Origin of the sequence: Sphingobacterium sp. CZ-2, from assembly GCF_004526235.1 — a bacterium.
Classification (GTDB): domain Bacteria; phylum Bacteroidota; class Bacteroidia; order Sphingobacteriales; family Sphingobacteriaceae; genus Sphingobacterium; species Sphingobacterium tenebrionis.
The window spans coordinates 2,998,919-3,460,291 of record NZ_CP038159.1; the positions used below are offsets into that span (position 1 = coordinate 2,998,919).

Below are 461,373 nucleotides of genomic sequence, written 5' to 3' on the forward strand. Positions count from 1 at the left end.
TCCGTCATGGACAAACCGACCTTAACCTAAAAGGCATTGTGCAGGGAAGAGGGGTGAATAGTCCACTGAATGATAATGGAATAAAACAAGCACAGGCTTTCTACGAAGCTTATAAACATGTGCCCTTTGATAAGATTTACGTTTCTACCTTACTGCGGACCCATCAGACCGTAGAGTCATTTTTAGCACATGGCATTCCATCGGAAGAACTTGTTGGATTGGATGAGATCAGCTGGGGAATTTACGAAGGGCAGGAGCAGACTCCAGAGATCATGACCGGTTTTGAAAAGGTGGTGAACTCTTGGCGGAATAATGATCTTGATTTAGCGATTGACCAAGGAGAATCCCCAAACACTTTGGTGGAAAGACAAAGGGAAGCTGTAGAATACATGTTGGCTCAAGAAGATGAAGAAAACGTCTTGGTTTGTATGCATGGAAGAGCCCTGCGGATTATGCTATGCCATTTGACGGAAGTTCCTGTTTGCCAGATGGATGATTTTCCTCATACCAATACCGCACTTTACATTTTAGAATATCAGAATAATCAATTCAACATTATTGATTATTATAATACATCCCATTTATCAGCATTATAAGATGGAGAAAATTAAAGTTTCTGCAGTTTCTTATACCAATACACTGCCTTTTCTGCAGGGAATTATGGACTCAGAAGTGATCGAAGAAATTGATCTGATGTTGGATTATCCTAGCGAATGTGCTAGAAAAGTGTTAGAAGATGAAGCAGATATGGGAATCATTCCCATAGCGGCTATTAGCAAAATGGACACCTATTACCTGGTTGGAGATTATTGCATCGGCAGCAAGGATTATGTGGATTCTGTTTTTATATTTTCAAATAAGCCCATAGAAGAGGTTGATACCTTACTATTGGATAAGCAATCTCGTACATCCAATGGTTTGGCTCAGATTCTTTTGAAGCGTTATTGGAAGAGGGACGTGGAAATCGTTTCGGAAGGCGAGGCTGATGCGTATGTATTGATTGGCGACCGAACTTTTGGAAAAAAAGCCACTGTTCCTTATGTGTATGATCTGGGTCATTATTGGAAGGAACTAACTGGTCTTCCTTTTGCTTTTGCAGCATGGGTTGCAAATAAAAAGCTTCCGGATGAGTTCTTGAGGAAATTCAATGAAGCTTTAAAAGATGGGGTTTCGAGACCTTCAGATGTGATTCCAGGATTGCCTGAAATACCTGGTTTTGATTACGAATATTACCTGAACGAGAGCCTAGATTATCATTTGACAGAGGAAAAAAGAAAGGCAATTGATTTGTACTTGAAATGGTATAAGGAGTTATAGTAGTATCGTCGGAGGATCTGTTTGTTTACCGCTTTTAGATTTATTCTTTTCAAATTTATACTTTCATACGGACTTACAGATCCTTCGACTATGCTCAGGATGACAATCCCTGTGCTCAAAATGTTAAAGCCTATGCTAAGGATGACAGTCTCTACAAAAAGGATATTAAAATCACTACCCAGCCTACGATCATCAATAATCCACCAAGAGGTGTCACCGGACCTAAAACCCTCAAATTAGCTTTCCATTTATCCTTAAAACTCAATAAATAAATACTTCCTGAGAATAAGATGCATCCGAACAACAAACCATACACCGCCCAATTTTCATAACTTTCTTCAAATTTGAAATTATAGCCTACTATAAGTAAGGTTAAAGCAGCATACATCTGATACCTTACCCCAACCTCAAACGAACTTAACCTTTCCTCCGAAAGTACTTTTTTCAAGGCATGAGCACCAAATGCTCCCAAAACAATAGAGAGAATGCCTAAAAGGGCTCCCGATATTAATGCTAATTCTTTCACGTATTAAGATTTTTTATTGGCTGCTTTATTGATTTGTTTCATTAGTTCCGCTTCAGAAATAATTCCAGTATGGCTCCAAACTTCCTTTCCATTCTTATAAAGGCTTAATTTCGGAATCTCGGAAATCTTTTTCTGTTTTATTAGATTTTTGTTTTCATCAGCATCCAAACGAACAACTTTTACCTTTTTTGCCTCCCGATTTTGGATTTTAAGGATGGTAGGCTTCAATTCCTGGCATGGGCCGCACCAAACTGCTGAATAATTAACCAAAACTACATCTTGGGAATTAACCAAATGGTTAAACTGCTCTTCCGTCAACCCTTTCCCCGATTTAGAATCCTTAGTACTTCCATCTTTATTCTCTTTGATCTCCGCCTTATTGGAACTTCTCCAATCCATCATGCCACCACTGTAATCATAAACCTGGAAGCCCATATCTGCTAGATAAGCAGATGCTTGCTTGCTTCTTCCTCCACCTAGGCAATACACATAAACCGGTTTGGATTTGTCCAATTTTGAAACTGCTTTCTTGAATTCTTCTTTGTTGTTCCAATCCAGGTTTTTGGCGTTTTGGATATGACCATCCTGAAACTCTTTGCTGGTTCTAACATCCAATAATTGGATGTTTTTCTTATTCTTTACCTTCTCAATTTCTGCTGAGCCTATTTTGGTCTGCGCTTGCAACTGAAAAGTCGCAAAAATTAACCCCAGCATCACACATAACTTTCTCATTTCGCTGATTTTTAAGCGGAAATTATCCTTTCCGCAAATACTTTGTTAATATAACGATGGTTTGCCCTTCAACCTTGCCTTCAATCTGCTCGGTATTGTCATGAACAAGTCGAATATTTTTTACCACAGTTCCTAATTTGGCAGAAATACTGGAGCCCTTAACATCCAATGTTTTGATCAATACCACGGTATCACCTTCAAATAGCCTAGTTCCGTTTGAATCTTGATGAAATTCAACGGTAGCATCCGCTTCATGATCGCCTGTCTTTTTAGCCCAAGCTAATGCTTCATCATCTAGATAAAGGATATCTAAATAATCAGATGCCCAAGCCTCATTGCGTAATCTGCTCAACATTCGCCAAGCCACGATTTGTACGGGAAGATTTGGAGACCACATACTGTCGCCCAATACTTTCCAATGATCGGGTTGAATTTGTTCTGTTTTTTCGATTTGAGCCTTGCAAACAGAACAGCATAAAATGCTGTTATCTAAATTAGGAGTAGAAGTAGGCGGAACTTCATAGATTTCTAGGTTTTCCGATGAACCACATAGTTCACATGTATTTTCACTTCTGCTTTTTAATTCGTCTATTAACATATAAAAATAGGATATTTAATTATCCCAAAGATAAGCAAATTAAACGAGCCTTTTGGAATCATTAAAATTGAAGGATTCTAAACTTGTGGCAAAGAATTTGTGTATGAGGAATCATTATAACTTAAAAAAAGAAATATACTTATGAAATGGCAAGGCGGCCGCCGCAGCGGTAATGTTGAAGATCGTAGAGGAATGTCCGGAGGACAAAAACTTACTTTAGGGGGAATTGGTGGAGTTATTGTTCTGATTATCGGTTTCCTGATGGGAGGGGATCCTTCAGAGATCTTAAATCAGGTTCAAAATCAAGCTGGACCGGCAACTCAACAAGGTCCGGTAGAATCTACTCCGGAAGAAGATCGTTTAATCGAATTTTCAGATGTTGTTTTGACCAGTACAGAAGATGTATGGGGAAGATTATTCCAAGAGAATGGAAAAACATATCCAATAGCAAAAATGGCCATCTACCGTGAAGGCATAGAAACAGGAGGTTGTGGCTATGGACAAAAGGCTTTCGGACCTTTTTACTGTCCTGGAGACCAAACGATCTATCTCGATTTGAGTTTCAACAGGGAATTATCCAATCGTTTTGGCGCTAAAGGCGAATTTGCCCTTGCTTATGTGATTGCGCATGAGATCGGTCACCATATCCAAAATGTTTTTGGAGTTTTGAATAAAACCAATGCGATGCGTGCGCAGATGAGCGAACGTGAGTACAATAAAATATCGGTGATGACAGAGCTTCAAGCAGATTTTTATGCAGGTGTATGGGCGCATTATGCAACTCAATTGAGTGATGTGAAATTAACTGCTGATGATATCATGGAAGGGATGCGTGCAGCCGCTGCAGTTGGGGATGACCATATCCAAGAGCAAAGTACTGGACGTTCAAATCCGGAATCTTTTACTCACGGAACATCAGAGCAACGTGCATATTGGTTCAAAAAGGGATATGAATCTGGTGACTTAAATGCGGGTAATACCTTTAATGATCCAAGTTTACAGTAATCCAATTAGGCAGATTAGACCCATCAGCTAATAAGAATAAAGCTGGTTGGTCACACAGCAAAAATATTATTGGACTAAAAGATTACATCCACGGATGTCGGAATTGTCAAAACGACCTAAAATTTCGAAGGAACCATCGGGATGATATTTACCCAGATCCTGGGTAGCAATAAAAGAACAGGAGTGATAATTGGCAAGATCAATGACATTTATCGCTCCTGTTTTTTTATCTTCTATTAAAGTCAATGGATCGTTCGTGTCCCTAATTAATATCTTCATCCAGGCGGGCGTTTTAAATAAACCGTCCCCATTGGAATAACCCTGCGATAATAATTCGGTCATTCCATACTCCGAATGTATTTTTGAAACCCCAAATCCTGTGGATAAGATGGCATGGAGTTCTTCTCGAATCATTTCTTTTCGTTTCCCTTTCATTCCGCCGGTTTCCATGACGATCAATTCTGGAAAATCAACCTTAAATTCCTCCACAAAATCCAATAAGGCATAGGTCACACCAAAAAGAATAGTCTTCGATTCTTTTCTTTTTAATGCTTCTAAGGTGTTCTTTAAATCCTGGTGATTGTATAAAAAATAGCCACTCTCTTCTTTATCCGAATGTTTAATCAAATCATCGACCATATAGATCAAGGATGATCCCGATCTTTCCAGATAATTTGGCAGTAAGGCAAGAACGGCTATTTCGCCAACATCTCCATAAAACTCTTCAAATGCCAACCTAAAACTTCTTTCGTACCAATTTAAATCTGCTACCAGATGCTGACTAGTAACCATCCCTGTAGTTCTAGAGCTAGAAAAAACAATTTCTGCCTCCTTCTGCTCCTCCATGACTTCACGGGTCTTGAAAAACTGTATGGGCATAAAAGGAATCTGTCGATAATTTTCGATGGATCCTACTTCTTTACCTAGAATTTGGAGAAATTCTCTGTAGATAGGGTTATGGTTCGCTTGATGCTTAAATACAGAGAGTGCAGCACTATTGAACTCTTCCTCGGTTTTAATATTAAATATTTGATCAGCGATTTCCATATCGGCAAATATACGGAATGTTGGAGGTTAAAAACAGGTCAGAACAATATAAGCCGATTGATTTTTCTTGCGGATAAAAGCTAATGCTTGGGTGATGTAATTCTCTACTGTCCTTTTAGAGATATTCAATTCCTCCGCAATTTCATCGTTGGATTTATATTCAAATCTACTCATAACAAACACCTTTCGGCATTGCTTTGGAAGCTGTTGGGTGAGTGATTCAATTTCATGGAATAATTCTTTCGCCTCTAGGTATTTATGAGGTGTTACCTTATTGATCTCATCCAGAAAAACACTTAGATGCAAGAGATACTTATCCCTTACTTTTTCCGAGCGATAATAATTAAAAATCTGATATTTCAAGGATTGGAATAAGAATCCAAAGATGTTTGATTTGATCTCGAACCTTTTTTCCCAGAATTCTACATATGTATTTTGAACAATATCCTCTGCGATTTCTTTATCACCTATTTTTTTAAGGGCATATTTCAGCAATCCATGGGCATATTGATTATATGCCAATTCAAAGGCTTCAAGACTATCCTTTTGGATCAATCCCAACAATCTCTCTTCAAAATTTAAGTCGATTTCTGCCACCTCTAAAAAAAAATAAAAAAAACCTGTGTGTTAATTTAAGATTAGGTTACTAATAAATTAAAGCCTGGAATATGATACGCCGAAGTTTCAACAAAATTATAGAAAAAATTATTAATAGGAAAGCTAATTCACAAGAGGTACAAATCTTTGATGACTGGTTGAATTCAATTAACCATAAATCTAATTCGGATTGGCAAAAAAAAGAATTGGAACTCCTAAAAGCTAAGGCCCTTGAAAAGGTAGCAACCAAATCGAAATTTAGGTGGACTTATGTGGCGGCAGCAGCAATAGTCTTAATGGTTGGCGGTTGGTTTTTTTTGACAAAACTATCCCTAGATGAAGTTCAGCCCATCAATGAGCACATCGCATCACAACCGATTACACCAGGCGGTTTTAATGGCGTATTGAGTACGGAAGGCGAAGAAGATATCAGTCTTTCCAACCTCAAAATAGATTCCCTTTACGTCTTTGAAGATATTCAGGTCGAACGGATAGATTCCGGATTGATCCGAATAATTCCTTTGCCTTCATCCAAAACTTGTTGGCAAGAAATAAAAGCACCAAAAGGAGCCAATCTTGCCGTAATTCTAGAGGATGGATCTAAAATTACGTTGAATGCGAATTCCAAAATTTCCTTTCCATCCCGGTTTGATCCCCAAGGAAGAATGGTTGTCATGGAGGGAGAAGCCTATTTCGAAGTCCAAAAAGAACGAATCCGAAGACCATTTGAAGTGCGCGCTGGAAAGAATCTGATCAAAGTATTGGGTACAAAATTCAATGTCAATGCGAAATCTGCTACTGAAATGCAGGCTTCCCTATATGAAGGAAAAATTCAAGTTACGAACGGTCATTTCAAGGTAGTCTTAAATCCAGGAAGGGAGATTTTGATAGCCAAAAACGGCACTTATCAGGTGCAAATTTTTGATAAAAATAAATCAACAGCCTGGAAGGCGGGGATATTCGATTTAGAAGGTAAAAATATCAAACAAATCATGGCGGAAGTTTCGGATTGGTATAATGTGGAAGTGGATGATGGAAATGCAGATACCAATATTAAATACATGGGCGAACTATCCAAATTTTCTGATATCGAAACGCTCTTGGAAACCCTTAGCCTTGTCAAAGGAAATCAGTTCGAAATTAAAGGAAGGAGGATTATCGTGAAATAAAATAATGCATGGGGATGTATGAATATCAATTAAATAACCAAAATCAAATAATTATGAAACACCTATTAGGGATTTTACTGGCATTGATAATCCAACTTAGTTATGCCAGTTCAACCCAAAAAGTTACCATTACTCAAAAGGGAAAAACCCTAAGTGAATGCTTAGATGAAATCAAAAGACAAACCGGATATAATATTATTTATATCAACAATACCTTAGATCTGAAACAAGTAATTGATGTAGATCTAAAAAATAAATCCTTAGACGAAGCCTTGACGTTAGTCCTAGGGAACAAAGGGGTTGATTTTACAATTAAGAACAATACTATTGCTATCTATAAAGCGGAAAATAAAGATGTTAAATCTGCACAGGTAACTTTAAACGTATTGGTAAAATCAATCGACGGAACGCCCATTTCCAATGCATCTATATTTATAGAAGGGAATGAAAAAGCATTAGGCCAAACCAATGCTGAGGGCGTTTTCATTGCCAATGTAACAGAAGCTACAAACTTCATTCTTGTCAAACATGTGAATTACGAGGACCAAAGGGTCAGAATATTAAATAGACGTTCGGTCGAAGTGGTATTGGAAGAAAAAGTCACAAAGATTGAAGAGTCTGTAATTACAGGGATCTATACTCGTGATAAGGAAAGCTTTTCAGGTTCCTCTCGTACATATACTGCTAAAGAGCTAAAAATGATCAGTAACGTCAATGTTTTGGTGGCCTTAAAATCTTTAGATCCAGCTTTTGCCATTGAAGAAGACAATTTAATGGGTTCTGATCCCAACGTTTTGCCTGATGTAAATGTCCGAGGTAAAACCAGTGTAATCGGAATACGACAACAATTTGGAACAGATCCTAACCAACCATTATTTATCCTCGATGGTTTCGAGTCCAATCTTCGGGTAATTTTCGATTTACCAATCGATCGAGTTGCTTCTATTACGATTTTAAAGGATGCTGCAGCAACAGCCATTTATGGTTCCAAGGCAGCAAATGGGGTAATCGTCCTTGAAACTGTGAAACCAAAACCTGGTCAATTGACCCTGACCTATAGCAATAACACGAATTTTAGTTTTGCCGATCTAACAGATTATAACCTGATGAACGCGGAAGAAAAACTAACGTTTGAGCGCTTATCGGGTTTGTATGGGCAATTAGATGAGAACCAGGTCATAATTGATGAATACCAAGCTTCTTTATACAATGCCAGGTTAGCAGAGGTAAAAAGAGGTGTTGATTCTTATTGGATGAGCGAACCAATTCGTAAAGTGGCTTCCAATAGGCATAATGTCAATGTGGAAGGTGGAGATCAACGGGTGAGATATGGCCTTGGTTTTAACTACGGTAATAATCTTGGGGTAATGAAAGGATCTGATAGAAATGTGATCGGTGGAAATGTGCGATTGATCTACAGATTGAATAGATTCTCTTTCTCTAACAACTTTACTATTGATTATAGTAAGAATTCCAATAACATCGTAGACTTTTCTTCTTTTTCAAAAATGAACCAATACTATCGTAAATATGATGAAAATGGTAATATTTTAAGGGTAGTAGAAAGCTTTACGAATGCCTTTGGACCCAATACGGAATTGTACAACCCGATGTACGACTTTTACCTGAAGAGTTTCAACAAAGGGAACAATACTGAGTTCCGAAATAATTTTGAAGCAGACTGGCGTTTGATCGATGCATTAAGGATCCGTGGAAGATTCTCCTTTGCGAAGGGAAATTCCAGAGGGCAGATTTTTAGTTCTCCATATGCCAATGCATTTATCAATGCTACTACTGAAAACAAAGGAAGATATACCGAATCCAATGGACATACCAAAAGTTTCGATTTTGACTTTACCACTTCTTATGGAAAGGCTTTAGGTAGAGATAGTTACCATACTGTAAATGCCTTGATCGGTATGAGGGCCAATTTATCCCAAAATGAATTAGGCTCTTATGCGGTAGCAGGATATAAAGATGAAGAATACTGGGCTCCAAAATTCTCTATGGGTTATGTTGAAGGTTCTCGACCTGCTTACAGTTTCAATGACCGTAGATCATTGAGTTACTATTCCAATCTAGGATATTCCTACAGAAACCGGTATCTATTTGATTTCAATTACCGTATTGATGGTTCATCCCTGTTTGGATTAAGCAATAAATTCACACAAACATGGGCGGTTGGTGCCGCATGGAATTTACACCAGGAATCCTTTATGGCCGATCTAAGCGAATATGTATCCATGTTCAAAATCAGATCATCGTTAGGAAATCCGGGAAATCAGAATTTTGATGCCTACATGACCATGAATAATTACATCTACAACTTGAACTATCCAAATCCTTTTGGACTAAGTGCAATTATTAGTGAGTGGGGAAACCCACATCTGCAATGGCAAAAAACATTGGATAGAAACTTCGGATTGGATCTTGAAATTTTGAACAGAAAGTTCTATATGAACATCGATTATTTCCTGAAAACAACCGATCCATTATTGATTTATGTTCAGGTACCTACCTCAACTGGAACCAACCAGATCGCCCAGAATGTTGGAGCGCAGAAGACAACAGGGCTAACCGCGAATTTAACCTATAGGGCAATCGTAAAAGAGAACCTCTTGTGGAACATCAATTTCAATGCAAGGAACCTGAAATCAACCTATTATGATATTGGCAATTCCTTAAACAATTTGAATAAGGAAAATACCAGTAGGAATCTTCAGCGCTATTATGATGGTGCCAGTACAACCGATCTATGGGCCGTAAAATCTTTGGGTATCGATCCGGCAACAGGAAGGGAGATGTTCCTGAAAAAAGATGGAACTCAAACCTTCGTCCATGATTATACGGATGAACAGGTATTAGGCAACTCCACCCCAACTTGGGAAGGGGTAGCAGGCACGATGCTTGCCTACAAAGGATTCAGTTTTTCTGCCAATTTCAGATACCGTTATGGAGGTCAGATATTCTTGAACACCTTGTTCAACAAAGTGGAAAACATCACTCTTGAAGGCCTTAGAAGTAATCAAGACCGTCGGGCATTGTACGAGAGATGGCAAAAACCTGGCGATGAAACCCAATTCAAAGGGATTTCATTAACAAACCCAACCCCGATTTCATCCCGTTTTATCGCGGATGAAAATACCTTCAGTTGCGAATCTGTATCATTAGGGTATGAAACAAATGGGGGTTGGACCAAAAGATTTGGCTTTCAGGCTTTACAATCGAGACTTTACTTAAATGAAATTTTCAGGGTATCAACCGTGACGAATGAACGAGGTATCAATTATCCTTTCGCCAGAACGGTTTCCTTCTCCATATCTGGTAGATTTTAATGCTGTTAATTATGAAAAGAATAATAAAAAATCTCATCTATATTTTTCCCGTTCTGCTTTTGATGGAAGGTTGCAATAGCTTTCTGGATGTAAAACCTCAGGACAATATTCTGGAAGAGCAGGTTTTCTCTTCCGTGGATGGCTTCAATATAGCCATCAATGGTGTCTATGCCGATTTGAACCAAAATGGATTATATGGGGCCAACCTTTCTGGTGGCATGTTGGATGTTATGGCCCAATACTTTGATCTGAGTAACCGTGAGCACATTTTTGCACAATATCCAAATTATGACTTTGCCAACGATGAATATAAATCACGTGCGGAGTCAGTTTGGTCAAGAGCTTATGAGTTGATTGCTAACACCAATGCGATCTTGTACCATGCCGATGACAAAAAAGAGATGTTGGGCGATATTTATTATGGTATTTACAAAGGGGAAGGACTGGCTCTACGTGCATTTCTTCATTTTGATCTTATGCGGATGTTCGGGTCCAATTATCAGGAAGATCAAGATCTTGAGGTCATGCCATACATGACCCAACATGAAAGGAAAGTACAACCATTAACCAGTAATAAAGACTTGGTCAACTTGATCATTAAAGATTTGCAGGATGCAAAAGAGCTTCTAAAAGTTGTGGATCCGATCTTGACCAAGGGGGTGTTGAATTTTGATGATCCAAATACAAATAAGCTCAATTACAGACAATACAGGTTGAATTACTTTGCTGTTTGTGCCATGTTGGCTAGGGTATATCTGTGGGCAGGTGATCAGCCTAAAGCAAAAGAAATGGCCTTGGAAGTCATTCAGAAAGGTCAAGTTGCAGGATCTGAAATATTCCCGTGGGTAACGACGGAGGCTGTCAACAACCGAGGTGAATACCCTGATCGTATCTTCTCCACAGAAGTGTTATTTGCGCTGTATAATACCAACCGCATATCCATTCAGAATTTCCAATACAGCTATACGCTCAACCAATTCCAGATTTTGACTTTTATTGGCAATGTAGCGGATGGAAGGGTTCCGGTCCTTTACCCGAACGAAAATGATTTCAGACGTAAGTTACATTGGGCGCAACGGGTTAATAATTCCAGTACGGAGATTCTATACTTTACCAAATACTTGGATGTAACAGATACAGAAGGGGTTTCCAACGCATATCGGTATATGTTTCCATTGATCCGTATTTCAGAAATGTACTTGATAGCAGCAGAAACAGCGGCAACTTTAGAAGAATCAGCGCAATACCTCAATAAGTTAAATGTGAATAGGGGATTACCTGAAATCACGTTAACCAGTCAGGATGAGTTGAAATTGATGATTGAAAATGAATATTTAAAAGAATTCTTGGGAGAGGGCCAGACTTTCTTCTATTTCAAAAGGTTGCAAATGGGTAGTATTCCAAGCCCAAGCCGACCAGGAGTCGATCGTATTCCGATGCAGAAGGGATTCTACATTTTTCCACTCCCAGAAAGTGAAACCAGTCAAAGAAATTAATTATGAGAATATTTAAAATATTTCCCGGTCTAATACTTTTCCTGCTGTTGTTAACAGCCTGTGAAAAGGAACTCATGAAGTATGAAGGTTCTGAAGGAATTTATTTTGGTGTCCAGTGGGGTCCAGCACATTTGGACAGTACCCAATGGCCGTTTCAGAGCTTCACTACAGTGAATTTTATTAATATCCAAGGCGATGAAACCCAAGTCAATTTAAGGGTTATGGCTACTGGAAAACCAAAGGACTATGATCGTTCTTTTGGATTAAAGATCAACCAGGACAGTACCACAGGTATCCTAGGCGAGAATTTCGAGGCGCCTGCAGAAAACTTTGTTATCAAGGCAGGAGAGGTATATACAGATATACCAATTAAATTATTGAGATCTGACAATATTTTGGAAGAAATCAAAACGCTGGGTGTAAATATCCTGCCAAGTAAGGATTTCACGATTGCCATTCCCACATGGTATTACTTGTCGCCATATTATCGATCTGAACGTCAAGCTATTTTTGATGCCAGCTTTCACAAGATTGAGATGAATGGGGCGATTACTAAACCAGCTGTTTGGTGGGGAGGTAGTAATTCAGGAAAAGAAGCAGGACTGTGGGGTGAGTTTACCGTGAAAAAATACCTTTTAATGTGTGAATTGCTGAATTTGATCTACGACGATTTTCAAAGTGCTGCAACCATGCCAAATGCGAGAAGGGATGTCGTAAACCAGGTGATGCGAGCCTATCTCCAAGAAAATTATGATAATAAAACGCCCATTTTGGAAAATGATGGCCGATTGATGTGGGTAAATGGTGTTTCTTGGTCTTCAACTGTTGGTGTACCTTATAATCCTTAGAAAAATGAAAAAAATAATATATAGCTTTAGTGTAATCATCTTCTTTATCCTTTCCTGTAGTAAAGATTTGGGGAATTATAATTACCACGATATTACCGAAATTACGATAAAAGATCTTGGTGGAAACCGCACATTATTGTACAAAACAGACACCTTGGTGATCAATCCGGAACTTGAATTTTCCATGGTTGGTGAAAATCAGAATCGATTTACCTATGAGTGGAAATTAGTTTCCAGTGCAAATGTGAATATAAATACCAAAAAGGGAACAATAATCGGTACGGAAAGAAATCTCGTATATCCGGTAATGGCAGCACCAGGGGCTTACACCTTATATTTAAAGGTGAAGGATAATGAAACTGGCGTAGTTTGGGCTGGTTATACGTTATTAAGCATAAAAATTCCATCAGCTACAGGTTTTCTTTTGATAGGTGAAGATGGGGAAGGGTTCGTGGAAGTGGAAATGATCGCTATGTCAGTTGATGATACGACCATTATCAAAGGTTTGTCGCATGATAATGGCGCACCAAGGTTTAAGGGAGCTGTTGATATCCTTCATACCGGAACCTATCCGCCAAGACCGAATATCAACAAGCAGTGGATCATTGGAAAGGAACATGCTTTTTTTGTAGATCCAGCTAGCTTCGAAACCAACCCGGATAATATTTTTAGGTCCCAATTATTTACCAGTTATGACCTTCCACAAAATATTTTTCCAGTGGATATTGCACCACGAATTAATAACCGTGGCGGAACCATTGTTAATAGTTTGAGACGTATAGTCGTTACAAATACCGGCCATGCATTCACTTCCGATCTGACAAGTGGGGGTAATGATTTCTACGGAAATCCGGTCAATCGTTTGGCGGGCGTAAATACGCCAACCTTTAAAGTATTCCCAAAAATCATGCATGGTCCAGGTTCATTAAGCAACTATACCTTATTTGATTTGGATAATAAACGTTTTGTCTTTGCGAGTTCCTCTGGTGCCAATGTAAGGTTATTAGGTGATCGACCTACTGATCCCTTCCCTTGGAATCAAACGGACAGAACAATTGTGTATGCGGAAAATACCAGGAATACCGATGGAGGATCTTTTCAAGGGAATGTTTTTGCCTTAATGAAAAATGAAACCTCTGGTCAATATTTCATTTATAAATTTGCTTCTACCAGCACGCCTGTAAAACGAAATGGCTATACCGTAAATATCAGCAGTTCTGCGGATTTAGCCAAATCGAAGTTTTATTCCTTCTCCAGCTTGCGAACCGCTTTATTCTTTGTGGATGGATCGAAGTTATATGCCTATGATTATAGCATAGGAAATGATAAGACGATTCTGATCAAAGATTTTGGTGATGAGATCACAATGATAAAAAGTGATATTCAGACGGGTGTCTATACGGATCTGTATGTAGCTACCTATAATCAAACGACAAAGGGAACCATGCATAAAATGGTATTAACCAACAATACCAATACTATTGAACTGATCGAGGATGAATCTGCAAAATGGACCGGTTTATCCAAAATTGTGAATATGAGTTGGAAGAACTCCTCTAATTAATCTGGAATGAAAAAATTAATCATCGTATTGTTTTTAGGTTTGCTTATTCAGCATTCCACTTGGGGTCAAAATATATCCGTTGATTTTCAAGTGTTTCAATCACTGGACTTAGCCGTTAAAACAGGTAAAACCCAAAACAAAAAAATCATTATCGATTTTTTTGCAGATTGGTGTATCCCCTGCAAGAAAATGGATGCTGAGGTATTGAGCCATGCAAAAACCAAAACTACCTTAGGAAAAGATTTTATACTGTTGAAGTTGGATGCGGAAAAGGAAGGAAAGGAGTTGGCAAAGCAATTTTCCATTGGGGCTTATCCAAGTTATATTGTAACCGATGCAAATTTGAAAGAATATGGAAGGGTAGTGGGGGCATTGCCCTTGGATAATTTTATCGATGCGGTGCTTAGGACAGTGGATAAGTCCAGAACGGTAGGTTCTGTTGAGAAAAGGTTTATTAGTGGTGAACGGACTCCCCAATTGGTAAATGACTATGTGTATCAGTTGATGAAGGATGGAAAGGAGGCGGAAGGCTTTAAAATCATCGAAGAATATTTTGGGAGCTTATCGGAGAAAGATAGGGTAAATCTTGAAAATTGGTTTGTTTTCAATAGGTATACTATCGAAAGAAACCATCCTCGAGTGGATTATCTCTTAGAAAATCAAGAAGCATATCGGAAAGCAATAGGCGATTCGCTGGTTAATTTCTTTTTTCAAAAGATGATCCGAAGGGATCTGGTCGCTTATGCAACAGAAAGTGCTTATTTTCATCAATTTGCCAATAAAGATTCCTTGTATAATTCCATTGGAGCTTTTATCCAGAAGGCAAAAATCCAAGAGGATAAGGAGGTTAAACCTTTATATGAAATAGCAACACTTAGGCATTCAAAATTATCAGAATTAGCTTTTTTAACGGCTTTGGAAAAGGTGTTGCCGGATCTGAAGCCGATCCAGCAGTTTTTTCAATTTGAAAAATTCAAGCCGAATCTTGGTCCTGATTCTTTAGCGATCAATAAGAAGCAGGTGGAGTTGATGGAGAAATTCCTGCCATTCCAGAATGAGTTTTATCAAAGAAGGTTGACTACTTCCATAAACATTATTAAGAATGTGGGAAGGAAGGGAGGTGTCAGATTTGAGGATCTTTTATTGCAGAATGCCTTTGTGAAAGCTAAAAAAGAGAATAAGAAGGTTTTTGTTGATTTTTATGCGGTGTGGTGCGGGCCATGTAAGCGCATGGATATCGAGGTGTTTCCGTTGGAAATGGTGGGAAATGTGTTTAAGGAGAGGTATGTGGCCATAAAAATCGATGGGGAATCTGAGGTCGGAAAGGTATTAATGGAGATATATAAAGTGGAAGCATATCCAACTTATTTGGTTCTTGATCCTGGGGATGCGGTTGAACAAGGGGGGATTGTTGAACAAGGGGATGTTGTTAAACAGGCGGATGGAAAGATGCAGGGCGCTAAGGAACTAAAGAGATTAGTTGGGTATGTGGATGCTGAAAGATTTATTAAGGAGCTTTCTTTTTAAAGAATTTGAAATTTTGACGTCTTTGCGAAGGTGATTTTACGTCCTTGAGTGGGTGATTTTTCGTCATTACAAGGAAATTTTTACGTCATTGCGAGGAGGTACGACGAAGCAATCTTTCGACTTTGTCATCCTGAGCGGAGTCGAAGGATCTGTTCGTATATCACCTACCGTACAGATCCTTCGACTACGCTCAGGATGACATGAATGAAGATTGCTTCGTTCCTCGCAATGACGTTATAAGTTTGCTTCGTTCCTCGCAATGACGTATATCTCCTACAACATACCGCCACAAACAGGCAATACCTGCCCATTCACATACGACGATAAATCAGATGCCAAGAATAAACAAACATTAGCCACCTCTTCCGCTTCGCCAGCGCGTTTCAAAGGAATTCCAGCTTCCCATCCAGCGACCACTTTCGGATCCAATACATCCGTCATTTCTGTACGGATAAACCCAGGAGCTACCACATTCGTACGGATATTCCTTGATCCCAATTCCTTCGCCAATGATTTAGAAAATCCAATGATACCTGCCTTAGATGCCGAATAATTTGCCTGTCCGGCATTTCCTTGCACCCCCACCACAGAACTCATATTGATAATACTACCTTTACGGCTTTTCATCATTACTTTTGATGCTGCTTTCGAAACATTGAAGATAGATTTTAAGTTGATATTAATTACATCATCCCAGTTCTCCTCCGTCATACGCATCAAAAGACCATCTTTGGTAATTCCTGCATTATTCACAACAATATCCAAAGCGCCAAAATCTGCCACGATATCATTGATTAATTTATCTGCTTCATCAAATTTTGAAGCATCAGAGCGGTATCCCTTAATTTGTGTGCCAAACTGTTGAAGCTCCTGCTCCAATGCCTGCCCTTTTTCTACAGATGATAGGTAGGTAAAAGCCACATTTGCACCGTGTTGTGCAAATACTTCAGCAATCTTTCTACCAATCCCTTTAGATGCACCTGTTACTAAGGCTGTTTTTCCGGCTAATAATTTCATACGATTATTTTTTTGTACTTGATTTTTAGAGACCACAAAAGTGGAAAATAAACTGCATAATACAAAAAATGTAAGGTATTAGGAAATCGGAAAATCAATTTTTGCTGACCTGATTGAATAAGAAGGCAATAAAAGCAGGTTAATATTGATAAATTTTCAAATATTTGAAACGATTCTGACAAATTTATTCGCTAGAATCTATTTTGAATAGTAATTTTGTGCAACATTTAAAAACCATGGGTAAGAAAACGAAAAAAACGGAAGTAGATGTTGTTTTGATTGGTGGTGGTATCATGAGCGCAACATTAGGTACGTTGATTAATGAGTTAAGTCCAGACATTCATATTGAAATCATTGAGCGCTTAGATGTAGTTGCAGCAGAAAGTTCAGATGCATGGAACAATGCAGGAACGGGCCACTCAGCGTTATGCGAATTGAACTATACACCAGAACAACCTGACGGAAGTGTAAAGATCGACAAAGCCATCAGTATTGCCGAACAATACGAGATTTCCAAACAGTTTTGGTCTTACCTGGTGGAGAAAAACATCATCAAAAATCCAGGACATTTTATCCGTAAAGTCCCTCACATGTCTGCTGTTTTCGGCGAGAGAGATGTGAATTTCCTAAAAACACGTTTCGAGACTTTAACCAAGAACAACCTGTTCAAAGGTATGGAGTATACGGAGGATAAAGGCTTGTTGAGCGATTGGATTCCATTGATGATGGAAGGTCGTGATCCTGCAGAGCCTATGGCTGCCACCAAAATGGATATTGGTACCGATGTGAATTTCGGCGCCTTAACAAGAGATTTGATCAACTACTTGGACGCCAAGGAAAACATTAAGCTTTCCTTGAACCAAGAGGTTAAAGATATTGACCGTGAAGATGATGGACGTTGGGAAGTCGAAGTGAAAGACCTGAAAACCGGTCAAAAACGCGAAATCCTTGCGAAATTTGTGTTCATTGGCGCAGGAGGACACTCCTTATTATTATTGGAGAAATCCGGAATCCCGGAAGCAAAAGGATACGGTGGTTTCCCAGTCGGTGGACAATGGTTAAGATGTAACAACGAAGAGATCATCAAGAGCCACCATGCAAAAGTGTATGGTAAAGCTTCAGTAGGTGCGCCTCCAATGTCTGTTCCTCACTTGGATACCCGTTATATTGATGGTAAACAGGCCTTATTATTTGGTCCATACGCTGGATTCTCAACTAAATTCCTTAAAAAAGGGTCTTATTTTGATCTTCCGGCTTCCATTAAATTATCCAACATCCGCCCGATGCTTTCGGCAGGTTTGGACAATTTACCATTGACCAAATATCTGATTACTGAGGTGATGAAAAAACCTCAGGATAAATTGGATGCTTTGAAACAATTTATGCCAACCGCTAAAATGGAAGACTGGCAGATTGAAAAAGCTGGTCAGCGTGTACAGGTGATCAAGAAAGATCCAAAACATGGTGGTATCCTGGAATTTGGTACAGAAGTCGTTTCTAGTGCCGATGGATCCATCGCGGCTTTACTGGGAGCTTCTCCAGGTGCTTCAACTTCCGTAGCGATCATGATCGCTCTGTTGAAACGTTGTTTTCCAGAAAGAGCAAAATCGGATGCATATCGTAAGAAATTAAGAGAAATGATCCCTTCCTTGGGTAAAAAATTGAATGATGATCAGGCTTTGTGTGAAGCAACCCGCGCACGCACATCCAACATCCTTCAATTGGATAAATAAAAACCTTAATCCCATCTGGGAAAAAATAAAATTTTGGGGTGCTTGATGTCCCACTGTAAAGTGGGACATACAACGCTGAGAAAATACCCAATTCTGTAACAAAGCAGAAGGAACCTGATCCAGGTAATGCTGGCGTAGGAATTAATTATGAATGATATTCTTCAAAACATCGTAACAACTTTTCTCCAAACCTCTTGGTTGGAGCGATTTTCCGTGGTCTGTAGTGTAATCCAAGTATTACTATCTAAGAACAACAAGGTGTCCAATTATTTCTTTGGCATTTTAGGGATTCTTACCGGAATGTATGTGCTCTACGGCGCCAAGCTCTATGCTGAAATTGCTTTGCAGATCTATTACCTAATCATGAGTATTTATGGATGGTGGTTCTGGATGAGCAATAAGACTGCCAGGGAACAACCGATCAGTCATGCCAACAAAAAGGAATGGGGGATAGTGATAGGTATTGTATTCCTAGGTTTTGGATTTTTCTACCTCTTACTTGAACATATTACAGATTCGGATGTCCCATATTGGGATGCCTGGGTCACTTCTACGGCATGGGCAGGAATGTGGCTGATGGCCAAAAGAAAAATAGAAAACTGGATACTCTTGAACATCAGTAATCTCTTTGCCATCCCTTTACTGATCCATAAAGATCTCTATTTATTTGCTGCATTGACGTTATTTCTGTTCATTGTGGCTATTTTTGGTTATTTGAATTGGATGAAAATCCTATTCCAACAAAAAAAGGAAACAAGCTATGCTGAATGATGAACATAAAATTCTGATTAAAGAATTCCAATCGGAAAGTATCGAACGAAAACAATTGGTGAAACAACAATTGGAATTGATCTATCGCAACAATTGGTTCAATTTGTGGGTTCCGAAATCATTGGGCGGCTTGGAAGTAGACTTTCCTCAAGGATTACAATTCCTCAAGGATCTGGCCTATGAAGATGGAGGATTCGCCTGGACAGTAACCTTATGTGCCGGGGCAAATATGTTCGCTGGATTTATAGATCCAAGGAAAGCCAAGGATATTTGGCAGAACCGTGCAATATGTTTTGGGGGGAGTGGGAAGATTGCCGGAAGGGCAGAGGTCAAAGAAGACCATTACCTACTGACGGGCATGTGGAATTATGCAACTGGAGCACCTCATCTTACTTATTTTACCTTGAATGCGCCGTTGATGAAAGATGGAAATCCATTGCTGGATGCCAATGGACAAAGTATCTATAAATCTTTTTTTGTGGACAAGGATCAAGTATTGATCCATTATGATTGGGATACCTTCGGATTGGAATGTACGGCTTCGCATTCATTTTCTTTAGAAAAAATAAAAGTGCCTTTTGATCAGGCATTCGATCTAGTTCCATCCGCAAAAACATTGGAAAACCCTTTGTTTGAAATTCCTTTCATGTGTTTCGCCGAATTGACGCTATTGATGAATTATATGGGTATGTTCGACCGCTTTTTGGATTTATTGGAAAGACAATATTTTGAAAAATCCAAAGATGAATCTTGGCGTTCGAAACATTCCCGAACAAGATTTAAGGAAATCGATGGCATTCGGACGAATTTTGAAAGTTCCTATGCAGAAATAATGGAATTTTCAAAATTGGTTTGGGACCAAGTGGAGAACTACCAAGAACTTGATGAACAGGTATTGGAAAATATCGAGTTAAAATCACGTGAATTGGCCAAATGGATCCGGTTGAATACGGCTGCTTTGATTCCGTATGCAGGTATCAAGGGTGCTCAGCGGAAGGAAGAAATCAATATCGTTTTCCGGAACTTATTTACAGCTAGCCAACATGGTCTTTTGAATGTGTAATAATGAATTTAAAAAATGCTAACAATCAAAAACCATATTCCCTTCAAATACATCATGTTGACCTGATAAGATCAACAGGTACCTTTCTTCTTCATAGTGTCGAGGACTTGAGATCAAAAAATCAGGTTCCTTGTCGCCATCAAAGTCTGCCATCAATTTTATTGCTGTAAAGGTGTCGTTATATTCTGATTGCTTGATCAGATTTCTGACGTATTTTCCATCTTTATATAAATTCAAACTGTAATGCTCCGAACTGGTATCATCCACATCCCGGAAATATTTTCCATTCGCTTTCAATTCATACACATGTCCATTATAACTGAATTTAAAAGGGCTGTCTGGTTGAATAATCCTTTCATTAAAAGCTATGCTGTCCAACAATCCTGTTTTAAGTGATTTAAGGTCGACATAGGCTAAAACATTTTTATCAGGCTCAATGGTTTCTGTGGGTAATCCTGAACAAGGTTCCTCAGCTTCTTCGGTAATCTTGTAGGCTACTTTGCCAATATGATAAGCACCTTTTTCCTTGTAAATGGCGAGCCAAGTAGCATTTAATATTTTGCTTATCCGATCATCATCATTTAAGAAACGGTAAGTCAATGGAAGTATCAGTTTCCCTTCCAAGATAGCTGCCTCGACAGAAGTGCCCACTTGCATATCATCATCGGTTATCTCATCCGATGTATCGCTTAGCATTTCTATACTATCCTTTAATAAAGCGGAACTATCAACAACAACTGTTTCCTCCACATTCCTTTTAAATGGATTGCATGCGGTCAAACCTATAAAACATACCAAATAAATAATTAGACAGCCATTCCTCATATCAAAACAAAATTTCAATGGAAATTAACCAAAGGATTACATTAAACCTAAAAATAAAAAAAATAAAAAAGGGAATTAAAAGGGTAGGGTATGAAAGGTAATTCTTTTGAAATGATCTTTGGGTAGATCATTTTTTTGATGGTGGATTTTAATCCTCTTCTAAATTAAAATCATCACCATCAAATAAAAACTCGCCAAATAGTGGCTCTTGTTCTGTTGTTAATACTTCATCTTTTATCATATCATTTAATTTTTATCAAATGTAAAAGATGAACTTTATTGGAATATTATTCTAATGTTAATTTTATGTGAAATCCGAAAGGCTTAACTTGTTCATTAAAATAATACTTTCTTCTGCCCAGGTTTGTCCGAAATCATAGCGATTACGGTTTAAATCACTGTTGTATAAAACGGGACCTTCGGTTGCAGGTCCGTACAAGTATAAGGGATAATCAGAATGTTTCCCTTTAACTTTTCCGTTTGTTTCCAAATTGATTTTACCATCATCATATTCCCCATTTTTGAACACTGTAAAAATTCTCTTTTTGTAAAGGTTTGTAAAAAGCCTATTGTTTTCACATTTCAGGTTTTCTTTTGGCTTGGTGCTATCGATCAGATAGGAAAAGAAATGTTGGTCTTTTTTTGATTTCAATAAGAAGCCCTGTTCTTGGATCTCGATTTCTGGAGTCTCGGAAAACAGAAAGGAAATATATCCTTGCTTTAGTAGACAGAAGAATTTTTCGGATATTTCACGTGCAGGTCCTAAACTGATCTGGAAGATATAGTTCAACCAATAGTCATCTACATGTTTTTGTGCATAAGGGGTAAATCCCCCAAATTCATATAGTTTACAGATTTGCAAGAATCCCTCACGCATTGCTCCGGTTGCTGCACCCATGGTGCTGTTCAATTCTCCAGGTTGCATGGCGATTAGACAGAAGGTAGTCAGGTCCGCTATAAACTCATTATAATTTACATCCTTAGCGACATTTGAATAGGTAACAGGATCTAATAAGGCATTGATCGAAAATCGAGTCCTTTCATCCTGTATTGCTATGAAATGCAATACCTCTTCGTGGCTAACCGTCTTCAGATGGTCCAGCATGGAATAAAATGCATGCTGAATCTCTTTTTTATAAAGAGGTAGAATATCCGTTGTAAAATCGATATTTCCTTTTTTTGCCTTCAATTCCTCTACCCAGGCGTCGGTCATATAGAGCAGTTCATATTTATGGTCCGACCAATAGGTATTTCTTGGTAAGGTAGGGAGATTTGTTCTGGAAAATGGATATATTTTTGGTTCCAATCCCGTGGGAATGTATTGGAATTCCTGATCGTTCTTATAGAACACGCCTCCTCTGCCTTCAGTCAAATGTAGGATGGTATCCATAAAGTTGATGCCAGACCCTTTAATGACGACTTCGGAATTTGCTGGGATCCTATCCAAATGCTCCAAAGAATGCACTGATTCGATAAAGCGATCCAGGGATTGATCACTATCCTTGATGAATTTTAAGAGGTTATTTTTATTGCTGTGGCCGATGCTAATTAACGTACTTTGGTATGGAAAGATTAATTTCTTATCCTCATTATATAGATAAGCTGTCTTTCCTTGGATTTCCAGATCGCAAATTTCTTCCTGGATTAAACTCAGTTCGATTTGATCACCTATTCCTGCAATAGTTTTTAAGACACAATCCATCAGGTAAAGACCAAATAGTTCCCTACTGCAGTGATCAGATTTTAGGGGTTCCTGTTCAATTGTTCTATTTTCCCTTATCCATTCCAATAGGGTTAACGATTCAGATGAAATAGTATCCCGATCTGTTTTCCATGCTGAAAGGTCTGCGATACATTCGTGTACCAAAAGATAGTTTGGGGTAGTAGGATTGTATTGTTGCCCCGCCCCAAAATTCTTGTTTTTATTATACCAATGTATATGGAATTTCCGATTGCCTATGGCTTCTTTGCTTAGGGAAAGTAAGCTTTCTAACGCATAAAAACCAAATGGTCCTCCGCCAATTATAGCGATATAGTCAGTATGCTCCTCAAATTTTATCTGATTATTTGTTTTTATTAAAGGGTTAATCCGGTCGTCAATTGTCCTAGCCTCCTGCAGTAAATGCATCGAATTCCATATCATATTTCCTTGTTTTTACCTGCCTAGCGATAATACCTATTTTTTCATTTTTTATGTATTTGATGGCAAATTACAATGGATTATTATCACAGATGAAACTTAATAGCATTAACATAGAATTATATTCTTTAAAAAATTAAAATAACTCAATTCGTTAATATTATTTCGTTCATCAGGATTTAGCCCAATATTTTTTATAATTTGGAAGTCTTGTAAATCAGCTATTTGAAAAATATTTTAGAAGAATATGCTAATTTTCGATAAATACGCAATGAAAGTAATTGAGGGAAATAAGTTTAATTATCAAAATATTAATTAAAAACTGTTAAAATTGGTTCGATTGATTGGAGGATTCCAACCTTCCAAAAGACTTCCTAATAATATCAAAAGCCCTTAACCTTTTTTCATCATCATAAATATAGTTTGTGGTCATAATCTCATCTGCATTTACCCTTTCGATCAACCCTTTCAACTGCTCCGCAATCTCTTCTTCATTTCCAATAATCGTACTGGAAACCATGGAATTAACTGCATTTTCGATCTCCGGAATTCCTTCGTAGATTAAGCGTTCGGTAGGAGGGGACAAGGGTCTGCGGTGATTGGTGACAATTCCTGCAAATAGATTGAACAGACTGCTTGCTAATAACCTAGCTTCTTCATTCGTCTCTCCGGCAATAATATTCACACAGACCATAAAATACGGTTCTTTTAACTGGGCAGAAGGTTTGAAATGTTCTCGATAGATCATGGCTGCCCTTTCCAACATCGCAGGGGCAAAATGCGCAGCAAAAGCATAGGGAAGGCCAAGTTCAGCAGCGAGGTAAGCACTGTCTGTACTGGAGCCCAGTATCCAGATTGGAATATCCAATCCTTCCCCCGGAAAAGCACGCACCTTGGCATGTACATTCTCGGCACTGAAATATTGTTGCAGGGCCATCACATCATCCTTGAAATAAAAGGCGGTGTTCATGTTATTGCGCCTTAAAGCCATGGCGGTCAATTGATCTGTTCCTGGCGCGCGGCCAAGACCCAAATCGATACGTCCTGGATAAATAGATTCCAAGGTTCCGAATTGTTCGGCAATGACCAAGGGTGCATGATTAGGTAGCATGACTCCTCCGGATCCTACTCGTATATTTTTGGTACTACCCGCGATATGGCCAATCAACACCGAAGTCGCCGAGCTCGCAATGTGCTCCATATTATGGTGCTCCGCCAACCACATGCGCGTATAACCTCTTTCATCTATATATTCAGCTCCTTTCTTTGCTCTTTCAATCGCATCGGAAGCAGTTTTGTTCTTACATAAACTCGCTAATTCTAAAACAGAATATTTGATATTTTTCATAGGCATAAAGATAATCATTAGCAAGGCCTAGATTTGTAATCCCAATGTATGGAATTATAGGAATAAAGTCAATTTAAGCCAGTTTTTTGCAGGCAATGATGATCAATTGATTGTTGATATCCGTAGTAAAGAATAGGTAGGTAGAGCCGCCATCCTTGATCTTAAATTTCTTCTTGATCACCTCCACCTTATCCGGAAAATTTCGAATGGCAATATTGGCCTGTGGCCAAGGGTTTTCCTTCTTCAAGCTGGAATACGGCCGAACATCCAAAATCTCAAAAATCCTTCCTGGGAAATTAACCTGTAGTTGATCAGAGGTGTAGATATGGGCATGCTGATGGATCTTGCCCAAGCCAAAGTATTTACCGATGGATTTGAAAGCGCCAGCTTTACTGATAGAAACATCCGGATCATATAGGTATTTCTGGGGCAACAGAAAGCGACTAATGATCGCCCGCTCTTCCTCGTAAGTGAATTCAAAGGTCTGTAGTTGATCCTGAAATAAACGAATGGATCGAATGGTACATTCCCCTTCATAGCCACGCTCCTGAATGAACAGTAATTCCTTACAATCATTGTCCAGCGAGATCACATAAACAAATCGAACATGCTTTAAACTTGATAAGGCTGTAGAAATGTCCAGGAGGGGGGATAACTTACTGATCACATACCGGCTTTTGCGAAGAAAAAGCGTTTGGTTGGCAACTATATTTGGTTCACAGTCTTCCAACAGGAAAACCTTCCCCTGATTTACCCTCCGCGAAGGATCTACATAGATATAGTCAAAGGCATCATCTTCCGCATCTTCCAAAAAGGCAATTCCATCGGTCGCTATGCATTTAAGGTTGTTCACCCTCAGGATCCGGGCATTGTAGGCAACTATTTCAGACAGTTTTTCATTGAGTTCACAATGGATAACTTCCTCCGCTTCCTGGGCGAGATAACAACTATCCACACTGAATCCACCTGTCAGATCGATCACTCGAGATCCTTTGGCAATTAAGGTCTGTTTGATTAATGCAGTATGTTCGGAAGAACATTGTTCCAGGTTTATTTTATCCGGATAATAGATGCCCTCACTATAAGCCCAAGTAGGCAATTTCTTGACGCTTCGTTGCCAACCGTCAATCTGTGAGGCCAATTCTGCCGAACTAACATTTTGAAAGGGACTTTTTTTCAAAGCAATTTCCGAGGGACTTTTTTCCCGGTTTGCCTTAATGAATTGTTGTACTTCCTTATCTAAAATGTTTCTATTCATCTTTCTTCTTCACCAGTATCTGGCAGGTATAACTATCCTTAAGTTCGCGAATAATTTCCTTATTTACCAATACCCGGTCAATAGTTTCTTGATTATAATAACGAATGGTGATCAATTCCAGTCCTTGTTCTTTGGAAACCTTATAGCGTTTTTCCAATTGTTGAAGTAGATTCATCACATTTTCACCTGTATCATCCACACTCACCGAAAAACTGATCGCAGAGTTGTGCATCATGTTGATCTTGATCCGGTGTTTATGGAACAGATCGAAGATATGGCTCAGGTTGTCCTCTACAATAAAAGAGAAATCCCGAGGTTGGATATTGATGAAAACCTGATTGACCTTGAAAATAAAGGAAGGAACAGGTAAGGTCTGATTCGTTGTTTTTATTTGAGTACCAGGGGCTTCAGGGTTTAAGAATGACCTTACATTCAAGGTGATCTTCTTATTCTGTAGCGGTTTGATGGTCTTCGGATGGATGACCGTCGCACCGTAATAGGTCAGTTCGATGGCATCGGTATAGGATAATTCAGGGATCAGTTCTGTGCGTTCAAACCATTTTGGATCCGCGTTCAATACACCCGGTACATCTTTCCAGATGGTAATATTTTCTGCATTCAAACTAGCTGCAAAAATTGCCGCAGAATAATCCGAACCTTCACGACCTAAAGTCGTCGTGAAATTTTCAGAAGTTGATCCTATAAACCCTTGTGTAACAATGACCTGCTCATCTAATATAAACGGAAGATCCCGACGGATTTTTTCCTCCGTCTTTTCCCAATCCACTTTGCCTTCCTGATAGGTATTGTCTGTTAGGATATAATCGCGGGCATCGATCCATTGGATCGGCACACCTACATGTTTTCCATAGGCAGCTACTATTTTGGTAGATAGTAATTCGCCAATGGAAACGATCTGGTCAAACAGATAGTCGAATTCATCTTGAGGCTCTTCCTCCAAAATCCATTCCACCTCTACAAAGGTATTGGCGATGTCATCATAGACCGGATGGGTTCTGGATTCAAACAGTTCATCCAATATCTGGAAGTGTTCCTGCTTCAGTTGTTCCAATAAACCAAAATAGTCTCCTTCCTGCTTAACGTAATTCGTCGTGATTTTTGCCAGCTTATCTGTCGTTTTCCCAATAGCGGATACCACTACCAATAATTCGGAATTTCTATATTTCTCAACGATTGAAACGACATTTTTGATGTTCTCTGCACTCTTTACTGATGCACCACCAAATTTAAATACCTGCATTTATGCTATTAAATTGAATGAAAATATGCTTTTAAATTATCAATGTACAATTTCCCTTTCTGCGTGAGCAGATCATCGACTTGTGCATAAGGGATAACTATACTGGTTGTACCTTCGGCATAAGGTTTTATCTCATAAGGATTGTAATGGAATAGAAAACCATCTTTTGTGATCCCATAGTTGGCAGCTAACGAAAAATTGCCATTTTCGAAGAAATAGCCATTCGCTAAACTGCTCGTATCGGAGAGCCCTTCTTTAGTCCGAAAAATATTTTCTGCAATTTTAGTAAATTCTTTCATCTTATTATCAGAAATGAATGCATTTAGCTCCAATTTTCTGTTGTTTTCGATATCAAAAACAGATAAATTCTCAAAAAAGTTGCCATGTGCACCTCCTGAGTATTCATATGTTCCGTTTTTTATGCAGATAAGCCTTGGTGTATTGAGGATCAGTCCAACCTTAGTGCTCTTGGTCCAGGCAATCGGATAATTCAGGTTATTCTCCTCTACAAAATTTCCATAACCTTCGATAAAATTATTGACATAGGTTTTGATATCCGGTTCTCCTTCGAGTAAAATGGTCTGATCGACCAATTGGTTCAGACTGCTATCCTCGAATTTTGGATAGATGACCTCGGCATAGCTCGTGTCCATCTGGTCCTCATGGGAGGCAATATAGGGACTGAGGATCCGTAAGCTATCCATGCTATATGAAAGGGTATCCTTTGCCACAGCCGTATTTCCATTGGAAGTCAATGGATTTTCCTTCTGGTTGTTCTGACAGGCAAATACGCCCACTATTCCTAAAACCAAAAATCCTGATTGATATACCCGTTTAAAAATTGATATTAACATTGACCCACCCCTCATCAAAATTGCTGTTATATTTTTTATAAAAGTTTATTGCCGGCTCATTCCAATCCAAAACCTGCCACATCATGCCGCTAAATCCAGCTTCTTTGGCGTATTTGATCGTATGGTCCATCAATAATTTTCCTAATCCTTTCCCACGCATCTCTTCGGTAACAATAATGTCCTCCAGATACAATCTCCTGCCTTTCCAAGTCGAATAGCGGATATAATAGAGTGAAATCCCTACAATTATTCCTTCGTGCTCCGCTACAAAAGCCCACCATACTGGGTGCTCGCCAAAACCGGCCTCTTCAAACTCCGCCATACTAACCGTTACCTCCTCCGGAGCCTTCTCGTATAAGGCCAATTCCCTAACCAGTTCCATCAATCGCGGACAATCCGCTTTGACAGCTCTTCGAATATTGAACTCCATTAGTTGGCTTTATAATGTTTGATAACTCGTTTTCCGAAAATCGTGCTGCCCAATCTCACCATATTAGCGCCCTGTTCAATCGCAATCTTATAGTCGGAGGACATGCCCATCGATAAAATATCGAAACTTACTTCCTTTCGGAAATAGGTGGTCTTGATACCATCAAAGAAAATTTTCAATTCGTAGAACTCTTCTTTGATGATCTTTTCATTTTCCGTATTTGTTGCAATCCCCATCAATCCGCGAATACGGATATTCTTGAACTCCTGAAACTCCTCGCTGCGTAACAGTTCGATCAATTCAGCATGGTCCAATCCGAACTTCGTATCCTCATCTGCAATGAAAACCTGCAATAAGCAATCAATAACCCGATTGTTTTTTAAGGCTTGCTTATTTATTTCCGCAAGTACCTTCAGGGAATCCACGGAGTGGATCAAAGAGACAAAAGGGGCAATGTATTTGACCTTATTGGTCTGTAGATGCCCAACCAGATGCCATTCAATATCCTTTGGCAGTTCTTCATACTTAGCGAGCATTTCCTGTACCTGGTTTTCACCAAATAATCGTTGCCCGGCTTCATAGGCCTCTAAGATGTCCTCATTTGGCTTGGTCTTGGAAATAGCCACCAATTGAACGCCAATAGGTTGTAGTTCTTGTTGTAATTCCGAAATATTGCTTGCTATGCTCATAAGTAAATTCGATCCTTCCTAACTAATTAAGAAAGCTATTTCGTAGCTTTTCTGTATTTTTGTTCAAATTTACAAAATGCAGCGATTAATACTGGTTTTATCCCTTTTGTTTTTTCTAGGAACTTCCTGTAAGAAGTCCAGGCCATCAGGTGTGTTGAAGGAGGAAGATTTTGTTAATCTGATGACTGAGGTGCATATTTTAGATGGTTATATTGTGTCTTTGCCTGTAGATAGTGCTCGAAAAGTGATCGATCCGCTCTACCTGGAAATATTAGCAAAGTATGACCTGGATACCGCTACCTTCAGTAAGAACCTGGATTACTACATGGCAGATTCTAAGCTGACAGGTAAGGCTTATGAAGGGATTGTGAACAAATTGCAGGCAGAAGAGATGGATTTTGCGCGTCAGGATTCCTTAAAAAATGTTAAATATCAGGACTCTTTGGCCAGTGCATTCCGGGACCAGCGTTGGGTAGAACTGTTGAACAATATGATCATGAATGCGAAAGCAGATTCCATGGAAATGTCGCCAGCAGAATATACCCGCAGGATGTATGAACTTTCGGGTATCCAATATATGTGGAACAGGAATCTATATACTGGTTTTAACGAAAAGCCTATAAGTCCTGGGCCAGCACCATTACCGATGCCGGGGGGCGCTGTACCTACAGAAGTAATTGTTGAAGATACCGTGAAAAAGGAACCTCAGGTGGATACGCCAGTACGACCAAGGGATCCAAGATTTAAACCGGTGACCCGGCCTAAGAAAAGCATGGTTACCCCATTGAAATTAGAATAAGCATGATTTATCCGAAGAATGCGGGAGAAAAGTTAGGATTTACGGAGATTAAAGAGCTTATTAAAGCGAAATGTATCAGTGATGCCGGAAAAGAGTTGGTGGATAAGATCCAACCTCAGGCAAAATTGGATCTGATCGATAGGTTCTTAAGGCAGACCAGCGAATTCAAGGATTTGCTGCAGCATGATGCGCCATTGCCTGTAGATCATTTTTACCCCATAAAAAACCTGGCCGAGAAGGCCAAAGTAGAAGGAGCTTTCCTCTTTGAGGATGAGTTCCATCGTATATTGCTGTCTTTAAGGACAGTATACGCCATTATTCGTTATTTCAACGAAAGGGCACAACAATACCCTAATCTGGAACTGTTGTTCGAGCATCTACCGATCGAGAAATCCATCATTAAAAGTATCGAAATGGTGATCGATGAACGGGGCAAGATTAAGGACAATGCTTCCCGACTGCTGTTGGATATCAGCCAACAGATTACAAAGTCGGAACAGGAAGCTAGGAAACGTATCGATAGTGTTTTTAAACAGGCACAGGCCAATGGATGGACTGCAGATGGAAATCTGACCATTCGGGATGGCCGTCTCTGTATTCCAATACTTGCTGAAAACAAACGCAAAATCAAGGGCTTGATCCATGATGAGTCGGCAACTGGTCAAACAGCTTATATTGAGCCGGAAGAAGTCTTCCATTTGAACAATAAGGTAAGGGATCTGGAGTTTGAGCGAAGACGGGAGATTATCCGAATCTTGACTTCCTTAACCAGCGAATTGAGACCACACGTACCTTTGCTGTTTGCTTACCATGGCTTGTTGACCAAGCTGGATTTCGTTCGTGCCAAGGCATTATTTGCCATGGATATCGAAGCGAATATGCCCGAGCTATCTAAGGTGGCCGAGGTCTCCTTGGTCAATGCGAAACATCCGTTGTTACTGATGGCTTCAAGACAAGAAGGGCATCCCTCGGTTGTTCCGTTGAACCTGAAGATTGATGATACAGACCGTGTACTTTTGGTCTCTGGACCCAACGCAGGTGGAAAATCCGTCTGTATGAAAACCGTAGGTCTCCTACAGTTGATGTTTCAGTCAGGATTGTTAATACCCTGTGATCCAATATCTAAGTTGGGAGTTTTTAAACAGGTCTTTGCGGATATCGGAGATGATCAATCCATTGATTCGGATTTGAGTACCTATAGTGCCCACTTATCCAAGATGAAGCATTTTGCGCAGTTTTCAGATGCGAGGACCATGGTCCTAATCGATGAGTTTGGAACCGGTACGGACCCTCAATTCGGTGGACCGATTGCTGAGGCAGTCCTGGAGGTATTGAACAAGAAAAAGATCAGAGGTGTAATTACCACGCACTATAGTAACCTGAAACTCTTTGCCAGCCATACCGAAGGGATCGAAAATGCATCGATGCTTTTTGATAATGAGGCGATGAAACCTATGTACATCCTACAAACAGGAAAACCCGGAAGTTCTTATGCTTTTGAAATTGCACAGAATATTGGTCTTCCAAAGGAAATCCTGCATTTGGCAAAACAAAAGATCGGTGTGCAACAAAAGAAGGTAGATACCTTATTGGTGGATCTGGAAAGGGAGAAAAAAGAGATTTTTGATACGAAAAGGGCGATCAGTCTGAGGGAGAAGGAGATATTATCGGAACAGACTGAGTTGAATTCCTTGAAATCCTATTTGGAGGAGAATAAGCGTCAATTGTTGAAAGACGCAAAAGAAGAAGCAAGGCAGATCATCAAGGATGCAAACAAACTGGTAGAGAATACTATTTCCAATATTAAGAGTGTGCAGGCGGATAAGGAAAAGACAAAGGAATTGCGTTCCGGTCTTCAAAAGGCAGCAGATTCGCTGAAGGAAAAAACAGTTAAGGAAGTGAATAAACCAGGCCTTACCGCTGTGCCAGATGCAGATCTAGAAGTAGGGGATTGGGTTCGGATCTTGGATTCTGGAAACGAGGGGCAGGTTATTGAAATCGCCAAGAACAATTTAATCCTTGCTTTAGGTGAGCTTCGTACCGTGGTTAAAAAGAACAAGGTAGAAAAGCTTCGAGGAAAAGAAAAGGCGAAAGTCGCTAAGCGTTTTAAATCGGTTGCGAGTGAGTCTGTGGCAGATTTCAGCCCGGAGATTGATGTTCGTGGTATGCGGACGGAGGATGCTTTAGGGAAGATCGAATTGGTTTTGGATAGGGCGGTGATGATCGGTTATCCATCCTTGAAAATTATCCACGGAAAAGGGGATGGGATATTACGTAAGTTTATTAGAGATTACCTTAGAAAATACAATCAAGTGAGCAGGTTTGAGGATGAACATGCCGATAGAGGCGGAGATGGGATTACTTATGCTTATCTGGATTGATAAATAGATACCGCGTCATTGCGAGGAGGTACGACGAAGCAATCTTTGTACTTTGTCATCCTGAGAAGCATCGAAGGATCTGTATGGGTACCAGATGTAGATGCTTCGACTTCGCTCAGCATGACATGGGTAAAGATTGCTTCGTTCCTCGCAATGACGTGGTTTCACGATGAAGCGGCTATACCATGACGCGGTTTCTTTCAAATAATTATCACAAAATTATTATCACAAAACTAATCTCCCAATAGTCTTCTTAATCCAACCATTGTTCATACATATTGCAAGTAATGTGCAAGTAAGGTTCAAGTGAGTAAAGTCACTTACAACTCACTTACAAGTCACTTACACCTCACTTGCACCTCGTACACAATAACTTTTTTTTTAGCTAACAGATTAATACCTTTACCTAAGATTATTCCTGTTACGATGAATGATTTATCCCGGTAGAAATGTCATTCTGCGAGAAAACTTTTCCACATTTTGAAAAATGTTAAAATTTGTTAATTTTCTAATTTTTAGTGTTTTTCGTTGCTAATATTTTAAACAATGATAATAGTTGCTGTGAAAACTATTTAAAATTCTAATTTTTGTTTACTCGAATCTGCCATAAAGATGCAAAAAGGTGGGTGTGAGTATATTAAGTTTATGTTAAGGGTTATTTAAAGTCAATCTGACTTTTTACTTTTGCGCAGTAAAAACAACTTAACATATGGAAAAAATTTCTACTAAACTGATTGCCATTTTTGCATTGGTACTTCTATGTAACGTTACATGGGCGCAAAACCTGTTACAAGGAAGAGTTACTAATGGAACTGATCCTTTATCAGGAGCAACTATCTTGGTAAAAGGTACTTCTGTAGGTAGTTCTACAGATGCAAATGGTAACTTCTCAATTAATGCTCCTCTCCAAACCGGAACATTAGTTGTGAAAATGTTGGGCTACCTTACTTCAGAGGTAGAGTTCTCAGCAAACAAATTAAATTTAGGAACTATTGTATTAGTTGAATCAGGTTCTCAAGAATTAGGTGAAGTAGTTGTAATTGGTAAAGGGATTATTGATATCGCTGATCGTAAAACTCCAATTGCGGTTTCAACAATAACTCCTTTAGAGATTCAGGAAAAAAGTGGTGCAAACGTTGAATTCCCTGAGTTAATGAAAAACACACCTTCTGTTTACATTGCTGACCAAGCAAGCGGATTTGGTGATTCAAAAATGTTTGTTCGTGGTTTTGATCAATCAAACACAGCATTCTTATTGAACGGTCAGCCAATCAACGGTATGGAAGATGGTAACATGTACTGGTCTAACTGGTCTGCCATGTCTGATGTGGCTAATTTGATTCAGATCCAAAGAGGTTTGGGTTCTTCAAAATTAGCGATCTCTTCGGTAGGGGGTACAGTAAACATCGTAACTAAAGCTACTGAATTGAATAGAGGTGGTTCTGTACGTATGGAAACTGGTAACGATGGATTAGCTAAAGCAACTTTGGTTTACAATACCGGTATGGTAGGTAAATGGGGTTTCTCCATGATGGTAAATGGATGGAGAGCGGATAAAAAATATGCTTTAGGTACCGCAGGTGCTGGTCAAAACTATTTCTTTTCTGTTGGTTATCAACCAAACGAAAACCATAATTTGAACTTTATGATCTTTGGTGCACCTCAATGGCATGACCAAAACTATTCTAAACCATTAGTTTCTGGTTACAGATCAAATAATACTATTCTTCAAACTCCAGGTTATGATATCACTGGTGAGAAAGGTAACAATAACTATGGTTGGTACAAAGGAGAAGGTTTGTCACAAAGAACAAACTTCTACCACAAACCAGTAAGTAATATTAACTGGGACTGGACAATTTCAGATAGAACATCATTATCTACTGTATTATATGCATCAATTGGTAAAGGTGGTGGTACAGGTATCTTAGGAAATGGTCCTGGATTTACGTTAAATGGTTATGATGCAAATAATGGAACAACCAACTGGGATGTTCTTGCAGATTTGAATACTAAATTAACGAATGGAATTTCTCAAGGAAATAACGGTACGACTTTAAGAGCTTCTGTAAATAACCACTTTTGGTATGGATTAGTTTCAAACTTTAACATTGAAGCTAGTGAGTATTTATCTTACAATGTGGGTATGGATTTAAGATTCTACAAAGGAGATCACTTCCAACAATTGGTTGATTTATTAGGTGCACAAGGTAGAGTTGCAGAATCAAGCACTAGACCAGAGATTAATCCACATAAAAGAAACGTTGTTACAGAGACTTATTCTACTAATCCTTGGGAACATTTGTTCAGAAAAAGCCCAAGCTTAGATCAACGAGTAGCTTATGATAACAGTGAGAATATCAATTATCAAGGTGTTTTCGGACAAGTTGAATATGCTGATGATCAATTTTCGGTATTTGTTCAAGGAGCAATGTCTAACCAAGGATACCAAAAAATTGATCGTTGGAACTATGCAGAAGGCGAGAAGAAATCTAAATTTGACAATAAATTTGGTTACAACCTTAAAGGAGGTATGGCATATTCTTTCGTAGAAGGTCAAACTGTGTTTGCGAACATCGGTCATTACTCTCGTCAACCATTCTTGGATAATGTATTTATTTCAAACACTGTTGATTTTGCAGATCCTGAAGTTAAAAATGAGAAAATCTTTGGTTTAGAAGCTGGTTATAAATTTACAACAGAAATGTTTGATGTGAATTTGAATGGTTACTATACAACTTGGAAAAACCGCTTTACAGATTACGGTGCTAGAGATTATGTTGTAGGTTCTGATACTTACCAAAGTGTTACTTATTTATTCACTGGTGTAGGTCAAGCTCATAAAGGTTTGGAATTAGATTTTAATGCTCGTGTATTGTCTAATCTTACTTTAAGAGGTTATGGTTCAATTGGTGACTGGAAATATGATGGAAAATCTCCTTACCGTGTAAGAGATAATGATTCTTTCAACATTATTTTTGAAGATAAAAATGGTCAAGATTTAACAGGAGTTAAAGTTGGTAATGCGGCACAAACAACCTTTGGTTTAGGTGCTAAATATTTTATTCTTCCTCACTTCTCGATCGATGCAGATTTTAACCACTTTGCAAGATTATATGGTAATGTGAATGTGGATGATATCATTGCTTCATCTTTAAAAGGTGAAGTTTACCAATCTGAAAAATTAGATAGTTACAACATTATTGATGCGGGTTTAAGTTATACGTTCAACTTGAAAAACAGCCAGAAATTGAAATTCAGAGGTAATGTTAAAAACCTTTTGAACGAAGATTACTTCTCTCGTAAAGATGCGTATGGATATTTCTACGGTGTAGGAACAACTTGGAATGCTGGTTTAACTTACAGCTTCTAATCAAGATAAGATGAAATAGAAACGGGCAAATCGAAAGATTTGCCCGTTTTTTTTTAAATAAATTTTAAAAATTCGGTTTCAATAAATACTTATCGTAGAACCTAAATATGTGTTCAACAGCTTCCTCCGCTGTATCCACCATCCTATAAAGATTCAAATCTTCTTCACTGATATATTTGTTCGTCAGCATGGTTCCTTTGATCCAATCAAACAATCCGGACCAATAGCTTGATCCTACCAAGACAATAGGGAAACGGGCAATCTTACCTGTTTGGATCAGGGTGACGGCCTCAAACAATTCATCCATCGTTCCGAATCCACCAGGCATCACAATATATCCCTGCGAATACTTCATGAACATGACCTTGCGCACGAAGAAATAATTAAACTCCAATAGTTTGTCCCTATCGATGTATTTATTGTGGAACTGCTCATGTGGCAGTTCAATATTCAATCCTACGGATTTACCACCAGCGGTATAAGCCCCTTTATTTGCAGCTTCCATAATACCTGGTCCACCACCTGAAATCACACCATATCCACGTTCTGCCAATAAACTGGCAATCTGTACCGTCATCTGGTAATATTTGTGTTCATCCGGAGTTCTTGCCGATCCAAATATGGAAACACAGGGACCAATCTTTGCCAATTTCTCAAATCCATCCACGAACTCCGCCATGATTTTGAAGATCTGCCAAGAGTCCTTTACTTTTATTTCCTGCCAAGTCTTGTTGGCGAAGGAACTTAATATTCTGTCATTTTGCGTCATAAATATAAATTATAAACAGCAGGCTTTCTAAAAATAGCCTTTCCTGTTTGTTGTAATATAGCATAATAATTAAAATTCAAGAAATGTTTGCAGTAGTTTTTTTGATTATTAAATCGGAATAATTATATTTAATTAATTAACCAAAAAACGTTTTAGTTCTTTTAAAAACAAATAAAACCTAAATGAACAGAAGAAAATTTATCAGCAGTGCTGCACTTGGTGCGGCGGCTTTTACTATCCTTCCTCGTCATGTAATGGGAGGTAATGGATTTCTGGCACCCAGTGATCGGATCAATTTGGGATATATTGGGGTAGGTAAGCAGGTGGGGACTTTATTGAATGGATTGATGAGCCTTCCGGAAACGATGGTGCTGGCTGCTGCGGATGTAGACAGTACGAAACTGAACAGTTTCCTAAATGCTGCCAATAAACGGAATGCAGAAAAATCAGGCCAGCAAGTAGAAGGGTATAAGAATTACCGCGATCTACTTGCCAGAAAGGATATCGATGCGGTGGTGATCGCCTCTCCAGACCATTGGCATGCCATGCATGTAGTGGATGCGGCCAAAGCGGGAAAAGATATCTATTGTGAGAAGCCTTTGGCGCTGACCATTGATGAAGGCCGAGCTATGGTGGATGCCACCCGGAAATATAAAAGGGTGCTGCAGACGGGTTCCATGCAACGCTCTCAACATAATTTTAGGCATGCTGCTGATTTGATCCGTAATGGATATATCGGTGATATCAAGGAAGTCAATGTCTCTATCGGAGAACCTGTAGTGGAATGTGATCTGCCTTCAATGGAAGCTCCTGCACACCTCGATTGGGACTCTTGGGTTGGCCCTTCTCTATACCGAGGCTATAATCCCATCCTAAGTCCACCCATCAATGCACCAGAATGGGCATTATGGCGTTTGTACCATGGTTTTGGGGGTGGTTATATCACCGATTGGGGCGCACATATGTTCGATATCGTTCAGTGGGCGCTTGGAATGGATAACTCCGGGCCTGTGTCTTTTACACCTCCGGATATACCAAAAGCTAAGGAAGGACTCTACTTTACCTATAAGAATGGGGTGAAAGTGCATCATAAGTCCTGGGGGAAATTCAATGCTATTCAATTTATAGGTACCGAAGGTAAGATCGAAGTAGCCCGAGAATTTTTGACTTCGGATAAGACCAATCTTCCAAAATCAGCGATCGCTGAAAAGGATCGTAAGGTGTACTACTCGGAAAACCATTACAGGGATTTTGTGGATGCGATCAAAAAACGTTCTAAACCGATCTGTGATGTGGAAATAGGGCATCGAACAGCTACGGTTTGTAATGCGGTGAACATCGCTTACCAATTACAGAAAACTATACAATGGGATCCGAAAAAAGAGGTTTTTGACAATCCTTTTGCCAATAACCTGAAATCAAGACCTTACCGAGGAAAGTGGGATTATTTGGATTTCTAACTTAATTATTTTGTAATTTTGTGGAATGAACTTTTCCTCCAAACTTCTTGAACAAGCGGTAGAAGAATTTGCTAAGTTACCAGGCGTAGGTAAAAAAACTGCCCTTCGTCTGGTATTGCATCTCTTGAAACAAGCGGATGCTGATGTTTCAAAATTCACTTCTTCCTTGGATCGATTGAAAAGTGAGATCAAATATTGTCGTTCCTGCCACAATATTTCCGATCTGGAGGTATGTGAAATCTGTTCTTCCCCGAAAAGAGATCATTCTTTGGTCTGTGTTGTGGAAGATACCCGGGATGTGATGGCGATAGAAAACACCAATCAGTTCAATGGCGTTTACCATGTGTTAGGAGGATTGATATCCCCGATGGAAGGTGTTGGGCCCGCAGATCTTAAAATTGAGAGTCTGATCGAACGCTTGAGGAATTCACAGGTCCAGGAAGTCATTTTGGCGCTCAGTGCCACCATGGAAGGAGATACCACTATCTTTTACTTATACCGCAAGCTCCGCGAATTTGAACTGCAGATCAGTACCATTGCCAGAGGAATCTCCTTCGGAGGTGAACTGGAATATGTGGATGAGATCACCTTGGGTAGATCCATTGCCACACGTGTACCTTATGAACGAAATGTAGGGTAAATTAAAGCCTATTACCCTTAGGCTAAGCCTTTTTCCTTATCCATTTTATTAATGATCCAATAATACGCAAGGGCGCAGATCAATAAGGTGGTTCCTGCTCCTGTCCATAGGATGTTATAGCCAAAATGTTCGGCTATATAGGTGCCCAGATACGCACAGAATACATTGGCAACTGCAAATGAAAGGGAATTAAAACCCATATAGGCACCTTGGTTGCTTTTGCTTGCCCGAGATATGGAAACTGTTGCCAAAAAAGGTAAGGTGAGCATTTCTCCGGTGGATAAAAGGAACATGGCAAGAAACAACCATGGAATACCATAATCTACGTTCAGCATCATGTAGGAAATCCCCGCAATAACCGTCCCCCAGAGCATGATCTGTTTGACCGAAAAGCGATGCTCCACCATATGGACCAAAATCATTTCAAAAAGTACGATCACAAAACCACTGAATCCTAATAACAGGCCAATCTGGTCAGGTTCTAATAAATGGATTTCTTTATAGTACAAGGGCAGGGTTCCCAACAATTGGAAGAATGCCATATTAAAGAATACACAGATGATGTTAAATATGATGAACAATCCATCTGAATAGGCATTTCGAGTAGGTTTCTGTTCTGCTATTTCCACCTCGGTTTCTTTTGCCTGATTACTTTCTTTCTCAGCTGCAACGTTTGGTTTTCTATTCCGGAAGAAGTAGATAAATACCACAGCGGCTACGGCTGCAGCCAGGGCATTACCATAGAATATCCAATCGTAGGAAATCTTCGCAAGGAAACCTCCCAAAGCTGGACCAATGGAAAATCCCAGGTTGACCGCCATCCGGTTAAGGGAATAGGCGCGGGTAATATTCTCTGGTTTTGCATATCGAGCAACCGAAACGGAGTTGGCCGGACGGAAGGTATCGGCTACTAATGTTAACAGGAAAATCATGGCCGCAAGTCCATGGAAACTACGGAACTGTGGCAAAATTAGGAACAAAGGGATGACCAGGATCAAGCTCCACATCTGAATCTTGAAATTGCCGAATTTATCGGTCAGCCAGCCCCCAAGCCAAGATCCAAATACCGAACCCAAGCCAAAACAGCCCAATACAATACCGATCTGGGGCTTTGAAAAACCCAATTCGGAGGACATGTATATTCCCAAAAAGGGAATAACCATGGAACCTGTTCGGTTGATCAGCATCACTAAGGCTAGCAGCCAGGCTGCCGGGGAAAGCCCCCTGTAAGAATCAATATAGAGTTTTAAGAATGTTTTCATTTGGGTAATAGATTAGCTGTGCCCTTTGCAGGGCATATTAAAAAAATAGCTATGTCTGCAAGATTATGCGTTGGATGAATCCAACGAAGAATTGATCTGATAGGCTACAGATTCCAAACGCTTCTTACCGGTCTGTTTGTTCAGGATGATGTCAATTCTTCCTAAGTTCACACCAGAGCGACCCGTTTGGTTGACCAGGGTAATCTGGCCGGCCAAGTTCTTGACTTCTGTTGGTTTATCCAAAAAGGTATGGGTATGTCCGCCAATAATCAAATCGATATCACGAGTTTGCTGTGCCATCTTCAGATCAGAAGGCTGATCTGTTTCATAGCTATAACCAATATGCGACAGGCAAATGACGATATCACATTTCAGGTCATGTTTCAGCTTTTTGGACATCCTATTGGCTACTTCGATCGGGTCTAGGATCTTCATACCCTTATAACTATTAGGATCTACCAGGCCGTCTAAATTGACACCAACAGCAAATACCCCGATCTTTACGCCATCTCTTGTAAAAACCACGTGTTCTTTGGTTTTGCCCTCCATGATGGTTCCGGTAAAGTCGTAATTGGAAGTTATAAATGGGAAATTCGCCTTGTCAAAATGCTTTAACAGACCAGGGAGTCCATTGTCGAATTCATGGTTGCCGAATGTTCCTGCATCGTATCCTAATTTAGACATCAGTTCCAGTTCCAATTTCCCATCAAAGACATTGAAATAAGGGGTTCCCTGGAAAATATCGCCAGCATCGAATAAAAGGACGTTCTTTTCTTCGCCACGGATCTTTTTGATCAAGGTGCTTCTACGCGCTACTCCACCAAGACCTTGGAAACGGCTCCCATCCATCGGGAATGGGTCGATACGGCTATGCACATCGTTCGTGTGTAGTATCGTAATCTTTACCTCTTTTCCACGGGCAAAACTAGTGCTAGGAAGTCCTGAAAGGGTAGCTGTTGCTCCTAGAGCAAGCATTCCTTTTAAGAAATCTCTTCTATTGAATGATTTTAACTCTTCCATCTAATTTCGATTCTATTTTTTTACCTGATTTGCTGATTCCCTGTATATAATCGATCAAGCCTTCGCGGACCAATTGCGTGGAGGTGGTTTTCTTGACCGGGTTTTCCAATCCCCTCACATGGTCTCCACCATTGGCAATAAAGTCATACGTGATGAGCTTATAGGTTTTGTTGGGATCAATATTTTTGCCGGCGATCTTGAAATCCTGCAGCTTTTTATCCTTGATCAGAATTTGTGCATTGCCAATGGGCTGCCCATTGCTTTCGGCAATGAAATCCGCCAGTCGTAATACATCGGAACCTTTCAATTCCAGTACCACAAAAAGGTTTTCAAAAGGCATGAATTCGAAGATGGTGCCAACGGTGATATCTCCAGCTTTGATGTTGGAACGGATTCCATCTTTTGTAGCCATGGAAAAATCAACCTCAGGGTCGATCTTTCTACCTATCCCCATCATTGCATCCACAAAGAAATTACTCAATAGGCTTTCTGGGAGATTACGATTATGGATCATATTCTCGGTGGAAATGCCAATGACTTCATTCATCTTTGCCTCCAATTGCGTACGATATGGGTTGATATAATTGCTGATCGCCGTGTCCTCTACGATACTATTGTTTATAGCAATCATCTGTTTATTGCTAACAGTAGATTGGTAGTAGGTGGTTTTACAGGAACTTAATGCGAGTAGACCAACGGAAAGGAAGAGCAAATTATAGGTAGAAAACCATGTCTTCATATTAATAATTTTATGCAAAGTTATTAAGATTGCCAACAATACGAAAAAATGGCTGTTATTTTTTGGTTAATTTAATCCTAAGCGCTCTTCGAAATATTTGTTCATGAATAATCGGGTAAGACCCAGGGAAATGGAACGATCGCCCAATTCGGATATGATCAATTCACAATTGTCTGCCAATTTGGTCATGGAATATGTTTGAACCTGTTGGAGTATGGATGCTGACAGGATGGAGGAGGCCCTGGTAAACTCGCCGGTCAACAGGATAGTCTCCGGATTAAATACCTGGATAAATAATGCAATAGCTCGCCCTAGTTTGTTTCCTAGAGAAGAAATCAGCTGAATCGCATATTGATCGCCTTCCAATGCGGCTTGAATAATATGGATGGGTAACAGTTCTTGTTCTTCGCCTTCCAATTTGATCAACGTTGGAGTGCCATTGAGAATATCTTCTTTGGCCTGTTTAACAAGCGCTGAACCAGAAACAATCGTTTCTAAGCAACCCCTCTTCCCACAATAGCATAATTCGCCTTCTTCTTTGAAGGATATGTGCCCCATTTCACCTGAGAAGCCATTCTTTCCCGAATAGATTTTTCCATCGGCAATGATGCCTAAGCCAATACCCCAGTCCAATTGAATGATCAAGGCATTGTTCTTTCTTTTTAAAGGGCCAAAGAATTGTTCAGCCATGCAGTTTACCTTGGCCTGATTCATGATCCTCACCGTCTTGTTGAATTCTATTTCAAGATCTGATGCTAACTGAAAGTCAGGTTCATAAAAAAAGGTGTAGTTGTTTCCCGCTTTTTCATCCACCAGACCCGGCATGGAGATAGCGATTCCAGAGCATTGTTTCCATATTTCGGGATATCCCTGCATGTAATCTTCGATAATGGCTTTGAAGCTGGATAGTTTATTCAGGTTTTTTGAAATCTTAAAACCATAGGTTTTTATGGGTGTAACTAGATTGGAATTGTTATCGAGAACTCCCAGCATAACCGTAAACCTGGTGATTTCAATTGTTAAGATTTTAAATAGATTATGGTTTAATTGAAAAAGATTCGGTTTTCTGCCGCCAATAGATTCACCCCGTTCTTCCTGAAGGATTAATTTCTGATCCAATAACTCGTTCAACATGACACTCAGTGTCGGAAAGCTGAGACTCAATTCGCGCATCAGATCGTTTATGGATGTTTTGCCGGCAGCATAGATGGCCTGTAATAAAGCCATTTTATTCTTGGTAATCTTTGCTGACTTTCTGCTCTTAATGGTATTCGGGGTTAATAATTGATCGACTGCATTCATAAAAGAGAAGTGTTGTATTTCGATAATTAATTTGTGTATGGTTAATAATTTCTCTAAAATAAATAATAATTTTAAAATCGTCGCATATTTTTCTTAAAAAAATGTTAAAATAACAAACTTATTAATTTTTTTAAGTTATTGAGAGTTAATATTTTTCAAAAAAAAGCCGGACTAAATTTAGTCCGGCTAATATTTTAATAATGATGTATTATTTTTTGTCGATTTTATAGACTTTACCGCCATCTGTAAAAGCGTACAAGGCTCCATCTTTTCCTTGGATAACATCCCGGAATCTTTCTCCTTCAGAAGCCAATAATCGCTCTTCTCCAACCACTTTATTATTTTCGATCACCAATCTTGCAATATGCATACTGCTTAGACCACCAATAAATAAGTTGTTCTTCCATTCTGGGATATTGGATCCTGTATAGAATACCATTCCTCCCGGAGATAATACCGGATCCCAATAATATACAGGTTGTTCCAGACCATCCTTTTGTTGGATAGGCGGGTTACCAATGGCTGGTCCACCATACTCAATACCATAGGTGATCGTCGGCCAACCATAATTAAGGCTTGGCTTCACAATGTTGATCTCATCACCTCCACGTGGGCCGAATTCGGAGTTCCAAAGATCTCCCGTAACTGGGTTGAACGCCAATCCTTGCGTATTTCTATGCCCATAGGAATAGATCTCAGGTTTTGCATCTTTGTTATTGGCAAATGGGTTTCCTGATGCCGCTTTACCATCTTTGGTAATACGTACAATCTTACCTAGAGCAGAATTTAAATGCTGCGCTTGAGGTCTGGTTTCTTTATCCGAACGTTCGCCAGTGGATACAAACAGGTTGCCCTCTTTGTCAAAGATAATCCTTCCTCCATAATGCAGTTTTCCTTTGTAGGTAGGTAAGGCTTGATAGATAACCGTAGCGCCTTCAATTGTTTTTTCATCGGCAGAAAGCTTTCCTTTACCTACCGCAGTATGGTTACCACCAGTTACTGGTTCAGAAAACACCCAGTACACCATACGGTTGCTCGCGAAATCTGGATCCAAAGTAAGGCCTAATAAACCGCCTTGTCCATCAGAATCTACTTTTGGCAATCCGGTGATCGGTGCACTAACACTTCCGGTTGTAGGATCCAATATGATCATGTTCCCTTCGCGTTGTTGGGTTACCAATATTCTTCCATCAGGTAGAACGGCTGCTCCCCAAGGGTTCTTCAATCCTTGTGCAATGACCTTTCCTTCGTATGGAGTTTTTGTTTTGACACCTGCAATTCGGGTTTGACCTTCAAAAGCAGGTTTATAATCTGTATTTGCTTTGCCAGTTTCAACTGGAGGATATTTGGTCGTATCCTGAACAATAGTTGAACTGTCTTTGATTTCTGTTCCGTTATTATTTGTTCCGGAACATGAAATAAAAGCGGTTGCTGTTGCATAAACCAAAGCACTTGTAAGCTGTTTCTTCATGGTGAGGTGAGGTTTTTTTGTTATATTTTGTGTAAATCTTTTTAATTAAACTCCGGACGCTTCGGAAAGTTTGCGACGTGGGCATATTTCGGTCCCATACTGATGATGGTTTCCTTCCAAAGATCTTCCCCATCATTGATGAAGGTAAGATCGATATTAAAGGAATTATGCACCGCCCAGGAGTTCTGTTTAATTTCCTGATCCAATTGCCCGATACTCCATCCGGAATATCCTAAGAACAATTTAACTTCATCTTGGTTCAGTAAATTGTTGTTTATTAATTCCTTTAAGCGATCAAAATCTCCGCCCCAGTACAGGTCATCGACAATATGGTTGCCACTTTGGAGTTTGTCAAAAGCTTTGTGGATAAAAAAGAGGGCATTTCCTTCTACTGGGCCACCAAAATAAAGGGGGATCTCCGTGTTGTTCATACCATCCAGTACATCAGATAGATAGAGCATGGATCGGTGATTGAGGACTAGGCCTACCGTTCCTTCTGTATCATTGTGTTCGCACAATAATACGACCGAACGTTCGAAGTTCTGATCCAGCATGAAAGGCTCTGAAATCAATAAACTTCCTGTCTTAGGTATAAATTCGTTGAACATAATGTATAGATGTATGTTAACCAAAAATATAGTTTTTTGATTTTAATTCCATTGTAAAATAGTAATAATTTTAATATCATTTTTATTAAAAAATGGATATTTCGTTAAGTTTGTAGCAAATACATTAGCGTCATGTCCATCGAACATAAAGAAATTGCGGCTATACGTGAAGACTATGCCAAAAGCAGTCTGAGCGAAAATGAAGTATTGGGAAATCCGATTGATCAATTCAAGAAATGGTTTTCTGAAGCTATGGTGAGTGAAGTCACCGAGCCTACAGCCATGGTGGTATCATCGGCTTCTGTAGACGGGAAACCCTCATCGCGCGTTGTATTGATGAAGGATATCAAAACGGACGGTATCAGCTTTTTCACCAATTATAATAGTCGGAAAGGACAAGAGATTGTCGCCAATCCCTTTGTATCGGTGTTGTTTTTCTGGCCGGAATTACAGCGGCAGGTGCGTATGGAGGCTGAAGTAGAAAAATTGGCTCCAGAAGAATCCGATGAATACTTTTCTTCGAGACCAAGAGGGAGTCAGATTGGTGCCATTGCCAGTCCGCAGAGTGCCATCATCAATAATAGGGAAGAATTGGAACATCGGGTGGCTGAAGTAGCTGCAGAAGTGGGTGAAGGGGAAATCCAAAGACCTAATTTTTGGGGTGGATTTTTATTGAAGCCTTATCGGATGGAGTTTTGGCAAGGTAGGAGCAGCAGGCTTCATGATCGAATCGTTTATAAGCAGGAAGAGGGATCTTGGTCCATCAATCGTATAGCACCATAGCATGTTTGAAAAAGTAAAAGAATTAATCCTGGGGAATCTAGGGGAGCAGGCAATTGTTACCCTTCAGGACCATGGTCTTCAGCCGGCCATCTATATGGATCCCAATTATCTGCTGCAGGCTGCCAAGTTGCTGCGTGATACGGAAGGTTTCTATTTTGATTTTTTGGCCAACATAACGGGGGTGGATTTTCATCCGGCCGCTGAATTTGACGTGGTCTACCACCTAAGTTCCATTCCTTACCAAACGCAATGCGTTTTGAAAGTGAAGCTGGCAAATGATCGTAGCCTGAACAATCTTCCGGAAATTCCTTCTGTTACATCGGTATGGAGAACAGCCGATTGGCATGAACGGGAAATATTTGATCTGATGGGTATATTTTTTACCGATCATCCTGATCTGAGGAGGATTTTAATGCCTGATGATTGGGAGGGGTATCCTTTGCGTAAGGATTATCAAGATCCAGAGTCTTATCATCAAATCCCTATTAAGTAATAATTATTGAATCCAATTAGATTTTCCTATTTAAGATGAGCATCGACGAAAAATATACACGGGGTCTTCGGGATTACGAGGAGAGGATCAATTCGGTTTCCTCTCAGGAAATGGTGATCAATATGGGGCCGCAACATCCTTCTACGCATGGAGTGTTACGGTTGGAATTGATTACTGATGGGGAGATCGTTAAGGATATCATTCCTCATCTGGGTTACTTGCACCGGTGTTTTGATAAGCATGCAGAGTCCATCAATTATACGAAGACCATTCCCTTTACGGATCGGTTGGATTATCTGGCCTCCATGAACAATAGTCATGCTTTTGTGATGGGAGTGGAGCGGATGTTGGGTATACAGGATAAGATTCCGAAAAGGATAGAATATATCCGGGTTTTGGTTTGTGAGCTGAACCGTATTGCTTCGCATTTAATTGCTATTGGAACCTATGGGATCGATATTGGGGCTTTTACACCTTTTATGTGGTGTTTTAGGGATAGGGAGCATATCATGAATATGTTGGAATGGGCTTCGGGATCGAGGATGTTGTACAATTACATCTGGATCGGTGGGCTTTTCTATGATCTTCCGGTGAATTTTGAGGAGCGTTGTTTGGAGTTTGTGGACTATTTCAAGCCTAAATTGCAGGAGTTGGATGGACTACTTTCCAATAACGAGATTTTTATACAGCGGACGGCGAATATCGGGGTTTTGCCTGCTGATGTGGCCATTAATTATGGTTGTTCGGGACCTATGCTGCGTGCATCGGGTATCAAATGGGATTTGAGGAGGGTGGATGGCTATTCGGTCTATCCGGAAATTGAGTTTGATGTTCCTGTGGGAAAAGGGGAGATGGGTTCTTTGGGCGATTGTTGGGATAGGTATAAGGTGCGGGTGGATGAAGTGAAGGAGTCTGTGCGTATTATTGAACAGTGTTTGGAAAGATTGATGGGGGATTTTAAACGGACAGTAGATTTTGATCCGAGGGCTTTGGTTCCTAAAAAGGTAAACCTGAAAGCTCAGGATTATTATGTTCGGGCAGAAAATCCGAAAGGGGAATTGGGATTTTATTTTGTGACTGCGGAAAAGACGGATATTCCTCGTAGGGTGAAGGCAAGAGGACCAAGTTTTAATAATTTATCGGTTTTGCCGGAATTGGGAAGAGGGGTATTGATCGCGGATCTGATCGCGATATTGGGTTCTATTGATATTGTGCTTGGTGAGGTGGATAGGTAGGAATTATTGGTAAGGGTTGGCGAGTTGGATAGGTAGGGTGTGGTTGCAATGGTTGGACGGTTAAAAAATGAAACGTGCAAAAAAGCGCAAAAAATATATTTGAGATATGTAAATAATATTTATATTTGCTGTCTCATAATTTAAGTTTATAATTGGTTAATAGTTAGGGGAGCAATTGCCAGATTGCTTCCCTTTCTTTTTTTAGTTATATGCGTATTTGTACGTTTATGCGTATTTGTGCGTATTCGTTATTGAGAGAAACTTTTCCCGTCATTGCGAGGAGGCACGACGAAGCAATCTTTACGCATGACTGGTAGAAAGATTGCTTCGTTCCTCGCAATGACGAAGGAAGCCGCAATGACGTTAGATTGCTTCGTTCCTCGCAATGACGAAGGACTTCACAATGACATAGGACGTTTATCCTTCAAAATGATCCCAAATTATCTTTGCGATCCTTCTCGTTAAATTTTCAGCCTCATTATCCTTTGTCCAACTTTGATCCTTATTGTTCTTCGTCAAAATCGAAAATACAATATCCCCATGAGGCGCATTCACTAATACAACCTCACCCCGTGCATCATTAACCGACCCTGTCTTACTGATTGTCGCATAAATAGCAGGAATCTGAGATAAGGACCTTTCATTATAAAACTGATTCTTTAAAAACCTATACATTTTATCCGAGTGTTTTTCGGAAATAACCTTTCCATCCCTAATCAATTCAAATAAATGAGCAATTTCATATGGCGTAGTTTGTCCCCAACCATATTTTTTCCAGATATCCTCTCTACCTGCCGTCCTGGAATTCACTTTTGTATTTTTCAATCCAAGATTATCCATCAATGGGTTTATGGTTTGACCACCACCAGCCAATTCCTGAATCCAGATCGATGTCACATTATCCGAATAGGTCAACATTAAGGAAATCATGGTTGATAGATCCGTCTGTGCACTATCCTTATAAAACTGCATCAATCCTGATCCACCATAAGTTCTCTTATCGCTATAAATAAACTTTTGATCCAATTGAACTTCATTGGCGTCTATTTTCTGGAAAATACCAACCAAAAGTGGAACTTTCACAATACTGGCTGTCGGAAAAATACTGTCTGAAGAAATTCGAACTTCTTTTTTGGATTTAAGGTTCTTGACATAGATACCGATATCACCGCGGAAACCATTGATCTCCTGCTGTATTTTTGCCGTTAGTTTTTTATCGATTTTTTGGGCTTGGGAATTTCCGATTATAACAAATATTAAGCAGCAAAAAGCGATCAGTTTTTTCATGGATTAGAATTTTTGGTTATTTTGATTTCGAAGTTAAGGAATCGTAAATAAAAAATATACTACTATGGATTTATATATGTTGGTTATAGGAGGGAAACCCCTTGGAAGACATATTGAGCAACACGATGTGTTTTTCGGAATTGCAGAGGAGCTAAAGGATCTTGTCCCTGCTATGAAAGCATTTTGGCCGGAAATGGATGGGAAGATGCATATTGATTCTTGGCGGAAGGTAAGTAGGGTTGGGGGCTTTAAAGTTTTTGTTAAGGAAAGAATGGATGAAAATGAGGAGGATAGTGATTTGGATAAAAGAGGGCATGTAGCGTTGAGGGATAATTTGTTTTTTGTGAATTTGGGTGGTTATAAGCCGAATGATATGGAAGAATATCATTATAAACAATTGGTGGTTGCAAAAGATTTGGCAGAGGCAAGTAGGATCGCTAAACAAACTGTCTTTTGGAAACATCATGAATCATCGCATATTGATGATAAATATGGGATTGATGTGGATGATATTTACAATGTAGAGGATTTGTTGACGGAGGAGATGAAAGGAAAGTATAAGTTGGTTTTTGAAGAGGTTGTAGGGGGTGATGGTGAAGGAGATGGTGAAATGGGTGATGTAGCAGATAATAGTAGTGAGGATAAGTTAGAAGTCGGTTATCTAAAATTAAGTAAATTGGGAGGGTAGGTTTTTGGGAGTTTCCTTAATCGCATTTCAGTCATCCGCTAACGTCATTGCGAGGAACGAAGCAATCTTTGGACTTTGTCATCCTGAGCATCGCCGAAGGATCTGTACGGGTAAAAACGAACAGATGCTTCGACTGTGCTCAGCATGACATGCGGGAAGATTGCTTCGTCGTGCCTCCTCGCAATGACGAAGGGTTTGGCTCCTCGCATTGACGAAGGATTTACCTCCTCGCATTGACGGAGAGGAGGGTAACAAAAAATAAAATTTCCTATTTCGTTCCTTTTTTGAATTCTGCGTAAGAAACCAGTATATACGCTGTTAGATCCTCTTTAACCGCATTCCTCACAAATTCATAAGTTGGCCTATACCTAGTCTTAAAAAGAGGAAGTTCTGTTGCACTCAAAGGTACCAAACTCAAAATAAGTTCATTAGTAAACTTCCTATCCACCGCACGCTGTTCCTGCTCCAGCTCCAATATCTTAATCGCATTTCTTGCCTGTTTTGCCTCTTTTCCAAATAACCTCGATGGTGAAACCCTCAACCCACCTCTAGTTTGACTCGTCTCCACCGCCTTACTATTGTTTTTTGCTCTTTCGATTTCCCTTGCAATCCGACTATCTGTAATCTTCGTTACGACCACCTCATCGATCACAATGGTCGAATTATCCGGAACCATGTATATCCTTGAGATATCTCCCAATTCCTGATAAATAAAAGCCGTATCGCGATCATATCCACGAAGGGTTAAGCTTAAATAATCGTATTTCTGGCCAGGAATGGTAAAATTTCCCTGCGCATCGGATTTGGTTTCCTTATTTGTCCGAAGGTTCTTGATCTGCACATCAGAAATCCTTTTATCACTTTTTAAATCAATGACAATTCCTTTGATATCCTGGGCAAAACTTAAGGTCATCCCAGCAAAAAGCAGGATGACCATCAATAGTATTTCTTTTATATTTCTCATTCTTATTTTGTGTTCCACACATTATTTTCCGGTCTAATATCCGGGTAAACATTGTCTGGGTCTATTTTAACGCTGGAAAGCTTCTCTGTAGTATTCATCCTAAATCTCCAAGTGCTGTTGTTTTCCCAAACTTGTACCGGAAGTTTATGGCGAACTTTCTTTCCAGATTCCGTAGTGGCTTCAATAACAACCGGCATTGGCATTTTCTCCAGATTACTGATGGAAATCAAGGCTCCTTTAGCTGGATCTGAATCCACATATTCAACTTTATCGATCGCTTGATCCAATTGCCAATTGTTCAATATCCAGCTTCTCCAGAACCAGTTCAGGTTTTCTCCGGTTTCATTTTCGATCACGCGGAAGAAATCCTCTGGTGTAGGGTGTTTATATGCCCAATAGTCAACATATTTACGAAAAGCTGCATCAAAACGTTCTGCTCCGATCACCTCATCCCTCAAAATACGCATCGCATATCCAGGCTTATAGTAGGCCAACATACCAATATTACGTTCTTTCATACCCTGAGGGGTTGTCATCACGGGCTCCAGACCTGGGTTCATAATCATCCGGGTCATCGCATTTCTATTGCCTCTTGGTCTATGGTACTCTCCTTTATTAAACACTTCAGTAGATAGATCGTTGATAAAGGTATTGAACCCTTCGTCCATCCACGCATAAAGACGCTCGTTCGATCCTACGATCATAGGAAACCAGATGTGTCCAAATTCATGATCTGTCACGCCCCAAAGGCTACTGCCTCTAGCGCGGCTGCCACAGAAAACAATCGCAGGATATTCCATACCTCCCACATTGGAAGCCACGTTGATGGCTACTGGATAAGGGTATTCCATCCATTTCTTGGAATAATATTCGATAGATGCTTTGGTGTATTCCGTAGATCTTTCCCAGGCATTTCCACCATTACTTTCCTTCGGATAGGCAGACATCGCCAAGGATTTCTTTCCACTAGGTAAGTTGATCTGGGCTGCGTCTATAATAAAAGCCTTGGAAGATGCCCAAGCAACATCACGGGTGTTGTTCAATCTATATTTCCAGGTCAATGTTGATTTTTGTGGCCTAGAATTCGGATTTGTAACTTCGCTTTCAGAACGGATCAAAACGGTTTTATCGCTGTTTTTCGCTTTATTTAATCGCTCCAACTGCTCTTTGGTCCATACTTCCTGTGGATTCAATAATTCTCCACCCATCACCACGATATGGTTGGCAGGTGCGGTGATCTCCACGTTGAAATCTCCATATTCCAAGTAGAACTCTCCTGGTCCGGTATACGGAAGGTTGTTCCATCCATTCACATCATCGTATACCGTTACTTTTGGATACCATTGGGCAATGGCGTAAATATCACCATTGGATGTTTTCAGGATCCCAGTACGATCAGCACCTTCTGCCGGAACGATATAAGAGAAGTCCATACTAAACTCTACTTTTCCACCATTCGCTGCCAAAGTCTTTGGAAGTTCGATGCGCATGCGGGTATCGATGATACTGTATTTAACTTCTTTTCCGGAATGCTCTTTTACATTACTGATCTTATACCCACCTTGAAACTCATTTCCAGAGCTTCCGTATCGGCTATTGCTCAACGGAACTACCGCTTGACCAATAGATTCTGGATTGAATAGGTTCTGCTCCAATTGCAACCAGATAAAATCCATTTGGTCAGGACTGTTATTGGTATAAGAAATTTTAACATTTCCTTTTACTTCATGTGTTTGGTCATTCAGGCTGACCTTGATATCATAATTTGCTGCATTTTGCCAATATTGATGTCCTGGCTTGCCAGAAGCTGAACGATAAACCGAACCGGTATTGTTATAAAAAACAGGGTTGAAAGCTGCTTTATAATCATATTTAGATTCAACCTTTGTCGCCTGCGGTGCCTGCGTTTGGGCATTTGCTGTTGTTGCTAATAATAAGGCTGCAGCAAATGGAATTAGCATGTTCTTTCTCATAAATTATTTAAGTTTATTGTGGTACTCTTCTTCATTGAATCCAAGAAGAAGGCCTTTATTGGTTTCTATCAATGGTCTTTTGATCATGGAATTGTTGGCCAACAGTACTTGGTTTGCACTTTTGGCATCGGTTACTTGGGCTTGCTGTTCAGGACTTAGCTTACGCCAAGTCGTTCCTTTTTTGTTCACTAAACTTTCCCAGCCCAATTCTTTCTCCCACTTTAGCAATTGGGCCTCTGTAGCAGGTTCTTTTTTATAATCATGGAATTCATAAGCGATTTGGTTTTCATTCAACCAGTCTAAAGCTTTTTTAACTGTATTGCAATTCTTGATTCCGTAAACTTGTAGCATATTTAAATTGTTTCCATGTGAATATTGAAAGCTAAAGATATTAATTTATCTCAAAAGAAGTTTCGTGTATAGGGAATTTTACGGCATATTTTAATAGTGTATTTTATACACTATATTTCTTTGAATCTAAAAAAAACTTTATCTTTATTTTATTAAAAGAAACTAAGATAGAAAAACTATGAGCCTAAAAGATTTCAAAGGTGTTTTAACTGGAGATCAAGTACAAGAATTATTTGAAATTGCGAAGCAACATAACTTTGCATTGCCAGCTGTAAATGTCATCGGAACGGATTCGATCAATGCTGTTATGGAGACTGCTAAGAAAGTGAACTCTCCTGTAATTATTCAATTATCAAATGGTGGTGCACAATTCTATGCTGGAAAATCATTGAACAATGATGGTTTACAAGCATGTATTTTAGGTGCAGTATCTGCTGCTCAACACGTTCATCTATTAGCAGAGCATTATGGTGTAGGTGTGATCTTGCATACAGACCATGCTGCTAAAAAATTACTTCCTTGGATCGACGGATTATTGGATGCTGGCGAGAAATTCTATGCTCAACATGGTAAACCTTTGTTCTCTTCACACATGTTGGACCTATCTGAAGAGCCAATCGAGGAGAATATCGAAATCTCTAAAAAATATTTAGAGCGCATGAAGCCTCTTGGTATGACAGTAGAGATTGAATTGGGTGTAACAGGTGGTGAAGAAGATGGTGTGGACAACTCTGATGTGGACAGCTCTAAACTTTATACCCAACCTGAAGAAGTAGTTTATGCTTATAAAGAGCTATCTGAAGTTTCGGATAAATTTACAGTTGCTGCTGCTTTTGGAAATGTACATGGCGTATATAAACCAGGTAATGTGAAATTGCAACCTATTATTCTGCACAATTCCCAAGAATATATCCGTGAGAAATTTAATTTAACGGCGGAAAAACCGGTTAACTTTGTATTCCATGGTGGTTCTGGTTCTAGTCCGGAAGAAATTAAGGAAGCGATCTCTTATGGTGCTATCAAAATGAACATTGATACCGATATGCAATGGGCTTTTTGGGATGGTGTTCGTGCTTATGAAGAAAAGAACCGTCCATACCTTCAAGGTCAGATCGGAAATCCTGAAGGTTCTGACTCGCCTAACAAAAAATATTATGATCCACGCGTTTGGTTGCGTAAGGGTGAGGAAGCATTCGTTACTCGTTTAACGCAGGCATTTGAAGAATTGAATGCTATTGATGTAAACAGTAAATTATAATTCGACATCTACCGGTTTTATTCAAAACCATTTTTTAAAATATAATAAGGCAGGTTTAATCGGAAGGTTAAACCTGCTTTTTTGTTGTCATATCACCATCAAAAATGTTTGTGGTCATTATTTTTTCCAATAATTATCGTTAATATTACCATATAAGGATTAGGACATGTATAAGGATAGATTTATTAATTTCCTGAAGTTTGAAAAGCGGTATTCTGCCCATACCATCACAGCTTATGAGATGGAAGTGGAAAACCTGTTGAAATTTCTGGAATCCGAGAACATGCCTTTTGAGGAAGTTGATTACAAGTTTCTACGATACTATTTTTCAACCCTGCGGGAGCAGGGGAAAGAAGCAAGTTCTGTGAACAGAGCCATCTCCTCAATCAAATCCTATTATAAATTTTTGCTCCGCGAGGAACTGATCGCCAAGAACCCGATGGCATTGATCAAGGCCATGAAAACTGCAAAGCGATTGCCGGTAGTGGTGGAGAAGGAAAAGATGGTGAAATTATTGGAGCAATTAGATCAAGAAGCGGAGGATTTTGAAAGCCGTAGAGATTTCATTGTGCTGGAATTGCTTTTCGGAACAGGGATAAGGTTGGCGGAATTGTTAAAAATAAAGGAGACGGATATTGATCTTTATAATAAAAAAATACTTATATTCGGAAAGAGGAGCAAAGAGCGTTTTGTTCCGATACACAAAACCTTGGTTGGGGAGTTAGAAAAATACCTGCAACAAAAAAAAGCACAGCAATTCCAAAACATTTCGGAAGAATTGATCGTTAGCAAAGAAGGGAAGCCTGCATATGCAAAGATGATTTACCAGATCGTAAAAAAGTATCTGAGTATGATTACTTCGCAGAAAAAAAGGAGTCCTCACGTATTGAGACATACTTTTGCAACTGCCCTTTTAGATAACGGCGCTGATTTGAACGCAATTAAAGAATTATTGGGCCACGCTGGATTAACTGCAACACAAGTATATACGCATAATTCAGCCGAGCGATTGAAATCAATTTATAAACAAGCACATCCAAAAGCTTAAAAAAAGGAGGAAAAATGAACATTACAGTGCAATCAATTAAGTTTAATGCTGACAGTAAACTAATCGAGTTCATTAAGAAGAGGTCTGAGAAATTGAATCAATTTTTAGACAACATCATTGAAGGGGTTTGCTACCTCAGATTAGAAAATGTGGATGACGAAGCCAATAAGGTCGTCGAGCTAAAATTTAATGTACCTGGCAACCAACTTTTTGCCAAAGCACAGGCTAAGAGTTTTGAAGAAGCAACAGATATTGCCATTGAATCCATCAGGCGTCAAATAAATAAACATAAAACCAAAACAAGAACGGCAACCAGTAATCATAAAGAATTACTGAACGAAGAAGAAGAATTTTAAGGAAAAAGCCCTCGGTAGAGGGCTTTTTTTTAGTATTTAGTAGTTAGTATTTAGTAGTTAGACCTATGTCGGAAAAGTAAGATGGGGAAAAATAAGATGGGGAAAAAAGTAGCCGCCATACAAAGTCTTAATACTAACTACTAACTACTAAATACTGTTAACAAAATACTAACTACTTTATACTAAATACCCCAACACAATTTGGATTAATTCTTAATAATATTTAGATTTGTTCCAAATTAAAGGAAAAAGCAGATGATTTGTCCAGCAGCCAGTTTCGAGGAGATTTTTCAGACAGCGCAAGGTGCAGTATATCAGTGTAGTAGAAAGAATTGTTATTGGTTGGATTTCCAAGGGGAGGCTACGCCCTTTAAAGTGCGAGACTTTTTCCAGTTCAAAAAAACAATAGATAGTATTGATGTGGAAGCTATGTTAAACAATTCTTCCAGATCTTTTGATTTTGAAATTATTATGCCTTTTCGCTCGGAAAGGATTTTTATTCTGACTGTGGAAGATGTACTTAAACTTCAGGAGCTCTTGGCAGGAGCTAAGTTTATGATCGAATTGAATAGTGAGATCAAAGCTTGTCTTCAACAAAAAGCGGTATTAGCCTGGTAAGTTTGTCATCGAAATACTATTCTTTGTCATTCCATTCTCATTCTTTGTAATTATACTGATTCTAAATAGATTAGCCATTTAAACGTTTAATTTAGACTGAATTTGTATAGCAGATTTTTTCGATAAATTTTTTTAAATAGCCGTATCTTTGATATGTCAGTTAGAGGGAATGTATCCTTCAGAACTTAAAATATATAAAAATGAAAGATCTATTAAAATTAAAAACATCCATCTCCGAAGAGATCGAGAACATATTGAACGCACAGGTTAAAATTGAAGCACATGCATCTGCATTGTACTTATCCATGTCTGCTTGGTGTGATGATCAAGGATTAGATAATGCTGCAGCATTCTTCTCTAAACAATCCAATGAAGAACGTGAGCATATGTTGAAGATTTTCAATTATATATCTGCACGTGGTGGTCGTTCCATCTCTCCAGAAGTAACCAATGTTCCTGTTGATTTCGAATCTTTCAGAGGTGTATTTGAACAAACATTAGAGCAAGAAATGTTCGTAACAGAGCAGTTCAACAAAATTGCTGACAAATGTTTCAAAGCGAAAGATTTCGTAACATTCAACTTTATCCAATGGTTCTTAGAAGAGCAGGTAGAAGAAGAATACATTGCACGTCGTATCCTTGAATTGTTCGATGTAATCGGCGAAGAAGGTACCGGTCGTTGGGAAATTGATCGTCATTTAGTTAAAGTAACATTCGACGGCGAATAATCTCCGCGTAAAAAATAAAGAAAAACGGGCTAAAAGTAATTTTTAGCCCGTTTTTTTATACAATTATTTTAAGTTTAAACGTTTTAATGGTAAATTGAGTTTGAAGTATTATTTATTGAAATAAGGAAACATTATAGTTTAATATCTGTGCGAATAATCCTTTCTATAACGATGGCCATTCTGCTGTTCTCGACAGTCTTTCTGAAGGCGTATGCCCAAGAAAACCATCGCAGCATAGAAGGATTGGTCGTAGATACTTCCGGCTTAGGCTTAAAAGGGGTCAATATCCGCCTTGTGGGTGAACAGGATACGCTTAAGACCGTTACGGACAACAATGGATTCTATCAACTCAAAGGCATTAATGGAAAAGTTGTTAATATTTCCTATAGTATGTTTGGTTTGCAGATTGTAAACCGCAGTTATGTTTTCAAGAAGTTTGTAGATCAAATCTATGCCCCCAAAATCAGCATGTTTCCACAATTGAACCTGATTGATGAAGTCAGGATCCTAAAAGTCATTCCAGTTATAAATCGCGGAGATACCATCCAATTTAATATGCGAGCTTTTAGTGTGCCTGAAAAAGCGATGTTGGAAGATGCATTGAAAATAATGCCTGGCTTTCAGGTATTAAGGGATGGTACCACTTATTTCAATGGTCAAATGATCACATCGGTACAGGTCGATGGAAGGAAGTTCTTTGATGGTAACTTATTGATGGCCACGAAGAACCTCCCTGCCGATTTTGTGAAGCATCTGGAGGTTATCGATGACTATGGGGATGTTTCGCAAGAAAAAGGGATCAAGAATTCAGAATCTGAAAAGATCATCAATATCGTACTGGAAGATAATAAAAAGAAGATCACTTTCGGACAAGCAACCTTAGGCGGTGGAACCAGCGAAAGGTATATCGGTAGTGTAGGAGTCAATAAATTCAACGATGGCCAGGAAATTTCGGTGGTCACATCGGTCAATAACACCAATACCAGTCTGTTCACTTTCGGTAGCCCAGATGGGGCAGGAGGCCGATCTTCCGGATTGGGGGATGTGGGAGATTTTTCCGATCAATCCGATGGATTGAATAAGCTGTCCTCCATAGGTATCACCTTTTCCCAGAATCTTAATAAGTACATTTCCTTATCTGGGGGCTATACTTACCAGAACAGACAGAACATTACCGAGGGTAATTCTTTGCTGACCTCCTCCTATTATGGCTATAAGATCAATAAAAAGGAAGATTTTGAACGAAAAATGGATGATAATTTCCATAGGGTACAGCTGGAAATAAATTCTACCCTAAAAAACCAGGATATTTTAAAGATTGTCCCTAAACTATCCTTCAATCGTTCCTATAACTATAACCTTAAGTCCTCCAACCTGAGCAATTACCGGATCAGAGAGCGCGGAAGTTATAATGATACCTCCACCACAATAAATCCCAATGCGGAATTCTCCATGCTCTATTCGAAATATTTTAAGAAGAGCAAACGGAAATTAGTGGCAGATGGAAGGATATCCTATCAATCCTTAGATAAAGATGAAAACATTCGGGAAGATTATGTAATCTACGATTCTACAGGCATTGAACCTGTTATCAATTTCTTTGAACAGAAGCAATTGGTTGATTCCCGCAATAACACCAGCTCAATGAAAGGCTCTGTTTCCTATGTGGAGCCCTTTTTTGACCATAGTCTTTTAGAGGTATTATACGATATTGATGTGACCAATATCGAGGCAAGACGAGCCGTACGGAATCCCATCGGTAATGGCGGGGGATGGGTAGACTCGCTGGGTATCGATTATGCCTACCAATTCAAGAGTTATAAAACGGGTTTAAACTATCAGTATGAGCCGAATGAACGATTCCGCGTCAATATGGGCTTTTCTGTTCAACCGGTATCCTTATCCGGAAAGATTGAGGGGGATACAATTACCCATGAATATAGCAATGTCAACCTGGTTCCTACGACCAATCTTCGGTATCGATTTTCCAAGAATTTTGAAATGGAACTGAATTACTTGGGAAAAAATATCCAACCGAATTTCCTTCATATCTCGCCAGTACGGGATAACTCCAATTCCAGGAATATCATCGTCGGAAATCCATCCCTGAAAGCCGAATTCTACAATCGTTTTTCAACCTCTCTCAAGAAGTTTGTCACCAACAAAGGACAATATTTCGAAACTAATTTTGCTTATACCTTTATTAATAATAAGATCGTCAGTTCGAAGAAATCCCTGTCGAACGAAACTGTTCAGGAAACGACATACGAAAATACAGATGGTTATTATGATGTAAAATGGAATTACTATTTCAATACCCCGTTCCTGAACGATAATTTTCAAATGGATATCTCCGGAAATATTGATTACCTGAATAATCTATCCTTTGTAAACGAATTGAAAAGCACCACCAGGCAATTATTGTACAACCAGAATCTGATCTTAAGGTACAACTGGAACGAATATTTCGAATCAGTATTCAATAGTAATTATTTCTTGAACAGAGCCACCTATGAGCTCCCATACAAGAACAAGATTGCTGCCCATTCCTTCCTGTTGAGTCTTGGCGGAAGGGGCTATATCAATGATAAATTTATGGTTGGAACGGAGATGTCCCAAAAATTCTATAAGGGTTATGTTTCTGAAATATCCGATGTTAATCCGACGATCATTAATGCCTATGTAGAATATAACTTTTTAAAGAACAATATGGCAATGCTCCGGTTTCAATGTTTTGATATGTTAGATCAGAACAAGAACGTAGGCATTATCACCGAATATGTAGGAAACGATGTGTTCGAATCCAGAAACAATCGTTTGGGGAGATATTTTATGCTCACCTTGAACATGCGCCTACAGAGTTATCCAAATAAAAAATAATGCAAGCAGCGATCATCACCGAATACGGTGGACCCGAAGTATTAAGAATAGAAACCCAGGAAGATCCACAACCCGCAGCACATGAAGTGCTTTTAAGTGTAAAGGCTGCAGGGATCAACAGACCCGATGTTTTCCAAAGGAAAGGGAATTATCCAGCTCCTCCAGGGGTATCCAATGATATTCCAGGCTTAGAGGTTTCCGGGATCATAAAAACACTGGGCAAAGATGTGCAGGGCATGTCGGTAGGCGATGAGGTATTCGCTTTATTAGCTGGTGGAGGATATGCAACGGAGGTCTGCGTGGCTGCTGAACTTTGTATCCCAAAACCAAAAAACATCAGTTTTGAGGAGGCCGCTTGTTTTCCGGAGACCTTATTCACGGTTTGGCACAACCTCTTTCAACGCGGCAACCTAAAGGAAGGAGATCAAGTGTTGATCCATGGGGGATCAGGTGGCATTGGTTCCATGGCTATTCAATTGGCCAAACTGTTCGGTGCGACCGTCTATACTACCGTTGGTTCTGCTGAAAAAGCTGAATTTGTAAAGCAGCTAGGTGCAGACAATGTCATTAACTACCAAGAAGAAGATTTTGAAGAAGTATTAAAAGATAAAAAGATCAATTTGATCCTTGATAGCATCGGCGGATCCTATTTCAATAAGCATATCCAACTATTGGAACCCGATGGAAGACTGATCCACATCAATGCCGTACAAGGTGCAAAAGTAGAACTGAACCTGCTCAAGATGATGCAGAAGAGGATATGGATTTCGGGATCAACCCTGCGAAGCAGAGACCTGAATTTTAAAATAAACCTAACATTAGAAATAAAAAACAAAATCTTACCATTCATTGAATCGCGTAAATTAGTACCTGCCGTAACCCGAGTTTTCCCATTTGAAGAGGTTTCTGCCGCACATTTATTTTTTGATAGCCCTAAACAATACGGTAAAATAGCGCTTAAAATGTATAGCTAAATACTTTTAGCATTAGGTTTTGTAGTTTTTTTTGTTATTTTTATGAAAAGAAAATAACCTATTTTAAAACAGACTATGAACTTAAGATTTTTAACCACATTACTTTTGATCGGCGGAAGTATTTGCTCCAGCTTCGCACAGAAGGTAGGGAAGATAGATCGTCCGATCGATATGGTAAGTACGCTAGTCGGTACACAATCAACCTATTTCCTATCCAGCGGGAATACCTATCCAGCCGTTGCACTCCCTTGGGGGATGAATTTCTGGAGCCCTCAAACGGGAAAGATGGGCGATGGATGGATGTACACCTATACAGCGGAAAAGATTAGAGGTATCAAACAGACCCATCAACCATCACCTTGGATGAATGATTACGGGCAATTTTCCATTATGGCGATGGTAGGCAACAAAACCTTTGACCAGGATAAGCGAGCCAGCTATTTTTCCCATAAGGCAGAAACCGCTAAACCGCATTATTATTCGGTATACTTAGCCGATTATGATACCAAGGTAGAAGTTACACCTACCGAGAGAGCCTCCTATTTTCGTTTTACTTTTCCTAAAACCAACGAGGCCTATGTTTTAATAGACGCTTTCGACAAAGGATCTTACGTAGAGGTACTTCCTCAGGAACAGAAGATAATAGGCTATACCACCCGAAACAGCGGCGGAGTACCTAAGAATTTCAAAAATTACTATGTACTGGAGTTCGATCGTCCATTTGCCAACCTGGCTACCTTTGCAGATTCAGCGCTTGTTGATGGACGCTTGAAGATCCAAGCCAACCATGTGGGAGCCTTAGTAGGATTCCAAACGGCCAATGCGGGCGAGAAAGTTCATGTAAAAGTAGCTTCCTCTTTTATCAGTCCAGAACAAGCCCTCCTAAACCTGAAAGAATTAGACGGTGTAACGTTCGACGAACAGGTTAAAAAAGGGGAGGATATCTGGAACAAGGAATTGAGTAAGATCGAGGTTGAAGGTGGAAACATCGATCAGATGCGTACCTTCTATTCCAGCCTATACCGTTCCTTGTTGTTCCCAAGAATGTTCTACGAGATCAATGCACAAGGGCAGGTGATGCATTATTCACCATACAACGGTCAGGTCCTTCCGGGCTATATGTTTACCGATACAGGGTTTTGGGATACCTTCCGGTGTTTGTTCCCATTCCTGAACTTGATGTATCCAGAGATCAATGAAAAAATGCAGGAAGGATTGGCAAATGCCTACCGCGAGGGCGGATGGTTGCCGGAGTGGGCTAGCCCTGGCTATAGGAACATCATGGTGGGCAATAATTCGGCTTCTGTAGTGGCTGATGCCTGGATGAAGGGCGTGCGGTCAAAAGATATTGAAGTGCTATACGAAGCGGTAAAAAAAGGCGCCAATAACGCTGGACCTATTACGGCAGTAGGTAGGGCAGGTGCGGAGTATTATAATGAACTCGGCTATGTGCCTTATGATGTAAAGATAAATGAGAACGCCGCAAGAAGTTTGGAATATTCCTATGATGATTTTGCGATCTACCAATTGGCAAAATCATTGGATAAATCCAGTGAGGATCAATCATTCTATAAAAAACGTGCCTACAATTACGAGAAATTATATGATCCAGTTACTGGTTTGATGCGTGGCAAAAACAAGGATGGTTCCTGGTCAACCCCATTCAATCCATTCAAATGGGGGGATGCATTTACCGAAGGAAATAGCTGGCATTACAGCTGGTCGGTATTTCAGGATATCGAAGGATTGGCCAATTTGATGGGTGGACACCAAGCGATGGAAATAAAATTGGATTCCGTATTCTCCTTGCCGCCGGTATTCGACGATAGTTATTATGGTTTTCCGATCCATGAAATCCGCGAAATGCAGATCGCCAATATGGGACAATATGCGCATGGAAACCAGCCGATCCAACATATGATCTATCTATATAATCATGTTGGTGCTCCTTGGAAAGCACAGTATTGGCTGCGTGAAACAATGAACAGAATGTATTCACCTAACCCCGATGGTTACTGTGGCGATGAAGATAATGGGCAGACATCCGCTTGGTATGTATTCTCAGCTATTGGATTCTATCCAGTAACACCTGCGACCGATGAGTATGTCCTTGGATCTCCAATCTTTGACAAGGTAACCCTTAAGTTGAGTAATGGTAAAAAAGTGGTGCTCGAAACCAAGAACAATTCCGATGCGAACCGGTATATCCAACAATTAAAATGGAATGGCAAGAACTACACGAAAAATTACCTAAACCACAGCGAGTTGGTAAAAGGCGCTAACCTGGTTTTTGATATGGGTGCAGAACCCAATAAAAAACGTGGAGTTACGAAAGCAGACCTTCCATTCTCCTTGAGTAAAGACGATAAATAATTAATAATTGCAGCTAAACAATAACGTCTGAAGAGAAATCTTCAGGCGTTTTTTTTTGGCCATAAAAAAACGCTTGGGGTTAGACCAAGCGTTGCTAATTCTTTACATGTATACATCCGAATAACTCGGATCATCATTTTAATTAAAAATCATCATCGTCATCATCCATGTCATCAAACCCGCCAATAGAGTCGATATCATCCAATCCGAAATCATCGTCATCATCATAGATATCATCCGAATCATCATCAGGACCGTTGAAATTCATTACTCTTTCATCAACCGTTAATTCTGTTTCCATTTCTTGCATTGTAGCCATGTTCTTTATTATGATACTTACTTTATTAACGTAAAATTATAGAAGAAAATCCATTTGAAAAATATTTTTTTAAAATTATTTTAACATGAAAAAAAAGGCAAATATGCAAGAATTTATTCAACGATTTCTCCGATGCTATTTTCCTCAGCCACAATATCTTTCAGTTGCGGGAGGTCTTTTACGCTGTTGAGGCCAAAATGATTCATAAATTGTCCACTAGTGGCATATAAGATCGGCTTACCAATACTGTCGGCTTTCCCAGCAATTTGTATCAATCCTTTGTCCAATAAACGTTGGATGGAGTAATCGCAATTCACGCCTCGGATCTGTTCCACCTCTAGTTTTGTAATAGGCTGGCGATAAGCAATAATAGCCAAGGTTTCCAAAGCCGCCTGGCTCAATTTCCTTTTCTCCTTATGCAGCTGCAACTGGTTGATCGCATCGTGGTAGGCCGGTTTGGTCAAAAACTGCAATTGATCATTGATGTTGGCCAATAACAGCGCCTGATCCTCCGATGCATACTTCTCTTTCAGCCTACCGATCATTTCTGCCAATTCGGTCTTGGAAATTTCAATAGCCAAAGCTTCCTGCAAAACCTCCCTTAAATCCTTCTGACTGATGCCTTCTGCCGAAGCGAAAATAATCGCTTCTATATTTAATAGTATATCCTTCAAAACCTAATCAAACTGTGTAACAATTAATAATCGATGACCTGTTCTTCCATTTGGGATGGTATTTCCCTGAATTGATAGGTCTGCGTACGCAACTGCGGCTCGAATCCGGCCTCTATGATCGCATCCTGAATGGATTTGGAGGTGAAGCGGTGTGGTGCACCAGCTGCCGAAACCACGTTTTCCTCGATCATGATGGAACCAAAATCATTCGCACCGGCCTGCAGACAGATTTGGGCGGTCTGTTTTCCGACCGTCAACCAAGAAGCCTGAATGTTCTTCACATTCGGAAGCATGATCCGGCTCAAAGCAATCATGCGGATATATTCATCGGGCGTCACATCATTCGTAATCCCCCTCAGGCGTTTTAATAGGGTTCCATCATCTTGGAATGGCCAAGGAATAAAAGCTATAAAACCGTAATGATCCGCTGGTTTTTCGCTCTGAACCTCACGGATCCAAACCAGATGCTCAAAACGTTCCTCAATGGTTTCTATATGTCCAAACATCATGGTTGCTGATGTCGGTAGGTTGATTTTATGTGCAGCACGCATCACATCCAGCCATTCTTGACCACCACATTTGCCTTTCGAGATCAATCGACGGACACGGTCGTTCAAGATTTCAGCACCGGCTCCCGGTAGAGAATCCAATCCGGATTCTTTGAGGGCGGTGAGTACTTCAATATGGCTCATGCCTTCTAATTTAGCGATATGCGCTATCTCAGGTGGGCCAAGGGAGTGTAACTTTAATGTAGGGTATAGCTCCTTCAATTGCTTGAACAGATTAGCATAGAAGGAAAGACCCAAATCCGGATGATGTCCACCTTGTAACAGCAATTGATCACCACCAAAACGGAAGGTTTCCTCAATCTTTTGCTTATAGGTTTCGATATCCGTGATATAGCTTTCTTCATGGCCTGGACGGCGGAAGAAATTACAGAATTTACAGTTGGCAATACACACATTGGTGGTATTGACATTCCGGTCGATCTGCCAGGTCACCTTGCCATGAGGCACCTGAATTTTGCGAAGCTCATTGGCAACAAACATCAAGTCTGCTGTTGCTGCTTCATGATATAGAAAGATTCCTTCTTCCTTGGTTAAGAAGTCGAAATTCAGCGCACGTTCTAATAAATTATTTACATTCATCACGAACAAAGATACGGAGCTTTTCATGAAATTTAATATATACTTAACACCTTTGCGTTAATTTATTGTTTATATTTAAACAACACTACAAATAAGCTCAAAGGAGGCAAAATGCGCGCAGAAACCATTCACATTGAACGTACTTACCCTATTTCTGCAGAGAAGTTATGGAAAGCATTGACGGACAAACAGACCATGAAAGATTGGTTTTTCGAAATCCCAAACTTCAGCACGGAAGAAGGGGCAGAATTTGAGTTTTACAAAAGCAATACCGGTGGCCAACAGCTACACCAATGCCAGGTCATTGAGACCAAGGCTCCAGAGATTTTTAAGTTCACCTGGCGACATCCAAAACAGAGTGAAGGCACTTCCATTATTACCTGGCGTTTAATCCCTCGTCGCGGCGCAACCACCTTGCACCTGACCCATGAAGGTTTGGAGAATTTTAAAGATGCGGGAGAGAATTTTTCGCAGGATAAGTTCGAATCAGGTTGGGAAAAATTACTGGGCGAATCCCTAAATAAATTTTTAGAAAGAAGATAATTCAATTTATTTGATACATTTACGTTCTATACTGAGGGTCTACTTAACCTTTGGTCTTAAACCTATATCGTATCATCTATGAAGAAAATATTCTCCAGCCTCTATGTTCAGGTCATCCTTGGAATTGTAATCGGTATTCTCTGCGGTATTTTTTACCCTGATTTTGCGGTCAAACTGAAACCTCTTGGTGATGGCTTTATCAAGCTCATCAAAATGGTTATTGCGCCATTGATTTTCAGTTCCATTGTAATCGGGATTGCCGGCATGCAGGATATCAAGAAGGTTGGTAAGATAGGCCTTAGTTCCTTGATCTATTTTGAGGTGATGACCACCATCGCCCTGATCATAGGATTGGTATTTGTCAATTGGATCCAACCAGGAACGGGGATGAACATTGATCCCGCAAGTTTAGACCCTGCCGCAGTATCCTCCTATGTAAAGCAATCAGAGGAACATAAGACCATAATGGACTTTATCATCAGCATTATCCCCCATAATGTTATTGCCGCTGTGGCATCTGATAACCTCTTGCAGGTCCTGGTTTTTGCGGTCTTGTTTGGTATTGGCTTGACTAAGATCGGAGAGAAGAATGCAGAGCCTGTACTGAACGTGCTGCAGTCTTTTCTGAAAGGGATCTTTGCGGTCATCAAAATGATCATGTACCTGGCACCGATCGGAGCCATGGGCGCCATTGGTTTTACGATAGGTAAATATGGGGTAGAGGCCCTTTCTTCCTTAGGTATGTTGATGATCAGTTTTTACCTCACCTGTATTGTCTTTATTGTATTTGTCATCGGTGCGGTATTGTATTTCTATGTCAAGGTGAATGTTTTTCAACTATTGAAGTACATCAAAGAGGAATTATTGATCGTATTAGGTACATCTTCCTCCGAATCGGCACTTCCAGGACTTATGCAGAAATTAGAGGATGCGGGTTGTTCCAAGCCGATAGTAGGTCTGGTAATACCGACGGGTTATTCTTTCAATCTGGATGGTACATGTATCTATCTTACCATGGCGGCCGTATTTATATCCCAAGCGCTAAACATGCATTTAACTTTAGAACAGGAAATTACACTTTTATTGGTGCTTTTGCTCACTTCGAAAGGGGCGGCAGGCGTAACGGGAAGTGGATTTGTCACCTTGGCTGCCACCTTGCCAGTGGTTGGCCATGTTCCTGTGGAAGCGGTAGGATTGATCTTGGGGATTGATCGTTTTATGAGCGAGGCAAGAGCATTAACGAATATCATAGGCAATGCCGCAGCTACGTTGGTGGTTGCCAAATACGAGAAAGGATTGGATGAGGCCATGTTGCATGAAAAATTGGGAGGCGGACAGGTAGAAAATGCATAGTAGGTCAAACATTTTAACAAAAAAATGCTTATTCCATACAGAATAGGCATTTTTTTATGGATTTAAAATCGAATGAACCTTTTTGGTTAATAAAAAATGGATTGTTGCAATCCTATCCTTCCCTAAGGGAAGATATCAGCTGTGATGTATTGGTAGTTGGATCGGGAATTACCGGTAGTCTCATCGCCCATCAATGTATAGCCGATGGTTATGATACGGTGGTCATCGATAAACGGGAAATTGTTAATGGAAGCTCTTCAGCAACCACTTCCATGTTACAATACGAAATCGATGTTCCCCTTTTTGAATTGAAAGGGATGATTGGTGAAGAAGCTGCACAGGAATGTTATAAAGCCTGTGGAGAATCGATCCTAAACCTGCAGGAGATTGCTAAAAAGATAAATTCCAAAGCTGGATTTAAACGAAAGAAATCCTTGTATTATGCCAGCCGAATGGCCGATGTACCAGGATTGAAAAAGGAATTTGAAGCCCGTAAGGAAGCCGGTTTTAAGGTTAAATGGTTGGATGAAGAAGAGATTAACAAACAATATGAAATCTTCCAATGCCATGGAGGAATCCTTTCCGATCTAGGGGGAAGTGTGGATGCCTTTTATCTGGCGCATGAACTATTGCAGTATAATGTGAAGAAAGGCCTACGGGTTTATGATAATAATGAATTAATAAAAGTAACTTCCAAAAGAGGGTTTGAATTGGCGGAGATGGAAACAGGTTGCCATATCAAAGCCAAGAAGATCATCTATTGTGTGGGTTTTGAAAGTGCGACTATGATTCCTGAAAAGTTTGTGGATCTTTTAAGCACCTATGCGATCGTTTCCGAAGTAGACCATACCTTAAATAAAGCCTATAAAGACCTGTTGATTTGGAATACTTCCGATCCCTATCTGTACATGCGGACCACGGATGACGACCGTTTTTTAATTGGGGGAGAGGATGAGGAATTTCATGACCCGATCAAACGGGATGAGGTGATCGAAAAGAAATCGGATAAACTTTACAAGTCGTTTAAGAAGATTTTTGTGGGCAGGGAATTCTATCCGGATTTTCGTTGGGCCGGAACTTTTGGTTCGACCAAAGATGGCCTTCCTTACATTGGGGAGCATCCTAAATTTAAGAATTCCTATTTTGTGCTGGGATTTGGCGGAAACGGGATTACCTTTTCGGTTACCGGAATGGAAATGGTATCGGATTGGATGAAAGGAAAAGAACATCCTTTATCGACCTATTTTGCCTTTGGAAGGTAGTCAAAGAAAAAAAAATCTAAGAACAAGACAAAATCAAAAGAGGTTGACTAATTCTAGCCAACCTCTTTCTCTAAAAAGTTATCTTTTTTTCTTTCTTAAAGCTCATCACTAAAAGTAAAAATAGAAATAACCTTTTCTTTATATACATAACGATGTAAATATCCAGTTATTGTGCAATTGTATATTTTTTTTCAATTAATTTATTTCTGTTAGCTTGAATTGTTCTTTTAATTGCTTCGGAATAGGAAAAGCCATACTAGACCAATCCATTTTAAAACTCAGCGTATTTCCTTTTTTATCCTTTAGTTTCAGCTGGTCTCCAATGAATTCAGCTTCTTGAGCTTCTACACGTGCGAAAGTTTTGTAGCCATCATCTTCTTTGAATGCCAATTCAAAATGATCATCTACTTTGTTTGCTTTCCAATAGGGGGCTTTATTTCCCGAGGACATCATAGGTGAAGCAAAAAAATCGGCATGGGAAAGTCCGATATCATCATTTGGATATTTTGACTGTAGGTAATTGAACAGGATGTCTTCTACCGATCGATCTTTGATGGCGATCGTTTGGAGGACTTTTAGGTTACTATCTAGCACCCTTAAACTATCCTGATCCTTAACAGCAGCGACATCAAAAGATTCATCGTAATAGAAATGCCAAGGTACTAATCCTTCGGTCCTTTTTCTTTCTACAATATTGATTTCCATCTCTTTAACAGGTTCGTTTTTTGGCGTTTTATGAAGATTATAAAGGCTGAAAATACTGTTTGGTTCATTTCCCGAGAACCGGTAATTTTCATCCACCTTGATTTTTGAGACAAGTGGCATACTCCTTTCATTTTTGAAAATATAAAGGTAGGATAGTGTTATTGGACGTTCATATTTTGGTTCAGGGATAATGGTTGGAACTTTGCTTGCCGATGCTTTGCTTTTTCGCTTTTTCACTTCTGGAGTTTTTGGAAAGATGGTTTCCGATCCTATCGCATATAAATAATCCTTATTGAGCATAAAGACCCTTGGCAAATGCTGTTTTCGAATTGCTAAAGGCATTTCTAACTTTTCACCCGTTTTCTGGCTATAGAGATAGAACTTCCCTTTATCTTCAACATTAGCATAATATTGGTTTTCCAGAAATATGCTATTTGCGATAAATTCATCAAAGGTTTTCTGCTCACCGGACTCTAAGTTGACCAATACATTTTTCTTTTCTTTCGTGTCAAAAAGGATCTGGTTTTCCAAGTCTTCACTACTGCGAATGAAATTGCCGGTGATAACCTGTGTCCCTGTTTTATCTGACAGACCATACTGGTCATTGTAACGGTATAAAAAGAATTTTTGCTGTGCAAAAAGCAAACAAGGAAGGAGAAAAACCAAGGTTAATGATCTTTTAAGCATGTTTTGAAAATCTGTTGTTTGTATGATAGATACAATATAACAACAAAAGAGGTTGATTCACATCAACCTCTTTCTAAAAAAATTACTTTACTCTTTGCATTATGGCCCATTGCCATAATAAAACATTAAAATAATCCTTCTTTTAATACTATAACGTTGGCTGTATGAATTTATTATCTGAACGCTTCTTTTTTTTGCGAAGACATGAAAAGATAATTAGGTGAATGTCATATAATTTTTAATTGATTAAACCGTTTGAGAATATGTATGTCATAGAGGAAAATGGATAAAGAAAAAATGAAAAAAAACTATTTTGGTAAGGCGTTATTATTGTTCAATACTTTCAAGAACAGAAAGTTGACCAACGAGGAAATTGATCTTGCTGAAGATAAAGCGCAACATTTACAAGGACGAACCAATGAGTTCAAATTGTTGATAGCTATGGTCAAGGATACGTTCGCTGGCCGATATAAAATGAATAAATGGAACTTATCGGTCATCGTTGCCACCATTATTTACGTGGTATCGCCATTGGATGCTGTTCCAGATCTTATACCGATTTTAGGTTGGTTGGATGATGCATCGATCGTCGGATTTGCCATTTCAAAATTGGCTGATGAGATCGATCGTTACAGAAAATTTAAGAAATCCAATGCAATAGGTATAGAAATTGCTGAATAGAGATTATGTTTTACATGTGAAAGCCGGTTCAATAGAAATATTGGCCGGTTTTCTTGTTTTTATTTAAGTTTGTGCGGTTATTTGTAAGCATGAACCTAAATTCATGAACATGTTTAAACCTACATATTGTCTTGTTTTCACCATAGGATTTCTTGTTTTTTGTTTAAAAACCAGTTTTGCACAAGAAAAAAATTTGGCCGATCAAATAACACAGATCTTTACTTCAGCCTATCCAAGTGGAACTAATCCTGGAGCTGTTGTTTCCATAAATTTTAAGGGTTTTCAGTTTATTAAATCCTCCGGTGTCTCTCATCTAGAGACTCCCAACCGAATAGATGCTAAAACCAATTTTAGAATGGCATCTGTGAGCAAGCAATTTACAGCTAAAGCTATCCATGAATTAATAAAGGCTGATAAATTAACCTTGGATACCCAAATTTCCACTTTCTTTCCAAACTTAATGGGAAAAGTCGGCGAAATAAAAGTTCAGCATCTATTGAACCACAGTTCCGGGATCGCGGATTATGAAAGCCTCATGGGCGATCAGATTAAACAACCGTTAAGTGATGCAGATGTCCTTCGCATTATCGAGCCTTCAGAAACCTTATTTTTTGAACCGGGAAGCAGGTTTAGATATAGCAATACAGCTTATTGTTTGCTCGCGTTAATTGTTGAACAACTAACTGGAGAAAGTTACGCCAATACCATGAAAACCATGTTTTTTGATCCTTTCAGCATGAAAAATTCCCTCCTGTATGATGTGAATCGAAAAATCCCCAATAGGGCATATGGTTATCATCCACAAAAAGACAGGTTTATTTTTGCGGATCAAAGTTTAACGAGTTCTACTTTAGGAGATGGTGGGGTATACACTTCAGCAAGCGATTATCAGAAATGGTTGAAAAATCTTACAAAAGAAATGAAAGGTTTAAACGTGGAAGAGGACTATCTCAATAGGTTGAACAGTATGCCCGTTAAAGGACCAATAACGTATTCCTATGGCTGGTTCCGAGGCTTGGATTCAACTAATGAACCGATATGGTTTCATTCAGGAGAAAGTACCGGATTTCATAACATCGTGCTATTCTATCCAAAGACAGGCGAACATGTGCTATTATTCAGCAATAGGGATGATCTTTTGATCGCTGAGGTATTTGATAAGATCATGAAAACTTTAGGTATAGCTGTTCAAGGTATTGATAATCAACCGTTATTTACCTGGTTGAGTAATGTATATGCTAATCAAATTCCTTAACATCTTTGATCTTAAAACTATTTTCTTCCTTGGCCAATACAATTTCACGATGGTAATCGGTCTGGTAATCACAATCGGATATGACTGATTTTAAGGTAATGCTTTCCGCATCCTCATGTAATACATCACAAGTGGATAGGGTAATGCTGCCATAATCTTGACCCGATATTAAAAAACCTACACCAATTCCTGCCAATTTGGTATCATAGTCTTTCGAATATTTCGCATGGAATTCCGATTCGGTTAAACTACCATCCAGGTCCAAATCAACATTAGTCGCATCCATTTTATACTCATAATAAGCTGGTGTACATAAATTGGCCATGGCATTCATGTCGCCCTTTTTAAAAAATCCTTCTACATTTTCTTTCAACCATACACAGGCAGAAGCATTATCGATGGCCTTTGCCGTACTATCATTGACTGCTACAACGGAATCCTTCAAAGAATTTTCAGTGTTATTTTTGGCATTCTGACAGGCGGAAAGTCCAATGATCATCAGGGCGTAAAGGATCTTTTTCATGTTGGTAAGATTAATTTAACATTAAACGCAGATGCTGCCCGAATGTTTTACCATAATAAAACTCCTCCTAAACTATTATGGGTTAGGAGGAGTTTTGATTGGCGATGTTATTGTTTTTCTAAGATTTCTTTCAGGTTGGAAAGTCCAGCATCAAAATCCTTGTTCATATCAAAAAATAAAGACATGATATTGAAGGGGTAGGGCATTTTCCCATCAATTTCCCAAATGACTTTCGTGCTTGTGGAATCGATTGGCGTGGTAGACATAAATGATTTATTGGCATCTCCGGTACCATTAAAGAATAAATCCATATCGATGCGTTTTCCTTCATCTAATTTGGTCAGTACCTGTTTCCCATCACCTACTTTTTTACTTTTCCAGGTATAGGTAAAACCTACGGTTCCATCTTCACCCTCATAATGTCTTTCGATATTGGGGTCCTGTCTTGACCAATTATCATAATTACCCTGATTCCGCATCAATTTCACATAATCATAAACCTCTTGGTTAGGTTTTTTGATGACAATCTCACTTCCTGCATGGAAATCCTTCGGAAGAATGGCAGCCACAATAAGTACGATGACCACTAGGCCGAGTACAATAAATAATAGATACTTTAAAAATTTCATGTTGTTTTGGATTGGTTTTATGAATTGAATTAATTATTCGTTTGCTAATTGCAACATTTTATTTATGGTATTTAAGTTTCTACCCGTCGCATTCACTTTTAATTTTTTTTCGAAGAAATTATTATTTAGTTTACTGTTTGACATACCATTTGGTAAGTAAAAGTAAAGGAGATCTTCATTTAAATGGTATTCTTCAGGGCTAATGTCCAAAGCTTCCAATGCATCGATATTTTCTTTTTTGGGCGTATCATCCAAGAAGGTAAAAAACAATTTATTGCCTTCCATTTCTCTTTTAATAGGATTGTTGGCAAGTGCTTTTTTAACCTGATCTATGGTTAATACAAAACAAGATATTTCGAGTTGAAAATGCTTCTTTAAAAGTTGGTTGAAATTAGTTTTTAACTCTTTCGCCGAAAGATTACTCTTCAGAAAAACATTACCACTTTGGATATAGGTCTTTACATCCTGATATCCTTCCTTTACGAGCAAAGCCTTTAAATCTGCCATTTTGATCAGGTTTTTTCCGGAAACATTTACTGCTCTTAGAAATATGATAAATGAATTCATGGGCTAATAATAAGGAATTTTTAGGGACAGATTTATCAAACTTTAAATTAAAGATAATGATTTAAACCTAATGCCGTATATATTAAGCGTTTATCAAATTATCGATTTCAATTTTTTTCATACCCATCAATGCTCGGTTAGCTTGGGGATTTTTGGCTAAGATCTCGGAAATCTGTTTTGGAACGACCTGCCAGCTCAGACCAAATTGGTCTTTACACCAACCACATTGACTTTCCTGTCCCTTTTCCGTGATCTTATTCCAATAATAGTCTATCTCTTCTTGGTCTTTACAGGGGATAGTTAATGAAACCCCCTCGGTAAAACTAAAATCTTGAGGATGTCCAGAGTCCATTGCAGCCAGCGTATACCCATTTGCTTTAAACTGTGCGTGCATCACCTGACCTTTGAATTCCCCTTCAGGATATTCCAAAACACCCTGCGATTCAAAATCAGGGAACAATTCTCCATAAAATGCCAATGCTTCCTTGCATCTTCCCTGTTGTTTTTCACAGAACATGAGGGTAGGTATGATTTTCTGTTGGTTTACATCGGCTAGTTTGCCCAGATAAAGCTGCCAGCTTACGCCATATTGGTCTTCTACCCAAGCATATAGTTCGCTGAAGGGATAGCTGTCCAAAGGCATCATTATTTTTCCTTTTTGGCTCAATTTTTCCCATACTGCTATTAATTCCTCTTTAGTCTCAAAAACATGCATAAAGGAAATAGAGGAATTTGGTTTGAACATAGGACCGCCATTGATTCCTATAAACTTTAATCCACGAATAGATCCTTCAACCACAATGTCATCCGCTTTTTCGATTGCTGTTTCTGGGAAAGTTTGGCTGTAAAATTCGAATGCCTCTTTGGCGTTATGATCAAACCAAATGGCAGGGATAATGTTGTTTTTCATGATGTTTTCCTTTCTTTTTTGTTGGAGTTGGGCCAAGAGAATAATTTCGTAGAGCATCGCTTAGGGATTTTTGAGGTCATTTTCCATGACCATTAGTCGAAGACCTGCATAATCTGTTACATGCAATATTTTAGGGGCAGCAACATTTTTCTCCAGATGACTTTCGATTTTATTGGCTTGAAAATATCCCAAGGCTTGGTTTAGGTCATTGGTTTCAAGCAATAATTTTATAGATGATTCTTTGATATCAGGGGAGGAGCATATTTCCAAATGAAGGTTGCCGTTCAGAAATATGGTCTTTTTACTATTAATGTCCATGAAATCTCCATCAATTTCATCAAACAATAGGAGGTCCCTATAAAAATGCAATACATTTTCATATTGTTCCATAGGAACCTCCATCAAGATTTTATTAATCGTTTTAAATGTTAGATTCTTCATGTAAGTAATGAAGCAGGGGGATATTATCCCATTTTTTTGTTTCCTTCGAAATGAACCATCCAGGAGATGCCAAATTTATCTTGGAAAGAAGAATATAATTCCGCGAAAAATGTTTCTGCCAGATCCATTTCTATGTTTTGCGCATCTTTGGCCAATGCCGTATGTAACGCTTTAGCCTCTTCAGCACTTTCAGCATCCAGCATGATGTAAGTGGAATTGCCAAAGGTTGCTTTTGGACTAAAAGCTTCATAGGTATCCGACCCCATGATCATGGTGCTATCATTGATCTTGATGGCAGTATGCATGATCAGATCCTTGGCATCATCTGGTAATGCGGGCATATTTGGGTCTGCAGGCATATCGCCATAGCGGTAGGTTCCTACTGATTCTGTTTTGAATACTTGCTGATAGAAATCGAAAGCCTCTTTACAATTTCCATTAAAATTTAAATAAGCATGAATCTTTGCCATAATGTTTTTTTTATGTGGTTTCTAAATGTTTAATCAAAGATAGGAGGGGTTTTGACAACCCTTTGTCAACAGGGTTTTTAAAAGCCTTCTTTTAGTAAGGCATCGAGATTGGACTGCCCCATTTCATAGCCTTCTTTAAAACCCATTTCTAAAAGCTGATTCATTGCATCCTCATTTTCAAACGTGCATATATTGGTTACCAAGGTTCCATTATCCTTTTCTTCAAAGGAGGTATTCCAATTCGATTGGGGAAAGGAGGTATTGATGTGTCCTTGCTCATCCGTAAAGGCATCCGTTCCTGAGAAGGATTCTTGGGGGTTGATGGTATTGTATTTAAAGATGGACCAATGGGTTTCGTTTTCTGGACCTTTCATGGCATATAGCCAGGTTCCTCCAGGAACAAAGTCTTGGTACTTCGTTTCGCATTTCCATGGTTTCGGCGCCCACCATAAATCTAGTATTTCAGCATCTGTATATGCTCGCCAGACTTGTGCTAAGCTTCCGTTGTAACTGCGCTTGATGGTCAATTGATTTCCTTGAATATCAAATTGATAGAAATGTTGATCTTCCATGGTATATGATTTTTTGTTAGTACTAAGTTACGGGGCTTAAAACAAAAAGAACTTGCCATACGACAAGTTCTTTTTTTATTTTCTGGATTTCATTGCTGGTATTTTTTTGATTCTATCGTCCTCCATCAACCTTTTGTATTCATCCGTATTTGGATCTAATAATTTAATCTTACCTTCAGCATTGTGGTATATAGCCCAACCATAGGTTTTTGCCAATGGAGAGGTTCGAAGACAGGCTTGTCCTTTGGAATAAAAATTTGTTCGTTCGGTTTCCAATTCCTGCTCGATAAAATCTTTTCGGATGGCATGGACGTTAAATATAAGGTCATCGGAGGTCATATCCCCCGAGTTTTCCATCAGCATATCATATTGCAGATTAGCCACGGTTAATTTCCCTTCTTTTGCCGGAGGAGCAATTGCTTCTTTTGTCTTGCAATCTTCCGCTACGGTGATCAGGGTATTGTAGTAGTTCGTGCTGTGCTGTTTCATTTTTTGGAATTTAGGAATCTGGATATGTTTGTTTAGTAAATTTAACAGATTCCTCCATCAAATGTTTTAAGGCATCTATATGTAGATCACTTAATTTTTTCACATAGATACAGGCTTTTCCCATCTTATATTTTCCCAGTCCATCCAATAAATGCGCTTGTTCCTCACTTCCCGAATATACATAAAGGGAAATAGCCGCTTTTCGCGGAGAGAAGCCCAATAGTGGGGCATCACCTTCATGGCCTGAGGCATATTTATAATGGTAATTTCCAAAACCGATGATGGATGGGCCGAACATTCTTGCTTTTTCTCCTGTGGTTTCTTCCATCAATCGAATCAGTTCATAGCTGTCTTCCCTTTTCTGTTGGTTATCGACCTGCTCAATGAAAGCGATGACATCCTCATCGGTATAATGCGTTTTTAGTTTTGCCATTTGACTTCGCCTAATTACTGCATATTGCCGATTCCGAATACCGCGCCTGCCGGGTCTTCAATAATGACATAATTGTAGGTACCATCTGGTTTTTTGCTTTCATGGATCAATTTTGCACCCAAATCCAAAGCAGTTTTCAACCGTTCCTCCACATCCTCTGCATAAATGTACATGATCCATTGGGGTGGGAGGTTATTGTTCTTTCCGCGCTTATGACAGATTCCGCCGGCCGCATTTTCTGAATCAACCAACATGGCATAGTCGTTATACTCGCCGTCATCATCACGCATGGCCACCGGAAATTCCTGCCATCCGGCTACCTCCTTATAAAATTCCTTTAAGGAATCTGCTTTGTTTGTTGTAAGGTCTGCCCATACAATCTGTCCTAATTTAAATTTGGGTGCTTCCATATTCTCTATTTATTTTCGACATAATCCTTGAAGCTGTTCAGGATAGCCTGCCAGCCTTCTCGCTGCATGTCCACCGGATTTGTTCCCTCTGCATCGAATAAAACATCCACAAGAGTTTGGCCGTTTGATTCCGAAAACCTAACATCAGCCGTCCGCTCATCCCCCAAAACATAGGAAAGGGAATTATATGGTGTTACCTCTGTATAAGTGCCTTCAAAATCAAATTCAAAACTTCCGTCTTTCGCGGCCATTTTGTTCTTGAACTTTCCGCCAACTCGTAGATCGTTTTCCGAAGAAGGACAATGCCAATCTGGAGATGCTTGATTCCAATTTACGATATCTTCCGGATTATTATACGCTTCCCAAACTTTTTTTAATGGTGCATTGATTGCGGATTGTACTTTTACTTTTTGAGTTTCCATGTTGTTTCTAAATTGATTAACCGAAATTATTCATTATTATTTCAAGTTCACTTGCCTTAAGGCAAGAATTTTTATTGGTATATTCGTTTTTAGAATCAACACAAAACTTATGAAAGACAAACTAACAGCCCGAGCAGCCTTGCAAATTCAAAGACCGGTAGAAGATGTATTCGATGCCATCATCAAGGCCGATAAGATGAGCAAATATTTCATAGAGAGTTCCACCGGAAATCTGGATTCCGACGTGACGGTAGAATGGAAATTCCCTGAATTTGACGATGTTTTTCCAGTAACTGGGAAATTGATCAAATCCAATGAATACATTTCTTTCGATTGGAGTGGCGGAGCAGAAGGAATGCTTGTGGAGATATTTTTGGAAGAGTTGAGCGATGATTCCACTGTAGTCCGTGTAAAGGAAAGTTTTATGGAGAAGGATGATGATGGAATCAAACAGGCCATAGGACAGACAGAAGGTTGGGCAAATTTCTTGGCCTGCATGAAGGCAAGTTTAGAATATGGGATCAATTTGCGCAATGGTGCCTTTGATTTTATGAAAACTAATGAGCAGTAAAATGGCGACAGCAACATTCTCTACCATCGATGAATACATTGCTACCTTTGACGGTGAACAGCAATCCATCTTGAAACATATTCGGCAAATCATTAAAAACGTCGCACCAAAAGAAGCCAAGGAAACCATTAATTATGGAATGCCGACTTTTCGATACAATGGAAATCTGATCCATTTTGCGATGTTCAAACAACACTTGGGATTATATCCAGGTACAGCTGCCATTTCCCATTTTGCGGATGATTTGAAAGGCTTTAAAACTTCAAAGGGAGCCATTCAGATTCCTTTGGGAAAAGAGCTACCAAAGTCGTTAATTGAAAAGATGGTACAATACAATGTAGACCAATTGAAAGATAAGGAAGGACCTAAATGGGATACCCATCGAACGCGCTGGACGGAATGTGAAGAATTAATGACGCGATTGATCGAACAAACTAAGACTCCATTGGTTAAAACATTTAAATGGGGAACGGATGTGTATACTTTTCAGGGGAAAAATGTAATTGCCTGGGGTGGCTTTAAAGATTTTTTCTCTTTATGGTTCTATAATGGTGTTTTTTTGGCCGATAAGAAGAAGGTTTTGGTAACTGCCTCTGAAGGGAAGACCAAATCTTTGCGGCAATGGCGATTTACGGATGTCAAGGATATGGATGAAAAAATGATCCTGGATTATATCGAGGAATCTGTGCAGACTATTAGGGATGGTAAAGAGATTAAGCCAGAGAAAAGTCCTGTTCGGGAATTAACAGGTCTACTAAAAGAAGAAATGGAAAAAGATAGTGCATTTAATAATGCCTTCGAAAAGTTAACGCCTGGGAAGAAGAAAGAATATATGGAACATATTGATGAGGCGAAGCAGGAGAAAACAAAAATAAGTCGACTAGAAAAAATCAAACCTTTGGTTCTCGCAGGCAAAGGTTTACATGATAAATACAAAAGCTAATGGATAATGCAGTTAAGGTTGGATTTATAGGTTTGGGCAATATGGGTCATCCTATGGCCAAAAACCTGGAGAAAGCAGGAGTGGACCTCTATGTATACAACCGAACCTTAGAAAAGGCAAAAGATTTTGAGGAACATAGTACAGTTTGTGAAGATATTTCTGACCTGGTCAAACAAACTGATATCATATTTACGATGTTAACCAATGATGATGCGGTACATGCTGTTTATGAAAATATATTACGTGGTACCGTCGAAGGAAAATTATTTGTAGACATGAGTACGATATCCGAAGAAGCTTCTACGGCTATTGCATCTACACTTTTGGCGAAAGGAGGATCTTTTATCGATGCTCCAGTAGCAGGAAGTACACTGCCCGCCAAGGAAGGAACGTTGATATTCATGATAGGTGGAACGCAAGAGGACAAAGAAAGGATTAATCCTTACCTGAGTCTTATGGGAAAGGAAGTTAAGGATTTGGGTTTTAATGGGGCAGGAATTGCGGCTAAGCTTTGTATCAACTATTACCTGTCTATTTTATACCAAGGCATGGCAGAGACCGTTCTATTGGCAGAGAAGTTGGGGATTTCCCGTACGGATATGATGGATATCATCAACCAGAGTGCTAGTGGGAGCGGGGCAACTAAAGTGAAGACAAAATCGATCATTGATGATTCTTTTCCAGCGGCATTTTCCCTGGATCTGATGTTAAAGGATGTCAAATTAGCCATAGCAGCAGGTGCTGATCTTCCATTTACGAAGGTTTTGAAAGATACCTATCAATCAGCACATGATGAGGGCTATGGGGAGCAGGATGTGATGTCTGTTTTGACTTATATAAAAAAGAAAGTAAATGTTAATTAAAAAGATATACTTATGAAAGTTTTGGGTTCTATTATTCTATTCAGTTTGATCTTTGGATCGATGGCGAAAGGCCAAGGCCTTAAAGAGGTTATTTATCAGGAAAAAGATCAAAAATTATCGGGTCTGATTTCGAGCAATGCCGGAAAATCCTTACCTGCGGTCTTAATATTACCGGCGTGGAAAGGAATTGATCAAGAAGCGAAAGATGCAGCACTTGACCTGGAAAAGGAAGGCTACTTGGTATTGATCGCTGATATCTATGGGGTAGGCAATACGCCGAAGGACAATGCGGAGGCTGGTAAACAATCCACAATCTTTAAAAGGGATTTTGCGACCTATCAGAAGCGTATACAGGCGGGCATGGATGAACTGAAAAAGCAAGGCGCGACTAAAATAGCGGTAATAGGCTATTGTTTTGGCGGTTCAGGTGCTCTGGAAGCTGCTCGAGGAGGATTGAACGTGGAAGGTGCGGTGAGTATTCATGGAGGGCTAGCAAAAGATCCAAGTCGGGAGATGCAGCCAGTGAAGACCAAGGTTTTGGTTTTGCATCCAGCGGATGATGCATCCGTTTCGAAAGCCGATTATGATGGTTTTGTGAAAGAAATGGATGATGCTAAGGCAGATTGGCAAATCATAACCTATGCGAATTCCAAACATACCTTTACTAATCCAGAATCGCCAGATTACAATGAGATCATGGCGAAAAGAGCCTGGAAACATACGAAAATGTTCTTGGACGAAGTTTTAAAATAAGGTTTTAATTGAACGTATAAGAAGAAGGCTATTTAATAATAGCCTTTTTTTCTTTTATTCTTTTTTCGGGGAGATATGCAAATATATAATATAGCCATCTGTATAAAAATTAAGAATAGAATCCAATCGATGGTTAGTGGAAGAATATTCTTATTAATATAGTTGGTAAATAAGCATGAGACTGGAAAAAAACAGCTCCAAATAAATAGTGTTCTCATGATGTTTTTGTTAATAATTTATAGTTTCTATTATATCATCTAATATAAATAAAATATATTTCATATTAATATATAAATTATAATAATCATGTGATTTCCTTCATGTTGATAGTTGTTTTCATGAAAAAAATATTACCCTCATTTTTTTTGGTAAAAAAGGACTATCTTTCTTTCATGAGTTCTAGAAGAGATTTTCTGAAAAAAGCATCCCTGTTTGCGGGCGCTACAGCGTTAACCAATGTTATTCCTGAATCTATTCAAAAGGCATTGGCCATTGAGGCAGCCCCCGGCTCTACCTATCTTGATGCTGAGCATATTGTGTTTTTGATGCAGGAAAACCGATCGTTCGATCATTGCTTTGGTATGCTTAAAGGTGTTCGTGGATTCAATGACCCGAGGACTTATCGAGGGCCTGATCGTGTACCCGTATGGCATCAAACGATGGATGGCGAAAAAAGTTATGGTCCATTCCATCTGGATATTGAAAATACCCAAGTGACCTGGATGGGCGATCTTCCTCATAGTTGGCGGGATATGGTCATGGCTCGCAATAATGGTAAAATGGATAAATGGCTTCTCGCCAAAAGACCAGGAAATCAAAAATATAGGCATATCCCTTTAACAATGGGTTATTATGAGCGAAAGGATATTCCTTTTTATTATGCTTTTGCAGATGCCTTTACAGTATGTGACCAACATTTCTGTTCTTCTTTAACTGGAACGAGTGCCAATAGATCTTATTTCTGGACTGGTACAGTTCGCGAAAACCCACGGGATCCCAATTCGGTGGCTCATGTGGATAATGGACAGATCAATTACCGAGACCTTACTTGGAAGACTTATCCGGAACGACTTCAAGAGGCCGGTATTTCTTGGAAGGTCTATCAGAATGAACTCAGCCTTCCGGTGGGATTAACTGGGGAAGAAGAAGACTGGTTGGCTAATTTTACCGATAATAACCTCGAATTTCATAAACAGTACCAAGTAAAATTCCATCCCGCTTATCAAGCCTATGCCAAACGTCGGATCACGGAGATCGAGCATGAACTGACCGTTGCGAGATATGCTTCCCAAGAAGCTTATCAGAAAGTTGTTGACCGCTTGAATAATTTCAAAAAAGATGTGGAACAATTTTCCGCGTCGAATTTTGCGAAGCTTTCCAAGGTCGAGCAGGAAATACATGAACGGGCATTTACAACGAATACGAATGATCCGGATTACCATAAATTAGAAAAAATAAGCTATACAGCCAATGGAAAGACCGTTGATGTTCAAGTGCCCAAAGGGGATATCTTCCATCAGTTCAGAAAAGATGTTCAGGATAACAAATTGCCGGCTGTTTCCTGGCTAACGGCGCCATGCCGTTTCTCCGACCATCCGAGTTCGCCATGGTACGGAGCCTGGTATGTATCAGAAACCTTGGATATTCTGACCTCCAATCCGGAGGTATGGAAGAAAACCATTTTTGTATTGACCTACGATGAGAATGATGGGTATTTTGATCATGCCATGCCATTCGTTCCACCATTGAGTAATAAACCGGAAACAGGAAGGGTGGCTAAGGGTGTGGATACGCAGGATGAGTATGTTACAGTGGAGCAGGAACGGATCCGGACAAACAATCCGGAGGCAAGTTTGGAAAGTCCGATTGGACTGGGCTATAGGGTTCCTATGGTTATTGCATCGCCTTGGTCAAAAGGGGGATGGGTGAATTCGGAGGTTTTTGATCATACTTCCAGCCTGCAGTTCATGGAACATTTCTTTGCCAAGAAAACAGGTAAAAAGGTATTGGAAACTAATATCAGTGCCTGGCGAAGGCTGGTATGTGGGGATCTGACCTCTGCTTTCAGACCTATTCCGGAATTGAAAAAACCTGCCATAGACTTTGTGGATCGGAATGCCTATTTAGGACGGATACATGCAGCTAAGGATAAGCAGTTACCAGGGAATTTTGTAGAACAGGATTATAAGTCGATTATAAGGGAATTTCAGCTTGATGGGGTTAAGCATTATGGGTTGGGCACTCAGGAGAAAGGGACTAAATTGGCTAATGCCATCCCCTATGACCTGGATGTAAATCTTCAGGTAGACCTTAGTAAGCAACGCTTAACGATGTTTTTTGAGCTTGCCGGGAAATTAAAAGCCAACAAAAAGATCGGTGTTCCATTGATCGTGACCAATCATACGGTTTACAGGGAGCAGGGAAATTCTTTTCAAGCCTGGAATTTTGCGGTAAAAGCTGGAGAGCAGATGAGCTATAGCTGGGATATGCAGGATTTTCTGGATGGAAGGGTAAGTTTCACGGTGTATGGACCAAACGGATATTTCCGAGAGTTTAAATTGGAATTAAATAAGCTTATACCTAGGATTATAGGTTATCAAGGGAAGGGACAAGTCTGGCATTTGAAGGTTGATGGTGTAAAAGAGGATTTCTTGATCAAGGACTTGGCTTATGGCATGAAAGATACTTTGCATAAGGCAGGGAGAACTAAGGTTTATTCCTTTGATCTGCAGGATAGCCATGGCTGGTATGATTTCTTAGTCCGCCCGATTTCCAATGAACAAATTACTTATAGGTTTGCGGGGCATGTTGATCATGGGAAAAGCAGCCGTACCGATCCTTTAATGGGGAGTTAATCGGTTGAATTGTATTTTACTAGTTTGTTGAATGATTCAGAAAATTCTTTTAATTTAATTATAGTTTTCTCATCATTAATTTCCCCACTGGTATTTACTTTACCTTTTACGCCTGAAATTAGTAATGTAGTTTCCGGATTAAAATTTGTCATTAATGTTTTCATTATCAATTGCAATTCTTCGTGGCCTTTTTCTCCATTTGCTGAGGCCGTGATAATTCCAATTGGCTTTTCCGAAAATACGGTAGTAGAAACACACCACTCTAATACATTTTTTAATCCACTGGGAATGCTAAAAATATATTCGGGCGTACAAAATAAAATTCCATCCGCATTTTCAATATATTTTCTAAATTCTACAATTTCTTTTGGTGTATTTATAATTGACCGTTCAGGATCAAAATGAGGTAAATATTTTAGATCATTATAAATTATATATTTAAAGGATTCCTTATTTAATTGAATTAAATTATTAATAATTTTTTGATTTGATGAGTTTTCACTTGCACTTCCATTTATAACAAAAATATTCCTCATTGTTTTCTTTTAAATAGGTTGATATTTGAATACAATTAGACCTTATACAGACTAAAACATCCGTAATCAGTCCGAACACCTAGATATTCATTGACGAACTTTAACTGGCAGTTTTTGACAATATAGTCCAAGCGGAAGCTATTCAATAATTTCTTGGCTTTAAAATCAAAAACATGTACATTATTTCGTTGTGATAATACCAATTTGGATTGATCAGCATTAAGACAGAACCTGCTCACTTCCTTGCTGTATTCAGGGATTTCTAGGCCAGGGATTGTAATTTGTTGATTATTTATTAGGTCGAAATAAAGCATTCCCCAACTACCATATTGTTCTTGGGCGAGAAGAAGGTCTCCGGATTCAGTAAATTCCATTTTTTCGATCATTTGAAAATCTCCTTTCAAGTGTGCTATTAAATCGCCGTAATCTGCATGAAGGATCGATATTTCTCCAGGTTTATTATGGAATGCAATCTTTTTTCCATCGGGAGATACTACACCAGCAAATGGCGTGTTGCCCTTAATGGTTACTGTCGAATAAGCTTGATCAAAAACTGGGTTATTATCATTGTCCAATGATTTCAATTGTCCGAAACTTGCAAATACTGTTCGATTTGTTCCAACAGAAATAAAGCTGCTTGGGTCTGATTTATTAGCTCCTAAATTCTCAAACTCCTGAGATTCGAGATCGTATGCATATATGAAATGATCGAGGTCGAGGTACAAGGTTTGGTTGCCCTCTTGATAGGCTATTTCCCAAGCTAATTGCTTCGGTAATGGAATGCTTTGAAGTAGGTTTCCTTGCCCATCAATCAATAATAACTGATCTTTCCATATATTCGCTTCCACGACATTCTGATAAACAAATATCCCTTTATCTGTTCCCTGGAAGGATAAACTTCCCGTATACCCACCACCTACATAATAGTGTAAACGGGGTTCGCCAATGTTTGGGTTATCATTCCTTAATACATATCCCTTTTTCAAAGCCTCCCATTCTTTCTTTAGAAAGTTTTTCTGTACCTCCTGCTCGTTCGGGAATTCCTTCTCGGTTCGTTTTAATTTATCAGGTTTTCCGGATTCTGAAATCAAGGTGTTTCCGTAGGTTGAAAGACGGATTATCTTTCCATCTTCGTGGTTTATCAGCTCGTGTACTAGGTTCTCCATAGATATCAGGTATTTGAGGTATAACGTAAATAAATTAAGAATAATTGTAATGATTTGATTATATCATCTTTTTTCTAACAAAAGCCGATTAAATTTGGTTATTACCTTATAAACGCGCATCTATGGCTGAACATAAAACAGAAATCAAAGAATATTTCACGCAACCCATTGATGATCTATTGAAAAAATTCCATGTTGATCAACAGGTTGGCTTAAAATCAGAACAGGTAGAAAAGCTACGTTCAGAATATGGTACAAATGCTTTAAAGGAAAAAGAGAAAAGATCCATATTCGCCATGTTCATTTCCCAATTGAATGATGCGTTGATCTATGTGCTGTTTGCTGCGGTTATCATCACCTTTGTGATGGGTGAATATACCGATGCGATCATTATCTTGATCGTCATTATCATTAATGCTTCCCTTGGTGTCTTTCAGGAATTAAAGGCGAATAATGCGATTGCGGCCTTACAGAAATTGAGCAACCCAAAAGCCATTGTGAAAAGGAACGGGGAGCAATTGGAATTACCTGCGGAAGAATTGGTCCCTGGTGATATTGTCATTTTAGAGGCTGGCCGCTATGTGCCGGCGGATCTCCGGTTGTTGGAGAATGCGAATTTAAAAGTCGATGAATCATCCTTGACCGGAGAATCTGTTCCAGTGGAAAAGGATCTTGATGCCGAGATAAAGGCGGATTATACCGCTATTGGGGATCGTTTGAACATGTCGTTTATGTCGAGCTTGGTTACTTTCGGGCGTGGGACAGGGATAGTCGTTGCAACTGGAAACCAGACCGAAGTTGGAAAGATAGCGAATTACCTAGCGGAGGAGAACAATAGCAAAACCCCATTGGAAATCCGTTTGAACCATCTTGGAAAGACATTGGGAAAATTGGCTGTTGGTATCTGTGTGCTGATTTTTGTGATTTCCTATTTTCAAGGTCGAGATCTTACGGAAATGTTCCTGACTTCCGTTTCTTTAGCGGTTGCTTCCATTCCTGAAGGCTTGGCGGCTATTGTGGCTATTGTTCTTTCGATCGGCGTCACTAAAATGGCGAAACAAAAGGCCATTATCAAAAAACTTCCTGCTGTTGAAACCCTAGGGTCAGTTAATATTGTCTGTTCGGATAAGACGGGGACCTTGACCCAGAATAAGATGACCGTCAAGGAGCTTTTTACTTTTGGGGACAAATTGATTGATGTGGATAGTGAGGATCCGATCCTTCCTGAGGAGCAACTGTTGGTGGAAGGGATGTTCTTGGCCTCCGATGCGACGTTGGATGGGGAGAAGAAAACAGGAGATCCAACAGAGGTGGCCTTATTGGCCTTGGCTGATTCCTGGTCGATCGATCGGAAAGAGATCCATAAACAACAAGAACGGGTGGATGAATTGGCTTTCGATTCGGATCGGAAAATGATGTCGACCTTGCATACGAAGGAAGGTGAGTGGGTGTTATATGCGAAAGGGGCGGTTGATAATTTGATCTTGAAATGTGATCGGGTGATGGAACATGGCGAGATCATCCCTTTTACCGATGCGCATAAGGAATTGGTCGATAAAGCGGTCGATGATATGTCGCATAAAGCATTACGGACCTTGGGATTTGCTTTTAAACCTGTAAAATCTAAAATTTCTCCGGAAGAATTTGAGGAGGATCTGGTATTTGTTGGTGTGGTCGGTATGATCGATCCCCCACGGGAAGAGGTCAAGGATTCCATTCAATCGGCCAAAGAAGCAGGTATTGAAACGATCATGATCACTGGAGACCATAAGCAGACAGCATTTGCCATCGCAAAGGAATTGGGGATTGCGGAGGAGGAAAAACAGGTGGTTACAGGAAAGGAAATCAATTCCTTGTCTGTGGAGGATCTATCCTCGAAGATATCCGATTATAAAGTGTTTGCAAGGGTATCGCCGGAGCATAAGGTCAATATTGTGAAAGCCTTTCAGGCGAATGGAAATATTGTTTCCATGACTGGGGATGGAGTAAATGATGCGCCATCTTTGAATATGGCGGATATTGGTGTGGCGATGGGGATCACGGGGACTGATGTGGCTAAGAATTCTGCGGATATGATATTGGCGGATGATAATTTTTCGACGATTATTTCGGCGATTGAGCAGGGGAGGAATATCTATAATAATATCAAGAAGTCGGTTATATTTTTATTGTCGAGCAATGTGGGAGAGGTTTTGGCGATGTTGGTGGCGATTATTTCCGGAATGCCGATCCCTTTGTTGGCCACGCAGTTGTTATGGATCAATCTGATTACAGATACGCTGCCGGCTGTTGCCTTGGGCATGGATCCTGGGGATAAATCAGTGATGGAGGAGAAACCGAGATCCATTAAAGAGAATTTTTTCTCGCATGGTGCAGGATGGCGGGTGATCTTGGGAGGTGTGCTGATTGGGATTTTAACGATTGTTGCTTTTGTGATCGGCTATTGGGAGCATGATTATTCTGTTTTTGATAAGCAGATTCCGGAGGATATCCATGATTATGCCCGAACCATGGCTTTTTTGACGATCATTGCGTGTCAGTTGTTTTATTCGTTGAGTTTTAGGCATGAGTATAAGTCTATTTTCCAAGTGGGCTTGTTCAGTAATAAGTACTTGATTTTGGCTATTTTGATGGGCTTTGGGTTGCAATTGATTTTACTGTTTATTCCAGTGTTGCGGGATTCTTTTAGGTTGCAATTGGTTAGTCCGAGGGATTGGGGGGTGGTTATTTTGCTGGGATTGGTTCCTTTGATATTAAATGAGGTTATCAAGGTTTTTCAAAGGATGGGAAGGAGATAGGGGTTAATGAAGTTATGGCCGTTGTCATCCTGAGCATCGGCCATTGTCATCCTGAGGATCGGCCTTTGTCATCCTGAGCATCGTCGAAGGATCTCCTGAGCATTGGGCATTGTCATCCTGAGCTTCAGCCTTTGTCATCCTGAGCATCGTCGAAGGATCTATACATATAAAAAAATCCATAAAGAATTCTATACCTTTATTTTATGAACATTAAACTTGAAAAGTTCAATCCTTTAGATTTTGATCTTTATTATTTGTTGGTCAGTGATATCCAGATCATGGCTATGGTTACTGAGCGTGGTTTAACCATCGAAGAAGCAAAATCTGATTTTGATGAAACCATAATAAATAATGAACTAAGAGAAGAATACGGAACGTTCAAAATTTTTGAGCAAGATTCTGGGACTTTCTTGGGTCTAGCCAAATTGGAAATAAAGAAATTGGATGATAAAGAAGCGGAATTAGGCTATTTGCTCTTGCCTGCGTATTGGGGTAGGGGGATTGCTAGTATGGTAAGTAGTATGTTGATTGAGGTAGCATTAAATGATCCTCAAATAGAAGTGTTAACAGCCATTATTGATCCTAAGAATCTTGCCTCAAGAAAAGTTTTGATCAAAAACCAGTTTGAATCCAGGGAGTTTAAGGATTTTGAAGGATTGCCGGGAGAAATATTGGAGCGCAAGTTGAAATATTAATTCTCTGCCCACAATCCCAGTTTATTTTCCCGCGCATATTTCTGTGCTTTCACAAAAAGCTCTTCAAACTTTACATTTGGTGCTACGGTCATTAGGATGCCATTTCCGGATTTAACAATTAATTCATTGACCATTTCTCCGTTTTCCAAATAAACGTATGCTAGGGTTCTATTAAATGGATCAAGTGAATCAACATCAAACTCCAACCTTACTTTTTGATCTTTCAGTAAAGCAGTTAAGAATTCTTTGGATTCCTTGCCATAAAATTGCTTTTTCTTCTTGAAGGCATTACGGCTTTCTGGAGCATCGATTCCGATAAAGCGGATTTTCAATCCTCCGGGTTGTAAATTGTCTATCCAGAAGGTATCTCCATCCACTACTTTTGTCACCTGATAATAAGTGTGTTTTTGAATTCCTTCTTGCTCATTAGATACAAATGCTAAGCCTTCAGATTGTACTTCTCGATGTTTAGAATATTCTGCACTCATTGAAGTACAGGAAATCATTATCTTTAACCCTAAACAGGCAATACAGGTGTAGTTAATAAGTCTTTTGATCATAGATAGTGCAAAATACAAAGATAAATCTTGGTATTAAGATTATTATATGGGAAACCTTAAAATGAGGATATTAATAAATATGAATAATGGGAGTTTTTTAGAACTAATCAATGATTTAATGCTTAAGATTAATCTTAACGTTTATTGTCTATTTTCTTGGGCTTGTTTCTATGCTCATACTTCAAAATATGTTTGAATTAGGGGTGTAATCGTGGTTTAAGTAGGCATAAAGCAGGGTTAAAGTATGGGGCAGGTATATAAACCATACATTTTACATACTTTTAGTATACTTTCAGTATGCTTTTACACCGAAGGGTTAATTTTTATAAAACATAACCTTAATATATTTTCGAAAATGGATTGGACCATAGGTATTAGCCTTGGAGCTGGTAAATAAATTGGAAAATTCGTGTAAAAAAAGAACGAGGCCAAACATCTGCATTTTTTTTGCTTAATCTTTGTCTCTTTTTGAAACTTACAAATTTAAATGTTTTTCAATTTTTTGTTAATAAATGCTTCTAGTTTCGATTTATCAGGGAGTTGTAGCTGGTATTTGCTTAAAAAAATATTTAAATCACCATTAGCAATAGAATATTCTACCAATGCTTTGTTCTGGTTGGTTAAGATCAAAATACCGACAGGCGGATTGTCATTACTTTCCTGGATATTCTTCTTTTAGATAAATTAGTGTGAGATTCATCCCATTCTTTTTTATTTGCTATCCACATTATATTTTGACGTTCAGGTTCAATCCCTCTTATATTCCACAACAGTTTGTAATTTCCAAAAAGCTAAAGTTTAGAATTTCAAACTTCTACAATTAGTTAATAAGGATTTTACCAAATATGGAGAATTTATCACTATCCATCAAGTGAAAAATCGCACAGATCCTAATCAATTGTTGAATAAGCGCCCCTTATAAAAACTTTACTGGATGGAAAATTACTTTATCAAAATTTGGTCCTTCCCCAATTATTTTTTGGGAATATTTATTACCATTAATATCTTGAAAATCCAACTTTATTATTTGTGAAAAAAGTTTCATTACAGAGTTATATTCTCTAAGACTTTCAAATTCTTCGGATATTTTCGGTGCTTTAGGTTTAACTTTTGCTCTTATTATTATTTCTTCTCCTATTTCCAAGTTCTCAAAAAATAATTGGCTGTCTTTTGTATGCCTTAAATCATAAATATTATACGTTGGAGAAAGATCAAACTTAAAGTTAGATTATATACTTCATTCTTATTAAATTGAATTGATAATGGGGAAAGTTCTTTTTTTTTTGAGTTAATTCGGTCAAATATCCAACTTTTATATCTGTCTTTAAGATTGGCATAGTTGCGATTCTCAGAGCTTTTGATTGGAGCTTGATCATCTTGTTTGTACGAAACAAGTTTACAATGAGAAAATATATTCCTATTATAGCTGCTGTCGCTTGAGCAATATTAGTCCAATCAGATAGTTTTAATTCGTTCATAATAAGTTAAAAACAACTTTATCAAATATGTAGGTTTTAACGTAACATCGCAAATGAATTGAATTGACCAATTCGCTAAATATAAAAAAGACAACAATATGTTTGAAATATCTTGACCTTAACCCTGTATCGAATAATAATTTAGTGTATTTACTTTTTTAACTCTATACGAAGATGTGATTATTTTCCCCAAATAACACCGAATTAGAATGTGTATGTTATTCTATTTTAATCATAATAAAACGCAGGGTTGCATTTTGGGTGTCAAAAATGTAGCCATTGATTTCGCTCGTGTAACCGCAACTCTAAGCACAAGTTTATCTTGCTCAATCCTTTTAACGTCTGGATTCACTATAGGATTGTATAGCTCTTCCCATATGATCACTTCATCAAATTCCTTTCCCTTAGATTTATGAAGGTTCATAACGAATATTCCTTTCAACGTTCTATTAGTCATAGCAAAGTGCTCCTGCGTTAAAGCTGCATCCACAAGTTTTGATGCCTCTGGATATGCTTGATAGTTCCGCCATTGATCTGATAGCCCTTCCGAAAGTACAGCTCCCTTATTCAACAATCTTAAAAATCGGGAATCCTCAAATACATTCTTTAAAACCTCATGTTTTGAATCTCTAAAAAGGTTTCTCACAGAGATCCAATCTTTCTCCGGAACGCCCGACAGAGATACTTTGCTCCGTTGATCTATAATGTTCATTATTTCTGCGATAAGCAATTTTCTTTTACTGCCCACAACTTTTTTCTCCGGCTTATAACCTTCAAGAAACTGCGCCTGCTGTATATCCTGTATACTAACTTTCGTACCTTTTCTCCCTTTAATGTGTTGGCACAATAAATTGATTAACCCAGCATGATCTTTCCTAGGATTCGGTTCTAAAACCTTAGCGATAATACCTGCAGACAATGATGGCCCTTCTGGATCAATTATAACTTCATGCGATAATCGATGTGAAGTAAGATAGGAGGACACTTTAAGGGTATCACTTTTCCTTTTAACCAATATAGCTAATGACCAATCGCCACCTTTACCAATGGTCTTCTTTCTGTTAAATGCTTGTTTTAAAGCATTTAATAAGGGTAGCTTTGGGTCTGACCTATAAAAATTATATGTAATCACCTTTACATTTTTATATTTTTTGCCCCTATTCATGCCTGTTAAAATATCGTCGCCAAATTGCACAATATCTAATCCTGTACTGCGATTATTTTCTAGTCCCAAGTCTAACCTATGACCACCAAAGTGACTGACGAATTCTGGAACGCGGGTTACTGAAGCACCGCGGAACTCGAAAATTCTCTGATTCAGGTCTGCTAACGCGATTATCTTGGAATACTTCCCCAGTTGCTTTATGATCTCCCATTCATGTGTATCAGTATCTTGAAATTCATCCACTATAATATATGGATATTTGCTGGATAGTTGTCTGCAAATTTTATCAGAACGGGAAAGCAATTCTGATACTAGTTCGCCAAAAAGATCAAAACATATGATTCCATTGTTATTTAAAAGGTCATACTTATACTTTTGTACTTCGGCATCGTTATTTATACCTGCAATGCTTGCAGAAAAATTTGGAGGAGTAATTAATCGAAAGAATCGATGTGTCCGTAGTAAATATCCATAGGATTGAATTAATGACCAGGTAAAACCGTGATATGTGTTAATCTCCAAATGATGCTTGTCATCCTTTGTAATAATATCATGTGCCTGCTCCTCTATTCTCGATATTGTTGCCCGGGCAAAACTTAGAAAAAGCACCTTCTGATGCATTTTCAGCAATCCGCTACGCGAAATCACTTGGGCTTTAAGAAGAGCCAAAGTAGTTTTTCCAGCGCCGGGACCACCCTCGACAAGGATATGTCCCGGATAATCTAACATATCTTGCCTGCGTTCGCATATTTTCATAACATGTGCGTTATAGAATGTCTAACGATTCTTTTATGTTGGCTAACGTCTTTCGTAGCGATTTTGGCACTTGTCTTGTTTCGTAACAAAGAGCAATCAATTCTGACGATCCACGGCCAGACTTTGATTTTTTAAAGTAGTTTAAAAGAGCCTTTTTTATTGATTCAATATCTTCTTCATTTTCTGCCAATTTTATGTGATTAGGCCATTCACCGTCAATTTGAAGTTGCTTATAGAATTGGGTTATAATAGCTTCATCGGTCTCTCTCAATAACATAGATTCGATACCTTTGAAGGGAATTTCGTACGCACGATCAACACTTTCGACAATTTTTTGCAATGCATCTTCAGTTTGCTTATCGAATACTGCAAAGACGATCTTTCCCTGCTTCCTGAAATAATCGCCGTATAGAGGAATAGAATTTTCTGACCCTGCATTAAAAATTGACACTCCCATCGCTTCAAGGGAACTATATTTAGTAGGTTGCAGTTCGCTTAGGCGTCTTGCTGCCGCAGGATATAAAATCATTTCTGTATCTCCTTCCGCAACTAATATCCTCTTTGCTAGCAAAGCCTCAGAAAATCCTGATCGGAATTGTGCGTTATAATTTTTGGGGCGTATATGCTTTGGAAAGGTCATGAATTCACTTTTTTGAACGCCCTTTTTATTTCTTGTCAGCAAAATGATTTGACTAGGTGAAAATTCTTCCAAGACGAAAGGTGAATGCGATGTGAAAATTGCTTGTGTAGATTTTTGCCGTATATGATGAATGATACGCTTTTGTGTATAGGGAGGAATAGCAATCTCTGGTTCTTCCATTGCAAAAATGACTGTTTTTTTCGCCTCAGCTATCATCGAGAGAAGTGCTAATACCATTGTATTTACTGTCCCTGTACCCTGGTGATGAAATGGCGCGTGGTAACCATCTTTACCCGTAGCAAGGAAAACCGTCAAGGTCTTCCTCAAATGTTCGCGTGTAAGATCTGAGACTCTTAGAATAGGAGCTTCACCCCAATCAGCAGGAACAAATTCTTTTAAAGCGCTTTGCACGTCAGATAAAACTTCTGAAATCCCTAAAGTTGGATCTGCAGCAACCTGCACTTTTCGAAGATCATCCAAAACACTTTCCCACATTTTGGGGCGAAGTTCTTTTATTCTTAAAATAATATCCAGCAGAGAACCCCGTTCCATACTCAATGCTCTCGATCCGGTACGCAGTGCCCGCAAATAAAGAAAACCACACTCGCGCTTATCCATCTTTGAAAATTTTGCAAAAGTTTCGTCAGCTCGTTGGGGAGAACAGAAATATGTTTCACCTTTAAAATCGTCTTCGTCCTCATCATAAGAACCAATGAATTTAACCCTTAATGCTGCGATAACATTTTCGTCGTCAACATCATCGATTTCACCTTCACTCAATAACATACAGTCCTTTTGATTCCAATATTCGATATTGTTATTAAACCTTCGTTTCTGCTCATCCTCGAGGTCAATCAACAATACTTCAATATTTATCTGAGGGGCTTGCTCTTCCGCTGTACACATATAAACACCATTGTAAAAATCATGCTCATCGATCACCGGCGTTCTATTGAGGCGGTCCGGACCTAGGACAAGGTCAATAGCTTCAAATACTGTTGACTTTCCAGCATTGTTATCACCTATTATTACACTGTGACCATTGAAGAAAATTTTAGAGGAGCTGATGCCCCTAAAATTTTGTATTTCGACGTAAGCTATTTTCATTTTTTACAACTGAGGGGATAATTCATTATTCAATTCGATTATATTCAATTTAGTGTTTTTCGTTTATTATGAGTTTATTATAACCTAAAAATACGTATTATCTCCATAACAATTTGCGGGAACCCGTAATTAACTATAATGAGGCGGAATCTTATTGTATTCCCATAATAATTTTGTGATTCCTCAGGTATCTCCAATAAATATTCATTAAACTTTTTTAATATTATAGCGAGGTGACAACTTGTCAATCAATGACTTTTTTATACTTCATTATTTCAAGATGAAGCGAACAAACAGAAAAGGAAGATCGGTCAAAATACTTCTAATAATGAGCAAAAAAAACACAAAATGTTGAAAATCAAGATAATTTCCTTGGATTTATAACTGAAATTAAGGTTGAGATAATCATTATGAGACAGTACATGGAAGCGATAGGATACATAAGAAAAAGCACTAAAGACCAATCCCCAAACTCAACCCCGTACCTTCCAGAATAGAACCCCGGCCTGGGCAAGGTCCGAACCCTCACTACGCAAAAAAGCTCCAATCTTGCGATTGAAGCTTTTTATGCGGAGAGTGAGGGATTCGAACCCCCGAACCTGTGACAGTTAACGGTTTTCAAGACCGCCGCATTCGACCACTCTGCCAACTCTCCGCGACAAAAGTACAAATTCTGACTTATTCTCCAAACAAAAAATGAAATTATTAATCCTATAATGTTCGATTTTGGCTTAATAGAGCTGATTTTTAGCTTATTAAAGAATGAAATATCTTTTTAATTTTTCCACAATTAAAGAAACCATAGCTAAAAATCAAACCAAGGCAACGCAATTATCGAAAATATGGTTATTAAACAAAAAAATATGTAATTGTGATGCAATCAGTTAAACATCTACTACCAAAAAAAAGACAATTTATTTTGCATTTAAACTGTAAAGAGCTACTTTTGCATTACAAAATCAGCGCCAATAGCTCAGCTGGATAGAGCAACGGTTTTCTAAACCGTAGGTCTTAGGTTCGAACCCTAATTGGCGTACTGCTTTTAAAGCCGGAATCTTTGATCCCGGCTTTTTTTATGCCAAATTTTGGTATCTTTCTAAAAGATCTCACAAAACACATAAAACCTATGATGTATTTCCTATATTATATTTCGTCCATTCTCCTGATCCTTATCTTTTTGTTTATTTCAGGATTACATATTTATTGGGCATTTGGAGGGAGTTGGGGGAGTTCAGCCGTATTCCCAACAAAGGACGATACCATCGAGCCTAAAATGCCTGGCCCCGTACCAACCCTTATAGTCGCACTCGGTCTTTTTGGTTTTGCACTGATCATACTTTTGAATATAATTGATCATAACCTTCCTTTATGGGTTGATAATATATGTAAATATGGTATTCTGGCAATCATCGGTATTTTCCTGCTTCGGGCGATTGGGGATTTCCGATATGTAGGGCTGTTTAAAAAATATAGAAAAACAAAATTTGGAATAAATGATAGCAAATATTACACACCACTTTGCTTGTTCATTGCATTTTTGGGGATCATATTATTTTACTCAAGCACGGTCGTTAAACTATATGAATTTATCAAAGAAGCTTTCTAAACATAATCTCTTAATCTCCTTATTTCAAAACAAGGTTTATAAAAACAATTCCTTAATAAGGATATAACATCCCATTGCCAACACAAACCATCCGAAAGCAGATTTAAGCTTATTTCCCTCAATTTTCTTAGATAGATAGATTCCAATAAAAATTCCAAGAACGGATAATCCGGAAAAAGTTAACAACATCCACCAATCAATAACTTCATTTCCCTGCAAAACTCCCATAAATCCCAACAATGAATTTGCTGCTATGATAAACAAGGAAGTTCCTACAGCTGTTTTCATTGGCATTTTAGCAAATAATAGCAATGCCGGAATAATCAAAAATCCACCTCCAGCACCTACTAATCCGGTTAACATACCTACTAAAGTACCTTGCAATAAGATCATGGGATAATTATAAACTATTTTTTCAGCGTCAGCATCTTGACAATGTGGGCAGGGACGAATCATCGATATCGAAGCGAATACCATTACGATCGCAAAGAGCACCATCAATGCAATGGGTTTGCTGAATTGAAAATTTCCAATGGTAAATAACACTTCTGGAATTAAAGGCAAAAGATAGGCCCGTGTCAAATAAACTACGGCTATGGATGGGATTCCAAAAACCAACACGGTTTTGAAGTCTACTTTTTTCTGAAGAGCTCGCTGTATCCCACCTGCCAAGGAAGTGGATCCGACCACAAATAAGGAATAAGCAGTAGCCAGAACAGGATTGACTCCCATAATATAAACCATAATTGGAACGGTCAGGATGGAGCCCCCGCTGCCGATCAACCCTAATGAAATCCCCACAAAAATTGCCAATACATATCCAATTATAATAGTCACCATTCGTTTATCAATTATATAAAAGACAAAATTATGCGACCGCCGACTGGAAAGAGGTAACAAATGTTACCTATATTTGCAATTAGAGAATATTGAAATGAAAACATTAAAAAATGATCCTCCTGAATGTACCGGTAATCTTTTGGCCATGCGCGATACCTTGGAAATTCTTGGTGGAAAATGGAAACTTTTGATACTACATTATTTAATGACCCGCGATAAGCAGGTGAATACCTTTAAAAAAATGCAGCGGGAGATCATCGGCATATCTGCTAAAATGTTGACCAAGGAATTAAAGGACCTGGAAGTAAATCACCTGGTATTACGTGAACAATTGGATACGCGGCCGGTTACCGTTCAATACTCTATTACCGAATATGGCCGAAGTACAAAGGAACTTATCGAGAATCTGGTGAACTGGGGAACTTCCCACCGGATCAAATTATTGCATGGAACACCATAAGTTTTAAATTTCTCGCCACTTAGACTATCGTTTTTCCAATCGGTAAAAATTTCTTTGGAATTTTTACCGAAAACTTACCTGTTTTTACCGAGAACTCCTCTCGATTAGCCTATTCTGCCTGCCTGCGCTTTATTTCTTGACCTACCTTTGAGATATCAAATAAGAAATAAAATATTTAAAAACATTAAAAACATAAAGCCATGACAACTCTAGTAAAAACTTTCGCATTAGCAGGATTATTATTAACTTCTTCCGTTAGCCTATTCGCTTCAGAAGGAAAAGCGCCTAAATCTTCCGAAAAGGAATTGAACAAATCAAACGTTGAAAATGTAGTTGATGCTTATATCAACGGAACAGTAAAAGGGGAGACCACTTACTTGAACCAACTATTCGACAACAGTTTTACCCAACGCACGCAATCAAACCCTACACAAGAGCCAATCGGAAAATCTGCCTACATCAAACACCTGAAAAATCTTGACGGTATTACTTACCAATGTGAGGTAGATTATCAGATGTTGGAAAAATCAGATAACTACAGTTTAGCAAAAGTAACCTTGGATTTCGAAAACTTTACCCGGACAGATTATGTTACCATGATCCAAGGTAAAAACGGATGGTCGGTGAAAGAAGTAAATTCCGTATTCAAAAACAAATAGTTTTTCTTCAAAATATCAAATCAAAAAGGCTTCCCATTTTAACGGGAAGCCTTTCTTTTTATATTACAGGTTGTATTTTATGCTTGATTACCTTTCCCAGAAGTAAGGAGGTTCAATACCCAATGCTCTCAAATAAACATAGCCCTGCGCCCGGTGGTGGATTTCATTCTCTAAGAAATACAACAGGTTGTTATTGTTTTGATCTCTATACTGACCAAATAGATTGAAGGTTTCATAGAATTCTTCATCCTTTATCTTTCCGTAAAGTTCATTGATCTTTTCCGTTTGCTCATCCCATAACTTCAACACCTCGTCTTTCGTGGAAACGGAGATGTCATGGTTGAATGGCTTGTCATCACGGTCAACCATGCCTTCCAATCCCGGAAGGGAAACAGTCAACATTTCTTTTAGCATTTCGCCGTAGGTACGCATCCCACCCAAACTAAAACGGAATAACTCTTCTGCCGGAAATTTTTCGATCGTTCTGCGAGTCAGGTTACGATGGCCTTGCCAATGTTTCAAAAACTCGTCTCTGTTTAAAAAAGTTGCTGTGCTCATAATGTTTGTATCTTTAATTCTTAACCAAAATTATGGGCGATAATGACAACCCTTTGTCAACAGAAAAAACAAAAACCAATTATTTTAAAATTCTTCCAACAGGGTAGAGGTTATGGCTATCCTCATAATAAGGACTCCGTTTATAGATCCATTCCAATTGCATGCGCGCACTCTCTGCTAATTTTTGATCCGCTTTCTTGGCCTTCTCAAACTCTTTTTTCAATTGAGGGTCTTTTTTCAATAGTTCAACAGCTTCTTCTTCAAAAATATAGGCCGAAAAATATTCCTTTTGGGATAGGATGGCATCAAAGAAATTCCAATTAAAATAGGAATCAATGGCTTGGGGTTCTAAGGTTTCGATGATGTACCTGTTTTTTTCCTGGTTGGTTTCAATACACCAATCACCTGCGTAAAAAGTACGCTGCATTTTTTTAGCACTAACCTCCACACTATGGTGAGGGTAATGCCCTTCGTATGGATTATTCTGGGTTTTGTAGGAATCGATATAGTACATTTCCACATCCATTAGGGTATCTCTTTCTAATGGATGCATCTGTACCCCATTTATCTGCAATAGATTGACCAAATGATCGTAACCCTGGGGTAGGATATAGGCCTTAGGCTTTTTGATCGTTATTGTTGGCTCGTATGTGGTAAAATAGGGAATGTTTTTCTTGAACGGTTTCTTGCGGTCATAATATAAACGCTCTAATCCACTTACTTGACTTGCCTTTTTACCGGATTCAAAACCTAAAAAGGTAATCGAATCAACTATGGCTGTATTGAGTTTCCAATTGATGGGAAATTCCTTTTGCTGTTTGACGGCCTCTTTGACCGATGATCTGATCGCATGTAGTTCCTGTCCATGTTTTCGGGTTTGCTCATAAAGAATATCCATCAAGTCGTAGGTCGACTTCACCCGATCGGCATAGGGTTTCCACATATGTGTTTCCGGCATGTAGCCAATGGTATGGTGCAAAGCCGCATATCCGGTGGAATATCTCGGGCTTTCCAAAAAAGATACAATCCCCGTTTCTGGGATTTCCCCTTGCGAATTGACATAAGGAATCATCGGGAATCCTCGTTCCTTCATTTTCGCATACATCACTTCCGTGAATTTTTCACGCATAAATGGTGCTAATTGGGGATGTAATTTATCTTTTTGGGTTTCGATAAGGGTCATGGTATACTGATAATCTGCACCATTGCTGGTATGGGTATCAAAAAACACATCTGGATCCCAAGTGTTGAAAATCTCCTGAAACACCCTCGAGTTTCGGGTATCTCCCTTTAGGAAATCTCTATTCAAATCATAATGTTGGGCAGATCCCCTGAATCCATATGCTTCTGGACCATTTTGGTTTACCCTGGATTCCCCTCGGTTCAACATCCCTGCAATATTATAGACCGGAATGACACAAAGGACCAGGTCTTTATCCAACCTCTTCTGTTTAAGGATGTCCCTGATGAACATCATGGAAGCATCAATTCCTTCCGGCTCGCCAGGATGGATGCCATTGTTGATCAACATCACAGTCTTTCCTTTTGCACGGATGCTTTTCGGGTCAAAATCGCCATCCGCAGAAAGTACGATCAATTGAATGGGTTTTCCTACATCGGATTTTCCATAATCAAGAATCTTCATGTCTTTCCTGCCAGAAGCTAATTGTTGGTAGTAAGGTAACAATTCCTCATAGGTACTGGTTATATTTTTACCTCCATGTTTCTCGAAAGGAGTCTGTTGGGCATTTAATTGTTGGTTGTTCATCGCCATTATTAATCCTAAACTCAATAAATAATATTTTATAGGTATGCTCATGCGGTTTCTGGTATTAGGAAAACAAAGCTACTTAATAATAATGAAACGAAATAGGGGCTACCGATTGCTCGATAGCCCCATTTTTAAGGTAAAAACCAGGAGGTATTAAAAGAATAGTCTTTTATTCTTCATGGTATTATGCTTTCCACCTTTTTCTTGCTGATCTAATAATTGTTTCAGTAGGCTCAATCCAAAAGAAACATATTTGGTAATCTTCAGCACTTTCTCCGGAAGTTTTACTGGTGCAGTTAAAATAGCCTGAACCATATCCGTAAATAGATTAATTAGTTTTTTCATTTTTGATTAATTAAACTGTTTTCTAATACGGTTACTTGACTTTTTTCAAATGAATGAATTGACTGTTGGACACCTCTCTTCTGTCTTCATCGCTGACGAATACCCATAAATTGATGTCTATTAGTCCCAAATCATCCTCCAACAAAAACCTTACGCTTTTATCCATGCGTTTAAATGGGGGAGGTGTAACGAATTTGTTGGTAGCTGGATCATAGAATACCAGATGTACGAGATCATCACCTCGTTTCTTCGGTTCTCCTGCAGGGGTTTCCCAGGTTAGTTGAAGGTTTTTATTGTTCGTTGCATCCCTTTCTACTTTCAATTTATGAAGGACATTTAATGATCCCTTGCTCAATTTGATTTTAGAAAGATCGAAATGTTTGATCAGTCCATCTCCAATCATATCAACCTGCATCAAGTTGGATATCGCTTCATTAAATGCTGTACGATCTGTTAATAAATGATCTTGATAACCCATATTGATGATGTTGGTGATGGGTTTCAAAAAGGAGATCGCTTTGGAAAACTTGAAACGGATAGCCGCTTGTTTCTCGGATGGAACGCGATTTACTTTTTTAGGTAAACTTTTGATGACGTCAATGCCTCTCCAAGTGCTACCAACGATGTTTCCGACCTTGCCGGAAAATCCGCCTAAAATACCTTTAAAAATTCTTGCCATGATTTTAATTTTTTTAATTTAATTTTACCATTGCGAGCATGCTTCGCTGTTAATTTTGATATCGATGGCTAAATTATCGTTGGGGAATTGCTGTTGGAAATTTTGAAAGTAATTGATAGTGAATGACTTGTATTGATAGGGTTTGAGTGCTTCGTAAAAAGAATAAAAAAATCAAATCATCTATATTATGAATCCCATTCTCAGAAACATCCTCGCAATTATTGTAGGTTTTGTAATCGGAAGTGCTGTAAACATGTTTTTTATAAGTATTTCTGCTTCAGTTATTCCTATTCCAGAAGGAGTCGATAATACCACGACAGAAGGCCTAAAAGCAGGGTTGCATCTTTTTGAACCCAAACATTTTCTATTTCCTTTCTTGGCGCATGCTTTAGGAACGTTGGTCGGTGCTTTCTTTGCCGCCTGGATTGCAGCAAGCAGAAAACTGCTCTTTGCCATGATTATCGGTTTTCTTTTTATCCTAGGTGGCTTTGTAACTATTTTGGTGCTGCCTTCCCCGATCTGGTTCACGATCGTAGATTTGCTATTCGCTTATTTTCCAATGGCTTGGATTGGTTACTTTTTAGCTCAAAAGAAGAATCAAAAGGTTATCAATAAATTTTAATCTGTTAAATAAATGTTAAAACACATATTTATTGTAACGTATGCAACTATTCTACCGTTATACCTTTGAATTAAAGAAATCTATACGATTTTCATAATTTAGGTTAATAATTGGTTAGTAAAGCCCTGAAGCTCCCCGCTTCAGGGCTTTCGTAATTTATTAAGGTCCTTAAGCTGTTAAAAATTGTTAATCCCTCATCCCAGGTATAACATTGGCTATATACTTGCGTTTATAATAGTGAAAAGCAAAAGAGTAATAGAGTAAAGTAATTTCATAATTTAGGTTAATAATTGGTTTGGTAGAAATCCTGAGGTCCCCACCTCAGGATTTTTTTGTGTATTATTGGTATCTTTGTTGTTTCATCAAACGATTTTATATAGATGTCGATAAAAATTGGAGTTATAGGTAGCGGAAGTTGGGCAACAGCCATGATCAAGATGCTGACCGATAACCAACAAGAAAAACAGATAAATTGGTGGGTTCGCCGGCAAGAGGATTTGGAGTATATTGAAACCTACCATCATAATCCATCCTATTTAAGCGCTGTTGAAATTAAATTGGACAAGATCGATCTTTTCCAAGAAGTTAAGGAGGTGTTTGAAAACTCTGATATCATCATTTTGAACACCCCGGCTGCGTATTTAGAAGATGCGCTTAAGGAATTATCCCCAAACGATTTTCAAAATAAGTTGGTGGTATCTGCCATTAAAGGAATTGTGCCTTCCATTAAAATGATCGTAGGCGAATTCTTGAACAGTAAATTTCAAGTTGCACTAGAGGATATCGTAGTCGTAGGAGGGCCTTGCCATGCCGAAGAAGTGTCTCTGGAAAAATTATCTTATTTGACCTTTGCTTCGAAAAACACGGCAAACTCTGCTGTTGTTGCACAATACTTCCAAACACACTATATTAAAACGGTTGTTTCCAACGATTTATTAGGTGTTGAATATGGGGCAGTACTTAAAAATATATATGCGTTAGCCTGTGGAATATGCCATGGTTTAGGATTTGGTGATAACTTCCAGGCAGTTTTGATTTCGAATGCCATTCGTGAAATGGAGCATTTTGTGAATGTTATTGATCCGCAAAAAAGAGAAATCAATCAATCTGCTTATTTAGGAGACCTTTTAGTGACCTCATATTCTCAATTCAGCAGAAATAGGACCTTCGGAAATATGATTGGAAAGGGCTATTCTGTGAAGTCTGCGCAATTGGAAATGAATATGGTGGCGGAAGGTTATTTTGCATCCGGCTGTATACAGGATATCATCCATGAACACCATTTGGAAATGCCGATCTGCAATACCGTTTACAATATTTTGTATAAGAACCAACCGGCAATATTAGAAGTGAAAAAATTGACCGAACAACTTACGTAATGATCACAAAAGAACAGATTGCTGAAAAATATAAAGAGATCCAGGAGGAGATTACCCAAGCCTTAGAAAAATTGGACGGAAAAGCTGTTTTCCAAGAAGAACTATGGGAAAGAGAAGGTGGAGGTGGGGGTAGGACCCGAATTATTCAACATGGAGATATCCTAGAAAAAGGAGGGGTTAATTTCTCTGCGGTACATGGGGAATTGCCTGCACCGATAAAGAAAGCTTTTGGCGTAGAGGAGGACCAGTTTTTTGCTACTGGAGTATCCATCGTAATCCATCCGAATAATCCTTGGGTACCTATTATCCATATGAATATCCGCTATTTCGAACTCAATGAAAACATCCGATGGTTCGGTGGAGGAATTGATTTAACGCCACACTATGTGATCGAAGAAGATGCTAAGGATTTTCATCAGGCATTGAAAGCGGTTTGTGATCAATATTCCGCTCAATTTTATGAGGAGTTCAAAACCTGGGCGGATAATTATTTCTATATTAAACACAGAAATGAAACCAGAGGGATTGGCGGAATATTCTATGATAAGTTAACTCCCGAAAAAGCTGGGGTTTCCATGGAGGAAATTTTTGATTTTTCTTGTGCTTTAGGTCGGTTGTTCCCAAAAATCTATACCGAAATCGTTAATAGAAATCACGATAAATCCTTTACCAAAGAAGAGAAAGACTGGCAACTGTTACGTCGGGGAAGATACGTAGAATTCAATCTCGTATATGATTCCGGGACAAAATTTGGTTTGGAAACCAATGGAAGGATTGAGTCTATCCTCATGAGCTTACCGGAACAGGCAAACTGGTTCTATAATTTTCAGGCCCAACCAGGTTCTAAAGAAGAGAAAACCCTTGGTCTATTAAAAAAGGGCATTAACTGGGTTGGATAAAAAAACATAAATGATAAAATACGAAAAGTTCGTTCTACCGAATGGATTGCGGGTCTTGGTACACGAAGATCCCCATAGTTCCATGGCATGCATGAATATCCTATATGATGTGGGTGCTCGGGATGAACAAGAAGACAAAACAGGGTTTGCCCATCTGTTCGAACACCTGATGTTCAGTGGGTCGGTTCATATCCCAAGTTATGATCAGCCATTACAACGGGTAGGAGGTGAGAATAATGCCTTTACCTCAAACGATATCACCAATTATTACATTACGCTACCTGCAAATAACCTCGAAACGGCCTTTTGGTTGGAGTCTGATCGGATGATGGGACTCGCTTTCAATGAACAGGGTTTGGAGGTGCAACGAAATGTGGTTATTGAAGAGTTTAAGCAACGCTATCTGAACCAGCCTTACGGCGATGTTTGGTTGAGACTTCGGGAATTAGCCTATCAGGTTCACCCTTACAAATGGGCAACCATAGGTAAGGAAATCAAGCATATTGAAGAGGCAAAAATGGAAGATGTGAAAGCATTTTTCAAGAAATTTTATGCGCCAAACAATGCTATCATGGCCATTACCGGAAATGTAAAGTTAGCGGAGGTTAAACAATTAACCGAAAAATGGTTCGGCGATATTCCAGCTACAGAACCCAATCTGCGAAATATTCCACAGGAGCCACGCCAATTAGCGCCCCGAAAACTGGAAGTGAATGCTGCCGTTCCGGTGGATGCTGTTTATTTGGCTTTCCATACGGTCGATCGTTTACATGATGATTATTACATCGCTGATTTGTTGACCGATGTGTTATCGCGTGGAACTTCCGCAAGGCTATACCGTCGGTTGGTGAAGGAACGGCATCTGTTTTCCGAAGTGAATGCCTATGTGCTGGGAAGTATAGATAATAACCTGATCGTAGTAGAAGGTAAGCCCCATGAGGCGGTGAGTACCGAGGAAGCGGAAAAGGCGCTTTGGCAGGAATTGGAAGCTTTATCTAATGAATCCATCTCGGAAGAGGAATTGACCAAAGTGAAGAACAAAGTAGAATCGACCATGCGTTTTGCAGAATTGTCCATTCTGGATAAGGCCATGAACCTTTCTTTTTATGAGCTTTTGGGAAATGCAGACCTTTATAATCAGGAAATAGAAAAATATATGCAGGTAAGCTGTACCGATATCCAGCGTTTTGCGAAGGAAACTTTTCGAAAAGAGAACTCATCTACGTTAATATATCATGCCCAAAAGAAAGGAGCATATGCTGAATAGATTTGATCCGCCAGCTTTGAAATCGATCGATGAGATCCAAATCGAAAAACCGGAATCATTGGTTTTTAAGAACGGACTGCAGGTGTTTCTTTTTCATGCACCCGAACAGGAGTTGTTGAAAGCAGAATTCGTTTTCAAGAACCTATTTGAAAAACCGGAGAATCCGACCAGGAATTCAGCCTTGAGTTCCATGTTGAAGGAAGGGACTATCAAATTGAGTTCAGCTGAGATTGCTTCGCAGATTGATTTTTATGGTGCTTATCTAGTGCCTGAATTTAGTTATGATCATAATGCATTAACGCTTTATACCCTCAACAAGCATGTACATTCGGTTTTACCGGTGGTGCATGAGGTGCTGACAGCCGCACAGATTCCTCAAAAAGAGTTGGATACCTACATCCGTAACAATAAGCAAAGTCTACAGATCTCCTTGGAGAAATCTGATTTTGTTGCGCGTAGGGCTTTTTATAATCAGCTTTTTGGGAATACCAGGTATGGTCGATCGGTAACCGAGGGAATATTGGATGGATTGACGCGTTCGGATCTTACCCAATTGTACAAAAAACAGATTCAACCTCAGAATGGTGTGTTGTTCTTATCCGGTAATATATCGGAGGAAACATTGGATCTTTTCCGCAATTATTTTGAAAACCAATGGGATGGAACGGAATCGTTGGAATATACCCCATTTCAGAGCGAAGGAAGTCAATTTTTAGATCTACAGGTTATCCAAAAACCGGATGCCATGCAGTCCAGTATTCGATTGGGAAAAGTTTCCATCCAACGGACGCATCCGGATTACCCCGCTCTTCAGTTTGTGAACACAATGTTTGGCGGATATTTTGGTTCTCGGTTGATGGGAAATATCCGAGAGGATAAGGGCTATACGTATAGTATCGGTTCCATGCTTGCCAATTTGAACCATGCCGGATTTTTAAGTATTTCTACGGATGTAGGAACGGAATATACCAAAGCTACACTTGCGGAGATACAAAAGGAGATCGAAAAGCTCCAACAGGAAAAGGCTTCAGAGAAAGAAATGGAATTGGTGCGGAATTATATGTTGGGGAGTATGTTGGGAAGCTTGGAATCTATTTTCTCGCACGTGGATAAGTTCAAGTCGGTATTCTTTTCGGGCTTGGATTTAGGATATTATCATAATTATACGGAGATAATTAAAGAAATAACTCCTGAACAGGTACAGGATCTTGCCCAACAATATCTGGGATTTGATGATATGTTAAAGGTCGTGGTAGGAGAGGTGAAGTAGGTTTTTCTTGTCATCCTGAGTGTATTGCATGTCATCCTGACTACTTTTTCTTGTCATCCTGAGCGAAGTCGAAGGATCTGTTCGTATACCACCTTACAGATCCTTCGACTCCGCTCAGGATGACATAAATGAATATCATCATGCCGATGATAAAACCATCAAAAAATATTAAAATCAAGATTTCATCAAATCCTGAATAGCAACCGATGCCAAGGCTCCACCAAATGCAGCTGGCAAATAAGACATCGTTCCATAGGCCGATTTCTTAAAATTACTTCCATCCGTATACAACAACGATTCCTTATCTGGAAGTTCAGTTGAAAAAACTACTTTCACGCCCTTCTTAATCCCATGTTTTTTCAGCTTCTTTCTAATATGCTGGGCCAACTTACAATTATACGTCTTTCCAATATCCGATATCTTCAATTTTGTAGGATCCAATTTCCCGCCAGCACCCATGGAACTCACAAATGGAATCTTAGCATCCAACGCCAAGCGGATAAAAAATAACTTCGGCGTGATACTATCAATCGCCTCCACACAATAATCAGGTTTCAGTTCTAATAGTCCGGGGATACTTTGCGGAAGGATGAATTCTTGGATAACATTCAATTCCAACTCGGGGTTAATGGCCAATAACCGTTCTTTCATGATCTGTGCTTTGGGCTCGCCATGATTGGTCGCCAATGCCGGCAATTGCCTGTTCCTATTGCTGGGATCTACCGTATCTGCGTCGATAATGGTCATTTTTCCAACACCAGAACGACATAAAAATTCGGCTGCAAACGAACCAACACCGCCTAAACCCAATACCATAACATGGGAATTTGCCAATTTCTCTAATGCTTCCCGACCAACCAATGCTTCGGTCCGGGAAAGCCAAGATAAATCCATCATGAATTATAAACTATAGTTAAAAACCTCCGTGAAATTTTTTGTAATCTGCTCTTCCAATTCTTTCTTGTCCACTTTTCGAGCGTGGCAAAAATAAGCATAAATATCGGAGATTTTAACCTGTTTATCGTCTGTTTCTAAGAATAAACGGTCTAAAGGGATGTTTTGTACAAGTTCTTCATGCTGCCCTTTTAAGATCAGGGGGCCTAGGGAAAGGTAATAACCATGGTGCAACAGGCTTTTAGCGAGTTCCCAATTCTTTGCGAAACCATGGAATACAACGGGAACATCGGTTTTTAAGCGCATCAAGGAGGTCAGTACCTCGGAATAGGACCGTACGCAATGAATCACCAAGGGTTTTTGAACTTCTATTGCCAATTCAATTTGCCGTTCAAAAGCCATTGTTTGTCGTTCAAGTGATGGCCCGTTCATTTTATCCAAGCCACATTCGCCTACAGCAATAACGCCCTCTTTGGCCACATAGATTTTTAGCGCTTCAAATTGTTTCTCGAAGTTTTCATCGATATACCAAGGATGAATGCCTGCACAACATGGGGTCTGCGTCAGGTAATCCTTCGAAACGATCACATTTGGAATTTCCAGATGCTTACTGTCTGCATAGGGATGATGGGTATGGATGTTGATATACACGAGATGTAAAATTAGGAATTAATCCTGATTAAGCTTCAATTTCCTCACAACGCTCAAATTCAAGGACCACGATGCCTGAGGTGGTATCGATCTTGAACCGTTTCCGACTATGATCCACATCAAAAGTCTTATCGATTTCCGGTACTACCTCCGATACTTCTAAGATTACCGGGTAGCCTTCATAAGGGATTTCTGAACGGGAATAATGGGTAACATGGTCAAATCGGAACTTTTTCTCCTGCGCATGGTCACCTAATTCACTATCTACCAATAGGGTCACCACTAGACTTTGTGTCATGGAATCCTCTTCTGTGCGAACGATTTCAGCGTCCAATAATGCATTAATGTCAATTGCCATAGCTGTTACCTATAAAGTTAAAACTAACGTTGCTGTATATGCAAATAACAGTTGAAGCCCAGTTTCTGTTTTATATATTAATTAAAACTGAAAACAAAATTCCGGTTCTTAAGATCCTGAATCACTTTTTTAAGCAATTCTTGTTTGGGATCCAAGGTAGATTTAACCTGAAACCTTTTTATAAATGGATGCTTTCCAGGAGTATTGTCCTGTGAATTTGATGTAGGCTGGTTTTTACGATTGAACATAAGCCATCTCCTTTTTTTGATTGTTTATACTGGTTATTGTCAGTCTATTTAGCATAGGAAGCTATCACTGACCTATTAAAGATAATGAAATTTTAAAAAAGGAATGCATATCTTCGTTACAAAATTCAAGCTTTGTTAAAAATCGCCCATCATACTGCATATATCCATCCATTGCCTGAGGGACATCGATTTCCAATGCTAAAATATGAATTGATCCCCGCCCAATTACTCCATGAAGGTGTAGTAAATAAGGAAAGTTTTTTTGAACCAGGACTCGTCGATCGGGAAACCGTCTATCTTGCACATGATAAAGCTTATGTGGATGATCTCCTGGATCTTCGATTGGACCCCAAGATGGTGAGGAGGATAGGATTCCCCATGTCCAAAAGTTTGGTGGATCGGGAGCTTTATCTGATTGATGGTACGATCAAGGCTTGCAAAGAAGCGTTTAAGTATGGGGTGGCTTTCAATACCGCAGGTGGCACCCATCACGCCGGAAAGGATTTTGGTGAAGGCTTTTGTTTGTTGAACGATCAGGCGGTTGCAGCGGCCTATCTATATGAACATAAATTGGCAAAGAAAATCCTGATCATTGATTTGGATGTACACCAGGGAAATGGAACAGCCCATATTTTCGAGGATCATCCGAATATCATCACTTTTTCCATCCATGGGGAGAAAAACTTCCCTTTTAAAAAAGAAAAATCCCATTTTGACCTTGCTTTATCCGATGGAATAGATGATATGGCCTATTTAGATATCTTGTTAAAAGCCTTGGAGAAGGTAATGGATTTTGCAGAACCTGATTTTGTATTCTATCAAGCTGGGGTAGATGTGCTGGCCACCGATAAACTAGGTAAATTTAATTTAAGTCCTACAGGATGCAAACAGCGCGATATGATGGTCTTCCAATGCTGTAAGGAAAGGGGTATTCCAGTAGAAGTAAGTATGGGGGGAGGTTATTCGCCCCAGATTAAGGATATTGTCAATGCACATGTGAACACCTACCGTAGTGCAATTGATGTTTTTGATTTATAAATTAGTATTATGTTTTTTCACCAAGACGCAAATTTTGAACATTTAATCATACATCATGTGGGAAATAAAGCCCAGGATGAATTTTATACCCTATCTGATAACGAGATTGACTTGCAATCTGATGAAGTTTTGACTGATCTTTTGATGCAATATTTCATGCGTCCCTTTGCCAAGGCAAATGAAGTCTATCGCTTTTACCATCCCAATGATGAATTGGAATTGAACGAACTGTATTATTTTTCGAAACAATGGTTCGATAAAAAGATTTCCTTTTTGGATTTTTCGCATGCCATCGCCAAGTTCTTATTTGAAGTAACCGAGCATCCAAAGATCAAGTCGGGAGAATTATATGTCGTAGCCTTAGATAATGTGCAGATGGAAGGCGAGGAGCATCAGGCCATCGGTATCTTTAAGTCAGAAAATAAGGAGGCATATTTGAAAGTGTTTCCGCAGCAGGATGGCCTGAACGTAAGCTATGAGCAACAGGCTATCAATATCAATAAATTGGATAAAGGGGTAGTAATCATTAATACAGAACAGGAAGAAGGCTATAAGGTGTTATGTCTTGACCAAACCAATGGATCTGAAGCGGTTTATTGGAAGGATGATTTTCTGAAGATCAAAACCCGTAATGATAATTTCCAACAGACTGGCAATTTGATGAAGGTTTATAAAAACTTTGTCAATGAGAAAATTGATGAGGTTTTTGATATGGATAAAGCGGATAAGATTGATTTGTTGAATCGATCCATGAATTACTTCAAATCCAAGGAAACCTTTGATGAACAGGAATTTAATGAGGAGGTAATCTCCAATCCAGAGGCCATCAGTTTATTCAAGGATTATAAGCAATCTTTTGAGGATGAATTTGAAACTCCTTTTCAATCCAATTTTGATATTGCAGGAAATGCTGTAAAGAAAATGGCAAGTAGTTATAAGTCTGTTTTGAAATTGGATAAGAACTTTCATATTTATGTGCATGGCAAAAGGGAATTGTTGGAAAAGGGATATGATGAGGATAAAGGAATGAATTATTATAAATTATACTTCGAAAACGAAGATTAAAACATGTGGAATAGGGCCATTAAGAATAGATTGATTTGGTTAACTGTATTGGTGTTGTTGACCATTGGGTTGAATGTGCTAATGGCTTTTCCTGAATGGATTGAAGTTAATTATAGTCGAACATTCTATCCGATTTTCAGTTACCTGCCAAAGTTTCTATTCTCTTGGATTCCTTTTAGTGTAGGCGATCTGTTTTATGCCGGGATTGTCGTTTTTCTCTTAGTGTTATTGGGGAAAAGTATTGTCAGCTTATTTAAAAAGAAATTCTCGGAAAGTTTGAAGGCATTTTTGACGCTTCTTGTTAGTTTGTTGGGAATATATGCATTTTTTAATATTTCTTGGGGCTTGAATTATTACCGTATTCCAGTCAGTAAACAGATGGGAATTGCAGTGGATACGGTACGTTTGGAAGATCATCTGACTGTACTGGAGGCTCATATAGAAACGGCTAATTTATTAAGGAGTGGATTGGATTGGAGGAATCAAGATAGATCGGGAATAAATCAGGACATAGAAGGGTTGATGCAGGATGATGTGGTTTTTCCGATGCTTTCGAATAGTCAAGTGAAGATTAAGAACCCTTTGTTCAATAGTTTTGCTTCTTATATGGGCGTATCGGGATATTTTAATCCTTTTACGCATGAGGCACATATTAATGGGGCGATGCCAATGGCGGGATATCCATTTACGGTAAGTCATGAATTGGCACATCAGATGGGGATTGGATTTGAGGATGAATGTAATTTTATTGCTTTTGTGAAATTAAAGGATCATCAGAATTCTTTTTACAGGTATGCAGCGTATTATGAAAGTGTGAGGTATTTGCTGAATTCGCTTTATTTGGTGGATAAGGGTTTGTTTGAACAGTATAAGGATAGACTGTCGGAGAAGGTGTTGGCAGACTTAAAAGAGGAGCAGGAGTATTGGAAAAGATATACTGGATGGATTTCCGATGTTTCTGGATTGTTTTATGATCAGTATTTAAAGCATAATAATCAAGCAGAGGGAATGGCGAGGTATGGGATGGTAAGTAGGTTGATTATTAATTATTCGGTGCGGGACTTGATTAGATAATAATCAATGCGAGGAGATACTACCGCGTCATTGCGAGGAACGAAGCAATCTTTCGATTAGTGAAAAGATTGCTTCGTCGTACCTCCTCGCAATGACGCAGAGCTCGCAATGACGCCCAACCCCATTTTTTATACCGAGAAACTTTCTCCGCAAGCGCAGGTTCTGGAAGCATTTGGATTATGAAATTCAAAACCCTTTCCATTCAACCCATCCGAATAATCCAATTCCGTTCCGGCTAAATACAAATACGATTTAATATCCAAACAAATCTTAACCCCATTATCCTCAAAAAACTGATCGCCTTTTTTCTCCTCATTATCAAAATGAAGCTTATAGGATAACCCAGAGCATCCTCCACTTTCTACCGCTACTCTCACAAAATAACTTGAATCATAATTCTCATCACTCATGATCTTTGCTACACGTTCTTTTGCTTTATCTGTTATGGTAACCATCTTTTAATCCTTTTTATAAAATACAAAGTTAATCAATTTATTAGTTCCTCCGATTTGGCATTCATCTTAAAATTGTCATATTGACCGAATAACAATAACCGATGAACAGTATTCAACAAACAGTAAAGGACGAAACCTACAATAATCCTTCCTTATACATCTGCCAGATAGGAGAGGAATTCCGAATACCATCCACCGCTTTTTTCAATTGTAAAATCGCTTCATCAATCTCTTCCAATTCATTATACCTACTGAAACTAAACCTTAAACTGCAATAAGCCTCCTCATCCGATAATCCCATCGCTTTCAACACATGAGATGGATCACGATCGCCCGAAACACAGGCTGAACCAGAAGAAATACAGATTTCTGGAACTTTCGTCATCAATTCTGAACCTCTGACATAGGTAAAATGCACATTGGATGTATTCGGCAAACGATCCGCTTCCTTACCATGGATATTAACCTCCGGAATTTCCTGCGCGATCTTTTCTTCAAAATAATCCCTAAGATTTCCCAAAGAATGAGCCTCCTGTGCCAAAAAGAGAGCTTCCCCCAAACCTACGATCTGCGGAACGGCATATGTCCCCCCACGGAAACCATGTTCTTGATTTCCACCAACAATCAACGCTGGAATCTGTATCGGTTTGCTTTTTCTTCTGACAAATAAAGCTCCCGAACCTTTTGGTCCATGAAATTTATGGGCACTCAAACAGAGGATATCGATCGGAACCTCCGCCAAATTCAACGGCAATTTTCCTATCCATTGCGTAGCATCACAAAAAAACAACACATCTTTCTTAGCACAGATCTCCGCAATTTCTAAAATCGGATGAAGTACACCAGTTTCATTATTTCCAGCCATCAGACAGACCAGGATCGTATCTTCCCGGATACTATTTTCCAATTCTTTTAAATCAATTAACCCATTCCCATCAGATCCCAAAAACTGAATTTCGGCACCTGACTTTTCAACAGCTGAACACGCGCTTAATACCGCTTTATGTTCCGTTCTACAAGTTATGATATGCTTACCTTTCTTTTGGTAGGCCTGAAAAACCCCTTTGATTACGGTATTAATAGCTTCGGTAGATCCACTGCAAAAGAATATCTCCTTGGCTTGACAGGAAAGTACTTCCGCAACCTGGTTTCTTGCTCGTTCTACTGCATGATTTGCCTGCCGACCTAATTTATGCTGTATACTGGATGCATTTCCATAGGATTCGCGCAGATAGGGTAACATCGAATCCAAAACCCGATCATCCAACTTTGTGGTCGCATTATTGTCAAAATATAATAATCCCATCTGATAAAGTTATTTAAAATATCCCCATACATCGCAAAAACGCTTATAATTTTTAATTTTGCGATTCAGATTAAATCACACTATATGAAAGTTGTAAATATTGAAGCAAGTTTAGAACGTTTAATTGATAATACCATCCAAGCAATACCATCGGTTTTGATCGGATTAGGTATCTTATTTCTTGGAAAATACATCATTCGCTTTATCTTAAAATTAATCGATAGAAGGTTTGAAAGAAGGAATGTGGACATGTCCATCCGTACCTTCATCAAAAGCATCGTTAAGATTTGTTTATATGTTTTTCTTTACCTTACAGCAGCAGGCGTAATGGGTATTCAAACCACTTCATTTGTGGCTGCCCTGGGTGCTTTTGGTCTAGCAGTTGGTATGGCTCTGCAAGGAAGTCTTTCTAATTTCGCGGGTGGGGTTTTGATTCTTTTATTTAGACCATTTGATGTAGGTGATTATATTTCAAGTGCTAATGGATCCTCTGGAACAGTGGAACGTATCGATTTATTGTACACCACATTAATTGACGATGATGGTATCCGGGTATTCAGTCCTAATGGTACGTTGGCCAACTCTGTTATCAAGAACTTTACAAAAATTGCGGCACGGAGAATGCAGTTTTCCTTGGTGATATCTTATGATACCAATATCAAACAGGCACGTGAAATGATCCTGCAGACGATTGCCAAAGAATCTCGCGTATTGGACAAGCCGAAGGCTGAAGTGTTAGTAGGGGACTTGAAAGAGTCTGGAATTACCTTAAATATCCGTTTATGGACAAAACGTGAAGATTATTGGGCAACCAAGAACGAATTAGGGGAAGAAATCAAGAATGTCTTAGAAAACCAAGCTGTGACATTCCCGATCAATACAGTGAAGATGTTAAAGGATGAATCGGGTGATAATCCTGTAATAGAGGCTTAATCCTTTGAAAGAAGTCTAATCCATCGAGTTCACCAACACAAAATATCGGTAAGCTACAACGGCCTGTTGTAGCTTACTTAATTTTGAGGGATCCTTCTTGCTATAACTCGGCAAGATTTTTTGATTAATACTGTTCAATATTTTAAAGAATCCTTTCTTCATGATGTTGTTTTTTTGCGGTTAGTGGACCAAATAATTAAGTCCTACAGCTAATAAAGCCCCAATTATCGGACCAATTACAGGAACCCAAGCATATCCTCCATCAAATCCCGCCTTGTTCCTGATCGGTAAAATAGCATGCATGATCCTTGGGCCTAAATCCCTCGCCGGATTGATCGCATATCCTGTAGTTCCCCCTAAGGAAAGACCGATGGCCCAAACCAAGAAAGCTACTGGAATTGCACCAATGGAACCTAATCCAATTACTTGATCATCCGAAAACTTAGCATCCTGAAAATGTAGGATCGTAAAGATCAATACAAATGTGCCAACAATCTCTGAAATCAGGTTGATAGGTTGGTTGCGGATGGCTGGGGCGGTACAGAATACCGCTTGTTTTGCTCCCGCATCTTCTGTTTCATCAAAATGGTTCTTGTACATCAACCAGACCACTAAAGCCCCCAACATCGCACCAATGAATTGTGCGGCGATATAAGATAGGGAAGTAGCAAGGTCCAATTTCCCCATCGCTAGGTTGGCGATCGTTACGGCACTGTTCAAATGGGCACCACTGTATGGTCCTGCGATATTGACGCCTACGAATACCGCCAATGCCCAAGCCGTCGAGATAACGATCCAACCACTGTTATTCCCCTTGGTCTTATTCAGTACCACATTCGCCACGACACCTCCTCCAAGGAGGATCATGACACCTGTTCCTATTAATTCTGCTAAAAATGGACTCATATTAGGTTTATTTGTTTTTCATTTAAGGATTATCTGACCAATATTTCACGGCATTTACCGCTCTATTCCAGGAAGCGATATGTTCTTTTAATTTGCTGGATTTTCTAGGGCTGATCCGTTTATCTTCTTTCCATAATTCTTCGAGTTCTTTCACATCTTTCCAGAATCCCACTGCTAGACCTGCCAAAAATGCTGCTCCCATCGCCGTAGTTTCTGTAATTTCAGGCTTCACCACGGTGCTGTTCAGGATATCTGCTTGGAATTGGATCAGGAAATTGTTCTGAGTGGCTCCGCCATCTACCCGGAGTTCCTTGATCTTGGTTTTGGAATCTGCCTCCATGGCCTTCAGGATATCATAGGTTTGATAAGCGATACTTTCCAATGCTGCTCGCGCAATATGGGCGTCGGAAGTACCTCTGGAAATACCAAATAGTGTTCCTCGCGCATTTGCGTCCCAGTGAGGTGCGCCCAATCCGGCAAATGCAGGAACCAGATAAACCCCATCCGTATCATCCACGCTCGTAGCCAATGCCTCGATATCACTTGATTTTTTGATGATCTTTAATTCGTCGCGAAGCCATTGTACCACAGCTCCTCCAATAAATACACTGCCCTCCAGTGCATACACAACATCTTTTCCTATTTTCCATCCGATCGTGGTCACCAATTTATTCTCTGATTTCACGGGCTTATTGCCCACATTCATCAATAAGAAACAGCCTGTACCATAGGTGTTCTTCGCCATCCCTTTTTTCAGGCACATCTGTCCGAATAGGGCTGCTTGCTGATCACCCGCAATACCCGCAATCGGAATGGATTTACTTCCCAATTCGGTGGATGTTTCTCCATAGATCTCGGATGAGCTTTTTACTTCAGGGAGGATAGAAGCTGGGATATCAAAAAGGGCCAATAAGTCCTTATCCCATTCCAAAGTATTGATATTATAAAGCATCGTGCGGGATGCATTGGAGACATCCGTTACATGCACCTTTCCATCGGTTAGATTCCAGATTAACCAACTGTCTACCGTTCCGAAAGCCAGTTCATTACGTTCCGCTAGCTTACGCGCTCCTTTAACATGGTCCAAGATCCATTTGATCTTAGTTGCTGAGAAATAAGAGTCGATCAATAATCCTGTTTTCTCCTGAACCTTTTCTAATTGCCCCTTTGCGATCAACTCTGCACAATAGTCTGCTGTCCTACGATCCTGCCAAACAATGGCATTATAAATGGGAACTCCCGTTCGTTTATTCCATACAATAGTGGTTTCCCGTTGGTTCGTAATACCGATCCCTTTGATGGATTCCAGTTTAGTTTTCGATTTGGCCAATACCTCCGTTAATACAGCCAATTGACTCGACCATATTTCCTGGGGATCATGTTCTACCCAGCCTGATTTTGGATAAATCTGCTGAAATTCCTTCTGGGAAATATCAACGATCTCTCCCTTTTTGTTAAAGAGAATGGCACGAGAACTCGTTGTTCCTTGGTCTAAGGAAATGATGTATTCTTTCATTATCGTAATTTATAAAAGGTTATATTATAATAAGTAACGGGAAGCTAGTTCCTCGTATTCTTTAACTTCTTTTTCCACCCAGTCTTCTGGTTTATTCAATTCCACAGCCATGATTTTTGCCACTCTTCTTGCCGCTTTTATGGAAGCTTTTGCATCCAATAGTAATAGCCGACATCTACGGGCTAAAAAGTCCTCCACTTTATGGATAAATTCATGTCTACAGGACCATACCACTTCCACCAACTGATAATCATAACCTGGTACAATTTCTTCCTTCCAAGCTGGATTTTCCTGGGCCAATAATTGAATGGCCGCATAATCCTTTCCATACAAACTCCAATGTCCATGATAACGATCTTTCGTAGCTCCATGTATAGGCATCTGTTTCGTTTTACATGGCACCGGGATCAAACCGGCTACTGCTATAGCCATATCAACAGTCTCTTCAGCCATTTTTCGGTAAGTGGTCCATTTACCGCCAGTTATGGTCACCAAATTAGAATCACTTTTTATCAGTTTATGGTCTCTGGATATTTCTTTGGTGCTTTCACCATCCTTTCCAGTAGGCGCTGCCAAAGGTCGTAGGCCGGCATAAATACTTAAGATATCCGCACGGGTTGGGGCAGGGCTTAGGTAATTTTTAGCCGTTTCCAGAATAAACTCAATCTCTTGATCCATTGGCCTAGGCTCAATCTCATGTTCATCGATGGGAATATCTGTCGTGCCCAATAGTACTTTTCCATGCCAAGGCACACCAAATAACACCCGACCATCCGAGGTTTCGGGTATCATTAAGGCGTCCTTGCCGTCTAAGAATTTCTGATCGATCACAATATGTGATCCCTGGCTTGGTCTAACTAGGTTTTTATGCGTAGGGGTATCCAATTTCAGGATATCATCCACGAAGATTCCGGTAGCATTGATGATCACCTTTCCTTTTGCTACAAATTCCTCACCCGTTTCCTGGTCTTTACAGATGACAGCGGATAATTTACCCTGTTCATCTTTTCGGAAATTTTTTGCTTCCACATAGTTTAGAACAGTGGCTCCATGCTCCACAGCTGTTTGGGCTAGGTTCACCGCCAATCGGGCATCATCAAATTGCCCGTCGTAATATAAGATTCCACCATGCAGATCTTTCTGTGCAATATGCGGTAATTTTTCTATCACCTCTTTTTTGGAAAGGGAAATGGAGTTCCCAACCCTTAAACTCCCTGCCAACCAATCGTAAAGCTTGAGTCCGATCAAATATTTTAATTTGCTGAAGGTAGAATAAACAGGAATAACAAAGGATTGTACTGTCGAAACATGCGGCGCATTCTTGAAGATACGACCTCTTTCCTTTAAGGCACCGATAACCAGTTTTATGTCTCCATTCGCTAAATATCGTACCCCACCATGGACCAATTTAGTACTCTTACTGGATGTCCCTTTGGCAAAATCATATTTCTCCAGCAGTAGGACCTTATATCCTCGGGTGGCTGCATCTACGGCAGTTCCAAGACCTGTGGCCCCACCTCCGATGATAATAATATCCCATTTTTCTGTTGTCCGAAGTCGGTTTAGTTGATCTTCTCTTGTTAGCACGGATTGCATTGATAAGTGTTTTAGCTAAAAATAGGGAATTTATTAGCTATTTGACAACTTTATTAAACTTATTTATTTTTTTTCTTTTTGTTTCGAAAGATAATTTAACCTTTTATTAGCTTTTTAAAGCTAATTGCTACTTCAGTTCTAAAATTTACCTATATTTAATTTTCTACTTATTAACTGAACAGGAATATGTCATACTTATATGAGTAATATTTTATTTACGCAAACGGTTGTGTTCTCTTTTTGAGGTAATTTACATCAATTATGGCGTAAAATAATATAGATTTGACCTGATTAAATAAGTGATTACTGAAAAGATTTTATAGAATTGTAAACTAAATCTACAATAAACGTTTTTATGAGCTAATATACTTGAAAGGCGGACTAAATTATGGAATCAGATCCTACCTTGCGTCCTTTCAAACCGTATATTTTTTCAATGGAACCATCAATATTATGAACGAAACAAAAAATTCTTCTAGAAGAGATTTCCTTAAGAAATCTCTAATCGGAGCTGCGGCATTCACTATTGTACCGCGCTTTGTATTGGGTAAGGGCCATCTGGCTCCAAGTGATCATTTGACCAAAGGTGTCATTGGGGTAGGTTCTATGGGCCGCGGACATTTTGGCTATGCAGGAACAAAAACTGTTGCCATTTGTGATGTGGATACCAGGCACTTGGCATTAGCGCAAAAAGCGCTTGGTGGTGGTATTAAGGAACACCACGACTTCCGTGATCTGATCAATAATCCAGAAGTAGATATTGTGCATATCGCAACTCCTCCACACTGGCACGGATTAATGGCCATGGAAGCTGCGCGTTCAGGAAAAGATATCTGGTGTGAAAAACCAATGACCAGAACAATTGGTGAAGGTAAAAAAGTGAAAGAAGCTGTAAAACAGCATGGAAATATTTTCCGTTTGAATACTTGGTTCCGTTTTGATGCCAATTTCTATGGCATGAATGTACCCGTTAAAAAGATCAAAAAATTAGTGGATACTGGTATGTTGGGTTGGCCTTTGAAAGTAACGATCAGTAAACACACCGGTTTTGACTGGAAATTTTATTGGGTAGGAAAGGAGAACCTTCCGGTTCAACAAGTTCCTAAAGAATTGGATTACGATATGTGGTTAGGTCCAGCGCCATACAAACCATACAGCACACACCGCGTTCATACGACTTTCCGTGGGTATTGGGATTATGATGGTGGCGGTCTTGGTGATATGGGACAACATTATTTAGATCCTGTTCAATATTTCCTAGGAAAAGACAACGAAAGCCCGATCAAAGTAGAGGTGGATGCTCCACAACAACATTCTGATGCTGTGGGAACTTGGCGAAAAATCACCTATACCTATGCTGATGGCTGCCAGATCATCCTAGATGGTGCCGGCACAGAAGAAGGCAAAGCTTATATTGAAGGACCTCAAGGTAAACTATACCGCGGATTCCAATCCGATATCGTTGATATGGAGCGTAAATTAGCCCAATATCCAGATCCTGCTCCGCAGATAACGGATTTTGTGGAGGCCGTACGCACGCGTCAGAAGTTCGCACTGAACGAAGAAAACGGTTATTATTCATGTACGTTGGTGAATTTAGGCCTAGCGGCATTGCGCTTGAACAGAACCTTGCACTTTGATTCTGCAAAACAAGAGTTTGTAAACGATGAAGCTGCAAACCGCTTAATTAATCAACCTATGAGAGGACCTTGGTCATTCTAAAACCTAAAAGAAATCATGAAAAAAGTATTTAACACGATAACCGCTTTATTATTAATACAGGTTGCGGCTTATGCCCAACAACCTGCAAACCGTACCTCGGCAACCAAAATTGCAGATGTATTGGCGCAACAGCCCGCCGAAGAAATTGGTAAGTTTACCCAAGCCATGAAGGAGTTGGAAGGATTTACAGCTGATGATGTAACCAACTTATTGATGGGCTTGAAACCACAAGGTGGAAACAATGCACCTGTGGAATATGCAACCAATTCCTATGCTTTTTATGTGATGCAACCAGGCTTTGATAGCCAACGCGCAACTTATGTGCAAGGTCTGCTTGCTGCATTGGATAAATTGAAAGATGCTAATAATAAAGGTTATGTATTGGAATTGCTGAAAAACTGCGCGAAGAATGAGGCAATCGAAAAAGTAGTGCCCTATCTTTCAGATGAATACCTAGCAGAAAAAGCTGCTCGAGTATTGAATGGCATCCGTACCGCTGAATCTGCAGCAGCATTGAACAATGCTTTGGCCAATGCACCTTCCGAAAAGATTGCCACTGCTATTGTAACGGCTTTAGGCGACCTGGAATCCAAAGAAGCAGAAGCCAAGATCATTGAATTATTAGGGAAATATCCTTCTGATAATTTCCAATTCGCTGGATTGACTGCGTTGAGCCATATTGCTGGTACAAATTCCGCGGCCATTTTCCTTCAAAAAGCAAAAGAGAAGAATTATGCATTTGATCGTTCAAATGCTGCAGCACTAGCTATCCAATATGCAGACAAATTGGTAGCAAAAGATGAAAATGCTGCTGCAACGAAGTTCGCAAATACCCTTTACCAAGAGGCTGCAGCGGCTAAATCGGCGACGATTCAAGCTGGAGCTTTGGGTATTCTGACAGAAATTTCTCCTAATAAACAAAAGAAGAACCTCATTAAATTAGCAGCTTCTGATGATAAATTGCTGAGAAATGTGGCCTTGGGTCTTTTGGCGGATGAGGCATCAGCAGGTGACCTGAAAAAATTAGCCGCATCTCTTAGAGGATTAGATGCCGATAACCAGGAAGCCGTTCTGAACTTTTTAGCTACCAAAGATGCTGCTTCTACCATCTCGACCATTGAGAAAAATTATAACAGCCTTAAAGATGAGGAAGCTAAAATTGCCGCATTAAATGCATTGGCCGTACTTTCCAAAGGAACCAATACCGCATTTTTGATTTCCAAGTTAGCAGCTGCATCGGATGCAGAAACTAAAGCTATCAAAACATTGATTCTTTCAGCTAAAGATGCAGGCACCATCGATGTGGTAAACCAAGCTTTGCCTACAGCTGATACGAAAACCCAATTAGCGCTTTTGGATATCCTTGCGCAAAGAAGCAATGCCAATGCGGCGACTGCTGTACTTGGCTTGAAAAAATCCAATGATGCTAATGTGCGATTGGCGGCTTATAAAGCTCTTCCGAATGTGGTGAACCCAGATAATTTTGAAGCATTGATCAATCTATTGGATTCAGAAAATGCAGAGGAAGTAAAGGCGGCTCAACGTGCTGCTATTATCGCTTTAAACGCAAGTGCGGATAAGGATGCAAAAATCCAGAAATTAGCTGCTAATATTTCTCGTTCTGCCGCTCCTTCAGCAGGTAAATATTTCCCAATATTTGCTGGTGTTGGTGGTGCAGAAGCGCTTAAGGCAGTACAGAATTACAACAATAGCAATGGACCATTGAAAGCAGAATCCATTCAGGCCTTGGCCAACTGGTCAAATCCAGAATCTTTGGAAGCTTTGATCAAGTTGTCGAGAACCGAAAAAGATGCGAAATTGTTCAACAGCATTTTTACGGGCTTGATCAAACAGATCAATGCCAGTAAGATCACGCCAGAACAGAAAACCTTGTTCCTGAAAGATGCCTTTGAAATAGCACAAACTACTGCCCAGAAAAAATCGGCATTGAGCAACCTGCAATCCACTGGAACTTACCAAGCCATGATGTTTGCTGCTCCTTATATGGACGACAAGGATCTAGGAGAGACGGCATCCAACGTAGCTATGAACGTGGCTATGGATAATAAATCGTTCGTAGGTAAGGAAGTACGCGGTATTTTGGAGAAGGCTGCGGGTAAATTGACCGGAAGTGAAAGCTCCTACCTGAAAGAAGCCGTAGTACGCCATTTGGCGGAAATGCCTCAAGGAGAAGGATTTGTTTCTATGTTCAATGGTAAAGACCTAACAGGTTGGAAAGGACTTGTTGGAAACCCGATCTCCAGAGCTAAATTATCTAAGGCAGAATTAGCAACCAAACAAGCAGAAGCGGATAAGAAGATGCGCGAAAGCTGGTCGGCTATCGATGGAGACCTTGTTTTCTCTGGACATGGCGATAACATTGCTTCTGTTAAGCAATATGGCGATTTTGAAATGTTGGTGGATTGGAAATTGGATCCAAATGGAAAAGAACCAGATGCTGGAGTTTATTTAAGAGGAACGCCACAGGTTCAAATCTGGGATATTTCGCGTACCAATGTTGGAGCGCAAGTTGGTTCTGGTGGCCTATATAACAACAATAAAGGCGGTAAAGACCCTTTAATTGTGGCTGATAACGCATTGGGTGAATGGAATAATTTCAAAATCCGTATGGTTGGTGAAAATGTTTCCGTTTGGTTGAATGGTCAATTGGTAGTGGACAATGTTCCTTTGGAAAACTACTGGGACAGAAATCAATCGATTTTCCCAACCGAACAGATCGAACTTCAGGCACATGGTTCTCGCGTATGGTATCGTGATATCTACATCAAAGAATTAGCGCGTAAAGAAGTCTATACCTTGAACGATCAAGAAAAGAACGAAGGTTTCGAAATGTTGTTCGATGGAACAAATCTAGATAAATGGACCGCTACTCCGGCTTACGAAATTACACCGGAAGGTTATATCCGTTCAAACCCTACTGCAAAATTCGGTAAGAATCTATATACCAAAGAGCAATACGGTGACTTCGTTTATCGTTTCGAATTCAAATTGACGCCTGGAGCCAATAATGGTGTGGGTATTCGTACGCCTTTAGATGGTGATGCTGCCTATGCAGGAATGGAAATCCAGATCTTGGACGATGGGGCAGAGGTGTATAAAAACCTTCAGCCTTACCAATACCATGGATCGGTTTATGGTATCATCGCTGCAAAACGCGGATCCCTAAATCCAGTTGGTGAATGGAATACTGAAGAAATCCGTGTTCAAGGAAACAAGATCAAAGTGACGGTAAATGGAAAAGTAATCGTGGATGGTGATTTGTCTGCTGCCAGCAAAAATGGTACGGCTGATAAGAAAAATCATCCTGGATTGTCCAATAAAGCTGGTCATATCGGTTTCTTGGGCCATGGTACCGAAGTGTTCCTTCGTAATATCCGTGTGAAAAAATTGTAGTTACCCATTTGTAACTTTAATATAAAGGGTTGTTCAAATTGATTGAACAACCCTTTGTTTTTCTGAATTATCTCGTATAATTGCCTTACAACCCAAGATTCATCGTATGCGTAAGATTAACCTTTATTTATCCCTGTTTTTTATTGCTCCCATTTCCCAAGTTTATGCGCAATTGGCGCCTCTAACGGTCGAGAAGATCATGCGTGATCCGAAATGGATGGGTACTGCACCCAGTAATTATCGTTGGTCTGCGGATAGTAGATACCTTTATTTCGATTGGAACCCCAATAATAAAAACGAATCGGAAGTATTCCGTTGGGATGTGAAAAAACAGCAATATGAACCCAGTACAGACAGTATTGCAGAACGCGATATCGCTCCCAATTATGTTTTCAGCCAAGATGCCAGCTTAAAGGCCTATGAAAGGAATGGCGACCTATATCTTGTAAAACCCAAATCGAAAAGCGAGATTCAATTGACTGAAACCTTGGAAAGGGAATCTTTATTGGGGTTTCTTGCCAATAATGATCTCGTATTTGTAAGAAATGAGAACCTCTATGCCTTAAACCTGTCCACTATGCAGCTCAAGCAATTGAGCAATTTCGTAAAAGGCCAAGCGCCAGGAAAGGGAAGCGGATTAAGCGAGCAGGATAACTGGCTAAAGAAGGATCAAGAGGAGCTATTTGATGTATTCAAGGATAAGCCTAAAGAAAATAATAGAAAGCCTACAAAGACCTTAAAACCTCAATATATTGGCGATGGAATTTTAGCTGGTTGGAGTATCAATCCGAATGGGAAACAGATCAACTATCGTTTGGTCTATCCGGCAAAAGGAAATCGAAATACCATTGTTCCTGATTTCATCACCCGCTCGGGTTATGTAGAGGATCTGAATATGAGGACTAAAGTGGGAAATGTATTGACCCAATATCGATCTTTCCTCTACCAATTGGATCGGGATACCGTGTTGGAGATTAAATCAGCAGGTATTACCGGCATCAAGGATCTTCCAGCTTATCTTTCGGATTATCCAGAACGCTTGGCAAAACTACAGGAATCAAACAAAGATAGGGCTGTGAATTGGGGGGGCACTTCTTGGTCGCCTGATGGAAAATATGGAGTTATAACCGCCAAATCGCAGGATAATAAGGATTTCTGGATCTTACAGGTGGATCCATCTAATGGGAAGTTAACGGTATTAAATAGGCAACATGATGATGCGTGGATTTCTGGTCCAGGAATAGGGCGGGATGTCCGCTGGATAAATGGTCATACTTTTTATTTCCAGAGTGAAGCGAGTGGGTATTCCCATTTGTATACTTATGATCTATTGAACAATGAAAAGAAACAGTTGACTTCTGGGGATTGGGAAGTTCAATCGGTGCAATTATCAAAGGATAAGAAGTCTTTTTATCTTTCTGGTAATAAGGAACATCCTGGGATAACACATTTTTATAGGTTGAATGTGGTTGGAGGGGAATTGACGCAGATCACCCAAATGAAAGGAGGGAATGAAGTAACATTATCTCCAGATGAGAAATGGTTAGCGATCAATTATTCGAGCATGAACAAGCCTTGGGAATTGTATATGCAGCCCAACAACACGAAGGTTGCCGCCAAGCAAGTGACCAAGTCGACAAGTGCTGAATTTGATAGTTATGCCTGGAGGGAGCCGGATATGGTTAAATTCAAAAATAGACATGGAGATGATGTTTATGCGAGGGTATACCCAACTAAAAACCCTCATCCGAATAAGCCAGCTGTTGTTTTTGTGCATGGTGCGGGATATCTTCAGAATGTCCATTATTGGTGGAGCCAATATTTCCGCGAATATATGTTCAATAATATGTTAGCGGATCATGGTTATACGGTAATAGATATTGATTATACCGCAAGTTCTGGCTATGGCAGAAATCATCGTACGGGAATTTATCGACATATGGGAGGTAAGGATTTAACGGATCAAGTGGATGGAGTGAATTATTTGGTGGAAAATTATGGGGTAAATCCGGCTTATGTGGGTATTTATGGCGGTTCTTATGGTGGATTTATTACGCTGATGGCTTTGTTTACGGAGGCTGATAAGTTCAAAGCTGGCGCAGCTCTTCGTTCTGTGACAGATTGGGCACATTATAACCATGGGTATACGGCAAATATTTTGAATACGCCTGTGGAGGATCCTATTGCATTCAAACGGAGCTCTCCGATTTATTTTGCGGAGGGGTTAAAGGGAAATTTATTGATGTTGCACGGGATGGTGGATGTGAATGTGCAGTTCCAGGATATTGTAAGATTGAATCAGAGGTTGATTGAGTTGGGCAAGGATAATTGGGATTTGGCGGTTTATCCCGTGGAAGACCATGGTTTTGTGACGGCAAGTAGCTGGACGGATGAGTATAAGAGGATCTTTAAGTTGTTCGAAAGAACATTGAAGGATTGATGTTTTTTTAGTGGGGAGGGTAGTTTTTTTTCATGTTGAGCGAAGTCTTTATGTCATCCTGAGCGCAGTCTTTTTGTCATCCTGAGCGCAGTCGAAGGATCTGTACGGTTGTATCCGAACAGATGGTTCGACTACGCTCACCATGACATGCTTGAAGATTGCTTCGTCGTGCCTCCTCGCAATGACGAGAATTCCGCAATGACGGGGATTCCGCAATGACGGTAAATAACGAAGTTAAGCTACGTCCCTTAGATCCACAGCAACAACTCTTGAAACCCCTTGTTCCACCATCGTCACCCCATAAATAATATCCGTACTTGCAATAGTCCGTTTATTATGCGATACCACAATAAATTGCGATTGGTTCGAAAACTCCCTGATAATGTTATTGAACTTATCAATATTCGTATCATCCAATGGTGCATCCACCTCATCAAATATACAGAAAGGGGCAGGTTTCAATAGGTACAAGGAAAACAACAAGGCTGTCGAAGTCAAGGTTTTCTCCCCACCAGACAATTGGTTGATCGACAATGGTCGTTTACCCTTAGGCCTAGCGATAATATCAATATCCGATTCCAATGGATTATTCGGATCGCTCAATACAATATCACAGGAATCCTCCTCATTAAATAAAGACCGGAACACCTGAATAAAATTCTCACGAACCGTATTAAAAGCATACATGAACTTATCATTTGCCGTCTGATCGATTTCCATGATCGTGCTCATTAAGGAAGCTTTCGCCTCCAAAAGATCAGTTTTTTCCTTCTGAATAAAATCATGCCTTTGGCTCATTTCATCATAAGCCTCTTTGGCCATTGGATTGATCGCACCATAATCATCCAACTGCTTCTTCAATTTCTGACAGCTGTTTTCCAATTCCGGCCAGCTCGGTCTATTTTCAGGGATTTCTCCCTCTAAAAGATCCTGGAGATTAATATTGAATTCTACCGACAACCTTTCTTTCAATGAATTTAGATCAATCTGTAAACTCGTCTTCTTATCTTTCAATTCCGAAATCAGGGTATCACAGATTTCCTTTGATTTCCGTAAAGAACTGATTTCCTCTTCCACATCGTTAATTGTCTTCCGTGAGGCATAAAAATCTTCTTCCACTTCCTGCAATCCCTTTTCCAAGGATTCTTTCTGCTCATACATGGTCAAAAGATCGGAATCATCATGGTCTACAAATTTCAGTGCTTCTTTCATTTCCACCTTCACCTGCTCATATTCCAAACTGTTTTTCTCGATCCGCTTTTCAAAATCCTGCTGCTGCGCATCGCGGTATTCCAAATCCTTGTTCAAGGTGGAAACCTTGCTCTGTTGTTGATGGAATTTGATATTGATCTGATTGAATACCGTGGATTTATCGGTCAAGATCTCTGAAATATCCCTAAAAGATTCCTGAAGACGCATTAATTCCTCCTGATCATTCTCCGATTGGATTTTAAGGCGCATCAATTCCGGCTCCGCCTTTTCCAGATCGATCGAAAGCTGTTGGATTTTGGTTTCAATATCCAATTTCCGGTTCTGACTGTTGTTAATGAAGGTCAGGTATTGTTCCTGTTTGGTTTTAACCGTGATCAATTCATTGTTCAAGCGATTCAATTGCATGCGCTGTTCATCAATGAATTCCTTTTGCGAACTTCCTTTAAAGGATATCAGTTTATCGTTTAATTCCTTTTCCGTTTTTTGTAGTCCTTCTATCCGTTGGTTGAGGGTCTTGATCTCCTTGGCAAGATTTTCTAAATTCTTTGCCCGACCAATCCTTTTCCCTTCGAACAATCCTACCGAACCGCCACTTAGGCCTAACCTGGTTTTGCTGTATTTTCCTTCTCGTTGTAGGATAATACGTTGATCCTGTGGTAAACTGCTCTCCAGGTTGATCTCCGATTCAGATTTCAGCAAGAAAACATGTTGCAGCAACAAACTGCAAAGTGGTCTATATTTTTCCTCCACCGATATGATTTCCATGGCAGAAATCAACCGATCATCGGACGGATAAGCAGGTTGATCATTCGCCAATTCGTTTATAGCATCTAAAACGAAGAAATTGGCTCTTCCACGAGAGGCTTCCGACAATAAACGGATGGCTTGCACCGCATCTTCCTTAGATTCTACCACATAATGGTTCATGATAGGTTCCAAATAATTTTCAATGGCTACCCGATAATCCTCCTTACAGAATAGAATATCTGAAAATAGGGGATGTTTCTGTTTCCAACCCGCATGTTTTCTTAAGAAACGGATGGACTCTGGGAATCCTTCCAAGTTATCCACTAACGATTTGGTCAGGTTATACTCGTTCTGCTTTGCATCCGCAATTCTGATTTCCTTATGTAGGTCATCCGTACAGGACTTGATTTGCTCTTCTGTCTCTTTGATTTTTCCTTGTAGTTCCTGTTCGGTTTGCATGGACACATCAAATTGCTCCTGTTGAAGGCTCACCCTTTCTTCGAGTTCTGCAACCACCATATTGAACTGGTTAAGTTCCTGCTCCTTGGATTGGGTATCGGTACTGGTCCTTAAGGATTCCTGCTCCAACGCATCTCGTTGTATACCAAGAACGGCAATATCCTTTTCCAGTTTATAGATCTGGTTCTGCAATTGGGTACTCGCTAGATTAAAAGCATCCAATTTTCCTTTAGCAGCTTGTTGCTGCCCTCTTAAGGCATCCACTTCCTGTTTGTTCGATTCCAATTCCAAACTCATGCTCTCCAGTTTTCCCTGCTCTTCGAACAGCTCTTCGTTCAAGCGTTTGATGTTATAGAGCACATGGTTCAACTGTTGCTTATCGTTGTTCAGATCATTGTTCAACCGAGCATCCTTTTCCTGGAGATGCTGAATCTGCGCATTCTTGATCTTTTTTTCCGATTCGTAGGAACGGATTTTATTTACGTATTCATTGGTGATCTTCTGTTGGGTAGCCAGGTTCTTCTCTTTGGAAAGGATATCCTTTTTTAAGACCTGCAAACTACTTTCCTGCTGCGTGATCTTGGTTTGGAGTTTGAGCAGTTCATCCTGTTGATTGCCCTCTTGTTCCGTGATCCGCTCCAGGTCTTGATGAAAACCTTCCAGCTTATAATAGGCCAATCCGATGCTCGCCTCTTTATACTCTTCTTTTAAACTGAAGTATTTGGCTGCTTTTTTGGCCTGGTTCTCTAAGCTTTTTAAGTTCTTATTGATTTCGTACACCAAATCCTCCACGCGGGAAAGATCGGCTTCCGTTTCTTTCAGTTTGGATAAGGTCTGTTTTTTCCGAACCTTATATTTTGAAATTCCTGAAGCCTCTTCGAAAAGATTTCTTCTTGAATTTTCCTTATTGGCAATGATTTCATCGATCATCTTCAACTCGATGATCGAGTAGGTGTCTGCCCCGATACCGGTATCCAAAAACAGATCGGTAATATCTTTTAGCCTACATTTTACATCGTTCAATCGGTATTCACTTTCCCCAGTACGGAAAAGCTTTCGTGTAATGGTTACCGTGGTAAATTCGGTAGGCAATATATTCTTGGTATTATCAAAGGTCAAGGATACTTCCGCAAGATTTGCCGGTTTACGGTTCTTTGTACCATTAAAAATGATATTCTCCATTTTCTCCGAGCGTAGGGTCTTGGTACTCTGCTCGCCCAAAACCCAACGGATGGCATCCACGACATTGGATTTGCCACAACCATTGGGGCCGACAATAGCGGTAACCCCTTCATTGAAATTGATGGATACTTTATCTCCGAAGCTTTTGAATCCCTTGATCTCTAACTTTGTTAACTGCATGCGCGCTTCATTTCTTAAAAACAAATGTTTGCGAAAATAAGGAATTTATTGAATTTTTTGGAGTAGGATAAACTTATCAACGTCTTCAAAAGGTAATTTGAAAATACCATTTGCACCACGGAGGTAGGCAGATACTGCCCCAACGGCCCAAGCATGCTTTTCGGTGGCTTGCCAATTTCTTGTGGTCAATGCCTCGAAACCATAAAATTCACCATAATTATAGATCACCTCCAGATCTTCTTGAATAGGATGATCACCCTCCCAAGCCCAAGCCCAAGTCCAGGTATTTTCGCTACGGTTCCAAGTCCCAATCAGAAGATATTGGAAGGAAAGGGAAGGACTTCCATCTGCATGGAAAAACTGTATGCTGTTTTGGGATTCATCCAGCGCATAATCGCTAAAATCTTCCAATCCAAAATTCAATAGCAATTCTTCCTGTTTATCGGTGACAAACTCATGGGCTTTTCCGTGCAGGACCAGAAAGGCATCATTGAAAGCTATGTTTTTAGCAGCTTGGTTTTCACCTGAAATGTTTTCCATGGTATAAAAATAAGAAAAGCCCATATAAAATGGGCTAATCTAATTATGGATGTATTGTAAAGCTGCCTATTCTTGGTCGCTCAAGCTGATTTCAAGTGGGAATTTCTCATTTCCTTTGATACCGTTGATGCGGATATTATGGTAAGAACCAGATTTTAGGTTCACATTTTCTTTTTGAGCCAAAAGGTTTCCGGCTTCATCAGTGGCTTTGATCGTAAATGTTCCAGAATTTACAGGGCGAAATACCTCCGTAGTTTCGATCGTCGCTGCACTTTCCTGAACTTTATTCATGAAAGCTGGAATCTCTTGATCACCAATCGTGATGTTGATCTTTTCTGCTCCTGTTGCCAAATGGAATACACGAACACCTGATTTTGTTCCCAAATCCTTTACAGCGATGTTTTTCGCACGTACGAATTTAGGTTTCTCCACCTGTCCGTAAACAAAACAACTGTAAGAAAGCGTGTCAATGAAGGTCAAATTGGTGTCAATCATCACTTCGTTGGCATTGCTGCCTTCTTTTGTAAGTTTGGAACGGTCAATAACTTTGATGTTCTTATTACCTGGGATAGCTAAAAATCCTTCGTTGGATTTATATTTTCCAGATTGTATTTGAATTTGGTTGTTGTTTACCAAGTAAAGTACGCCACTTTCAGTAGGGTAAAGGTTGGTTAAGGTGACTACTGATGTAGAAGGTATATCTGAATCGTCTTTCAAACAACTTGTAAGACTGAATACTCCTGCTACAAAAACGAATAAAATGCTAAATTTTTTCATGTTCAATTATCTCTTTTCTTTAAAATTCAGAACGTTCTATCCTAAATACGTTAACGCCTTCAAAATTGCTACACAGGAAAAGAAAAAATTAAAAAGATTTTCGGAGTGGATTGGTTTTATGAGGGTCTATCAAGGCCAAAAATTGCGGTAATCCCAGTCTTGCAATGCTTAAAACTTCCTCCTCATAGATAGGCAAAAGCTGCATAATATGAACACCAGTGGACTTTTTGCCATCAAAGACTGGATTTGGTAGTCCATCAAGATCTGGCGTGACCAGCACGAATGAATTTAATTTGGATTCTTGGCTAATTTTTTGTCCAAATCGGATGATTTCCCCTGGGTTGAAGGGGCAATCGCCACGCAATTGATTCGCTAGATAACCTACAACATGTGCCCAAGCCATATCTTCGCTATCCATCTGCAGCATCAACTCCACCTTTTCTTTCTGATCGGGAGTAACCGCAAAAGATGCGCCATATGAAAATGTGCACAAGGGCTCCGAAGTATCTTGGTTGAATACCAGGGTATAAACAAAAGGTAAGCCTTTTTTGACTGATTTTTCCCGAAACACGGCCGATTTCTTGCCCATAACGCTTTCCATACTATCGCGATAATGTTCCAATGGAGATTTTAAAAAACCAGGTTTGCTGAAGGCCATAAGATGTTTTTGCAATGATTATTCCGCTAAAGTAGCCTTTTTATGTAAAAATTGCAGTTGATGCTGTCAAATTGACTTAAAATTAACAATGGAATACTCCTTGATAATGTACTGGACAAACTATAGAAAAATATTATAAATTAAGGATATGCAAGAAGAGAAAGGTACAATTTCCATTCATACCGAGAATATCTTCCCGGTTATTAAAAAGTTCTTATACTCAGACAATGAGATTTTCCTACGCGAATTGGTTTCCAATGCCGTAGATGCCTCTCAAAAAATCAAAAGATTAGCTTCTTTAGGTCAATATGCAGGTGAAGTTGGCGATTTAACCGTCGATGTTAAATTGGACGAAAACGCAAAAACCATTACCATCTCTGATCATGGTATCGGAATGACGGCCGAAGAAATCAAAAAATACATCAATCAGATCGCTTTTTCCGGTGCTACGGAATTCATGGAGAAATTCAAAGAAGCCAATGATGCCAATGAAATTATCGGCCGTTTTGGATTGGGATTCTATTCGGCGTTCATGGTGGCGGATCTGGTTGAAATTGATACATTATCCTATCAGGAAGGTGCAGAACCTGCACATTGGACCTGTGATGGTTCTACCTCTTATGAGATCTCCAAAGGCACACGTACCACGCGCGGAACCGATGTGATCCTTCATATCAATGAAGAATCCGCAGAATTCTTGAATAAGGCTAGAATCCAGGAGATCTTAAACAAATACGCGAAATTCCTTCCGGTTCCGATTCGCTTTGGTACCAAAACGAGCAGCGAAGAAGATGGCGTAGATGCCGATGGTAAACCGGTGTATAAAAGTGTGGAAGTTGATAATATCATCAACAATACAAACCCTGCCTGGACAAAATCGCCATCCGAATTGACCGATAAGGATTATTTGGATTTTTATCATGAACTGTATCCACATTCGATGGACGAACCCTTGTTTTGGATCCATTTGAATGTAGACTATCCGTTCAACCTGACAGGTATCCTGTATTTCCCGAAAGTAAAGAACGAGATGGAGATCCAACGCAACAAAATCAAGTTGTATTCCCGTCAGGTATTTATTACGGATGAAGTGAAGGATATCGTTCCTGAATTCTTAATGTTGTTGCAAGGGGTTATTGATTCACCGGATATTCCATTGAACGTTTCCCGTTCCTTCCTTCAGGCGGATAGCAATGTGAAGAAGATCAACAATTACATCACGAAGAAGGTAGCTGATAAGCTTCAGGAAATCTTTAAAGCTGACCGTAAAGGGTTTGAAGAGAAATGGGGAGATATTGGTCTGTTCATCAAATACGGTATGTTGACCGATGAGAAATTTGCTGAAAAAGCGAATGATTTCTGTCTGTTGAAAGACGTGGATAATCAATACTTTACCATTAAGGAATATTACGAGAAGGTCAAAGATATCCAGGTGGATAAAGATGGCAATATTGTATACCTCTATGCGACCGATAAATCACAACAGGACAGCTTTATTGCAGGTGCAAAAGCCAAAGGTTATGATGTATTGGAATTAGATGGTCCTTTGGATACGCATTTTACGGGTTATTTGGAGCAAAAAGGAGGGGAGAAGGTACAATTGAAACGTATTGACTCGGATGTGATCGAAAAATTGATTCCAAAAGATGAGCAGATCAGTCTGAACCTTTCCGAAGAGGAGAGCAAGAAGGCTTCGGAGATCTTTGAAAAGGCGATTTCAAGAGCAGACATGAAGGTGGAGATCGATGCCTTGCCTGAAGGGGATTTCCCAGTTTCGGTGACCATGGATGAGTTTATGCGCAGAATGAAGGATATGGCGAAAACAGGTGGTGGCATGGGCTTTTATGGAAGTATTCCGGATAATTATAAGGTTACGGTTAATGGAAACCATCCATTGGTGAAACGTATTTTGGAATCTTCGGAAGAAGAAGGATCCCAATTGGCGAAACAGGCCTTTGACTTGGCATTATTATCCAGAGGATTGCTGACAGGTCCTGAATTGACAGCATTTGTTAAACGTAGTGTGGATTTGATTTAATTCAACTATAAAATATTACAAACAGAAAGCCCCAATGGAGATTGGGGTTTTCTGTTTTTAGGTAAACCAATAAAATTAGGATTATTCAATCAGTTTTAACACCTTTAGATTAAGCTTCTTATCTTAACATTAATTATCCATTTTCTCGAGGTGGTGTCTATGTTGTGCCTTCAAAATATGTTTGTTTTTGGGTCATAATCGTACTTTAAGTAGGTTTAAAGTAAGGTTAAAGTAGGAGGTTAGTATATAAAACATAGATTTTACATACTTTAAGGTTACTTTCAGTATGCTTTAACTACGAAGGAAACTCAATAAAAAAAGGCGTCCATTTGGACGCCTCTTAACCGGGTAAGTAATGGGGCTCGAACCCACGACCCCTAGAACCACAATCTAGTGCTCTAACCAACTGAGCTATACCTACCGTGTTTTTGTGATACAAAAGTAGAACTAAAAAGCATATTCTCCAAATAAATTCAAGTAGATTTTATCCAAGACCATCGAATAAGCTCATTTTGAATTAGATAATTTTTTAGGAAACTTATTCAAACAACCTGCGTTTATACCCCAATTGGGGTAGGTGAATTTTCAAGTTTGTTGTAACATTTATGATATAAGTTGTTGATTTGTAGCTGATAAAACTGTTAAAATTAAAGGTAAATCCTCGTGGTTAATTATTTGTTTAATTATTATTATTAAAAAAATACATAATAACAAATAATTAGATTATTTGATATATTTGATAGGATATCCAATAATGGGTAACAATCACCAAACTAGTTTAAAACATGGTTTCTAAGAATATTTTAGTAGATATCAGTCCAATAGGAACATTTACTTTCTTTGCCTATGTATTTAATGATGAAGAGGGAAGAGTGGGCTTTGGTTTGTTCCCAAATGATGGACCATCTCCAGTTATTTATCTTTTGAATGTACAAAATAATAGGGTCAAGATTTTTTTTAATGAAAAGCTAATTGTGCAGATCTGTGAACAGAGTCAGTTCAATACCAATGAACGGAGAGAAATTTTCCGCAAATTCATTGAATATGCCAGTAAAATGGAAAAGAAAGCAGCGCGATTGGTGTTCCGAGACTGTAAGATGTCGTATCTGACAGAATCTAGAGACATGGTTAAATATAAACGTTTGTATATTCATTATAAAAATCCTTTGAGCCTTACAGGTGATCAGTTCGCTGCTAACGAACCCGCCTAATTCCCTTTTTATTTAGGATCAATTTTATCCAGCATCAATACCATACTCTTTAGTATGCTTATTGTCTGTTCCATTTCCTGTTGGTCTAAATGACCGAATCCAACCCGCATGCCGGTTAACTTGTTGTTTTGATAGAGAATGGTCTTAGGAATGTACAAATCATGCTTTAACGCCAATTGCGAAAGCTTAAACAGATTGAGGTTTTTTTTCCAGGTCAACCAAAATGCTAGGCCAGCATTGGGGATCTGGAAGTCTATTACATCACCCAGCTCTTCCATCAATCGGACCGCCATTTCATTTCTTCGAAACCGATAAATCTTTAAGGACTTTTTCAGATGCCTATTGATGCTGCCATCTTCGATCAGCTCGCCTAAAGCCTGTTCCATCAATACGTCACCTTGGCGGTCGATCATGCCAAGGTGTTTCTTCAGCTCTTGAATGAGGTTTTCCGGACAGACAATAAATCCCGTTCGGAATCCTGGAGCTAGGGACTTACCGAATGAACTCACATAGATGACCATCCCGCCATCATCGTGGCTAGCCAATGGAACCAAAGCCGGTTTGTCGTATTGAAAATCATACTCCTGATCATCTTCGACAATGATGAATCCATATTCCTTGGCCAATCGTAGCAGTTCCATCCTTCTTTTAGGGCTGAGGCTCACGGTAGTCGGATAATGCACATGCGGGCTGATATGGACCATCCGTACCTTATGGTTTTGGCAAATATGGCGTACAGCATCTATATCCATGCCTTCTTCGTCAATTGGTACGGTCATGAGCTGGCTTCCTGATTTTTGAAAGATCATGTTTGCCGAGAAATAACTCAATTCCCCAACCAAGACTAGGTCTCCGGGAGAAAGGATGACCTCAGAAAGGATATAAAGGCTCATTTCCATGCTCCTCGTGATCAATAGGTTACTCGGGCTGATCTTTAATCCTCTCGATTTAGCCAGATAAGAGGCCAATTGCTCCTTAAAATATTCACTGCCTTCCTGGTTATAATAGCCCATTTTCTTTCTGTTGCTACGGCGTTTGAGGTTTGCGCTATAAACCCGGGAAAGATCTTCCAATTGGGTCAATCGGATATCCGGACTGCCATCATTCCAAACATATCTGCAATTGATATATTCAAAAGGGTTGTCAAAAAGAAAGGACTTTTTGAAGGTATAGCCGGTCCTTATTGGATACTTGTTTTCAGGCTTTGGGTTGGTGCTGGTCTTTGGAAGTAGGGAAGCCACAAAAGTTCCTTTGTTCGGGAGGATATCCACCCATCCTTGGCTATGCAGCTCCTCGTAACTTGCGGTAGCCGTATTGCGGTGCATATGTAATTGTTCGGCTAATTGCCTGCTTCCTAAAAGTTTTTGTCCTGATTTGAGGATGCCACGATTGATGGCCAATACCATTTGATTCGTGACCTGAAGGTATACAGGAACATCCGAAAATCGATCTATTTTAATAAAACTTGCGTAATTATATTCCACCGGACTAGCTATTATCTTTAAACTGGCACCCTATGCTGGTCCGGCAAGATAGTACTTTTGTTGGAAATTATTTAACATGAAAACCATTCTCCAAGAAATTGTTGCTGATCCCCATCTGCATGCGGCCTGGCTTAATACGCTCTCTTTTATGGAAAATGCCGGAGCCAGAAAAATTTCGGCATGCGAACATCCCATAAAGACACAGATTATCCAACTAAAACACGCCGCTGAAGAGCATCGACATGCGTATTACCTGAAAAAACAGCTTTCCAAATTGGAGGTGAAGGGTTTTGAGGATTATGCGGATGCAAATCTCTTGGCAGCCAGGTCTTCTAAACAGTACCTTGCCCGTTTGGATCTGTTAGCCTGTCGTTATTTGAAGGAACAATTTTCCTTGGCCGATGATGATCTTAGGTATGCTGCTTATCTTTTTGTAACCTATGCGATTGAGGTTCGGGCGGATGAGCTTTATCCGATTTATCAGGAATTGCTGAGTGCAGCTGGATCTAAGGTGAATGTGAAATCCATTATTTTGGAGGAAGAAGGGCATTTGGAAGAGATGATCAGTCAGTTGCAGGCTTTTGATTCGGATTGGGAAAAGCATGCGCAGGAAATCTTGAAATTGGAGAGCAGTTTATTTGAATTTTGGATCGCTGAATTAAGGAAACATATTTTTCCCGCTGTGAATGAGCATGAAGGATCTTTGGGATAAACTGGAGGTGAGAAAGAGGCTTGGTTCTTTACGTTTCTTAAAGGAAAGGGGCGAGGGGATCGACTTTTATTCGAATGATTATTTGGGACTTTCGAGGAATCTGGGTTTTAGGGAGGAGATTGTGGAGTTGGCAAGGAATAATCCGGAAGCATTGTTGGGAGCGACAGGGTCTCGGCTTATTTCAGGAACGGGAAAGAGGGTGTTGGAAGTGGAGGATTTTATTGCGGATAAGCATGGGGTGGAAAGGGCTTTGTTGTTTCCATCGGGGTATATGGCGAATGTTGGGCTTGTTTCTAGTTTGTTGGGTAGGCATGATGTGTTGATCTGTGACGAGTATATACATCGATCGGTGATCGATGGGTGGAAGATGACGAATGCGAAACGGTTGAAGTTTAGGCATAATGATGTGAGGGATTTGGAAAGGGTGCTGGGGTGTTTGGATTGCTTCGTCGTGCCTCCTCGCAATGACGCGAGGCGGAGACGTGATGACGCGGAAGGGTCGCGCGATGGCGAGGGGCGGGCTGGCAAAATATTTATTGCGATTGAATCGCTTTATTCGATGGAAGGGGATTTCGCGCCGATCGAAGAGATTGTTGAATTGGCGGAAAAATATCAGGCTCATGTGCTGTTGGATGAAGCGCATGCTTTTGCTGTATTTGGATGGGGTTTGGCGCATCAACTTCAGCTTCAAAATCGAATACTTGCGATAACTGTTACTTATGGAAAAGCCATGGGTCTTCATGGAGCCAGTATTCTTGGAAGCAAAGACCTGATTTCCCATCTCATTAATTTTGCGAGTCCTTTTATTTACAGTACTGCCCAACCAGAATTCCATGCCTTATCCATCAGGACAGCATATGATTTCATAGCCAATAATCCAGAATTGCCTATGCGCTTGTTTGAAAACATCCGATTATTCCAATCCTTGAAAACAGGTCCAGCATCTCCCATTCAATGTTTTTTCCCAAGTGCTGCAGCCGATCTTCAGCACATTCAAAGCAAACTTTCGGAAAATGGAATCCTAACATATCCAATTTTCCCGCCCACCGTTCCAAAAGGAAAAGAAAGAATCCGGATTTGCCTTCATGCCGATCACCAAGAATCTGAGATCCGATTGATGCAGCAGCTGCTAAACGAAACGATTTAAAATGAACATAAAACCCAGACAATATTTTGTAACCGGTATAGGTACTGGCGTCGGAAAAACCATTTGTTCCGCGATGTTAGCCCAATTATGGCAAATGGCCTATTGGAAGCCTATTCAATCTGGCGACCTTGAGCAGTCGGATTCCATGATGCTGAACCATTTATTAGATCATAAAATCCAGATTTTTAAGGAAAGATTTAGACTCCATACTGCCGCATCTCCGCATCAGTCGGCATTTTTGGATGGCATCGAAATGCATTTGGAAGATTTCGAATTGCCAGACAAACAGATCGACTTATTGGCCGAAGGGGCAGGTGGATTATTTGTGCCCATCAATGATAAAGAATGTATCATCGATCTTATCAAAAAATTGGCAATTCCAGCCATTCTGGTTTGTAGGGATTATCTAGGTGCCATAAACCATAGCCTTTTAAGCATAAAAGCCCTGGAAAACCATCAAATCCCTTTACACTATCTGGTGCTAAATGGGGAGTTCAATCCCTTTAGTAAGGAAATCCTTTTGAAACATATGCCAGAAAATTGCAGGTTGATCCAATTACCTGAAATAGAGGAGTTAAATGCAGCACATATGCAGCATGCCCTCTCCAAAATAACCATTGAAAAATAGTAGTAAATAGTAGATAAAATGAACAACATGAATGAAAATATGCTGAAACATGATTGGACCAAAGAAGAGTTGTTGGCCATCTATAACCGACCGTTGATGCAATTGGTTTTTGACGCAGCAACTGTACATCGGCAATGGCAAAAGCCGGATGAGGTGCAGATTTCCACCTTACTGTCCGTAAAAACTGGCGGATGTCCGGAAGACTGTTCCTATTGTGGACAGGCTGCAAGGTACCATACCGATATCAAAGTTCAGGCCTTATTGCCAACAGAGACGGTATTGGCGCATGCCCAAAAAGCGAAGGATGCCGGTTCATCCCGTTTTTGTATGGCGGCTGCTTGGCGTGAAGTGCGCGACAACCGGGATTTCGATCGTATCATTGATATGGTCAAAGGGGTCAATGAGATGGGGTTGGAAGTTTGCTGTACTCTTGGTATGTTGACCGAGAGCCAAGCTCAAAGGTTGCAGGAGGCTGGACTTTACGCTTATAACCATAACCTGGATACTTCGGAGGAATTCTATGATGAAATCATTTCCACGCGCAAATTTGATAATCGCTTGGAAACCATAAAGCATGTCCGTAAGGCAGGCATCACCGTCTGTTCTGGTGGGATCATCGGATTGGGCGAAACGATAGATGATCGGGTTTCCATGCTTCGTAGCTTAGCGAATATGGAAAAGCATCCGGAATCCCTGCCGATCAATGCCTTGGCCCGGGTAGCCGGAACGCCATTGGCAGACCTCCCAAGGATTGATATCTGGGAAATGGTGCGAACAATTGCTACCGCTAGGATCGTAATGCCAGCCTCTATGGTGCGTTTGAGTGCTGGGCGCATCGAAATGTCCGAAGTGGAACAGGCATGGTGTTTTATGGCCGGTGCAAATTCCATTTTTACCGGAGAAAGGCAAACCTTATTGGTAACTCCCAATCCTGGTGTTTCCGAAGATATGCAGATGCTGCAGAATTTGGGATTAAAAGCTATGGTATTGGATAAAAAAGAAGCATGCGCCCACTGATAGACCGGGATCTGGCTGTCAATTGGCATCCCTATTCCCAGATGAAATTGAGTCATCCCATCCCGATCATTAAGGGCGAAGGTGCCTATCTATTTGCTGAGAATGGACAAAGGTACTTGGATATGGTCTCTTCCTGGTGGGTCAGTATTCATGGACATGCCAATCCAACTATTGCAAATGCGGTATTCAATCAATTGAACACCTTAGAACAGGTTATTTTTGCAGGTTTTACGCATGAACCAGCCATTTTATTATCCGAAAGGTTATTGAATCTGTTGCCTAGCAATCTGCAAAAGGTGTTTTATTCGGATAATGGCTCCACGGCGGTAGAAGTTGCCCTGAAAATGTGCCTTCAATTAGGCAATAATCTAGGCAGGCCGAAAAATAAAATACTGGCATTTAAAGAAGGATACCACGGTGATACCTTTGGAGCCATGTCGGTCAGTGAAAGAGGACAATGGACTGCTCCTTTTTCCGACAAACTTTTCGACGTGATCTTTATAGATCCGCCAACCTCATTGAATTTGGAACAGACGAAAGTTTTAATTCGAGAACATGCAGCAGAAACCGCATGCCTGATCTACGAGCCGCTGATCCAAGGAGCAGGAGGGATGTTGATGCACAGTGCTGAAGATCTGTCAGATCTGATGACCTTTTGTAGATCTTTGGGTATTCTTTTGATCCAGGATGAAGTTTTTGTGGGATTTGGAAGAACAGGGACCTTATTTGCCGCCGATCAGTTAAGTGTTGCTCCGGATGTGATGTGCTTTTCTAAGGGACTTACAGGAGGGACCATGGCCATGGGCATCACAACTTGTACGGATGAAATCTATCAAGCATTTTATTCCGATGAGAAGCAGAAAGCGCTCTTTCATGGTCATTCTTTTACAGCAAGTCCGATTGGCTGTGCAGCAGCATTGGCAAGCTTGGATATCCTATTGTCTGCTGAATGCCAACAACAGCTGGACAGCATTCATAAAAAGCATCTTGCTTTTCTAGGTAAGTTGATGCTGCATCCGAAGGTTCAACAGCCTCGATTGATGGGAACAGTCCTGGCTTTTGAATATCATACCGCAGAACAGGATGGCTATTTCCATAGCAGGCAGGAATTCCTTTACCAAGAATTTCTAAAGAGAAATATCATCATGCGGCCTTTGGGAAATACCATTTATCTGGTGCCACCTTATTGCATAAAGGAAGAAGAGCTGGAATACGTTTATGACATGATATTGGAAGTCCTAGATTGTTGATCTTAGGAATTTTGATCCATCCCATTCATAGATTTCTTCTGATTTCTCGACTTTATAAATGACTTCAGAAACAGTTTCATCGTTGATGTCTGATTCGGATTCCCCTTGTTCGATACGCTTGACGATGATCTGTTTCCCTTTTTTATGGGTATTGGGAAAGACTAATTCCTCTGAATAGTAAAATATTCCAGCATCGCTTACCGAGGAAGTTTTTGGTAAGGTGTGGAGTTGCTTTCCATCCCAGGAAAAATAATAATCGAAGGTATAGATCCCGCAGGCTTCCCCAGAAAAACTTACCTTAATGATGTTTTTGCTGTTTGCTAAGCCTTGGGCATCAGCAATTTCATTGTAGGAAAAAGATTGGCTGGATGGTAAATAGGCAAAGCTTTCCGTATCGATCAATTGCTTGTTCTTGTCCAGCACCTTAAGTTCCGTCCAATAATAATTGTTGTCCTCTTCTTGGTTCTGCCAAGCAAAGCCATGTAGGAACGTATTACCGGTTTTCTTGTCCACATTTGACCCCACTGCTAAAAGACCAGCCCAGATATAGCCTCTTTTCTTTTGACCATTATGCACGTATTCGATATAGTACCAAGGTAATTTCATCCTCCGGATGAGGGTTGGATTGATGGCATCAGCACCTATATATTTTAGTTCAGTTCCAAGTGCGAGTGAATCCAAAAGCTTGCTTTTCGTGCTGGGCTCCTCCCGGATATAGGCCATATTGGCAAAGACCAAAGTTTCTTTCTGATCATGTACCTGATAGAAGTTGAAATCCTCCACCACTTCATAGGCAGCAGGTGCTTGAGCGAAACTAAAGGAAATGCTCATCATGGCTAAGCTCAAAGCGAAAATAAATACTCTAAAATTCATAAAAGGAGATGCGTAATGTCTTAAGATTTAATAGCCGTTAGGGCATATAACATCGGGATTTTGCCTTCCAGCCCCTTTATTCTGTATTTGTCTGGACCATCCTGAACGGTATTCAAAAAACAGTTATAGGGTGAGTAATCAAATTCCTCAAAAGAGCTTATCTGTAAGTTATTTTTCAGTAGTGCCTTAAAAACATCGCTCAAGGGATGGTTCCAAGAAACAGATTTGTTTTTGATTTCGGCATTACGGTCTGCATAGGTACCTTCGGTGGTTTCAACAATCGTTTCGACATTGAAGTAACTGTAGGCTATTTTGCTGAATTCATAGTCAAATGCCCAGACCATCGGATGAAATTCTACAAAGACTAATTTACCCCGTGGTTTTAAACAGCGATGAATAACCGCCGCCCATCTGTCCAAATCTGGAAGCCATCCGATGGTTCCATAACTGATGAACACCATATCAAATTGGCCATTGAGTTCCTCAGGGGTATTATAAACATCGGTACAGATAAATTCTGCATCTAATGCCAGGTCCTGTGCCAATTGTTGCGCAAAGAGTATGGCTGCATCGGAAAGGTCGACCCCCGTCACTTTCGCGCCCATTCGTGCCAAGGATAGACTATCCTGACCAAAATGACATTGTAAATGCAGGATGTTTTTACCTCTTACATCGCCCAGTAAATTTAATTCCACTTCCTTTAAAGAGGATTTCCCTTCCAAAAAGGAAGGCATATCATAAAATTCAGAAGAAGTATGGGAATTGGTTTTATCGTTCCATAGCTTTCGATTGATCGCTAGATAATCTTCATCCGGATTGTCCGGTTGGAATGCGGTATGGTCTGCCATTTTATTTCAAATTAAACATCAGGAGATATATCCCTAAGTGTCGGCATGAATCTTTTCCTCCGCCAATTCTTCATCTGCTTTTGTCTGCTCCAATTGGTTATCCTCTTGTTCCTCTTCGGCCTGCTTTTCATACTGAACCTTCACAAAGATAGGAAAATGGTCCGAGTCGAAATTATCCAATTTCTTAAGGGATATTAATTTAAAATCTGCGGAGATAAAAGCATGGTCCAATGGGAACTGCATTAAAGGCATTTTGGCATGGAAGGTATTGTAAAAACCTCTGCCGCGCCGAGGATCTAAAAGCTGACTGGTTTTTAGAAAAAGTTCCGTGGTATAACTCCAGGCCACATCATTAAGATCTCCAATTACGATGACAGGCATATCCAACTTTTCGGCTTTTTTGGCCACCAATAACAGTTCCTTATCGCGTTCTGTTGAACGGGGGTTTTCATTGGGAACAGGCGGGGTAGGATGTACCGCAAACACTTGAACCCGCTCGCCCGAAGGCAATTCCACCTGACAGAATATACTTGGGATCTCCTCTTCCACCAAATAGTTTACAGAAATTTCGTGAAGTTTGAATTTGGAAAATAAGAGCATACCATAGGTATTGTCTATCGGAACTTTTACTTGAAAAGGGTATTCCTTATCTAGGCTTTCCGTTTCTTTCGCCCAGGTATGATTGGTCTCTAATAAGAGGATGAGATCGGGGTCATTTTCATGGATCACCTGAAGGCATCCTTGATAATTAACATTATCTTCATATACATTGGAGATCATTACAGCGATCTGGTTGTTGGGGTCCAATTTTTCAGCACGATAAACCTGTTTTTTTGCCAAAGGTGTAAAAGGCCAAATCTGCCAACAAAGATAGATACCATTGATGATCAGGGCGTAAAATAGGATTTTTTGAAAAATGACTTCTTTATTTACAAAGGATATATATAATACTATCCAAAGAATAACGAGTGCTAATTTCTGGATTCTAGGATATTCAAATACTCGGAAGGTCCAAAAGTCACTTCGGATTAAAGGTAGAATACTAAATAATAATATCAGGCATCCCAAAATCGGCAAGAATATATCCATACAACCCTTAAGATTAATTTGTTTTTTAAGTTTAATTCATGCAAAAGCAATGCCTTTTTTTTGTGACAACAGCTAATTTTTCATAATTTGATACCATCTAAGGATCCACCTAAGGATCTACTTGGAAAGGGATGTGAAAAATTAATAGCAGTCTTATGGCAAATCTATCAAGAAAAAGTTACGATACATTAAGCGAAGCAGTAAATGACCTGCAGAAACAAGGTTATACCGATGATTTTTTGATTTCAGAGGATGGCGAATGTCTTCGCTGTGCTGGAAAGTCTATGGAATTATCTCCAGATGAATTCATTATCGATGATATCTATCGTTTTGAAGGTATGACGGATCCAGCGGATGAAAGCATCTTATTTGCTATCTCTTCCAAGGATAATCTGGTGAAGGGTTTGGTAGTGAATAGTTTTGGCGCTGAATTCAGTTTCAGATCTTCGAGATTGGTGGAGGAATTATATAAAAGATCAAGAAGTTAGTATGTCAATTCAAGTGAATTTAGAGGATCTTATCCTACGGAAAGCCCGAGCAGAGGAAGCAGAAGCAATTTGGGCTATCATAAAACAGGCAATAGATAAGCGGAAAGAGGAAGGAAGTAACCAATGGCAAGATGGTTATCCAAACCTAGGAGTTATCCAACGGGATATAGAATTAGGTTATGGCTATGTGCATGTGGATGCTAATGGCGAAATATATGGCTATTTGGCTTTGATTTTTGAGATAGAACCTGCTTATGAAATCATAGAAGGGAAGTGGTTGAGTGATCAGGCATATGGCGTAGTGCACCGAATAGCAGTCAGTCAATCAAATTATGTCAAAGGACAGGCAAGTAAGATGTTGAAAGAGGTAGAAGAATTATGTAAAGAAAGGCAAGTATACAGCCTACGTGTGGATACGAACTTTGATAACGTAGGAATGCTTCGCGTTTTTGAAAAACTGGGATATACCTATTGTGGCGAAGTGTATTTCCGCGGGGGAGCCAGAAGAGCCTATGAAAAGGTTTTAAACTAAATAGTTTTCTTCATTCCTAGTTTTCATACCAAATGACCTTTCCTCCGCAGAGATCATCCTTACGCAGGGATCTTTCCTACGCGCAGGTAGATTTTCCAAACGGCATCTTTTACCAATTGCGGGTTGCCCCAGATTTTCTCGACCTCGAGTCTTAATTGATCAATAGGGTTGTGACCAACCTGTTCAATGAATCGTTGCGTTGCAGACCAACTCAAAAGATGTCCTAAAAGATCTTCCATCTTAAATCTTTTTCGGATATAGAATTCAGGAGGCTCGATTTCCCGAAATGGGAAGGGGATGGTCGTATATTCCTGATCGATACTGCGGGTTTCGATCGGCCAATAAGGACCAACGGTTTTTTGATGGAAATGCTTGATCAATACATCCAATTCCTTATTTATACTGGGTATTCCATAAGCCCAGGTGGCAATAATGCCTCCTTTTTTAAGGACTCTTTTGACCTCCGCGTAAAATTTATCATAATCAAACCAATGTATGGCTTGCGCAATAGCCACCAAATCCACTGATTGGTCTTTTAATGTTGATTCCTCTGCTTTTTCGACCTTATAGGTCACCCGATCATGGGCGAAGGCATTGGTGATCTGTGCTTCGCTGGGGTCACTAGCATATACCGAATCGTAAAAATCTGCGAGGTGTATGGCAGACTGTCCATTCCCTGTACCACAATCCCATGCTAATTCATGGGTGGGGGTTAATTCGGAAAGATAATCGTAAAGCTCATGCGGATAGGATGGCCGGTATTGGGCATAAATGGAAGCTTGCTTAGAAAAATTGTCATTGAATGTAGCCATAATGCATATCTATTAACTTCAATTACTGCTAATAAATATACAAATTTTCAAAGAAAATTGATCTTTATTCTTTTGTTAACCAGCAAGGATTCAGATTGATGCAAACGAAAATGTAGATTTTTCATTACAAGAATATCTTATTTGACCCTTGAACATAATAAATCTTTTTTACTTGGATTTTTTGGAGTAAAAATTGCTATTGATTTTTTATATACAACCACATTTTCACTACTTAAGGAAAACACAAGTAAAAGTCAGTCCCAAAAGGGCTGACTTTTTTTTATACATTAGAAATCCATTAAAACGCTATTACAATTCCATAAGATGCTCATTAGAAACATGTTAATTTCCTTTTTTGATTAATTATTTAACAATTAATTAATCATCAAATTGTAGTTTTGCAGCACATTTATAGGGTAAATGGTAAATCTGCTGCGTATTCCTTTTTTAAGAGGAATGAAAAACAATTCTCAAAAATTCATCAAAATAATATGGAAACACCAATAACAAATGTATCGGAAATGAGCTTGTCCGAAAAAATGCAGGAGCTCGTTATTAATTGTTTTACTTCAGCCAATAATTTGGAAAACCTGGATGAAGAACAGCAACAATCGATCTACAACCTATATGCAAAAATTAAATATAAGGATATCATCGATCAAGGATTTTGGAGTTTAGGAGGTGGGCTGACGCATTATTTCCTGAGCCTAAATGAGATGAAGCTTTCCTTGTTGGAAATTATGTCTACCAGATCTGACGAGAAAGAACGCTTGATCCTAAAAGAATTGTTTCTTTTTCTGAATATCCTCGACGACCGAAGTTTCTATCAACTATTCTCGATTAGGCAGTTATTGCACTGTCCAACCGAAATCTTTCCTGAAAAATTGGAAGACATCAGTAGGGAATATTTTGATTAAAGAATATACTGTTGTTTGTATGTCTAGAGGGTGTTTCTGTAAGGGATTCACCCTTTAAACTTTCCAAAATAGTTATGTAAAATTTATAGGTATTTAACGAATTTTTCGAGGCATTTTAATTAAATTAGAACCAATTACCCAAAGGCTATTTAGCTCAGGGTTAAATCAGGTTATCTTCTATGGGATAACCACTGTGAACCAAATAAACTTATATGCACAACACAAGATTGACGGAGGAACATCTAATTTTCCGAGATAGTCTGAAGTCATTTATTCAAAAAGAAATTCTCCCACACATTGACAAATGGGAAAAAGAAGGTGCGATTGACAAATCCATCTGGAAAAAATTAGGCGACATGGGATATATGGGGCTTATATACCCAGAACAATACGGCGGCCTAGATCTTGACTTTTATTATTCCCTTATCTTCTGCGAAGAAATTTCCAAATGTTTTTCTGGTGGTTTCAGTGTTTCGGCACTGGTGATCCAATACATGTCTACGCCTTATCTTTGGAAATATGGTTCCGAAGAATTAAAATCGAAATACCTGACAGCTGTGATCCAAGGAGATATGGTAAGTGCTGTTGCGATCACGGAGCCTGGTGCTGGTTCAGATGTTCAACGTATGAAAACCACGGCGGTGCTCGATGGCGATGAATACATCATCAATGGTTCCAAAACATTTATCACCAATGGCTATTATGGCGACTTCTTTATCACTGCGGTAAAGACAGATCCTGCTGCGGGAAGCAAGGGCATCAGCTTGATCTTGGTCGATCGGAATACGCCGGGAATCACCTGCAATAAAATAGAAAAGTTAGGCTGGCATGCTTCGGATACCGCGGAGATCGGTTTTGATCATGTACGAGTTCCGAAATCTCATCTTATAGGTGTGGAAGGAGAGGGCTTCAAATATTTAATGGGAGGTCTGCAATTAGAACGTCTGACAGCAGGCATACATAGTTTGTCCACGGCGGAATCCGCTATGGAATATACCTTGGATTATCTTCAACAGCGAGAGGCGTTCAATAAACCCTTGAAGGATTTCCAAGTATTGCGCCATCGTTTTGCTCAAATGTATGCGGATGTGGAGACACTGAAGGCCTTTATCTACCATTGCTGCGATTTGCAGAACCAGGGGATATATGCTGTAAAGGAATGTTCCATTGCAAAACTACAGGCCAGTGAATTGGCCATTAAGGTAGTTTCAGAATGCCTACAGATGTTTGGTGGTTATGGCTTTACCGAAGATTATAAGATTGCCCGTTTATACCGTGATGTACGCGTTGGCACCATTATCGCTGGTACTTCCGAAATCATGCTCGAAATCTTGGCCAAGATCAGTATCGACCAAGTCGATTATTCAAAAAAATAAATCTATGGAAATCAATCACCTGCCCGAACATATACAGTATCAAGAAAGAAACATCAATGATTATGTCTTAGAGATTTATGTGCATAATTCATTGGAAACCCCTTATGAGTTGGATTTTGGTTTTGTACGCGCTTTACTACGCCGTGTTCAGAACCATTTGCTTAAGCCCGAAATAACAGGTTTGGTCCTGCATTTTTCAGGATCATTTGAATCCCTAAATTTCAGGCAGTTGTTCAAGCAGGCAAAAGAAAAGATCGAATTCAAGAAAAGGTTGTTTGAGATCATGGACCTGATGGTAGGGATCGATCAAATAAAAAAACCGATCGTTGGTATTTTTGACCATGCCTTGTTGGGTATAGGATATACCCTGGGTCTGGCATGTTCGAAATTGATCGCCGTTGGAAACCAGGCAACAGTTGGTTTTCCAGAGGGGGCCTATGCAGTCATCTATGGAATGGGATCGGTGGTCCACCTCAAAGAAAGAGTTCCTCTTTCAACAGCTTTTGAAGTGTTGACCAAAGGAAAGATCTATAAAGGCAGTGCTGCGCTGGAATTGAATCTGATCGATTCCTTTGTCGATAACCTGGATGATGCCCTAGTGGATGCCTTAAACTTCCTGGAACAACCAGGGAACGGCCTTAAAAGGCAGCAAGCCTTGAGTGATGAAGAGATCAATGGAGAACTGCAAAAGCTGAACAAACAGGCCAATTCCAATATTCCAGCACATATTTCCTGTTTCATCATTTTTAAAACCAGTCCTTTCTTGAGCAAAGCGGAATTGTTGACCATGGAATTGGTCCAATTTGAATACATCCTCCATGAAAAGCAGACCATGTCCATAATCCGCACGATGTATTATTCCATGAAGGAAGCGGCAGCATTGGGTGCTAAGGCGGAAAGCCAGGTCAATAAACTAACGGTTTTAGGTGCAGGTATGATGGGTTCCGGGATAGCTTATGAGGCAGCGAAAGCAGGTATAGAAGTCCAACTAAAGGACATATCCGATGCGGCCGCCGAAAAAGGAAAGAGCTATTCGGAGAAAGTGACCAACAAATTGATGGAATTGGGTAAAATGACGCCCGAAAAGCAGCAGAAGATCCTGGATTTGATCAATCCCATATCTCATTTTGAAGGGTTGGACAAACAGGACCTGATTATTGAGGCTGTTTTTGAAGACCTGAACCTGAAGGCTGCAGTCATCCAGGAAAGCTTACCGATATTAAATCCAAAAGGATTCTTTGCCTCCAATACCACGAGCCTTCCAATCCATAAGTTGGCTAAATTTAGTGCTGATCCCAGCCGATTCATCGGACTTCATTTTTTCTCACCGGTAGACCGGATGGCCTTGGTGGAAGTGATCAAAGGTGCAGATACCAGTCCTGAAACCTTGGAAGAGGCATTGACCTTTGTCCATAAGCTTCGAAAGATACCTATTGTGGTCAATGATGGCCCTGCCTTCTTTACCTCCAGGATTTTCTTTAACTACCTTCTGGAAGGGATTACCCTGTTATTGGAAGGAGCCTCGGTAGAGGTGATCGATCGCCAAGCGAAGGAAGCCGGCTTTGCTGTCGGACCATTAGCTGTATTAGACGAGATTTCATTGGATCTCATGGTTCATGTGTATGATCAGTTACCAAAACTTCATGCCAGTCAGAAAAGAGCTTATAATTATCTGAAAAAATTGATAGCAGAAGGTAGGCACGGAAGAAAATCAGGGAAAGGGTTCTATGAATACTCCAGCGAGGACCGAAGTAAAAAGCCTTGGGAGGATAAGGAGATTGAAAAGCCTGCTAAGCCAGCCTGTTTGATCATGATCAAATACAGGTTGTTGCACGTGATGGCCTTGGATAGTTACCGATGTTTGGAAGATGGGATTTTGACCAGTCCGAAAGATGGCGATCTAGGCTCGGTATTGGGCGTTGGTTATGCGATGCAGACAGGAGGTGTTTTCGGGCATATCGATCAAGTAGGCCTGCATGCCTTTGTGAATGATTGCCTGGAGTTCGCTAAATATGGTGAACAATGGGAGCTCCCGAAATCCTTGATCGAACTATCGAAGAAAGACTTTAAATTCTACTCCGGGTTTGATTCCAATTGGAATGAAGGCCCTTCAAAATAAGGAAGAGATTACTTTATAAAAAAACATCGCCTAAATGTAGGCGATGTTTTTTTATATGGCTACTTATACCATCATATCAACCAGGTCATTGACCGATAATTTGATGAAGTCTTCGTATGCCAAGGTATGTTGCAATAATGTTTTCTGTTGTTTATCGGCAAATACACGAGCAAGATTGATCTTATATTTTTCGATCAGTTTCGGGATACCTTCGGATCTTCGGCGTTTATGTCCAATCGGATATTCTACGACCACTTCTTCCAGGATGGTTCCATCGTTCAGCTCCAGTGTCAGCGCATTGGCGATCGAACGTTTCTCCGGATCATGGTAATCTACAGTGAACTGTGGATCTTCAATACAGGTGATTTTTTCCCTTAATGCATCGATACGCTCGTCTTTGGCGATGTTATCCTCATAATCTGCAGCGGTCAAACGTCCGAAGATCAATGGAACGGCCACCATGTATTGGATGGCATGGTCACGGTCTGCCGGGTTATGTAAAGGACCTTTTTTATCGATAATCCGGATGGCCGCCTCATGTGTCCTGATTTTAACGGATTTGATATCCTCCGAAGTTTTTCCCAATTCTTTTAATTTTCCATGCAAGGTCATGGCTGCTTCCACTGCAGTCTGCGAGTGGAATTCTGCTGGGAAGGAGATCTTGAACAACACATTCTCCATGACGTAGCTTCCATAAGGGCGTTGGAACTTGAATTCCTGACCTTTAAAGGATACATCATAGAATCCCCAAACCGGAGCGGTAAGTACCGATGGATAGCCCATTTCACCTTTTTGTGCTATCAACGCCAAACGTACAGCTCTGGAGGTGGCATCACCTGCTGCCCAGGATTTACGGCTGCCGGTATTCGGAGCGTGGCGGTAGGTACGCAAGGATTGCCCATCTACAAAGGCTAAAGATAGCGCATTGACCAACTCATCGCGGTTCAAGCCCAAAACTTTACCGACAACAGCGGTAGATGCTACCTTAACCAGGATCACATGGTCTAATCCCACTTTATTGAAAGAGTTTTCCAATGCAAGTACACCTTGTACTTCATGCGCTTTAACCATGGCTTCCAGCACGGTTTCCATGTTCAATGGCTCTTTTCCTTTCGCCAGGTTGTTTCTACTGATCCAATCAGCCACGGCCAATATACCACCAAGGTTATCGGATGGATGACCCCATTCGGCGGCCAACCAAGTATCGTTGAAATCCAACCAGCGAACCATAGCACCAATGTTGAAGGCTGCTTGGATGGGATCTAACTGATAGGGGGTACCAGGTACCTTGGCACCATTCGGAACAATCGTTCCAGGAACGATTGGACCAAGCATTTTCGTGCAGGCCGGATAGGTCAAGGCTTCAAAGCCACAGCCTATCGTATCCAAAAAACAATAATGGGCGGTTTCCTTCGCTAACTGACTATCAATTTTATAGTCTAGAATATAATCTGCAATATCCAGTAATACTTGATCTGGATTGGGTCTGTTGTTGGAAATATGTGATGACATTTCTGATTGTTATGTACTTATTTTTATCTGTCTTTTAATGGGATGAATTTCTGGTTTTCAGGGCCCGTATAGTTGGCGCTAGGGCGGATGATCTTGCCATCTTCACGTTGTTCGATGATGTGTGCCCCCCAACCGGAGATTCTCGACATCACGAACAATGGGGTGAACATATCGGTTGGGATTCCCATCAGGTGATAGGCCACCGCAGAGAACCAGTCCAGATTAGGGAACATTTTCTTTTCGTCCCACATCAGGGTTTCCAGGCGTTCGGCAATATCGAATAATTTCATATCCCCCAATTCCTCTGAAAGTTCCTTGGCGATTCTTTTGATGACCTGATTGCGGGGGTCTGAAATGGTATAGACCGGATGTCCAAAGCCGATGATGACCTCCTTTTTGGACAAACGCTCTCGGATATCCTTTTCCGCATCGTCTGCATCCTTATACCTGCTTTGGATCTCGAATGCTACCTCATTGGCACCTCCATGTTTTGGTCCACGTAGCGCTCCGATCGCTCCGGCGATACTTGCATACACATCGGAGCCGGTTCCAGCAATTACGCGTGCCGTAAAGGTGGAAGCATTGAATTCATGTTCGGCATAGAGGTTCAAGGAAGTTTGCATAGCCCGTACCCAAGCTTCAGAGGGTTTTTTTCCATGCAATAGATGGAGAAAATGACCTCCTAAGGTCCTATCGGTGGTTTCTACTTCAATTTCTTTTTGATGATGGCTGTAATGGTACCAGTATAAAAGGGCAGAACCCATGCTGGCCATAAGGCGATCGATGATCTCGCGGGTCTTTGAAGGCTCATGTTCCAAAGGTTCCGGTTCCAATGTGCCGAACATAGACACGGAGGTTCGCAGCACGTCCATCGGATGAGCAGATGCAGGAATCAATTTTAAAACCTCTTTCAGTTTTTGGGGCAGGCCCCTTTGCTGTACAAGTTTATGCTCGTAGTTTTCCAATTCTTTTGCATTGGGCAATTTGCCATGGATCAGTAGATAGGCCACTTCTTCAAAACTGGCCTGATCGGCTAGGTCCAATATATCATAACCGCGGTAGTGGAGGTCGTTTCCACTTCTTCCTACCGTACAAAGGCTGGTGTTTCCTGCAGGAACCCCGGATAGGGCAACGCTTTTTTTCGGTTTAAAACCTGATTCATTCGTTTCTTTCATATCATTTCTTGTTAAACAATTGGTCTAAACGATTCTCGTAATTATAATAGTCAATACTTTGATAAAGTTCTTCACGGGTCTGCATGGTTTCCAATACAGCTTGCTGGCTACCATCATTCCGGATATGTTGGTACACATTCAAGGCAGCCTTATTGGCTGCGCGGAAAGCAGATAGTGGGTAGAGTACCATGGAAACCTTAGCGCCTTTAAGTTCCTCCACGGTGAACAAAGGCGTTTGCCCAAATTCGGTGATGTTGGCTAATATGGGCATTTGGGTAGCTTCCTGAAAGCGTGTATAGTCTTCCAGGGAGCGGACAGCTTCTGCAAAGATGAAATCCGCACCAGCCTCCGCATAGGCTTTGGCTCTTGCCAGGGCATTTTCAATGCCTTCGGAAGCAATGGCGTCGGTTCGGGCACCGATCACAAAATCAGCATCGCTTCGAGCATCTACCGCTGCGCGGATGCGGTCTACCATTTCGTCCAAACTGACCAATTCCTTGCCGGGACGATGCCCACAACGTTTAGCGCCTACCTGGTCTTCCATATGTATACCGGCAGCGCCAGCTTTTTCGAGAGATTGGATGGTACGAGCGATATTGAAAGCGGATGGTCCAAAACCGGTGTCGATATCTACCAATAAGGGAGTTTTACAGACATTGGTGATACGTTCTACATCGATCAGGACATCTTGTAGGGTGGTAATGCCAAGGTCTGGGATGCCCAGTGAACCTGCAGCTACGCCACCTCCCGAAAGGTAAATGGCTTTGAATCCTGATTGTTCTGCTAATAGTGCATGGTTGGCGTTGATGGTTCCTACGATTTGTAGGGGTGATTCGGCTTGAAGAGCTTCTCTAAATTTTTTTCCAGCAGATTCCTTCATTCTGATGAGGGATTTTTTTAGTTTATAAATAGGGTTATGGACGTTGGAGCTTCATCTTCTTTTGCTGTCCAGCGACCTTTTTAAAGATAAGAAAATCTGATGGGTTTAGGAATTAAAATAGAAAGCTTGTCGTGCTGAGCGTAGTCGAAGCATCTGTACGGTGGTATGGTGGTATACGAACAGATCCTTCGACTTCGCTCAGGATGACATGGGGGAAGATTGCTTCGTCGTGCCTCCTCGCAATGACGGGATGGCTTGCCTCCTCGCTATGAGAGTTTTTGCTTCGCTCTTAAAGCAGGGTGAAAGTAATGTAAAAGTATGTATTTAGTAACCTAAGTATACTAAAACCCGCTTTAAGGTTGCTTAAACCATGGTTTTAATACGAAAACAAGCTTTTACCATAGGAAAATAACAACATTATCTAATTTAACAAAAAAAGCCGTATCAACATCGATACGGCTTCTTAATATTAATAACCTGGATTCTGAATCAATCCTGGTTCTACGCGTAAGCTGTTCTCATGGAACGGCCACACATAATTATGCTGTTGGAAAGTTCGATCTTCGATCTTTAAAGTTTCCACTTTTCCATTCACCAAACGGGTATGTCCTAATGCGGGTTGGTTCAACACCTGTTCCGCAATTCGCCAACGGATGATATCATCATAGCGGATACCTTCTCCAGCTAATTCCGTTCTGCGTTCGTTACGGATCAAGTTTACCCATTCCTCTTGGGTTTTGCTGCCCAATTTCACATCGGCCACGGTCATATCCAATCCAGCACGTTTTCTCAACTGGTTGATGCAATCTTTCGCCAGGTCATCCACTTGTCCCAACATGATCTGTGCTTCGGCATAGGTCAATAAAACCTCTGCATACCTTAACAATGGGAAATGCATGTTACCACCAGATTTAAAAGCATCGGTTTCATCGACAAACTTCTTGAACCAATAGCCAGATTTACTGGAGCGTTGGTTCTCAAAATAGAATAAACTTGCTGTATTGTAAATATCGATCTTATCGCCGTAAAACGTATCTCCTTGGCCAAAAATACTAGCTTTTAAACGTGGGTCACGATTTAATTTCGGATCCAGTTCATATTCCTGTTTCGTATGCAATGGACAATTGTCGATTGGTCTACCTTGCAGGGTCCAATACGAATCCACCAAGGATTTGGTCGGAACAGAATAGGATTGTCCATTACCGGTACGGTATTGTGGTGCCAGGTCGCGGAAAGAGTTGGTCGCCGTATTATTATGACTTTCCATATCGAATTTCATAATGAACTCCTTGTTGGTCTTATCCGCTTTGTAATTGAACAGATCGGCATAGTTCGCATGCAACTGATATTTTCCGCTTTCGATGATCTCTTTGGCCAATTTGGCTGCCAGTTCGTATTTGCCGTTATACAACGCATAACGCATGGTCAGTGCCTTGAACGAATACTTATTGAACATATAAGCATCTGAGGTATATTCATTTTCCGGTAGGCGGGAGGCAATTTCTTCCGCTAATGGGAAAAGGGTTTCCAAAATTTCTTCCTTGCTTTTTGCAGGTTGAAGGGCGGTTTCCATGTTGGCCGGCTCCAGGTGGAAAGGAACATTTGCCCAACGGCTGGTCAATTTGAAATAATGCCAAACACGCAGCGCTTCCAAGATACTCTTGAATTTAGTACGAACGGCTTCATCCTCCACATAAGGAACATCCACGTTCGCAATAAAGGTATTCAGACGGCCTAAATGTTTCATCTGCAATTCATAGTAATACAAGAATGCGGTGGTATTGGCGTTGATATTCCCATTGGCGATACGTTGGTGATGGTCATTTTCGATGCGGCTATAGGCATTGTCCGATTTAGAATCTTCCAAATAGAACAATAATCCGCGAGCACCCACCGAAGTGAACACATCCACATAACTACTGTACACCACACGGCGAAGGTCTTCCTCGGTATTGAAGAACTCAGTAAAGGAAGTTGCCGTTGGATCTGTTTTATCTAAGAATTTTTCACAACTGGCCAAGGACATACTTGCCAATAGACCAAAATATATGATTGATTTTCTCATTTTCTTTCTCTGTTTATTGATTAAAAGATAGTGGCTCTGATACCAAAACTATAGGTAGCCATGCGTGGGTAGTTCCCATTTCCACCGTTACGTTCTGGCTCTAATCCCTCGTATTTGGTGAAGGTAAAGGCATCCTGTGCATTCACATATACGCGTACATTTTGGAAAGCTTTGCCCCATTTCGGGAAAGTATAGCCCAATTGAAGCATCTTGATGCGGAAGTACGACGCGTCGCTCAACCATACATCACTAAGGAAAGTGTTGGTGCTTGCGCCGGTCCAAACCCTTGGAAAACGGGAGTTTGGATTTTCTGGTGTCCATCTGTTGTCTGCATATTCTTGGCGCGGTGCACCTAATGCATTCGATGCATTATCCACGTAGATCGGATAGCCTTCCTGTCCGCCAATGCGGGAGGTACGGCGACCAACACCTTGTCCCAAGGCTGCAAAGTCCCAACGTTTGTATTTCAGGTTTAGATTGACTGAATAATTCAAATGTGGGAATGGATCACCCAGTTCCACACGGTCATCATCATTGATGATGCCATCACCATTCTGATCTCTATAACGGATGTCTCCAGGAATGGTATTCGGTAATTTTGCTGTTGTGGCATCAATTTCCGCCTCATTCTGGAAGTAACCATCGGTTTCATAGCCATAATAGTTATCAATGGCAATTCCGTTGTACCAGATTTTATCGTTGGTGTTTTTGAAGATTAAGGTGTCGGTTTTATTGTATCCAGCCTTTTCAACTTTGTTGCTGTTGTCGAAGAACATACCACCAATGGTATATTTCAAATCCCCGATATTATCTGACCAGTTTGCCGAGATTTCATACCCTTTATTTCTAACCTCACCAATGTTTACCGCCGAAGTTAAGGTGTTCGATCCGGTTAGTGGAGGTACTGGGAAGTCGGAATAGATCAGGTCGTACGAGAATTTGTCGTATACATCCGCTGTAATATTCAACCGGTTGTCCAATAAAGTCAGGTCTGCACCTACGTTCCATTGTTTTTGTTTTTCCCAAGAGAATAATGGATTTGGCACACGCATGGTCCATCCCCAGGTATTCACTACTTCCTGCCACAGGTATGGATCCACATTCTCATTACCGATCAAACCGTATGATGCACGGATCTTGAAGTTGGTCAAGGTTTTGCTGTCGCGAAGGCTGCTCATGAAACTTTCGTTATGCAGGTTCCAAGCTAGGGCAGCAGAAGGGAAGAAACCCCATTTCTGTCCTGGCGCAAATTTACTACTACCGTCTGAACGTGCGGTTAATTCCAGCAAATAACGTTCATCGAAGGAATAGTTCAACTTTCCGAAGAAAGATGCCTTATTGATCTCGCGGTAATCGGTGTAGGTGAAGTTCATCATTTCTGAACCAGCTGTCAGGTACAGTTTATCCTTGTTTCCACGAAGATCTTTGGTATAGTTTACCAATGCTCTAGCCGTGATTTGGGATTGGCTGACACCTTGATCGGCAGTCACCGAATTTGCCCAGATGGTAGCCGGTTTTCCGGTTGCATCATAGAATTTAAAGGTCTCACGAACAGATTTGTTCGCCGATTTATTGATCATATACGAAATATTACCCTCAATGTTCAAGTTCGGATTGATGTAATATTTTGGTCTTAGGTTGATCGTACTCCGGTCGTGCATGTAGTTTTTGATACCACCATGGTTGATGGAAGCAACCGGGTTCAGGTTGTTGTGCAACATGTAGTGATTCGGAAGGTCTGTCCCTTCAAAAAATACTTGTTGCGTAGGGTTCATTCGCCAAGCGATCTGGTATAGGCCATGGCCATCATCATTGGCCATCAAACGATCTACCTGTAAACGGTGGGCATAGAAATCGGCAAGAAGCACGAATTTGTCTGCAATATTGACGTTGGTATTGAAGCGTGCGGAGAATTTTTGTGTTCCTTCAATGTTGTTCAATCCATTTTCCTGGATATGGCCTAGCATTAGGTTAAATGTTCCTACACCACCACCACCGGAAATATTAGCCGATTGGTTATGGGCATAGGCGCGGCTTTGCATCACTTCGTCCAACCAATTTACACTTTTAGTCTCGCCACTTTCCGCTTTTTGGATATCCTCTGCGGTGTATAGGGTGGTTTGCCCTTGAAGAGATCTGGCTTCATTGTTCAGACGCATGTAATCTGCGGCATTCACAAAGGTAGGTAGGTCGATTGGGTTATCGACCGATCCCCAAGCATTCAGGTCCACCTTGAATTGTCCGGTTGTACCGCGTTCTGTTTCAATGATGATTACCCCATTGGCACCTCTAGAACCATACATGGAGGTAGAAGCCGCATCTTTTAGGACCGTTAGACTCTTGATCTGGTTCGGGTCGATGTCGCTTAAGGATTGTTCCATTCCATCGACAATGACCAAAGGACTTGCATTCTGCAAGGTACTCACGCCGCGGATAGCAATACTTCCTGGGGAGCTTCCTGGAAGGCTGTTGCCCTGCAACATGGTCACACCTGGAATGGTTCCGCTGAAGGCTTGTTCCATTTTCATGATCGGACGCGTTTTGGTCTGCGACATGTCCATTTGGGCAACAGAGGAGGCCAAGTGTTTCTTGTCGACTGTAGAATAACCTACGACTACGACCTCATCGATGCCCAGGTTTTTTTCGGCAAGAATGACATTCAGGTTTTTTTTGTCGCCAATGTTGACCTCTTGGTCATCATAGCCGACTGCGGAGAAAATCAAGACAGAAGCTGTCGCTGGGACTTGAATTTCGAAGTTTCCGCCTGCATCGGAAGCAGTACCTAGGTTGGTTCCTTTGACCAAGACACTTGCATTCACCACAGGTCGATTTTGATTGTCTTTAATGGTACCCGTAATGGTCTTATTCCCTTGGGCATAAGACAACGAGCCGCATAAGACAATGAATAACATCATTGTAAAGATATTTTTCATGATCTGATTTTGGTTATTGATTATATAGATAGTTAAATAATTCAATTCCATAGGCTTAATCCGGTAGATGTTGAGGATTTTGCTCGCCGAAAATACAATTAATTAGTTTAATAATGTTTAATAAGATTGAATAATGTTGTTAAATAAAGTTTATAATAGTTTGGGAAAGTATAGATTTTATAGATAAGAAAAGAAATAGTAAGAATAATTAATTTTGTGATTAAAAAATGCCGTTTGGGTTGGTGGGTTTATCCTTAGGAGTAAATTTTGTGTTGGAAATGTTACAATTGGGGGGGGTGGGAAGGATGGGATGGGAAGGGAAGGGAAGGAAAGGGAAGTGGATGGAAGGGAAGGGAAGGGATGGAGGTTGGAGAGAAAAGGTAAGGGGTAAGGATGGGGATGGAAGAGTGGGAAAGGGATGGAATGGAAGGGGAAGGGACGGTAAGGGGTGAGGGAGGCTGGAGAGTGAACGGGATGGGTCGGGGAGTTGTCATGCTGAGCGTAGTCGAAGCATCTGTACGGTGGTATACGAACAGATCCTTCGACTTCGCTCAGGATGACATGGGGGAAGATTGCTTCGTCGTACCTCCTCGCAATGACGGGAAGCCTCCATGCAAAGACAGAAATTACATTAGGTCTGCTTGGATAGCTAATATTTTCTTTTTCTGTAGGAAGTATCGTTGATAAATCAAATAAGGCAGGGCTTCCATGGCTTCTCTTAAGATCATTATATTTTCATCTACATAAGCTGAGACCATGAAATATTTCCACTCCTTATCCATATACTTTTTTAAATTTTCCACATACTTCTTATCCAGTTCATTTTCAAACCCTGGATATTCCAATAATTCCTTCAATTCTTTCTTCAGCCTCAACTCTAAAACCTTGAATTCAATAAAGAAGGTTTCTATTTGATTATAATCCAAGACTTGGTTCAGATAGCTAAATTTATTGTTCAGCTCGTAATAAAAATTCATCTGATCTTCATAGATCTTATCATAAGCCGCCAATTGCAGATGAGCTTCCAAAAACTCCTGCTCCATGTTCTTGCTTTTTGCCAGATGATGGAAATGTTTAAATATTTGCATATTCAATTCATCCAATTCAGCTGCTTTAGATACTTCTTCCTTTTTCAATCTTTCCAATAACTCAGGAATGGCTTTCCGATGAAATTTAATACCATCATAATCAAAGGTCTTTACTCCAATTTCCTTAGCCTGAATAGATTTTAAAGTGCCAATATCTTGACGCAGGGCTTGCAATTCATACGATAGCTCCGTATCCTCATCCGAGAAATAAGATCTTTCTGGAATATTACCATCTAGATCAATCTTTTCGTAATCAGAAATCACTGGGGTTACTAAGTTGTAATATTCATTGAATACCTTATCAAAACTTCTTTTGTTAAAAGCCAATTCATATTTATGGATAAATTCATCCGCACCCAATTTAACAATAGGTATGTTTGCATTTGGTCCTTCATCCTCCAAAAACAAATTTTTAAATAGGAAATCTGATATTTCCGAGATCACTTTATCCTTATCCTTGATCATATCCATCGCGGGGCTATCCTCTTCCACCGCCTTAACAATATTCAATTGCCTAACCTTTTTCACCCGGTCGGCAGTGCTCGGATGCGATGCCCATTGGTTTTCGAAGTTCAGTTTAGATTTATCGTATTTGAGATTACTATCCAGATCGATCATCGGCATGCCATCCTTCATCTCATAACTGTTCTTTTTTGCTAAAAAGCGAAGCATGTTCTGATGATCCGCATAAATATCATCAGGAAACAAGCTTTCGGAGGAGCGATTAAAATAGAACTGCACCGCTTCATTAAAGGCATGGTCAGCAAAATCTAAACGCATCAGGGAGCTGCTAAAGGCTTCCGACCCAGCAATATGGGCTGCCACTTCATCCGCATGGAATTCCATCTCGCGGGATAAGGCCATGTAATTCTTATTGATGAAATTGTATAATTTTTTGAGGATCCATTGGATTCCACGGATAGCATAAATCGCTCCCCAGAGTGTGATGACTAAAGAATTACTCCAACCGGTTACCCTATTGATCGTTCTATCAAAAGATTCATTGTTATACAGCATGTTAAAGATCACTTGGTTCACATGGTACACGTATGAGCCAAGCTTCATGCTCCGTTGGGAGAAATGACCAAATTCATGGGCAATAATGGCCTTTAACTCCTGTTTACTAAGTACATTGATCAAGCCCATCCCGATTTGGAGGTTTTTCCGAACGGGAATGATCATGCTCCAAAAACTGGAATTATAGAAAACCGAGGCATTAACTTCCTGTGTTAAAAATACTTTTTTGGGGAAGTCCGTTCCAGCTTCCTGTACAACCTCGTGGATCATTTGGAACAGTTCAGGTTGCATGTCTGCAGTAATCTCAAACATGCCCTCCGTATGGTTTTGATTCTTGGAAAAGATGAATTTTATAAGAAAAAACAGAATGGTCAATCCGGCAAAGATTAATCCAGCACCAAATAAAATGATATATAAATTGGGTATTTCTATGATCAAATGGATACCAAAATAGGTGAGCGCAATGGTTAGTCCTATTGCGGCTATTAAAAGCAGCATATAGACAATGACGAAAACGAGAATGGAAGTAAGGGTTTTTTTGACGCTTCGCTGAAATGCCGGGCTGGTCTGAATATGCATAAAAGGTAATTTCGATTAGTTTTATAAATATAGACGAAATGAAGAATATATTTTTCAGAAAACCTAATTAATAATATTTAGTTAATATTTCTTTGGCCGTTAAATAGCCTCTATAGAATGCTTCCTCGAATATGGAGAGTCCGGAAAGGTCAGAATGTGCAAAGTATATCCGGTCGGCAATTGGTTTGGCCATTTCCTTCCGGGCCTCACTCATCATGAACCCTGGAACTGGGCTGATCATGCCATGGCCTAAACGATGGATACGCATATCCAATATTTCCTCCTCGATGCCATAATGTGCTTTGGAGAGATCTTCAATAATGAAATCCCGCCATTGTTCCTCGTTAAAATCCAATAGTTTCTTTCGTTCTTTCCGAAGGTCCTGTGCGTCCAGGGAATGGTAATAACTGATTACATAAGGTGCTTTATATTGGGCAAGGCTCTGATGCTGATCAAAGATATAGCCTAAGCCTTTTCCTTCATGGATCACATTGTCCCAGGATAAGGGCGCGCCCGAAGCAGCGGGGAAACTTTTCAGCGTAATCGTGGCAATCAACCATGGTGCATAAGCAAATTTATCGCTTAAGGTTTTCCGTGTAGGGATCAGGTATTTGTTCACAAATTGCGGACAACAATTGATGAGTTGATTAGTTATATAAAGGGTTGATTTATTGGTTTTACTGTCGTATACCTGAACTTGAACTTTGTTATCATCCCATTCTATTTTATAAGCTAAACAATTGTTCCTTATCTTACCTTCCGCGTATTTTTTCAATAAGGACACCAATCTTCCATTGCCTTCCTGCCATGTTAATACGGCTTCTTCATTTTCGAGATAATCATGCTTTCTACTGGAAAAATAATGTATTCCCGCAAAAGCTGAGGTATGTTTAACGCCTGTACCGAAATCATCCCTGCAACAGTAATTCACATAGCTAAATACCGGTTTTGTTTTGAAACCTTGATCCAGCAGCCACTTTTCCATGCTGATGCTATCCAGATCCTCCAGATCATGATCGTTTGATGCGAAAAGTGTTGGAATATCAAATACATATTTTCCATCCCTACCTTTCATTTCCGTGAAATCCTTCATGAGGCTATGAAAACGCTCCATTTCGGCCAATTCTTCCTCATCTAGCCCATATTCAGGAACAATGCCATTCTGCCAATAATTGTCGATAAAGAGCCTATGCATCGGGTCAAAGGACAGCTGTTCTTCATCAAATATTGGCTCACCATTTTCTGTCCAACCCTTAACGATCTTTGACTTTTCTAAAAATTGGTAAATTTCTTTGTTGGAGGCGTTGGGTATGGGCAGGTAATGAGCGCCCAGTGGATGTTTACTGTAGGAATTTGACCCTGATTTGGAGTTGCCACCCACTTCATCTTCCATTTCCAATAAGAGAAAGTCCTGGAAGCCCTTTTCATGGAATTGATATGCAGCAGATAAGCCTGCGATACCACCTCCAAGAATCAATACAGGGATTTCAATCTTTTCAGAAACAGGGGGGAAGTCGGGTAGCCATAAGCGATGCCCTAAGATGTGGTTGGTGCCGGTAAGTTTTAATAAGATATGGTTTGCCTTTCTTTTACAGGCTTGCAGGAAAGTAGTGCCAAGACCCAATAAAAGGCTTGCTTTCAGGAAATGACGCCTGTTCCACTTATATCTTGCTCCACTCTTCATCAAAATACCGCACTAAAATCTGATTGTCCAAACGATTGATCTCCACCGGTATTTTTTGCATATCTGTTGCAAAGTCCGTGAGTTTGGAGAAATTGTAGTCATAGAAACGCAGGTTGTCCACCTTATGGTTCACCTGTTGGAAATCTACGTTTTTATCTGGGGAGAATAAACAGAAGCCCCATTCGCCGAAGGAAGGCACATAAGCATGGTAAGCCTGTGGGTTCGGAAAAATAGAAGCAATGGTTTCATGAATGCACCAATAGGCTTTTGGCGCATAATAGGGTGATGTGGTTTGCACGGCAATAATGCTTTGCTCATGCATCAGAAACCGTAAGCGCTTGTAAAAAGCATTGGTGTACAATTTGCCTAAGCTGTAGTTGGAAGGATCCGGAAAATCGATGATGATGACATCATATTGCTCCTGATGGTCCTTTATCCAGATAAATGCATCTTCATTTACGACCCTTACCTTAGGGCTGTTCAATGCATCCTGATTATGCTGACGAAGAATTTCATTAGTCTGAAACAGTTTGGTCATCCCTTCGTCCAGGTCGACCAAGGTAATATGTTCTACCATAGGGTATTTCAGGATTTCCCTGGCGGCCAAACCATCGCCACCCCCTAAGATAAGCACACGTTTCGGTGTTTTGGCAACCGACATGGCGGGATGCACCAGGCATTCATGGTACCTATACTCATCCTTGGTGTTGAACTGAAGGTTGTTGTTCAGAAACAGCTGGTAATTTCCTTTGGAGGAGGTCAGTACAATACGCTGATAGGTCGTCGAATGCTTGTAGATGACGTTGTTTCCATATAGCTGGTTCTCCGAATAGGCTAGGAGCCGATCGGAGTAATAGAAGACAACTACAAGGAATACCAAACATAGTATAGCCTTAATCTTTATCCAGGTAGGCCTTTTCAGGAACTTGCTCAGGTAAAAGGCAAGGAAAACCCCTACACAGATATTGATGATTCCGAACAAGAGGGAAGTACCCATTACCCCTAATTTTGGGATCAGCAGGATCGGGAATAAAACCGAAGCGATCAATGCACCGATGTAATCAAAAGCGAAAACATTGGAGACCAAATCCTTGAATTGCACCCTGTCCTTGAGGATGTTCATCAACAAAGGGATTTCCATTCCACAGAGGCAACCTGTTAGAAATACAATAAAGTATAAAATAAACTGGAAATGTTCAACCTGTTGAAATAGAAGGAATAAAAGGACGGAACTTGTGCCGCCAATGATACCTATCAAGAGTTCGATCTCGATGAATCGATCGAACAGGTTCTTATGGATAAATTTGGCGAGATAGGAACCAACCCCCATTGAAAAGAGGTAAGTACCGATGATGAAAGAGAATTGCTTTACCGAATCTCCCAATAGATAACTGGCCAATGCACCAGCCACCAACTCGTAGACCAATCCACAAATGGCGATGATGAATACAGCTAATAAAAGGAAGATGGAAAGATTTTTCTTTCTATCCATGAATTGAGGCTGCGATAATAATGGAGATGCCTAAAATAAAGCTGGCAAAAACGATTGCCAAGGCTACATTATGGTTTTTGACAATCTCCTGCCAGGACTTTTCCGGCGTCAATTTCTCGATCAATAGATAAGCCAATAACAGGATCACTATTCCGATAAGGGAATAAATAACCGAGGCAGCAATACCTTTGAAAAAATAATCGTAATTCATATGCTTTTGCTTATTTATGACTACCACTCACCAGTGGCGATCTAGTGTATATTATTCTGTTTCCTGTACGGGTATGGTCAACCTGTGCTTGCACTTCTAAATCTGCACTACAGCTTTTCATGTTGTCCTCATAGTATTTATAGGCAGGTAGAGCCAGACAAACAAAGAAAAACAGGATCAATAATCCATCTTGTTTGATCATGTACCAACCTGAAAAATCTCCTCGTTTACTTAGTTCCGCAATTTTATCCGGTTGGTTAAAATTGATGAAAAAGAAAATAAAGATCATCACCGTGGCTGCATAGGTAAATATCAAAGGCGTATAACTGACCCCACCATATTTCAGTTTGATCTGTTCCTCTAATTTAACCGCTTGATTAGGCGATCCGGTCATTGAGGTTTCAAATACCAAATGGTATTGTCCCGGTTCCACCCTACAAAAATCAATATTCAAGGCATTAGCCTGATTCGAAGGATTGAATTTATGCACGTATGGTCTAACTTGGCTGACCTGATTGGTCTTTTTGTTCACTAAGTTGACCTGGATCACCAAATTCGGTACCGAAGAGATGGAGAATCCGTCCATAACCAACTGTTTTTTGGTATTTCCTTTCAATTCAAATGGCGTGGAAACAAAGCTGTTTGCCAGGTTTTCACTGGTAAAGGTTTCATTGAAAGTTAAGGTCTGTTTACTGAGCTGATTATAATATAAAAAATAAAATAATATGCCTGGAATAAGTAGAAATGGTAATAAAGCCCCTAAGAGCTTGGAATTGATGTGTTTCTTTTTCTCTTCGAACTCCCTGTACTTCTCAAACATGGAGTAATATTTAGGACCGTCTAGGTACTTTCCAGCATAATATTCCCTCTTCCCTTGGAATATTTCTTCCGAAATAAACTTGTCCTCATTCAAGGTATGCGCATAGGTAATGTAAGAGGAGGTGGCATCGAGATCTTCAAAAACAAAACCTTCCGCATAGATCACATTTTGCGTTCCGCCTTCTTCCCGATTATAATTGCCATCGTATTTAATGCGTTTTTCAGATTTTCGGTCGATTTTATCCTCGGAAATCGGCTCCAGAAAACAGGCATACTCATCTCCATCGGCCAGGTACAGTTCCTCATCATCCGTAGATAATCCGACATATTCGTTGGATTTTCCTAAAACACCGGCACGGCGGATTTTGGTGATGATCTGATAATGATTGCCTTGGAAATTAATGAATTCCCCAAGTATTGGCCATAGCACATCCTTTCCAGGATTCAGTTTTTTTTGAAAAACCCACTTATCCGGATCGGTACCTTTAAAATAGGCATGGCAATTCGGGCAGACGTAACCCTGAAATTCGGACACTTCTACCTTAAAATTCTGTTTATGTTGGCATTTGGAACAGCTGATCTGCATAGCTTAGCGATTTACCAAAGTTTCGTTCAAAACCGTAGCCTCAAAATATGCTTTATATTTTTCTCCAATGGCTATTACCTTTTGTGAATTGTCTTTCAGGTAATTACATAGGTAAATATCAAGGGTTAATTGATGGAATTCCGGCCAAGTGTGTACACAGATGTGGGATTCCATCAAACAAATGGCCGCCGTAAATCCGTTCCCATCAAACACATGAGAGGATAAACCTACTACCTGTAGATCTTCTTCAATCAATAAGGATTGGCTGAAGGATTGGAACTGCTCCAAAGAAGTCAGTAATTCCAGATTAGAAACCTGTAGGGTAAGTAATAGATGTTTTCCGGGCCTGTATTCGTTAAGCATTAATTTTGGCTAATAATTAGGCTCGAATATACACAATTTTTAAGGATTCCCTAACTTAAATGATAGCTTTGGTTCTTAAATTCCATGGAAGCATAATAGCTGTACTTCTCTTTATCGAGGGGATAGTCCCAACAGCCCATGCGGTGATAGATCTGTCCGCCGAAACCGCTTTTAAAGCGGAATAATCCATACATGGGATGCGAAGGATCGGCCTGTGGCGAAATCCCGAAGAAATCGTATTCTGTACAGCCTTTTTCCTTGGCCAACTGCATGGCTTTCCATTGCAGGGCGTAGGTTGCCATGTAATTTCTGTTTTCGGTAGCTGAAGCACCGTAAAGGTAGGTTCCCCGATTCTTGGATACGACGAGAAACATCGCAGCCAAAGGAAGTTCATCCACCTCGGCCAATAAAAGATACACATCGGCAGGGGATTGCGTATCATTAGCCCGGGCAGATAGTACTATGCGGAAATAATTGATATCATGGAGGAAGAAATTATTCCTTTTGGCGGTTTGTCGGTATAGTTCATACCAGATATCCAAGCTTTCCAGTCCTAGGGATTTTACTTTTACTCCTTTACGGCCAGAAAGGTTGATGTTGTATCGGGTTTTTGGCTTCATCATTCCCAATAAATGATCCTCATCCTGATTGAGATCCATAAAGATCGTATTGGATGGCAGGATATCGGTATTGGCTTTTCGGAGGTTCCAATGTTCGGTATTGAAGTTGAAACGAAGTTCTTGGATCCTTTTTTCGGGAACACCGATCCAATTGCCATGAATATCATAGCAGTCTTCTTCTTTCGCCCATAGTGACTCCCAAGATAGGTCGTAGCGGATCATGATGCAGTTTTTGGGAAGGAAATGCCTCAGTGTTTCGGATAATTGTTCCAGAAAGTATCCTTGGTTTTCTTCGGAAGGTTCTATTTCCGGACCGTAAGGCACATAAGCAATACAATGCTCCTGATCAACAGCCTGCAAGATGATCAATAGATCGCCGATGAAATAGGCATCATCCTCGGAGCCAGCGAAAAGTTCCGAATTCTTCACCTTGAAATTAAAGGCCATAGAATTGACCCCCTGAAGTCTTTTGACCTCCGACCAATAAGCTGTCTGTTGGATAATAGACGTATTATAGATTTCCTTAATCGCCTTGTCTTCTAAATCTGCAATCATGATTGCGGGCAAACATAGCCATAAACTTTAAATAAAGGGTTTTTATTTGTCATAATTGGGTTAAAAGAAAATAGATGTAATCACAATTAATAAAATTACAGGTTAGATGATAGTAAAAAAAAAGAATACTAAAATTAAGGAATGTTCGTTTAAAGATTATATTTCAAATTTGTTATGACATATATAGGCTAATTTGTAGCTTTAGCACCACAAAACAAGCTAATAAAAGCTGGAGGTATTAAGAATAACTCAATTTTTTATTTAGCTTTGAGTGCTAGTTATTAATTCGCTGTATTAATATTTATTTAATTGAAACTTTCGCGAATATCGTTCGTTAAAGAATTATAAAAGTTGACATTTGTTGGGTGAGAAGATGGCTCCATCTTCTTTTAACTTGTGTATATAATAGTGTGATCTAAGGCCTGAACTCCAGTTCAGGCCTTTATTATTAGAAAAAATTGTCTATTTTGCTCTGCAAATACCAAACCCTGTGAAATTACACTGCCTATTATTGATCTCGTGCATTTTTTGTGCATGTACATCTGCGCATAAGACGAAACCCGAAAGGGAAAAAGTAAAGGATCCGTATAATACGATGGCCTATAAGTTTCTGGATGATCAGCAACCGGATAGTGCCTTTTATTATTTCGATAAAGCGAAGACGTTTTATATGAAACGGAACGATAGTTTAGGTATTGCTGCTGCCTATATCAATATGGCGATCACGCAGTTTGAGTATAACGATTTTTACAGTTCGCAGGAATCATCCATCGAGGCCATCCCATACCTGGATACAATTGATCAAACTAGTAGATCATATCTCTCCATGAATTATAATACCCTTGGAAATAGCAGTGATGAGATCAATTTGCCCGAGAAAGCAATCTATTATTACCAGCAAGCTATTCGATTTGCATCAGATTCTTCGCAAATAGCTGTATATCAGAATAATTTGGCATTGAGTTATCGGAAAATCGGGAAAAAAGAAGAGGCCTTGGAACTGTTCAAATCAAGCCTTGCAAAAAGTGAATATGGATCGCTGGATTATGCTCGCACCTTATCCAATATGGCCAATACGCGAAGATTATTGGGGGATACGACCAATGTGCTGAAGGATTTACATCGGGCACTGCAAATCCGTAAGAAAGAAAATCATCTCATTGGGATGAATTCCAGTTATGCCTTACTTAGCGATTATTATGTTGGAAAGAACAGCGATTCAGCGATGTACTATGCGCAGAAGCGATATGAAATGGCGAAACAACTGAAGGTTCCCACAGATCAGATGAAGGGTTTGAAACAGCTCATTGCTCTCCAACCTAATCAGAATAACAGCGATTATTTTAAAGCTTACATCCGGATTCAGGACTCCGTGAGTACCGTTCAGACCATAACCCGAAACCAATTCGCGTTGATCAGGTTTGAGGCGGAAAAATCAAAAGCTGAAAACCTTCAATTGCAGAAGGATAAGGCTTTGGCCGAAAAAAGCCTGGTTTGGCAAAAGGCCGGAACTGCTTTTTTGCTCCTAACGGGTCTTTATGCGGTGCTGTGGTTTATCAGGCATCGAAAGAGACAGGCCTTGCTCATGGAGAACAAAATTCAGGAAAATAAATTGAAGACCTCCAAAAAGGTGCATGATGTGGTGGCCAATGGGATCTACCGGGTGATGATCGAAATCGAACATCAAGATCAGTTGGAAAAAGAACATGTGTTGGATCAATTGGAAGATATGTACCATAAATCGCGCGACATCTCCCATGAGCGGGATATGGAATCGGAGGAGGGTGTTCATGACCAGCGGGCCTATCATGAACAAGTAGGTGATCTGATTAAATCATTTGCGAATGAACATTGCAAAGTGCTATTGGTCGGGAATGAGCCGGAGACTTGGAAGGGGATTTCCAAGAAAAATAAACAGGAACTGTTGAATGGATTTCAGGAGCTGATGGTGAATATGAGTAAGCACAGCATGGCCAGTACAGTTCTTTTTAAGTTTGAAAGAATGAACGGATTCTTGTTGATCCAGTATTCGGATAATGGAATTGGTGTTAAAAATGGGCTTGAAGGAATGGATGCTAGGGCCTATTATGGAAAAGGTCTTAAAAATACGGTTTCCCGTATGGAAAGCTTGAACGGGCAGATTAATTTTGAAAGTAGGGAAGGAGAAGGATTCAAATGTAGGATCGAGATTCCAGTGAAGGATTGATGGTTCATCCATAAAGAATAGCAGCCTCTTCCATTAAGAATTGAATTATGTTTAAAAAAGTACTCATTGCTGAGGATCATGAGATTGCGAATATCTCGGTTCAGAAAACGTTGCATGAATTTGGAATTCCAGATGCTAAATATGTTTTCTATTGCGACCATGCGCTGACCTGGATCAAAAAAGCGGTCGCACAGGGGGAGCCATATGATCTTCTGTTAACGGATATTGAATTTGAGGATGATGATAATCAGCAGGAGTTGCTGAATGGTTTGGACCTGATCCGTGCGGTAAAGACTGTTCAGCCGGATATCAAGGTGATCATTCTTTCGGCTTTGGATCGGACAGCTGAAATTGATGGCCTGTTCAAACAAGGTTTGGTAGATGCATATGTTCGAAAAGCACGGAAGGATGCGCAGCACTTGAAGGAAGCTTTGCAGGCTATAGCCATGAACAAAACCTATAAATCGCCAGATTTAAAGAAGGTAACGCAGGAGAAGAATTCGCATGAATTTTCGAGTTTGGATATGCATATCGTGCGGTTTTTGTATGAAGGTATTCCTCAGAAGGAAATGCCTAAATACCTGCAGGAAAGAAATATAAAGCCATCCAGTTTGAGTTCTATCGAGAAACGGTTGAACTTGATGAAGGATGTGCTGGATTTTAATAAGAATGAACAGTTGGTTGGTTATTGTAAGGAGATAGGATTGATTTAATTATCAATCCTATGCTCTTTATTCTCTTTTTTTAATACCTCTTATGAACTGGTCTTCAAAGAAGCCATATCAATCACAAATCGATATTTAATATCCCCTTTCAGCAATCTTTCGTATGCCTCATTGATATCCTGGATATTAATCACCTCCACGTCGGCAGTAATACCATTTTCTCCGCAGAAGTCCAACATTTCCTGGGTTTCTTGAATACTTCCGATCGTTGATCCGGCAAAGTTCTTTCTGGCTGGAATCAGACTAAAAGCCGCAATGGGTAGTGGATGTTCCGGTGCACCGACAAGGGCCAATGTCCCATCTACCTTTAACAGTTTCAGGTAGGCATTCACATCATGCTCCGCAGAAACACAATCCAACACAAAATGTAAGGTATTGGCATTGGCTGCCATCTGTTCTGGATCGGTAGAAAGAATGACCTCATCTGCCCCCAAACGTTTTGCATCCTCGATTTTGGATGTTGAAGTTGTAATGACCACGACATAGGCACCCATGGCTTTCGCCAATTTAACCCCCATATGGCCAAGACCTCCGATTCCAACAATACCAACTTTCATCCCTTGACCGATATTCCAATGCTTCAACGGCGACCAGGTCGTCACTCCGGCACATAATAATGGGGCAGTCGCAGCAAGATCCAGATTATCCGGCACGCGTAATACAAAGTCTTCATCTACCACCAGCTTCTCCGAATATCCCCCGAAGGTCTGTTTGTTCAAATGCTTATCCGGGGAGTTGTAGGTTTGAATATTCCCTTTTTCACAATACTGCTCACTTCCTTTTTGACATTGTTCACATTCGCGACAGGAATCGACCATACAGCCTACGGCGGCTAGGTCGCCCACCTTAAATTTACGGACTGCCTCACCAACCCTCGTGATCCGACCTACGATTTCATGTCCCGGTACATTCGGATATACCGTTCCATGCCATTCATTGCGTGCAGTATGCAGATCGGAATGGCATACCCCACAAAAGAGGATGTCGATCTCCACGTCTTTGCTAGTAGGTTCCCGGCGGTCGATTTGCATTTCTTTCAATGCCGCTTCTGGAGCATCGGTTCCAAAAGCCTTAACGGATTGTGTATTCATGGTTGTGTTTTTCTAGATATATGCTACAATATACATAATTGCTGATTTCTTTGGTAGCTTTGTTATTGCAATATTTTGATTATTACCGTTTAAATTTAAAAGGAGATACAGATGGCAAGTACAGGAATGAACAGAAAAAACTTTATTAAGAAATCGGTGTTGGGAATATCAGGTTTCAGTATGTTAAGCAGTTTCGGAGAATCGAAAGATTTCAGGGATGAAAAGCATGGTGGGACAGTCTTACAGGAAAACCAAAATATATCAGCTATGGATACTTTACTATTTAAGAATGTTCGTCTGGAAACAGGTTTTGTATCTCAGGGAGAGGAGGTCATTGGAACTAAGACCGATTTATTTCAGGTGGAGGTGGTTAATGGGAAGATCAGTAAGATAACGGCCCAGCATGGTGGAGCTGTTGGTGGGCCTGTTTCTGGAGCAGGAAAGGTCATCGATGCGAAAGGAAAATTAATGCTTCCGGCATTTAAGGATATGCATATTCATTTGGATAAGACCTTTTACGGTGAAAAGTGGCAAGCTGTACGTCGGGGTTCTGGAGGGGTGAAGGGGATGATCGCGCTGGAGCAGAAGACCATGCCGGAGATTTTAAAGAATGCAACCGCCAAAGCGGAAAAGCTGATCGAACTGTTGCAATCTAAGGGGTCAACCTTTGCAAGAAGCCATGTGAATGTGGAGCCGACCTCAAAATTGGAGGCCTTAAAGAAATTGCAGCTGGCTTTGGATAATAAAAAGGATTCATTTTCTGCAGAATTGGTTGCTTTTCCTCAGCATGGTTTGTTTTATACGGACTCTGTCCCTTATATGAAGGATGCCGCACAGGCTGGAATTGATTTTATTGGAGGGGTGGATCCGTTTAGTTTGGATGGAAGTATTGAGAAGCCGATCGATTTCACGGTGCAGCTGGCTTTGGATCATGGGAAGGGGATTGATATACATCTGCATGAGGGCGGTGAATCGGGGGTGAAGACGGTGGAGTATTTGCTGGATAAGGTGTTGGAGAATCCTGGGTTAAAAGGAAAGACCTATCTGAGCCATTGTTTTGTATTGGGAAGAGTGGAGAGACAGAAGCAGGAGGAATTGGCGGTTAGGTTGGCGGAGGCTGAGGTGGGGATTATATCGACGATTCCGTTTGGGGGTTTGCAGATGCCTATCCCAATGTTGTTGAAGCATGGGGTTAAGGTGATGACGGGAAATGATAGTATAGTGGATCATTGGAATACGTTTGGAACAGGGTCGGTATTGGAGAAGGCTAATTTAGCGGCGCAGTTGTATGGGTATGTGTCTGAGTTTGATCTTTCCAGGGCGCTTAAACTGGCAAATGTGGAGGTTTTGCCGTTGGATGATAAGGGGAATATGAAATGGCCAAAGGTTGGAGATGTGGCGGATTTTGTGTTGATGGAAGCGAGTTGTTCTGCGGAGGCGGTTTCGAGGGTTTCGGATGTGAATATGGTGGTGAAGAATGGGAAGGTGATTAAGGATTTGAAGATTTTTGAGGTGTAGAACTGTATCGTCATTGCGAGGAACGAAGCAATCTTCCCGCATGTCATGCTGAGCGTAGTCGAAGCATCTGATCATTATTAACCCTACAGATCCTTCGACTACGCTCAGGATGACAAATTCAAAAGATTGCTTCGTCGTGCCTCCTCGCAATGACGGGGAGAAGATTGCTTCGTCGTGCTTCCTCGCAATGACGGGGAGAAGATTGCTTCGTCGTGCCTCCTCGCAATGACGTTAAAGATTCAAATCGCCTTCTTTGCCTAAATCATTCTTCTCCCCAGTAATAGCATTTTTAAGCATTTCAAACAAGGTTACAATTTTACTTGATCCCGTATCCCAATAATGAGCATCTTCCGGGCTCACCTTCAATACCCTGATATTCGGATCTTCTTTTCCTTTTTGGAACCATCCCTCCATCATTTTGTTCCAATATTTATCAATGCGTTCCTGATCCCTGCTCATGGATGCTTTCCCATTAATACTCAAAAACGTATAGTTCTTCGGATCGGCATAGAACAATGAAACCCGATTATCCTTTTCCAGATTCTGGAAAGTCTCACTCTCTGCGGAACATAAATAATAGATATTTCCAGATTCATCCACTTCCTGACGGCTCATCGGAACCCCATGTGGATAATTTGAACCCGATGGAAAGGAACAAACCGTACCTACATCAATATCATCCACAATTGTCTTTAATTTCTTGATTGCCTCTTCGTTGTTTTTATTTCTAATAGCCATGATTTTCAAATTTTGATTACCTATTCAACACCTACATCAACATAAAAGTTTTAGGAAATAAAATTAAAAATACTAAAAAATTTAGTAAATTTACCCTGATCATAGGAGGGAATATGTTTGATTTTGGTGATAAGCTACAGATATTGGCCGATGCTGCGAAATACGATGTAAGTTGCAGCTCGAGCGGAGGGAAAAGGAAAAACATAGGAGGTATAGGAGATTCTTCAAGCAGCGGTATTTGCCATACCTATACCGAAGATGGCCGCTGCGTATCCTTATTAAAGATTCTGATGACCAATTACTGCATTTTCGATTGCGCATTTTGTGTGAGTCGGAAGAGCAATGATGTTCAACGGGCAGCATTCTCGGTGAAAGAAGTGGTGGAACTGACGATGAATTTCTATCGACGGAATTATATCGAGGGATTATTCCTGAGTTCTGGAATCTTCAAATCGGCAGATTACACGATGGAACGCTTGATGCTGGTGGTCAAAAAGCTCCGAACGGAGGAGAAGTTCCATGGCTATATCCATTTGAAGGCTATTCCAGGCGCCAGTGAAGCATTGCTGAAGGAGGCGGGTTTGTATGTAGATCGGATGAGTGTTAACCTGGAGATCCCTACGGAAGAAGGGCTGAAATTGGTAGCTCCCGAAAAGGATCATCAATCCGTTCGTGAACCTTTGCAGACCATCAAGACCGAGATCATGGCCTTAAAGGAAGAGAAGAAGACGATCAAGAAAGTGCCGCTTTTTGTACCTGCAGGACAAAGTACGCAAATGGTGATCGGAGCGACGGGAGAGAGCGATCTGGATATCATGGGCACCGCCAATGAATTCTACAAAACCTATAATTTGAAAAGAGTGTATTATTCGGGCTATATCCCCATCAATCCGAAGGATTCCTTACTGCCTCAGGTAGGGACAGCACCGCCATTGCAACGGGAAAACAGGCTTTACCAAACCGATTGGTTATTACGGTTCTATGGTTTTTCGCTCCATGAGATCTTGAATACGAAGCATCAGAATCTGGAATTGGATATGGATCCGAAATTAGCCTGGGCGATTCGTAATCCGCAGTTCTTTCCGATAGATATCAATACGGCCTCCTATCAATGGATTATACGGATTCCGGGGGTTGGCAGGCAATCAGCGAATAAGATTGTACAGGCGAGGAATTTTGGGAAATTGCGGGAGGATCAGGTGAAGAAAATGGGGATTGCTTTTAATCGGGCGAAATATTTTATGAGTTGTGCGGATTCGGTTTTTGGATTGGGATTCCTATATCCAGAGCAGGTAAAGAAGGCTTTGGTCAAGCAACCCTTAATCGGAGAGGCTTCAAATTCATCCCGATTAATTTCTGAGGTTGATTCTTATCAGCTGACCTTATTTTAAATTGAGAATCATTCATGTAAATTAAGAATCAACCATGTATTATATATTCGATGGCACCTACGCCGGTTATATCTGTTGTGTTTTCGAGGCTTTTTCGCGGAAGGAAATCGATGCGCGGCCTACGCGGTTGGATCTGATCCAAACCACCCTGTTTTTCGAAAGTCGGTCGATTGAAACCCATCCGGAGAGATTTCAGCGGGTATTCCAGGCCATGGAAAAGAAAATTGGCCATGCCGGCATGAAACTTTTCTACCAGAACTTCCTGGCCGATGAGGAAAAGGCCTGGCTGAATGGATTCCAATTATTGATCAAGCTTTTCCAATCCGAAACTTTGGATCTGAAGAACTATGGAGATCCGCAGATCCTGCAGTTTCATCAGACCATTAAGAAAGTCAATCGCGAGCGGCATCGGATGAAGGCTTTTGTTCGCTTTATGAAGGATGCCAATGAGTTATATACAGCTATTATTGAACCTGATTTCAATGTGCTTCCTTTGATCATTGATTTTTTTAGGAACCGTTATGCCGATCAGCCGTGGCTGATCTATGATATCCGTAGGCAATACGGCTACCATTATAATCTGAAGGAAATGCAGGAGGTGTTCAGCACGGCCGAAATGCTGACGGATGAAAGCCAGAGTCTGCAGGTGAGTCTGGACTTGAAAGAGGAGGAATACCAGATTCTTTGGAAGAAATATTTCAAGAGTACCAATATCGAGCAGCGCAAAAACCTGAAGCTGCATATCCGTCATGTTCCGCAGCGCTATTGGAAATATTTGACAGAAAAGACCTAAACAATTTTTGCCCTTTCATGTTCAATAGGTAACCATAATTTTTAGACGTTATACCATTTATCATGAAAAGCAAAAAAAATCCAAAGACTGAACAATTGGACAAGCATGTTGTGGACAACATGGACCGAATGATGACCAGTAACGATGGAGTGCCCATCCATGACAACAACAATACCTTGAAGGCCGGTAATCGCGGACCTTCCCTGCAACAGGATCATCTCTTTTTTGACAAACTCATGCATTTCGATCGCGAACGGATTCCGGAACGTGTGGTGCATGCTAGAGGATCTGGCGCACATGGTGTATTTGAAGCCAAGGAGGACCTTTCGGATATTACGGTGGCTGATTTCTTGAAGAAAGGAACAGTAAGTCCGGTGTTTGTCCGTTTTTCTACCGTTGCCGGATTTAAAGGATCTACGGACCTTGCGCGCGATGTGCGTGGGTTCTCCGTGAAATTCTATACCCAAGAGGGAAATTATGATTTGGTAGGAAATAACATTCCGGTATTCTTTATCCAGGACGCGATGAACTTTCCGGATGTGATCCATGCGGTTAAACCGGAGCCTAATAAGGAGATCCCGCAGGCGGCATCGGCACATGATACCTTTTGGGATTTTATCTCCCTAATGCCGGAATCTGCTCATATGTCTTTATGGGCAATGTCGGATCGTGCAATCCCGCGTAGCTTGCGGATGATCGAGGGATTTTCCGTGCATACGTTCAAGTTTGTGAATGCAGAAGGGAAAACGACTTTTGTGAAATTCCATTGGAAACCAAGATTGGGTGTACATGGGGTGGCTTGGAATGAGGCACAGAAGATTTCCGGATTTGATGCGGATTTTCATCGTCGTGATCTTTGGGATGCGATTGAACAAGGGAATTTCCCACAATGGGATTTGGGTGTGCAGTTGATCCCGGAGGAGGATGAGATGAAGTTTTCTTTTGATATTTTGGATCCAACGAAGATCATTCCGGAGGAATTGGTACCCGTGAAGATCATTGGAACAATGACCTTGAATAGGAATCCAGAGAATTTCTTTGCGGAGACGGAGCAAGCGGCTTTCGATCCGGGAAGATTGGTGCCTGGAATTGATTTTTCAGATGATCCGTTATTGCAGGGAAGGATTTTCTCGTATATGGATACCCAGAATTACCGTTTGGGTGGACCGAATTTTCATGAATTACCGATCAATAGGCCGGTGAATGGAAAATATAATAATCAGAAGGATGGATTTGGAAGGATGGATGTGCTAAAGGGGAATACCAGTTATTTTCCGAATAGCCAAGGGAATGGATGTCCATATCATGCAATGTTGAACGGGGAGATGGGAGGTTCTGATGGAAAAGGGGGATCTTCTGATGGAAAAGGGGGGATGCATGCTGCTCAGGCAGGCCTGAAGGGAACCCAGGGCTATCAAACCGGAAAGCAGGAAGTGCAGGGTTTGAAAGTTCGCGAGCGTTCAAATTCTTTTGCGGATCATTTTACGCAGGCCAGATTGTTCTTTAATTCCTTGAGCGAAGAGGAGCAGACGCATATGATCAATGCGTTTAGCTTTGAGCTTTCGAAAGTGAACTCGGAGGATATCCGGAAACGGGAGTTGGCGATCTTGTATCAGGTGGAGCCTACATTGGCAAATGCTATTGGGAAGAACCTGGGATTGACGCCATCGAAGACCTTGGATGAATTGACCTTGAAATTTGCGAGGAATAATCATCCGGATTATCCGATCAAACCGAATAAGCCGGAAGTGGAGAAATCTGCGTTTTTGAGTATGAAAGTGAAGGATGGAGAGGGAAGTATTGAGACGCGTCAGGTTGCTTTTTTAGTGGATGATGGGGTTAGCTTTGAGAGTGTGGATAAGGCGAGGAAGGCTTTGGAGAAAGCAGGAGCGAAGGCGGTGTTGATTTCTTCGAAAGTGGGTCAGTTGAAGTATAAGGGTGGAGAGACAGAGGAGATCCAACATACTTATTTAACGGATGCATCGGTTTGTTTTGATGCTTTTTATACGCCAGGCGGTGATTCGGTTGCGAAATTGGCGGAGAACCCGGATTATCTGCAGTTTATTAATGAGGGGTATAGGCATTGTAAGGTCTTGGCCTTTGCAAAGGATGCGGAAGGATTGGTGGAAAGGTCTTTTATTAGTAAGGATGAAGGGGTTGTTTTTGAATCGGAGAACGATTGGATAGCGAATTTTATTTCGCAGATGAAGAAACATAGGATCTGGGCTAGGGAGATGGCTAGAAAGGTTCCTTCCTAGGAAGGGGGAGCGTCATTGCGTGGAACGAAGCAATCTTTACACTTATCGAAAGATTGCTTCGTCGTACCTCCTCGCAATGACGAATAGTTCCTCGCATTTACGGATACTTGTTCCGTTCTTATTGTAAGCACATTGTATACAAAGTATAAGCATGGTGTAAGTGTCTTTTAGCACTTACACCTCACTTACATCTCACTTACAACTCACTTGCAGTAAGAACCAAAACTTGTACAAACCTTGCAATAACCTTGTACCAACTTTCTCCTCAAAATTATCAAAATCCCCATCCCCAAACCCAATCCCATCCCATCCCCAAATCCACCAAACCCCTCCTTCCAATCCACCCACTTCACCATGACGTAATTTTCATTAACTTTGCCTCATGTCTACATCATCATTGATTTCCCAAGATACCATCATCGCTTTAGCGACCTCCCCAGGTGCTAATGGAGCCATTGCTGTCATCCGATTATCCGGTTCGGAAGCCATTTCTTTAGTCAATCAAGTTTTCAAAGGAAAAGATCTTTCCAAGCAAGCCTCCCATACCGTTCATTTTGGTACCATCCGCGATGGCGAACAAATCATTGATGAAGTATTGATCACATTATTTGTAGGTCCAAATTCCTATACCAAGGAAAATGTGGTAGAGATTTCAACCCACAACTCCAAATACATCATCGAACGAATTATCGGTCTTTTGATCAAAAAAGGTGCTCGTGCGGCTAAGGCTGGGGAGTTTACCTTACGTGCTTTCTTGAACGGCGGAATGGATCTTTCCCAAGCGGAAGCTGTGGCGGATCTGATTGCTTCCAACTCGGCGGCATCCCATCAGATTGCCATGCAACAGATGCGAGGTGGATTTTCCAACCAGTTGCAGAAGTTGCGGGAGGACCTGGTGCATTTTGCTTCCTTGATCGAATTGGAATTGGATTTTGCGGAGGAGGATGTGGAGTTTGCCAATCGGGAGCAGTTGCGATCTTTGATCCAGGAGATCCATCAGGTTATTTCCAAGTTGATCCGCTCTTTTGAGCAGGGAAATGTTTTGAAGAATGGAGTTCCTGTGGTGATTGCTGGTAAGCCGAATGTTGGGAAATCAACCTTGTTGAATGCTTTGTTGAATGAGGAGAGGGCGATAGTTTCGGATATTGCTGGAACGACCAGGGATACCATTGAGGATGAGATCAATATTCATGGGGTTACTTTTCGGTTTATTGATACGGCGGGGATCCGGGATACGGAGGATGTGATTGAGGCGAAAGGTGTGGAGCGGACTCGGGAGAAAATGAAACAGGCGAGGTTGATTATCTATCTTTTTGATCCTACCCAGGATAATATAGCTGCGGTGCAGTCGCAGATTGAGGAGGTGAGGTCTTTGAATATTCCTTTTGTGACGATTATTAATAAATCGGATTTGTTGTCGGAAGGGGAGAGAGGGGATTATGCTGTTCTGAACCCAATTTATATATCTGCGAAGCAGGGATTGGGGATTGAGGAATTGAAGGATGAGTTGTTGAACCAGGTTAATCTTTCGAATATTAATACGGAGGATGTGATGGTGACTAATATTCGTCATGTGGAAGCTTTGCAACATACGCAGGAAGCTCTGGAAAAGGTGTTGTATGGGATTGATAATCCGATTACATCGGATTTTTTGGCGATGGATATTCGGCAGGCTCTGCAGTATTTGGGAGAGATAACTGGAACGGTTACTACGGATGATTTGCTGGAGAATATTTTTAGTAAGTTTTGTATCGGGAAGTAAGGGAGTACCTAAAATTTTTATATTTAGAATATATTAATATATATTGAAAATAACCTTTTATTTCTTTAACCTTTCATCGATTTATAATTTAATATCAATTCATTTACGGTTTTCCGTAAGGAAAATTCTTTTTTAACTATTTAATTGCAGGTAAATCTGCGAAAAAAATATCACATAACTTTAAAATGAACCATTTATCTCATAATAAATTAGTTAGCTTTATCTGGTCTATTGCAGACGATTGCCTACGCGATGTCTATGTACGCGGTAAATACCGTGATATTATTTTGCCTTTTGTGGTTTTACGTCGTATAGACTCTTTATTGGAACCTACGAAAGATGCCGTATTGGAAGAAGTACGTTTTCAGAAAGAAGAATTAAATGCTGTCGAAGTAGACAGCAAAGGTTTACAAGATGCCTCGGAATATGTATTTTATAATACCTCTTCCTGGACAATGGAGAAGCTAAAAGGTACAGCTACGAACTCCCAACAAAAATTAGTTGCCAACTTTGAAGAGTATTTGAATGGATTTTCTGCCAATGTGAAAGAGATTATTGAGAAATTCAATCTATCGGCACAAATCCGTCATATGACATCCAAAGACGTTTTATTGGATGTTTTAGAAAAATTCACATCGCCATATATTAACCTGACTCCAGTGGAGAAAAATGACCCTGAGGGAAGACCATTGCCCGCACTTTCTAATTTAGGGATGGGCTATGTGTTCGAAGAACTGATTCGTAAATTCAACGAGGAGAATAATGAGGAAGCAGGGGAGCACTTCACACCACGGGAGGTGATTCAGTTGATGACAACGTTGGTTTTTGAGCCGATTAAAGATCAATTACCTAATATTATTACCATCTATGACCCTGCGTGTGGTTCGGGTGGGATGTTGACCGAAAGTGAGAACTACCTTATCGAAGATGATAGTATTGCTTATAAAGGTGATGTCTATCTCTATGGTAAAGAGATAAACGACGAGACCTATGCGATCTGTAAGTCGGATATGATGATTAAAGGTAAAGACCCCGAGAATATCCGTGTAGGTTCGACCTTGTCTACCAATGAGTTTTCGAGTATGAAATTTGACTTTATGATGTCAAATCCGCCATATGGTAAATCCTGGGCATCGGAACAGAAATATATCAAAGACGGTAAGGATGTGATTGACAATCGATTCCAAATTAAACTGAAAGACTATTGGGGCAATTGGGAAACCGTAGATGCAACACCGCGCTCTTCGGATGGACAATTGTTGTTCTTGATGGAAATGGTCGATAAAATGAAAGCTCCAACAGCCAACCGTGTCGGTTCGCGTATTGCATCGGTACATAATGGTTCGTCCTTATTTACGGGGGATGCAGGTTCGGGAGAAAGCAATATCCGTCGCTATATTATCGAAAATGATTTATTGGATGCAATTGTACAATTGCCTAATAACTTATTCTACAATACGGGGATTACGACCTATATCTGGTTGCTGAATAACAATAAGCCCAAAGAAAGAGCAGGCAAAGTACAATTGTTGGATGCTAATAACTTGTACCGTAAACTGCGCAAGAATCTAGGAAACAAAAACTCCGAATTCTCTCCAGAGCAAATTGCACAGATAGCGCAAGCTTATTTGGAAGATTGGGAAACGAATCCTACGGATTCAGAACTAAAGGTCAAACAATTCCGAAATGCTGATTTTGGGTATTACAAAGTCAATATCGAACGTCCAAAACGACTAAAAGCACAGTTTACTAAAGAAGCTTTGGACACACTTCGCTACGATAAGAGCTTGGCTACGACGATGCAAGCACTGTATGAGACCTATGGTGACTTGGTGTATGCTGGATTGGAATCTCATGCAGAAGAAATCACGAAACGTGCAGAAAAAGAAGATTGGGGATTGAATAAAAAGCAAATAGCTAAGCTGCTGGAAAAAGCATCTTGGCAAAAGCCAAAAGCCTTATATGATGCTGCCTTAATCCTGTGGCAACATATAGGAGATGATATCTTTATAGACTTTAATGCATTTAGCACCTTGGTGGATGAGCAAATCAAAAAGCATAAACTGGGTTTAGGTGCAGCAGAGAAAAAAGCTATACTACAGGCTATTAGCAGCTACGATGCAGAAGCCGAAAAAGTCATCAAAAAAATAGAAAAGCTGCAAGGTGATAAATTGCATCAATTACTGAATCACTTAGGCTGTACCGAAGAGCAGTTGCCTTTATTTGGTTATTTCCCTACAGGAAAATCGGGCGAATACATCGTTTATGAAACGGAATCCGACCTACGTGATGCCGAGCAAATCCCATTAAATGAAACCATTGTAAACTATTTTGTACGTGAAGTGCAGCCTCATGTACCTGAAGCTTGGATTAACTTGGATTCTGTGAAGATTGGCTATGAAATCTCGTTCAACAAGTATTTCTACCAGCATACGCCACTGCGATGTATCGCTGACATCAAAGTCGAATTGCTCCACTTAGAGCAACAAGCAGATGGTTTATTAGCAGATATCTTAAATTTCTAATGGCCATGAATATATACGAAGCATATAAAGATTCTGGTATTGATTGGTTGGGTGAAATTCCTAGCCATTGGGAGGTGAAACCAGGTTTTACGGTTTTGAAAGAAAGGAAAGAGAAAAATAAAGGAATGATTTCTAGTAATGTTTTGTCTCTATCATATGGTAAAATAATTGAAAAGCCTGTCGAAAAATTAACAGGATTAGTGCCTGAAAATTTTGAAACATACCAGCTTGTTTATGAAGGTGATATAATTTTTAGACCTACTGACTTACAAAATGATAAAGTAAGTTTAAGGACAGGATTATCCGGATTTAAGGGAATAATCACGAGTGCTTATATAAACTTACAGCCTATAAATAATTCTGTTTCAAAATTCATTCATTATTATTTACATACTACAGATACAAATAAAGTGATTTATGGTTTAGGATCAGGGTTGAGACAAAATATATCTTTTCTTGATTTTAAAAGATTTGCATTTGCACTTCCTCCCCTCCATGAACAAGAAGCAATAGCGCAGTTTTTGGATGAGAAATGTGCGAAAATAGATGATTTGGTAGCGATTAAAAATCAACAAATTGAAAAACTTAAAGAACTGCGTCAAGTGAAAATACACCAAGCCGTAACCAAAGGTTTGGACACATCTGTGGAACTAAAAGATTCGGGTATTGACTGGATTGGCGAAATTCCAAAGCATTGGGAGGTTACAAATTTCAAAAGAATATTGATTGGTATAAAAGATGGTACTCATGGTACACATCAAAGGGTCTCTAATGGAAACTTATTATTAAGTGCAAAAAATATTCATAATAATGGTATAAGAATATCAGGTGATGAAAGTATGATTCCTGATAAAGATTTTATTGAAATAACGAAAAATGGTTATCCTAAGAAAAATGATTTATTAATAACCTGTGTAGGAACAATTGGACGTACTTATGTTTATGATTTGGATTATCCTATAGCATTTCAAAGAAGTGTAGCGTTTTTAAGGTTTAATTCAATAAAAGGTATTCCTAATTATTTTAAGTTTTATATAGAATCTCCTTATTATCAATTTATTTTATCCCAATTAACAAAAACAAGTGCTCAAGGTGGTGTTTATATGGGGGATATATTGAAAAGTACAATTATTCTTCCCCCTCTTTCCGAACAAGAAGAAATAGTTTCTTATTTAGAGCGAGAAACATTCAAAATAGATCAAGCTATTGCACAGCGTCAGGAGCAAATAGAAATGCTTAAAGCCTATAAGCAGAGCCTAATTAATGAGGTGGTAACAGGCAAGCTGAAAGTAGCGTAGGTAAGGGAGGCTATTAATTTATTAACCAATTATGAACCTAAACCATTATAAAGCTTTAATACAAGCCATGCCGGTATTAGATCAGGCCTTTGGAGTCAAAGCTATCAACTGGGAAAAGCAATTGCTACCCGAACATTTTAGTGCTATTTTCAAAGGAGAGGCTGAGGTTATGCTCAGTCGTGAAGATATATTTTTAACCAATCGAATTGATCTATTTATTCTTAAAACCATATTATGGGGTTATCCCTCTGGTATGCGTGGAAATAATTTCTTATCTATTTATAGTCGATTAGAGGAAATAAGTTCAATATTAAATCTTCCAAATCGTATGCATTTAAATTTTGAAGATCTTCACACCTTACAAATTTCCTTACGATCATTTAAGGGATTAGGTTTATCCACCTATACTAAGCTATTACAATTAAGAGGTTTTCGTTTTAATGATATTTCAGCTTTGATTTTAGACGAACGTATTATACGGGTATTCCAAAATAATATTTTCGAAGATTTTGAATGTCTGGCTAAAATTAGAGATTATAATAAGGAAAGATTTTATCCGGAATATTTGAAATGTATGCATGCTTGTGCTCAAGCATTAGAGACAAGTCCCGAACATCTGGAACTGTTTTTATTCACGTTTGGAAATAATTTGAAAAGTACCTAATCATAGAGCAATAAAATATTTATACTAAAAAAACTAATCAATTATTAAAATATGGAAATATTAGATTTAAATAGAAAAGCATTAATAGAAAGGACAGAAAGAGAAGATGAACGTTCGGATTTGAAGCAACACGCTGATAAAATGTTACGTGATTTTGAGAAATTTAACGATTTTTCTTCTAATCGTGCTATTTGGGAATTAGTTCAAAATGCTTGTGATTTAAGTCTTGAAGCAGATATTACTTTTGATTATAGAGATAATAAAATAGCCTTTTCTCATCATGGTAAACCTTTTGATACTAAATCATTAATATCACTCATAAAACAAGTAAGTGGTAAATATGGCGAAAGTGAAGATATTCCTGAAGTTGGAAAATATGGTACTGGTTTTTTAACTACACATACTTTTGGTCGTAAATTTTTAATAAATTCTACACTTAAAGAAGGTGATTATTTTTTCAAAATTGAAAATTTCGAAATAGACAGGAGTCCTAAAACATGGCAAGATTTAAGTGATAATATTTTTGATCAGAAAAAGGAAGTTTATAAATTACTTGAAAAAGGAGAAATCTTAACAGAAACAGATCTAGTTACAACATTTACATACATACCCAATACGCCCAAAGAATTTGAGTATATAAACAAATCCTCTGAAGATTTAGATGCATATATACCTTATGTATTTACGATCAATGAGCGATTATATAAAGTAACTATTATTGATAGGAATGGAAATTCTACATCCTATCAAAAAGTTAGTAAAACTGCTATTGATAATGATTGTGATATTAAATTGTTTAAAACGACCATTCGTTCTAATAGTCAAGATCATATAATCTATAGTATTGTTGATGATGAATACGATATTGAGATAATACTTCCAATTGATGAAGAAAATAGAGTATATAAAATTTCTGAGCGCATTACAAAGTTATTTTTATACTATCCATTAATTGGTTCTGAAAAATTTGGAATAAACTTTATAATTAATTCAAAACAATTTCTTCCCACCGAACCAAGAGATGGTATTCATTTGAAAAGCGATAAAGACCAAATTCAAGAACAAGAGGAAAATAATAGAAAAATTATTGAGAAGGCTACTTCCTTAGTTTTTGAATTTTTAAATAGTTCCATAATAGAAGTCGATAATCCTTTATTATATGCCGCAGTAAAGTTTGTAACTAATTCTGATAATCAATTGCAAAATGAATATTTTGAAAATCTGCAATCCGAATGGAATTATGAGTTAAAGAAGCTACCTTTTGTAAAGACAAAAAATGGTTTCAAAGATATTGATGAAGTGAAATATTTATCATCAGATTTTATAACGGATGATGAAGATTTATTTAAGGTTTTTTATGATTTATTGGACAAATTTTTCGGTGACGAATTACCTGTTATAGAAGATATTAAAACATGGAGTGAAAATGCGCAAGATTGGAATGACGATTCTATCGAATTTATCAATCATGCTATTTTATTGGAAGAAATTCAAAATTATAAACTAGATGATTTTGATATAAATAATTTAATTACTTACTATAAATATCTTATTGAGAATGGTAAATCCAATGTGTTTAACGAGTATACATTAATACCAAATTTGGATGGAGAATTTAATAAAATAGGACATCTTCTCGTAGCGGATAATCTTACTAATGATCTTATTTCTTTAGGACGAATTTTGATTAATTCTCAGATGAAAAAGATTATTGACAGTCGATTTATTTTTGATTTTGATTTAGATAAGTTCAATAGAAGAGATTTTACTAATGAAATCAAGAATGAGATAGATAATCTTGATTTAGAAGATAAGGTGTTTTTTAATTCTGCAATTAACTTGAACAATACTCATCAAAACTTATTTAATAGGTCTGAAGAAATTGATGAAGAATATTATGTAGCCTTAATTGAGGTTTGTAAATACACAAGTAATGTAAATTCTTCAAGTAAACCTAATAAGATGGTAAAGGAAATCTGTATATTTTATGGATTAGATTCAGAATTGAAGAATATTAATACATTAGATGTAGAAAATGAGAATTTAGATTTAAGAATAATTCGTAAAACTGTAATTAGAGTTTTCTTTAATACAATATCATTACATAAAGAAAATTGGGTGCAAGAGAACTTAAATTTAGTAGGAGTTATTTTAAATTTGTGGGAGGATAGTTATAAAGAATTATATAATGATTGTAAGATTTATCCAAATCAATTATTTGAATTATGTAAAGCTGAAAGTTTAAAAAGAGATGAAGATATTTTAGAAAATATAAAAACTTATTATAATGAAATAACGAATGAGCAGATTGAAGCGAAGCTAATTATTAAAGATTTTAATGATCTTCTACCAAAAGAGGAATTTATAAATAGTCAATATCTTGCAAACAAAATTCAAGAATTAATTTTTAATGACGACTTCACTGATTACGAAAATCATCCTCATAAAGAGTTAATTTTAAAAATAATTCCTCTTCTGAATGATAAGGTTTATCAGATTTTGTTTCAAACTCTTGATAGTAAAAAGGCTAGTATTATGATCAACCTTATTACTAATGAGGAAAAAAAAGAAGATATATTTTCCATTGTTTCCCTACATGAAGATAAACTTAAAAAAATAGGAAAACTTATTAAGAAAGATAATTTTGAACAAATTCTAAATATAGCTGAATCTCTTGCTATAGAGGAGCAGAATCAGAAAGCAAATTTTGAACATAAATATAAAATTGGAACATATATAGAGGATAAAATTAGACAGAAGTTAAATGATGAATTAAAATCTCATATAACTATTGATACTATCGAGGCAGAAAATGTTCAGGGAGGACAAGATATTGTTGTTAAACTAAATGATATACCTATTCATTATATAGAAGTGAAATCAAGATGGGCTAGCAATTCTTCTGTAATGATGAGTAAATTACAACTAGAAAGAGCCGCATTAAATAAGGATATATATACACTTTGCTCAGTAGATGTAACGAATTATAATGGAGGCAACGATAAGTATGAACTACTTATTGAAGAAATAATACCATTAACAAAATGTGTTAATAACATAGGTGAAAATATTGAACCACTTGTAAAAAGGAATTTAGATGCAGAAAAGAGAATTGATGATGATATTCATTTAATAGAATACAAAGGTATTGTTCCTCAAAATATCATAAAATCTGGTGAATCATTGGATGATTGTATAAATAAACTTGTGAGTAAAATTCAAGAATTAGACAAATAATGACCACAAAATATAACGAACAAGCTTTAGAATCATTGATTGAAAAGCATTTAACAGGATATTCCATTGAAGAACTTAATGATAAATCATTGTCAGTGGGCTCCTTTTATGAGTCGGAAGACAGTTACCTAAGTGGCAAAGGTTATTTTATTGGCTCGCCATTGGATTTCGATAAACGCTATGCTTTAGATACTAAAAGATTTTGGGATTTTTTAGAAAAAACACAAGCCAAAGAATTAGCCAAACTACAAGTAAGCTCTGACTGGAAGTTAAAGATTCTAGAGAGGTTTGATCGTAAGGTCAAAAAAGATGGTATTCTTAAGCTTTTGAAAAAAGGTTTAGAGGTAGATAATGCTTACTTTACCCTATTTTATGAGGCTCCAAGTGCGAGTTCAGCACAGTCTATTCGCGACAACTTTGAAGCAAATCAGTTTTCAATCACCAGACAAGTTCGTTATTCTTTAGTTAATACTGGGGAAGAGATTGATATGGTTTTATTTGTCAATGGTATTCCTTTAGCTACAATTGAATTAAAAAATCCCTGGACAGGACAAACAGCTGCTGTACAGGGAATAAAGCAATACAAGTATACTCGTGATGCTTCACAATCTCTATTGCAGTTTGGTCGTTGCCTCGTACACTTTGCTGTAGATACAGACGAGATATATATGACGACTAAATTACAAGGCAAGGATACTTTCTTTTTACCTTTTAACAAGGGAGATAATTTTGGAAAAGGTAATCCTATCAATCCAAATGGTCATAAGACAGCTTATCTATGGGAGGATATTTTTAAAAAGGAGAAGCTAGCTCAAATTATTCAACACTATATGTTGTTGGAAGGCAAGGATAAAGAACCTCTGAGTAAGAAGTTTTATATTTTCCCTAGATATCATCAATTGGATGTGGTTAGCAAATTGATAAGTGATGTACAGGAAAAAGGAGTAGGTGAAACCTATTTGATACAGCACTCAGCTGGCTCTGGAAAATCTAATTCTATTACTTGGACAGCTTTTCAATTGATTGAAGTAGAAGATAGTGTAGGAAACCCCATGTTTGATTCGGTCATCGTGGTGACAGACAGAAGAATCTTAGACCGACAATTACGCGAGAATATTAAGTCATTTTCGGATGTAAAGAATATTGTAGCTCCCGCTTATTCTTCTGCCGATTTAAAGCAATCTTTGGAGTCAGGTAAACGTATTATCGTAACTACGATTCAGAAGTTTCCACATATATTGGACGGAATTGATTCCATGGTGGATAAGCGATTTGGTATAATTATCGATGAAGCGCATTCGAGTCAAGGAGGTTCTGCTGCTGATAAGATGAACCAAGTTTTGGGGGCATTAGAGTCAAACGAAGAAGGTGATGTGGATGCGCAAGACCTAATTATTCGTGCTATGCAGGCACGTAAAATGCGTAAGAATGCTTCTTATTTTGCCTTTACAGCTACACCAAAGAATTCTACTTTGGAGCGTTTTGGCAGTAAGCAGGAGGATGGTAGCTATAAACCATTCCATTTGTATTCTATGAAGCAAGCTATTGAGGAAGGTTTTATTTTAGACGTTATATCAAATTATACTACTTATAAAAGTTATTACCAGCTACACAAGTCTATTGAAGATAATCCTGAATTTAATACCAAGAAAGCTCAGCGAAAATTAAAAGGATTTGTTGAAAAAGATCCTCGCACAATCCGAGCTAAAGCGCAAATTATGCTTGAACATTTTATGGAACAGGTTTTTTACAAGAAAACTGTTCTGAATAATAAAGCTAAGGCAATGGTGGTAACACAAAGTATCGAATCCGCTATACGATACTATAAAACACTAAATGAGTTACTCGCTGAAAAGGGTTTTCCCTTTAAAAGCATTATTGCATTCTCGGGAGCTAAAACGGTAGATGGTATTGAATATACTGAAGCGACTATGAATGGTTTTCCAGATTCGGATACTAAGGATGAATTTGATAAGGACGAATATCGTATGCTGGTAGTCGCGAATAAATACTTAACTGGATTTGACCAGCCCAAGCTAACCACTATGTATGTGGATAAGAAATTGCAAGGTGTATTGTGTGTACAAGCTTTGTCACGACTTAATCGTTCAGCACCAAAGTTGGGTAAAAAGACAGAGAATTTATTTGTATTGGATTTCTTTAATGATAGTGCCGATATTAAGGCCTCCTTTGATCCATTCTATACTTCGACGACACTCAGTACAGAAACTGATGTAAACGTATTACACGATTTAAAAGACGCTTTGGATGATAAAGGTATTTATGAATGGGGAGAAGTGGAAGATTTTAACACGAAGTTCTTTAAGGGTGTTTCAGCAGAGGATTTAAGTCCAATCATTGATACTGCTGCACAACGTTTTAATAGTGATTTGGATTTTAACGAAGAAGAAAAGGCTGATATTAAGATCAAGGCTAAACACTTCGTGAAAGTATATGGTCAATTGGCAGCTATTATCTCTTTCGAAAATATGAATTGGGAGAAGCTATTTTGGTTTCTAAAATTCCTTATCCCCAAAATGAAAGTCAAACAGCGAGAAGAAGATTTGTTGGATGAACTCCTAGAGTCAGTTGATTTATCAACTTATGGTATCGAACGTGTACGTTTGAATGAAAAATTGAGTTTGGATGATAGTGAATCTGAATTAGATCCAAATAATGCGAATCCACGAGGTGCACATGATCCAGGAGAAAAAGCAGAATTGGATAGTATCATTCGTGAATTTAATGAACGTTGGTTTGCCAATTGGGATGCTACACCAGATGATAAACGTTTATTCTTTCAAACTTTCGTAGAGAAGATACAACAACATCCTGACTATGAATCTAAATACTTAAATAATCACGATCATTATACTCGTGATATAGCTTACAATAAGATCTTAGATCAAGTAGCTCTTCAAATGCGTAAAGTGCAATTGGACTTTGCTAAGCAATGGCTAGATGAGCATTTCAAACAGGATTTTAAATCGAGTACACAACGAGCATTGGGGAGGTAAGGGGAAATGTTAGCTGCAATTATCATTTATAGAAATAGTTATCCGTATTTATTTGGTGAAGATCATGAGGATATAACAATTAATTTTGGCGGAAAATATCTTTATGATGGCCGTTATAATGTTCAATCACATAAGCCAGAAGTTACAAAAGTTTTAAATCAGTCATATATAGAACCAATAATTAGTAAGTTTGATCAAAGTAAAAGTAATCTATCGGCAATTTCCTGCATCGTAGGAAATAATGGAACAGGTAAATCTACACTTCTAAAGGATATATTACTTGATTGGAGATTTTTTTTCATCTTAGAAGATGGGGATGATTATGAAATTTTAGATTTGTCAGAACAATCAAATTATTATGATAAAAAAGTAATATTTCCTTACCATAGAGTTTATTACTCTCCTATAATGAATTATGAGAAACAAGATGGGCTTGGTAAAAATTCAGTTGATTGGTCAGTATCAATGCAATTTGTAAATGATAACCATGGAGATTCTGAGCAATTAGAATATTTCATAGATAGATATCAATCTGAAAAGTTTAAGAGATGGATTTTATTTAATAAATTCTATAATGAATTAAAAATTGATATAGTATCATTCCCTTTTTTTTCAAAAGTCAAAGTTGATTTAGGACGTTTTGAATATACAAGTTTTAAAACCAATTATCATAATACACCTTATCAATTTAGAGAGGTTTTCGATTTACTTTTTCAGAAAATTAAAATTGAAGAAAAAAGTATTTATACTACATATCGTGAAAAAGGAAAAAATATGTCTGATATAGATAATAATAGGGTTAAATTTGAATATCATTTTTATGAGGATATTTTAGGAAAAATTATCACATGCCTTGAATATATAGGTAATAGATTTTTAAATGAAGGATTTGTTCCTAATGACGTTGTACAAAGCATAAAGGAAAAAAAGTTTACGGATGCGCTTTTCTTTTTTCTTGAAAAGTCTTATTTATATGAAGGGAATGAAAAATATTACTTCGATGATTTAAATAATAATTTAAGAGAGTTGTTAAATTATTTTGTTCCATTGATTAAGAGAGGTGATATATCAAAGGATGATTGTACTGAAATGTATCTAACATATGATGAAGCTTATAAGTTAATTGAATATTATGAAATATTTAATAATTCTTTTTTAAAGCAACCATTTGAATATAATAGTAATCCTCTGTTCATTTTTTCACCCAATATAAATTTAAGTACAGGGGAACAAGGGATTCTTAACTTATTTAGTACGCTCTATCATCATGCCTACTGTTTGAAAAATAAAATAAATTCTTATGATTTTCATTCTTCTGAACCTTTTAAATATGTGAACAATAAGATATTATTACTGTTGGACGAGGGAGATATGGGATTTCATCCATTATGGAAAAAGAAATATGTGTTATTTCTTAGGATAATGGCTCCAATTATTTATAAAGGATATGAAGTCCAGATAATTTTATCTACACATGATCCAATAATTTTATCGGATTTTCCTAAGAATAATGTTGTGTATTTAACAAAGAGAAATAATAATACTGTATTAATTAATTCCAATGATAAAAAGTCATTTGCTGCCAATGTAAGCGATTTGTTATCAGATTCTTTTTTTATTGACAATGGACTAATAGGAGACTGGGCAAATTTTTCAATAACTAAATTTATTGATATACTGAAAGAAAAGCAATTGAATTCTATTGACATCACTGATGATGAAGTTATAATGTTCTTAAAAGCAATTGATGAGCCCATAGTAAAATTTAAACTAGCTGAAATGTATTCCAATTATTCAAAGATTAAGAATGTTGAATTGCAATTAATTGATCACGAAATTCAACAATTGGTAGCTAGAAGAAAGGAGCTTGAATAAATGTTTTATTTAGATATAAATAGTCCTAGAATTCAGCATGCACTTAATGAACATTATATTCATTGTCGGTACGTGATAAAAAGAAGGTTATTAGGTGATGCTTTTAAAGAAAATCCTCCTTTTTTACAAAAGTCAGCAGTTAACAAAATAAGTATTAATAAGAGTGTTTTTAATTTTTTTAATGATGATAAAAACATAAGGTTGGTATTAACCGGGAAACCAATAGAATTAGATAAAATTAAGTCTAAATTTTATAAAAATAAGAATGATTTGGATCGACTTTTAAATTATACTTATTTCAATGTTAAAGGAAAATATGATACAAAAAATATTTCTAAAGAATTTGTTGATAGATATAGTTCATTTCATCTGACTAATAATTTAGGTATTAAAACATGCATTTATTGTAATAGAAATTATACGGATACCATTACAAGCGGTGTTAGAATAAACAAATTTAAAAATAAGAAAATTCCTACTCGCTTATTAATATCAAGACCAACATTAGATCATTGGTTTCCTAAATCTGAGTATCCAATTTTAGCCATTTCGTTTTTTAATTTAATTCCGACATGCTCAACTTGTAATAGTTCGGTTAAAGGAAAATCGTCTTTAAATTTAGTTAATCATTTTCATCCATATTTTAAAAATCCTAATGTAGATAGACAGCTGAATTATCAGTTTAATTTTAATTTAGATGATCCAAATAAGGCAAATATAATAATTGATTCCAAGAATGACTTCACTAGGTCATCAATAAGAGAATATTCAATAGATAAATTGTATTCAAATCATAACGATGAATTGCAAAGTTTGATGAAATTGAAGAAACACTTTGGAAGATCATACTTAAATAATTTGTCTAATATTTTGGAGGATACAGATATTACAGCCAATGAAATGCAAAGAATTATATTTGGATATTCAACAGATAACACTGAAGATATTTTAAAAAGACCATTAAGTAAATTTAGAAGTGATATTTTGAAAAAATTAGGAATATTTACAAAATAAATATTATGAATAATTTAAAACGTTATTATTAATCAATCTGAGGTAAATACTTTAGTAGGATTATATAAATAAATTAAGAAGATGTTTTATGAATATACTCTACATTAACCAAATTTCAGCTGTGTTATAGATGTTCAAGTAAATATCAAATTTTCATCAAATGATGTTGCTGTGCGATAGCTTAGTATTTAGATTTATTGTAATAGGGCATAATATAAGAAACGACTTATCAGACAATAAAATGTTACAATATTAATTTTATTTGTATTTATTTTAAAATAAAATACTGGTAATCAAATAGTAGTACTTTTTGTATCGGGAAGTAACTGCGTGAACTAGAATTAACAAAACTGTACATACTTTTTACGAAATCACATGAGAATTCCTGTCGCATGATTTTTAGGGCATCATACAAGGTATTATAACAGGTCTTGACGGAATCGTCATGTTCTTCCAAAAATCTTTAAACGAAAGCGAAATTTGAAGTCGCGGAACTAATCGTAAAAGATAGGTATATTGATGTTACTCTGGTAAATGTTCCTATTGAATTTATTATGTTTATAAAATCTAATTATATAGAACAAAACAAAAACTTATTTATAATAAAGACAATTGATTCAACTTATCTTCCAAAACCATAATTTGCAAATAACAGGCTAAAGAAAGATTTCATTAAAAAGTTCAAAGAAGAATATGAATTTTTCAATTAGGCTGTAAATTGGAATCACGCTTGTTTCTACCAGGAGTGTTCCTGATCGGGTATTTGTGTAACCCTCCCTATTTTCGGACTGGCATCCAGGCGAGTTTTCAAATTTAAAAATAGTTGTTATCAATAGGTCAATCTTTTTTAAAGTTGACCTATTGATAACATGCCGCCGGCAGGGCATCGTATTCCATTGGTGTCTTTCCTCCCAATGACTCATGTGGTCTTTTGTAGTTGTAATCCTGAATCCATTCTTCTGCAAGTATCTGTACTTGCTGTGTATCTTCAAAGAGGTAGGCATCCAGGATACTTTCCCGAAATGTGCGGTTGAAACGTTCAATGTAACCGTTTTGCATCGGCCTGCCTGGTTGAATGTACTGTATCTCTATTTCTTTGCCAGCACACCAATCTCGAAATTCCCTACTGATAAATTCAGGGCCGTTATCCGTACGGAAACGTGAAGGTTTTCCCTGCGCTTTTATGATGCGATCCAATAGATAGGTTACGTTGTTTGCTGGAATACTGTGTGTAACTTCAATAGCGATGGCCCGCCTGTTAAAGTCATCAATGATGTTCAGGGTCCTGAACTTGCGCTTATTGGTCAGTACGTCGCTCATAAAGTCCAGAGACCATGTTTTAAGCGGCCTTTCTGGAATCGATAACGGTTGCTTTACCCGGGCTGGAAGTCGTCTCCTGGTCTTTCTGCGACGGTTCATCCCCAAGAGTTGATACACCCTGCGGATTCGTTTGTAGTTCCACTTCAGTCCCTCATGTCGAATACGTGAATAGTAAAGGTCCTGTCCTTCGGTTGGATACCGATCGGCCAGCTCTCGGAGCTTCGCTATCGTTTCGCTGTCGTCCTTCCTGTTCCTGTAATAATACATCGACTTCGGCAGGTTGACAACCTTGCAGGCCCTGCTGATGCTGATCTGGTGCATAGAAATAACATAAGCAGCCATATCCTTGCGCTGGCAGGGCCTTAGAACTTTTTTGATAGTACGTCCTTGAGGATCTTGTGGTCCAGGGCGAGGTCCGCATACATCTGCTTGAGACGGCGGTTCTCTTCCTCCAGTTCCTTCATACGGCGCAGCTCTTGGCTGTCCATCCCGGAATACTTCTTCTTCCAAGTGTAAAAGGTTGCTTGGTGGACACCCAACTCCCTGCAGATGTCCGAAGTGCTTTTACCCGATTCATGTTGCTTGATCGCAGAAACAATCTGGCTCTCGCTGATTCTTGTCTTTTTCATTGTACTGTTCTAAGTTACGAATTTTCGCGTTTCAGACAGTCCGAATTTTCGGGAGGGTTACATATGAAATCACGTTGGAGCCAACTAAAACCAGTGCTAAAGCGGAAGATGCTAAAACAGCTGAATCCAAAACCGAAAGTCCTGCAAGGGATAATTCTTCAAAATAAGATTCTTATCCAGGATTCATTAAAAGAGTCCATTGAAAGAATAATCTCGAGATAAGGATTTTAAAACCACACTGAATTTACCACCATTATTAACCGCTTAAATCGAGATTAGGCGGTTTTTTCGTTTATTTAACAAGCTTCCTGATTTAATTATTATTTGACTATGCAAATGGATTCTACGCACTAATTAATAGGTTAGAAGAGCTTTAAATTGCTTCTATTTAATTTACTGTTACAGCCTGCCAATCTTGATCACTTGCAACACTTACAGGAACTCGAATACTGCCAGCATCTTTTAAAAACTCCAACTCTTTACCAAGAGATGATCTTTTAACCTTAAAGGCAAAGAATCCAGCATTATTTGTCCTGGCGACTTCTTTCCCGTCCATGACTACAGCAATATTTGTTATACTTCCGTCATCCGCTTGCGGTTTTTTAAGGAGATGCCCAAACAGCGCCACCTCATCATCATTCAAAAATAGAGGTGCATATTCATTTTTAAAATCGGCTTGTTCCTTCTCGAAATTCTCAACTAGACCTAACTCCTTGGAAAGTGCTTTCGCATTAGCTTTTAAAGGATATGGATATGTCCCTGGAACGGATGCATTTTGATATGCCTGTGTCAAATAAACCTGTGCTTTATTCTTTTTGATCAGTAACCTGTCCGCAAAACGAGCATATTCCACGGTATTGATAACCTTTGTTTTGAACAGTTTCTCTACAAAAGGCGTGTATTTCTCTTGTTGATCGATTTCTGCATGCTGTATGATGTAATAAGCTCCATTTAAAGCATCTGGACTTATGGTTATAGCTCCGTCAATATATTGGTCAATTAAGGGGAAAACCAACTGCTGGTTCTGAAAATCCTGTTTTTTCAGGGCCATCATCTTCATCACTAGGCTATCCTTCGGATAATCACCTTTGTTCATCAATTTGATCAAATCCTGCCTAATGGTTTGATCTTCCTTGTAAGCTTTTAAAATAAGGCTATCAGCGTTCGATTTTGCTTCAATACCTGACGATTGGGCGTTAGCAACGGATATAGCTAAAATTGTGAATAGTAATGGAATAGCAATCTTCTTTATCATAGTTACCATGGTTTAATGGTTAAAATTGTGGAAATAAATGTACTGAATTTTCTTGTTGGTGTTTTTTTTAATTCGGTAAACTACAGCTGGTTATCGGTAAAACCAGTCAAACTGTCGGTAAAACAAATGACTTTAGTAAAACAAAATATTAACTTCCAGCGTTCTACCTTTACAGCAGAAAACTATTGCTAAGGAAGGAGAAAATAACATGACAAGGGAACGAGTACAAGACCTGATCTGCCAAGGCTATGACGTATTGATGAAAGGCAGCCCAGAGAAGGTAAAAGGCGATCTGAATTACCTTTTAGCAAATGTCGATGAAGAGGATACTGGCCTTCTTGTTTTAGAAGATCTACTGTATCTCGATGAACAAGACTTACTGTGGATTAAGGAAAGATCCTAATTCGTATTAGATCGATAAATTTCCTTTATTATAATCTTTACATTCAGAATGATAGGCACAATCAGTATTCAGAATGAAGACACATTCAGTATTCAGTATGATAAGGATATTTAATATCTAGAATGATAAGCATATTCAAATTCCAGAATGAAAAGCCCTTTAATATTCAAAATTAAATGCATAATCAATATTTAGAATGATATACACATTCTTTATAATCAGGTATGGTTAAACAAATTCACGCTACGACCATCTAAGGTATCTTAAGCACTCTACGAAACTCTAAAATACTCTACCCGCTCGAAGCAACCTGCACATTTTACGAAACTCCTCTGCAACTTTCTATAACTCTACGATGCTCTAGATACTCCACGCACTCTACAACATCAACATTTTAACACACTCTACGCACTCCAAGCCATCTACAACACTCCAAGCCCTCTAAGATGCCTTCAGATCCGAGCGTTTATCAATATCCAAAATCTCAAAAATCTTCTTGAGATGATACTTCACGGTATTCTCCGAAATAAACAACATCGCACTAATTTCCTTATTGGATTTATTTTCCTTTACCAATTGGATGATTTCCAACTGTCTTTCCGTTAGCTTATACCGATTCAGGTCAATAGACTTACCCATTTGAGCAGCATCCTGCAATGAATTCACCAAAAGCGATTGCAGTTTATCCCGCATAGCCTGATTCTCCTTTTCCATATAATCCTTCTGCCTGTTATTGGCTCGGAACAAAAGATACATTACAATTAGCAAGGCAAATAAGGTCATCATTATCGCTATCAAAAAGTACTTGATCATGCGGTCGTATTTGATTTCCATATCCGCATTTTCCTGATCCAATTTCTTTTCCAGCAGCACCAGGTTACCACTCACTTCTCGATCATTGTACTTCAACCTCATTTCCGATAATTTTCGCTGGGTGAAATAGGCATTCTTGTAATCCTCATTTTCGATGTAATAATAGAGCAGGGTCTCATCCATGACGATCTTATACAGGTCCACATCGTATTTTTCGGCATAATAGACGCCTTTTTCATAAGCCTCCATCGCCAAATCCTTCTTTCCCATACGGTTGTACAGGTTCATTATAACCTTATAAATATTTGGGAGATGCCTTGGGCTTTCCTTTTCCAGTAACAGGATGCAATAATCAAAATATTTTTCTGCCGCTTCATAATTCCCTTTTTCCATTTCAAGATGACCAAGGATAGATTCGTAGAAGACCCTTGTTTCACCTTTTATATACTGAAGCTTTTCAGCTGTAAACCAGGGAAGCAACTTTTGGAATTCCTGCTTCTGCTTGAGGTCAAAATGGATGAACAGTTTTTCCATCAAAACCTGACTTTCAACCTCAGCAGCTTTATTGGATTTTTTCCCTTCCAACATAGCCCTATCAAGGTTATTCAGCGCTTCGGTATGATTATATAAGCGTTTATATGTCCTTGCCTTTAACAAATAGGCGTAGTACTTATCATAGGTGGATTGCTTAGGATCACGGGTTATTTTATCTAACAGAATAATGGATTCATCAGGCTTTTTGACATCATTCAAGCTGTCTATCTTTTTCAAAAGATGGCCTTGATCAATAGGATTACCAAAAGAAAGTAAACTGCAGCAAAAGCTAAGTAAAAAGCCTATAAGAATACGCAAATACATGTTAACAATGGTTGGTCGAAAATTCAATGAAAGGCAAAATTACGTAATCGCCTTGGTTATTTTATTGCAATTCAATAAAATTATTTCTTTAATTTCTTCAGATTGTAGATCGTTGAATTTCTTGCCCTAGGATAAGTTTATTCTGTGGCTTAGCCTGTAATTTAGATTGATAATTTTTTACCGAAGGTCTGGGATATATTTACTTTATAGTGCAAAATACTGATAGTTAATATATCCTAATGTTAATACTTCCTGAGGTTAGAACAGCTTGAGGCTGGAACATCCTGTGGCAAAAATATCCTGAGAATAAAACATCATGAGGTTTAAACTTCCTCAGGCAGAAAAACGCTCTAACTAAAAATTCTTCATTTTAAAATAATAACGATGAGAAAGTTAATCTTCTTTATGCATACAAGCCTAGACGGCTACATTTCTACACCAAATGGCGACCTAAGCTGGGCGAAGCTCGATGAGGGGATATCCAACTGGGTCTATGAGATGACACAACGGTCAGACATGGCCATGTATGGGCGAGTAACCTATGAAATGATGCAAGCCTATTGGCCAGATGCCGGCAAAAAGCCCGATGCTTCCGGGCATGATAAACAACATAGTGCATGGTATAACCAAGTGGACAAGGTGGTTATTTCAAGGACGCTAGATGGCACTGACCTTTCTCATACCACCGTTATGGGGCACAATCTAAAACAAGAGATCAATGAATTAAAAGAAGCAGGAGGGAAGGATATCCTGATTTTCGGAAGCCCTGGAGCATCCTTGAGCCTCTTGGAATTGGGACTGATCGATGAGTTTTACCTCCTGGTCAACCCCATTATACTAGGACATGGCATTCCGTTCCTACAAAAACTTCCAAAAACGGTGAGTCTGCATCTTCTAGAATCCCAGATTTTCCCTTCAGAAGTTGTTCTTCTACATTATGCGGTCAAAAAGCAAGCTTAATTCTTTTTCAAAGCCGGAGCTTCCGCATTAACTTCGGCTTTCCAGGCATCCAATTCAGCCTTTAATTTGCTGGTAATTTTTGGTTGCTTCTCCGACAGGTTGTTTGTCTCTGAAGGATCCTTTTTGAGGTCATACAACTCGATCCTATTATCCTTATAGAACTCCAATAACTTATAATCCCCAGCTCGTACAGCCGATGCAAGGTTATTTTGCAACTTTGCTGTCTCTGAAGGATAATGCCAATATAGATTCCTGTCTTTAAGCTTTTTACTGGTTAATAAGGGAACTAAAGATACACCATCTAATGGTTGTTTTTTAGGCTGATTTCTTACCAATTGTTTTCTGGTTTCAGTTGTGCCTTTTGTTTTACCCCTCAAGGCCTTGTCTCCATAACTTCCTGTAGCCACATCCAAAAAGGTTGGATAGAAATCATAAGAACTGACCGGGGTTTGCACTACCGATCCAGCCTGAATTACCTTTGGCCATCGCATGATCAAAGGAACTCGGATTCCGCCTTCATACAACCACATCTTACTTCCTCTTAAATCGCCATTATTTGCACCTTTCCCAGCACCGCCATTATCCGAAAAGAATACAAGCAGGGTGTTCTCGGCCAAACCCTGTTCTTCCAGTGTTTCCATAATCCTTCCGATACCCGAATCGATGCTCTCCAACATCGCCGCCAAATAGGGATTGTCTTTATGCGGACCATTATGATTCTGCCCGAACAATTCCTCACTCTTTCCTTCGCCATATTTTGCGTCGTATTTTGCTCTGTATTTTTTCACTAGATCTTCAGGTGCTTCCATCGCGGTATGAACGCTGTAATAGCTGAGGTAAAGAAAAAAAGGCTTATTCTTGTTCCGTTCGATGAATTTGATAGCTTCGGTATTCTGCCTGTCTGTTAGGTACTCATTTTCTGCTCCTGTGGTATAAGAAGCTACTTTATCGTACGGAAAAAAGTAATCGCCATTAGCTATATAGGAAGTTTCTGAACCGATAACCTCATCAAATCCATGGGCTTCAGGCCCTCCTTTGGAATTCTTGAAATGGGTTTCCAAGTGCCATTTGCCAATCAATCCCGTATGATAACCCAATTCCGATAAGGCTTCATTCAAGGTAACATGATCTTCCGGTTTCAAATACTTTTTGGTTTTTGGTCCTTCAGGAAGAAAATCCGTGATTCCTACTCGCGCGGGGTATTGCCCGGTCATTAAGCTTGCACGCGTTGGCGAGCAATTGGGAGCTGCAGCATATGCCTGCTGAAACTGCATACCTTGGGAAGCTAAGCGGTTCAGGTTTGGAGTTTCGTTGAAGGTGCTGTTGTAGGTGTTCAGTTCGCCCCAGCCGAGGTCATCGGCCATGATGAAGATGATGTTTGGTTGCTGTTGTTGAGCGATAGTTTGTGGGCTAATAAGACAATATAGGGTAGTTAGAAATATAGAAATGGAGAGATATGATTTATGGTGAGTGAAAGAAAGGAAATAGGGTAGTTGTTTAGTTAGGTTCATAGGGGTAGGATTGAGGTTTAAGTTTTATATGGTTGTCATTCAACAAGTATGTTAAATGATAATCTTAAACAAATGTGTTGAATAAATATTTTAAACAAATATATTAATCAGATGAATTAAAACCTAACCTTTTATTTGTGATAATCTTTGCCCGTTATCGAAAGGAGAGTATCTCGTCATTGTTAGGAAACTTATCCCTACATTGCTAGGAACTTAACCGTCGTTGCTAGGAAACTTTACCGTCATTGCGAGGAGGCACGACGAAGCAATCTTCCCGCATGTCATGCTGAGCGAAGTCGAAGCATCTACATTTTGGCAAACTTACAGTTCCTTCAGCCAGATCCTTCGACCTTGCTCAGGATGACATGGCCTGAAAGATTGCTTCGTTCCTCGCAATGACGCGAAGATTGCTTCGTACCTCGCAATGACGGGGGGAAGCCCATCAAAACCCTTCAAAAACCCTACTAAAAAACCTACAAAAAACCTACAACATACCATTAATCTAAATATTCAAAAAACAAGGGCTGAATAAACTATCCAGCCCCATTCTTAATACTGATAATTCTCTTAATACTGATAAATCCCGATCACCGGCAAATGATCCGAGGCATACTGCCCGTTTATGGCTACTGCCGTCAATAAAGGGAGAGCTTTGTTCGCCAATCCGTTGGAAGCCAACAGATCGATCGCTTTTCTCGGCCTTCTCACCGGAAAAGATAGTGGACAACCATTTTTACAAGAAAGCACAAATTCCTCTTGCAGTTTCCGCATCTCCACCGAAGCACTTTCCGCATTATAATCACCACCTATGATCAAAGGCTTTTTCAATCGTCTGCTCAGCTGGTTCAGATAATTAGCCTGCGCCGTTCGATTGGGTACATTCAGGTCAAAATGCGTAGCTCCAAACTCCAGCTTCTTATTGCCAGGAAGATTCACCGTAGCCAGTGCCACAGCCCTTGGTTCGCCTTTGCTCGGAGAAGGCATAAAAAACCGTCTTTTATTTGTCAACGGATACTTACTTAAGATTCCAATACCATACTCCCCACCGCGATAATCAATCGTCTTCACGAAATAGTAATGCATATTCAGCATCTTGCCCAACTCCCGAGCCTGGTGCTTACGCCCCGACCTTGCCACATTCACATCCAGTTCCTGCAAAGCCACCACTTCGGCCTTAGACTGCCGGATCACGGCTGCAATATTATTCAGATTCACCGTATTCGAAACATCCGGAGCAGGAGCGCCATGATGAATATTATAAGTCATCAAGATCAACTTGTTCTTTCCGGCAGGTTTTTCAGTCTGATCCTCTTTATCCTTTATTTCCGGATTTGGCAATGCCACGCCATCCTTACAGGCTCCCAAAACGAAAACCAACAGAATGGAACAACCCATCAGCAACAAGCTATCCAGCAGCAAAATCCCTAACTTATTTTTACTTCTTTTCATTTTTTAAATCCAATTTAAACTCCGCCACCATCGGCAAAAACGTATTCTCCGATTTAGGGAAAGTACCATAGCTCACTAAACTCAAATTCCTGCTCTTATCCTTGAACATGATGTAATCATAGACTCCGTTAGGTTTTGCTTTAGGGGCATTCCAAATACAACCTTCCCCAAGACAACCAAAAGAAAAGGACCTTTTAAGCGCCTCCAGAACTGGTCCTTTAGCGGCTTCTTGCTCATTCAAGTTTCCAACAAAAACAAGGGGCATATCTATACCATCCGTGATCGCTGTGATGTCAGCCACCTGCAGCTTCCGGTCTTCTACCTTTGAAGGGTCCAGTTCTGTTCCTGCAAAGTAGACTTCCTTTCCAGGTTCCACTTCCACTTTTAGCATCACAAAACTCCTTCTTTCCGCAGCTTCGCTCGGCGTCCTGTTCAACAACTTAGAAAACTCCGATTTGATCGGGAATTTGGAGAAAACAGCATTTCCAAAACCACCCGTCTGGTAATCCATATTATTCTTGAAAAATCCCTTCATGCCCAAGGCTTTGGCTATTTCACCTGGGCGATCGATTTTATTCGATCGGGTAGTGGCACTATCCACTTGACGCAGAAAAACAAAATCCGGATCATATTCTTTGATATAATTCTTCATCGCTTCAAATCCCGCTACATTATTCCTAAGATTCATATTGATGGACATCACCTTAAAATTACGGCTCGCCTTTTCAATCACTTCTTTCGGTTTGGGTTCCGGTTTATAAGGGGTTACAGTCCAATTTCCCGGATCCACCGACTTCCCACATCCTCCTGCCAGCATCAAAAGACAAAGGCTAAAAAAGACAGGAGTAATACATTTTATTGCTCTCTTATTTAAATCGTTAAAGTACAGTCGATTATTTAAAGCCTTTAAATACAATCGCTTAATTACAGCATCTAAATACATTCGCTTCTTCATAAAATTCATTATTTATCACTTATCAAAAATTAATAATTCGGGTTTTGTACCATATTCGGATTCGCAATCATTTCCCGTTCCGGAATAGGCCATAATAATTCCCTGTTCTCGCGGTAGGTCCTCGCCTGTACCTGCACCAATTCTCCGGTCTGCGGATTTGTAGCTCCATAAACCATCCCGTTCATCTTCTCTGCAGCAATTCCCCAGCGGCGCAGGTCGAAGAAACGGCCTCCTTCCAAAGCCAGTTCCGCTTGTCTTTCCCGACGGACAAATTCGCGCATTTTGGCCTGAGAGTTATAGATAGCCGTGTTTAAGGCCGGCATGCTCGCGCGATCCCTGATTTGATTGATGAATTGGATGACCTCCGGATCATTAAATTGGTTCAGCTCGATCTTGGCTTCCGCAAAGTTCAACAGGATTTCCGCATAGCGGATGATCATGAAATCCAAGCTTCCGTTCTTGGCCTGTCGGTCCCTTGCATCCACATACTTCTTGATCCAAAAACCGGTGGCTGTCGATTTGGTCTCCCCAATCTTGTCGCTAGGGTTGTTAAAAGGATCCAGTTTATAATTTCCAGGGAATATTTCATTTGGAATAAAAACCGAAGCCGTCATCCGAGGATCGCGATTATTATTGTGGTTGGGATTCTTTTGGTAAATCTTCAAAGAATCCTGACCTAGCTCCTGGATGGTTTTTCCCTGTTTGGTTTCAAAATTATCCACTACCGTATTGGTCGGCGATAGGTAAGTTTCGCCGCCCACTCCAAAAGGCGCAAAGCTCGTCCAGGTATTAGAACAACCACTTTGTTTCGTAAAGATGCGTTCATTGTTCAGCTGGCCCACATAGGAAAACAATTCGTTGAAACTCTCCGCCTTATTGGTCTTACTGGTCCATAAACGATAAACCTTCGAGTCGATGATCTTTTTGGAGGCAGTTACCACCAAATCATAATCCTTTTCGTATAGCGCCAAGCGGGAGATCAATGCCCAACATACGCCTGAAGTAATCCGGAACCGATCTCGATCCACATAGCTGCTCGGCAATTCTTCTGCACATGCCTTCAATTCATCCACCACAAATTTGTACACCTCGGCCTTTGGCGTTCGCTTGGCCTGGTTCTCATTTGGTGTCAAGGATTTGGTAAGCAAAGGGATATCGCCAAACAGCATTAACATTTCCATATGGTAATACGCCCTCAAGGCGCGGGCTTCCAGCTTCATGCGCTCCTTTAAAGCAGCATCAAAGAAAGCCTTGTCCACATTTTCCAAAAAACGATTGGCACGGCGAATTGCGATGTAATCATCCTCCCAAACCATATTGGAAATCCCCCAACGGCTTGAAGCCAGACCACGGGTAAAAGAGTCATATTCCCCTTTCCAATCCCCGCGATGAACCGCTTCGTCGGATAATCCGGAGTAATACATGATGTTTCGGCCACGGCTACCACCAGGTGTGCCGACATACACGGTGCCCAAGGCATTCATCGCATCGGTTTCCGTTTTCCACCATTGGGCGTCGGTAATCCCCGAAGGGCTATCGTTTGTCAGGAATTTCTCGCAAGAACTGTTTCCAAGTCCTAAGGCGAGGAAAGTATATAGTAATAATCTATTTTTCATCATTAAAGCATTTAAAAATTAGCAGAAACACCTAGGGTAAACACGCGCATGATGCCGTAGGTCCAGGACCCTCCCTGCGATTCCGGATCCGCCATTTTTACCTTGGTAAATAGGAAAGGATTCTGCGCATTGGCATACAGACGGGCATTTTTGATACCCACCTTGCGGGTCATGTTGGATTGGAAAGTATATCCCGCCTGGATGAATTTTACACGTAGATAGCGGGCATCAAACAACCAGAAATCACTCACTAATATATTATTGGCCGGCAGGGACAGCAATCTCGGATAGATTGCATCCTGATTGTTCTCGCGCCAAGAATTGGCTGCCCTGAATTTTGTAGGAATACCTCCAGAAGCACTCTGGTTCAAAGGGTGCCACAAATATCCACTGGATTTACCACCCAGATTGGCCGAATAATCGTGCTTTCCGGTTCCCTGCAACAGGAACTCCAAATCGAACTGTTTGAACCTGAAGTTGAAGTTTGCGAAATAATTGATCCTTGGTGTCGGATCTCCGATCACTTGCTGATCCTTATCATCGATGATCCCATCGTTGTTCAGATCCACGTATTTGATGTCGCCAGGTCCTTGTTTCGGGCGGATAGGCACTTTTGCCGTTAACTTATCATTCTCAAAATCCGAGAACTGCAGGATCCCGTTGGACACATAGCCGTAAAAACTGCTGATGGCATGTCCTTTTTGGTTGATGTGGTTGCCGCTACGATAGGGGCCACCCACCAAGGAAGTGATCTCGTTTCGGTTATGGCTGATCCCTGGACGGATCCCAAAAGAGAAATCCTTTCCGATGCGATCCTTATAATCCAGGGCAATCTCCAGCCCCTTGTTGCTTACACTTCCAGCATTCAAAGGCGCCGAACCTATTGCTCCAGATAAGGCTACGGATGGCTTCAACAATACATCGTTGGTCTTTTTGTCGTAATAATCGAATATCACCGAGAATTTATTGTTGAATAAACCGAGGTCAAAACCGATATCCAGGATGCTCACTTTCTCCCAGGAGATGTTCGGATTTCCCCAAACATTTTCTACCCCGTTCTTCGTGTCTATCAGGTTCTGGTACAGGTAAAGTCCGATGTTTTCATTTCCTAACTGCCCGTAGGAAGCCCTGATCTTAAAATTATTGACCGCCTTGATGTTGAAGAAGTTTTCCTTGTGCACATTCCATCCCAAAGCGACGGAAGGGAAGTAGCCGAATTTATTTCCGGGGCCAAATTTGGAGGATCCATCCGCACGTAGGGACAATTCCGCCAAGTAACGGTCCTGATAGGAATAGTTCAACTTCGCGAAGCTGGAAACCAAGGTCGATACATTCCAATAGCCGTTATGGAATTTCTCCATCGAGAATCCACCCATGGCATATACTTGGTGCTCAGCAAAGGATTTGTTGTAATCCAAGGTTCCACCCAAATAAATGTAGGTATCGCGGACAGAGGCATGCGAATTCCGCTGCACATTCCAGGTCTGCACCAGCTCCTTGCTGTAATAATCAAAGAAATAATAATTGTCGCGCTGCTGCTTGTAAAGATCCGCATTCAAACGGTAACTGAACTGTCCCCGGAGGTTCAAGTTGTTCGTGATGCTCCATTTCGGTTGCAGGTTGATGGTCGCCTGGTCAAAAGTATAACCCAGGGTTCCGCCGACTTCCGCATAGGCAATAGGATTGACCAAATCGGCATATCGGCCGTAGATGGTTGGCCAGCCTTCTTCCTTCGGGTATTTCGGAAGCACATTTGGCGGAAGACGATAAAGGTCATCCAGCATCCTGATCCCGCCGTTTCCAATGCTACGATTAGGATATTGTGTATTTCTCCGGATGCCCAATACATCGAGATTAACCAGGAATCTCTTAGAAAGGGAAACCGACGTATTTGCCCGGATATTAAAACGGCTCATGCCGTTCAAGGGGAGCATGCCTTTTTGGTTCATGTAATTCCCGGTAATGGCAAAACGCGCCACATCATTACCACCGCTGATGGATAGCGAGTGGGAGGTAAGGGGGCTGAACTCATCAATAAGCTCCTTGGTCCAATTGGTGTTGGGGTATTTGATCGGATCTTCGCCCGAAGCGGTCTTCTTGATCTGTTCTTCGGTGAACAAGGCCTGACTTCCAGAGGCTACCTGCGCATAATTGTACATCTGCATGAAGGTAGGTGCATCGACAAAATCAGGTAAGATGTTTGGCGTCTGATGGCCGTAATAACCATCATAGAGCACCTTGATCTCGCCTGCTTTCCCTCTTTTGGTGGTTACGAGAATAACACCATTGGCAGCTCTGGCACCATAAATCGCGGCCGCGGCTGCGTCTTTCAGGATCGTCACACTTTCAATGGTTACCGGATCGATATGGTTCATGTCCATCGGCGTACCATCCACCAAGACCAATGGATTGGCATTGTTCAAGGTAGAGATGCCTCGGATTTTGATGCTCGCTGCATCGCCTCCCGGCATACCGGAACCCTGCTGTACGTTGAGCCCCGTAACACCACCTTGTAAGGCTTGACTTAAATTGGTGATCGGTTTTCCTTCGATGTTGGACTTGATGTCGAGATTGGCGATGGAGCTGGCGATGTGCTTCCGTTGCATTTCGTTCATCCCGACAACCACCACTTCATCGACATCAGAAATGTCCTGTTCTAGGGAGATGGTCAAGTTGCTTTCGTTTTTATTGACCAGGATTTCCCTTTTATGGTATCCTACGGCCGAAAATACAATTTTCTGGTCCTTCGGTACGCTGATGCTGTAATAACCCGCCTGATCCGTTTTGCCCAGCGGACTTCCGTCCTTGAGGCTAATGCTGACATCGGCAAGGGGAATAGGGGGCTCCTGGCTGTTGAATACCCGTCCTTTAATGGTTATTTTTTCCTGGGCTGCTGGGTGAGCAAGCAGATCCATGGGGGCAATGGCCAGACTGTTGTTGATCTGTGCTATTGAAGGTATTGACAGTTTGTTATTGATCTGTGCTATTGAAGGTATTGACAGTTTGTTATTGATCTGTGCAAATGCAGTCAATTGATAGCCAAGTAGGCAACTCGTTAAGAGCCACTTCGGTAATTGACTGGCGTTCTTGGATGATTGACTGGCGTTCTTTTTTTTCATAATTTTGAACTAATAAAAAATTGTGTATTCGATTTTTTTAAAATGGAATAAGGAGGAGCGCAATTCCTCTTTATTCTTTTTTTTATGGTCAGTTTAACGCATATTTTCCTCCTTTTTATTGTTTATAACTTTAGGGTAAATATTAGTGTTTATTAGCTAATATTTCGGCTCTAAAATTAGGTTGATTGCTTAATAATTTAATAAAGCTCAAAAATATCATCGTTTTGTTAATTGAACATTAATTAATATTTAAAATTGGTTAAATATTAATTTATTGTGTTGGTTTTCTACGGCTTAGTTTTTGTTGTGTTTAAGAGGAAAAAAATCATTGTAGACTCGTTTAAACAGATTATCATGAAAAACTCGATTTTATTATTTGCTATTGCTTTTTGGTCCTTTATATTCCACTCGACTTCTTTATCCGCACAGGAGAACCGACCGGTGTTGGATATCATGCTGAACAATTATAAATACCCCTATGAGGTGAAGTATTTTTCCTTCAACAGTCAGGGGGAGGATCTGAAAATGGGCTATATGGATGTGGCGGCTACTGATAATCCGAATGGGGAAGTGGTGGTTTTATTGCATGGAAAGAATTTCAATGGGGCGTATTGGCGGGAGCTGATCGCTGCTTTAAATAAAGATGGTTATCGGGTTATTGTTCCGGATCAGGTGGGCTTTGGAAAGTCTTCCAAACCAGTTGGTTATCAGTTCAGTTTTCAACAGCTTGCTTTGAATACCAAAATGCTTTTGGAGGAGCTGAACGTGGAGAAGATAAACCTGTTGGGGCATTCGATGGGTGGCATGTTGGCGACTAGATTTGCGCTGATGTATCCGGAGATGTGCAAGAAATTGATATTGGAGAATCCGATCGGTTTAGAGGATTGGAAGACAGTAGCGAGTTATACTTCGATTGATCAGCATTATCAGAATGAGCTGAAAGCGACATATGAAAGTACGCGTGAATATCAGAATACTTTTTACTACGATAAGAAATGGAAGGAAAATTATGATGAGTGGGTTTATCTGTTGACGGGTTGGGTGAAATCGCCGGATTATCCCCAAGTGGCGATGGTGAATGCGAAGACCGCGGATATGATATTTACGCAGCCTGTGGTTTATGAGTTTAAGGATTTGAATGTTCCAACTTTGTTGATTATTGGTACGAGGGATAGAACGGCTATTGGAAAGAATACGGTGAAGGATCCGGTGGTTAGGGAGTCGATGGGGCAGTATCAATTGCTGGGTAAGAAAACCCAGAAATTGATTAAAGGTTCGGAATTGGTAGAGCTGGATGATGTTGGTCATTTACCTCATATTGAAACTTTTGATCGATTTATTGTACCGTTGAAAGCTTTTTTGAAGAAATAACCCTCGTCATTGCGAGGAGGCACGACGAAGCAATCTTCCCACATGTCATGCTGAGCGAAGTCGAAGCATCTACATTTGGCCAACATACAGATCCTTCGACTTTGCTCAGGATGACACGAAAGAAAAGATTGCTTCGTTCCTCCCACCACGAAAGAAAAGATTGCTTCGTGCCTCGCAATGACGGCAGAAGTTCCTCGCAATGACGGCTGAAGTCCCTCGCAATGACGGTTAAATCCCCTCCATCATAGTTGTTCCAACACCTTTGTGGTTAGCAAACTACAACCGCAAAAAACCATAAAAATTATCCGTAAAAACATTCTTTTTCCACCTACTTTTGCTTCCGAATTAATAGAAATCATTAATCATTCCAACATTAATGATTCACACACTAACATCAAAATGAAAAACAATACGATAATGGGCAGCGGGGAAAAAGCGGCTTATATAAGCCCTAAAATTACATTGCATTTAATAGAATTAGAGAACGGAATTGCTGTTGGGTCTGCGGAAGTTCGCACCACCAATTCCAAAGGGATTATTGAGGATGAATGGGAGACAGGTAGTGATATCAATGGTACTTACGGCTGGTAATCCATATCCATCCCATCCATTTATTACAAATACTTCCCAACTAATTATTAAAGATTCAACATCAACAACATGAAAAAAGGATTACATCTCCCTATATATTTCACCCTTATCAGTTTCACGTTTTTAACTTTTACCTTCATCTCCTGCGACAAAAACTCAGGAAGTGGGGAAGGTGCTGGAGAGCCTGTTCTGGTAACTGTAAATATCGATGCCAACAGCAATTACGAGGATGGTGGCGATATTGGAAACAACAACGATCAGGAAGCTAAAACTATGGCATCCATTGGTCTACCTATTGAAAGCCATACCATTGAACTAAACGATAAATTTTTGTTGAAGGCCGAATTGATCCCTACAGGCCAATTCTCGCCCAATATCGCTAGAAAAATAAAGGCTTCAACAAGCCAAAATGCATCGGCTGATCTGAAGGCAGAAAAGAATCCTTTATCGCCTAATGTACGTTATAAATTAGTGGTGTTCAAAGCCAATGGCGATTACCTGCGGGAAGTAGATTATGTATATACGCAAGAGGCCAGTGCAGCAAAGCTGATGCTCGATGGAACGGTGTCCTATATCTTCGTCGCCTATTCTGTAAATTCTACTTCGGTTTTGCCTGCCATTACCTTCAGCAATCCGGCCAACAAAACCCTTAATACTGCTAGCGTAGTTGCACCGGCAGGAAACATGGACCTGATGTATTTCAGAAGAGACCTGACTTTGCCACAGAATACAGCGACCAATCTGGATGTGGTTTTGAAACATAAATTAACACAGATAACGACTACCATCGATGCTTCCCAAACGGAATACGATATCGATGCTCTATCGGGAGTTACCTTGAATAATCATTTACCAATTTCAACTTTGAATTTAAGTACAGGTAATATTACCCCGTCTGGTACTGCTACGACTGTTCCTTTGGTATTTCCTGCAGGAAATAGTATGATAAAGACGGCGGCACCAGCGATCATCAATGCAAGTCCTGCGGGAACAACATTGACGATAGGTAACTTAAGAATCACCCATGTCACGGCACCTGCTAATATCACACCTATAGGTCCTGTTACGGTAGTAGCTGGGTTTAAATACAATATGAAGTTGACAATAGTGCCTAATGATGAATTCCTTACTTATGAAAATCAAAAGGCGGTTAGGATCAATGGAAAGGTATGGATGCGATTGAATGTGGGAGCAACAGCTGGAGATCCTGATGCGAATCCAACGACTTATCTACATCAGGGGAATTATTACCAATGGGGGAGAAAATTTGTGGTTGGTTCTGGGACGTCAAATTTATCGAGTGCACCTTCAGGATGGGTTAGCTCCAATTTTAATTCACCTACTGCGTGGAATACAGGTACGGAGGCCGCTCCCAAAAAGAACATCACGAATGATCCTTGCCCTACAGGTTTTAGGGTTCCTACTAAACCAGAGATGGATGATTTATTATCTAGCACGATCATAACCAGGAATTCAGGTAATTTTACAACGAGTTCTACTAATTATAATTCGGCATTTGTTTTCACGAGTAAAAGGAAGAAATCGGTTAAATTAACCATGCCTTTGCAAGGTTATTATACGATTTTGGGGTATACTTCAAATGATCAAAATTATTCATTCGCTCCCTTCATCAGTTACCGAGGAACATATGGATTATATTTCAATAGTTATTTCCTAGCGCCCAGAGTCAATTCCAGATTAACCTTGATTGCCAATACAAGTTCCAATACAGCTAGTGTGGTTATTCAACAACCGCATAGCGGAAATACCGTAGAAAGTACGCCTATCCGTTGTATTGCTGGGAATTAGGCGGAGAAACGTGAGGGGTTTTGTCCGTCATCGCTAGTAAAAGCGTCATTGTGAGGAAATGCGTCATGGGAGGCACTTTGTCCGTCATTGCGAGGAGGCACGACGAAGCAATCTTCCCACATGTCATGCTGAGCGAAGTCGAAGCATCTACATTTGGCCAACATACAGATCCTTCGACGTTGCTCAGGATGACACGAAAGAAAAGATTGCTTCGTTCCTCGCAATGACGCAGGAAAGATTGCTTCATACCTCGCAATGACGGGAAGAGTACCTCGCAATGACGGTTCTAACGTCTAATATCTATCATCTATAATCTAAACCCTACCTTCTCTTATTCGCTTTGCTCATTTTCGCCTTTACGCCGCTGCCATAATTATAAGTCTTGCTATTGCTTTCCTTCTTTTTGTGGAAGGCGCCACCTCTAGTTTCATCCTCTTCTTCCTTTTGCTTTCCGCTATCATTGGATGGGGAATAGATCAATAAATCCTCCGGCAGATCCATCACCGGAATCTTCTTGCCCAATGCCTGTTCGATCTTCCTTAATTCCGGCAATTCAATGTCCGTCGAAAAGGTAATGGCGATTGCCTCATCCTGGCCGTTATCCGAGCCGGATTTCAATACATGCTTCACAAAAACATCCTTATCCTCCGGAATATCGATGTGGAAAATAAATGGGATGCCCGACAGATTCAGTTCATGGCCATCCTCGTTGGCGACCAATAAGATCCGATAATCGGAATTCTGTTTGAATATTTCGATATCATCGATCCGATGGTTATCCTCATCGTACAATTGATAAAGAACGGCTGAACCTTTCTTCACCTGCAGTCTTTCTTTCAGTTTCTGTGCTGTCTGACGGGAATTGGCAAATACTACAACCTTCTCAAACACTTCCTCATCCGCCATCAGGTTGTTCAGCAAGTTGATCTTGGTCGTGAAATTAGGAACCTGATAGAGCATCAGGTCGTGCGTATCGATCTCATCTGCGGATAATTCATCCACTTCCACCAAAGTAGGGAAAGGCATGAACTCATCGATCATCAGGTGCAGTTTATCATGGTCCACCGTACTGAAACAAAGGTATTGCACATTGCCACAGCTCTGTGCCAATTCGCGTACATTGGTGGCCATGCCCTGTTTAACCATCTCTTCCGCATCATCCAGGATGAAGGTCTGGATCCGGTTCAGGTTAAGCCCCAATTTCAGGTATACCGCGCGGGCACGATTTGGTGTTGCCACCACGATATCCACTCCACGCACCAATCCTTCAATTTCTTCCTCCATGCTTCCAGAAGGTTTTAGGCCCATGATATGGAGATCTTTATTCTTGCTGATGGCATAGAACTGTTCGATGATCTCAGCGATTTTCTCCTCATTCGGTGTCAGGATCAAAACCTTAGGCGCTTCATCCTGGGTATATTTCAAACGCGAAAGTACCCCCAATATGTAGGTGGTTGTCTTACCGGTTCCTTCAGGTGCAATTCCGAGGATACTATGTCCGCCAATGATGCGGGACAAGGTTCTCAATTGGAATTCCTTGGCGGTAAAATAGCCCAATTCGCTCATATTGGCGTGAAGTCTTTTGCTAAGCTTTAATTTATCTAATGACACAGCAGATGGATTATATATAATGTGAAACCGCAAAGTTACGAAATTTATTGGCAAGGAAATTGCGCTTCAAGGACAATCACACAATTTCATTTATTAATAAAATATTGACCTTAAAATCTAACACATGAGAACGAAAAACAAATTATTCTGCTTGGCATTTATAGCGTTGACTTCCTTTGGCTTTTCCGGTTGTAGTAAAGATGATGATGTTTCCAATAGCGATGTGGAAGGCACATATACTGGAGAGATGACGGTTTACCCGGCTACCGGAATTAAGATCTTTGATAATACGACTTTGACGATTACCTCGGCAGGCGAGGGGAAGGTGAAGGTTACACCGGCAGCAAATACGGGTGGTGTAGCGGAGATCTTTGATGTATTTCCGGAGGATGGGTATATCGTGAATCCTGAAAATGATCCAAAAGGGACGTTTCTGTTCTATGGAAAGGATAATTCTTTAACGGTTTCTACCTTGGGAGATGTAAAAAAAGCTGGACAGTTTAGGTTTAAAGGCATTAAGCAGTAAGAAGAACGTCATTGCGAGGAACGAAGCAATCTTTCCTCTTGTCATGCTGAGCGAAGTCGAAGCATCTAAACATGGTACACGTACAGATCCTTCGACGCTGCTCAGGATGACAAAGTCTAAAGATTGCTTCGTCGTGCCTCCTCGCAATGACGTTCAGATTGCTTCGTTGTGCCTCCTCGCAATGACGTTCAGATTTCTTCGTCGTGCCTCCTCGCAATGACGCGCATGTGCCTCCTCGCAATGACGCGGTTTTAACTTCTCCTCAATCTCGAAAATTACGACTGCGCCCATACAAATTCACAGTTCACGAAATTCAGGTTTTTTAAATCTTCTTTCGGAATAAGTACGCTAAAAACACCCTCATCATTAAAACCATTTTCACCAACCTGTAAGAGTACCAGTTTATCTGAAAATGTAATTTCCTCAATCTCTTCTTCTTGTAATTGGCAGTTGGTATAAATTCCAAATATCTTTGATCTTTCAGCACCTGCAAAATAATTCCACTCTAATTCATCTTCTTCATCCAATTCATCTTCATCATCCAATTCCTCTTCATCATCAAATTCATCTTCATCCAATTCTTCCTCATCCAAATCTTCCTCATCCAATTCTTCCTCATCGTCTAAATCATCTTCAAAGTCGTCGTCATCATCTTCAAAGTCGTCGTCATCATCTTCAAAGTCGTCATCATCATAATCATCTTCTTCTTCACCATAGCGTTCTTCAAGCGTTTCAGTATCAGCAAAAATTTGGTCTATTAATACCCCAGAGAAAAAATCTTCCTCGTGTTCCTTGGTTACTCTGATTAATTCCTCGTTAGGAATATCGGCATAAATCACTTTACCTATGTCATTCCTTATATCAGCAAAGAAAATAAGTTGTCCTTTTTTTGGTAAAAGTCCTGTTTTGTCGAAAGGGGAGAATGCAGCCAAATCCAATTGTGCTGCAAATCGCAGACCTTCCGGATATTCTATTCCAATAGGTAAATCTACTACCGGCCCACCATAACGCGATTGTCCTAATGCGATTTCAATTTCCGTGTGTTTTACATTCTTGTCTGACATCCAATTCTGACGTCCCATAGAGGCAGGATAATATTCTCTTTCGTCTGCCGTAAAACTAATGATGTCAAATTTTTGCGTTCTTTTGTCCATAACAATACTTTCTTAGCCTTTTACACTCAAATTTAACCATTTAGGCTCTTAAAAAGATATGTATAAAATATTTGTTGATAGCTTAATATTTTATTTACAAACCCAGTAAAAGATCAAATTCATTTTCAAAGGACACCGATAAAACTGCCATATAGATTTCTTATTTTTTTAAAAGATTTTCTAAAATCAATGAGTGAAGCAATGTTTCTTTCCATGTCATTACGAGGTCTTTCCGCGTCATTGCGAGGTTTTTCCGCGTCATTGCGAGGAACGAAGCAATCTTTATCCATGTCATACTGAGCGAAGTCGAAGTATCTACATTTGGTACTCGTACAGATCCTTCGAAGCTGCTCAGGATGACAAAGGAAGAAAGATTGCTTCGTCGTACCTCCTCGCAATGACGCGGTTGTTCCTTCTCGCAATGACGTGGTAGGAAGATTGCTTCGTCGTACCTCCTCGCAATGACGCTTGCACTTATTTATTCACAAACCATGGTTGTAAACTCTAGTTGAAGTTGGGATTCGCCTTTGTCATTTACCGTTTGCCATTGATAACTTTTAAGAGAATAAGCATTTCCACCATCAAGCCTTACCCACTCATCAATACCTCTTGCTCCATTTCTCAAATCTCCAATACGTGTCAAACCAACTGGAGCTAGGTATTTCCTGTTTTCTACAAGAACTCTGCAATTTGAGGTTTTAACAGCTTCCGCTGCATCGATACTGGAATAAAAGGTTGCTTTAGTTAAACTAGGTAAGGTGTTGCTGATTTCCGTAGGCGACATGTATGTTGCGCAGGAAGTCATTAGTAAAAATATTCCCGTTATTTTTAAGAGTTTCATAATCAATGTGAAATGGTATTTCCTAAAGATACATTTTTTTTATAGAAAAAATCGTCAAGATCTATCTGCAAGAAACTATTATGCAATTTCTTTCGGCGTTATTGTGAAGCCTTACTCGTCATTGCGAGGCTCTTCGTCATTGCGAGGAACGAAGCAATCTTCTCGCATATCGAAAGATTGCTTCGTCGTGCCTCCTCGCAATGACGCGACCGTGCCTCCTCGCAATGACGCGGAGATTATCTCCTAACCACGTATAAAACAATCACGTAAATCCCACGTTTTAAAGGTATAAAACTCTACCTCATGAAAAGACATCTTCCATTTTTAGCCATGTTACCTATTCTTCTTTTAGGATCCTGCCAGTTTGAAAAAAGCGTTAAAAAGAATTTCAGGAATTATTCCGAAACCATTTCAGAGGGGATCGGAGTAGATCACATAAAGATAATCCAGAACGGAAAGGAAACACCCCATAACCTGTTTGAATTTGCTGATGATATCCGCTTTGTCTTTAACGATGTAACCGGTCTGAAAGAAAAGGAGGGTAGGGTTTATCCAAAGATGTCCATGAAGGTAGTTTCCAGTAAAAAGGAGACGGTATTCCATGAGCCGGACCTGCTCGCACAGAACCTCAAAGATGGAACTGACCTGAAGCCCTTGCAGTTGACAGCCAGTTTGGTTCCTGCCTTCTCCACGAAGGATAGTCCTTATGATATCTACCTGGAGATTACAGATGAGAATGGGAAAGGGAAACTTGATTACCACATGCGATTCGACCTTATAGACGGTAGATTGCTCTTTTTTGGCAAGGAAGGCTTGGATTATGAACATATTTATTTATATAACGAAAATAAAAATACCATAGTTAGGGATGGGAAAGTGGATGCGAAAGATGAATATACCCTGATGTTTGAGGGGATTTCTGGCCTTCAGACAAAGGATGGCATGGTCTATCCGGCATTGATGGTAGATATAACCGATAGCCTAGGGAAAAAAGTGTTGCATAATCCCAATGTCCTGCAGCAACTTACTGAAACCGGTATGAAAGAGTCTGAATTCCTGGAGAGCAAATTTCCGGTCACGATCCGTTTCAAACCTTATGAGTTGGTCAATCCTTGTGCGTTAAAGGCGGTTTTTGAGGATAAAATATCTGGGAAAAAGATCCGTGCAGGCGGCTTGATCCATATTGAATATTAAGATTTATATGAAGGAAAAATTTGAATGAAAGATTGCTTCGTCGTGCGTCATTGCGAGGCTCTTCGTCATTGCGAGGCTCTTCGTCATTGCGAGGCTCTTCGTCATTGCGAGGAACGAAGCAATCTTTAGCCATGTCATACTGAGCGAAGTCGAAGTATCTACATTTGGTAAACGTACAGATCCTTCGACGCTGCTCAGGATGACAAAGTGGAAAGATTGCTTCGTCGTGCCTCCTCGCAATGACGTGACTGTGCCTACTCGCGATGACGCAGAACCTCGCAATGACGCGACCATTAAGAGGAATACAACTTCCTCGTCTCCACATAGAGATCGATCTGGTTCAATACCTGCTCCAGGTTCTGCAGCACCTCCTTGCTCCAGAACCTGAATACCACATAGCCCATGTTCCGAAGGGCCTGATTGACCCGTTCATCCTTCTGCATGTTCCTTTCGATCTTCGGGATCCAAAAATCGCGGTTCGATTTGATCCTTTCCCGGTTTACCTTCCAATCCTGCCCATGCCAGAATTCCCCATCGATAAAAATGGCCAATCGGTATTTTTTGATCAGGATGTCCGGCCTTCCTGGCATTCTGCTGTCATGGATCCGGAAGCGGTAGTTCTTTGCCCATAAAGCCTTCCGCAACATAACCTCCGGTTTGGAGTTCTTTCCCCTGATCTTGGACATGGTCTTGCTGCGCTGGGGCGTGGTATAAAACCCAGCGGATTCCTCAAATCGAGGAACCTTTATCCGATCCTGTTCATCATCATAGGAGTGCATTTCTCAAAATTAAGAATTTTTGCTTGCTTAATCGTTAACCCTCTCTGTTAAGCACAATTTTATCGAATTTCAATACTCGCCCTACCTAAGGGCTAATTTATTGTAGATGGATTTCTATAATTATTAGAATAATATCCTAATAAGATATAAATATGTATGTATTCACACTAAATTCACGTTAAATTCATTTTATTTTAACAAATGGGATATAATTTGCATAAAAGTAAATAATCCAAAGTTTGGATTAGGCGCTTGATTAGGATTTGCGTCCTACCTATGTAAACTATCTTAAAACAGTATAATATTTTATTTACATGCTATTTATCAATCCTTTAGAGATCCTGAATTTAACGGGATCTTCCGTTCAGTTGCCCATCGACCAAGAAACCATCCGAGAAGCCAAGCAGAAGCTTTTTGCGGAGATGGATCAGGAATCAGGTGGATACCTCCGTTATTATGGGCTGGAGTTGAATAAGACCGAGTGTGAGCAGGCGATCAGGAAGTTGTCCCAAGCGGAACATATTCCATTCTACCAACTGGTTGCGGAACACAGGGACCTGAACGAGTTTCTGGTGAATGGAAATGATAGGCTATTCCGAGAACATGTTTTGCCCCTGGAGTTCCGTACCTACGACTTCATCTCGTTCATCAGTCCGTATTTCTCGGTGAAATTTGATCAAGCCTTATTGAAGGCCTATGAGAAGGCAGATCCGGTACGCTTAAAGGTCTTGGTCAATTACCTGATATTGATCGCTCCTGGTGATCTTCCTTTTGCCTATAAGAGTGTGTTTAATCTGTTGAAGGAGCGGGTGAAGCGGCTCTCGGATGTGATCTTGGAGATCCGGAAGGAGGACCATGCCTACGATGAGGAGTATATCGATGGATTGGTGGACTTGGTGAAGGAGTATTTTTCGGTGGAGGCCATCAATGGCTTGCCGGCCTGTTTCCATAATCAGGTGATGCAGGTGGCGGATGAGATCAATTACCTGAGCGTGGTGATCTGGTCGAACTTTGACAATAGCCATATTGCCTTCGAGCTGTTGGAACATGTGCTGAAGTTCAATATCTGCGGATCGAATACCCCCACGTTTCTGAAGAACTATGAACTGGTGAAGAAGAAATACCTGGAAAGGAAGAAGGAGGACAAGAGCATGGAGCCGATCAAGCGCTGTTCGGAATTCATCAAACAGTGTAAGGACAAGATCATTCTGATGGAGAACCGTACGCTGACGCTGAATCTTTTTTACCGTTGGATGAACACAGCGATCTCGATCAGGGAGCTCAACAAGCTGCCGAAGTCTTTTGATGGGATCAAGAACCAGGTGGGGATGTGCTTTGCGGAGATGGCGGTTACTGTGTGGAATTCCTATGGGAATATGGAGCTGGCGCAGAACCTGGTGAACAAGGCTTTCCGGATCCAGGGGCTGGACAGTAAATCGCATGATGTGGTAACCGGAACCCTGAACCAATTGAACAAGATTAAGGTGCAGTTGGAAGTGGAAAGATTGGCGGTGGCTAAGCCGGTGAAGAAGACTTGGTTTGAGAAGCATTCGGTGTTTCTGATCTCGGCGATCTGGTTCTTGATCGCAGGGATTTTGTATGTTATTTATCTGGCTTCCAATGGGTATATTGCGATGTTGATGTATTGAATGGAAGGGCTTTTTCGGTAGATCATTTTCTTAACGGGTATTATCCATTTTCTGCAGGTGGTTTAGGACTTGAAGGTTCAATATATGTTTGAATTTGGGGTGAAATCGCTGTTTAAGTATGTTTAAACCGAGGTGAAAGTAGGTAAAAAGTATGCAAAGCATAGGTTTTACATATTTTTACATTACTTTCAGTATGGTTTGGCGGCGAAGGCAACTTGGACTTATAGAAGGGAAGACAACCCATAATTATAATGATGTATTCTTGAAATCAATCCCAACTAATACAATGCAACAAACCACCTTCTTTGGCAAGATCATTACAATCTATTGGACAAATTTCCTTATTTGGAAAGACTTTTTCAAGCTTTTTCATGGCCATTTCGTCTTCAGGTAATTTAAAAATAGGCAATAAAATCTTTGAATCTGTTTCTATAAAATTAATATAAATACCTCTTGCAGATTGGTAAGTTTTGTTTTGACAAGGATTATAGGGGAGGAACTCAATGGTAAATCCTAGATCTTTTAATCTGACTTTTAGGTTTTCTGTATACTCATCTTGACCATCATTTATCAATATCCTGTTATCATCTATGATGTATAATACCCCATCTAGATGACCGGTAAAGTCTTTCTCCATGGCAGGAAGAAAATGCAGGTTTTCAGTTGCTAATTTTTCCTTCAGGATTTCAGTAATCTTTTCTTTTGAAAGTTTTGGATTGTCTGTAAATACACGTTCGGAAACAAAATATAAATCATTTTTGTAAACCACGGAACCTCCATCCATGATGATATCCACGTATTCATATTCTATTCCTAAATCCTTACATATGGTTTGGTTATCAGAAATCAAATGATGGAATTTAGGGTTCTGGAGATACTTTGGAAAATATTTGAATAAAATCCATTTTCCTTTTGAATTTCTGATCGGCATAAAATCCCTTACCCAAATATCTTTTGTGTTTGGAATTTCCTGAATACAGATTTGCTTTTTAATTTCTTGAAAAAGAATTTGATAACGGTTGTTAAAATATGAAGAAATACTAATCATGAAATGGTAATACATTATAAATCAAAATATGCAAAAAAACCTTTATTCTTACAAGAACTGTATGATAGGACCTTTAGATAGTTTGATATTCAAGTTTTGAATCAAATTAGAATATAAAATCTAAATCTTATTACGGTAATCCGTAAAGCTTTTTTATTCCTTTTATTATCTTCGCACATTAAGTGAATGTTAACATGAATTTCACTTACACACTAATACCATTATTAATATTCTTTGTTGATTTAAAATGCCTGTAGGTAGGAGTTTTCAAGAGAAAAGTTCTTTACTGTATTCGGCCAAGTCAATGATTTAACTAGTTTTATGTATTTTATTACCAAACAAGACCCCAATTATATCATAAAAGGTTCAAGAGATCCTTTGGGCTTTCAAGTTATCTGGCAAAGCGTTGCGAGGAAATTGATTCCCAATTTATCAACAGTTTCCAATAGTGTAATTGATTTTCAAATAATGAGTATGGCTCATTATACCAAAGAATCCAAAGGATTGGATGAAGCGACTTATAGGAAGTTTTTCAGTAGAATGGAAAAATTATTCGGATATGTCAGGTATTATCAAAATCCTAAATTTGGATTTAATGGGGTAGATAAGATCCGTAAGCTTTCGAATAGTTTTGAAGGAAAGGTCTACAGTATTTCAGACCAAGTGGAAATATTATCGAACCAGAGAGCCTATGGAATTTGGGGTAAATATAACCGACCTTTCCAAGATTGTGGAATCACTAATGATTCTTCGTTCCATATGTTGATGAAAGAAAAAATAGATTCCAATACTACTCTTAATCATCTACTTAATAGATTGTTGGATCCTAATCCAAGGAATACGGAAGTAACCAAGGATGAAATTCAAAATCTAGCTCACCTCATCCATAAACCATCTAATAAGGAAAAAGAAATTTATACTGATCATTTACTTTGTGATAACATTGGAAATCATTTATTAACTGAATTCAAAAACAATCCTGAGTTACAGTTTCAAAATCCATTAGAAATTTTGAATATAATCCATGAAAAAACCGAGAATGAAATCCTCAAAAACTCGGTAGATAAAATAATTAGAACGGAAAAAATTCTATGTCCATTAAATAGAGTTTTTCGCCATTTGCAATCGAAACCTTCCTGGTCTAGAAAAGAAATTGAAGATGATAATTTGATTGCCTCTATTCCTAAACATGTAAATCCGGAAAATTTGGATGAAAAATTATCCCCTTTATACCAGATATTACAAAGGGATAATTTGGGATTGGTGGAAGGGCTGCTAAATCAAAACAGAACGGTATGTGAAGCTAGAAAGTCATCACCTTGGATGGAATTTTCTGATGACCGACTCGATGTAAATATGAGTGATGGAGGGTATCCATTAAAAGGGTTAGATACTACAAAGGATTTTGATAATACCTGTTTCCTGGATAGTTATAGTTTTTTATATAGACAATTGAATTAGGATTTTATATGAAAGAAAATAGTGTCCCTCAGTTCATTCTAAAGGAAAAATTAGAGGAGCTTATCGATGGTCAAAAGGTTCATGCCGTGTTATTTTACAGTTTTAATTTTGATCCTATCTTTTTTGAAAATTACGTGATGCCTTTGTTTGTGCAAGAGGCTAATTTTTCAGACCTAATGATTTATAATAAAATCCTTTGGCGAAAGTATCAGAAAGAGGGCAAAATTCCAGCTATAACGGTGTATTGTGATTATTATGCAAAAGCAACAGAATCAGCTCCATCCTTAGGCTATGATATTAATTGTATCCAAGTGCCTAACCAAAAAAACTATATCTGTAACTTTCACCCCAAGCATATCTTTATTTTAGTTGATGTAAAAGGAGCCAAAGCTTCACATTCTGAGAAAAGGAAAAAATTAATTATGGTTACAGGCTCTGGGAATATTACACCTTCTGGTTGGTGCGATAATTTTGAGTGTTTCTCTATTCAAGAAATTTTCCCTAACAAAGTTTATCCAAATTATGTGAAAAGAAATACCATTCAAAAGCTTATTTTCCAAACGAAAAGCCTAACTATTAGTAAGGACAATGGAAATACTCAAGAAATTATTTCCGAAGATGATTTAGAAGGGGCAGAAAGAAAAATTAATGATTTTTTGAAATTTGTAGACATTGATGAAGATTTAGTTCAAAATAAAATGGACAAAAATAAAGCATTTTATTACCATAATAGTTTATTCCAGGATTTTAGTGAGTTTATAAATAGCCATATTCCTGAAAAGGAAACCATCCATACAATAGAAATTGTCTCACCATATTTCAGTTCGGATATTTCTTTGCTCTCCTTACTTAATAAGGAATTGAGTGATCCAAGGATTCACATTTTAGTTCCTCGTTTAAAATCCAATCAAATCAATTTATTGGAAGAGAATTTTAATAAGATGAAAGTTCATGGCGTTCATTGGTGTAATTGGGCAAATCCGGATTTGAATAAGGAAGTAAGGGATTTACATGCTAAAATGTATCGATTTCATGGAGATAAAAAGGTTTATACAGTTATTGGATCTGTTAATTTCACTAATCCTGCATGGAAAAAATTCAGCAAGATGGATAATCAATCGAATATCGAATCTGCTGAATTATTTATTGAATCATATGAAAAGGTATATAATCTTTTATCACCCTTATCAGAATCCGAGATAGAAAAGCTTGAGTTTGTTCCTGTAATAAAAGAGGATCTTGAATTTCTAGAAGAAAATACGCTTGATCGCAATGCACCTCATCTTGAATTTACGCTGGATTGGAAGGAAAAAACTTTATTCGTTCAATCAGAAAAAAAGCAGGTTATGAATGGATTTCATTACCACAATTTATTCGAAAATTGTAAAGTAAGGAACAACCAACTAATGAAGCTTTCTGATGTGGATATGAATGTGCTTAGTTCTAATTCGATCATAAAATTGGAAAAGGTTATAAACGATAGAAAGTGTATTTATTCCTACTATCCAAATCATAAGAATATAGAGGTAAAACCCTTTGAATTTAAGTTATCCGCCTTACAAATCCTTCAATTGTGGCAAAAATTGAATCAAGAGGAAAGAGCGCAACAGGACTTATTGAACCTTATCCAACATGCAACTAATGAGTCGGGAGTTTTCAAGGATGAGCTTCTAATTCCGGTATCCATTTTAAATGAAATGGCGACTTATTTTAATGCATTAATAGATCTTGAAAAGTTCCTTTTTCCGCAAAAAGATCCTAAAAAGTTAGAGGAGCTAACTTATTACCTTTTTCATGAAAATATAGATACGATTCCTTTTTATTTGAAAACCTTAGAACAGGAAGTTGATCAAGGAAAACATAAAAATTTATATTGGATGGTTCTTCAGATTATCATCAACAATATCTATGATAAGGCAAAGGCATTGAAATTCAAAGCGGTAGATGAAGAGGTACGGGATTTTAAATTAAACGTAGCAACTCAGATGAAGAAATTAAAGAGGCATGCGGCTCACATTGCCCAGGAAATTCCGGGAATGGAAAGTAAGCAAGTTCAAGATTGGGTGATCAAAGAAATTAAAAGAAAAGAGTATGCCTAAAACCATCCAACAGATCCAAGAGATTTTGGATTTAAATCCTAATAATGCGATATCGCCTGCAATTAGTAATCGGCAATTAGAAGTTATTCGGAAATCTTATAATTACCTGATCAAATCAGCTAAAAATAATATCATTTATATAGCCGATGAAGTCGGTTTGGGTAAAACCTATATTGCCATGGGCATCATGGCTTTATTACGTCACCATTATAACAACCCATTGGAAAAGGATATGATCGTTGTACCTAAGGCTAACCTTCAGGATAAATGGGAGAGTGCGATAGGAGTTTTTTACCAATACAATCTACTGAAAAAATTCGATGACCAAGAACAAAATAAAGAACGTTATAACCCCATAAAATACCATAATATCCAGGGCATAAATGCCGATTCTTTATTTCATATATTTAGGATGAGCTCTTTTAGCAATATTGCTTTTGTTGCAGATGATGGGGATAGTGGAAATACATTTTACAGGAAGCTAATTGATGAATATTTCCATAAGGATGAATTTATTAAGGAGATCCTAGAACAAGCTAACAAAAAGCATTATTTTAAACATAAGAACAACAGAAAGCTTGGTCATCTCTTGGCCTACCTTTTTAATATTAAAAGTTCTAAGATAGGTTGCTTGGTTATTGATGAAGCCCATAATTATAAATATGGTCCAGGCAATGAGGACTGGTTTAGTTCCATAAGGAATAATGTGACCTCCCGTTTTTTGGGAGCCTATCGCGATCAACAGATTTTAGAAGATTTCCCTACTTTGGAATCGAAGATAAAATTTCCTTTAGCTAACAAAATTGTTTGTTTGTCGGCTACCCCAAAAGATAGATGCTTAAATGAAATCAAGAACCAGTTCGACTGTTTTGTTGATAAACATATTTTGAGTGGTTGTCAATCGCCGGAAGAGATCAAAACACGTTTACCCAAGTTTTTGATTCGAGGGAACATGGAATATCAATTGGATGCAGAAACCTATTCGCGGAACCAAAGTAGACACGAACATAGATCAGGAAATGTCAATAAATCAATTACTCCCGAAAAGTTGGAGATCAAAGATGATTTTGAAGGTACGTTTTGGCAATTGTTGCAGTACCAGTCCTTAAAGCATCTGAAATTAAAGAACGGTGTCTCCTTTGAAATGGGGATGCTTGCCGGATTTGAAAGCTATAAGGTGGATACGGATAAAAAATTGGCCAGTATTAAAGAATATGATGTAGAGCATAAAAAAGACAATCAGGAAAGCCAAGATATCAATGTGGTTAGAAGTATTATCGATTCATATAAACGAACCTTCAAACTATCTCTACCACCTCATCCTAAACAAAGTAAATTCGAGGCAGAGATCTTGAGCCAAATGCATCGGCAAGAGAAATCATTAACTTTTGTTAGACGGATAATGACGGTTAATGATCTTGAAAAACGCCTGTTGCACCTGTATGAAAAAGAAGTAGTGGTTGAGAACCAGCTTCGATTTAAAAGGCCATATACTGCTTTTGGTGAAAGCGATAAAATAAAAAGCATGTTGGATGATTGGAGTCAAAAAGATCATTTAAGGAAATTGCCTGTATTTATTGATGAACTCCTTAACTGTAAGGCCTGGAAGAAAACACTGAAGCGAATGTCTGAAGAAGAGTTGGATAAAGTACGGGAGTTTATTAAATCACTTTTAGGTAATGAAAGCAGTGATTTTAAATCAAGATTCATTGCATTTCAAAGTAAACCTTCTAAAATCGCTAAACAAAGGTTATTTGGCTATCTATTAGAAATCTTCCAAAGTAAACAAGTGAAAAATGTGAATATTAAGCATGTTAATGACTCAATTAATGGTTCATTCGCGAATAAAGCTTTAGGTACTGAAATTGAAGGTTCGGAAGATGATGAAGATGTGGATGATCTAGATAAAAACCAGTTTGATGGTTATTTTTTCAATACTTATTTTTCGTATGGTAACGGATTTCGATTTAAAGCCAAGATGTATAGGGAAAATTGGTTTGAAATTGATATTAGCTATTTACTGAATTATTTAAAATTATTTCAATTTGACCAATTTAAATTGGTTGAAGATCTGAAAAATATAAAATTAAAGACAAAGAAACCTAAGAAGAATCAATTATTCGCAGAAAGACAAAATACTATTAGGGATTATCTGTTGCAGAACGAATCTACTCTTATTAAAAATACCGAATTAAAGCATACGGAGATTCCAATTGAGGGCTTTGATGAATTTAATATTGAGGCAGAAAATACATTTCTAACTCAGTTATTGATTAAAGATTGCCATGCTGAATTGAACAATTGGTTAACGAAAGTTTTCCATATTGATAATAGTTTAGTAAATCTGATTCATCAATTAGAATATTTATCAAATATTTTAAGAAATATTTTTCGGAATGGATCTGGGTTGTTACCCTCTTTTGTCGCTGAATGTAATGAAAACGGGGAATCGTTTGAGCAAAGCTTGTTGATGCTAATTAAAGATGAAAATGCACCATTTCATCATGTTCTAGAAGAGGTGAAATGTATATTGAATGATTTTGATATTCTGATGAATACCAATTTTAATAAGAAGACCAAGAAGGAAATTGATAACATGTTCCGCTCGTTGAGTCCTGTTATCGCTGTTAGTGGACAGATTAAGCGAGATCGAAGCTTGGTGGCCGCACAATTCAGGATGCCTGGATTTCCTTATGCATTGATCAGTACAGATATTTTAAGGGAAGGAGAGGACCTGCATACCTATTGCCAAAATGTATATCATTACGGGATTGCCTGGAACCCTTCGGATATGGAGCAGCGGACTGGTAGGATAGACAGGATTAATTCTTTGAGCTTCCGTAATTTAAACCGACATAAGAAATTGGATTTTGATCATAAAATTCAGGTTTTCTATCCTTATTTAAGTCAATCTATCGAAGTAAACCAAGTAAATAAACTCTTGAAGAATATCAATCAGTTTACGGAGACCTTTAATGATATTGGTTCCAATGTGGTGTATGATAGGGAGGTGAAGATTGAGGAAGAGGTTAAAACAGATGGATTACCTGCTGCGATTCAAAATAAGATCAATCCTTTGTATGATGTTTGGAGTTTTAGGGATGAGGTGGAAGTGGAAAAAGTAGAATTGTAAATTATAATGTTAAATAATATAAATGAGTAATCAAGAATACACAAAGACAAATCCAAATATAAGTTATGAAGAATTTTATAGCTTGGTGAAAGATGTAAAGAACTTTAGTAGTTTAACAGGAAGAAAATATGAAGTTCAAAGTACTGATAATGAAATTATGAAGATTGTTAGGTTATTTACTGACAAAATATGGCCTTTGAATTTAAAAGGTGTACATCAAGCCTATTTAAATTTGACCGATTTTAAAACAGTGAATTTCAAACCTTATTTAAATAGGACTCATTCTCCAGCATTGGGATTATTGTTTCATGTGGGACTGTTGATAAAATAACTTGGGTAGATTTTAAAAAATTTTTCTTAAAATCCATGAATTTTATTGTGATAATGAAGATTTTCAATATTAATAATGTGGTCCGAATTTATAGTTAAAGGACTATTAATTTCCCCAATAATATTAAATTCTGGTGAGATTGAAATTGTACCTCTGTCGAACATAATATGGTGATTAGGACATAGACACAAAATATTATCTAAGGAGTCTAATCCATGATGAGGTATTCCCAAAGGACGTATATGAGCTCCTTCTGCATAATATCCATTTTTGACTTTGATTCTTTCATTACATACCTGGCAAAAATTTGAATAAAGTTGTTTTACTCGATTTCCTATTTTAGAATCTCTAACAATTCTTAATATGGTTGTTTCTGTTCTTGTAGGAACTTTTGAATTATAAAAATTGTTATCACCTAATTGAGATTCAAATAGAAATAATGAGTTAATTTTACTTCTTGTAGTTCCAGAGTAAATTAATTTAAACCTACATATTTTAAAACCGTTTTCCCCAATATCTTCAAATGCTTCAACTATACTATATAAGCCTGCATATTGATATCCTATTTTTGGTGAAAATTCAGAATTATGTTTTGCACCTCTAAAAACACGAATTGGTTTACCTAAATTCATACTACTTACAAGAGAAGCATTATCATTATTATCCCAAGTTTGGTCTTTGATCAAAACTTTTTTATCATTTCTTCCTCCAGATCCAGTATATAGAATTTCTAAGCCTTGATCTACATCATCTTTATATCCTCCCGATAATACAATAGCGGCTGCTCCTTCGTGTCTATTTCCATCTATTCCTTTTTGAGTGTTTCGGTGGCCGCCTAAATTTTTAATTTCGTTTCTACTTTCAAAAATGTCTCCTTCATTGATACCTGGAATTTCTCCAAAAAGCAAAGGTTTACTCATAATTCTTATTTTTCATAGTTAGATTTTATGAAGATAATGAGTATTTTGCCTTATTACAAAAAATAAATAAATACAATTTTTATTATTGATATTTTTATAAATGAAACTTTGGTTAATATAAATTGTTAATCTTAATTTATATTAATATTAATCATCTGCCTTAAATGAACACTACCTTTCAGATTAGTGACCCAAGTTTGGAGTCACAATGGAGAGCCATCATACTATTTGGGAAAAACTCAGCAACCTATAAATTCGCTTTTGCCAAGTCAATTTTGGAATTGTTGGAGCCCAACAAAGGCCGCTTAAGTCTGGAAGAATTAGCTGAACCCTTTTCCAGATTCATCGTAGAACACCTCCAACAAAACGATAAACAAGGAAGTTCAAAATCAAGTACCTTTTTAAATGCCTGTAGGTCATTTATCCAGCATGAGATCGATAGAGATCAATTAATCCAGCAAACCATCAAAAACGGATTTAACAACGTTATAGATGCATTTCAAAATGTCAATGGTGGATTGATCAATAACGTATTCTATCAAAAAGACTATACTAGTGGCAAAAAGCAGATTGTGTTAACAGATGATATCTTTAAACTGCAAGAATCCACACAATTCATTAATTTTAATCAAGAGGTAGAGGCTAGGTGGAAGTTAGTGGAAACAGCTTGGGATCAAAATATCAACTCAAATCTTTTGGAGGTAAAGCATGATGGATTAAATGAAGAACTATATATTGGAGATTTTATGCGTCGAATCACAATAACGTCATCGCGGGACGCTTTAAATGGTTATCAGAAGGGGAAATGTTTTTATACATTTAATGATATCTATATTCAAAAAGGCGTTTATAATATATGTGCAGTTGATCACTTTCTACCACATGTGAATAAGCGTTCGCATTTTTCTGAAAAGGCAAATATAAATGGAGTATGGAACTTGGTCCTAACAGATCCAAAAGTTAATCGAGCTAAAGGAGCAAAAATTCCAAATCGTAAATATTTAGAGAGATTATACAATCGAAATGAATTTTATATTGAAAGTAAACATCCACTGGCTGAGACTATTATCTATCAAACAGGGGATAAACCTTATCTAAGAAGGCGATTCTTAGAAAAACAATATAATATTGCATTATCAAATTCAATTCAGGAATGGACCCCTGACAATGAATTACCAGGAAACTTTTAAAATGAGCATCAAGAATTTTTACGAATTGCCGAAAGAAATATGGATAGGGGAAACTGACCATTTCTTTTTAATATACGATGGGTTTGCTGTATCTCCCGGTCATATATTGATTATCGCGAAAGAATTGAGGGCTGATTATTTTGCCTTAAATTCTTCCGAAAAAGCAAATTTGGATGAAGCTATTTCTTTAGCAAAGCAATTAATTGAAAAAGAACATCATCCAGATGGCTATAATATTGGGATGAATTGTGGAGAGGCAGCGGGGCAGACGGTATTCCATTTCCATTGTCATGTGATCCCGAGGTATATCGGTGATATGAAAGACCCAAGGGGAGGAGTTAGGCATTGTGTTGAGGGAAAAGGAAGTTATTAGAAATTTAATCCAGTAAGCATTCCTAAAAATCATTGATTTATTTTGTGTTAAATAGATGTAATATTTCCCGAATATCAATTTCTAATAATTTAGCCAGTTCATTTAACTTGTTCAGATCAGGTTATTGCTTGATTTTTTTCATTTGGAAACAGTATTTTCCGATAAAGAAGGAGATTCAGCGATACATTATTGAAAGTAGCCGTAAAAAATTAGGTAAGAACATGCTTTGTAATTCGCTAAAATTTTTAACTAATTAACGGTAACTTAATAACACAATTATAAATTTAGCTCGACACTTAACTTAGCCTTTGGAAATCAATGGAACGGATCACGGATGTTCTATTAAATTTGTTCTTAATCCAAAATTAAAACAAAATTAAGGTTGGGATAAAATCAAAAAATCATGAAAAGAGTCTGCATATTATTCATTCTATTTTTGGTAGCTTTTAATACCTCATTCGCACAACAAGTATTGAAAAAAGGCTTCTTGGTAGCTTGTGGTGATGATAAATTATTTATCATTGACCCCAATAAATCGAACGATAATCATACCGAAATCATCTGGAAATGGGCAGTAGCTGATGCAAAATCATTGCCGGCAGCATACATTCCTTTATTAAAAAGTCTTGATGAGTGCAAACCCGTGATGGGAAATAAAAAAATTTTAGTTACATCTTCCACAGGCGCAACCATACTCGTTGATATCGCATCAAAGGATGTAGAGTTTTATGCAAAAACTCCGATGGCCCATTCTGTAGATTTATTGCCCAATAACAGAATCATCGTAGCAAATTCTACGCATCCAAAAGGCAATTCTATTGAGCTATATGATCTTAAAAAAAATGAAAGGGTTTTATTTACGGATTCCCTGTATTCTGGTCATGGAGTAGCCTGGAACCCTAAGGATAAACTATTGTATGTGTTGGGATATCAACATCTAAAAACCTATTCTTTGGTAAATTGGTCTTCTGAAAATCCAAGTTTAAAATTAGAATCTTCTTGGCAATTACCAGATAAAAGTGGCCATGATCTGTTTCGTATTGATAGGGATACCTTTTTAGTATCAACCCACCATTCCGTATTCTTATTTAATAGCAATAATAAATCATTCACTGATTTTACGCTTTTGAAAGGTAAAAAAGACGTCAAATCTGTGAATTATTACCCAAAGAAAAATTCATTGATCTATACTGTTGCTGAGGAAAGTTGGTGGACTGAAAATATCTATATGGTTAATCCGAATAAGACAATTAAACTACCAAATCTCAAATTGTATAAAGTGAGAAAAGCAATTTAAATATTTTTGAATTCAGCATCAAGGCTCCAAATAAATTGGGATTAATAATCATAAGCTTACTCTTTTTCTTTAGCCTCTTTATTTGCCCTAATTTCTACGATTTTCTGTTCTAAGGTTTTAGAAATAGTGCCATCCATTTTAGTTTTTGGAACCATTTCATAATAAACTTCTATATCTAAATTTTTTGGAACCTCTTTTGGGATGAGTTCTCTCACAGATTTAAGTTTAAAAATTCCCGTTAATTTTTGAAGGCTTTTAAAATTGTATTTATCTATTTCATTTAAGCTTTCAACCTTACTAACAAAGTGCTAGTTTTCCCTAATAAGTTACTTAGCTCACCTTTAGAAATTCCTCGCTCAATTCTTAATTTTTTAACATTTAGAATAATTTCTAATTCTAATTCAGTTAATTGTTTTTTAGAAATAATTTTTTTCAATTTATATTACCTATTAATAGGTAGTATTTTTATATTTGTAGAGTCAATGAGATTTAAACCATTTTGAAGGTTAACTCATTGATAATTAATCAAAATATTCAATGATTAAGATTGTACTTATTTCATATTTTGATTAAATAAACTTGGGGAGGTAGGTTATTATTTTCGAACTAAATTAAATAATATGTATACCAAAAAAACCATTAAAAACCACTATTCAGTTATTCTGTTCTGCAATAACAAAATAACTTCTCTACAAATTAAAAAGAACATACCTGGTTATCCGAAATAACCAATTGGTAAATCTATATCACTAGAAGGGCCAAGAATGCATTTAAATTATTTCTAATTCTTTTTTACCATCCAGTAGCAGCTACTTGATTAAAAATAGATTTACAAATTGTTTTTATTGCCAATGAAAGTTAATCGTACTTTCTATTTTATAAATATAATTAAGTTTTAGGATTATTTATAATTCTATGGCCCTTCTATTAATGATTATTTAGTACCAATACTTTCAAAAACCAATTATTAAACACCTAAAAAATGAACACATTTATTTGGGGCAGGAGAGGACTGCCTAAAAAATCAACCTTAAGCGTATTATCCATAATTTTTTATTTGGCTGGATCTGCCCAATCAAATAATCAATTTTCATCCGATATCACTAATCGGGATTCCTTTACCATAAGAGTAGGCCAACAAGTTCCTAAGGATTTTTGGAATCAAAAGCATTTGCTATATGAAGATGGATCGGTAAAAGAAATTACCTTAAACCAATTCAGAGGTAAAAAATTGATTTTGGATTTTTGGTCTATAGGATGCGGAACTTGTATTTCACATCAAAAGAATATAGATCAATTCAAACTACAATATAAAGATGATATTGTGGTGCTGATGGTTAATTCAAGAGTTAAATCAGACACAGTAGAAGCTATTAAAAGATTTGAAAGTCGCTTTAAAGAATACTTCCCAAATGGATTGAAAACAATCATTCTTGACGATAAATTGAATAACTATTTTCATCCAATTGCCTATCCCACTTATGTATGGATTAACCGTCTTGGTATTATCGAGATAATAACCTTCAGGAATTTATTAAATACGACTATATCTCCTCCATTTTTACCATCCAAATCCAAAAAACCATGAGAATTATATTGATCGTACTGGCTTTGTTTTTCTTATTTGGTTTAAAAACAGCTTCTGCTCAAGAATATTTATCTGGCAGGGTAGTGGATAGTGATCGAATTCCAATACAACATGTTAAGGTATTCTGGTCGTCTCAAAAAGAATATTATTTTTCTGATCCCAATGGGAATTTTAAAATTCCTTTTAAAAAGGAAGATTTACTAATATTTCAACATTTTTCTTTTTTATCAGACAGCCTAAAAATAATCAATCCTCATGATTCTATTCTCATTGAACTAATTCCGAAATCTAATCAGATTGAAGAAGTGGAGGTATTACATACCGGCTATCAGACAATCAATAGAGAAAGGTCTACGGGAAGTTTTGAGTTTTTAGGTCAAAAAGACATTAAACAGCGGTTTACCATGAATATCCTTCAAAATTTAGAAGGCTTTGTTCCTGGATTGAATTTAGATAAAAGAGACGTGAGATCAAAAATACATATTCGTGGAATAAACTCCCTTTCAGAATATATGATGGAACCATTGATTATTGTCGATAATTTTCCATTTACAGGCGATATCAATGCGATAAATCCAGAAGACATAGCTTCTGTTACGGTTTTAAAAGATGCCGCAGCTGCATCGATTTGGGGTTCAAAAGCAGGAAATGGTGTTATCGTGGTAACGACTAAAAAATCTGTAGAGGGAAAAGTGAAAATAGACTTTGGTATGAATTGGCTTATGAAAGAGAAAATAAAAATCATGGAGATCCCAAGATTAAATTCATCAGAATTCATGGCCATCGAAGAGGAACTTTTTAAAAAGGGTTTTTATGATAATGCGCTTAATGAAACAACGATATCACGAACTCAACTATCTCCATATGTGGAAGCATTACACGATTTACGGACTGGAAAATTAACAAATACTGAATTTGAAAATCTTTATACAGCTTGGAAGAATAAAGATTTTAGAAGGGATTTATTAGATCATTATTATAGAATCCAATGAACCAACGATATGCTTTTTCTATTAACGGTGGAAATTCTACTTTTCGAAATAGGATTTCGCTGACCTATGATGTGGTCCAAAATAACCAAGTTGATAACAGGTCAAATCGAAAAGGACTATTTTGGTCCGGAAATTATTTACCTAACAACATTCTCGCATTAAATTATTCAGTTTCCTTTAATAACCAGTATGTTATAAATTCTGGGGAAGCATTAAACTATTCCATGGGGTCAGCAGGGAGACAAATACTATTTCCCTATGCAAGTTTGGTGGATAATGATGGAAATCCATCAAAGGTATTTCGTGGCATATCGGATAAATTTTTGGATTATTATAAAAATGATTACTTAAAGGATTGGGGATATTACCCAATATCTAATGTGCAAGAATCGCGTAAAGATCTTTTCGTAAATAGCTTCAGACCAAATATTGAAATTAGTATAAAGCCTAATCGTTACGTTGTTCTGAAGGCTCAATATGGTTTAAATTTTCAAATGGACAACTCGGAATTGGTTTATGGAAAAAACTCCTATTATACAAAGAACCTACAAAATATTTATTCGTTTAAAAAAAATGGTATCGTTGGTTCTATAATTCCTGAAGGTGGAATAGTTTCATTTTCCAATGAAAAACTGATAGAACATAGGGTAAGATTGCAAGGGGATTTAAATATTTCAACGTTTAAGGGCCATAGATTGGTGGGCTTAGCAGGAATCGAAGGTTCGGATGTTCCGTCTACTTTTAATAGCAATGAATATTATGGTTACAATGAAGATACCAAAACGATCACTTTTGTTGATTATAATTCATATTTCCCAACTTTTCAGGGAATGAGAGGAAATGCACAAATTCCGAGAACCGGTAGAATTTTAGGACAGCATTGGCGATCGATTTCTTTATTTTCAAACCTAGCCTACGAAATAAATGATCGGTACTTTATTACGCTTTCCGGTCGAAAGGATGCAACGAATATTTTTGGAATTGCAACTAATCGACGATGGAATCCACTTTGGTCAATTGGGCTTGCCTATGATGTCAAAAAAGAAAACTTCTTAAAAGATTTAGAAATAATTGATCAGGTAAAATTGAGAGGAACTTGGGGATATAGTGGAAACTCGGGTGGTGTAGGAAGTGGTATGCCAATCATTAGATATACACAAAATAATAAACTTAATATTGAACCTGAAGCTACGATAAGCCAAATACCAAACGATAATTTGAAATGGGAGACTGTTAGGATGATGAATATCGGATTGGATTTTAAATTATGGCAAGGAAAATTAGGTGGAAGCTTAGAATATTTTAATAAAAAATCCACTGATTTACTTTCTACCCAGTTTTTAGATCCTTCTGCAGGTATGCGAACCATGGTCAGGAATATAGGAAATGTAAAAGGCCATGGGTTTGATGTTAGATTGGATTCGAGAATTATTCTTTCCAAATTCTCTTGGAATGGTGCTGTTTTCCTGTCATTCGTAAGGGATAGAGTGGTTACTTATTATGGTTTTTCACAGAGTCCACAAATGATGATTGCCAATAATGGAAGGAATAATTATCCATCTATAGATTATGGTTTTTATCCCATTTTTGGGTATAGGACTTCAGGATTGGATGAGCATGGTGATCCGGTAGGTTTTTTAGAAGGAAAAGAATCTAAAGAATATTCAAAAATTGCCAATCAACCATTGGATCAAGCCATATTCTATGGATCCGCCATTCCTAAATATCATGGATCCTTTAGGAACTCATTTACATACAAAGGCATAAGCCTTAATGTATTGTTGGGCTTTAAGTTTGGGAATTATTTTGCGAGGGAAGCGGCAGATTATGGATTATTAATCAATAGTTGGCGAGGTCATAAAGAAATTGAAAAAAGATGGAGAAAACCTGGAGATGAAAAATATACGCAGGTCCCGCGTTTGGGGTTTCCTGTAGATTCAAGGCGTGATTTTTTTTACAAGAATTCTGAAGCTAATGTTGAACCAGGCGGTTTTATTAGACTTAAAGATGTGAGTTTGAATTTACCTCTTCCAATATCTAAAAAGATGAATTTCAATTTGGTGGTAATGATGTCAGATTTAGGGTTGATTTATAGGCAAAACAAACAAGGATTAGACCCTGAATTTCTAGAAGTTCCTCCTTCTCCAACGATTTCTTTTGGTATAAACATTAAACCACTTTAAACCCCAATATGATGAAAAAAACAATGATTTTAGCTGGTTTCATATGCCTATTTTTATTGTCATGTGAGAAATTCTTAGATAAAAAACCAGATGTAACCATAAAACATCCCATAAGTTTAGATGATTTGAATGCAATTTTAAATAGTGAACAGAATTTTAATGAAGTATCTTTTGCACATATTGAATCAGGAACGGATGACTTACGGATATTGCCTTCCCACTTTCAACGATTAAGTAATTATTATAAAGATATCTATCGATGGGCATCTGGGGAAGATGGAATAAGGGAAGAAATGGTTTTTAGCTGGCAGAGGCCTTACAGACAAATATTAAATTGCAATGTCGTATTAGAGCGATTAAGAACAATAATTGGAGGAGATGAACATTTGCGAAGAAGAATTGAAGGAGATGCGCTTTTTCTTAGAAGTTTTACATTTTTTATGCTACTTCAATCCTATTCTCCTCCATACTTGATTGGTGACAAAGATAGTGAGCTTGGAATTCATCTTCGATTAAGTTCTGATGTTAATCAAATTACCAACAGATCAAGCTTGATTGAAAGTTATAATCAAGTTTTAGGCGATCTTAAAAAGGCAATAGATTTGCTTCCAGAACAAGTGAGCTTTAAAACAAGACCTAATAAAGCTGCTGCATATGCTTTAATGGCTCGTATTAAGTTAACTATTGGCGATTATAGTGCAGCGTTGAAATATGCGGAAGAATGTCTAAAACGACAAAATCAATTAATAGACTATAATCTAATCAATCTTCATTTAAATTTTCCATTTTTTGCTTTGAATGAAGAAGTCATTTATCATGCTGTAGGGGCATTTCCGAGTCAGATATTGAATCCGAGGCAGGTTTATGTAAGTCATGAATTATATAGTTTATACCAAGATAATGATTTAAGAAAGTTGGCATTTTTTAATTCCAAGGGTATTAACGGGTTTTCTTTTAAAGGATATTATTCAGGAAACGGGGATTCTTTTTTTGCAGGGTTGGTAATTGATGAGGTTCATCTTATTGCATCCGAATCGCTTATTAGGACGCAAAAAATTAATCAAGGGATTGATATCCTAAATAAATTAAGAAAACATAGATTTAAAAAAGAATCTTTTACTTTATTAAGAGCTGAAAATGAATTGGAGGCACTAAAATTAGTGTTATTAGAAAGGCGGAAAGAATTGCCTTTTAGAGGTGTGCGTTGGTTAGATCTTAGGAGGTTGAATAGAGATAAAAGATTTGAAAAGACGCTGGTTAGGATTATTCCCGACAATAGCGATAACCTTATGGAGGTTATGTTGCCACCCAATGACTTAAGATACACTTATCTAATACCAGATTATGTAATTGAAGAAACAGGCATAAAACAAAATCCTAGATAAGAAATGGGCAGGATTTCCTGCCCATAATAATTAATTAATATTTTGCTCTAAAAGCATGGACAGTTTCATTGACTTCCAAATCTGCAATTGCTCTTTCAATTTGTTGTAAATGAGTTTCTGAACTCGTGGCTAATGCATTTAAATCAGGTTTACCATAGCCATTATCAGGTGCTAAAATACTGCAAATTTCTTGCTTAATATTATCACATGGTCTTTCTTCATCTTCCGTTAATGCATAAGCATCAGGTTTAGTCCGATCCATAACATCATTAGATATAAAATACCAAGTTAATAAAGTTGCTTTCTCAGAAGATTTATCCGCTTTCTGAAAAGCATAAAAAGCCAATAAACCAAAAATACAAGCCAATAAGGCGGCACCGGCACGTAGCCAGTTCTTCATATTCATTGTCATAATTTAAAATTTTGAAGTATATATTCTTTATTTAAAACCATAGGCCATTCCGGATCCTTGATCCATCGGAATGGCCTTATTTCGAAATACAGTAAGCCTATTGGGGAATAACTCTGGGATAAACATGCTGTTAATGAATTGGTTATTCTAGAGGGTGGCTTATTGGCTGAACTTTTTCCGGTATTCCATCATCGTACAGCCATATTTTATCTTGAAAATTCTATTGAAAGAATTTATATCAATGTAGTTGGTGTTTGCAAATATTTCCTTACAGGTCAAATTGGTACTGACCAATTGTTTGGTTGCATTCTCCAACACGATCTCTCGGATGTATTGCTTAGGAGTGAAGTTTTTGACCTGTTTGAAAGCATTTGTCAACAGCTCAGGCGCGCAGCCAATTTCATTGGCCAATTTGTCAATATCCGTTTCCACTTTCAATTTGAGATCTGAACGGATGTTCTGTACAGCCCGATCGACCAGGCTTTCCAAGAAGTCTATATTCTGATCGGTATCCAACAATTCATAGTAGGCAAAAATAATCTTCATGCAATAAACCTTTAAGGTCAATTCTTTAAGTTTTCCTAAAGGATGACTCCTCATCCGCTTGGCCATATTCTTCAGGATTTTCAGGATCTTCCGATTGAATAAACAGCTGGAAGCTAACTGAAAGGGTCTTTTGGCGTTTCTGTGGAGCAGGGATAGCCTGTTGGTCTTGCCAGGTGCGAAGTAATAGAAGGCTTCTTGCGCTACCCCTATGCACAGGAACTCTGTAAAGGAGGAGGGCATGCTGAGCTGGTATTCACCACAGCCAGCATTGATCAAGGTAAATTGTTCTGCCTTGAGATGAAGCTCTTGCTCATACCTTCTTTTTTTTCTAATTTGGAGCTGCCCCTGCAGGCAGATCAGCAGGAGGTGCTTATCCGACGGCATAGATAGGTTAAGCTGTACGGTTTTCGACTTCTTTCCGTTACTTCCTGTTTTTAGGAGATGATGCTCCAAACGGCAGAATCCTTCCTCCTGAACATGTTGGTAATAGCGAAAAATGCGCTCGCTATATTCGGTATACACCGCTTGGCCGGGATTAAACATACAGGTCAGTTTCCTTTGATCAAGGACAATCTTTTCTTGGGTTTCAGTTTTTAATTGGACATGGATATCCATACGCTACTTCAGATTAAATATTTAACATATTGGTTATTAATATATTGGCTATACTAATATACTTTAAAGAAGTAATGTTATCGAAATTAAATTAATAAGTATCATATTTAATTTATTAATAATTTTAATAATATGTTTTTTTTGGCATACTTTATTGCTTATCATTAAAAGTTTAATAACAATCTGATAATGAGTATTTAAAAATAGGTTGGATAAATTAGTGGTGTAAAAAATTTAACCCATATGAAAGAGTTAAAAGGCCTATATTATTTCCGCCTCATGCGGGGCTTGACCAAGAAGCATACCGCACAGAAAATCCAAGTCAGTTATAAAAAGTACAGCTCCATGGAAGCAGGTTTGGACGAACCTACCTTCCAACAATACCGGATCTTATCGAACCACTTTCGGGTGGGATTGAAAATGCTGATCAGCCATAACAAGGAATTCATCTTCAAGATATCTTCCAGTAGTTTTTATAGTGAGATCATGAAAGCTTATGAATTGGCCATGATGGTAAGCAAGATCCAATTGCTGATGGAGAAAATTGATTTCAGTAAAAAGCCTTAATGATGATGAAGAAGTTTAAGATTTTAGACAACAAATTGAAAGGCGTGACTTTTCGCCCATCGCCTAATCAGTCGGGTGATATTTTTCCGGAATATATAATCATCCATGATACGGGTTCAAGAACGGAAGAAGGGGCGATCTCCTGGATGTTGGAAAGGCAAAGTCGGGTTTCTGCGCATTTACATATCGCTAGAAATGGAAATATAGTTCAGTTGGTGGAATTTAATAAACGGGCGTATCATGCAGGGGTTTCCAATTATGCCGGAAGGAGCGATTTTAATTGGTGGAGTATTGGGATAGAATTACAAAATACAGGCGTTGAGGATTATCCGGAGGTACAGGTGGAACGCTTGATCGGGGTATGTAGGGCTTTGTTGAAAGCTTATCCTACTATTAGGATGATTTTGGGGCATAGGGATATTTCGCCGGATAGGAAAGTGGATCCGAATGATTTTTTCCCGATGGAAAGGATAAGGAAGGAGGTTTTTGGTTAAAATCGTCATTGCGCCTCCTCGTCATTGCGAGGTGGCCTTCGCGTCATTGCGAGGAGGTACGACGAAGCAATCTTTACACTATTCGAAAGATTGCTTCGTTCCTCGCAATGACGATGAAAGATTGCTTCGTTCCTCGCAATGACGCTGGGTTGTAATGACGCTGGACTGCAATGACGCTGGACTGCAATGACGCTGAACCGAAATGACGATGGGTTAATTTTTGTGATTATTTTTCATTAATTTCCAAGATGCAAAATTGTTACGGATTTTTAGTTCACCTCAATGGTGAAAAAGTTGGAAAAGGGATAATTCCTAAAGAAAGTTATGTAGTAAGCTGTATAATCATGGCGTTACATCGCCAAGACGGGTCTGAAAGTGTTTTCTATCAACTATCCGGACTTGACGTTGATGCTAATCTTCATCTTGAATGGGGATCTAAGGAACTATCATTGGGCGATAGGATCAGTTTGGAAGTGATTGAAAGCCCTATGGAACCGTCAGAAATTAAATCGGTTAGAACAGCGAAGTCAGAAAGCTTTTCTGATGAAGATTTATTAAAACAAAAAATTAAACAATTTTATAGCTTAAAAGCTGAATTGAAGGATCATATTTAAATTCACCAAAATGATGAAAAAGATTAAAAATTATGGATTTGAAATCCAATTAAATGGTGAAGAAGTGGCTAGGATAGGAATTGAAAAAGAAAATTATGTGCTAAGTTGTTTGATAACTGCGGTACCAAGGATTAAAAACACAATCGATTTGAATTTGGAAATAGGTGGATTGGAAATTGATGAGGATGTAAGTGTGTCCTGGGAAGGACGAGAATTAAAAGTAGGAGATAAGCTAGATATTTTGGTTATTGATGAAGGATTTAACAATCCGGATTATAGTTCAGTTCCAGTCTCAAAAGAGGAGAAATTAAAACAGAAACTGACTTATTTTTATGAATTGAAAGAAGAATTGGGTGATCTCGTGGATTAACTAACTTTTAATTGTAGACCTTAAATTTATTAATGTAATTAAAGCCGCATTTTTTACATTTTTCAGCAAATATTAAGGGACTGTGTTTCAGAAGAAATATTGATTTATTAATGGTCCGCAGGGATTGGACTTTCCTTATCCAAATCCATTATTGAAGCGCATCATGGTTATTTATACTACCAGATAAAGGAGGATAGGAACTGTTTTGTTATTGTTTTGATGGATTAATCATTTTTTTGATTCCTTCCTGGTAGGAAGTAATCTTAAATTCTGGAAATCTCTTCTTGAACTTATCAGATACGAAAATATTATCGTATTTGTACCGTGGTAATAATTCGAGTAGCTCTTTTGCTTGATTGTTAAAGAGGCTTCCGAATTTGAAAAAGAGCATAGACAATATTTTATATGGAAGTTTTCTTTGTAAAATCTGCGAAGATTGATCGATGATCTCTTTGTAGGTCATTCGCTGGTCATCGCATGGCAAATGCCAGGTCTGTCCGTAAGCATCGGGTGTATTCCCGATTAATGCCATAGCTCGACTGGCATCGGGTGTCCAGATCAGTGTCCTTCGGGTATTGTCTTTGATCGGAACGATCAGTTTTTTGTGTTGTGCTATCTTTTCGAAGATCATGCCATTGGTAATGCTCTGTGTTTTCCCTGTGCCATAGAATTCTGGTGCCCTACAGATAACGGCTTCGATCTGCTTATTTTTCATTTCCTCCAAAAGCATATTTGCCATTTCTGCTCTTACGGATGATTTTGGTCCATTAGGTTGGAAAGATGTTTCTTCCGTTTGGGGTTCGCTGGTTTTAGGATACATATAGGTATTGTCAAAAAACACCAGTTTTGTGTCGTGTTTTTTGCAGGCATCTATCACATTCCGCATCATAATGGGGAATTGATCAATCCACATTTGGCTATTCATTGGCAAGCCAACGGTGAGATAGGCGATATCACTACCTTCAACAGCTTTGGAGGTCGCCTCCGCATCTAGCAGGTTTGCAGGAAATAACTCATCGGTTTCATGAACCTTTTTAGGATTTCTACTGACCAAGCGGATATCATTTGTATAATGAAGTTTGAGTTCTTTCACCAACTCTTCTGCTATTTGGCCGTTTGCTCCGAGGATTGTTTGTTTCATGAGTAATAGGATGTTTATTGAATTACAAAGATGAGGGAAATTTTATAATTAGGATGTAAATTTTGGACTATTGGATTCATGAGTAGAATATTATCTTTAAATGTTTTCATGTTAATATTCCTTTTTTTTTTGAGGGTTTCCTATTGGCAATGGATCCATGACAATTATTATTGTAAAAACAGAGCGTTTTGTTTCTTACATAATTTGCTCCTTAACTCTTCAGTGTAAAAGTAATATTTAAGTAAGGTTAAAGTATGCTTTTTGTATGTATTACATACGAAAAGCATACTTTTAGGTTACTTTCATGATACTTTAACACAGGTCTTAACCTTTCAATGGGATAGACTTTTCCCCGGGAGTGGGGTAAACTTTCCCCATCATTGCGAGGCACTTTCCCCGTCATTGCGAGGCACTTTCCCCGTCATTGCGAGGAACGAAGCAATCTTCCCGCATGTCATGCTGAGTGTAGTCGAACCATCTAAATATGGTACCCGTAAAGATCCTTCGACGATGCTCAGGATGACAAAGTTCAAAGATTGCTTCCTCGTGCCTCCTCGCAATGACGGTGGGATTTCCATTATCGTTTTTTAACGCTAAAAAACTACCTTTGTATTATGAAAAGCAATCCCCAACATTCAAAAAACACAAATCCTCAACAATCCAAGAATAAAGATTCTTATCAATCCAAGAATTCCAATCCTCAACAATCCAAGAATAAAAATTCTCAAACCAAGGGGCCAAAGAAAAGACCTAACGATCCGAACAAGAAATTCCTTCAGCATGTTCAAGATCAGGCTCAGAAAATGGCGGAAGTACTGGGGAAGAAAAATGGCGAACAGTTTATCAAAGATGCTTTGAAGGATTACCCTCATCTTTTACCATTTGAACTGGAAAAATTCACCAAACAAAAATAAGGTCTAATAAATGGAAATGCGCAAAATGAGGTTGAATATTTTATTTAGTTTGCTTTACATCCTCTTCTTTATTACTTCCTGTAATCAAGAACGCAGTAAAATCCAAACTGAAAAAGATTTTATTTCCATCGTTGATCGAGATACTTCCCGATTGCATTTAGTGCTTTACAAAGACCGTTTCCATGGCAAGATTATCAATACCAAACCAGGCGGATATATTGTCAAAGGAGAAATCAATGGAAAAATAGTTGGAGATACATTGGAAGGGGATAACCTGTATACCCCTTTTAAATGGGCTAATCAGAAAAGAGCACCCATAGTACTACTCAAAAAAGGGGAAAACTATCTGCTCGGGAATGGCATTTTGAGTATTCATCTCGGTATACCCCATTTTATGCCAGGTTCCATCAATTTCGATAATCCTAAGCATACTTATTTACCTGTTCAAAAATAGGAAATTTCAAAGCCTGTCCTAAATAATTCAAATACCAGACCTAATTAATTCGGTGAAATATTCGAAAAGGTGGTCAATAATTTCGGAAGGATAATCTTGAACCAGATGGTGAAGCTTTCCGGTTCCCTTTGCATCCACTGCAATAATTCCATCAGAGATATCCACTGATAATCGGCTACCTCCAAGGGATTTATATCAGGGTCTACATCCGAATAGCCCACCAGCACCGTATCCAACTCATGTTCGATCAGGTTATTCTCCACATACTCCTTATATTGAAATTTATAGACTTCAAATAACGGACATGCTAAGCCCATCTCTGCCATCAGTCTTTCCTTGGCAGCCTGCATGGTAGTTTCATCCAACTGTTGATGGGAACAGCAGGTATTCGTCCAAAGCAAAGCACCATGGTATTTTTTGGCGGCACGACGTTGGATCAATATTTTCCCTTCCTTATTGAATATGAATACGGAAAACGCGCGATGCAATAAACCCAATTGATGGGCTTCCATCTTTTCCATGAGTCCCATTTCCTCATCTTGCTCATTGACCAAAACAACCAAATCCCTATTTTTTATCTCTTGATTTTTTCTCATGGCTAAATTTTTCAAAAAAGAATACATTCCAGATGATCAGCACATACCCATAAACAGCATCCTCAATGGGGATGGTGCCAATTCGAATATTCATAAATTCATTGCTGTTATAATTGACAATGGGCGATTCCAATCCCGTTCCCGTCAGCACGCCATTTACTGGCAAAAATCCCAACATTAATAGTCCATATATAAAAGATACCTTTCCTATAGACTCCATTTTAAGTCCAAAGTTTAGGATCAGTATGCTTAAAAGGGTAACCAGCGCGGTAACAAAGGTATATTGTAATTCATGGAACCGTAGGGCGATTACTGATGTAACAATGACCGTCAGCCATACAATAATGTTGTTGAAGGCATTCATCCATTCCAGATTGAAGAATTTGTTCAAGCAGAAATAGGTGAATACACAGCTGAAGGGTATGCAGAAGAAAAACAGGATCTCTTCTAAGGGTAATCCGGCTAGAGGAATGCCTAACAAATAGGTTTCATTGAACCACCAAATGCCTATCTTGGTAAACCAGGCATCCCATATGATGAAAGGAATAGCCACCAAGGTTGCTGCTTTCAGAAAATCCATAAAATACCTGTCGAATCGGATCCGCTTATCAAATGAGAAGATAAAACAGATGCTGATCGTCAAAATATTTATTAAGAGGTAGGTGAATTGGATCATCTCTTAGGGGCATTAAAATACATTTTAAAATATTTGATGGGCACCCAGAGAAAGCCAAAACATTCCCCTGGAAATTTTCCGACATGTTTATGATGTTGTTTATGTGCTCTTCGTATGCCTAATAAATAGGGGTTCTTGGTATTTCGTAATAAGGAGATACGTTGGTGAATAAAAATATCATGGACAAAAAAATAAGCCATGCCATATAAAGTAATCCCTATACCAATCCACAACAGGTACCAAGTTTCCGGCTCCATGCCTTTGTAGATCAGAAAAATGGCAGGTACGGCAAAAATGATGAAGAACAGATCGTTGCGTTCAAAAGCACCATCATGACTATGATCATGATGGTCTTTATGTAAACTCCAAAGGAAACCATGCATCACATATTTATGGGTCAACCAGGTGATGGGCTCCATGAGGAGGAAAGTGATCAATAAGATAAGATATCCCATATTTTCTTAATTTTTTAAATCCCTTGCTTTTCTAAAAATATCCTGAGCGATTTATCCTTGATGTTGGTTTTATGCTGCTTTACATATTCCAGATCCTTGGTCAAACTGGATTTATAACCCAGAAAGGAAGGGGAGTTGTATTGGATAGCATATCGCAATAAACGTATCTCCACCGCTTTAGGTTCTTTTTCAGCCGCTTCATCCAGGAGCTTTCTGCCTTTCTTGAAACTGCTCAATTTTGCCATTGGATTGAAAGCATGCTTGGCCCAGATACAATGGTAATACCCTGCATAGGCCATCTCCAAATTCGTTTTGTTGGTTTTTTCCAACTGCTGCAGCATGATGGAGCAAACATCCTTATCACTGGCGGCCTTGATCAGATTGGAGCTATAATTTTCGGTAGAAAATACCAGTCCCAGACTGCAGATCAAGATGGATATCATACTTAGTATTTTCATAAACGTTTACAATTCATGGGGTCTTAAAATCGTGCGATCTGAAAGTTCATGTAACTGGACATCAGCAGATAGAATTTCTGCGTATTCGGAATCCGTACTCTTTTCTGCATGATCTCCTTCGCTGCTGTGTTCTTAATCTTTTGAAATAGACTTTGGTAATATGTATAGGCTAAATAAACACCAAATTTGGATGATATGGGCAATTGTTGAATACCAACAAAAGCTACCTGAAAATCTTTTTCAATATCCTTTTCAATGGACTTTTTGATTTCGCAATTGAACTGTCGAAGGTTGATTTCCGGAAAATAGCTTCGTCCTAAGGTTTCAAAATCAGCTTTCAGATCGCGAAGAAAATTGACCTTCTGAAAAGCACTCCCCAACTTCATGGCGTATGGTTTTAAACGTTCGAATTGCGTGTGATCACCTTCCACGAAAACATGCAGGCACATCAGGCCGACCACCTCTGCAGAACCCAAGATATATTCCTGATATCGATCAAGATCATATTCCACTTTTTTAAGATCCATACGCATACTGTGAAGAAATTGATGGATCAGCTGGTAGTCAATTCGATACTGTCGAACCGTGTCCTGAAACGACTGCAGGATGGGATTCAAGGAAATCCCTTTTTCCAAGGCTTCAAAGGTGTTCCTTTCAAACTCGTTCAAAAGAAGTTCCTGGTCGAATCCATGGAAGCTATCGACGATCTCATCCGCTAACCTTACATAACCGTAGATCGCATAAATTGCTGGTCTCAAGTGCCTATCAATAGCTTTTATCCCCAATGAAAATGAAGTGCTATATTTTTGGGTGGTTTCTTGACTTATTTTATAAGCCAATTCATCATATAATTTCTTCATAGCTTATGTTTTTGAATACATCATAATCGTTATATCTCATTTGCGACAATCTTTCCGGAGATCAGCGAAGGTGGAACTCCAGGCCCTGGAACCGTTAATTGACCGGTATAATGCAGGTTCTTTATCTTTTTATTTCTGATACTAGGCTTTAGGATCGCAGTCTGCGATAAGGTGTTGGCCAATCCATAGGCATTTCCACCATAAGCTTGGTAATCTTTCTTAAAATCTGCCACGCAATAGCTCCTTTTATATAAAATTCGCTCCTTAATATCCGGGCATTCAAAATGTTTCTGAATGCGGGAAAGCATGATATCCAGGTACTTCTCCCTGGCTTCTTCAGTATCCTCAAGGCCTGTGGCCAAAGGCATCAACAGAAATAAATTCTCAGCACCTGAAGGAGCTACATGCGGATCCGTTTTAGACGGACAGCACACATAGAATAAAGGGTTTTTCGGCCAGGATTTTTCCTTATAGATTTCGTCGAGATGTTCATCCAGCCCAGCGTCAAAAAATAGCGTATGATGCTTCATTGAAGGTATCTTTCCTTTGATTCCCAGATAAACGATCAAACTGGAAGGTGCGAAGGTTTTCTTTTCCCAATAAGATGATGAATAATTCCTGAATTTTTCAGGAAGCAGGGATTCCATATGCTGATAATCACAGGAAGCAATGATCTCATCGGCGGTATGCGTTTCATTTTGAATCTTGAAAGAGGCAATGCGCACATTTTTAGACTGATCGGCTACAAGCTTAAGGTCTTTAACAGCAGCATGGTAATGGATTTTTACGCCTAAATCCTCCGCAATTTTTACCATCGCTTTGATCAGTTCAAAAAACCCACCCTGTGGGTACCAAGTCCCCAGTTCATAGCCCCCATAATTCATTAAGCTGTACATGGCAGGGATCTTAGCTGGTGAGGCTCCTAAAAATATCACCGGAAATTCCATGATAGATCTTAGCAATGGTGATTTAAAATAAGAGCCTACGTAAGACCTGAAATTTCGGAAAAGATGAAGCTTTAAGGCGGAGGAAAGGAGGGAGGGTTTCGTAAATTCTAGGATAGAGTGGCAGGGTTTATCAATAAATTGCTGCATGCCCACCTCATATTTAAATTTTGCAGCACGCATGAAATCATCATATTTCTTTCCTGCTCCAGGTTCTTCTGATTCGAATAAAGCTCTTATCTCCTTGGCATCCTTTGGTATGGATACTCTTTTATCTTTACTTATGAATTCAAACTGTGGATTTAATGGGTCAAGCGTATAAAAATCAGCTGAGCGGAATCCAAAATCTTGAAAGAAATTTTCGATGATATCGGGCATCCAATACCAACTGGGTCCCATGTCAAAAGTAAAACCTTCTTCGGTCTTGAATTGACGAGCACGTCCTCCCGGGCTTCCATTTTTTTCTAGCATATGTACTTCATGTCCTGCTTTTGCTGCATAACATGCGGCCGATAGACCGGAAATACCCGCGCCAATTACGATTACTTTTTTTCTTTTGCTTTGATTCATTGGTATAATATTATATCAATATCAAAAGCAAATATAGAAATTTAGTATATAAAAGTATATAAATACACTAAATAAAGAGGCTTAAAAGTGTAATTTTAACCTTATATCGCTTGATATTAATATAATTATAAACCAAAAAATATATAAAAGGTTTTATTTTGTACTAATTTTTTCTATTCCAATATCCAATAAATGATCCGTGGAAGGATGCATTTCGTAGATGGGTTCATGGAAGAGATCCAATTTGGTCAATAAATGAATCAGCTGATTTTTTTCGATGTTCGTGAGGTTGCCAGAAACTATTTTAGTAGCTGTACGTATTTTATCCATTTGGGCATCCAAAGCTTGTTCCCCTTTTGGAGTAAGGTGAATTAGTTTAGCACGTTTATCTTCTTGGGATGCTACTTGGTTTATCCAACCCATCTTTATTAATCTATTGATGGTCTGAATCCCTCCTGGTTTTTCTTGTTTATTTAATTTTATAAGCTCCATTTTGGTCATGGAGCCATGTGCTTTTAGATTAATCAGAAATATGAATTCATCTTGGGTAGAAAAATCAGATCCTTCAATAGCTGCTTTTGAATAGGATTTTGCATACCTTCCCATGTGAATGAGTAGGGTGCAGATCACACTTTCTGCTGAACGGCCAAGTTCCTTGCCTTGCCACGTTGGATCTTTCCAATCCTGGTTTTTACGGGTTAACCAATCGATATAACCTTGTAGGTTCTTTTCCTGATTTGTTTCCTGTTGGCTTGCTTCATAAGCAGCTGCAGAATCCAACAGTTCATGTAAAAAATGATAATTCATACCTAAATAATTAGTGTAAAATTATACTAAATTATGTAAGTTTCGAAATTTTTATCTATTAATCGTTAAAATGATATAGGAATACCACATCGCCAACATATACCGGCTTGTTATTTCCTTTAACATTTAATTTGGCGGTAATGGTTGCTTTTACTGTTCCCCTTAAATTACTAATGGATTTTACGGTTGCTTCCAATTGGACTTCATCATTCACCAATACTGGAGCTCCAAATCGTAGATTCTCAATACCGTAATTGATCTCCATTTTTACATTTCTGACATCAGCAATCTGTTTCCAAAGGTAGGGGATCAGGGAAAGCGTAAGGTATCCATGGGCAATCGTTGATTTGAAAGGACCTTCATTTTTAGCCTTTTCTTCATCCACATGGATCCATTGATGGTCTAACGTAGCATCCGCAAATTTATTGATCTGTGCTTGATCGATCTGGTGCCATTGTGAAACGCCTAACACCTTTCCTTCATGTGATTTGTACTCTTCGTAATTGTTAATAATGATCATGTTTCTTATAAGTATGCTGTAAATATAGAATAAAGACAGCATAATTTAAGTTTTGTTTCCTAAAGCACGAAGGAATTTACAGATATAATTTAACCCCAATTTGAAATTGTTGCCTATTTAAATTTCCAATTGGATGATTTATAATGTATTCAGAGGGCTTGATTTTTCCTTGTTCAATCTGATAGTCAGCTTTAACCGCGAAAATATATTGTTTGAACAAGCTTCGGGATTGCCATTCGGCTCCTAATTTAGCGCCTAAAAGGTTGGTTTTGTAATAGGTATAATCCCAAAAAACGACTTGTTGAATATAATGGTTCATACTATTCGCAGCATATTTCAGATCATCTGAAATAGAAGTGCGGTAAAAAGGATTGATTTGAAAACGGAGTAGTTCTGCATTTCCTGTCTTTATATTGGCTCCAAATGTTCCTTGAATTTTTAAATTAGCATTGGCTACATCAATGGACTGCGCATTATCCTGTCGATGGACCTGAAAATAGGAAAGATCTAAGCCATAAAGGAAATTGATTGGCTTAGGGGATTGTTGTTCTGCCAAATAGTTCAAGCTGGAATTAAAGACATTCACCGAATAATTTGATTTTGACAAGTCAGCCGATAGGTCTCTTATGAAATCATAACCCCTGATATAATCTGCCTTCAGATTCAGGTATTGATTTAAGCTAGGCGTGGTTTTGAATAAAGTAGCCGATCCGAAATATTGATCTTCATGGTAGATTCCACGAACATGATAAACCTTGTTAGTGCTCTTTTGGTCTGTAGTGAATTCCTGTTTGTTCTTTTTTAAAGAAGATAGGATATCCAGTGAGGTGTTGGAGCTAAGTGGCTGGTGCAAACTGACTTCCATTCCCCATAAATCAGTGTACTTACGATTGTTCAAACTGTCTTTAATGGCATTATTTCCATATCCAAGACTGAGGTAATGAATTCGGTCAGGAAATTGGAGACTTTGGGAATAGTTCTTATTCTTATAGGATATGGCCTGTGATTCCCTACCATTGCCGATTATAGCTGCTAAGGCAACACTAGAATTCTTCACATTTACTTGTAATCCTGGCCTATATTGAATACCAAATACTTTATTATCAAATCTCGGATCCACAGAACCTGTGGTCCAAAGATATTGGTAATTGATTTGCATATATGGTCTTAATATTTTTCCTAATTGATATGAAAGCGTAAAATTACTTCTATATAATTGGCTCTCATAATTCCCTGCTTTTGAAGCATAATAACTGTATGGATTCCAGGGTTCCATATCATTTCTTTGACCAAATGATAAGCTATCTGTCAATTTTTTGTTGAACAAAAAATCACCAGATATTTGAAATTTACCAAGTTCATTTGATCCAATAGCATAAAAATTGATGTTTCTTTGGGAATAGGCTTCCTGGGCCAAACGGAGATCTCCGGATGTTCCTTGGTAATTCAGTTCCACTTCCCCAAAGTTTTTGGGGTAACTCAAATGGTGCTGCAAGAAATGATCTTTAATCAGCTTACCGATGATTTCTGATTGGTATATAGAATCCCTTTCATCCTGCGCATAAAGGCAGGATGGAAGGGTGAGTAAACTCCAAATGATAACTAGATATAAACGCATTAATCAATAAATGAACTTGCTGTTTTACTTGGATCCGCTTTGGTCAAAACGCCAAAATCTTTAGAGGAATTGTTGGTATCCTGTAAGATGCGACGTCCATTTACCGTCTGTTTTGTTCTTCTGACCACCGATTGGCTGGAATAAGGTCCAGAAAGCGTGGCTGCCGAACCTGCATCCAAGGAAATATGCAACCTTCTTGGTGTTTTGTCCTTTTCCAGTACCGATGAAATTTCTACGGCATCCATTAATATATCGGTTGGTATTTGTGGGTATCTGGTCGTTTCAGTCGTTACGGTCTTCGTAGTTGGTTCTGGATATTTTGGGAAATTATTGGGATCAACTGCAGAGCTGGCTTTAAATAAAGCATAGGAGTCTTTTCCTTGTGGGTTCAGCACCATATCCCGCATTCCAGTAGCAAAGATAGTTTCAACATCCATAACGCTAGGATTATCGATATCAGAAGCGAATTTTGTGCGTCCAGGCTGGATCTTTTGCTCATAAGGATATAAATACACTTCAAAATCTGCTTTACTTAAATCAACTGTTAAAGTCGGATCCTCAATTTCCTGCACTTTATCGCTGTTTAAGGTATACGGTTTGGTATGATCAATAGCTGTTTCGGCAATGATAATACTATTCCCAGGCTGTACAGGATATTTTTTTCCAGATCCATCGGATGGAATCATAAACATGGCCTTTGCATAAACATAATCCTCGTTGGCATTATTACTTACATTCATGCCTAAGGATTTACTCCAGTCAAACTGCAGGTTTGGTAACAGGAATTCAGCTGTATTATTATTCGTTTTGCCATAAACGATGGTAAAAACCAAACTGTCTGCATATAATACCTGATCTGAATTGTTATAGATTTCAACAAATAGATCTCGTGTTACTGCACCTTTACTGGTATTTGAACCTGCATAATATATTTGTTTAAATACCCAATTCCCAACAGGCGTACTGGATATCAACCTGATATTGCTGGAATAATTTGTTGTGAAGTTAAGGTTGTCTGCACTGTAGTTCAAATGTAGGTCTTGGCTTGTCACCTGTCCACTTAAGGAGGATACTTCCTCTGCATCTAATTCTAGAGAAACATTTAAGGAATAGGTGCCTGGGCTAAGGGAATTAAAATTCACCAATCCATCTGCATTCGCTTTGGCGGTATACTTTTCATTATTGGTTTTATTGATAATCTCTACATTCGCTTTTTCAAATGGAATTTTGTAATTGAAAAGTGTCTGGTCTACTTCCAATTGAAGGCTGATACTTACAGGTTGAATGGTGTCGATGTCTTTTTTACAGCTTTGTAGGAAAGCCAAAGCTAAAAAGAATAGGGTAATTAGTCTGTATTTCATATGATTAAAATTTAAATGATATTCCACCCGTAATACTTAGTGGAGAATTGTATTTATTGACAGTAAATATTTCGCTATTTGAAGAAGAATATTCGATATGTTCCGGTTGAATATTCAATACATTATAGGCAGTAACCGCAATCCTGAACTTCTTTTTAATTTCTTTAGCTACTGAGAGATTTAGACACCCATAAATAAAGGGTTGGTTGGAATTGTTTAAGGTCACATCTCGAACCGGGATTTGATCCAAATCTTCTGGGAAAGGGAGGAGGTTCATATCAGATCCAAAATAACCAATAGCCTGTTGTATTTTCGTACCATATTTGCTCTTGGTCATATTATACCAGAAGAGATCGAAGTTGGCCATAATGACAAATCCAAGTTTTGGTATATGGGTTGTACTTCCAAATTTACTGAGCATATTCAGTTTTTTATTATTGGATTTTGGCGGATAGGCTAAATACCAGATACTTTCACTGTTGATCTTTATCGGTTGAATGAGATTAACAACATCAAAACTCTTATTATTTTCTTCCGATACAATGAAGGAGGTACTCATATTAAAGGAGCTTTCGATTGCCTTGATCTTATTGATGTTGAGCATCCAATCCACACCGTAGGAATTTGAATTTAAATGGTTCCCCATTTTGTATCCACCATAATTGTAGTAATCGATCGTCTTACCTGTACTTTGGTAGATTATTTCCCGCAAGCTCTCGTCAAATTGATAGGTATATTCCGGAACAGTTATTTTTCTATAGGATTGTACGGTATGGAATCCATCTTTATTACTTTTGAAAAAGGCATTTAAAGAAGTGCTGAAGGTTTTCGTCTGATATCGAGCTCCAACTTCAAATTGACTGGATTTTGATGGTTTCAGATGACTGTTGTCTGCCAAAAATTTCTCTGTATAGACGAGATATAGTGCATCTTCACTGTTGTAGGCAAGAATAAGTGGGATATCCAGAAAAGTCGGTGGGGGATAGCGATGTACCATGGTCGGACTCTTGGTGGAGATACCAAAAGCGGCATTGAAATTCAAGTTGGAATTCCAGCGTAAGGTAGTACTTAACCGAGGTTGCAATGACCAGGAACTATTTTGCTGATCTAATCTTAATCCTAAATTTGATATTAATTTCCGATTGCCCAAGGACAGGTTAAAACTGTCGGAAAAGAAAAAACCGTAATTGATCAACGGATCTAAATATTGGAAGGAGTAGGGTCGGGCATTCTGCCCGTTTTGATTTATCCACCGAGGCTTATCTGGATCGGCTATAATACCTTGTCCGCCATTGTTGGAATAATTCCCAGAAAACCCATAGGAAATAAAATGTAGTATTTCTCCAGTTTCAATTTTTGAAGATAGATATAAATTAACAGAGCCAGTTATCGGTTTTCCGAGAATCTCCTCTTCTGCAATATATCTTCCTGAAAGCACAACACCTTCATAAATTCCGGTAGTATCTTTATAAGCATAACCTCTGGGTAATTGGTTCAGCAACCACTGCTTATAACTGTGTTGGGAACCTTTGGAGTAAGAGATACTAAAATTTGCCTGATCGACAAATTTATCTTCGAAATCAATGTTCAGTCGGTTACTTATCCGAAAATTCGTGTTTTTTGTCAAGGAAGTCTGCTGATCGGCATCATCAGGATCGAATTTCATTTCATCATTACGAAAACCAAAATCGATACTTAGGGTATTTTTGATGTTCTTAACAGGTGATACGGTCCACATGAGGGAAGTATTCCAACGATCAAACTGTTTTATTCTGTCTTTTGGATCTGGATTACTAATGGCGTAGTTTATACCCAGGTTCAAAGCGCCTAATTTCTTTTTTAGATCAAACCCTTTTGAAATACTGAAATTGCTTGAACCGCCATTAATATTAGTCACGAAAGAGTAGGGTGTTTTCGCGGCTTTTCGATCTATTAATATGGCACCATCTGTTAATTCGCCATATTTTGCGGAAGCAACACCTTGAATGATTTCCACCTTTTCAATGGTTTCCACAGGAATTTCCCTTAGATCAATTCCTGTAAATGGTACATCACCACCTGAAGTCCCATTAGCTCCACCTAAAGCTGCACTACTCATTCCCCATTGTGAAAACGCCCTCGCCTGCATATTGGCGTCATTGGAAAGATAGATCCCGTCCATAATGATCGGAACACCTAAGGAGTTATTTAAATCGTATGCTCCACCTTGAATACCTCTTAGAGTAATGGTCTGCGGAGCATCAATGGTTGGGGCAGTCGTTGCTTTTCCTGGAATGGTGTTGAGAATATCCATTAAGCTAAATGCCTGGATCTTTTCTATCGCTTCTTCATCAAAAACAATGGAACTATTGGAGTTTAAGGTCGATTCGTATAAGGGACGGACATTGATCTCTTCCAAAGTATAGCTCAATCCTTCCATGGTAATAAACACAGGCTTTGCTAAGTCTTGTTTTTTGATTAGCAAAAGGCGGGTCCTCATGCCAACAGCACTAACTCGGATATGAAGATCCTGGGGTTTAGCCGGTAATTTTATGGAAAACCGACCCTCATTATCTGTTGATATAGTAGATTTTAATTCTTCAAAATGGACACTGGCAAAAACTATGGGCTCTTTGTCTTGGTTGATTACGCGACCTTGTAAGTAAGGTTGTTGGGCAAGAGCAGTTTGATGCAGGCAAATTAGAAGAATGGTAATATAAAAATAGTACACTGCCTTCATTGTTTAGAACAATTCTAATTTGAGGCAAATGTACTACACTTTTTTTATTATTTAAATTTATTCTAAATAATTTATTGATTTATTTCTGTTTCCGAATGCAGAGCACATTTCCACTCTCCGTCTTCTTTGATCCATGCCGAACTGCAGGCTGCTTTTGATCGGGTGGTTTCTGCTTTTACAACATGTTCGATTTCAACGGTATAGCCAATGATTCCGTAGTCATCTGAAAGCATCTGAACTTTTTCATCCTTAATACCCACTATTTTCATCTCCATTTCCTTAGCTTGCTCAAATCCCTCCTGAAATGCCTTTTCATCCACTTCACGAACCCCATTTTTAGCAGTTAATATGCATGGGAAATGGGTTAAGTTGGTAACGGTTTTGAAATCATGCGCCGCCATGGCCGCCCAATATTGTTTTTCTAACTCTAAGATCTCGTTTTTCATAGCTACTGTGTTTTTATCAATGTATGTTTATCCGTATAAAAACAACAGCTCAGAAACGAATTAGTTTGAAATATTAACTGTTGGGATCAGCAACGATTTTGATCTGTTGATTTTTAAGTTTGATCTTCAACCAATCCGATAAACGCTTAAGTTCAGCATCAGCTACATTTTTTTTGGAAGAATGCAGCAACACTACTTCGGCATAACTGCTATCCGGATTGATAAATACCAATTGTTTCCCTATTGAAAATGGACTTATTTCGGGAAATAGGGTAGTGATTTCCTGGATCAGTTCTTTATCATTGAATGTATAGGTAGACAGTTCGTTCCTTAAATTCTGTATAGTAATGTCTTTTTCTGAGACATGTTGCGATTGTTTGCTGATCTCGGCCAGGATATCCCTTTTAAGATCTGTGCTATCTTGACGGATCAACAATTCGGTATTTGTCAGATTATAATTTTCTAATCGATCATTCAAGTCTTTTAATTCTGCTGCATTGAATCGCTTGGATAATAAGGCCAATTCTATTTTTTTCACTCTCGAATTAAATTGGGTTCTCTCAAAGATGATGGTATGCCCTTTGGAAGTAAATTCCTTCTCTATAAATTGGGATACGTTCTGTGCAAATTTTCGTTCCTGTAATAGACTGTAGGCCAAGTAAAAACTAGGTACCAACATAATAACTAGAAGAACCGAAATAATGCGGGTGATCCGCTTTTCCCTTGCTTGATCAACAAACTTTACCTTTGGGTACTTCAATAATTTGACGATCAAGAAAGTAGATATACAGATGAAAAAACAGTTGATGGTATACAGGTAGATGGCTCCAGAGAAATAAGCTAGGTTTCCAATTGCCAATCCATATCCTGCGGTACATAAGGGAGGCATTAAGGCAGTTGCAATAGCCACTCCGGGGATTGGATTTCCTTTTTCCTTTCTTGTAATGGCAATACCACCAACAAGCCCTCCAAAAAAGGCGATCAGTACATCGTAAATATTGGGTGCCGTACGGGCCAGAAGTTCAGATTGTGCCTCTTTGAATGGGCTCAATAAAAAATAAAGAAAGGATACGAAAAGGCTGACCAAAGTGGCTACCCCCAGATTCTTAGCTGATTTTTTTAACAGATCAAAATCATAGGTTCCCAAGGAAAATCCGGCTCCGACAATAGGACCCATCAAGGGTGAAATAAGCATGGCACCAATTATCACGGCCGTTGAATTCACATTTAAACCAACTGAGGCAATAACAATCGCACAGGCCAATACCCATAAATTGGCTCCTTTAAAAGAAATATTGGCCTTGACATCCTCCATGACCTTCTCACGGGATTCCTCACCAAAATGTAGGTTGAAGGTTCTTAATATTTTAATCATTGATTCCTATTTGTGCCGAAAATTAATAAAATAAATATTAATAGGGTTTAAATAGTTAAATCTATTCCAAATAATAAGATATGCAGCTACAAAGGACAATTTCCTATTGTTTGGTCCAGACCAAACGATCTAAATCATATCCTGCATCGCGAGCAAGTTTCAGGAATTTTTGTTTGACTTGTTCCGGCATGGTCTTATTACGGGATAAAAACCAGATGTAATCTTTGCTTTCTCCAAAGATCAAGGCATTTTCATAATCAGGATCCATGGCTACGACATTATAGCCACTATAGAATGGCCCAAAAAAGGAAACTTTCAACGCACCTCTTGTTTCTTCGCCAATGAATTTAGCTTTACCCTCTGATTCCTTCCATTCGTTTTTAACCGTGTCAAAACCTCTATTCAAGACTTTCACGCTGCCATCCTCATTCAAAGTGTATTCCGCTGTTACTTGATCCATATCCTTCTCATGTTTGAAATCAAATCGTGCGATCTCATACCATTTTCCAGCATAGGATTTAATGTTGAAATTATCCACTACCTGGACACCAGCAGGTACTTTTACCGACTTGCAGGCCTGAAAAATAAATGGGCCAACCAATAATGCCGTCCCAACTGCAATTTTTAAATATTTTGAATACTTCATATCATCTTTTTTTATTAGGTAAACAATATTGCTAATCCTTCTAATCATTAAGATTTAGCTTTTAAATAGAATAAGCCTAACAAAAATGTTAGGCTTATTCCTTTAGATTAATTTTTATCTACGCTTAAAAATCTATGATAGATCTAAATAAGCATAAACGAATAATTAATCTTTATCCAGATCACTCAACCAAGTTTGTACCTCTTCACGAGTTTTTCCGGTTTTCTTTTGAAGCTTTCCGTAAAGCTCATCTTCTTTTCCTTCAACATACAACAAATCATCATCAGTCCAATCTGCATACTGTTGTTTAATTTTGCCTTTTAAGACATTCCATCTTCCTTTTAAATCTAATGAGTCCATATTATATAGTTTAATTAATGTGTTACACGTTTGTTGTGCGTTCTATTAATACAACAACGTAAACATATTTTGGTTTTAATAAATTTTAATTTTACGATTTCAAACAATGTCTTTCCAATTTAGGTTCATTACGTATGAGCTTATTGGAATTTCGGAAGGAAGGGATTTATTGCATACCTGGAGGATTTTATATTGATCCTTGGTTGCCCGTCGACCAGGCGCTCATCACGCATGGACATGCCGATCATGCAAGGGCCGGTATGAAACGATATTTATGCCATCACTTCACGGTTCCCATTCTAAAAATCCGTTTGGGAGATGAAATCCAAGTTCAAGGAATTACCTATCAAGAGAGAATTACCATTAATGGGGTGGAAGTATCCTTTCATCCTGCAGGCCATATCATCGGTTCAGCTCAAATCAGAATGCAATATAAAGGTAGGGTGGCTGTGGTTTCTGGCGATTATAAATTACAGAACGATGGAATTTCTACGCCTTTTGAATTGGTTCCCTGCCATGAATTCGTGACGGAAAGTACCTTTGGTTTACCCATATATAATTGGGATTCCGTAGACGAACAAAATAAAGGTCTTCAGAATTGGGTTCAGCAGAATCAGCAAATGGGTAAAACCAGTGTTTTTGTGGGGTACTCGTTGGGAAAGGCGCAACGGATATTAAAAGCGGTTGGCCAGCTTGGGCCGATTTATGTACATCGATCCATTGCCCGTTTGAATCAGGCATTCGAGGAATTGGATATTCCATTACCTCCATATCATATCTTGGATTTTGAAGAAGGGATCAAACAAGTAAACCAACAGATTGTAATAGTGCCGCCCTCTCTGGTAGGAACCAATATCATTCGGAAAATACCCAATATGGCCTACGGCATCTGTTCGGGATGGATGGCGGTAAGAGGGGCTAGAAGATGGCGAAGTGCTGATGCAGGTTTTGCTATATCCGATCACGCGGATTGGAACGATTTAATTGAGGTAGTCAAAGGAACCGGTGCAGAACAGGTCTATGTCACCCATGGCCAGACGGCCATTTTTACGAAATATATCAATGAATTAGGGATTGAAGCATCGGAAATAACCACTGCTTTTGGAAAAGAAGAAGATGAAACTATAGCCTCATGAAAGAATTCGCTGTCTTGATCAATCAATTGGATAGTACCAATAAAACCAACCAAAAATTGGAAGCGATATCGCTGTTCCTAAAAACAGCAGAAAATGCGGATAAATTATGGTTATTGAATCTTTTTGCTGGGAAAAGACCAAGAAGGATAGTAGGAACTAAATTGCTTCGGGAATGTTTGATTTATAAAACAGGTATATCGGATTGGCTTTTCCAGGAATCATATGCTTCAGTGGGAGATTTAGCAGAAACCATTTCCCTCTTATTGCCACAACCTTCGACCTATTTAGATTTTTCGTTGAGTGAATGGATGGAAAAAATCCAAGAGCTGTCTGGGAAATCCGATGAAGAGAAAAAGGAATTTGTACTTTGGGCTTGGGACGGCTTACCACATTTGGAAAGGTTTATTTTCAATAAACTATTGGGCGGAAGCTTTAGAATCGGGGTTTCATCCAAAGGGATGATCAATGCGATTGCGAAAGAATATAATCTTGATGCCAACGCCGTAGCCCATAGTATTATGGGGAAATGGGATTTTGAGGAATTGGATTTCGATACCTTGATTCAAGGGGGCTATTCGGACAGCAACCTCTCCAAACCATATCCATTTTGTCTGGCCTACCCATTGGAGAATTTGGAATCGACCATACTCCAACCTGAAGAATGGTTTGCTGAAAATAAATGGGATGGGATCCGTGGACAGATTATTAAGAGAAAAGGAGAAGTATTCATTTGGTCGCGCGGAGAGGAATTAGTAACAGACCAGTTTCCTGAGATTGTGGAAGAGGTATTAAAGTGGGAGGACGATTTTGTGTTGGATGGAGAAATAATTGCCTTTGCAGAAGAGCAGGTCCTCAATTTCACTTTTTTGCAGAAAAGACTGAACAGGAAAAAGTTAACGGAAAAGTTTATTAAAGAGATTCCAGTCAGCATGTATCTCTATGATATTCTGGAATATAAAGATGTTGATTATAGGCAATTTCCAATGGTTGAGAGACGTAAATTACTAAGGAATTTGTATGAAAAGCAAAAAGACTCTGCTTTTATGTTATCACCGCTGTTAGAATTTTCAAGTCTAGAAGAATTGGGCGACTTAAGGGAAGCGTCGAGGGATATGAACAGTGAGGGACTGATGTTGAAGGCAAAGAACTCCATCTACCATACCGGCAGGAAAAAAGGGGATTGGTGGAAATGGAAAGTGGATCTACTCACGATAGATGCTGTATTGATCTATGCCCAAAAAGGAGCAGGAAGAAGGAGTGGCTATTATACCGATTATACGTTTGCGGTCCGGGATGGAGACAATCTGGTAAGTATTGCCAAAGCCTATTCTGGATTAACGGACAAGGAAATCCAGGAAGTTAGCCGCTTTGTGAATAAGCATGCAATTGAAAAATTCGGTCCAGTACGTACTGTTAAACCAGAATTGGTTTTTGAAATTGCCTTTGAAGGAATTGGTTGGAGTTCCAGGCATAAATCTGGTGTAGCCTTACGCTTTCCACGAATACTAAGATGGCGGAAAGATAAAACAGTAACTGATATTGATGAATTGGAAGAAGTAAAAAAAATGATTAAATAATTTAAAATAATATACTATGAGTAATCCTAAAAACAATCCAAAAGTAAATGAAGAACCTGAAAATGTAGATCCAAATGTGCCACCAAAGCAAGAGTATTTGGATCAATTACAGCAGGATGCCATCAATGCAACTATTGATTTTGATCCTACAGAAGGCGAAAAAATCATTAGACAAGGTTTGCAGGCATGGCCAAATCTTATTGATGCTGAATTGCAAAGATTCAAACAGCAATTTCAGAAAAAATAAAGTATTAAAAGCGAAAAGATTTTCGCTTTTAATTTTTACTAAGCATTTAAAACTGTAATTTTAAACCAGAAATCATGATGTGGTTTCTATAACCATATAATCCGGACAAATTCAAATTTAATATACTGTTAATATTAGTTAGCTAAATTTGGATTCATTTACTTATTAAAAGCATTCGATCAACATGACCATACAAAATCAAGTATATATTGATTTGAGGAAAGGCAGTATTCAGGCCTTTCAGGTTGTATTTGATGCTTATTCTGCTAATATTTATAACCTATCTTTCCATATTCTGAAAAATAAGGAACAAGCGGAAGAGGTCGTCCAAGAAACTTTTTTGAAGGTCTGGATGCATCGGGAAGAGTTGGATGATGCCAAGGATTTATGGCCATATATCTATGTGATCGCTAAGAGAATCTGTTATAACCAATTGAGATCCATGAAATATGATCTGTTGGCCCAGCAGGAATTGATTAAAAATATGACTGTTTTGGCTGAGGATTCTGCACATCAACTTTCCGAAATCAATAAAATTCTTCAAGAATCTGTGGATCTATTACCTGAACGCCAAAAACTGGTATGGATCATGAGTAGAGAAGAAGGTAAATCGCATAAAGAAATTGCAGATGAATTAGGTATTTCCCCAAATACGGTTAAGAATACGATTGTCCAAACCTTAAAAACCCTTCGTCATACCTTTAAAAAGGCGGATTATTTGTATTTTTTTATTTTTCTGTTTTTCTTATAGTCCTATCCGCTTCTTCGTGTGTACATAGTATAGTTAATACTTAAATTGTGCATAAGAATCGTTTCGAAGAATTAAATCAAAAATTTTTAAATAATATTATTTCCGAGGAGGAACTTCAGGAATATCTTCATTTATTGGAAGAACATGAAGATCTATTCTATCACTCCTTGGATAGCGTTCAACCTATTGACAACCATCATGAATTTGATCAACAGCAGGTTTATAAAAATTTGTTGAATCAAGTTGAACTACAATCTTCCCCTAAAACCAAGCGTCTGAACTATAAATGGATTTCCATTGCTGCTACGTTATTGATTGCATCAGGTATAGGCTTTTATCTATACAGCCTTAAAGATAAATCCTTAACTCATAAAGATATAAATGTATTAGCTAATGTTGAAAGTAAGGAGGTCTCTAACCCTTTACATGAAAATGCGGCTATATTATTGGCTGATGGGACCGAAGTAGCATTGGAGGATTTATCAGAAAAAGGAATGGAGCATGATGGGGTGGAGCTTTCCAAAACAGCAGATGATATGATCAAAGTTTCATTCAGCAAGAGTTTAGCACAAGCCAACAAAGCCTTTCACGAATTCAGAACAGCAAAAGGTACCAGCTATAATCTTCAACTTCCTGATGGCTCCAAAGTTTTCCTAAACTCAGGTTCGGTTTTTAAAATAAGTGCTGAATTTAACGAAGAAAACAGGAACAGTGAGCTTTCTGGAGAGGCCTTCTTTGAAGTGGCCCATAATCCTGAAAAACCTTTTTTGGTGAAGACGAAAGATTATCAAGTTAAAGTATTAGGAACCCAATTCAATGTGAAAAGTTATCCTACCGCCAAACAATCAAAAACCAGTCTTTTAAAAGGTAGTGTACAAGTGAATTCATCGACCGCAGCGCTGATGCTAAAACCTGGCGAACAAGCAAATGGACAAGCTGGAAATGGGATTAAAAAAGTGAGAGCAAACTTTCGCGAAGTCCTTGCCTGGCGCGATGGGTATTTTAGGTTTCAGAATGCCAGTGTAAGAGAAATCATGAACGACATTATTAATTGGTACGACATCAAAGAGGTTGTTTATGAATTTAACAGTGAGGAACATTTTACAGGTTCTATTGTGCGCAGCCGCAGTTTACACGATGTGCTTCATGGAATGGAAAAAATATCGAACCTAAAATTTGAAATTAGAGAAGGGAGGGTGTTCGTAAGAAAGTAGTTGTGAAAGAGAAAGATACGGAAGGGCGGCCACCCTCCCGTGTTTTGCATGGATAAAATCCTTATTAGCAGTAAATTATTTACCCAATACTAATCAAATGTATTATTTTTTTACTAGAAATCCCTATTCGACAAAAATAGGACTAAACAAACTTTTGTTAATTATGAAACTGGTTTCGTTGTTGTTACTTGGAACCATGCTACATGTGAGTGCTTCGACCTTCGGACAGAAGATCAGCATCCGTGCCAAGCAAGCAACCTTACAGGACATTTTACAGGATATTCAAAATCAAACGAATTACGATTTTCTTTATAGCAATAACCAAGTCAGCAACCTGAAAAGGATGGACGTTTTTGTGGAAAATAAAGATGTAAAGGAGGTCTTAAAGAAGGTGTTGACACCAAATGGACTGGTATTTTTCGTGGAGAACAACATGGTACTTATTAAAACACGTACCGAGTTGAGCAATAATCCAGAATCGATTCAACGAGTTATCGAAGGCTATGTCAAGGATGAACAGGGCCAACCCATTACTGGGGCATCGGTATCTTTATTGAACAGTAACCTGGCAACAGCCACCGATGATAAGGGGTATTTCCGATTAAGCAGTCCAACTGCATCTGCATCTGTGGTTATCACTGCGATGGGTTATGAAAGCCAGACCATCGAAGTTTCCGGAACTTCGGCCATCAATATTGTGTTAAAGGAATCCGTTAGTGGTTTAGATGAGGTCGTTGTAGTTGGTTATGGTATCCAAAAGAAAGCAAACTTAACAGGAGCAGTCTCTCAGATCAATGCCGAGGATATTGCCCTTCGTCCTGAAGCTAATATTGCAACTACCCTACAAGGTTTAATGCCTGGTTTGAACATACAGATGAATAATGGTGATCCATCTACGACACCTGATATCAATGTTCGTGGATTTAACTCCATCAATGGTGGAAATCCATTGGTTTTAATCGATGGAATTGAAGGGAATATCACCCGCGTAAACCCGAACGATATCGAGAGTGTTACGGTACTTAAAGATGCCTCTTCTGCCTCTATTTATGGAGCTCGTGGCGCATTCGGGGTTATTTTGATCACTACCAAAACCGGAAAGGCAGGAACAACTTCTGTGACCTATACCAATAACTTTGGATGGACTTCACCGACTGCACGAACAGATTATATTTCCGATCCCTATGTGTATGGAAAGACAGTAGATGCTGCCCTTTTTGGCTACAACGGTTCTTCCTATACCAATTACAATGAAATGGATTGGGAGACGATCAAAATGGTGGCGAATGGAGAAATTGAACCTTTCCATGAACTACAGGCCGATGGATCCTATAAATTCTTCCATAAATCCAATTGGTGGGATCACATGTTCAAAAAGCAGCAGGCATCGAACTTCCATAATATTGCTATTTCAGGTGGTACAGAAAAGCTGAAAGGCTATCTTTCTGGTCGGATTTTCGAACGAGAAAGCATCAATAACATAAATAGCGATGCCAATATGGATCGCCAGAACCTAAAGGCGAACTTAGTATTTACGCCAAACTCTTGGTTGGAAATCTCCAATAATATCCAATTCATCAATGAAAAGGACAAGGACTATGGTGGGTATTCCAATGGTTTTGGAGGTTTATGGAGCACGACTACCTGGTATAACCTAATGGCTTTTTATCCGATCATGGTGGATGGTGTTCCGACCGATATTGGTACAGGTACTGGTGGACAAGGGGGGAATGCCGGACTACATTCTGGTAAGACCTGGCGATTGTTCAATAATGAGGAGTTTACCAATACCTTTCGAGTGGTTGCTAAACCTTTGGAAGGCCTACAGATCAACTTCGATTATAGCAATAGGATTGAAAACACAGCGCGTAGTTTCCGCTTAAATCCATTTAATTATTTAGCTGGAAACAGATTGGATTTCCGTACGGTAGGATTGAATCGATTAACGGAATATAGATGGAAAGACAAGTACAACGCACTCAACTTATTTGCCACCTATAATAAGACTTTTGCGGAAAAACATAACCTGAAATTGTTGGCTGGTTTTAATCAGGAGCAATTCGACCGTGACCGTGTGGCCACTACAGCTGATGATCTGTTGATCGAAGACTTATCCAACTTATCCTTAGCAACCGTGATGAACAATATTTCTGGTTCGGCTACAAATTGGGCTATACAAGGATATTTTGGCCGTTTGAACTATGATTTCGATAATAAATATTTACTGGAAGTCAATGCTCGATATGATGGTTCCTCCCGTTTTCCTCCGGATAGTCGTTGGGGATTATTTCCTTCGGTATCTGTAGGTTGGCAAGTGGACAGGGAGTCGTTCTGGGAGCCTGTTCGCCCTTATGTATCCTCCTTAAAATTCAGAAGTTCTTATGGTATGTTAGGAAACCAAACCGTTGATGTAAATACCTTCAAAGAATTGATGAATGTAGGAACTTCGGAATGGTTAAACAACGGCGAACGCTTGATTTTTGCTTCTGTACCAGGGCCATTACCTAACGTGGTGACTTGGGAGACAACAAAGAGCTTTAACATTGGAGCCGACTTAGGTTTCCTGAACAATAAATTATTGCTGAACTTGGATTGGTACCGGAAAAATGTGGAAGGCATGTATCTTCCAGGAGAACCTTTACCGGCAGTTTTTGGAGCCAATGAGCCTAAGGAAAATTATGCTTCCTTGCGAAATGATGGTTATGAAATAGCTGTTACTTATCAAGATAAATTTGATTTAGCAGGAAGTCCATTGCAATTTAATGTGACCGCCAATGTAAGTAATTTCAAAGGCATCATAACCCGATACAATAACCCGAATGGTTTATTGAGCTCATACAATGAGGGTGAGCGTTTGGGTGATATCTGGGGTTACCGTATTGCTGGTCAATTCCAAACGGATGAAGAAGCATTAGCTTACCAAAATTCATTTACAAACCCAGGAAACAGCCTGTCGCAAGTTTATAATGATATCCTGAATGTAATGCAGAATAGCGAATGGAATCATTTACGTGCTGGGGATATCAAATACCTTGACCTTAATGGTGATGGAAAAATCAATAAAGATCAGAATACACTTGCTGACCATGGTGATTTGGAACGCATCGGGAATTCCATGCCTAAATTTCCATTTGGATTGAATTTAGGTATGCGCTGGAAAAGTATCGATATGGGAGTAGCCTTAGCAGGAGTAGGTAGCCAAGACTGGTATCCAACCGGAGACCTGTACTGGGGACCTTATCAACGTCCATACCTTTCCTTTATCCGTAAGGATCTGGTAGATAATGCTTGGCGCCCTGATAAAACCGAGAACACCTATCCACAGATCTATCGTGGTTATTCATCCCTGCAATCTGGCCGATCATTATATGAATTGAACGATTATTATTTAACGAATGTTGGTTTTTTAAGGGTTAAAAACCTGAGTTTGGGATATACTTTCCCACAAGCTTGGACTCAAAAAGCAAAAGTGGACAAATTTAGGGTCTTCTTTAGCGGTGAAAACTTATTTACCTGGAGTTTCGGCGGTTTGACCAAATACTTGGATCCAGAGCAAGCAGGTTCTACGGTGGATTATTCTTCGCCGGCAACGGCAGATGACCGTGGTGATCTGCGTTCCTATCCGATGGGAAAAACGGTTTCTTTTGGTGTCATGTTAACCCTTTAAGCTGAAAACATCATGAAAAAAATGACGATAAAATATTATATATATGCTGCTGCAAGTGTTTTCTTGCTGGGATCCTGTAATAAGGATTTCCTTGAGCGGCCATCTGAGGATCAGGTAGAAGCTCCATATTTCTTCAATACGCCTAAGGACCTGGAAGTGGCGACCAATGATTTTTATACCATGTTGGCAACGACATCCGTTTATGCGGAAGATGCCAATTCGGACAACTTAATGCCTTTGAACCCTGCTGATAAAATAAAAGGGAATAGGATCGTTCCGGTTGCCAGTGGGAGTGGTGGTTGGTCTTGGGGGAATCTTCGTAAGATAAATTATTTTTTGGAGAACTTTCATAAAGTAGCCGATGAGGATGCCAAAGCTAGGTATGCTGGGATTGCCCGCTTTTTTAGAGCCTACTTTTATTACGACAAAGTGAAGACCTTTGGTGATGTGCCTTGGTACGGAAAAGTCTTATCTGCAAAAGATCCAGATCTTTTCAAAGGAAGGGATTCCCGTTTTTTGGTCATGGACTCCATCATGGCAGATTTGGACTATGCTATTGAGCATATTCCCGCAGAGAAACAGGTAAATTTAGTAACCAAGTATACCGCGATGTTATTGAAATCACGGGTTGCTTTATTTGAAGGGACCTTCCGGAAATATCATAAACTGGAAGGTGCTGATAAATTCCTGAACGAAGCGGTTGAAGCCTCCCAGATGCTGATCAATTCAGCGGCTTATACCTTATATTCGGATGGAGGTGCAGCCGCGGCCTACCGAAATCTATTTGCCCGCGATAAACAGGACGCCATAGAAACCATCTTGGCCGTCGATTATGAATTGGGCCTTAAGGTGCATAGTACAGCTTATAATTTTACATCTGCTACTTCAGGCTCTTATGGATTGATGAAGGATGTGGTGAATAGCTACCTGATGAATGATGGTTCCCGTTTTACAGATAAGGCCAATTATCAGACCTATTCCTATTTTCAGGAGATGCAGAACAGAGATCCAAGGTTGACACAGACGACCGCAGGTCCAGATTTTAGGGTAAATGGGGAATCTAAGAACGAACCAGTCACCTTGAATATCACAACTACAGGTTACCGCTTGATCAAAGCACTTCCCAATAGAGCCCAATGGGCAACCGGAGCCTCTGTATTTGATATCATCATCTTCCGTTTTGCGGAGGCATTATTGGTCAATGCAGAAGCGAAAGCAGAACTTGGAACATTAACCCAAGCGGATTTGGACAATACCATCAATAGATTAAGAGCTAGGGTGGGTATGCCTAATTTGAATTTGGCTCAAGCAAACGCCAATCCCGATCCTTATTTGGCAGAAATGTATCCGAATGTAGAAAATACAGCCAACAAAGGGGTAATTCTTGAAATCAGAAGAGAAAGAAGGATAGAATTGTTCAATGAAGGTTTGCGTTGGGATGATTTGATGCGTTGGAAGGAAGGTAAAAAAGTAACCAAGCCAATGGTCGGAGTTTATTTCTCCGGATTAGGAAGTCATGATTTTACGGGCGATGCAGTTCCAGATGTGTTTTTGCACACAGGAAGTACTTCGGGTGCTCCTTCATCCATCACGTCCTTTATCAATGTGAACCAAAGAACTTTAAGGAATCCATTGACCGGACAACAGAATTCGACATCCGGAAATTTAGATCCATTCCCACAAGGGGGAGTTTTCGATGAAGAAAGGGATTACTTTGCGCCATTGCCTTCAGAGGATTTGATTTTGAATAAAAACCTAGTGCAAAACCCAGGATGGAAGTAATATGAAAAAGATAAGCTATTTATTCGTTTTATTTCTTGGTCTTTCTGTCTTTTTTGGCAAGGTAGAAGCTAAAACTCCCAAATTTCCAATTGGTTATGCCTTGGATTTCCAAAAAATTACTGATGAAAAGATGCAGTACATCAAGAGTTTGGGAATCAATTACATTGAACTGGCCGGTATTGGAGCCATGTTGGATAAAAATCTACAATCTACCGAAGTAGCAAGCTCTTGGGCAAGTAGAATGAAGGAGGTGGCGGCTATCCTGAAACGAAACAAGGTAAAGGTCTGGTCTATCCACATGCCCTTCAGTGTGCATTTAGACATTTCCCGATTAGATGAAGAAGGTAGATTACGGGTTATGGAAGCGCAAAAGAATGTACTTCAGGTTTTAAAACCTGTAAGAGCAAAGATTATCCTATTCCATCCTTCTTTTTATTTGGGACTGAATGAACGTAGCGAACGAAAAGCCCAACTTCAGAAATCAGTAGTTTACTTAAATAAAGAAGTAAAAGCTATCCGTTCAAACATGGTGGTAGAGAACATGTTGGGTCCTTCATTAACTGTCAATGGGAGAGAACGTCCTTTGATGCGTACCGTGGAGGAATGTTTGGAGATTTTTCAAGGCTTTCCCAAAGATGTAGGCTTAGCAGTTGATTTTTGTCATATTGCTGAACCTCAACATTTATTGGCAGCCTTTGGATCTCGGGTAAAGACCCTGCATGTTTCAAATGGTGACGGCACAGCAGAACACCATTATTTACCTTGTGATAACAGAGGGAAAAATGACTGGAACAGCATTTTTGCCACCCTGGAAAAGATCAAGTATAAAGGAGTGTATATGCACGAATGCAAATACAATGATGAAAAGGAAATTGTAGATTGCTACCAGCACCTTTGGGATGCTTATCAAAAGATTTTAACTATTAAAAAGTGATATAATGAAAAGTATATATAGCCATTTGCTGATTATGATGGTTCTTTTCGGATTTTCTGCCTGTAAAAAGGAAAAGGAATCTTTTGAAGAGAAATTAATGGCAGGCACGGAATTGATGGAGGTAGGAAGTAAAACAGGAAAATACCAATTTGATGTTCTTTCTAACGCAAATATGATGTTGGAATCGGATGTGGCTTGGATTGTATTGGATACGACCGAACTAGAAAAAGGAAAACGTAAGGTTGTTTTCGAGGTTCAAGCCAATGAGGATGATGAACGATCGGGAATTATTACGGTTCGTATCAACAATGAGCTTTCTAAACAGGTATTGGTAAGCCAAGAATCTGGAAAAGTGCCGGTCTTCTTTGTTAGTCCTACAGGAACTGGAGATGGATCTTCTTGGGAAAGTCCTTCCACTTTCCATGCGGCCATGGAAAAGGCCACCACAGGCAGTACGATTTATATGATGGAAGGTACCTATATGCCGGCAAAAACCATTCGTAATGGAGAGTCCGCAGAAGAGTCAGATAAAACGTTTGAAATCAATAAGAATATCAGCGTGATCGGAGGCTTTTCAAAAGACGCCAGTATTGGTGCAAAACCTAATGCTGCGATGTACAAAACGATTCTGGATGGACGATTTGCAAGTGGAAAACAAGCATTCCATACTGTTACGGTGACTGCTGCTAAAGAATCAGGTTCACAGGTTTATATCGAAGGTTTGGTGATAACTGGAGGAAATGCGACGGATAGAAGTACCAATATTTCCATAAACGGACTTAATTTTAGTCGTGGACAAGGGGGAGGAATGGCCATTGGTGGTTCACAGGTACATTTGAAAAATGTAGAAATCATCGAGAACAAAGCAACCGCTGATAAAGGAACCGTTGGTTTTGCTGCTGGTATGTATGCTTTTGGTTCTGCGAATGTTATCATGGAGAATTCGAAGGTAAACAATAATACGAATGCAGGTAATAATGGTGGTGGTGTATGGATGCATACGTCAAATCTAACAGCCTATCATTCTCAATTCAACGAGAATTCAGCTAGAGGTACCGCTGGCGGTGTGCATGGCTATCCAAATGCCAAAATTATTCTTTATAACTCCGAAGTGAGTCAAAACAGTAATACTTCTTACGGAGCTGGATTATATCTTCGGGAAAAATCTACCGGCATCTTAGTGAACTGTTTATTGGTGGGAAATAAGAGTACTTCAAAGAATGGTGGTGGAGCAGTGATGCTCTATGATGATTGTAAAATAGATATCATCAGCTCAACTATTACGGGAAATGAAATTCCTGGGCCGGGTGCTGGCGTATATCGTAGATCAAAAGTGAATAACTTAACCATTATCAATTCCATTATTTCCGGAAATAAACAGGATGCAAACTCTACCGATGTTGATGCGTATACTGATAATGCAGGAATTATCCCAGTGATCAAAAGTTCTGCCATTGCCGGTCAGGTATATAGCGAAGGAGGTTCAGTGGCCTCAGGACTTTCATTTAATCCGGCAACCATGCTTAGTGCCCAATATTTACCAATAGGTGCTAATAATCCTGCTTTAACACATGGTTTAAATGCCAGTTCTTTAATAACTATAGGACAAACATATAGCCCGGAATTGGAAGAGCATATCAAAGCCGATAAAAATGGAAATGAACGTACCGATAAAATCATGGGTGCTCTAATAAAATAACATGAAAAAAATTGCTATAAGCATACTTCTGAGTATAATCAGCCTAACTACCGTTTTCTGTCATTCCAAGACCATCATGTTGGTCTTGGGATCGGCAGATCCAAAAGTATTGGATGAACGGATACAGATTGCTTTGCGATTATATAAGATACAATCCTTTGATGATATTATTGTTTCTGGGGGTTGTGCTGCGCATGGATCGAGTATCTGTGAGGCAAGTAGAATGTATGATCAGATGACAGCAAGCGGAATCCCTGCTGAAAAAATCCACAAAGAGGAAAATGCAAAGACAACGGTTCAGAATTATATTTTCAGTAGGGTGTTGAAAAATGCATCTGGTGAAAAAATTATGCAGCCGGGGGATACGGTTTTTGTGGTGTCTAATCATTGGCATGCCATATCGGTTGCCGCACGTTTAGAAAAATATGATGGGGTAGTAGCCCGATTCTTTATTGAAGGATCTCAACAACCCAAGGAATCCGACAAACTAGACTATGTCAATATTTTTAATGGCGAAATGGATAATGATAAATTTATTACCAAAGGCACGTGGTTAACCCCTGACGCAGTATGGTCAGTTAAAGATTCTATTTACTATCTAATGGGTAATCTGCTCTATGTCAGTAATCCAGAGAACACTTCCTATACTGTTAAAAAATTAAGTTCAGATAGGGAATTAGTAAAAGGTGTAGATCTGGAACAGGACTTACATTTTATTGATGACGGGAAGCAATGGTTGATTTGGGATGGAGCTAAGTTTCTACCAATGGATAAAACTTCTGGCAAACAACGTGGTTCATTTGCTTGGCATGAGCTGTTGAGGAATGCCCCGGAATCATGGAAACATTCCATGAAGACTGGATTTATCCAAGATGGGACTTTATACCTCTTTTCAGATTCCAAATTGCTTATTGCCAAGAAAAAAGGAAAATACTTTGATGTGGAAACTGAAACGTCGGCAGATCAGTATTTTAAAAACTGGCCTTTTGGATGGGGAAAAGGGAATGTTAATGCTGCTTCTATGGACCAAGAGACCAATGAAATTCAGCTTTATAGAAATATGGAAGTCTTAACCCTTGACCTTAAACAAAGGACCGTAAAACAGGTGAAGCCCTTGCGCTTAAAATGGGTGAATTACTAATAAAACAACCAATACATGAAAAAACTAAATTTAATATACTACTTCATCTTCCTTTTATTTTTCACTTCATGTGAAAAGAATGATGGAACCCAATTACCATACGATTATTCGCAGGAAGAAACCCTAGGTCTTCAGGAAACATTAGAGAAAGCCGATTGGAAAACCAAGCAGGTGGCTGAAGGGATAATGTGGAAACATGTTCAATTTTCGCAGATTTTTGAATCTAAGCAATATATCAATATGTTCGAAATCGATTTGACGAAAGGCTTTGACATTGAAATTCTCTATGTAAAAACAGGCTTTTTGAAAACGAGTGACGCAGCCACGAGAGCGAATGCATTAGTTGCTTTTAATGGTTCTTATTTCAATACAAGTGTTGGTGGTTCAACGGTTTTCTTCAAATACGATAATGTAGTACAAAATCAAACCGTAAATGGTTTTAATCCTTATCGGGAAAACGGAGCAATGGTTATTGATGCCTCTGGAAAACCTAAGATCATTTTAAAACCAAGTTCTGGATGGACTTCTGTGGCAGAACCTATCGCATTGGCTGGCGGACCTCTTTTGATTCAGAATGGGGAAGAACTGTCGCAATTGAATGTAGATTTCAATACGGCTAGACATCCTCGTACGGCCGTAGGGATTACCGCAGATCAAAAAATGATTGTGGTAGTTGTAGATGGTCGTTCCTCTCAATCCCAGGGCTTGACCATTCCCCAATTGTCTTCTCTTATGAAGGCATTAGGCTGTGTTTCTGCTGTTAATTATGATGGTGGAGGATCCAGCACGGCATGGGTTAAAGGCGAAGGAGTCGTTAATTTTCCATCGGATAACGGAAAATTTGATCATGAGGGTGAACGTGCTGTGGCTACGGTTTTTACCGTGAAATAAACACTTCAATTTCTTTAGAATGAAAGGTTTTGACCTTCAATATTTAAAAGGCGCAAATTTATATTTGCGCCTTTTCATATTTTATAAACCTAAATGGTTGATTATTTGTATATTAATTAGATGTAAGTGATGTATACCAAAAAATAAACCCATGAAAAAAATGACCTATTTCTTGTTAATACTTTTTGGACCTTTGGTTTCAAGTTGCGAATATGGAGCATCCACAGAAGAAACAAAACAATATGATACCTTGGTGGATATTTTTCAAAAGTCCGAAAATCTGCTTATTCAATATCGGAAAATGAAGGCAGAAGGAGGGAAAGACAGCCTTAATTTACAAGATTATACTTATGAAACTTTTAAAAGTGAATCTCCAGAATTATTGAATAATACCCAGAAATACAAAGAAGGTTTATGGAGATTGCTTATTGATGATGATATTCAAAAAGATGCTTACACCAATGAAGATATTGCTTTGCTTCTGTTTAATTTGGGTAGTAAAGACTTTTTAGAATCCAAAGAAAAGGTTTTTGCATATTATAAAGAAGATAAGGTTGATTTTGGACTATTGAAAATGATGCTCATGCCAAATGGGAAGATCAAAGGATTTAAAGATGATTCGGATATCATGCAGGAAACGGAAAAATTTAATCAAAAGGTTTCGAGGCATTTGGCTAAGGGTAATCAGGAAGAGCGGGAATTAGCCGAATTTTTATCCAATAGATAATAATTACTGGGGGTAATCGTTAGTTTTGTGATATGCTATTTACCATTGAAAACTAACAATATATGTATAAATCCATTCTTTCTCTTTCTTTACTAGGACTATTAAGTATCTCCCCAGCTTTTTCTCAAAATTCTTTTATTTCCTCTCCAAATTTAGCGAAGCTACAACCTAAGATTGATAGTATTTTATCGAAATATGATGCAAAAGTAGGTGTAGCTATTCATAACCATGATCTCTCGGATAGTTTGATTGTCAATGGTGATCATCGCTATCCTTTACAGAGCGTATATAAATTTCATTTAGGGATAGTTATTTTGGATCAAGTGGATAAGGGAAAGCTGAAAATGAAAGAGCCTTTGGTCTTTAGTAAGGAAACGATGAATTCGGAGCTGTATAGCCCGATTAAGGATGCACATCCTAATGGGGTTACTTTGCCATTGGATGAGGTTTTGTTTCACACCATTGCAGAAAGTGATAATATTGGTTGTGATGCGATGTTTGACTTAGTGGGAGGGCCAAAAGTAGTGGATACTTATTTTAAAAAGCTGGGATTTAAAGATCAGAACATAGCTTATAAAGAAAGGGTGCAACAGGCAAAATGGGACATTCAATTTGAAAACTGGACCACTGTTTCTGCGGGTAATCATATCATGCATGCTTTTTACACCAATGATGATCAATTACTTTCCAAAAAATCGTATGATTTTCTTTGGGATAATATGAGAAAGACGACTACTGGACCTAAAAGGATAAAAGGTTTGCTGCCAAAAGGGACAGTCGTTGCGCATAAGACGGGTACTTCGGGAAGGAATAGGCAGGCTGGGGTGACAGCAGCGATAAATGATATTGGTGTTGTTTCGCTTCCGGATGGTAAGGTTTTTTACATTAGTGTTTATGTAACGGCTTCGAATGAAGTGGGGGAACCTAATGAAAGGGTTGTTGCGGAGGTTTCTAAGGCTGCTTATGATGCCTTTGTGGAATAAGATTTTGGAGAAAGATTGTTAGCCTGGATGAAGGCTTTTGCAGTCGAATTTCAAGTGAGTTTTAAGTGAGTTGTAAGTGCATAAAGTCACTTACAACTCACTTACACCTCACTTAGAATATGCTTTTACTGTGGTTCTATTTTGAAGCTAATAGGAGCATAAGCATTTAATAACAATACCCGTCATTGCGAGGAACGAAGCAATCTTTGAACTCTGTCATCCTGAGCATCGTCGAAGGATCTGTTCGGTTGTTAGTATTCGAACAGATGCTTCGACTTCGCTCAGCATGACAAAAAAGATTGCTTCGTCGTGCCTCCTCGCAATGACGGGTAATGTCGGGTTTAATATTTATTCATCAACCCATTCTATTCATTCATCAACCTAACAGCTGATAAATAAAAGAATCCAGTACCATTATTATTATTCTCTCCTGCGGTAACAGTAACCGTAATCTTACCATTCGCATCAGGTTTAACCCCCTTAGCTACAACAATTTTATTGGTATTACTTGAAGTATTCAAACTAACAGAAACCTCATTCGTACCTTTACTGATATACTTAGTTTCCCGATTATCAGAAACACTACCACGTGAACCAAAGAACGAAAGATTATAAGTCAAGTTTTTATCCAGCCCTGAAATTTCAAATACCGATTGCTTGATGGTCATTCCTCCAAATGCCCCTTTCGAATTTCCGAAATAAGAATATTTCGAAACATTACTAGGCATGTTCAACGGAGTTACTGTAGTTGTTGGTCCATCCGCATTCACGCCATTAAAACGTTCGGTGATGGATAATTTCATCCCTGTATAAGACCCAAGACTGTCTTTCAATCCTATTGATGTTCCAGCAAGGAATGAACTGATCTGATTCCATCTTTCTGAAGCTGCATTATTACCGAAATCCAATAATACCGCACTGGCCAAAGGACCACCCGATCCACCTTGGAAATCCGTCATGGTAGTGACTTCAAAAGGCTTTAATACCGCAAAATGAGCTGCATTTTGAGCAATACTTGCTTCAAAAGCTGATACAGCCTCCGGTTTATAAGTCATGCCTACGGAAGATTGTCCAAAAAGAGTTTCGAACCAAGTACAAGCGGCCAAATACCTCCCCAATGGAATTTTTAAATGGTAACCGTCTCTTGTCCAATCGTCACCAATAACGGAAGTACGTCCATTTTGAATGGCTGTTCCTGAAGGAACAATGATATCGATAGGCACAATATCCTTCACTTTCTGGGATACATTGACAATTGCCTCATACATTTTCATTTGATCTTTATCGTAATTTGCAAATCCTGAATGGGTAGAGGTCTTCGCATATGCCCACGTTTGATGATAGATATATTTGACGTTTTGGTTCAACACATTTTCTTTTACATAGTTAAATACCACAGGTAAGGAATTCTGAATGGTTTCCAATTGACCAGAATTTTGGCTTACCTGTTGAAAAGAAACATAATCCCAATGTTCATCCTTTAAAGCGGTCAGGATGGAAACTTTTGGATAGTTTTTCTTGGTTCCATCCAAGGAAATTTTTCTATACTCATAAGAGGAAGCATTCCTTTCCACATTGCTTTGATGCAATTCCATGGATGCTGACCCGATATACAGGTTTCCTATGATAACCTGTTTGCCACTTTCTTTCGCCAATTGGTATAAATGTTCTTCTACGGCATCTTCAGAAAAGCTGTTCCCGATAGCTAATATTCGAATGACACCATCGTTTGCCCCACCTTGGATTCCAGTAAGATCTGTAGGAGGGATGTCATTCGGATTCCCATCACGTTTACAGGAAACGACTACTGTTAAGAGGACCAAAACCGCTAAGCAGTATTTGATCTGTTGAAATATTGTGTTCATTGTAATTTACATTTAATTAGAAATGGGATTAATAACCAGGGTTTTGCGTCAAAACACCTTTACTTAAATCGATCTGTGTTAATGGAATTGGCAATAACACATCCCTTAAATTGGAAAAGTTTGTTTTTCCAGCAGCGTGTAATGCAGTTTGTGCTGTTCCCCACCTTACCAAATCAAAGAAACGATCATGTTCCATCGCTAATTCAATGCGGCGTTCATGACGAATCCTATCTCTTAACGTAGCTTGGTCTGTAGCCGTAACATCCGCCAATACCCCAGCTGCAGCACCTCGACGTGCTCTAGCACGGATTTCATTCAACGCTGTTCTCGCTTCATCCGTTTTTCCCAATTCATTGGCAGCCTCTGCATACATTAAAACAACATCAGCATAACGAAGAATACGAACATTGATCCACCAACCACCTCTACTAATGGTATTCCTTAAGCTTGGAGAACCTAAAACTTTATGGTTATATCTTGGGTTCGGAACATCAGAAGGATAAATCGGCATATTTTCACCAAACACGGTTTTGTTGGTCGTTGTGGTGGTACTTGAATAAAGTATTGTTCTTTCCTTACGAGGATCTCCAGGCTCATAAGCCGCTTCTAGAGCCTCACTTGGGGTATTCCATCCCCAACCTAAATTCCAGTTCCCAGCACCTCGAACCCCTTGAATACTGGCATATTGTATCCCATTATCCTGAGTTACAGAAGGTGAGGCGGTAGCTTGGATTTCAAACACCGATTCGGAGCTGTTTTCACCCTCTTCCGAGAAGATCTTACTGTAATCTGTATCTAGGTTATAACGCCCTGAAGTTCGCACTGCATTTGCCGCATCGTAGGCCTGTTGCCATTTCTTTTGTGTGATATAAACCTTGGCTAACATTCCATTCGCTGCACCACGGGTCACGCGACCAATGAATTGAGAGTCCCAGGTGTCCGGGAGATACTGAATGGCGAAATTCAGATCCTCTTCTATAAAGGCATAGATTTCTGCTGCAGTGCTTTGAGGTACATTGCTTTGGCTAGCTGCATCTTCAAATAAGCGGTCGATTTTAGGAACGCGTCCAAAAAACCTCACTAGATTAAAGTAGGCGTAAGCCCTTAAAAATCTAACTTCCGCTTTTCCTTGAAGTTTCAATGCCTCATCAGCAACAACAGTGGTATTACTGTCGATTTCTTTTAAAGCTGTATTACATTTGGTGATCAAGCCATAATGTCCTGTCCAAAGGGCATTAGCACGCCCAGAGTTTGTTTGCACAGGGAAATTATCCATAGCAATGACATCGGCACCACCATCAGATGCTGTACTCCCTTTGTCGGCATCATCCGAACGAATGGAGGTAGCATTTATAAAACCATCTACATGTACGCTATACGATCTTAAATCTTTATAAGCACCGAAAATATACTGATCATAAGGACTACCACCTGTAGGCCAAGGATAATTATCTTCGGTATAGGATCCCTGCGGTTGAGTATCTAAGAATTTTGAACAACTGCTAAATAGGAAAGCGGTAGTACAAAGTGTTATTGCGATTTTTATATAATTTTTCATAACATTTCACATTTAGGAATTAAAAATTCAAGTTGACCCCAAAAGTATAAGTCGATGGTACGGGGTATGAACCATTATCTAAACCACCTGCAATAATGCTGGAAATAGCAGCTTCAGGGGAATATCCCGTAACCTTACTCCAAGTTTTTAAGTTCTGCGCATTTACGAAAACCCGTGCCTTTTTGATAAAGGAATTTCCTAATAAGCGTTCTCCGAAATTATAGCCCAATTGAACGGTCCTCAATCGGAAATAATCTCCTGGTTCTAAGAAATAGGTGCTGAATTTGAAGTTGTTACCACGACTATTGTCAACGATTGGCTCCACATTACTGGTTCCTGGGCCAGTCCATGCATCCAATCGGTTGGTTTCGTAATTTAATGGTGCGAAAGTATTGGTTTTACGGATCGCAAATATTTTATTGCCCGCTACACCTGCACCTTCAATCTGAAGATCAAATCCTTTATATCCCAAAGTAAAATTGGCTCCGAAGTTATGTGGAGGGAATGGGGTACCAAGATAGGTTCTGTCATTGTCATCGATTATGCCATCACCATTGGTATCTTCAAAAATGATATCTCCAGGTAAGGAATTGTTCCAAGCTGGTCTACTTGTAATTTCATTCGCTGTTTGATAGATCCCCAATTGTTTGAATCCGTAAAAGTATCCGATAGAATGACCGGTTTCAGTTCGGTTAGCACCATTGTTTCCTAAAATCTGGAAATTTATATTATCACCAATGGAATTTACGACATTCTTGTTGTAACTGTAGTTAACATTCAGACCGTATTTCCAATCTCCAAAGGAGTTGTTCCAACCCATAGAGGCTTCAATACCACGGTTGGTGATCTTACCTAAATTTGTAAAATAGGAGCGTGTTTCATTTGGTAATGGAACTGCAGTTAGGATATCAGTAGTTGTTCTATCGTAAAGATTGATTTCAGTGCTCAATTTATTGTTGAAAGCTTTGATTTCCAAACCTAGATCCATTCCTCGAACGATTTCCCAGTGAAGGTTTGGATCGGGAATGTAGGCCGCTTGTAATGCTGTATATACATTATCGCCAAAAATGGCTGTATTACCATTGGATAGGCCAGGAAGATAAATATTATCGGCAATACCATTGGAATTTCCGATCTTACCCCAAGCAAAACGCAATTTCATGAAATTGATTTTCTCTACATCGGAGAAGAATTCTTCCTCTGATACCACCCAACCCACACCTACGGAACCGAAAGTTCCCCAACGGTTTTTAGGAGCAAATTTGGATGATCCATCCCGACGGACAGTTGCATTCAATAAGTATTTATTTTGGTAGGCATAACTAGCTCTTAAAAATCCACCAACCAAGGTGTTTTTTGCTCCACCACCAGAATAAGATCCATCTGGATTGGTCTGTTGATTAATAATGTTCAGATACCATAAATCAGGATTGTCAGGAACATTATTGGTGGTATCTCTACGAGAACCTCTTAATGAGGTATTATCATTATATACCGTTGTAAAACCAGCAACTGCACTTAACCGGTGGTCCTCGTTAAAGGTTTCCTCAAAGGTAAGGGTATGATCCTGTTGGAATCTTCTAAACTCTTCCGAAGATTGGCTAACCGCTGTTTTCTGCCTATCATCATAAAACAATTGGTTGGCTCCGCCAAATTCTCCCAAATACATGAAATTGTAGGGTAATGGGGTATATCCTCTGGAATTGTTGAAGCCTAAATCGGTATAAACGGTGGATTTCCATTTTAAGCTTTCCAATATCTTAATTTCTGCAAATAAACTACCGACAAAACGATAACCTCTGGTAAGATTTTTACCATCCAATCTATTCAACGTTGCAATTGGATTACCTACCTGCGCACGTTGAAAACTCGGCATGGCATTATAAGTGTTTTCATCAAACATCACATCTACCACCGGTGCTGCCCATAGGGCATTGGTCACAGAAACATTCGTCGGGTTCATCTTCCAGTAACTTCCGGATAGATCACCACCTACTTTAATACGTTCTGATACGGTTATTTCTTGATTTAAACGGCCAGTAAAGCGATCATAACTACCATTGCGAATAACTCCATCCTGTTTGCTATAACCCAAACTGATATGGGTAGACGATTTCTCGCCAGAATTGGAGATACTTAGGTTATTATTGCTGTTGAACGCAGTTCTTAAAATAAGATCTTGCCAGTTGGTATTGGCAGAATAATTTGTGTAATCAAAAGGAACTTCTTTATTGTTCGCTCGTTCCATATCATACAATTTCTTAAATCCCTCGGCATCCGTAACGGATATACGATCCTGCACCTGGTTAAATCCATACGACCCAGAAAAAGTTACGTTGGTTTGTCCACGTGCAGCCTTTTTCAACGTGACTGCGATTACACCATTGGCGCCTCTTAACCCATAAATGGCAATGGAAGAAGGGTCTTTCAGAACATCCATCGATTCGATGTCCTGCGGACTGATGAAGTCGATATTGTCGTGTAGCACCCCATCAACCACATATAATGGATTGGAATTGTTGGTGGAGTTTACCCCACGGATACGAACTGTAGGCGCTCCACCAGGAGTTCCGGAATTACTGATGGTCAAACCAGCCACTTTTCCTTGTAAGGAACTGATTGGATTGCTGTTTGGCATATTGGCGATTTCTTCCCCTTTAACCTGCGCAATGGAACCCGTTAGGTCCACTTTTCGCTGGGTACCATATCCAACAACCACCACCTCTTCGATGTTTTCATCTGTACTTTCCAAAAAAATGGTGATTTCGGTCTGGTTTCCTACCACGACAGATTGGGCAGTGTATCCCAAATAGGCTACTTGAAGGGTATCGGTAGGGGAGGCAGAGATAGTAAACTTTCCAATCTCATTGGTTTGGGTAGCTGAAACCTTGCCCTTTACCGATACTGTAGCTCCGGCAATGCCTGCTAAAGTACTCGCGTCTTTAACAGTACCGGTGATTGTGCCCTGAGCGTAAATGAAATTCACGCAGAACACAAAACATAGTAAAGTAAATAAATGCTTCATGTAATTTCGATTTATATTGGTGTCCAAATAGTTTGTTTAAAACTTTAACAAATATTAAGATGTATATGTTTGATTCCAAATTTATTATTTACACATTACTACATCAGGTGTATGTCAATATCTCATTGAACTATGTTTTTATTCGTAAAATAATGAAAAACAATATTTTAAATAAATAAGTTACCACACAAATCAACATCCTTAGTGTTTAATTTACACATCGATTGTTGTGTAGTAATGATGTAGTGAATAAACAAAGAAAGGCCATGAACTTCATGACCTTTCTATATGGATTTAGGATTATTTATGTTGTCGGAAAATTTCTCACGCAACGTACATTGATCGCATCTTTTACATTTAGGGTTGCTTTAATGATGTTTCCAGTAGTAGCTGTACTGTTGGAAGAATAAACTTGCGCTTTAAATTTTGGTGAGCTTCCAGAATTCGCTGTTATTTTGAGGTAGGCATAACCATTTGCCACAGCTAATTTATAATAACCTTCACCAATTTGCCTGTTCGCATTAACTTGCGGAATACTGGTTGGCTCCATAACATATTCAGGAGTAGCACCTGAGGTGTATTTTGCATATCCTTTCATTTCAAATGAAATGCGATCTGTCCAATCATCTGCTGTTCCATCCTTTATATTCACCACTACGATTAATTTACCTGGATCAGTTCCTGATGCGGAAACAAAGGTGTGGCTAATCCTTCCTGTATTTGCATATTGATTGAAGTAATTGGCAAAGGCAACTCCTTGAGCTATGGTTGGGGTTCTCCAGCGATCGTTTAATTTTGATCCGTTGGGTTGGAGACCATTACAAGGGTCTTGTGTTGTTGTGGTAGTTTCAGTCGCCAATGGATAAGGCGCATTAAAAGGATAGTATGTAGAACCAAAATTATTTACTTGTTGACCATAGCTTGGAGTAGGTGTTGTTACTCCATAAGGTTTTAAACTGCTGGCATAGGTAATAGAAGTGCCTTCATGATTTCTATGTTGCCATCTTGTAAACCCATCTAAATTGGTAAATCCTTGGGATTTGTCATAATATAGGTCACCTCTGGACCAATTTACTGCGACCGTATTGGAAGTAGCAGGAACTTTAATTCCCAAATCAAAAGGTACGACACTTAATCTGGAAGACATACCTTTTCCAATCCTAACTTTATCAGTAAACGTTTTATTATAAATCCTTGGAGGAGCTGGACGATCTAAAACTAACCAAGGTTCTACCGTATAGGTGAAATCATTGATATAATCATTTTCACCAGCAGGTATTGTGAAAATAAATCCATGGTAAGAAGTTACAGGGTAATTCAGATTATATGCATAATTGCTTAATGCATTGACATATACTGGTGTTGTTACTTTTGATTTGCTTGTAAAAGTTCCAGAAAGCAAATTAAAAACACCTTGCTCAATTACATTTGCATGCACTTGGATATAGGGTCTTGAGGCATCTTGGCTTAGAAATTTCGCAAGATCAGCTTTTGCAGCGAATCCTCCGGTCAAAACATTCATTTCAACCATCGCCATCATGTGTTTGAAGGTAATCTTTACTTTTGTTTCTGGTATTTTACCAGCTTCAACACCTGTAGTAAATGTACCGAAGGCATATAAGAAATCCTCATTCTTAACATTTAGGTTTGGATTGTTTTTATTGGCGGTAGGAATAGGTTCTAATGGAGCTGAAGAGTAGTAGGAATAGGAGAACCATTTATACGTTGTTCCTTGTTTCAGTTTGGTCGTTGTTGGGGGAGTCAGACTGCCCGCCGTTCCATCTAGTTCGTCTATAAAATTATTGTTCTGATCATAAATCATCACTCGGAATTTTACACCATTTGTTAATTGACGGCCACCAGGAATGACTTGGGCAGGAATATAATTGTCTGGATATTCAGGTGCCAAAGCTATATTTCCATTATGTTGGGTTCTTCCGCTCGTTTTGATCTTTTCATTTAAGTTCACGCGAAGTTCTTCTTTCCAAACAGAAAATTCAACATCCTCTTCTTTATATTGTTGAACATTAACCAAGTTATAAGAAAGATTAGATTTTTGGCTGCTTGATTTTTTTCCTAAAGGATCATCGCCATTTTCAGGGTTATCTATATTGGTTTCTGTATTTACATCAAAAGAAACTTTGAGGCCATCGGCACCGATGGGATCATTTACATCTTTTTGACAACTAAAAAGTGCGAAAACCATTAAAATACTGAATGGTTTTAAAGTATATTTTTTCATAAAATAATTATTATAGGTAATAAATGAGCAGCTTACCAATCCTCCGTGTGGGTAGGGTTGTCTTGTTGAGAGTCGGGATTAAAATTCCAAGGATCAACATCCGGGGAGGCTTCATTATTTGGTCCGATAAAAGTTGCTCTTGCAGAGCCGGTTGCTATGCTGTTTTCTATTGCAATTTCATAATATTGCAAGTCAGGACTTGAATACTTTTTTTTCATATAGAGAGATGCGTTAGTGTGAAATAAAAATTTTCGTTTTACATAAACGTTAAAATTTAACCGCAAGGTAATATTTATATGCGCGTATTAATAACCTAAAGTATAGTTGAAATTGATAATGTGGCTAAAATATTACAAAATAAAAGGTGTTTGTTGAAACATTTATATTTTTAATGCCAATAAATTATCAAAATGAAAATGTTTAAACAATTAATTATAGATTTATAATATTATTTGTTAAAACATATATGGAAAAACGTGTTTTACCAGATTAGGGAATTTTACCTATCTTAGGAATACTTGAAATCAACCCGAATGAAAAATATTTATTTGCTAATCAGTTTCTTCATGTTATCCTTCAATTCATCTGCACAGACTAAAATTGAAATTTTTGACCCTTCATTTTTGGAGCTTATTGATTCCACCTCACAACTTGAGTTACTTGCCGATGGTATGAAATGGGCAGAGGGACCAGTTTGGGATGGGAAAAATAATCGATTGCTGTTTAGTGATCCAGCTTTGAATACGATTTTTAGTTGGGATGAAAAAAATGGTAAAGAAGTATTTCTTCATCCCTCTGGTTTTGACGGAGATGGACACTATAGTGATGAACCTGGAACAAATGGCTTATTGATTAACAAGATTGGGAAATTGATTGCATGTGATCATGGTAATCGTCGGATTGCGGTTATTGATCTGGATAATAAAACTAAAAATTTGTTTGCTGGCAATTGGGATGGAAAGCGTTTTAACTCTCCCAATGATATCTGCGAACATCCCGCGGGATATTATTTTTTTACTGATCCACCATATGGATTACCGCATCGGGAAAAAGATTCCGTAAATAAGGAAATTCCTTTTAATGGGGTTTATTGTCTATCTGACGATGGTAGGGTAAGCCTTTTGATAGATCATCTCGATCGTCCAAATGGAATAGCACTTTCGCCTAAAGCTGAACAGCTTTTTGTAGCCTTGAGTGATGGAAATAATCCTTATATAATGCGCTATGCATTAAAAGGTAAGAGTATTCAAGGTGAAGGAACAGTATTCTTTGATTTTAAGAAGAATTTTCCAAATGAATCGATGGCTGCAGATGGTATCAAGATCAATAAGCAGGGTGATGTATTTGCAGCGGCAGGTAAAAGTATTGTGGTAATTAATAAACAAGGTAATCCTATTGGAAGGATCCATACCGGAAATCCAACGGCAAATTGTGCGTTTGGGGATGATGGTTATCTTTATATTACGGCTAAGGATAAATTGATGCGGGTTAAATTAAAGAGCCTAGATTAATCCAAGAAAGTAAATCTTATTGAAAAATTTTATATTTGAATAACAATCAAATACATCTAAACCTATGAAAACAACCCTATTAACCACCGTATTGTTATTTCTTTATGTCCTGTGCTTTGCGCAGGTAAAAATTGAAGTTGCCTGCAACCATCCAGATTGGAATTATCTACTGAATGAAGAAGTTACCTTTAGTTATAAGATAACAGGAGCTGAAGACCTTAAAGGACCATTGGAAATCAACTATCAAATTGGGGAAGAGAAAATGCCACCTTTAAAAATTGGAGAAATCAAAGATTTTGAAGGAACTATAAAAGGAGGAACAATGACAAAACCAGGATTCTTACGTTGTACGATTCTTGGAACCGGGGCGGGTAAAACAATAAAAGGGATGGCGACTGCGGCTTTTGAAGCACAAAAAATTCAGCCTACAGTTAAACTACCTGCTGATTTTGAATCTTTTTGGACCAATGCGATCACTGATGCCCGGAAGATACCTTTAGATCCAATAATGACAGAGATACCTGAGCAATCTAACGAAAAAATCAAGGTTTATGCCATTAATTTTCAGAATAATATGAAGGTTGGACGCTTATATGGCGTACTTACTGTACCTAATAAGGAGGGGAAGTTTCCCGCGGTTTTATTAGTTCCTGGAGCTGGTATTAGACCATATAATGCAAATAAGGATTTTGAAAATGAAGATATTATAACCTTAAACATGGGTATTCATGGTATCCCAGTTGATTTACCCAAGGAACTATACAGCAGTTTGGCTAAAGCCTCGCTTTTTGAATACCCTTTCATGAATTTAAATAGTAAAGATCATTACTATTATAAAAGAGTGTATGTTGGCTGTGTTAAGGCAGTTGATTTTATCTTTGGATTGGATAAATTCAACGGTCAGGATGTGGCTGTAAGCGGAGGTAGTCAAGGAGGAGCACTTGCCATAGTTACGGCTGCACTCGATCCTAGAATTAAATATTTGAGAAGTAATTATCCAGCTTTATGCGACTTGACAGGATATTTACACCAAAGGGCAGGAGGCTGGCCTCATATCCTAAATCAGCAAAATGCCCCACGTTATCAAGCTGAAAAATATATCGAAAATCTCGCATATTATGATGTGGTTAATTTCGCGAGATTCGTAAAGGTTCCTGGTTTCTATACTTGGGGATATAATGATGAAACTTGTCCACCGACTTCCTATTATTCCGCTTTCAATATGATCACTGCTCCAAAGGAATTATTGGTGAAAAAAGAAACCGGTCATAATACCCTGCCAGAACAGCATCAGGCACAGGTCAAATGGTTAGCCGAAAGGTTGAACAAGAAGAACTAATGAATTTAAGAGGTCTTTAATTGGTTTTCAAAACTAAGAAAGACCTCTTTTACCAATTGGATCAATTCCTGTTTTTCGTTCTCTTGAATAGGAAGTTCATTCAAATGCCTTCTGAAATCCTGCCAATTTTCCATACCTTTTTCTCCATCTCCCATAAAAAATGATAAAGACTGATCAATCCCTCTTTTTTCAAGCATTTTTGCAATATAGGGACCACCCAAAGCAGATCCTTCTAATACATATATAGCGCTTAATGCCTCTTTTAAAGAGGAAATGTCTGGATGTTTTAAGGGACTTATTGCTGGAGCTTCCGACCCCATACTCATTAAATCATCGATAATTTTACGGGACCTTTGGTAGTTGGGTTTGTGGGGATAATTTCCTTCCTCCAAATATGGAAGACTAGCGTCTTCTATGGATTTGTAAAAACGGTAAAAATCCAATAAAAGCATTTTATATGCATCCAGATTATTTACATTTTTTATCCGTTGTATGACGGTTTTCTCCACTTGTTGATGGATAGCAAGGGTTTCTTTTTTAAGAATATCGGCAAAATTATTCATGGAATGTTTTATCAATCGTATAATCAGGGAAAAATATTACTATTTCGGTTCCTACTCCTAAGTTACTTTCAATGGAAATTTTTAGGTTCAGTTTATCGACTATCCTTTTTACAATGGCCATTCCGACTCCCGATCCTTCAAAGCCAGCAGAATTGGACATGCGTTTAAAAATTTCATACACTGTTTCCAACTCGCTTTTCTTGATACCGATTCCATTGTCTATTACTTTATAGTTCACTCCATTGTCTAATTGCTCGGATGAAATGGAAACTGTTGGGTTTTTGCTCTTGGAAGAATATTTAATGGCATTACCTATGATATTGACAAATAACTGGTAAACCAGCGTCTTTTCTCCATAAACAGGCAATAATTCGCCAAAAGACACATTTAACCCCCCAGAGCTATACCGCTCTCTGGCAATTTCTACAATTTCTTTAATGAATTTATCGGTACTAATTAATACAGGTTGATAATCAAATACACTGGCTTTTGAAAAGCTGTGGATCTTATCGAGCATATTAACGATATTATTAACGCCATCCAAGATATTCTGTGTCATTTTTTTCTTTAAACCGTCTGGTACGGAATCTCTAACACTCAAGAATTCTCCCGAAAGCTTAATGGCAGTAAGCGGATTTTTCAAATCATGGCTAATGGTATAGGCATAGGTATCCAACGCATTATTCATCTCTATCAACTGCTCATTGAGGGCAGCAATTCGTGAAGCCTTCTTTAACATTCCCTGTTGAAGTACGTCCTTGATTCGTTGAAGAAACAGCACTTCTCTTTGGGTCCATTTTATGGCTGATCCTTTCACTTCCTCCATATACAATTGAAAAGAAGTTCGTGGAGAAGGCTTTAACACCTGGTCGGCTTCATCCAATACAAAATCCTTTTCCGGTTTTCCTGCCCATTTTTTTATCACTGGTGTTTCCTTTCGGAACCAGATCAATGTAAACCCTAATGGGCCTTCAATTGGCAGAAAGGCTATTCCTGGAAAATCTTCAAAAAACAGACTGGAATCCATATTGGAATATTTATCATGAAGATTGCTCAAATAAATATCCTTAAGTTCCGATTTCACAGAAGAGATAAAATTAGAGATCGATGATTTCCCAGGTGTTTCTCCAAAGGTCATTATTTCGTCCCCTTGAATAATAGCTATTCCATCACTGATCATAGCTTCCATCAGTTGGGGCATGATCGGTTCTAAGTCTCTAAAAACATTGTTTTTTAAATAAATAGCCTCTTTTATCTGACTTTCTAATTTCTGAGATTCACCCAGATAGGTGAGTTTTTCCTCATGCTCTAGATATTGAAACCTCGACGCTGCATAATGGGTTAGGGTGAAAGCTAGATTCCTTCGTTGAAGGTCTACATGTAATGGCATTTCGTTTTGACAACATACCAATCCCCAGAGCTTTCCTTTTACGATGATTGAAATACTTAGACTTGATCGAAATCCACCATTTCTTAAATATTGAAGATGGATAGGGGAAAGGGACCTGATCCCAACCCTTTGCAAATCGATTTCTTCACCAATACTGATCATATGATTAGGCGCTACATCCGTGTCTACAATAAAACGAATGTGGTTTTTGCTATATAACGCTCTTGCTTGCTGGGGGATATCGAATTCTGGATAATGAAAACCTAAGAAAGATGATAATGACTGATCCTTCAGATGCTCGGCAACCACAATGCCGCTGCTATCCTCTAAAAATTGATAGATCATCACTCTATCAAAGCCCATTAATTCTCCTAAAATATCACTGAGATCTTGCCAAAGGGAATCCTGGGATTGTGAAATCTTTTGAAGGTAGGAATTAAAAGATAAATTGAGATTTCCTTGTTTATTATGCTTAACCTCAAATTCCAAGTAAAGTAACCCATTGGTCCAGTACATGGATAAGTAAAACTCTTGATCCTCCACGACGAATTCTTGGGAGAAACGATGAGGATTCTCAGCTTGGTTCTGCTCAGAAAGTTCATCAAAAGCATGTTGGATTTTTTCAAATGGAAGGCGAAGAATTTCCTGGATGTTTTTATCTAGCCAATCCTCCTCATGAAAAACCTTATTTAAAGGCTCAATAACTTGACTATGGGTTTTGACTTTCAAATCCTTGTCGAGGATTATCAATATCCCGTAAGGTTGTATCAGTCCTAAAAGATGAATCTGTTCATCTTCACATTTATTAGAAATTTTATTCATTGAAATCAAGCTATTTTAAGATATAATTACTGGAAAAATGGATCTAAATCCATGAATTTTTATTATGGAATTAGATTTTTTTGTTAATGTGAAGTAATTATAATTTGTGATGCAATTTACCTAATTAAATATAGAAAACAGCTTAATAATTGTTTTATTTTATTTCTTCCATTACAACGCTGTTTAAATGATTTTATATAGAATTATTTAATATTTTAATAATGCAAATATAAATTAGTGTGCCTTGCAATTCGCTGATTAAAAAACCAATTTTAGGTTGAATTATTTTAAAATCAAATTGTTATGCTCCATAATGATCTTTTGAAGCTCCGAAGATTACTTGAGGATATATTAAAAGTCCTACTTAGAACCATGAGTCTCTATGAAAATCGCTTAATTTCCTCCGAAGTGCAGCAGGTAAACCCAGAAATCTCACAGCCTATGCAAGTAGAATTATTGGGTACCCAGGAAGTTCTGAAACTGTTAAATATCAGTGAGAGCACTTATTATCGATTGGTAAAGAACGGTTCCCTTATCCCTACTAAAATTGGAAGCCGCCATTATTATAGGAAGAATGATTTGGATGCCATATTTGAGTTATTCCGCAGAAAAAAATGAGTACAAAAAAAAAGAGTGCATTTGCACTCTTTTTTCTTATTTCTCGATTTCTTTCAAGCTGGACATTTTTTTGTATTCCAAAAATCCTTTAATGTCTTCGAAATGTTCCCTAACACGTTTATTTCCAAATTCAAATACTTTTTTTGCCAAACCATCCAAGAAATCACGATCATGGGAAACTAGAATCAAGGTGCCATCAAAATCCTGAAGAGCATCCTTGATGATATCCTTGGTTTTCATATCCAAATGATTGGTAGGCTCATCCAGAATCAACACATTAACAGGTTCCAACAATAATTTGATCATAGCTAAACGGGTCTTTTCTCCTCCTGATAGTACCTTTACCTTTTTGGTGGTATCATCTCCGCTGAACATAAAAGCACCCAGTAGGTCCTTTATTTTTACCCTTACATCACCAACTGCAATCTGATCAATCGTTTCGAATACGGTCAGCTCTTCATCCAGTAAGGAGGCCTGATTTTGGGCGAAATAACCAATTTTTGCATTATGGCCAACTTTTAAACTCCCTTCAAAATCAATTTCTCCCATGATTGCTTTAATCATGGTTGATTTTCCTTCTCCATTTTTACCTACAAAAGCTACTTTTTCACCTCTTTCGATCACCAAATTTGCTTTTTCAAAAACTAAATGATCACCATAGGATTTCGTTAGGTCTTCTACCATTACAGGATAAGTTCCTGATCTTGGGGAAGGAGGGAATTTCAATCGCAATGCGGAAGTGTCGACCTCATCAATTTGTATGATCTCCAGTTTTTCCAGCATTTTCACGCGTGATTGAACCTGTAAGGTTTTAGAGTAAGTACCTTTAAAGCGGTCTATGAATTCTTGATTATCGGCTATAAATCGCTGCTGCTCTTCATACGCTTTGATCTGGTGTTGCCTACGCTCTTTACGTAACTCAAGGTAATGGCTGTATTTAGCCTTATAATCGTAGATTTTACCCATAGTTACCTCGATTGTTCTATTGGTGATATTATCAACAAAAGCACGGTCGTGGGAAATCACCATAACTGCTTTAGCCTGTGTTACCAGAAAATCTTCGAGCCATTGGATACTTTCGATATCCATATGGTTGGTAGGCTCATCGAGTAGGATAAGGTCTGGTTTCTTTAGGAGTATTTTTGCCAGTTCGATACGCATTCTCCATCCTCCAGAAAATTCAGAAGTTTGACGGTTGAAATCCGATCTTTCAAATCCAAGGCCTTTTAATACCTTTTCAATTTCAGCATCATAATTCGTTTCCTCCAAGGAATAGAATTTTTCACTCAATTCGGAAACCCGCTCGATCAATTTCATGTAATCGTCCGATTCATAGTCCGTCCGTACATTCAATTGTTCGTTAAGTTCAATTAATTCCTTCTCCATGCTGTTCTGTTCATCAAAAGCTTTAGCTGTTTCTTCAAAAACAGTTAAGCCGTCCTGAGTCAGTAAATGTTGCGGAAGGTAAGCAATAACAGCATCTTTGGGTCCTGTGACATTTCCTGTTGTAGGTTTTCCGACTCCAGCAATAATTTTTAATAAAGTAGATTTTCCAGCGCCATTTTTACCCATTAAGGCAATTTTATCATTTTCATTGATAGAGAATGAAACGTCTGAAAATAAAGTGGTTCCTCCAAAGGAAACGGATATATTATTTACATTAATCACTTGTAGGCAATTTTAATAAGTTGCAAAGATAATGTAACTTTATTAACCTAATAAATTATCATGAAAATAAACCTATTCATTTTTTCCATTCTCTTTTTGAGTTCAGGCTTTGTATTTGGCCAATTAAAATACGCAAATGACAAGATCAAAACTGGCGCTGACCAAACAGAACTTTATATTCCTCAATTAAAAGGTAAAAGGGTTGCTCTGATTGCCAATCAAACGAGCATTATTGGTAAGTCCCATTTATTGGATAGCCTTGTTAAAAGAGGGATAAATGTGGTAAAAGTATTTGGCCCGGAACACGGTTTTAGAGGGAATGCCAGTAATGGTACCGAGGTTGGGGATGAAGTTGATAAGGGAACTGGGGTAAAGATCATTTCTTTATATGGCGCCAAAAAGAAACCATCTAAGGAAGATTTAGCTGATGTGGATGTCTTGATCTATGATATTCAGGACGTAGGATGTAGGTTTTATACCAATATTAATATTTTGAGGGATGTGATGGAATCTGCAGCACAATATGGAAAGGAAATGCTGATTCTTGATCGTCCAAATCCTAATGCCTATTTTGTTGATGGCCCCATTCTGGACATGAAAAACAAATCGGGAATAGGCCAATTTCCTATTCCAATTGTCCATGGATTAACAGTTGCGGAGTTTGCCCAGATGGCAAATGGGGAAGGTTGGCTGGAAAACAACTTGAAGGTAAAATTAAGGGTCATTAAAAATGCAAACTACAAACATGATATGTTGTATAAACTGCCTATCTATCCATCTCCGAATCTAAATACCCCAGAAAGTATCTTATTATATCCTAGCACCTGTCTTTTTGAAGGGGTTTCACTCAATCATGGTCGGGGAACAGATTATGCTTTTACGGTAGTGGGCGGACCAATGTATAAAGGGATTTATAACTTCAATTATACACCGGTTTCTATGCCTGGTCGAGCGGAAGACCCCTTGTACCAAGATCAAGTTTGTTATGGCTTGGACCTACGCCAAACAGACCTGGAAGAATTGGTGAAATCGAAAAAAATTAACTTGAAATGGATGATGGAACTCTATGCAAAACATCCCAACAAGGCACGATTCTTCGACCGATCCATTCATCGTCAAATTGGAAATATCGATTATTTGGCTGGTGTATCTGAATTTAAGGAGCAGATTAAAGCAGGTTTATCTGAAGAAGAGATTAGAAAGAGCTGGGAACCTGGGCTTTCCGCTTACAAGAAAATGCGTAAGAAATATCTTTTGTACAAATAAAGAAATATAGCTTTTACTAATAAAGAGCTACAAAAAATAAATAGCATGAAATATTAAGTGTTTTTTTTTGAAAGTAGAAGTATGGTGAATTTAATTTTTCCATACTTTTATTTTTTAATCACACGTTTTTATGATGCATAGCATGCTCCCAATGGTATTGGTCATGGTATTATTGATTGTAATACTGACTATTTGGGCTAACAAATTGAAGATCGCCTATCCGATATTATTGGTGGTCGCCGGACTTTTGACCTATTTTATCCCAGGTCTTCCAGTTATCAAAATCGATCCCGACCTCATATTTTTCATCTTTCTACCACCCTTATTATTTGAGGCTGCATGGACAATCTCTTTTAAGGAAATGAAAAAATGGTGGCGGATTATTGGAAGTTTCGCTTTTCTGGTGGTTTTCTTTTCTGCCTTGTTGGTGGCATTGGTTTCCAATCAGATGATCCCGGGATTCTCCATTGCCTTAGGATTTGTGCTAGGAGGGATAGTATCACCTCCAGATGCTGTAAGCACTGGGGCAATTACCAAATTTGTGAAAATACCTAAATCCACGTCGACAATTCTAGAAGGAGAAAGCTTATTGAATGACGCTTCCTCCTTAATCATCTTTCGATTTGCTTTGGTTGCCGTTGGAACCGGCCAATTTATTATACAAGAAGCGGCTGTTGACTTCCTATGGATGTTGTTTGGTGGTGTAGGGATAGGTATTCTGATCGCTTTGGTTTTTATGTGGATCCATAAATATTTCTCCACAGATGCCCCTTCTGATATTGCGCTGACTTTAATAGAACCTTATTTCATGTATTGGGTGGCAGAGCAATTCCATTGTTCCGGCGTGTTAGCTGTTGTTTCTGGGGGGTTATTTTTGTCTGCTAGACGGATGAGCTACTTAGCAAGTACAAGTAGGGTTAAAGGATATTCTGTATGGGAGAGTTTTACATTTATCTTGAACGGAATGGTGTTCTTGCTGATCGGATTAGAACTTCCGGAAATCGTTGCAGCTATTAAGTCTCATGGAATTCCTATTGGTACAGCTATGGGCTATGGGGTGATCGTTACTGTGGTGCTGATCCTTGCCAGAATTTTGAGCTCGTATGCTGCTATGTTTGCCACAGTTATTTTTAGACCAGCGGTTGCACACCAGAACCAATTCAGTAGAAGGCGCTGGTATTTGCCTATCATGTTAGGATGGACCGGTATGCGTGGGGTGGTATCCTTGGCAGCAGCCTTAGCCATCCCCTTAACATTGCCTTCGGGTGAACCTTTTCCCTATAGAAACCTCATCTTGTTCATTACCTTCGTGGTGATATTATTGACCCTTGTGGTACAAGGGCTTACCCTGCCTTATTTTATTAAAAGATTTAAAATATTTGAGGGACTTGAAGATGAGGAGCAGATAGCGCAAAATACCCGGTTGAAAATGAAAGTTGGTCTGAGAAAGCATGTCTACCAACATGTTAAATCCAAATATGAAACCGAATATGCAGGCCATGCGGGTATGGAAAAGATATTGAAGCACTGGGAGGATCAGTCCAAAGTACAAGAAACCAATTGGATGGATGACATCAGTAAAAACATGCTGTTTGAGATTTTTCAAGTGCAACGAGAATACCTCGCAGAATTAAATAAAAGTGAAGAGTTTGATGAAGAGTTGATCAGGCATCAGATCTATCAAATCGATCTGGAAGAGGAAAGGTTGAAAGCTGTTTAGGATTATAATTTAACGATTTTTTAATAAACAATTTTAAAGCTTTTCCTCAAATAAGCATAAATTACCTTGCATTTAAAAGCATGGAATATTATATTTGTTATCGTTAACAGGATTAACAATAACCCAATATAAACTATTCCATGTCAAAAACCTATTTCTACAATGGAGCAATAATTCTATCTGATTCCCAAATTTCTAATGGTTATGTATTGGTTGATGGAACTAAGATTTTAGATTTTGGTCATGGTGAAATAGCAGTTGAATCAGATACCGTCAAGATAAATTTGAATGGGAGATACCTTTCTCCGGGCTTTATCGATCTTCATGTACATGGTGGAGGTGGTTTCGATTTTATGGACGCAACATTAGAGGCGTTCTTAGGCATCGCAAATACTCATGTTCAATTTGGTACTACAGCCATGTGTCCAACCAGCCTTACTGCAGAATTATCTGGTATTTATGCAGTGTTGGACTGTTACGAAGAAGCATTAAAAATGAATGATACAGGAGCAGCATTTCTTGGGATACACCTAGAAGGACCATATCTAGCTTTAAGTCAAAGAGGAGCCCAAGACCCTATATATATCCGTGACCCGGAACCATCAGAATATATGGGTATTCTTTCATATTCTCCCCATATCATCCGTTGGAGTGCAGCACCCGAACTCCCCGGAGCATTAAAATTTGCAGATTATTTAACAGAAAATGGTGTTTTGCCTTCTCTTGCTCATACCGATGCGATTTATGAAGAGGTCCTCGAAGGATTTAACCATGGATTCTCATTAGCTACCCATTTTTATTCTGCGATGTCCGGAATAACCCGAAAAAATGCGCAACGTTTCGCCGGTACCATAGAAGCGGGATATCTAATCGATGACATGGATGTGGAAATCATTGGAGATGGAATCCATGTTCCACCACCATTATTAAAACTTATTTATAAGATAAAAGGCCCAGACAGGATCGCCTTGGTAACTGACGCAATGCGTGCAGCAGCTATGCCAGAGGGACAAAGTATACTAGGTCGGGCATCAGATGGATTACCTGTGATCGTGGAGGATGGTGTAGCAAAATTAATGGACAGATCAGCGTTTGCAGGAAGTGTGGCAACAGCCGATCAATTGATCAGAAATTATGTGCGATTGGGAGAGGTACCTTTAGTAGAAGCCATTAAAATGATGTCTCAAACACCAGCACGTATATTGAATATAAATCATCGTAAAGGAAAAATTGAAAAAGGCTATGATGCTGATCTGGTAATTCTAAATGAGGATTTGTTCGCAGAATTGACCATGGTTATGGGGGATATCAAATTTCAAAAATATAGTTAAGCAGGCATGAGTGAAAAGAAAAATTTACAAGGAGTAAAGGAGATTGCTAAACTTGCCAATGTTTCCATTGGAACAGTAGATCGGGTATTGCATAATAGACCTGGAGTTGCCAAAGCGACAAAGGAGCGTGTTCTTGCCATTCTGAATGAACATAATTATTCACCTAATCTGATCGGAAGAGCCCTTTCAAAACGTAAATTGATCACTTTGGCAGTTATGGTTCCTAAAAGTTCAGAAGAATCGGCTTTTTGGGATGCTCCTTTGAAAGGCATTCAACGTGCGGTCTCTGAATTAGAAATTTACCAAGTTAAATTGGAGTTATTTTTATTTGATCAGAATGACCGTTTGAGTTTTATAGAAAAAATTGAAGAGCTTAAAAAAGCAAAAGTAGATGGTTTAGTCTTGGCTCCAACTTTCCTAAAAGAATCGAAACAAGTATGTCTATACTGTGACGAAGAAAATATTCCCTATAATTTTATAAATTCCAATCTCGAAGGATGTAATAATCTAGCATATTATGGGCCAAATCTATTTCAGAGTGGAACACTAGCGGCTAGGTTAATTAGTTTATTAAATAAGCCAAATGAGGAGTTTTTAATAGTCCATGTTTCCAAAGAACTAGAAGAAGATCATCATATTCTTATTAAAGAAGAAGGAGTAAGATCATTTTTCAAGGAACATAATATTGAACAAAATATGAAGCATCTAATTATATTAGGTACAGACTACAGCTATGTATCCAATAAATTAGAAACATACCTAAAATCATCTAACCCTAAAAGCATATTGGTTAGTAATTCACGAGTATCTACTATTGCAAGGTTTTTTGAGGAAAAGCAAATTTCAGGAATTAGATTAATTGGATTTGATTTTCTGCCAGAGAATGTGGAATACCTTCAGAAATCCACTATAGATTTTCTGATCTGTCATAAACCTCTCGAACAAGGCTATCAATCGATCATGTCTCTATTTGCTCAAGTTAATACCCAGAAAACACCACCTAAAATCAATTATTCTCCTCTGGATGTAATCTGCAAGGAAAATTACCACTATTACCAAAACTAAATCTTTATGAAGAACTTAATAATCCTCGTATTTACTTTTTTGAATGTTTTATTCATAAATGTCTCTGCCCAATCAAAGAACAGTGATTTTAAGGTTAAAGGCTTTCATTTGGACCTAAGGGTTCAAGTGATGAAAATACCGGCATTAAAATCATTTGCAAAGCAATTGAAGGATGGGGGTATGAATACATTAATTATGGAATGGGAGGCTACTTATCCATTCAAAAACCATCCTTTGATCCCTAATCAATTCGCATATACTAGGGAGGAAGTTATTGATTTCGTGAATTATTGTGAAAACTTAGGAATTGATGTGATTCCACTTCAACAAAGTTTTGGTCATGTGGAGTATATCTTACGTCATTATCGATATAAGGAACTCCGTGAGGATCAAAAGGATTATTCGCAGATAAATCCACTTAAAGAAGACCTGGCGAAAGAATTGTTTAGAGATCTATTCAATGATTTGATCAGTACACATCAATCAGAATATATCCATATTGGTGGAGATGAAACTTACTTACTTGGACATTCTAAGGAATCGCAAAAGAAAGTTGCAGAATTTGGTAAGGGAAGGCTTTATGGCGATTATATAAAACTTCTTTGTGAATTGGTCGTAAGTTTGGGCAAAAGACCTGTACTATGGGCAGATATTGCCATGAAATATCCCGACGCACTTAAAGGTTTACCAAAAGAAACAATCTTTGTGGATTGGAATTATGGTTGGGACATCAATATGTTCGGCAAACATAGTAATCTTTTGCAGTCTGGGTTTGAGATTTGGGGGGCTCCATCTTTAAGGTCACATCCTGATAATTATTATATCACCCAATGGGAAAAACACCTCAGAAATATCCGCGAATTTATTCCCTTGGCACGTGGTTTTGGATATCAAGGCATGGTCATCACATCTTGGTCAACATCCGGGTTGTATTCCAGTTTATGGGAATCCCCAAAAGATTTAGTTGAACTGTATCCTATTCGTCGCGTTTACCCATTATCTGGATTCAACCTCTTGATTTCAGCCTACTTTGAAGCGATGAAAAGTGATAGGCCATTACAGGTAGACAACTTTGTTTTAGACTATGCCAAAAGGCAATATGGATTCAATGACCAAGAATCAAAACGATTCTGGAAAGCTCTTCAGGCCAATCCTTATGAAATAAATCAAGGTGTAGTTGGATCCTCCGATTTGACCATTCAAACTATAAAAGATAGTGCAGAATGGGTCCTGAGGGAATTGCAGGAATTAAACCCTAAAAACAATAAAACAGAATATGCTCATTACCCCTTAATGGCAGAAATCCGAGCCCAATACCTTGGTTATATGCTAATTGAACAGCAATTGAACCTAGCTGATTTTGATTCCGCAAAGCTACCTGCCATAATACAAGAATTAAAAGGAATTTTGGATAATAACCTGGATGAGCGTTTTGAAAAACTGAATGGTGACTTTATTTATACTCGTGAAATTCAGGATGAACATGATCTTAGAAATAGGAAAGTACGCCTCTTGTACGAGCGATTAACAAGAATGGGAAAAAGCGATTAAAACCTTGGGTCATGAAGAATTATCAGGAAGTTTCAGTTCAATCCTTGACAACAGGACAGAAAAGAATGTCGGTATTGATCATTGCAATCATGTTTTTTGTTTTTGGTTTTGTAACCTGGATAAATGCCATTCTGATTCCCTATTTCAAATTAGCGTTTGAATTAAATCATTTTGAATCCTATCTAGTTGCATTTGCATTTTACATTGCCTATCTCGTGATGTCTTTACCTGCTGGATACTTCTTAAATAGATTTGGTTTTAAAACTGGGATGATGCTGGGTTTTTTTGTGATGTCAGTTGGCGCCTTCTTATTTATTCCAGCTGGTGCCGTCAGATCATACCCTTTATTCCTTCTTGGATTATTCACTTTAGGTATTGGTCTTTCAGTCCTACAAACAGCTGCGAATCCTTATGTGACGATATTGGGAGATAAAGAGCGAGCCGCCCAACGATTTAGTATCATGGGGATCTGTAATAAAATGGCTGGCATTATTGCTCCATTATTGTTCGCGGCTATTATTCTTAAGCCGGAAGATAAAGAATACTTTGAATCAATACTGACCTTATCTCCCCAGGAAAAAAATCTTGCTCTAAATGGATTGACACAAAGGGTCATTGTTCCGTATGGGATTGTGGGCGTCGTGTTAATCGGATTGGGTTTATTGATCAAATTCTCGCCATTACCTGAAATAAATACTTCAGAGGATGGGAAATCTGATCTATCTGATGCTAAAGTAAAGCCCAATATCTTCGCTTTTCCTCATTTGGTTTTAGGAAGTGTTGCTATATTTTTTCACGTTGGTTCCCAAGTAATTGCGGTAGATAGTATCATTAATTATGCTCAACATCATGGCTTAAGCTTCTATGATGCCAAAACTTTTCCTTCATATACGCTTACTGCTACGATTATAGGGTATTTATTGGGGATCTTTTTGATCCCGAAATACATCAGCCAATTATCGGCCTTGAAATTCTGCACCTGCTTTGGTCTGATATTATCTACAGGGATTTTATTCTTTAACGGGGAGATTAATCTTTTGGGTTATCACACGGATGTTTCCGTCTGGTTCTTGGTTTTATTAGGTTTCGCCAATTCGATGATTTGGGCTGGGGTATGGCCATTAGCCTTATCAGATTTGGGTAAATATCTTAAAATTGGCGCTTCTTTATTGGTAATGGCCCTGTGTGGAAATGCTATCCTACCGATGCTGTATGGGTATTTTGCTGATTATATGGGTCTGCGGGAAGCCTATTGGGTATTAATACCATGTTACGCATATCTCATTTATTATGCTTTTCACGGATATAAACTCAGAAACTGGAAAACTTAATATTTATCCCTGTCGCTCGACTCCCGAAGGATAAGTTCGGTTTTTATTAAAATTTCTTGGTAATCGGTGTGTTCGAAATCAGGGTCTTCAATTTGCTGGATAAGAAGTTTCGATGCTACTTTGCCCATGGAATAAGCATTATCGTCTATACTGGATAATTGGGGGTCAACAACCTTGGAAATAGGGTAATTACTAAAACCTATAATCGCGATATCCTTTGGGATTTGAAATCCCAATTTTTTAAATACTTGTATAGCGGCTGCGGCAGTATAATCATTTGCACAAACTAATCCGTCTATTTTCATATTCGAATTAGCCAAAGATTGAGCCAACTCCAAACCCTCCTCATAACTCAAATGCTTGGCTTCCTTTATCAATTCTTCTTGTACAGTTAATCCTTGCTGAAGTAATGCATCTTTATATCCTTGTAAACGAGATTGGAAAATGCCTACCGATTGGTCTCCAGAAATATGTGCAATCTGCTTACAGCCCATTTGAATTAGATGTTCAGTTGCCTTAAAGGATGCTTCATGATCATTGATCATCACCTTGTTGGTTTTTAAACCTGTTGCATTTCTGTCATATACCACCAAGGGGATATTGGCTTTTTTTAACTTTTTGAGATGTTCATAGCGATGTGTTTCTAAACCAGGACAAATTATTAATCCGGCAGCCAAAGAACTCTCCAGCATTTGCACAATCTCCTTTTCTTTTTTGTAATTATCCTGGGATTGAAAAATGGTTATTTGATAGCCGTTTTTATAAGCATAGTCTTCAATTCCACTAATTACTTTGGAATGAAAATCAATATCAATTCTTGGGCAAATCACCCCGATGGACTTTGTTTTTTTACTCCGGAAACTGGAAGCTATGGGGTCGATTGAAAAACCTAATTCCTTAACTTTTTCATTCACCATTTTTTTAGTAGCCTCACTGATCGCGGGATGATTCGATAAAACGCGGGAAACGGTTGAAGTCGAAACGTTCAATGCTTTTGCTATATCTTTTATGGTAATCCTTGGGGAATCTGCCTGTTTCATCCTTAAAAATTTATGGAACCTAATTTAATGTAATTTTTCTGTTATTCAAATTTATGAATCATATAATTTAATGCAATTGATTGCATTAAATTATATGTATAATTAATTTATAACCATAAAATAACGCAATGTGATATTTATTTTAATGCAAACATTTGCATAAATTATCTTAAAATCATAACTTGCTTACATAAACAAACAGATTGTAAACCTTTAATCTGAAATTATGATGATAACCACCCACCGATTTATGATTAAATTGGAAAGTCGAGTAGTTAGCAAAATACTCTTTCTCTTAGGATTGATTTTGTTAGCCTTCTTTACTGCCCAGGCGCAGACCAAAACTATTACAGGATATGTCAAGGATAGCAATAATGCTGGTTTGGCCGGAGTAACCGTCCAAGTCGCAGGCAGCTCTAAAGCAACAAGTACAAATGATCAAGGCTATTTTGAAATGACCAATATTTCTGTTGGTCAAGAATTGATATTCAGCTTTCAAGGATTTACCGAAAAACGTGTTACTGTCCAAAACCAAACTATTCTTCAAGTCACTTTAGAATTCAGTTCTACAGTCATAGAAGAAACAGTTGTAGTAGGGTATGGTCGCCAAAAGAAAAGAAACCTGACTGGATCAATTGTTTCGGTCGGTTCCAATGAGATTGAAAAAACCAGTTTACAAGATCCTATTTCCATTCTTCAAGGTCGTGCTGCCGGTGTTCAGATATCTTCAAACTCCGGTGCACCAGGTTCAGAAATGATGATTCGTGTGAGAGGAAATTCTTCTTTGAACTCAGGCAATAATCCATTGTTTGTCGTTGATGGCATTCCAATTGAGTCAAATTCTATCTCCTCCTTAAATGGTACAGAAAACTTTGGCCTCAATCCTTTGGCAGATATCAACCCAAATGATATTGCATCCATAGAGATATTAAAAGATGCAGCTTCCACAGCTATTTATGGTTCTAGGGCTGCAAATGGGGTTGTTATGATCACGACTAAGCGAGGTGCTGAAGGGAAACCTGAAGTCCTTGTCAATGCTACTACGGGCATTAGTAATCTCACCCGTAATTTAAGCGTGCTTAATGCTGCCCAATATAGAGAAGCTGTCTTGGATTCTTACTTTGCCCTACCAAATCCAGAAGAACCGTATTATACCATAATTGATTCTTTAAACCCAATGAACAATGGTGATGTAGATTGGCAGGATGAATTGATGCGTACAGCGAAGCAATATAAAATTGATGTTGCAGTAAGAGGTGGTACCAAAGCGGCAAAATATGCTTGGAGCACATCCTATTTAGATCAAGATGGGATAATTCTAAATTCGAATTACAAAAGGTTTACTTCCAGATTGAATGTTGATTTTGATCTAACGGATTACCTTAGAATAGGCCAAAGTATTTCTTATACCAATGGGGTGAACAATCGGACCAATGCTGCAGGAACGGGGAATTTAAGTATCATTCGAAGTTTATTGGTTAGACCTCCAAACATGTCCATGTACTTACCAGACGGTTCCTTGAATGGTTATATGATCGGTATGCGCAATCCAGTTGGAATGGCATTATATGCCACTAACCTCAATAAAAGTAATCGTATAATAGGAAGTCAATATGTAGAGGCTGATATATTTAAAGACCTGAAATTCAGATCAAATTTTAACTTGGATTATATATCCATGAAAGAGGAAGAATTTATGCCTTCGATATTAGATTATCGTGAGGGATATAATACAGGAGGGGTAAGAAATATTGGTAATCTCACTTGGGGAAATGAAAGTTATTTCACCTACCAAAAGAGTTTGGAGAATGTACATAATTTTGGAGGGGTTTTGGGTATGAGTTTCCAGAAGTGGCGATTTGATCGGACGGGACTTGATGGAATGTTCTTTCCAAGTGATGATATCAGAACGCTGAATGCCGCATCGGTCATTTCTAACCAAGGAGTGAATGTGGCTTCCGAACACGCCATGTTATCCTATTTTGGACGTGCTACCTATGATTATAGAGGTAAATACCTTCTAGAATTCAATCTACGAGCAGATGGATCATCCCGATTTGGTAGAGATAATCAATTTGGATTTTTTCCATCTGCCTCAGCCGGGTGGAGATTTAAGGATGAAGAAATGCTTAAAGATGCCAGTTGGTTAAGTGATGGTAAATTGAGGTTTAGTTTAGGAAGTACTGGTAATGAAGCGATTGGAGATTACACTTCACAGGGTGAATTTACCTTAGGAACGAATTACCTTGATTTTTCAGGAGCATCGCCTACTGTTATGCCAAATGCGAGTTTGAGTTGGGAGACAACGACACAGTATAACCTTGGTCTGGAATTGGGCTTTTGGAACAATCGGGTTTTATTTACGACAGAAGCGTATTTAAAGCAAACACGTGATTTATTATATAATGTACCAATTCCAAATACTACAGGTTTCGAGTTTATTACTCAGAACATTGGAAATATTGAAAACAAAGGCTTAGAGTTTAGCTTACAAACTAAAAACTTACAAGGTGCATTCACCTGGAATACAGGTCTTAATATAAGTTTGAACCGGAATAAAGTAGCATCTTTGCCAGAAAACTTATTGACGAATGGGTATATCCAAAATGGGACATATCATATTTTACAAGAAGGACTGCCAATCGGTGTATTTTATGGATGGCGTTTTATGGGTGTATATGCGCGTGATGAAGATAATGTAAACAAAGTTACTCATGGTGCTAGCGGACCTGTTTTTGTGGGCGGTGATCCCATTTGGAAGGATTTAAATGGAGATAATATCATCAATCAGGATGACCGTGAAATTATTGGTTATGCTGAACCAAAATTCTTTGGTGGTATTTCTAACGATTTTAGTTATAAAAATTTCCATCTCAATGTATTCCTTCAGTATTCCGTTGGAAATGAAATATATAGTGAATTGAACCATCAAAGAAACTCTGTTGTACGGTACAATAATCTTTCTACAGATGCACTTGACAGGTGGCGAGAGCAGGGAGATATCACTAATTTTCCAAGATTGATTAGGGACGATCCAAAGCAATCAGATTCACGTGTTCAAAGTAGGTGGGTAGAAGATGGTTCTTACATCAAGTTGAAAAATGTAAACCTACGTTATAGTCTCAAACCCGAATGGACCCAAAAAATTGGACTCAGAAAGGTTGACGCCTTTATTAATGCCAATAATTTAATCACTTGGACCAAATATACTGGTTTTGATCCTGATGTAAATTCGTATTCCGGACTTCGGGTGGGCCTGGATGAGGGGTCTTACCCGCAGAGCCGTACGTTTATGTTTGGTTTAACATTTGGACTTTAATTTGAATTATCATGAAACTATCATTTAAATATATCATAGCCGCCTTTGTTTTGAGTGCTTCTAATACTTCTTGTTCAAGTTTTTTGGATAAAGAACCTATCAGTAATTTTTCGGGACAAGGTTTTTATAAAAAACCTGCCGATGCACAGGCCGGAGTGAATGGCATTTATAATTCTTTACAATCTGTTTTTCGTATAAACTTTGCTTATTGGGGTGAAGGTAGGGCAGATAATGTAACTACAAGACATTCAGGAGATCCATTTGCCTTACAGCAAAACAATCTTACACCAATCATTAATTCTGCACGTTGGGATAATTTTTACACCTTGATTTCACGGGCTAATTATGCCATTAAATATATCCCTACGGTTTTTGAATCCGAAGATAGTGCATTAAGAAATCAATTATTGGGACAGGCTAGAGGACTCAGGGGATTGGCCTTCTTTTATTTAACCCGGATATGGGGTGATGTCCCCATCATTTTGGAACCATACGAAAGTATAGATCAGAATTTGTTCGTGGAAAGAAATAGTCAGGCCGATGTTCTAAAACAGGCTGAAGAAGATTTATTGTTTGCAGCGTCCAATTGTGCAGACAATTACACGGGGGATAGAAATAGAGTGTTTTTAACAAAAGGTGCTGCATATGCATTTCTTACCCAACTTGCCATGTGGGAAAAACAGTATGATAAAGCAGTAGGATATGCCGACAAAGTACTAGACGATAGCCAATTCAGTTTAGTTTCCATAAGTGATTGGAATAGTATTTTCAATAAGGGAGCAAGCTCAGAAAGTATATTTGAAGTGGGTTATAATGAGGTTCAGACAAATTCTTTAAGAGTTTTATATGCTTTAGGTTCGGACTCTGATTATGTTCCAAGTTCAAAATTTATAGCTTCTTTTGAAGAAGGGGATTTAAGGAAAAATCTAATCTATGATGTGAAAGAAGTTCAACCGCGTAAAATATGGAAATTCTTTGGTGTGGGATTCAATGATGAAAGCCCTGACCCTTCAGGTAATAATATTGTTTTGACTCGATTAGCTGATATTATGCTGTTAAAAGCAGAAGCATTATCCAATCTTAACCAAACAGATGAGTCCTTAACACTCCTGAATAATATTAGAAGGAGAGCTGGATTGGCAATTATGGATTTGGAGGTGGCAAAAAATCTTTATGGTGATCTTACTTCTGCTATTTTACATGAACGATCTATTGAATTGTCCTTTGAAGGGCATCGATGGTTTGACCTCGTAAGAACAGGTAAAGCCATAAATACAATGAATCCTTTAAATGGACTATCAGACGAAAAAAATCTAGTATGGCCAATCCATGAGAATGCTTTATTAAGAAATCCGAAGCTCAATCAAAATGAATTCTACAAATAACCAATGAAAATTAATTTTATGAAAAAGTTAAAAAATACAATATCAATGGTGCTATTAGGTGTAGGATTAATTGGTATGCAATATAGCTGTGAAATACAGGAGAATTTTGAATATGTACAAGGTCCTGATAATAGTAAACTTTCAGTTGATGCGCTAACCTTTATTTCAGAAAACGAATCTTTAAGTCTTTTAAAAGAAGCGATCATTAAAGCTGGGATGGAAAGCTATTATAATGGATCGAAAGAATATACTTTTATTGCGCCTAACAACCAAGCATTTACAGCTTATCTAAAAGACAATGGTTATGCGTCTATAAATGATATTCCTTTACCGATTTTGAAGAATATGCTGAAATATCATATCGTAAATGGTACAGTAAATTTTAATGATCCAGCACTATCTGCAAGTAATAAACCAATTGCTTATAATACAGAGAATGGGCAAACGATGTTTCTTTCTCATAGTAGTACCTATGTTGGGATCATCAATGAAGGAACGAATAGCCAATGGCAGATCCGCACCTCCAATCTTGTCCCTACTAATGGAGTGATGCATGTGACCAATTTTATCACTTACTATTCGGCGCCAACAGGAGATGCAAATGCCGTAAACCCAAACCTTTTGTTAGATACCATTTTTCCTAAACACGATTCTTACATCAATGGAGGAATTGATTCGGATAAGAATTTGGGAACCACCAACCTGTTGAAAATTAAGAACGTTTCTGGAAATGGTGATTATGACCGTAAGGCAGTAATGATTTTTGATTTTAATGATTTTAAGAAAGAAGGTGTGGTTACAGATTTAAGGATGCAGTTGTCTGTTTCTTTTACACATGCCAAAGGGGTCGATCTAAATCTATTTGAAACACCTAATGCTAGTTGGACAGAGGCATCAATAAAATTTAACAATATGGTGTTTCCAAAGAGTCCAAGAATTGCCTCCATAAAAACCAGTAAGGTTAGTTTTTTCAATTTTGATATAACAGATTATTATAAAAACGTCAATCCAGAGGGTTTAAAATCATTTATGTTGGATGGACAACCTGGCTCAGATGAAACCGATGAAATTGCATCAAAAGAACATGCCACCTTATTACCACCAATGATAATCGCTACATTGGCATCTGGAGATTCAGAATTGACTTTAGAAAATATAACTGATTTTAAAATTGAAAATGGCGGTGTATATGTACTTTCCAAGGATAATTTAGAAGTTTCTGGTGCATCAGCAGGTGATATTATTTACACCATTGAGGAGGCTCCAGTATTTGGCTGGTTAATAAAAGGTGCAGAAGTATTAAAGAAAGGCAGCAAATTTTCACAATTAGATTTAGATTTGAAGAATTTATTGTTCATTCATGATGGTGAACAAAATGGCACACAAACTATAAAATTGACTGCTAGAGATCGAGCAGGTGCTATTCTGGAAAATTTGGAATTAAAAATCACAGTGGAATAAGATGAAGAAAAACCTTTTTGTAGGCTCAGCAGGAGTCGGATTGTTGTTGTTAATGATGAATTGTGGAACCCAGGCGCCAGTTGTGGAAAAGCCAAAAGAGCCTACAGATCGTGTAATTAAATTCTCCGGATTTGATTGGATCGTAAGAAACGATATGGTCAAAAAAGGTCCTGGCCCAAATTACTTTTCCAATTCGGAAGATAATGTTTGGATAGATAAAGAGGGAAAGCTGCACCTAAAAATCACGCAAAAAGATGGTAATTGGTATTGCGCGGGAATGTATTGTAAGCAACCTTTAGGTTATGGTAAATATACTTTCTATGTACATTCAGATATAACCTTATTAGACCAAAATGTTGTTTCTGGATTATTTACCTATTTAAATGATGTGGAGGAGATCGATATTGAGTTCTCGAAATGGTCAATCCCTGAAAATCAGAATGCACAATTTGCCATTCAACCCTCTGATAAAACAGGTAATAAATATCGTTTCCAGATTCCCAGTAACGCTGGTCCAACAAGACACAGTTTTGATTGGCAAGAAGATCAGATCAATTTTATCAGCCAGGTAAATTCTGATGCTGCTATTGCGCCCTATGCTGCTTGGAAATATACAGGACCGGATGTTCCAAAAGCTACAACGGAACGTATGCGCATTAACCTTTGGTTATTTAAAGGGCAGATGCCTTCCGACTTAAAAGAGCAAGAGATCGTCATCGATAGTGTTACGTTTAATAAAAATTAATGCATAAATCAACCTAACCCTTTTTAATAGAACATGGATGTAAATGAAAAAATGATGGCAGTTTTTGAAACGAAAGAAGCTGCAGGATTAGCCGCGGGTAAAGCTATTGAAATGCAGATTACGGACTTATTGAAAGTTCAGGAAGAAGTAAGGATCATTTTTGCTGCTGCACCCTCCCAAAATGAAACCTTGGATTACCTGGTCAATTCCACCAAAATCCCTTGGGAAAAGATAATCGCTTTTAACATGGATGAATATATTGGATTATCAGATGATGCGGAACAATTGTTTTCAAATTATTTAATGGGGCGCATATTTAACAAGGTCAAGGTAAAGAAACTTCATCTGATTGATCCTAAAAACTCGGTTGATAATGAAATCAAACGAATGACCAATCTTATCCATAACGCGGTTATCGATATTATTATCTTAGGGATCGGACAGAATGGGCATATCGCATTTAATGATCCTCCAGTGGCTGATTTTGAGGATTCTGCTGTTATTAAACAGGTGGAATTGGATCAGGTTTGTAGGCAGCAACAGGTGAACGACAAATGCTTTCTTACTATAGATGAGGTCCCTTCACAGGCATTGACACTCACAATTCCTACTATTATGAGTGGTAAACATTTGTTCTGTATTGTTTCGGGTCAACATAAGGCCGAGGCTGTTTATCAAACCCTTCATGGTGAGATTTCCATTAATTGGCCATCTACAATTTTAAGAACTCACCCTGACTGTAAATTTTATTTCGATAAAAACGCCTATAATTACGGTTAACCGTAAGGATTGTTTTCTACTATGCTTTATCTTCGTATTATAGCAAGTACTTAACCAATCCATTATAAATATTCCTATTTATTAGGTAATAAAAAGATCAATGTCCATCATTGGTCTTTTTTGTTTTTAGCAAGCTTCTTGTTATCTTGTTGTATTATAAACCTAAACCTAACGCTATGAACCTCAACCGCAGGGAATTTATTACAGGTACAGCTGCATTATTATCCTTGGCAGCTTTTGTTCAAGATGTTTTTGGATTGGAAAAAGCAGCTGGTAAAAAAGTGGCTTTGATTGGGACAGGCTGGTATGGAAAAAGCGATCTGTTTAGATTATTACAGGTGGCCGATGTAGAGGTGGTAGCTTTATGTGATGTGGACAAAAACCATTTGGAGGAGGCTGGAAGATTAGTCGCTGGAAAACAAAAATCCCAGAAAACACCCGCACTTTATGAAGACTATCGGAAATTATTGGCAGAGCATAAATTGGACATCGTGATCATAGGTACTCCAGATCATTGGCACGCTTTGATGGCTATAGCAGCGATAAAAAATGGTGCTCATGTTTATCTGCAAAAGCCGGTAAGTGTGGATGTGCTGGAAGGAGAAGCTGTTTTAGCGGCTGCGCGAAAGTATAAACGTAAAATACAGATCGGTACCCAGAGAAGAAGTACTGCCCATATGATCGATGCTAAGGAAAATATTATCGAAAAAGGTTTGCTAGGTAAAATTTCCCACGTCGAAATGTGCTGTTATTTTCATATGAAGAGCAATGCCAATCCTCCAGAACAACCCGTTCCGTCCTTTTTGAATTATGATTTATGGACAGGTCCAGCACCTTTAAGACCTTACGATGGCTTGCCACATGGCAGCTGGTGGCGGGCATTTATGGAATATGGTAATGGAATAACCGGGGATATGTGTGTGCACATGTTTGATACCGTGCGTTGGATGTTAAAGTTGGGTTGGCCAAAACGTATTTCGGCAACGGGTGGAATATATGTGCAAAAAGATGCAAAATCAAACATTGCAGACACCCAAACGGCCATATTTGAATATGATGATTTAAATTGTGTTTGGAACCATCGAACTTGGGGAGCTCCTGCCGATCCCGCCTATCCTTGGTCTTTTATCATTTATGGAGATAAGGGAACATTAAAAGGAAATACCATGAAATACGAATTCATACCCCATGGGAAAGGTGAGCGTATTTTAAGAGAGGTGTTGTTCGAAAGGGAAAAATTCCCAGAAGACCTTAAAGAACCCCGTATTGAATTAAATGCAGCACCTGCTACTAGAGGACAAATGATGAACCTATTGACCGCTATCGAAAAAGATCATTTACCTGTTGCCGATATCGAAGAAGGACATATATCCTCCGCATCCTGTATCCTTGCCAATATTTCCATGGAACTCAATAGACCACTTATATATGACCCAATAAAGAAAAAAATCGTAAATGATCCAGAGGCTACCAAAAAATTGAAAAGAACCTATAGAAAAGGATGGGAGCATCCGTATGATAGCTGGATAAAAGGAAAGGTCTAACGGAATTTCAGATTAATGTCTTGGATGATTTCCATCATCCTGCTTTTTAATATGGCTGGTTCTAACACCTCGATATGATCGGCAAACATCAATAACCAACGAGGAAACTCGTGTTCAATATCCCTGCAATCGAACTGCATGATAAAATGATCATCCTTCTTTTCTTCCGAAATATAGCCATAATGGTTTCTTTGCCATCTGACATGTGGTGCCATTTCTTTGCTTACTTTAATCCGAACTTTTGATCTTTCATAGGTCGTAGGTGGATTCAGGGCTATATACTCTTCCATACTTAGGTGCTCTTTGGAAAAATCAGATTCCAACAAATTAACTTCCATAACCCGGTCACTGCGGAATTGTCTATAATCCTTGCGGACTAAACAATAAGCAATAATATACCAATAGCCAATTTCATGAAGAACCCCTAAAGGTTCTATAGTTCTATCGTGGGCTTGATCATCTTTTATGCCTTGGTATAGTATTCGGAGCTGTCTTTTCTGGGCAATCGAAGTCAGGGTCGCATTTAAAAGTTGCGGAGCATGATTGGAAAAAATGGGATTATCCTGTTTTTTCATGATGATCTGCCCCTGCATATGCTCCAACATTTCTTGGTCATGTGATTTTAAAATGGCTTTTATTTTCATCATCGCAAAGCCATAATGCCTACTCGTACTATTATCAAAGAATTTCTCCGCCAATTTCTCGGTAGCCACAAAACTTAAAGCTTCTTCTTTATTGAAACTGACTGGCGGGAGGTTATAGCCATTCATGATGGAATAGCCGGTTCCAGCCTCGCCAATGATCGGGACTCCAGCTTGTTCTAAACTCTTCATATCCCGATAAATGGTTCGTAAGCTTACCTCAAATCGATCCGCCAAATCTTGCGCCTTTACGATTCTCTTGGACTGTAATTGAATTAGAATTTCAACAATACGGTCGAACCTTTTCTTTAAGTCGATGGACATAAGATGTTAAATATCACTTAATTTGAAAGTGTCCTTTAAACGAATTCCTTTTTCAGTATATTGTAGCGTACAGCATTCATGTTCAGCATCATGTTCCAGAAATAGGATGTATTCATTATCCACAATTTCTTTCCAATAATCCTGTCTTTCCTGCATGGTTACCAAAGGTCGTACATCATAGCCCATAACATAAGGAATTGGAATATGACCAACCGATGGAAGAAGATCGGCCATGTACAGAATGGTCTTATCCTTATATTTCATCTGCGGCAACATCATGGCTTCGGTATGGCCATTGGCAAATCTCATGAAGATGTCGCTGTCGTAAACAGGGTTATTTTCATCAATAAATTTCAATTGCCCACTCTCCGAGATGGGTAGGATATTTTCTTTCAAGAAGGATGCCTTTTCCCTTGGATTAGGATTGACTGCCCAATCCCAATGTTTTTCATTTGACCAAAATTCACCATTCTTAAAAGCAGGGGACAAGAGGTCTCCTTCGCGGATTATCGCACCCCCACAATGGTCGAAATGAAGATGGGTAAGAATTACATCGGTAATATCATCCCGATGGAAACCGTGTTTCTTTAGGGATCCATCCAAGGTATCATTTCCATGAAGGTAATAATGGGAAAAGAATTTATCGTCCTGTTTATCCCCAAGACCAGTATCTACCAAGGTTAATCGGCTTCCTTGTTCTATTAGGAGCAATCGAGTTGCCCAAGTACATAGGTTGTTAGCATCTGCAGGATTAGTCCTCTGCCATAAAGATTTCGGTACTACACCAAACATCGCCCCACCATCCAATTTGAAAAACCCGGTATCGATACTGTATAAATTCATCTTCTGCGTTTATTTGAATATAAATTTGCTGTTTTAAAAGCAGAATGACAAGTTTGTTTTTATTTTGGGTTACTCCCTGTAATTATTATTTTCAAGTAAGCCCCGTCATTGCGAGGAGGCACTACACATCCGTCATTGCGAGGAGGCACGACGAAGCAATCTTTGGATATGGTCGCCCCATGTCATCCTGAGCGAAGTCCTTTTGTCATCCTGAGAATTAAAAATTTGAACTAAATTTATCGGAAGGTGATGACATTTAGTAACTTAGTTCATTGACCATTCTGCAGTTTGACCGGACTATCGTATAGTGCATCTTGCCTGTCCCTGAGCTTGGTTCCATAGATTGAGGCATTGGAGTTTGGTACATCTTTTAGATTGTCCGTATGGTAGCCTGCCGTTTATTTTTCCTCTATGGGCTTAATGGTTTCACATTTTAATTGATGTGCCATGAAAATCATTCACGATCATGCTGCGGGGATCGATATCGGTTCACGCAGAATCTTCATCTCCGTCCAGGGGCAGGAGGTCGTTTCCTTCGCCACTTTTACCCGTAACTTTCGCGAAGCCCTGGACTATCTGCTCTCCCATGGTGTGGACACCGTTGCGATGGAGGCCACGGGTTCCTATTGGTTCATCCTTTACGATATCCTCCACGCCGGAGGGCTTGACGTCTGGCTGGTCGACGGCCGCCAGACCAAACAGGTCCCCGGACGGAAGACCGATGTAAAGGACTGCCAATGGATCCAGCAGCTGCACAGCTATGGACTGCTGAACCGCTGCTTTGTGGCCGAAGGGGACCAAAAGGAGATCCGCAGCTACCTGAGGCTGAGGGAGGACCTGCTGCGGAACGCCGCCATGCATGTCAACCACATGCAGAAGGCCCTGGTGGAAATGAACATCAGGCTTCCCGAGGTACTGAGCCAGATCCATGGAGCAAGCGGTATGGCCGTCATCGGTGCCATCCTGTCGGGCGAGCGCGATCCTGGTGTCCTGCTGTCCCTGTGCCATACCAGGCTGCGCAGGACCAAGTCCCAGGAGATCCTTGCCGCCCTGGAGGGTTTCTATACAGAAAGGGGTGTGTTCGCCCTAAGGATCGCCCATGAGGCCTATCTGTTCTACATGAAGCAGATTGCCGAATGTGACCATAAGCTGGAAGCCCTGCTGCAGAAGGGCGGCGATGGCGGCAAAGGGACCCAGTCAGGGCCCAGGAAACCGATACGGCACAACAGGCCGGACATCAGGGACCTTGGCGCCCATCTGCTGGACCTCTTCCAGGGCAGGGATGCCACCATATTGCCCGGGATCACGGACTATACCTGGATGCAGATCTACAGCGAGACGGGAAACGATCTGGAACGATGGGCCACGGAGAAGCATCGGCCGTCCCTCCCTTGCGGAGTGGTGCAAAGATAGGGACTTCCCATCCATATTTCCAAGACCCCCGGGGAACATTTTTTACGGTTTCCATGTAAAGCGCTGTGGCAATGGTGGATAAATTTGTGTCCGGGGGTGCAGGATAGGTCTATCCCGGAGGGATTTTATCCCATTTATCTATGTTGGCCTGCTGATAGGCAAACATATTTTGCTCCGGAACCCACCTGGTGCGTATCTGAAGCAGGGTGGAAGCAGGGAAAAAGCACGAAAATGGATGTTGACCATAGGAAAAGCATACTTTAGCATTGCTTTCACCATGGTTTTGCAGCGAAGGCAATATGGGGGCCTCTGCGTCATTGCGAGGAACGAAGCAATCTTCCCGCCATGTCATGCTGAGCGGAGTCGAAGCATCAACATGTGGTACACGTACAGATCCTTCGGCGATGCTCAGGATGACATGGGGCGCCGCATATCCAAAGATTGCTTCGTCGTACCTCCTCGCAATGACGTGAATTTACCTCCTCGTAATGACGTGACTTTACCTACTTGCGATGACGGGGGATCGGATCAAAGCTGTTAAATAATCTTAAACCTTCGCACCCCTGCTTCCATAGAGGATAGGTTTTACTTAGTTTTATACAAATGATCTTTCATTATTTATAACTAACCTACAATACTTATAACCATCCTTTATTATTTACACCCAACCAATATAATGAAACAGGAAAACAACAACCAACCACTTACGGAGCCCAACCATTCCCTACGCATTCCAAAAAATCCCATTTTATTCTGGTTCCTATTCCTATTCACAGTATCCTTTATCATCACTTACAACAATTCCACATTTCCATTCTTGCAATGGGTCAATAAAATATTCCTCCAACTATTCACCTGGCTGATGCGTTTCGACTGGATAAAATCCATATTCCATGATGCAGGAAATATAGAATTAATTGGGAGAGGATCGGGCGACCACCTCTATTTCTGGTTCATTATAGGATTCGTGTTTTTACTGAGTCTCCTAGGAGCGGTTATCTATTGGATAATCCCCAGAAAAAACAAATCAAACCAAGAGACAAGATTAGCCAAGGCAAATAGCCTATTACATACCATGATCCGATATTATGTGGGTCTCATGCTCATCAATTACGGACTGATCAAACTATTCAAAACCCAATTCCCCTTTCCAAATATCCTCACCCTGAACACGAAATTAGGTGACCTATCCCCTATGGGCCTTACCTGGGCATTTTTCGGATACTCCTACAGCTACAATATTTTTGTTGGGATCGTAGAGATCATGGCCATCCTCTTGTTGTTCCGAAGAACGGCAACCTTAGGCGCCTTGATCGGCTTTGCGGCTTCCATCAATATCATGATGATCAACTACAGCTATGATGTCAGTGTGAAAATACTTTCCACGGCTTTGGTTCTACTCACCTTCTATCTCCTGCTGCCTCAATTGAAAAATTTCTACGATTTTTTTGTTCTCCAAAAAAAATCGCAATTGAGCCCCAGTCCAAGCCTATTCACCTATATTAAAAGCAAAAAAATTAGAACAGCCTTACAAGTGTTCAAATACCTCCTTATTATAGGGACCATATCCATGAACATAAACACCATTATTAAAACCAAAAAACATTACGAGAACATATTTGATGAAAACAGCCCATTATATGGTTACTATCATATAAACAATGACCAAGCCGCCATACGGGAAAGCATGAACATGCCTAGCTATTGGGAAGCCTTCATCTTTATGAGCGATCAATATTTCATGATCAAATACGAGAATGGAAAATCAGAACAATATGAGAAAATACTGGACACCAAGAAACAGCTGCTCAAGATCATTTCTAAATCCGGAGAAAAGGGATTTGAATTCAAGTACAGTGTAGCACCCAATGGCGACCTCCTGCTATCTGAGCAATCAGGCAAATCGCAAGGAACAATTCGCCTGACCGTTATGCCTGCGGATAAAAGCACGCTGAAATCTCATCACACCCAATGGATCAGAAAGCATTAATACTTGTGATCTCAATGGATCAGAAAGCATTAATGCCGGTGATATCCTGACCGGTTATCAACAGGTGCACATCATGAGTCCCTTCATAGGTAATCACGGATTCCAGGTTCATCATATGCCTCATGATCGGGAAATCACCCACAATACCCATTGCGCCGAGGATCTGTCTGGCTTCGCGCGCCACCTGCAAGGCCATGTGTACATTGTTCCTTTTGGCCATGGAGATCTGCGCAGGCGTAGCCCGGTTTTCGGATTTCAACTGCCCCAATCGCCAAGATAGCAATTGCCCTTTGGTGATTTCTGTTGCCATTTCGGCCAGTTTCTTTTGTTGGAGTTGAAAAGAAGCAATGGGTTTTCCAAACTGCTCCCTTTCCTTGGCATAGCGAAGCGCCGTTTCATAACAGTCGACCGCAGCACCAATAGCGCCCCATGAAATACCATATCGAGCAGAATTCAGGCAGGACAGCGGTCCTTTCATGCTACTGACCTCCGGTAGGAGATTCTCCTGTGGGATGAACACCTGATCAAAAACCAGCTCTCCAGTCCTAGAAGCCCGCAGGGACCATTTATGTAAAGTCTCCGGGGTACTGAATCCTTCCATTCCCCGCTCTACAATCACCCCGCGCACCTTCTGCTCCTCATCCCGAGCCCAGACAACCGCCAGATCGCAAACCGGCGAATTGGTGATCCACATCTTGGAACCCGAAAGCCTATAGCCATCACCGTCTTTTGTCAGCCTGGTTTCCATCCCCGCAGGATCGGAACCGTGGTTAGGTTCTGTCAGCCCAAAGGACCCGATCCATTCGCCTGTAGCCAATTTCGGCAGGTATTTCCTTTTCTGTTCTTCCGAACCGAAGGTATAGATGGGGAACATCACTAAAGAAGACTGTACGGAAGCTGCCGAACGGATGGCCGAATCGCCGAACTCCAATTCCTGCATGATCAGTCCATAAGAAATCTGATCAAGACCGGCACCGCCGTATTCTTCCGGGATAAAAGGCCCCAATGCACCCAATGAACCTAATTTTTTCATTAAGTCAGGGACTTCCTGATGGTCTTGGGCGTATTGATCAATAACAGGTATGATTTCTGATTTCACAAATCCCCGTATACTATCGCGGATCAGTTGTTGCTCCGGACTGAGCAATTCGTGGAGAAGGTAGTAGTCCATATTGGTTTATATTTTAACATCCTAAAGTAAGAAATATATTCCTTAGAAAATATGATGCAACAATAAATATTCAGATATGCCTATGAAATAACAAAATATATTCTTTATATTTATATAAATTTCGAATAATATAAACCATATTATGACATCAAAAGAATTAAAAGCGTTAGGCTTAGCCGATGAGAATTTAGGAACATCAACCGGAAGTAAGTGGTTTTCAAAGGGTGAAACCATTAGTTCCTACTCTCCTACCAACGGAAAATTGATTGGTAAAGTACAAAGCACAACAAAAAAAGAATACGATAAAGTAATACAGGAAGCGGAGAAAGCCAAACTGATCTGGCGTGATATCCCTGCGCCAAAGCGTGGGGAGATGGTTCGTCAATTGGGCGAAAAACTTCGTGAATTAAAACCGGTACTGGGGAAATTGGTATCCTACGAAATGGGAAAATCCTACCAGGAAGGTTTGGGTGAGGTTCAGGAGATGATTGACATCTGCGATTTTGCCGTTGGACTTTCCAGACAGCTTTATGGAAATACGATTCATTCTGAGCGACCAGGTCATCGGATGTACGACCAATACCATCCATTGGGCATCGTAGGTATTATTTCTGCCTTCAACTTCCCCGTAGCGGTATGGTCTTGGAATGCGGCATTGGCCTTAGTCTGTGGCGATGTGATCGTATGGAAAGGAAGTGAAAAAACACCTTTATGCGCCTTGGCCTGCCAAAAGATCCTGGCAACTATCCTGAAGGAGAACAAAATGCCGGAAGGAATATCTTCCGTGATCACTGGAGGAGCTGAAGTAGGACAATGGCTTTCGGAAGACGAAAGAATCCCCTTGATTTCGGCTACAGGTTCCACCCGTATGGGTAAGATCGTTGCGACAACCGTAGCCCAACGTCTGGGCAGATCGCTACTAGAATTGGGCGGGAACAATGCGATTATCGTTTCTCCGAGTGCCGATCTTAAAATGACCATCATTGGGGCGGTATTCGGTGCTGTTGGAACAGCGGGACAACGTTGTACGAGTACCCGCCGACTGATCATCCATGAAAGCATCTATGATAAGGTGAAGAAATCCCTGGTAGATGCGTACAAACAGATCAAGATCGGCGATCCATTGGATAGCAATAACCATATGGGACCTTTGATCGATACGGATGCCGTAGACATGTACCTATCTGCTGTGGAAAAAATCAAAGCGGAGGGTGGTAAATTGTTAACCAAGGCAGAGGTGTTGAAAGGTAAGGGTTATGAGAGCGGTTGTTATGTGACGCCAGTGATTGCCGAAGTGGAGAACAATTATGAAATTGTGCAGCATGAGACCTTTGCTCCTATCCTATATCTGATTAAATATACAGGCGAAGTGGATCAGGCGATCGCCATCCAGAACGATGTAAGACAAGGTTTATCTTCAGCCCTCATGACTAATAGCCTTCGGGAAGCAGAAATGTTCCTGAGCCAGAACGGTTCAGACTGTGGGATAGCCAATGTGAATATTGGAACTTCCGGTGCGGAGATCGGCGGTGCCTTCGGTGGCGAGAAAGAAACAGGTGGTGGTCGCGAGTCCGGCTCCGATGCTTGGAAAGTTTACATGCGCAGACAAACCAATACCATTAATTATACAACCAATTTACCTTTAGCACAAGGTATCAAATTTGATTTATAAAATTGATTATGAGAGAAACACATCAACGATTAGCAAAGCATATTTTGGCCGATGGCCTACCAGTGGTCATCGATCTGGAAAAATCACACGGTTCCTATATTGTAGACGTGGATGGCAAAGAATACCTGGATATGTTCAGTATGTTCGCATCATCGCCAGTGGGCTATAACCATCCCCATATTTTGGCGCATGCGGAACAATTAAAAGATGCATCCATCAATAAATTGGCCCTTTCGGATATCTACCCAAGGGAATATGCGGATTTTGTGGACACGTTCGAACGTGTGGGGATCCCACAGGAATTGAGTTACTGCTTTTTTATTGACGGTGGCGGTTTGGCGGTGGAAAATGCCCTGAAGGCTGCATTCGACTGGAAGACGCGGTTGAATATGAGCAAGGGTATTGAAGTGGAAGCCAGTCAGGTAATCCATTTCAAGCAGGCTTTCCATGGAAGAACGGGCTATACTCTTTCTCTGACGAATACAAAAGACCCTAGGAAATACATGTATTTCCCAAAATTTGATTGGCCAAGGATCAGTAATCCGAAGCTTTCTTTCCCATTGACGGAGGAATCGATCAATGAAACCATCGAATTGGAGAAAAAAGCCATCGAAGAAATTGAATCTGCGATCAAGAATAATCCGAATGATATTGCTTGTTTGATTTTGGAGCCTATTCAAGCGGAAGGTGGTGATAACCATTTCCGGAAAGAGTTCTTCCAGGAATTGCGTAGGATCTGTGATGAGCACGATATCATCCTGATTTTGGATGAGGTGCAGACGGGTATTGCGATGACCGGAAAGATGTGGTGTTACCAGCATTATGGGATTACGCCGGATGTGATCTCTTTTGGAAAGAAGACCCAGGTTTGTGGAATTTTAGCCAATAGGGAGAAATTTGATCGGGTAGAGCATCATGTATTTAAGGAGTCCAGTCGGATCAATTCTACCTTTGGCGGGAATTTAGTGGATATGGTGAGGTTTAAGTTGATCTTGGAGATTATTGAAAAGGAAAATTTGGTGGAGAAAGCAGCAACTTTAGGGGAATATTTGCAGGGGAGATTATCGGATCTTGCGGAGAAACATGAGGAGATCACGAATGTGAGGGGGAAAGGATTGTTGTGTGCTTTTGATTTGCCATCGGTGGAGTTCCGGGATAAGTTTGTGGAAGAAGCGATGAAGGAGCAGATGTTGATTTTGGGATGTGGGGAGGTGAGTATCCGTTTCAGACCGCATCTTACTGCTACGAAGGAGGATTTGGATAAGGCGCTGGAGATTGTGGATAGGATTGTGGAAAGGGTTGAGATTGGGGCTGTGAATGTGGATGTGAAAGGGGCTGAGAATGGGGCTGTAGCGAAGGCGGATATTTCTTCATAGGCATTGGTGTAGACTTACCGTCATTGCGAGGCACGAAGCAATCTTTACCGCGTCATTGCGAGGCACGAAGCAATCTTTAAGGATGTCATCCTGAGCGTAGTCGAAGGATCTGTACGGTTGCATACGAACAGATGGTTCGACTACGCTCACCATGACATGGCGAAAGATTGCTTCGTCGTGCCTCCTCGCAATGACGGAAGGGCCTCCTCGCAATGACGCAAAGCCTCCTCGCAATGACGGAAGACCTTTCCAATGCCGTATTTTCCTGCCTCTTTTCATCCGTCCCTATAACCGTTTTTTTGTACCTTTGTAGATTATGTCGGATATTATTCAGTTGCTCCCCGATTCAGTGGCCAATCAGATTGCAGCAGGAGAGGTTGTACAGCGACCAGCCTCTGCAATTAAGGAATTGATGGAGAATGCGATAGATGCGGGAGCTGATCATATAAAACTTATTATTAAAGATGCCGGAAAGACCCTGATCCAAGTCATAGACAATGGCTGTGGAATGAGTGTTACGGATGCCCGATTATGTTTTGAAAGGCATGCCACCTCCAAGATCCGGAAAGCGGAGGATCTATTTGCGATCCGTACGATGGGTTTTCGTGGGGAAGCCATGGCCTCCATTGCCGCCATTGCCCACGTGGAACTTCGAACCAAACGAGTTGAGGATGAGTTGGGAACCGTCATTGAGATCGAAGGATCGGAAGTGATCCAACAATATCCTGACCAGGTCAGCAATGGTACCAGCATCCAGGTGAAAAACCTGTTCTACAATATTCCGGCTCGCCGGAATTTCCTCAAGAGCAATGCGGTGGAACTACGGCACATCATTGATGAATTCCAACGAATTGCCTTAGCCCATCCGGGGATATTCTTTTCCTTCCATAACGAAGGGAACGAACTCTTCCATCTACCAAAAGAATCCTTAAAACAACGAATTGTACACCTCTTTGGAAACAATTATAACCAAAGACTTGTTCCTGTAGAAGAAACGACGAGCATCCTGAACATCAAGGGATTTATCGGGAAGCCGGAGTTTGCGAAAAAGACCAGAGGAGAGCAATTTTTCTTTGTGAACAACCGTTTTATCAAAGATCCCTATTTGAACCACGCGGTGATGAATGCCTATGAAGAGATTCTTCCGGCAGACACCTACCCGTTGTATGTACTGTTCATTGAAATCGACCCATCTAAGATCGATATCAACGTACATCCTACAAAAACAGAGATCAAATACGAGGATGACAAAGCGATCTATGCGATTTTACGTTCGGCCGTAAAACGGAGTTTGGGTAGGTTCAACATTGCACCATCGCTGGACTTTGAGCAGGAGACCGGATTTGACTCCCTGATCACGCCAAAGCCCTTGGAGGAAATCCAAGTGCCTACGATCAACTTCAATCCCAACTTCAATCCATTTGATGATGGGACGCCAAAGTCGAATCGTAGCTACAGTTATCCTGAACGATTGGAAAAAAAGAACAGTATCCCACAAAATTGGGATACTTTGTATCAGATTACAGAGACCGAGGAAGCAGAGCAATTGACCTTGCACCCTGCGGAGAGCAGTTCGGAGTCGGCGATCATACAACCATCCGACCAACCGAAGAAACAGTTCTTTCAAATACATAACCGATATATTGTTTCGCAGATCCATTCGGGATTTATGCTGATCGATCAACAGGCTGCACATGAGCGGATCCTATTTGAACAGTTCCAGCAACAATTGCAGCAGAACCAAGGGGTAAGTCAACAAAGCCTTTTTCCACAGACCATCGATCTGGCAGCAGCAGATTTCGCTTTGGTACAGGACATCCTACCGGAGATCACCGCTTTGGGATTCCAGTTAAGGCCATTTGGGAAGACAACCTATATCGTGGATGGCATCCCCGCAGATCTGGAAAAGATCAATGAAGGGCAGATCATCGAACGGCTGTTGGAGGATTTCAAAAACCAGAGCGACCTGAAATTGAGCAAAAGGGAAAAACTGGCCAAGAGTTTGGCCAAGAATGCCTCGATCAAGCAAGGCGCAAAATTGGACAATGAGGAAATGGCAGATCTGATCGACCGTTTATTTGCCTGCGAATCGCCGAACATATCCCTATCGGGGAAACCGGTTATTATTACGATCACATTACAAGAATTAGCCGAACGCTTTGGCAAAGGCCTATAATATAACTTTATGAATAATCTTTTTGGCAATCTACCCGTAGTAACAAAGAACCTACTGATCATCAATGTGCTGGTCTTCATAGCTTCGCAGCTGCTTCCATCCATGTATGGCTTATTTGGGATCTTCTATCCCGATTCTCCAGCGTTTAAGGTATGGCAGATCATCACCTACATGTTTATGCACGGTGGCTTTGCGCATATATTCTTTAATATGTTCGCATTGGTGATGTTCGGGGCCACTATCGAACGAGTTTTGGGTTCCAAAAGATTCCTGAACTTCTATTTAATCTGTGGATTGGGGGCATTGGTCCTACAATATGGGGTACAGGCGTATGAGGTATACCAGATAACGGGATCAATCCGGCCTTTGCATGAATTGAGTGAGGCTGCACTTTCCCAAGTTTCTGGCGAGAACCTCACTACGCTACAAAACATCTATTCTACTCCGATGGTAGGAGCATCCGGCGCAATTTACGGCTTGTTATTGGCTTTCGGATTCCTGTTCCCGAATGCCGAACTGATGTTGATATTTTTTCCAATCCCTGTGAAAGCGAAGTATTTCATTCCGGGATTGATTCTGATTGAAATATATTTAGGATTTTCACACGGAGGATCATCCATTGCGCATTTGGCCCATGTGGGTGGTGCTTTATTTGGATATATCCTTTTGAAAGCCTGGAACATCCGAAGACCGAATATGTATTAATATAACGATGAGAAAAGAGAATGGATTAAAGGAATTTTTTAGAACGACCTACAAGACAGGGTCGCCTATCCCCTATTTCATTTCCATTCAGGCGGCTATCTTTATCATTATCCACTTATGCGACCTTTTGGTAGAGATCAATGTGATCAATTATCCATTGTATGATAAGGCGGTCAGCAATTTGGGACTTCCCATGGATTTCTTCCAGTTTCTAAAACAACCCTGGTCATTAGTCACCTATCCATTCCTTTATACTGGATTATTCAATATTGTATTTGATTGTTTATGGCTCTATTGGATGGGTAATATCTTTATGAGCTTCTTGAACAAACGGCAGTTCTTGACCTTATACTTAAGTAGCTTCCTTGTAGGAGGATTATTATTCCTTGCGCTTGGACAGATCGACTTCTTAACCAAAGGCGCACAATCTTATCTATTTACCAGTTCCCTGGGTTTGGCCGCGCTGGTGGCGAGCTTAACGGTATTGGTCCCTAAAATGGAATTGAGGCTCTTTATCTTTGGTCGGGTCAAGTTCGTCACGCTGGCTGTTATCTTCCTGAGTTTAGAGTTCTTGTTCTACATTTTCGCGAATAGAGCTGGAGCGATCGTCTACCTGTTGAGCATTGCTTGGGGGATATTGTTCATGAAGCAGCTGCAGGAAGGAAACGATTGGAGCAAGATCTTCAAACCTCGTCCAAAGAATAACCTACGCATCGTACATACCGAAACAAAAACGCTTACCTATAAAAGCTATAAGGCAGACCTTCCTAACCAGGATGTAATTGATGAAATTTTGGATAAAATTTCACAAAGTGGCTATGAAAGTCTATCTTCACGGGAAAAAGAAATCCTGTTTAAAGCAAGTAGAGAAGAGCAAGACTAATGTTGATCAATAAGAAGAATTTAGGTTTTTTCAGTAAAACCATTATGATTGCCAACCTGATCGCTATCGGGACTCTCCTATTGTGTTATTCGGCATCCTTCATCAATCCGAAGTCTTTTTGGGCAATTGCCTTTCTCGGATTGGGTTATCTCCCTATCCTATTGATCAATATCGGCTTTGTATGCTACTGGATCTTAAGAAAAGCCAAGTATTCCCTGTTTTCCTTGATCGCCATCCTATTGGGCTGGAACCTGATGACCAAACATGTGGCCTTTAATTCCGTCGTTGAAAACAAACCAGATTCGGCACTTCGGGTCATGACCTATAATGTGCATATGCTCCAGCCTTTGGAGAAAACGGATGTTCCGGCCAAGGATCAATTCGTAGATATCATCCAGGAAGCCAATCCTGATGTGCTTTGTGTACAGGAATTCAGCAGTACCATCCGGGGGAAAAAGAAATTCACGGAAACCGTACAGAAAAAGAACAACTTTGAGAACTTCTATTTTGCGCCATCGGAACAAAATGATTACAGCGCCTATGGACAGGCCATTTTCTCCAAATATCCGATCATCAATTCCGGATTGATCAAGAAGAATGAATATGGCATTAACCGGGTGATCTATGTGGATATCGTGAAGAACCTGGATACCATCCGCGTCTATAATGTACACTTGCGGTCTTTCGGGCTTCAGAGCGAGGATAAGGAATTTATTCAAAATCCGAGCAGCACCGGTAATGAGGAGCAGAAGACGAAACAGGTTGGACGGAAGTTAAAATGGGCTTTCGAACAGCGGAGCAATCAGGCGGAATCCTTAGCTGAACATATGCAGGAAACGCATCACCCTAAGATCGTGATGGGCGATTTCAATGATACCCCGATGTCCTACAGTGTGAACCTGATTGGCAAGAACATGAAGAATGCCTTTCAGGAAAAAGGGAATGGCTGGGGCGTGACCCATTTTGAAATGCTACCTATCTTACAGATCGATTATATTTTTGCGGATAAGCGCTTTTCGGTAAGCAATTACCAGGTCCTGAAAAAGAAATTGTCCGACCATTATCCGGTATTTGCAGACCTCAGCCTACAACAGATCAATTAATAAATCTTGTGATTAGTTAATTTGGTTGAGTGCCAACTCGATAAAATTATCGTATCTGTTCTTCACTTTAAAATACGCTTCCCGACCAAAATAATACCTTCCCAATAGGGCTTCGATATCACTTTGGATCAGATCGTGGAGATCGTTCTGTTTGGCCGATGACAAACGCAGGCCTTTCTGTGCTAAGAAACGAATGAAACTATTATATTCCGTGGCAGGCAGGGTATATCCTTGTAGAAAATTCTCAATGGAATAGGCCGGCAGTTTTCTTGTGAAGCGGCTGTAAACAAACTGTTCGATCAGGGAGGATTTGACCAGCTCCTGGTACAATAAGCTTACTTCATTGGAATCGACAGGGACTTTGATATCCGGCATGATCCCTCCGCCACTGTATAATTTCTTTCCCAAGCCCGTTTGATATGGCTTAGCATGGGCATAAGTGGTATCTAAGGACCATAGGCCATGGTACATGGACGGATAATCCTTCATGTTAGACCAGTTCGGGGAATACTTGCGTTGTATACTTCTTCCAAGAGGGGTATAATACCGGGCGATACTGAGATTAATGGTCGAACCATCGGAGAAATCAAAAAGTTCCTGAACGGTTGCTTTTCCGAAGGTCCTTCTACCGATCAGAATACCGCGATCCCAATCCTGTACAGCGCCAGCGACGACTTCTGAAGCAGAAGCGGTGCGCTCATTGACCAACACGACCAGTTTACCCTGGGCATAGGTTCCATTGGCTTCCGATAGAAAATCTCGCCTTGCTTCATGTGCTCCTTCGGTAAAAACCACCAGACGTTGATCGGCAAAGAATTCACTTGCCAATTTGATGGCGATGTGGAAATAACCACCCCCATTGTCCCTTAGATCCAGAATCAGGTTCTTCGCCCCTTGTTTTTTAAGTTCTACAATCGCTTCTTTGAATTCATCAGCGGTTTTCAACCCGAATCTACGGATGCGGATAAAGCCTACCGTAGGTTGCAGCATATAGGCCACATCCAGGGAACTCACATTGATCTGATCTCTTATGGCTTTTAAAGGCAATGGTAATTGCACAGAATCCCGCTCTACATGCATCTCCACCACCGAGCCTCGCTTCCCACGCATCAGTTTTTCAACCTCTTCCTTGGAAATGGTATTTCCGGAGATCTTCCGTTCACCGATCTTGAGGATCTTATCCCCGATTTTAAAGCCTCCCTTGTCAGCAGGACCATTGGTGATCAACCCCACGACGATCAAGGTATCGTTGAGGTTGAAATATTCCATCCCAATTCCTTCAAAAGTACCCTCGAGCACTTCGGTCTGGGTCCTGGATTCCACAGGCAATAAAAAGGCAGAATAAGGATCTAAGTGGGAAATAATATGGTTGATGGCACCATTCTGGACGGAATCCATGTTGATGCTATCCACATAGCGGCTGGAAATCAGGTCGACAACTTGTTGGATTTTATAGGAATTATCAGACAGACCAATGGGCACCAAGGAACCTCCGGTATTGAATCCCTGTTGGTCAGAATAGTTCTGACCGAGGATTAATCCCAGCAAGAGGGTTGCCGCATAGGTTGCTGCTACGAAAATATTCCTTTTTCTTCCTTTCTGCATTGTTGATTTGGTGGGCAAAAATACTGAATAACAAATTGTTTAAAAGAATTTTAAAACAAATATTTACCAACAATTCCCAGTCCAAAATAAGCTGTAACCAATTATAATTCCGCAATTTTCAATATTTTTACATTGATATGCATGAATTGGAACCGTATTACCACTGGCGCGACGATTATATAGCCTCAGAAGACGAAAGAAGCCCTTTTTTTGGCACGATTTACAATGAATTCGAATTTGATAAAAAAGTGTATAACTTTTTGCTTCATCCCCAATGGGATCATTTTGGATCATTGACGCTGTACCTGAAGGTGCTGTATGTTGACTATGATCGCGGGTATACCATCATCGAGTTTATCGGTGAGTGGAATGATGCCATCTATAACGACATCATGATCCTGAAAAGGGAGCTTATCGACCTGATGATCGATGAAGGGATCAATAAATTTATTTTGGTCGGGGAGAACGTTCTGAACTTTCACGCTTCTGATGATTCCTATTATGAGGAGTGGTTTCAGGATGTGGAGGATGGATGGATCGTGGGTCTGAACTTCCGGGAGCATGTGATCAAGGAGTTTCAGGACAACCAGATCGATTATTACATCAATTTCGGGGAATACCTGAACAATTTTCCTTGGCGGACCCTCAAACCAAAACAATTGTTCCACCATATTGAGGAACATATTCAACGTCGGTTGAATTAATTTTGCTTAAATTTGCCTTTATAAAAACATTTGTAATTATGTCATTCAGAATAGAAAAAGACACCATGGGTGAGGTGCAAGTACCAGCAGATAAATACTGGGGAGCCCAAACCGAAAGATCTCGTAACAACTTCAAAATTGGACCGGCAGCTTCAATGCCGAAAGAAATCGTGGATGGATTTGCTTATTTGAAAAAAGCAGCAGCATATGCCAACCATGAATTAGGTGTATTACCTGTTGAGAAGCGTGACGCTATCGCAGCCGTATGTGATGAAATCCTTGCCGGAAAATTGGACGATCAATTTCCGTTGGTGATTTGGCAGACAGGTTCAGGCACGCAATCGAACATGAATGTGAATGAGGTTGTCGCTAACCGCGCCCAAGTATTGGCTGGTGGTAAGATTGGCGAAGGTGAGCCTGTTCTTAAAGCAAATGATGATGTAAATAAATCGCAATCTTCCAACGATACGTTCCCTACCGGAATGCATATTGCAGCTTACAAAGCCGTGGTTGATATTACCATCCCTGGTGTGGAAAAGCTACGTGATACCTTGAAAAGAAAATCTGAAGAGTTTATGAACGTGGTGAAGATCGGTCGTACGCACTTGATGGATGCCACTCCGTTAACCTTAGGACAGGAATTATCGGGTTATGTAGCGCAATTGAACTATGGTTTGAAAGCGTTGAAAAACACCCTAGCGCATTTAGGTGAGCTTGCTTTAGGTGGAACTGCCGTAGGTACTGGATTGAACACGCCTAAAGGATATGATGTGTTGGTAGCGAAATATATCGCCGAATTCACAGGTCTACCTTTTGTTACTGCAGAGAATAAATTTGAGGCTTTGGCAGCACACGATGCTATTGTGGAATCACATGGTGCTTTGAAGCAATTGGCGGTTGCCTTGAATAAAATTGCCAATGATATCCGTATGATGGCTTCTGGTCCTCGTTCAGGCATCGGAGAGATCTTGATTCCGGAAAATGAGCCAGGATCTTCGATCATGCCAGGAAAAGTAAACCCTACGCAATGTGAAGCATTGACGATGGTTGCCGCACAGGTTATGGGTAATGATGTAGCGATCACGATCGGTGGTACACAGGGTCATTACGAGCTGAATGTGTTCAAACCTGTCATGGCAGCGAATTTCCTACAATCTGCTCGTTTGATCGGTGATGCATGTGTATCTTTTGAGGAGCACTGTGCGATCGGTATTGAGCCGAATTATGCGCGTATCAAAGAGTTGGTTGATAATTCCTTGATGTTGGTGACTGCCTTGAATACGAAAATTGGCTATTACAAAGCGGCTGAGATTGCGCAGACAGCACATAAGAACAATTCTACATTGAAAGAAACCGCTATTTCGCTAGGTTATGTGACAGCTGAGGAATTTGATGAATGGGTGAAACCAGAAGAAATGGTAGGAAGCTTAAAATAAGTTAGTGGTTAAAAATAAAAATACATATTCTTTAAGAAAAGTATACCTGTCCTTGATGGGTATACTTTTTCTATTGGGGAGCTGTACGCGACATTCTGATATGCAGGATGAGGGCGCAGACTTTTTCCAAGGGGTTTGGGTGCAGGATAGCGTCAGTAATTCTTCAGAAACCCTGAACTACAACCTGCATGAATTTAAGGTAACCTGTGATTCTATCTATGCGACCATTAAGGTGCATAATAAGATCAAAACGATCCCTGATAGTTGTTATGGGGATGGAAATTGGAAGGAATATGCCAAAGCGGTATATGTGGTGCGCGGGGATAGTATCATTGTGGAAGGGGTGTATACCAAGGAAAACGGCAAACAGAAGATTTCCGGATGTTATAAGAACGGGCCTTATGTGCCTAGGTTCAAGATCGCTTATTCGAGTAAGGATAGTGTGGTGTTGGAGAATAGATTTGAAGCACGTGCTATCGTGCTAAAAAAGGTTGCAGATATTACTTGTGTGCCGAAGAAGAGATGGGAGATGTAGGTTTTAGATGTGAGATGATAGATGTGAGATGATAGATGATAGACGATAGACCTTTCGTGTCGTCCAAACACTTTTTGTTTCTTTGTGAGATTTTCCGCGTCATTGTGAGATTTTCCGCGTCATTGCGAGGAACGAAGCAATCTTTAGCCTGTAATCCTGAGTGTAGTCTTTGTCATGGTGAGCGTAGTCTTTGTCATCCTGAGCGTAGTCGAAGGATCTGTACGGTTGTATACGAACAGATGGTTCGACTACGCTCACCATGACAGCGACGGAAAGATTGCTTCGTCGTACCTCCTCGCAATGAACTGTGTATATATCCAAATAATAAATTAAATTTTCTCCAAATAATATTCTGATTAGGCCGCTTTTGCGATGTAGCCCTTTCCAGATTTTGCGATGGCGAATGCCTGTTTGATCAGTTTGTTCACCACTGCTATGATTGCGACCTTGTAGGGTTTTCCCTTTTCCATCAACCTCCCATAAAGCCCGCTGCAGGCGGTGTTGCTCCTGATGGCGGATATTGCCGCCATGTACAGCACCTTTCTGACCTGGCCCATCCCCATCTTGCAGATATGTCCCTTTCCCCTTACACTGCTGCCGGACTCGAATATCCTGGGCGCCAGTCCGAAATAGGATATCAGCTGCCTGTACCCCTCGAACCGACTGAAACCGTCCGTCAGGATGATAAGCAGTGCTGCGCTGCGTGGCCCTATTCCGGGTATGCTCCGCAGGTTCGCATTGAGTTCCCCGTAATTCTCCATGATGATCTGCTGGACCTGCCTTTCATGTTCATTGATGTCCTGATCATAACGTTTGATCCCTTCCTCTATGGTCTTCCTGAGCGTGGGTTCCAGTGTTCCCGCATGTTCATATGCATGGAGCCTGTTCGTTAGCATGGTCCTGCATTCCTTCTGTCCCTTGATATAGCCTTCCAGGTTCCTGATCCTCAGCACATGTTCCTCCGGCAGCCTCCATTGGGCAGGTTCCGTCATGCTGGTGAACTTGGCGATGAGCTGGGCATCCTTCCTGTCGGTCTTGGTCCTGGCCAGGGTCATCTGGGAAAAACGCCTGATGACAAGGGGGTTGATGACCGAGACCCGTTCATCCCTCTCCCAGAGGAACTTTGCCAGCCGGAAGTAATAGGGACCGGTGGCCTCCATCGCTATATGGCTGCCGTGCATGTGGCCCAGGGCCTCCACAAAACCCGCTTCGTCGTTACTGAAACGACCCTTAAAAACCTCTTTCTGTCCCGATTGGACAGAAATGTCAAAATAATCCTTTGAACAATCAATACCTGTTACCATCTTTGTATACCATTTTTGTGGATTACAGCAGCTCTTATCATAACTTATCAATCGTAAAAACAGGCTCCTGGCCTAATGAACTGTCCAAGTTTATGATAGGAATAAGAGAGGGGGATTAACATTGCGAAGGGTCTCTCAAGGACCAATGACGATTAAAAATCTTACTCCCTATCTCGCTGTATCCTAAATGAAATACAAAATTATATTCTGTTTCTTTAATTCCTATAACTTCCCTACAAACTTACGATGACGGAGAAAGTTTCGCAATGACGGGGAAAGGTCTATCGTCTAATATCTATCATCTAATATCTATTATCTACAATCTTAGTTTATCAACTTCGTTTCATCCGATGATTTCAATATATGGTTTTTGAGTTCTGTTTCGGCTTGTAATAGCTCTTGTTCAGCGACCTTACGTTTTTCACGGCCATCTTTTTGGATACGCAACACCTCTTCGATCGTCGTAATGATATCCGTATTGGCTTTTTTGATGGTATCCATATCAATAATACCCCTTTCGGTTTCCTTCGCTACATTGATGGTAGCTTCTTTCAGCATTTCCGAATTCCTCTTCAATAACTCGTTGGTAGCATCCGTTACTGCTCGTTGAGCTTCCAAAGCGCTTTGCGCATGGGCAATCCCTAAGGTCAAGACCATCTGATTTTTCCATAGCGGTAGGGTATTTACAATACTCGATTGGATCTTCTCCATCAAGGAACTGCTGTTGCTCTGGATCATACGGATCTGCGGAGCGGTTTGAAGAACAACCATTCTGGTCAGTTTCAGATCATGCACCTTACGCTCAAAACGCACAACATGTTGCTCCAGATCTTTGTATTCCTGGATCTTGTGCTGATCGCCTGTGGCTTCAGCTTCTGATTTCAATGCCGGTAAGGTATGGTTGATCACTTCATCCAACTTCTCCTCCCCTGCTTTGATATGCAAGGAAAGGTCCTTGAAATATTGTTGGTTCTGTACAAAAAGCTTGTCAAAGATGTTCACATCCTTCGCCAGGTTTTTATAATGCCCTTCCAATTTCAATTCAATATTATGGATATTGGTCTCTACCGATGAATATTCCGTACGCATGCGGCCAATCTTTTTCTTGATGTTATCAAAGAAAGGCAACAAGGGTTTTTTATTCATTTTTTCGTCGAATCCTCGGATCTCCGAACGCAGATTGACTAGAATATCCTCTGCACCACCCAAGTCTTTTGTGCGCACCTGTTTCAGAATCTCATTCGAGAAATTGCTCACATTACTTTGGGTTCCCACACCGAACTGAATAATATCTGTAGTCGATTTCAGGTTGATCTTATCTTTATATTGTTGGATCAGGGCCTTTTCTTCCTCCGTGAAGTTCACTTGGATTTCCGCAGGTTTATTCTTCTCCTGATCATCATTTAAATGTGTCAAATCTAGATTTGCCATAATTTCTTAATCTTTTAAAAGGTTTCTACTTTTTAATGTCTGTAAATACACGTCGCTCTCTGCGGAAACATCCAACAAGCCCATCTTGAACTGATTGGTCACTTCCTGTTCGATGGCCACCGCAGCCTGACGTATCACCGCTTCCAACTTCTGCTTGGACTCGGATGTGATGGTATTATTCAAGCGTGCATTCTCCAACTCATCATACTGCATCAATACGTTCACCACCGTGGAGTGTCGCACCAAGAATTTCTCTGCCTCCCGTTTGTCTTTCTTTTCCAATAATTGGAACAGACGGAGGATATTGTCGATATCTTTTTGGATATTTCTATTTTCGATTTCCTTGCGCCAATGAAGTAGGCGTTCCACAAATAACTGCGGGGTATCGATGCTAGGTGCCGCTATTTCCAATCGCTTTTGGGAATCTATGCTGGAGATCCAATACAGATCCCTTACTTCTCCCAATTCCAACCGTTGTAGGTAAGGTTTCGCCTGGTTCAATAACAACCCATTACCTACCACATAGGTAAGTACCGATCCTCCCAATGTAAGGAACATCGCCTGACTCAACGCACCAAAGAAATAAAAAAAGGAAACCATGAGCGCCAGCTCCACAGCCAGAAGAACCCAGGAAGTGATGTACCAAGAACGTACCTTCGCACGTCTTGCCTGATTCATCATCACCAAAGGGGTAATGTGTATAGGAAAAGGTAGAAACATAACGACGGATAATACAGTCCATACCATTTGTCTAATCTCCCAAGTCCTACTTTTTTTCGTTGCCCAACCCATTCTCTAAATTTAATTATTTTTATAAAAATACACCAATTCTTATTCCATTCGTACATAAGAAAGTAAAAACTAGGTAATTGTACGCTTTTTGACTGCCATTACGTCATTTTTATCGGTGAAAACACCCCCTCTTCGTCTTGGATTTTCAAAATTTGTATGGTGACTTCGTAAGTTGTGGCCTTTTCCCATCGTGCAACCAACCAAGCAATGAAGCTGAGATTAAACAGATCGCTGTTTTCTTCCAATGCTAATAAAGCGTAGACTTTCTGTTGGAAAGATTCTTTATGGACAACACTTGGATGGGTAAAGAAGTTTTCCAAAAGGGAGACATAGTCTAGGACCTTTTCTTCTTTCGTTTGTAAAAGATAATTGCGATAGCGTCTTCGGAAGCTTTTTATTCGCGCACTGGCCAAATCCGTCTCTTCAAATTCTCCATAAACCAGGATCTCCAACAGACTCTTTCGGATACTCCACAACATCCCCATTTTCTTTTCCAACCAGGCATCCGAATGATGGAAACGGAGGAGACCTGCCCGCGCTTGCCGATCGTGATGTTGGGTCTGGAACATGACCAAACAGATCTGCAGATCATAAGCATCTTCCATTTTCACGTTTTTACCAACTTGTTTTAGGGCATGGCCGAGTGTCTCTAAGGCTTGGGTTGGATGACCTGAAAAATGGAGGTTTAAAGCATATAACAATTGCTGCCGGTAATAGAACTGATTCCAATAATCGGGATGGTCGGATAGTATGCTGGAAATTTGGTCCAAAATTGCTGTGCTTTTTGCATAGTTTCGGTTCCTGAAATTGAAATTGGCCAAGTAATACAGGATGTAGATTTTGTAATACATATGGATGGAGGATTCCTCCTTTTTGCGTTCTATGAATTGATAACTGCGGCTTACATATTTTTCCACCAATTTAAAGTTCTGATTGATGGCAGCATATTCATTGGCCAGGTACAGGACCTGGTAGAGCGATTTATAATTCATGAAATCCAGCATGGAAATCTTGTATTTCTGGATGGTTTCGGCAATAAACTGGGTCAGATCGATTACTTTTCCTTTGAGCTGTATGTCGATCAGTTCCTTTCGGAGTTGTGCATAGGCCAATTGCATCTTGGCCTCCCGTTGAATCTGGGTCTGGTTCCAAATAAATCTTTTGGATAGTTCTTCGAGATCGATGGTATCGTTCAGGTGTGCAAACTGGAGTTTCAGCAACAGGATTTCCTGAAGCAGGTTGTATTCTTCATTTTCGGTGGCAATCCGCTCCGCTTTATCCAGTGATCGGAATCCCAACTTGGTTAAATTATTCTCCAGCAGGTATCGGCCAACTACCAAATAGCGCAATAATTCATATACAGCCTGGTTAGCTCTTTCGAAAGTCCTTTGGGAAATAAATAAGAGCAGGCTATCATGTAATCTTTTCCGCAAAGCATGGTAAGAATCACGATTTTTCAGCTTCCCATACAACTTATTTATTGCATTTATATCATCAGTTTGTATCACCTCGAACAAGCGGATATTCTTCACATCTTGCCTCTTGTTTTTATGTTTTAAATAGGCTTTGAAATCAACTTTATCTTTGTCGTTCAAGAGGTTAATCAAATCCGATAATACATCCATAGTCCAATATTTTAAACCTAAATATAGTTAAAATAACAATTTATATCGTCAGTATTTTACGAAATGTAGCTTTAAAACTTTGGATATAGACCCCAAATTTGTCTCAGTATTAATCAAAAAACTAAAAAAAATGGAACCGCTAAATCACAACACAGAAGAAAACAATCCCATCAAGAATGATGGAATAAGAAATCCATTCAAACCTACTGCTGCTTTTGTAGGCGCATCCTGGATGGCTTTATTGGTCGGATCGATAAGTTATTGCATTGGATTATGGAATGCCGATATGGAGTTGAACGAAAAGGGATATTACTTTACGATCCTCCTGTTCGGATTATTTGCAGTAATCTCCGTGCAGAAATCGGTACGCGATAGGGCCGAAGGTTTGGAAGTAACCGAATTGTATTATGGCATCAGTTGGTTTGCAACGATCGCCGCCATCGTTCTCCTAATTGTAGGATTGTGGAACGCAGACCTTTTCCTGAGTGAGAAGGGGTTTTATGGCATGTCCTTTATGCTCAGCATATTTGCAGCCATAGCCGTTCAAAAAAACACCCGCGACGCGAAATTGTTTAAGGACAAAGATAATTAACTTAGCGGTTACCTTGGGGCATCTGCAGCGCAGGGCCCTGAGGTTTTTTGCTAATTTTCTATTCGCATAATCTTACAACAAAGATATAATGGAACGTAAGGATATACATATCATCGCCCGAAACAGCAATATCCATCAGGAGAGCATCCAAAAGGCATTACAAGAAAAGGTTTTTCAGCCCAAAAACCATTGGGATGATTTTTTCCGGATCTCGATGATGGTCCTTGGAATAGGCTTTTTTGTTATCGGGCTGATTTTCTTTTTCGCCTATAATTGGCAGGATCTGCACAAATTCGCAAAAATTGGAATCATTGAGGGTTTGATCATTTTGTTGATCATTGCCTACTTCAGGCTAAGGTTAGAACCACTTTTCAAGCAAATCATCTTATCGGGCAGTGCCTTATTGGTCGGGGCCCTGTTTGCTGTATTTGGGCAGGTCTACCAAACAGGCGCCAATGCCTATGATTTCTTTTTGGCATGGACCTTATTCATTGCCCTTTGGACTTTCGTGTCCAAATTTCCACCATTATGGATCATCTTCATCGCCTTGATCAACATCAGTTTTATCTTATATGTGGTACAGGTGGCCAACCATTGGTCCTGGCTTTATACCTATGGGGTATTAACCTTATTCAATGGCATGGTCTGTATGATCGCCATACTCCTAAATCTGACCGGAAGATGGGAAAAGATTCCAGCTTATTTCATTCAGCTAACTGGGTTAGCGAGTATCGCGATGGCAACCATTGGTATCTGTTTGGGGATCTATAAATCGTATGATCCTAATTTCTATATCCTATTGGGCTTAACCGCCTACTTGTATGGGTTTGGAATATATCATGGGGTCAAGCACTATAACCTCTTTTTTCTCACGACCATTCCTTTTAGTTTGATCATCATGATTTCTGCCAGCCTATTGAAGGCTTCGGAAACGGAAGAAATGGTCTTTGTGATCGGCCTATTCATTATTGTTTCCGTAACGGTATTGGTTAGGGCACTCCTATCCTTTCAAAGAAAACACCGCTATGCAAAATAAAGATCTCCTACAGGATAAATTGGATTATTTCCAATCCTTACAAGCTAAAGAAATAATTTTTAACAGCGAGCATTTGGCCCAAGCCTATGAAGATCAACGTCATGATCAATCCCTTGCGATCAAGATCTTCTCCGTATTGGGGGCGGTATTTGCCTGCGGCACATTTACAGCCTTTTTGTTCATGATCAATTTTTTCCAGACCGCGTTTGGATTTATTGGAACAGGCATCGTTTTTCTTATTTCCGCATTTGTCATTGACAAAGTTGGCAAGCGCATCTTCCTGGACAGCATCAGCTTATGTTTGTTTTTATTAGGGATTGGATTGGTTGCTTTTGGATTTGACCGGTTGGATATACATGCTACCCTCGCTGCATTTTCTCTTTTTTTGATTTCCCTTGGTAGTATGGTCATTTCCCGTGGTTATATCATCAATTTTTCTGCAACCTTATTGGCGATCTGGTTTGGTTTTGCCCTATTTATGGATGGGGAAGATCAGGAATGGTTTTATGTACTGACTGGAATCTTGGGTCTACTCGCCACTTATTTCTTATGGAATGAGTCGAAGCTGATTAGTTTTTCTAAAGGGATGGCACATCGCTATCTGCCTATTCGAACCGCAGTTACCCTTGCTTTTTTGGTCGCACTGTATCCCGTATCTAGATTTACTTCGTTAGATTATACAAGCGCATATCGAATTATCCTTTCCCTGGTCTTTATTGGGCTCATCCTCTATATCCTATCTGAAATTTTTCGTCGTATGGGTTATGGGTCCAAGAAACAGCGACTTGGCATCCTGTTGGTATTGTTGTTTTGTTTAGCAAGCACCGTAATCTTCCCCGGTATTTCAGGAGCGCTGTTGATCAGTTTGATCTGTTTTCATATTCATTATAAAACTGGTTTTGTTGCTGGAATGATTGCTTTTCTGTATTACCTCGGACAGTATTATTATGATCTGGAGTTTACTTTACTGTTTAAATCCTTACTCATGATGGGGTCTGGAATTCTGTTCCTTGCCCTATTTTTTATCACCCGTAAAAAATTGGAGAACCATGAAAAACTATAAATATATCCTCATCTTAGTGAATCTGGCAGCATTGCTCATCTATTTTAATTTATCGGTCTTCAAGAAGGAAAAGATCTTGAAAGAAGGGCAATTGGTTCTTTTGAAATTGGCTCCTGTAGATCCTCGCTCATTAATGCAGGGCGATTATATGCGTTTGAATTATAAGATCAGCAATAAGGGATGGAACATGAATATTCCTAAAAGGGGCTACTGTATTGTCAAGTTGGACAAGGATGGAATTGGCCATTGGGAAAGGTTTCAGCCGGAAGTTTTACCCTTGGAAAAAGGGGAATATGCCTTGAATTATACGATAGGTAATTTTTCCAATATCAATATCGGTGCAGAATCTTTTTTCTTTGAGGAAGGCCAAGCAGAACGGTATGAAAAAGCAGCCTATGGGGGATTGCGTATAGATGGAAAAGGGAACAGTTTATTGGTCGGGCTGTATGATACCGACAGAAAAGAGCTGTAAAAAAACCAATAAATTGGTATTTATCATTTCTTTATTGGCATTCGTCACAAAAATTTAGGGAAGCGTAAAGGGCATATTATACTTGCATAAGTAATTCAACGAATTTAAATCGAAGCTTATGTTATTTTACTTTTTAACCAATCTGCTCTTCTCGCAACTACAGGAAACTCCACAGATTAGCCAATGGCTGGAAGTTATTTGGACTGGATACCTGAATGGTCCTTGGATCTTAAATATACAAAACAAACATTTTTAGTATTTTTAAACGACAAATGACCATGGAATCAGCAACAACAATTAACCAGAAGCAGGCTTTCATCAGAAAACTAATCACCGAAATCTTTTTGGTGGTCGGGTTATCATTCCTGATATCCCTTTATATGTTTACCCAGAGCAGGGATTTCGGGGTTTTATCCATGTATATTCCCTATGCTTATTTTCTCTATGCGATAAACACCTACTACCTGTTAAGGATGTACCATCATGGGAAAATCAATAAAACGGAATATGGATTACTGGCTTTCTTTACCGCCCTAGCTGGAATGGCACCGTTTATCCTGTTCATCATCCAAGTGAACGGACGGTATTCGCAGCGGATGATCCCCGTTGGATTGGTGGTGGCCCTTATTGTCATCCCCCTAAGTATGTATGTTTATTTCAGGACCAAGGCCAATAAACAGCAGATCGCTTCCCTACAGAAGGATCTAGGTAAAACAACCGCTGAGATGAAGCTGATGCAATCGCAGATCAACCCGCATTTCCTGTTCAATGTCATGAATTCGATTTATGGCATAGCGATGCAGGAAAACGCCGATAAAACCGCCGATAGCATACAGCGATTGAGCCAGATGATGCGCTTTATGCTGTTTGAAAACCAACAGGATTACATTCTTTTATCCCGGGATCTTGACTACTTAAGGGAATATGTGGCCATACAGAGCCTACGCGTGGAGAATGTGCCGAACATCAAGATCGAATCGGAAATTGCAGATCCGGTAGAAAACTTCTACATCAGTCCGATGCTGTTGATCCCTTTTGTAGAGAATGCTTTCAAACATGGCATCAGTATGGAAAAGGAATCCTGGATCAAGATCAATGCGGATATTGTTGATCGGCAGTTAAAGTTTTCGGTTTACAATAGTATCCATCAATTGGAGGGTACCGATCTGGAAAGATCCAAATCAGGCATAGGTCTGGACAATGTGCAAGCGCGCTTGCAGGTATTTTATCCGGGGAAACATTTATTGGTTATCGAACAGAATCAACAGGAATTCTTTGTATTCCTGACCGTGGATCTGTTGGAAGGACAACCCGATTCTGTAGTAGACATCAACAACGAATATCATGGAAGTAATTAAAGCTATTGCCCTGGATGATGAGCCTATTGCGCTGGATATTGTAAAGCGTTTTGCTGCAAAAGTTCCCTATTTGGCTTTACAACGAACTTTTCTGAATGCTAGGGATGCGGAAGCCTATCTACAGCAGCATGAGGATATCCATTTGTTGTTTCTTGATGTACATATGCCCGACATCAATGGCATTGACCTGTTCAAAAAGCTGGATCCAAAACCCTTGGTTATTTTTTCTACCGCCTATCCGAATTATGCTTTGGCGGGCTTTGAGCTGGAGGCCTTGGATTACCTGTTGAAACCTTACTCGTTCGAACGTTTTGAAAAGGCTTGTCAGCGGGCAAAGGAGATGCTGGAGTTAAAAGGCATTCTGGATACCGAACAGATTTTATATGTTAAAGATGGGTATCAACTGGTACGGGTGAACCTGGATGAAGTCGGCTATGTGGAAGCCGTTGGCAATTACATCCGGTTCCATTTAGCGGACCAAGAGGTATTGGCGAGAATGACCATTAAGGATTTTTTGATGGAAAAAGGCACGCAGGACTTTATGCAGGTACATCGTTCTTTTGTGGTCAATAAAAAACATCTGGATAAAATAGCCCGACAAAGTCTTTGGGTATTCGAAAATGAACTCCCTATTGGTGTAAGTTATGCGAAGTCTATCAAAGACGAATTTCAAGTCTAGATCTCCCCGTTCATCAGCTTTTCCTTTTGGGATTTTGGGAGTGCGTTGAAGATCAGATCATAGCTATGATCGATCATTTTATAGAGCTCCTCGTCGTTTAATTGCCTATTGGCATATACGGTATTCCAATGTTTCTTATTCATGTGATATCCTGGAATCACACTGTGCTCATATTTCTCCCTTAATTCCACGGCATATTCCGGATCACATTTCACATTGAACCGCAGCTCATCGATCTGATCCAATCCAACCAATAAATAGACTTTCCCTGCCAATTTGAACAGCAGATGTTCGGGTCCGAAAGGGGTATCTTCTTGGGTATTTGGCTTTGCCAGACAATAATCCCGTAGTTCTTCGATGTTCATAGGTCTTCTTTCCCTTAAAAGTAGTAATATTTCATTTATTTTATGGAAATGCATATCTTAAAACATCATAATTATGAAACGTTTAACACATGGACGAGAAGGAATTATTACAGTATTATAAGCAGACAGGTAATTTAGATACCCTTGGTAAGCTTTATGCGCCTTACATGTCCTTGTTGTATGGTGTCTGCTATAAGTACCTGGAAGATGCGGATCAGAGCCAGGATGCGGTGATGCAGATTTTTGATGAGCTGATCGATAAGCTTCGGATCTATGAGGTGGACAATTTCAAGAGTTGGCTGTATGTATATGCGCGTAATTATTGTTTGATGCAATTGCGCAGGTCGAAACAGGTTACGAAACTGGATATTGAGGATAACCTGTATGAAGCCGAATTGAAGATGAGCAGTGAGGAGGAAAAGAAATGGGGCGAACAGGATTTTGATAAATTGGAGTCTTGTATGAGCACATTGAATCGGGAGCAGGAAGCTTGCATTAGAATGTTTTATTTGGAACAGAAGTGTTATAAGGATATCGCGGATGAAACGGGTTATGATATAGCTAAGGTGAAGAGCTATATACAGAACGGAAGGCGGAATCTTAAAATATGTATGGAGAAGAAGTAATGGAAAATAATTATCAATTATCGAGGATCCATAATTATGTGATGGGTCTGATGAGTAAGGAGGAGATGTATGAGATGGAGCGAGAAGCTTTGGAAGATCCCTTCTTACAGGACGCTATTGATGGGTATAGGAAGCAACAAGGTGTTGATGCGCAGCGTTTGAGTTTATTGCAGCAAAGGCTGGCGAAGAAACTGGAGGCAAAGGCAGCGGATAAGAAGAGACGTTTTTATAGTTGGCACCGATTGACGATTGGATTGGCGGCCGGGGTATTGTTCATGGCGGCTTGTTCGTTGGTGTTGTTCAGGTATTTGAATAGGGTTGGGAGTAATACGACGGAGACGGAAGTGATATTGATGGAAGAGGAATTGAGGGTGAGTACGAATGTTGGGAAAGGTAGTGGTGGGAACGGTGTTGATGGAAAGGCGGTTGATGGTAGGGCGGTTGATAGGAAGGGTGTTGATGCAGTTCCGGAGCAAGGCTGGGGGGAGTTTAATGAGGAGCTGAATTCGGAGTTGCGAGGTGTGGAGGAAAAAGGAAGTTTGAGATTGAGGTTTGAAGTGGAAGGTGGCAGAGCGGTGAAAGTGGAAGTTTTGAGTTCGGATAATAAGAGTTTGGATAAGGTGGTTATAGGTTTTTTGGATAAGGTGAGCTGGAAAGGAAAGAATGGAGAAGTAAGTATTGAGGTGAGGTAGCCTCATCATTGCGAGGTGTACCGTCATTGCGAGGAACGAAGCAATCTTTATCCTGTCATCCTGAGCGTAGTCGAAGGATCTGTACGAAAGTATACGAACAGATGGTTCGACTACGCTCACCATGACAAAGGCGAGAAGATTGCTTCGTCGTACCTCCTCGCAATGACGAAGAGGGTCACAATGACGAGACGTTAAACCCCTTACTCTTCCCAGCGGATTTTCTCTTCGATCGGTCCTCTTACCGGTTCTCTAGGCTCAGACTCGTGATGTCCAACATAGAAAAACCCGATACACCGTTGATTAGGCTCCAGGTTCAAGAAAGGACCAATATGATTGATCAATCCTGGTGTTGCCCAATAACCACCCAATCCCAAAGATCCGGCAGCTAACCACATGTTCTCCACTGCAGCGGCAGTAGCAGCAATCTCTTCCCATTCCGGAACATCACCGGTAAAATTCACCACAATAGCAATCGCCACATTCGAATCCGTAGCTTTCTTAGCCATGTTCTGTTCCGTTTGTTCCGTATATTTCTCCGCAGGAGTTACCGACTTATAAATCCTCGCCAATTCACTTCCCAAACGGTTCAATCCTTCTCCACGAAAAACAACAAAGCGCCAAGGCTGCGTACGTTTATGGGTTGGAGCTGCATTGGCAGCCTCTAAAATGGTCAATATATCTTCACGGCTCACTTCCTCATTCGTAAAATTTGCCTGAAAAACAGATCTACGAAATTGAATCGCCTTTAAAATTTCATTTTGTTGCATCATATTAATTTTATTAATTAAGAAACTTACTCTTAATAGTATTTGATTAAGAAAATACTATTAATAGTTATTGATTAAGAAAATACTATTAATAGTTATTGATTAAGAAACCTCTTCCCATAAAGCCACGATATGTAAAATGGTCAACACCGCTTTCTGCATATCTTGAACCGATACCCATTCTTGTTTACCATGAAATGCATGTCCACCAGCAAAGATATTAGGACATGGTAGCCCCATGAAAGATAACCTGGAACCATCCGTACCACCACGGATACTTCTTTTCTCCGCCTTCATGCCGGCGCGTTCGATACCCATTAAAGCAATATCAACCACACGAGGATGCTGATCCAATACTTCCTTCATATTGCGGTACTGTTCATTCACCTCAAAGGTAAATTTTGCCTGTGGATATTTAACTAAAACCGATTTTACGATTTCTTCCAACTCCGCTTCATGCTTCGCTAAATTTGCGGTATCATGATCACGGATAATAAATCCTAAGCTAGCTTCTTCCACCGTTCCGCTCAAATTGGTTGGATGAACAAATCCATCCTTCCCAGAAGTGGTCTCCGGAGATAAGCGATCCTTCGGTAAAGATTCCACGATCTCAGCGGCAATTTTCAGCGCAGAAACCATCTTATTCTTAGCATATCCCGGGTGGATGGAAACACCATCGATCTTTATCTTTACTCCATCCGCAGAGAATGTTTCATCTTCTAGCGTTCCGGCACGTTCGCCATCCATCGTATAACCATAATCAGCACCAAGCTTCTTCAGATCTGCATGGTCTACTCCCCTTCCGATTTCCTCATCAGGTGTAAACAAAATCTTGATATCACCGTGCTTGATCTCCGGGTTTGCCATCAGGATACGCGCAGCATCCATGATCTCAGCAACACCCGCTTTATCATCAGCTCCCAATAAGGTTTTACCAGAAGCGGTAATGATATCATTTCCGATCTGCTCCTTTAAATCCGGATGCTCCGAAAAACGGATCACCACATTTTCATCATCCGGCAATACCAGATCCTCACCTTGGTAATTCGCATGAACCAACGGCTTTACATCCGTACCGGACGAATCAGGCGAAGTATCCACATGCGAACAGAAACAGATCACGGGAACCTTTTTATCGGTATTGGAAGGAATAGTGGCATATACATAACCCAAATCGTCCAAGTGCGCATCGGTTATTCCCAATTGCAGCAATTCTTCGACCAATAGCCTACTTAGATTTTTTTGCTTTTCTGTAGAGGGTACTGTAGTGGATTGCGCATCAGATTGGGTATCTATCTGCACATATCTTTTGAAATTTTCAGCTACCTGAAAATCATTAATATTATTAATTTCCATGAAACAAATCTACGAATTAATACCTGAAAGCTTACTGCTTATCTGCCCAGCCAAATACACGTTGCAAAATATTGGAATCCCTAGCTCCGCCAATATTCTGTCTGATCTTCAATTCCTGATCCGCCACCTTCACAAATAGCCCATCAATGGCTTTTTGGGTTACATAAGCGGTCAGATTTGTTTCAATCTTTTTGCCCAAAGGCAATTGGTTATAAGCAGAAGTCAATTGCGTCCAATATTGGGTCACATTATTTTTGCCCATTGCTGATTCGATGATCGGACTGAACCGAGCGGTCAATTCCTGTGTAGTGCTGTTCCGAAAGAACGTTGTCGCAGCATCCTGCTTTCCACTCAACAAAATATTGAAAGCATCGTTAATGGTCATTCTGGATAAGGAATTGATGAACACCGAAGAAGCCTCTTTCACGGCAGATTCTGCTGCACGGTTCATGCTGGTGATGAATTGGTCGCAAAGACTACCCATACCTACAGCGCGCAAAGCTGATTCCACCTTTTTAGCCTCATCCGGCATCAAGATCCTAACCACCTGATCACCTAAGAAACCATCTTTTTTAGAAAGGATGGAAATACTTTGTTGAAGGCCATTATTCAATGCCTGCTTCACTCCGGAGGTTGCTTCCGCCTGCGTGATGGTACCGGTAGAAGTTGAACCTGTCGACGTAGAACCTGAAGTTCCTGTGGTTCCGGTTCCTGTTGAGCCTGTTCCTTGAGGAGGCAATCCAAATCCACCTTGATTTAACGTATCACAACCGGAAAAAAACAGCGTTGTGCTGCATATCCCCAATATTCCTAATTTTTTCAATTGATTCATAAGATCAAAAGTAATAAAAAGCTTATTATTTTGACCAGATCAATTCTGCAAATACCGGAAAATGGTCTGATGGAAATTTATGCATATAGGTATCGGTTAAAATACCATATTTATGAACTTTGAATGGAGGGGTAATGAAAATGTGATCTATCCTACCCTTAGGCTTCAACGATTTTGACCATCCATTGAAACTGGAATTTGGTTCATATTTGATCGCTGCCAGGTCGTAAACATCTTTCACCACCCCACTATTTGCCAAGGTAAAATAGGCTTCGTTCTTCTCGTCAATATTAAAATCGCCCGTCAGGATCAACGGAAGATCCTTTGCGAATTCCTTTGCTTTTGCCAAGATCAATTTCGCACTCTCTCTTCGTGCTTCCACGCCTACGTGATCAAAATGGGTATTCATGAAGATGAATTTCTTCTTGTTTTTCAGGTCTTGGAAGATCCCCCAGGTACAGATCCTTGGCAAAGCCGCATCCCATCCCTTATTGGGTTTGCTGGTTTCTGTAGGCGAAAGCCAAAAGGTGCCACTATTGATCACCTTAAACCTCTTGCTGTTGTAGAAAATCGCCGAATACTCTCCTTTCTCTGCGCCATCATCACGTCCCACCCCAATGCTCTTAAAGCCGGGAAGAGCAGCCGACATATCGTCCATCTGCACTTTGAAGGCCTCTTGGACGCCAAAGATGTCGAACTCATGGAATTTGATCAGATCGGTTACCGCATGCTTCCGATCATCCCACATATTCCCTACATCCGAAGTATTTTTCTGACGGATATTAAAGCTGGCCACATTCATGCTTGTCTGGGCAAAACCAGACAAGCTAATAGCCAATACCCCTAAAAACAAGAGTAATTTTTTCATCTTATTTATTTAAAATGGATTTCAATAATTCCGGTTGATCCGTCGTGATATAATCAATCTTCTCCTTAATAAAAAGATTCATATCCTCTTCCGAATTCACCGTCCAAACGTTTGTTTTCAGTTTTAATGCTTTGAATTCCTTGATCCAGGTTGGGTTCTTTTTGAACACATTGAAATGATAATCCACGCCTGATAATTTTGCAGCTTTAACCTCTGCCGGAGTTTTATCCCCATTCAAGTAATGCACCAAGGCTTTTTTGTTCAAGGATTTCAGTTTCAAACAAGCGTCCCAATCAAAGGCGATGTATTCCACCATCTTCTCTGCTTTCATCTTTTTAACAGCTGCAATGGAAAGTTCAGCGGCTTTCAAGGTTCTTTCCTTGCTAACACGGCTTGTTTTCAATTCGTAGATCAATTTGGTCACTTTTTGATCCATTCCTGCTTTTAGGTATTCTTCCACAGTAGGGATTTTCTCGCCATTTGGATGTACTTTAGCTAATAATTCTTGGTAAGTACTTTCCTCAATCTCAATTCCATAGAAATCGTGGTCATGGTTTACCACCAGTACATCATCTTTGGTAAGATGAACATCAAACTCCGATCCCCATACTTTCTGATCGATGGCAGCTTTTAGGGAAGCCAAGGAATTCTGCGGGGCATTGGTATTTTTCCAAGCTCCACGATGAGCGATGATAGCGGTCTGTGCCGATAATCCAGTGTGGATCAATAAGGTCATAAGGGTAATTAATACGGTGTTTCTCATTACTGTTATAATTATTTAATATAGATGATATTTGCTACAGAACGTTGACCTTCATGGTCAAACTTTTTATTATCCGAAGGGTAGTTTACAATATGGTTAGGGGTTGCTCCCTTTACATACATGGTTGTACTACCGCCTCCATCCAGGTTCATGGCATCTTTTGCACCCAACCAATCCATAACGCTTGCCAATTCTGGAAGGGACATGCCGTAGGATTGATTGCTTCTGCCATCAACCACCAATAAAATTAATTTATTTTTCTGAGTAATCGCAACGGCAGTCCGTGGATGGCGATTGGTATTGAAGGGATTATTTCCGAGGGGGATGATCTGTTGATCCTGAATCAACAAAGGACCAGCCACCATTACATTGGCGGCTTTGGAAGTAACGGGGTCAATATCCATAGCTGAGGCAATCTGAACCTTTTTTCCATCTAGCGTCAGGACGGCTGTTGCTCTACCGGCAATCTTGCCCCCTAGGTTTACGATCTGGTGATTCACGCGGATATAATCCACCGCACCCCCATTCTTCATATCGAAAAATCCAGCATTGATGGCTGCCAAAGCACCATTCTCTTCGGCAAACACACTGGTTTTCTTTAAGATTTTAGGGTCTGCCGCAAAATGAACCTTCTTGGCATGTTTTTTTAAATCGATTTCTATCCAATTGATTTCCTGCTGGGCATTAAATAGATTGGAAAAATGGCCTTGGTGCCAAGTAATACCTTTTTTTATTTCCTTACTGTTCCATTTTGCTTGTGCTATGGCTAAGGAGTCCGGGTTCTGCGCAGAAGCATTCAGATGCAAGAAGCAAGTGAATACTGCAACGAGGAGGCTTAGGTTTTGGAGATTTCGTTGAAGCATGTTTATTGTTAACAAGTTCCACGAATTTACCCATTTATTATTAACAAAACATTAAACTTAACGTTCTCCGTTCCATTCGCCATAAAATTGTTGCAAAAACTCTTCCATGTGCTCATGTCGACCCTTTGCGATCAACTTGGCCGCATCCGTATTCATTTTATCCTTCAACAAAAGCAATTTCTCGTAAAAATGATTGATGGTTGGGGCCGTGGTATTTTTATAGGCTTCCTTGGATTGATTCTCCAACGCAGGTATTTCGGGATTGTAGATCTCCCGATTCTTATATCCACCATAATTGAATGCACGGGCAATTCCGATCGCACCGATTGCATCCAAACGGTCAGCATCCTGTACCACTTCCAATTCCTTGGAATGGAACTTGACCTCACCCAGCGATGCCTTAAAAGACATGTTCAAAATAATGTTTTGCACATGTTCAATGACTTCCTGTTCCGTTCCTACAGCTGCCAAAAATTCTCCAGCTATCCGAGGACCAACACTTTCATCACCGCCATGAAATTTACTATCCGCTATATCATGAAGCAAGGCCGTCAGTTCACACACGAAAGGATCAGCCTCTTCGGTTTGAAGAATCAGTTTGCAATTGTTCCAAACTCGTAGAATATGCCACCAATCATGTCCAGATTCTGCATCCTTTAAGCGATCCTGGACAAATGCTGCTGTCTTTTCAATAATCTCTTGCTGTTCCTTAGTCTTTACTGCCTTCATATAATTCATATTGCAATAAGCGACAGTCCAATTTACCATTGAAGAATTCAAAACGACGGGAAGCACGTAATCCAATCTTTTTAGCAAGATCTGGGTTTCCGGTAAAAACATAACCCCTATAGCCCTGGCATTCCTTTTTCAGGAAATCCCCGATACGGGCGTAGGTCATCTCCAGTTTACTATGCGTACCTAAGCGCTCTCCATATTCCGGATTGAACATGATGACGCCCTGACCAACAGGAATAGTCGTTTCAGCAAAGTCGCAGACTTCAAATTTAATCAGATGTTCTACCCCAGCAGTCCTGGCATTCAATTTTGCAATTTCAATGGCTTCGGAAGAAATATCAGAAGCAATGATTTCTGGCAGGTTGGTTTTTTCGGTAATATCTTTTAGGATGCGGCGCTCATTAAAGAACACCTCCTCATCATACCCTTTAAAGTGCATAAAGGAATAATTCATGCGAAGAAGACCCGGTTTTCTGGTCTGTGCCATCAAGGCAGCCTCGATTGCTAAGGTTCCAGAACCACACATCGGATTGACAAAAGGCGACCTCCGATTCCATTGGGTAGCCAGGATGGTCGCACTTGCCAAGGCTTCCAACATAGGCGCTTTTCCAGGATGTTTTCTATAGCTGTGTTTGGCCAAGGTTTCACCCGAAGTATCCAAAAATATCTCGGCGCGATCTTCCATCCAATGCAGGTGAATCACCGCACGATTTAGATCAGGACCTGAATTAGGGCGCATGCCTTTTTTATCCTTGATCCGATCGACGATAGCATCCTTCACTTTCACATTAGCGAATAAAGGAGTGGTGATCGTTTCGTTGTGCACATTGGATGTTACGGAGAAGTAACCATCCAATGGAAGGTAATCCTCCCAAGGAATCTGCACCAGATTTTTATAAAGCTCATTCGCATCCTTCGCACGGAAAGCCTTCAATTCGTAATACACCTGGCTTGCAATATGTAAATTCAAGTTCAGTTTTATACACTCATTTACAGAGGCATACAATTCTACCCCGGTATTAAAACTACGCTTTATATCAAATCCTAATTCGCGGACTTCCTGTTCTAAAAATGGAGATAAACGTCGGTTACATGTGACGATTACCTTACTTCTGCTGTTGAAAACTTCTGCCATATTTCTGCAAAGTTACTTATTCTGTAAGCAAAAAATGTTTAATTTTACGGTTTAATAAATTTGATATGGAAATAAGAGGAAAAGTACATGAAGTAGGTGCGATTCAACAAGTAACTGAATCCTTCAAAAAGAGAGATTTAATTGTTGCCTATGCAGAAAACCCACAATTCGTAGAATATATTCGTTTTGAAGCAACACAAGATCGTGTAAACATTTTTGACAACCTATCGGTAGGGGATGATATTGAAGTATCTTTTAACCTTCGTGGTCGACCATGGACAAACAAAGAAGGTGTTACTACATACTTCAATTCTTTGGTTGCTTGGCGTGTCACCAAATTAGCAAATACGGCAGCAGCAGCTCCAGCACCTGGATATGCAGATATGCCGCCAGTAGATATCAGCTCAAGTGGTGCTGACGATGATGATTTGCCATTCTAAGCATATAAGCTGAAAAGCACAACAACATAAAAAAAGGGGATTTAAATCCCCTTTTTTTATGTTCAAATTTTTACATTTTCAAACCAATCTCTCTTAATCGTTCATCCAAATACTGCCCTGCTGTATAATCCTCGTATGCTTTCGGATGTTCCGCATCCACACAAGAATCCAAAGAAGCAAGACTCATACTCGATTTTGGATGTAAAAAGAAAGGTACCGAATACCTGGAAGTCTTCATTAACTCACGTGGAGGGTTTACCACCCGGTGCGTCGTTGATTTTAACTTATTGTTCGTCAAGCGCTGCAACATATCGCCCACGTTCACCACAATGTCCTCCCCTTTTGCTTTGATGGCAAACCACTCGTTATCTTTCGTCAATACCTCTAATCCATCGGCAGAAGCACCGATCAACAAGGTAATCAAATTGATATCCTCATGCGCACCAGCCCTAACCGCATCATCAGGAATAGTTTCCGGATTTTCGATAGGGAAATAATGTATCGCACGTAAAATAGAGTTTCCATTGTGAACAAATGGCTCGAAATAATCCTCTGGTAGTGATAAATAGGTCGCGATTGCCTTTAAGATGTTTCTTCCTGCATCTTCCAATTTTTGGTAGATCTCTCCCGTCACCTGATCGAAGGCCGGTAATTCCGCCACTTTCGGATTGTCTGGAAAATCGGTTTTCGAATATTCCTCATCCGTAATAGTCTGTCCTCGCTGCCAAAACTCTTTCAAATCAGGAGTCTTGGAATCCTTTGCCTTCTCACGTCCTTTGGCCGTATAACCGCGTTGTCCTGCCAACTCCGGAAATTCATAATTCCGCTTGGTATCCTCTGGAAGATCAAAAAATGCTTTAACGGTTTTATATAGCTCATCAATCAATTCTGGCGATAGACCATGATTCGCAATAGTCACGAATCCAGTCTCATTGAATGCTTTTCCAATATCTTGGACAAATTGATTTCTTTGGGCCTCATCTCCAGCTGTATAATGCTGTAGATCTAATCTAGGAATGTTTACTAATGCCATGTTTATTTTGTTTATACAAAGTTAACGGATAAATAACACAGAAGAGCCTGACCTGTTCAGAACCCTAACTACAATAACTATATTTCACTGAAAACCAACATTTAAAGTTATTAACAATTCAACTATTATCCATCTTGAACCTGCCTCAACCCATCTTTTAATTCATTTATGTCAAGGATTTATTAAAAATTCACAAAAAGTTTGAATTATCAATCCAATCTATTAAATTTGTTATGCATGCATAATAAATAAGCAGCATACATACTACAAGATAAGAATAACCGAAATATGAGCCAAGACAATACGATCGATTACTTTCTAAAGACGGCGTGGCAAACTGTAGCGAACAAATACAATGTTATTGCTTCACAACATGGGTTCACCCAAGCTGCTGGTTATATTTTGATCAATATCCACCGCGACGGTACGCCTGTTTCGCAGATCGCGAATTCTACTGGCGTTAAAACAACATCCCTTTCCCGCGTGCTGAACAACCTGGAAGGTTTAGGGTTCATTTACAGGGAAACCAGCGATACGGATAAGCGTTCGGTAAAAGTATACCTGACAGAGCTGGGCCGGGAGAAACGGAAGATTGCCAAGGATGTCGTTCGGGAATTCAACGATTTCCTTAACAATTCTTTCAGCGAGAAGGAACGCGCCTTGATGACCAAGATGTTGGTAAAGATCAGTGAATTGGCTACAAATTATTCACCAGTGGTTCAGATAGAACCTTAATAACATAGAAAAATCAGAAGATATGAATAGAAATATTAAAAAAGTTGCTGTATTGGGATCTGGAGTTATGGGATCCCGGATTGCTTGCCACTTTGCTAATATCGGTGTAGAGGTATTGTTGATGGACATTGTTCCGAAGGAATTGCTTCCTGCGGAACAGGCCAAGGGATTGACCTTGGAAAGTCCAGCCGTCCGCAACAGGATTGTCAATCAATCCTTGGATACGGCGATCAAATCCAATCCGGCACCATTATTCAGCAAATCCTACGCAAAGCGCATCACAACTGGAAATTTTGATGACGATATGGCGAAGATTGCCCATGTAGATTGGGTGATCGAAGTCGTTGTAGAACGATTGGATATTAAAAAATCCGTTTTTGACCGTGTGGAGGAATTCCGTAAACCCGGAACATTAATTACCTCCAACACCTCAGGGATTCCTATCCATTTGATGAACGAAGGTCGGTCAGAGGATTTTAAAGCCCATTTCTGTGGAACCCACTTCTTCAACCCGCCAAGATACCTGCAATTATTGGAAATCATCCCTACCCCAGAAACGAAGAAAGAGGTGGTTGATTTCTTGATGCATTATGGTGATCATATGCTGGGTAAGACCGTCGTTCTTTGTAAGGATACACCGGCCTTCATCGGTAACCGCATCGGGGTTTATTCCATGTTGGCAGTTACCCATTTGGTGGATAAGTTGGACCTTACGGTAGAAGAGGTAGATAAATATACCGGTCCTGCGATGGGCCACCCGAAATCAGCGACCTTCCGTACGGCGGATGTGGTTGGTTTGGATACCTTGGTGAATGTAGCCAAAGGATTGGAGCAGAATGCGCCTCATGATGAGGCTAAAGGAGTTTTCCAATTACCGGAATTCATCAGCAAAATGGTAGAAAACAAATGGTTGGGTGAGAAAACCAAAAAAGGGTTCTATGAAAAGGTGAAAGATGTCAAAGGAGGCTCAGAAATCCTTTCCTTGAACCTGAAAACGATGGAATATGGTCCACAGGCGAAAGTTAAATCCAGCACACTGGAGGCGACAAAAGCAGTGGAAGATATCCGCAAGCGGATGAAGGTTTATGAACAGGGAACAGATAAGGCGGCTACCCTATTCCGCGCCATGCATTATTCCTTGTTCGAATATGTATCCAACAGGGTGCCGGAAATTACGGATGATTTCTTCCGTATTGACGATGCAATGCGTGCCGGTTTCGGATGGGAAATTGGTCCATTCGAAGTGTGGGACGCTTTAGGCGTTAAAGAGACGATCGAAAAGATCAAAACCGAAGAGAAAAGACTTCCTGGACAAACTGGAGAAGTGGCTTCTTGGGTACATGAGATGTTGGATGCAGGCCATGACAGCTTCTATAAAGTAGAAAATGGCGTTCGTCATTATTACGATATCGCATCCAAATCCTATAAGCCGATTCCAGGTGCGGAAGATATTATTGTTTTGGATCATATCCGGGAGTCGAAAACCATTTGGAAGAATTCCGGTGTTTCCATCATCGATTTAGGCGATGGCATCATCAACTGTGAGTTCCACACCAAAATGAACACGATTGGTGGCGATGTAATCCAAGGCTTGAACAAAGCGATCGATCTTGCCGAGAAGGAATACCGTGGATTGGTTATTTCCAATGATGGTAAGAACTTCTCTGCTGGAGCAAACATAGGTATGATCTTCATGATGGCGGTAGAACAGGATTACGATGAATTGAATATGGCGGTTCGCATGTTCCAAAATACATCGATGCGGATTCGTTATTCTGCCATTCCAGTGGTTGTTGCTCCATTCCAAATGGCCTTAGGTGGCGGTTGTGAATTCTCCATGCATGCCGACTTTGTACAGTGCCATGCCGAAACTTATATGGGATTGGTGGAGTTTGGTGTAGGTGTCATCCCAGGTGGTGGTGGATCAAAGGAGTTTGCGCTTCGGGCATCCGATGATTACCGTCCAGATCAGATCGACCAAAACTATTTCCGCGAGCGTTTCTTAACGATCGGTCAAGCGAAAGTTTCCACCTCAGCGGTTGAAGCCTACGAATTAGGCTATCTGCAACAAGGAAAATACGCCATCACGATGAACCGCGCAAGGTTATTAGCCGATGCGAAAGCAAAAGCGATCGAACTGGCAGAAGCAGGTTATGTACAACCGATCCAACGTACCGACATCAAAGCCTTAGGCAATACTGCCCTAGGTTTGGTCTACGTAGGTGCATCCTCCATGGAGGCTGGTCACTACATCTCCGAACACGACAAGAAGATTTCCGAAAAACTAGGTTATGTCATGGCTGGCGGAGACATCTCCCAACCAACCGAGGTATCCGAACAATACCTCCTAGATCTCGAACGCAAGGCTTTCATCGAGCTCTGCGCCGAACGGAAAACTTTGGAAAGAATACAGCATATGTTGACGACGGGGAAACCGCTTCGAAACTAGGTTTTAGATGATAGATAATAGATTATAGAAAATAGAAAGGTAAAGTTTATTAAAAGCAGTGGAACGAAGAATATTACACTAAATTAAAAATCAAGGGTAATGCACAACATTAAAGAGTTAAAGGTTTGGCGCAAATCGATAGAATTATCCACTGATATTTATAAAGCCTTGATAAACTTTCCTGCAGATGAAAAATATGGTCTAACATCTCAAATTAAACGATCAGCAATATCAATTCCTTCAAATATAGCTGAGGGGGCTGGTAGAAATTCTAACAAGGAATTTATTTATTTCTTAGGAATTGCAAATGGTTCTTGTTTTGAATTATTGACACAGATTGTAATTGCCATGAAGCTTGAGCTGATCAGTATAGAGGAGTCTAAGGATTTATCGTATAAAATTGTGGAGATCCAGAAAATGATTTATGGATTTCGACAAAAACTAGTCAAGGAAATTAAAAAATAAGATTACTAACTGGAGACATACAGGATCTGAGATCTATCATCTCATATCTGTTATCTCCAAAAGATACTAAAAATGGAAGCATACATCATAGCAGGTTATCGCACGGCGGTGGCGAAGGCACCAAGAGGGGGTTTTCGGTTTACGCGTGCGGATGATTTGGCATCAACGGTGATCAAGCATTTGGTTGCATCGGTGCCAAGCTTAAATAAAGAAGATATTGACGATGTGATCGTCGGGAATGCAATGCCGGAGGCGGAGCAGGGTTTGAATATGGGACGTTTCATTTCCTTGATGGGATTGGATACGGACAAGGTACCAGGGCTTACGGTAAACAGATACTGTGCGTCTGGGTTGGAGACCATTGCCACTGCAGTAGCAAAAATCAAATCTGGAATGGCAGATGTGATTATTGCTGGTGGTGTGGAAGTGATGTCGGGCATGCCGTTCGGAGGTTGGAAGATCGTTCCTAATCCAACGGTGGCTAAGGAGCATCCGGATTGGTATTGGGGTATGGGATTAACGGCAGAAGCGGTGGCTAAAGACTACCATGTTTCGCGAGAAGATCAGGATAAGTTTGCCTTGAAATCCAATCAAAAGGCGGTGGAGGCAATTAAGAATGGTCATTTAAAGGATGGTATTGTGCCGATCACGGTGAAGGAAAATTACATTAAGGATGGCAAGATCGCAACGCGTGAATATGTGGTGGATACAGATGAGGGACCTCGAGCAGATACTTCGTTAGAAGCCTTGGCGAATTTAAAACCGGTTTTTGATGCGAAAGGATCCGTAACAGCGGGTAACTCTTCCCAAACATCAGATGGTGCCGCTTTTGTGTTGGTGGTATCCGAAAAGAAAATGAAGGAACTGAACTTAACTCCTGTTGCCAAATTGCTGAGCTATGCTGTTGCTGGTGTACCTCCGAGAATTATGGGTATCGGCCCTATATATGCGATTCCAAAAGCATTGGAAATGGCGGGATTGAAAAAAGAAGATATTGATTTGTTCGAACTGAACGAAGCCTTTGCCTCCCAGTCTTTAGCGGTGATCCGTGAATTGGGATTGGATGAAGAGAAGGTCAATGTCAATGGCGGTGCGATTGCATTGGGACACCCACTGGGTTGTACCGGTGCTAAATTAACCGTACAGGTTTTGAATGAACTTAAGCGTAGAAATAAAAAATACGGCATGGTAACCATGTGTGTGGGAACTGGCCAAGGTGCTGCAGGAATTTTTGAATTGCTATAGAGAATCATTTTAAAGCAATAGAATTTTATACAACTAGAGCAGCCATATTTTAAATAATAAAAAAATATAATCATGAGCGAGGAAGTAAAAAACAAAGCAATAAAAGGTGGAGAATTCGTTATCAGGGAGACTTCTTACCAGGATATCTTTATTCCTGAGGAATTCGACGAGGAAGCAAGGATGATCCGCCAGACCTGTCTGGATTTTCTGGATACGGAAGTATTGAACAATTTGGAGCGTATTGATGCCCAAGAAGAAGGGCTGATGGAAAGCCTGATGGATAAAGCGGGAGAGTTGGGTATGTTGGGTGTGTCCATTCCGGAGGAATATGGTGGTTTCGGAAAGAATTTCAATACATCTATGTTGGTGGCTGATGCCGTAGGTGGAGGTTTCTCCTTTGCGGTGGCCCTATCGGCACATACCGGAATCGGAACCCTGCCAATCCTATATTATGGAAATGCAGAACAGAAAGCCAAATATATCCCTAAACTGGGATCAGGTGAGTGGAAAGCATCTTACTGTTTAACGGAGCCTAACGCGGGTTCAGATGCCAATTCCGGAAGAACTTCTGCCAAGCTAAATGCTGAAGGAACCCATTACCTGATCAATGGTCAGAAAATGTGGATCACCAATGGTGGCTTTGCGGATATCTTCATCGTATTTGCTAAAATTGATGACAATAAAAATCTGACCGCATTCATCGTGGAGAAAGATTTCGGTGGAATTACCATGAACCCTGAAGAACATAAATTAGGGATCAAGGGATCATCTACTCGTCAGATCTTCTTCAACGATTGTCCGGTTCCAGTAGAGAACATGTTATCTGAACGCGAGAATGGATTTAAGATCGCGGTAAACATCCTGAACATCGGCCGTATCAAATTAGGGGCGGCAACTATTGGTTCTTCACGTTCTGTGTTGGATACAGCGATCAATTATGCGAACGAGCGTGTACAGTTCAACCTGCCGATATCGAAGTTCGGAGCGATCCGTTATAAACTGGCAGAGATGGCTACCCGTTTATTTGCTACGGAATCCGCAGCATACCGTGCCGGTCAGAATATCGATGATGCTTACGATGCATTGATCGCGGGCGGAATGGATGAGGCAAAAGCCAAGCTGAAATCGGTGGAACAATTTGCCATCGAATGTGCCATCATCAAGGTATGGTGTTCAGAAATGTTGGATTATACGGTAGATGAGGGTGTTCAGATCTATGGTGGTATGGGTTATTCGGCCGATGCGCCAATGGAAAGAGCATACAGGGATTCCCGTATCAATCGGATTTTTGAAGGTACGAATGAAGTGAACCGTCTTTTGGTGGTTGATATGTTATTGAAACGTGCGATGAAAGGGGAGATTGATTTGATGGGTCCTGCGCAGGCGGTAGCCAATGAGTTGATGTCTATTCCTGATTTTGGTGAGGAGGATGATGCACCATTTGCAGCGGAGAAAAAAATCATTGCGAATCTTAAGAAGGCAGGATTGATGATTGCAGGTTCTGCTGTTCAGAAACTGATGATGTCTTTGGCAAAAGAACAGGAGATTTTGATGAATATTGCTGATATTATTGGTTATGTGTATGTAGCGGAGTCTGTATTGTTACGTGCTGAAAAATTACAGCATACGGTAGGGGGCGAAAAAGCCGCTTATGCAGCTGATATGGCAAAAATCTATTTGTATTCAGCGATCGATAAAGTGAATGTAGCGGGTAAAGAAGCGTTGTATTCCTTTGCTGAAGGCGATGAACTGAACATGATGTTGGTTGGCTTACGTAGATTCACCAAGGCTGCGCCTTTCAATGTGAAAGATGCGAGACAACGGATTGCTAAGAAATTAATTGAAGAAAATAAATACTGTTTTTAAGTATTAGGTTATACGGTATTTAAGTTTTAGGTTGATTATGGAAATGGGTTATCTGAAAAGATAGCCCTTTTTTTCGCCGTCATTGCGAGGAACGAAGCAATCTTCGAACTTTGTCATCCTGAGCGGAGTCGAAGGATCTGTACGGTTACTTACGAACAGATGCTTCGACTCCGCTCAGCATGACATGCGGGAAGATTGCTTCGGTCCGATGATGGTAAGATTGCTTCGTCGTGCCTCCTCGCAATGACGTATGGCTCATTATGACGGAATTATCTCGCGATGACAGGGAAAGTCTAACATCTATAATCTATTATCTAACATCTATAATCTATCATCTATCATCTAAAATCTACCCTAAAGCCACCCCTCCACCAGCGCCTTTTTCACCACCTCCGTCATATTACTGCATTCCATTTTCCGAAGTATATTCTTCCGATGCGTCCTCACAGTATGCTCACTAATAAAAAGTTGATCTGCGATCAATTTACTATCCATACCCTTTGCAATCAACTCCAATACCCGCATTTCACTTTTAGAAACAGCACTTTGAAAACAATCGCTATAATCGTTCTTATCGAAAAGGGAGATTTTCTTCGGGTGTTCCGGATCGGAACTATCAATAATATAATGGGAATACTGCCTACTCGGCTGAAGATCACTAATATCCGAATAGATATTAAGCATATATATCGGTTCCATATGTTCATTGAACAACACAGGAATACTTTGGGCCAAGACAAAAAGCTTCCGACCATCTTTGCAAATCAAATCCAATGTACGATTAACCTTGATATATGGCCTCCTTTCTGGCTCCTGGGCATACAAATATTTAAAATATTTGGTCCCTCCTCTTGTTGCCCTAATCGTATCCTTCAAATGATGAATACTTAACATCAAGGTATAGCCTCTTTTGATGACCTCCTCCTTGGTATAACCGGTAAACTGCTCAATAGGTCCACCAGCATCAATAACCGTTAGGGTACTGATATCAGCCAAGGAATAGAAATAGGTATCAAAAGCATGGAAAACCCGAAGGTAATTATTAAGGTCGAATTCTTTCTTCCTTTGCAAAGCCTCCGCTTTTCCCAAGGATTTTTGCGAATACAGACTGAACTCCTGAAAGGATTGGGAAATTTTTCGGAACAGGAAATTATCGAGCTTCATGTCCTAAAATAAATTATTTTTATAAAAATTTCATATACCCAAATTGGGGTATTTTTCAAATTTTAATCCCCTATAAACAAGAATATTTAACATATTTAGAATTATCCTAACTTATAAAACATGGATTTTGAGCAATGGTTAATTCATTGATATTTTTTATAATTTAGCTCTACCAAAGAATTAACTGACGTAGAATTTCTATTTATCCAATAACATGGAACGGAAAAAACATATACTTTCCGATGCTTGGGAAAATTTCGACCAACATCTATCCGCCTCCAATGAAATCATGAATCACCCTGATCTGGCCATGTTCCTGTCGGAAATTCTTTCTATTGGCCCTTACTATTATTATACATTTGATGTTCTTTCCGTCGAATTAAAACAGGTCCATCCCAATGTATTACGGATACATGGTTTTAAGGAAATTCCCACATCCTTAACCCAGATCATTGAGCTGATTCACCCTGATGATATCGAATTTGTGATCTTAGCAGAAAAACTGATCCTGAACAAATTATTGACCATCAACAATGGAGATTTCCTCCATAACAAAATGAGCTATTCCTTCCGGATGAGGGTGGCCGATGGCAGTTACCATCTTTTCCTACATCAAGCGGTCCATTTAGTGCTCGATGAGGAACAAAAAATCAAGATTGCCTTAAACATACACACCGATATTGAACACATCACCCAGCTCAATTCAGGATTAGTGCATATACAGAGCAACAATAAAATCAATAAGCACCTGCAGTTCGACCCTTACGAGGAAGAAGCACAGGTTCCAAAACCAAAACTCAGCCGACGGGAAATGCAGATTCTTCCGCTGATTGCCAAAGGCTCTTCCAGCAAACAGATTGCAGCGCAACTGTTTATTTCAGAAGATACCGTTCGGGTTCATCGTAAGAACATCCTCAAAAAAACAAACACCAACAGCAGCCATTTGCTCATTAAAAAATGCTTGGAATGGGGGATTCTTTAATTTTTTAATGATCTATTTGCAAAATACCTCGATTGAGGTATTTTCTGGATATGCTTTTATTCCTAACATTGGATAAGCTACAGAAAGCAGCAAGAAAACCAACTAATTATTAATGATCATGGATGAAAATGAAAATAGATTGGCTTTAATTTGGGAGAAATTCCCGGAATTATTTGCTCATCGATCCAATGAAATTGATTCCGATACCATCATCAAGATGCTGTCGGAGATGTTGGTCATTGGCGATTACTATTATTATGTTCTTGAAATTGCCAATCAATCCCTTTCCCATGTCCATTCTAGCCTTTGCCAGTTGCATGGCTTAACAGAAAGCCCTACTCATATCCAAAATATCGTAGATATCATCCATCCCGATGATGTATCCTATGTGCTGAAAGCGGAGGAAGTCTGCAATCAAAAAATCACGAAACTGATCAGCAATAGCAACCAATACAAATCCTGTTATTGTTTTCGGATGAAAATGCAGGATGGGACCTACAAACTATTCCATCATCAGGCCATTCCTGTGAGCATGGATGCAGATGGGAAGATCATTAGCGTGCTGAATATCCATACCAATATCGAACACATCAGTAAAAAGAACAGCTATGTGGCCCATGTGATCGGTCTGAATGGAATTGATGAATTTTACCAATTTGACCTGTCCAAGAAAATTGCCCAGGAAAGAAAACATAAAAACCCACTTACAATCCGCGAATTGGATATTTTGAACTACATCGCCAAAGGATATTCCAGTATTAAGATCGCCCAGCAATTGGGCATTTCTGATCAGACCGTCCGGGTACACCGCAAGAACATGCTCAAAAAGACCCAAACCTTCAACAGCAGTAGCCTAATCAAGCATTGTGTCGAGATGGGTTGGCTGGTTTAATTGAACAAAGCCAATGCAATGATCAATGTGACCAAAATATTAAAAGTCTGTGCAATGATGAATGCATAAAAAGGCTTCTTGTTATCCTGTTTAAACAGATCCTTAAAATTGGTTTCCAATCCGATGGATGTAAAGGCCAGAGCAAACCATAATCCCTGTAAACTCTTCAAACTATCCTTGATCTGACTGGTCGTTTCTGCCGGAATCACAAAGGAAAACAAGAGCGAAACCGCAACAAATCCAACCACGAATTTTGGGAACCTATCCCAGATCAATCTTAACGTTGGCTTATCCTTCTTCGTTTCATCATCAACCGATTTGGAATAGGTCCAATAGATACTGATGAAAAAAGCCGCTATCCCCAATAAAACGTTCTGGGAGAATTTTACGATCGTACTGATCTTTAAGGCTTCTTCGCCCACCAAAGATCCAGAGGCCACTACTGCCCCGGTCGTATCGATACTACCACCCAACCAGGCTCCAGTAACCTCTTGGGAGAGGTTCAGCCATTGCGCAATGTAAGGCATGAAGATCATCATCGGTATAGCCGTGATCAACACTAGGGAGATCACATAGGATAATTTCTTATTATCACCTTTGATGGCACCCGAAGTCGCAATAGCGGCCGATACTCCACAGATGGATACTGCACTGGACAGCATCAAGGACATTTCTTTATCGATTTTTAATTTGCGGCAAACCCAATAGGCAAAATACCATACGGAAACCACTACCAATAAGGCTTGGATCAAACCCAAGGAACCTGCCTTTAGGATATCGCCGAAAATCACGGTCGTACCAAGCAATACCAAACCGATCTTCACATATAGTTCCGTGCTCAAGGCATTTTTAAACCATTCCGGAAGCTTGAAGCAATTACTGATGATCAGACCGATGGCAAGACTGAAAATAACAGCCTCCAGGTTATATTCTTTGATGGTCGAATTACCTGCCAAAACCAAAGCCACAAGAGTGAGTACAAATACCGTTGGAAAGACGATCAATAAAGCCTTCAGGTTCTTCTTTAAGAGAATGGCTCCTAAAATGGCGACTGCATAGATCAACCCAAATTGGGAAGCCATGCTCAACAGGTTATTTCCGGAAAAAACCTTTTGGGTCAACTCCGAAGAATCCGCCCAATTGAAACTTGGTTTTGGAACAACGATACCAAATAAGGCCAAGGCTATAATAGCAAAACCCAAGATAACAACTACCCAATCTTCCGAGAGTTCAAATGATTTTCTTTCCATGTATTCGTTTAAGTTGATTGATTAGCTAAATCGCTAATTGCGGGCTGAATATAGGGAAATTTAAATGTAAAGCCTCTTTGGGAGGTTAAAATTGTTGTTACAGGAACGGTCTCTAAAAGTAAACTCGCATCTACCCCTTTAAACCTCGCACCAATCTTAGCCATAAACACAGGTAAAGGTAATCCGATCGGCATATGCGCAGCCTTTCTGATGGCCTTCATAAAGTCGGCATTGGAAACAGGATTTGGGCTACAGGAATGGTACACCTGATCTGGCTTTTCCAGATCGGCGATCCAAAGCAGTAATCGTTTAAAATCCTCATGATGTATCCAGGAAACCATTTGTTGTCCATCCCCTACCTTGCCGGCCAGACCGAATTTCGCTAATGGATACAACTCGGCAAACATGCCTGATCCCTGCATCAACACTGGACTTATCCGTAGGATCACCTTTTGGGTGTCTGGGGTCAATGTGTTTAAACATGCCGCTTCCCATTTCTTGGCCAATTCGGCTAAGAAATCTTGGCCGAAATCTGTACTGGTTTCATCTTGAAAGGTTTTTCTACCGTTGAAAATGGAAACACCGGAAGCATTGATCCATTTTTTAGGGGGATGCTCCATGGTTCCGATCGCTTTTCCCAAAAGGGAGGTAGGAACTACTCGCGAGGAGAGTAGCAATGCTTTATTCTTTTCATTGAAAACCCTATTGATGGATAAGCCAGTAAGGTTGATCAATATATCTGCTTCTTCTATCTTTTTAACCCAACCTCCTAACTGCTCTCCATCCCACAGCACATAATGTAGGGCAGGATGATCTGACCGATGCTCTTCTCTGCTCAATAAGAAAACCTCATCGCCTCTTTCCAAAAATTCTTTTGTCAATATTTTTCCAAGGTTGCCGGTTCCACCAGCGATCACTATTTTCTTCATCTTTGCTCATTATCTCCTTCAGTTGAGTTTATTTCGTTCAATATTAAGGCTTGCAATTCATCTTTTGGTAATAGCAATTGGTATTCTGCTACACCAATAGGTTTGTTGATGTCTTGCAGTGCTATTTCTACATCCAAATGATCTTTATCGCCTAGAAATCCAAGATTGTATGAACTTTTAAATACTTCGTTCGCATATTCGGCACTTATTCCAGGTAAAGTATTGGTAAAATTATTGGTTTTTACATGGTTATCGGCACGGCTATAGCTATCCATTTTTATAGCGTTGAGCAATAAATCTCTCGACCAGCCTTTTGTAGCTACTTCATTGGCATAAAACGCAACAGCAGAAAGCGATTGGACTTTGTCCAAAAGTAACAAATTATGTCCCCAAGGTAAAACTGCTACAGCCTGTAGCAGTTTTGTATCTGCTTGATTATAACGTTCATAATAGCGCTTCATATTCCACAAGTTACGTGGAGACAAACCCATATCGGGAAATTTATTTTTGAGGTCAATAGATAATTGCTTTACAACACCGCTACCGTATCCTTCTTCTAACTGTTTTTCAAAAAGTAGTTTTCCCAAATTCCAATACGCAGAATTTGCTATACTGTTTACCTGCTTTGCAATCAGCGTTTGAGCTGTATAAATGTGGCTAATTGCTTGATGTAAAATCTCCCGATACTCTGAAATATTTATATTTTTTTGAGATTGACTACTCATTTTTCTCTGTGTTTTAGCATTGTTTTTATTTTAAAATGATCGGCCAAGGCTATTCTTGCGGCATGAAATCCGCACATACCATGTACACCCCCACCAGGTGGAGTAGACGCCGAGGCTATATACACTTTTGGATCCGAAGTTCGATAAGGAGTCAAGGATTTTGTCGGCCGGGTAAACAATTGACGAAGGTCCATCACCCCACCGGAAATATCCCCACCAATATAATTAGGATTATAAGCTTCCATAACCGCCGTATTCATGGCGGATCTAGCCATTACCGTATCTTTAAAACCTGGAGCAAAACGTTCCACTTGATTTTCTATAGCAGAGGTCATATCCACTTCCGATCCAAGGGGAACATGGCAATATGCCCATCCTGTATGTTTCCCATCAGGCGCCCTGCTCGAATCGAACATGCTCTGTTGAGCGAACAAAACATAAGGCTTTTTGTTCAAGCGTCCATGTTGGGTATCTGATTCCGACTGTGCAATCTCTTCAAAACTATTGCCCAAATGCACGGTTGCTGCATGTTGGCAGCGGATATCCTGAAAAGGCGTGGCTTCAGATAATGCCCAATCAATCTTGAATACCCCCATCCCATACCGAAAAGCTTCCAATTGTTTTTTATAACCGTTGGTTAGTTTTAGGTTTTTCAACTTCAAGATCTGCTTAGGTGTCATATCCAAAATACAGATCCGGTGGGATGGCAGGTCGGCCATATCCTTCACCCAGGTCTGCAGTTGAATCTTTCCTCCCAATGCTTGGTAATAAGCGGCTAAGGCATCGGCAATGGCCTGAGAACCACCGATCGGAATTGGCCAGCCGAACCGATGGGCAACCGTCCCTAACATCATACCGATGGCTGCAGTTGCCGGTTGATCCAAAGGCTGCATGCCATGTGCAACAATTCCCGCCCAAAGAGATCGCGTCCTTTCGGATTGGAAACCATCAGCAATGAACTTTGCCGAACGTAATGCCTTCAATCCGAATCTACCCATCAAAAAAGGATGCTTCGGAATGCGCAAAGGACCCATTACGTCTTCCGAAAGCTCCTCCCACCTGTCTATAAAGGGAGCATATAAACGTTTATATGGTTGGAAATCCGTTCCCAATTCCTTTTCCATAGCCTGCATATCCCTGTGCAATAGCACTGCTGGTTGGTTATCCAAAGGATGAGCAACCTCATAATCTGCATAGGTAAACCGCAGACCATAATCTGCCAAAGGAAGCTGCGAAAAAAAGGGCGAGGCCAGTGCCATGGGGTGGATGGCCGAGCAAACATCATGGTTAAAACCAGGAAGGGTCAATGCCTTGGTCCGCATACCACCCCCATAGCTATCTGCACCTTCTATCAATAGCGTTTGCAGGCCAGCTTGTTGAAGTGTTATTGCTGCAGCAAAACCATTCGGTCCCGAACCTATAATTATCGCGTCGTATTTAGCCAAAATTTTCTCTTTCCTCTAATTTAACATATTAAAATTCGAATTGCCGTATTTTCAGAAAAACGCTCTTAGTATCCATCCATTTATTTACTGGTTCGGCTCGTAATAAAAGAATAATGTAAGTGAGTTGTAAGTGAGTTGTAAGTGACTTTTAGCACTTACAACTCACTTACACCCTACTTGCAGCACGAAGCTGCCAACATAAAAAAAGGCCAACCAATGGTTGACCTCAATTTTATATATCAGGATTTGAAATCCCTATGATTTACATTAATCTATTCACTTAATAATCCGATCAATTCTTTCTGGATGGCCTCGCCTTTATCCTCATTGTACCAACGTTGGATAAATTCCTTGATTTCTTCGAAAGGTTTACCTTCGGCTTTCATTTGCTCAAAGATAGCCTGTAATACAGCAGGTCTTGGGCCCCAGATCACTTTATCATGCCCTACATCGTTACGGATAATCAATTTTGGGATGGATTTGCCGCCGTTGGTCAGGTATTCATCGATCAGGTATGGTTCAGTATCTCTCAATTGGATATCCAAATCAATGAATTCATTGTCCTTCACGATCTGATAAATCTGCGCTACGGAATGTGCCGCATCCCCACACCAAGGTTCAGTGATAACGATCCAATGTTGTGGATCTTTAATTTGCTGAATACAGTTTTTCATTTCTTCAGAAGGTTCAAACTTTTTAAGCCATCTGGTCATCCTAGACCAGTTCAGCTTGGTGTAGTTCAGGTAATCAGCATCGTTGGAGTATGCTTCGTGATTTTCTGTGTTTGTTAAAATATCTTCGAAGTAACTCAGGTATTCGTCAAAATTCATGTTTGATTTCTATTTCCACAAAAGTAATCAATTAATGGATAATTCAGAAATGATGACAGAATGTCACATTCCAATGACAATAGCAGGAAATAATTACCGCGTTTCCGCTGACAAAATGAGAAAAAACCATTTGGCATAAGCGTTGTTGATAGAATATGAAATCGAAAAATTTAAAAAAGTAAATAGATAACAAAACAAGATATGTCAAAAATTATAGGAATCGACTTAGGAACTACCAACTCATGTGTAGCCGTAATGGAAGGTAATGAGCCGGTAGTAATTGCCAACAACGAAGGTAAACGCACTACGCCTTCAATCGTGGCATTCGTAGAAGGTGGTGAACGTAAGGTTGGGGATCCTGCAAAACGTCAAGCGATTACAAACCCGCACAAAACTGTTTATTCTATCAAACGTTTTATGGGTGTAACGTACGATGAGGCAAAAAACGAGATCGAACATGTTCCTTATAAAGTAGTAAAAGGCGACAACAATACGCCACGTGTGGAAATTGATGATCGTAAATATACACCACAAGAAATTTCAGCCATGATCCTTCAGAAAATGAAGAAAACGGCTGAGGATTATTTAGGTCAGGAAGTTTCTCGCGCGGTAATTACCGTTCCTGCATACTTTAACGATGCGCAACGTCAAGCAACGAAAGAAGCTGGTGAAATCGCAGGATTGAAAGTAGAGCGTATTATCAACGAACCTACAGCTGCAGCATTGGCTTACGGTCTTGATAAGGCAGACAAAGACATGAAAATCGTGGTATTCGACTGTGGTGGTGGTACGCATGACGTTTCTGTTCTTGAATTAGGCGACGGCGTATTCGAAGTAAAATCTACCGATGGTGATACACACTTAGGTGGTGATGACTTTGACAACGCGATCATTAACTGGTTAGCAGCTGAATTTGCTGACGAGAACAATGGTTTCGACCTGAAAAAAGATGCAATGGCATTACAACGCTTGAAAGAAGCTGCTGAAAAAGCAAAAATCGAATTATCAAGCACTACTTCAACAGAGATCAATTTACCATATATCACTGCTGATGCAACAGGACCAAAACACTTAGTACGCAATTTATCACGTGCTAAATTTGAAAGCTTAGTAGGACCGCTTATCGAGCGTACTATCGAGCCTTGTCGTACAGCATTGAAAAACGCAGGTTACTCTACTTCAGATATCGATGAGGTAATCTTAGTAGGTGGATCGACCCGTATTCCAGCAATCGTAGAAGCTGTTAAAAAATTCTTCGGAAAAGATCCTTCAAAAGGTGTTAACCCAGATGAGGTAGTAGCTTTAGGTGCTGCAATCCAAGGTGGTGTATTAACCGGTGAAGTGAAAGATGTATTGTTATTGGATGTTACCCCACTTTCCTTAGGTATTGAAACCATGGGTGGTGTAATGACCAAATTGATCGAATCCAATACCACGATCCCTACACGTAAATCGGAGGTATTCTCGACTGCATCTGACAACCAACCATCCGTAGAGATCCATGTATTGCAAGGTGAGCGACCAATGGCTGCACAGAACCGTACGTTAGGACGTTTCCAATTGACAGACATCCCTCCTGCACCTCGTGGTATCCCGCAGATCGAAGTAGTATTCGACATCGATGCGAACGGTATCATCAAAGTATCGGCAATCGATAAAGCAACCGGTAAAGAGCAGAATATCCGTATCGAGGCATCTTCTGGTCTTTCGGATGAGGAAGTGAAGAAAATGAAGCAAGAAGCGGAAGCTAATGCGGAAGCAGATAAAAAAGTGAAAGAGGAAGTGGATAAGTTGAACTCTGCAGATGCCTTGATCTTCTCAACCGAAAAACAATTGAAAGAGTATGGCGAGAAAATCTCGGCAGATAAGAAAGCTCCAATTGAAGCAGGTTTAGAGAAATTGAAAACTGCTCATGCAGCGAAAAACTTCGCAGATATTGATTCGGCATCTGCTGAATTACAGGCCGCTTGGAATGCAGCATCGGAAGAGATGTACGCTGCTTCTAACCAAGGCGCTGGAGATCAACAAGCACAAGGCGATGCTGGTCAAGGTCAAGCTAATACTGGCGGAAACCAAGGCGGAGCTGATGATGTGCAGGATGTTGATTTTGAGGAAGTGAAATAATTTAAGCGATTTATTGATCCTTCGGGGTTTCATTAAATTATCCTTATCATATGAAAGGGAGTTTCCAAATGGAAACTCCCCTTTTTTTGTCTTTCTGAGCAGGGCTGTTTCATCCTGAGCATCGTCGAAGGATCTGTACGCTTATGTCATCCTGAGCTTCGTCGAAGGATCTGTACGGTTGGCCAACGAATAGATCCTTCGACTAACGCTCAGGATGACATTGCCACATGATTACCGATAATGCCTCAAAATACCCTTATCAAATACTGTCCAAACCCCAGCAGGAAGTTTGGCTCTTTTGAGCGCATGATTAGACCAGGTATTGCAAGAATAAAACAGGCTGTAAGCCCCTTTTGCCTCATAAAAGGCATCATCCATACCATATTGCGCATTTGTTTGAATGTAGATCGGCTCTCCAAGGGCATTCCTATCCAGACTCGCTAAGATAAAATCAGTTAATGCTTGATACTGCTCTTGGCTGATCATTAATTTCCTGCAATTCGCCCCTAACCTCATATTCCTATAATAAGTCACATGCAGGGCGGTTTCTCCAATTCCAAGCCCGGCTATCAAGGCGGTTTTTAAGGTTAGGTCCTTCCATTCCGGTGTATTCAAATAAAACCCTTTATCGCCCCATCCAATGGCAATGAACCGATGATCTGCGGATTTACCCTTGGTATGATCGATCGGAAAGACCTTGCTCCAATCCTGTTTCCCTACCTTAATGGGCAAAACCAAATCCGTATGTACGCCATTGGACAATACATAAAATGGGATCTCCGTTTTGGAGTCACTTGGTTCCTGCTTATTCAGCGAAATGCGCGAGAGTACCGCATCAGCAGAGAAATAGATCAAGCCGAAAACCAACAATCCCAATAATACATAACCCAACCAGATCATTACTTTTTTCATTATGGTTTATATTTGAACCCCAATAATAAGAAAAACGGCTAAAGAAATCCTTATCAATTTCCTTAGCCGTTCCATATTTCTTTGAAAGCTGCTCCTGCTTAGAACAATTTCTCCGGATAAACTTTATCTGCAATCAATTTAGAAATGCTCTCCTGAACGATCGGCTTATCTTCCACATACGTTACACCGAACCATTTTGAAGAGGTAGGGATCACTTTAAAGTCCGCCATACCATGCTTCACCATATAATCTGGGATAGATGGAATAAAGAACTCGGATTTAGGATTATCTCCATTCTCTTCCACAAATTTTGGGAACAGATCCATACATACCTCAAATACTTTAGGTGTGAATCCCCAAAAGTTCATAGAAACCCTGGCATCTGCAGGAAGTTCTGTCTGCACGCCATTCTCTTCATAAACAATCTTACGGCTTCCGTTATCATCCGTTACGTAATAGATATTCGTACGTTCGGTAACCGATTCCATATTTCCTTCTTCGTTGACTTCACAAACCCCTCTAGAAACATAGCCATAATCCGACATGGTATTACCCACTTCAAAGCCCATTAAGGACATGTGGGTATCGGAAACTTCGTTGGTCAAGAAATCCGCCATTTTCTGGAAGGCATCATAACCATAGAAGTCATCGGCATTGATCACACAGAAAGGGCCATCAACGACATCCTTAGCGCTCATAACCGCATGGGCAGTGCCCCAAGGTTTTGTACGTTCGATTTCCTTGTCAACACCAAATTTCTTCAGGTTGAAATCCTGGAAGGCATAATCCACTTCGATTTTCCCGGCGAATTTTGCATCAAATTTATCACGCATTACCTGCTCAAATTCTTGGCGGATAATAAAAACTACTTTACCAAATCCTGCACGAATAGCATCATAAATTGAATAGTCGATAATAGATTCTCCATGTGGACCAAATCCGTCAACTTGCTTTAATGATCCGTAGCGGCTTGCCATTCCTGCTGCTAATACTACCAAAGTAGGTTTTCCCATAATATAAATTTTTGTTTAGTATTCTTAATTTCTATGCGCAAATATACTATTTTACTGTTATCTCTTTTTAAACATTGCATTTAAGATGCCACTTGCCAGTTTCCCCAACAATTTCACCCCTTCCCGGGCCAATGTTCTGCTGGCCTGGTTCTGGGCAGCCTCCAAAGGCGATTGCCTGCGAGACTTCGATGAACTACTGCTTTTAGAGGCTTTTTCGGCTTCTTTCTGTGCCTTTTCTGCTGCTTCCTGCGCCTCGAACTGCCCCATTTTTTCTTCCAGGATTTCGGAGGCCGTACGGCGCTCCACGCGTTCATGGTATTTACCATTGTACTCGGAATTGCGGACCAGTTCCTGGTATAGTGCCGGTTGACAAGGACCCATTACTGCCCTGGCAGGAACCAGATGCGTGGCTACCACTTCCGTTGGAATACCCTTATCATTTAATACCGTCACCAAGGCTTGTCCTGTTCCCAAGGAGGTCAATATTTTATCTATCTCATAAAACTCGGAGGTCGGATAGGTTTTCACCGTTTTCCGGAGGTTCTCCGCATCGTTAGGGGTAAATGCCCGTAAGGCGTGTTGGATCCTATTTCCCAATTGTCCCAAAACAGATTCAGGGATATCGGTTGCTGCCTGTGTGCAGAAGAAAACCCCAACTCCTTTGGAACGGATCAAGCGAACAATCTGTTCAATCTGGGTTAAAAAGGCTTTGGATGCGCCGTTGAACAACAAATGCGCCTCATCAAAGAAGAACACCAATTTTGGTTTATCCAGATCGCCTACTTCCGGGAGGTTCTTGAACAATTGCGCCAAGAGACTCAACAAGAAGGTGGAAAACAACAATGGTTGATCCTGGATATCCGAAATATTCAGGAGGGTGATCACCCCTTTCCCATCAATTTTTCCGAAAAGATCATTGATATCAAACTCCTTTTCCCCGAAGATATGTGCCAAACCTTGCTGTTCAATGGCTACAATTTTTCGAAGGATGGTACTGGCACTTGCCGAGCTGATCTTTCCGTAATCGCTTTTTATTTCCTCCGCTCCCGGACCTTCCGAAAGGTAGCTCAATAACCTTTTCAGATCCTGGAAATCGACGATTGGAAGTTGATTATCATCCGCATATTTAAAAATCGCGCTCAATACACCGGCTTGGGTATCGTTCAGATCCAGTATCCGAGATAATAGCACAGGACCAAAATCCTCTACCGTAACGCGCATCGGAGCACCCAGATTGCCACTCAAGGAAAAGAGTTCAATCGGAAAACTGGCAGGTTCAAAGGGAATACCCACAGCATTTCCACGCTCGATCAGGGCGTCATTGGTTTTTCCCGGCTCTGCCAATCCCGAAAGATCGCCTTTTACATCGAGCATGAAGACCGGTACGCCGGCATCGGAGAGCTGTTCGGACATCAATTGCAGGGTCCTGGTCTTTCCGGTACCCGTTGCACCGGCGATCAAACCATGTCGGTTCATCATTTTCAAGGCCAGGTTAACCTTGGCATCCGTTACGATTTCGCCATTCAGGATTCCGGATCCCAATTGTATAAAAGCGCCCTTAGGACTATAAGAGGCTGTAATTTTCTGAATAAATTGTTCTTTCATGGTATTTTTGGACTAATACTGAACTATTTGTACCCGAAAATAGGAATTAAATAGGATTATACAATAATAGAATTTTGAGAGAAGTACATTAAGGAATTATTAAGAAATCAGATTAAAGGCAATCCTTTTGTAATTTTTTCATAATAAAATTTCAAAAAAGCTTTCTTTTTAAAATTAAATTTTATTTTTGTACTGTTTATGATTGCGAGCCGAAACTTATTTACAAAAGCGTACAGGATCTTAGCTGCCAAGCTATGTTTCTTTGTGTTCTTCACAAAGATGCTGATATCCATCACGCCGATGTTTGTAGATGTACTGGATAAAGGTACTGTTCTACAGGTGGTTATGCAATTAGAAATCGAGAATACGGCCAAAGGAGCCAATAGCAACAATGAAGATATCCATGAAACGGGTATCAAGGTATTCAAACCAGATTCCATTGATTTCCTAGCCTTTAATCCCACTATTGAAAGTACAGCGCAGATCAAGCATTACCTACGTAATGAAAAAAGTATCTGTGCCTTTCATCCATCCGTACCAACACCCCCTCCTAACTGTTAATTCATTTTTTTCCGATTATCAGGTTCTCTGACCGGCCATGCTGTGTCTTAATGGGACCATTGAGCTTATTCACAAAAAAAATTGAATTTAACAAATTGAACAAATTATGTTTGGTACACGTACGTCCGCTTTTCTAAAATTGTCGAAAAGGGACTTAAAATATGACTTTCCCGCAAGTATAGTAGTTTTTCTAGTCGCATTACCTTTATGTTTAGGAATCGCGATGGCCTCCGGAGCGCCACTTTTTGCCGGTATCTTAACAGGAATAATAGGCGGATTAGTGGTTGCTTCGGTTTCAGGCTCTCCTCTAAGTGTGAGTGGTCCTGCAGCCGGTCTGACCGTAATCGTCCTGGGCTCCATTGAAAAACTGGGTGCTTACGAAACTTTTATCCTAGCCGTTATGATCGCTGGGGTTATCCAATTGATCCTGGGGATCGTAAAAGCCGGTATGATCGGTAATTACTTCCCATCCTCAGTAATCCTGGGTATGTTGGCAGCGATCGGTATCACCATTATCCTAAAACAGATTCCATTGGCTTTCGGAATGACCGAGACGCATGCCTTTGAACTGGATAACGGCGGTGGCATTGCAGCATTTACAGATACGATATTCTCCAGTATCAACTGGGGGGCTACGTTAATCTGTTTATTATCCCTGGCTGTGCTTATTTTCTGGCCGAATATCAAGAAATTGAACAAAGTCCCTGCTCCATTGATCGTGGTATTATTAGGTGTGGGATTGGGTTATGCTTTCCAAGGAACTTCCTTGGCCTTGAACCCGGATCACTTTGTATCCATCCCGGTGGTTTCTTCCATTGCGGAATTCAAAGGATTGTTCATCTTCCCAGATTTCACGCAGATCCTGAATAAAGAGGTATGGATTGTGGCCATTACCATTGCGATCATTGCGAGTTTAGAGACTTTATTGAGTATCGAGGCAGTAGATAAAATCGATCCATTGAAAAGAAATTCACCTACAAACAGGGAATTGGTTGCGCAGGGTATTGGTAACATGACTTCTGGATTTTTAGGTGGATTGCCTATGACATCAGTGATCGTTCGTTCTTCTGCGAATGCCAATGCGGGCGGTAGAACAAGACAATCGGCGATGTTGCATGCTGTTTGGTTATTATTGGCCTTATTGGCGATCCCAAGCATCATCAACCTTATTCCATTGGCAGGTTTGGCCGCTATCCTTTTACATACAGGATATAAATTGGCAAAACCAGCTTTATTCAAGCAGATGTTAGGTAAAGGATTGGATCAATTCATTCCATTCTTTGTAACGGTTGCAGCGGTTGTTTTCACTGATCTATTGACCGGTGTTGGGGTTGGTATTTTGGTTGCTACGTTCTATATCTTGAGGGCGAACATGCACAATGCTTACCATTTCAACATCAAACCAACGGAGGTAGAGGATAATTCTGTTGCGGTGTTGACCTTGGCGGAGGAAGTAACCTTCCTTAACAAAGCGCCAATTCAAGAAAAACTGTACAACCTTCCAAAAAACGTGAAGAGTATCTTGATCGATGGACATCGAAGTAAGTTTATTGACAAAGATGTCATTGATGTCATCAAGGATTTTGAGCAGAATGCGATAAGCAAAGGCTTGGAAATTGAGCTGAACGATGTAACTTACAAAAAAAGAAAGCGATCTAATAAGAGTCCTTTCAAGAAAAAAAAACATAAACTTCAAAAAGTAGTTTAAAAGAATAAAATAATTGCAGAAACTTGTATTGTTTCTTAATCGAACAACATATAAAAAATTAAAAAAATGAGCTTAAAAGAGTTAGAAATTGGTTTTAACAACATTATAGAAGGTAATAAAGACTGGATGGATTTCGTACAGAAAGACACAACAGGAAGATTTCAACAGTTAGCAAATGGACAAAACCCGGAGATTTTATGGATTGGTTGTGCGGATAGCCGTGTGCCAGCGAATGAATTGACAGGAAGAAAACCGGGCGAGGTGTTTGTACATCGTAATATTGCCAATATGTGTGTGCACTCGGATATGAGTATGTTAGCCGTTTTAGACTATGCTGTAAATGTATTGAAGGTAAAACATATCATTGTAGCTGGACACTATGGTTGTGGTGGAGTTGCCGCTTCTTTGAGTAGTCAGCAATATGGTATTATTGATAACTGGTTATGCCATATCAAGGATGTATACCGCTTGCACGCAGAAGAGATTGATGCGATCGAAGATCAAACCGAAAAGACCAATAAATTGGTGGAATTGAATGTGAAGGAGCAGGTATTGAATCTTTGCAGTACGTCCATTGTGCAGAACTCCTGGAAAAATGGCGCTGATCTAGCGATCCATGGAATGGTGATCAATATCGGTACTGGTCAATTGATCGATTTGGATACAACTTTTACCAGCAATGAATCGCTGGGTAAGGTGTTTAAGTATATGTAGGTTTTTAGATGATAGATGATAGATATTAGATGATAGACTTTGGCATGGTCTATTATCTAATGTCTATAATCTATTGTCTAATGTCTATAATCTATTATCTCTATTCAATAAAGACATCACGCCGTCATTGCGAGGAACGAAGCAATCTTTACCCATGTCATGGTGAGCGTAGTCGAACCATCTGTTCGTGTACCAATGCACAGATCCTTCGACTACGCTCAGGATGACAAAAAAGAAAGATTGCTTCGTCGTACCTCCTCGCAATGACGGCGTTCTCGCAATGACGGAATTCTTTCAATGACAGCATTCTTGCAATGACGACGTTCTTTCAATGAAAAGGTTCTTTCAATAGAAATGTTCTTTCAATAGAAATGTTCTTTCAATGAAGAAGTTCTTACGATGAAAAGGTTGTTACGATGACAGGGTCTATAATCTATCGTCTATTATCTATAATCTACTTAACAAAGCTTCCATCCAAATTAATTGCTTTCGCGAAAGCGGTAGAATACAGATCGGCCATTACAGCAAAATGATCTCTAGTTATTTTACTATCCAGATCAAACTCGCCTTCAAACTTCCGCCTACTTTTCCAATCTTTCTCCACTTGTCTTTCTACCTCATCTCCTTTAAAGGATACAAACTTGATCAAGCTGAATAAATCCCGCCAGGTCATATCCTCTTCCTTATAATTATCCAAGAACCATAGCTGGCTCCGGGTATAGATATCATTCAATACATCCTTTACATCTCCAAACTTCACAAAATCATCCCCTTTGAACATATACTTATCCCCTTCCACCTTTCCGAGAAAAAATCCCGATAAATAACTTTTCTGTATAGATCCATAATGCACATCCGTAGTCTTAACATCCTGGTAAGGATTCAATCTTGCCGAAAAACCTAACAACTCCGCCTGCAATTTCCGAATATCAATGGATTTTGTATCGGTCTTAAAGAAAGCTACGTATCCAGCTGTAGCCCCCAAAGCCTGCCCATAAGCTGCTCTAAACGCAATATTTTCTGGATCCGGATCCAATTCCCGCAAGAAACCAATATCAAAAAGATTCTCCTTTTCAAAGGTCAATAGATCTTTCAGCAATAAGACATACACCTCATCCTTCAGCTCTCCCACCGCCAATGTGGTCCTACTTGCTGCCAAACTCACTTCCTTCGCCCTCTGCAAACTGCTGGACATCCCTTCCTTCTTTGTTCCTTCAGCCTTTTTGAATAGCAATCCATCCTTGCTGGCATCAACCACAGAAAGCACCTGTATGCTCTGCCGATTGGCAAGTTGGATCTGCCATTCCCTTCTCTTCTTCTCCACATTCAAGATCTGCTGATCCCTAACAATAGTCAGATTGGGCAATTCCCTCAACATTTTCTCGATCGCATTTCGCGCCAATTGAGGATTGAAATCGGCTTTCACGGCCATCGCCAAAGAATCACTCTTGGTTTTGCTCATGCCCATCTCCATCAACAGATTCATCCAGATGCCCGCATCCAGATTTTCATTTTTAACCATCTTCAAAGTTTGGGAAGTGATCTCCGGGGCAATCTGCTCTTGATCCAATACCCATATCGTGGGAACACTCGATCTCGCCGCCTGCACAGCAGCAGTCAGTGCCGTAATATCCGAACCATAGACCAACATCTTCGGTTTTTCCCTTTTTTGGGCCATTAATGCAACAGGAAATATAATCAGGGTAAGTAGTAATAATCTCAAATTCATAATTGTTTAAATATACATCGAAAATACGTAAAATAGCGTTAAGTATTCGTTAATGGGATAACCAATATATCGTTGAAATACCTAACTTTGCTACATGTTAGAAGAAGAAAAATCCTTGAATTTTATTGAAGAGATTATTGAAGAAGATCTTCGTAATGGGAAGAATGACGGTCGTGTTTTGACCCGTTTCCCGCCGGAACCAAACGGCTATCTTCATATTGGACATGCTAAGTCGATCTGTCTGAACTTTGCTTTGGCACAGAAGTACAATGGTAAAACAAATCTTCGTTTTGATGACACCAATCCGGTTACGGAAGATGTGGAATACGTAGAGAGCATCAAAAAAGATATTCAATGGCTTGGCTTCCAATGGGCTGAGGAATTATATACTTCTGATTATTTTGATACCTTGTACCAATATGCCGTTGAGCTGATCAAAAATGGACTGGCATATGTGGATGATAGTTCAGCAGAGGAAATTGCAGCTGCAAAGGGAACTCCTACCGAACCAGGAACCCCTACGCCATACCGTAGTAGAAGTGTGGAAGAAAACCTAACGCTTTTTGAAGAAATGCGTGAAGGAAAATATAAAGATGGAGAGAAGGTATTACGTGCGAAGATAGATTTGGCAAGTCCGAACATGCACATGCGTGATCCGATCATTTACCGCATCAAACATGCCCACCACCACCGTACTGGTGATAAATGGTGTGTATATCCGATGTATGATTTTGCACATGGTCAATCGGACTCCATCGAAAAGATTACCCATTCCGTTTGTACATTGGAATTTATCCCTCACCGTCCGTTATACGATTGGTTGATCGATAGATTGGAAATATTCCCTTCCAAACAATATGAATTTGCGCGTTTGAACCTGACATATACCGTGATGAGCAAGCGTAAATTGTTGCAATTGGTGAATGAGAAATTCGTGGAAAGTTGGGATGACCCACGCATGCCTACGATCTCTGGTCTTCGCAGACGTGGTTATACCCCAGAAAGTATCCGTAATTTCTGCGAACGCATCGGTATTCAAAAGCGGGAAAACATGATCGATGTGAGTTTATTGGAATTCTGCATCCGCGAGGATTTGAATAAAACGGCCTGGAGAAGGATGGCTGTCCTTGATCCGATCAAATTGATCATCAGTAATTATCCGGAAGGTCAAGTTGAGGAACTGCATGGCGAGAACAACCCGGAAGTAGAAGGTGGCGAAGGCAGCAGAACGATCCCTTTTTCCAAAGAACTTTGGATCGAAAGAGAGGACTTTATGGAGGATGCACCTAAGAAATTCTTCCGTTTAGGACCTGGATTATCTGTTCGTTTAAAGCATGGATATATTGTAACCTGTTCCGGATTTAATAAAGATGAAAACGGGAATATCACAGAGGTAATCTGTGAATATCATCCGAATTCAAAATCAGGTGAAGACACTTCAGGCATGAAAGTGAAAGGAACTATACATTGGGTATCGGTCGCTCATGCGAAAGAAGCCGAGGTAAGACTTTACGATCGCTTGTTCCAGGACATCAATCCTGCCGCTGCTGAGGATTTCAAGGCATCCATTAATCCGGATAGTTTGCAAATTATTGAAAAAGCATACATCGAACCTGATTTAGCTAATGCAGAACCGGGTAAAGGATATCAGTTCATCAGATTGGGCTATTTTACCTTGGACAATAAGATCAGTACGCCAGAAAAACCAGTATTCAATAGAACCGTTGGGTTAAAAGACTCATGGGCTAAAGAGGTGAAAAAAGGCTAATAGATCTGCGTTCAAGAACGGTATTTATATTTTATCTTAAAAAAAAATCCTCTTCATGTAGTTGAAGAGGATTTTTTTATGGACAAATAGGGATGGGTTTAGAACATTACATCCAGACTGAATTATATTTATCTCCCATTCGTTTAACCTCTGCCAATAAGGATTCATCTTTGGCTGAGCCTAAAATTCCTTCGTAATTCTTTAAAGCTGCAAGCCCCAATTGAATCATATAGCCATCGGCACCTCCTAACGATCGCTTACTGATCAGCAATTGTTCATTCAACAATTCATCGATAGTCTGCAGGTTTCTTTTAGCCAGGCTATTCGCTTTCTCCAGCTCTTTAGTTTTGTACAAGGTATCCACCACCGTACCATTCAGGTAGGATAAGCGCATCGACCGGTTTACTTTTGGTTGGAAATCATAGGCCTTTAAGGCTAGATTTCTCGCATGCTCAAAGTTCTCTTGTTGCATGAGCTGGGCTATCCCTTGTTGGTACACATTGGAAAACACCCAATTCTCGTAAAACTTGTTCGAATCCGTATCGAAGTGGTCCAACGTGGAGATATCACTCCATTTGAATTTCTCCATCACATTGCTATACAGTTTTTCTGTATTGACCAAGGAGGTGTCATCTGCCGGCTGACCAACCTCTACAGGCATCAATTTCAACAACATCCCTTCGTTCGCCAAATACTTATCCATCCCCATAAAGATGGAATTGGGGCTCATGGTCGTGAAATAGATCGGACGCTCCCAGTTGTTCTCATTTAGGATAGACATGATGGCCAGTTCCGCCCTCGAAACGTAATTCTGTTTATAATCCCATTCCATGTATTCTGGAATGTAGCCTTCCCAAGATTTCGGAACGACCGAATTGGCCAGTACCGCTTCCTTATTGATCTTCAATCTCAATTTTTGGCTGGGTAGGACATTTTCAAAGGTACCGTCCTGTAATTGGACTTTGTTAGCCTGGTCATCAGAAAGCATAATGGCCAACATCTGGTCCAGATCCACGTGACCTTCGATTCCCATATCCAACACCCTTATGTAATCGCGGACTCCTTTCTTAACCTTATCAAAACCAAATCCTACAGGGATAGCCTTGGATTGGTTGATGTCCTGCATCGCCTGTTTTACATACCAATCCGATTGCAGGTACCCATGATTCAAGACCCTAACATCTGTTCTTACACCTTCCACCTCCTGTAAATACCATAAAGGGAAGGTGTCGTTATCGGAATAAGTAAACAATATGGCGTTCGGCTCGCAGGATTGCAGGGCATTATAAGCCATCTCTTTGGTCATCATACGTGCAGAACGGTCATGGTCATCCCAGTTTTGGGTAACCAATAAGATTGGTCCCAAGAACATACATAGCCCTGCTGTAGCAACGGTCAATTGCCTTGCTGGCAGTTTTACGCGTTGCTGTATAAATTCAAGGATGGCCAAGAAACCTAGGCCGATCCAAATCGAGAACACATAGAATGATCCGGCATAAGCATAATCCCTTTCCCGAGGTTGTAATGGCGATTGATTTAAATATAGAACTATCGCTAACCCTGTGAAAAAGAAGAGAAGACCTACAATAGCCGCATCCCTTTTACTTTTTTTCAATTGCCATAACAAACCTACCACCCCTAATATTAATGGAAGAAAGAAATAGGTGTTCCTGCTGGGATCCTGTTTAAAATACTCACTTAAATGAGCCTGTCCGGGAATTCGGAGATCATCGAGAAAGGAAATGCCTGAAATCCAATTTCCTGCATAGTATTCCCCCTGGCTTGGCTGATCATTTTGTCTTCCCACAAAATTCCACATGAAATAGCGGGAATACATATGACCAATCTGATACTGGAAGAAAAACTTCATATTATCAGCAAAGGTCGGACTTTCCCCTTCCCTTAACCCCAGATATGATCGATAGAATGCTTCATGATCTTTATGATATATTCTCGGGAACAGTACTTCCTTATCATATTCATAGGAATTTCTACCTCCAATTTTTGTATAAGTCTTAGCATCCTTTCTGTAGTTGCTCCCCTCTTCTTTGACACCAATTATTCGAGAATCAAAATTAGGACCTTTGAATAAAGGCTCCGATTGGTACTGCTCCCTGCTCAAATAGCCCAAAAAGGAGAATACATTATCAGGCGCATTATTGTTCAAGCTGATGTTGGTATGCGAACGTACCATCAATAAGCCGTAGGAGCCAAAGCCCATGTAGATAAAACCCAAGGAAAGCAAAGCCAAATTCAGGATGGGCTTAGATTTTTTAATCGAATAATATATTCCAAATACCAATCCGCCCGTTAATAGGGCGACAAAGAAGTAAATTCCGCTGCCAAATGGCATACCCAAGCCATTCACAAAAAACAGATCAAACTGGGCTGCAATCTTTACAGAATATTGGATCACACCCCAAAGGATCAAAGCCAGCACCAATACTCCCCAACCTAATGATTTTAGGATTCCCGACCATTTGACCTGTGGGGTCTTCCTGAAATAAATCAGCAACGCAATGGCAGGTATAGTCAATAAATTCAGCAAGTGTACCCCTATACTTAATCCCATCACATAGGCCAGAACCAACAACCATTTATTGGCATCTGGTTCATCCGCTCTTCTTTCCCATTTCAAAGCCAACCAGAATACGACGGCCGTACAAAGGGATGACATGGCATACACCTCGGATTCCACGGCAGAGTACCAAAAACTATCTGTAAAGCTATAGGCTAAAGCACCAATCAATCCTGCAGAAAAGATCTTTAGCTGATGGTCTTGGCTTACTTCTTCATAGCCACGAACCAATACTTTACGTGCAATGGCAGTGATCGTCCAGAATAGGAAAACAATAGTCAATCCGCTACAGACTGCAGAACCCACATTCATCCAGAATGCAATTTTTTCCGTATCCCCAAAAGCCAAATTGGAAAACAGGTTTTGAAGCATTAAGAATAAGGGAGCGCCGGGTTGATGTACAATTTCTAATTTATAGGCCGAGGCGATAAACTCGCCTGTATCCCACCAGCTGGAAGAATGTTCCGTTGTGAGGATGTATACCGTCGTTGCAATGATTCCACAGAGCCATCCTAGCAGGTTGTTGATCTTCGAGTAATTCATAATTATGGGCGTTAGTTAATTCAATCTAATGTAATAAGAATATAAAAATGAAATCACCTATTAACATAATTTAACAGCTAACCTGAAGAAATAAACGACGAATCAATAAGTTTAGGAATAGAATAGATGCTACATGTTATCAGGAATAGATGATACATCGAACAAAGGCATAAATGTTAAAATATGTTAAATTACAAATGTAAATTATCCGTAGAAACGCATAAATCCTGGGACAATAAACTTGGTTACCGGGTTGCTATAAAAAACCATAAGGAGAACAATAAGCTGAAATACAACTATTTAAAGTTAACAATATTAACAAAAACTAATGAAAATAAGTTAAGAAACAGCATTAAACCTTTAAACACCTTAACCAGTCATAAAATTAAATAACATTTGTGGAAATAATAAACAATATTCTTAACTTTAAATTCTAATAAATCACATAGAGTGACCATTAATAAACGTAAAATGAAAAAATTATTATCAATCGCATTTGCAGCTGCTTTGACAGTGGGTGTGGCATCTGCACAAGAAACTAAACCAGCAGAGCGTGATTACTTTATTGCTAAAAATGTAACGGAATCTATTGTCAAGTCATTGACTGAAAAATTAGCTTTGACAAAACCTCAGCAGGATTCCATTGCTAAGCATGTGTTAATTTCAGCAAAACAAGAAACTGATATTCTTGAGGCACAAGGCGTTGCGATTAAAACAAAAAGAGAACAACAAGAGGCAAATCTTAAAGCTAGAACAGCTAAAGTGAAAACCTTCTTAACAAAAGAGCAGCTTGATAAATGGGCTAAAATTAGTAAAGAAGAGGAAGAAGAAGAAAATTAAGATTTAAATCTTTAAAAATAAATGCCGATTGCATCCAATCGGCATTTATTTTTAAACCAGTTTTTCTACTATCTTTTTTGTCGGACCAGGATTACTCATGGTATAGAAATGCAGTACCGGAGCACCAAATTCGATCAGCTCCTTACATTGCTGCACCAGCCACTCTTCACCAACCTGCCTCACTTCGGCATTGGTTTTACAAGCATCCACCGCATCACTTAAATCCTCAGGGATATCCAAATGGAAGATCCTCGGCAGGGTGATCAATTGATTCTTCGTCGTCAGAGGTTTCAAACCGGGAATGATCGGCACATGGATATCATGCTCCCTACATTTCGTTACGAATTCTTTATATTTTTCGACATTAAAGAACATTTGGGTCACAATAAATTCAGCACCCATTTCCACTTTCTTTTTCAGCCACTTAAAATCGGTATTGAAGTTTGGTGCTTCAAAATGCTTTTCCGGATAACCGGCCACCCCTATACAGAAATCAGTTTTTTCTGAACTCCCAATATCTTCATGCAGGTATTGCCCGCGATTCATATCAGCTACCTGCTCCAACAGGTCGATGGCATAGGCATGTCCTTCTGGTGTAGGAATAAAATCAGAGTCGCCCTTACGCGCATCTCCACGTAACACCAATACATTATCGATCCCTAAAAAGTTAAGATCGATCAAGGCATTTTCTGTCTCTTCCTTCGTGAAACCACCACAGATCAGATGCGGAACCGCATCCACTTTATATTTACTCATGATTGCAGCACAGATGGCCACCGTGCCGGGACGTTTTCTATACGACACCCGTTCCAATAAACCGTTGGAATGTTGCTTATAGAGATAATCTTCCCGGTGGTAAGTAACATCAATAAACGGAGGTTTGAATTCCATCAATTCGTCCATGGTCTTGAAAATACTCTGTATCCCCTGTCCTTTTGCTGGCGGAAGCAATTCAAAGGAATACAAGGTCTTGCCATTCGCATTTTTAATGTGATCTACAATCTTCATATACTAAAATTAATGCTTAGAGAAAACACAGCGAGTACTGGTTCATCAGCTTATCTTTCCTGGTTAAAGGTAGAATGTAGCACCTTGACAAGTGTCAGGTTGCTAAGGCTTCAGCGGGTCTAGTCCCTCTGCCTTTCTCTATAAGCACCGCTAATATCGGTTTAAAATCTGAAAAGTAAAAATTATTTTAATGTTCCTGTACCTGTTAGGGTTTCCAGAACAATTATAGTTTTCTGTACAGATCGATCAGTCCTTCTGGAAGTTTCACTACGATCACTTCTTCTTCCGGATCCATACCAACGATCAGATCATCGTTCAATGGAAACAGCACCTCTTGTCCATCCATATCCACCGTGGCAATAAACTGCTGCGGCATTTCCTGCACATCCAAGATCTCTCCCAGCTCCCCATCCTTCTCATCGATCACCACATAGCCGATCAAATCGGAATATCGGAAATCATCCGGATCTCTTTCCGGCATTTTATCGTTAGGGAGATAGATCTTCTTACGCACCAGCGGTTGGGCCTTATCGATATGGTCCACATCCTCAAACCAAGCGTAGGCTGTACTGTTATTGTGCAACTTGACCTGATCCACGAAATAAGGAACCAACTTCTTATCAATTTCTACAAAGATGACATCCAGATCCAGGTCGGCATAATCCTCAAACTCAAAAAACAATTGGACCTCCCCTTTCAGACCGCGGGTCTTACTGATATATCCGATGTAAAAACATTGATCGATGTTCATTTTTTTTTCAATTAAGCCACAAAAATACAAAAAAAGCCGATCTAAAGTAGATCGGCTTTCATTTGAATAATGCTTTAAGGAACTATCCTTCAGTTTCTTCAGTGTTTTCAGTAGCTTCTTCCGCAACCTCTTCTGTTGTTTCTTCAGCAACAGGAGTGTTTTTAGCAGCGATAGCAGCAGCTCTGTCATCTTTTTTCTTCGCTTCAGCAGCTAAAGCAGCTTTTTTAGCTTCTTCTTTAGTTTTTGCTAAACCTGATTTTTTTCCTTCGATTTGAGCACCTTTACCTTCTAACCAGTTGTTGAAAAGTTCTTCTGCTTTAGTTTCGTCGAACGCACCTTTTTTCACACCACCTTGTAAGTGCTTTTTGTACAAAACACCTTTGTAAGAAAGGATAGCGCGAGCGGTGTCAGTAGGTTGTGCACCTTTATTCATCCAATCCAATGCTTTTTCGAAATCTAATACGATAGTTGCTGGGTTAGTGTTCGGGTTATAAGAACCGATACGCTCGATGAATTTACCATCACGTGGAGCACGTGCATCTGCTACTACTACGTGGTAAAAAGGTTTTCCTTTTTTACCATGTCTTTGCAATCTGATTTTAGTTGCCATGTTTTTTTTTATTTTATGTATTCAACATATCCCCCGTACTTCATGCAAGAAGGGACGCAAAGATAAAAACTTATTTCCAATAATAAAAGCAAACCGTTATATTCATCACATTAATCCACAACACCCTATGCAAGAAAAAGCACCCCTAAAAATAGTTAAAGCATCGGCAGGCTCCGGAAAGACATTCAGCCTGACCGTACATTACCTATCTTTATTGTTGGCCAAGGAAAGCAATTACCGCGAAATACTTGCTGTAACCTTTACCAACAAAGCAACCGCGGAAATGAAGGAAAGAATCCTCTCCGTGTTGCAGGGCTTAGCAACCGGAAATCCCGCTAGGAAAATCGAGGATTACCGACAGATATTATTGGAAGAACATCCCCAATGGGATGCACATGCCCTTCAGGAAAAAGCACAACGTATATACCGAAGGATCTTGCACGATTACTCCCACTTCTCTGTGAGTACCATCGATGGGTTCTCCCAAAAAGTCATCCGAAGCTTTACCTATGAATTGAATCTGGATGCCGGATATGCCATCGAAATGAACACCAATAAGGTAAAACGGGATCTGACCATCATGCTGAATCAGCTCTTGGATGAAAAACCCGAACTATTGGAATGGATCATTGCTTATGCGGAGCAAAAAATAGGAAACAATGAAAATTGGAACTATCGGAATCAATTGATGAGTCTGGCCGGTCTTATATTCAGTGAAAATTTCCAGGAATTTGATGGATACATACTTTCTGCGGATTCCAACCGTATTTTCAACCTCTTGAACAAAGAGGTCTCCGAAAAGACCAGCAACTTTCTAGACGCCTTAAGCGCTGCCATTGAACAGTTCAACCAAACCTACCGTAGCTTGGGCATAGACGAGTCCGAACTTGTGCAGAAGTCACGAAATAAGCTGGTCTCGGCCAGCAAGGTAAATCCAAATATCCATAAATTCTCCATTTCAGATCTTGATGAAAAGGTCTTCCAGAAATATGACACCTTGGTGCAAGAACCAGAAAAAATATTTGTTGACCAAGATAAAAATTACCGTACAGATTTGGTACAGGCCATGCAGCCTGCCTTGGATATCCTCATGGAATTACGAGGTATTTTCCCATCCTATATCGCCTATCATTCGGTTCAGGGGAATCTATATTTCCTTCGTTTATTAAAAGAGATGAGTGATCTCCTTAGTCAATGGCGGAAAGAAAATGGGGCGCAATTGATTTCTGATGCGCAGATTCTCCTGAACAAAATCGGAATTGATGACCAACAGGATCCTACCTTCATCTGGGAAAAGATCGGTAACCGGTTCAATTATTTCCTATTCGATGAATTCCAGGATACTTCCCGGATCCAATGGAAAAACTACAGCCCTTTATTGTTGAACGCCTTGGCCAATGCTACAGGCACCTTGAATGAGCACCTGATCGTAGGCGATGTCAAACAGAGCATCTACCGATGGCGGAATGGCGATTGGCGGATACTGTTGCAACAGGTGGAAAAACAGGTGGTCGACAATTTCCATCTTCAGCCGCAACAGCTTGAACAGTTTATCCATAACGGCACCCTACAGACCAACTTCCGCAGTCTGCCGAACATCATCAAACTGAATAACTACCTGTTCGATAAAATCCCCTCCTTATTGCAGGAGGTATTGAACAATAAGGTATTGGAGAGTCTTTCCGGCGATTCCTGGGCTTGGTGGCAGGAAACAGGCAACGATCAGATGTTGATTAAGGCCTATCAAGATACCGAGCAGCAGATTCCCGAACATCTTTTGGGGGATGATAACCCACAGGGCTCCATAGAAATCAATTATTTCCCTGTTGAGCATGGGCGATTCAGAAAGAACCAAGTTATGGATGCTTCTGTAGATACCCTATGCCAAAAGATCGGCGAGTGGATCAGCAGTGGTAGATACCAAGCAAAACAGATTGGGATCTTGTTGCGCAGCAATGCCCAAGCGCGGTTGCTGATCCAGGAACTGATGCGTTTTAAAAATGAAAAGCAGCTCGCATTCGAAGTGATTTCTGGAGATGCATTGACCCTGATATCCAACCATGCCGTAAATCTCTTGGTAGAAACCTTTCGCGCACTGGTTTTCCAATCGGAAAAACATGTTATCCATCTGGCCAATATGGCCTACCTATACCAATTGGCTATGGGCAACTCTGCCATCGATCCCAAAGCCTGGTTAACATTCAAGGCTAATCAGATCGAATCCTTGAATGGGGTTCTTCCTCAGCCATTGATTGAAAATTGGCTGGCCTTGCAGAAAATGCCTTTGGTCCATTTGACCGAAAAGCTGATCGAGATCTATCAGGTTGGACAAGAAAACAGCATACACCTTCCCTATTTATTGGCTTTCAAAGATATGGTCACCCAGTTTTCGAGCATGGGTGAACGGGGTATCCTCCAGTTTTTGGAATACTGGGACGAAGACGGCGAGAAGGCCGTGCTACCAGCAAACGGAAAGTTGGATGCCATCGAAGTCACCACCATTCATAAATCCAAAGGATTGGCTTATGATGTGGTCATGATCCCGTTCTGTTCCTGGAATCTGGATGGCATGAACAATGGCGATTTCTGGATCGATGTAATGGACAGCCCTTTCCAAGAGCTCGGAAAAATCCCTGTAAAATACAATGCCGCCTTAGGAAAATCCATTTTCTATAAGCAATATTTCGAGGAAATGCTCTTCAACTACATGGATGCCCTGAACACCTTCTATGTGGCAACCACCAGGGCAAAAGAACATTTATATATCTCAGCACCCCAATTTAAGGAGGCCGATGCCAAATCGGCCAACGTATTGAATGGGTTTGAAGTCAAAAATGAATACATCAGCGATCTATTGCTTCAAACATTAATGGATCCACAATCCATTTTTCCTTTGGAAGATAACCAAGTCAACATCCAGGAGATCATTCTGAAGAAAGATGATGGCGAAGATCAGGAAGAAAATAAACTGGCATTGACGAACTACCCGATATCGAAGGAATTGGATAGGGCACTGGATCGTTCCAGCAAACGGAGCATCAATAACATCCTGATGATGGAGGAAGCGGCGAGGTATGGGGTCCTTGCCCATGAAATCATCTCAGCCGTAGAAAAGGAGCAGGATATTGCGGACTTGGTCAGCCAATTTATCGAAGAGGGAATTATCGAAGAACATGCCCGTCCAGATCTGATGAAAGAGATCCAGGAAGTATGGCACCATCCCCAGATCAACCAATGGCTAACCCAGGACTATAAGGTTTGGAATGAAGCCAGTATTATTACCTCCGAAGGAAAAACCCTACGTCCGGACAAGGTATTCAGCAAGGATGGAGAAACCATTGTATTGGACTTTAAGTTCACCAAAGGCGATTATATCGAACATAAATACCAAGTAGGAACCTATATGGATGCCCTCAAAAATGTAGGTTACCCAGCGGTCAAAGGCTATTTATATTACGCCAAATCAAAAGAATTAGTAGAAGTAAATTAAAAAGAATGGAAAAACCATTTTTACGTTTAGTAGCAGAAGACATACAGACAAGATTCGGCAAGGAAATTTCCGATATTGCCATTGTATTCAACAATAAAAGACCGATTACCTACCTGAAGAAACATCTGGTCGATGTTTACGGACAGGCAATCTGGTCGCCACAGTTTTTTACCATCCAGGAATTCTTTTCCCAATCAAGCACAAAAACATTGGCCTCTTCATTAAGTCAGTTTTTTTACCTGTTTGAATTGCACAATGACCTGTTAAAAAAGGAAGGCCTGGAACCGGAAAGCCTGGAAGAATTCTACCCGATTGCGGAGATCATTCTGAGCGATTTTTCCCAATTGGATTATGACCTTGTTCCGATCGATCAGATCTACATGACCCTTTTCGACAATACGGAAATTGACTTGGCTTTCCAGCATTTCACGCCAGAGCAACAGGAATTCATCAAATTATTCTGGCAATCCTTTTCCATCAAAGGCCATACAGCCGTACAACAACGTTTCCTTAAACTTTGGAAGAGGCTTCCAGTGCTATATAGGCTGTTCAAGGAAAAAATGGCCCAAGAAAACCAGATCAATCATCCTACGATCTATCGAGCCTTGGCAGAAGGAAAAGCGGAAAAACCTGATTTCAACAGGAAATTTCAAAAAGTCCTATTCGTCGGTTTCAATGCCTTGAACCGCGCGGAGGCCCAACTATTCAAACAATGGCAGGAAGAAGGACAAGCCTTATTCTATTTTGATGCGGATGCACATTATATCGATGACAACCTGCAGGAAGCGGGTCTATTTATCCGAAGGAACATACAGCGTTCAGGCCTTCTGAACGCATTGGGAGATATTCCCAATATCATTGGAAACAGGACTTCTGAAGTGCAGTTATATCAATGTTTGGGAAAGAACAGCGAAACAAAGTTATTGCATGATGTTTTGTTAGCGGATTTTCCAGCAGGTCTTCCTGCGGATAAGTCTGCTGCCATTCTATTGGCCGATGAGAGTCTGCTTGTCCCTTTATTACAGAGCTTGCCAGACCTGGAAGTCAACATTACAACGGGTTATCCCCTTATCCAATCGCCACTCTATGGACTGATCGATCTGTGGTGTGAAACCCAATTGGCCATCTCCCATCAGAAAAAGGAAAAAATCCCTTACCAAGGGTTAGAAACTTTCCTTTCCCATCCGATGACCAAGATGGAAACTTTTGCCAAGCAGAAGATCCAAAAAGAGATCGCCGATAAACAACAGTTTGAGGTCCCGATAAATGAAATCGATATTTCAACTTCGGCCATCCCGTATTTTTTTGAACCTATCCAAGATCAGCAAGGGGTCATTCCTGGGATCAACAGAATGATCGGTTCCCTTTTGGAATCCATGGCGCTCCAAGGTAGGATCAAGCTGATTGAATCCGATCTGTTGATCGAAACCCGCAAGGTGTTGAACCAATTGCAGGCCGGATTTGAAAAATTGGGCAACCTCAGCATATCCTTCCAGATCGGATTGGTAAAAAAAGCGATCGCACCGATCAATTCTGCTATCGAAGGGGATCCCCTAAAAGGCATCCAGATCATGGGACTATTGGAAAGCCGATGTTTAAATTTCGATAACATCTATGTGTTAGGCGCCAATGAAGGCATCTTACCAAAGACCTCCAGTGCGGCTACCTTTCTTCCGAATAACCTTCGTAAAGCCTATGGTCTACCCGTACTGGAAAATCAGGATGCATTATCAGCCTATCTATTCTATCGACACTTCCAGTATTCCCAAGGGATGCACCTGTTCTATAATGGAATTGTCGATGAAAGCAGTACAGGGGAAGAAAGCCGGTTCATCAAACAGATGGAATTTGAAACCCAGTTTCAGTTCATTAAAAAGACGCAACAGCAACCACTGCTTTTCCCGGTCCAACCGGACGAACTGATCGTAGAAAAAAAGGACGAAATATGGGATAAATTGTACCAGACCTATATCATCAATAAAAAACAACTTTCAGCGTCTGCATTTACCACCTACCTTCAATCGCCCTTGCAGTTCTTTCTCAAGTATGTGGCCGAGATCAAGGAACCTCCTTCCATTTCACAGGAATTTGAAATGAACAACCTCGGATCCATCATCCATAAATGTATGGAACTACTGTATCTACCCCTTAAAGGGAATCCCGATTTCACGCCAACTGAAACGCTTAAGGATAAATTAGGATTAGTAGACCAAATGGTTCTTCAGGAAATTGCTTCGGAATATAAATTGGAGGTCAGCAATATCGATGACCTGAACAGTCTTCAGCGAATCATGCACAAAATTTCATCCGCCTACATTCGGATGTACCTGGAATATGATATGGCAAATTATGATGCCATCCGGATCATCGAGTTGGAGAATGAAGAGGATTATAAACTGGACTTTGAAATCCTAGTGGATGGTCAGTCGGAAAAGTTGAGGCTCTACGGGATCATCGACCGCGTGGATGAAGTGGTGGATAAGGATGGGCAATTGAAGACAAGGATTGTAGACTATAAAACCGGAGGGGATAAGATCCTATTTACCAAACCTGAAAAGGTTTTTGCCAAAGACACGGAAAATAAGGCTTTGTTGCAGACACTGTTCTATGCCTTTGTATACGAGCAGGTAACTGGGCTCAAAGGGTTGGAACCTCATTTATATGTGGCAAGAAGAATGCGGGAAGATGGCACGCTATTCCGAAACAACAGTGGCAGCATGGTATTTTCAGATTATTTTCTGGAAGAGATGAAAGGCGATTTTGTAGCATTTTTACGGAAAACCTTGGAAGAACTGTTCAATAGGGAGATCCCTTTTAAGCATGATCCGGATGCCCAAGTCTATCCTTCCGACCCGTATACCCTTTTCTATAAATACAGTGTAAAGGAAACCATCGAAGAAGAATAAGATGATATTTAGAACAACATATATTAAGATCCAATAACATGAGATATTTACTTTTAATTACCAGTATTTTGCTATTCAGTTTGAGCGTCCAAGCTCAGCAACAACCCAATGGAAATAAACTCCTTGAAAATGTCAAGTTTACGGGAGCAAAAGCTCTCCAAAAAAATTACAAAGCCATTTATCAATTGGACAGCAACAACCCGGATATCGTTAAAAAAGCTTTTAGGAACATTAACAACCTATTGAATGATCCCAGGTTAAAGGGCAAGGTGGAAGTGGAATTGATCACTTTTTCGGGAGGTACCGAAGTGATGTTGAAGAACTCGGCTTACCAGGAAGACCTGAAAAAGTTGATCGAAAAAGGGGTGATTGTTGCCCAATGTACCAATTCCCTACAGGAAAGAGGTTTGGAAAAGCATCAATTGTATGATTTTATTGGCTATGTACCTAGTGGGAATGGCGAATTGGTGATCCGAGGATCAGAAGGATGGGTCATCGTGAAGCCTTAACCATCTACATGGTATAGATAAAGGATTTTCCCTTATAATAAAAATGGGCCCATTAATCAATGGACCCATTTTCTTTTAATGCCTTGCTTCTGAGCAATTCATACCGCTTTTATTTTTTATAGCGTTTCATCGCTTTATTGGCTCTTTTCTTAGCCGTATTGATCTTATAATCGAACCATTTATCCTTGAAGATCTTACGCATGGTATCATCGAAATGTCTGGTGACGAAAAGGTTTCTTGCACCCTTCAATTTCTCCGAAATACTATTGGCCAATGCCCTAACCGAAATGGAATAACCTTCCGTTTCATATTGGATATAATGCCACCATCCTGCCGGCATGTATAAGGTTTCTCCAGGGTGGATAACCGCTTCGTATCCGTCCAAGTATTCCAATCCTGGATAATCACTGGTCGAACTGTTTTTCAGGTTGGCAATGCTATGGAAGTTATACGGCAGTTTGTACATCAGGTCAGACTGGTCGTTTGGAAACAACCAGATGCGTTTGCTCCCTTGGAATTGGGAAATAAACACATGCGACATATCGATATCAAAGTGGTTCCGCGTAGCAGATCCTTCGCCTCCAAAAAACATATAGGGTAGCCATTGAAGTACTTTACCTCCTGTTACATCGTTAAAGATCATATCCTTTTTCAATTCAGGTCTGATCTTCATCAAATTGAACAGGAACAAACGTAATTCTGTTGGTTCTTTTCTTATTAGATCTAAGTAATCACCAAAACTCATACGCCCAACAGGTGGACTCGCAGCATGGTTCTGAGACTCTTCTTCACGACCATATACGTCGATTTGTTCATTGCCCGCTATTTCCTTGAAATACTCATAACTCCATTTCGACCAACAAGGACTCTCTTTGCTGATGAAATCCTTGATGATAACCGGTTGACTCTTATTCAAGTAGTCTTTTATGAAGTCCTTCGGAGCAACGCCAGAGATGCTATTTACAGGTTTTAATTTCACTAGATTACCTTTTTTGTATATATGCAAACTTAAAAAAAATATTCCTACAATAAATGTACCTGAGGGTATGCGGGTACCTATTAATTCGAAATATCAGCAAATTAATTAGAATTTTATTCTTAAAAAATGACTTCTGTCAAATTTCTGACAAGAAAGGTGGGAAAAAGAGGTCGTTGTGATGGATTAAAACGGAATTGCGTTTAACGCTTCATTGAGAGGAACGCGTCATTGAGAAGAACGCGTCATTGAGAAGAACGCGTCATTGAGAAGAACGCGTCATTGCGAGGAACGAAGCAATGACGGCGGAAGATTGCTTCGTCGTGCCTCCTCGCAATGACGGAGAGCCTCGCAATGACGAGAAAAAATTATTTATTAACTTGTTTAATATACTGCTCAATAGCCATGGTCATACTTGGAGCTACTGGCGTTGGGGCCGGGATATCCAAGATCAGATCATGTTCCAATAAAGCCTGTTGTGTACTGGATCCAAAAGCTGCGATCCTCGTATTATTCTGCACAAAATCAGGGAAGTTCTCGTACAAAGACTGCACACTGGTCGGGCTAAAAAACACAATGATATCATAAAAAACATCCTTCAGATCCTTGATATCCGAAATCACCGTACGGAACAATACCGCGGGGGTAAAATCATAACCATTCTCTTTCAACCAAGCCTGTGTCTCCTCATTCGCCATATCGGAACATGGGAAAAGGAACTTCTCTTTGTTGTGTTTCTTAAGCACATCTTCCAGATCCTTGGCCGTTTGTTTTCCGAAGAAAATCTTACGTTTACGGTATTGGATATATTTCTGAAGATAAAGTGCGATAGTTTCAGAGATACAGAAATATTTCATCTCTGCAGAAACCTCATAACGCATTTCCTCACATACACGGAAGAAATGATCCACCGCATTCTTGCTGGTGAAGATCACTGCGGTGTGGTCTGCAAAATTAATGCGTTCTTTTCTGACATCCTTCGCGGAAACGCCTTCGACATGAATAAAACCTCTGAAATCCAATTTCAGGTTATATTTCTCGGCTAGCGTGAAGTAGGGAGATTTGTCATTTTCTGGTTTTGGTAAAGTAACAAGTATGCTCTTTACTTTTTTGGCTCTTTCTACATCAATCTGCATAAATACTGTCTTAATTACTTAGCGCCCTCACTAATATTAAAATAGGTGCGAGTTCGAGACTGCAAAGATAAAGAATTAAATAAAATATTGAAAACTGGAAATTCCCAAACAAGTGAAAAGCCGTTCTCAAAAAGCGGTAAGAGAATAGCAGAATCACCAAAATCACATAGATAATCGCAATGGTAGAAAAGTAAGAAACAGGTACAAATACTACCGTTAAGAGGAATGGCATGAGAAAAAACATACTGTTAAAGTATACCAGATACAGCACCGCAATGTATTCTCTAACAATCTTATCTAACAAAAAGATAAAAGAAACAAAACGTATTAATAATATCTTGGCAATAAAAAGTATGGCCACAAAAGCCGAATTTTTGAGGAAATTCTCGAAGCTTAAATAGTTTTTGTCGCTGAAGCTCGACACCAGGATACAGACAAACAGACCAAGGGATAAACTGAACACGACATATAAAAAGATATAGGGCCAAGAAGTGGCGAGGTTATCCTCCTTACTCACCTGTTGCAGCAGTCTTTCTTTGTAATAGGCATCCACGATGATCTTCAGTTCCACCGGAAATACGATCCGCAGAACGGCCAAGATCAGGAAAAGAAAACCGACCACGAAAATCACCCATATTGGTCGATCATGTTTCTTTCCTCCCATATGCACGGAGGTATCCGATTGGTCCAGCCCTCCGGTATCCATGCCAAAAAGAAGATCATGCCTACCCTGCTTGTAGATGGCCGCTACATATTCCTTCGCAAAATTGACCTCCTGCTTTGGATGCACGATGATTTCACTATATTTAAGCTCATTATCCAGGCTATTGTAAAAAGCAGTTCGTGCTATAGAATCTCGAATGGCTACACTATCAACAGCTTGGATGCTATCCTGCAACGGCACCTGAACAAAAGCCTGCGCATGTGGTTGGAAAATCCAACTGAGGATAAACACAAATAGACTTAATGCGAGCGATTGTTTCATGTATTCGTAAAGTTAGAACAAAATAATGGGTTTAGAAATTGAAAATATGGCTGAGGATAAAATTATTAGATGTGGCTGGTGCGGCGAAGACAGCCTTTACCAAAAGTACCATGATGAGGAATGGGGGAAAGTGGTAAAAGATGATGCCACCTTATTCGAATTCCTGATCCTGGAATCGGCACAGGCAGGTTTGAGCTGGATCACCATTTTGCGTAAAAGGGAAGGCTATAGAAACGCATTTGCGAATTTCGACTACCATAAGATCGCTGAATTTACGGATGAGGATGTAGAACGGATATTACAGGATCCTGGAGTGATCCGTAATCGTGGAAAGATCAACAGCAGTATCAACAATGCAAAAATATTCATGGCGATCCAAAAAGAGTTCGGGAGTTTCTACAATTACCTGTATAGTTTCATGCCCAACCAGGAACCCATCATCAATCAGTTAGAAACACTAAAAGGCGCACCTACGACGACTGCCATCTCCGATGCCATATCCAAGGACCTGAAAAAAAGGGGAATGAAATTCTTCGGTTCCACCACCTGTTATGCTTACATGCAAGCAGTAGGCATGGTCAACGACCATTTGCTTAGCTGTTCATTCCGATCGTAGCCGGAGGGTCTATATTACGGTAGATATTCTGCAGATTGCGACATTGTCCATTGTAATCTAGACCATACCCTACAACAAATTCCTTTTCGATCTCAAATCCAACATACATGATGTTGTCGAAACTGTACAAAAGGCACTCGGGTTTTAACAAAAGGGTGGCAACCGCTATACTGGCCACGCCCAGTTTCTCTAAAGCTTCAATGGTATGCACCAGGGAATTGCCGGTATCGACGATGTCTTCCACGATCACCACATGCCTACCTTCCAAGGACATCCCTACCCCGATCAGTTCGTGTACCGATCCTTGGCTCGTTCCTTCATAGGAGGCCAGCTTAACAAAGGACATCTCGCAGGGAATATGGATCTGCTTCATCAGGTCTGCCATGAACATAAAACAGCCGTTCAGCACGCCGATGAAAACAGGGTGTTTATCCTCATACCGAAGGTTCATGTCAATACCTATCAAGCGGATCCTTTTCTGGATCTGTTCATAATCGAGCATCAGCTCAAAATGCAAATCGTCTATACTGATATTTTTCATGCTTAGTTTTCTTCTTGTTGTGGCTGTTTACCAAAAAGTTTTTCCAATAATTTTTTACGTAGCTCCTCTTCCCTATCCATCTCATCGGCCATATCATGGATGCTCTCGCTGCTTGCGCTGGTATCCACCACCCCAGCCGGACGTGGAGGTCGTAGATTGGGCTGCAACTGAACCTGGTAGAAACCATAGTTTGCAGGCACATTTTCATCATGCAACTGGTCCATTTTGGTCATGATGTAGCCATAGGTATTGAAATGCTTCAGCACCCAAGGTTTCAGGTGACCGGTATAATCAAAGGACGAAAGTCCTGTTTTTGGTCTCGGGATAATGCTCGATAGGTAAAGACTCTCGCCTATGGTCAATTCTGCGGGTGTCTTACCAAAATAGTATTTGGATGCCTCGGCAATCCCATACACATTTTTACCCCATTCGATTACATTCAGGTAAATCTCGAACAAGCGGTCCTTACTCACTTGTTTGGATTGTTCCATCAACCAAACCATCAGAATCTCCTCAAACTTACGCATCATGGTTTTATTACGGTTGAGGTAAAGATTCTTCACCAACTGCATGGAGATGGTACTTGCCCCTCTTTTGAATTTTTTCTCTTTGATATTAGTCACCAAGGATAGCTGGAAAGCTTCCAATTCAAAGCCGTTATGTTTATAGAAAAATGGATCTTCGGTATTCAGGACAGTTTTCTTCAGGATAGGTGCAATTTGATTAAGCGGTGTAAAATTAGGATTGGTAGCATCCAGCATAATATCACGCATTTTCACACTATCCTCAAAAGCTTCATACACAAAAGGTCCATTCAGGGCGGCGATATCTGCCTTGCCCCATTTAACGACTTTCAGCTGGGAATCATCGATCTTGGAACTGAAGCTCAAATTATCTGGATCATCCAGGTCCACTTCAAAATCCATGTCATATTGAATATTGCCATCCACTTGAATACCATCCAGGTTTTCAAACAATCCCACTGGTAGGGCATCAAAGAAATGCTGCGCCTTAAAACTACCCGTATGTACGGCCAATCCTAATATTTTCTTGGGCTTGCGAGTAAATTTAGCATGCGGTTCAAATTCAAAGTCTTTCACTTTCACCTTAGTTCCCGGCATCAGCTCGGCCGTATTTTCCGAAATCAGGATCCCACCATCGGCGGAACCTGCCGGTAATAGCACAGGCTCCAAGGATAAACGGCGATGGAATACCTTCAGGTTTTTCGTGTCCCAACCACCTACGACCTGCAAGTAATCTTTCCCTTTGCGGGAAACATCGTCCAGATGGAAGGAAAGCTCGTCGAAACTCACATGCAGACCATATTTTTGAGCAATGAATGGAACTTCAACCCCCTTATTCTCAGTGGATATCGCAACACTTAAAGTCTGTTTGCTCGGATTAACATTCCCTGCAAAATTCCATTTTGCTTCTTGGTCGTTCAAGAAAACATCGATATTGTAATCGCCATTATCGATTTCTCCTTTCGGTATATGAACTTCTTGGGTAGAGCTGCTATCTGTATAGGAAAGACTGACGTTCTCCAAGCTCATGTTGGTAGGCACCTTGTCGAAAACCTGTTGAAAGAGATGGTCTACTCGTTCTGCCAATGTCCGGACATCCTCTTTTTTATCCGTGCTATCTTTATCTACCTTTTTACGGAACAGAAAATCATAATTGGAAGTACTGTCTTTTTTGACCAGGCTAATATCTGCGTTTACCAATTCCATATTGGCAATGCGGATATCCCCGAACAATAGCGGAAATACCTTAACCGACACTTCAAATTTATCGATGGCTGCCAATTGTTCAGCGGAATCCGGAACTACTTTGATGCGGTTAAAATCCACAGAAGTCAGTCCGGAGAATTGATAATCGCCGACTTCAAAATTCAATTGGTAATCGTCCTTCAGTTTCTGTTTGACTTTCCCTACCGCCTTATCCAACATGGCACCCCGAACGGAAAGCCCCCAGATCAAACCAACCAATAAAACAACCAGTACAACACTAACACTAATGATAAACCACTTCTTCTTCACAAAACCGAAAGCTGGAAAGGACTTGTTATTATTTGCCGTCATATCGTCTATATCGTACCTTGAATTTTGATAAAAATAGGTAAAAAACATTAAAAACATCCTGATGACATGATATTGAGTAGGTTTAGTTAGTTTTGTAATTCTTAATATTTACAAATGATTACGAAACAACAGATCCTTGATGCCTTAAGTCATGTGGAAGAACCGGATTTAAAGAAAGACCTGGTTACCCTCAACATGATTGAGAACATTGAAATCCTCCCGAATAAGATAAAATTTGATGTGGTGTTGACCACTCCAGCATGCCCAATGAAGGGCCATATTGAACATGCCTGCAAGAATGCGATTGCTCTTTTTGTTTCCAAGGAAGTCGAAGTGGAGATCAATATGACCGCCCGTGTTAAAGCGGTAGAAACAGCGCAGTTAAAAAACATTAAGAACATTGTTTTGGTATCTTCTGGAAAAGGTGGTGTTGGTAAATCTACCGTGGCAGCCAATCTGGCGATTGCCTTGGCCAATTCGGGCGCAAAGACAGGCCTGTTGGATGCGGATATCTATGGTCCTTCGGTCCCTATGATGTTTGGTGTAGAGCATGCTCGCCCCGAATCAACACAGACTCCAGATGGAAAGAACAAGATCGTTCCTATCGAACGATTTGGTTTGAAATTATTGTCCATCGGATTTTTTACAGATCCAAACCAACCTATTCCTTGGCGTGGACCGATGGCGACTTCTGCCATCAAGCAATTGTTCAATGATACGGATTGGGGCGATTTGGATTACCTGGTCGTAGACATGCCTCCTGGCACTGGAGATATTCACATCACCGTAGCCCAAAACTACCCGATATCTGGCGCTGTGATTGTAACAACCCCACAGCAGGTCGCATTAGCGGATGCGATCAAGGGCATGGCGATGTACCAGATGGAAGGTGTTCAGGTGCCTATTATTGGTGTGGTAGAGAACATGGCCTATTTCACGCCTGCAGAATTGCCGGAAAATAAATACTACATCTTTGGTAAGGATGGAGGAAAACGTTTGGCGGCAGATAATCAGGTGCCTTTCTTGGGAGAGATCCCCTTGGTGAAATCGGTATCGGATGCTGGAGACAACGGTTTTCCGGTAGCCTTGGATGGCGATGATCCTGTGGCAGCAGCTTTTGGGGTGCTAGCTGGAAGGGTAGCACAGGAACTGAGTATCTTAGCGAATAGGTAATTTTCTAAAATTCTTTTGATGTATTATAACCTGAAAAATGTGGTGTTTTTCTATGGTAAAAGGCTGTTTTCGTTGAAAAAATAGGGCTAAAGCATGCGTAAAGCATGTTTTAATATGCTCAACATACATTTTACATACTTTCACCATGCTTTCAGTATGGTTTCAGTAAGAACGCAAAAAGCTGCCCAAATGGGCAGCTTCTTATTTTAAACTCAAACTATTATTAGTTTTTCTTTATGGTAATGTTAATATTTCCACACCAGAACCAAAGGATCCAGCAGATACATTGTAACCAGCAACATTAATAGTAACTGTTTTTCCAGATACCGTACCTGTAACATTCGTCATAGAAACCGGTCCATAATCAGGATGGTTATAGATAACTTGGTTAGGGAAAGTCAAGGTTTTACCGTCGGATTTAATCATGAATGCAAAGCTACCACCACCAAATGGGTTCACCACTTTATACACATTCGCACCTTGTGCTTTTTGAATCTTAACATCCAATACAGCGCCTTCCCATCCTCCTTTAGAATCCAATTTAGTAGTACCTAAATCTTCAAAAGTCAAAATATTGGAAGCATTGATATTGATTTTCTTGATATTGCTATAGCTGATGTTTTTATCATCAATATTAAGAGAGATCGGGAAAGCCAAACCAGCCCTAACATCCGTTCCTACTGCAGAAACAGATAGGGTACTAGGGTCAATTTTAGAGAAATCTCCGTAATTGATTTTAGCATAAGCTTTACCTTCACCTGCTTTGAATTCAACTGGACCAGCCACTTGGAACACGTCTGTATATCCTGCTCCAGTTGCTGTAAGGGTAACAGGAACAGAAAGGTCGCCAGCTGTTGAAGTACGTCCAACAGGGATTTCCAACACACCAGATTCCATTGCAAGACTTGTAGTACCACTCATGAAGCTGATTTTGTCTTCCGGTCCTTGGTACAAAGGTCCCTCTGTTTTGTCACAAGAAGTCATGCTTAACACAAGAGCAAAGACCCCTAAAGCGTTTAATATATTCTTTTTCATTTTATTCAAATTATATAATTACATTGGGTTTTGATCCTTTGTAGCATCCAAACTTTTATTACCATCAAATTCCTTTTGAGGAATGGTCAAGATCATTTCTTTATTCGCTGGTTCTAATGTATTCCAGTTTACGAAGAAAGAGTGGTTGGTATTTCCAGCTTTTCTATCAAATCCAGTTTTTAAACGTAAGATATCGAATGCACGTTCTGCTTCACCCCAAAGTTCAATACGTCTTTGAAGAATAATGTGGTCCATCAACGTTCTTGGAGCTCCGATAGATCCCATGGTCAAATCTTTAGACATGGTCACATTCGCTAACATAGCTTGGTAACCAGATGGGTTTCTTAGTTTCAACAAATCTTCAAGCGCTGTTTTTGCTTCCGCTAAACGTCCAGCATTTGCTAAAGCCTCTGCTTTTACCAATTGCATTTCTTCTGCACGCATGAAGATATAATCTCCCAAATCAGACGCTTTATCAGCATATCTGAATTTCACTTGGTTATAAGGTTTTGTTTCTGCCTCACCTCCATCAGTTTGATTATTCCACCATTGCTTACGAATATCGGAAGCAGGAATTTGATCATACAACCAGTTGTAAATACATTTACGTGAAGATGCTGCATAGCGATCTGCAGAAGCATCCATATGAGAGAAAAATGAAGCATAGACAGTTGCTTGATCCGCAATGATTTCAGCGCCCCAAAGTACATTTTTCAAACCGGTATTATTGAAACCTGATAATAGATCATCACCAGAAATCATTGCCAAACCTGGTTTGGTTAAAGCTTCCGTTGCATATTTAGCTGCATCATCCCATTTGTTCTGAACCAAAGAAACATTTGCTTTGATCGCATTAGCTAAATAATAATCGATATTGGTTTTTTGCAACTGCAATCCTTTATTCTTCGCGAAAGCGGTAATGGCATCATCCAAATCTTTATTGATTTGCGTGTAAACTTCTTCCACGGTACCTCTACCAGCTCCTTGAGAAGAAGAAGTAGTAGGTTCAGTATACAAAGGTACACCTGGAGCAGATTCATGGCCTTTGTAAGTCTGTTGGAATGCTTGGATCAATTGGAAATAAGCGTACGCACGAATGGCACGTGCTTGAGCCATTACATTCTCAATTTTATCAGCATCACCTGTTACGGTAGTTTCCGCTGCTAGGATATAGTTCGCATTACTGATCAAGGTGTAATAGAAGTTCCAAGTTGCATACGATCTCCAAGTAGTAGCTGTGTAACGACTACGAACATCGAATTTATAGTCAAAATAGAACCATCCGTTTCCTTGCGCGTCCTGAACCATATCCTCTCCCATTAGGGAAGTATACAATTTGGTAGACATGATACCAAAGTTCTGGTCTGTATTACCAGTAGACCAACCACTAAGGTATAACATACGATAGATACCGTTCATGGCAACCTGTGCACCATCAGCATTCTCCAACATAGTTGGCGCATCAATTCTATCGGTAGGGCTTGTTTCTAAGAAATCCTTTTTACATGAGGTCATACCTAATGCTAAAGAAATAATAGAAGCATATATTAATTTTTTCATGATTATCTTCAATTAAATATTAAAATTTAACATTTACTCCGGCAGCAATTGTTTTATTCGGTGAATAAGAATAATCTGTTGTACCAGTAAAGTTGTATTGTGGATTCAGACCTTTACGTGCTGAGAAGATGGCCAAGTTATCACCTTGTGCGAATACTCTCAATGATTTCAGACCGAAACGTTCAAATCCAAAAGTATAACCGATAGAAATGTTTTTGATAGCAAAATAAGATGCATCTACCAACGCTCTGTCAGTTAAGGTATGCGTATCTTCTTTTTGTACACGAGGAACATCTGTGATATCTCCTGGTTGTTTCCAAGCTCTCAAGATCTCACGAGAGAAATTGTTACCAATATACAATGGGTTGTAGTAGTTGTAACCGATTACATCGTAGATTTTACCACCAATTGAATAGGTAGTCATCATAGAGAAATCAAAGTTTTTGTAAGCTACATTGGTTGACAATGAACCACTGATTTTCGGGATACGGTTACCTTGGATGATACGGCTTGCTGCAGCTTTGCTTTTATCACTAGAGATGTAGTGTTTGCTTAAGTCTGTTTCGTCAGCTTTATTGTCGTATACCCAGTATAATTGGCTACCTGTTGCTGGATCAACCCCTGCACTTCTAGCCATATAGAATGAGTTGATCGCTTCACCTTCACGAATAATAGAAGAACCACCGATGATCTCTTTATTTTCATCCGTTAATTTGATGACTTTGTTATTGATTTTTGAACCCATTGCAGTCACATTCCACAACACGCCATTGTCTTTCAAAATATCATATCCGATCGATAAGTCAAAACCTTTGTTTTCCATATCACCGATATTATCAAAATAACCATCAAATCCTAAAGAAAGGGCTAATGGACGGTTTAATAACATATCGGAAGTTTTTCTGGAGAACCAATCGAAAGTCACGGTTAAACGGTCGTTTAAGAAACGTCCATCAAAACCTACGTTAAAGTTTCTGTTTTTCTCCCAAGAAGTTTTCTTGTTTTCTACTGACACCACTCCAGCACCATTGCTGTTACCATTGTTGTAGGTTAGGTCGTAGAAAGCTTGCCAAGCATAATATGCTTGAGATCCAGATGCAGTTAACAAACCATTGTTACCTTGCTCACCATAGCTACTCTTAAGGGTTAAGCTGTTGATCCAATCATTTCCTTGAAGGAATTCTTCTTCAGAAATTTTCCAAGCACCACCTAATGACCAGAAGTTACCCCATCTGATATCTTCATGAAAACGAGAAGAACCATCTGTACGGAAACTACCAGAAAGGAAGTATTTGTTGTTATAATCGTATTGTACTCTGGAGAAATAAGACTCAAGCGTTTCGTTATTCTCGTAAGAGTCAGATCCTGTAATAGAAGAACCTGGAGCCAATTCAAAGATTCCACCAAAAGGGAAACCTGTTTTTTGACCAGATAATAAATTGAATTTAAAAGCATAGCTTTCATGTCCAATCAAGGCATCCACGTTATGTAGTCCGAAAGAACGGTTATACGTCAATAACTGGTTGAAAGTATAAGAGAATGTTTTAGTCCATTCCTTATTCAAACGTCCCGATCCTGCCGCATTACCGAAATACGGGTTGTAATAATAGGTATATGCATTAGAAACATAGTCAGTTCCTAGGTTGAATGCTAAAGCAAAACCTTGGAAAGCACCATATTTTTCATCTCTTGTATTGAATTCGATGGTACTACGAACTCCGGCATTATCGCGGAAGTCAAAATATCTATCATCGTATAATACGGCGATGGAATTGAATTTTTGTTGCGCTCCTGAAGCACGGTTCGGGCCATAATCAAATAAACGCTCACCATCTGCATCCAAAACATATCCACCATCAGCATCACGTTCCCAGATCGGATAGATTGGAGCCATTTGCTCAGCAGAATACCATACGTTCGAAGTTGATGAACCTGTAGCATTCAACATATTTGATGATGTTTTGGAGAAATTACCACTCAAAGAAGCTTTAAACCAATCAACAGGTGTGAATTCGTTGTTCAAGCGACCAGAATAACGATCAAAAGCCGTAGTTTTCAATAAGCCTTGGTCTTTCAAGTAGTTCATAGATGCCATAGCTTTAAACTTATCAGAACCACCAGAAGCATCAAATTGATATTCTTGACGAACAGGATTGTTTGCCATCACCTCGTCTAACCAGTTATCTTCCCATTTCAAAGAAGCATTAGGGTTGATTTTTCCAGTAGCTAGATCGAATAATTGATCAACAGGAACATTATATGGGTTATATTGCTCGTTAAGACCAAAAATTGGATCTACAGTACCTTTCATTTTGTTTACTGCATTTTGTCCCGCTTCAGATTCAGAAACGCCTAACAAAAAGATTTCACGGTTTTTATAGGATTGGAATACAGTTTCAAGATATTCTTGTGAATTCATCACATCATATCTTCCCACTGCTCTAGAATTTACACCCACATTAGCTTTGAAGTTAATGTTGATTTTACCATTCGTATTCTTACCAGATTTTGTAGTGATCATCACCACCCCATTCGCTGCTCTAGAACCATAAAGAGTAGATGCTGCTGCATCTTTCAAGATGGTTAAACTTTCCACATCATTAGGGTTGATGGAGTTCAAATCGCCATCGAAAGGAATACCATCAACAACATATAGAGGATTTGAAGAAGCATTGATTGATCCGAAACCACGAACACGCACTGTTGCATTTGAACCTGGCTGACCAGTACCTAAGGTAGAAACCACACCTGGAGCAGCACCATCTAATGCTTTTGTAATACTTGAGATGGAACGGTTTTCAATAACATCTGACTTAACGGTCGAAGCAGATCCTGTAAACGATGATTTTTTAGCTGTACCATAAGCAACAACCAAAATCTCATCCAATTCTTGGTCTGATCCTGTCAAAGAAACGTTAATGGTAGTTTGAGTACCTACCGCAACACGTTTGCTGGTGTAACCAACATACGAAAAGTTAAGTGTAGCATTTTCCCCAACAGAAATGCTGTAGTTTCCTGAAGCATCAGTTTGTGTAGCCGTACTTGTGCCGACCAAATTTACTGATACTCCGCCAAGCGGTGTTCCATCTGCTTCAGATGTCACTTTACCACTCACTTGACGATTTTGTGCAAACGCTACCCCAATAAGGCATGTTAACACAAAAATTAAGCTGAGTAATTTGTGTTTCATAAAGTTTTTTAATAATTAAAATTTTTAAAACAGAGACTGTTAAATTTTGTTAAACAATTGTCAAATATAGGCTTTGTTTAATTATTCAACAAATTAATGCGCTGTTAATTCAAATCCTGATAAAACTATCCTCTAAAAAGTTGCTAATTCAACCTATTTTATTTTGCTCTATAATTTTTTTAATGCATAGATTATATTTAATAAAAAAATGGCAAAAAATGATAAACATAATACTAAAAAGTGGGGTAAAATCAGCTATTATCCTTCTGTTTTTCAGAGGATTGAATATTACTTGAATATTATTAAAACGTGAATTATTTTTTATGGATAGGATGGTATTATTGCAAGAAGTATTAAATAACGTATAATATTATATTAGCAAAATTTTAATTCAAAGTTTTTTCAAAAAAAACAACTTCTAAAACAGCTAAATAATGTAACACAGAATTTTATATCGTCAACAAAATGATTTTCATAAACTCAATTAGACGGTTGCAGAAAATGGATTAAATCGTAATTGTAACAATTATGCATTATTTGGAAAATTTTAAAATTTGACAGGAAATATTCATTTAAAAATGGGGATTTACAAAAAAGGCCGACAATTGAACTTGTCGGCCCTAATCTATTCATTTTTCAAGAGTTATCTCTATTTCGTATCCCAGAAAATCTTAGAGGTAAACGTATCGATATCTCCTTGTTTTTTTACTTCATCCCCGTTTCTACCATATTCAGAAGAAGGGTAAACCAATCTTTTAGGATGGATCGGCTTAATAGCGTTTAATGAAAGCGGGTTGTCTGTAGGGAATTTAGTACGTCTAAATTCTGTCCATGCTTCCCAACCACTGATACTGTTCAAGGCCAACCATTTTTGGTATATAATGGCTTCCACTTTATTGGTAGAGGCATCATATCCTACTTTATTGATTGCCTGTCCAGCATAGGTTGCAGCAGCTGCAGCTGCATTAGGCACACCTAAGAACACGAATGATTCTTCGATACCTTTGTTGTACAATGCTTTTGCATCACCCGTCATCCATCCTCTAGCCACTGCTTCGGCCTGTAAGAACAGACTTTCAGAAGGCAGCATAATAACTGCTTTTTGTGTTGCACTTTTCAGGATCCCACCATTGGTAAGAAATGCAGAGGTAACTGATGACTTATATAAAGCCGCTTCTGAGTCCCCGGTATTTCTTCCCAATTCAATACCTTTAAATGCTCCAGAGACCTTCAGGTACATTTGATCAATTCGCGGGTCATTATTTGACAAATAATTGTTGACAATGTATTTTGTAGGTCTAGTCGCTTTATAGTTACTGGTAGCCGACCCAGCGGAATTGGCATAATAGCCTTCCCAGAACGGGTTCATCTTGGTTGTCGAAGAAGTGTATCCTGGCTGACCATACACTCCTGCATCACTAAAACCAGAACCTTCAGACAAGATTTTCGCAATCTCGGCTTTGATGGTCGCGTCCTTTCCAGGTATTTCCGATTGACGCAATAGGATACGCAATTTCAGCGTATTGGCAAACTTGATCCAGTTGGTCATATTTCCTGCAAAATAGATATCTTCCCCCTGAGGTTTAGCTTCCGTTTCAGGAGCAGATTTGATCAACGCAATAGCTGCATCCAATTGTTTGATCAAATCATCATAGATTGCCTGACCTTCATCATATTTGGGACGGATGTTCTGCGTGTTTTTCAATGCTTCGGTATACGGCACATTATTATAGGCATCCACTAAATTTTGGAAGTGGTATGCCTTCATGATACCTGCAATACCTTGGTAATAGTTCATGTTTGCTGCTACTGCAGCATCCTGAACCGCTTGGAAATCACTTAGGATATCAAATGACGTTTCAAAAACAGCCGTACCGAAGTTAGGCGTTACGTTATACTGCTTATTGTTGATATACCATAAATAATCGGTTGCTGGCGCCCAATACCCTGCCCAAACCGATCCAATCTCATTTAAAGTGGTACTAACTAAGGCTGATGTTCTATTTAGACCCGATGTTAAAATCAGGTTAGGTGTTGCAGTAACGGGTCTATTCGGATTCTCATTTATGTCCAAAAACCCCTTTCCACATCCTGCCAGTACAGTCGATGCTATCGCAATACCAGCTATATATTTGAAAATCTTTTTCATTGTTCTTAGAATGTAATATTAAGATTAAAACCATAAATCCTGGTTGGAGGATTGATCATATCAGAAATACCTTGACTGTTTCCATCCGTGAAACTGAATTCTGGATCGGTGTAGATGTTCTCTTTTGGCAACCACATGAATAGGTTACGACCAACCAAACCTATAGAAGCACGTTTAACTACATTTTGGTTTTCCAACCATCTGTAAGGCAAGCTATAGGTTAATGAAACCTCTCTTAGTTTTAAGAAAGAAGCATCTTTAACGTAGTTTTCTTGGATGGTATTGTGTTGATTGTACCAATACTCAAATCCTCCATCTTGTGTTTTGATCGATGTGTTTTCGATGTAATTACCATTTTCTAGGTAAACAGAATTTGGAATCACGAATGGCTGACGGTCATACTGCGCACTTTCCCATGATAAACCGGTGAAATTGTTGGTATTACCTACGCGGTTGTAGAATACATTACCTGTACGGTAATCCAATTGTGCGGCAAGCGTTAATTCTTTGTAACGAACAGAAGTGTTCAAACCAAAGTTCTTAGGCGCATTGGTCTGTCCCATGATTTTCATCGCTGCGGCACGAACAGGGTAACCTGTTTCTTTATCAACAACAATTCTTCCTTGCGGGTCGCGCTCGTAAGCGGTAGTCTTGATTACCGGATACGCTTCACCTTTCACTGCATAAACATATGCGGAGTTTGCATAACCTCCCAATGGGATCTCATCCAAACCTTGGTAAAGATCGGTAACCTTGTTATCGTAATGCGTAAAGTTCATACCAATATCCCATTTCCAGTCATTGGTTAATACCGGTGTACCTCTTAGAGATAATTCGATGGTATTATTGGTTACTGTACCAGCATTTACATAAGCACGATCATAACCTGTTGCCCAAGAAGTAGAGATCGGGATGATCTGACCATCGGAGATACTGTATGCATAGGTACCTTCAAAATTCAACCTGTCGTTGAACATGCCCAATTGGATACCACCTTCATAAGAGTTTACAAATTCTGGTTTTAAATCTGGATTAGCGAAGGTATTACCAACTGTAAATCCAGGTCTATTGCCATAAGGGAAACCAGGAGCGATATCAAATGCTGTCTGTAGGTTGTAAGCACCTAAGTTAACATTCGCTGTTCTATTACCTGAAGCATATAACTTCAAGAAGTTAATAGGCGTAGTTTCTTTGATGGAAGGAAATGCTTCCGATGCGATGAAGGACAAGGATACCCCTGGATAGAAGTAACTTCTTTTTGTTTCATCCAAAACAGAAGTCCAATCATTTCTACCACTTACCGACAGGTATAACATGTCTTTGTAGTTCACATCAATCTGACCGAACAAGCCGACAGTCGTTCTTTTTGTATAATCAGAACCTACTGTAGCTTCGCCCAAACGGTTGGACACATTATATAATCCTGGAACAACCAATGCATTGGCTGTAATCGAGTTGAATTTGGTATAGTCGGTTCTAACGGTATTACCTAAAATAAATCCTAGATCGAAATCACTTACTTTCTTTTGTGCTTGCACGAAAATATCGGAGTTCAATCTATTGACGTTATCGGAACGGTCAGTAACCGAACCTGGATTATCAGTAGGTCTATCGTATGCTTTGGTATAAGAAACCTTCGCATTATATTCTTTGTAGTTGGTATTGAACGCATAGTTTCCTAGACGGTATGTTGCGGATAACCAATCAGCAAAATCATATTTCAATTCCAAATTTCCATTGAATGTTTCTTGACGTGTATTTCTACGGTTGTTATCAATTCCAAAATATGGATTGATATAATATCCGGAGAAATAACCATCAGGAGTAGCAAATTCATTGTTCTGCCAATCTTTCAATTGGGTAATAGGCACGTTTTGAGGAACGTTCAATAGGTTATCATATACACCCGATACAGTCATATCAGGATTTTGATAAGCATAATTCAAATTAAAAGATGAAGTCAGGTTTCCAAACTTACGGGAAGCATTAAAACGTCCACCAGTTCTTCTGTTCTTGTCTTTAGGGACAATACCTTTAAGAACTACATCCTGGAAACTTGCATAATAAGTACCATTATCATCACCACCAGAAACAGAAACATCATTCTGGATAGTTGTTCCTAAATCCCAGAAGTTCATCTTTTCATCTTTGATATAAGAATAAGGTAATTTCCATTCGTTACCATTCACCAAAGTAGGACCAACAACCACTTCACTTCCATCATATTTTGGACCCCAAGAGGTGTTTTCGTAAGGGACATACGTATCTAGGTCATATCCATTACCGAATTTGTCCTGCATTTTTGGAAGAAAAGAAACGGATTCTAAGGAGGTAGTATTAGAGAAATTGATAACAGCAGATCCTTTAGCACCTTTTTTGGTGGTAATGATCAATACCCCGTTTACACCTTCGGAACCATAAAGGTTAGCGGCATTTGCACCTTTCAATACCGTAGTCGACTCAATGTCGTTCGGGTTCAAGGCTGCCAGCATGCTGTTTGGAACAGGTGTACCATCGATAACGATCAATGCTTGGTTATTACCTAACAAAGAACGGTTACCACGCAATACCACACGAGTAGATGGGTTTACCCCATTGTTCAATAAGTTTACCTGTAGACCTGCTACTTTTGATTGTAAACCTGTAACCAGGTTAACCACCTTACCTTCTGTCAAGGCTTTGCTGTCTAAGGTTTGGTTGGAATAACCGGTAGATGCTGCAGATCTCTTGATACCATAAGCTGTGGTAACCAATACTTCTTCAATGGCATTATCAGAAGCTACCATTGCTACATCTACGGTTGTTTTTTCGCCGACACGAGCACGTTGAGTCTCATAACCTATGTATGAGAAAATCAAGGTGGATTCGTTTGCAGCGGAGATGGTATAATTACCATCACCATCAGTTTGGGTACCAGTCGTTGATCCTGCAACCGTTACGGAAACTCCACTTAGCGGAGCACCCTCACTTGCCGATGTCACTTTCCCACTCACTTGGCGATTCTGTGCGAACGCTACCCCTACCAGGCAGGTCATCACAAAAATTAAGCTGAGTAATCTTTGTTTCATAGATGTTTAGTTATTAATTAAATTATTCTTAACAGGAGTTGTTAAATTTTGTTAAACAGTGGTCAAATATAGAGTTTGTTTAAATATTCAACAAACAAGTCCAAATTTTATTTAAAATTTAACAATTGGTTGGGGTAAAAGTTGTTGTGAAAACCTGATTTTGAGGAGTAGGATAAATATTGTCGACAAAGTCTTTTTGAAATAATATTTTGACTTAAATTGATAAAATAATAGGATTGTCAAGGTTCATCTTAGGTTTTTATATTACTAAAAATGAGTTGTTTGCGCAACTATTTATTTTAGGTCAATAAATAGGATAAATCGTGTAAGATAGCTTTAAAAAAATGCAAAAATTAATGGCAGAATTTAATATGTAAAAAAATGGGTTGATTTAATATATTATTCACTATTTAATCATAATAATTTTATAATTATTTAACAACCAATTATTATTCCGAATAATATTTGGGAAATTACCTTTGGTATTTATTCAGCTAAATTGGTTTTTCTTATTTCAAAAAAATTACAAAAAGTTTGTAACAAAAAAGGGATGTCATTAAAAATGACATCCCAAACTCAAACTATTATATATTAAAATAATTAGTCTCCGGTTCGCACATATCTTTCTTTTACTCCCCGACCAATGGCCGTCCAATGCACTTCAAAAATCTTATTCACAGGATCAACTAAAACAATTTTATCAATCGTTGCAGGTCGTAAGGAACCGCTAAATGCAGTAATTCCAGTTATTGAAGTATTATTTGCATTAAATTGATATTCAGTATAACCAGAATAAGTATACCATAATGCACCAATTCTTAAAAGATTTGGTCCAACAGTCGATAACCGAACACCAGGTTCAGTAAAGGTTCCTACATTTGCATCAATTGTGCCATAATCATTACTTACCGAAACAGTATAAGTTCCATCCCAGATAGATTTAATAGGTAGAGAATAAATAACAGAACTAAAATTTCCTGAAATTATCCCATGGGAAGCGGAAGTTATTTTAACACCAATCACATTACTTTTGGATTGATCCATCAAACTTGGTTTCACTTTTACTTTCGCATAAGCTCTTTTCTCTCCTTGCTTGATTGTAACAGATGAAGGAAATTCAAACAAGTTAGTTGGAAGTTGATTATATTTAGTTCCCATTTTTGCATTGTATGTAGTCACAATATCCCCCGTAGGCTCAAGGTTGACTACGATATCTTGTGGCGCTCCCTCTTCTACACCTGAATAACTAATTGCTATTTCAAACTCAGCTTCTGGGACCGATTCTAATGTAGTTGGCACATACATTATATAAGGTGCAGTCCCAGGAGAGACCGGAGAGGTCACATTATAAAATTCAACAATGTTCTTTTTATTTCCATTTTCAGGGGATAATACATTTTCATCTTTAAGACAAGAAGTCAATGAAAACATCCCGATTACCCCAAGTATTATTTTATAGTAATTTCTCATTATATTTTTTATTTATTACGGCGATCGTAAAATACATAAGATCCAAATACAGTTACATTTTGAGGAACATTTTCTGCATTTAGTGTGAACTCTGATGTTGGATATAAAACTCGTCCAGGTAATCTATCGACTGTAGTTGCATTAGATTTTGTCGAAACAAAAGTCTGTGACGATGAACCATTTAACACAATTGAAGGATAACCTGTTCTGCGAAAATCCTGCCAAGCGATATGACCACCAATATTATTGTGAGCAATAAATTTCTGTGTAACTATAGCTTCAATTTTCTGGGCGGTGCTCGATGCTAACGCAAAATTAACCAAAGGAGAGGTTGAATTGTCCGCTATATATTTCGCAGCATCCTGAACTGGGTTTTTTCCGGAAGCAATAGCATTGTCAGCTCCTTTATACAAATATTTGAAGGACGCTTCGATTCCTGACTTAAACGTCGAAGCTGGATCTCCAGAAATAATTCCATTTACCATAGCTTCGGCTTGTAAAAGATAGCTTTCCGCAGCCAACATTATGGGTTGAGACATTGCCAATCCTTTTAATGTACCGATAGTATTGACGCCCCCCGTTGAAGCACCTGGTGTCCCAATATAGAATGGACTACTACCTAAAGTACCACCAATTGTTGGCAAATTATCGGGAGTCGGTGCATTCCCCATAAAGTTAGTTGCAACATTTGGCCACAATCGATAAGTTGCTTTTCCTCTACCCTCATCTGTTATTTTATTACCATTATAAAATTGTAAAGTAAATGTGTTGGGAATATACTGTCTACCATATGCGATTTGAGCGGATTGATTGAAATCAGAATGATGCCTATTCCACCACGGGTTTTGTTTCCCATCCAATTTTTGATAACCAGGATTAACTTGCGCATCATCCGTTATAAATCCCTCAGGAGAAAATGAAGGGTTTCCAGTGAAAATGTTTTTACCATGAGCAAACACGTATAATTTCAATTTGATAGTATTCGCGAACTGAATCCATTTATTCATATCTCCTTTGAACAATACATCTGCTGGCCCCAATAATTTAGCCGACCCTTGTGGAACAGCTTTTATTTGAGCAATAGCTTCATCCAGCATCGTAACTATACCTCTATAAACATCTTCCGGTTTATCATATTTAGGAGTTAGATAATCAGAGCCTTTAGAAGCTTCAGTAAACGGCACATCATTGTATTCATTTACTAAATTCATAAACAAATATGCTTTTGAAATATTAGAAGCTGCTATGAAATACGGTCCTGATGATGCATCACTGTTATTGATGACATAATTAAAATCTAAAATATTATCATATACGCTAGTGAACATCCCATTAAATGATGCATTTGTATAATCATAAGTGAATTGGGTTCCCCAACCACCATATCCGCCTGCGTTAGCGATATAAACAATTGTTCTACCATAATCACTATATGTTACAAAATTATTTGCCATATAGGTTATTGCCTGCGGAAGCACCAGTTCAGGAGTAGATGAGGTCGCTGAATTTGGATTTGGGTCATTGACATCCAAAAAGTTGTTACATGAAGCCAGGAAAAGTACCGAGGCCCCTGTAAATATATATTTAATTATTTTTTTCATGTTATAATTCTTAGAATTTCAAAGAAATACTTCCCCCAAAGTAACGTGAAGGAGGTGTTTGACCTAATGTCGTAATGCCCACGGCATTAGAATCGGAGAAACTGTATTCTGGATCGGTGTAAATATTAGATGCTGGTGTCCACATAAATAGGTTTCTTCCTTGAACACTTAATTGGACTCCCTTAATATATTTTGTGCCAGCTAATAAGCTGGAAGGCAAGGAATAGCCTAATGCAACTTCACGGATTTTCCAGAAGTCTCCACGATAAATGTAATTTTCAGCAATATCACGGTTATAAGAACCTGCTGCCCAAAAACCAGCACCACCATCCCTAACTGTTATATTTGTATTTTCTACATACTCACCATTATCATCCATATAAACAGAATTAGGGATAACAAAACGGTCACGATCATAATAAGCTGTACGGATAGAAGAACCTGAGAAATCTAAAGTACTTGCGGCGTTATTATAAATATAATAACCACCCCTATATTCCGCAACAATGTTTAAAGAAACATTCTTATAGTTCATATATGTATTTAAACCAACTCTATGCTTAGGAGTGGCTCGTCCAAAAATCTTTGGAGTCTCGGCAGCAGAAGGATATCCTGTCAATTTATCCACAATAATTCTTCCCTGAGGATCTCTTTTAAAAGCTGTCCCTTGAAAAATTGGAAATTCGTACCCTTCAATTGCTTTAGATTGTGCCCCACCTCCAGTAGACACATCAACTGTTTTCAATATATCAGTTAATTCGTCTACACGGGTTTCAATCCAAGAATAATTTCCACCTACAGAAATCTGCATATCCTCATTTCTGTAAACCTGCACATTCAAATTTGATTCTACTCCTTTGTTAGTAACTAAACCAATGTTTTGCAAGTAAGAGCTATACCCTGTTGTTAAAGAAACATTTGTAGGTAAGGTTTGATTTCTGGTTCCTGTGTGGAAATAGGTAAAACCTGCTGTGATCCTATTGTCCCATAAAGTCGCATCAAAACCAGCTTCTATACCTTCTGTAATTTCTGGTTTCAAATCAGGTTTTACCATTCGGCTTCCCAAAGAAAAACCTGCACCGGTACCTTCAAAAGGGAAACCATTAGCTTGTCCAAGTGTTGCCCTTAAGGCATAGGCCGCTATATTCACATTACCTGATTTAGCCCAGCCGGCTCTAAGTTTTAACGTATTGATAACATTATTATCCTTTAAAGCTTCTATAGCATCTGTTGCAATGAAGGATACATCAGCTGCAGGATAAAAGAAAGATCTATTGGCCGGATCTAATACTGAAACCCAGTCATTTCGACCACTTAAAGTTAAAAATAAATAATTTTTATAATCTCCAACAAATTGCCCGTAAACACCCACTTCTCTCGTTACCGACAAGCTTTGACTACCATTTGGCAATGCTGCTGATCTATTACCTACATTGAATAATCCAGGAATAACTAAACCACTTATACTTACGTCTATCCCATTTCCATGTCTATTTATAATCTGATTACCCAAAGTCAACCTTGTGCCAAAGTCACCAAATTGCTGATTAAATATCGCTTTGAAATCCCCAATAACAATAGTGGAATAAGAGCTCCCATCAGATACACCACCTGCTATATTGGCATGGCTACCTCCAAAATTCTTAAGCACAAAATCTGTGTAAGTAAATTTATCAGTTGTTGATTTATAAGATTGATTTCTTGTTGTCAAGTTTCCTTGAGCAGCCAAAGTAAGCCAATCCATCACCTTCCAATTCAAATCAACATTTCCTGTTAAATAGTCATTGCGAGAAGTTTGACGATTATTATCTAATGTAAAATAAGGGTTAGTGTAATAATTGTTGTAATAACCGTTTGGATTCGCAAATTTATTAGTTTTCCAGTCTTTATAATCCGTAACAGGAATATTTGCAGGAGTATTTAAAAGCTGATCATAGATACTGCTAGTTGCTGTAGTAATATTATATCGGTTTTGAATATAATTTATGTTATAGCCAACTTTAACATTATTGAGAACATTTCTAGTACCATTCGCTCTTACACCGAAACGATTATACTTATCTTTATATGTTGTCCCAGCAACATCTACATATTGTAAGGACACATACTGAGTTCCTTTTTCATCTCCTGAAGAAATAGCAAAATCCGTTTGGTTTTGCAAACCATTTTCCCAGAAGTTATAACGAGATTTACTTGGCCCATATAATACTGATTGAATAGACCCATCCTCTAAAGTCTGACCCAACTCTTTAGTACTGCCATCAAACGCAGGCCCATATTGTTGGTTCTCTATAGGGTTATAGATCGCAATATCAGCATCAGAACCAGCACCAAATTTTTCTTGTAATTTTGGCTGGAAGTTAACTTGCTCTACCGTCATAGTATGTCCAAACGATATATCTGTTTGACCTACTTTACCTTTTTTTGTCTTAATAATAACAGCACCATTAGATCCTTGTGAACCGTATAATGCAGCTGCACCTGCCCCATTTAATACTTGGATATCTTCAACATCCTCAGGATTAATGTTACTTAATACTGCAGTTGGAACAATTGAATTATCTACAACCAATAAAGCTGTGTTATCTCCACCAATTGACCTGAAGCCACGTAAAACTAAGCGTACTGTTGGATTAACCCCACCAGAAATGGCATTAATTTGCAGGCCAGGAACTTTTGCATGTAAACCTGAGGCAACATTTATAGGTTTACCTTTGGTGAGTATTTCACCACTAATTCTCGTTTGCTGAGTTCCTTGTTCACGGGCTCTTGTTTGGATACCCACTGCACCTACTACCACTTCATCCAGCACATTGTTTTCAGGTTCAATATTTACATTGTAGACATCCTTACCTGTTAATTGTACGCGTAAGACCTTATATCCTACGTATCTGAATTCAATTTGCTGAACACCTGCCGGCAAATTCAATGCATAATTTCCGGAGCCATCGGTTTGTGCGGCCGATGCGCCATCAACTGCCCTTACGGTAACACCAGCCAATGCAGTTCCGTCATTGGTGGAAGTCACTTTTCCTGTTATTCTCCTGGTTTGCGCAAATACTATTGTAAAAGAGCACAACAGAAGAACAAAACTCAAAAGTAGTTTTTGTTTCATGTTTGTTGTTGTTTAGTTAAATAAATTGGTATTCTTAGGTGTAAAACGTTAATAATTGTTAAACCTTAGTTCAAATGTATTTTTACTGCATGATTGTTACAAAAAAATGGCATTATTTCTGATTTTATTTCTATAAACACAAAAAAATAAGAAAAAAAATATAATTTTTTTATTTAATATGACATATTAAATAAATAAACTCCCTAAACTGAAAAGTAATATTTAATTTTTTTATATATTAAATAATAAATGAATAAATTTTTATCTATTTAATTATTATTCTAGAATATAGCCCCCGTTGTTATTTTTGAAAACACCATAATTTTTATGTCTTAATTATTAAAATTTCTCCAAATGGATTATACCCACATTTAAGCACAATATCCTACCTTTGCAAGATGCGATTTGATATCATTACCGTGTTACCGGGCTTATTGGAAAGCCCATTTGCACATTCCATTTTACAAAGAGCCCAGAAGAAAGGTCTTACCGAGATCCATGTCCATAATTTGAGGGAATATGCTACGAATAAGCAAAAATCCGTAGATGATTACCCTTATGGAGGCGGATCAGGCATGGTGATGCAGATTGCGCCATTTGCGGCCTGTATCGAAAAGCTGCAGTCTGAACGTAATTACGATGAGATCATCTACATGACCCCGGATGGAGAAACCCTCAATCAGGAAATGGCCAATGGCTTATCTTCAAGCAATAAAAACATCATTATCCTATGTGGTCATTACAAGGGAATTGATCAACGGATCAGGGATATCTATGTTACGAAGGAAATATCTATCGGTGATTATGTCCTATCAGGCGGAGAACTTCCTGCGGCAATCCTGGTGGATGCCATTGTACGGGTAATTCCAGGTGTATTATCGGATGAAACTTCCGCCCTTTCGGATTCGTTCCAAGATGGACTTTTGGATGCGCCCATTTATACCAGACCCGTGGATTGGAATGGCCATAAAGTACCCGACATCCTTTTGAGTGGTCATGATGCCAAAATCACAGCCTGGCGCCATGAACAGCAATTACAACGAACAAAAGAAAGAAGACCAGATTTGCTAAATGACTAAGAATAACGAGTGTTTTTTGTTTTTTTTACAAAAAATCTTTGCTATATCAATTTTTCTACTAATTTTGTGAATTATGTTGACACAAAATAAATATACTAACCGTTGGTGGCTTCTGACTAAATAAGTCGGGAGGTGGTATATTTTATAGATAAAGATTTTCATAATCAACCAAAACCACAGAATGGTAGCCCGACGAATTATCGTCGGGCTTTTTTTATTTTAGATATTAATAAAACGCATATATGAACTACAACTTCAAAACGAACCATAAGCAGATCCTTGCAGATACGACCACTTCAGTGAGCATCTACTTAAGGCTTCGCGACAGCTTTCCGAACAGCCTGCTGCTGGAAAGCTCGGAATACCACAGCAGGGATAACAACATCAGTTACATCTGCTGCCAACCCATTGCGGGCATTGTCCTGGAAAAAGGCGAACTCAGCATCTCCTACCCTAATCAGGCCAAGGAGATTAAAAGTGCCACTGGCCTTAATCTTCGCGAAGAAGTTTCCAACTTCCGAAAAGCATTCCATGCCGATGTCCTGCCGGAAGTCAATGTGATCACCACGGGGCTCTTTGGTTATTTTACCTTTGATGCGGTGGAATTCTTTGAAGATATAAAACTGACCACAAACCCATCTCCAGCCAAACAGATCCCTGTTCTTCAATACCATGTTTATAAAAACGTTATCGCCATAGACCATTTCCGCAATCAACTGCATATATTTGAAAACTTACTTGAAAATGAAGCAAGTGAATTGGACAAAATGCAGTACCTGATTCAGAACAAGAATTTCCCTGAATATAGTTTCCAGACCAAGGGAGAAGAAACATCCAATATGACCGATCAGGAATTCAAGGACCTGGTTCTGAAAATGAAAGAACATATCCAACGCGGGGATGTTTTTCAGATCGTTCCATCTCGAGGATTTGCTACTCCATTTGCAGGTGATGAATTCAATGTGTACCGGGCTTTACGCTCCATCAACCCATCGCCATACCTCTTCTATTTTGATTATGGTGATTTTAAATTATTCGGATCCTCTCCAGAGGCACAATTGACCATCAAGGCCGATGTGGCCACCATTTACCCCATCGCAGGTACCTTCAAGCGTACCGGGAACATGGAAAAGGACGAACAGATTGCCGAGGAACTCAAAAATGACCCTAAAGAAAGTGCCGAACATGTCATGTTAGTAGATTTGGCACGGAATGATTTGAGTCGTCACTGCAGCCAAGTACAGGTTAAATCCTATAAGGAAGCCCAATACTATTCGCATGTGATCCACCTGGTCTCTAAGGTAAGCGGAAAACTGAATCCGGCAGCGAATCCATTCGACGTAGTCGGGGATACTTTTCCTGCAGGAACGCTATCTGGCGCACCGAAACACATGGCATTGACTCTGATCGATCGGTACGAAGGAATGCAAAGGTCCTTTTATTCCGGGGCAATTGGATTCATGGGATTTAATGAAGATTTCAACCATGCCATCATGATCCGATCTTTTTTGAGCAAACAGAACGTGCTTCATTATCAGGCCGGGGCAGGAATCGTATTGGATTCCGATCCAGAAAAAGAATTACAGGAAGTAAATAACAAAATATCCGCTCTTCGCAGAGCATTAGAACTAGCAGTAAGCATATAATGAATAAGCCCATCTTAGTCATCGACAATTACGATTCATTTACCTATAATCTGGTCCATTTGCTACAGGAACTGAACCAGCAATACGAGGTGGTTCGCAACGATAAATTTGACCTGGAATATGTAGAACAGTTTGATAAGATCCTCTTATCACCAGGCCCAGGCATCCCAGAAGAAGCAGGCTTGCTGATGGATGTGATCCGGACCTATGCGCCGACAAAAAGCATCCTTGGCATCTGTCTTGGCCAGCAAGCAATTGCGGAAGTATTTGGCGGAAGCCTTTTCAACATGCCTAAACCTTTACATGGGGTAGCTACAAATATTGAGGTGATCGACGAGGATGAAACCTTGTTCCAAGGTTTTCCAAACGATTCAAAAATAGGGCGATACCATTCTTGGGCGGTATCTCCAGATGATCTGCCTGAAAGCCTAAAAATTACCGCTTTAGATCCGCAGGGCACCATCATGGCGCTTGCACATAGGGAATATGATGTGCGTGGGATGCAGTTTCATCCAGAATCCATCCTGACTGATAATGGTAAAATCCTTATAGAAAATTGGTTGAAATAATATGTTGGCATCTTATATTGATATAGAAAAAATGACTATCCTAGATAAAATCGTTAAAAGAAAACGGGAAGAAGTAGCGCTGGCAAAGGAAAAGGTTTCCTTGGAGGAGCTAGAAAAATATCCATTGTTTGGAAGGTCTTGTTATAGCCTTCGTGAAAGTATCCTTGACCCGTTGAAGAACGGCATTATTGCTGAATACAAACGTGCATCACCTTCCAAAGGAATCATCAATGGTTCTGCTTCTGTGCAGGAGGTGGTAAAGGGATACCAGGAAGCGGGCGCTTCGGCAATTTCGGTATTGACCGACCAGGATTTTTTCCAAGGTTCCTTAACCGATCTTACCGAAGCACGAGAAGTGCTTCAGATCCCTTTGTTACGCAAGGAATTTATTGTAGATAAATATCAGATAGCGGAAGCAAAAGCCTACGGAGCTGATATCATCCTGTTGATCGCAGCATGTCTGGGAACACTGGAAGTCCGGGAACTATCGAAGTATGCAAAATCCCTTGGATTGAATGTGTTATTGGAAGTACATAACGAAGAGGAATTGAACCGAAGCATTTTCCCGAGCATTGATGCCATCGGGGTGAACAACCGAAACCTGAAGGACTTTGAGGTTTCCTTAGATCATTCTTACAGTTTGGTGAATAAGATCCCGGCTGATTTCATCAAGGTTTCGGAAAGCGGAATCTCGGATCCTGCTACCATCCAGGAATTGAAAAAGGTTGGTTTTCAAGGCTTCCTGATCGGAGAGAACTTCATGAAGACGAAGGACCCTGCAGGGGCAATCAAAGAATTTGCAGGACAATTGTAGGTAGATTTACTTACCTTTGTAAAAATTTTTTAAAAGCATGTCGGTAAAAATTGGCGAAAATATAGATTTAGGGGAGTTTCCGTTATTGCTAGCACCTATGGAAGATGTGAGTGATCCTCCTTTCCGTTTTGTGTGCAAGCAAAATGGGGTCGATATGATGTACACGGAATTCATCTCTTCGGAGGGGTTGATCCGTGACGCGGCTAAATCACGTCAGAAGCTGGATATTTTTGAATACGAGCGACCTATTGGTATACAGATCTTTGGATCTGATATCGAACACATGCGCCAATCGGCGGAGATCTGTACGCAAGCAAATCCAGATCTGATTGATATCAACTATGGATGTCCGGTCAAGAATGTGGCCTGTCGAGGTGCGGGAGCCAGTCTTTTGCAGGATATCGATAAGATGGTTGCCATGACCAAAGCGGTGGTGGAAGCTACCCATCTACCGGTGACCGTTAAAACGCGATTGGGCTGGGATGATAATACGAAAAATGTGTATGAGGTGGCTGAAAGGCTGCAGGATATAGGCATCAAGGCATTGGCGATACATGGTAGAACACGTGCGCAGATGTATAAAGGTCAGGCAGATTGGTCGATGATAAGGGATGTGAAAAGAAATCCGAGGATCCATATTCCGATTTTCGGAAATGGAGATATCGATTCGGTGGAAAAAGCTGCAGCGTGGCGTCAGGAGTTTGAGGTGGATGGGATTATGATTGGTAGAGCGTCTATTGGATACCCTTGGATTTTTAGGGAAGTAAAACATTTTTTCAATACGGGAGAAAGGTTGGATGGACCTACTGTTTCAGAAAGGGTGGATGTGTGTTTGACACACTTGACCAAATCTATAGAATGGAAGGGCGATAAAACCGGGATTTTTGAAATGAGAAGGCATTATGCTAATTATTTCAAGGGGATTCCAAATTTTAAGGAGTATAGGATGAAGTTGGTGGAGTTGATGGATGTGAAGGATATTATGGAAGTGCTGGAGGAGATTAGGCATAATTTCGCGGAAGAGTTTTCAGGTTAGGTTTTTTGCGCTTAATCGTCATTGCGAGGAGTTTATTCTCGCCACGTCATTGCGAGGAGTTTATTCTCGCCACGTCATTGCGAGGAGGTACGACGAAGCAATCTTTATTTAAATCGGAAGATTGCTTCGTACCTCGCAATGACGGCGTGTCACAATGACGGCGTGTCGCAATGACGATGAAACTTACAATGACGTTTCTTACCTCCTCAAAACCCTTCTTATCGTATCTTTCTCCAAATAAGCCACTGCCCCAACAAATCCAATAAACACCAAATTCCCCAACCAAATATTCAGCTCATAAACAAGCCAAGCCAATCCCGCGCCAATAACTAAATAAACACAGATCTTCCCCACCTTATACGGAATCGCATAATTTCTTTGCCCCCAGAAATAAGACAAACTCACCATCAACAAATAAGTTATCGTAGTAGACACCGAAGCACCCACATACGAATATTTAGGTATCAACAACAAATTCATCCCTATGGTAACAATAGCACCTAATCCCGAAATATAAAGACCATATCGTGTTTGGTCCGACAACTTATACCATACCGAAAGGTTCATGTAAATCCCCAACAAGACATAATTGAACAACAATAAGGGAACAATAAACAATCCAGACCAGAACTCCGCCTGTTTTTCCTCAGTTCCTCTGATAAATTCCTTCAACCATTCTAAATTTGCACTTAACCCCACCATCACCAACAACATCGCAATCACGAAATACTCCATGATCATCGCATAGGTCTTCCTCGCATTCTCATTTTTAGCATAGGAAAAGAAGAATGGCTCTGCCCCTAACCTAAATGCTGTTACAAATAGATTCAAAAATAAGGCAAGTTTTGCCACAGCACCATAAATCCCTACATCCAAATCACCCTTTCCTTCTGGCAATAAATGTGGCATCATCATCTTATCCAAATTCTCATTGATGATGAAAGATATATTTGCAATCAAGATCGGGAAACTATAGGTCAGCATATTCCTTAAAAGTGCAGCATCCACTTGCATCCTAAAACTCATTACCTGAGGTATCAGAAGAAGCAATGTAGCTGCAGAGGCAATTAAGTTTGCCACAAAAACATTCCCCAACCAGCCTTCCCTGTACCAGGTAAGAGACCAGCTCTTAAATGATTCAGAGTAATCCTGTAGCCAAGGAATACCATACAGAAAAAGAAAGATAAAACCGATGTAAACCAATATATTGATCAGTTTTACTAGGCCATAGCGAATTGGTCTACCGTCGGCCCGTAATTTTGCGAAAGGGATTACAGCAATAGCATCTACCGATACAATAAGTGCAATAAGCTTCACATAGGCAGTGAAATCACTGAGGTCTTTTCCATTTCCTGCCCATCTAGCCAAAGGTTCGGCAAATACAAAGGCTGTTATAAGGAAAATAATAGCCATAAAAAGGGTGACAAAGAAGCTGGTATCAAATACCTTTCTTTTGTCACCCTCTACTTTTTGTAAATATCTGAAAAAGGTGGTTTCCATCCCGAATGCCAAAATCGCATTCAACATGGAAGCGTAGGAAAACATCTGGGTAAATATCCCGTATACGGGAGCTCCAAAGCTTCGTGTAAGGAAGGGAGTGATGACAAAACCCAACATCCGGGATATAATGGTCGAAAGACCATATATCATCGTATCGCTGACAAATTTCTTTACAACTGACACCCTATTTTATTTTCTTGATGACCTCAAAATTCCGATATCCTTTCAAGGTATCCTCTTCGGTGTGCTGAACGGCAGTTACCTCCGCAAGCTCCGGACCCTCCTGGCAGAATTCCATGAAGGACTCTAATGCAAATGCATCACCTTCTGCTTCGATCAAAACCGAACCATCCGGCTGATTGATCACATATCCTTTTACCCCAAGTAGGTCTGCAACAGCCTTGGTACTGGCACGAAAATTCACTCCCTGTACCTTGCCTTGAACCTGAATATTCCAGTGTTTCATGTTACAAAGGTAGAAGAAGAATTAGAAAATAAAACTACCTTAATCTTCTAACCTTAACTTTAGGTGTCAATTTGAAGGAGTTCATTCCTACTAACAAAAGCAGCCCAGGCCTTTTTCCTACTTCCAGACTACCAAACTGCTCGTGGAGATTTAAGGCTTTAGCTCCATTAATGGTCGCCCATTTTATGGTTTCATTAAAATCCAATTCAGGGAATTCCTTATGGATGACCTTTAATTCCTCCAAAATATCTAAAGTGTCATTAGAGGCCAAGCTATCTGTTCCTAAAATAATATTATGATCGCCTAATAGGAAATTACCGATTTTCGGGATCCGATTTTCGATATAAAGATTGGCCTTTGGACAGAAACAAAAATACACTTGTCTACCCATACGGTCTACAAAATCCAAATCTTTGATAGAGGTATAGGTGTTATGTACCAAGATCAGCTTGTTTTTTGTAGGAATATAAGGCAGGAAGGATTGCAGCGAATTTCTAGCTTGCGCCCTGAAATCCTCCACTTCGAAATTCATGCGTCGATAGAAGTCCAAAAACTCCCCTGTTTTATACCTGTAAAGCTTATTCTCTTCATCACTTTCTTGGTTGTGGATAGATATGATATTATCTTCAGATACTGCTTTTTTAAATGTTTTGAACAGGGATTTTGACCCTGAGTAGGGTGCATGGGGCGTAATGGATGTATGTTTATAGTCGAAATGGAATTCGATCTCCTTCGCTTGGTCTATTCTTTCCTCCACATCCTCCTTACGCATGGCCATGATCTCAACAAATGTATGGTAGGTAATAGGGCTTTGCTCTTTTACCTTCGCTGTAGCGGCAGTATTCACGTGGTCACCAACGGCCTGAATACCATTTTCAAACATTTTCTTATCCGCCTCAACCATTGCTTGATGAATGGCATCTTCTGCATGTTGGCGTTCGCCCATTACTGTCGTTAAGAAGTTAGGTAAACCGGTACCTTTTGGCACCACATTCAACATATGAGAAAGTTCTAAATGGCAATGTGCATTGATAAATCCAGGGATTAGGGCTCCCTTATGATGCTCGACTTTGCTATCATCAATTTCGCCCGGATTAAATACACCTTTGATTATTCCCTCGTCGTCCATGGCTACGACACCTTTTTTTATTGCCTGACCAGCAATAGGAAATACAACATCAGCACTGTAATACTTCATACAATTTAATAGTTCTATGTTTTGTTAAGTTAGCGTAATCCTGCCTCATCAGCAGGTCAGCCAAATTACAAAAAATAATATACAGTTTAACTAATAAAAAAATATTTATGAATTTGTTACAAAGCTATCGTCATTTTGATTTTATCGAGATAAAGATTAGCTTTGCAGCATCAATTAGGGGTGCCTTGTTTTGACGACACGAATAAAGGCTGAGATTATACCCTGTGCAAATGATATTGCACTCACCTGATCTGGATAATGCCAGCGTAGGGAAAGGGAGGTTAAATTTAACCTGTTGTGACCCCTTGCAACGGGATGTTTAACTCAAATAACAAATTACGTATTATGTTTAACAAATTGATGGCTTTGGCTTTTACCTGCCTGTTTGCTATTAACTGTCTTGCCCAAACAGCGCTCTCGATTAAGGTGACCGACGAGCAGAACAAACCTTTGGCTTTCGCCACTGTTAGCCTTGATGAAAAATCCCAAAAAACCAACAAAGATGGGATTGCCGTATTTCAGGACCTCAGTAACAAAACTTATGCTCTTAAAGTAAGCTACCTAGGTTTTGAACAGATCAATGGAAGTGTTAACCCACAGAACAGCAATTTCTTACATTTAACCATGAAGCCAACGGCCTATCAAACGGAGGAGATCTATATCTCCGCAACAAGAGCCAAGGATAACGCGGCTACTACCTTTAAAAACATTGGTAAGGAAGAAATTCGAAAGAAGAATCTGGGCCAGGATATCCCCTATTTATTGGATCAGACACCGGGTGTGGTAATCGGATCTGACGCAGGGGCTGGAATCGGATATACGAATATGACCATTCGGGGATCCGATAACGAACGTATCAATGTGACCCTCAATGGCATTCCATTGAACAACTCGGAAAGTATGGGTTCCTTTTTCGTGAATCTACCTGACTTTGCTTCCAGCACACAGAGTATTCAGGTTCAACGTGGTATAGGTACTTCCACCAATGGTGCTGGTGCATTTGGTGCCTCGTTGAACATTCAAACGGATGGATTAGAGACTACGCCATATGCAGAACTGAACAACAGCTTTGGATCTTTCAATTCCTGGAAAAACACTCTGAAAGTAGGTTCTGGTTTAATCAATGGCAAATACGCCTTCAATGCCCGATTATCCCGCATCAATTCAGATGGTTATGTGGAAAGAGCATCATCTGATCTAAAATCCTTTTATGTAGATGGAGGCATCTATACCGATCGCCATACCCTAAAAGCAACAGTTTTTTCCGGAAAAGAAAAGACCTACCAAGCCTGGTACGGATTGCCGGAGCCTTTGTTCACGGGAAATAAGGATAGAATGGACGATTATATCGCAGCCATGGAAATCTATGACCCGATTGAAATTGCTCGTATTAAGGCAGCAGATGAAAGATACAACATTTACACCTATGATAACCAGACGGACAACTATGTGCAGACGCATAGCCATCTGCAGTACAGCTTCCGCATGAATGATAAAACAAGTTTAAATGCGGGTTTGCATTATACACGAGGGGCTGGATATTATGAAGAATATCGAATAGACGACAAGTTTGAAAGTTATGGCCTTCCAGCTGTAAATATCAATGGAGAAATCAAGAAAAAATCGGATATTATCCGGCAGCGGTGGTTGGATAATCACTTCTATGGTTTTACCTATGCTTTGCAGCATAAATGGAACGAAAACATCAATCTGACATTAGGAGGTGCTTATAACCAATATTTTGGCGGACATTTTGGAGAGGTTTTGTGGAGTAAATTCAATGCGGGCATTCAGCCATACCATCGCTATTATTATAATGAAGCACATAAGAACGACTTCAACATCTACGCAAAAGCGGATATCAAACAGGATGATTGGATCTTCAACATCGATCTTCAATATAGAAACATATTCTATAAGGCTGAAGGGGATGACAACAAGATCAAGGATCTAAATTTCAGGGACAATCTCAACTTCTTCAATCCGAAAGCTGGAATCACCTATCTACTGAACGAAAATGCAAATATCTATGCTTCCTATGCTTATGCCAGCAAAGAGCCAGTTCGTAAGGATTATGTGGAAAATCCGCTCAATATGTTCCCGAAGCCTGAAAAAATGCAAAATGTGGAAGCTGGCTACCGGCATCGCGCTAGTGATTTCAATTTGGGAGTGAATGTATATGCGATGCTGTACAAAGATCAATTGATTCCTACGGGTAGAATCAATGATGTTGGCGAGGCTATTCGTCAAAATGTGGATGAAAGTTATCGAATCGGCGTGGAATTGGATGCAGGATGGAACATCACAGAGCAGTTTAATTGGTCGGCTACTGCAGCATTAAGCCAGAATAAGATCAAAAACTTCACAGAAATCCTAACGGTTTATGATAATAATACCAATTGGGGTAAAGTGGGTGAGAAGGAGATTTTTTATAATAGTACCAATATCGCTAAATCACCTTCGGCGGTGTTATCCAATAATTTCACATACAGACCTACAGAAAACCTTTCCTTCAGTCTCTTAAGCAAATACATCTCCAGAATCTACTTGGATAACAGTAGCGCATTAGAACGAAGTATCAAAGCGTCCTTTGTCAACAACATCCAAGGAACTTATACATTCTCTGCTTTTGGCATCAAGAGAATAGACCTGAATGCCACTGTATTCAATATCCTGAACGCCAAATACACTACTACAGGCTATACTTGGGGTCAATATTTCCAGGACACCAACAGCAGAGATTACTATAACTTCTACTACCCTCAAGCTGGCCCGAATTTTATGATCGGACTTGGGTTGAGTATTTAGCTCTTGTTTTGAGTATTTAGTAGCCAGTATTTAGTATTTAGACCTATATTTACAAACCATAGAATTGGTAAATTAATAGCAGACCATAGGTCTAAATACTAAATACTTTATACTAAATACTAATATGAGGTGTGTAATTCAACGTGTAACGCAAGCGTCCTGCACAGTATATAATAAAATAACAGGCCAAATTGATCTGGGTCTTTTGGTTTTGTTGGGTGTGGAAGAAGAGGATAGCCAAGAGGACATGCAATGGTTGGGCCAGAAATTGGTTAATCTAAGAATATTTTCGGATGAGAATGGCTTGATGAATAAGTCTGTTCAGGATGTGCAAGGGAATATATTATTGATTTCTCAATTTACGCTATTTGCACAGACCAAAAAGGGCAATAGACCTTCGTTTATTCGTGCTGGGAAACCTGATATGGCAAAACCGATGTATGAGGAGATGGGAAAATTGTTGAGTCAGCTTTTAGGAAAAGAGGTGCAGATGGGCGTGTTTGGAGGGGATATGAAAATAGACCTTCGGAATGATGGTCCAGTAACTATAATCATGAACACCAAGGATAAGGATAATTTTTAAGGTCTGAGATTCAATTTGAATCGCAATCTTATTTTCAACCAAATATCTAATTTTGATATACAAATTTCTAATTGATTTTTATGACCATAGAAGAAGCTCAAAAAACAGTAGATCAATGGATCAAAACCACTGGCATCCGTTATTTCAATGAATTAACCAACACTGCTATTCTGATGGAAGAAGTTGGGGAAGTAGCTAGGATAATGGCTAGAAAATATGGTGAGCAATCCTTTAAGAAATCAGATGAGGAAGTCAACTTAGCCGATGAAATGGCAGATGTGATGTTCGTTTTGATCTGTTTGGCAAACCAGACCGGAATTAATTTGACAGAAGCTTTGGAAAAAAACCTCCAAAAGAAGACCCTTCGTGATAGCAAAAGGCATAAAAACAATGAAAAGCTAAAAGGAGGATAGTTCCTTTGCATTTATTCCTCATGAAACGGGGCTGTCTCCTATGTTTGTGTCAAGCAAATGTAGGAGACATTTTTTGTTTTATAGATTTGCTGTATTTAGTGAAAAGAGGGAGAGCCTAGGGCTGTCTTAGTAGCTTTTTTAGCATACTGATTTTTAGAGATGGCCTTCCTCTTTTTCGCTTCCTAAGACAGAACAGAATGTAAGGCGGAATTACAGTCCAGCTTGAATATCCATAAGGAGACAAGTCCAAGGGAAGTTTCACTATTGATTTTTCAGTTTCACATCAAAAAATTAACATGAAAACACTCAAGCAGGTCGTTGGCATTGACGTCGGTAGTAAGGAACTGGTCGTATGCTTTGGCAAGATCTTTTCCAATCTGGATAAAAAGCTGTGCCAATATGGTAATTTCCGAAACTCGGATAAAGGTTTGATAAAGCTTTACGAATGGGTACAGACCCATACCTGTGAGGATAGTCCTCTTCATTTTGTCATGGAGGCTACAGGCGTTTATCACGAAAAGCTAGCCTATTTTCTGGAAAGCAAGGGGTGCAATATCAGTATTGTCCTGCCAAACAAGATCAGCAACTATTTCCGTACCTTAGAGATCAAGACGATAACGGATAGTACCTGCTCGGAAGCTATCACCTTATTTGGCCTAGAGCGCAACCTGGAGTTGTGGCGCAAGCCAGACCCCACCTATAAGCGTTTGAAGCAGCTGACCCGGGAGAGAGACCAATTGGTACAGGAACGTACTGCTGTCAAGAACCAGCTACATGCAGAACAGGCAGAGGCAGAACCCAATGAAAACTCTATAGGACGGATAAAGGAACGCATAGCAGTACTGCAAAGACAGGAAAAGGAAATAATGACCGAGTTAAAGCTCATTGTTAAGGAGAGTTCCTTACTCAAAAAACAAACAGATAACCTGACCACAATCCCTGGAATTGGACTGCTGACAGCAGTAACAGTATTGGCAGAAACGAATGGATTTGAGATGATCCGAAATAAAAAGCAACTGGTAAGCTATGCCGGCCTGGACATAAAGGAAAAACAGTCCGGAACATCGATCCAGAGCAAACCTACCATATCCAAACGGGGCAACAGATACCTGAGAAAATCCCTTCATTTACCTGCATTGGCCGCCATAAGGCATGATGAACATTATTCTAATACATTTACAAGGCTTGTTTCAAGAAATGGCATCAAAATGAAAGCAGCAGTAGCTGTGCAAAGGAAACTTCTAGAGCTGATGTTTATAATTTATAAAAACGAACAGCGGTATGATCCACAATACCATCTCCAAAAGTATCAGAACGAAAAAGTAGATACAAATTAGGGCGGCCAAAAACGGCTACCCTAAACAGGCTGGCAATAGACCGCCTAAAACCCGAAATTACAAAAAAAAGATAAAATTGACTTGTATATTAACACAGAATCTAAAAAGGTCTCTTAAAAAAGAAACCCGTCATTAAAATTTAATCATAGGTTAGCTTCGAAGATAAACCATACTGAAAGTATACTAAAAGTATGTAAAATCTATGGTTTACATATTTCCTCTATACTTTAACCCCGCTTTAACCCTACTTAAACCACGATTTTAACCCTAATTCAAACATATTTTGAATACACAATACCGATACTGGGGGCAGAAAATGGAATATATAGGTTTAGAAGATGCCTTTTTTTATAAAGATTAAACTATTTGAAAGTGATTTCAGCTACCAAAGGTAGGTGATCAGAAGCATACGTTTCATTGATGGTGGTATAGCTCTTCCACTCAAATTCACGGTTCTTTAAGACCATGATATAATCGATTTCACTTTTAGGATTAATCACTGGAATAGTAGGTTTATTCGTGCTGGTATTGCGCACAAAATATTCTTCCAAGATCTTAATGGGTTTGGAATCTGGTCTTGCATTCAGATCTCCTACCAAAATCAATGGTTTACTGTACAGTTCGCCTAATTCATTGATGAATGCTGCTTGCGCAATTCTGTTTTCCTCTTTTAAATCCAAATGGGTATTGGCCAAAGAAATAGTCTTACCATCAGGAAGCTGTACATCTACAATCGCTAATGATCGGTTTTCACTTGCTACTGGCATTGGAAGATCATACCTTCTTTTTCCAATAATCTTATGTTTAGATAAAATCAAAACACCGTAATATCCTTTTTCCAAATTGATACCCTTAGAAAAAAAGTATTCCATTCCCGTCATTTCAGCCAACTTCTCCGCCTGATTGATCATCTCTGACCGAGAAACGTTGATATCCACTTCTTGAATCCCTACAACATCAGCTTTTGCTTCATTGATCACTTTAGCAATGGCTTCCATATCGATAACATTGGGTTTGGAAGGTGGATTCGCATGATGGATATTATAGGTTAGAATTCTAACTGTTTGGGCTTGCAATACCATCGAGAAACATAACGATAAAAAAAGAATGAAATAGCGCATAAAATAATTTTTTGAATGAAGTTAATTATATTCCCCTAATAATTCCAATTTATTATCTTTATCCTCATGAAAAAACCGAATTTACTCTATATCCTTTGTTTATTTTTATTTCTAGGATCATGTTCTGTCAATCAACAAACAGGTTCTGAAGTCAATGAATTCGCAAATGCGGCCGTGGTGACTGCCAACCCCATTGCTTCACAAGTCGGTGTGGATATTTTAAGAAAAGGAGGAAATGCGGTGGATGCAGCCATTGCAGTTAAGTTTGCTTTAGCTGTGGTCTACCCCAATGCAGGGAATTTAGGAGGTGGAGGTTTTATGGTCTATCGGGGAAAAGATGGGTCGGTCTCTTCGTTGGATTTCCGAGAAAAAGCGCCAGCTGCGGCATCCAGGGACATGTACCTCGACAAAGAAGGCAATCCAATAACAGATTTGAGCTTATATGGGCAACTAGCATCTGGTGTACCGGGTTCTGTAGCAGGAATGGATGAAGCATTTAAAAAATATGGTTCTTTGTCTTGGCAAGAATTGATTCAACCAGCGATAGAACTTGCCGAAAAGGGTTTCAAGATCACCGAACAACAGGCAGGAGAATTCAATAGATATAAAGAACGATTTACTCGTTTGAATCCAAAAGGTGCTGCTATCATCAAAGAGCAATCTTGGAAAGCAGGCGATCTTTTTGTACAGCAAGATTTAGCGGAAACATTAAAACGAATTGCGGCACAAGGACGCGATGGGTTTTATAAGGGTAAAACAGCAGATCTGATCGTGGAGGAAATGAAGAGTGGGAATGGCATCATCACACATCAAGATTTAGCCGATTACCAAGCGATTTGGCGTAATCCAATTGTAGGGACTTATAAAATCTACAAGGTGATATCCATGCCGCCGCCATCTTCTGGTGGTGTGGCATTAATGGCCTTGCTGCAATCAGTAGAGAAATATCCTCTGTCAAAATGGGGTTTCCAACACGACAGTACGGTGCGCGCTATGGTAGAAGCGGAACGTAGAGTTTATGCGGATAGGGCAACACATTTGGGAGATCCTGATTTTTATAAAGTACCGGTAGAATTCTTGAACGATGCAAAATTCAATCAAGATCGCATGGCGAAAGTAAGTCTTTCAAAAGCTACGCCTAGTGATTTGATCAAAGCGGCTAAATTTCCGGGATATGAATCCGAAGAAACCACGCATTATAGCATTGTGGACAAGGACGGAAATGCAGTCTCCTTAACCACCACCATTAATGGCTCCTATGGATCTTGCGTATGGGTGGCTGGGGCAGGTTTTCTGCTGAACAATGAAATGGATGATTTTTCTGTTAAACCTGGATCGCCAAATATGTATGGGTTATTGGGAGGAAAAGCGAACGCCATTGAGCCTGGAAAAAGGATGTTAAGCGCCATGACCCCAACTATTATTGAGGAAAATGGAAAATTGAAGATGGTTGTTGGTACGCCTGGGGGATCGACAATTATAACCTCTGTTTTTCAGACTATTTTAAATGTGCTGGAATTTGATATGACGGCGCAGGAATCTGTAAGTGCAGCAAGATTTCATCATCAATGGAGACCTGATGTTATTGATGTGGAAGCAAAAGCGATTGATTCATTAACAAGGGTTAGCTTGACAAAGGATGGGTATAAGCTAAATAAAAGGGGTGCTATCGGAAGGGTGGAGAACATTGTTATTTTACCGAATGGCAAGAAACAGACAGGTGCTGATCCACGTGGAGATGATAAAGCGGCAGGGTATTAGGTTTCTATAAGCGTCATTGCTAGGAGGCACGACGAAGCAATCTTTACACTAGTCGTAAGATTGCTTCGTTCCTCGCAATGACGTGACGCGCCGCAATGACGTGAAGCCTCGCAATGCCAGATTGAAATCACTCCAAATACTTTCCGCCAATCTGCTTATTAGTCTTAGCGCCAAGGTTTTTTAGCTGTTCAATCTTCCTAACCACATTTCCAGGTCCTTCAGCCAATTTCTTCATGGCATCTTCATGCTTATTGGAGGCCTTTTGAAGATATCCTTGGATCTGTTCCATATCATCCAAAAAACCCACAAACTTATCATATAACAATCCCGCCTCCTTCGCTATTTCCAGCACATTTTTATTCTGTCTTTCCTGTTTCCAAACACTGGCGATCGTTCTCAGCGTAGCCAATAACGTAGAAGGACTGACAATAACCACCCTCCTATCCCAAGCATCTGAAAAAAGCTCGGGTTTTTGATTCACAGCCATGCTCAACGACGATTCTATCGGCACAAACATCAGCACAAAGTCCGGAGAATGAATTCCATAAAGACTATGGTAATCCTTAGCCGACAATTCACGGATATGGTTTTCCAAGGATGACACATGCTGTTTTAAAGCAATAATCCTATCCTCCTCCGTATCTGCATTTACCGCGCGCTCGTAGGCCACCATGGATAATTTAGCATCTACTACCAAATGTTTCTCATCCGGTAGGAAAATGATCGCATCAGGTTGTAACCTCTTCCCCCCTATTTCCTGCAAAGAGGCCTGCAATTTATACTCCTGATCCTTGATCAAACCTGAACGTTCCAGAACTCGTTCTAAAATGATCTCCCCCCAATTGCCCTGCTTTTTATTATCCCCCTTCAATGCCTTGGCCAAATTGTTGGCTTCCTCACGAATCTGCACACTTTGCTGCATCAATTGCTCCACAACCCCTTTCAGCACATGCCTCTCCGCAGATTCTTGTTGATAGCTCTTGGCAACCTGCTCCTCAAATGATTTTATCTTTTCCTTTAACGGATTCAGCAACAAATTCATCTGCTCTTGGTTATGTTGCGTGAATCGTTGGGTCTTTTCTTCCAATATGCTGTTTGCCAATAACTGAAATTCTTTATTGAATTGGGATTTTATAGCTTCCAGCTCCTCCTTTTGTTCCACAAATTTATCCTGTTGGGCCTGCAAATAAGCATTAGTGGCTTCCAACGTACGCTCAACACTTTGACGCGCATCCATTTCCTCCTTCCAAGAAATATTAACCCGTTCCCAATCCTGCTTCAACAACAGCTCCCGCTCGCCTGACTTGGCATGAGCAATCTGCATTTCCTGAAATTGTTTTTTCAGATCTTCATGCTGTTCAAAAGATATGGATTTTGAATTCCGGACAAAAAGCCAAATACAAATCACCACCAATATGATCAGGACAATTGGATAAAGAATTTCCATGAAAGAATAAATTAAACTTATGATTTATTATTGCAGCTTCTGATGGGTTTTCCACCAAAGATCAGGCATTTCCCCTGAAACCGCCATCTGGTAATCCTCATACCTACAAGGCACCAGGTAAAACCGTTCATTAACTGATTTTGAACCAAAATAAGGCACCTGCATCCACCAACGATCCGACTTCTTGCTCTTCACAAACACCAATTCATAGTCATCAGCCTCCAAGGTCGTGCGATAGATGATATAGTTTGATTTTGGATACATTGGCGCATCTTTCTTGCGGCTATAATACCCATCTACGAAACACCAGATCATCTGTGCAATCAGCATGGCTGTCTGCCCCATAGGATCGAAGGTTGGATTATACTCATAGATCCCGAAAGAAGTACATTTATCAGACATCCCAGCATACCTCGCCAATTGGCAAGCCTCATCCCCATACAGTCCATTAGGACCAGCATTGGCATTCCCCCCAGCTTCGGAAGCACGGATAGCTCCGATATCAAAACTGATCATATCCGCTGCTCTGATAATGGGCTCTGCCTGATCCAATTTCCCTGAAAATGAACCCAAACGGATCGCATTGAAAAACAATTTATCATACATATTGATGGACTCCTTGCTCACCAAATAAGTCTGATAGGCGATATTGCTCAGATTGAACAGGTAATCCGGTTGATGCAGAATAATATGGTTCAAATAGGTATTGGAATTCAATGGCATATTGTCCGGATTATCCTGATCCAGATCGAATTTGGAATCTATGATCCCCACATCAACACGTTGCTCTAAATTTTCATATGCCGTATACTGCGCATAGGTCAAGTCTTGCCCTCCACCGATAAGGATAGGTAGGATATCCATTTTCATCAGTTCTTCCAACAACAACCTCACAGCCACATAGGTATCCTTGATGGTCGAGCCTGCCTTCACATTCCCAAGATCAGCAATCTTAATCTTATAATCACCTTGATAGAGCTCGTAGAAATGCTTTCTCACCGCATCAGCAGCCTTTTGGGTTCCATTGTTGTTTACCGAACCTCTGCCCTCTTCCACACCGATCAGAGCGATGTGTGGGCGGCTTTCCTCTTCTTCTAAATCAGGAAAACTGTCGAGATATTTTGTGATGGTATGTCCAAATTGTGAATTATAATATTGGCTTGGATCGCCAATGCTTTCTGGCTTAATGGGTGATAAAAAATCTGCTAATGACATATTGATCTTATAAATACTGATTTTTTCTAGGGAATATCCTATTGTATTTAGCAAATATGCATTTATTAGCTTACTTTTGGTTAACATAATTTTTCAACAATAAGTTAGGAAGTGATTTTAGTAACTGGAGGCACAGGATTTTTAGGTTCAACTTTATTGCAAAGGCTCATTGATGATGGGCAAAGCATTATTGCTACCAAACGTGAATCCTCCAACATTCCTGAACAGCTTAAATCTTCCTCCTTGATCCAATGGGTGGATGCCGATATCACAGATTATTATGCATTAGAAGAATTGGTTTCCCAAGTAAACCAAGTTTATCATTGTGCTGCAGTGATCTCCTACCACAAATCGGATGCCTCTAAAATGTTCCAAACGAACATTGAAGGCACCAAACACATCGTCAACCTTTGTCTGCATCACGAAATCCGACTGGTTCATGTCAGTTCGATTGCTGCATTAGGGACCAATAAACAGGGGCACCCAGTAAAAGAGAACGACAAATGGGAGTTTTCCCCTAATCTGTCCAAATATTCACTTGCTAAATATGAAAGTGAAATGGAAGTTTGGCGAGGAATTGCGGAGGGCTTAGATGCCGTCATTGTCAATCCTTCGGTGATCATGGGTGTTGGGACTGATAAAAATGCGTCCAAAAGTATTTTTGAACTTGTAAAGAAAGGGAATAAGATCTATCCTTTGGGATCTATTGGTGTAGTGGATGTACAAGACGTTGCGAAAATTATGATGATGTTAATGAATAGCGAAATTTCTGGTCAACGCTTCATACTCAACGCGGAGAACATCAGTAATCGGGAATTGTTGGAGAAAATCAGCAGCAGGATGAATAAACCTGCTCCGACCATCAAAGCCACCCCGACATTACTTTCCGTTGCATGGCGTGTATCCAAAGCGCTGGCATTGCTACAGGGCAAAAAGCCGGTATTGACACGAGAAACTGCTCGTGCTGCCACCAAGAAATTAGCTTATGATAATACGAAGATCATTAACACCTTAGGCGTCAACTTCAAATCCGTCGATCAGATCGTGGATGAAGTTTGCCAGGCATATTATGCTTAAAACAATCTAAACAAACCATATACAGTGAAAAATTATTACATCATCGACTTCGACTCCACATTTACACAGGTCGAAGCTTTGGACGAATTAGCACGAATCTCACTCGAGGACCATCCCGACCAGGAGAAAATCTATCAAGAAATTGAACGCTTTACCAATTTGGCCATGGATGGTAAGATATCTTTTAGGGAGAGCCTTGCAGGTCGGGTAAAATTGCTCCAAGCCAATCGCAGCCATTTGGACAAACTCATCACTCATTTAAAAAAGAAAGTATCCAAATCTTTCAGCCGTAACAAGGAGTTCTTCAAGGAAAATGCTGATACCGCATGGATCGTTTCGGGCGGCTTTAAAGAGTTCATAACACCTGTGGTGAGCCAATACCATATCCGCAAGGAAAACATCTATGCAAACACCTTTAAATTCGATGAGGATGGCAACATCATTGGTTATGATGAGAACAATCCATTATCAGATGAGGGTGGAAAGGTAAAACTACTGCAACAGTTGAACATTGATGGCCGCATCTTTGGCATCGGGGATGGCTATTCTGATTTTCAATTGAAGGAATCGGGATTGATCGAGAAGTTCTTCGCTTTCACGGAAAACATTGCACGTCAATCCGTGACCGATAGGGCGGATCATATCACCCCGAGTTTCGATGAATTCCTCTATGTAAATGATCTACCAAGGGCCATTTCCTATCCTAAAAACCGCATCCTATGCCTTATCGTGGGTGATGTTCCTGAAATTGCTGCCCATATCCTAAAAAGGGATGGATTTTCTATCCGCATTAAGGATACCTTAGAAGAAAAATACGTGAAGGATGTCGGGATGCTTTTACTGGGCAAGGATATGAAAATAGCCGAAGATGTACTGTCCAGGGCAGATAAGCTAAAAACAATTGGCTTTTTAGGTGATGTCAAAGGGCATATTTCCAAAGCGATCTGCAACGAAAAAGGCATTGTGGTATTTGATGATAAAAAGAATAAGAAACGCAATGCGGAATTCATTCCGCGCCGGATGGCTGATTTCATCAATAATGGCGATACGGACCAGAGTCGTAATTTTCCCAATCTGATCCTACCGAACCTAACCAGGGCCCATCGATTGTTGCATATCCATAAAAATGTACCAGGAATTATGGCACAGATCAATAATGTGTATGCGGAAAACAACATCAATATCTTTTCTCAATTCCTGATGACAAGAGGGGAAATAGGCTATGCAGTTACCGATATCGATGCTGAATATGATAAAAAGATGCTGAAACAATTAAAGCAGATTGATAACACCATCAAATTCAGGATTCTATATAAATAAAAGGAATAGCTAGTAAGAAAGGTTATGTCTAAAAAGCCAACGAAAATCGAGCTTCTGAAAAGGTTAAGGAGTAAATAACGAAAATAGATTCTCTATGCTTTTTAGACATCACTTTCTTTAAATATTTTACAGGCCGCTCCCTATTATAACGGTTACTTTAGGTAATAAGTATCCAAAGGGGTAAAAACTACATCCATGGGAACATCCCATTCGTTCACATCACTTACCTTTTCGACAGGTTCAAAATAGGAAACACCGAGCTTTTTTACACCTGGCTTACAGGAGGCAAAGAACCGATCATAGAAACCTTTTCCATAGCCCACCCGATTTCCCTCTTTATCCACGACCAATAAAGGTGTAAGGACCGCATCCATTTTAAAAGGCGCGATTTCTTCGGATATTACGGGCTCAGGGATCCCATAAGCATTCAATTCCAACGGCGTATCCCGATAGAAGGTAAAATGCCTTAGCTCATTGCTCAGAAAATCTGATTTGGAAACCACTATCGTAATTTCAGGATGGTTAGCCCAGATCCACTCGATAAATGGCAGGGTATGGTATTCCTTGAACTTCTCAATGGAAAGATAACAATGTAAATATTTGATTCCGGACCAATCATACTGGATAAGCTGTTCAAAAAGCTGAGCATCCAAGGAAAAAACTTCTTCTAAACTCAGTTCATTCCTTCTGTTTTTATATGTCTTCCGAAGATCTGCTTTTAACATCGCTCTAAATGAAAACGGCCTTGAAGCTTTGGGGGCTAACAAGACCGAATAATCAACCTAAACCTAAGTCTTTATTTTACACGTTCGATGTAATCACCAGAACGCGTATCTACACGTACCTTGTCACCTTGATTGATGAACAAAGGAACTTTAATTTCAACACCGGTCTCTACTGTAGCATTCTTCAATGCATTCGTAGATGTATCGCCTTTAACAGCTGGCTCGGTGTAAGTAATCTCTAACTCCACACTTGCTGGAATCTGGCCCATGATCGGCTCTTCGCTCTCGAAAGCTACAATCACATTCATGCCCTCTTTCAAGAAGCGAGCGGAATCACCAAACAACTGTTTTGGAATATTGAATTGTTCGTAGGTGCTGTTGTCCATAACCACGAAAAATTCGCCATCATCATATAAATAGTTGTAATCGTTCGTTTCTACACGAGCAATTTCAACCTCTTCGTCTGTTCTAAATCTATATTCTACTAATTTCCCAGTCTTCACATTACGCATTCTAGCTTGGTAGAAGGCACGTAAGTTACCTGGAGTACGGTGAATATATTCTTCTACGGCAACTAACTCACCATTGAAGCGAAGAATATTTCCACTTTTTACCTCTGAAGCTTTTGACATATTTTATTTCTTATTCCCTGCAAAAATAATAAAAACAATGATTATAAGACTATTTGTAATTCAGAATTTCCACAAATTCATTACAAAAGCCATATTCATGTTCTTGGTTTGACCCAATTATTACAATCCTATCGGATTTGGTGTCTTCCACCAGTTCCAAATACCATTTTTCACCCGATTTATCCAGATTACTGGTGGGTTCATCCAGAAAAAGTATTTTACTGTCCGAGCAACAGGCCAAAACAAGTTTAACGCGTTGCTTCATTCCTGATGAAAAATGTCGGATTTCTTTTTGAAAAACCGTATCCGCAAATTGTAGTTTGGATTTGATCAATTCTTTGGTGTAACCCGATCGGAAAGCTTTGAATTTAAAATGAAAATCGATCAATTCGTTCAAGCTAAACTCCTCTATCAATTCTACATAGGGTGCAGCTACACTGATATATTGATAGGATTGCTCTATTTCAGTAGCCTTATTGTTCCACTCGTATTGAATCGTCCCTTCACTTGGCGTCAAGGAGCCAGTAAGTACTTTCAGCAGCGTAGATTTTCCGGATCCATTCGGCCCTAGGATGGCATAGCTGTTCCCAAAAGAAAAGGTATAATCGAGATGGCGAAATATCCATTCTCTATTATACCTTCTTCCGATATCTTGTAAAATTATCTTCAAATATCCAATGAATTAAATTTTATATACTTGCTCTACCTTGGCCAAAGCCTTTCACTACACCTCGGTTAGAAGCCCGAACAAAACCTAAAATCTCGTCCCTTAATTCTGTCGCCTCAAATTCTGCTTCAACGATGTCCAATGCTTTACCTAGGTTACTATGTTGAACAAACAACACGCGATAAATATTTTGGATCTCATTGATCTGTTCATTACTGAAACCTCTCCTTCGCAATCCTACGGAATTAATACCTGCATAGGAAATAGGTTCACGTGCCGCCTTGATATAAGGAGGAACATCCTTTCTAACCAGTGTACCACCGGTAACAAATGCATGGGATCCAATTTTACAGAATTGATGAACCGCCACCATACCAGCCAATACCACGTAGTCTCCTACCGTAATATGTCCAGCCAAGGTACTTGAGTTTGAAAAGATACAATTATCTCCGATAAAGCAATCGTGTGCAATATGGCTATATGCTTGGATTAGGCAGTTTTTACCGATCACCGTTTTATAACGGTCTTTGGTACCACGGTTGATGGTCACACATTCCCGGATGGTCGTATTATCACCAATTTCCGTAGTCGTGACCTCGCCTTCGAACTTCAGATCCTGAGGTTCTCCCGAAATGACTGCTCCAGGAAAGATCCGGCAGTTCTTGCCAATCCTGGCACCATTCATAATGGTCACATTGGAACCAATCCAGGTTCCTTCCCCAATTTCCACATCCTTATGGATCGTAGTAAAGGGCTCTACAACAACATTCTGTGCTATTTTTGCCTCAGGATGTATATATGATAAGGGTTGTATCATTCGTTCTATTAATTTTCCTTGACCTTGACTATCTGAGCCATCAACTCCGCCTCACTCACTACTTTATCTCCCACCATGCCTACGCCTTTCATGCGTGCAATTCCACGACGGATAGGTTCCAACAGTTCACAACTGAAAATCACGGTATCACCTGGTACAACTTGATTTTTGAACCTTGCGTTTTCAATCTTCAAGAATAGGGTCAACCAGTTCTCTGGGTCAGGAACAGTATTTAAGACAAGTATTCCACCTGTTTGTGCCATTGCCTCAATCTGAAGTACACCTGGAAATAAGGGTGCTCCTGGAAAATGGCCCATGAAAAGATCTTCATTCATGGTCACATTCTTTAGGCCTACCACATGTGTTTCCGACAATTCCAAAATCTTGTCAATCATCAAAAATGGTTGACGATGCGGCAATATGTTCATGATCTGAACAGTGTCGTATACTGGAGGAGCATTTAGGTCATATACTTTTGCTCCTTTTTTGTTTTTTTCGCGTTTGATCTGTGCCTTAATGCGTTTTGCAAAGGCCACATTTGCCGCATGCCCCGGACGGGCAGCCATGATATGGCCTTTAATAGGTTTTCCTACAAGGGCCAAATCACCGATCATGTCCAATAGTTTATGTCTTGCAGGCTCATTCTGATGGCGAAGGGAAATATTGTTCAAAATCCCCTCTTGCGCTACTTCCACGCGTTTGTGGAATAAGCCTTGCAATTTATCCAATTCATTTTCATCCACTTCCTTATCCACAATAACAATGGCATTTGACAGATCGCCTCCTTTGATCAGGTTCTGGCTTACCAATGCTTCCAGTTCATGTAAGAAGCAGAATGTGCGGGAACTTGCAATTTCCTTGCTGAATTCATCGATATTGGTGATTGAAGCATGTTGGCTTCCCAATACAGGCGAATTAAAATCGATCATACAGGTGATGCGGTACCCATCAACCGGCATAGCCACGATTTCCACTTTATTATCTGCATCCGAATAATGAATGTTATCTGTTACCTCAAAGAAATCACGGTCTGCATCTTGATCCACGAAACCAACCTCTTGGATGCCGTCGATAAATATAGCAGAGCTACCATCAAGAATAGGAACCTCAGGAGCATCAATCTCGATCAAAACGTTATCTAATTGTAAACCGACCAAAGCAGCCATCAAATGTTCAATTGTACTTACAGAAGCGCCATTTTGGGTTATGGTAGTACCTCTAGCCGTGTTGCTAACATTGTCAGCATCTACACTAACGATCGGTTGACCATCTAAATCTATACGTTTGAATTTGTACCAATGGTTCTCTGGAGCGGGTCTCAACGTGACGTTCACCTGCTTACCAGTATGAAGGCCGACTCCTGAAAATTTTACATCAGATTTAATGGTTCTTTGTTTTACATTCATATCTAACATTCGTGTTATTGCAAAAAATATCGGGTAAAGTTAGCTATTATTTTTGTCTTTTAATTGCCTTTCAAGCTCTGCAATGCGCTTTTCCATTTCCGGAAGCTTTGCATACAATACCTGCGATCTCAGCTCATTATTGTAAGGAAAGGCAGGACTACCACCCCATTTCTTATTCTCTTCTTTCAAGGATTTGTTCACTCCGGATTGCGCCTGTACCTGGGTGCCTTTCGCAATGCTGATATGCCCTACAACACCTACCTGTCCGCCAAGAACCACTTGTTCAGCAATTTTTGTGCTTCCCGAAATCCCTGTTTGTGCAGCAATAACCGTGTTTTCTCCAATTTCTACATTATGGGCAATCTGAATCAGGTTGTCCAGTTTAACCCCTTTACGGATAATCGTGGATCCTAAGGTTGCCCGATCAATCACCGTATTGGAACCGATCTCCACCGCATCTTCCACGATCACATTTCCAATCTGCGGAATCTTGGCATAAGAACCATCTTCCTGAGGTGCAAATCCGAAGCCATCGCTACCAATAATTGCCCCTGCATGAATAATGACCTGTTTGCCAATCTTACAATCCCTATATATTTTTACGCCAGGGTAAATCACCGTACCATCGGCAATCTCTACATTATCCCCAATATAAACCTGGGGATAGATTTTAACCTGATCACCAATTTTCACTTGCTTACCGATATAGCTGAAACAACCTATATAATGATCTTGACCAATTTTTGCCGTTTCATGAATGAACACATTGTCTTCAATCCCCGAGCGGTCATTCAACAGTTGATCGTATAATTTTAATAATTCGGTAAAAGCCGAATAGGCATTTTTGACACGGATTAAAGTTGATTTTACTGGCTTTTGAAGGATTAAATCCTCGTTCACCACGATAACCCCTGCTTCGATCTGGTAGATATATTGCTCGTACTTGGGGTTTGATAGAAAGGTCAAACTTGATGGTCCTGACTCTTCTATCTTGGATAGCTGGTCAACAACCACCTCTGAGTTACCTTCTACAGTACCTTGGAGTAAATTTGCTATTTGTTCTGCGGTAAATTGCATTAAAAAATACTAAAGTTATATGTTAATAATTGTATGTTGGTGCTGTGTTATATATCCGATTTCTTTTGGATAGGTTACGGCATATTTATTTACCCGTTTTGTCAGTGCTTCAATATTGGATAAATCCGAGGCTTCCGCAATATCCTTCAGCTCGCCATGCTTATCCAACACACATATCTTACCGGTCGATGAATCATAGGCACTATTCCCCACTACCTGATCATACACAAAATAACCAACTTCTTGAGCAGAAAGACCAAATTTCTCTGCTACCCGCTCTCTCAACTCTTCCAGATAGGATTCAGAAAAAGGTTCATTGCTCATCTCCGTTCTGAATAGTTCCCTACGAATTATTTTACCACACAACTTACTCAAAATCAAATCCGGATGATCGGCCCAAGATTTTATGGCAAACATGATGTCAGTGTCGTCTAAACGAGTGAACCATGTTAAATGCGACTCATCCAACAGAAAAGTTTCCTTGTTGATGCGATTCAGTAAAAAATGTTGCAATGCAGGGCTTGCAAAAAGCTTCTCGCCCCTGTTGCTTAACTCTTTAGCTCTAGCCAAAGCTTTTATCAGCATCTGTTCTGCTGCAATGACCGTCTTATGCAGATAGACCTGCCAATACATCAACCTCCTGGCAATCAAAAATTTCTCTACCGAATAGATTCCCTTTACTTCAACCACCAATTCATCATCCTTTACATTCAGCATTTTGATGATCCGATCAAAAGAGATGACGCCCTCCGACACACCGGTAAAAAAACTATCCCGGTTCAGATAATCCATCCGATCCGTATCCAATTGACTAGAGACCAATTGGTGCAGAAACCGACGATGGTATTGGTCCTTGAAGATGGTGATGGCCAGATCCAAACGTCCTGAAAACTCGATATTCAACTTATCCATCAATAAGGAGGAGATCAATTCATGCGATACCCCTTCCACTAAAGTATGTTCTAAGGAATGAGAGAATGGGCCATGACCCACATCATGCAGTAAAATAGCGGCCAAAACAGCTTCTTCTTCCTCTTCAGAGATCTGAACATCTTTTCCCCGCAAGGTTTCGATCGCCAATCCCATCAGGTGCATGGCGCCGATAACATGTTGAAATCGGGTGTGCAATGCGCCAGGGTATACTAAATGGGTCATCGAGACTTGCTTAATATAGCGTAATCGCTGAATAAAAGGGTGCTGGATTAGGTCGTAAATGAACCCCGACGGTATTGTCACAAAACCGTAAACTGGATCATTTATTATTTTTTTCTTGTTCAATCTGCTTTAAAGTGATTAAGTATTAGCCATTTACCATGAGTTTTCATCGAACGCTATGGCTAAGATACGCGCAAAGATACACAGATGGTACTTAATAAATGTTAAAATTATATCAAAAACCATCAAAATTGAGAGGAAAACCGCATTTTATAGTCCCAATTAACTTTCATATCTCGATCAATTGTTACAAATCTCATCAAAATTCCAATAAAAGATGTAATATATGTTATAAACACATAATTTTAATGATTACTTAAATTACTATCTTCTTTATTAGTTCTAAACATATATCCGTAAATTAGCCTCCATTACTCAGGACTATACATGCAGAAAATACACATACTTTGGGCAGATGATGAAATTGAGTTCCTAAAACCTCATATTTTGTTGTTGGAACAAAAGGATTACAAGGTCAAGACCGTGAACAACGGCGCGGATGCTGTAGAAGCATTCCAGAGTGAACCCTTTGATCTGGTATTTCTGGATGAAAACATGCCGGGACTTACCGGTTTAGAAACATTGAATATCCTTAAAGGTATCAACCCTTCCATTCCTACCGTACTGGTCACCAAAAATGAAGAAGAACATCTGATGGAAGAAGCGATAGGCGCTAAAATAGATGATTACCTTATCAAACCTGTAAATCCCAAACAGATCCTTCTGACCATTAAAAAGTTTACCGAAAACAAGCGGTTGGTATCGGAACGAACTTCCATGGCTTATCAGCAGGATTTTCGTCAATTGGGAATGCGCATGAATGAGGATCTCGATCATCAACAATGGGTAGAAGCCTATAAAAAAATCTTGTATTGGGAACTTTCTTTAGAAAAATTAGAGGATGCCGGCATGCATGAAATCTTGACCATGCAGAAGTCCGAAGCCAACCTATTGTTCTCTAAATTCATTGAGAAGGAATATTTGAATTGGATCAAAAATCCGGAGCAAGGGCCAACCCTTTCCCACCAATTGTTCAAGAAAAAGGTGTTCCCGAAAATGGAACCTGACAAACCCACCTTCTTCTTTTTGATTGATAACCTGCGGTACGATCAATGGAAGGTCATCAATGAAGTGCTCACCGATTATTACCGGGTGGAAGAGGAAGACAGTTATTACAGTATCCTTCCTACAGCCACGCAATACGCTCGGAATGCTATATTTTCTGGCCTAACTCCTTTGGAAATGGAAAAACGTTTCCCGAAGGAATGGCAGAATGATGATGATGAAGGCGGAAAAAACCTATATGAAGATGTTTTCCTTGCTGATCAGATCAAAAGACTTTATCGAAGAGAAATCAAGCATAGCTACACCAAGGTCATTACCTTAGAGCAAGGAAAGAATGTTTTGGAAAACATTAATAAACACATGCAGATCGACCTGAACGTGTTTGTCTATAATTTTGTGGATATGCTGTCACATGCTCGAACCGATATGGCCATGATCAGGGAGCTTGCCAATGATGAGGCTGCTTACCGATCGCTCACCCTATCCTGGTTTGAACATTCACCTTTGCTGGAAGTATTGAAATGGCTTTCCCAACGGCAGGTTCGGGTTATTATTACCACCGACCATGGAACCATCCGGGTGAGGAAACCGAGCAAGATTATCGGTGATCGGAACACCAATACCAATTTGAGGTATAAACAGGGTAAAAACCTGAATTATGTGGATAAGGACGTATTTGTGATCAAAAATCCAGCTGATGCGCAATTACCAAGGATCCATGTCAGCTCTTCCTTTGTTTTCGCAAAAGAAGACACCTACTTTGTTTATCCGAACAACTACAATCATTTTGTGAATTATTTCGGCGGGACTTTTCAGCATGGAGGTATCTCCCTAGAGGAAATGATCATCCCATTCATCACTTATAGTCCAAAATAATATGGAATTTATCGCCAGTAAACTGGAAGATTTACCAGCAGCGGCAGCATGGCTGCTCCAACAAGCGAACGATAAACGAGTGTTCATCTTCAAGGCGCCCATGGGTGCCGGAAAAACCAGCTTTATTAAGGTCATATGTGAGCAATTGGGCGTAGAGGATGCTACATCTAGCCCTACCTTTTCTATTGTCAATGAATACAGCTCTGCCCATGGACCTGTATACCACTTTGATTTTTACAGGCTAAAAGATGAGCAGGAAGCTTTTGACCTGGGCTATGAGGAGTATTTTTATTCTGGGGATTACTGTTTTATTGAGTGGCCAGAAAAAATCCCCAACCTTATTCCGGAGGATGCCATCGAGGTCAGCATCCAAGTTGACGATCTGTTCAGACGTCATATTCAATTAATTTAATATTTTTTTTCATACCGACGCAACCATCCTTGGCTCAGCTGCGTCTTAATTATAAACCGAACACAATTGGAGCCTGCGAAATTATTACATACCTGGAAAGAATGCCTATCTAACAATCGGAAGGCACAATCGGAATTGTACCAATATTTCGCCCCAAAAATGTATGCTGTCTGCCTACGATTTGCTGAAAATGCAGAATCGGCACAAGACATCCTACAGAATGGCTTCATCAAGGTGTTCAGCAAAGGTCAAAACTTTGAAGGTAAAGGTTCTTTGGAAGGTTGGATACGTAAGGTCATGCTGAATTCGGCTATAGAATATTATAGGAAAAACAAGACCGTTTTCCAAACCACAGACAGCATTTATGAGGATCACCATGAACTACCGGCTGATTTTGACATGCACAGTTTGGGCTATAAAGACCTGCTCAACATGATAAAGGAATTGCCCATAGGCTACAGGACGGTATTCAACCTGTATGCTATTGAAGGCTATAATCATAAAGAAATTGCGGAGATGCTGGATATGTCAGAAGGCACTTCGAAATCCCAACTTTCCCGAGCTCGACAATGGCTAAAGGAAAAGTTGAAAAAAATGGAGGAAAACATACATGAAAGATCAAGAATTTGATAAAATCTTTAAGGATAACCTTGGGGATTTGGAGGTAAACCCTCCAGAAAACCTTTGGGAAAAGATGGAGTCTGCACTCGATCAGGAACAACCTGCAAAGGTTAAAAAGATGTTTCCTTGGAAAACATGGAGCATTGCAGCAACCTTATTGTTGGCTTTAGGATTTACTTTTAAGCTTTCCCAGTTCAGGGAGGAGCAGGTGGATCCGAAAAAGGAATATTTAGCCAAAATCAAGGAAGAAGCTGAAGCCCCGAAACCGGAACAAATGGTAACGGAAAAATTGGAGGCCCCTATTACCAAGGAAGAAGTTGAACCCCAGGAAGCAAATCCGACTTCCAGAACAATTGCCCTCAAAGAGCAACCCAAAAAAGCAGCGGTTATTCGAGCGGAGAGCAGGCAGCAGGTACAAGTACCGGCATTACAAACGATGGATACAGCAATGGAATTTGAAGGAGCGGGTAGTCTGACAAGGGAAGCAGAACCCTTGACTGCCAAATCAACGGCTCCTCAAGCAAATTTAGCAATAGAGCCTACGGAGGCCATTTTGAATAAGACAGAAATTGTTTCCACTAAGCCCAAACAAGGTTTATTTGTCAGGCTATTGAATAATGTTGCTGACAACATCAACATCATCAACAAGGATGTTGAGTTTTCAGAAGACGAAGAAGGAACCATTAAAATAGATTTATCCAAATTGATTACAAAAACCAAATAATACTATGAAACTTAAATTTTTACTGGCCAGCTTTGCCAGCCTGATCTTAGGCATTTCCATGAGTACTGCGCAGATTGTTTACAAGAAAGAGAAAAAAGGGGGTTCTGATAACGTAAGCATCAGCATTGGAAAGCAGGATTCAGAAAACGAAGATGAGCAAGAGGATGATGGCGATGCTGATTCCAAATACCCAAGAGCCTATGGCGGAATAACATTCACCAGATTAGATTGGGGTTTCTCCAGGTTGTCAGATGATGGCAGCTTTACCCTTTCCGAGGACAATAAATTCATGAGCTCCAAGAAATCTTCCAATTTCGGATTTGATATTGCCCAATTCGGCGTAAGGTTCAATGATAACTTTAAGATGTATCTTTCGGCAGGATTTGAATGGAATTATTGGCGATTGAAAAACGATGTGCTCCTATTACAGGATCAATCCCCTATCGCTTATGACGATTTGAATCCAGATGCTAAATATTCCAAGAATGTGATCACCTCAACCTATCTGCGGGTGCCTTTGAGTTTTGAATTGAGAACGCGTCAATTGAGTGGCGGAAAAAGAGTGAAACTTGCCTTTGGTGCTATGACAGGTGTATTATTAAAAGGAACACAACGTTTGAAGAGCGAAGAGTTCGGAAAACAGAAATACAAGGACAACTATAACTTCCAGACCTTCCAATATGGTCCGTTTGTAAGGATAGGATATGACAACTTTGGTCTTTTCACCAAATATTACATGAACGACCTGTTCGAAAAAAGCCCTGATCAGGAAGGCCTACGAAACCTTGCTTTCGGTATTACCTTGGGCTTTTAAAAAGAAAAATGAAATGTAAAATGTATTTTTGTGTCGGATCCTAAAGGTCCGACATTTTTTTATGGGTAAACAAGCTAATTCCTGTCAATATATATTTTCTGATGTTCAACAACCGGATCTCCCCTTGATCCACGGAAAAGACCTTTCCTGTGTTTTCGAAGGGAACATTACTGTTACAGCGGTAGATCATGTACATTTTGGCATTGAGGAAGGACAGATTACGGCTATCATCGGGGAATCGGGAAGTGGCAAAAGTACCCTATTGAAACTAATCTACGGTATGTTGGAGCCAACAAGTGGCGAAGTGAGGTACAGAGGTTGGTTGGTTCCCACCCGAAAGGACAAGCTTATCCCAGGACATGATGCCATGAAATTGGTTTCCCAAGGATTTGATGATCTTAACCTATATGCCAAAGTATGGGATAATGTGGCTTCCCAACTTTCCAATACCAACCTTGCTCTAAAGGCGAGCAAAACCCAGGAAACACTGGAGCGATTAAGGATCGACCATTTGGCAAAAAAACGTGTGGCAGACCTCAGTGGCGGCGAAAAACAACGGGTGGCCATCTGCCGGGCATTGATCAATGATCCCGAGGTATTGCTTATGGATGAGCCATTCAACCAGGTGGATGCTGCCTTTCGTGACGAATTGCAACAGGACATCCAACAGATCGTTGCCGAAACCGGCCTAACGTTGGTAATGGTGTCCCATGACCCTGCAGAGGTTTTGGCCATGGCCAATAAACTTATCGTGATGAAGAACGGTAAAATTGCCGATGCGGGAGACCCACATGCTTTATATAATTGGCCGCATCATCCTTACACTGCCCGATTATTGGCTAAAAGTAATATCCTACAGCCCAATGAGGCAAAAATATTAGGTATAGAGACCGAGCATCCCATTGCTATCCAACAGGAACATATACAGACAGAATTGAACCTGAATGGCAATTATTGGATCAAGGATGTCCGATTCCGTGGCTTTTTCAACGAATTGATCATTGGCAATGAAGAAGTAACCCTTCATCAGATCCAATTCCCAAGGTTAGATGTCAAAAAAAATACGAGAATTGATATTCTCGTAACTACTTACCATGTTTTTGAACCGAAATCCATTTAAGCATTTCAGCAAACCAATCGGCATCACTGGTTTTGTTATGCATTCCAAACCCATGTCCGCCCTTTTCATAGGTATATAGCGTATTTGGAACAGCGAATCTTTTCAAACTTTCCTGATACCTCAAACTATTTTCTATCGGCACAGCCTGATCATCTTTCGCACTCATCAGAAATGTTGGCGGTGTCTTTTTGCTGACCTGTTTATCCAATGAAAAAAGTTCCACATCAGTCTGCGATGAAACAGGACCGATCAGATTCTGCTTAGATCCTTTATGGGTTACTCCATCTTCCATCGAAATCACGGGGTAACAAAGTATGGAGAAATCAGGTCGAAGGTCAGCCTTTTTCCAGCCTTTTACTTGCGGTTTGTCATAAAAATTAGCCAATGTTCCCGCCAAATGACCGCCCGCCGAAAATCCAATCACCACAATCTTTTTCCCTTTGTTTTCTTTCCGTATCCTTTGCATCGCCATTTGTGCATCCTGTAGCGGACCAAAGCGCTTATCTTTCATGGTTTCTACCTTAGGCAAACGATAATCCAGCACATAGGCATGATATCCTAAGCTATTTAGCCTTTTTGCCACATCATGGCCTTCATGACCAATAGCAACCCGCGCATAACCTCCTCCAGGAATGATCAAGAACACCAAGTCATCTTTTACATTCGATGTGGCCAGATGGGCATAGAGCTTTGGCTTATCTGCTTCTTCCAATTCAGAAATAGGCTTAGCAGCATCCGGAATCTCTTGATCACCATATAAATAACTTTTAACCCCAGTCTCTTGGGCATTAATTTGCAAACTAATCACGGTAAATACGATCAACATTATTTTTTTCATAGGTTTAGGATTGGCTTTATTTACAGATTGGCCATGACAATCAGATTCAGATCCTTACAAGGTAGATTGAATTTTTCGCTCATATCCTTGTTGGTCAGGTTGCCATGGTACAAATAGATGGCACTTCTGATGCCTTGATTTGCCCAGATCATATTGTTCATTCCTCCTGCTTCACCGATCTCCAACAGAATGGGCGTAAAGATATTCGTTAGAGCATAAGTCGCCGTTCGAGCCACCCGGGAAGCAATATTCGGAACACAATAATGGATCACATCGTATTTCTTAAATACAGGCTTACCATGATTGGTCACTTCTGAGGTTTCAAAACAGCCCCCTTGATCGATACTAACATCGATCAACACCGAATTGGGTTTCATTTTGGATACCGTATCTTCCGAAATCAGGCATGGCGTACGCCCGTTCTTTGCCCGCACGGCCCCTATAACCACATCGCAGGATTTCACGGCCTTGTTCAACACAATAGGTTGGATGATCGAAGTAAAGACACGGCTCCCCACATTGCTCTGCAACCGGCGAAGCCGGTATACCGAACTATCAAAAACCTTTACCTGAGCTCCTAATGCAATGGCTGTTCTTGCGGCAAATTCCCCAACCGTACCAGCCCCGATAATGACCATTTCGGTAGGAGGAACACCCGTAACACCACCCAACATCAGGCCCTTACCATCAAAAACATTCGAAAGATATTCTGCTGCTATCAGAACAGAAGTCGCACCCACAATTTCACTCATGGCGCGGACAACCGAAAGATGCCCCCCTTCGTCCTGCAGATATTCAAAGGATAAGGAGGTAACTTGTTTCTTCATCAAAGCCTTCAAAACTTCCAATGACATAAGGGATGGCTGCTGCGAACTGAAAAGCACCTGTCTGGTTTTCATCAATTCCACTTCTTTGAGTGTAGGACTGGATATTTTGATAATGATATCGGCCTGGAAAACTTCTTTTTTATCATGTACGATCTCTGCACCCTGTTCACTGTAGTGGTGGTCTAAAAAATTGGAGGCATTCCCAGCACCACTCTCCAGGATTACCCGGTGCCCATTTTCCACCAATAAACCTACGGATAATGGCGTTAGTGCGATCCTGTTTTCTTGAAAAGTATGTTCTTTTGGAATTCCTATGGCCAATTGTCCCCTTTTCTTCCCGCTACTTAACAGCGCTTCTTGAGGCTGTAACACACCCTGTTGCGCTAATTTGGACACATTCATCATTTTACACAAAAAATAAGTTATGCTAAAAATACATAATATTATTTCAATTAAACAGCCATAAAGGATTATATTTGACAATTAATCACATATTAGAAACAATAAATCGTAAGTTTACAAACTAACCAGGTACGATGAAACTACTAAAGCCTTTGAATCATATCAAGATTGTTCCTCGGTGGATAATCTTTAGTTTCGACATCGCTATTTCAGCATGTGCTTTTATTTTCGCATTCACGCTATACAATAATTTTCAGCTCGATTCTTTTTCCAAAATCGATTTCTCGATCGAGTTCTTATTCTGCATGTCCCTGACTGCCCTTTCGTTTCTGGTATTTCGACTCTACAGTGGTATCGTAAGGTACACCTCTGCGGTAGATTCCATCCGGATCCTTTCGACGATCGTCTTCACGGCCATCATCATGTTCATTGCCAAACTATTGCTTATCGCTTTGGCAATCCCGGTGAACATCCCGCTCAACCTGATCATCATCTATGCCCTGTTTGCTTTTACAGGCCTAACCACCTACCGTACTTGTATCAAGATCTTCTTCCAATACACCAAATCAACAAGAAACGGGCGTAAGAATGCGGTTGTTTTTGGTGCTGGCGATCTGGGGATCGCCGTAAAACGGACTTTTGAGCACGATTTCCGATCGGAGAAGACTATTGTAGCCTATATCGATGATAATGAGGAAAAGATCGGAAAGTCCATTGATGGCCTAAAGATCTACAGTTCCAAGGAATTCCCAAGGATGATCAAGAAATATGGGATCGATGAACTGATCATTGCCTCTTCCAATATCGATATCGACAACAAGAACATGATCATTGATATCGCTTTGGAGCAGAACATCAATGTACTGACCTTACCTCCTGTAAATAAAATATTGAACGGGGATCTTTCCCCTGCCCAGATCAAACAGGTTCGTATCGAGGACCTGTTGGAAAGAGCGCCCATACATATCTCCAATGAAAAACTATTCGATCAGTTGCGCGGAAAACGGGTATTGGTAACAGGTGCTGCAGGCTCCATCGGTTCTGAAATATCCAAGCAGTTGAGCAAATATGAGCCGCAGATGATCATATTATGTGATCAGGCCGAGTCGCCTTTACATAACCTACAATTGGACCTTCAGGACCTCTATAAAAACCAGATCTACCATACCTTTATTGCCGATATCCGCAGCGAGGAAAGGATGCGCCAATTGTTCGAGACCTTTAAACCACATTTTGTTTACCATGCGGCTGCTTATAAACACGTGCCGATGATGGAGAACCACCCGAGCGAGGGGGTGAAGACCAATGTATTTGGAACCTATCTTTTGGCCAATCTATCGGTGGAATTTGACATCCAAAAGTTCGTTTTTGTATCTACAGATAAAGCCGTAAACCCTACGAACATCATGGGGGCTACCAAACGGATAGCTGAAAAATATGTACAATCCTTAAACGAATATCTATCCACGCAGAACGGCATCAAATCTACCCGCTTCATTACCACGCGGTTCGGAAATGTTTTGGGCTCAAATGGGTCTGTTATTCCAAGATTTAGGGATCAGATCGAAAAGGGTGGGCCTGTTACGGTGACCCATCCTGACATCACCCGTTATTTCATGACCATCCCCGAAGCCTGTCAGCTGGTTATAGAAGCCGGTAATATGGGCCAGGGCGGCGAAATCTTTGTGTTCGATATGGGGAAATCCGTTAAAATCGTGGATCTTGCCAAAAAGATGATCCGATTATCCGGTTATGTTCCTTTCAAGGATATCGAAATCAAATTCACCGGTTTACGTCCTGGCGAAAAATTGTATGAAGAATTATTGAACGACCTGGAGAACACCTTGCCTACCCACCATGAGAAGATCATGATCGCCAAGGTCCGTGGAAACGATTTCATTAGGGTAAAAGAAGAAGTTATAAACCTCTCTAAGGCATTAGAGAGCCACAACAACTTAAATATTGTCCGTCAAATGAAGGTTATGGTTCCTGAATTCCTGAGCCAAAACTCCATCTATGAACAATTGGACAAGGAAAAGATGGCTTCCCTTAACCCTTAATTAAATAAATATTTTTCTTAATTTATTGCAAGTATTCTTTAAAAGTGTATTTTTGCGTTCCGTAATCTATTAAAACTAAGAATGTCACAAAATAATCAAACCGTTTCTTCAGGCACGAAGAAATCATTTTTCCAAGAAAACGAAAAGAGTATCACCTTTATTGTAGCAGGAATCATTGTATTGATCCTATTGTATATTGGATACCAAAGACTATATCTAGCGCCACGTGCAGAGAAAGCAGCAAACCAGATGTATCATGCTGAAAACTATGCTACCATCGATTCTTTGCAAAAGAAAGCGATTGATGGCGACGGTGCATTCCCAGGTTTCAAAGAAATCGCTGACGAATACTCAAACACCAAATCAGCAAACATTGCAAATGCTTACCTAGGTGGTCTATATTTACGTCAAAAGAATTTCAAGGAAGCCATCAACTATTTAGAGCAGTACACCGAGACTGGATCGGAGATCTTAGATCCATTGGTTATCGGTCTATTGGGTGATGCCTATTCGGAAGAAAAGATCTATGATAAAGCCGCTAACTATTACAAGAAAGCAGCTGATAAATCCAAAAACGTTTATACTACCCCATTATTCCTTAAGAAGTTGGGTCTGGTTTACGAAGAGCTTCAAGATTACAAAAACGCAGAATCTACGTACCAACGCATTAGAGATGAGTATCCGCAAAGCAGCGAGTCGACTACGATCGACAGCTTCCTAGCACGTGTACAAGCGAAACAGTAATCCTAAAAAAATTGATTAACTTTGAGGGCTACCGATGGTAGCCCTTTTTATTTATACAAAAATGTCAAGTAGTTTAAAAAACCTTTCTGATTTCTCCCACATCGAAGTAGGAAATGCAGCGAATCTTAAATTTGCAATCGTGGTTTCACAATGGAACGCCCAAATTACCGGCGCATTATTAAAAGGTGCCTATAAAGGATTACTAGATCACGGTGCCACAGAAGAGAACATTGAACTGATCGAAGTTCCTGGAAGTTACGAACTGATATCAGGAAGTGATATCGCCTTGAGAAATAAAGATATTGATGCTGTCATTACCTTAGGTTGTGTGATCCAAGGAGAAACCCGTCATTTTGATTTTATCTGTATGGCGGTAGCCAATGGATTGGCAAATGTAGGCATACAACATAACAAACCGGTTATTTTCGGTGTGTTGACCACCGATAACCTGGAACAGGCCATCGATCGCTCCGGCGGCAAACATGGCAATAAAGGCGAAGAAGCAGCCATAACAGCTATACAAATGGCCCTAATCGGCAAAAAATATTAATGGTATCGTTTTTGATTGACTAAGGATATGAAACACAGGTTAATAGTATCCAGGAAGCTAAGTGTGGTTTCCTCTTACTATTTCTGCTTATTCCTAACCCTGCTAAGTATATATCCTAACTTAGCTAAGGCACAATCCAAGAACATAGTAGATAAGATATGGAACAGCGCGGGCGGTAAAAATAAGTGGGAATCAACAAAGTACATTATGTTTACTGTTTCAGGAAACAGCCAATTTGGCAGCATCACTGGAACCCGTAAATTTTTATTGGACAAGCAAAGTAACTTGGTCAGGTTTGAAGGAACATTTGATAATGAAAATATTGTTGCTATCCTCAACGTTCAGAACCAGAAACTAATCCGTCTATACGACGAAAACGGCACAGAACTTTCTGTCACCGACTTTAAAGGATTGGTTTCAGAACTAGCAGCACAATACAAGATTGACCTCAAGGTCCTAGCCTTACCGGCGAGTATTGCAACCGCATCCTTGGATGGCGGCTCGGAGAGCAAGATCATCAATGCGGAAAAGTTGCAAAAAGTAGACTTTAACAATTTCCTTGGCGGAAGCGGAAGTGTATATGTCAATGAGGAGTCTGGAATGATCAAACGGATCGATATGGACAATAAGAGCTATATCGTCAATGGTTACAAGGATATCGGAAATGGCTTGGTGCTACCCACCATTTTCAAAGGCTCAAACGACAGCATATCCTACCAAAAGGTAGCTTCCTTCACAGAAATGGAAACCGAAAAGTTTAAGTCATTTTAGAAATTTAATTTATAGAATAGCAAAGGGCGAATCTAACCGATTTGCCCTTTTTTATCTTGTTAATCTTAATAATCTTGTTTAATTCCGGGTATAGGTACTTACTCGTCCACTTCTACCATGTTGATCAATGGCTGCCAGTTTCACGATCATATGATCTTTTAATGCAATCCCGCCTTTTGGATACGGACGGCTATTAACTGTTGGTATCGATCCATCTTCTGTATAATAGATCTGAAAGCCAGGATATTCCGTATTGGCATGTAAAGTTCCCTTTTCAGCATTTATTCCTACCGATGGCAGCCGATACTTAAATCCGCCAAAGGCAAAATCCAATTTCTGAAGTTCATTACTACCTACCTTGTGCACAAAAGCATTATACGTTTTATCAAATTCGGATTTATTGAATTCCTTATCATTTTCCCAATTTCGTTTTGGGGCCCATGCCCGCTCTGCCATGGCAAACAAACGGGGGAACAACATGTAATCCATACGCTCCGCAATCAGTACCGTTTCTGCCCACAATGCGGCTTTGATGCCCACTAAGTTGGACCTCCCCTTCTCGGTAAGTCTTACTTTGCCTGCAATATATTCATCTTTCAGATCCTTGCCTGTCTGTGTGTATTTCATATTGGCAAAAAATGCTTCTGGCAACATGGAATAGGCATGGTATAGATCGGTTATGGAAGCCCATTTTAAGCCCGGTTCATTGAAATTCCTATCCCAGACCATGTCCAAATAATAATTTGCACAACTGGTAAATACCGTCTTATATCCCGCATTGGCCAATCTATAGGCCAAATCTTCCTGTCCTCCACCGATAACATTGTTCCATACATCTAGGTACATGTCCAAATGATTGAGTTCAGGATTGACCTGCATCCCTTTTCCTTGGTTGACCATACCAAATTCTTCCCATCCCGCAATGTTCATTCCCTTTGATGCACAGATGGCATTTATCTTTTCCACATAATATGGCCAAACTTCATAAACAGATTTCATCCCTTCTTTCGCCATCAGCTGCTTGATGATGGGTGAGCCTTCCCAAGATCCCGATGGAACCTCATCTCCGCCCAGGGAGACAAGTTTCAGTTCCAAACCCACTTCCTGATACATCTTCTTGATATCCTCCAATACCACGTCTATAAAGCGATATACAGAAGGCAATGCCGGGTTCATCACATTATCGTCCCAATATTGTGCGGAACTATATTTGGAACTATCAGTAGCTTCGTACAACAGGAATTCTTCAGCTTCTTTCTGCTTTCCGGCTTTCATCAAACGATGGTATCGTGTTTCCATGGCCTTTATGGCTGCTCTGGCATGCCCAGGGGTCTCTATTTCCGGAATGATGGTTACATGTCTTTCCGCAGCATAAGTCAATAGCTCCTGAAATTGTTCTTTTGTCAGAAAGGCATTTTCGGTAGGATTTGAGCCTGATCCATAAGCAGGTTGAATGCTATTCCCATCTTTAAAGGTTCCGGATCGTTTTGATCCTATTTCTGTTAATTCTGGCAATGAGGGGATCTCCAATCGCCAACCCTCATCGTCTATAAAATGCAGGTGGAACTTATTCAACTTCAAGGAAGCCATCACATCAATGTATTTCTTGATGGTATGGATATCCTTAAAATTCCGAGCGATATCCATCATGAACCCCCGATAAGCAAACCTGGGTTCATCCTGAACTTCCAAAAAAGGAAAGGAAAGGGCTGTTTTCCCCTGTAATTGTTCCGGATTCAATAAGGATCTTAAAGATTGAACGGCATAAAAAACGCCGGCCGCATGGGAAGCGGAAATTTCGATCCCATTCGTTGAAACCTTTAAATGATAGGCTTCCTTGCCTAATTCCTTGTTCTGTCTTATTTTAAGCTTGCCTTGGTCACCTTTGGGTGCCTGGATTTGGGCCAGATTTGGGAAAGTGCGGAGATATTCGCTAAAGGATTTTTTATCTGAATTATTGAATCCCTCATCGATAGAAACATCCAGTATCTTACCTGGGCTAAAAGCCCCATTTCCCATTTTCAAATGAGCGGGAGTTGGTAAAATGGCCTGCGCCTTGCCATTATGGGTCAAACTATTTCGTGCATAAAGCGCGGATAACATATTGTTTTCCTCTTGTGGGGTGACCTTAGCAGCAATCACTTCTGGATGTCCTATCTCAATGTGCTTGCTTGGTTTGGACTTACTTTCCAGGTAAAACCCATTTGGTGTCAGTGAAGTGTGGGTAATGGGATAAGGGGACTTGTATTCTAGTGTTATAGAATCTTTCACATTTATCCGAGTTCCCTTTGCAAAGTCTACGGAATACAGGTTACCATTTCGGTTATGGAACCTGTAATTTTTTTGGTTAATTTCTTCAGCATTGTTTTGGTTAATTTCTTCAATGGGATACATGGAATTGAACCATAGGTCATAGGTATCCAATTGGATGGGCACATTATCGGTATTGATCAAGGTCAGTTGCAATACCCGATTTTGGCTGGGATGGTAGTTAGCGCTAAAATCCCATTTTACTTTGATCTTCTGTGCGGAAGATTCCTGAAGTCCGAGACATAGTCCCAAACTCAGTGTAAGGTAAGTTTTTAATCGATTCATAATAGTTGTAATCTAGCAAAAAATACCCTTAAAAGAATTATTTAGGATTTTTTTGATAAAAAATTTTGGGAATAATAAAGGAAATTCTATATTTGCACACCGAAACACAAATCGGCCCGTTCGTCTAGGGGTTAGGACGCAAGATTTTCATTCTTGAAACAGGGGTTCGATTCCCCTACGGGCTACAGAGAAATGCTCAGCGAAAGCTGAGCATTTTTAGTATAAAGTAGTGAGTATTTAGTATTAAGACCGAAGGCGAAACGTATAGGCCGGATTAAAATTTATACGTAATTCCTACATTGAGTACAGATACACCATATCCCAATTCTGCGAAGGCGCCTAATTTCTCACTGAAAAAATATCGGCTACCCAAAAATCCGCTTAATCCCATTCCGCTACTGTAATTGTCTGCCACATCTAAACCATCTCCATCTGAGGAGTAGCTCACGATATTAAAACCCAACATCAATCCACCATATACATCCAATTTTGGTGCAGAAGTAAAACCATTATAATGGTAAGCACCTCGAATTCCAGTGATCAAGTAATTCCATTTTGAGGTATAATTTCCGCTATTGTATTTGTACGCTGTGTTACCTACATATGCACCAAGAGAAATTACCCCAGGGCCATTCATGTCCCACATGCCATAATCAAGTGATAGACTTAAAGCTAGACGTGCCTTTCCCAGTCCTCCTAAGGCGGTTCCAAGTCCGAAACCAGCATTTATAGCTGTTGTTCCTTTTTTAAATTGTTGGCCTTGGACTTTAAGCGCGGCCAATAGAACCGTAATAATAATGGTTAGTCTTTTCATATTTAGTTTGCTTTTTTATAGATATACTCCCTAGTTTCCACCAGCTTATTGGTTGCTCTATCGTAGATTTCTGCCTTAGTAGGATATCCGGAATCGTTGTAGGTATATTTCCAGATATGATCTAAGAAGATCGAGGTTCCTGCAACACCCGCACCCGTCAACTTTTGGCTCTTGGCATTATTGATTGAATAAGTTTTCCATTTCCAGGGAAAACCTGTCATCCGATAATTCTTGTCATCAAAATCGCTAAATTCCATAATGCTTAACAATGTACCATCTGTATTTAATTCAGTCCTTAAGAGATTTTCACCTTTACTATCAAATGTATATTTATTGAGGGCATACCCTTGACCATTCAAGGCTGAAATCTTTTCTAATACCATATTGTTCGTATATTCAAAATGTAGGTTCACCACCCCATGTGGATAGGTCCAAGTTCCGGAAACCGGTTTATCATCAGTTCCATAGGCATAATCTTCCCGATAAACATGTTTTCCAGCATGGCTATGGGTTGCTGATATCATATTTCCCTTATCGTTATAGGTGAAAACTGCTGTACTTTCCCCAACTCCATCCTTTGGATGGATCCGGTATGTAGTTATTTGATTTTCTTCATTATATAAAAAGGAAATGTCAGTCACCCCGTTCACTTTCTCCTCGACAAGTAATAGCTGATTGCCTTGGACTATCCCTGAATAACACGGGCTTTGCTCATCATTGGGGTCGCAATCTTCACCCTTGGAGCAGGACATCATAGTCACTGCGATAAAAAAAATCCAAATGTTGCTTTTCATTATTGTTTTCATGGTCACTTTTTTTTTATTTTTTAATATTAATAGCCAATAACAATGGAAGCAGAATTATCGACTCCGTTTCCAGGTTTTGGTATAAAATCAAGTTGAAATTCGTTTACTGCTCCTTCCCTTTTATACCAGTCTTCAATTTTAAGGTCGGTTGTTTTTCCGTCTTTTTTCAATTTGGCAGTAACCTTATACCTTCCTATGGGTATATCCCAAAGCTCACTTCGTTGGGTCCATTTTTTATCGCCAAATTTTAAGACAATCGTTTTTCCTGTTGATCCATCGATCAGCGGACCTGTAGGTTTCAGCGTAATCTCCATGTCCTTCTCATCTTCGTAAAAACCATAATCGGTCGTTAGCATGACGGTTCCGCCATAATAAGCTTCCGCTTCCCAGGGCATATCTCCTTCCAGCTTCCAGGAAAAATTGCGTACTGCACCCTCCTCATTGAAAGCATCGGTTCCATCCGGAAAAAGCTCCATCGTGTAGACTTTTCCATTATATTGCTTGTCTATATAGGCAAAAGCCCGCCAAGAACCTGGGAGAGACTTTATGCGGTAAGTTCCCGACTTATCTGTCGTACCATGAATATAGGATGCATACAACATGGTATTGTCTAAAAGAATACGAACGTCTGAAAGGGGTTCACCTTTTGAATCTGTTACCTTGCCAGTGGCATAGCCTTTTTCTGGTCCAGCAGTACCTTCGCCTGTGTCAGCTTTATCACAACAGGCAAATAGTACCAAGGATATAGCTGTCCAAATTGCCTTTCCAATTGTCATTTTCATAATCGTTTTATTTTATTTTCAATTCTGTTAATTTTCGAATGTTACTATCGTTCTAGTAGAAGAACTATTTCTTTTTTTCGGATCTGACTACCAAGAGAGAATGTGTTCTCATAATTTTTTCTGTTAAGGTTTATTTTCATCTCAAAATTAGACCATCCTGATTTTCTATCTTACCCCCCAAAGGGGGTTTTTATCCAAAGCTCTTATACCTATCTTTGTATCAGTATTAACCTGATAATGAACCGTTATGATCTTAAAGCATTTATACAGGGATTTGCTCCGACCATTAATCATGTGCTATATGTTATTGGTGCTGATGCTAGGAATGAGCATGAAGGCAACAGCACAAGCAAGAATGGTAGATTCCTTAAAAAGGGAATTGGAAAAGAAGAATATTACAGTAGAAAAACAGCTTGAATTGTACGATGCACTCCTCTACATCACCTGGGAACATGATGCTGCCTCAGGAATTGAATTTGGAAAAAAAGGTATAGCACTTGCGAAAAAACAGGATCACAAGAAGTGGCTTTCCATTCTTTATAGCCATACGGCGATGTCCTATTTCTACCTAACCCAGTATGATTCGGCCCACTATTACCAAGATCTCGCCTTTGAACCGGCAAATGAGTTGCCCAGCCTCACGCCATTGGCAAATGCACACATGAACAAGGGAACTATTTATAAAATGCAGGACATGCATGCTGAAGCGCTCAAAGAATACCTGAAGGCTTTACAATTATTTGAAAAAGAAGGTCACGACGTAGGTAGAGGTATGGTGCTGGGAAACATCTCGCATGTCTATTTACAATTGAGGAATTTTGAAAAGGCCGAAAAATACCTCAAAGAGTCCGAAGCCATAGCCATTAAAAGCAATGATAAGGAAGCGCTTGGTTCTGTAGCTATTGCCTTGACGAACATCTATCAGGAGACTGATATGCCTAAAGCGATAGCATATGCCAGTCGTGCAGCAGATATTTATCATCAATTGGGAAATAAATATAGTGAAGCAGTTGCCCTC

General features: G+C 39.7%; 390 protein-coding genes, 4 tRNA genes and 3 riboswitches (2 of these 397 only partly in view). Of the genes, 199 read left to right on the forward strand and 195 right to left on the reverse strand.

What is annotated here, in order from left to right; translation table 11 throughout:
• A protein-coding gene (locus E3D81_RS13175) for a histidine phosphatase family protein (RefSeq protein ID WP_134777724.1) crosses the window boundary here: on the forward strand, window positions 1-596 show its 3' portion. 22 nt of this gene lie to the left of the window's left edge; only the last 596 of its 618 coding nucleotides appear in the window; the start codon falls outside the window, past its left edge; it ends in the stop codon at window positions 594-596.
• 1 nt (window position 597) lies between these two features.
• Entirely contained in the window at window positions 598-1,317 is a 720-nt protein-coding gene (locus tag E3D81_RS13180; RefSeq protein WP_134777725.1) for a menaquinone biosynthetic enzyme MqnA/MqnD family protein, read from the forward strand.
• Between the two features lie 151 nt (window positions 1,318-1,468).
• Here the strand turns inward: E3D81_RS13180 and E3D81_RS13185 are convergent, their stop codons facing one another.
• Genes E3D81_RS13185 through E3D81_RS13195 form a run of 3 tightly spaced genes read right to left on the reverse strand, consistent with a single transcriptional unit; the run spans window position 1,469 to window position 3,173 of the window.
• Window positions 1,469-1,843 carry a DUF423 domain-containing protein gene (locus E3D81_RS13185; protein ID WP_134777726.1) on the reverse strand — a complete coding sequence of 125 codons (375 nt, stop codon included), beginning with the start codon at window positions 1,841-1,843 and terminating at the stop codon, window positions 1,469-1,471.
• Window positions 1,844-1,846: 3 nt separating this feature from the next.
• On the reverse strand, window positions 1,847-2,575 hold the full coding sequence (locus E3D81_RS13190; protein ID WP_134777727.1) for a thioredoxin domain-containing protein: 729 nt from the start codon (window positions 2,573-2,575) through the stop codon (window positions 1,847-1,849).
• A 22-nt stretch (window positions 2,576-2,597) separates the two neighbouring features.
• Window positions 2,598-3,173: a PhnA domain-containing protein gene (locus E3D81_RS13195; RefSeq protein WP_134777728.1), complete on the reverse strand. Its 576-nt coding sequence runs from the start codon at window positions 3,171-3,173 to the stop codon at window positions 2,598-2,600.
• 141 nt (window positions 3,174-3,314) lie between these two features.
• Here E3D81_RS13195 and E3D81_RS13200 point away from each other — a divergent pair, with 141 nt between their 5' ends.
• Entirely contained in the window at window positions 3,315-4,178 is an 864-nt protein-coding gene (locus tag E3D81_RS13200; RefSeq protein ID WP_134777729.1) for a neutral zinc metallopeptidase, read from the forward strand.
• Between the two features lie 66 nt (window positions 4,179-4,244).
• On the opposite strand, the gene E3D81_RS13205 is transcribed toward E3D81_RS13200, so the two are convergent.
• Together E3D81_RS13205 and E3D81_RS13210 are read right to left on the reverse strand one after the other, a co-directional pair.
• Entirely contained in the window at window positions 4,245-5,225 is a 981-nt protein-coding gene (locus E3D81_RS13205; RefSeq protein ID WP_134777730.1) for an acyl transferase, read from the reverse strand.
• Window positions 5,226-5,252: 27 nt separating this feature from the next.
• On the reverse strand, window positions 5,253-5,822 hold the full coding sequence (locus tag E3D81_RS13210; RefSeq protein WP_134777731.1) for an RNA polymerase sigma-70 factor: 570 nt from the start codon (window positions 5,820-5,822) through the stop codon (window positions 5,253-5,255).
• Window positions 5,823-5,980: 158 nt separating this feature from the next.
• Here E3D81_RS13210 and E3D81_RS13215 point away from each other — a divergent pair, with 158 nt between their 5' ends.
• The 6 genes from E3D81_RS13215 to E3D81_RS13240 are packed head-to-tail and all read left to right on the forward strand — an operon-like array spanning window position 5,981 to window position 15,761.
• Entirely contained in the window at window positions 5,981-6,991 is a 1,011-nt protein-coding gene (locus tag E3D81_RS13215) for a FecR family protein (protein ID WP_167554299.1), read from the forward strand.
• Between the two features lie 53 nt (window positions 6,992-7,044).
• Window positions 7,045-10,326, forward strand: a complete 3,282-nt coding sequence (locus E3D81_RS13220) for a SusC/RagA family TonB-linked outer membrane protein (RefSeq protein WP_167554300.1) — start codon at window positions 7,045-7,047, stop codon at window positions 10,324-10,326.
• 11 nt (window positions 10,327-10,337) lie between these two features.
• Window positions 10,338-11,822 (forward strand): RagB/SusD family nutrient uptake outer membrane protein, encoded by a 1,485-nt coding sequence (locus tag E3D81_RS13225; protein WP_167554301.1) that lies wholly within the window; start codon window positions 10,338-10,340, stop codon window positions 11,820-11,822.
• A gap of 2 nt (window positions 11,823-11,824) precedes the next feature.
• Window positions 11,825-12,670, forward strand: a complete 846-nt coding sequence (locus tag E3D81_RS13230; protein WP_134777735.1) for a DUF4843 domain-containing protein — start codon at window positions 11,825-11,827, stop codon at window positions 12,668-12,670.
• Window positions 12,671-12,674: 4 nt separating this feature from the next.
• Window positions 12,675-14,234, forward strand: a complete 1,560-nt coding sequence (locus tag E3D81_RS13235; RefSeq protein ID WP_167554302.1) for a PKD-like family lipoprotein — start codon at window positions 12,675-12,677, stop codon at window positions 14,232-14,234.
• Window positions 14,235-14,240: 6 nt separating this feature from the next.
• Window positions 14,241-15,761, forward strand: a complete 1,521-nt coding sequence (locus E3D81_RS13240) for a thioredoxin family protein (RefSeq protein ID WP_134777737.1) — start codon at window positions 14,241-14,243, stop codon at window positions 15,759-15,761.
• 273 nt (window positions 15,762-16,034) lie between these two features.
• On the opposite strand, the gene fabG is transcribed toward E3D81_RS13240, so the two are convergent.
• Complete coding sequence (fabG, locus tag E3D81_RS13245; RefSeq protein ID WP_134777738.1) at window positions 16,035-16,778, reverse strand: 3-oxoacyl-[acyl-carrier-protein] reductase; 744 nt, start codon at window positions 16,776-16,778, stop codon at window positions 16,035-16,037.
• A 236-nt stretch (window positions 16,779-17,014) separates the two neighbouring features.
• On the opposite strand from fabG, the gene E3D81_RS13250 reads away from it, so the two are divergent.
• From E3D81_RS13250 to E3D81_RS13260, 3 genes are all read left to right on the forward strand, one after another.
• Complete coding sequence (locus E3D81_RS13250) at window positions 17,015-18,511, forward strand: malate:quinone oxidoreductase (RefSeq protein WP_134777739.1); 1,497 nt, start codon at window positions 17,015-17,017, stop codon at window positions 18,509-18,511.
• Between the two features lie 24 nt (window positions 18,512-18,535).
• A riboswitch (TPP riboswitch) is annotated at window positions 18,536-18,670 on the forward strand.
• The gene (gene pnuC / locus E3D81_RS13255; RefSeq protein ID WP_134777740.1) at window positions 18,659-19,282 is read left to right on the forward strand and encodes a nicotinamide riboside transporter PnuC; all 624 of its coding nucleotides are present in this window, start codon (window positions 18,659-18,661) and stop codon (window positions 19,280-19,282) included. It overlaps the preceding riboswitch by 12 nt.
• Complete coding sequence (locus tag E3D81_RS13260; protein WP_134777741.1) at window positions 19,272-20,345, forward strand: acyl-CoA dehydrogenase; 1,074 nt, start codon at window positions 19,272-19,274, stop codon at window positions 20,343-20,345. The genes pnuC and E3D81_RS13260 overlap by 11 nt, the downstream gene beginning before the upstream one ends.
• Window positions 20,346-20,363: 18 nt before the next feature.
• Here E3D81_RS13260 and E3D81_RS13265 read toward each other — a convergent pair whose 3' ends face one another.
• From E3D81_RS13265 to E3D81_RS13300, 8 genes are all read right to left on the reverse strand, one after another.
• Window positions 20,364-21,095, reverse strand: coding sequence for a hypothetical protein (locus E3D81_RS13265; RefSeq protein WP_134777742.1), 732 nt, complete (start codon window positions 21,093-21,095; stop codon window positions 20,364-20,366).
• A gap of 379 nt (window positions 21,096-21,474) precedes the next feature.
• Window positions 21,475-23,313, reverse strand: a complete 1,839-nt coding sequence (locus E3D81_RS13270) for an FAD/NAD(P)-binding protein (RefSeq protein ID WP_134777743.1) — start codon at window positions 23,311-23,313, stop codon at window positions 21,475-21,477.
• 322 nt (window positions 23,314-23,635) lie between these two features.
• The gene (locus tag E3D81_RS13275; RefSeq protein ID WP_134777744.1) at window positions 23,636-24,658 is read right to left on the reverse strand and encodes an LLM class flavin-dependent oxidoreductase; all 1,023 of its coding nucleotides are present in this window, start codon (window positions 24,656-24,658) and stop codon (window positions 23,636-23,638) included.
• 73 nt (window positions 24,659-24,731) lie between these two features.
• The gene (locus tag E3D81_RS13280) at window positions 24,732-25,916 is read right to left on the reverse strand and encodes a class I SAM-dependent methyltransferase (protein ID WP_134777745.1); all 1,185 of its coding nucleotides are present in this window, start codon (window positions 25,914-25,916) and stop codon (window positions 24,732-24,734) included.
• Entirely contained in the window at window positions 25,909-27,177 is a 1,269-nt protein-coding gene (locus E3D81_RS13285) for an aspartate kinase (RefSeq protein WP_134777746.1), read from the reverse strand. The genes E3D81_RS13280 and E3D81_RS13285 overlap by 8 nt, the downstream gene beginning before the upstream one ends.
• A gap of 8 nt (window positions 27,178-27,185) precedes the next feature.
• A complete protein-coding gene (locus tag E3D81_RS13290; protein WP_167554303.1) occupies window positions 27,186-28,031 on the reverse strand; it encodes a DUF3298 and DUF4163 domain-containing protein in 846 nt (281 codons plus the stop codon).
• Window positions 28,012-28,461 carry a GNAT family N-acetyltransferase gene (locus E3D81_RS13295; RefSeq protein WP_134777748.1) on the reverse strand — a complete coding sequence of 150 codons (450 nt, stop codon included), beginning with the start codon at window positions 28,459-28,461 and terminating at the stop codon, window positions 28,012-28,014. The genes E3D81_RS13290 and E3D81_RS13295 overlap by 20 nt, the downstream gene beginning before the upstream one ends.
• Window positions 28,461-29,150: a YggS family pyridoxal phosphate-dependent enzyme gene (locus tag E3D81_RS13300; RefSeq protein ID WP_134777749.1), complete on the reverse strand. Its 690-nt coding sequence runs from the start codon at window positions 29,148-29,150 to the stop codon at window positions 28,461-28,463. Before E3D81_RS13300 ends, E3D81_RS13295 begins: the two co-directional genes overlap by 1 nt.
• 76 nt (window positions 29,151-29,226) lie before the next feature.
• Between E3D81_RS13300 and E3D81_RS13305 the strand changes: the two genes are divergently transcribed.
• The 3 genes from E3D81_RS13305 to E3D81_RS13315 all read left to right on the forward strand — a co-directional run bounded on the left by E3D81_RS13305 (window position 29,227) and on the right by E3D81_RS13315 (window position 35,703).
• Complete coding sequence (locus E3D81_RS13305; protein WP_134777750.1) at window positions 29,227-29,949, forward strand: DUF4296 domain-containing protein; 723 nt, start codon at window positions 29,227-29,229, stop codon at window positions 29,947-29,949.
• Between the two features lie 2 nt (window positions 29,950-29,951).
• Window positions 29,952-32,330 carry an endonuclease MutS2 gene (locus tag E3D81_RS13310; protein WP_134777751.1) on the forward strand — a complete coding sequence of 793 codons (2,379 nt, stop codon included), beginning with the start codon at window positions 29,952-29,954 and terminating at the stop codon, window positions 32,328-32,330.
• 709 nt (window positions 32,331-33,039) lie between these two features.
• A complete protein-coding gene (locus E3D81_RS13315) occupies window positions 33,040-35,703 on the forward strand; it encodes a TonB-dependent receptor (RefSeq protein ID WP_134777752.1) in 2,664 nt (887 codons plus the stop codon).
• A 64-nt stretch (window positions 35,704-35,767) separates the two neighbouring features.
• Here the strand turns inward: E3D81_RS13315 and E3D81_RS13320 are convergent, their stop codons facing one another.
• Window positions 35,768-36,472: a TIGR00730 family Rossman fold protein gene (locus E3D81_RS13320; protein WP_134777753.1), complete on the reverse strand. Its 705-nt coding sequence runs from the start codon at window positions 36,470-36,472 to the stop codon at window positions 35,768-35,770.
• Window positions 36,473-36,654: 182 nt separating this feature from the next.
• Here E3D81_RS13320 and E3D81_RS13325 point away from each other — a divergent pair, with 182 nt between their 5' ends.
• Together E3D81_RS13325 and recR are read left to right on the forward strand one after the other, a co-directional pair.
• On the forward strand, window positions 36,655-37,932 hold the full coding sequence (locus E3D81_RS13325) for a Gfo/Idh/MocA family protein (RefSeq protein ID WP_134777754.1): 1,278 nt from the start codon (window positions 36,655-36,657) through the stop codon (window positions 37,930-37,932).
• Between the two features lie 25 nt (window positions 37,933-37,957).
• Window positions 37,958-38,572, forward strand: a complete 615-nt coding sequence (gene recR / locus E3D81_RS13330; protein WP_134777755.1) for a recombination mediator RecR — start codon at window positions 37,958-37,960, stop codon at window positions 38,570-38,572.
• Window positions 38,573-38,589: 17 nt separating this feature from the next.
• Here the strand turns inward: recR and E3D81_RS13335 are convergent, their stop codons facing one another.
• From E3D81_RS13335 to E3D81_RS13360, 6 genes are all read right to left on the reverse strand, one after another.
• Window positions 38,590-39,834, reverse strand: a complete 1,245-nt coding sequence (locus E3D81_RS13335) for an MDR family MFS transporter (protein WP_134777756.1) — start codon at window positions 39,832-39,834, stop codon at window positions 38,590-38,592.
• A 63-nt stretch (window positions 39,835-39,897) separates the two neighbouring features.
• Window positions 39,898-40,854 (reverse strand): metallophosphoesterase, encoded by a 957-nt coding sequence (locus E3D81_RS13340; protein ID WP_099365642.1) that lies wholly within the window; start codon window positions 40,852-40,854, stop codon window positions 39,898-39,900.
• Window positions 40,829-41,593 carry a 5'-nucleotidase C-terminal domain-containing protein gene (locus tag E3D81_RS13345; RefSeq protein WP_245153220.1) on the reverse strand — a complete coding sequence of 255 codons (765 nt, stop codon included), beginning with the start codon at window positions 41,591-41,593 and terminating at the stop codon, window positions 40,829-40,831. The genes E3D81_RS13340 and E3D81_RS13345 overlap by 26 nt, the downstream gene beginning before the upstream one ends.
• Before the next feature lie 66 nt (window positions 41,594-41,659).
• Complete coding sequence (locus E3D81_RS13350; protein ID WP_134777757.1) at window positions 41,660-42,895, reverse strand: ROK family protein; 1,236 nt, start codon at window positions 42,893-42,895, stop codon at window positions 41,660-41,662.
• Window positions 42,896-43,103: 208 nt separating this feature from the next.
• The gene (locus E3D81_RS13355) at window positions 43,104-44,366 is read right to left on the reverse strand and encodes a PQQ-dependent sugar dehydrogenase (protein WP_134777758.1); all 1,263 of its coding nucleotides are present in this window, start codon (window positions 44,364-44,366) and stop codon (window positions 43,104-43,106) included.
• Between the two features lie 41 nt (window positions 44,367-44,407).
• A complete protein-coding gene (locus tag E3D81_RS13360) occupies window positions 44,408-44,974 on the reverse strand; it encodes a YqgE/AlgH family protein (RefSeq protein ID WP_099365645.1) in 567 nt (188 codons plus the stop codon).
• Window positions 44,975-45,106: 132 nt separating this feature from the next.
• Here E3D81_RS13360 and pdxH point away from each other — a divergent pair, with 132 nt between their 5' ends.
• Genes pdxH through E3D81_RS13375 form a run of 3 tightly spaced genes read left to right on the forward strand, consistent with a single transcriptional unit; the run spans window position 45,107 to window position 47,485 of the window.
• The gene (gene pdxH / locus E3D81_RS13365) at window positions 45,107-45,757 is read left to right on the forward strand and encodes a pyridoxamine 5'-phosphate oxidase (protein WP_134777759.1); all 651 of its coding nucleotides are present in this window, start codon (window positions 45,107-45,109) and stop codon (window positions 45,755-45,757) included.
• 1 nt (window position 45,758) lies between these two features.
• Entirely contained in the window at window positions 45,759-46,250 is a 492-nt protein-coding gene (locus E3D81_RS13370; RefSeq protein ID WP_134777760.1) for an NADH-quinone oxidoreductase subunit C, read from the forward strand.
• Window positions 46,251-46,285: 35 nt separating this feature from the next.
• The gene (locus tag E3D81_RS13375; protein ID WP_134777761.1) at window positions 46,286-47,485 is read left to right on the forward strand and encodes an NADH-quinone oxidoreductase subunit D; all 1,200 of its coding nucleotides are present in this window, start codon (window positions 46,286-46,288) and stop codon (window positions 47,483-47,485) included.
• A 417-nt stretch (window positions 47,486-47,902) separates the two neighbouring features.
• Here E3D81_RS13375 and E3D81_RS13380 read toward each other — a convergent pair whose 3' ends face one another.
• Window positions 47,903-48,772: a serine hydrolase gene (locus E3D81_RS13380; RefSeq protein WP_134777762.1), complete on the reverse strand. Its 870-nt coding sequence runs from the start codon at window positions 48,770-48,772 to the stop codon at window positions 47,903-47,905.
• A 64-nt stretch (window positions 48,773-48,836) separates the two neighbouring features.
• Between E3D81_RS13380 and E3D81_RS13385 the strand changes: the two genes are divergently transcribed.
• Window positions 48,837-49,460, forward strand: coding sequence for a DUF1543 domain-containing protein (locus E3D81_RS13385; RefSeq protein WP_134777763.1), 624 nt, complete (start codon window positions 48,837-48,839; stop codon window positions 49,458-49,460).
• Between the two features lie 268 nt (window positions 49,461-49,728).
• On the opposite strand, the gene E3D81_RS13390 is transcribed toward E3D81_RS13385, so the two are convergent.
• The 3 genes from E3D81_RS13390 to E3D81_RS13400 are packed head-to-tail and all read right to left on the reverse strand — an operon-like array spanning window position 49,729 to window position 52,748.
• A complete protein-coding gene (locus tag E3D81_RS13390; RefSeq protein ID WP_134777764.1) occupies window positions 49,729-50,424 on the reverse strand; it encodes a hypothetical protein in 696 nt (231 codons plus the stop codon).
• A 2-nt stretch (window positions 50,425-50,426) separates the two neighbouring features.
• Window positions 50,427-52,397 (reverse strand): M1 family metallopeptidase, encoded by a 1,971-nt coding sequence (locus tag E3D81_RS13395; RefSeq protein ID WP_134777765.1) that lies wholly within the window; start codon window positions 52,395-52,397, stop codon window positions 50,427-50,429.
• A 3-nt stretch (window positions 52,398-52,400) separates the two neighbouring features.
• Window positions 52,401-52,748, reverse strand: coding sequence for an ArsC family reductase (locus E3D81_RS13400; protein WP_134777766.1), 348 nt, complete (start codon window positions 52,746-52,748; stop codon window positions 52,401-52,403).
• Between the two features lie 178 nt (window positions 52,749-52,926).
• Between E3D81_RS13400 and fbaA the strand changes: the two genes are divergently transcribed.
• From fbaA to E3D81_RS13440, 8 genes are all read left to right on the forward strand, one after another.
• Entirely contained in the window at window positions 52,927-54,006 is a 1,080-nt protein-coding gene (fbaA, locus tag E3D81_RS13405) for a class II fructose-bisphosphate aldolase (RefSeq protein ID WP_134777767.1), read from the forward strand.
• Between the two features lie 166 nt (window positions 54,007-54,172).
• On the forward strand, window positions 54,173-55,054 hold the full coding sequence (locus tag E3D81_RS13410; RefSeq protein ID WP_134777768.1) for a tyrosine-type recombinase/integrase: 882 nt from the start codon (window positions 54,173-54,175) through the stop codon (window positions 55,052-55,054).
• Between the two features lie 14 nt (window positions 55,055-55,068).
• On the forward strand, window positions 55,069-55,410 hold the full coding sequence (hpf, locus tag E3D81_RS13415; protein ID WP_099367972.1) for a ribosome hibernation-promoting factor, HPF/YfiA family: 342 nt from the start codon (window positions 55,069-55,071) through the stop codon (window positions 55,408-55,410).
• 255 nt (window positions 55,411-55,665) lie between these two features.
• Window positions 55,666-56,028, forward strand: a complete 363-nt coding sequence (locus E3D81_RS13420; RefSeq protein ID WP_134777769.1) for a DUF6686 family protein — start codon at window positions 55,666-55,668, stop codon at window positions 56,026-56,028.
• 200 nt (window positions 56,029-56,228) lie between these two features.
• Window positions 56,229-56,756 (forward strand): ferritin, encoded by a 528-nt coding sequence (locus E3D81_RS13425; RefSeq protein ID WP_099367974.1) that lies wholly within the window; start codon window positions 56,229-56,231, stop codon window positions 56,754-56,756.
• A gap of 147 nt (window positions 56,757-56,903) precedes the next feature.
• A complete protein-coding gene (locus E3D81_RS13430) occupies window positions 56,904-59,636 on the forward strand; it encodes a TonB-dependent receptor (protein WP_167554304.1) in 2,733 nt (910 codons plus the stop codon).
• Window positions 59,636-60,610 (forward strand): NAD(P)H-quinone oxidoreductase, encoded by a 975-nt coding sequence (locus tag E3D81_RS13435; RefSeq protein ID WP_134777771.1) that lies wholly within the window; start codon window positions 59,636-59,638, stop codon window positions 60,608-60,610. Before E3D81_RS13430 ends, E3D81_RS13435 begins: the two co-directional genes overlap by 1 nt.
• Before the next feature lie 75 nt (window positions 60,611-60,685).
• A complete protein-coding gene (locus E3D81_RS13440; RefSeq protein WP_134777772.1) occupies window positions 60,686-62,983 on the forward strand; it encodes a GH92 family glycosyl hydrolase in 2,298 nt (765 codons plus the stop codon).
• Between the two features lie 142 nt (window positions 62,984-63,125).
• Here the strand turns inward: E3D81_RS13440 and E3D81_RS17245 are convergent, their stop codons facing one another.
• The 3 genes from E3D81_RS17245 to E3D81_RS13450 form a co-directional block, all read right to left on the reverse strand.
• A complete protein-coding gene (locus tag E3D81_RS17245) occupies window positions 63,126-63,302 on the reverse strand; it encodes a hypothetical protein (protein ID WP_167554305.1) in 177 nt (58 codons plus the stop codon).
• A 113-nt stretch (window positions 63,303-63,415) separates the two neighbouring features.
• Window positions 63,416-63,976 (reverse strand): SMC-Scp complex subunit ScpB, encoded by a 561-nt coding sequence (scpB, locus tag E3D81_RS13445; RefSeq protein WP_134777773.1) that lies wholly within the window; start codon window positions 63,974-63,976, stop codon window positions 63,416-63,418.
• A gap of 23 nt (window positions 63,977-63,999) precedes the next feature.
• Window positions 64,000-65,124 carry a CofH family radical SAM protein gene (locus tag E3D81_RS13450; protein WP_099367651.1) on the reverse strand — a complete coding sequence of 375 codons (1,125 nt, stop codon included), beginning with the start codon at window positions 65,122-65,124 and terminating at the stop codon, window positions 64,000-64,002.
• A 111-nt stretch (window positions 65,125-65,235) separates the two neighbouring features.
• Here E3D81_RS13450 and E3D81_RS13455 point away from each other — a divergent pair, with 111 nt between their 5' ends.
• From E3D81_RS13455 to E3D81_RS13465, 3 genes are all read left to right on the forward strand, one after another.
• Window positions 65,236-65,667, forward strand: a complete 432-nt coding sequence (locus tag E3D81_RS13455; RefSeq protein WP_099367646.1) for an SRPBCC domain-containing protein — start codon at window positions 65,236-65,238, stop codon at window positions 65,665-65,667.
• Between the two features lie 78 nt (window positions 65,668-65,745).
• Window positions 65,746-67,020, forward strand: coding sequence for a C4-dicarboxylate transporter DctA (gene dctA, locus E3D81_RS13460; protein WP_099367645.1), 1,275 nt, complete (start codon window positions 65,746-65,748; stop codon window positions 67,018-67,020).
• Window positions 67,021-67,076: 56 nt separating this feature from the next.
• A complete protein-coding gene (locus tag E3D81_RS13465; RefSeq protein WP_134777774.1) occupies window positions 67,077-68,282 on the forward strand; it encodes an NAD(P)/FAD-dependent oxidoreductase in 1,206 nt (401 codons plus the stop codon).
• Between the two features lie 195 nt (window positions 68,283-68,477).
• Here the strand turns inward: E3D81_RS13465 and E3D81_RS13470 are convergent, their stop codons facing one another.
• Entirely contained in the window at window positions 68,478-69,674 is a 1,197-nt protein-coding gene (locus E3D81_RS13470) for a hypothetical protein (protein ID WP_134777775.1), read from the reverse strand.
• Window positions 69,675-69,971: 297 nt separating this feature from the next.
• On the opposite strand from E3D81_RS13470, the gene E3D81_RS13475 reads away from it, so the two are divergent.
• Both E3D81_RS13475 and E3D81_RS13480 read left to right on the forward strand, forming a co-directional pair.
• Complete coding sequence (locus E3D81_RS13475; RefSeq protein WP_167554306.1) at window positions 69,972-70,355, forward strand: YkvA family protein; 384 nt, start codon at window positions 69,972-69,974, stop codon at window positions 70,353-70,355.
• Window positions 70,356-70,548: 193 nt separating this feature from the next.
• Window positions 70,549-71,610, forward strand: coding sequence for a serine hydrolase domain-containing protein (locus E3D81_RS13480; RefSeq protein WP_167554307.1), 1,062 nt, complete (start codon window positions 70,549-70,551; stop codon window positions 71,608-71,610).
• Here E3D81_RS13480 and E3D81_RS13485 read toward each other — a convergent pair.
• The 11 genes from E3D81_RS13485 to E3D81_RS13535 all read right to left on the reverse strand — a co-directional run bounded on the left by E3D81_RS13485 (window position 71,594) and on the right by E3D81_RS13535 (window position 77,476).
• Complete coding sequence (locus E3D81_RS13485; protein WP_134777777.1) at window positions 71,594-72,133, reverse strand: hypothetical protein; 540 nt, start codon at window positions 72,131-72,133, stop codon at window positions 71,594-71,596. The two genes, E3D81_RS13480 and E3D81_RS13485, sit on opposite strands and share 17 nt — an antisense overlap.
• A gap of 107 nt (window positions 72,134-72,240) precedes the next feature.
• Window positions 72,241-72,762, reverse strand: coding sequence for an SRPBCC family protein (locus tag E3D81_RS13490; RefSeq protein ID WP_134777778.1), 522 nt, complete (start codon window positions 72,760-72,762; stop codon window positions 72,241-72,243).
• A gap of 33 nt (window positions 72,763-72,795) precedes the next feature.
• Window positions 72,796-73,329, reverse strand: a complete 534-nt coding sequence (locus E3D81_RS13495; RefSeq protein WP_134777779.1) for a DUF1697 domain-containing protein — start codon at window positions 73,327-73,329, stop codon at window positions 72,796-72,798.
• Between the two features lie 82 nt (window positions 73,330-73,411).
• Entirely contained in the window at window positions 73,412-74,296 is an 885-nt protein-coding gene (locus E3D81_RS13500; protein ID WP_134777780.1) for a VOC family protein, read from the reverse strand.
• Between the two features lie 3 nt (window positions 74,297-74,299).
• On the reverse strand, window positions 74,300-74,680 hold the full coding sequence (locus E3D81_RS13505) for a hypothetical protein (protein ID WP_134777781.1): 381 nt from the start codon (window positions 74,678-74,680) through the stop codon (window positions 74,300-74,302).
• Window positions 74,681-74,703: 23 nt separating this feature from the next.
• Window positions 74,704-75,150, reverse strand: a complete 447-nt coding sequence (locus E3D81_RS13510; protein WP_134777782.1) for a VOC family protein — start codon at window positions 75,148-75,150, stop codon at window positions 74,704-74,706.
• 77 nt (window positions 75,151-75,227) lie between these two features.
• Window positions 75,228-75,722, reverse strand: coding sequence for an SRPBCC domain-containing protein (locus tag E3D81_RS13515; protein WP_134777783.1), 495 nt, complete (start codon window positions 75,720-75,722; stop codon window positions 75,228-75,230).
• A 75-nt stretch (window positions 75,723-75,797) separates the two neighbouring features.
• A complete protein-coding gene (locus tag E3D81_RS13520) occupies window positions 75,798-76,211 on the reverse strand; it encodes a DUF6157 family protein (RefSeq protein ID WP_134777784.1) in 414 nt (137 codons plus the stop codon).
• Window positions 76,212-76,221: 10 nt separating this feature from the next.
• Entirely contained in the window at window positions 76,222-76,644 is a 423-nt protein-coding gene (locus E3D81_RS13525; RefSeq protein WP_134777785.1) for a DUF1801 domain-containing protein, read from the reverse strand.
• Window positions 76,645-76,658: 14 nt separating this feature from the next.
• Window positions 76,659-77,054, reverse strand: coding sequence for a VOC family protein (locus E3D81_RS13530; protein ID WP_134777786.1), 396 nt, complete (start codon window positions 77,052-77,054; stop codon window positions 76,659-76,661).
• A 5-nt stretch (window positions 77,055-77,059) separates the two neighbouring features.
• Window positions 77,060-77,476 carry an SRPBCC family protein gene (locus E3D81_RS13535; RefSeq protein WP_134777787.1) on the reverse strand — a complete coding sequence of 139 codons (417 nt, stop codon included), beginning with the start codon at window positions 77,474-77,476 and terminating at the stop codon, window positions 77,060-77,062.
• 109 nt (window positions 77,477-77,585) lie between these two features.
• Here E3D81_RS13535 and E3D81_RS13540 point away from each other — a divergent pair, with 109 nt between their 5' ends.
• From E3D81_RS13540 to E3D81_RS13565, 5 genes are all read left to right on the forward strand, one after another.
• On the forward strand, window positions 77,586-78,047 hold the full coding sequence (locus tag E3D81_RS13540) for an SRPBCC domain-containing protein (protein WP_134777788.1): 462 nt from the start codon (window positions 77,586-77,588) through the stop codon (window positions 78,045-78,047).
• 1 nt (window position 78,048) lies between these two features.
• Window positions 78,049-78,990: a DUF1801 domain-containing protein gene (locus E3D81_RS17410; protein ID WP_209023068.1), complete on the forward strand. Its 942-nt coding sequence runs from the start codon at window positions 78,049-78,051 to the stop codon at window positions 78,988-78,990.
• Window positions 78,990-79,853, forward strand: coding sequence for an NAD(P)-dependent oxidoreductase (locus tag E3D81_RS13555; protein WP_134777789.1), 864 nt, complete (start codon window positions 78,990-78,992; stop codon window positions 79,851-79,853). Before E3D81_RS17410 ends, E3D81_RS13555 begins: the two co-directional genes overlap by 1 nt.
• A gap of 12 nt (window positions 79,854-79,865) precedes the next feature.
• Window positions 79,866-80,606: a dienelactone hydrolase family protein gene (locus E3D81_RS13560; RefSeq protein ID WP_134777790.1), complete on the forward strand. Its 741-nt coding sequence runs from the start codon at window positions 79,866-79,868 to the stop codon at window positions 80,604-80,606.
• Between the two features lie 392 nt (window positions 80,607-80,998).
• Window positions 80,999-83,461: a phosphocholine-specific phospholipase C gene (locus E3D81_RS13565; RefSeq protein WP_134777791.1), complete on the forward strand. Its 2,463-nt coding sequence runs from the start codon at window positions 80,999-81,001 to the stop codon at window positions 83,459-83,461.
• Here the strand turns inward: E3D81_RS13565 and E3D81_RS13570 are convergent.
• Both E3D81_RS13570 and E3D81_RS13575 read right to left on the reverse strand, forming a co-directional pair.
• Window positions 83,458-83,997: an NADPH-dependent FMN reductase gene (locus tag E3D81_RS13570; protein ID WP_134777792.1), complete on the reverse strand. Its 540-nt coding sequence runs from the start codon at window positions 83,995-83,997 to the stop codon at window positions 83,458-83,460. The genes E3D81_RS13565 and E3D81_RS13570 overlap by 4 nt on opposite strands.
• 35 nt (window positions 83,998-84,032) lie before the next feature.
• Window positions 84,033-85,163: a hypothetical protein gene (locus E3D81_RS13575; protein WP_134777793.1), complete on the reverse strand. Its 1,131-nt coding sequence runs from the start codon at window positions 85,161-85,163 to the stop codon at window positions 84,033-84,035.
• Between the two features lie 122 nt (window positions 85,164-85,285).
• Between E3D81_RS13575 and E3D81_RS13580 the strand changes: the two genes are divergently transcribed.
• Together E3D81_RS13580 and E3D81_RS13585 are read left to right on the forward strand one after the other, a co-directional pair.
• Window positions 85,286-87,961, forward strand: coding sequence for a cation-translocating P-type ATPase (locus tag E3D81_RS13580; protein WP_134777794.1), 2,676 nt, complete (start codon window positions 85,286-85,288; stop codon window positions 87,959-87,961).
• 203 nt (window positions 87,962-88,164) lie between these two features.
• The gene (locus E3D81_RS13585; RefSeq protein ID WP_134777795.1) at window positions 88,165-88,656 is read left to right on the forward strand and encodes a GNAT family N-acetyltransferase; all 492 of its coding nucleotides are present in this window, start codon (window positions 88,165-88,167) and stop codon (window positions 88,654-88,656) included.
• Here the strand turns inward: E3D81_RS13585 and E3D81_RS13590 are convergent.
• From E3D81_RS13590 to E3D81_RS13615, 6 genes are all read right to left on the reverse strand, one after another.
• Window positions 88,653-89,216, reverse strand: a complete 564-nt coding sequence (locus E3D81_RS13590; RefSeq protein WP_209023069.1) for a thermonuclease family protein — start codon at window positions 89,214-89,216, stop codon at window positions 88,653-88,655. The genes E3D81_RS13585 and E3D81_RS13590 overlap by 4 nt on opposite strands.
• Window positions 89,217-89,699: 483 nt before the next feature.
• Window positions 89,700-89,882 (reverse strand): PDDEXK nuclease domain-containing protein, encoded by a 183-nt coding sequence (locus E3D81_RS17645; RefSeq protein ID WP_134778450.1) that lies wholly within the window; start codon window positions 89,880-89,882, stop codon window positions 89,700-89,702.
• Window positions 89,883-90,132: 250 nt separating this feature from the next.
• A complete protein-coding gene (locus tag E3D81_RS13600) occupies window positions 90,133-90,360 on the reverse strand; it encodes a hypothetical protein (RefSeq protein ID WP_134777797.1) in 228 nt (75 codons plus the stop codon).
• Between the two features lie 566 nt (window positions 90,361-90,926).
• Window positions 90,927-92,615, reverse strand: coding sequence for a UvrD-helicase domain-containing protein (locus E3D81_RS13605; protein ID WP_134777798.1), 1,689 nt, complete (start codon window positions 92,613-92,615; stop codon window positions 90,927-90,929).
• Window positions 92,616-92,625: 10 nt separating this feature from the next.
• Complete coding sequence (locus E3D81_RS13610) at window positions 92,626-94,362, reverse strand: ATP-dependent nuclease (protein WP_134777799.1); 1,737 nt, start codon at window positions 94,360-94,362, stop codon at window positions 92,626-92,628.
• A 570-nt stretch (window positions 94,363-94,932) separates the two neighbouring features.
• Window positions 94,933-95,017, reverse strand: a tRNA-Ser gene (locus E3D81_RS13615).
• Window positions 95,018-95,324: 307 nt separating this feature from the next.
• Here E3D81_RS13615 and E3D81_RS13620 point away from each other — a divergent pair.
• Both E3D81_RS13620 and E3D81_RS13625 read left to right on the forward strand, forming a co-directional pair.
• A tRNA-Arg gene (locus tag E3D81_RS13620) sits at window positions 95,325-95,398 on the forward strand.
• A gap of 141 nt (window positions 95,399-95,539) precedes the next feature.
• Entirely contained in the window at window positions 95,540-95,968 is a 429-nt protein-coding gene (locus tag E3D81_RS13625; protein WP_209023070.1) for a DUF3995 domain-containing protein, read from the forward strand.
• A gap of 36 nt (window positions 95,969-96,004) precedes the next feature.
• Here the strand turns inward: E3D81_RS13625 and E3D81_RS13630 are convergent, their stop codons facing one another.
• Window positions 96,005-96,808: a sulfite exporter TauE/SafE family protein gene (locus tag E3D81_RS13630; protein ID WP_134777800.1), complete on the reverse strand. Its 804-nt coding sequence runs from the start codon at window positions 96,806-96,808 to the stop codon at window positions 96,005-96,007.
• Between the two features lie 94 nt (window positions 96,809-96,902).
• Here E3D81_RS13630 and E3D81_RS13635 point away from each other — a divergent pair, with 94 nt between their 5' ends.
• On the forward strand, window positions 96,903-97,268 hold the full coding sequence (locus E3D81_RS13635) for a winged helix-turn-helix transcriptional regulator (RefSeq protein ID WP_134777801.1): 366 nt from the start codon (window positions 96,903-96,905) through the stop codon (window positions 97,266-97,268).
• Between the two features lie 200 nt (window positions 97,269-97,468).
• A complete protein-coding gene (locus tag E3D81_RS13640) occupies window positions 97,469-97,927 on the forward strand; it encodes a nuclear transport factor 2 family protein (RefSeq protein WP_134777802.1) in 459 nt (152 codons plus the stop codon).
• 87 nt (window positions 97,928-98,014) lie between these two features.
• On the opposite strand, the gene E3D81_RS13645 is transcribed toward E3D81_RS13640, so the two are convergent.
• The 4 genes from E3D81_RS13645 to E3D81_RS13660 all read right to left on the reverse strand — a co-directional run bounded on the left by E3D81_RS13645 (window position 98,015) and on the right by E3D81_RS13660 (window position 101,280).
• Window positions 98,015-98,485, reverse strand: coding sequence for a DinB family protein (locus tag E3D81_RS13645; RefSeq protein ID WP_134777803.1), 471 nt, complete (start codon window positions 98,483-98,485; stop codon window positions 98,015-98,017).
• Window positions 98,486-98,564: 79 nt separating this feature from the next.
• Window positions 98,565-100,304, reverse strand: a complete 1,740-nt coding sequence (locus tag E3D81_RS13650) for a M14 family zinc carboxypeptidase (RefSeq protein WP_245153221.1) — start codon at window positions 100,302-100,304, stop codon at window positions 98,565-98,567.
• Window positions 100,305-100,409: 105 nt separating this feature from the next.
• Complete coding sequence (locus tag E3D81_RS13655; protein ID WP_134777804.1) at window positions 100,410-100,601, reverse strand: hypothetical protein; 192 nt, start codon at window positions 100,599-100,601, stop codon at window positions 100,410-100,412.
• A 31-nt stretch (window positions 100,602-100,632) separates the two neighbouring features.
• Window positions 100,633-101,280, reverse strand: a complete 648-nt coding sequence (locus E3D81_RS13660) for a DUF6266 family protein (protein WP_134777805.1) — start codon at window positions 101,278-101,280, stop codon at window positions 100,633-100,635.
• Between the two features lie 187 nt (window positions 101,281-101,467).
• On the opposite strand from E3D81_RS13660, the gene E3D81_RS13665 reads away from it, so the two are divergent.
• The 5 genes from E3D81_RS13665 (at window position 101,468) to E3D81_RS13685 (ending at window position 106,717) form a co-directional block, all read left to right on the forward strand.
• Window positions 101,468-101,902, forward strand: coding sequence for a hypothetical protein (locus tag E3D81_RS13665; protein WP_134777806.1), 435 nt, complete (start codon window positions 101,468-101,470; stop codon window positions 101,900-101,902).
• 380 nt (window positions 101,903-102,282) lie between these two features.
• The gene (locus E3D81_RS13670; RefSeq protein ID WP_134777807.1) at window positions 102,283-103,281 is read left to right on the forward strand and encodes an NAD(P)H-dependent glycerol-3-phosphate dehydrogenase; all 999 of its coding nucleotides are present in this window, start codon (window positions 102,283-102,285) and stop codon (window positions 103,279-103,281) included.
• A complete protein-coding gene (hemF, locus tag E3D81_RS13675; RefSeq protein ID WP_134777808.1) occupies window positions 103,281-104,180 on the forward strand; it encodes an oxygen-dependent coproporphyrinogen oxidase in 900 nt (299 codons plus the stop codon). The genes E3D81_RS13670 and hemF overlap by 1 nt, the downstream gene beginning before the upstream one ends.
• 10 nt (window positions 104,181-104,190) lie before the next feature.
• Window positions 104,191-105,447, forward strand: a complete 1,257-nt coding sequence (locus E3D81_RS13680) for a M16 family metallopeptidase (protein ID WP_134777809.1) — start codon at window positions 104,191-104,193, stop codon at window positions 105,445-105,447.
• A complete protein-coding gene (locus tag E3D81_RS13685) occupies window positions 105,416-106,717 on the forward strand; it encodes a M16 family metallopeptidase (protein WP_245153222.1) in 1,302 nt (433 codons plus the stop codon). Before E3D81_RS13680 ends, E3D81_RS13685 begins: the two co-directional genes overlap by 32 nt.
• Window positions 106,718-106,891: 174 nt before the next feature.
• On the opposite strand, the gene E3D81_RS13690 is transcribed toward E3D81_RS13685, so the two are convergent.
• The 4 genes from E3D81_RS13690 to E3D81_RS17250 all read right to left on the reverse strand — a co-directional run bounded on the left by E3D81_RS13690 (window position 106,892) and on the right by E3D81_RS17250 (window position 108,868).
• Window positions 106,892-107,614, reverse strand: a complete 723-nt coding sequence (locus tag E3D81_RS13690) for a ThiF family adenylyltransferase (protein ID WP_099365671.1) — start codon at window positions 107,612-107,614, stop codon at window positions 106,892-106,894.
• A 3-nt stretch (window positions 107,615-107,617) separates the two neighbouring features.
• Window positions 107,618-108,262 (reverse strand): TatD family hydrolase, encoded by a 645-nt coding sequence (locus E3D81_RS13695; RefSeq protein WP_167554309.1) that lies wholly within the window; start codon window positions 108,260-108,262, stop codon window positions 107,618-107,620.
• Window positions 108,263-108,290: 28 nt separating this feature from the next.
• Window positions 108,291-108,620 (reverse strand): hypothetical protein, encoded by a 330-nt coding sequence (locus E3D81_RS13700; protein ID WP_134777811.1) that lies wholly within the window; start codon window positions 108,618-108,620, stop codon window positions 108,291-108,293.
• A gap of 77 nt (window positions 108,621-108,697) precedes the next feature.
• Window positions 108,698-108,868 carry a hypothetical protein gene (locus tag E3D81_RS17250; RefSeq protein ID WP_167554310.1) on the reverse strand — a complete coding sequence of 57 codons (171 nt, stop codon included), beginning with the start codon at window positions 108,866-108,868 and terminating at the stop codon, window positions 108,698-108,700.
• Window positions 108,869-109,000: 132 nt separating this feature from the next.
• Here E3D81_RS17250 and E3D81_RS13705 point away from each other — a divergent pair, with 132 nt between their 5' ends.
• The 3 genes from E3D81_RS13705 to E3D81_RS13715 are packed head-to-tail and all read left to right on the forward strand — an operon-like array spanning window position 109,001 to window position 112,045.
• On the forward strand, window positions 109,001-109,906 hold the full coding sequence (locus tag E3D81_RS13705) for a histone deacetylase (protein ID WP_245153223.1): 906 nt from the start codon (window positions 109,001-109,003) through the stop codon (window positions 109,904-109,906).
• Between the two features lie 9 nt (window positions 109,907-109,915).
• A complete protein-coding gene (locus E3D81_RS13710; protein ID WP_134777812.1) occupies window positions 109,916-110,971 on the forward strand; it encodes a nucleoid-associated protein in 1,056 nt (351 codons plus the stop codon).
• Window positions 110,972-110,974: 3 nt separating this feature from the next.
• Window positions 110,975-112,045 (forward strand): DUF3810 domain-containing protein, encoded by a 1,071-nt coding sequence (locus E3D81_RS13715; RefSeq protein ID WP_134777813.1) that lies wholly within the window; start codon window positions 110,975-110,977, stop codon window positions 112,043-112,045.
• Window positions 112,046-112,173: 128 nt separating this feature from the next.
• On the opposite strand, the gene E3D81_RS13720 is transcribed toward E3D81_RS13715, so the two are convergent.
• Both E3D81_RS13720 and E3D81_RS13725 read right to left on the reverse strand, forming a co-directional pair.
• The gene (locus tag E3D81_RS13720) at window positions 112,174-112,500 is read right to left on the reverse strand and encodes a HesB/IscA family protein (protein WP_099365666.1); all 327 of its coding nucleotides are present in this window, start codon (window positions 112,498-112,500) and stop codon (window positions 112,174-112,176) included.
• A 136-nt stretch (window positions 112,501-112,636) separates the two neighbouring features.
• A complete protein-coding gene (locus tag E3D81_RS13725; protein WP_134777814.1) occupies window positions 112,637-113,806 on the reverse strand; it encodes a cysteine desulfurase family protein in 1,170 nt (389 codons plus the stop codon).
• Between the two features lie 84 nt (window positions 113,807-113,890).
• Between E3D81_RS13725 and E3D81_RS13730 the strand changes: the two genes are divergently transcribed.
• Window positions 113,891-114,739, forward strand: a complete 849-nt coding sequence (locus E3D81_RS13730) for a mechanosensitive ion channel family protein (RefSeq protein WP_134777815.1) — start codon at window positions 113,891-113,893, stop codon at window positions 114,737-114,739.
• Between the two features lie 15 nt (window positions 114,740-114,754).
• On the opposite strand, the gene E3D81_RS17255 is transcribed toward E3D81_RS13730, so the two are convergent.
• From E3D81_RS17255 to E3D81_RS13745, 4 genes are read right to left on the reverse strand one after another with little or no spacing between them, the layout of a single operon-like run.
• A complete protein-coding gene (locus tag E3D81_RS17255; RefSeq protein WP_167554311.1) occupies window positions 114,755-114,901 on the reverse strand; it encodes a hypothetical protein in 147 nt (48 codons plus the stop codon).
• Between the two features lie 18 nt (window positions 114,902-114,919).
• Window positions 114,920-115,645: an MIP/aquaporin family protein gene (locus E3D81_RS13735; RefSeq protein WP_134777816.1), complete on the reverse strand. Its 726-nt coding sequence runs from the start codon at window positions 115,643-115,645 to the stop codon at window positions 114,920-114,922.
• 22 nt (window positions 115,646-115,667) lie between these two features.
• The gene (gene glpK / locus E3D81_RS13740; RefSeq protein ID WP_134777817.1) at window positions 115,668-117,161 is read right to left on the reverse strand and encodes a glycerol kinase GlpK; all 1,494 of its coding nucleotides are present in this window, start codon (window positions 117,159-117,161) and stop codon (window positions 115,668-115,670) included.
• Window positions 117,162-117,185: 24 nt separating this feature from the next.
• Window positions 117,186-118,757 (reverse strand): glycerol-3-phosphate dehydrogenase/oxidase, encoded by a 1,572-nt coding sequence (locus tag E3D81_RS13745; protein WP_134777818.1) that lies wholly within the window; start codon window positions 118,755-118,757, stop codon window positions 117,186-117,188.
• A gap of 453 nt (window positions 118,758-119,210) precedes the next feature.
• Here E3D81_RS13745 and E3D81_RS13750 point away from each other — a divergent pair, with 453 nt between their 5' ends.
• From E3D81_RS13750 to E3D81_RS13760, 3 genes are all read left to right on the forward strand, one after another.
• Window positions 119,211-120,479 carry a Gfo/Idh/MocA family oxidoreductase gene (locus tag E3D81_RS13750; protein WP_134777819.1) on the forward strand — a complete coding sequence of 423 codons (1,269 nt, stop codon included), beginning with the start codon at window positions 119,211-119,213 and terminating at the stop codon, window positions 120,477-120,479.
• Between the two features lie 15 nt (window positions 120,480-120,494).
• A complete protein-coding gene (locus E3D81_RS13755; protein WP_134777820.1) occupies window positions 120,495-123,893 on the forward strand; it encodes a DUF1080 domain-containing protein in 3,399 nt (1,132 codons plus the stop codon).
• Between the two features lie 106 nt (window positions 123,894-123,999).
• Complete coding sequence (locus E3D81_RS13760; RefSeq protein ID WP_134777821.1) at window positions 124,000-126,333, forward strand: S9 family peptidase; 2,334 nt, start codon at window positions 124,000-124,002, stop codon at window positions 126,331-126,333.
• A gap of 234 nt (window positions 126,334-126,567) precedes the next feature.
• On the opposite strand, the gene smc is transcribed toward E3D81_RS13760, so the two are convergent.
• The 4 genes from smc to E3D81_RS13780 form a co-directional block, all read right to left on the reverse strand.
• A complete protein-coding gene (gene smc, locus E3D81_RS13765; protein ID WP_134777822.1) occupies window positions 126,568-130,113 on the reverse strand; it encodes a chromosome segregation protein SMC in 3,546 nt (1,181 codons plus the stop codon).
• Window positions 130,114-130,158: 45 nt separating this feature from the next.
• The gene (locus E3D81_RS13770; protein WP_134777823.1) at window positions 130,159-130,653 is read right to left on the reverse strand and encodes a DUF6882 domain-containing protein; all 495 of its coding nucleotides are present in this window, start codon (window positions 130,651-130,653) and stop codon (window positions 130,159-130,161) included.
• Between the two features lie 66 nt (window positions 130,654-130,719).
• The gene (locus E3D81_RS13775) at window positions 130,720-131,430 is read right to left on the reverse strand and encodes a DUF4397 domain-containing protein (RefSeq protein WP_134777824.1); all 711 of its coding nucleotides are present in this window, start codon (window positions 131,428-131,430) and stop codon (window positions 130,720-130,722) included.
• Between the two features lie 88 nt (window positions 131,431-131,518).
• Complete coding sequence (locus E3D81_RS13780) at window positions 131,519-132,088, reverse strand: suppressor of fused domain protein (RefSeq protein ID WP_134777825.1); 570 nt, start codon at window positions 132,086-132,088, stop codon at window positions 131,519-131,521.
• A 148-nt stretch (window positions 132,089-132,236) separates the two neighbouring features.
• Between E3D81_RS13780 and htpG the strand changes: the two genes are divergently transcribed.
• Window positions 132,237-134,126, forward strand: a complete 1,890-nt coding sequence (gene htpG, locus E3D81_RS13785; RefSeq protein WP_134777826.1) for a molecular chaperone HtpG — start codon at window positions 132,237-132,239, stop codon at window positions 134,124-134,126.
• A 347-nt stretch (window positions 134,127-134,473) separates the two neighbouring features.
• Here the strand turns inward: htpG and E3D81_RS13790 are convergent.
• Window positions 134,474-134,547: transfer RNA gene (locus E3D81_RS13790), tRNA-His, on the reverse strand.
• Window positions 134,548-134,911: 364 nt separating this feature from the next.
• On the opposite strand from E3D81_RS13790, the gene E3D81_RS13795 reads away from it, so the two are divergent.
• Window positions 134,912-135,337, forward strand: coding sequence for a hypothetical protein (locus tag E3D81_RS13795; RefSeq protein ID WP_134777827.1), 426 nt, complete (start codon window positions 134,912-134,914; stop codon window positions 135,335-135,337).
• Between the two features lie 8 nt (window positions 135,338-135,345).
• Here E3D81_RS13795 and E3D81_RS13800 read toward each other — a convergent pair whose 3' ends face one another.
• On the reverse strand, window positions 135,346-136,821 hold the full coding sequence (locus E3D81_RS13800) for a PLP-dependent aminotransferase family protein (protein ID WP_245153224.1): 1,476 nt from the start codon (window positions 136,819-136,821) through the stop codon (window positions 135,346-135,348).
• A 76-nt stretch (window positions 136,822-136,897) separates the two neighbouring features.
• On the opposite strand from E3D81_RS13800, the gene E3D81_RS13805 reads away from it, so the two are divergent.
• From E3D81_RS13805 to bioA, 5 genes are read left to right on the forward strand one after another with little or no spacing between them, the layout of a single operon-like run.
• Complete coding sequence (locus E3D81_RS13805; RefSeq protein ID WP_134777829.1) at window positions 136,898-137,533, forward strand: hypothetical protein; 636 nt, start codon at window positions 136,898-136,900, stop codon at window positions 137,531-137,533.
• Window positions 137,508-138,680 (forward strand): aminotransferase class I/II-fold pyridoxal phosphate-dependent enzyme, encoded by a 1,173-nt coding sequence (locus tag E3D81_RS13810; protein WP_134777830.1) that lies wholly within the window; start codon window positions 137,508-137,510, stop codon window positions 138,678-138,680. The genes E3D81_RS13805 and E3D81_RS13810 overlap by 26 nt, the downstream gene beginning before the upstream one ends.
• A gap of 1 nt (window position 138,681) precedes the next feature.
• A complete protein-coding gene (bioD, locus tag E3D81_RS13815) occupies window positions 138,682-139,308 on the forward strand; it encodes a dethiobiotin synthase (RefSeq protein ID WP_134777831.1) in 627 nt (208 codons plus the stop codon).
• Window positions 139,309-139,326: 18 nt separating this feature from the next.
• Window positions 139,327-140,325 (forward strand): biotin synthase BioB, encoded by a 999-nt coding sequence (bioB, locus tag E3D81_RS13820; protein ID WP_410528426.1) that lies wholly within the window; start codon window positions 139,327-139,329, stop codon window positions 140,323-140,325.
• On the forward strand, window positions 140,313-141,575 hold the full coding sequence (gene bioA, locus E3D81_RS13825) for an adenosylmethionine--8-amino-7-oxononanoate transaminase (RefSeq protein WP_134777832.1): 1,263 nt from the start codon (window positions 140,313-140,315) through the stop codon (window positions 141,573-141,575). Before bioB ends, bioA begins: the two co-directional genes overlap by 13 nt.
• Here bioA and E3D81_RS13830 read toward each other — a convergent pair.
• The 3 genes from E3D81_RS13830 to E3D81_RS13840 are packed head-to-tail and all read right to left on the reverse strand — an operon-like array spanning window position 141,564 to window position 144,385.
• A complete protein-coding gene (locus E3D81_RS13830; protein ID WP_134777833.1) occupies window positions 141,564-142,448 on the reverse strand; it encodes an SH3 domain-containing protein in 885 nt (294 codons plus the stop codon). The genes bioA and E3D81_RS13830 overlap by 12 nt on opposite strands.
• Before the next feature lie 20 nt (window positions 142,449-142,468).
• The gene (locus tag E3D81_RS13835) at window positions 142,469-143,296 is read right to left on the reverse strand and encodes a class I SAM-dependent methyltransferase (RefSeq protein ID WP_134777834.1); all 828 of its coding nucleotides are present in this window, start codon (window positions 143,294-143,296) and stop codon (window positions 142,469-142,471) included.
• A gap of 33 nt (window positions 143,297-143,329) precedes the next feature.
• Entirely contained in the window at window positions 143,330-144,385 is a 1,056-nt protein-coding gene (locus tag E3D81_RS13840) for an endonuclease/exonuclease/phosphatase family protein (protein WP_134777835.1), read from the reverse strand.
• A gap of 155 nt (window positions 144,386-144,540) precedes the next feature.
• Between E3D81_RS13840 and E3D81_RS13845 the strand changes: the two genes are divergently transcribed.
• Window positions 144,541-144,873 carry a phosphoribosylpyrophosphate synthetase gene (locus E3D81_RS13845; protein ID WP_099366142.1) on the forward strand — a complete coding sequence of 111 codons (333 nt, stop codon included), beginning with the start codon at window positions 144,541-144,543 and terminating at the stop codon, window positions 144,871-144,873.
• Between the two features lies 1 nt (window position 144,874).
• The gene (locus E3D81_RS13850) at window positions 144,875-145,405 is read left to right on the forward strand and encodes a GNAT family N-acetyltransferase (protein WP_134777836.1); all 531 of its coding nucleotides are present in this window, start codon (window positions 144,875-144,877) and stop codon (window positions 145,403-145,405) included.
• A 59-nt stretch (window positions 145,406-145,464) separates the two neighbouring features.
• Here E3D81_RS13850 and E3D81_RS13855 read toward each other — a convergent pair whose 3' ends face one another.
• Window positions 145,465-146,217 (reverse strand): class I SAM-dependent methyltransferase, encoded by a 753-nt coding sequence (locus E3D81_RS13855; protein WP_134777837.1) that lies wholly within the window; start codon window positions 146,215-146,217, stop codon window positions 145,465-145,467.
• Window positions 146,218-146,708: 491 nt separating this feature from the next.
• On the opposite strand from E3D81_RS13855, the gene E3D81_RS13860 reads away from it, so the two are divergent.
• The 3 genes from E3D81_RS13860 to E3D81_RS13870 all read left to right on the forward strand — a co-directional run bounded on the left by E3D81_RS13860 (window position 146,709) and on the right by E3D81_RS13870 (window position 150,629).
• A complete protein-coding gene (locus E3D81_RS13860; protein WP_134777838.1) occupies window positions 146,709-147,134 on the forward strand; it encodes a hypothetical protein in 426 nt (141 codons plus the stop codon).
• Window positions 147,135-147,346: 212 nt separating this feature from the next.
• Window positions 147,347-148,510, forward strand: coding sequence for an acyl-CoA dehydrogenase family protein (locus E3D81_RS13865; protein WP_134777839.1), 1,164 nt, complete (start codon window positions 147,347-147,349; stop codon window positions 148,508-148,510).
• A gap of 4 nt (window positions 148,511-148,514) precedes the next feature.
• On the forward strand, window positions 148,515-150,629 hold the full coding sequence (locus tag E3D81_RS13870) for a 3-hydroxyacyl-CoA dehydrogenase NAD-binding domain-containing protein (RefSeq protein WP_167554312.1): 2,115 nt from the start codon (window positions 148,515-148,517) through the stop codon (window positions 150,627-150,629).
• A 63-nt stretch (window positions 150,630-150,692) separates the two neighbouring features.
• Here the strand turns inward: E3D81_RS13870 and E3D81_RS13875 are convergent, their stop codons facing one another.
• The 5 genes from E3D81_RS13875 to E3D81_RS13895 all read right to left on the reverse strand — a co-directional run bounded on the left by E3D81_RS13875 (window position 150,693) and on the right by E3D81_RS13895 (window position 159,194).
• The gene (locus tag E3D81_RS13875) at window positions 150,693-152,141 is read right to left on the reverse strand and encodes a bifunctional 2-methylcitrate dehydratase/aconitate hydratase (protein ID WP_134777841.1); all 1,449 of its coding nucleotides are present in this window, start codon (window positions 152,139-152,141) and stop codon (window positions 150,693-150,695) included.
• A gap of 23 nt (window positions 152,142-152,164) precedes the next feature.
• Window positions 152,165-153,316: a 2-methylcitrate synthase gene (gene prpC / locus E3D81_RS13880; RefSeq protein WP_134777842.1), complete on the reverse strand. Its 1,152-nt coding sequence runs from the start codon at window positions 153,314-153,316 to the stop codon at window positions 152,165-152,167.
• Window position 153,317: 1 nt separating this feature from the next.
• Window positions 153,318-154,196 (reverse strand): methylisocitrate lyase, encoded by an 879-nt coding sequence (gene prpB / locus E3D81_RS13885; protein ID WP_134777843.1) that lies wholly within the window; start codon window positions 154,194-154,196, stop codon window positions 153,318-153,320.
• 469 nt (window positions 154,197-154,665) lie between these two features.
• Window positions 154,666-156,261 (reverse strand): RagB/SusD family nutrient uptake outer membrane protein, encoded by a 1,596-nt coding sequence (locus tag E3D81_RS13890; protein WP_099366133.1) that lies wholly within the window; start codon window positions 156,259-156,261, stop codon window positions 154,666-154,668.
• A 20-nt stretch (window positions 156,262-156,281) separates the two neighbouring features.
• Window positions 156,282-159,194 (reverse strand): SusC/RagA family TonB-linked outer membrane protein, encoded by a 2,913-nt coding sequence (locus E3D81_RS13895; protein ID WP_134777844.1) that lies wholly within the window; start codon window positions 159,192-159,194, stop codon window positions 156,282-156,284.
• 227 nt (window positions 159,195-159,421) lie between these two features.
• Between E3D81_RS13895 and E3D81_RS13900 the strand changes: the two genes are divergently transcribed.
• The gene (locus E3D81_RS13900) at window positions 159,422-159,646 is read left to right on the forward strand and encodes a hypothetical protein (protein ID WP_134777845.1); all 225 of its coding nucleotides are present in this window, start codon (window positions 159,422-159,424) and stop codon (window positions 159,644-159,646) included.
• 174 nt (window positions 159,647-159,820) lie between these two features.
• Here E3D81_RS13900 and E3D81_RS13905 read toward each other — a convergent pair whose 3' ends face one another.
• From E3D81_RS13905 to E3D81_RS13935, 7 genes are all read right to left on the reverse strand, one after another.
• Window positions 159,821-161,878: a M48 family metallopeptidase gene (locus E3D81_RS13905; RefSeq protein ID WP_134777846.1), complete on the reverse strand. Its 2,058-nt coding sequence runs from the start codon at window positions 161,876-161,878 to the stop codon at window positions 159,821-159,823.
• 67 nt (window positions 161,879-161,945) lie between these two features.
• Window positions 161,946-163,562 carry an NAD(P)/FAD-dependent oxidoreductase gene (locus E3D81_RS13910; RefSeq protein WP_134777847.1) on the reverse strand — a complete coding sequence of 539 codons (1,617 nt, stop codon included), beginning with the start codon at window positions 163,560-163,562 and terminating at the stop codon, window positions 161,946-161,948.
• Entirely contained in the window at window positions 163,540-165,054 is a 1,515-nt protein-coding gene (locus E3D81_RS13915) for a polyamine aminopropyltransferase (protein ID WP_134777848.1), read from the reverse strand. Before E3D81_RS13915 ends, E3D81_RS13910 begins: the two co-directional genes overlap by 23 nt.
• Complete coding sequence (locus tag E3D81_RS13920) at window positions 165,047-165,265, reverse strand: DUF350 domain-containing protein (RefSeq protein WP_099366128.1); 219 nt, start codon at window positions 165,263-165,265, stop codon at window positions 165,047-165,049. Before E3D81_RS13920 ends, E3D81_RS13915 begins: the two co-directional genes overlap by 8 nt.
• A 10-nt stretch (window positions 165,266-165,275) precedes the next feature.
• Entirely contained in the window at window positions 165,276-166,670 is a 1,395-nt protein-coding gene (locus E3D81_RS13925; RefSeq protein WP_134777849.1) for a DUF4178 domain-containing protein, read from the reverse strand.
• Window positions 166,671-166,673: 3 nt separating this feature from the next.
• Entirely contained in the window at window positions 166,674-167,033 is a 360-nt protein-coding gene (locus tag E3D81_RS13930) for an S-adenosylmethionine decarboxylase family protein (protein WP_134777850.1), read from the reverse strand.
• A gap of 50 nt (window positions 167,034-167,083) precedes the next feature.
• Window positions 167,084-168,208 carry a lipid II:glycine glycyltransferase FemX gene (locus E3D81_RS13935; protein WP_134777851.1) on the reverse strand — a complete coding sequence of 375 codons (1,125 nt, stop codon included), beginning with the start codon at window positions 168,206-168,208 and terminating at the stop codon, window positions 167,084-167,086.
• A 595-nt stretch (window positions 168,209-168,803) separates the two neighbouring features.
• Between E3D81_RS13935 and E3D81_RS13940 the strand changes: the two genes are divergently transcribed.
• Window positions 168,804-170,414 carry a tetratricopeptide repeat protein gene (locus tag E3D81_RS13940; RefSeq protein WP_134777852.1) on the forward strand — a complete coding sequence of 537 codons (1,611 nt, stop codon included), beginning with the start codon at window positions 168,804-168,806 and terminating at the stop codon, window positions 170,412-170,414.
• Window positions 170,415-170,461: 47 nt separating this feature from the next.
• Window positions 170,462-171,127, forward strand: coding sequence for a response regulator (locus tag E3D81_RS13945; RefSeq protein ID WP_099366123.1), 666 nt, complete (start codon window positions 170,462-170,464; stop codon window positions 171,125-171,127).
• 41 nt (window positions 171,128-171,168) lie between these two features.
• On the opposite strand, the gene E3D81_RS13950 is transcribed toward E3D81_RS13945, so the two are convergent.
• A complete protein-coding gene (locus tag E3D81_RS13950; protein WP_134777853.1) occupies window positions 171,169-172,230 on the reverse strand; it encodes an NAD(P)-dependent alcohol dehydrogenase in 1,062 nt (353 codons plus the stop codon).
• A gap of 111 nt (window positions 172,231-172,341) precedes the next feature.
• Here E3D81_RS13950 and E3D81_RS13955 point away from each other — a divergent pair, with 111 nt between their 5' ends.
• Window positions 172,342-173,748, forward strand: coding sequence for an amidohydrolase (locus tag E3D81_RS13955; protein WP_134777854.1), 1,407 nt, complete (start codon window positions 172,342-172,344; stop codon window positions 173,746-173,748).
• A gap of 231 nt (window positions 173,749-173,979) precedes the next feature.
• On the opposite strand, the gene E3D81_RS13960 is transcribed toward E3D81_RS13955, so the two are convergent.
• Window positions 173,980-174,486: a pyridoxamine 5'-phosphate oxidase family protein gene (locus tag E3D81_RS13960; protein ID WP_134777855.1), complete on the reverse strand. Its 507-nt coding sequence runs from the start codon at window positions 174,484-174,486 to the stop codon at window positions 173,980-173,982.
• A gap of 113 nt (window positions 174,487-174,599) precedes the next feature.
• On the opposite strand from E3D81_RS13960, the gene E3D81_RS13965 reads away from it, so the two are divergent.
• The 11 genes from E3D81_RS13965 to E3D81_RS14015 all read left to right on the forward strand — a co-directional run bounded on the left by E3D81_RS13965 (window position 174,600) and on the right by E3D81_RS14015 (window position 194,320).
• Window positions 174,600-175,877 carry a putative DNA modification/repair radical SAM protein gene (locus E3D81_RS13965; RefSeq protein WP_134777856.1) on the forward strand — a complete coding sequence of 426 codons (1,278 nt, stop codon included), beginning with the start codon at window positions 174,600-174,602 and terminating at the stop codon, window positions 175,875-175,877.
• Between the two features lie 34 nt (window positions 175,878-175,911).
• Window positions 175,912-176,670 (forward strand): TIGR03915 family putative DNA repair protein, encoded by a 759-nt coding sequence (locus E3D81_RS13970; protein ID WP_134777857.1) that lies wholly within the window; start codon window positions 175,912-175,914, stop codon window positions 176,668-176,670.
• 62 nt (window positions 176,671-176,732) lie between these two features.
• On the forward strand, window positions 176,733-178,928 hold the full coding sequence (locus E3D81_RS13975; RefSeq protein WP_209023072.1) for a catalase: 2,196 nt from the start codon (window positions 176,733-176,735) through the stop codon (window positions 178,926-178,928).
• A gap of 382 nt (window positions 178,929-179,310) precedes the next feature.
• Window positions 179,311-180,690 (forward strand): tRNA uridine-5-carboxymethylaminomethyl(34) synthesis GTPase MnmE, encoded by a 1,380-nt coding sequence (gene mnmE / locus E3D81_RS13980; RefSeq protein ID WP_134777859.1) that lies wholly within the window; start codon window positions 179,311-179,313, stop codon window positions 180,688-180,690.
• A gap of 185 nt (window positions 180,691-180,875) precedes the next feature.
• On the forward strand, window positions 180,876-183,215 hold the full coding sequence (locus E3D81_RS13985) for a class I SAM-dependent DNA methyltransferase (RefSeq protein WP_134777860.1): 2,340 nt from the start codon (window positions 180,876-180,878) through the stop codon (window positions 183,213-183,215).
• A gap of 5 nt (window positions 183,216-183,220) precedes the next feature.
• On the forward strand, window positions 183,221-184,513 hold the full coding sequence (locus tag E3D81_RS13990; RefSeq protein ID WP_167554313.1) for a restriction endonuclease subunit S: 1,293 nt from the start codon (window positions 183,221-183,223) through the stop codon (window positions 184,511-184,513).
• Between the two features lie 31 nt (window positions 184,514-184,544).
• Window positions 184,545-185,177, forward strand: coding sequence for a hypothetical protein (locus E3D81_RS13995; protein ID WP_134777862.1), 633 nt, complete (start codon window positions 184,545-184,547; stop codon window positions 185,175-185,177).
• 51 nt (window positions 185,178-185,228) lie between these two features.
• A complete protein-coding gene (locus E3D81_RS14000) occupies window positions 185,229-188,414 on the forward strand; it encodes a sacsin N-terminal ATP-binding-like domain-containing protein (RefSeq protein ID WP_134777863.1) in 3,186 nt (1,061 codons plus the stop codon).
• Window positions 188,414-191,431, forward strand: a complete 3,018-nt coding sequence (locus E3D81_RS14005) for a type I restriction endonuclease subunit R (RefSeq protein WP_134777864.1) — start codon at window positions 188,414-188,416, stop codon at window positions 191,429-191,431. The genes E3D81_RS14000 and E3D81_RS14005 overlap by 1 nt, the downstream gene beginning before the upstream one ends.
• A 6-nt stretch (window positions 191,432-191,437) precedes the next feature.
• Window positions 191,438-193,306, forward strand: coding sequence for a hypothetical protein (locus tag E3D81_RS14010; protein ID WP_134777865.1), 1,869 nt, complete (start codon window positions 191,438-191,440; stop codon window positions 193,304-193,306).
• Window positions 193,307-194,320, forward strand: coding sequence for a hypothetical protein (locus E3D81_RS14015; protein ID WP_167554314.1), 1,014 nt, complete (start codon window positions 193,307-193,309; stop codon window positions 194,318-194,320).
• Between the two features lie 858 nt (window positions 194,321-195,178).
• Here the strand turns inward: E3D81_RS14015 and E3D81_RS14020 are convergent.
• The 3 genes from E3D81_RS14020 to E3D81_RS14025 all read right to left on the reverse strand — a co-directional run bounded on the left by E3D81_RS14020 (window position 195,179) and on the right by E3D81_RS14025 (window position 197,524).
• The gene (locus E3D81_RS14020) at window positions 195,179-195,982 is read right to left on the reverse strand and encodes an IS3 family transposase (protein WP_209023073.1); all 804 of its coding nucleotides are present in this window, start codon (window positions 195,980-195,982) and stop codon (window positions 195,179-195,181) included.
• 20 nt (window positions 195,983-196,002) lie between these two features.
• Window positions 196,003-196,269 (reverse strand): transposase, encoded by a 267-nt coding sequence (locus E3D81_RS17415; protein ID WP_185218669.1) that lies wholly within the window; start codon window positions 196,267-196,269, stop codon window positions 196,003-196,005.
• Window positions 196,270-196,657: 388 nt separating this feature from the next.
• On the reverse strand, window positions 196,658-197,524 hold the full coding sequence (locus tag E3D81_RS14025; RefSeq protein ID WP_134777867.1) for a DUF6624 domain-containing protein: 867 nt from the start codon (window positions 197,522-197,524) through the stop codon (window positions 196,658-196,660).
• Between the two features lie 208 nt (window positions 197,525-197,732).
• Here E3D81_RS14025 and E3D81_RS14030 point away from each other — a divergent pair, with 208 nt between their 5' ends.
• Window positions 197,733-197,927: a hypothetical protein gene (locus E3D81_RS14030; RefSeq protein WP_134777868.1), complete on the forward strand. Its 195-nt coding sequence runs from the start codon at window positions 197,733-197,735 to the stop codon at window positions 197,925-197,927.
• A 441-nt stretch (window positions 197,928-198,368) separates the two neighbouring features.
• On the opposite strand, the gene E3D81_RS14035 is transcribed toward E3D81_RS14030, so the two are convergent.
• On the reverse strand, window positions 198,369-199,511 hold the full coding sequence (locus E3D81_RS14035; protein ID WP_167554315.1) for a helix-turn-helix transcriptional regulator: 1,143 nt from the start codon (window positions 199,509-199,511) through the stop codon (window positions 198,369-198,371).
• Between the two features lie 471 nt (window positions 199,512-199,982).
• Between E3D81_RS14035 and E3D81_RS14040 the strand changes: the two genes are divergently transcribed.
• Complete coding sequence (locus E3D81_RS14040; RefSeq protein ID WP_134777870.1) at window positions 199,983-200,558, forward strand: dihydrofolate reductase family protein; 576 nt, start codon at window positions 199,983-199,985, stop codon at window positions 200,556-200,558.
• Here E3D81_RS14040 and E3D81_RS14045 read toward each other — a convergent pair.
• The 5 genes from E3D81_RS14045 to E3D81_RS14065 form a co-directional block, all read right to left on the reverse strand.
• Window positions 200,555-202,069: a sulfatase gene (locus E3D81_RS14045; RefSeq protein ID WP_134777871.1), complete on the reverse strand. Its 1,515-nt coding sequence runs from the start codon at window positions 202,067-202,069 to the stop codon at window positions 200,555-200,557. The two genes, E3D81_RS14040 and E3D81_RS14045, sit on opposite strands and share 4 nt — an antisense overlap.
• Window positions 202,070-202,636: 567 nt before the next feature.
• Window positions 202,637-203,518 carry an endonuclease/exonuclease/phosphatase family protein gene (locus E3D81_RS14050; RefSeq protein WP_245153225.1) on the reverse strand — a complete coding sequence of 294 codons (882 nt, stop codon included), beginning with the start codon at window positions 203,516-203,518 and terminating at the stop codon, window positions 202,637-202,639.
• On the reverse strand, window positions 203,505-204,335 hold the full coding sequence (locus E3D81_RS14055; protein WP_245153331.1) for an endonuclease/exonuclease/phosphatase family protein: 831 nt from the start codon (window positions 204,333-204,335) through the stop codon (window positions 203,505-203,507). Before E3D81_RS14055 ends, E3D81_RS14050 begins: the two co-directional genes overlap by 14 nt.
• Window positions 204,336-204,502: 167 nt before the next feature.
• The gene (locus tag E3D81_RS14060; RefSeq protein WP_245153226.1) at window positions 204,503-206,092 is read right to left on the reverse strand and encodes a RagB/SusD family nutrient uptake outer membrane protein; all 1,590 of its coding nucleotides are present in this window, start codon (window positions 206,090-206,092) and stop codon (window positions 204,503-204,505) included.
• Window positions 206,093-206,100: 8 nt separating this feature from the next.
• The gene (locus tag E3D81_RS14065) at window positions 206,101-209,208 is read right to left on the reverse strand and encodes a SusC/RagA family TonB-linked outer membrane protein (protein ID WP_134777873.1); all 3,108 of its coding nucleotides are present in this window, start codon (window positions 209,206-209,208) and stop codon (window positions 206,101-206,103) included.
• A 354-nt stretch (window positions 209,209-209,562) separates the two neighbouring features.
• Between E3D81_RS14065 and E3D81_RS14070 the strand changes: the two genes are divergently transcribed.
• From E3D81_RS14070 to E3D81_RS14080, 3 genes are all read left to right on the forward strand, one after another.
• The gene (locus tag E3D81_RS14070) at window positions 209,563-210,579 is read left to right on the forward strand and encodes an alpha/beta fold hydrolase (RefSeq protein ID WP_134777874.1); all 1,017 of its coding nucleotides are present in this window, start codon (window positions 209,563-209,565) and stop codon (window positions 210,577-210,579) included.
• Window positions 210,580-210,978: 399 nt separating this feature from the next.
• Window positions 210,979-211,170 carry a hypothetical protein gene (locus tag E3D81_RS17260; protein ID WP_167554316.1) on the forward strand — a complete coding sequence of 64 codons (192 nt, stop codon included), beginning with the start codon at window positions 210,979-210,981 and terminating at the stop codon, window positions 211,168-211,170.
• A 69-nt stretch (window positions 211,171-211,239) separates the two neighbouring features.
• Complete coding sequence (locus E3D81_RS14080; protein ID WP_134777876.1) at window positions 211,240-212,979, forward strand: FISUMP domain-containing protein; 1,740 nt, start codon at window positions 211,240-211,242, stop codon at window positions 212,977-212,979.
• A 321-nt stretch (window positions 212,980-213,300) separates the two neighbouring features.
• On the opposite strand, the gene E3D81_RS14085 is transcribed toward E3D81_RS14080, so the two are convergent.
• Window positions 213,301-214,590, reverse strand: a complete 1,290-nt coding sequence (locus E3D81_RS14085) for a DEAD/DEAH box helicase (protein ID WP_245153227.1) — start codon at window positions 214,588-214,590, stop codon at window positions 213,301-213,303.
• A gap of 124 nt (window positions 214,591-214,714) precedes the next feature.
• Here E3D81_RS14085 and E3D81_RS14090 point away from each other — a divergent pair, with 124 nt between their 5' ends.
• Window positions 214,715-215,116, forward strand: coding sequence for a hypothetical protein (locus E3D81_RS14090; RefSeq protein WP_134777877.1), 402 nt, complete (start codon window positions 214,715-214,717; stop codon window positions 215,114-215,116).
• Window positions 215,117-215,391: 275 nt separating this feature from the next.
• Here E3D81_RS14090 and E3D81_RS14095 read toward each other — a convergent pair whose 3' ends face one another.
• Window positions 215,392-216,270: a DUF1963 domain-containing protein gene (locus E3D81_RS14095; RefSeq protein WP_134777878.1), complete on the reverse strand. Its 879-nt coding sequence runs from the start codon at window positions 216,268-216,270 to the stop codon at window positions 215,392-215,394.
• A 478-nt stretch (window positions 216,271-216,748) separates the two neighbouring features.
• Entirely contained in the window at window positions 216,749-217,111 is a 363-nt protein-coding gene (locus E3D81_RS14100) for a hypothetical protein (protein WP_134777879.1), read from the reverse strand.
• 303 nt (window positions 217,112-217,414) lie between these two features.
• Between E3D81_RS14100 and E3D81_RS14105 the strand changes: the two genes are divergently transcribed.
• Window positions 217,415-218,305 carry a hypothetical protein gene (locus tag E3D81_RS14105; protein WP_134777880.1) on the forward strand — a complete coding sequence of 297 codons (891 nt, stop codon included), beginning with the start codon at window positions 217,415-217,417 and terminating at the stop codon, window positions 218,303-218,305.
• Between the two features lie 293 nt (window positions 218,306-218,598).
• Here E3D81_RS14105 and E3D81_RS14110 read toward each other — a convergent pair whose 3' ends face one another.
• Window positions 218,599-219,084, reverse strand: coding sequence for a very short patch repair endonuclease (locus tag E3D81_RS14110; protein ID WP_134777881.1), 486 nt, complete (start codon window positions 219,082-219,084; stop codon window positions 218,599-218,601).
• Window positions 219,085-219,398: 314 nt separating this feature from the next.
• On the opposite strand from E3D81_RS14110, the gene E3D81_RS14115 reads away from it, so the two are divergent.
• The gene (locus tag E3D81_RS14115; protein ID WP_134777882.1) at window positions 219,399-220,733 is read left to right on the forward strand and encodes a hypothetical protein; all 1,335 of its coding nucleotides are present in this window, start codon (window positions 219,399-219,401) and stop codon (window positions 220,731-220,733) included.
• 268 nt (window positions 220,734-221,001) lie between these two features.
• Here the strand turns inward: E3D81_RS14115 and E3D81_RS14120 are convergent, their stop codons facing one another.
• Window positions 221,002-221,781, reverse strand: coding sequence for an agmatine deiminase family protein (locus E3D81_RS14120; protein ID WP_167554317.1), 780 nt, complete (start codon window positions 221,779-221,781; stop codon window positions 221,002-221,004).
• A 540-nt stretch (window positions 221,782-222,321) separates the two neighbouring features.
• Here E3D81_RS14120 and E3D81_RS14125 point away from each other — a divergent pair.
• The 4 genes from E3D81_RS14125 to E3D81_RS14140 are packed head-to-tail and all read left to right on the forward strand — an operon-like array spanning window position 222,322 to window position 228,805.
• Window positions 222,322-223,242, forward strand: a complete 921-nt coding sequence (locus tag E3D81_RS14125; protein ID WP_134777884.1) for a hypothetical protein — start codon at window positions 222,322-222,324, stop codon at window positions 223,240-223,242.
• Window positions 223,243-223,250: 8 nt separating this feature from the next.
• Window positions 223,251-225,341 (forward strand): phospholipase D-like domain-containing protein, encoded by a 2,091-nt coding sequence (locus E3D81_RS14130; protein WP_134777885.1) that lies wholly within the window; start codon window positions 223,251-223,253, stop codon window positions 225,339-225,341.
• On the forward strand, window positions 225,334-228,474 hold the full coding sequence (locus E3D81_RS14135; RefSeq protein ID WP_134777886.1) for a DEAD/DEAH box helicase family protein: 3,141 nt from the start codon (window positions 225,334-225,336) through the stop codon (window positions 228,472-228,474). Before E3D81_RS14130 ends, E3D81_RS14135 begins: the two co-directional genes overlap by 8 nt.
• 22 nt (window positions 228,475-228,496) lie before the next feature.
• Window positions 228,497-228,805 (forward strand): hypothetical protein, encoded by a 309-nt coding sequence (locus E3D81_RS14140; RefSeq protein WP_134777887.1) that lies wholly within the window; start codon window positions 228,497-228,499, stop codon window positions 228,803-228,805.
• A gap of 26 nt (window positions 228,806-228,831) precedes the next feature.
• Here the strand turns inward: E3D81_RS14140 and E3D81_RS14145 are convergent, their stop codons facing one another.
• The gene (locus E3D81_RS14145; protein WP_209023074.1) at window positions 228,832-229,725 is read right to left on the reverse strand and encodes a YDG/SRA domain-containing protein; all 894 of its coding nucleotides are present in this window, start codon (window positions 229,723-229,725) and stop codon (window positions 228,832-228,834) included.
• A 164-nt stretch (window positions 229,726-229,889) separates the two neighbouring features.
• Here E3D81_RS14145 and E3D81_RS14150 point away from each other — a divergent pair, with 164 nt between their 5' ends.
• The 3 genes from E3D81_RS14150 (at window position 229,890) to E3D81_RS14160 (ending at window position 232,585) form a co-directional block, all read left to right on the forward strand.
• Window positions 229,890-230,915, forward strand: coding sequence for an HNH endonuclease domain-containing protein (locus E3D81_RS14150; protein WP_134777889.1), 1,026 nt, complete (start codon window positions 229,890-229,892; stop codon window positions 230,913-230,915).
• A 1-nt stretch (window position 230,916) separates the two neighbouring features.
• Window positions 230,917-231,288 (forward strand): HIT family protein, encoded by a 372-nt coding sequence (locus tag E3D81_RS14155; RefSeq protein ID WP_209023075.1) that lies wholly within the window; start codon window positions 230,917-230,919, stop codon window positions 231,286-231,288.
• 403 nt (window positions 231,289-231,691) lie between these two features.
• The gene (locus E3D81_RS14160) at window positions 231,692-232,585 is read left to right on the forward strand and encodes a DUF6528 family protein (protein ID WP_134777890.1); all 894 of its coding nucleotides are present in this window, start codon (window positions 231,692-231,694) and stop codon (window positions 232,583-232,585) included.
• Window positions 232,586-232,641: 56 nt separating this feature from the next.
• Here the strand turns inward: E3D81_RS14160 and E3D81_RS17265 are convergent, their stop codons facing one another.
• On the reverse strand, window positions 232,642-232,800 hold the full coding sequence (locus tag E3D81_RS17265) for a hypothetical protein (RefSeq protein ID WP_167554318.1): 159 nt from the start codon (window positions 232,798-232,800) through the stop codon (window positions 232,642-232,644).
• A 65-nt stretch (window positions 232,801-232,865) separates the two neighbouring features.
• Window positions 232,866-233,021, reverse strand: coding sequence for a hypothetical protein (locus tag E3D81_RS17270; protein ID WP_167554319.1), 156 nt, complete (start codon window positions 233,019-233,021; stop codon window positions 232,866-232,868).
• Window positions 233,022-233,567: 546 nt separating this feature from the next.
• Between E3D81_RS17270 and E3D81_RS14165 the strand changes: the two genes are divergently transcribed.
• From E3D81_RS14165 to E3D81_RS14180, 4 genes are read left to right on the forward strand one after another with little or no spacing between them, the layout of a single operon-like run.
• Complete coding sequence (locus E3D81_RS14165) at window positions 233,568-234,173, forward strand: TlpA disulfide reductase family protein (RefSeq protein ID WP_134777891.1); 606 nt, start codon at window positions 233,568-233,570, stop codon at window positions 234,171-234,173.
• The gene (locus tag E3D81_RS14170; RefSeq protein ID WP_134777892.1) at window positions 234,170-235,165 is read left to right on the forward strand and encodes a TonB-dependent receptor plug domain-containing protein; all 996 of its coding nucleotides are present in this window, start codon (window positions 234,170-234,172) and stop codon (window positions 235,163-235,165) included. Before E3D81_RS14165 ends, E3D81_RS14170 begins: the two co-directional genes overlap by 4 nt.
• A complete protein-coding gene (locus E3D81_RS14175; protein WP_134777893.1) occupies window positions 235,162-237,348 on the forward strand; it encodes a TonB-dependent receptor in 2,187 nt (728 codons plus the stop codon). Before E3D81_RS14170 ends, E3D81_RS14175 begins: the two co-directional genes overlap by 4 nt.
• Window positions 237,349-237,356: 8 nt before the next feature.
• Entirely contained in the window at window positions 237,357-238,733 is a 1,377-nt protein-coding gene (locus E3D81_RS14180; RefSeq protein WP_134777894.1) for a RagB/SusD family nutrient uptake outer membrane protein, read from the forward strand.
• Between the two features lie 34 nt (window positions 238,734-238,767).
• Here E3D81_RS14180 and E3D81_RS14185 read toward each other — a convergent pair whose 3' ends face one another.
• Entirely contained in the window at window positions 238,768-239,133 is a 366-nt protein-coding gene (locus E3D81_RS14185) for a hypothetical protein (RefSeq protein ID WP_167554320.1), read from the reverse strand.
• A 171-nt stretch (window positions 239,134-239,304) separates the two neighbouring features.
• Window positions 239,305-240,306 carry a helix-turn-helix domain-containing protein gene (locus E3D81_RS14190; RefSeq protein ID WP_134777896.1) on the reverse strand — a complete coding sequence of 334 codons (1,002 nt, stop codon included), beginning with the start codon at window positions 240,304-240,306 and terminating at the stop codon, window positions 239,305-239,307.
• Between the two features lie 243 nt (window positions 240,307-240,549).
• On the opposite strand from E3D81_RS14190, the gene E3D81_RS14195 reads away from it, so the two are divergent.
• The 4 genes from E3D81_RS14195 to E3D81_RS14210 all read left to right on the forward strand — a co-directional run bounded on the left by E3D81_RS14195 (window position 240,550) and on the right by E3D81_RS14210 (window position 242,351).
• Window positions 240,550-240,873, forward strand: coding sequence for a helix-turn-helix domain-containing protein (locus E3D81_RS14195; protein ID WP_134777897.1), 324 nt, complete (start codon window positions 240,550-240,552; stop codon window positions 240,871-240,873).
• Window positions 240,873-241,367 (forward strand): N-acetylmuramoyl-L-alanine amidase, encoded by a 495-nt coding sequence (locus tag E3D81_RS14200; protein WP_134777898.1) that lies wholly within the window; start codon window positions 240,873-240,875, stop codon window positions 241,365-241,367. Before E3D81_RS14195 ends, E3D81_RS14200 begins: the two co-directional genes overlap by 1 nt.
• Before the next feature lie 248 nt (window positions 241,368-241,615).
• The gene (locus E3D81_RS14205; protein ID WP_134777899.1) at window positions 241,616-241,981 is read left to right on the forward strand and encodes a hypothetical protein; all 366 of its coding nucleotides are present in this window, start codon (window positions 241,616-241,618) and stop codon (window positions 241,979-241,981) included.
• Window positions 241,982-241,991: 10 nt separating this feature from the next.
• Window positions 241,992-242,351, forward strand: a complete 360-nt coding sequence (locus E3D81_RS14210) for a hypothetical protein (protein ID WP_134777900.1) — start codon at window positions 241,992-241,994, stop codon at window positions 242,349-242,351.
• A gap of 208 nt (window positions 242,352-242,559) precedes the next feature.
• Here E3D81_RS14210 and E3D81_RS14215 read toward each other — a convergent pair whose 3' ends face one another.
• Window positions 242,560-243,492: an NAD-dependent epimerase/dehydratase family protein gene (locus E3D81_RS14215; protein WP_134777901.1), complete on the reverse strand. Its 933-nt coding sequence runs from the start codon at window positions 243,490-243,492 to the stop codon at window positions 242,560-242,562.
• 614 nt (window positions 243,493-244,106) lie between these two features.
• On the opposite strand from E3D81_RS14215, the gene E3D81_RS14220 reads away from it, so the two are divergent.
• Together E3D81_RS14220 and E3D81_RS14225 are read left to right on the forward strand one after the other, a co-directional pair.
• Window positions 244,107-244,406, forward strand: coding sequence for a hypothetical protein (locus tag E3D81_RS14220; protein ID WP_134777902.1), 300 nt, complete (start codon window positions 244,107-244,109; stop codon window positions 244,404-244,406).
• Window positions 244,407-244,416: 10 nt separating this feature from the next.
• Window positions 244,417-244,860, forward strand: a complete 444-nt coding sequence (locus E3D81_RS14225; protein ID WP_167554321.1) for a hypothetical protein — start codon at window positions 244,417-244,419, stop codon at window positions 244,858-244,860.
• A gap of 44 nt (window positions 244,861-244,904) precedes the next feature.
• Here E3D81_RS14225 and idi read toward each other — a convergent pair whose 3' ends face one another.
• From idi to E3D81_RS14300, 15 genes are all read right to left on the reverse strand, one after another.
• Window positions 244,905-245,456 carry an isopentenyl-diphosphate Delta-isomerase gene (gene idi / locus E3D81_RS14230; protein WP_134777904.1) on the reverse strand — a complete coding sequence of 184 codons (552 nt, stop codon included), beginning with the start codon at window positions 245,454-245,456 and terminating at the stop codon, window positions 244,905-244,907.
• Entirely contained in the window at window positions 245,428-246,132 is a 705-nt protein-coding gene (locus E3D81_RS14235) for a lycopene cyclase domain-containing protein (protein WP_134777905.1), read from the reverse strand. The genes idi and E3D81_RS14235 overlap by 29 nt, the downstream gene beginning before the upstream one ends.
• Complete coding sequence (locus E3D81_RS14240; protein ID WP_134777906.1) at window positions 246,129-246,587, reverse strand: sterol desaturase family protein; 459 nt, start codon at window positions 246,585-246,587, stop codon at window positions 246,129-246,131. Before E3D81_RS14240 ends, E3D81_RS14235 begins: the two co-directional genes overlap by 4 nt.
• A 14-nt stretch (window positions 246,588-246,601) precedes the next feature.
• A complete protein-coding gene (locus E3D81_RS14245; RefSeq protein WP_134777907.1) occupies window positions 246,602-247,045 on the reverse strand; it encodes a hypothetical protein in 444 nt (147 codons plus the stop codon).
• 23 nt (window positions 247,046-247,068) lie between these two features.
• Window positions 247,069-247,905 carry a phytoene/squalene synthase family protein gene (locus E3D81_RS14250; RefSeq protein WP_134777908.1) on the reverse strand — a complete coding sequence of 279 codons (837 nt, stop codon included), beginning with the start codon at window positions 247,903-247,905 and terminating at the stop codon, window positions 247,069-247,071.
• Window positions 247,906-247,934: 29 nt separating this feature from the next.
• Window positions 247,935-249,419: a phytoene desaturase family protein gene (locus tag E3D81_RS14255; RefSeq protein WP_134777909.1), complete on the reverse strand. Its 1,485-nt coding sequence runs from the start codon at window positions 249,417-249,419 to the stop codon at window positions 247,935-247,937.
• Window positions 249,420-249,572: 153 nt separating this feature from the next.
• Window positions 249,573-250,226, reverse strand: coding sequence for a MarR family winged helix-turn-helix transcriptional regulator (locus E3D81_RS14260; RefSeq protein ID WP_134777910.1), 654 nt, complete (start codon window positions 250,224-250,226; stop codon window positions 249,573-249,575).
• Window positions 250,227-250,284: 58 nt separating this feature from the next.
• On the reverse strand, window positions 250,285-250,746 hold the full coding sequence (locus tag E3D81_RS14265) for a MaoC family dehydratase (RefSeq protein WP_134777911.1): 462 nt from the start codon (window positions 250,744-250,746) through the stop codon (window positions 250,285-250,287).
• Between the two features lie 76 nt (window positions 250,747-250,822).
• A complete protein-coding gene (locus tag E3D81_RS14270) occupies window positions 250,823-252,364 on the reverse strand; it encodes a DUF6850 family outer membrane beta-barrel protein (RefSeq protein WP_134777912.1) in 1,542 nt (513 codons plus the stop codon).
• Window positions 252,364-253,725, reverse strand: coding sequence for a DUF4876 domain-containing protein (locus E3D81_RS14275; protein WP_134777913.1), 1,362 nt, complete (start codon window positions 253,723-253,725; stop codon window positions 252,364-252,366). Before E3D81_RS14275 ends, E3D81_RS14270 begins: the two co-directional genes overlap by 1 nt.
• 4 nt (window positions 253,726-253,729) lie before the next feature.
• Window positions 253,730-256,444: a TonB-dependent receptor gene (locus E3D81_RS14280; protein ID WP_134777914.1), complete on the reverse strand. Its 2,715-nt coding sequence runs from the start codon at window positions 256,442-256,444 to the stop codon at window positions 253,730-253,732.
• 71 nt (window positions 256,445-256,515) lie between these two features.
• Window positions 256,516-256,890, reverse strand: a complete 375-nt coding sequence (locus E3D81_RS14285) for a nuclear transport factor 2 family protein (RefSeq protein WP_099366710.1) — start codon at window positions 256,888-256,890, stop codon at window positions 256,516-256,518.
• Between the two features lie 73 nt (window positions 256,891-256,963).
• Window positions 256,964-258,265, reverse strand: coding sequence for a DUF389 domain-containing protein (locus tag E3D81_RS14290; RefSeq protein WP_099366711.1), 1,302 nt, complete (start codon window positions 258,263-258,265; stop codon window positions 256,964-256,966).
• Between the two features lie 103 nt (window positions 258,266-258,368).
• Window positions 258,369-258,911, reverse strand: a complete 543-nt coding sequence (locus E3D81_RS14295) for a lipocalin family protein (RefSeq protein WP_134777915.1) — start codon at window positions 258,909-258,911, stop codon at window positions 258,369-258,371.
• A 165-nt stretch (window positions 258,912-259,076) separates the two neighbouring features.
• Complete coding sequence (locus E3D81_RS14300; protein ID WP_099366712.1) at window positions 259,077-259,271, reverse strand: CsbD family protein; 195 nt, start codon at window positions 259,269-259,271, stop codon at window positions 259,077-259,079.
• Between the two features lie 134 nt (window positions 259,272-259,405).
• Between E3D81_RS14300 and E3D81_RS14305 the strand changes: the two genes are divergently transcribed.
• From E3D81_RS14305 to bla, 13 genes are all read left to right on the forward strand, one after another.
• The gene (locus E3D81_RS14305; protein ID WP_134777916.1) at window positions 259,406-260,407 is read left to right on the forward strand and encodes a ligase-associated DNA damage response exonuclease; all 1,002 of its coding nucleotides are present in this window, start codon (window positions 259,406-259,408) and stop codon (window positions 260,405-260,407) included.
• Window positions 260,404-261,984, forward strand: a complete 1,581-nt coding sequence (locus E3D81_RS14310) for an ATP-dependent DNA ligase (protein WP_134777917.1) — start codon at window positions 260,404-260,406, stop codon at window positions 261,982-261,984. Before E3D81_RS14305 ends, E3D81_RS14310 begins: the two co-directional genes overlap by 4 nt.
• A gap of 16 nt (window positions 261,985-262,000) precedes the next feature.
• Window positions 262,001-262,231: a hypothetical protein gene (locus E3D81_RS14315; RefSeq protein ID WP_099366715.1), complete on the forward strand. Its 231-nt coding sequence runs from the start codon at window positions 262,001-262,003 to the stop codon at window positions 262,229-262,231.
• A 184-nt stretch (window positions 262,232-262,415) separates the two neighbouring features.
• Window positions 262,416-262,982: an RNA polymerase sigma factor gene (locus E3D81_RS14320; protein ID WP_134777918.1), complete on the forward strand. Its 567-nt coding sequence runs from the start codon at window positions 262,416-262,418 to the stop codon at window positions 262,980-262,982.
• Between the two features lie 47 nt (window positions 262,983-263,029).
• Window positions 263,030-264,196, forward strand: coding sequence for a FecR family protein (locus E3D81_RS14325; protein ID WP_134777919.1), 1,167 nt, complete (start codon window positions 263,030-263,032; stop codon window positions 264,194-264,196).
• Window positions 264,197-264,359: 163 nt separating this feature from the next.
• The gene (locus tag E3D81_RS14330; protein WP_134777920.1) at window positions 264,360-267,863 is read left to right on the forward strand and encodes a SusC/RagA family TonB-linked outer membrane protein; all 3,504 of its coding nucleotides are present in this window, start codon (window positions 264,360-264,362) and stop codon (window positions 267,861-267,863) included.
• Between the two features lie 12 nt (window positions 267,864-267,875).
• Complete coding sequence (locus tag E3D81_RS14335) at window positions 267,876-269,645, forward strand: RagB/SusD family nutrient uptake outer membrane protein (protein ID WP_134777921.1); 1,770 nt, start codon at window positions 267,876-267,878, stop codon at window positions 269,643-269,645.
• 1 nt (window position 269,646) lies between these two features.
• Complete coding sequence (locus E3D81_RS14340) at window positions 269,647-270,579, forward strand: sugar phosphate isomerase/epimerase family protein (RefSeq protein WP_134777922.1); 933 nt, start codon at window positions 269,647-269,649, stop codon at window positions 270,577-270,579.
• 4 nt (window positions 270,580-270,583) lie between these two features.
• Window positions 270,584-272,278, forward strand: a complete 1,695-nt coding sequence (locus E3D81_RS14345) for a BACON domain-containing protein (RefSeq protein ID WP_134777923.1) — start codon at window positions 270,584-270,586, stop codon at window positions 272,276-272,278.
• A 1-nt stretch (window position 272,279) separates the two neighbouring features.
• A complete protein-coding gene (locus tag E3D81_RS14350) occupies window positions 272,280-273,419 on the forward strand; it encodes a YdcF family protein (protein WP_134777924.1) in 1,140 nt (379 codons plus the stop codon).
• A gap of 15 nt (window positions 273,420-273,434) precedes the next feature.
• Window positions 273,435-274,310: a phosphodiester glycosidase family protein gene (locus E3D81_RS14355; protein ID WP_134777925.1), complete on the forward strand. Its 876-nt coding sequence runs from the start codon at window positions 273,435-273,437 to the stop codon at window positions 274,308-274,310.
• Window positions 274,311-274,461: 151 nt separating this feature from the next.
• Window positions 274,462-275,037, forward strand: a complete 576-nt coding sequence (locus E3D81_RS14360; protein WP_134777926.1) for a hypothetical protein — start codon at window positions 274,462-274,464, stop codon at window positions 275,035-275,037.
• Between the two features lie 62 nt (window positions 275,038-275,099).
• On the forward strand, window positions 275,100-276,020 hold the full coding sequence (gene bla, locus E3D81_RS14365) for a class A beta-lactamase (protein WP_134777927.1): 921 nt from the start codon (window positions 275,100-275,102) through the stop codon (window positions 276,018-276,020).
• A 365-nt stretch (window positions 276,021-276,385) separates the two neighbouring features.
• Here bla and E3D81_RS14370 read toward each other — a convergent pair whose 3' ends face one another.
• The 5 genes from E3D81_RS14370 to E3D81_RS14390 all read right to left on the reverse strand — a co-directional run bounded on the left by E3D81_RS14370 (window position 276,386) and on the right by E3D81_RS14390 (window position 284,928).
• A complete protein-coding gene (locus E3D81_RS14370; protein ID WP_134777928.1) occupies window positions 276,386-277,885 on the reverse strand; it encodes a DUF4886 domain-containing protein in 1,500 nt (499 codons plus the stop codon).
• A 28-nt stretch (window positions 277,886-277,913) separates the two neighbouring features.
• Window positions 277,914-279,443: a RagB/SusD family nutrient uptake outer membrane protein gene (locus E3D81_RS14375; protein ID WP_099366691.1), complete on the reverse strand. Its 1,530-nt coding sequence runs from the start codon at window positions 279,441-279,443 to the stop codon at window positions 277,914-277,916.
• Between the two features lie 19 nt (window positions 279,444-279,462).
• Complete coding sequence (locus E3D81_RS14380) at window positions 279,463-282,468, reverse strand: SusC/RagA family TonB-linked outer membrane protein (protein ID WP_134777929.1); 3,006 nt, start codon at window positions 282,466-282,468, stop codon at window positions 279,463-279,465.
• Between the two features lie 304 nt (window positions 282,469-282,772).
• A complete protein-coding gene (locus E3D81_RS14385) occupies window positions 282,773-284,710 on the reverse strand; it encodes a hypothetical protein (protein WP_134777930.1) in 1,938 nt (645 codons plus the stop codon).
• 32 nt (window positions 284,711-284,742) lie between these two features.
• Complete coding sequence (locus E3D81_RS14390; protein WP_134777931.1) at window positions 284,743-284,928, reverse strand: hypothetical protein; 186 nt, start codon at window positions 284,926-284,928, stop codon at window positions 284,743-284,745.
• Between the two features lie 315 nt (window positions 284,929-285,243).
• On the opposite strand from E3D81_RS14390, the gene E3D81_RS14395 reads away from it, so the two are divergent.
• On the forward strand, window positions 285,244-286,221 hold the full coding sequence (locus E3D81_RS14395) for an SMP-30/gluconolactonase/LRE family protein (protein WP_134777932.1): 978 nt from the start codon (window positions 285,244-285,246) through the stop codon (window positions 286,219-286,221).
• A 64-nt stretch (window positions 286,222-286,285) separates the two neighbouring features.
• Window positions 286,286-287,560 (forward strand): acetylxylan esterase, encoded by a 1,275-nt coding sequence (locus tag E3D81_RS14400; protein ID WP_134777933.1) that lies wholly within the window; start codon window positions 286,286-286,288, stop codon window positions 287,558-287,560.
• A gap of 5 nt (window positions 287,561-287,565) precedes the next feature.
• On the opposite strand, the gene E3D81_RS14405 is transcribed toward E3D81_RS14400, so the two are convergent.
• Both E3D81_RS14405 and E3D81_RS14410 read right to left on the reverse strand, forming a co-directional pair.
• Window positions 287,566-288,123, reverse strand: a complete 558-nt coding sequence (locus tag E3D81_RS14405) for a biliverdin-producing heme oxygenase (protein WP_134777934.1) — start codon at window positions 288,121-288,123, stop codon at window positions 287,566-287,568.
• On the reverse strand, window positions 288,116-290,335 hold the full coding sequence (locus tag E3D81_RS14410; protein WP_134777935.1) for an ATP-binding protein: 2,220 nt from the start codon (window positions 290,333-290,335) through the stop codon (window positions 288,116-288,118). The genes E3D81_RS14405 and E3D81_RS14410 overlap by 8 nt, the downstream gene beginning before the upstream one ends.
• A 372-nt stretch (window positions 290,336-290,707) precedes the next feature.
• On the opposite strand from E3D81_RS14410, the gene E3D81_RS14415 reads away from it, so the two are divergent.
• The gene (locus E3D81_RS14415) at window positions 290,708-290,953 is read left to right on the forward strand and encodes a helix-turn-helix domain-containing protein (RefSeq protein WP_167554322.1); all 246 of its coding nucleotides are present in this window, start codon (window positions 290,708-290,710) and stop codon (window positions 290,951-290,953) included.
• Window positions 290,954-290,989: 36 nt separating this feature from the next.
• Here E3D81_RS14415 and E3D81_RS14420 read toward each other — a convergent pair whose 3' ends face one another.
• Complete coding sequence (locus tag E3D81_RS14420) at window positions 290,990-292,621, reverse strand: ABC-F family ATP-binding cassette domain-containing protein (RefSeq protein WP_134777937.1); 1,632 nt, start codon at window positions 292,619-292,621, stop codon at window positions 290,990-290,992.
• A 60-nt stretch (window positions 292,622-292,681) separates the two neighbouring features.
• On the opposite strand from E3D81_RS14420, the gene E3D81_RS14425 reads away from it, so the two are divergent.
• The 6 genes from E3D81_RS14425 (at window position 292,682) to E3D81_RS14450 (ending at window position 300,885) form a co-directional block, all read left to right on the forward strand.
• On the forward strand, window positions 292,682-293,887 hold the full coding sequence (locus E3D81_RS14425; RefSeq protein ID WP_134777938.1) for an exo-beta-N-acetylmuramidase NamZ domain-containing protein: 1,206 nt from the start codon (window positions 292,682-292,684) through the stop codon (window positions 293,885-293,887).
• A gap of 130 nt (window positions 293,888-294,017) precedes the next feature.
• Window positions 294,018-295,607 carry a Na+/H+ antiporter gene (locus E3D81_RS14430; protein WP_317128154.1) on the forward strand — a complete coding sequence of 530 codons (1,590 nt, stop codon included), beginning with the start codon at window positions 294,018-294,020 and terminating at the stop codon, window positions 295,605-295,607.
• A 140-nt stretch (window positions 295,608-295,747) separates the two neighbouring features.
• The gene (nagA, locus tag E3D81_RS14435; RefSeq protein WP_134777939.1) at window positions 295,748-296,938 is read left to right on the forward strand and encodes an N-acetylglucosamine-6-phosphate deacetylase; all 1,191 of its coding nucleotides are present in this window, start codon (window positions 295,748-295,750) and stop codon (window positions 296,936-296,938) included.
• Between the two features lie 6 nt (window positions 296,939-296,944).
• Complete coding sequence (locus E3D81_RS14440; RefSeq protein WP_134777940.1) at window positions 296,945-298,003, forward strand: LacI family DNA-binding transcriptional regulator; 1,059 nt, start codon at window positions 296,945-296,947, stop codon at window positions 298,001-298,003.
• Between the two features lie 6 nt (window positions 298,004-298,009).
• The gene (locus E3D81_RS14445; protein ID WP_134777941.1) at window positions 298,010-299,554 is read left to right on the forward strand and encodes a beta-N-acetylhexosaminidase; all 1,545 of its coding nucleotides are present in this window, start codon (window positions 298,010-298,012) and stop codon (window positions 299,552-299,554) included.
• Window positions 299,555-299,565: 11 nt separating this feature from the next.
• Window positions 299,566-300,885 (forward strand): sugar MFS transporter, encoded by a 1,320-nt coding sequence (locus tag E3D81_RS14450; protein ID WP_134777942.1) that lies wholly within the window; start codon window positions 299,566-299,568, stop codon window positions 300,883-300,885.
• On the opposite strand, the gene E3D81_RS14455 is transcribed toward E3D81_RS14450, so the two are convergent.
• Window positions 300,882-301,925 (reverse strand): LacI family DNA-binding transcriptional regulator, encoded by a 1,044-nt coding sequence (locus E3D81_RS14455; RefSeq protein ID WP_134777943.1) that lies wholly within the window; start codon window positions 301,923-301,925, stop codon window positions 300,882-300,884. The genes E3D81_RS14450 and E3D81_RS14455 overlap by 4 nt on opposite strands.
• A gap of 226 nt (window positions 301,926-302,151) precedes the next feature.
• On the opposite strand from E3D81_RS14455, the gene E3D81_RS14460 reads away from it, so the two are divergent.
• The 6 genes from E3D81_RS14460 (at window position 302,152) to E3D81_RS14485 (ending at window position 311,159) form a co-directional block, all read left to right on the forward strand.
• Window positions 302,152-305,244, forward strand: a complete 3,093-nt coding sequence (locus E3D81_RS14460) for a SusC/RagA family TonB-linked outer membrane protein (protein WP_134777944.1) — start codon at window positions 302,152-302,154, stop codon at window positions 305,242-305,244.
• A gap of 11 nt (window positions 305,245-305,255) precedes the next feature.
• The gene (locus tag E3D81_RS14465; protein WP_134777945.1) at window positions 305,256-306,629 is read left to right on the forward strand and encodes a RagB/SusD family nutrient uptake outer membrane protein; all 1,374 of its coding nucleotides are present in this window, start codon (window positions 305,256-305,258) and stop codon (window positions 306,627-306,629) included.
• A gap of 18 nt (window positions 306,630-306,647) precedes the next feature.
• Complete coding sequence (locus E3D81_RS14470) at window positions 306,648-308,090, forward strand: DNRLRE domain-containing protein (RefSeq protein WP_245153228.1); 1,443 nt, start codon at window positions 306,648-306,650, stop codon at window positions 308,088-308,090.
• A 1-nt stretch (window position 308,091) separates the two neighbouring features.
• The gene (locus tag E3D81_RS14475; protein WP_134777947.1) at window positions 308,092-308,835 is read left to right on the forward strand and encodes a glycoside hydrolase family 16 protein; all 744 of its coding nucleotides are present in this window, start codon (window positions 308,092-308,094) and stop codon (window positions 308,833-308,835) included.
• Between the two features lie 33 nt (window positions 308,836-308,868).
• Entirely contained in the window at window positions 308,869-309,615 is a 747-nt protein-coding gene (locus E3D81_RS14480; RefSeq protein WP_134777948.1) for a 6-phosphogluconolactonase, read from the forward strand.
• A gap of 176 nt (window positions 309,616-309,791) precedes the next feature.
• On the forward strand, window positions 309,792-311,159 hold the full coding sequence (locus tag E3D81_RS14485; protein WP_134777949.1) for a Gfo/Idh/MocA family protein: 1,368 nt from the start codon (window positions 309,792-309,794) through the stop codon (window positions 311,157-311,159).
• Here the strand turns inward: E3D81_RS14485 and E3D81_RS14490 are convergent.
• Together E3D81_RS14490 and E3D81_RS14495 are read right to left on the reverse strand one after the other, a co-directional pair.
• The gene (locus E3D81_RS14490; RefSeq protein ID WP_134777950.1) at window positions 311,156-312,124 is read right to left on the reverse strand and encodes a helix-turn-helix transcriptional regulator; all 969 of its coding nucleotides are present in this window, start codon (window positions 312,122-312,124) and stop codon (window positions 311,156-311,158) included. The genes E3D81_RS14485 and E3D81_RS14490 overlap by 4 nt on opposite strands.
• A 6-nt stretch (window positions 312,125-312,130) precedes the next feature.
• Window positions 312,131-312,967 carry an MBL fold metallo-hydrolase gene (locus E3D81_RS14495; protein WP_134777951.1) on the reverse strand — a complete coding sequence of 279 codons (837 nt, stop codon included), beginning with the start codon at window positions 312,965-312,967 and terminating at the stop codon, window positions 312,131-312,133.
• Window positions 312,968-313,414: 447 nt separating this feature from the next.
• On the opposite strand from E3D81_RS14495, the gene E3D81_RS14500 reads away from it, so the two are divergent.
• Both E3D81_RS14500 and E3D81_RS14505 read left to right on the forward strand, forming a co-directional pair.
• On the forward strand, window positions 313,415-314,380 hold the full coding sequence (locus tag E3D81_RS14500) for an IS110 family transposase (protein WP_134777952.1): 966 nt from the start codon (window positions 313,415-313,417) through the stop codon (window positions 314,378-314,380).
• A gap of 676 nt (window positions 314,381-315,056) precedes the next feature.
• Window positions 315,057-316,370 (forward strand): hypothetical protein, encoded by a 1,314-nt coding sequence (locus tag E3D81_RS14505; protein ID WP_134777953.1) that lies wholly within the window; start codon window positions 315,057-315,059, stop codon window positions 316,368-316,370.
• 19 nt (window positions 316,371-316,389) lie between these two features.
• On the opposite strand, the gene E3D81_RS14510 is transcribed toward E3D81_RS14505, so the two are convergent.
• A complete protein-coding gene (locus E3D81_RS14510; RefSeq protein WP_134777954.1) occupies window positions 316,390-317,541 on the reverse strand; it encodes an acyl-CoA dehydrogenase family protein in 1,152 nt (383 codons plus the stop codon).
• Between the two features lie 142 nt (window positions 317,542-317,683).
• Between E3D81_RS14510 and E3D81_RS14515 the strand changes: the two genes are divergently transcribed.
• The 6 genes from E3D81_RS14515 to E3D81_RS14540 all read left to right on the forward strand — a co-directional run bounded on the left by E3D81_RS14515 (window position 317,684) and on the right by E3D81_RS14540 (window position 325,456).
• A complete protein-coding gene (locus E3D81_RS14515; RefSeq protein WP_134777955.1) occupies window positions 317,684-319,213 on the forward strand; it encodes an aldehyde dehydrogenase family protein in 1,530 nt (509 codons plus the stop codon).
• Window positions 319,214-319,221: 8 nt separating this feature from the next.
• Window positions 319,222-320,589 (forward strand): L-lysine 6-transaminase, encoded by a 1,368-nt coding sequence (lat, locus tag E3D81_RS14520; RefSeq protein ID WP_134777956.1) that lies wholly within the window; start codon window positions 319,222-319,224, stop codon window positions 320,587-320,589.
• A 316-nt stretch (window positions 320,590-320,905) separates the two neighbouring features.
• Complete coding sequence (gene mutL, locus E3D81_RS14525; protein ID WP_134777957.1) at window positions 320,906-322,765, forward strand: DNA mismatch repair endonuclease MutL; 1,860 nt, start codon at window positions 320,906-320,908, stop codon at window positions 322,763-322,765.
• A 9-nt stretch (window positions 322,766-322,774) separates the two neighbouring features.
• Complete coding sequence (locus E3D81_RS14530) at window positions 322,775-323,470, forward strand: rhomboid family intramembrane serine protease (protein ID WP_134777958.1); 696 nt, start codon at window positions 322,775-322,777, stop codon at window positions 323,468-323,470.
• A 7-nt stretch (window positions 323,471-323,477) separates the two neighbouring features.
• Complete coding sequence (locus E3D81_RS14535) at window positions 323,478-324,353, forward strand: rhomboid family intramembrane serine protease (protein ID WP_134777959.1); 876 nt, start codon at window positions 323,478-323,480, stop codon at window positions 324,351-324,353.
• On the forward strand, window positions 324,353-325,456 hold the full coding sequence (locus tag E3D81_RS14540) for an endonuclease/exonuclease/phosphatase family protein (RefSeq protein ID WP_134777960.1): 1,104 nt from the start codon (window positions 324,353-324,355) through the stop codon (window positions 325,454-325,456). Before E3D81_RS14535 ends, E3D81_RS14540 begins: the two co-directional genes overlap by 1 nt.
• 12 nt (window positions 325,457-325,468) lie before the next feature.
• Here E3D81_RS14540 and E3D81_RS14545 read toward each other — a convergent pair whose 3' ends face one another.
• Complete coding sequence (locus tag E3D81_RS14545) at window positions 325,469-327,061, reverse strand: S41 family peptidase (RefSeq protein ID WP_134777961.1); 1,593 nt, start codon at window positions 327,059-327,061, stop codon at window positions 325,469-325,471.
• A gap of 137 nt (window positions 327,062-327,198) precedes the next feature.
• Between E3D81_RS14545 and E3D81_RS14550 the strand changes: the two genes are divergently transcribed.
• From E3D81_RS14550 to E3D81_RS14560, 3 genes are read left to right on the forward strand one after another with little or no spacing between them, the layout of a single operon-like run.
• Window positions 327,199-327,765: a hypothetical protein gene (locus tag E3D81_RS14550; RefSeq protein ID WP_134777962.1), complete on the forward strand. Its 567-nt coding sequence runs from the start codon at window positions 327,199-327,201 to the stop codon at window positions 327,763-327,765.
• Between the two features lie 38 nt (window positions 327,766-327,803).
• Window positions 327,804-329,201 (forward strand): class II fumarate hydratase, encoded by a 1,398-nt coding sequence (gene fumC / locus E3D81_RS14555; protein ID WP_099367126.1) that lies wholly within the window; start codon window positions 327,804-327,806, stop codon window positions 329,199-329,201.
• A 4-nt stretch (window positions 329,202-329,205) separates the two neighbouring features.
• Entirely contained in the window at window positions 329,206-329,736 is a 531-nt protein-coding gene (locus E3D81_RS14560) for a fumarate hydratase (protein WP_245153229.1), read from the forward strand.
• Window positions 329,737-330,092: 356 nt separating this feature from the next.
• Here the strand turns inward: E3D81_RS14560 and E3D81_RS14565 are convergent, their stop codons facing one another.
• The 4 genes from E3D81_RS14565 to E3D81_RS14580 form a co-directional block, all read right to left on the reverse strand.
• A complete protein-coding gene (locus E3D81_RS14565) occupies window positions 330,093-331,040 on the reverse strand; it encodes an IS110 family transposase (RefSeq protein WP_134776238.1) in 948 nt (315 codons plus the stop codon).
• Window positions 331,041-331,364: 324 nt separating this feature from the next.
• Complete coding sequence (locus E3D81_RS14570; RefSeq protein ID WP_099367128.1) at window positions 331,365-332,471, reverse strand: toxic anion resistance protein; 1,107 nt, start codon at window positions 332,469-332,471, stop codon at window positions 331,365-331,367.
• 6 nt (window positions 332,472-332,477) lie between these two features.
• Window positions 332,478-333,191, reverse strand: a complete 714-nt coding sequence (locus E3D81_RS14575; RefSeq protein WP_134777963.1) for a hypothetical protein — start codon at window positions 333,189-333,191, stop codon at window positions 332,478-332,480.
• Window positions 333,192-333,361: 170 nt separating this feature from the next.
• Window positions 333,362-334,888, reverse strand: coding sequence for a hypothetical protein (locus E3D81_RS14580; RefSeq protein ID WP_134777964.1), 1,527 nt, complete (start codon window positions 334,886-334,888; stop codon window positions 333,362-333,364).
• Window positions 334,889-335,018: 130 nt separating this feature from the next.
• On the opposite strand from E3D81_RS14580, the gene yiaA reads away from it, so the two are divergent.
• The 6 genes from yiaA to E3D81_RS14610 all read left to right on the forward strand — a co-directional run bounded on the left by yiaA (window position 335,019) and on the right by E3D81_RS14610 (window position 340,088).
• On the forward strand, window positions 335,019-335,480 hold the full coding sequence (gene yiaA / locus E3D81_RS14585; RefSeq protein WP_134777965.1) for an inner membrane protein YiaA: 462 nt from the start codon (window positions 335,019-335,021) through the stop codon (window positions 335,478-335,480).
• Between the two features lie 88 nt (window positions 335,481-335,568).
• Window positions 335,569-336,516 (forward strand): DUF2157 domain-containing protein, encoded by a 948-nt coding sequence (locus E3D81_RS14590; RefSeq protein ID WP_134777966.1) that lies wholly within the window; start codon window positions 335,569-335,571, stop codon window positions 336,514-336,516.
• On the forward strand, window positions 336,506-337,579 hold the full coding sequence (locus tag E3D81_RS14595; RefSeq protein ID WP_134777967.1) for a DUF4401 domain-containing protein: 1,074 nt from the start codon (window positions 336,506-336,508) through the stop codon (window positions 337,577-337,579). Before E3D81_RS14590 ends, E3D81_RS14595 begins: the two co-directional genes overlap by 11 nt.
• A complete protein-coding gene (locus tag E3D81_RS14600; RefSeq protein ID WP_134777968.1) occupies window positions 337,566-338,051 on the forward strand; it encodes a GDYXXLXY domain-containing protein in 486 nt (161 codons plus the stop codon). Before E3D81_RS14595 ends, E3D81_RS14600 begins: the two co-directional genes overlap by 14 nt.
• A gap of 278 nt (window positions 338,052-338,329) precedes the next feature.
• A complete protein-coding gene (locus tag E3D81_RS14605; RefSeq protein ID WP_167554323.1) occupies window positions 338,330-339,409 on the forward strand; it encodes a sensor histidine kinase in 1,080 nt (359 codons plus the stop codon).
• Entirely contained in the window at window positions 339,396-340,088 is a 693-nt protein-coding gene (locus E3D81_RS14610; RefSeq protein WP_134777970.1) for a LytR/AlgR family response regulator transcription factor, read from the forward strand. The genes E3D81_RS14605 and E3D81_RS14610 overlap by 14 nt, the downstream gene beginning before the upstream one ends.
• On the opposite strand, the gene E3D81_RS14615 is transcribed toward E3D81_RS14610, so the two are convergent.
• Window positions 340,085-340,453, reverse strand: coding sequence for an MmcQ/YjbR family DNA-binding protein (locus tag E3D81_RS14615; protein ID WP_134777971.1), 369 nt, complete (start codon window positions 340,451-340,453; stop codon window positions 340,085-340,087). The genes E3D81_RS14610 and E3D81_RS14615 overlap by 4 nt on opposite strands.
• A gap of 89 nt (window positions 340,454-340,542) precedes the next feature.
• On the opposite strand from E3D81_RS14615, the gene E3D81_RS14620 reads away from it, so the two are divergent.
• Together E3D81_RS14620 and E3D81_RS14625 are read left to right on the forward strand one after the other, a co-directional pair.
• The gene (locus E3D81_RS14620) at window positions 340,543-341,079 is read left to right on the forward strand and encodes an RNA polymerase sigma factor (protein ID WP_134777972.1); all 537 of its coding nucleotides are present in this window, start codon (window positions 340,543-340,545) and stop codon (window positions 341,077-341,079) included.
• Window positions 341,061-341,771: a hypothetical protein gene (locus E3D81_RS14625; protein WP_134777973.1), complete on the forward strand. Its 711-nt coding sequence runs from the start codon at window positions 341,061-341,063 to the stop codon at window positions 341,769-341,771. The genes E3D81_RS14620 and E3D81_RS14625 overlap by 19 nt, the downstream gene beginning before the upstream one ends.
• A gap of 200 nt (window positions 341,772-341,971) precedes the next feature.
• On the opposite strand, the gene E3D81_RS14630 is transcribed toward E3D81_RS14625, so the two are convergent.
• From E3D81_RS14630 to E3D81_RS14665, 8 genes are all read right to left on the reverse strand, one after another.
• The gene (locus E3D81_RS14630) at window positions 341,972-342,541 is read right to left on the reverse strand and encodes a nitroreductase (RefSeq protein WP_099366835.1); all 570 of its coding nucleotides are present in this window, start codon (window positions 342,539-342,541) and stop codon (window positions 341,972-341,974) included.
• A 99-nt stretch (window positions 342,542-342,640) separates the two neighbouring features.
• Window positions 342,641-343,894: a peptidase T gene (gene pepT, locus E3D81_RS14635; RefSeq protein WP_134777974.1), complete on the reverse strand. Its 1,254-nt coding sequence runs from the start codon at window positions 343,892-343,894 to the stop codon at window positions 342,641-342,643.
• A 31-nt stretch (window positions 343,895-343,925) separates the two neighbouring features.
• Complete coding sequence (locus tag E3D81_RS14640) at window positions 343,926-344,726, reverse strand: DUF4197 domain-containing protein (RefSeq protein WP_099366833.1); 801 nt, start codon at window positions 344,724-344,726, stop codon at window positions 343,926-343,928.
• Window positions 344,727-344,751: 25 nt separating this feature from the next.
• Entirely contained in the window at window positions 344,752-345,594 is an 843-nt protein-coding gene (locus tag E3D81_RS14645; protein ID WP_134777975.1) for an endonuclease/exonuclease/phosphatase family protein, read from the reverse strand.
• A 1-nt stretch (window position 345,595) separates the two neighbouring features.
• Complete coding sequence (locus E3D81_RS14650) at window positions 345,596-346,357, reverse strand: glycerophosphodiester phosphodiesterase (protein ID WP_134777976.1); 762 nt, start codon at window positions 346,355-346,357, stop codon at window positions 345,596-345,598.
• Window positions 346,358-346,368: 11 nt separating this feature from the next.
• On the reverse strand, window positions 346,369-347,220 hold the full coding sequence (locus E3D81_RS14655) for a phosphodiester glycosidase family protein (RefSeq protein WP_134777977.1): 852 nt from the start codon (window positions 347,218-347,220) through the stop codon (window positions 346,369-346,371).
• A 57-nt stretch (window positions 347,221-347,277) separates the two neighbouring features.
• Window positions 347,278-347,949 carry an HD domain-containing protein gene (locus E3D81_RS14660; protein ID WP_099366838.1) on the reverse strand — a complete coding sequence of 224 codons (672 nt, stop codon included), beginning with the start codon at window positions 347,947-347,949 and terminating at the stop codon, window positions 347,278-347,280.
• Window positions 347,930-349,090 carry a class I SAM-dependent RNA methyltransferase gene (locus E3D81_RS14665; protein WP_099366829.1) on the reverse strand — a complete coding sequence of 387 codons (1,161 nt, stop codon included), beginning with the start codon at window positions 349,088-349,090 and terminating at the stop codon, window positions 347,930-347,932. Before E3D81_RS14665 ends, E3D81_RS14660 begins: the two co-directional genes overlap by 20 nt.
• A gap of 65 nt (window positions 349,091-349,155) precedes the next feature.
• Here E3D81_RS14665 and E3D81_RS14670 point away from each other — a divergent pair, with 65 nt between their 5' ends.
• A complete protein-coding gene (locus E3D81_RS14670; RefSeq protein ID WP_099366828.1) occupies window positions 349,156-349,530 on the forward strand; it encodes a DUF3127 domain-containing protein in 375 nt (124 codons plus the stop codon).
• A 70-nt stretch (window positions 349,531-349,600) separates the two neighbouring features.
• Here the strand turns inward: E3D81_RS14670 and E3D81_RS14675 are convergent, their stop codons facing one another.
• Window positions 349,601-350,563, reverse strand: a complete 963-nt coding sequence (locus E3D81_RS14675; protein ID WP_134777978.1) for an isopenicillin N synthase family dioxygenase — start codon at window positions 350,561-350,563, stop codon at window positions 349,601-349,603.
• 288 nt (window positions 350,564-350,851) lie between these two features.
• On the opposite strand from E3D81_RS14675, the gene E3D81_RS14680 reads away from it, so the two are divergent.
• The 5 genes from E3D81_RS14680 (at window position 350,852) to E3D81_RS14700 (ending at window position 357,323) form a co-directional block, all read left to right on the forward strand.
• The gene (locus E3D81_RS14680) at window positions 350,852-351,298 is read left to right on the forward strand and encodes a MarR family winged helix-turn-helix transcriptional regulator (protein ID WP_099366826.1); all 447 of its coding nucleotides are present in this window, start codon (window positions 350,852-350,854) and stop codon (window positions 351,296-351,298) included.
• A gap of 22 nt (window positions 351,299-351,320) precedes the next feature.
• Window positions 351,321-353,747 carry a 3-hydroxyacyl-CoA dehydrogenase/enoyl-CoA hydratase family protein gene (locus E3D81_RS14685; RefSeq protein ID WP_134777979.1) on the forward strand — a complete coding sequence of 809 codons (2,427 nt, stop codon included), beginning with the start codon at window positions 351,321-351,323 and terminating at the stop codon, window positions 353,745-353,747.
• Window positions 353,748-353,846: 99 nt separating this feature from the next.
• Entirely contained in the window at window positions 353,847-354,212 is a 366-nt protein-coding gene (locus tag E3D81_RS14690) for a four helix bundle protein (RefSeq protein ID WP_134777980.1), read from the forward strand.
• A gap of 72 nt (window positions 354,213-354,284) precedes the next feature.
• Window positions 354,285-355,457, forward strand: coding sequence for an acetyl-CoA C-acyltransferase (locus E3D81_RS14695; RefSeq protein WP_134777981.1), 1,173 nt, complete (start codon window positions 354,285-354,287; stop codon window positions 355,455-355,457).
• A 72-nt stretch (window positions 355,458-355,529) separates the two neighbouring features.
• Complete coding sequence (locus E3D81_RS14700; RefSeq protein ID WP_134777982.1) at window positions 355,530-357,323, forward strand: acyl-CoA dehydrogenase family protein; 1,794 nt, start codon at window positions 355,530-355,532, stop codon at window positions 357,321-357,323.
• A gap of 354 nt (window positions 357,324-357,677) precedes the next feature.
• On the opposite strand, the gene E3D81_RS14705 is transcribed toward E3D81_RS14700, so the two are convergent.
• Window positions 357,678-358,487: a helix-turn-helix domain-containing protein gene (locus E3D81_RS14705; protein ID WP_134777983.1), complete on the reverse strand. Its 810-nt coding sequence runs from the start codon at window positions 358,485-358,487 to the stop codon at window positions 357,678-357,680.
• 214 nt (window positions 358,488-358,701) lie between these two features.
• Here E3D81_RS14705 and E3D81_RS14710 point away from each other — a divergent pair, with 214 nt between their 5' ends.
• Both E3D81_RS14710 and E3D81_RS14715 read left to right on the forward strand, forming a co-directional pair.
• The gene (locus E3D81_RS14710; RefSeq protein ID WP_134777984.1) at window positions 358,702-359,469 is read left to right on the forward strand and encodes a LuxR C-terminal-related transcriptional regulator; all 768 of its coding nucleotides are present in this window, start codon (window positions 358,702-358,704) and stop codon (window positions 359,467-359,469) included.
• A 118-nt stretch (window positions 359,470-359,587) separates the two neighbouring features.
• Window positions 359,588-360,361 (forward strand): LuxR C-terminal-related transcriptional regulator, encoded by a 774-nt coding sequence (locus E3D81_RS14715; protein WP_167554324.1) that lies wholly within the window; start codon window positions 359,588-359,590, stop codon window positions 360,359-360,361.
• On the opposite strand, the gene E3D81_RS14720 is transcribed toward E3D81_RS14715, so the two are convergent.
• The 5 genes from E3D81_RS14720 to E3D81_RS14740 form a co-directional block, all read right to left on the reverse strand.
• Window positions 360,358-361,611: a YeiH family protein gene (locus E3D81_RS14720; RefSeq protein ID WP_134777986.1), complete on the reverse strand. Its 1,254-nt coding sequence runs from the start codon at window positions 361,609-361,611 to the stop codon at window positions 360,358-360,360. The two genes, E3D81_RS14715 and E3D81_RS14720, sit on opposite strands and share 4 nt — an antisense overlap.
• 8 nt (window positions 361,612-361,619) lie before the next feature.
• A complete protein-coding gene (locus E3D81_RS14725) occupies window positions 361,620-362,540 on the reverse strand; it encodes a TIGR01777 family oxidoreductase (RefSeq protein WP_134777987.1) in 921 nt (306 codons plus the stop codon).
• Window positions 362,537-363,265, reverse strand: coding sequence for a DUF1016 N-terminal domain-containing protein (locus tag E3D81_RS14730; protein WP_134777988.1), 729 nt, complete (start codon window positions 363,263-363,265; stop codon window positions 362,537-362,539). The genes E3D81_RS14725 and E3D81_RS14730 overlap by 4 nt, the downstream gene beginning before the upstream one ends.
• On the reverse strand, window positions 363,262-364,710 hold the full coding sequence (locus tag E3D81_RS14735; RefSeq protein WP_245153230.1) for a phytoene desaturase family protein: 1,449 nt from the start codon (window positions 364,708-364,710) through the stop codon (window positions 363,262-363,264). Before E3D81_RS14735 ends, E3D81_RS14730 begins: the two co-directional genes overlap by 4 nt.
• A gap of 272 nt (window positions 364,711-364,982) precedes the next feature.
• Window positions 364,983-365,540 (reverse strand): thioredoxin family protein, encoded by a 558-nt coding sequence (locus tag E3D81_RS14740; protein WP_134777990.1) that lies wholly within the window; start codon window positions 365,538-365,540, stop codon window positions 364,983-364,985.
• Between the two features lie 201 nt (window positions 365,541-365,741).
• On the opposite strand from E3D81_RS14740, the gene dnaK reads away from it, so the two are divergent.
• A complete protein-coding gene (gene dnaK, locus E3D81_RS14745; RefSeq protein ID WP_099366814.1) occupies window positions 365,742-367,664 on the forward strand; it encodes a molecular chaperone DnaK in 1,923 nt (640 codons plus the stop codon).
• A gap of 231 nt (window positions 367,665-367,895) precedes the next feature.
• Here the strand turns inward: dnaK and E3D81_RS14750 are convergent, their stop codons facing one another.
• The 3 genes from E3D81_RS14750 to E3D81_RS14760 form a co-directional block, all read right to left on the reverse strand.
• A complete protein-coding gene (locus E3D81_RS14750) occupies window positions 367,896-368,576 on the reverse strand; it encodes a TIGR02117 family protein (RefSeq protein WP_134777991.1) in 681 nt (226 codons plus the stop codon).
• A 98-nt stretch (window positions 368,577-368,674) separates the two neighbouring features.
• A complete protein-coding gene (locus E3D81_RS14755) occupies window positions 368,675-369,589 on the reverse strand; it encodes a sugar phosphate nucleotidyltransferase (protein WP_099366813.1) in 915 nt (304 codons plus the stop codon).
• A gap of 57 nt (window positions 369,590-369,646) precedes the next feature.
• Complete coding sequence (locus E3D81_RS14760) at window positions 369,647-371,194, reverse strand: helicase HerA-like domain-containing protein (RefSeq protein ID WP_134777992.1); 1,548 nt, start codon at window positions 371,192-371,194, stop codon at window positions 369,647-369,649.
• A 198-nt stretch (window positions 371,195-371,392) separates the two neighbouring features.
• Here E3D81_RS14760 and E3D81_RS14765 point away from each other — a divergent pair, with 198 nt between their 5' ends.
• The 3 genes from E3D81_RS14765 to E3D81_RS14775 all read left to right on the forward strand — a co-directional run bounded on the left by E3D81_RS14765 (window position 371,393) and on the right by E3D81_RS14775 (window position 374,177).
• A complete protein-coding gene (locus tag E3D81_RS14765; protein WP_245153231.1) occupies window positions 371,393-371,755 on the forward strand; it encodes a hypothetical protein in 363 nt (120 codons plus the stop codon).
• Between the two features lie 106 nt (window positions 371,756-371,861).
• A complete protein-coding gene (locus E3D81_RS14770) occupies window positions 371,862-373,463 on the forward strand; it encodes a SulP family inorganic anion transporter (RefSeq protein WP_134777993.1) in 1,602 nt (533 codons plus the stop codon).
• A 66-nt stretch (window positions 373,464-373,529) separates the two neighbouring features.
• Window positions 373,530-374,177 (forward strand): carbonic anhydrase, encoded by a 648-nt coding sequence (locus tag E3D81_RS14775; RefSeq protein WP_099366808.1) that lies wholly within the window; start codon window positions 373,530-373,532, stop codon window positions 374,175-374,177.
• Between the two features lie 454 nt (window positions 374,178-374,631).
• Here E3D81_RS14775 and E3D81_RS14780 read toward each other — a convergent pair whose 3' ends face one another.
• Window positions 374,632-375,900 carry an FAD-dependent oxidoreductase gene (locus E3D81_RS14780; RefSeq protein ID WP_167554325.1) on the reverse strand — a complete coding sequence of 423 codons (1,269 nt, stop codon included), beginning with the start codon at window positions 375,898-375,900 and terminating at the stop codon, window positions 374,632-374,634.
• A gap of 100 nt (window positions 375,901-376,000) precedes the next feature.
• Between E3D81_RS14780 and E3D81_RS14785 the strand changes: the two genes are divergently transcribed.
• Window positions 376,001-377,674: a glutamine--tRNA ligase/YqeY domain fusion protein gene (locus tag E3D81_RS14785; protein WP_134777995.1), complete on the forward strand. Its 1,674-nt coding sequence runs from the start codon at window positions 376,001-376,003 to the stop codon at window positions 377,672-377,674.
• Window positions 377,675-377,780: 106 nt separating this feature from the next.
• Here E3D81_RS14785 and E3D81_RS14790 read toward each other — a convergent pair whose 3' ends face one another.
• Entirely contained in the window at window positions 377,781-380,795 is a 3,015-nt protein-coding gene (locus tag E3D81_RS14790; protein ID WP_134777996.1) for a DUF2723 domain-containing protein, read from the reverse strand.
• Between the two features lie 471 nt (window positions 380,796-381,266).
• Between E3D81_RS14790 and E3D81_RS14795 the strand changes: the two genes are divergently transcribed.
• Window positions 381,267-381,635, forward strand: a complete 369-nt coding sequence (locus tag E3D81_RS14795) for a hypothetical protein (RefSeq protein WP_134777997.1) — start codon at window positions 381,267-381,269, stop codon at window positions 381,633-381,635.
• 51 nt (window positions 381,636-381,686) lie between these two features.
• Here the strand turns inward: E3D81_RS14795 and metF are convergent, their stop codons facing one another.
• The 3 genes from metF to E3D81_RS14810 all read right to left on the reverse strand — a co-directional run bounded on the left by metF (window position 381,687) and on the right by E3D81_RS14810 (window position 384,004).
• Window positions 381,687-382,643, reverse strand: coding sequence for a methylenetetrahydrofolate reductase [NAD(P)H] (gene metF, locus E3D81_RS14800; protein WP_099367258.1), 957 nt, complete (start codon window positions 382,641-382,643; stop codon window positions 381,687-381,689).
• A 47-nt stretch (window positions 382,644-382,690) separates the two neighbouring features.
• Window positions 382,691-382,790, reverse strand: a riboswitch (SAM riboswitch).
• Between the two features lie 76 nt (window positions 382,791-382,866).
• On the reverse strand, window positions 382,867-383,394 hold the full coding sequence (gene rimM / locus E3D81_RS14805) for a ribosome maturation factor RimM (protein ID WP_134777998.1): 528 nt from the start codon (window positions 383,392-383,394) through the stop codon (window positions 382,867-382,869).
• 82 nt (window positions 383,395-383,476) lie between these two features.
• Window positions 383,477-384,004: a 30S ribosomal protein S16 gene (locus tag E3D81_RS14810; RefSeq protein ID WP_099367256.1), complete on the reverse strand. Its 528-nt coding sequence runs from the start codon at window positions 384,002-384,004 to the stop codon at window positions 383,477-383,479.
• 127 nt (window positions 384,005-384,131) lie between these two features.
• Between E3D81_RS14810 and E3D81_RS14815 the strand changes: the two genes are divergently transcribed.
• From E3D81_RS14815 to E3D81_RS14825, 3 genes are read left to right on the forward strand one after another with little or no spacing between them, the layout of a single operon-like run.
• A complete protein-coding gene (locus tag E3D81_RS14815; protein ID WP_167554326.1) occupies window positions 384,132-387,494 on the forward strand; it encodes a UvrD-helicase domain-containing protein in 3,363 nt (1,120 codons plus the stop codon).
• Window positions 387,495-387,499: 5 nt separating this feature from the next.
• Window positions 387,500-390,400, forward strand: coding sequence for a PD-(D/E)XK nuclease family protein (locus tag E3D81_RS14820; protein ID WP_134778000.1), 2,901 nt, complete (start codon window positions 387,500-387,502; stop codon window positions 390,398-390,400).
• A gap of 38 nt (window positions 390,401-390,438) precedes the next feature.
• Window positions 390,439-390,909: a DsrE family protein gene (locus E3D81_RS14825; protein WP_134778001.1), complete on the forward strand. Its 471-nt coding sequence runs from the start codon at window positions 390,439-390,441 to the stop codon at window positions 390,907-390,909.
• A gap of 109 nt (window positions 390,910-391,018) precedes the next feature.
• Here E3D81_RS14825 and E3D81_RS14830 read toward each other — a convergent pair whose 3' ends face one another.
• From E3D81_RS14830 to E3D81_RS14840, 3 genes are all read right to left on the reverse strand, one after another.
• Window positions 391,019-391,888, reverse strand: a complete 870-nt coding sequence (locus E3D81_RS14830; protein WP_134778002.1) for a cupin-like domain-containing protein — start codon at window positions 391,886-391,888, stop codon at window positions 391,019-391,021.
• A 365-nt stretch (window positions 391,889-392,253) separates the two neighbouring features.
• Window positions 392,254-393,021 (reverse strand): uroporphyrinogen-III synthase, encoded by a 768-nt coding sequence (locus E3D81_RS14835; protein WP_099367252.1) that lies wholly within the window; start codon window positions 393,019-393,021, stop codon window positions 392,254-392,256.
• A 10-nt stretch (window positions 393,022-393,031) separates the two neighbouring features.
• Window positions 393,032-394,006, reverse strand: a complete 975-nt coding sequence (locus tag E3D81_RS14840; protein WP_134778003.1) for a DUF4271 domain-containing protein — start codon at window positions 394,004-394,006, stop codon at window positions 393,032-393,034.
• Window positions 394,007-394,031: 25 nt separating this feature from the next.
• Between E3D81_RS14840 and E3D81_RS14845 the strand changes: the two genes are divergently transcribed.
• The gene (locus E3D81_RS14845; RefSeq protein ID WP_245153232.1) at window positions 394,032-394,622 is read left to right on the forward strand and encodes a DNA-3-methyladenine glycosylase I; all 591 of its coding nucleotides are present in this window, start codon (window positions 394,032-394,034) and stop codon (window positions 394,620-394,622) included.
• Here the strand turns inward: E3D81_RS14845 and E3D81_RS14850 are convergent.
• Both E3D81_RS14850 and E3D81_RS14855 read right to left on the reverse strand, forming a co-directional pair.
• Window positions 394,600-395,163 (reverse strand): phosphoribosyltransferase, encoded by a 564-nt coding sequence (locus E3D81_RS14850; RefSeq protein WP_099367250.1) that lies wholly within the window; start codon window positions 395,161-395,163, stop codon window positions 394,600-394,602. The two genes, E3D81_RS14845 and E3D81_RS14850, sit on opposite strands and share 23 nt — an antisense overlap.
• A gap of 2 nt (window positions 395,164-395,165) precedes the next feature.
• Entirely contained in the window at window positions 395,166-397,244 is a 2,079-nt protein-coding gene (locus E3D81_RS14855) for a transglycosylase domain-containing protein (protein WP_134778004.1), read from the reverse strand.
• A gap of 114 nt (window positions 397,245-397,358) precedes the next feature.
• Here E3D81_RS14855 and E3D81_RS14860 point away from each other — a divergent pair, with 114 nt between their 5' ends.
• On the forward strand, window positions 397,359-398,417 hold the full coding sequence (locus E3D81_RS14860; RefSeq protein WP_099367248.1) for an Mrp/NBP35 family ATP-binding protein: 1,059 nt from the start codon (window positions 397,359-397,361) through the stop codon (window positions 398,415-398,417).
• Window positions 398,418-398,651: 234 nt separating this feature from the next.
• Here E3D81_RS14860 and E3D81_RS14865 read toward each other — a convergent pair whose 3' ends face one another.
• The 8 genes from E3D81_RS14865 to E3D81_RS14900 all read right to left on the reverse strand — a co-directional run bounded on the left by E3D81_RS14865 (window position 398,652) and on the right by E3D81_RS14900 (window position 415,605).
• A complete protein-coding gene (locus tag E3D81_RS14865; RefSeq protein ID WP_099366386.1) occupies window positions 398,652-399,452 on the reverse strand; it encodes a hypothetical protein in 801 nt (266 codons plus the stop codon).
• Between the two features lie 18 nt (window positions 399,453-399,470).
• Window positions 399,471-401,012 carry a RagB/SusD family nutrient uptake outer membrane protein gene (locus E3D81_RS14870; RefSeq protein WP_134778005.1) on the reverse strand — a complete coding sequence of 514 codons (1,542 nt, stop codon included), beginning with the start codon at window positions 401,010-401,012 and terminating at the stop codon, window positions 399,471-399,473.
• Between the two features lie 19 nt (window positions 401,013-401,031).
• The gene (locus E3D81_RS14875; RefSeq protein WP_134778006.1) at window positions 401,032-404,202 is read right to left on the reverse strand and encodes a SusC/RagA family TonB-linked outer membrane protein; all 3,171 of its coding nucleotides are present in this window, start codon (window positions 404,200-404,202) and stop codon (window positions 401,032-401,034) included.
• A 649-nt stretch (window positions 404,203-404,851) separates the two neighbouring features.
• Window positions 404,852-406,351, reverse strand: a complete 1,500-nt coding sequence (locus E3D81_RS14880; RefSeq protein ID WP_134778007.1) for a SusD/RagB family nutrient-binding outer membrane lipoprotein — start codon at window positions 406,349-406,351, stop codon at window positions 404,852-404,854.
• Between the two features lie 5 nt (window positions 406,352-406,356).
• Window positions 406,357-409,419 carry a SusC/RagA family TonB-linked outer membrane protein gene (locus tag E3D81_RS14885; RefSeq protein WP_134778008.1) on the reverse strand — a complete coding sequence of 1,021 codons (3,063 nt, stop codon included), beginning with the start codon at window positions 409,417-409,419 and terminating at the stop codon, window positions 406,357-406,359.
• Window positions 409,420-410,019: 600 nt separating this feature from the next.
• A complete protein-coding gene (locus E3D81_RS14890; protein WP_134778009.1) occupies window positions 410,020-410,889 on the reverse strand; it encodes a DUF1735 domain-containing protein in 870 nt (289 codons plus the stop codon).
• A gap of 8 nt (window positions 410,890-410,897) precedes the next feature.
• Window positions 410,898-412,490, reverse strand: coding sequence for a SusD/RagB family nutrient-binding outer membrane lipoprotein (locus E3D81_RS14895; protein ID WP_134778010.1), 1,593 nt, complete (start codon window positions 412,488-412,490; stop codon window positions 410,898-410,900).
• A 10-nt stretch (window positions 412,491-412,500) separates the two neighbouring features.
• Entirely contained in the window at window positions 412,501-415,605 is a 3,105-nt protein-coding gene (locus E3D81_RS14900; protein ID WP_134778011.1) for a SusC/RagA family TonB-linked outer membrane protein, read from the reverse strand.
• 398 nt (window positions 415,606-416,003) lie between these two features.
• On the opposite strand from E3D81_RS14900, the gene trmD reads away from it, so the two are divergent.
• From trmD to dusB, 5 genes are all read left to right on the forward strand, one after another.
• Window positions 416,004-416,684 carry a tRNA (guanosine(37)-N1)-methyltransferase TrmD gene (gene trmD, locus E3D81_RS14905; RefSeq protein ID WP_134778012.1) on the forward strand — a complete coding sequence of 227 codons (681 nt, stop codon included), beginning with the start codon at window positions 416,004-416,006 and terminating at the stop codon, window positions 416,682-416,684.
• 242 nt (window positions 416,685-416,926) lie between these two features.
• A complete protein-coding gene (locus E3D81_RS14910) occupies window positions 416,927-418,330 on the forward strand; it encodes an anthranilate synthase component I family protein (protein ID WP_134778013.1) in 1,404 nt (467 codons plus the stop codon).
• Window positions 418,330-418,899, forward strand: a complete 570-nt coding sequence (locus tag E3D81_RS14915; protein ID WP_134778014.1) for an anthranilate synthase component II — start codon at window positions 418,330-418,332, stop codon at window positions 418,897-418,899. Before E3D81_RS14910 ends, E3D81_RS14915 begins: the two co-directional genes overlap by 1 nt.
• A gap of 31 nt (window positions 418,900-418,930) precedes the next feature.
• Window positions 418,931-419,713: an indole-3-glycerol phosphate synthase TrpC gene (gene trpC / locus E3D81_RS14920; protein ID WP_134778015.1), complete on the forward strand. Its 783-nt coding sequence runs from the start codon at window positions 418,931-418,933 to the stop codon at window positions 419,711-419,713.
• Between the two features lie 37 nt (window positions 419,714-419,750).
• Entirely contained in the window at window positions 419,751-420,749 is a 999-nt protein-coding gene (gene dusB, locus E3D81_RS14925) for a tRNA dihydrouridine synthase DusB (protein ID WP_134778016.1), read from the forward strand.
• Between the two features lie 198 nt (window positions 420,750-420,947).
• Here dusB and E3D81_RS14930 read toward each other — a convergent pair whose 3' ends face one another.
• The 3 genes from E3D81_RS14930 to E3D81_RS14940 are packed head-to-tail and all read right to left on the reverse strand — an operon-like array spanning window position 420,948 to window position 423,913.
• On the reverse strand, window positions 420,948-422,432 hold the full coding sequence (locus tag E3D81_RS14930) for a lipopolysaccharide biosynthesis protein (protein ID WP_245153233.1): 1,485 nt from the start codon (window positions 422,430-422,432) through the stop codon (window positions 420,948-420,950).
• Window position 422,433: 1 nt separating this feature from the next.
• Window positions 422,434-422,715 (reverse strand): acylphosphatase, encoded by a 282-nt coding sequence (locus E3D81_RS14935; protein ID WP_134778017.1) that lies wholly within the window; start codon window positions 422,713-422,715, stop codon window positions 422,434-422,436.
• Between the two features lie 34 nt (window positions 422,716-422,749).
• On the reverse strand, window positions 422,750-423,913 hold the full coding sequence (locus E3D81_RS14940; protein ID WP_134778018.1) for an amidohydrolase family protein: 1,164 nt from the start codon (window positions 423,911-423,913) through the stop codon (window positions 422,750-422,752).
• Between the two features lie 166 nt (window positions 423,914-424,079).
• Window positions 424,080-424,203, forward strand: a riboswitch (TPP riboswitch).
• A 55-nt stretch (window positions 424,204-424,258) separates the two neighbouring features.
• Between E3D81_RS14940 and E3D81_RS14945 the strand changes: the two genes are divergently transcribed.
• From E3D81_RS14945 to E3D81_RS14960, 4 genes are all read left to right on the forward strand, one after another.
• Entirely contained in the window at window positions 424,259-426,721 is a 2,463-nt protein-coding gene (locus tag E3D81_RS14945) for a TonB-dependent receptor (RefSeq protein WP_134778019.1), read from the forward strand.
• 124 nt (window positions 426,722-426,845) lie between these two features.
• The gene (gene dtd, locus E3D81_RS14950) at window positions 426,846-427,304 is read left to right on the forward strand and encodes a D-aminoacyl-tRNA deacylase (protein WP_134778020.1); all 459 of its coding nucleotides are present in this window, start codon (window positions 426,846-426,848) and stop codon (window positions 427,302-427,304) included.
• Window positions 427,305-427,384: 80 nt separating this feature from the next.
• Window positions 427,385-427,717, forward strand: coding sequence for a nucleotide pyrophosphohydrolase (locus tag E3D81_RS14955; RefSeq protein ID WP_134778021.1), 333 nt, complete (start codon window positions 427,385-427,387; stop codon window positions 427,715-427,717).
• Between the two features lie 296 nt (window positions 427,718-428,013).
• Window positions 428,014-429,054: an IS110 family transposase gene (locus E3D81_RS14960; RefSeq protein ID WP_003010395.1), complete on the forward strand. Its 1,041-nt coding sequence runs from the start codon at window positions 428,014-428,016 to the stop codon at window positions 429,052-429,054.
• Window positions 429,055-429,416: 362 nt separating this feature from the next.
• Here E3D81_RS14960 and E3D81_RS14965 read toward each other — a convergent pair whose 3' ends face one another.
• A complete protein-coding gene (locus tag E3D81_RS14965) occupies window positions 429,417-430,175 on the reverse strand; it encodes an endonuclease/exonuclease/phosphatase family protein (RefSeq protein ID WP_134778022.1) in 759 nt (252 codons plus the stop codon).
• 66 nt (window positions 430,176-430,241) lie between these two features.
• Here E3D81_RS14965 and ggt point away from each other — a divergent pair, with 66 nt between their 5' ends.
• A complete protein-coding gene (gene ggt / locus E3D81_RS14970; protein WP_099366405.1) occupies window positions 430,242-431,936 on the forward strand; it encodes a gamma-glutamyltransferase in 1,695 nt (564 codons plus the stop codon).
• A gap of 127 nt (window positions 431,937-432,063) precedes the next feature.
• On the opposite strand, the gene rmuC is transcribed toward ggt, so the two are convergent.
• Together rmuC and E3D81_RS14980 are read right to left on the reverse strand one after the other, a co-directional pair.
• A complete protein-coding gene (gene rmuC / locus E3D81_RS14975; protein WP_099366406.1) occupies window positions 432,064-433,383 on the reverse strand; it encodes a DNA recombination protein RmuC in 1,320 nt (439 codons plus the stop codon).
• A 27-nt stretch (window positions 433,384-433,410) separates the two neighbouring features.
• Complete coding sequence (locus tag E3D81_RS14980; RefSeq protein ID WP_099366528.1) at window positions 433,411-434,598, reverse strand: formimidoylglutamase; 1,188 nt, start codon at window positions 434,596-434,598, stop codon at window positions 433,411-433,413.
• Between the two features lie 111 nt (window positions 434,599-434,709).
• Here E3D81_RS14980 and E3D81_RS14985 point away from each other — a divergent pair, with 111 nt between their 5' ends.
• Window positions 434,710-435,675, forward strand: a complete 966-nt coding sequence (locus tag E3D81_RS14985) for an SDR family NAD(P)-dependent oxidoreductase (protein WP_099366407.1) — start codon at window positions 434,710-434,712, stop codon at window positions 435,673-435,675.
• 24 nt (window positions 435,676-435,699) lie between these two features.
• Entirely contained in the window at window positions 435,700-436,995 is a 1,296-nt protein-coding gene (locus E3D81_RS14990; RefSeq protein ID WP_099366408.1) for an HAD-IB family phosphatase, read from the forward strand.
• A 152-nt stretch (window positions 436,996-437,147) separates the two neighbouring features.
• Here E3D81_RS14990 and E3D81_RS14995 read toward each other — a convergent pair whose 3' ends face one another.
• The 7 genes from E3D81_RS14995 to E3D81_RS15025 form a co-directional block, all read right to left on the reverse strand.
• On the reverse strand, window positions 437,148-437,720 hold the full coding sequence (locus E3D81_RS14995) for a 5-formyltetrahydrofolate cyclo-ligase (RefSeq protein ID WP_134778023.1): 573 nt from the start codon (window positions 437,718-437,720) through the stop codon (window positions 437,148-437,150).
• Window positions 437,721-437,791: 71 nt separating this feature from the next.
• Complete coding sequence (gene efp, locus E3D81_RS15000; RefSeq protein WP_099366410.1) at window positions 437,792-438,352, reverse strand: elongation factor P; 561 nt, start codon at window positions 438,350-438,352, stop codon at window positions 437,792-437,794.
• Between the two features lie 49 nt (window positions 438,353-438,401).
• Complete coding sequence (locus E3D81_RS15005) at window positions 438,402-439,022, reverse strand: ATP-binding cassette domain-containing protein (protein ID WP_099366411.1); 621 nt, start codon at window positions 439,020-439,022, stop codon at window positions 438,402-438,404.
• A 19-nt stretch (window positions 439,023-439,041) separates the two neighbouring features.
• Entirely contained in the window at window positions 439,042-439,836 is a 795-nt protein-coding gene (gene lpxA, locus E3D81_RS15010) for an acyl-ACP--UDP-N-acetylglucosamine O-acyltransferase (protein ID WP_099366412.1), read from the reverse strand.
• An 8-nt stretch (window positions 439,837-439,844) separates the two neighbouring features.
• The gene (locus E3D81_RS15015; protein WP_180268452.1) at window positions 439,845-441,242 is read right to left on the reverse strand and encodes a bifunctional UDP-3-O-[3-hydroxymyristoyl] N-acetylglucosamine deacetylase/3-hydroxyacyl-ACP dehydratase; all 1,398 of its coding nucleotides are present in this window, start codon (window positions 441,240-441,242) and stop codon (window positions 439,845-439,847) included.
• Between the two features lie 39 nt (window positions 441,243-441,281).
• Window positions 441,282-442,319 carry a UDP-3-O-(3-hydroxymyristoyl)glucosamine N-acyltransferase gene (gene lpxD / locus E3D81_RS15020; RefSeq protein ID WP_134778024.1) on the reverse strand — a complete coding sequence of 346 codons (1,038 nt, stop codon included), beginning with the start codon at window positions 442,317-442,319 and terminating at the stop codon, window positions 441,282-441,284.
• A 15-nt stretch (window positions 442,320-442,334) separates the two neighbouring features.
• A complete protein-coding gene (locus E3D81_RS15025) occupies window positions 442,335-443,597 on the reverse strand; it encodes an HD domain-containing protein (RefSeq protein ID WP_134778025.1) in 1,263 nt (420 codons plus the stop codon).
• A 324-nt stretch (window positions 443,598-443,921) separates the two neighbouring features.
• Here E3D81_RS15025 and E3D81_RS15030 point away from each other — a divergent pair, with 324 nt between their 5' ends.
• From E3D81_RS15030 to E3D81_RS15055, 6 genes are all read left to right on the forward strand, one after another.
• Window positions 443,922-445,475: a PglZ domain-containing protein gene (locus E3D81_RS15030; protein WP_134778026.1), complete on the forward strand. Its 1,554-nt coding sequence runs from the start codon at window positions 443,922-443,924 to the stop codon at window positions 445,473-445,475.
• Between the two features lies 1 nt (window position 445,476).
• Window positions 445,477-445,887 (forward strand): tRNA (adenosine(37)-N6)-threonylcarbamoyltransferase complex ATPase subunit type 1 TsaE, encoded by a 411-nt coding sequence (gene tsaE, locus E3D81_RS15035; RefSeq protein WP_134778027.1) that lies wholly within the window; start codon window positions 445,477-445,479, stop codon window positions 445,885-445,887.
• Window positions 445,888-445,953: 66 nt separating this feature from the next.
• Window positions 445,954-446,517 carry an RNA polymerase sigma factor gene (locus E3D81_RS15040; RefSeq protein WP_245153234.1) on the forward strand — a complete coding sequence of 188 codons (564 nt, stop codon included), beginning with the start codon at window positions 445,954-445,956 and terminating at the stop codon, window positions 446,515-446,517.
• Window positions 446,498-447,232 carry a hypothetical protein gene (locus tag E3D81_RS15045; RefSeq protein ID WP_134778028.1) on the forward strand — a complete coding sequence of 245 codons (735 nt, stop codon included), beginning with the start codon at window positions 446,498-446,500 and terminating at the stop codon, window positions 447,230-447,232. The genes E3D81_RS15040 and E3D81_RS15045 overlap by 20 nt, the downstream gene beginning before the upstream one ends.
• A 4-nt stretch (window positions 447,233-447,236) precedes the next feature.
• Window positions 447,237-448,046, forward strand: coding sequence for an outer membrane beta-barrel protein (locus E3D81_RS15050; protein WP_134778029.1), 810 nt, complete (start codon window positions 447,237-447,239; stop codon window positions 448,044-448,046).
• A 61-nt stretch (window positions 448,047-448,107) separates the two neighbouring features.
• On the forward strand, window positions 448,108-449,166 hold the full coding sequence (locus E3D81_RS15055; protein ID WP_134778030.1) for an ABC transporter ATP-binding protein: 1,059 nt from the start codon (window positions 448,108-448,110) through the stop codon (window positions 449,164-449,166).
• On the opposite strand, the gene E3D81_RS15060 is transcribed toward E3D81_RS15055, so the two are convergent.
• Together E3D81_RS15060 and E3D81_RS15065 are read right to left on the reverse strand one after the other, a co-directional pair.
• Entirely contained in the window at window positions 449,132-450,004 is an 873-nt protein-coding gene (locus E3D81_RS15060) for an alpha/beta hydrolase (protein ID WP_134778031.1), read from the reverse strand. The genes E3D81_RS15055 and E3D81_RS15060 overlap by 35 nt on opposite strands.
• Window positions 450,005-450,024: 20 nt before the next feature.
• The gene (locus E3D81_RS15065; protein ID WP_134778032.1) at window positions 450,025-451,236 is read right to left on the reverse strand and encodes an alanine dehydrogenase; all 1,212 of its coding nucleotides are present in this window, start codon (window positions 451,234-451,236) and stop codon (window positions 450,025-450,027) included.
• Between the two features lie 131 nt (window positions 451,237-451,367).
• Here E3D81_RS15065 and E3D81_RS15070 point away from each other — a divergent pair, with 131 nt between their 5' ends.
• From E3D81_RS15070 to E3D81_RS15085, 4 genes are all read left to right on the forward strand, one after another.
• Complete coding sequence (locus tag E3D81_RS15070; protein WP_134778033.1) at window positions 451,368-453,293, forward strand: polysaccharide biosynthesis protein; 1,926 nt, start codon at window positions 451,368-451,370, stop codon at window positions 453,291-453,293.
• A gap of 81 nt (window positions 453,294-453,374) precedes the next feature.
• Window positions 453,375-454,037, forward strand: coding sequence for a tetratricopeptide repeat protein (locus E3D81_RS15075; protein WP_134778034.1), 663 nt, complete (start codon window positions 453,375-453,377; stop codon window positions 454,035-454,037).
• Window positions 454,038-454,098: 61 nt separating this feature from the next.
• Window positions 454,099-454,587: a 6,7-dimethyl-8-ribityllumazine synthase gene (ribH, locus tag E3D81_RS15080; RefSeq protein ID WP_134778035.1), complete on the forward strand. Its 489-nt coding sequence runs from the start codon at window positions 454,099-454,101 to the stop codon at window positions 454,585-454,587.
• Between the two features lie 27 nt (window positions 454,588-454,614).
• Window positions 454,615-455,358 (forward strand): hypothetical protein, encoded by a 744-nt coding sequence (locus E3D81_RS15085; RefSeq protein ID WP_134778036.1) that lies wholly within the window; start codon window positions 454,615-454,617, stop codon window positions 455,356-455,358.
• Window positions 455,359-455,436: 78 nt separating this feature from the next.
• On the opposite strand, the gene E3D81_RS15090 is transcribed toward E3D81_RS15085, so the two are convergent.
• On the reverse strand, window positions 455,437-457,953 hold the full coding sequence (locus tag E3D81_RS15090; protein ID WP_134778037.1) for a family 20 glycosylhydrolase: 2,517 nt from the start codon (window positions 457,951-457,953) through the stop codon (window positions 455,437-455,439).
• A 113-nt stretch (window positions 457,954-458,066) separates the two neighbouring features.
• On the opposite strand from E3D81_RS15090, the gene E3D81_RS15095 reads away from it, so the two are divergent.
• Window positions 458,067-458,138 (forward strand) — tRNA-Glu (locus E3D81_RS15095).
• A gap of 89 nt (window positions 458,139-458,227) precedes the next feature.
• Here the strand turns inward: E3D81_RS15095 and E3D81_RS15100 are convergent.
• The 3 genes from E3D81_RS15100 to E3D81_RS15110 are packed head-to-tail and all read right to left on the reverse strand — an operon-like array spanning window position 458,228 to window position 460,355.
• Window positions 458,228-458,767 carry a hypothetical protein gene (locus tag E3D81_RS15100; protein WP_134778038.1) on the reverse strand — a complete coding sequence of 180 codons (540 nt, stop codon included), beginning with the start codon at window positions 458,765-458,767 and terminating at the stop codon, window positions 458,228-458,230.
• 2 nt (window positions 458,768-458,769) lie between these two features.
• Window positions 458,770-459,573: a hypothetical protein gene (locus tag E3D81_RS15105; protein WP_134778039.1), complete on the reverse strand. Its 804-nt coding sequence runs from the start codon at window positions 459,571-459,573 to the stop codon at window positions 458,770-458,772.
• Between the two features lie 26 nt (window positions 459,574-459,599).
• Entirely contained in the window at window positions 459,600-460,355 is a 756-nt protein-coding gene (locus E3D81_RS15110; protein WP_099366462.1) for a carboxypeptidase-like regulatory domain-containing protein, read from the reverse strand.
• Between the two features lie 292 nt (window positions 460,356-460,647).
• Between E3D81_RS15110 and E3D81_RS15115 the strand changes: the two genes are divergently transcribed.
• Window positions 460,648-461,373, forward strand: the 5' portion of a protein-coding gene (locus E3D81_RS15115; RefSeq protein ID WP_167554327.1) for a sensor histidine kinase. It continues 1,191 nt past the right edge of the window; only the first 726 of its 1,917 coding nucleotides appear in the window; it begins with the start codon at window positions 460,648-460,650; its stop codon lies beyond the right edge, outside the window.

Coding starts and splice junctions, on each gene's coding strand:
- E3D81_RS13180 (WP_134777725.1), top strand. CDS start 598: ATGGAGAAAATTAAAGTTTCTGCAGTTTCTTATACCAATACACTGCCT.
- E3D81_RS13190 (WP_134777727.1), bottom strand. CDS start 2,575: ATGAGAAAGTTATGTGTGATGCTGGGGTTAATTTTTGCGACTTTTCAG.
- E3D81_RS13195 (WP_134777728.1), bottom strand. CDS start 3,173: ATGTTAATAGACGAATTAAAAAGCAGAAGTGAAAATACATGTGAACTA.
- E3D81_RS13200 (WP_134777729.1), top strand. CDS start 3,315: ATGAAATGGCAAGGCGGCCGCCGCAGCGGTAATGTTGAAGATCGTAGA.
- E3D81_RS13205 (WP_134777730.1), bottom strand. CDS start 5,225: ATGGAAATCGCTGATCAAATATTTAATATTAAAACCGAGGAAGAGTTC.
- E3D81_RS13220 (WP_167554300.1), top strand. CDS start 7,045: ATGAAACACCTATTAGGGATTTTACTGGCATTGATAATCCAACTTAGT.
- E3D81_RS13225 (WP_167554301.1), top strand. CDS start 10,338: ATGAAAAGAATAATAAAAAATCTCATCTATATTTTTCCCGTTCTGCTT.
- E3D81_RS13230 (WP_134777735.1), top strand. CDS start 11,825: ATGAGAATATTTAAAATATTTCCCGGTCTAATACTTTTCCTGCTGTTG.
- E3D81_RS13235 (WP_167554302.1), top strand. CDS start 12,675: ATGAAAAAAATAATATATAGCTTTAGTGTAATCATCTTCTTTATCCTT.
- E3D81_RS13240 (WP_134777737.1), top strand. CDS start 14,241: ATGAAAAAATTAATCATCGTATTGTTTTTAGGTTTGCTTATTCAGCAT.
- fabG (WP_134777738.1), bottom strand. CDS start 16,778: ATGAAATTATTAGCCGGAAAAACAGCCTTAGTAACAGGTGCATCTAAA.
- E3D81_RS13250 (WP_134777739.1), top strand. CDS start 17,015: ATGGGTAAGAAAACGAAAAAAACGGAAGTAGATGTTGTTTTGATTGGT.
- pnuC (WP_134777740.1), top strand. CDS start 18,659: ATGAATGATATTCTTCAAAACATCGTAACAACTTTTCTCCAAACCTCT.
- E3D81_RS13260 (WP_134777741.1), top strand. CDS start 19,272: ATGCTGAATGATGAACATAAAATTCTGATTAAAGAATTCCAATCGGAA.
- E3D81_RS13270 (WP_134777743.1), bottom strand. CDS start 23,313: ATGATATGGAATTCGATGCATTTACTGCAGGAGGCTAGGACAATTGAC.
- E3D81_RS13275 (WP_134777744.1), bottom strand. CDS start 24,658: ATGAAAAATATCAAATATTCTGTTTTAGAATTAGCGAGTTTATGTAAG.
- E3D81_RS13280 (WP_134777745.1), bottom strand. CDS start 25,916: ATGAATAGAAACATTTTAGATAAGGAAGTACAACAATTCATTAAGGCA.
- E3D81_RS13285 (WP_134777746.1), bottom strand. CDS start 27,177: ATGCAGGTATTTAAATTTGGTGGTGCATCAGTAAAGAGTGCAGAGAAC.
- E3D81_RS13290 (WP_167554303.1), bottom strand. CDS start 28,031: ATGTTAATATCAATTTTTAAACGGGTATATCAATCAGGATTTTTGGTT.
- E3D81_RS13295 (WP_134777748.1), bottom strand. CDS start 28,461: ATGGAGTTCAATATTCGAAGAGCTGTCAAAGCGGATTGTCCGCGATTG.
- E3D81_RS13300 (WP_134777749.1), bottom strand. CDS start 29,150: ATGAGCATAGCAAGCAATATTTCGGAATTACAACAAGAACTACAACCT.
- E3D81_RS13305 (WP_134777750.1), top strand. CDS start 29,227: ATGCAGCGATTAATACTGGTTTTATCCCTTTTGTTTTTTCTAGGAACT.
- E3D81_RS13310 (WP_134777751.1), top strand. CDS start 29,952: ATGATTTATCCGAAGAATGCGGGAGAAAAGTTAGGATTTACGGAGATT.
- E3D81_RS13315 (WP_134777752.1), top strand. CDS start 33,040: ATGGAAAAAATTTCTACTAAACTGATTGCCATTTTTGCATTGGTACTT.
- E3D81_RS13320 (WP_134777753.1), bottom strand. CDS start 36,472: ATGACGCAAAATGACAGAATATTAAGTTCCTTCGCCAACAAGACTTGG.
- E3D81_RS13325 (WP_134777754.1), top strand. CDS start 36,655: ATGAACAGAAGAAAATTTATCAGCAGTGCTGCACTTGGTGCGGCGGCT.
- recR (WP_134777755.1), top strand. CDS start 37,958: ATGAACTTTTCCTCCAAACTTCTTGAACAAGCGGTAGAAGAATTTGCT.
- E3D81_RS13335 (WP_134777756.1), bottom strand. CDS start 39,834: ATGAAAACATTCTTAAAACTCTATATTGATTCTTACAGGGGGCTTTCC.
- E3D81_RS13340 (WP_099365642.1), bottom strand. CDS start 40,854: ATGGAAGAGTTAAAATCATTCAATAGAAGAGATTTCTTAAAAGGAATG.
- E3D81_RS13345 (WP_245153220.1), bottom strand. CDS start 41,593: ATGAAGACATGGTTTTCTACCTATAATTTGCTCTTCCTTTCCGTTGGT.
- E3D81_RS13350 (WP_134777757.1), bottom strand. CDS start 42,895: ATGAATGCAGTCGATCAATTATTAACCCCGAATACCATTAAGAGCAGA.
- E3D81_RS13355 (WP_134777758.1), bottom strand. CDS start 44,366: ATGAAGAAACAGCTTACAAGTGCTTTGGTTTATGCAACAGCAACCGCT.
- E3D81_RS13360 (WP_099365645.1), bottom strand. CDS start 44,974: ATGTTCAACGAATTTATACCTAAGACAGGAAGTTTATTGATTTCAGAG.
- pdxH (WP_134777759.1), top strand. CDS start 45,107: ATGTCCATCGAACATAAAGAAATTGCGGCTATACGTGAAGACTATGCC.
- E3D81_RS13370 (WP_134777760.1), top strand. CDS start 45,759: ATGTTTGAAAAAGTAAAAGAATTAATCCTGGGGAATCTAGGGGAGCAG.
- E3D81_RS13375 (WP_134777761.1), top strand. CDS start 46,286: ATGAGCATCGACGAAAAATATACACGGGGTCTTCGGGATTACGAGGAG.
- E3D81_RS13380 (WP_134777762.1), bottom strand. CDS start 48,772: ATGAAAAAACTGATCGCTTTTTGCTGCTTAATATTTGTTATAATCGGA.
- E3D81_RS13385 (WP_134777763.1), top strand. CDS start 48,837: ATGGATTTATATATGTTGGTTATAGGAGGGAAACCCCTTGGAAGACAT.
- E3D81_RS13390 (WP_134777764.1), bottom strand. CDS start 50,424: ATGAGAAATATAAAAGAAATACTATTGATGGTCATCCTGCTTTTTGCT.
- E3D81_RS13395 (WP_134777765.1), bottom strand. CDS start 52,397: ATGAGAAAGAACATGCTAATTCCATTTGCTGCAGCCTTATTATTAGCA.
- E3D81_RS13400 (WP_134777766.1), bottom strand. CDS start 52,748: ATGCTACAAGTTTACGGAATCAAGAATTGCAATACAGTTAAAAAAGCT.
- fbaA (WP_134777767.1), top strand. CDS start 52,927: ATGAGCCTAAAAGATTTCAAAGGTGTTTTAACTGGAGATCAAGTACAA.
- E3D81_RS13410 (WP_134777768.1), top strand. CDS start 54,173: ATGTATAAGGATAGATTTATTAATTTCCTGAAGTTTGAAAAGCGGTAT.
- hpf (WP_099367972.1), top strand. CDS start 55,069: ATGAACATTACAGTGCAATCAATTAAGTTTAATGCTGACAGTAAACTA.
- E3D81_RS13420 (WP_134777769.1), top strand. CDS start 55,666: ATGATTTGTCCAGCAGCCAGTTTCGAGGAGATTTTTCAGACAGCGCAA.
- E3D81_RS13425 (WP_099367974.1), top strand. CDS start 56,229: ATGAAAGATCTATTAAAATTAAAAACATCCATCTCCGAAGAGATCGAG.
- E3D81_RS13435 (WP_134777771.1), top strand. CDS start 59,636: ATGCAAGCAGCGATCATCACCGAATACGGTGGACCCGAAGTATTAAGA.
- E3D81_RS13440 (WP_134777772.1), top strand. CDS start 60,686: ATGAACTTAAGATTTTTAACCACATTACTTTTGATCGGCGGAAGTATT.
- E3D81_RS17245 (WP_167554305.1), bottom strand. CDS start 63,302: ATGGCTACAATGCAAGAAATGGAAACAGAATTAACGGTTGATGAAAGA.
- E3D81_RS13450 (WP_099367651.1), bottom strand. CDS start 65,124: ATGAATGTAAATAATTTATTAGAACGTGCGCTGAATTTCGACTTCTTA.
- E3D81_RS13455 (WP_099367646.1), top strand. CDS start 65,236: ATGCGCGCAGAAACCATTCACATTGAACGTACTTACCCTATTTCTGCA.
- dctA (WP_099367645.1), top strand. CDS start 65,746: ATGAAGAAAATATTCTCCAGCCTCTATGTTCAGGTCATCCTTGGAATT.
- E3D81_RS13465 (WP_134777774.1), top strand. CDS start 67,077: ATGGATTTAAAATCGAATGAACCTTTTTGGTTAATAAAAAATGGATTG.
- E3D81_RS13470 (WP_134777775.1), bottom strand. CDS start 69,674: ATGCTTAAAAGATCATTAACCTTGGTTTTTCTCCTTCCTTGTTTGCTT.
- E3D81_RS13475 (WP_167554306.1), top strand. CDS start 69,972: ATGAAAAAAAACTATTTTGGTAAGGCGTTATTATTGTTCAATACTTTC.
- E3D81_RS13485 (WP_134777777.1), bottom strand. CDS start 72,133: ATGAAAAAGATCCTTTACGCCCTGATGATCATTGGACTTTCCGCCTGT.
- E3D81_RS13490 (WP_134777778.1), bottom strand. CDS start 72,762: ATGAAATTTTTAAAGTATCTATTATTTATTGTACTCGGCCTAGTGGTC.
- E3D81_RS13495 (WP_134777779.1), bottom strand. CDS start 73,329: ATGAATTCATTTATCATATTTCTAAGAGCAGTAAATGTTTCCGGAAAA.
- E3D81_RS13500 (WP_134777780.1), bottom strand. CDS start 74,296: ATGCTCTACGAAATTATTCTCTTGGCCCAACTCCAACAAAAAAGAAAG.
- E3D81_RS13505 (WP_134777781.1), bottom strand. CDS start 74,680: ATGAAGAATCTAACATTTAAAACGATTAATAAAATCTTGATGGAGGTT.
- E3D81_RS13510 (WP_134777782.1), bottom strand. CDS start 75,150: ATGGCAAAGATTCATGCTTATTTAAATTTTAATGGAAATTGTAAAGAG.
- E3D81_RS13515 (WP_134777783.1), bottom strand. CDS start 75,722: ATGGAAGATCAACATTTCTATCAATTTGATATTCAAGGAAATCAATTG.
- E3D81_RS13520 (WP_134777784.1), bottom strand. CDS start 76,211: ATGAAACAGCACAGCACGAACTACTACAATACCCTGATCACCGTAGCG.
- E3D81_RS13525 (WP_134777785.1), bottom strand. CDS start 76,644: ATGGCAAAACTAAAAACGCATTATACCGATGAGGATGTCATCGCTTTC.
- E3D81_RS13530 (WP_134777786.1), bottom strand. CDS start 77,054: ATGGAAGCACCCAAATTTAAATTAGGACAGATTGTATGGGCAGACCTT.
- E3D81_RS13535 (WP_134777787.1), bottom strand. CDS start 77,476: ATGGAAACTCAAAAAGTAAAAGTACAATCCGCAATCAATGCACCATTA.
- E3D81_RS13540 (WP_134777788.1), top strand. CDS start 77,586: ATGAAAGACAAACTAACAGCCCGAGCAGCCTTGCAAATTCAAAGACCG.
- E3D81_RS17410 (WP_209023068.1), top strand. CDS start 78,049: ATGGCGACAGCAACATTCTCTACCATCGATGAATACATTGCTACCTTT.
- E3D81_RS13555 (WP_134777789.1), top strand. CDS start 78,990: ATGGATAATGCAGTTAAGGTTGGATTTATAGGTTTGGGCAATATGGGT.
- E3D81_RS13560 (WP_134777790.1), top strand. CDS start 79,866: ATGAAAGTTTTGGGTTCTATTATTCTATTCAGTTTGATCTTTGGATCG.
- E3D81_RS13565 (WP_134777791.1), top strand. CDS start 80,999: ATGAGTTCTAGAAGAGATTTTCTGAAAAAAGCATCCCTGTTTGCGGGC.
- E3D81_RS13570 (WP_134777792.1), bottom strand. CDS start 83,997: ATGAGGAATATTTTTGTTATAAATGGAAGTGCAAGTGAAAACTCATCA.
- E3D81_RS13575 (WP_134777793.1), bottom strand. CDS start 85,163: ATGGAGAACCTAGTACACGAGCTGATAAACCACGAAGATGGAAAGATA.
- E3D81_RS13580 (WP_134777794.1), top strand. CDS start 85,286: ATGGCTGAACATAAAACAGAAATCAAAGAATATTTCACGCAACCCATT.
- E3D81_RS13585 (WP_134777795.1), top strand. CDS start 88,165: ATGAACATTAAACTTGAAAAGTTCAATCCTTTAGATTTTGATCTTTAT.
- E3D81_RS13590 (WP_209023069.1), bottom strand. CDS start 89,216: ATGATCAAAAGACTTATTAACTACACCTGTATTGCCTGTTTAGGGTTA.
- E3D81_RS13605 (WP_134777798.1), bottom strand. CDS start 92,615: ATGAAAATATGCGAACGCAGGCAAGATATGTTAGATTATCCGGGACAT.
- E3D81_RS13610 (WP_134777799.1), bottom strand. CDS start 94,362: ATGAAAATAGCTTACGTCGAAATACAAAATTTTAGGGGCATCAGCTCC.
- E3D81_RS13630 (WP_134777800.1), bottom strand. CDS start 96,808: ATGGTGACTATTATAATTGGATATGTATTGGCAATTTTTGTGGGGATT.
- E3D81_RS13635 (WP_134777801.1), top strand. CDS start 96,903: ATGAAAACATTAAAAAATGATCCTCCTGAATGTACCGGTAATCTTTTG.
- E3D81_RS13640 (WP_134777802.1), top strand. CDS start 97,469: ATGACAACTCTAGTAAAAACTTTCGCATTAGCAGGATTATTATTAACT.
- E3D81_RS13645 (WP_134777803.1), bottom strand. CDS start 98,485: ATGAGCACAGCAACTTTTTTAAACAGAGACGAGTTTTTGAAACATTGG.
- E3D81_RS13650 (WP_245153221.1), bottom strand. CDS start 100,304: ATGAGCATACCTATAAAATATTATTTATTGAGTTTAGGATTAATAATG.
- E3D81_RS13655 (WP_134777804.1), bottom strand. CDS start 100,601: ATGAAAAAACTAATTAATCTATTTACGGATATGGTTCAGGCTATTTTA.
- E3D81_RS13660 (WP_134777805.1), bottom strand. CDS start 101,280: ATGGCAAGAATTTTTAAAGGTATTTTAGGCGGATTTTCCGGCAAGGTC.
- E3D81_RS13665 (WP_134777806.1), top strand. CDS start 101,468: ATGAATCCCATTCTCAGAAACATCCTCGCAATTATTGTAGGTTTTGTA.
- E3D81_RS13670 (WP_134777807.1), top strand. CDS start 102,283: ATGTCGATAAAAATTGGAGTTATAGGTAGCGGAAGTTGGGCAACAGCC.
- hemF (WP_134777808.1), top strand. CDS start 103,281: ATGATCACAAAAGAACAGATTGCTGAAAAATATAAAGAGATCCAGGAG.
- E3D81_RS13680 (WP_134777809.1), top strand. CDS start 104,191: ATGATAAAATACGAAAAGTTCGTTCTACCGAATGGATTGCGGGTCTTG.
- E3D81_RS13685 (WP_245153222.1), top strand. CDS start 105,416: ATGCCCAAAAGAAAGGAGCATATGCTGAATAGATTTGATCCGCCAGCT.
- E3D81_RS13690 (WP_099365671.1), bottom strand. CDS start 107,614: ATGATGGATTTATCTTGGCTTTCCCGGACCGAAGCATTGGTTGGTCGG.
- E3D81_RS13700 (WP_134777811.1), bottom strand. CDS start 108,620: ATGGCAATTGACATTAATGCATTATTGGACGCTGAAATCGTTCGCACA.
- E3D81_RS17250 (WP_167554310.1), bottom strand. CDS start 108,868: ATGTTCAATCGTAAAAACCAGCCTACATCAAATTCACAGGACAATACT.
- E3D81_RS13710 (WP_134777812.1), top strand. CDS start 109,916: ATGTTTTTTCACCAAGACGCAAATTTTGAACATTTAATCATACATCAT.
- E3D81_RS13715 (WP_134777813.1), top strand. CDS start 110,975: ATGTGGAATAGGGCCATTAAGAATAGATTGATTTGGTTAACTGTATTG.
- E3D81_RS13720 (WP_099365666.1), bottom strand. CDS start 112,500: ATGGTTACCATAACAGATAAAGCAAAAGAACGTGTAGCAAAGATCATG.
- E3D81_RS13725 (WP_134777814.1), bottom strand. CDS start 113,806: ATGGGATTATTATATTTTGACAATAATGCGACCACAAAGTTGGATGAT.
- E3D81_RS13730 (WP_134777815.1), top strand. CDS start 113,891: ATGAAAGTTGTAAATATTGAAGCAAGTTTAGAACGTTTAATTGATAAT.
- E3D81_RS17255 (WP_167554311.1), bottom strand. CDS start 114,901: ATGAAGAAAGGATTCTTTAAAATATTGAACAGTATTAATCAAAAAATC.
- E3D81_RS13735 (WP_134777816.1), bottom strand. CDS start 115,645: ATGAGTCCATTTTTAGCAGAATTAATAGGAACAGGTGTCATGATCCTC.
- glpK (WP_134777817.1), bottom strand. CDS start 117,161: ATGAAAGAATACATCATTTCCTTAGACCAAGGAACAACGAGTTCTCGT.
- E3D81_RS13745 (WP_134777818.1), bottom strand. CDS start 118,757: ATGCAATCCGTGCTAACAAGAGAAGATCAACTAAACCGACTTCGGACA.
- E3D81_RS13750 (WP_134777819.1), top strand. CDS start 119,211: ATGAACGAAACAAAAAATTCTTCTAGAAGAGATTTCCTTAAGAAATCT.
- E3D81_RS13755 (WP_134777820.1), top strand. CDS start 120,495: ATGAAAAAAGTATTTAACACGATAACCGCTTTATTATTAATACAGGTT.
- E3D81_RS13760 (WP_134777821.1), top strand. CDS start 124,000: ATGCGTAAGATTAACCTTTATTTATCCCTGTTTTTTATTGCTCCCATT.
- smc (WP_134777822.1), bottom strand. CDS start 130,113: ATGCAGTTAACAAAGTTAGAGATCAAGGGATTCAAAAGCTTCGGAGAT.
- E3D81_RS13770 (WP_134777823.1), bottom strand. CDS start 130,653: ATGGAAAACATTTCAGGTGAAAACCAAGCTGCTAAAAACATAGCTTTC.
- E3D81_RS13775 (WP_134777824.1), bottom strand. CDS start 131,430: ATGAAAAAATTTAGCATTTTATTCGTTTTTGTAGCAGGAGTATTCAGT.
- E3D81_RS13780 (WP_134777825.1), bottom strand. CDS start 132,088: ATGGCCTTCAGCAAACCTGGTTTTTTAAAATCTCCATTGGAACATTAT.
- htpG (WP_134777826.1), top strand. CDS start 132,237: ATGCAAGAAGAGAAAGGTACAATTTCCATTCATACCGAGAATATCTTC.
- E3D81_RS13795 (WP_134777827.1), top strand. CDS start 134,912: ATGGTTTCTAAGAATATTTTAGTAGATATCAGTCCAATAGGAACATTT.
- E3D81_RS13805 (WP_134777829.1), top strand. CDS start 136,898: ATGAAAACCATTCTCCAAGAAATTGTTGCTGATCCCCATCTGCATGCG.
- E3D81_RS13810 (WP_134777830.1), top strand. CDS start 137,508: ATGAGCATGAAGGATCTTTGGGATAAACTGGAGGTGAGAAAGAGGCTT.
- bioD (WP_134777831.1), top strand. CDS start 138,682: ATGAACATAAAACCCAGACAATATTTTGTAACCGGTATAGGTACTGGC.
- bioB (WP_410528426.1), top strand. CDS start 139,327: ATGAACAACATGAATGAAAATATGCTGAAACATGATTGGACCAAAGAA.
- bioA (WP_134777832.1), top strand. CDS start 140,313: ATGCGCCCACTGATAGACCGGGATCTGGCTGTCAATTGGCATCCCTAT.
- E3D81_RS13830 (WP_134777833.1), bottom strand. CDS start 142,448: ATGAATTTTAGAGTATTTATTTTCGCTTTGAGCTTAGCCATGATGAGC.
- E3D81_RS13835 (WP_134777834.1), bottom strand. CDS start 143,296: ATGGCAGACCATACCGCATTCCAACCGGACAATCCGGATGAAGATTAT.
- E3D81_RS13840 (WP_134777835.1), bottom strand. CDS start 144,385: ATGGATATATTCTTGCCGATTTTGGGATGCCTGATATTATTATTTAGT.
- E3D81_RS13845 (WP_099366142.1), top strand. CDS start 144,541: ATGGCAAATCTATCAAGAAAAAGTTACGATACATTAAGCGAAGCAGTA.
- E3D81_RS13850 (WP_134777836.1), top strand. CDS start 144,875: ATGTCAATTCAAGTGAATTTAGAGGATCTTATCCTACGGAAAGCCCGA.
- E3D81_RS13855 (WP_134777837.1), bottom strand. CDS start 146,217: ATGGCTACATTCAATGACAATTTTTCTAAGCAAGCTTCCATTTATGCC.
- E3D81_RS13860 (WP_134777838.1), top strand. CDS start 146,709: ATGGAAACACCAATAACAAATGTATCGGAAATGAGCTTGTCCGAAAAA.
- E3D81_RS13865 (WP_134777839.1), top strand. CDS start 147,347: ATGCACAACACAAGATTGACGGAGGAACATCTAATTTTCCGAGATAGT.
- E3D81_RS13870 (WP_167554312.1), top strand. CDS start 148,515: ATGGAAATCAATCACCTGCCCGAACATATACAGTATCAAGAAAGAAAC.
- E3D81_RS13875 (WP_134777841.1), bottom strand. CDS start 152,141: ATGTCATCACATATTTCCAACAACAGACCCAATCCAGATCAAGTATTA.
- prpC (WP_134777842.1), bottom strand. CDS start 153,316: ATGAAAGAAACGAATGAATCAGGTTTTAAACCGAAAAAAAGCGTTGCC.
- prpB (WP_134777843.1), bottom strand. CDS start 154,196: ATGAAGGAATCTGCTGGAAAAAAATTTAGAGAAGCTCTTCAAGCCGAA.
- E3D81_RS13890 (WP_099366133.1), bottom strand. CDS start 156,261: ATGAGAAAATCAATCATATATTTTGGTCTATTGGCAAGTATGTCCTTG.
- E3D81_RS13895 (WP_134777844.1), bottom strand. CDS start 159,194: ATGAAAAATATCTTTACAATGATGTTATTCATTGTCTTATGCGGCTCG.
- E3D81_RS13900 (WP_134777845.1), top strand. CDS start 159,422: ATGCCGTTTGGGTTGGTGGGTTTATCCTTAGGAGTAAATTTTGTGTTG.
- E3D81_RS13905 (WP_134777846.1), bottom strand. CDS start 161,878: ATGCATATTCAGACCAGCCCGGCATTTCAGCGAAGCGTCAAAAAAACC.
- E3D81_RS13910 (WP_134777847.1), bottom strand. CDS start 163,562: ATGAAGAGTGGAGCAAGATATAAGTGGAACAGGCGTCATTTCCTGAAA.
- E3D81_RS13915 (WP_134777848.1), bottom strand. CDS start 165,054: ATGGATAGAAAGAAAAATCTTTCCATCTTCCTTTTATTAGCTGTATTC.
- E3D81_RS13920 (WP_099366128.1), bottom strand. CDS start 165,265: ATGAATTACGATTATTTTTTCAAAGGTATTGCTGCCTCGGTTATTTAT.
- E3D81_RS13925 (WP_134777849.1), bottom strand. CDS start 166,670: ATGCAGATCAGCTGTTCCAAATGCCAACATAAACAGAATTTTAAGGTA.
- E3D81_RS13930 (WP_134777850.1), bottom strand. CDS start 167,033: ATGCTTAACGAATACAGGCCCGGAAAACATCTATTACTTACCCTACAG.
- E3D81_RS13935 (WP_134777851.1), bottom strand. CDS start 168,208: ATGATTGCAGATTTAGAAGACAAGGCGATTAAGGAAATCTATAATACG.
- E3D81_RS13940 (WP_134777852.1), top strand. CDS start 168,804: ATGGCCTATAAGTTTCTGGATGATCAGCAACCGGATAGTGCCTTTTAT.
- E3D81_RS13945 (WP_099366123.1), top strand. CDS start 170,462: ATGTTTAAAAAAGTACTCATTGCTGAGGATCATGAGATTGCGAATATC.
- E3D81_RS13950 (WP_134777853.1), bottom strand. CDS start 172,230: ATGAATACACAATCCGTTAAGGCTTTTGGAACCGATGCTCCAGAAGCG.
- E3D81_RS13955 (WP_134777854.1), top strand. CDS start 172,342: ATGGCAAGTACAGGAATGAACAGAAAAAACTTTATTAAGAAATCGGTG.
- E3D81_RS13960 (WP_134777855.1), bottom strand. CDS start 174,486: ATGGCTATTAGAAATAAAAACAACGAAGAGGCAATCAAGAAATTAAAG.
- E3D81_RS13965 (WP_134777856.1), top strand. CDS start 174,600: ATGTTTGATTTTGGTGATAAGCTACAGATATTGGCCGATGCTGCGAAA.
- E3D81_RS13970 (WP_134777857.1), top strand. CDS start 175,912: ATGTATTATATATTCGATGGCACCTACGCCGGTTATATCTGTTGTGTT.
- E3D81_RS13975 (WP_209023072.1), top strand. CDS start 176,733: ATGAAAAGCAAAAAAAATCCAAAGACTGAACAATTGGACAAGCATGTT.
- mnmE (WP_134777859.1), top strand. CDS start 179,311: ATGTCTACATCATCATTGATTTCCCAAGATACCATCATCGCTTTAGCG.
- E3D81_RS13985 (WP_134777860.1), top strand. CDS start 180,876: ATGAACCATTTATCTCATAATAAATTAGTTAGCTTTATCTGGTCTATT.
- E3D81_RS13990 (WP_167554313.1), top strand. CDS start 183,221: ATGAATATATACGAAGCATATAAAGATTCTGGTATTGATTGGTTGGGT.
- E3D81_RS13995 (WP_134777862.1), top strand. CDS start 184,545: ATGAACCTAAACCATTATAAAGCTTTAATACAAGCCATGCCGGTATTA.
- E3D81_RS14000 (WP_134777863.1), top strand. CDS start 185,229: ATGGAAATATTAGATTTAAATAGAAAAGCATTAATAGAAAGGACAGAA.
- E3D81_RS14005 (WP_134777864.1), top strand. CDS start 188,414: ATGACCACAAAATATAACGAACAAGCTTTAGAATCATTGATTGAAAAG.
- E3D81_RS14010 (WP_134777865.1), top strand. CDS start 191,438: ATGTTAGCTGCAATTATCATTTATAGAAATAGTTATCCGTATTTATTT.
- E3D81_RS14015 (WP_167554314.1), top strand. CDS start 193,307: ATGTTTTATTTAGATATAAATAGTCCTAGAATTCAGCATGCACTTAAT.
- E3D81_RS14020 (WP_209023073.1), bottom strand. CDS start 195,982: ATGGCTGCTTATGTTATTTCTATGCACCAGATCAGCATCAGCAGGGCC.
- E3D81_RS17415 (WP_185218669.1), bottom strand. CDS start 196,269: ATGAAAAAGACAAGAATCAGCGAGAGCCAGATTGTTTCTGCGATCAAG.
- E3D81_RS14025 (WP_134777867.1), bottom strand. CDS start 197,524: ATGATAAAGAAGATTGCTATTCCATTACTATTCACAATTTTAGCTATA.
- E3D81_RS14030 (WP_134777868.1), top strand. CDS start 197,733: ATGACAAGGGAACGAGTACAAGACCTGATCTGCCAAGGCTATGACGTA.
- E3D81_RS14040 (WP_134777870.1), top strand. CDS start 199,983: ATGAGAAAGTTAATCTTCTTTATGCATACAAGCCTAGACGGCTACATT.
- E3D81_RS14045 (WP_134777871.1), bottom strand. CDS start 202,069: ATGAACCTAACTAAACAACTACCCTATTTCCTTTCTTTCACTCACCAT.
- E3D81_RS14050 (WP_245153225.1), bottom strand. CDS start 203,518: ATGAAAAGAAGTAAAAATAAGTTAGGGATTTTGCTGCTGGATAGCTTG.
- E3D81_RS14055 (WP_245153331.1), bottom strand. CDS start 204,335: ATGCTGGCAGGAGGATGTGGGAAGTCGGTGGATCCGGGAAATTGGACT.
- E3D81_RS14060 (WP_245153226.1), bottom strand. CDS start 206,092: ATGATGAAAAATAGATTATTACTATATACTTTCCTCGCCTTAGGACTT.
- E3D81_RS14065 (WP_134777873.1), bottom strand. CDS start 209,208: ATGAAAAAAAAGAACGCCAGTCAATCATCCAAGAACGCCAGTCAATTA.
- E3D81_RS14070 (WP_134777874.1), top strand. CDS start 209,563: ATGAAAAACTCGATTTTATTATTTGCTATTGCTTTTTGGTCCTTTATA.
- E3D81_RS17260 (WP_167554316.1), top strand. CDS start 210,979: ATGAAAAACAATACGATAATGGGCAGCGGGGAAAAAGCGGCTTATATA.
- E3D81_RS14080 (WP_134777876.1), top strand. CDS start 211,240: ATGAAAAAAGGATTACATCTCCCTATATATTTCACCCTTATCAGTTTC.
- E3D81_RS14090 (WP_134777877.1), top strand. CDS start 214,715: ATGAGAACGAAAAACAAATTATTCTGCTTGGCATTTATAGCGTTGACT.
- E3D81_RS14095 (WP_134777878.1), bottom strand. CDS start 216,270: ATGGACAAAAGAACGCAAAAATTTGACATCATTAGTTTTACGGCAGAC.
- E3D81_RS14100 (WP_134777879.1), bottom strand. CDS start 217,111: ATGAAACTCTTAAAAATAACGGGAATATTTTTACTAATGACTTCCTGC.
- E3D81_RS14105 (WP_134777880.1), top strand. CDS start 217,415: ATGAAAAGACATCTTCCATTTTTAGCCATGTTACCTATTCTTCTTTTA.
- E3D81_RS14110 (WP_134777881.1), bottom strand. CDS start 219,084: ATGCACTCCTATGATGATGAACAGGATCGGATAAAGGTTCCTCGATTT.
- E3D81_RS14115 (WP_134777882.1), top strand. CDS start 219,399: ATGCTATTTATCAATCCTTTAGAGATCCTGAATTTAACGGGATCTTCC.
- E3D81_RS14120 (WP_167554317.1), bottom strand. CDS start 221,781: ATGATTAGTATTTCTTCATATTTTAACAACCGTTATCAAATTCTTTTT.
- E3D81_RS14125 (WP_134777884.1), top strand. CDS start 222,322: ATGGAAAAATTATTCGGATATGTCAGGTATTATCAAAATCCTAAATTT.
- E3D81_RS14130 (WP_134777885.1), top strand. CDS start 223,251: ATGAAAGAAAATAGTGTCCCTCAGTTCATTCTAAAGGAAAAATTAGAG.
- E3D81_RS14135 (WP_134777886.1), top strand. CDS start 225,334: ATGCCTAAAACCATCCAACAGATCCAAGAGATTTTGGATTTAAATCCT.
- E3D81_RS14140 (WP_134777887.1), top strand. CDS start 228,497: ATGAGTAATCAAGAATACACAAAGACAAATCCAAATATAAGTTATGAA.
- E3D81_RS14145 (WP_209023074.1), bottom strand. CDS start 229,725: ATGAGTAAACCTTTGCTTTTTGGAGAAATTCCAGGTATCAATGAAGGA.
- E3D81_RS14150 (WP_134777889.1), top strand. CDS start 229,890: ATGAACACTACCTTTCAGATTAGTGACCCAAGTTTGGAGTCACAATGG.
- E3D81_RS14155 (WP_209023075.1), top strand. CDS start 230,917: ATGAGCATCAAGAATTTTTACGAATTGCCGAAAGAAATATGGATAGGG.
- E3D81_RS14160 (WP_134777890.1), top strand. CDS start 231,692: ATGAAAAGAGTCTGCATATTATTCATTCTATTTTTGGTAGCTTTTAAT.
- E3D81_RS14165 (WP_134777891.1), top strand. CDS start 233,568: ATGAACACATTTATTTGGGGCAGGAGAGGACTGCCTAAAAAATCAACC.
- E3D81_RS14170 (WP_134777892.1), top strand. CDS start 234,170: ATGAGAATTATATTGATCGTACTGGCTTTGTTTTTCTTATTTGGTTTA.
- E3D81_RS14175 (WP_134777893.1), top strand. CDS start 235,162: ATGAACCAACGATATGCTTTTTCTATTAACGGTGGAAATTCTACTTTT.
- E3D81_RS14180 (WP_134777894.1), top strand. CDS start 237,357: ATGATGAAAAAAACAATGATTTTAGCTGGTTTCATATGCCTATTTTTA.
- E3D81_RS14185 (WP_167554320.1), bottom strand. CDS start 239,133: ATGAAGAACTGGCTACGTGCCGGTGCCGCCTTATTGGCTTGTATTTTT.
- E3D81_RS14190 (WP_134777896.1), bottom strand. CDS start 240,306: ATGGATATCCATGTCCAATTAAAAACTGAAACCCAAGAAAAGATTGTC.
- E3D81_RS14195 (WP_134777897.1), top strand. CDS start 240,550: ATGAAAGAGTTAAAAGGCCTATATTATTTCCGCCTCATGCGGGGCTTG.
- E3D81_RS14200 (WP_134777898.1), top strand. CDS start 240,873: ATGATGATGAAGAAGTTTAAGATTTTAGACAACAAATTGAAAGGCGTG.
- E3D81_RS14205 (WP_134777899.1), top strand. CDS start 241,616: ATGCAAAATTGTTACGGATTTTTAGTTCACCTCAATGGTGAAAAAGTT.
- E3D81_RS14210 (WP_134777900.1), top strand. CDS start 241,992: ATGATGAAAAAGATTAAAAATTATGGATTTGAAATCCAATTAAATGGT.
- E3D81_RS14215 (WP_134777901.1), bottom strand. CDS start 243,492: ATGAAACAAACAATCCTCGGAGCAAACGGCCAAATAGCAGAAGAGTTG.
- E3D81_RS14220 (WP_134777902.1), top strand. CDS start 244,107: ATGAAAAGCAATCCCCAACATTCAAAAAACACAAATCCTCAACAATCC.
- E3D81_RS14225 (WP_167554321.1), top strand. CDS start 244,417: ATGGAAATGCGCAAAATGAGGTTGAATATTTTATTTAGTTTGCTTTAC.
- idi (WP_134777904.1), bottom strand. CDS start 245,456: ATGAGAAAAAATCAAGAGATAAAAAATAGGGATTTGGTTGTTTTGGTC.
- E3D81_RS14235 (WP_134777905.1), bottom strand. CDS start 246,132: ATGATCCAATTCACCTACCTCTTAATAAATATTTTGACGATCAGCATC.
- E3D81_RS14240 (WP_134777906.1), bottom strand. CDS start 246,587: ATGGGATATCTTATCTTATTGATCACTTTCCTCCTCATGGAGCCCATC.
- E3D81_RS14245 (WP_134777907.1), bottom strand. CDS start 247,045: ATGAAAATACTAAGTATGATATCCATCTTGATCTGCAGTCTGGGACTG.
- E3D81_RS14250 (WP_134777908.1), bottom strand. CDS start 247,905: ATGAAGAAATTATATGATGAATTGGCTTATAAAATAAGTCAAGAAACC.
- E3D81_RS14255 (WP_134777909.1), bottom strand. CDS start 249,419: ATGAATCAAAGCAAAAGAAAAAAAGTAATCGTAATTGGCGCGGGTATT.
- E3D81_RS14260 (WP_134777910.1), bottom strand. CDS start 250,226: ATGAATTATCATTTTTTACATGAACTGTTGGATTCTGCAGCTGCTTAT.
- E3D81_RS14265 (WP_134777911.1), bottom strand. CDS start 250,746: ATGATCATTATTAACAATTACGAAGAGTACAAATCACATGAAGGAAAG.
- E3D81_RS14270 (WP_134777912.1), bottom strand. CDS start 252,364: ATGCGTTTATATCTAGTTATCATTTGGAGTTTACTCACCCTTCCATCC.
- E3D81_RS14275 (WP_134777913.1), bottom strand. CDS start 253,725: ATGAAATACAGACTAATTACCCTATTCTTTTTAGCTTTGGCTTTCCTA.
- E3D81_RS14280 (WP_134777914.1), bottom strand. CDS start 256,444: ATGAAGGCAGTGTACTATTTTTATATTACCATTCTTCTAATTTGCCTG.
- E3D81_RS14285 (WP_099366710.1), bottom strand. CDS start 256,890: ATGAAAAACGAGATCTTAGAGTTAGAAAAACAATATTGGGCGGCCATG.
- E3D81_RS14290 (WP_099366711.1), bottom strand. CDS start 258,265: ATGATTAAAATATTAAGAACCTTCAACCTACATTTTGGTGAGGAATCC.
- E3D81_RS14295 (WP_134777915.1), bottom strand. CDS start 258,911: ATGAAGTATTCAAAATATTTAAAAATTGCAGTTGGGACGGCATTATTG.
- E3D81_RS14300 (WP_099366712.1), bottom strand. CDS start 259,271: ATGGACTCATTAGATTTAAAAGGAAGATGGAATGTCTTAAAAGGCAAA.
- E3D81_RS14305 (WP_134777916.1), top strand. CDS start 259,406: ATGAGCTTATTGGAATTTCGGAAGGAAGGGATTTATTGCATACCTGGA.
- E3D81_RS14310 (WP_134777917.1), top strand. CDS start 260,404: ATGAAAGAATTCGCTGTCTTGATCAATCAATTGGATAGTACCAATAAA.
- E3D81_RS14315 (WP_099366715.1), top strand. CDS start 262,001: ATGAGTAATCCTAAAAACAATCCAAAAGTAAATGAAGAACCTGAAAAT.
- E3D81_RS14320 (WP_134777918.1), top strand. CDS start 262,416: ATGACCATACAAAATCAAGTATATATTGATTTGAGGAAAGGCAGTATT.
- E3D81_RS14330 (WP_134777920.1), top strand. CDS start 264,360: ATGAAACTGGTTTCGTTGTTGTTACTTGGAACCATGCTACATGTGAGT.
- E3D81_RS14335 (WP_134777921.1), top strand. CDS start 267,876: ATGAAAAAAATGACGATAAAATATTATATATATGCTGCTGCAAGTGTT.
- E3D81_RS14340 (WP_134777922.1), top strand. CDS start 269,647: ATGAAAAAGATAAGCTATTTATTCGTTTTATTTCTTGGTCTTTCTGTC.
- E3D81_RS14345 (WP_134777923.1), top strand. CDS start 270,584: ATGAAAAGTATATATAGCCATTTGCTGATTATGATGGTTCTTTTCGGA.
- E3D81_RS14350 (WP_134777924.1), top strand. CDS start 272,280: ATGAAAAAAATTGCTATAAGCATACTTCTGAGTATAATCAGCCTAACT.
- E3D81_RS14355 (WP_134777925.1), top strand. CDS start 273,435: ATGAAAAAACTAAATTTAATATACTACTTCATCTTCCTTTTATTTTTC.
- E3D81_RS14360 (WP_134777926.1), top strand. CDS start 274,462: ATGAAAAAAATGACCTATTTCTTGTTAATACTTTTTGGACCTTTGGTT.
- bla (WP_134777927.1), top strand. CDS start 275,100: ATGTATAAATCCATTCTTTCTCTTTCTTTACTAGGACTATTAAGTATC.
- E3D81_RS14370 (WP_134777928.1), bottom strand. CDS start 277,885: ATGAACACAATATTTCAACAGATCAAATACTGCTTAGCGGTTTTGGTC.
- E3D81_RS14375 (WP_099366691.1), bottom strand. CDS start 279,443: ATGAAAAATTATATAAAAATCGCAATAACACTTTGTACTACCGCTTTC.
- E3D81_RS14380 (WP_134777929.1), bottom strand. CDS start 282,468: ATGAAGCATTTATTTACTTTACTATGTTTTGTGTTCTGCGTGAATTTC.
- E3D81_RS14385 (WP_134777930.1), bottom strand. CDS start 284,710: ATGAAAAAATATACTTTAAAACCATTCAGTATTTTAATGGTTTTCGCA.
- E3D81_RS14390 (WP_134777931.1), bottom strand. CDS start 284,928: ATGAAAAAAAAGTATTCAAGTCCTGACTTGCAATATTATGAAATTGCA.
- E3D81_RS14395 (WP_134777932.1), top strand. CDS start 285,244: ATGAAAAATATTTATTTGCTAATCAGTTTCTTCATGTTATCCTTCAAT.
- E3D81_RS14400 (WP_134777933.1), top strand. CDS start 286,286: ATGAAAACAACCCTATTAACCACCGTATTGTTATTTCTTTATGTCCTG.
- E3D81_RS14405 (WP_134777934.1), bottom strand. CDS start 288,123: ATGAATAATTTTGCCGATATTCTTAAAAAAGAAACCCTTGCTATCCAT.
- E3D81_RS14410 (WP_134777935.1), bottom strand. CDS start 290,335: ATGAATAAAATTTCTAATAAATGTGAAGATGAACAGATTCATCTTTTA.
- E3D81_RS14415 (WP_167554322.1), top strand. CDS start 290,708: ATGAGTCTCTATGAAAATCGCTTAATTTCCTCCGAAGTGCAGCAGGTA.
- E3D81_RS14425 (WP_134777938.1), top strand. CDS start 292,682: ATGAAAATAAACCTATTCATTTTTTCCATTCTCTTTTTGAGTTCAGGC.
- E3D81_RS14430 (WP_317128154.1), top strand. CDS start 294,018: ATGATGCATAGCATGCTCCCAATGGTATTGGTCATGGTATTATTGATT.
- nagA (WP_134777939.1), top strand. CDS start 295,748: ATGTCAAAAACCTATTTCTACAATGGAGCAATAATTCTATCTGATTCC.
- E3D81_RS14440 (WP_134777940.1), top strand. CDS start 296,945: ATGAGTGAAAAGAAAAATTTACAAGGAGTAAAGGAGATTGCTAAACTT.
- E3D81_RS14445 (WP_134777941.1), top strand. CDS start 298,010: ATGAAGAACTTAATAATCCTCGTATTTACTTTTTTGAATGTTTTATTC.
- E3D81_RS14450 (WP_134777942.1), top strand. CDS start 299,566: ATGAAGAATTATCAGGAAGTTTCAGTTCAATCCTTGACAACAGGACAG.
- E3D81_RS14455 (WP_134777943.1), bottom strand. CDS start 301,925: ATGAAACAGGCAGATTCCCCAAGGATTACCATAAAAGATATAGCAAAA.
- E3D81_RS14460 (WP_134777944.1), top strand. CDS start 302,152: ATGATGATAACCACCCACCGATTTATGATTAAATTGGAAAGTCGAGTA.
- E3D81_RS14465 (WP_134777945.1), top strand. CDS start 305,256: ATGAAACTATCATTTAAATATATCATAGCCGCCTTTGTTTTGAGTGCT.
- E3D81_RS14470 (WP_245153228.1), top strand. CDS start 306,648: ATGAAAAAGTTAAAAAATACAATATCAATGGTGCTATTAGGTGTAGGA.
- E3D81_RS14475 (WP_134777947.1), top strand. CDS start 308,092: ATGAAGAAAAACCTTTTTGTAGGCTCAGCAGGAGTCGGATTGTTGTTG.
- E3D81_RS14480 (WP_134777948.1), top strand. CDS start 308,869: ATGGATGTAAATGAAAAAATGATGGCAGTTTTTGAAACGAAAGAAGCT.
- E3D81_RS14485 (WP_134777949.1), top strand. CDS start 309,792: ATGAACCTCAACCGCAGGGAATTTATTACAGGTACAGCTGCATTATTA.
- E3D81_RS14490 (WP_134777950.1), bottom strand. CDS start 312,124: ATGTCCATCGACTTAAAGAAAAGGTTCGACCGTATTGTTGAAATTCTA.
- E3D81_RS14495 (WP_134777951.1), bottom strand. CDS start 312,967: ATGAATTTATACAGTATCGATACCGGGTTTTTCAAATTGGATGGTGGG.
- E3D81_RS14500 (WP_134777952.1), top strand. CDS start 313,415: ATGAAAATCATTCACGATCATGCTGCGGGGATCGATATCGGTTCACGC.
- E3D81_RS14505 (WP_134777953.1), top strand. CDS start 315,057: ATGAAACAGGAAAACAACAACCAACCACTTACGGAGCCCAACCATTCC.
- E3D81_RS14510 (WP_134777954.1), bottom strand. CDS start 317,541: ATGGACTACTACCTTCTCCACGAATTGCTCAGTCCGGAGCAACAACTG.
- E3D81_RS14515 (WP_134777955.1), top strand. CDS start 317,684: ATGACATCAAAAGAATTAAAAGCGTTAGGCTTAGCCGATGAGAATTTA.
- lat (WP_134777956.1), top strand. CDS start 319,222: ATGAGAGAAACACATCAACGATTAGCAAAGCATATTTTGGCCGATGGC.
- mutL (WP_134777957.1), top strand. CDS start 320,906: ATGTCGGATATTATTCAGTTGCTCCCCGATTCAGTGGCCAATCAGATT.
- E3D81_RS14530 (WP_134777958.1), top strand. CDS start 322,775: ATGAATAATCTTTTTGGCAATCTACCCGTAGTAACAAAGAACCTACTG.
- E3D81_RS14535 (WP_134777959.1), top strand. CDS start 323,478: ATGAGAAAAGAGAATGGATTAAAGGAATTTTTTAGAACGACCTACAAG.
- E3D81_RS14540 (WP_134777960.1), top strand. CDS start 324,353: ATGTTGATCAATAAGAAGAATTTAGGTTTTTTCAGTAAAACCATTATG.
- E3D81_RS14545 (WP_134777961.1), bottom strand. CDS start 327,061: ATGCAGAAAGGAAGAAAAAGGAATATTTTCGTAGCAGCAACCTATGCG.
- E3D81_RS14550 (WP_134777962.1), top strand. CDS start 327,199: ATGCATGAATTGGAACCGTATTACCACTGGCGCGACGATTATATAGCC.
- fumC (WP_099367126.1), top strand. CDS start 327,804: ATGTCATTCAGAATAGAAAAAGACACCATGGGTGAGGTGCAAGTACCA.
- E3D81_RS14565 (WP_134776238.1), bottom strand. CDS start 331,040: ATGGTAACAGGTATTGATTGTTCAAAGGATTATTTTGACATTTCTGTC.
- E3D81_RS14570 (WP_099367128.1), bottom strand. CDS start 332,471: ATGGCAAATCTAGATTTGACACATTTAAATGATGATCAGGAGAAGAAT.
- E3D81_RS14575 (WP_134777963.1), bottom strand. CDS start 333,191: ATGTTTCTACCTTTTCCTATACACATTACCCCTTTGGTGATGATGAAT.
- E3D81_RS14580 (WP_134777964.1), bottom strand. CDS start 334,888: ATGGATGTATTATCGGATTTGATTAACCTCTTGAACGACAAAGATAAA.
- yiaA (WP_134777965.1), top strand. CDS start 335,019: ATGGAACCGCTAAATCACAACACAGAAGAAAACAATCCCATCAAGAAT.
- E3D81_RS14590 (WP_134777966.1), top strand. CDS start 335,569: ATGGAACGTAAGGATATACATATCATCGCCCGAAACAGCAATATCCAT.
- E3D81_RS14595 (WP_134777967.1), top strand. CDS start 336,506: ATGCAAAATAAAGATCTCCTACAGGATAAATTGGATTATTTCCAATCC.
- E3D81_RS14600 (WP_134777968.1), top strand. CDS start 337,566: ATGAAAAACTATAAATATATCCTCATCTTAGTGAATCTGGCAGCATTG.
- E3D81_RS14605 (WP_167554323.1), top strand. CDS start 338,330: ATGGAATCAGCAACAACAATTAACCAGAAGCAGGCTTTCATCAGAAAA.
- E3D81_RS14610 (WP_134777970.1), top strand. CDS start 339,396: ATGGAAGTAATTAAAGCTATTGCCCTGGATGATGAGCCTATTGCGCTG.
- E3D81_RS14615 (WP_134777971.1), bottom strand. CDS start 340,453: ATGAACATCGAAGAACTACGGGATTATTGTCTGGCAAAGCCAAATACC.
- E3D81_RS14620 (WP_134777972.1), top strand. CDS start 340,543: ATGGACGAGAAGGAATTATTACAGTATTATAAGCAGACAGGTAATTTA.
- E3D81_RS14625 (WP_134777973.1), top strand. CDS start 341,061: ATGTATGGAGAAGAAGTAATGGAAAATAATTATCAATTATCGAGGATC.
- E3D81_RS14630 (WP_099366835.1), bottom strand. CDS start 342,541: ATGATGCAACAAAATGAAATTTTAAAGGCGATTCAATTTCGTAGATCT.
- pepT (WP_134777974.1), bottom strand. CDS start 343,894: ATGGAAATTAATAATATTAATGATTTTCAGGTAGCTGAAAATTTCAAA.
- E3D81_RS14640 (WP_099366833.1), bottom strand. CDS start 344,726: ATGAATCAATTGAAAAAATTAGGAATATTGGGGATATGCAGCACAACG.
- E3D81_RS14645 (WP_134777975.1), bottom strand. CDS start 345,594: ATGAAAAAATTACTCTTGTTTTTAGGGGTATTGGCTATTAGCTTGTCT.
- E3D81_RS14650 (WP_134777976.1), bottom strand. CDS start 346,357: ATGAGAAACACCGTATTAATTACCCTTATGACCTTATTGATCCACACT.
- E3D81_RS14655 (WP_134777977.1), bottom strand. CDS start 347,220: ATGCTTCAACGAAATCTCCAAAACCTAAGCCTCCTCGTTGCAGTATTC.
- E3D81_RS14660 (WP_099366838.1), bottom strand. CDS start 347,949: ATGAAGGCAGTAAAGACTAAGGAACAGCAAGAGATTATTGAAAAGACA.
- E3D81_RS14665 (WP_099366829.1), bottom strand. CDS start 349,090: ATGGCAGAAGTTTTCAACAGCAGAAGTAAGGTAATCGTCACATGTAAC.
- E3D81_RS14670 (WP_099366828.1), top strand. CDS start 349,156: ATGGAAATAAGAGGAAAAGTACATGAAGTAGGTGCGATTCAACAAGTA.
- E3D81_RS14675 (WP_134777978.1), bottom strand. CDS start 350,563: ATGGCATTAGTAAACATTCCTAGATTAGATCTACAGCATTATACAGCT.
- E3D81_RS14680 (WP_099366826.1), top strand. CDS start 350,852: ATGAGCCAAGACAATACGATCGATTACTTTCTAAAGACGGCGTGGCAA.
- E3D81_RS14685 (WP_134777979.1), top strand. CDS start 351,321: ATGAATAGAAATATTAAAAAAGTTGCTGTATTGGGATCTGGAGTTATG.
- E3D81_RS14690 (WP_134777980.1), top strand. CDS start 353,847: ATGCACAACATTAAAGAGTTAAAGGTTTGGCGCAAATCGATAGAATTA.
- E3D81_RS14695 (WP_134777981.1), top strand. CDS start 354,285: ATGGAAGCATACATCATAGCAGGTTATCGCACGGCGGTGGCGAAGGCA.
- E3D81_RS14700 (WP_134777982.1), top strand. CDS start 355,530: ATGAGCGAGGAAGTAAAAAACAAAGCAATAAAAGGTGGAGAATTCGTT.
- E3D81_RS14705 (WP_134777983.1), bottom strand. CDS start 358,487: ATGAAGCTCGATAATTTCCTGTTCCGAAAAATTTCCCAATCCTTTCAG.
- E3D81_RS14710 (WP_134777984.1), top strand. CDS start 358,702: ATGGAACGGAAAAAACATATACTTTCCGATGCTTGGGAAAATTTCGAC.
- E3D81_RS14715 (WP_167554324.1), top strand. CDS start 359,588: ATGGATGAAAATGAAAATAGATTGGCTTTAATTTGGGAGAAATTCCCG.
- E3D81_RS14720 (WP_134777986.1), bottom strand. CDS start 361,611: ATGGAAAGAAAATCATTTGAACTCTCGGAAGATTGGGTAGTTGTTATC.
- E3D81_RS14725 (WP_134777987.1), bottom strand. CDS start 362,540: ATGAAGAAAATAGTGATCGCTGGTGGAACCGGCAACCTTGGAAAAATA.
- E3D81_RS14730 (WP_134777988.1), bottom strand. CDS start 363,265: ATGAGTAGTCAATCTCAAAAAAATATAAATATTTCAGAGTATCGGGAG.
- E3D81_RS14740 (WP_134777990.1), bottom strand. CDS start 365,540: ATGAATTTTGACGAATACCTGAGTTACTTCGAAGATATTTTAACAAAC.
- dnaK (WP_099366814.1), top strand. CDS start 365,742: ATGTCAAAAATTATAGGAATCGACTTAGGAACTACCAACTCATGTGTA.
- E3D81_RS14750 (WP_134777991.1), bottom strand. CDS start 368,576: ATGAAAAAAGTAATGATCTGGTTGGGTTATGTATTATTGGGATTGTTG.
- E3D81_RS14755 (WP_099366813.1), bottom strand. CDS start 369,589: ATGGGAAAACCTACTTTGGTAGTATTAGCAGCAGGAATGGCAAGCCGC.
- E3D81_RS14760 (WP_134777992.1), bottom strand. CDS start 371,194: ATGAAAGAACAATTTATTCAGAAAATTACAGCCTCTTATAGTCCTAAG.
- E3D81_RS14765 (WP_245153231.1), top strand. CDS start 371,393: ATGATTGCGAGCCGAAACTTATTTACAAAAGCGTACAGGATCTTAGCT.
- E3D81_RS14770 (WP_134777993.1), top strand. CDS start 371,862: ATGTTTGGTACACGTACGTCCGCTTTTCTAAAATTGTCGAAAAGGGAC.
- E3D81_RS14775 (WP_099366808.1), top strand. CDS start 373,530: ATGAGCTTAAAAGAGTTAGAAATTGGTTTTAACAACATTATAGAAGGT.
- E3D81_RS14785 (WP_134777995.1), top strand. CDS start 376,001: ATGTTAGAAGAAGAAAAATCCTTGAATTTTATTGAAGAGATTATTGAA.
- E3D81_RS14790 (WP_134777996.1), bottom strand. CDS start 380,795: ATGAATTACTCGAAGATCAACAACCTGCTAGGATGGCTCTGTGGAATC.
- E3D81_RS14795 (WP_134777997.1), top strand. CDS start 381,267: ATGAAAAAATTATTATCAATCGCATTTGCAGCTGCTTTGACAGTGGGT.
- metF (WP_099367258.1), bottom strand. CDS start 382,643: ATGAAGATTGTAGATCACATTAAAAATGCGAATGGCAAGACCTTGTAT.
- rimM (WP_134777998.1), bottom strand. CDS start 383,394: ATGAACATCGATCAATGTTTTTACATCGGATATATCAGTAAGACCCGC.
- E3D81_RS14810 (WP_099367256.1), bottom strand. CDS start 384,004: ATGGCAACTAAAATCAGATTGCAAAGACATGGTAAAAAAGGAAAACCT.
- E3D81_RS14815 (WP_167554326.1), top strand. CDS start 384,132: ATGCAAGAAAAAGCACCCCTAAAAATAGTTAAAGCATCGGCAGGCTCC.
- E3D81_RS14820 (WP_134778000.1), top strand. CDS start 387,500: ATGGAAAAACCATTTTTACGTTTAGTAGCAGAAGACATACAGACAAGA.
- E3D81_RS14825 (WP_134778001.1), top strand. CDS start 390,439: ATGAGATATTTACTTTTAATTACCAGTATTTTGCTATTCAGTTTGAGC.
- E3D81_RS14835 (WP_099367252.1), bottom strand. CDS start 393,021: ATGCAGATTGATGTAGAAAGAGCCAAAAAAGTAAAGAGCATACTTGTT.
- E3D81_RS14840 (WP_134778003.1), bottom strand. CDS start 394,006: ATGAAACAATCGCTCGCATTAAGTCTATTTGTGTTTATCCTCAGTTGG.
- E3D81_RS14845 (WP_245153232.1), top strand. CDS start 394,032: ATGGGTTTAGAAATTGAAAATATGGCTGAGGATAAAATTATTAGATGT.
- E3D81_RS14850 (WP_099367250.1), bottom strand. CDS start 395,163: ATGAAAAATATCAGTATAGACGATTTGCATTTTGAGCTGATGCTCGAT.
- E3D81_RS14855 (WP_134778004.1), bottom strand. CDS start 397,244: ATGACGGCAAATAATAACAAGTCCTTTCCAGCTTTCGGTTTTGTGAAG.
- E3D81_RS14860 (WP_099367248.1), top strand. CDS start 397,359: ATGATTACGAAACAACAGATCCTTGATGCCTTAAGTCATGTGGAAGAA.
- E3D81_RS14865 (WP_099366386.1), bottom strand. CDS start 399,452: ATGAAAAAGAATATATTAAACGCTTTAGGGGTCTTTGCTCTTGTGTTA.
- E3D81_RS14870 (WP_134778005.1), bottom strand. CDS start 401,012: ATGAAAAAATTAATATATGCTTCTATTATTTCTTTAGCATTAGGTATG.
- E3D81_RS14875 (WP_134778006.1), bottom strand. CDS start 404,202: ATGAAACACAAATTACTCAGCTTAATTTTTGTGTTAACATGCCTTATT.
- E3D81_RS14880 (WP_134778007.1), bottom strand. CDS start 406,351: ATGAAAAAGATTTTCAAATATATAGCTGGTATTGCGATAGCATCGACT.
- E3D81_RS14885 (WP_134778008.1), bottom strand. CDS start 409,419: ATGAAACAAAGATTACTCAGCTTAATTTTTGTGATGACCTGCCTGGTA.
- E3D81_RS14890 (WP_134778009.1), bottom strand. CDS start 410,889: ATGAGAAATTACTATAAAATAATACTTGGGGTAATCGGGATGTTTTCA.
- E3D81_RS14895 (WP_134778010.1), bottom strand. CDS start 412,490: ATGAAAAAAATAATTAAATATATATTTACAGGGGCCTCGGTACTTTTC.
- E3D81_RS14900 (WP_134778011.1), bottom strand. CDS start 415,605: ATGAAACAAAAACTACTTTTGAGTTTTGTTCTTCTGTTGTGCTCTTTT.
- trmD (WP_134778012.1), top strand. CDS start 416,004: ATGCGATTTGATATCATTACCGTGTTACCGGGCTTATTGGAAAGCCCA.
- E3D81_RS14910 (WP_134778013.1), top strand. CDS start 416,927: ATGAACTACAACTTCAAAACGAACCATAAGCAGATCCTTGCAGATACG.
- E3D81_RS14915 (WP_134778014.1), top strand. CDS start 418,330: ATGAATAAGCCCATCTTAGTCATCGACAATTACGATTCATTTACCTAT.
- trpC (WP_134778015.1), top strand. CDS start 418,931: ATGACTATCCTAGATAAAATCGTTAAAAGAAAACGGGAAGAAGTAGCG.
- dusB (WP_134778016.1), top strand. CDS start 419,751: ATGTCGGTAAAAATTGGCGAAAATATAGATTTAGGGGAGTTTCCGTTA.
- E3D81_RS14935 (WP_134778017.1), bottom strand. CDS start 422,715: ATGAAACACTGGAATATTCAGGTTCAAGGCAAGGTACAGGGAGTGAAT.
- E3D81_RS14940 (WP_134778018.1), bottom strand. CDS start 423,913: ATGAAGTATTACAGTGCTGATGTTGTATTTCCTATTGCTGGTCAGGCA.
- E3D81_RS14945 (WP_134778019.1), top strand. CDS start 424,259: ATGTTTAACAAATTGATGGCTTTGGCTTTTACCTGCCTGTTTGCTATT.
- dtd (WP_134778020.1), top strand. CDS start 426,846: ATGAGGTGTGTAATTCAACGTGTAACGCAAGCGTCCTGCACAGTATAT.
- E3D81_RS14955 (WP_134778021.1), top strand. CDS start 427,385: ATGACCATAGAAGAAGCTCAAAAAACAGTAGATCAATGGATCAAAACC.
- E3D81_RS14960 (WP_003010395.1), top strand. CDS start 428,014: ATGAAAACACTCAAGCAGGTCGTTGGCATTGACGTCGGTAGTAAGGAA.
- E3D81_RS14965 (WP_134778022.1), bottom strand. CDS start 430,175: ATGCGCTATTTCATTCTTTTTTTATCGTTATGTTTCTCGATGGTATTG.
- ggt (WP_099366405.1), top strand. CDS start 430,242: ATGAAAAAACCGAATTTACTCTATATCCTTTGTTTATTTTTATTTCTA.
- rmuC (WP_099366406.1), bottom strand. CDS start 433,383: ATGGAAATTCTTTATCCAATTGTCCTGATCATATTGGTGGTGATTTGT.
- E3D81_RS14980 (WP_099366528.1), bottom strand. CDS start 434,598: ATGTCATTAGCAGATTTTTTATCACCCATTAAGCCAGAAAGCATTGGC.
- E3D81_RS14995 (WP_134778023.1), bottom strand. CDS start 437,720: ATGTTAAAAGCAGATCTTCGGAAGACATATAAAAACAGAAGGAATGAA.
- efp (WP_099366410.1), bottom strand. CDS start 438,352: ATGTCAAAAGCTTCAGAGGTAAAAAGTGGAAATATTCTTCGCTTCAAT.
- lpxA (WP_099366412.1), bottom strand. CDS start 439,836: ATGATACAACCCTTATCATATATACATCCTGAGGCAAAAATAGCACAG.
- E3D81_RS15015 (WP_180268452.1), bottom strand. CDS start 441,242: ATGAATGTAAAACAAAGAACCATTAAATCTGATGTAAAATTTTCAGGA.
- lpxD (WP_134778024.1), bottom strand. CDS start 442,319: ATGCAATTTACCGCAGAACAAATAGCAAATTTACTCCAAGGTACTGTA.
- E3D81_RS15030 (WP_134778026.1), top strand. CDS start 443,922: ATGCAGAAAATACACATACTTTGGGCAGATGATGAAATTGAGTTCCTA.
- tsaE (WP_134778027.1), top strand. CDS start 445,477: ATGGAATTTATCGCCAGTAAACTGGAAGATTTACCAGCAGCGGCAGCA.
- E3D81_RS15045 (WP_134778028.1), top strand. CDS start 446,498: ATGAAAGATCAAGAATTTGATAAAATCTTTAAGGATAACCTTGGGGAT.
- E3D81_RS15050 (WP_134778029.1), top strand. CDS start 447,237: ATGAAACTTAAATTTTTACTGGCCAGCTTTGCCAGCCTGATCTTAGGC.
- E3D81_RS15055 (WP_134778030.1), top strand. CDS start 448,108: ATGGGTAAACAAGCTAATTCCTGTCAATATATATTTTCTGATGTTCAA.
- E3D81_RS15060 (WP_134778031.1), bottom strand. CDS start 450,004: ATGAAAAAAATAATGTTGATCGTATTTACCGTGATTAGTTTGCAAATT.
- E3D81_RS15065 (WP_134778032.1), bottom strand. CDS start 451,236: ATGATGAATGTGTCCAAATTAGCGCAACAGGGTGTGTTACAGCCTCAA.
- E3D81_RS15070 (WP_134778033.1), top strand. CDS start 451,368: ATGAAACTACTAAAGCCTTTGAATCATATCAAGATTGTTCCTCGGTGG.
- E3D81_RS15075 (WP_134778034.1), top strand. CDS start 453,375: ATGTCACAAAATAATCAAACCGTTTCTTCAGGCACGAAGAAATCATTT.
- ribH (WP_134778035.1), top strand. CDS start 454,099: ATGTCAAGTAGTTTAAAAAACCTTTCTGATTTCTCCCACATCGAAGTA.
- E3D81_RS15085 (WP_134778036.1), top strand. CDS start 454,615: ATGAAACACAGGTTAATAGTATCCAGGAAGCTAAGTGTGGTTTCCTCT.
- E3D81_RS15090 (WP_134778037.1), bottom strand. CDS start 457,953: ATGAATCGATTAAAAACTTACCTTACACTGAGTTTGGGACTATGTCTC.
- E3D81_RS15100 (WP_134778038.1), bottom strand. CDS start 458,767: ATGAAAAGACTAACCATTATTATTACGGTTCTATTGGCCGCGCTTAAA.
- E3D81_RS15105 (WP_134778039.1), bottom strand. CDS start 459,573: ATGAAAACAATAATGAAAAGCAACATTTGGATTTTTTTTATCGCAGTG.
- E3D81_RS15110 (WP_099366462.1), bottom strand. CDS start 460,355: ATGAAAATGACAATTGGAAAGGCAATTTGGACAGCTATATCCTTGGTA.